We start from the raw sequence: 454,455 nt of genomic DNA on the forward strand, positions 1-454,455 counted from the left end.
CATCACCGTGAGGTGCTCCGCGAGTTCGAGCTGTCGGGCGGTCTGCCCCGGCAGGATCGGGTCGTGCGCCAGGCCACGTCGGAGCTCGCGGACCTGTTCACCCCAGAGATCGTGCCGGGCGAGCGCTACGGCCTCGCTTCGATCGTCGTGCTGATCCCCACCCGTCACGGCCAGCCGCCGATGGCGCTCCGGATGACCGGGCTGCCGCAGTCCGTTCCGGCGGAGCGGGTCGAAGCGCTCATCGCGGGTATGAAGCTGGTGGCGGCGACCGCTGCAGCGATCACGGAGGGCCGGGCATGAGCGACACCACGAAGCCGCTGGCCGGGATCCGCGTCGTCGATCTCAGCAGAGCCCTGGCCGGCCCGTACTGCACGGCGCTCCTCGCCGACCTCGGGGCGAGCATCATCAAGGTGGAGAGCATGAACGGCGGCGACAGCTCACGCCAGTGGCCGCCGTTCCAGAACGAGCACAGCCTCTACTTCGAGTCGCTGAACCGCAACAAGCGTTCGGTCTGCCTCGACTTCTACTCGGCCGAGGGCCGCGACATCCTCGGCCGCCTCATCGCCGGCGCCGATGTGCTGGTCGAGAACTTCAAGCTCGGCACGCTCGAGAAACTGGGGCTGTCCGTGGAGCACCTGAAGGAGCTCAACCCGCGGCTCATCGTCGGCTCGGTGAGCGGATTCGGCACCACCGGCCCACTCAAAGACGACGCCGGCCTCGACCAGGTGATCCAGGGGATGTCCGGTCTGATGTCGGTGACCGGCGATGCCGGGCACGCCTACCGGGTGGGTGTGCCCATCGTCGACATCACGTCGGGCATGGTCTGTGCGCTCGGGATCGTCGCCGCCCTCGTGGCGCGTGGGACCGAGCATCCGGTCGCCCATGTGACGACCTCGTTGCTCGAGACGGCGCTGAACCTCTCTGTCTTCCAGGGCCAGCGTGCACTCAGCCTGGGTGAGGCGCCGGTCGGGCAGGGCAACAACCATCCGACCATCGCCCCGTACGGCACGTTCCGCACGGCGACGGAATCGCTCAACATCGCCGTCGGCAACCAGAAGCACTGGCGCGCCTTCTGCGCCATCATCGGCGTGCCGGAGGCCGTGGACGACCCGCGGTTCGCGATCGGCGCCGACCGCTCGGCGCACCGCGACCAGCTGACCGCGGTCGTCGAGGATGCGCTCCGTACGCGACCGGCCGCCGACTGGACCCCGCTGCTCACCCGGGCGAGCATCCCCTGCGGTCCGATCTACGACTACGAGCAGGCCTTCGCATCCGCCCAGGTCGACGCCCTGGGCCTCGTGGTGCAGAGCCGGCGCCGGGACGGTTCTGCCCTGCCGCTCGTGCGGGGGCCGCTGAGCTTCGACGGCGTGGCGAGCGGGGTCGACTCGCCACCCCCGCTTCTCGGCGAGCACACCGCCGAGGTGCTGGGCGAGCTCGGCTACTCTGAGGAGGAGATCGCCGTTCTCTCCGGGAGCGGGCGTCTGGCGGTACTCCCCGAGACGCTGATCGGAGCGTGATGACCGAGGTGGGAAGTATCCATGCCACCGTCGCCGAGGGCCATGCTTCTGTCGTGATCGACAATCCGTCGCAGCGGAACGCTGTGACGCGTGCGATGTGCGTCGAGCTGCAGCGGCTCATGCCGCAGCTCGACGCCGATCCTGCGATCACTGTCGTCACCCTGCGCGGTGCCGGCACGACGTTCAGCGCCGGCGCGAGCATCGGCGACCTGTCGGCCGTACTGATGGATGAACAGGCCGACGGTACGCGTGTCGACCACCTCAGTCGGGCGGATGCCGCCATCACAGCCCTGTCCAAACCGACGATCGCTCTGGTCGACGGCGCCTGTGTGGGCGGCGGCTGGCAGCTCGCCTCGGCCTGCGACTTCATTGTCGCGAGCGCCCGGTCGACCTTCGCGATCACCCCGGCCAGACTCGGGATCATCTACCCGCGGCCCGGGATCGAGCGCCTCGTGCGCCTGGTCGGGCCCGCCTCCGCCAAACTCATCCTCTTCGCCGCCGAGTCGTCCACGGCTGCCCGTGCCGCCGAGCTCGGTCTCGTGGCGGAGGTGGTCGCCGATGCCGACTTCGACGACCGCGCCCGCCGTCTCGTGCGAACCATTCAGAGTAGGTCGCAGTTCTCGACGCACACCCTGAAGCGTCTGGTCGACGGCGCTCTGGCCTCGGAGTCCGGAGACGGAACCGACATCGACCGCGAATGGGCTGCCGCCTGGACGGCGATGACAGAGGGGCCCGACATGGCCGTCGGCGTCTCGGCGTTCCTCAATCGGGAGGCTCCACAATTCTCCTGGAAGCCGGAAGCGCCCTAAGGGCCGGCCAGCACGATCTGCACCGCAGGGGCGATGAGCTTCACCAGGGTTTCGAGGTCTTCCTCGACCACGGGCTGCACCTTCACGATCCGTCGTCCGACGACGACCCCGAGCAACAGGGAGGATGCTGCGCTGACCCGCAGCGCGGCATCCGGAACATCGCCGAGCCGCGGCACGATCCCCTCGACGAAGCGGGCCTGGAGGAACTCACGGAGCTGCGCCGCAGCCTGCTCATGGTTCACCGCCGAACGGAACATCGCCAGCAGGGGCTCATACTCGCTCGGGCTGCCCTCCCACAGGGTGAGATAGGCGCGCGTGACGCGCTCGCCGAGCTGTTCTGTCGGACCGTCGAAGGCATTGGCGAGCCGCTGCAGGGCGTCCGTCGGCACAGACATCGCTGCGGCGAACAGGTCGTCCTTCGAGCCGTAGAAGCGCATGACAAGTGCCGCGTCGACTCCGGCGTCGAGCGCGATGCGCCGGATCGTGGCGGCCGCATAACCGTCGGCTGCGAAGCGCGACCGCGCGGCGTCCAGGATGGCGCCCCTCGTGTCGTTCGGCCCGGGACGGCGCCCTCGCCGCATCGTCACGGGGGCCGGCGCGGCGGAGTCGGCGGCATCTGCGGGCATGGTTCCACTGTAACCGGTTGATTTAACCATCATGACGGTATATACCAATAAGCAGGTTAGGACGGCGCTTGATGTGGCACCGAACTCGTCGCGAACCCACAATGAAGGCCGCGGTCTGGACGATCGTCGGGCTCTGGGTGGTGGTCGTGGCGAATCTCGGCTTCGCCGGGCTCACGCTGGTGCTTTTCGGCGCCGCGGCCCTGCCCACAGTCACCAACGCGATCGGAGCGATCGCCTACCCGACGAGGTACGGGCCACGGGTGTCGGTGCGTCGAGCTTCATGGGGCGTATCGGAAACCGCCGGCGCGTCGGCGCGCCAGCGGGCGAGCCTAGGCGGGAACGCGCACGTCGAGGGAGCGCGGTTCCACCCAGGCGCTGAACGCCGTCGCCTGACCGAAACCGTCGCCGTCGAGCTCGATCTCTTCGGCCCGGGTGAGCCGGGCCGTGAACTTCGTGACGGTGCTGTACTCGAGTTCCCTGTCGTTGCGGTGCTCGCCGACGAGCGCCCGGCCGAGCTTCGTGCGGCGTACCACGCCGTTGACCCAGGCGACCTTCGTCCAGATGCGGAGCCACCCGAGCACACCGCCGGGGCGCATCACGAGCAGGTCGAGGAGGCCATCGTCGATGACGGCGTCGGGCATCAGCAGGATGTTCGCCGGCAGCGACCCGCAATTGCCGATGATGAGCGTGTTCGCCTTCTCGCGGAGCACGGGGCCGTCGTCCCTGCGGAACCGCAGGTGCAACTCGTTCGGGTCGCGGAGCGAGGTGACGATGGCCTGCACGTACGCCGCCCAGCCGGCTTTCGCCTTCAGGTCGTCGTCAGTGTTCTGGATCATTTTTGCGTCGATGCCCATGCCGGCCATGACGACGAACACGTGGCGGTCACGGGCACCTCCGGCGCGCTCGATGTCGATCACGCCGAGGTCGATTGCCCTGTTCGTGCCGGAGAACGCGGTGTGCACAGAGTGGGTGAGGTTGTTGAGGGTGAGGTCGAGGTTCCGGGCGAGCAGGTTGCCGGTGCCCGACGGCACCAGGGCGAGCGCGGTTCCGCTGCCCCGGAGCGCCTCCGTCACCGCGCGCACGGTGCCGTCCCCGCCCGCAGCCAGAACGAGATCGGCTCCCGCGTCGAGGGCCTTCTTCGTGGCTTCCTGGCCCACATCGTCGACCGTGGTCTCGAACCAGAGCGACGCGCCCCAGCCAGCCGCGGCGGCCTCAGTGGCGACCGTCGACTTCAGAAGGTCGATGTCGACCTTGATCGGGTTGTAGACAACGGCGGCTACGCGGGGGGCGGCGGGTTCGGCTGCGGGCACGCGGTGGTCTCCTAGAGGTCGTCGAGTTCTTCAGTGTAGGCAATCGGTTCAGCCGGACCGGCCACGTTGGCAGCTGTCAGCCGTGCCGTGGAAGCACGGAAGCCGGCCACGAGGTCCGCGTCCACCAGCTCATCATGGTCGCTCGGCTCTGTCTCGGAGACCAGCTGGCTGGCCGGGCCGATGAGGAAGGTGGCCCGCCCGATGGTGCCGTCGCTGTGCAGGGACGGGATGTCGACGATCTCCGATCCGTCCGTAGCCGCCAGTGCGCCTGCGTAGTCGAGGAGAGCCCTTGCGATGTCGGACCCTGTCAGAATCGAACCGCCGGTGTAGTGGATTCTTTCCATGCTTACTTTGTACCCCACACAGGGGATCTGCCCCGAGGCTTGCGCTGCGGGGACGGATGCCCTACGAGAGCCGCCCTCAGCTCAGACGGTCGCAGCGCGCTCGGCCTCGGAGCGGAGCACGCAGAACTCGTTCCCTTCGGGGTCGGCCAGCACGACCCATCCGGTGCCCGGACCGTATTTCCCGCGGAGGTCCCCGACGACGGATGCCCCGCGGGCGACGAGTGCCTCGACCTCCTGTTCCTGGCTGGATGTCGCGGGGCGCAGGTCGAAGTGGATCCGGTTCTTGCCCGACCGCTGTTTCGCCTCGGCTGCGTCGGGTGTTTCGACGAAGAGCAGCAGATGACCCGTCTTCGGGTCGCGGATCATGCATTCCTCGTCGCCCAGCCCGTTCGGGTCGTCGTCGAGGTCGGTGTAGCCGAGCGTCACCTTCCACCACGTCGAGAGGGCATAGGCGTCCGTGCAGTCCACGGTGGTGTGCGAGATGAAGGCGACCATGCCGACCAGACTGCCCGTGAATGCGAGGATGCGCAACGCGCGGGCGGGCCGCCTGGCGCGTTAGCGTGGAGGGATGATGAGTGCGCCACGCCCCGGATCCCGGCCCGCCGTCTCGACGGAGGGGCCGCAGCGCCAGTTGACCGAACGGTCGACTCCGGCGCTCTGGGGCCAGCTCGTGGCCCGGGTGTTCGCGCTGCCGGGGGCGGAGGAGGGGCACAGCCAGGTGTCGCCGCCGACCTCGCGCGCCGTGTTTCTCGCCGACAGGCACTCCGAGATCGCGCCGGAGCGGTCGCTGGCACCCGGGCGGCGGCTCGAGCCGGTGCATCTGCACGGGGTTCAGGACACGAGCATCCATCTCGTCCTGCCAGCGGCGCGGGGGAGGGAACTGACCGACGCGGGCTGGGCGGAACCGCACCAGTACGAAGACTTCGGTACGGAGTTCATGGTCTACGGGCCGCGCGACGAGGCCGAACTGGAGATCGTCGTCGCAATTGTCGCCGAGCGCCTGGCGTTCGCGCGGGGTCAGGCCGCGAGCGGTGCTCCGTAGCCCGTCACGTGGTGGGCGAGGAACTGTGCCGCACGCAGGGTGAGCCGTGGTTCGGAGGTGCGCAGCAGTCCGGTCGCGGTGACGGGGTCGAGCGCCGCTGAGCCACGGTGTCGTCCGTCGGAGCCGCCGTCGGCGGAGGCGAACACCGCGCGGGCCCAGTTCACGGCGGGGAGGGGCGGGCATCCGCTCTCGTTGAGAGTGCCGCCGAAGAGCTGCTGGAGCCTCACCCGGGGGTCGACGTGGTCACCGAACAGTTTCGCTGTGAGTATCGACTGCATGAACCACACCCTAATGGGGGGCAGCGTACCAGCGCCAGCCCAAACGCCAAGTTGGTCCCCCAAATGGGTGGCATTCGCTCACTGAACCTGTAGTGCGGCGATTGCTTCGACCTCCACGAGTGCACCTGGGCGCGCGGGGGCGACCGCCAACACCGTCACGGCTGTGCGATGAAATCCCCACACCGACTGGGTCGCAGCGAACGCCTCGGCCGGATCGACCCCGGGGGCGAGATGGATGGTCAGCTTGGCCACCAGTTCGGGCCCCGAACCGGCCTCGGCGAGCACGGCGAGCACATTGCGCATGGCCTGTGCCACCTGGGCTTCGAGGCCATCGAGCAGGGCCCCGGCGGCATCCACTCCGTTCTGGCCGCCGACGAACAGGATCGGACCCGGTGGAAGGATCATGCCCTGGGCGAAGGCTGGACTGCGGTAGAGCTGGGGGCGGGCATCCGTTCACCTCCTCTTCATCCGCTATCTCCACGGGAGGACCGGACCGGACGCAGGCGAGCCCTACCGTGTCAACGTCGCCCACCGTGGCCCAGCAGCCCGCAGTCCAGCGCGGGCACCACGAGCGACGTACCGGAGGAATCTTGTTCACTGTTCGTCGTAGCACCATGGCTGTCGCCGCTCTCGCTGTCGCAGCCCTCGCCCTGACCGCCTGCTCATCCACCGCCTCGACCGCGGGCGCTTCCGCCGGAAGCGTCGACGCCAAGACCGCGACCAGCGTCTCGGCGTTCGGTGACCTCGACGGCCTCGTCGCCGCCGCGAAGGCGGAGGGCTCGCTCAACGTCATCGCCCTTCCCGACGACTGGGCGAACTACGGCAAGATCATCGAGGCCTTCAAGGCGAAGTACGGGATCACCGTGAATTCGGCCAGCCCCGATGCATCCAGTGCCGAGGAGATCACCGCGATCACGAGCCTCGCCGGCCAGGACACCGCCCCCGACGTCGTCGACGTGGGTCCGGCCGTGGCGCTCGCCAACACCGACAAGTTCGCGCCCTACCAGGTGGCCGCGTGGGGCGACATCCCCGACAGCAACAAGGAGTCGACCGGACTCTGGGTCAACGACTACACCGGGCTGATGTCGATCGGCTACAACTCGAACGTCGTCAAGACCGCCCCGGCGAAGCTCGACGACCTGCTCGGTGCCGACTACAAGGGCAAGGTCGCGATCAACGGCGACCCGACCCAGGCCGGTGCGGCCTTCGCGGCCGTCGGACTCGCAGCCGTGCAGTCCGGTGGCACGCTGGACGACTTCCAGCCCGGGATCGACTTCTTCCAGAAGCTGAACAAGGCCGGCAACTTCCTCACCGTCGACCCGACCCCGGCGACGATCGCCTCGGGCGAGACCGCCGTCGTCTTCGACTGGAGCTACAACAACCTCGCAGCCGCCGCGGCGACCCCCGGTTGGAAGACCACCGTTCTGCCCGGCACGGCCTACGGCAGCTACTACAACCAGGCGATCAACAAGGAGGCCCCGCACCCCGCGGCCGCCCGCCTCTGGCAGGAGTTCCTCTACAGCGCCGACGCCCAGAACCTCTACCTGGCGGCGGGCGCGTTCCCGGTGCTCCTCGGAGCCATGGAGACGGCCGGCACGGTCGACACCGCAGCCGAAGCCGCTGTGGGGAAGATGCCCGAGAACTTCGTCTCGCCGACCTCCGACCAGAGCACGGCAGCAGCCGCACTGCTCTCGACGAACTGGGCCGCGGCGATCCAGTAGCAGAGACGCACACCTCCACACCATGACGAAGAAGCTCGCCGTTCTCGGCCTCACACCGTTCGCGCTGTACGTTCTGCTGTTCCTCGCGATCCCCTCGGTGCTGGCGATCACGACGGGCTTCTTCGACAAGGCGGGGGCGTTCACCCTCGACAACGTGAGCGCGCTCTTCTCTCCGCAGATCCTGCAGACGTTCCTCAGTTCGTTCTGGGTCTCGGGAGTGACGGCCGTCATCGGGGCGGTGGTCGGTGCGCTCGTCTGCTACGCCCTGCTCGGCACGCGCCCGGAGGGGGTGCTCCGCTCCACGGTCAACTCGGCATCCAGCGTGCTCGCGCAGTTCGGTGGGGTCATGCTCGCCTTCGCCTTCATCGCGACGATCGGCGTGCAGGGCGTGATCACGGTGTGGCTGAAGGATGCCGGACTCGACATCTACGGCGACGGGGTCTGGCTCTACCAGGTGCCCGGCCTCCTGCTTCCCTACCTCTACTTCCAGGTGCCGCTCATGGTCATCACGTTCATGCCGGCACTCGAGGGGCTGAAGCCGCAGTGGGCCGAGGCGAATGCCAGCCTCGGTGGCAGCCGCTTCACCTACTGGGTTCGGATCGCCGGCCCGATCCTTCTTCCGTCGTTCCTCGGCAGCCTGCTGCTGCTTTTCGCGAACGCGTTCTCGTCGTACGCGACGGCTGCCGCGCTGATCAGCCAGGGATCGCAGATCGTGCCGTTGCAGATCCGTTCGGCGCTGATCAGCGAGACCGTGCTGGGCCGTGCGAACATGGCCGGCGCGTTGGCCTTCGGGATGATCGTGGTGATGGTCGTGCTGATGTTCGGCTATTCGCTGCTGCAGTCCCGCACGGCGAGGTGGCAGCGATGATCGGCGGGCGGGTGGGGGCAGCGCCCTCGCGGCTGACCCGCACGATCATCCTGAGCCTCGTCGGGCTGGTGTTCGCGGTGCCGATCCTCGCGATGATCCAGTTCACCTTCCGCGACGGGCTGAGCGGTTCGTACACGCTCAGTCACTGGACGGGCCTCGCCGACCCGGCCGTCAACACGAAGTACGCTCCGCTCGTCACCGCTCTCGGCAACTCTCTCGTGCTGGTCATCGTGACCGTGCTGCTGGTGCTCGTGCTGCTGCTGCCGACGATGATCCTCGTCGAGCTGCGCTTCCCGCGGCTGCGGCGCGTGCTGGAGTTCGTCTGCATCATCCCGATCACGGTGCCGGCGATCGTGCTCGTCGTCGGGTTGGTGCCGGTGTACAGCGTCGTGGTGAAGGTCACCGGCAGCTCGATCTGGTCGCTCGGCTTCGCCTACGGCGTCACGGTGCTGCCGTACGCCTACCGGGCCATCCAGGCGAATCTGGGTACGGTCGACGTGGTCACGCTGGGCGAGGCGGCGCGGTCGCTCGGGGCGGGCTGGGCGACGGTGCTGTTCCGTGTCATCCTGCCGAACCTCCGGCGCGGCGTGCTCGCGGCATCCTTCATCTCGGTGGCGGTCGTGCTCGGGGAGTTCACGATCGCCTCCCTCCTCAACCGCGTCAACCTGCAGACCGCGCTGGTGCTGATCTCGAAGAGCGACCCGTACGTGGCCGTCATCTTCTCGCTGCTCGCACTCGCGTTCGCGTTCGTGCTGCTGCTGCTCATCGGCCGGCTCAGCACCGTCGGCGCCGGCGGCGGCCGCCGTCGCGGGCGGAGGGGCGGCGCGGCATCCCCGCCGGCGCCGGGCACGAGCTCCGCGACCCCGCCAGGGCCGGGCGCGACCTCCGCGACTTCCGCGACCTCGCCGGGGTCCGGCGCGGCTCTCGCGACCCCGGCGGCTCCCGCCCCGCTTCCCGTGGACGCCGCGCTCGCTGCGGTGCCCGCCACCCTCCCGACGGCTCCCGCCGCAGAAAGAGCCAGCCGATGACCTCACTCACCGCACCCGCTGTCCCGGCCGCACTCGCGCCCACTGAGGGCGCATCCGTCGAGCTCATCGACGTGGTCAAGGACTACGGCACCGGCACGCTCGCGCTCGACTCGCTGAACCTGCACGTGCGACCGGGCGAGTTCGTCGCCCTGCTCGGACCGTCGGGCTGCGGAAAGACGACGGCGCTCCGCTCGGTGGCCGGGCTCGAGAGCGTCACCGGCGGGCGCGTCTGCATCGACAACATCGACGTGACCGACCAGCCGACCAACCGCCGTGACCTCGGGATGGTGTTCCAGTCCTACTCGCTGTTCCCGCACCTCGATGCTGCGGCGAACGTCGAATTCGGGCTCCGGATGCGCAAGGTTCCCGCGTCTGCCCGGCGTACCCGGGCGCTCGAAGCCCTCGAGATGGTCGGTCTCGGCGGTTTCGGCGACCGGTACGCCCACCAGATGTCGGGTGGGCAGCAGCAGCGCGTCGCCCTGGCTCGCGCACTCGTGACCCGGCCCCGGGTGCTGCTGCTCGACGAGCCGCTGTCGGCGCTCGATGCGAAGGTGAGGGTTCAGCTGCGGGACGAGATCCGCCGCATCCAGACCGAACTCGGCATCACCACGCTGTTCGTGACCCACGACCAGGAGGAGGCGCTCGCGGTCGCCGACCGCGTCGCCGTGATGCGCGCCGGCACGATCGAGCAGATCGGCACGCCCGAGAACCTCTACACGCAGCCCGCGACCACGTTCGTGGCGGAGTTCGTCGGCCTCAGCAATCGCCTGCCCGGGGTGGCGGCGGGTGGGTACGCCCTGGTGCACGGGGTCGAGCTGCCGCTGCTCGACCCGACGGTGGCGCAGGGCCCGGTCACGGTGTTCGTGCGGCCCGAAGACCTGGAAATCGTGCCGGCCGGCACCTCGGCGGTGCCGGTGCGGCAGGGTGCCGACCGGGCCGGTGCCGGTGCCGAGGGCGGTGACGGTGGCGGTGGCGGTACCGGTGCGGGGCCGGCACCGGTACTCGGGGGCACGGTCGTCTCGTCGAGCTTCCTCGGTTCGATCCGCCGCACGACCGTGCGACTGCCGGGCGGAGCACTCGTCGCCGTGCAGCACGGCGTCGCGGTGCGGCCCGCCCCGGGCGAGCAGGTGAACCTCCGCTTCGGTGGCGCCTGCGTCTCGGCCGTCCCCGCGCCCTGACCCTCCCTCCCTCCCTCCTCCCGCTCCCTCCCACCCTCCTCAGGGGGCCGCGAAGGGACCCATATCGTTCCACCCGATCCGCGGCGGCGCGATTTGGGCCCCTTCAGCGCGGAACTGTGCCGGGTTCACCCGATCGGGGGGTGCGTGCGGGCCCTCAGGTTGGCTAGTCTCAGCCTGCGCACGTGCGCGACATTCCGAACAGAACTCGAGCATCCGTCATGCCGCGCAGAACTCCCCGCCACCGTTCTCTCCGCTTCCTCCGGCTTCCGGCCGTGCTCGCTATCGGGGCTGTCGTCGGCACCGGCGGCATCGTCGCAGCTCCCGCTCCCCAGGCCCAGGCGGCATCGTCCGTCTACTCGTCCACCACCACGTGGATCAAGACGATCACGAGCGTGCTCGGCCCGGCGGGCAAGGTGTTCGGCTTCGACTCGGCCCCGCTCGATCTCGCCGCGGCGTTCATCGGCCCTCTGCTGTCGATCATCCTCGGTGGCGGCGACGATCAGCCCAAGGGCCCGCAGATCCAGGACGTGCTCGACCGGCTGGAACAGCTGAACGACATCGAGAACAAGATCGACATGCTGCATGACGATCTGGCGACCATCCAGAGCCAGATCCTCGACACCGACCAGCACGTGCTGATGGGCACCTGCACCGTGCAGACCACGCAGCTGAACGCCTATCTGACGAAGCTGCAGTCGGCGCAATCGAAGTACAAGACGATGCTCGACCGGGTGGAGGACCTGCGGGAACACGGCGGCGACGGCACCGAACTGCAGCTCGCGGTCAACGAGTTCGTCGACTACTCGCTCGGTGACGCCGGTCGCACGGCCGTCGTCGGCACGCCGCTCGGCGACGGCGTGATGTCGGTGAACACGGCGCTGCTGACGACCGGCGGAGGTCCGGGGCTGATCAAGAGCTGCGGAGAGGCCTACCTCGCCGGCTGGCGCAACGACCAGGCGCACGCCGGAGCGGACGATGCGGGCCGCTGGCTCGACGACCGCAACTACTACCAGCCTCTGCAGAACCTGGTGGAGTTCTGGCAGACCGCCAGCGCGCAGGGCGCGTTCCTGGTGGAGGAGGCCGCTCTGCTGAAGTCGGCACGCACGTGGGTCGGTGACGGCAACGCCCTCGCACCCGAAGACCAGGCGTCGGTGTGCAAGCTCGCTCTCAACGCCACCGGTTCGACGACCTCGGCCAAGACGAGAGCGATCTGCCGCGACGGATCCGTGTTCATGCAGACCTACTACAACGGACTCGCCGCCGAGTGGCGTGAGGTCGGGATGCCGCTCAGCAACGACGACATGGTGCTGAGCCCGGGCTCCGCCGTGACGGGCGTCGTCTACAACAACAGAGTCGTGCCCTCGACGCTCTGGGCCCGGAACCCCTCCACCTTCCCCGCGACGTGGACGAGCGGCACGTGGACAACGTCCGCGACACCGGTCACCGTCGACAGCATCCCGGGATTCGCGCCGGCAACGGAGTCGCAGTGGCTCGACCTCAGCTCGAGCTACGCGGCAACCCACCCCTCGAACCAGCCGGTGGTGGCGAAGACCCAGAACAGTTGGACCGCTCAGAAGAACGCGTACAAGGCAACTGAGGTCACGCCCTTCGCCCCGGTCGACGTTCTGGCCCAGATGCGGAACAGCGTGCAACCGGGGACGCCGGCCGCCGACGGTACCCCGACCACGACGCACCTCTTCGACCTGACGGGAGTGACGTCGGCGTGGATCCCGAACCAGACCGCGAGCCACACGTTCCCGATGTTCGTCGGCCGTGAGCCTTTCGAACTCGGCAAGGCCGACGGACTGACCTTCCCGCCATCGTCGTTCCAGGACGGTTTCAACGAATCCGGGCAGGCCGACTACCTCTACGACGACAACGGGCTCGCGGTCAAATGTTTCGTGGCCCCCGTCGACGGCGTGGTCTGCAGCGACACCGTCGGTTCGTGGTTCATCGCCAGGGAAACGTCGGAGTACAACTACGGCGAGGCCTACCAGGTCTTCGCGGTGAACCCGGGGGCACCGGAGACCGGCCGGCTTGCGATCGCCTCCTACCCCGACTCTGGATGCCTCGGCATCCCCACAGAGTGCGCCTGGCGTGTGACATCCATCGACCGCACCTACGACCTCCCCTCCTGGCTCGCCCCGTTCACGACGAAGTCGGGCCAGAAGTACGAGGGTGACCCGACCGCGAAGGCGACGCTCTGGCCGGTGGCCGCGGTTCCGAAGGAGTGCGGGACGACCAGCTGGGGCGTGCCGACGCAATGCCGGGCGAGCATCGACGCGTGGCTGAAGGCGACCATCCCGAACCCGAGCATCCCGGGCCCGGTGGCGACATCGGCGGCGACGGTCAGCGACCACGACTTCACCGACCGCGCCTATTGCGAAGTGCCCGGCTGGCAGCCGAACACGAGCGAAGCCGGGGTCGCGATCACGACGGGTGAGGTGACCTGGACGGGCTGGAAGACGGATGGTGTCACCTACACCGCCACGACAGCCGCCGCGGATCCGCTCGCGCTGACCGACTTCGCGCGGAAGGCGGGCTGGTACTCCGACGACTTCGCCCGGGCGCGGGAAACGTTCACCCTGCGGTGTTCGTTCGCCGCCCGGTACACCGACCTCGCGACGGAGACCACCGTGCAGAGCGCCGTTGCAACCGCGACGCGCGTGACGGGGTCGAACACGTTCAGCCTCGCGAGGGTCGGAGCCGAAGACCCGGGGGCTGGGTCGGGCACGCCCGGTGCAGGCTCGCCGGGTACCGGCACGGGCGGATCGCAGCAGCCCGTCGTGGGGACGAATCCGAGCCACGCCTCGGGTGGCCAGCTCGCCGCCACGGGCAGCGAGGCGGCGCCCTGGGCGCTCTTCGCGGCCGCTCTCGCCCTCTTCGGGTTGTGGGCAGCACTGGTGGCGCGGCCGCGCGTGCGGCGCCGGGGCCGCTAGTCGGCTGAGGTGCGGGGCCGCTCCCTCTGCGGTCGGCGAGTGTGGCGGCGTTCCGGTGCGCGGTGCCCCGGTGCCCGGTGCGCCGGAGCCCCGGTGCCCCGGTGCGCGATACTGGGGGGCGTACGCCACGTCCGGCCCCCCCCGGGCCCGGCGGAGCGCGAGTGGCGGGCCGCGCAGGCCCGAGAGTGCTGGGCCGCGCCGGCCCAAGTGTGCCGGGCCGCGCCGGCCCGAGAGATGAGGACCCCGTGACACCCGACCGCCGCTGGATCACCGAGGCCATCCGCGAACTGAAAGCCGACAGCACCCGGAGCGCCGACACGCACCTGCTGCGCTTCCCCGTGCCAAGCGACTGGGGCGTCGACCTGTACTTCAAAGACGAGTCCTCGCATCCGACCGGTTCCCTCAAGCACCGACTCGCCAAGTCGCTGTTCATCTACGGCCTCGTCGGAGGGCGGATCGGTGCGGGCACAACGGTGGTCGAGGCATCCAGTGGCTCGACCGCCGTCTCGGAGGCCTACTTCGCGCGGATGCTCGGCCTCGACTTCGTCGCCGTGATGGCCGCGTCGACCAGCCGGCGCAAGATCGAGCTGATCGAGGGCTACGGCGGACGCTGCGTTCTCGTCGCCACGGCGGGCGAGGTGTACGCCGAGGCCGAGCGCATCGCGCGGGACTCCGGCGGCTACTACCTCGACCAGTTCACCAACGCGGCCGTCGCCACCGACTGGCGCGGCAACAACAACATCGCGTGCTCGATCTTCGAGCAGATGGCGGGGGAGCGGCATCCGGAGCCCGCCTGGATCGTCTCTGGGGCCGGCACGGGCGGAACCACCGCCACCATCGCCCGCTACGCCCGGTACGCCGGGGTCGCGACGCGTGTGGCGGTCGGCGACCCGGAAGGGTCGGTCTTCGAGGAGGCGTGGCGCACGGGGCGAACGGATGTCACGGGCCGCGGCTCCCGCATCGAGGGCATCGGGCGGCCCCGCGTGGAACTCTCGTTCCTGCCGTCGGTGATCGACTGGGTGCAGACGGTTCCGGATGCGGCGTCCATCGCCGCGATGACGGTGGTGTCCGACGTGCTCGGCCGGGCGCCCGGCCCGTCGACCGGTACGAACCTGGTGGTGGCGCTCGACCTGGCGCGGGACATGGTCGCCCGCGGCGAGACCGGCAGCATCGTGACGCTGCTCTGCGACGGCGGCGACCGCTACTCGGACACGTACTACGACGCCGGCTGGGTGGCGGCGCAGGGCTTCGACGTCGCGCCGCCGCTGGCCGCGCTCCGCGAGCGCCTCGCGGGCTGACCCCGCCCCCGCCTCGCTGCGGCGAGCGGCGAGCCGACCGCTCGCCGCCACCCGCTGCTGACCTAACGGACGAGGCTCAGCGAACGTGACCCCGGATGCGGGCGCGTGTCGCCTCAGATGCGTCCGTTCGTGCAGCAGGGGCCCGTTCGCACGTGCCGCGGCCGACATCAGGTCCACGGCTGGGGCTGCGGCGGGTGTCAGGCGCGGGGGAGCGCAGCGGCCTGCGCGAGGAGCTGCGCCGCGACCACGTCGAACGGTTCGAGCGACTGCGATGCGCGGCTCATCACCACGGCGCCCTCGCTCGACGCGATGAGCAGCGCGGCGAAGCCGGCGGCCGCCCCGGGCTGGGCGCCGCTTCGCTCGAGCAGCGACGTCAGCGCCTCCCGCCAGTCCCGGAAGACCCCGGCCGCCGTGCCGAGCAGGTCGGCCGAATCGGTGGCCACCGTGACCGCGAGCACCGAGCATCCGGCCGTGAACTGCGACCGCACCAGCAGCTCACGCCACAGGCCGAGGAAGAAGCCGGCCACCTCGACGGGCGGCGATCCGGCGACGGTGTCGAGGGTCGCCCTTGTGCGCGCTCCCATCGAGGTGATTGCGGCGGCGACGAGTTCGTCTTTGCCGCCCGGGAAGTGATGGTAGATCGAGCCCCGCGGTGCGCCGGTCGCGGCGAGCACCTCGGTGAAGGATGCCCCCTGCAGCCCTCTCTGCGCGAGCAGCCGGATGGCGCCGTCGATCATCAGCGCTCGTGAGTCGGCAGCCATCGTTCCCCTTTCGGAGCCTCCACTCTACGCAGCGGGACTCCCCGAGGAGGCCTCAGCCCCGGCTCCAGCCCCAGCACCAGCAGCTGCCGCCGCGGCCGCCTGCAGACCGGCGATCTGCGTGCGAGCCGCCAGCACCAGCTCGTCGTTCGTGTTCGCGTGGCCGCCGAGCCCCCAGCCGCCGGCGACGGCCTCTGTGAGCAGCACCCAGGTGCGATCGGCCAGGGAGGGGTCGCCCGCCGCGCTCGCGACGATCGCGGTGAACTGCGACACGACGGCGAGCTGCTGCTCGCGGCTCAGCGCTCCCGCATTGGTGAGCACCTGCACGCGCACGTAGTCGCTCGCGCCGTCGACGTTCGACAGGTCGCCCTGCGGCAGTTCGTGCACGAAGCCCGCGGTGTTCTGCCGGAACAGGGGGATGTCGGGCACCTGCTCGATCGTCTTCAGAGTGGTGGCAAGGTCGCGGGCGAGCTGGTGCTTGTCGGCGAAGGTTCCGGCGGTGGCGTAGACGTCGATCATGGGCATGGCGGTGGACTCCTCGAGTAAGACGATCGTCATAGTGACACCGATCATCCTGCACTATGACGCCCGTCATAGTCAACCGGGGCAGCTCGGACGCCGTCGTAGGCTGGGGGGCAGAGCGAAGAGGAGGCGGCACCGTGCAGCACCAGATCCACCTCGAGGGGTACGGCATCCGGCTCCAGCCGATCTCCGCCGGGCATGCCGATGCGCTGCAGGCGCTCACCGATGACGCGCTCTGGGCGGGCATGACCTCTCCGAGGCCGATGGATGCCGCGGCCTACGCCCGCCACATCGAGGCCCAGCTCGCCGAACCGAGCACGATGACCTTCGTGGTGGAGGGTGAGGGTGGCGACATCCGGGGCACCACCAGTTTCGACGACCACTCGCCCTCGCAGCGCCGGATCGAGATCGGCAGCACGTGGTACGGCCGCGAATTCTGGGGTGGCCGCACGAACCCCGCGGCCAAGCGACTGCTCTTCGGGTATGCCTTCGACGAGCTCGGTCTGGCCCGCGTGGCGCTCCGCTGTGATGCGCGCAACACCCGCAGCGCCGCGGCGATCCAGCGGCTCGGAGCGGTTCCGGAGGGCGTGTTGCGCTCGCACCGCTCCTCTCCCGACGGCAGCCGCGGCGACACGGCCTACTTCTCCGTGATCGCGCAGGAGTGGCCGGATGTTCGGCGCAGGCTCGACGAGCGCCTGGCGTGAGGGCCGTCACCGCAGCGCACCTGCACGGCCGGCGGGTGACCCGGCTGGTCGCGGCCGTCGCCGGCCTCGCCGCCTTCGCGCTCGTCGCGCTGGTCTCCCTCGCCCCGCCGCCGCAGGCGCCGACCGCGGATGGTGCCCACGGTTACGTGCAGACGAGCGCCCAGGGTTCGCTGCAGATCGTGACGGTGCCCGGGGATGCGGCGGGGGTGACGGTCACGCGCGACGACTACTCGGCCACCGCCGGCGTCAAGACTCTCGCGGCCGGGAGCACCAACAAGGACTGGGCGACGCTCGTTCTACTGCTGGCCGGATTCCCGATGACCGATTCCAACATCACGGTGATGATGCGCTGGATGCGGCAGGAGAACGGTCCGCCCGACTGGTGGAACCGCAACAATCCGCTGAACAACGGTTGGGGATCCGGCGGTGGCAGCGGTTTCGGCAGCTACGACAATCTCTCCACCGCGGCGGCCAACTGCGCCGAGGCGCTGCACAGCGTGAGCGGGTACTCGGCGATCGTGGCCGGGTTCCAGGCCTCAGCTCCGACCGCCCAGATCGAGAGCGCCATCTGGGCCTCGCCGTGGGCGTCGAGCCACTACGCGAACGGGTCGCACTGGTCCTATGCACCGGTGCCGGTGATTGCCTCGCCGGCGGGTACGTGGTGAGCCGGGCTGAGGCACTCCCGCCCCGGGGCTGCTCGATCAGTGCTGCGCTGCACCGCGGCTGAGCATCCAGACCGGCAGGGCCGAGACGATGAGGTCGAGCAGGAAGTCGACCTCGGGGGTCTCGGGATGCTGCAGCCAGGACTGGATGGCGCCGGCATAGGCATGCGCAACGAACGACGAGTACATGGCCAGCGCGGCCCCACGGTGGGGCTCGTCGTCGAACCCTCTGAGCCGTGGCGGAGTGCGGTGCAGGGCGACGATCGACTGCTCGACCGCCGCCGCGAAGTGGTCGCTGAGCAGCTGGTAGAGCTCGGGGGAGAGCCCGCCTCCGCCCTGCAGGTAGATCTGCCGGCGAGCGTCGACGGCGGAGAGGATCGCGCGCAGGCGGTGTCTCACCGCGCGCTCGAGGTCGGCCGACGACATGGTCAGCTCCTGCTCGGCTCGGTCGCGGGCCTCGTCGAGCTCGGCGGTGAGGGTGCGGGCGAGCAGCTGGGCGGGGGTCGCCGCATGGTTGTAGAAGGTCTTGCGGCTGACGCCGGCCGCGCCGACGAGGGCCGTCACCGAGATCGACGAGGCCGGTCGGGTGGAGGCGAGGCGCAGCACGGCCTCCCGCAGCCGGGCGGCGCTCCGTTCGCTCCGCGGATCGGTGGCGGCGGCAGCGGTGGCGTGTTCGGTTCCGGTCACACCCAACTATTACACACCTGAGTAATAAGGTGTAGCGTGACATCATCATGACCGGCATCCGCATCGACTCACCGCGCCTCATCCTCCCGACCCTCGTCTTTCTCGGAACCGTCTCGACGGCGGTCGGCAGCCTCGGCGCACCGCTCCTGCCCACGATCGCCCGCCTCGACGGGGTGTCGCTCGCGGCCTCCCAATGGGCCCTCACGATCACCCTGCTCGCCGGGGCCGTCGCGTCACCGGTGCTCGGAAAGCTCGCTGACGGCAGCCATCGCCGCGCCGTCATCGTCGGCGCGCTCGCGATCGTCGCCGCCGGCTGCGTGCTCGCGGCCCTGCCGTTCGGCTTCGGCTGGCTGCTTGTCGGCCGGGCGATGCAGGGGATCGGCCTCGGTCTGGTGCCCCTCGCGATCGCTGCGGCCCGGGATGCCCTGCCGCCCGCCAAGGCCGGCCCGGGCATCGCGCTCCTGGGAGTGACCACCGCGGCCGGGCTCGGCATTGGCTACCCCATCGCCGGCGTCGTCACGCAGTTCTTCGGGCTCGCTGCAGCGTTCTGGCTCGGCGCCGTCATCACAGCGATCGCCGCGATCGGGGTGCTGGTCATCCTGCCCGACAGTCCCGCCCGGCCGGCCACGAAGCTCGACCTGGTCGGGGCCGTGCTGCTGGCCGTCGCGATCGCGGGGTTGCTGCTGGTGTGTGCGGAGGGGCCGCAGTGGGGGTGGGCATCCACCGCTCTCGTCGTGACTGCCGTCCTCGCTATCGTCGCCTCCGTGTTGTGGGTGCTCTGGGAGCTGAGGGTCGCTTCGCCGCTGGTGAACGTGCGGCTTCTGGTGCATCCGTCGGTGCTGGCCGCCGACGTGATGGTCGTGCTCGTGGGCGCCGGCATCTACCCGTTGCTGTCGCTCGTCGTGCGCTACGTGCAGACGCCGACGGATGCCGGGTACGGGTTCGACTACCCGGCGGCCATCGCCGGGCTGATGCTCGTGCCGTATTCGCTGGCCAGCTTCTTCGCGAGCAGGGTGGTGCAGCGACTCATCGCCCGAGTGTCGCTCGAGGTGCTCGTCGTGGCGAGTAGCGTGGTGCTGATCGGATCGATGGTGGTGTTCCTGACGGCCAGGGGCTCTCTCATTCCGCTCCTGATCGCGATGGCGCTCGCAGGGTTCGGCATCGGGGCGATCTTCGCGGTCAATCCGGCGCAACTGCACCAGGGGGTGCCCGCCCACGAGACCGCCAGCGCGAACAGTTTCTACCAGGTGCTGCGCTACATCGGGTATTCGCTCGGCAGCGCGCTCAGCGCGACGCTGCTTGTGGCGACGATCCCGACCGGCGGCTCGGTGCCGACGGAGGGCGGCTACAGTGCGGCGGCCTGGTTCGGCATCGCCGCCCTCGTGGTGGCCGTGGTCGCAGGCACCCTGCTCAGCCGGCACAGTGCGCGTCGCCGTGCGATCGGGGTGCGTGAGGAGCAGATCGCAGCAGAGGAGTCGCTGGCGGGCTGAGCGGCGGACTACGGCGCGCGGAGGTCCTCGACGGCGCTCTCTGAGGTGAGGAAGGCGACCAGGCCGGGGAAGCGGGCTTCGAGCTCGTCGCCCCGAAGCGCGATCCGGTGGCTGCGGCCCTCGACGATCACCGTCGTCAGGCCGGCCTCCCGCAGCGTTTTGAAGTGGTGCGAGAGCGTCGACTTCTGGATGTCGAGACCGAACTCGTCCACGTTGCAGGCGTGGTACTCGCCGTCGGCCAACACCTGCAGCATCTTCACCCGCCCAGGGTCGGCGAGGGCGCGCAGGATGTTCGTCAGTCTGATGTCGTCGACATCGGGCTGCGGGAAGGGGTTGTCGGTCATCCGGAGAGCTCCACAAATAGTTCGATCTTCGTCAAACCATCTGCTACCTTATCGGTATGACGAACATCGAACAATCATACGCCGCGCGACGGTTCGACGGGCGGCTGGTGCTGTTGGCCATCGGGCTCTTCGTCGTCGGAACCAACGCCTTCGTCATTGCGGGCCTCCTGCCCGCCATCGCCTCGACCCTCGGCGTCGACGCGAGCGACGTCAGCTACTCCATCACCTTCTACGCGATCGTCGTCGCCGTGGCGGCACCGGCCGTCGCCATTCTGCTGCCCCGGCTCTCCCGAACGACCCTGATGGCCGCGGGTCTCGGGCTGATCGCCCTCGGGACGGTGCTCGCCGCCGCATCCACGACCCTGCCCCTCTTCACCGCGGGCCGCATTCTCGCCGCGCTCGGTGGGGCCGCGCTGGTTCCCGCCGCCACAGCGGCCGCCGCCAGCCTCTCGACTCCGGCCGCCCGGGGCCGCGCCATCGCCTTCGTCTCGCTCGGCTTCACGGCGGCGACCGCGCTCGGCTCGCCGCTCGGTACCGCCCTCGGCGCCGTCGGCGGCTGGCAGCTCCCGCTGCTGATCGTCGCCGGCATCGCGGCCGTGCTCGCCGTGGCTGTGGCACTGTTGGTGCGCGGCATTCCCGTCGGGCACCCTGTGTCGATGAGGGCGCGGTTCGCCCCGCTCGCCGACCACCGCATCGTGCTGTCGCTGGCGGCCACGCTCTTCCTCACGGCAGGGTTCAACGTCGTCTACATCTTCAGTTCGTCCATCACCGCGGGTGCGACCGGGGGCGCCGGCGGTCTGCTCGCTCTGCTGCTCCTCGTCTACGGTGTGGCCGGAACCGGGGGAAACCTGGTCTCGGGGCGACTCACCGACCGGCTCGGCAGCAGACGAACGGCCACCATCGCGCTGGCAGTGCACGCGGCCGCGCTGATCGCGCTTCCGGTGATCGACGCGAACTACCTGACCACGGCGATCGTCTTCGCCGTCTGGGGATTCGCCGCCTTCGCTGCTGCACCCGCCGTGCAGCACCGGATGATCACGATCGACCCGGCCGCATCCGGCCTCGCCCTCTCGTGGTACACCACCGCCATGTACGCCGGAATCGGGATCGCGCCACCCCTCGGTGCCGCGGCGCTCAGCTTCGGCGGGGCGCAGTCGGTACCTCTCGCCGGGGCGGCGGCGGTCGTGCTGGCCCTCGGGCTGTTCCAGCTCGGCTACCTCGTGAAGCGCGGCCGCGCGCTCGCGCCGACGGCCCCGGAGGGCGCGCTCGCCTCATAGGTGATCCGCGCCTCGCCACGCCTCGCCACGCTGCGCTGGGCCACGCCACGCCGCGCCTCGCCACGCTGCGCCGGGCCACGCCACGCCGCGCCTCGCCACGCTGCGCTGGGCCGCGCCTCGCCGCGCCTCGCCACGCTGCGCTGGGCCACGCCACGCCGCGCCTCGCCGTGACTCGCCTCGCCACGCTGCGCTGCGCCTCGCTGCGCCGCGCCTCGCTGCGCCGCGCCTCGCTGCGCCGCGCCTCGCCGCGCTGCGCCGCGCCTCGCTGCGCCGCGCCTCGCTGCGCCGCGCCTCGCCGCGCTGCGCCTCGCCACGCTGCGCCGCGCTGTGGGGTCGCTGTGACGCCCGCCGCCGCCCCACTGCCGCTCTCGGCACGCCGCTCACTGCCCGCTGCGTGAAGCTCGGCTCAGGCGCCGAGCGTGAACTCGAAGAACGCGCCGTCGGCGTCGTGCACGATGCGAGCGGAGCCGGCGAAACCGGTGAAGTCGCCGGTACCGGTGCCGGGCACGATGTAGCCGAAGGCCGACGGGTCGCTCGGATGCTGCAGGGCGCCGTGATGCACGGTGAACGAGCCGGTGCGGCCGTCGTCGAGGGTTCCGGTGATGCGCTCGGCCGCGAGGTATCCGCGGCCCGACTCCTCGTCTCCCGACGAGAGGAACTCGGCGACGCTCTCGCCCACGATCCCGGCGGTGTAGGTCTTCCGCATGATGATCGCGCCGACCCACTCGCCGTCACCGTCGAGGCCGACGAGCGGCGACGGGTCCCACCCCGTCACCGAGAATCGAGCGATGAGGGTGGTGGGGCTCGGCGCCTTGTCAGTCATGCCCACAGCCTACGGAGCGGCGTCGGTCGGGGGAACATCCGGAGCGGAGTCGCCCGTCCGGGCATCCGGAGCGGGGTCGCCCGCCCGGGCATCCGGAGCAGCTGCGTTCCTCTTCTGCTTCGCGTACCGCTTGCCGGTCTCGAGGTCGACCGCGATGAGCCCCGTCGGCAGGTTCGAGAGGTCGCGGGCGATCACCGTGGTCTCCTCGGAGTCGGGCAGACGTATGCCGACAGGGTAATGTTCGCCGGCGAGGATCAGGTCGCTGCGGCGTTCGAGTGTCTGGCCTTTGAAGAAGGCCGGGCTCCGCCAGCGCATGATCAGCATCAGAATGACGCCCAGCACGAGAGATCCCACGCCGACGACCGCGACCGCTCCGATGCCGAAGATCGTCACGTTCTCGTCGTTCTCGTCGGTCAGCCAGTCGGGCAGCGCGTACTGGATCAGCCCGAAGATGAACACGGCGGTGAGCATCAGCCCACCGAGCAGCGGGATCAGCCCGCGCATGATGAAGTCGCGGAACGTCGCCGTCAGCGTGCGCCGGTAGTACCAGACGCAGGCGAAGCCCGTGAGGCCGTAGTAGAAGGCGATCAGCAGGCCGACCGACCCGATCAGCGCGCTCAGCAGCGTGGGCGAGATCAGCGTGAACAGCAGGTAGAACGCGGCAGAGATGATGCCCATCCCGACGGTCGACCAGGTCGGCGTGAGGAACTTCGGGTGGATCTTCGCGAAACTCTCGGGTACCGCCTTGTAGACCGCCATCGAGAGGGAGGTGCGCGCCGTCGGCAGGATCGTCGTCTGTGTCGACGCAGACGCGGAGGTCAGGATCGAGATGTAGAGCAGCGCCAGCATGACTCCGCCGAACGCCGAGTCGCCGAACAGGTCGGGGCCGATCGCGCTGAAGACGTCGCTCGCGTTCTCAGGGTTGCCGAGGCCGACGCCTTCGGTTCCCACACCGGCGAAGGCGATGGTCGCCACAGCGACGAGGGCGTAGGTCACGAGCAGCAGGAGCGTCGAGATGACGGCGGCGCGGCCGGGCGTGCGGCCCGGGTCGTCGCTCTCCTCGTTCACGGCGACGGCGGTGTCCCAGCCCCAGTAGATGAAGACGGCGGTGAGGATGGCCGGGGCGATCACGGTGCTGAAGTCGAGGTCGAACGGGAGGAACCAGGAGATGTCGGGCATCAGGGAGTACGTCTCGGCGGTGCCGGTGTAGACCTTCACGAGCGCGAAAACGGCGAAGGCGACGAGGATCACGACCTCTATGCCGAGAAGGGCATATTGGAGACGGGCGGACACCTCGATGCCGCGATAGCAGATGTAGGTCATAATCGCGATCCAGGCGAGACCGGCGACCGTCGACCAGAACACGTCGCCCGAGAGGGCGCTGATCGCGTCGTCGCTGAACAGTTTGCCGACCAGGGTGAACGAGTATGACCCCGCGATCTGGGCCAGGTTCGCCATCACGATCACGTCGGCGGCGATGATGCCCCAGCCGCCCATCCAGCCGGTCTTCGGGCCGAACGCCCGCGAGGCCCACGTGAAGGTGGTGCCGCAGTCGGGCTCGGCCTTGTTGAGCTCCTGGTAGGCCACGGCGATGAAGTACATCGGCACGAACGCAAGCAGGATGATGCCGGGCGACTTCACGCCCGCGAGCAGGGAGCCGCCCGATGCCACGATGAAACCGAGGCTCGCTGCGAGCGAGTAGGCCGGGGCTGTCGACGCAACACCGACCACCACGCTGCCCACGAGACCGAGGGCGCCGCCCTTCAGCCCCTTGCTCTCGACATCCGTGCTGCCTCGTGCGGGAGCTGTTGTCATGCGGGCACCACTCTCTTCTGCGGCTCACCGGCATCACCGGGATAGAGAGACAGTAGTGCCCCGGAGGTTCCGCGCGCCAGAGCCGTCGTGTTACGGCTCTGTGACGGGTTGCGGATGCGCGGTGGGGCCGGTGCCGTGCCGGGCCGCCGCGCCCGCCTGTCGGCGCCTACGGGCCTGCCCCGTGCCGGGCCGCCACGCCCGCCCGTCGGCGCTTACTGGCCTGCCCCGTGCCAGGCCGGCGCCCCGTCGGCGCCTGGGGGCCGGTGCCGTGCCGGGCCGGCGCGCCCGCCTGTCGGCGCCTGCGCCAGCGTTTGACGAATCGGCGGCCACAGCCCGTTCCGCCTCGAATACGCCGACGGTGCTGGGCTCGGCCGCCGATTCGATGTTCGCGGGTGGTGCTCAGCGGCCCGCGGCCCGCGTTGGTTGCGGTGCGGGCCGGGTTGCGGGGCGGGTGGGCAGGCCGGGCATGTCCGCTCAGTTCGCGGGAGGCGTGAAGGCGGAGCTCGGCAGATCCTTCTCGTCGTTCACGATCGCCGCGACGATGCGGTCGGCTACGGCGTCGGGGTCGAGACCCGCGGGGAATGTGGGCGCGGTCCCAGCGAGCGGATGCCGCGACAGCTCGGTCTCGGTATGGCCCGGTCGTGCATCCAGAACCCGGATGCCCGACCGCCGCAGCTCGCGCGACGCCGCCTGCACGAACGCGGCCAAGCCGGCCTTGGACGCCGAATAGGCCGCCATCCCGGCGGTCGGCGACTCGGCGACGATGCCACTGATGGTCACGATGAACGGTTTGCGGCCGGCCGCTGCCGACTCGCTGAGGCGGGGCAGCGCGCCGCGGATGAGGCGGATCGGCGCCGACGTATTCACGGCGAACAGGGCGTCGAGCGTGTCGTCGTCGAGTTCGCCGACCGGTCCGAAGGCCACGGCACCGGCCGCGATCACAACCCCGTCGAGGTGTTCCGGGTGGGCCGCGGCGGCTGCGAGAAGCAGGGCGTCGGCGGATTCGGGCGCCCGCAGGTCTGCGAGGTAGGCGTCGGGCCCGGCCAGCGTCGCGGGGTTGCGCGCCGCCCGCACGACGGTCGTGCCGGCCTCGGCCAGGCGGCTCGCGATGCGCTGGCCCAGCCCGCCGGACGCACCGACCACCAACACCACAGCACCGTTGATGTTCGTCATGCGCCGAGCCTAACCCGGCCGGGTGGATGCCCGGCAGGGCTTGCGAACGTACGCTGCGCCCTCTCGCATGCACAAACGGACGTGGACCAGCCGACAGGAGGCCGCCGGGGCGGTTGTGTTGGCTGGTCCACGCCCGTTCGACGTGTGGACGGGCATCCGCCGACTCGCGACTCACGCCGCAGGTGGGATGCCACCGACCGAAGGCTACGCGGTCGCGGTCGCGCGCACGCCCTTCGTCAGATTCTCGATCAGCTCGTGCTTGTTCTGCCGCACCACGTAGGCCGGCTGGTCGCGCTCGACGCGCCAGCTCTCCGCGAGCGGACCGACGTTCACGGTGTCGAATCCGAGCTCGTCGTAGAGGTTGGTCACCAGTTCTGCGGCCTCCTCGAAGTCGCTCGCGGTGGCGAGGGCGCGGCGGTTCTCGGTGCCGGCGGGGGTGCCGTCGGTGGTGATGTCGTCGGACTTGATGTGGTTGAAGCCCTTGGCGACCTTGCTGTCGACGAGGTGACGCTGCAGCATGCCCGACACGGTGTCGAGACCGTTGTCGAGGGCGGCGATGTGGCCGTCGCGCTCGAAGTAGTAGTTGTTGGTGTCGATCACGATCTTCCCCGCGAGAGGCTCGACCGGCACGGCCTCATACGCCTTCAGCGGCACGGTGACGACGGCGAAGTCGGCTGCCTCTGCGGCCTCGGTCGGGGTCGCGGCGCGAGCCTTCGGGCCGAGGTCGGCCACGAGGTCTGCGAGCGTCTCCGGCCCGCGCGAGTTGCTGATCACGATGTCGTAGCCCGCCGTGATCGCCGCGCGTGCGACCTGGCTGCCGATGTGTCCTGCTCCGATGATTCCGATTGTTGTCATGTGTGAATGAACCGCGCAGGGTGGGGTTCCTATTCCCGCTTGCGCGGGTGGCGGGGTGGTGAGTGTGGCGCCCTGCCGGGCCGCGGCGCGGGATGGCGGGCAACGGTGCCGGCTGGCGGTGCGGCCGGCGGCCGGGCGGGGCGGTGCGGCCGCGCGGAGCGGTGCGGCTGGGCGGGCCGGGATGGCGGGCGGGGGTGGCGTCCGTCCGGGCGGGGCGGGGTGGCTGGCGGCGGCGCGGCCGCGCGAGGGCGGCGTCCGGCCGGGCGGCGGCGCGGCGGATGTCGGTGCGGTACGGTTTCGGCATGACGGAGTCCGACGGGCCGAACGTGTTCACCGTGCGCCTCGACGCGGGTGCGGCCGAGCCGCCGTACGAGCAGGTGCGACGGCAGGTCTCCGAGGCCGTGCTGGCGGGCATCCTCGTGCCTGGATCGAAACTCCCCACCGTGCGCGGTCTCGCCGATGAGCTCGGGGTGGCGGTCAACACCGTCGCAAAGAGCTATCGCGAGCTCGAATCGGATGGGGTCATCGAGACGCGGGGTCGGAGCGGGTCGTTCGTTGCGGCCTCCGGCGACCCGCGGATGCGCGAGGGCCAGACCGCTGCCCTGGCCTTCGTGGAGCGGGTGCGTCACCTGGGGTTCACCCGCGACGAGGCCCTCGATCTCGTAAAGGGCGCACTCCGCACCTGAGCCCGGCCGGCCGCGGAGCCCTCGTCCCGCGCCCCACACCCGCGCACGCCAACCCTCGCCCACCCCCTCGCGCCCGCCCGCCCGCACACTCCCGCCCGTGCCCTCCCACCCGTGCCCCCTTACCCCGGGCCCTCTCCACCCGCGCCCGCGCACCCGCGCACCCGCCAACCCGAGCCCGCCAATCCGCGTCCACCCACCCGTGCCTCCCACCCACCCGCGCCCGCGCGCCCACCCACACCCGCCCTTCCTGGCAAGAGGGCGCGCGCAAGGGACCCATATGGTCCGTCCTTTTCGGCGATGGGACGATATGAGTCCCTTCGCGACGCCCGCACGGTCGTGAGCAGGGGGAATTACGCTTCGGCGGCGCGCTCGCGGAACGCGACCATGTTCATCCGGTTGCCGCACCGCACGCTGCAGAAGCGTTTCGAGCCGTTGCGGGAGAGGTCGAGCAACAGGCCGTCACAGTCGTCGGCTGCGCACGCCCGCAGGCGGCCGTTCTCGTCCGACCGGATCACGTCGACGAGCGCCAGTGCGACCTCGACCCGGATCCGCTCGGCCAGCGGCGCCTCCGGGTCGGTCGCGTGCAGGTGCCAGTCGAGGGTGTCGTGCCGCACCAGCTGGGGGAGTGCCCGCGCGTCGGACAGCATCGCGTTGACCTCGCCAACCGCGTCGGTGCGGGCGAGCATCCAGACCCGGCGGAGCCTCGCGCGGGTGGCGCGTACCTCCGCGAGTTCGAGGTCGTCGAGGTCGATGCGTCCGGAGTACTGCCAGAAGCTCAGGATCGCGCCGAGTTCGGCGGGGGTCGCGAGGGCGTCGAGGCCGCTCTTCGTCGCGCCGGCGACGGTGTTCATGAGGTCGACGGCGAAGCTCAGGGTGTCTTCGGTGTCAGGGGCAAAATGCAAGTTGACTCCTTACTGTGGAACACACTACCGTCGGCAACAGGGTGTGAGCGAGAAGACGCACAGGGTGTGAGCGAGAAGACGGTGAGGAAGACCATGGCGAAGACGTCGACGTCGAAAGGACTGGCTGTCGCGATCCTGGCCGCGGCCACATTCGGGGCGTCCGGCGCGTTCATCAAGCCGCTGCTCGAAGCGGGTTGGAGCCCGGCCGCCGCCGTCACCGTTCGCGCCCTCATCGGCGGAATCGTGCTGCTGCCGTTCGCCCTCCTCTCCCTCCGCGGTCGCTGGGCAGCGCTCTGGCGCGGCCGTTGGCGGGTGCTCGCGATGGCGTTGGTGGGAGTCGCCGGCACGCAGTTGGTGTACTTCGCGGCCATCCAGCGCATCCCGGTCGGAACGGGCATCCTGATCGAATACATGGCGCCCCTGCTGCTGGTCGCGAGCGTCTGGGCGATCAGCCGGCGCCGTCCGAAGGTGGTCGTGCTCGTCGGATCGGTCATCGCTCTGGTCGGGCTCGTGCTCGTCGTGTCGCCGGGCGGTGGCGGGGCGATGGATGCACTGGGAATCGTCTTCGCGCTGATCGCCATGGTCGGCTGCGCCCTCTACTACGTGATCGCGGCCCGCCCGGCCGACGGTCTGCCCGCGGTGGCGCTCGCCGGATTCGGGCTGCTGCTCGGTGGTCTCGTGCTCGGCGCGGTCGGGCTCACCGGCGCCGTTCCGTTCACCGCGTCCTTCGGCGAGGTCGGTCTGCTCGGGGGTTCGGCGCCCTGGTGGATCCCGCTGCTCATCGTCGGCGTCATCAGCACGGCGATCGCCTACGCGGCGAGCATCGCGGCCAGCGGGATGCTCGGCTCCCGCCTGGCGTCGTTCGTCGGGTTGCTCGAGGTGGTGGCCGCGACGTTCTACGCCTGGCTGCTGCTCGGTGAGGCGCTGTCAGCGGCCCAACTGGTCGGTGGAGCGCTGATCCTCGTCGGAATCGGATTCGTGCGCTCGGAGAAGCGCGCGGCCGAACCCCTCGCGCCCGGCGCCGATGGCGACCCAGACGCGAGCTTCGACGCCGAACAGTTCGCGAAGGCGTAGCCGCGCATCCGGGGCTGCGCCGCCCGCGCACTCGCGGCGCCCCCGCCCCGCGCCCGCCCCTGCGCCGCCCACGCGAGCCGCGCACCCTGGCGGAGCCGCACACACGCACTTGCGCCGCGCACCCTGCCCTGCGCTGCACCCGCCCCTGCGTCGCGTCGCGCCCCACCGCCGCGTCCCCGCGCCGCGTCCGCCCCTGCGTCGCGTCGCGTCGCGCCCCACCGCCGGGTCCCCGCGCCGCGTCCGCCCCTGCGTCGCGTCGCGTCGCGCCCCACCGCCGGGTCCCCGCGCCGCGTCCGCCCCTGCGTCGCGTCGCACCCCCCGCGCCGCGCCGGCAGGCGGCCCGAGCCGGTGCCGCGGGGCATCCACATGCCGGCGCCGTTCGGTACGGTTGTTCCACGGCCACCGTCGCCCCCAGGAGGAACCACATGCAGCTCGAACGCACCGGCGACGTGTTCGTCATCCGCCTCGATGAGAGCGAGAACCGTTTCAACCCGGGCTGGGTGGGCGACTACCTGAGGCTGCTCGATGAGGCCGAGTCGACGTCTGGCCCGGCCGCGCTCGTGACCGCCGGCACCGGCAAGTTCTTCTCCAACGGGCTCGACCTCGACTGGATCACCGCCCACCGCGCCGAATCGGCGGCCCTCCTCGGAGACGTGCACGAACTCTTCGCCCGCACGCTCTCCTCAGGCCTGCCGACCGTCGCCGCCGTGCAGGGGCACTGCTATGCGGCCGGCGCGATGCTCGCGATCGCGCACGACTACCGCATCATGCGGGAGGATCGCGGCTTCCTCTGCCTCCCCGAGATCGACATCAGGGTGCCGTTCACCCCCGGCATGGCCGACCTCGTCGCCGGCAAGCTGACTCCGCAGACGGTGCGCGACGCGATGCTGTTCGGCACGCGGTACACGGCTCCGGATGCCCTGCGAGCCGGCATCGTCGACGAGGTCGCTCCGGCCGACGCCATCGTCGACCGCGCGATCGCGCTGGCCGCCTCACTCGTGGGAAAAGACGCAGCCACACTCCGCGCGATCAAGCAGGCCGTGCACGCCCACGCCCTCGACTCGCTGCGGAACAACCCGGCGAACACCGCGATCCGCGGGGTCTTCGCGGACTGACGCCTCGGCGCTCCGCCGTCGGGCCGGCCGCGGCCGCGGCGCCAGTCTGGGGTCCCACCGCTGCGCACGCCGTGGGCCGGACGTTGTCCGGTGGCCGGCCGCTCGCCGCGGTGCTCCCGAAGTCGCCCTTCGTCGCGGGAATCGGGAACCGACACGGAATCGGCGATCCGGCGACATGTGTGACGAGGATGCCCGAATCGGTGTCCGTTCGTGGCCGCTCGGGAGGAGCTGGGCCGAACCGTCGCGAATGTAGCCGAGGATCGGCTGTGCTCCTCCCGGATGCGGAGCGGGCAGCGGCTCGGGGAGACGAGGAGGGGCGCGAGCACAGGGCAGAGAGGGTTTTGCGCGGGCCGGGGCGCGCCGGAGCGCAAGGCGTGGCTCGCGGAGCCGCGCCCTGCGGGGCCGGGCGGGGTGCGGGCGGGCGCGCTAGGCGGGGTCGGCCGCGCCGAGGTGCGACGCGCCCCGCGAACGTTCCTGCTGCGCGCGGAGTGCCGCGTCGTAGCCGGCCGCCCAGTCCGGTTCGACGGGGATGCCCAGCCGCTCGGCCTCCTCGATGCTGAGTTCCCGCGGGAACCCATTGGTGTCAGAGAGCCGGAAGATGTCCTCGCCCGTCAGGGTGCCCCCGGCGTACCCCCCGATCATCCGGAGACCCGCTTCGAGCGTGCGCCGGAACGACCTCTCCTCCTTGAGCAGCACGGCTACGATCTCCTCCCTCGCGGAACGGATCTCGGGGTAGTCGTTCTCGTACAGGTCGGCGATCTGGCCGACGACCTCCTCGAAGAATGTGTCGCGGAGGTCGATCGAGTAGGCGGTGCGGATGGCGCGGCGGAGCAGTCGCCGCATGACGTAGCCCTGCTCCTTGTTGGATGGCCGCACCCCGTCGACCGCGAGGAACACGGCACCGCGCAGGTGGTCGGCGATGATGCGGAGGGGGCGGGGATCCGCTTCGTAGGAGGCGCCGGAGAGACGCGACAGGGTCTCGACGATCGGCCAGAGCAGGCTGATGCGGTACACGTCGGGCGTGTCGAGGGCTGCCGCGGCGATGCGCTCCAGCCCGCCGCCGAAGTCGACGTTGCGCTGGGTGAGGGGGGTGAACGATCCGTCCTGTTCGCGGCGGTACTGCATGAAGACCTGATTGCCGATCTCCATGAACTGGCCGCTGTCGCTCGCCGGGTGCGCCTTGCCGAAGCTCGCGTCGTGGTGGTCGGGACCGAAGTCGTAGAAGACCTCGCTGTCGGGGCCGCAGGGGTCGCCGAGCGGGGTTCCGAGAAGGCTGCCGCCACGACTCCACCAGTTCTCGCCGGAGTCGTAGAAGAAGATCTTCTCGCCCGGTGCCACTCCACGGGCATCCCCATCGGCCTGGCTGCCGACCGTCGCGATACGCGCCTCGATGCCGCGCTCGGCGAAGACGGCCTGCCAGATCGCGGCCGCCTCGTCGTCGCGCGGGATGCCGTACTCCTCATCGCCGATGAAGCAGCTCACGGCGAGTTTCGTCGGGTCGAGGCCGACGACATCCACCAGGAAGGCGAAGAACGCGCGGATCTGCTGCTCTTTGAAGTAGTCGCCGAGGCTCCAGTTGCCGAGCATCTCGAAGAAGGTGGTGTGGCGGTTGTCGCCGACCTCCTCGATGTCCTGGGCGCGGAGGCAGGGCTGGCTGTCGGTCAGCCGGATCCCGTCGGGGTGGTGCTCGCCGAGCAGGTACGGCAGCAGCGCCTGCATGCCGCTGCCGGTGAAGAGAGTGCTGCCGTCGCCGCGCGGAACGAGGTTCGCCCGCGCGATCTGCACATGGCCGCGCTCACGCTGGAAGTCGAGGTAGGCGTTGCGGATGTCGTGTGCGTCCATGGTTCCCCGGGGTCGTTTCGGTGCTGCGGTGCGGTGCCGTGCGGCGTGGTGCGGCGTGGCGTGGTGCGGTGCGGTATGGCGCGGTGCGGCGTTGCGGTTTCGGGTGCGCCGGCGGGCCGGCAGCCCTCACTGCTTCGTTGTGCGCTCGATGCTCATCACGAGGATGACGCGGTCGGCCGAGTCGGGCGGTGGGGCCTGGTCGGGGTTGCCGTAGCGCTTGCCGAGCACCACGTAGAACGCTCCGGTCGGATCAGGCACGACCTTGGTCAGCCGGCCGCGCACCTCGAGGTACCGGAACGGGTTCTCGGGATCGATCACCGCGAGGCTCATCGACGGATTCTGCAGGAGATTGCGGTACTTCGCGCGCTTCGTCGTGTGCGTGAAGCGCAGCGTCTCGCCGTCGTAGAGGAACCACATCGGGTTCACCTGGACGGTGTTGTCGGGGCGGATCGTGCCGAGCGAGCCGTAATTGGGCCCTTCGAGCAGCCGGACGTAATCGGCGGGGATTTCAGCTGTCATGCGCCCAGCATGCCAGAGGCGGCCGACATCGTCAGGGGGCCGACGGCGTCCAGCCGAGCAGCGGCGCCAGGCGGGTCGCGATGTCGGTCAGGATCTGCACGTAGTCCTCGTGCTCGAACGAGAACGGGAGGGCGAACACCACCTCGTCGACGGCCTGGTATCCGGCATGGGAAAGCAGGGCATCCGCGATCTCACCGGAACTGCCGACGATGTCGGGGGCGAACAGGATGCGGCCCGGCCCCTGCGGCGTGAGCGTGCGTTCAAAGCGGCTGGCGGCGTACGCCCGGTACTTCGCGGCCTGCTCGGGGCTCGCGCTGTCGGTCGGAATGACGACGAGGCCCTGCGAGGCCCGTGCTGCCTCGCCCAGCGGATGCTTCGACCGGAACAGCTCGATCTGGGCGCGCTGGATGCGGGCGAAATCATCGTCCTCCTCGGCCCGCACGACGCTGCTCGACAGCAGGTTGAGGCCGTGCTCGCCCGCCCAGGCTGCGGACGACAGGCCGGCCGCGCCGTACCAGACCCGCTCGGCGAGGCCTGCGGCGAACGGTTGGATGCGCGGGGAGTACGCCTCGATTCCCTCGGTTCCCGTGAAGGTGCTCACCGGCTCGCCGCGGAGGTTGGCGAGGAGGCGCTCCGCACGCTCGTGTCCGAACTTCTCGGTCTGCCCCGAATCCGGGTACAGGTGCTCCCTGATGGCCTCGAAGTGGGTGGGTTCGCCCACGCTGATACCCGGGTTGAGGCGGCCACGACTCAGGACATCGACGGTGGCCAGATCCTCGGCCAGGCGGAACGGGTTCTCGAACCCGAGCGGGATGACCGCTGTGCCCAGCTCGATGCGGCTCGTGCGCTGGGTCGCGGCGGCCAGCACGGCGACGGGTGAGGAGATGCCGAACTGCAGGTGCCGATCCCGGAGCCAGGCGCTGTCGAAGCCCAACTGCTCGCCCAGTTCGATGATCTGCAGAGTGCTTTCGTGGCCGCCGAGCGGGTCGTGTTCGTCGAAGAAACCGATCGTGAGGAAGCCGAGCTTCGCGAGCGGGCGGTCGGTGCCGGTGCTGCCGGTCATGGGCTCCTCCTCGGGGACGATCCAGCCTAACCGCGCCGACCTGTTTCCTAGCCCGCCCCGCCTCGCGGTGGTGGCGGGCGCGCGCACGGCGAGGAGGCGGGGCGTGGGATGATCGGCTCATGACTGGGCGACTGATGCTCCTCGACACCGCTTCGCTCTACTTCCGCGCCTTCCACGGCGTGCCCGACACGGTCCGGGCGCCCGATGGGTCACCCGTGAATGCCGTACGCGGACTGCTCGACATGATCGCCCGGCTCGTCGCCGACTTCGAACCGACGGACCTGGTCGCCTGTTGGGACGATGCCTGGCGCCCGCAGTGGCGTGTCGCGCTGATTCCGTCGTACAAACAGCACCGCGTCGCGGAAGAGGTCGCCGGGGGAGTCGACACCGAGGAGGTGCCCGAGCTCCTCACCCAGCAGATCCCCCTGATCAGGGAGGTTCTGACCGCTTTCGGGATCCCGATCGTCGGGGCAGACGACCACGAGGCCGACGACGTGATCGGAACCCTCGCCAGCCGTGCGTCCGGTCCCGTCGATGTGGTGACCGGCGACCGCGACCTCTTCCAGCTGGTGGATGATCGCACCGCCGTGCGCGTGATCTACACGGCCCGCGGCATGAGCCGCCTTGAACTCGTGACCGACGAGGTGCTCGAGGCGAAATACGGGATCTCGCCCCGGCAGTACGTGGACTTCGCGGTGATGCGTGGTGATGCCTCGGACGGGTTGCCCGGAGTCGCCGGCATCGGGGAGAAGACGGCGCGAACACTCCTGGTGGATCATGGCGATCTCGCAGGGATCATCGTTGCGGCGGAGGATTCGGGGTCGCCGATGTCGGCGGCGGTGCGCGCACGCTTCGCCGTGGCGGCGGACTATCTCAGGGTCTCGCCGAAGGTCGTCGAGGTGGTGCGAGACCTCGACCTCGGTGGGAAGCCGGCCGCCGGCGAAGCGACGCTGGGTGCGCTCAGTCCCGCCCAGCTCGCCGCCATCGATTCCCTTCGGGAGCAGTGGGGCCTCGGAGGTTCGGTCGACCGCGCCCTCCGCGCCCTCAATCGTCCGGCGTGACCGGCCCGCGCGCCCGCCGCCCCGCTCAGACCCCCCGCTCAGACCCGCCCCCGGACGCTCAGACCCGCTCGCGGGAGGTGACAGTGACCGGAGCCCAGCCGACCAGCGACCCGTCGCCCGCGTAGACGGCGAGCGGATGCGGCCCGGGCGCGTATCCCGCCGGAAGTCGGACGCTCACGTGCCCTCCGGTCACGACCGCCGTGGCGAGCGGCAGTTGCGGACCGTAGCCGACGATGGTCACCGTCCGCCCGTCGTGGCCCGCCACGTTCACCTGCACGACGGTGCCGGCCGGTGCCGAGGCCGGCGTCACGCTCACGGATGAGTAGCTCTGCGCGTTGCCGTCGGTGAGGGCACCGCCAGCGAGCGGAGCGGCAGCCCGCACGCGAAGGGGGACCTCCACGCTCGTTCCCGTTCCGGGAACCCGCACGGTCAACGCGGCTTCACCCACCTCGCCGTCGCCCGGCAGCACGGCGCTGACGGTGGCGCGGCCCACCTCGTCGGTTGTGTCCACGATCGTCGGATCGATGATCGACCGGCCGATCACAGACCCCCGGTAGAGCACCTCAACGGTGCGCGCCGGAACCTCACCCCCGCTGAAGAGCAGCGACGAGAGCGTCAGAGTGACGGTCTCGCCGGGCGCGATACCGCTGGCACTGCCTCCGGCCAGACGCACACCGACGGCGCGCTGGCCTGAGTCGGGGCTCACCGTCGGGTGCGCCGTGAAGAAGGAGATCATCGAATCCAGGTCGATCCGCCCCGTGTCCGAGCGGTTCGTGCCGCCGGCGAACGTGGTGAAGTTGTCGCCACCATCGGCGAGGTACTTGTTCGCAACGACTCGGTAGATCGACGAGGCACCGATCGCCACCCCGTTGAGCGTCATGCGCACGATGCGCGATCCTCTCGCCGCGGTCGGGTCGTAGGTGTACTGGAATCCGCGCGACACACCGAGCTTCAGGAACGGCCGACCGGTTCCGGTGGGCTGCCACTGCTGCTCGAGGGCAGCTGCGAGCTGCGCACCGGTGAGATCCAGGGCCACGAGCGTGCTCGCGAAGGGTTGCACAGCGTTTGCCTCGCTGTACGTGACGTTGCCATCCGGATCGCCGGCCGAGGTGGACGCGTAGGTGAGATTCACGCGCATGCCGCCGGGGTTCATGAAAGCGATCTGCGTTCCGATGTCGGCGGTCGCCGCGAGTTGGGCGTCTGCCACGAAGTTGCCGAGCGAGGATTCCCCGCCGCGGTTGTCGCTCCCATCGGACTGCCTGGCCTTGTTCAGGTCGGCGGTGATCATGCCGACCCTGACCGAACCCGGTATGGCCGCGTAGGCCTCGGCATCCGACACGATCGCCGCCACCTTCGGATCGGGTGTGAAGCGCGGGGACTTGTCGGGGTTGGTGAGCGGCACCAGTTCTGCTGCCATCGACTGCGGCTGGTGTGTCGCCCCGTCGACGACGAGCGTCAGATGGCCGATCGTCTCCCCGTACTCGCCGGCTTGGATGACCGGCCGTTTGAGCGTCGTCGGCCAGCTGGCGACGGAGATCGAGTGCGCGTAGCTCTGGTGGGTGTGGCCGGAGACGATGGCGTCGACGTTCGCGTCGGCACCCGTCACGATGCGGCCGAACGCCGACGCGTCGGTCGATGAGGCCTCGGCCGGTGTGGCCGCGCCCTCGTGGACGAGGAGCACGACCACATCGGCCTCCCCGTCCGCCGGGTCGCCGTCGGAGAGCCGGTCGGCGACCGCGTTCACCTCGGGAACGACGCTCCTCACTTCCAACCCGGACAGTGAACCGGCCGTGACCAGCGACGGCAACTGTTCGGTCACTGCGCCGATGAACCCGACCCGGACGCCGTCGATCACCGAGATCGAGTACTGCTGGTACGCGGGACTGCCCGTAGCTGTGTCGTAGAGGTTCGCCGCGAGGTAGGGGAAGGCAGCCGCTGTGCGCACTCGCCCGTCGACGTCTGCGCGGCCACGATCGAACTCGTGGTTGCCGAGTGCAGAGGCCGTCAACCCCATCGTGTTGAGTACGTCGATGGTCGGCTTGTCCTTCTGGATGAAGGAGGTGAAGGTCGAGGCCCCGATGTTGTCCCCTGCCGAGACGAGCCGGGTGTCAGGGTTCAGTGCGCTGTAGTGGTTGACGGCCCCGGCAAGGACGGCGGCGCCGGCCACGACCCCGTCAGCCGAGATCCGCCCGTGGAAGTCGTTGATGCTCAGGAGGTCGATGGTGACGGTCGATGCAGCGGCGGCGCTGCCCGCGGTGCCGATGCCGAGGCCGGCTGTGCCGGTGAGCACCAGCGCGGCTGAGAGTGCGAAGGAGAGTGGACGCTTCATCGGGTTGCTCCAGTCGGGGTCGTCGGAATGGTGGGCGGGGTGTGCGTCGGAAGGCCGAGGCCGATGACCAGGGGGTCGTGATCGGATGACCGGTAGGGGTCTCTGGGATCGACGAAGGTCGACACGTTCGCATCGGCCGCCGAGTACTGCCGGATGGGAGCTTCGACCGAGTTGATGTTCCAGATGTCCGCGCCGGTCAGAATCGTCTGCGCTCCGGCGGAGGCGAACACATGGTCGATCGAGCCCGACTCGCCGGAGAAGCTGTAGGACGCTCTGCCGGTTGCGGCTCCCGCGTCTGCATAACCGGCCGAGACGATCGCCAGGGCCGGGTCTTCGTGGGCCAGCGCATTGAAGTCGCCCACGAGGAAGACCCGGTCGGTCGAAGCCGCCGCTGCAACCGAGGTCGCGAAGTCGAGCAGTGCATGAGCCTGCCTCGTGCGGTCACCGTTGAAGGCGCCCTGGCCCGCGTCGACGTTGTCTCCTGTGGCGTCCGAACCCGACTTCGACTTGAAGTGGTTCGAGACGACCAGGAACGTCTCGTCGTCGGTGCCGTAGACCGGTCGGAACGCCTGGGCATCGGGCTCCCGGGCATTGTCGAACGGCGCAGAGCCGATCAGGATCGATGTCTCTCCCACGGTCTCCGCGACCGAAGCGCGGTAGATGAAACCGGTTCTGATCAGGTCTTCGTCGGCCAGCGCGGGAAGAACAGCAGGTGACGGCACGTAACGCCAGTCCGAACGGTGGTCGGCCGCGTTCAGCGCGTCGACGAGCACGCCCAGAGCATGGTCGCGCGGCAGCCCGAGCTTTGCGGAGTTCTCGATCTCCTCGAGCGAGACGATGTCCGCTCCGAGAGCCAGGATCGCGCTCACGATCTTCGACTGCTGTTGCAGGAAGTGGGCGCGCGTCGCGGCGCCCCGAACGCCGCACCCCGGGGCATCGCTGTTGTTCACCGTCACAGGTCTGCCGCTGCGATCGGTGAAGTACGTGCATCCGGTGCGCTCGTCGCCCGTGGTCGGGAAGAAGTTCAGCACGTTGAAGGTACCGAGATGGATGCTGCCACCGACGTCGGCGGGTGACGCCGTCCGGGTGGGGCTGAAGTGCACGGGCGAGGTGGTCGCCTCGTTGGCGCCTGTCACCTCGCGTGTCGGCTGGAAGCGCCACGCGCCGTTCCGGTAGTCGAGCACGACAGGAGCCGTGAATGTGACCGCTGAGCCGACGCGCACGGGAGCGGAGCGCACGGGGGCCGAGAGATACGGCAGTGGTTTCGACGTGCCCGAGGCGGTCGTGAAGCTGGTGCTCGCGCCGTCGTCGAGCCACACCGCCCTCGCCCGGTTGAGCAGGACCGTCGCCGCGTATGCCGTGCTGCCGACGGATCCCACGCTGGTCGGGGCGGCAAGGGGCACGGTGCCCGCTGCGAGCTCGATCTGCCCGAACTGCGCCGAGGACTGCAGCCCGGTCACCGTGAAGTCGCCGCCCGGCTGCACGATCATCCCCTCCAGAGGTTCGCGTTCGCCGTCTGACCCGGGATAGCCCGTCGGTACCGGTTGCGGGGGAGTCAATCCGGCAGGGTCGAGCTGGATGACCGATCCGGGGTTCGGCGGAGAGAGCTCCGTGAGCCCGGCGAACTCGGACACAACGCCCGACACCTGCAGGTAGTCGCCGATCCCGACAGTGACGGGGGCGCCACCGAGATAGACGAAGAGGCCGTCGGAGGCGCGGTGGATGCGCGGGTCTGTGGTGCCACCGGAGCCTGCCGACTGGAGGAAGAACCCGCCGAGCCCTCCCGTGGGATAGGCAGCCGTGACGAATCCCGTGGTGGTGACGGTGCTCCCGACGAGCGGGCTCGCGACGGAGGTGCCCTGGATCGTCGCAATCGAGACCGTTGCAGCCTGTGCTGCAGGGACAGGCGAGGCGAGGCCGGCGGCACAGACGGCCGCGATGGCGAAAGCGGCGAGGCCGGCCGCAGTGGGCAGCTTTCGGCGCGAGAGGGTTGGATGTTCGGACAAGTGGTGGCCCGCTTTCGGAGGATGGTTCGCTGGATGGACCCAGCCCGCCGACACCGTGCCGACGACCCCCGGCCGCATGACTCCCTGGGGATTCATTAGCTGAAATTACCTCATTAAAAAGAGGCTGCGACAAGAGTTTCTGCAGATTCGACGCACCTTTTCCCCGCTGTCGGAGGCTGCTCCTACGCTCGCGGTGTGGCGGAGAACATCGGGGCCTGGTGGGCCAGGCGACAGCGTTCGAAAGGGCGCGAGGTGCCTTATGAGATCGGTGCGTACCGTTCAGAATGGGAGCGCTACCCTGTGCTCGTTCGGCAGTACCATCCCGACCTCAATCGAAACATCACGCTCACGCAGATTCCGCCCGCGGCGGAGGTCTACCTCACCTGGCAGTGCGATGCCGGCCACCTCTTCGTGGCCACGCCCGACGAGCAGCGGCACAGGCCCGGCGGGGTGCGCCGCAGATCGTCGTGGTGCCCCGACTGTCTCGCTCTCGCCGCCCCAAAGCGCATCGTCAACCGTCACTCGACGACCGCCCCGTCGGCGAATCCGCCGCGCACCGAGCCCACGGCGCTGGATGCCCGGGGGAGCCGTTCCCGCCCCACCGACGCCGCACCACAGCGCGCCGCGCCGCGCCCCCGCCCCGTGCACGCACCGGTGCGTCCGACCCTCGCCGGCCCGACCCCGGGCGAGGCCTTCCACAGCGGACGGGCACCCCGCCCCGCATCCGCCGCCGAAGGCGAACTGCGCAGCCGGCTCGCGAAGCGCATCGACCTCGACCTCCGCGCAGCGAATGCTGTCGGCGTGCGCCGGCCGTTCTTCACGCACCGGGAGGTCTGGCCCGACATCGTGCTGCCAGAACTGAAGGTCGCCATCGAGTACGACACGATCGGCCGGTTCGGCCTGGAACACGTGGGCACCCGCGAGGCCACCGATCGCCGCAAGGACAGGCTGCTGCGTGAGGCGGGCTGGGAGGTCATCCGGGTGCGCTGCGGCAAACTGAACCCGCTCGGCCCGTACGACCTGCAGGCCGGGGCGGTGACCGATGCCCTGGTGGAACGTCTCCTCGACAGGCTCCGCGAGATCCGCGGTGACCTCTTCGTGAACGCCTACCTCCGCTGACCGTGTACCGGCACGCGCCGACGGCCTGGCGCGGCGGCGTAGAGTCGGGTTGATGACCGACCCGGCCCCCCACTACGCACTCCTCCTCCGCGGAGCGAACACCGCCGACCACGGCGTGCAGGTCGCCCTGCCGCGCGGCGCGGACGGGGAGCCCGAGCGCATCCTCCGCTTCCAGGGCGAGGCGTGGGAACTGCTCACGCAGTCCGTGACGCCCGGCGGTTTCTACGAATACGGGAACCCGCGCGCCCTCTGATCCGGGGCCGGCGTCCGAACGCCGAAGACCCGCTGGGGAATCATCCCCGCGCCGATCCGGTTGGGTTCACCATGACTTCCACGAACACCACCACCGATCCCGGCACCGGCACGCTCCTCGAGGGCGTGGATCCCGCCCCGCTGTTCACTCCTTTCGGCGCCGGCGAACTCACCTTGTCGAACCGGTTCGTGATGGCGCCGATGACCCGCGGGTTCTCGCCGAACGGCGTGCCGGGTGCTGACGTTCGCGACTATTACGCGCGCCGCGCCTCGCACCTCGGACTCATCGTCACCGAGGGAACCTACGTCGATCATCCGTCGGCCGGATCGAGCGACCGCATTCCGACCTTCTACGGCGACGAGGCGCTCGCGGGCTGGAAGAGCGTGGTCGACGCCGTGCACGCCGAGGGTGGGCGCATCTTCCCGCAGCTCTGGCACCTCGGCGTGACCCGGTCGGCGGGCGCGGCGCCGCACCCCGATGCCCCGGTGATCAGCCCTTCCGGGGTGCGGTCCGATGGATCTCCGAAGGGTGAGGCGGCATCGACGAAAGACATCGACGACATCATCGCCGCGTTCGTTCAGGGTGCTCTGGATGCCCAGCGCATCGGCTTCGACGGCATCGAGTTGCACGGGGCGCACGGCTACCTGCTCGACCAGTTCCTGTGGGCGGCGACGAACCGGCGCGGCGACCGTTTCGGCGGCTCCACCGGCAATCGCACCCAGCTCGCGGCCGAAGTCGTCGCGGCGATCCGCTCGGAGGTCGGACCGGAGTACCCGATCGACTTCCGTTTCTCGCAGTGGAAGGGCAACGCCTACGACGCCCGCATCGCGTCGACGCCGCAGGAGCTCGAGCAGATCCTGACCCCGCTCGTCGACGCCGGGGTGTCCATCCTGCACGCTTCGACGAGGCGTTACTGGCTGCCCGAGTTCGACGGCTCCTCCCGCACCCTGGCCGGGTGGACGAAGCACCTGACCGGGCTGCCGACGATCGCCCTAGGCTCAGTGGGGGTGTCTGCCCCGTTCCTCGGCGGCACCGACGAGGCGCAGCCCACGCTCAGCATCGCGCCTCTGCTGGAGCTGTTCGAGCAGGGTGAGTTCGACCTGGTTGCACTGGGGCGTTCGGTGCTCGCTGACCCCGAGTTCACCGAGAAGCTCCGCACCGGCCGGGCTGGCGAGATCCGCGCGTACCAGAAGGATGACGAGTCGACCCTGTACTGATCGGGTTCCGTTCGCCGGCGGTGTGGATGACCGGCTTTCGCGCTCGGCGAAAGTCGGTCATCCGGAGTCGACGCGCGCCCGCCGCAAACCTAGGCTTGAGAGTATGAGCGACCGGAGGAAGCGGAGTGACACCCGCCTGAACGTCTCCCGGTACCTGGTCGACGGTTCACTGCCGGGTGATGAGGAGCGCGGGGCCGAAGCCGCAGAGGCCGAGGACGACACCGCGCTGGCTGGGCAGCGCTCGATGGAGGCGCGGGCCCAGTTCGTGGAGGTCTCGATCCAGCAGGCCATGCGCCGCGGGGACTTCGACAACCTGCCGGGCGCGGGTAAACCGCTCCGCAACCTGCATGATGCCTATGACCCCAACTGGTGGATCAAGCAGAAGATCGAGCGCGAGAACATCACCGGGCTGGGCCCGCCGGCGCTCACGCTTCGGAGCGAGAACGCGGGGCTCGACGAGCGACTGGATGCCGCACCATCCGAGAAGCGTGTTCGGGAGCTGCTCGACGACTTCAACGCGCGGGTCGTCGAGGCGCGGCGCCAGCTCAAGGGCGGGCCGCCGGTCGTGACACCGACACGGGATGTCGAGGCTGAAGTGCTTCGCTGGCGGGAGCGCCGCGAGGCGAGGCTCGTCGCGTATGAGCGGCAGCGCGCGGCCGACGAGGCCGCCTACCGGGCGCTGCCGTGGCGCGAGCGCCGCCGTGCCCGCCGCCCCGGCCCGTAGGAGCGCCGCCCAGCCCCGGGCCCAGCCCCAGCGTCCCGGCTCTGCCCCGCCCTAGCGTCCCGACCCGGCCCTAGCGTCCCGGCCCAGCCCCGGCTCTGGCGCCCCGGCCATGCCGCGGTCCCAGCCTCCCGGGGTCGCTCCCGCCCGCTTGCGGCGCCCGACCGCACTGCCCGTGTCGCCCAAGTGGACGAGGGGACGCAAATCGCTCTGCGGAGCGGCTTTTGCAGCACTTTGCGTCCCTTGGTTGCAGGCCCCATTAGCGGCCGAACCGAGGCAGGCGACTGCTCGCAGACGGATCAGGCGCCGACCGCGGCCGGCGCCAGACGGATCAGGCGCCGACCGCAGCCGGCGCCCCCACCTTCTCGAGCCGCACGACGATCGCTTTCGAGACCGGCGTGTTGCTCTCCAGCGCAGCGCTGTCGAGCGGGATGAGCACGTTCGCTTCGGGGAAGTACGCCGCGGCGCACCCCTTCGCGGTCGGGTACGACACCACGCGGTAACCGCGCAGCTCCCGGTCGGGCTCGTTCTTCCACTCGCTGAAGATGTCGACCGTGTCACCGTCTGCCAGCCCGAGCTCGGCCAGGTCGTCGGGGTTCACGAACACCACGTTGCGGCCCTTCTTGATGCCGCGGTAGCGATCGTTCAGGCTGTAGATCGTGGTGTTGAACTGGTCATGGGAACGCATCGTCTGGAGGATGAGCCGGCCAGCCGGGCGTTCGAGAGCCTCAAGGTGGTTGATCGTCAGGTGGGCCTTGCCGGTGGAGGTGTTGAAGGTGCGCGAGTCGCGCGGACCGTTCGGCAGCACAAAGCCGCCCTTTCGGCGCACGTCGGCGTTGAAGTTCTCGAACCCCGGCACCACACGCGAGATGGACTCCCTGATGGTGTCGTAGTCGTTCTCGAACGCCTGCCAGTCGATGGGCCCGTCGTCGCCGAGCACGGCGCGCGCCAGGCGCGTGACGATCGAGACCTCGGAGAGCAGGGAGGGCGCGACCGGCGGAACAGCCCCGTGCGTCGCATGCACGGCGCACACGGTGTCTTCGACGGAGAGGAACTGCGGCCCCGCCTCCTGCAGGTCGACCTCGGTGCGCCCGAGGGTCGGCAGGATGAGCGCTTCACGCCCGATGACGGCATGCGAACGGTTGAGCTTGGTGGAGACCTGCACGGTCATCTCGGTGCCGCGCATCGCCGCCTCAGCAGCCCGGGTGTCGGAGATCGCCGCCACGAGGTTGCCGCCGAGGCCGAACCAGACCTTGATCTCGCCGCGTTGCATCGCCTCGATGCCCTTCAGCGAGTCGACTCCGTGCTCACGAGGTGAGTGGATGCCGAACTCGGTGTCGAGTGCATCGAGGAAGCTCTCGGGCATCTGCTCCCAGATGCCCATGGTGCGGTCGCCCTGCACGTTGCTGTGGCCACGGATGGGTGATGCCCCCGCGCCCAGTCGCCCGATGTTGCCGCGGAGCAGCAGCAGGTTCACGACCTCCCGCAGCGTGTCCACCGACTTGCGGTGCTGGGTGAGCCCCATGGCCCAGGTGATGATGGTGCGATCGGAAGTGATGTAGCGCTCTGCGAGCTCGTCGATCTCGGCACTGGTCAGCCCCGTGGCCTCGAGAACGGTGTCTTCACTGAGGTGTTCGAGGTGGGCCCGGAGGGCATCCAGGCCCTGGGTGTACGTCTGCAGGAAATCATGGTCAAGAACAGTGCCCGGGTTGCGGTCTTCGGCCTCGAGCACGCGCTTGGACAGCGCCTGCAAGAGAGCCATGTCGCCGCCCAGCCGGATCTGCACGAACTGGTCGGCGATCGCGGTTCCCCGACCGAGGATTCCGCGGGCCGTCTGCGGATTCTTGTACCGCAGAAGCCCCGCCTCGGGAAGCGGATTCACGGCGACGATCTTCGCGCCCTTCTTCTTCGCGTCTTCGAGCGCCGTGAGCATGCGCGGATGATTCGTACCCGGGTTCTGGCCCATGATGATGATCAGGTCGGTGTTCTCGAAGTCGTCGTACGCGATCGTCGACTTGCCGACACCGATCGTCTCGTTCAACGCCGTGCCGGTGGACTCGTGGCACATGTTGGAGCAGTCCGGCAGGTTGTTCGTGCCGAAGGCGCGAACGAAGAGCTGGTAGACGAAGGCCGTCTCGTTCGCGGCCCGACCCGAGGTGTAGAACGCCGCTTCGTCGGGTGAGGCGAGCCCCTTCAGCTTCTCGGCCGCAATGCTGAAGGCCTTCTGCCAGCTCACAGGCTCGTAGTGGTCGCTGCCCGCCGGTTTGTAGACCGGCTCGACCAGGCGCCCCTGCATGCCGAGCCAGTACTCGCTCTTCTCCAGCAGGTCGCTCACCGAGTGCTCGGCCCAGAACGTGGTGGGCACCGTGACGGGCGTCGCCTCCCAAGTGATGGCCCGGGCCCCGTTCTCGCAGAACTCGGCCACCTTGCGGTGGTCGGGATCCGGCCACGCGCAGCTCATGCAGTCGAAGCCGTCTTTCTGGTTCACCTTCGTGAGCAGCGTGAACGCTCGGCCGACGCCCATCTCGACGAGCGCGGGTTCGCTGGCCGAATAGATCGCGGGGAGCCCGACCGCCCACTTCTCGGGTGGGTGCACGGTCATGTCGTCGTAGTCGGGGTCTTCGACGGGAGGTCTGCGGCTCATCGGGCGGTCACTTTCTGGAGCGATTCAGGTTCGGTGTGATCATCCTGTGCCATGAGGGACGACACAGGCGTCTGCTCGACGGAATCTGTGGAGAACCCGTCATCCACCCGGTCTGTGCGGGAGTAGACGTTCATCGTCGACCCGCGCAGGAACCCGACGAGCGTGATCCCCATCTCCTCGGCGAGCTCAGCGGCAAGGGACGAGGGCGCGGAGACCGCCGCCAACACCGGAATCCCGGCCATCGACGCCTTCTGCACGAGCTCGAAACTGGCCCGCCCCGACACCATCAGCACGGTTCCCGCCAACGGCAGCAGATCGGCGGTCACCGCCCAGCCGACCACCTTGTCGACCGCATTGTGCCGCCCCACATCCTCCCGCAGCACCAGCAGTCTGCCGGTTCGGCCGTCGAAGAGCGCCGCCGCGTGGAGCCCGCCGGTTTTCTCGAAGACCTCCTGCTGCGAGCGGAGCACATCGGGGAACGATGCCAGCAGCTCCGACGAGACGACCAGAGGATCGCTCGCCGTCTCGTACTGTGACAGCGTGCGCACCGCATCGATGCTCGCCTTGCCGCAGAGTCCGCACGAACTCGTCGTGAAGAAGTTGCGTTCGAGGCTCGGATCCGGCGGCGCAACGCCCTCTGCCAACACCACATCGAGCACGTTGTACGTGTTCAGGCCCTCCTCGGTGGCGCCCGCGCAGTAGCGGGCCGATGCGAACTGGTCGCCCCGCGAGATCACCCCCTCCGACACCAGGAAGCCCGCAGCGAGCTCGAAATCGTGACCGGGTGTGCGCATCGTGATCGCCAGAGCGCGGCCTCCGACCCTGATCTCGAGCGGTTCCTCAGCGGCGAGAAAATCTTCGCGGGTGCGGCTCCGTTCCCCGACAGTGAACCTGGTCACGCGACGTCGAACGGTGATTCTGCCCATGTGTCAGGAGTATCACCGAAAGACCGCAGACACAATGCGGGTGCGTACAGGCTGGAGCCGCGCATCCGGCAGCCGTGCGGCTCGTAGGCTGGGCCGCATGATCTTCGACGCCATCGTTCTCGCGGGCGGGCGGAGCTCTCGGCTCGGCGGTGTGCCGAAGGCGCTGCTCGACCTCGGAGGAGAGTCGTTGGCCGGGCTGGCGCTCGATGCGGCTCTGGATGCCCGCCAGCGAGTCGTCGTCGGCGACTCTGCCGCGCTGGCCGCAGTCCTCGGCGATCGCATGGTGCTGTTCGCGCGCGAACATCCGCCCTTCGCGGGGCCCGCGGCCGGTGTCGCGGCCGGCCTGGACGCGCTGGGTGCCCGCGACGCCGCCCCCGGGTCGGCTCCCGCCGGCTTCGTGCTGGTGCTCGCCTGCGACATGCCGCGGGTGGCGTCGGCCGTCACCCCTCTCCTCGCGGCTGCGAGGGAGGCTGCGGGCGCAGAGGATGCCGCTGCCGAGGGGGAGAGCGCGGCCGCGGAGGATGCCGCGGTGCTGTCGGCAACCCGCGCACCGTCCACCCCCGCACCGGCCGACGCCTTCGTCGCCCGCAGCCCCGACGGGCGCCTCCAGCCGCTCGCCGCCCTCTACTGCGCCGGCGCGATCAGCCGCGCCGTGGAGCGGCACCGTGCCGCCGGCGACCTCGAGAACCTGTCGATCCGCGCGCTGTTCTCCGGCCTTCGGACCGTTCCTGTCGACGTGCCCGAGGGGGCGACCGACGACATCGACACCGTGGAGGATGCTGTGCGCTCCGGAATCCGACTACCGTGAGGAGCCCCCCACCGAGCCGCCTCGCACCGTCTCCCACGACCCGATCCGATCTGGAGAACCCATGACCCGCACCGACGACGATGCCCAACGCGAGACGCTCGAGGAGTGGACCGCCGACCTCAGCGATGCCCTCCGGCTGGCGGGCCTCGACGTCGGTCTGGCGGTGGATGTCGCGGCCATCCTCTCCCTCGCCGGCGACGCCGCGCACACGGTGCTCCGACCCGCCGCACCCCTGACCACTTTCGTGGTGGGGTTCGCGGCCGGGCGCGCTGCCGGGGCGGGAACGGATCCCGCCACCGCCGTCGCCGACGCCATCGCGGCGACCCACGCCCTGCTCGCCGAACACCAGTCGTACGCCGCCGTCACCGTCACCGACGCCGACGCCGACGCCGACGCCGGACAGTGACCGCGAACCGACAGGCCACGAACCCACAGGCCGCGAACCCACCCGGGCCCAGCATCCGCCCGGCCTGGCAGGAGGCGCGCGTCTATGCCCACCGCGCGGCGGCCGCCCTTCCCGCCGTCACGGTGCCGCTCGGTTCGGCCGCCGGGCGGACCCTGGCCGCCGACCTCGCTGCGCTCTGCGACGTGCCGCACTACGCCTCGTCCGCGATGGACGGCTGGGCTGTCAGCGGCGACGGACCGTGGATGCTCGCCCCGACCCGTGCCGGCAGTGACCCCTCACTGGTACCTCTCTCTCCCGGCGAGGCGCGGATCATCGTCACCGGAGGGCTCGTGCCGCCCGGCGCCGACCGGATCGTGCCGACGGAACGCGCAACACTCGACACGAACAAGCTGAGCGAGGCCGCTGCCCCGCCAGCCAACCCCGAGGCCGCCGCCCCGCCAGCCAACCCCAACCCCAACCTCAACCCCGCCCCCAACCCCGCCCCCAACCGCCCCCGCACCCACATCCGACCCACGGGCGAGGAGGCGCGCAGAGGCGACATCGTGCTCCGCAGAGGCCTTGTGCTGAATCCGGCGCACCTCGCCGTCGCTGCGGCCTGCGGTCACGACGATCTTCCGGTGCGCGGCCGCGCACGGGTAGCGCTCGTTCTGACCGGCAACGAGGTGCAGGTGGCGGGCATCCCCCGCCCCGGTTTCGTGCGCGACAGTTTCGGCGTCACCCTCCCGTCTCTCGTCGGCTCCCTCGGTGGGGACGTCGTCAGGGTGTCGCGCTCGCGGGATTCGAGAGCGGAACTCGTCGCAGAGCTCCGACGTTCAGACGGCCTCGAACCCGGTGTCGACCTGATCGTGACCACCGGCAGCACGGGCGGATCGGGTGCCGACCACCTGCACGACGCGCTACGCGAGATCGGTGCTGAGCTGATCGTCGATCGTGTGGCCATGCGCCCGGGCGGGCCGTCGCTTCTCGCACGGCTGCCGAGCGGATGCCTGCTGCTCGGGCTGCCCGGCAACCCCCTCGCGGCCATGGTGGCTCTCGTCGTTCTCGGGCATCCGCTGCTCGCCGGGTTCGCGGCCGCACCGCTGCCGCCGGTGTCGCAGGTGGTCACGCGGGACGCCGTCGAGGGGCGCCCCGGTGCTGCGCTGTTCAGCCCGTTCCGCCTCGTCGACGGCCGTGCCGTACTGAACGACTTCACGGGCTCGGCCATGATGCGTGGGCTCGCTGACGCCGACGGCCTGCTGGTCTGCCCCGCCGAGGGTGCCCCCGCGGGCTCGTCCCTCGACGCACTCCCCGTTCCCTGGCGTCCCCTCCCACCGTCATCGAGTGGGCACTTCGGGCCCTAAAACCACCGGTTTTTGGGCCCAAATCGCCCACTCGATGCGGGATGGGCCTGAACCTGTGAGAATCGGCGTAGGGAGGGAGCGTGGGAATGGGCAGATTGCTACGGGCTGAGACGCTGAGACCAGACGTCCGGCGGTGGACGGGCATCTCCGCCATCGCGGTCGCCTCCCTGATGGCGGCCGAGTTCGTGGTGCAGGTCACGACGGTCGGCACCCGCCCCGAACTGTTCGAAGAGGATGCCCTCGCCGCCTTCATGACCACAGCGGCGAACCCGACGCTCTTCGTGATCTTCCTCGACACGTTCCTGATGGCGGCGCTGATCGTGTTCCTCGCGAGCTTCCGGCAGCTGATCACGCACACGCGCCACGACATGCAGTGGGTGGCCGACCTCGGCTACGGCGCGGGCCTGGTGTTCGTGGCGATCACGCTGGTCGGCGACGCGATGGATGCCGGAACCGCCCTCGACGCGATCCACCAGCCGGCCAGCGGCACGGTCATCCGTGCGCTCACCGAGGGGCACATCGTGATGTTCGGCTCCGTCGGCTGTGTGCTGACGGCGCTGGTCGTCGCGGCGGCGGGGTACGTGACATTCGCTTCGGATGTGCTGCCGCGCTGGACGGGCTGGCTCGCCTTCGCGGTCGCAGCCTCCAACCTCGTCACGGTTCCGGCGATCTTCAACGGTACGAGCCCGACCGATCCGTTCTCCGCGGGCGGTGCCGGCGTGACGGCGCTCGCGACGTTCCCGTTCCTGGCCTGGGTCGCGATCGTGGGGATCGTGACCATCCGCGGACAGCACCACCATGCGGCCAAGCGCACGGCCGCCGCTGTCGGGGTCGCTCTCACGAATCGACCGTCGATACCGCAGAAAGATCTCATAGACGGGTCATAGGAGGCGCAGAGAGTTCGCCTAGCCTCATCCGCTTTCCTCATTGGAAGGCAACGATGAGAAGGAGCACAGGAATGGCTGGGACAGACGAACAGAGCACCGCCGAATGGCGCGACGCGGACGGCAACGAGATCGACGAGGACGACCGCGGGCTGGTCTACGACATCCGCACTCTGGTCAACCGCCGCAACGTGCTCGGGCTGTTCGGCGGCGTGGCGGTGGCGTCGCTTCTGGCAGCGTGCTCCAGCCCGGGGTCGTCGACGGCCGCAGGGACCGCTGCCGCGACATCCACCCCCACGGCGACGGCGGGGACCGGGGCCGCGACCTCCACGGCCACCGCGACACCCGAGCCAGACCTCACCGAGGTTCCGGATGAGACCGCCGGTCCCTACCCGGGTGACGGGTCGAACGGGGTGAACGTGCTCGACGATTCGGGCATCGTGCGGAGCGACATCCGGTCGAGTTTCGGATCGTCGACCACGACGGCCGCCGGGGTGCCGCTGACCATCCGGCTCACGGTGCGCGACGCCTCGACGGGTGGTGCGCTGGCCGGCGCGGCCGTGTACCTCTGGCACTGCAACCGGGACGGGGAGTACTCGCTCTACGGATCGGGTCTCACGAACGAGAACTACCTGCGCGGAGTGCAGGAGGTCGGCGCCGACGGCACCGTGTCGTTCACGTCGATCTATCCGGCGGCGTACTCCGGTCGGTGGCCGCACATCCACTTCGAGGTCTACAAGGATGTCGCGACGGCGGTCGCCTCGGGGCCGATCGTCAAGACGTCCCAGATCGCGCTGCCCCAGGAGACCTGCGAGGCGGTCTATGCCACCAGCGGCTACGAGCAGAGCGTGCGGAACCTCGCGTCGACGAGCCTTGCGAAGGACAACGTCTTCGGCAACGACAGTGGCATCCATCAGATCGCGAGCATGTCGGGATCGGTCGCGGCCGGCTACACGGCAGCGCTCACCATCGGCGTCTAGCCCGGCCCGCCGCAGACGCAGCAGTGCCCCGGCGGGAAGGCCGGGGCACTGGGATCACGCGGGGGAGCGGAGGCGAATCAGGCCTCGCTCATCACAGCGTTCTCGGCCTGGCCGCGGGCCGCGAGGGCGGCGGCACGGGCGGCGAGACGGCGGGACTGCTCGGCCTGCCCGGCGTCGAGCACATCCTGCGGAACCTCGACGCTCTCGACGTGGTTCACACCGTTGTACTTCTCGATGTAGGCGTCGAGCTCGGGGCCCGACTCCCACGACGTGATGAGGCAGTAGCGCGGGTCGGGGCCCGGGTGGGTCGCGGCGTGCCACAGGCGCTGGGTGTCGACGATCAGCTGCGCGCCGGCGGGCAGCGCGATGCGGGTCTCGCCCTGAGGGTCGGTGCGGTTCTCGCGCAGCACGAAGAAGCTGGTCGCGTCGTCGGTCAGGTTGAAGAAGCCGCGCACGACCCAGCCCGTGCCGTCGGGGTTCAGGCGGTTGTTGTCGTCCTGGTGGAGGTTGTAGAGGGTGTCGGCATACTCGTTCGGCTGCAGCTCGATGACGCGGCAGCGACCGACGTTGGCACCCGGCTCCTGCGCGCGACGCGTCAGGTTCGGGGCCTTCTCGATCTGGGAGTCGATCCACACGCCGTCTTTGTCGGTGCGCGGCGGCTTGTGGTTCCAGAAGCCGTTGCACTCGATCGCTCCGAAGGCACTGGCGAGAGGAGCGAAGCGGGTGTCACCCGACGACTTCCAGTCGTTGTATTCGATGTCCAGCCACTCTTTCGGGTCGAGTTCCTGGTTGTAGCGGTCGAGCACTACGTAGCCAGTTTCTTCCAGAGCGGCGGATTTTATGTATCCCATGGTGAGATCTTGCCCTTTCGTCTTGGACCAGCACGTTTTAACAGGTCCAGGTTAGGTCAGCCTAACATCCGGCCCCTGCGTGGGCCATGGGCTGCGCAGGGTGTCTGTACGATCGGAACCATGTCCAGCGCCACCAACGTCGAAGCCACGGCGGTCAACACCGTGCAGTGGCTCTCCGCCCCCCAGACGTCGATCGTCGTTCCGGTGTACCAGCGCCAGTACCGGTGGGACATCGGCGGGTGCGAGCAGTTGCTCGCAGACATCCGTGCGGTGGCCGATTCGGATGACCGGCAGAGGCACTTCATCGGATCGATCCTCTCGACGGCCGCGGGTGAGGATGCTCCGCGTTCGGATTCGGCGGACGAACTGGTGCTGATCGACGGCCAGCAGCGCATCACGACGCTGATGCTCCTCGTCGCAGCCCTCCACCACACGGTGCTGCAGGAAGCGCGGCAGTCGCCCGACGCGCCGGACGAGAACCCCGCACTGGCCCGTGAACTCAAGGCCGTGCTCGTACGGGCATCCGACCCGGATCGCACGAAACTCCGCCCGCACCGGGCCTGGGCCGACGTCTTCGAGAGCGTCGTGCTCGACCGCCGCAGCGCAGGCGACCAGCTGGGCGATTCACGTTTCGACGACAACTACGCGTTCTTCCGCAGCCAGGTGCTGGTCGATGAGGTGCCGCGCATCTGGCGGGGGCTGCAGAAGCTCGAGCACGTCGCGATCACGCTCGGCGCCGACGCGAACGCTCAGCAGATCTTCGAGAGCCTGAACTCCACGGGCGAACCGCTCCTCGACCACGAGCTGATCCACAACTACGTACTTATGGGTCTCTCACACGCGGAGCAGAGCGAGATCGAGGACACCTACTGGCTGCCGATCGAGCAGAACACCGGGGAATCGATCGCCAGCTTCTGGCGCCACTATCTTGTGATGATCACCGGTCGTGAGGTCGCGGTGGCGGGCGGTCGCGGGGTCTACGACGCCTTCCGGCAGCAGTTCCCCCGGCTCGACCTCGACACCCTGCGCCTGCGGGCGGCCGAGTGGCGGGAGCTCTCCGCGGACTATCGCGTGCTGCTCGACCCGTCGCTGGCCCCCGACCCGGGCATCGCCCGGCAGCTCACCTTCCTCAACACGTTCGGGCGGGGTTCGTATCCGCTCGCCCTCCGGGCATACCGGGACTGGTCGCGCGGAGAGACCACGGCCGCTGTGCTCACCGGGGTGCTCGAGCACATCCAGTCGCTCCTCCTCCGCCGCACCGTGGTGGGGATCGGCACCGAGCGTGTCGTCGCGCGTCTCTGCCGCGCCCGCGAACTCGGGCCCGAGGCCCTCGTTCTGGCAATCGCCCGCATCACCCCGTCCGACGAGCGGGTGCGCGTGGCGCTGAAGTTCAGCGACCTGCCGCACCCCGGCTACGTGCTCGGTCGGATCGCCGACCGCACCGGGCGGGGAACGGATGCCGCGGGGGGCGGCCTCTCCGGCCTCTCCGGGTTCGACGTGGAGAACATCTTCCCGCTCTCCCCGCCCGACACGTGGAGCGGTGACGGCACGCGCGCGTGGACCGACTACACCGACGACGAGCAGAACAGCCACCGCGCCCTCGCGCAGACCCTCGGCAACCTGGCGCTGATCGAGCAGCCCCTCGCCGAGCGGGCCGTCGACCGGTCGTTCCCGGTCAAGCGTGCGCTCTACGCAGGCAGCGACATCCTCACCACCGCTGAACTCGCCGAGGCGACCGAATGGGGCACGGCAGCCATAGCCCGGCGTACCGCCCGCCTCACCGAGGTCTTCCTCGAGGTCTGGGCACGCCCGGCCGCCGTCGGGATCGACGACGACGGTCTCACGCCGATCCTCGATGCGGCGCGGAGGCGCGGCTGGCCGCGCGGGTGGGAGCGCGAGTTCGAATACGTCGAGTACCGCGGCGAGCACTGGGAGGTCTACGACGTCAAATACCTCTTCAACCGCATCTTCAAGCGGCTGTGGGCGGATGCCCGGGAGAGTGTCGTCGCGTTCAGCGCTCGCCGAGGCGGCCCGATCTACGAATCCCAGGCGTGGAACGGCCACTGGGACGCCCTCGACGAATCCCACTACCTCTACATGGGCTGGGATTCGAAGTACATGTTGACCGCCCTGCAGGGCGTACTCGACGAAGCGGGCATCGCGGCCGAGGTCTTCGTCAAGTACTCCTACATCGGCGCGGTCATGTAGCGCTGCGCTTGCGCCGCCAGTCTGCTTGATATATGCTCAATATGTCTTCTGTAGTAGCGGAAGAAAGTGAGCTCGGTAGCCTTCCGGACGGTCGGCGTGCCGAGCTTCGCGCTTTAACGTGACAGATCTTGCACGTCTTCGATGAGTGGTGCGATCCGGGACTTCCACTCGCCTCCTTCCTTCACCATGTGAACTCGAGCCTGGCCACTCTTTCGAAGCTTCGCGACCTCTCGACGAAGCTTCTGGATGTCCCGGTGTGACACAGTCGCTGCTGCAACGGTGTAGCCGCGGGTCTTGCTTTCGTCTATGAAGACGGTGTCCATGACTCCCTTGTCGCTTTAATGAGTATCAGTCGACTATATCTCTGGACGGCGTGTTGCCCTGACAGGGCCCGGCGGGTGCGCGGGCGCGCTGGTGCGGCGCATAATGGGCTCATGCTCACAGGCCGCCAGCTCCCCGACTCCCACATCTTCGAGATCGACTACGCGGGCGCGGTCGACGCTGCCGAGTTCGAGGCGCTGCGCGACGCGCTCTCGGCGTTCCTTGACGCGAACGATCCGGCGGACATCCTCGGCATCTACTCCGACATCGACCTCACGAAGATCGAGCCGAAAGCGCTCTGGGAGGACCTGAAGTCGGCGGGGCTGGAGAAGAAGGTGCGCCGGGCGGCGCTGCTGACCGGTTCGCTGATGCTGAAGACGCTGGCGAAGGGCGCGAGCCACTTCATCCAGGCCGATGTGCGGGTGTTCGGCCTCGACGAGCGCGACGCGGCGCTGGAGTGGCTGAACTCGTAGGCCGACGACGGGGGGTGACGCGGGCGGCCCGCGTCTCGTAGGCTCGGAGGCGAGCGAGGTCTGGAGCACGGGTGAACGGGATCGAAGAGGTTCTCGAGCAGTTCGCCGCCGCGGCCGGAGTGACGGCCGACGAGGTGAAGGCGCACAGGGCGCTGCGCGACCGGGTCGCCGACGTGCTGACGGGTGACATCGCGGGCGGCGTCGGCCGGGGCGCGATCGAGGTGCTGCGGCTGGTCGATGCGGGGTCGTTCCGGCATGGCACTGCGGTTCGGGGCGCGAGCCGGTTCGACGTGTTCGTCGTGCAGGGCGGCGCGCGGCCGAAGTCGCTCGCGCGGGTGCTGCAGGGCATCCGTGCGGCCGTTCAGGATGCCCTGCCCGACCTGTCCGTGAGTACGACGTCCGACTCGGTGCTGGTCGACGCGCCCACAGCCGACCGCGAGCGCGAGGCCCGCGCTGGTGCCGACGCCCGCACTGGCGCTGACGCCCGCTCCGGCATCGACGCCCGGAGCGCAGACGCCCCAGTTGCCGTGCGGCTGCGGCTCATCCCTGCGGTGGAGGCCCCGGACGACGCCGGCAGCGCGGTGGTCGCGATCCCCGATGCGGCGAGACGCTGGGTTCTGAACCGGCCCGGCGCCCGGGAGCAGCTGATCGACCGGATCGACGACTCGCACCTCCGCTCGCTTATCCGGCTGCTCCTCGTCTGGAAGCACGTGAACCGGGTGCCCGTCTCGTCGTACTACCTGGAGACGGCCGTGGTGCGCCAGGCCCTCCGGCAGCCGTCGTTCAATCTGCTCTGGGACCTCTGCTGGGCCTTCGAGCAACTCGCCCACGACGATCTGGTGGGCCTGCCCGACCTGTCGAGCCCGTCGCAGGTGCAGAAGGTGCGCGCGGCCGAGACCCTCGGCCGGCGGATCGAGGCGCAGGGCCCGATCGACGAGGCAGCCGTGCACGCCCGCGAGGCCGTGAACGCGTACCTCGACGACGACCGCCCGGTGGTGGATGCCCGGCTCACCGAACTCTTCGGCCCGAGTTTCGCGACCTTCGACCGCTGACGCACCCCGCCGCCTCGTCCCGCCCATCGCCCGCCGCCGTGCGGGCATGCAGCTGGCGCGGGCGGGCGGGCTCGCGGGCAGGCGGGGCCGGCGCGGGCCGGGTCAGGCCGCGGGCAGGGCGGCGCGCGCCGCCTCGAACGAGGCGAGCCGCCCGGCGGCGGTGGGCGCGAGCGGTTGCGCGACGACGGTGGTCACGCCCGAGGCGGCGAGGGCGGCGAGCCGTTCCTGCACCCGGGACTCCGTTCCGATCAGCGATGAGGCCAGCACCAGGTCTTCGGGGACCGCATCCGCTGCCGCCGCCTTCTCGCCGGCGAGGTACAGCTCCTGCACGCGCGCGGCCTCGTCGGCATAGCCGTAGCGCACGGCCAGGTCGTTGTAGAAGTTGGCGCCGCGGGCGCCCATTCCGCCGAGGTAGAGGGCCATGCGCTGGCGGTAGGCCTCGAGCATCCGGTCGCCGTCGTCGCCGACGTACAGGGGCAGGCCGACGATGACGTCGAGCGGGCCGAGCGCGGGGTCGCGGAGTGCGGCGCCCGCCTGCAACGACGCTCCCCAGGCGGCGGAGGCCCGTTCGGGGTGGTAGAGGAACGGCAGCCAACCGTCGGCGATTTCGGCAGTCTGTTCCACGGCGCGGGGCGCGAGGGCGGCGATCGCCACGGGAATGGATGATCGCACAGGCCGATTGATCAGTTTGAGAGGTTTCCCGAGCCCGGTGCCCTGCCCCTCCGCGAGCGGAACGGTGTAGTTGCGTCCCGAGTGCGCCAGCGGCTCGCGGCGCCAGACCGACCGGCAGATCTCTACCGTCTCCCGCAGGTGGCCGAGCGGCCGCTGGAACGGCACGCCATGGAAACCTTCGATGACCTGCGGGCCCGAGCTGCCGAGCCCGAGCTCGAAGCGGCCGCCGGAGACGGAGTCGAGCCCGGCCGCGGTCATCGCGAGCAGGGCGGGCGTGCGCGAGTAGATCGGCAGGATGCTCGACATCAGCGTGACGGTGCTCGTGATCGCGGCGAGGTAGCCGAGGCGGCTGACGGCGTCGAACGAGTACGCCTCGGAGACGGCGATCACGTCGGCTCCCGCGCGTTCGAAGCCCTGCACCTCGATGGCGGCGCCGGTGAAGTCTTCGGCGTAGTCGATGGTGATGCCGAGTCTCATGCTCACTCCTTCGTGATGGTGTCGGCGCTGCCCGCGCCGCTGGCCGAGGTGCTGTCGGCATCGCTGCCATCGCCGACCCCGGAGCGGTTCGTGCCATCGCGCCCTGTCGCCACCAGCGTAGCGACGATGGCCACCAGCAGCGCTGCCGTCCAGATCTCGGCGGAGGGCAGCAGCGCGCTCGCCGCGATCGCCACGCCGGCGAGCGGGATGATCGTGTTGGCCACTGCCGTGGCCGCGGGTCGCACGGCGGTCAGCCAGACCGCCAGCACGAAGACGGCGACGGGAACGGTGAGCGTGGCGGCAGCCTCGACGGACGAGAGTTCGGTCTCGCCCCCGTGGAAGTCGACCAGCACCTCGATGCCCGCCGACATCGCCGCTGCCGCCGCGAAGATCACATAGTGGGCATAGCCCAGCGTCAGCGATTGGCGGAGCGTTCCGAACCGGCTGTGTAGGGGGGTCGCGAAGTAGAGCCACCACATCGCCGCGACGATCAGGAGCGAGCAGACCGCGAGTGCCACCAGGGAGACGATGTGCTCCGTGTCCTTCAGCGAGTCGATGATGGCGTTGGCCGAGCCGAGCAGGCCTTCGCCGAGCACGACGAGGGTGAACAGTCCGAAGCGCTCGGCGATGTGGTGGTTGTGGAAGGGCGTGACCTGGCGGTGTTCCGCCCAGATCGGCACGCAGACCTCGGCGACGGCCAGCACGACGAAACTGATCACCCCGGTCTCCTCGGGCAGCAGCAGTCTGAGCAGCCAGGCCGCCTGGACGAGGGTGATGCCAGCGGCGTAGCGGAGAGCCGTGCGCCGGTACTCCGGCGAGTTCACTGCAGCGCGGAGCCACTGGCTCACCATCGCGAGCCGCATGATGACGTATCCCCACGTCACCGCCGTGAAGTCGCTGTGCACCATAGCCGCCTCGACGCCGGCGGCCAGCACGAGCACACCGGCCATCTGCGCGATCGTCGTGACCCGGTAGAGCCAGTCGTCGTTGTCGAAGGCGGTCGCGAACCACGTGAAGTTCATCCACGCCCACCAGATGGCGAAGAACACCATCAGGTACGCACCGACCCCGACGGCCACGTGCTGTTCGGACTCGAGGTGGTGCAGGGTCTGGGCGGCGAGCGAGACGGCGACGACGAACACCAGGTCGAAGAAGAGCTCGAGCGTCGAGGCGACGCGGTGCGGTTCGTGCTTGTCGCGGGGCCGCACGGGCCGGAGGTCGAGCCGGCTCAGGATGCTCGTCACGAACGTCTCCCGTCAGCCGACGAGCTCGGCTTCGACCGCGGCCCGGAGCGCCGCCGGGATCGGCACCGGACGCTGGGTTTCGCGCCCGACGAAGACGTGCACGAACTCGCCGGTCGCCACCAGGACACCGTCGCTCTGCCGGAACATCTCGAGCGCCCACGCGATGCTCGTCGTTCCCACCCTGCCGGCGCGGAGCGTCACGTCGATCGTGTCGGGGAAGGCGGCCGGCTCGATGAACCGGCACGACGACGAGACGCAGAACGCCAGCGTGTCGGAGGTCTCGATGTCGAAGTGGCCGCCGGTGACGAGCCAGGTGGTGATCGTGGTGTCCATCGCGGTGTAGTAGACCGTGTTGTTCAGGTGGCCGAAGACGTCGTTGTCGTTCCAGCGGGTGGCGAAGGGGCGGCGGATGCTGTTCACGTCGAAACTCTACCCGGCGGCCGCGATCACGTAGCCGAGCGCGACGATCCCGGCCAGCAGGGCGGCCCCGGCGACGACGGCCGGCAGCACCGCGCCGGGCAGCTGCGCCGGCGATGGCGCGGTCAGCACTCTGTGCACGTGCCGGTGCCGGATGCCGGACTGCACGAACACGAACAGTCCGAGCAGTGCCCCGGCGACCCCGAGCCCGATGCCCCACCAGCCAGCCTCCGGGGCGATGATCCGCGCGCCGACCAGCGACCCTGCCATGAGGGCGAGCCCGGTGCGCTGCCAGGAGAGGGCGGTGCGTTCGACCTGGAGCCCGTCGTCGAACCGCGCGCGGGCTGGTCCTTCGGACGGGGTGCTGCCGGTCATCCGCCCGCCGCCGTCTCGTGGCTCGAAGAAGGGTTGCCGGTCATCCGCCCGCCCGCGTTCACCGGAGCGCGTACCCGAGCAGCAGCAGAACACCGACCACGCTGACCACGGCGGCGAGCGGCGCGGTCAGCACCGACCCCGGCAGGGCGCGGCCGAGACGCATCGCCTGTTCGACGCGCGCCCAGCCGAACCACGCCTGGAGGGGTGCGAGGATGCCGGCCACGACCAGCACGAGGGAGGCGGCGAGCCGGAGACCGGGTTGGAGGGGCAGGTCGAGGGCTTCGAGGGCGACGCCGCCCGCGATCAGGGCCAGCGAGGTGCGGATCCAGGCGAGGAAGGTGCGTTCGTTGGCCAGGGTGAACCGTGGGTCGGGTTCCGATCCCCGCCCGAAAACCCGACGCGGGAAGCGGCCGCGGGCTCGATCGGGATGCTCCCGGGGGGTGTCGCGTCCGGTCACCGTGCCGTCGCCGGTCACCCGGCCCTCGCCGGTCACCCGGCCCTCGCCGCTCACCGCCTCGTCACACCGTCGAGCAGCCCGGCGAAATCCTCTTCGCGGAACTCGCCGGGGCGCCGCTCGCCCGCGCGGTCCGCCTCGTCTTCGAGCTGCCGCAGGTCGACGCGGCGGATCTTGCCCGAGATCGTCTTCGGCAGCTCGGCGAACTCGATCCGGCGCACGCGCATGTACGACGGCATGGTCGAGGCGGCGTGCACGAACAGCGCGCGGGCGGTGTCGGCATCCGGCAGCCAGCCGTCGGCGAGCACGATGTACGCCTTCGGTGTGGTGAGCCTGGTCGCATGGGGGGCCGGCACGACCGCAGCCTCGACGACCGCCGGATGCTCGATCAGCAGGCTTTCGACCTCGAATGGTGACACCTTGTAGTCCGAGGACTTGAAGACGTCGTCGGTGCGCCCGATGTAGGTGATGTTGCCCTTGTCGTCGCGGGAGGCGACATCTCCTGTGTGGTAGTAGCCGCCGAGGGTCACTTCCTCGTTCCGCTCGGGGTCGTCGAGGTAGCGGGTCATCAGCGTGAACGGATGCTGGGCGAGGTCGAGGCAGAGCTCGCCCTCGTCGGCGAGCTCGCCGGAGACCGGGTCGACGAGCACGACGGGAACGCCGGGCAGCGGGCGCCCCATCGAGCCGGGCTTCACCGGGCTGCCGGGGGTGTTCGCGACGGAGGCGGTCATCTCGGTCTGCCCGTAGCCGTCACGGATGGTGAGCCCCCAGCGCGACTCGATCCGGCTGATCACCTCGGGGTTCAGAGGCTCGCCCGCGGAGAGCGCTTCGCGGAGCGCACGGGGCTTCCGGGCATCCGGTGCCTGGATGAGCATGCGCCAGACGGTCGGCGGTGCGCAGAACGTCGTGACCCCGGCCCGGTCGAGCTCGGCGACCAGTTTCACCGCGTCGAACCGCGCGTAGTTGTAGACGAAGACGGTGGCCTCGGCGATCCACGGGGCGAAGATGAGGCTCCAGGCGTGCTTCGCCCAGCCCGGTGAACTGATCGCGAGGTGAACGTCGCCCGGCCGCATCCCGACCCAGTACATGGTGCTGAGATGGCCCACCGGGTACGACGTCTGCGTGTGTTCGACCATCTTCGGCTTGCTGGTGGTGCCGGAGGTGAAGTAGACGAGCAGAGGATCTCCGGAGGCGGGTTCCGCGCGCTCGAAGTCGGCGGGGGCGGATGTCGCGGCGGCGGTGCCGGCGAGGGCGTCGCGGTAGTCCGCCCAGCCCTCGGGGATGGCACCGTCGCCGGCCCCGATCGCGATGCGCGTATACGAGCCGTCGACTCCGTCGAACTTGCCGGCATCCGACGCATTCGTCAGCACGTGCACGATCCGCCCGCGCGCGATCCGGTCGACGAGTTCGCTCGGGCCGAGGGCCGTCGCGCCCGGCACGATGACGGCGCCGAGCTTGCTGAGGGCGAGCACGCTCTCCCAGAGCTCGACCTGGTTGCCGAGCATCACCATGACCCGGTCGCCCTGCTTCACGCCCCGGCCGGCCAGCCAGGCGGCGACGCGGTCGGAGCGCTCGGACAGTTCGGCGAAGCTGTAGACGGCCTCGCTGCCGTCCTCCTCGACGATCCAGAGGGCCGGCCTGTCGTTGCCCCGGGCGATGACGTCGAACCATTCTGTCGCCCAGTTGAACGTGGGCCCGATCTCGGGCCAGCGGAACTCGGCAACAGCGCGGTCGTAGTCGTTCGCGAGCTCTATCAGCTGGTCTCTCGCGGCGCGGATGTTCCGGGTGTTCCGGGTCTCGCTCATGGCGTCGTCTCCTCAGAGGTACGAAAGTGTGGCGGCAGAGGGGCAGAGCCCCGCCTGTGGAGCAACACCCGGCCAGCCCCAGTGTACGACTCCCCGTGTCACGCTCCGCCTGCAGAGGGATGCCCCCCGGCCCGGGTGCTTGCTACCGTGGCCGCATGGCTCCAACCACCGAGAGTTCCCTCCCCTGGCAGCGACCCCGTCCGCTCCCGCGGGCCCTTCGGCGGGATGCGCTCCTGGCCGGTCTGCTGGTTCTGGCCACGGCGGCCAGCGCCTTCCTCTACTCGTCGATCGTCACGGCGCCGCCTGCAGCCTGGTGGGTCACGGTGCTCTGGGCGATCGTGATCGCCGGATCCCTCGCCCTTCGCCGGAGGTTCCCCGCCGTCGTGGCCGTCGTCGTGTCGGCTGCCTTCGTCGTGGGCCAGTTGCTGTCGGTGCCCGAGGTGCTGTTCAGCAACATCTGCCTGTTCATCGCCATCTACTCGCTCGGGGCGTGGGGTCGCAGTCGCAGGGTCGCCACGACCGTGCGAGTGGTGATCATCGTGGGTATGTTCCTCTGGTTGTTCGCCTTCCTGCTGGTGAGTGCGACGGCTCCGACCGCTTTCTCGATGGGCGGCCACGGGATGCTCGATCCCTTCGTCGCTCTCGCGGCGTTCCAGGTGCTGCAGAACCTGCTCTACTTCGCCGCGGCCTACTATTTCGGCAACAGTGCGTGGACCTCGGCACTCGCACGGCACCAGTTGGAGACGCGCACGCGCGAACTGCAGGCCGAACGGGAGATCAGCCAGGCGCAGGCTGTCATTCTCGAACGGGTGCGCATCGCCCGGGAGCTCCACGACGTCGTCGCTCACCACGTGTCGGTGATGGGCGTGCAGGCGGGAGCGGCCCGGCGTGTGCTCGCCACAGTGCGGGGCGAGCACGCCGGGGATCCGGCGCAGCTGGCGAAAGCCACTGCCGCCGTCGCCGCCATCGAACAGAATGCGAGGCAGGCGGTGGATGACCTGCACCAGTTGCTCGGAGCCCTGCGCCAGCCCGGGGCGGGCGTCTCCACCCCGGGCAACGACGCCAGCACGCACGGCGTCGAGCAGCTCCCGGCTCTCATCGACCAGACCCGCCTGGCCGGCCTGGTGGTCGACTTCTCGGTCATCGGCAGCCCGCGAGCCCTCTCGCCCGCCACGAGCCTGAACGTCTACCGCATCGCGCAGGAGGCCCTGACGAACAGCCGGAAGCACGCGGGTGCCGCGGTACGGGTGGATGCCCGGCTGCGCTATCTCGACAACGCGGTCGAGATCGAGGTGAGCGATGACGGGCGCGGCTCCGGTCGCGCGCAGGTCGACGGGGAACGTGCCGGTCTAGGACTCGTCGGGATGCGTGAACGGGTCGATGCCGCTGGAGGCATATTGGAGGTCGGACCCAAAGCCCGCGGGGGATATGTCGTCCGGGCGCGACTGCCGCTCGCGCCCGAAGACGCTGACGCGCCGGAAGACACCGACGCGCCGGAAGACACTGACGCGCCAAGTGAGGTGCACGCGTGATCGGTGGGACGGGCATCCAGAACCCGGCGGAGGCCACGCCGACCGCACCGATCCGCGTGTTACTCGTCGACGACCAGCATCTCGTGCGGGTCGGGCTCCGGATGATCCTTGAGACCGAGGAGGGCATCGACGTGGTGGGCGAGGCCTCAGACGGAGCCAGCGCGGTGGCGCTCGCGGCCGAGCTGTCGCCCCAGGTGATCTGCATGGATGTGCAGATGCCGGGCATGGACGGTCTCGAGGCGACCCGGCGGATCGTGGCGAGCGGCTCGTCGGCGGGCATCCTGGTGCTGACGACCTTCAACCGGGACGACTATCTCTTCGACGCACTCAAAGCGGGCGCCAGTGGCTTCGTGCTGAAGAACGCGACGCCCGAGAGCATCGTCGAGGCGGTGCAGGTGATCGCGCGCGGAGAGGCGCTGCTCTCGCCCGACGTGACCCGCACCGTGATCGAGCACCTCGTGAGCGGCACGGAGCGCCCGGTCGGGCGACCGGCCCCGGTACCGGAGCTCACCGACCTCACCGACCGGGAACGGGAGGTGCTCGGCCTGCTCGCCGCCGGACGCTCGAACGCCGAGATCGCGCGCGAGCTGTACCTCGGTGAGGCGACGGTGAAGACGCACGTTTCGAAGATCCTCGCGAAGCTGGGGCTCCGCGACCGCATCCAGGCCGTGGTCTTCGGTTACGAGAACGGGATCGTCGTGCCCGGGATTCAGCCTCCCGGCTGAGAGCAGCCCGCCTCGCGGTTGATGCGCGCCGCCGGCGACCTTCGTAGCGTGGAAGCATCACCCACGGAATGGAGACAGCATGCTCGAAGTCGCGAATGTGTCCAGGTCGTTCGGGGGCCGCCGGGCCCTCGACGATGTCAGCTTCACGGTCGGCGACGGCCGGATGACCGGGTTCGTCGGCGGCAACGGGGCCGGCAAGACGACCACCATGCGGATCATCCTCGGAGTGCTCTCGAGTGACGCCGGATCGGTCTCGCTGGACGGCCGCGCCCTCACCCCGGCTGACCGCGCGCTCTTCGGCTACATGCCCGAGGAACGCGGGCTCTACCCGAAGATGAAGGTCGCCGAGCAGATCGTCTACCTCGGCCGGTTGCACGGAATGTCCCGTGCCGCGGCCAGCTCGAACACCGAACGACTGCTGCAGAGCCTGTCGCTGACCGAACGGGCCGACGACACCGTCGAGAGCCTCTCGCTCGGCAACCAGCAGCGCGCCCAGATCGCCGCAGCACTGGTGCACGACCCCGAGGTGCTCGTGCTCGACGAGCCGTTCTCGGGGCTCGACCCGATCGCGGTCGAGTCGGTGCAGGGCGTGCTCACCGAGTACGCCTCCCGCGGGGTGCCCGTGCTCTTCTCCTCGCACCAGCTCGACATCGTCGAGCGCATCTGCGACGACCTGGTGGTGATCGCGGGCGGCTCGATCCGGGCGAGCGGGTCGAAGACCGAGCTGCAGGCCGAGCACGGCGGTTCGCGCTACGAGATCGAGCTGTCGGTCGACGCCGGCTGGCTGCGCGACGTCGACGGGGTCACCGTGGTCGACTTCGACGGCGGGTACGCGCTCTTCGAGGTGAACGGTGCCGCCGCGACATCCGGAGCGGAGGCCGCCGCCGACGCCGACGCCGTCGCGCAGGGCGTGCTGGCCGAAGCCCTCCGCCGGGGACACGTGCGCCGCTTCGCCCCCGAACATCTCTCCCTCACCCAGATCTTCAAGGAGGTCGTCCGATGACCGCACCACGATCGACCACGCCCGGTTCGTCCGCGCCCGGGTCGGCCGCACCACGCTCGACACCGCGATTCAGCCAGAGCGTCCGGCTCGTCGCCCAGCGCGAGATGTCCATGCGGCTCCGCAGCAAGGCGTTCCTGATCTCCACGGGCATCCTGATGTTCGCTGTGCTGGCGTCCGTCGTGATCGGCGGTCTCGTCGGCGGCATGAGTTCTGCTCCCAAGGTCAGCGTCGTCGAGGGATCCAGCGTCGCCACAACCGTGCAGGCGATCGATGGTCTCGACGTGCGGGTCGCTCCATCGACGGATGCCGCGGAGGCACTCGTGCGCGACGGCACGGTCGACGCGGCCGTTCTCGGCGCAGACACGGGGTCGGCGGCATCCGGAGCCTCACCCTTCACGGTCGTCGCGCTCGACACGGCCCCGGCCGGAGTGGTGCAGGCGCTCAGCATCGCGCCGACCGTGCAGCTGCTGGAGCCGAGCGACCAGAATCCCCTGATCGTCTACTTCGTCGCGCTGGCGTTCGGGCTCGTCTTCTTCATGTCGGCGATCACCTTCGGCAGCACCATCGCGCAGAGCGTCGTCGAGGAGAAGCAGACCAGGGTCGTCGAGATCCTGCTGTCGACCATCTCCGCCCGAGCTCTGCTCGCCGGCAAGGTGCTCGGCAACAGCCTGCTCGCGTTCGGGCAGATCTCGGCCATCGCCGTGCTCGCGGGGATCGGACTGCTCGTCACCGGCCAGACCGCCCTGCTCGGGAGCCTCGGGCCGTCGATCATCTGGTTCGTGGTGTTCTTCGTCTTCGGCTTCGTGCTGCTCGCCTCGCTCTACGCGGCGACCGCGGCGCTCGTCTCCCGGCAGGAGGACATCGGATCGGTGACCTCGCCGGTGATGATGCTCGTGATGATCCCCTACTTCCTGGTGATCTTCTTCAACGACAACCCGGTGGTGCTCGGCATCATGTCGTACGTGCCGTTCTCGGCGCCGGTCGGGATGCCCATGCGGCTGTTCCTCGGCACGGCCGAGTGGTGGGAGCCGCTTCTCGCCCTCGTGGTGCTGGTCGTCGTGACGGCCGGGGTGATCGCGCTGGGTTCGCGGATCTACGCGAACTCGCTGCTCCGCACCGGAGCCCGGGTGAAGCTTGCGGACGCGCTCCGCGGCTGACCCAGCGCGCGCGGCTCGCGCGTCGGACCCAGTGCGCGCGGCTCGCGCGGCCGACCCAGTGCGCGCGGCTCGCGCGGCCGACGCACCGTGCGCGGCTCGCGCGTCAGGGGGCGGTGATGCGGAGCATCACGCGCGGCTTCTGGCGGCGGGCCGCGATCCGCTCGATGAGCATCACCACGCGGTACTCGAAGCCGTACTTCGCGCGGAACGTTCCGGTGAGACGCTCCACCTCCTCCGGGGCATCGATGATCCGGGCACTGCCCTCGATCATCGGGGCCCCCGCCGGCACCCGGCCGCGCCGGTCGCAGGGCCGCAGCTCCACCCGGGTGTTGTTGCGGAGGCGCTTGACCTTGCCGCTCTCGGACGGCGTCACGACGAGCAGCGCATCTCCGTCCCGCGCCACCCAGACCGGTGTCGACACCGGCACCCCGGTCTTCCGGAAGGTCGTCAGCGATGCGAACGGTTCGCCGGCCAGCGCGGTGAGGGATCCGGCGGCTGCGCCGGCCTGTTCGGAGGGAGTCATGATCCTGAGCTTACGGTCGCGCGGCGCCGTCTCGTCGCGGAGCACGCTCCCCACATGGCGGAGCGCGCGTCGGGCCTCGGGTGTCCACGGAGCCCCGACGAAGTCGTGGAAGGCCGACGCGTACAGCCGCAACTCGATCCGCCCACCCGCAGCCGCGACCGCGCGGGCCAGCGCCTTCGCGTCCGGCGCGAGCAGGTCGTGGGCACCCTGGTAGACGTAGACGGGTGGCAGGTCCGCGAGGTCGGCGAAGAGTGGGCTCACCAGCGGGGACCGGGGGTCGAGGTCGTCCGCCCACCACATCCCGGCCGCGACCATGCCTGCCACGGCGAGCATGGGGTCGAGCCTGGCGGCTGCGGGCACCTCCGGGTTCGAGAGGGTGATGTCGAGCCAGGGCGAGAAGAGGATCACCGCCCGGGGCGGGGTGAGTCGGGCATCCCGGAGCCGGATCGCCTGCCCGAGCGCCAGCCCGCCACCCGCCGAGTCGCCGGCGAGGTACACCCGGTCGCCGTGTGTGCGGACGGCCGCCGCGTACACCGCGTCGAGCAGGTCGTACGCCTCGTCGACATGGTGTTCGGGCGCAAGACCGTAGAACGGCACGGTGACGGTCGCCCCGCCCGAGGCGATGAGCGACGCTATGATCTGCCAGTGCGCCGCGACGAGCGGGTACACGTAGACGCCGCCGTGCGTGTAGATCACGTGCGCCCCGCTCGCCCCCGATTTCGGGGTCAGCTGCACCACGCGACATCCGTCGACGGTGAGCTCCCGCACGGTGGCGAGGCGGTGGATGGCCCGGGGGATCGGGGCGGCCGGCTTCCGGTCGGCGACCCGGCCGAGCACGGTGGCGGCATCCTTCGTACCCACCGGCCTCGTGCGGAGGAGCATCCGGGTCACGGCCATCGAGATCGACATGGGAGCTCCTTCTGCGGGGTTGCTCCGATGATACGGCGCGGATGCCCGGGCCAGACCGGATCATTACTGGACTCAGTCCATCAAAGCTATACTCGTGCCATGGTGGACATGAGGGAACTGGGCGTCGGGCGCGAATTCGTGCCCTACGCAGAAGCGCTGGCGCTCCAGCGCCGCACCCACGCGAGCGTCGTCGCGGGACAATCGGCCGGCACGGTGCTGCTGCTCGAACATCCGTCGGTCTACACGGCAGGCAAGCGCACCGACCCGTCGGAGCGGCCCGACGACGGCACCCCGGTGATCGACGTCGACCGTGGCGGCAAGATCACCTGGCACGGCCCCGGGCAGCTCGTCGGCTACCCGATCGTCAGGCTGCCGGAGCCGATCGACGTTGTGCAGTACGTTCGCGACCTCGAATCCGTGCTGATCGCTGTGCTCGCAGACCTCGGAGTCGACGCGCGGCGGGTGGTGGGACGATCGGGCGCCTGGGTGGGTGAGCCCGGTGCGGAGGCCAAGATCGCGGCCATCGGCATCCGGGTCGCCGACGGCGTCGCCATGCACGGCTTCGCCCTCAACTGCAGCAACAGCCTCGAGGCGTACGGGCGCATCGTGGCCTGCGGCATCCGCGACGCGGGCGTGACCACCATCTCGGAGGTCGTCGGCCGGGAGGTCACCCCGGCCGAGGCGCTGCCGTTCGTGGAAGAACGGCTCGCCCAGCTCTTCGAACGGTGGGTGGATGACCGGGCCGCCGCCGAAGGCCTCGCCGCCTCGCGTGCCGCCGCCGGGCGCGCCGCCATCGCAACCGCGGGGGTCGCCGCATGAGCGTCGAGATCCCCGCCGGCCGGAAGCTCCTGCGCCTCGAGGTGCGGAACGCCGAAGTCCCCATCGAGAAGAAGCCCGAGTGGATCAAGACGAAGGCCAAGTTCGGGCCTGAGTACCGGCAGCTGCAGGAGCTCGTGAAGACCGAAGACCTGCACACGGTCTGCCAGGAGGCCGGCTGCCCCAACATCTTCGAATGCTGGGAAGACCGCGAGGCGACCTTCCTGATCGGTGGTTCGCAGTGCACCAGGCGCTGCGACTTCTGCCAGATCGACACCGGCAAGCCCGCAGACTACGACACCGACGAGCCGAGGAGAGTCGCGGCATCCGTCGCCTCGATGAAGCTGCGCTACGCGACCGTCACGGGCGTGGCGCGCGACGACCTGCCCGACGAGGGCGCGTGGCTGCATGCCGAGACCGTGCGGCGGATCCACGCAGAGAACCCGGGAACGGGCGTCGAGATCCTCGCCACCGACTTCTCGGGGAACCCTGCGCTGCTGGGCGAGGTGTTCTCGTCCAGGCCCGAGGTGTTCGCCCACAATGTGGAGACGGTGCCGCGGATCTTCAAGCGGATCCGCCCGGCGTTCCGCTACGAGCGGTCGCTCGACGTGCTGTCGCAGGCGCGGGCGGCGTCGCTGATCACGAAGTCGAACCTCATCCTCGGGATGGGGGAGGAGCGCGCTGAGATCAGCCAGGCGCTACAGGACCTCCACGATGCGGGCACCGACATCATCACGCTGACGCAGTACCTGCGGCCTTCCCCCCGGCACCTGCCGGTCGCGCGCTGGGTTCACCCGTCGGAGTTCGTCGAGCTGAAGGAGGAGGCGCAGCAGATCGGATTCCTCGGGGTGCTCGCCGGCCCGCTGGTGCGGTCGTCGTACCGCGCCGGCCGTCTCTGGGCGCAGTCCATGCGCGCGAAGGGCTGGGCGCTGCCGCCCGCGCTCGCGCACTTCGAGGAGCAGCCGGCCTCGTTCCTGCAGGCCGTCTGACCCGTCGTCTCTCCGGCCGAGCACAGTCGCCGCGCGGCCGTTGCGCGCCCGCCCTCGGCTCGCCGCCCCCCGCCCGGCCGATCTCAACGAGCCACCGGGGGAGGCGGCCGAGTACGAACGGGCGTCGCTCAGGTCGCACGGCCGCGCGGGTGGTGCCGTGTCGGCTCATGTTCGTCCATTTGACGCTGCCGGGTGGGGGGCGGCCGGGTGGCAGGGCCGGGTAGCAGGGCCGGGTGCGGCGGGACGGCGGCTCAGCCGCGCGGCAGGTGGGGGTACTCGGCCGCGCGGCCCTGGAACTCGAGGATCGCCGGGTTCTGGATGCGCCCGCCGGCGATCTCGATGGCGCGGGTGATCGTGTCCGACTCCGCCCAGGCATCCGGACCCGACATCACGGGGCGGAGGAACGGCATCAGCGCCTCGCTGATCTCCCAGGTGGTCGAGTTCCAGAGGAACGACGGGCTGTGGTCGACGGCGTAGTAGTTCGTGGCCTGCCCGACCGTGAACATCGGGTCGGCGAAGGTCGTCGGCCGCGCCCAGCTGAAACCCATTCCCTCGTCGACCGAGACATCCACGATCAGGCTGCCCGGCCGGAACGCGTCGAGGTCTTCGAGGCGCAGGTACGTGAGCGGAGCGTTCGGGTCCTGCAGGGTGCAGTTCACGACGATGTCGCGCTCGGCGAGGAACGGCGCGAGCAGCACGGGACCCTCGGCCGAGTTCACGATGCTCTCGTACGGGGCTTCGTCGTTGTGCTCGAACTGGATGATGTCGACCGACGGTATCGGTGAGCCGACCGCCGCGATGCTGCGGTTGGTCAGCACCTGAACGTCGTGGATCCCGTGGGCGTTCAGCGCGGTGACGGCCCCGCGGGCGGTCGCGCCGAACCCGATCACGACGGCGGTGAGCCGGCGGCCGTAGTCGCCGGTCGATCCGCAGAGCTGCAGGGAGTGCAGCACCGAGCAGTATCCGGCGAGTTCGTTGTTCTTGTGGAACACGTGCAGGCCGTAACTGCCGTCGCTGTTCCAGTGGTTCATGGCCTCCCACGCGATGAGGGTGAGGCTCTTGTCGATCGCGAGCTGGGTGATTCCCCTGTCTTGCACGCAGTGCGGCCAGCCCCAGAGCGTCTGGCCGTCACGCAGCTCTTCGAGGTCGCTCGCCTGCGGTTTCGGCAGCAGCACGACGTCGGCCAGCGCGAGGATCTCCTCCCGGGAGCCCATCGCCCCGACGAGCGGCGCGAGGTCGGCATCCGCGATTCCGAAACGTTCCCCGTAGCCGTACTCCAGCACCATGTTCGCGCGCAGATCTTCGTCGATCCGTTCGAAGTGCGCTGGATGGATCGGCAGCCGCTTCTCGTCGACCTTCCGTGAGGTGTGCAGAACTCCGAGCCGCAACAGGGACTGGGGAGGAGTGGACGCGCCTGTGGACGAGAGGTCGGGAGCGGTCGTGTCAAGGGAGGTCGGGGCCATGGGCTGAGGCTACGCCACGCAGCTCACTGCCGGGTTTCGGTGCGTAGGCTTGGAGCCATGACGACTGTGTACCCCGCTCCCCTCACTCCGGCGCTCGAAACCCTCCTGGCCTCTGTGGAGGAGACCGCACCTGTCGAGACCGGAGCCATCACCTTCGGCGGGTTCGGCGGCTTCCTCGCCAAGCCCGCGGCACCGGATGCCCGCCCGGCCGTGCTCATCATCAGCGACTGGTCCGGGCTGAACAACCACGCCCGGGTGCGCGCCGAGATGCTTGCGCGCCTCGGCTACATCGCCCTCGCCGGCGACGTCTACGGGGACGGCCGGGAAGTCGGGCAGGAAGAGGCGTCCGCACTGGCGGGGAGCTACTACGCCGACACCGACCTCTTCCGCGCGCACCTCGCGGCGAATCTCGAACGGCTGCGGGCGGAGCCGGGCGTCGACCCCGAACGCATCGCGGTGATGGGCTACTGCTTCGGCGGATCGGGTGCCCTCGAACTGGCCCGCGCCGGGGCGGACATCGCCGGTGCGGTCTCGTTCCACGGCCGCCTCGCCACCGAGACCCCCGCTGAGAAGGGCGCCATCACCGCACCGCTGCTGGTGCTGACCGGCGCAGCAGACCCCGTCGTGCCCGACGAGCAGGTCGTCGACTTCGAGAACGAACTGCGGGGCGCCGAGGCCCCCGACTGGCAGGTGGTCAGCTACAGCGGCGCGATGCACGCCTTCACGATGCCCGACACGAACGCCCCCGACTACGGAGCGATGTTCGACGCCACCGCGAACGCGCGATCCTGGGTCGCCATGCGGGCGTTCTTCGACGAGATCTTCGCGTGACCAGGATCGGGACCATCGTTTGAACAGGGACACCAACGGCCAGCCGTTCAGTGACCTGCCGTTCGGCGGCGCGAGCCTGGAGGTGTTGCGTGCTGAGGCGCGCGAAGAGCTCGACACCGTCGTGCAGGAGCGACTGCTCGGTGGCGAAGACCCGTGGGCCTTCATGGAGGAACTGCCCACCGTCGATGAACTCGTGGTGTACCTGCTGCGCGCCGAGGCCATCGAGGCGAATGGGGGCCAACGGGCATCCGGTGCCCGGGAGTACCGGGTGCTTCGCCAGATAGCTCTGCAGCACCCAAACCTCACAAAGACCGTCTGGCGGATGCTCGGGGAGCACGGCTGGCAACCGGAGAGGGCCCAGAACCACTGATGTGGCCGTCGGCATCAGTCGACGCTGCGGTCGGGTAGAATAGCACTCTGTGCTCACTGTGCCATGCTTTTTTCGCTGGCATTCACCGGGATTCTCGTCGAGGGGGTCTGCTGGGGTGGGCCGAGACGATTTGAACAGAGGCTGTCGTAATTGAAGATTGAAGTCGGCGAGACACTCGTCTACCCCCACCACGGCGCGGTCACCATCACGGCGATCGAATCCCGCGACGTGAAGGGCGAGCAGAAGCGGTTCATCACGCTGAACGTGCACACCAGTGAGCTCACCATCAAGATCCCTGTCGACAACATCGATCTGGTCGGTGTGCGCGACGTCATCGACGACGCCGGCGTGCAGGCCGTGTACGACGTGCTGCAGAACCCGTTCGTCGAGGAGCCGGGCAACTGGTCTCGTCGCTACAAGGCCAACCAGGAGAAGATGGCGTCGGGTGACGTGAACCGCGTCGGCGAGGTCGTGCGCGACCTCTGGCGCCGCAACGAAGACAAGGGCGTGTCGGCCGGCGAGAAGCGGATGCTCGAGAAGGCCCGCCAGATCCTCGTCTCCGAGCTCGCGCTCGCCCAGTCGCTGAGCGACGAGAAGGCGTCTCTGCTGCTCGACGACGTGCTGGCCGCCGTCAAGTAGCCCGCCCCCCCTCTAGCGCGGCAGCGCGGCCCGCACGGCTCGCGCCGCTTGCACAGCCTGCACGCCTGCACGGCCCGCGCCGCCTGCGCGGCCCGCGCGAAGGGACCCGAATCGTCCCATAGGCCACGGTTGGCGCGATGTGCGCCCCTTCGGGCGGGAGCTGACGCTGTGTGCGCTCCTCGGGTGGGAGTTGGCGCGGTGGCGCGATGTGCGCGACCCTCGGGCGGGAACTGGGGTGGTGTGCGCCCCTTCGGGCGGGAGTTGCCGCGATGGCGCGATGCGCGCTGAGGGGCGTTACCGCGGGCGTCGGGCGGGCACCAGCTCACACACTCTCCGTCGCGCCGTGTGCTTTGACGCGGCCGACGGATCATTCGTCGCGGATCCCACCGCGTTCTGTCCCCTCCATGGCTCCGGTGCCTCGCGCAACCACCCGGGCCCCTGTGCCCCTGTGCCCCCGCCTCTGCGACCCCCATGACCATGCGCGCCTGTGCCCCGCGCCCGTGCGCGTCTGTGGCCCCGAGACCCCCGCCCCTGCGCGCTTGCGCCCCCGAGCCCCCGGCGCCAATGCCCCCCGCGCCGCTTCGGCGGCCCCCCCTCGGCCTGCCGTCGAATCGATTCGATGGGGCCGTAACTGCTTCGAAGACGCGGTTTGCGAGCAGTTCAGGTCCTTTCGAATCGATTCGACGCGGGGCTCGGGGAGGGGAGGGGCTTCCGGGGAGGGGGCGCGGAGTGTGTACATTGGGGGGAGATTCGGCGAAGTTCCAGCGCAAAGCTGGCCTGCGGGGCGATCAGTGTGTACATTCGAGGAGGAGATCGTCGAACGGCAAAGGAGGCAGCGGTGGCGTCACGAGCGAGCGACCGGGCCTATGACCTCCTCCGCGACGAGATCCTGGAGTGGCAGCTCGAACCCGGCACCACCCTCGGCGAAGTCGAGACGGCAGCCCGTCTCGGCATCTCGCGCACACCGCTCCGTGAAGCGCTCGGGCGCCTGCAGGCCGACGGTCTGCTCGCCGAATCGGGCCGCGGACTCGTCGTCACCACGGTGTCGACCGACAACGTCGCCGAGCTGTTCGAACTCCGCCAGGCGCTCGAACAGCAGGCCGCCCGCCTGGCCGCCGCCCGCCGCGATCCGGCCGTGTTCGCCGACCTGCTGTCGCGGTTCCGCTCCGCGCCCGCGTTGCTCGCCGCCGAGGACCCCGGCCGGCACGACTACTACGAGCTCGTGCGCGAGTTCGACGCATCCGTTGACGAAGCCGTGCGGAGCTCCTACCTGGTCTCCGCCCTCGCGAACCTGCGCATCCACCTCGCCCGCGTGCGGCGCCTCTCGCAGGACAATCCCGAGCGCCTCCTCGAAGCAGCGGGCGAGCACCGGATGATCGTCGAGGCCATCCACGACGGCGATGCCGACCTGGCCGCCCACGCCACTCACCTGCACCTGCACAACTCGCTGCGGGCGATACTCTCCACCACCCACACCCCCGCAACCCACACCCCCGAAACCCACGCCCCCGCACCATCCTGATCGAGAGGACCCCACCTGTGGTCGAACACCTGAACGTGCGCACCTACAAGAGCGACGAAGACCTGCCCCGCGAGAACCAGCTCGCCCACCGCATCGCGGAGGTCGCCGCCGACCCCGTCGAGGTCACCCCCGAGGTGGTCGACATGGTCATCAACCGCATCATCGACAACGCGAGCGTGGCTGCGGCCTCCCTCACCCGAAAGCCCGTCGTCTCCGCCCGCTCGCAGGCCGAGGCCCACCCGTACACGCCGGGATCGACCGTGTTCGGGCTGCCCGCCGACCAGACCGCGAGCCCCGAGTGGGCCGCGTGGGCGAACGGAGTTGCCGTGCGCGAGCTCGACTTCCACGACACGTTCCTCGCCGCAGAGTATTCGCATCCGGGCGACAACATCCCGCCGATCCTCGCCGTGGCGCAGCACGCCGGCAAGACCGGCGCCGACCTCGTGCGCGGCATCGCGACCGGCTACGAGATCCAGATCGACCTCGTGAAAGCGATCAGCCTGCACGAGTTCAAGATCGACCACGTCGCGCACCTCGGTCCGTCGGCCGCGGCCGGCATCGGCACCCTGCTCGGCCTCGACGTCGAGACCATCTTCCAGGCCGTCGGCCAGGCCCTGCACGTCACGACCGCCACCCGCCAGTCCCGGAAGGGCGAGATCTCCAGCTGGAAGGCGCACGCTCCCGCCTTCGCCGGCAAGATGGCGGTCGAGGCAGTCGACCGGGCGATGCGCGGCGAGACCAGCCCCACCCCCATCTACGAGGGCGAAGACGGGGTGATCGCGTGGCTGCTCGGTGGCCCCGAGCGCGTGTACGACGTCGCCCTCCCCGCCGCGGGCGAGGCCAAGCGCGCCATCCTCGACAGCTACACCAAGGAGCACTCGGCGGAGTACCAGGCGCAGGCGTGGATCGACCTCGCCCGGAAGCTCCACTCCGAGCATCCGGAGCTCGTCGACCCGGCCAACGTCACGCGGATCGTGCTGCACACCTCGCACCACACGCACTTCGTCATCGGATCGGGTGCCGGCGACCCGCAGAAGTACGACCCCACCGCGTCGCGCGAGACGCTCGACCACTCGATCCCGTACATCTTCACTGTCGCGCTGCAGGACGGCGCCTGGAACCACGTCGACTCCTACCTGCCCAGCCGGGCCGGGCGGGAAGACACGGTCACGCTCTGGAACAAGGTCAGCACGGTCGAAGACGCCGAGTGGACGCGCCGCTACCACTCGAACGACGTCACCGAGAAGGCGTTCGGCGGTCGAGTGGAGATCGACCTCGCGAACGGCGAACGGATCGTCGACGAGATCGCTGTGGCGGATGCCCACCCGCTCGGTGCCCGGCCGTTCCAGCGCGCCGACTACATCCAGAAGTTCCGCACCCTCGCTGCGGGAGTTCTGGAGGAGGCCGAGATCGAGCGCTTCCTCGCGCTCGCCGAGCGCACCAACGAGCTGACCGCCGACGAGGTGCGCCAGCTGACGATCGTCGCGAAACCCGGCCTGTACGCCGACGTCGAAACCCCGAAGGGACTGTTCTGATGCTGTACGCCACCAAGACCCCCGCCGACAAGCGCGCCGACTTCCGCGCGTCGCTCGCCACCGAAAAGCTGCACCGCCTGCCCGGCGCCTTCAACCCGCTCTCCGCCAAGATGATCCAGGCCAAGGGCTTCGAGGGCGTCTACGTCTCCGGCGCTGTGCTGAGCGCCGACCTCGGGCTCCCCGACATCGGCCTCACCACGCTCACGGAGGTCGCGGGCCGCACCCAGCAGATCGCCCGGATGACCGACCTGCCCGTTCTGGTCGACGCCGACACCGGCTTCGGCGAACCCATGAACGTGGCTCGCAGCATCCAGACCCTCGAAGACGCCGGGGTCGCGGGTCTCCACATCGAGGACCAGGTCAACCCGAAACGCTGCGGTCACCTCGACGGCAAGCAGGTCGTCGATCTGGATGTCGCGCTGAAGCGCATCCGCGCCGCAGCCGACGCCCGCCGCGACCCGAACCTGCTCATCATGGCGCGCACCGATGTGCGGGCCGTCGAAGGTCTCGCCGCCGCCCAGGACCGCGCCCGCGCGCTCGTGGACGCGGGAGCCGACGCCATCTTCCCCGAAGCGATGGCCGACCTCACCGAGTTCGAGGCGATCCGCGCGGTCGTCGACGTGCCCGTGCTGGCGAACATGACCGAATTCGGCAAGAGTGAGTTGTTCACGACCAGCCAGCTCGAGAGCGTCGGCATCAACATCGTCATCTACCCGGTGTCGCTGCTGCGGCTCGCGATGGGGGCGGCCGACCGGGCGCTCGACGTGCTGAACGCCGAGGGCTCGCTGAACAGTGTGGTCGGTGAGATGCAGCACCGCGCCGACCTCTACGAACTGCTCGACTACGAGGCGTACAACGCGTTCGACTCGTCGGTCTTCACCTTCACGATCACGCGATAACACCAGAAGAAAGGGAGCTGTCATGGGCGACACCACCATCACGACCACCACCGAGCCGGAGATCCGCAAGGGCCTCGCCGGGGTATACGCGGACTACACCGCTGTCTCGAAGGTCAATGCCGAGACCAACTCGCTGCTCTACCGCGGCTACCCCGTGCAGGAGCTCGCGGCGAACTGCTCGTTCGAGCAGGTCGCGTACCTGCTCTGGCACGGCGAACTGCCGACCGCGACGCAACTGGAGGAGCTGCAGCACGTCGAGAGGTCGTTCCGCTCGCTCGACCCCGAGATCAAGCAGGTCATCGACATCCTGCCGACCAGCGCCCACCCGATGGACGTGCTGCGCACCGCCGTCAGTGCGATCGGTGCGCTCGACCCGCACGCGGACGATTCGAGTGTCGAGTCGAACCTCGCGAAGTCGGTGCAGCTGCTCGCGCAGATCCCGGCCGTCGTCGCCTACGACCAGCGCCGCCGCCACGGGCTCGACATCATCGAGCCCAACGACGAGCTGAGCTACGCGGAGAACTTCCTCTACGTCACCTTCGGCGAGGTGCCCGACAAGGTCGTGGTCGACGCATTCAACGTCTCACTCATCCTGTACGCCGAGCATTCCTTCAACGCGTCGACGTTCACCGCGCGGGTCATCACCTCGACTCTCTCCGACCTCTACTCGGCGGTCGTCGGCGGTATCGGTGCGCTGAAGGGTCCCCTGCACGGCGGGGCCAACGAGGCCGTCATGCACATCTTCGACGAGATCGGCACGGCCGACAAGGCGGCCGACTGGCTGGCCGGTGCGCTGGCGGAGAAGCGCAAGATCATGGGCTTCGGCCACCGCGTCTACAAGAACGGCGACTCGCGCGTTCCCACGATGAAGGCGTCGCTCGACACCCTGGTGGAGTACTACCAGCGCCCCGACCTCGCCGAGCTCTATGACAACCTCGAAGAGGCGATGACCGGCGGCAAGAACATCAAGCCGAACCTCGACTACCCCTCAGGGCCCGCCTACCACCTGATGGGATTCGACACCCCGACCTTCACCCCGCTCTTCGTCGCGGCGCGCATCACCGGCTGGACCGCCCACATCATGGAGCAGTTGGCCGCCAACTCCCTCATCCGCCCGCTGAGCGCCTACAACGGCGTCGACGAACGTCACCTCGAGAGGTAGCGCTCCCAGTCGCCGTTCCGCACCCGCCCGGAGTGCATCTCCGTCTGGGCGAGGGCGGAACGGCGATACGACCCTGCGAGACCGTCCCAGCCGGCCGTCCAGTGCAGCTGTCCGGCGACCTGCCACACGGTGGCTTCCGGATGCCCGGACAGCACGGCCGCGGCCTCCCGCGTGCGGCGATCGTGGTGTTCGGCCGTCTGGCGGCGCCGTTCGCCGAGCCCGGTGAACCGATATCCGTGGCCGGGCAGCACTTCCCAGTCGTCGAACGGCTCGAGCTGTTCGAGTGAATCGATGTACGTCGTGACCGGGTTGCCGGGCATCCGGCCGCCGAGACCGATGCCGGGGAAGATCATCGGCAGAACGTGGTCACCGGTGAACAGCAGCCGGGCATCCTCATCGGCGAAGCAGACGCTACCGGCCGTGTGCCCCGGAGTCGCCAGCACCCGGATGCTGCGGCCGGGGATGTCGAGGGTGTCGCCGGGCTGCAGCAGCAGGTCGGCGCGGGTGTCGACGATGGCGGCTTCGGAGAGGAACGTGCTCTCGAGCGCCGGCCTTTCGTCGTCGGGCACGCCCCAGCGGGTGAAATCGTCGTCGCTGTAGCTGATGGCCGGCACCAGCGCCTGCTCGGCGATGGCCTCCTGGTCGATGCCGCTGAGGCCTATGCGTGCGCCGAATGCCTCCTGCAGCCGTCCCGCGAGGCCGATGTGGTCGATGTGCATGTGCGTCATCGTGGCGCTCGCGATGCGGCCGACGCTGCTGCCGATCTCGGCGAGGGCGTGTTCGAGTGCGGCGAAGTTCTCGTCGGAATCCCAGGCCGGGTCGATGATGTGCACCCGGTCCTCCGCGTCGACGATCAGGTAGCACAGCGTGTACGGCAGCTGCGGGTTCGGCATGGCCTGAGGCAGGGCCCAGACTCCCTCGCCGATCTCTTCGAGCGGCGGGACCGTTCCGTTCGCGGTGGCGGTGAACTGGATCGGGCTCGTGGGCTGCATGCCCTTCACGCTAGCGCGCTGCGCTCCGCTGTGCGCGGGTCACGTGCTGCGGTGGGTCTGGCGCGGGGGCTCGGTGAGGCCCGACGCGATGGTTCTGAGGTGCGCGAGCACGGTGCTGACCGCGGCGCGCTCGAGGGTCTCCGGGCGTGCGAGGCAGTCGATGTGGCGGCCGAGGCCGGGGTGGGCGAGCGGGCGGAGCACCAGGTCGGGGTGCGTGGCGAGGTCGGTCGTGTAGCGGGGCATCAGGGCGATCGAGCCGCTCGCGGTGACGACGGTGGCGGCGACGAGGAACTCGTTGATCCGGTGCAGGATGCGCGGCTCGCTTCCGCTGACGCCCGCAATCACCGTGATGGCCTGCTCGAGAGGGAAGCCCTCGTGCACCGCCACCCAGCTCTCGTCCCGCAGGTCGGCGGGCTCGATCACGGGATGGGAAGCCAGAGGATGGTCGGCGCGCATCGCGATGTCGAGGGGCTCGAACAGCAGTGGTTCCACCCGCACCGACGACGGCCAGGGCGGGCTGCCGACCAGCCGGTGCGCGATCACGAGATCGTGGTCTGACGTGAGGGCTGGGAACTCCTCCTGGGCCACGTCGAAATCGCTGAGCCTCACCTGCGGGCGGCCGGGGCCCTGCGCAGCGAGGATCAGCCGGCCGAAGACCGCCAGAGCCGCGCTGTGGAAGGCCGCCACCGACACCGTGCCCGAGGGGTCACCCTGGAAGCGTGCCACCGCCTGGCCCGCACGTTCGAGCGCCACTTCGACGTCGATCGCCGCGGCAGCCAGTGCGCGACCGGCGTCGGTGAGGGCGGTTCGCCGCCCGTTCCTGAACGTCAGCGGGGCGGGGGAGTGGCGCTGCAGGGCGCTGATCTGCTGCGAGACCGACGACGGTGAGACGTGCAGTGCCGCGGCGACGGCCGCGATACTGCCCCGGTCGCCCAACTCACGCAGCGCACGCAGCTGGCCCAGTTCCATAAGTTCAAGCTAACGTACCGGTGCTGATACTGCTGTCTTGTCTTATGGATTGAGACGCCGGAACATGAACGGGTGACCGATCTTCTGAACCGCTTCCGCGTCGACCTCTTGCTGCTCCTCGTCGCGGCATCGTGGGGTTCGACCTACCTCGCGGCCAAGGAGCTGGTCACGCCGGGTTCCGTTGTGGCGTTGCTCGCGGTGCGCATGCTGCTCGCCGCCGGGGTCATGGCGGTCGTCGTGGCCGGTCGGCGCCGTCGGGTCACTGCCGCCGAGGTGCGTGTCGGTGTGGTGCTCGGGATGCTGCTCGCCGCGGTGTTCGCCTTCGAGACGTTCGGCATCGCCCACACCTCGGCCACCAATGCCGGGCTCATCATCAGCCTGACGATCGTGTTCACGCCCCTCCTCGACTCCGCCGTCTCCGGTCGGCGCCTGCCCGGGAGGTTCTTCCTCGCCGCCGTCATCGCTGTCGTCGGAGTGTCGCTGCTCGCCGGGAACGGCGCGCTTCGCCCGCCCAGCGCCGGAGACCTGCTCGTGCTCGTGGCGGCGATCATCCGGGCTGTGCACGTCACCTCGATGTCGAAGCTCACCGCCGGCCGCACGATGGACTCGCTGCACCTCACGACCGTGCAAGTCGCCACCTGCGCTGCACTCTTCTCCGCAGCATCCCTGTTCGCCGGCGACTCGGTACCGCAGTTCCTCGCGCGGCTCGACCCCGCGCGGAGCGTGCTGCTCCTCTACCTCGTGCTCGTCTGCACCGTGTTCGCCTTCTTCGTGCAGACCTGGGCCGTGCGGCGCACCTCTCCGTCGAGGGTCAGCCTCCTGCTCGGCACCGAACCGATCTGGGCCGCCCTCATCGGGATCACGCTCGCCCACGACATCCTGACCCCCGCAGGGTACGCCGGCATCGCGCTCATCCTCGCCGGCACGGCGTGGGGCCGCTCGATCGAGCAGCGCCACCGCGCCGCGCATCCCCGAATCGGCGGCCTCACCGCGATCCCCCGCAGATAGCGCGGCGGATCCGGCGGAGGCCGCCCGTTCGCCGAATCCCCGGCGTTCACTGCCGCCCTGGGGGCCCTGGCCGGGAGGGGGGGTCAGGCGCCGAGCGCCATCCGGATGCCGAGCCCGAGCATCACGACGGCGATCAGCGCGTCGAGCACACGCCAGGCGCCGGGGCGGGCGAAGACGGGGCGGAGGAGTCTCGCGCCGAAGCCGAGGCCGAAGAACCAGAGGAAGCTGGCGAGGATCGCCCCGGCGACCCACCACCAGCGCTCAGCGACACCCTGCTGGTTCGCCACGGAGCCGAGGAAGATCACGGTGTCGAGGTAGACGTGCGGGTTCAGCCAGGTAAGGGCGAGAGCGGTGAGCACGGCGGTCGAGAGACGCGCGCGGGGCGCGCCTGCTGCGCCGTCCGCACCGGCTGCGCCGTCTGCGTCCGGGACGAGCGCCTTCGGGTGGAAGGCGCGGTACGCCGCGAAGAGGCCGTACACGATGAGGAACCCCGAGCCGACGACACGGATGACCACGAGCACGGCCGGTGCCGCCGCGATCAGGGCGCCGATGCCGAGCGTTCCTGCGACGATGAGGACTGCGTCGGAGAGGGCGCAGATCGAGACGACGACAGCGATCATCCGGCCCCGCCCCTCGATGCCGAGCCGCAGCACGAAGGCGTTCTGCGCGCCGATGGCGATGATCAGCGAGAGCCCGGTGAGGAGGCCGAGGAGGGCGGGCAGGAGGGTCTCGGATGCAGGCACGGTCTGACCCTAAGCGCACGGAGAAAGTGAATCCAGCTAAAGTTTTTCAGGCCTCCTAAGATCTGCTTATGACGGGATTCGCGCGCGACCAACTCGAGACCCTCGTCGTGCTGGTCGACGAGGGCACGTTCGAGGCCACGGCGGGCCGGCTGCACATCACCGCCTCTGCCGTCTCCCAGCGGGTCAAGGCGATGGAGCAGCGCGCGGGCCAGATCCTCGTCGAACGGAGCAATCCGGTGCGAACGACGCCGGCGGGCGACGTGGTGCTGCGCCTCGCGCGCCAGGTGCAGCTGGTCGAGACCGAGGCCCTCACCGAACTCGGGCAGGCGGGGGTGGGTGAGGGAACGGCGAGGCCGGTCATCCCGATCGCGGTGAACGCCGACAGCCTCGCCACCTGGTTCCTCCCGGCGCTCGCCGCGGCCGCAGAGCGCCTCGATGTCGTCTTCGACGTGCGGCGTGACGACCAGGGCTACACGACGGCCATGCTGCGCTCGGGTTCGGTGATGGCGGCTGTCACGTCGACTCCGGAGCCGGTGCAGGGCTGCTCGGTGACGCCGCTCGGAGTGATGCGCTACCGCGCGGTGGCGAGCCCGTCGTTTCTCGCGAGGTTCAGGGGCGACGGCGGCCTCGCCTCGTGGCTGCCGACCGCGCCGCATCTCGACTTCGACCGCCGGGACGACCTGCAGCAGGGGTTCCTCCGCCAGCTGGTTCCGGATGCCCCGGCCCTCCCTGCCCCGCGGCACTATGTGCCGACCTCGGCCGACTTCGCCCGCGCGATCGTGGCGGGGCTCGGCTGGGGGATGCTGCCCGAGCAGCAGTGCGGGGCGGAGCTCGGCCGCGGCGACCTCGAAGAGTTGGCCCCGCACCTGCCCGCCGACGTGCCACTGTTCTGGCAGCGCTGGAACCTGGCGTCGACTCTACTCGACGGTCTGACCGTGGCGGTGCGGCGGGCGGCCGCGACGAGTCTCCGCGCGGCCTGACGGAGGGGTGGTGCCTGAGGTTCGGGTGTGCCTAGGCTGAGGGAGGGCATCCAGAGCCTGGTCTTTTAGAGAGTGCCCAGCATCCGGGAGAGGCGGTGACGGCATGAAGCGCAGCAGGAACGAACTGATGACGCTGGAGGAGGCGACGCGCATCGAGGCGCAGGTCACCGCCGGGTCGCTCGACCTCACCCTGCCGGGAACGCAGGCGCTGGTCGACGAGGCGCACCGCGTGCACGTGAGCGCCTACATGTGGGGGACGACCCGGGGTGAGTCCGGCCGGAAGCGGTTGCACACGGGCATCGCTGTCGGCATCGGGATGGTCGTCGTGACGGTCGGCGGGTTCTGCGTGCCGTTCCTCGAAGGGCGCTGAGCTGCGCATCCGGCGCCAGGTCGGCTGAGCCGCGGATCGGAGCGTCAGGTCAGATCGACCGACACCCGCGCCCGGTCGGCAGCCACATCGATGGTGTGTCGGCCGAGCCGGGCGAACAGCGGCCACACCGCGGGGTCGATTCCGCGTCGCCGCGTGTCCGTGAGCGAGAAGACGACCGTGGTGCGCGGAGGGGCATCCGGCGCCTCTGTCTGCGAGAAGACTAGTTCGAGCACGGGCGCTGTGGCGGTGGATGCGCAGAGCCAGGTCAGCGCGAGCAGGTTCCGGCGGCGCGCCGGTTCGAGGCCGCCGGCGAGTGCTCCGGGGTCGACGACGGTGACCGTTCGGGAGAGCCGTTCCGATTCCGAGACCGCGATCTGCAGCCAGGTCTGCTCGTGATCGGCCACGAGCGCGAGCCGGAGGTCGTCGCTCAGCACCTCCGCACGGGCGGCCGTTGCGTCGTCGATGGGCTGGTCGACGGGGAGTTCTGAGACCAACGCCAGCAGGTGCTCCGCGTCCCCGTCGAGGCGCCGGAGTTCTGAGACGGCTCCCATGCCGTGGCCGAGCGGGGGTGCCGTCACCAGGCTCTCCGTGACCGCCCGGTCGATCTTCTGGCCGAGAAAATGGTCCGAAGCGCCGATCATCGAGATTCCGGCCACCACCGGCGTGAGCCCGAGGAGGATGCCGGTGACCCCGGGGGAGAGGCCCGACGGGTCCGAGACGTATCCGGCCAGCACGGCCGCTCCTCCGGTCACCGCGAGGCAGAGGGCGCCGACCACACTCCGCCGGAGCGGCTGCAGGGGAAGGCAGGCCATGAGGCACGCCCCGAATCCGATCGTCGCCGTGGGATAGAAGGGCGTCGCCTCGTCGTGGACCGCGAATCCGCTGAGGTCGAGGGCGATGGCCAGCACACCCACCCAGATGATCAGCCCCGAGATCCGGCTCGGGATGATTCCCCCGCTCCTCTTCGCGGCCACGACCGCAGCGACGAAGGTGACGAGCAGGAGCCCCCACGCGAGGAGGGACAGCCAGCGGAGCGGCCCGTCCGACCACGACCACGCCAGCGAGGCGAGGCCCCGCACCATCAGCAGGCCGCCGAGCACAGCGAACCCGAGGCCCAGGTAGCCGGCGCTCACGTTCCGGTCCTGTCGGATGCGGGTGCGCAGCCGGCTGATCGCAGCAGGACCTCCACTCTGGGCCGCGGCGAGCTGGGACAGGGTGCTGGCCGCGCCCCGTTCCGTGAGCGAGCGGCCGGATGGAGCGCTCATCGCGGTATCTCCAGCAGCACGGTCGTGCCGTGGCCGGGCGAGGAGAACACCCGGGCGACTCCGCCGACGGCGGCGATCCTGGCTTCGATCGACTCGGCCAGCCCGAGACGGCCTTCTGGCACGAGAGCCCGTTCGAACCCGGAACCGGTGTCTGTCACGACGGCACGCACCAGTCGGTCATCCTGGCTGATGGTGACCTCGGCGGAGACCTCGCCCGAATGGCGACGCACATTCTCGAGGCACTGGGCGACGGCTCGTGTCAGTGCGTCGAGCTGGGTGGGCGAGGCTGCCACCCGGTCGTCACCGTGCCAGGTGACGGTGAAGTCGTGCGACGCGCTCCATCTGTCGACCGTGCGGTGGAGGTCATCGGCCGCACCCGGCAGGGACGGGTCGGGAGGACCCGAGGGCGACGCGGTGAACGTGCCGGCCGTACGGAGCTGAGCGAGCAGGGCGCTGTCGGAGGCCGCCTGTTCCCGGATCGCCCGCGGGGGCACCCCGACGCCCGAGTGGGCGATCACGGTCAGGGTCGCGAGCACGGTGTCGTGCAGCACCCGGGCGCCGTAACGCCGTTCTGCCTCAGTCTCGGTGGAGCGTCGTTCGGCCGCGTACCCCTCCTGCAGCTGTTCGAGACCTGTCTCCGCGCGCTTCACGCTCCGAGCGAGCCAGAGCCCGGCGAAGCTCATCGCGATCCAGCCGCCGACGATGGCGATGGCGACGAACGGGGTGCGGCCGAAGGGCGCGGTCACGATCACCGCCAGCACCAGGACGGGCGGCAGGGAGGCGATGGCGACGTAGGGGAGAGACCGCCGGTCGGCGACCGCGACCAGCAGAGACGGAATGGCCGTCGATGCCAGAGCCGTCACCGACGCGACGGTCGCGGCAGAGTCGACCCGGGCCCCCGGGAGCAGGAAGGTGGCCAGCGTGCCCAGACCGACAACGTAGGTGACCGCTGCCCAGAGCACACTCCAGCGGCTGTCCACGAGGATGAAACCGCCGACCATGATGACGAGCCCGATGAGTGCCGGGGCGAACGCGGCCACGCGGCTCAGCTCCGGTACCGCAAGATTGAGCATCGCGGAGAGGCAGAACACGACCCCGAATCCCCGGGCGCAGGCGGCACCGAGCCGGAAGCGCCCCGGGGCTGTCTGCGATCCCACGGAACCCGGCTGGCCCTCTGCCCGGGAACGTGTCGTCACCCCTGAAATCTACCGCGGAACGGGTCGATCTGCCGAGCGGGGGAGCTCGTCGTTGTCACCCATCCGGGTGACGATCTGGCAGGATGCACCCATGGGACCTTCTGGAATCCGACTCGCCATCGTCGATGACCATCGGATGCTCCTGACTGCCCTGAGCGAGTGGATCAGGGGTGCCGCCACCGACATCGAGCTCGTCGCCGCGGTGAGCTCGTGGCCAGACCTGCTGGCGCATCCGCAGTTCCCGGTGGATGTCGTGCTGCTCGACCTCGACCTCCGCGACAACCTGCCGATCTCGGTGAAGCTGCGGGCTCTCGGCACGGTCGGGGCCCGAGCAGTGGTGATGAGCACGTACTCCGAGCCGGGGGTGGTGCGGGAGGCGCTCGCATCCGGCGCGCTCGGCTACATCGTGAAGAGCGAACGGGCCGAGACCATCGTGCTCGCGGTGCGGGCCGCCCATTCGGGCAGCACCTTCCTCTCCCCCCGGCTGGCGGCCCAGCTCGAGACAACAGTTGATGCCTCGCTCCTGTCGGCGCAGGAACGGCGGATCATGGCCCTCTACAGTTCGGGCGACTCGGCGAAGCGCATTGCAGCGGCGCTCTTCATCAGTGAGGAGACGGCGAAGTCCCATCTGAAGCGCATCCGCCGGAAGTACCGGCTGGCGGGCATCGATGTCAGCACGAAGGTGGCTCTCCGCGAGGAGGCGATCCGGAGCGGCATCATCGCGCCGGGCGAGCGGGGCGAACGCAGCGACCCGCGCCGCGCCGCGCCGCGCTGACCGGCCGCGTCAGGAGACGGGTGCCCCGCACGACTCGTCCACCCACGGCTGCAGGGCCTCGCAGAGCGGGCCGAGCTCCGCGTCGAGCCGGCGGGTGAGCATTCCCGCCGGCTCCGAGAGCGGCAGCCAACTGCGGAGCTGGGCGAGGAACAGCGACTGCACGGCCCCGCTGACCACCGGCGGCACGACATGGTCGGCCGGGCATCCGATGCGCTCCACCAGGAAGTCGGACACCGCGTCGGCCCAGAGGATCCAGTGCGCCGACTCCCCGTCACGGAGTTCCGGAGAGGTGTCGATGAGCCGGAACCGCCGCATCCAGATGCCCTGCTCGTCTGCGTCGCCGGTGAGGGCTTCGACGACGGCCAGACGAACGGCCGTGAGGGCTGGAACCGAGGGGTCTGACTCGGCGAGGAGGGAACGCAACCGGGCGATGTGCACATCGAAGGCGAGCCAGACGATGTCGGATTTCGAGGAGTAGTACCGGAAGAAGCTGGTCTTGCTGACGCCGCAGGCGGCGGCGATCGCCGTGACGGTGGTGGCCGCGAACCCGCGTTCGAGAAAGAGGGCGATCGCCTTCGCCTCGATCTCTTCACGACTCGAGGCAGGGGGCCGACCACGCGGTTGGGAAGAACCGGTCATGGTTTCAGCCTACGCCGCGGGTTCTGTGAGGTGTTTGTGCGTCGCGCGGGATGCGGCGCCGATCGCGTGCGCTTCCCCGTGGCGACGGTTCTGCTCTGACCCCTTCTGCTCTAGCGTGGAGGGGCGCGCGCAACGCCGCGCCGTTCAACCGATCTCCTGGGAGGCACAACCATGGTCAGTTCCGCTGCGGCAACCGAGAGCTACGAGAACCTCACCGTTCTGATGCGCGATGAGGAGGGCGTTGCGGTGACCGCCGACGGGCTCACCGTGCACGGCACGCTCTTCGCGTTCCTCCACGGTGACGACCTCGTGGTCGAACTGCCCGCCGCCCGAGGTGCCGACCTGCAGCAGCGCGGCATCGCCGCGGTGCACGCGGCCACGGGACTCCGCGCCGGCGACTGGGTGCGCGTGGAGGACCAGCAGCTCTGGCCCGAGCTCGCCGGCGAGGCCCACACGTTCGTGGGCGAGCCCGCGGTGGGCGGCGACTCGTAGCGTCGGTCCGTCCTGCGGTCGACGGCGGTCGGTCGCAAGGGGTTGCCGTGGGGCCGGTGAGCGGGCGAGGGTGGTAGTACAACCCTTGGAGGCACGAGATGAACGATGGCCCCGATGCCGTCCACCGGCGACCCGACGGTGTCGATGACAAGACGGTCGAGGCGCTCGGCAAGCTGAGCGAGGCGCTGGAAGTCGTCGAGAACGCCCGTGGGCTGCTGTACGGCTTCCATCGGATGACCGGCCAGGCCGATCTCGCCCTCGGGGAGGCTGTGGCGTTGCTGCGTGAGTCCGGGCATCCGGAACTCGCCGACCGCATCGACGACGAACTCGTCGGGCGGAACGTCATTGACGGGAGGTGGACGTTCCAGATCGTGGAGGACTACGACGCGAACTACTGGTCGGCGTTCCGCGACCTCGAGCGGGCCGCCCGCGAGGCTCTCGTCGGTGGCCGGCGGCACCTCTTCGAGGCGGAAATGAAGGAGGAGCGCCGGAGCCACGGCCGCGCCCACCACGAGGCCCGCCCGCCCGAGCACTGACGCCCGCCCGGGCACGGGCTGGCGCTCGCTCGGCACGCGGGCCGAAGCGCCGCTCGGCGGATCCGCAACCCCCTGGGCGAAATCGTTCCGCAGGCTAGCGTTGTGGGGTGACACCTGACGTGACAGAACCGACCGACGCCGACACTCCGGCGGACGCCCCGGCGGGCATCCCTCCCGGCGACGGCGACTTCGCGGCGGCGCGTCGCGAGCAGCTGCTGACCGCGCCGGGCGCCGACGAGCGCGACGCCGCACCGCGCATCGACGTCTCCGAGGTGGCACCGAACACGAAGCGCATCGACGTGCGGGGCGACGCAGCCTTCCGCCCGGGCAGCTGAGCGGTGCACGCTGAAGGCCGCGTGCTCACCGTCGGAGGGCTTGAGTTCCGGGTGGTGCAGAGTGCGCTCGAGGGCCGGGTGAGCCGTCCGGTCTTCGTGATCGTGCACGGCATCGGCTCCTCGCACCGCTACGGCACGCGCCTGCAGGACGAGCTCGCGCTGGCCGGGGAGTCGCTCTCCCTCGATCTGCCCGGTTTCGGCGGGACGGCGACCCCCGGGCATCCGCTCACCATCGAGGCGTATGCGACCCTGCTCGGCCGGGTCTTCGACGCGCTGCACCTGGTGGATGCCGTGCTGATCGGGCACTCCATGGGGGCGCAGATCGTGGTGGAGCTCGCCCTGCAGCGACCCGACCTCGTCTCGCACCTGGTGCTGGTCGGGCCGGTGGTGAACCCGGAGCGGGACACCCTGCGGCAGCAGACCCTCGACCTGGCCGAGGACAGCCTGCGGGAACCGTTCTCCGTCAAACGGATCGCGTTCGCGGACACGGTGCGGGCGGGCATCCGCTGGTTCCTGCGGGAGACGCGGCCGATGCTCGCCTACCCGATGCTGGAGCGTCTCGCGCGGCTGCGGCTGCCCGTGCTGGTCGTGCGGGGGGCGGATGACCGGCTCGCGCCGAGCGACTGGTGCGCCGACCTGGCGGGGTCGGTGCCCGGCGGCCGGCTGGTGGAGGTGCGCGGGCAGCGGCACGTGGTGCACCTCACGGCGGCGCGCGTGGTGGCGGCGTGGGTGATCGCGTTCGCGGCGCCCGGGCCGTCCAGCACGCCAGTGCGCCCGGCTGCGGATTCGGCGTCCCGCGCTGCCGAAGGAGATCCGGCTGCGGGAGGTTCGGCCCCAGGAGGGGTTGCCGCGTGTCCGGGAAACGCGGCGGACGCCGACGGCGAGCAGGCGTGACACGGCTGGCCCGCGCCAGGCGGACGCTCGCCGAGGCGCGCTGGTGGGCGCTCGACTACGTCTATGCCGCCGAGTGGCAGGCGCGAGCGGTCCTCTCGCGGGCGGAACCCGGCCGATACCTGGGCGGGGAGCTCCGACCGGTGCTGGTCATCCCGGGCATCTTCGAGACGTGGCAATTCATGCGACCGATGATCGAGGCGCTGCATTCCGCCGGGCATCCCGTGCACGTCGTCACGGCGTTGCAGAACAACAGGGTTCCGTTGGACGAGGCAGCGCGCATCGTTGCCGCCCACCTCACCGAACGCGACCTCGCGGACGTTGTCATCGTGGCGCACAGCAAGGGCGGCCTGGTCGGGAAGTCCGTGATGCTGCAGGGGCCGGCCGCCGCGCGCATCGACGGGATGGTCGCCGTGGCGGCACCGTTCGGCGGCTCGCGGTACGCCCGGTTCCTGCCGTTGCGGTCGCTCCGTGCGTTCCGGGCATCGGATGCCGGACTCTCCGCCCTCGCGCGGGACCTCCGTGTGAACGCGCGGATCCTCTCCGTGTTCGGCGTGTTCGACCCGCACATCCCTGAGGGCAGCGCGCTGGCCGGGGCTGAGAACCTGCGGCTGGACACAGGCGGCCACTTCCGCGTGCTGGCCGACCCGCGGACGGTCGCGGCAGTGCTGGAGCGCGCTGCGCGCTGACGTGCCCGCGCCCCGCCCTCGGGTACCGGGGTTGCGCCGGGCGAATGTGGCGGAGGAACCCTTGTCGCAACGGACGATCCTGGGCCTGCACGACTCTCCCTGGGCGGTCGTCTTCTCTCAGGCTCGTCCGTGTGCGTCTGCGTCGGCGTCGGCCGCGGCGAAGCCCCGCGCGGGCGCCCGCGACGGGGGCGTTACGCGCGGGCGCCGGCGGCCGACGGGAGCTGCAGCAGGGCGTCCTCGAGGGCGACCCAGGCGAGCATCGCGCACTTCACGCGGGCGATGTAGCGCGAGGTTCCGCCGAGCACGACGGCGTCACCGAGCAGCTCCTCGTCGGGCTCGATCTGCCCCTTGGAGCGCATCGCGGTGCGGAACGAGTCGATCCGCTCACGCATCCCCGCCACATCCACTCCGGGCGCGAGGTCGGAGAGCAGCGAGGCCGAGGCCTGCGAGATCGAACAGCCCTGACCCTCCCAGGCCAGTTTCCCGACGGAGCCGTCGGCGGCGAGGTGCACCTGCAGGGTGATCTCGTCGCCGCAGGTCGGGTTCACCTGGTGGGAGTGGGCGGCCTCGCCCGCAAGCAGCCCGAAGCCGTGCTTCTCCCGCGCATGGTCGAGGATGACCTGCTGATAGAGCCCCTGCAGTTCGCCCGAGCTCATGCGCGAGCATCCTGGGCCGAGGAGAGCGGCGCGAAGAACGTGATGGCGTCCGTGACGCCGGCGAGGAACTCGTCCACCTCCGACTCGGTGTTGTAGAGGTACGCGCTCGCGCGGGTCGAGGCCGTCACCCCGAAGCGGCGGTGCAAGGGCTGCGCGCAGTGGTGTCCGACGCGCACGGCGATGCCCCGGTCATCCAGGAACTGGCCGACATCGTGCGAGTGGATGCCCGCCACCTCGAAGCTCGCCAGCCCCACCCGTTGGCGGCCGGCGGCAGGGCCCAGCACGGTGACGCCGTCGATCGCGGTGAGCCCGGCGACGAGCCGCTGGCCGAGGAGCGCCTCGTGCGCTTCGATGCGATCGATGCCCACCGCCTCGAGGTAGCCGACCGCGGCGCCGAGCGCGATGGCCTGCGAGACGCGCTGGGTGCCGGCCTCGAAACGTTGCGGGGCGGGCAGGTATTCGGCGCCCTCCATCGTGACGGAGGTGATCATCGACCCGCCGGTGAGGAACGGCGGGAGAGCATCCAGCAGCTCGCGGCGGCCGTAGAGCACGCCGATGCCCGTCGGTGCGAGCATCTTGTGGCCCGAGAATGCGGCGAAGTCGACGCCGAGCGCATGGAGGTCGAGCGGCAGGTGCGGGGCCGACTGGCAGGCGTCCAGCAGCACGAGTGCACCGACCGCGTGGGCCAGAGCGACGAGTTCTTCGACGGGATTGATGGTTCCGAGCACATTCGACACGTGCGTGAAGGCCAGGACTTTCGTTCGGTCGCCGATGATGCCCGGGGCGAGGTCGAGGCGCAGCGTGCCGTCGTCGCCGACGGGGATGAACCTCAGCGTCGCTCCCGTGCGCGCCGCGAGCTCCTGCCAGGGGAGGAGGTTCGCGTGGTGCTCCATCTCGGTGACGACGATCTCGTCGCCCGGACGGAGCGCGAACCGCTCGGCCGCCCGCCCGCCGCGCCCCACGCTGGCGTTCGACATCGCGTAGGAGACGAGGTTGATGGCTTCGGTGGCGTTGGAGGTCCAGACGATCTCCTCGTCGTCGGCTCCGACGAACCGCGCGACGGCGTGCCGGGCATCCTCGAACAGCTCGGTGGCTTCGGCGGCGAGCGTGTGGGCGCCGCGGTGCACGGCGGAGTTCCGGTGCAGGTAGTAGTCGCGCTCGGCGTCGAGCACGGCGAGTGGTTTCTGCGAAGTCGCGCCCGAGTCGAGGTAGACGAGTGGATGCCCGTTGACACGTTCGCCGAGGATCGGGAAGTCGGCACGCAGCACGTCGAGCTCTGCGGGGGTGAAGGGTGCGGCGATGGTGGCCGCTGCGTGCGGGGCCGCTGCGCTTGTGGCTCGTGCGGTGTCGGGTGTGGCGGGCGTGGTGGTCATCGACCGGACCTCTGCTTTCTGATGCCCTTCCAGTCTAGACAGCCGATCCGGGGCCCCACCCTGTGTGACGGGTCGGGCCGGGACACCCGGTGACCGCGATCGGCCGCGGCGGCGCCTCCAGGTACACGTCGATGGCATCGTCGTGGTCGAGCACGAACCCGTGGCGCTCATAGAGGCGGCGCGCAGGGCTGCCCTGCAGCACATTCAGGCGGAAGGGTCTCGTGCCGTCGCCCTCGGTCAGGATCTTCGCCAGCACCTGCGCTCCGATGCCGCGGCCCTGGGGCGAGGGGGCGAGGTAGAAGTGTTCGATCCACAGGGCATCCGGTTCGGGACGCACCGCCACAAGCCCGACCTCACGGCCTCCGACCAGGATGACGCGCGTGTGCCCGGGCACGAACGCGTCGAGGAACCGCTGCCTCACGCGGTGCTCGTCGTACCTGCCGAGCCGTTCCAGGTCGGGCCGCATCACGTCGGCCCGCAGCTCGGCCATCCAATGCGCGTCGTCGGCTGTGCTCGCCCTGAACGTCCACCCGACTGCCACCGCACCATCCAACCCGACTCGCTGCGTCGGCGCAAAACGCTGCGCGTCCGCCCGGCGTAACGCAGTCGACGCTGTGAGTCTCCGCCGCGCCAGCCGAAGACAGCTACCCCCAGCCGCCGAAGTAGGCTGCGAGGTCGGGCTCCTCGGTGATCGGCAGAGAGACGCTCGGCTCGATGACGTGGTCGAAGAGGTCGTACCGCTGCCAGGCAGCCTCCCGGGCGCGGGCGCGCTGGGAGGTGACGATGGCGAGAGTGCAGGCCTCGCCGGGTGCGCGCGAGGCGGCGGTGTCGCTTCCGGCGTCGCGGGTGGCGGTGCCGCTTCCGGCGGCGCGGCCGGCTCCGGATGCTGTGACCAGCTCCAGCGATCCGAGCCCTTCTGCGGTGACGCGTGCGACGGCACGCCCGAGCTCGCCGGGCGCGAAGCGCACAGGACGCGGAACCTCGACGACCAGGCGCGACACGGCGACGGTTCCGGGGTGGAGCAGCCGGTCATCCGGAGCCAGCGCGTCGGCGAACGGCGGCGGCACCGTCACGCGTGCGCCCGGGAGTGCGGCGAGCACGGTGTCGACGGAGAGAACCAGGGCGGCGAGCGAGTCGGCGGAGAGGATGCGCACGACGATGTCGGCGGGGGTGGCGGGGGTGGAGGCCGCGCCGAGCCGCAGCGCGAACGGCCTGGAGCCGGGCACCGGGATGCGCCGCGCCAGGGCCAGGGTCTCGGCGTTCTTCGCTGTGCGGCGGGCGGTGTCGTCGGCGCGGCCCGCCCACTCAGGGCCGTCGTGCCAGGCCACGGCCTCGGGCACGTGGGCGAACACGGCTCCGGCGAGCCAGGAGCGGTGGGCCCACTCCCAGTCCTCCCCGCCGTAGTCGGTGAAGGTCTCGTCGAAGCCGCCGGCCCGGTCGAACAGGCGGCGGCTGCAGGCGATGACGGCGCCGATGACGAAGCGGTAGGAGCGGTCATCCGACACCAGCAGGTTCCGTGAGTCGGCGTAGGCCTGCAGCAACCAGTCGGGGGAGGGCAGCTCGTGGGCGGGGCCCGCGAGCTCGACCGGGGCGTCGATGGGCAGGCCCGCGAGGGCGGCGTGGCGGCGCCGGCCGACCGCCAGCACGTCGGGCGAGAGGGCGGGCATCCGGGTGAGGGCGCTGAGGTAGCCGGGCTCCGGCGAGGTGTCGGCGTCGAGGAAACAGAGGATGTCACCGGTCGCCGACGCCGCACCGAGGTTGCGGGCGGCCGCGAGGCGGAAGCCGAGGTCGGGCTGCCGGAGCAGCAGCACCCCGGGCGGCACCTGAGGCGCGGAGGGAGAACCGTCGTCGACCACGATCAGTTGGGTGCGGTCGGCGGGGTGGGTCTGGCGGCGCAGGGCGGCGAGGGTGCGGTCTAGTTCCGCCTGCTGGTCGAAATGGGCGACGATCACGGAGACCCTCGGGGGCTCAGCCGGGGTGAGGCGGTCGAGCGGGGTCCAGTCGTTGCCGCGGAGGGGGATGCCCGCGCCGGCGCCGAGGGCTGGCTGGCCTCCCGGGGCCGCCGGGTGAGGCTGCGAGTGGATGGCGGGCCCGCCGGTCGGTGCGCCGCTCATCCGAGACTCTCCCACCAGGCGAGGTACCGCTCGGCCGTGTCGGGCAGGTGCGGGCGGATGCTCGTGCCGGGCGCCAGCCACGTCGACTCCGGCGCGGCTGCTGCCGTCGCGAGGGCTGCGTGCAGGTGGTCGGGGTCGTAGACCGTGACCGTGCCGGGACGGAGCTGGTGCAGCTCGCGGCTGTACCGGCCGTCGGGGACGAGCGGTCGCCGCCCGGCCGCGATCCACGTGTTGATGGAGGCGGAAGCCGACAGGTGCTGGTGCGCCGCGACCGGAACGGCCACGCGCCGGCAGTGTTCGAGCAGCTCGTGGTCGTCGAGGTAACCGGTGGATTCGAAGCGCACGCCGCGCCGGAGGGCGCTCGCGGAGACGGCTGCCAGCTCGGCCTCGTGCCCCGGGGCGGCAGTGCCGAGGGCGAGGACGGCGAGGTCGAGTCCGCTCTCCGCAACGCCCGCGATCAGTTCGGCGTGACCCTTGCCGGGGTAGAAGTAGCCGAGGATGGCGGCCTCACGGCGGGCGGCCGCCGGCGTGCCCGGTGCGTTCGGCCCGCCCGACGCACCCGTTGCGCCCGGCTCGCCCGGCGTGCCCGGCGCCGGGGCGGTGGGAGCGGCTGCCGCTCCGCGCCCGACCGGCAGCGGGATCACGGCGACGTCCCGGCGCAGTCGCGGTGCAGAGTACTCCGCCAGCAGCAGCGCCTCGTGCCGGCTGTTGCAGGCCACAGCGTCAGCCGCTTCAGCGACGCGGGCGTAGGCCGCCGCGCGCCGGGCGAGGCTCTCCGCGCCATCCGACGGCTGCGGCAGGTCGTGCAGCGTGACCGTCACGCGGGCGTGGCGGGCGAGCGCCTCCACGAGGTCGGCCGCGCGCGCCGGCGTCGTACCGAACAGTCGGTCGGTGAACTGCAGATGCAGGCTCTGGATGCCCGCCACCGCCTCGATCGCTCCGTCGAAGCTCTCGGCCCGCACGGCCGCGGTACCGCCGCCGCCGTCGCTGGCCCCGGCCAGCTCGTCGAGCGCCCCGGCGAGCTCGGAAGCGTAGCTCGTCACGGCGTGGCGCATTGATCCGAGCACGAGCTGGCGCGGAACCGCGACCCGGCGGTCGTGGGTGGGTGCACTGCCGTCCGGGCTCACGCCGCCACTCCCGGGGCGATCAGCCCGAGCGTCTGGAGGGTGCTGCGGTGGCGGGCGAGGGCAGCATCCACGATCGCCGGGAAGCGGGCGTACCAGTCGAGGTGGGCCTGTTCGACCTCCTCGGCCGGGACGGTCCGGCCGTCGACGATCCAGTCGGCACGGGGCTCGGCGTCGAGCCCGAACGCCTCGATCACCGCGCGCTCCCGGGGCGCGTGCACCCTGTTGAGGAGAGGACGACCCGGGTCGACGACATGCTCCGTGAGCGAGAGGCGGTGGCGCACGCGGGCGGCCGCGGCCGTCCAGAACGGGTTGCCGGGGTGGTTGATGGTGCGCATCAGGTCGAAGCTCGGCGCCCCGAAGAGGTCGGACACAACGACGGTGTCGTGGTGCGCCTCGCGCTTCCGCAGTTCGGCGATCGACTGTTCCGCGACCGCGCGCACCTGCGCGACGGTGGCGCTGCGGCTGGCAACGGGCGCGGCTGAGGCGCTGGCATCTGCGCCGCCACCCCGTCCCTCCCGCGCCCACCACGCCCGCATCACCGTGCGGAGGTCGTGGTACTCCACCACCGGGGGTGTGAGCGAGAGGTCGAACGGGGGGCGCACGATGGCGTGGAACGGGTAGAGCCCCGCGAACCTCACCACGGGCATCCGCACCACCTCGGCGCCGGGCCGCAGCAGCCGTGCGAGCTGCGCGGTGCCGAGCGGCAGGTCGTGGTAGTCGTCGCGCACGGGCTGCGAGACGAGATAACGGGCGCGGGCGAGCAGGCGAGCGAGGTGCGGCAGATCGGCTTCGACGAGTTCGAAGACGGGTGGCACGCGCACGGTGCGGATGTCAGGCCCGTCGAGCATGATGCGGAGCGATTCGGCCTGGCAGTTGCCCGAGACGACGGCGATCGGAGCATCGTCTGCGATCGCGTCGAGGCCGTAGAACTCTCCGTAGTGCAGCTGCCGCGCCGTCGGAGCGGCTTCGGCGGGCGCAGTCGACCCCTGCCGTCCATCTCCGTGTGGTTCGATCGCACTCATCGGTGCCTTTCCGTTCGACGGAATCTGCCTCTCGTCAACCCCCTCCTACACTTTCGGGCGGAGGAAGCCCACGTCATACATTGGAGAACGCGGGGGTCACCGTCAACCCCACCGCTCTCCTCTCCACCTCTGCGCTCCATTTCCGCTAAGGACCCCTCTGCTCATGCCGCTGCCCGCTTCCGCAGTCGAATCGCCCCTGCGCATCGCGGCTGTGCCCGCCGGGCATCCGTACGCCCGGAACCTGCTCGACCCCGCTGCGGTTTCCGGCGACCGCATCGTCCTGCTGCCCGATCCGCTGCCGGCGGGCGCGGCACCCGGCCAGTGGTGGCCGCCGGTCGCGCTCGACCCCGAGTGGATCCGCGCGAACGCCGACACGTTCGACCTGCTGCACCTCCACTTCGGAACCGAGTCGTTCCCGCTCGCCCACCTCCAGCAAGTGGTGGATGCCCTCCGGGCCGTGCACCGGCCGCTGGTGTTCACGGTGCACGACCTCACCAACCCGCAGCTCGTCGACCAGGCGCCGCACGAGGCGCAACTCGACCTGCTGGTGCGGGCGGCCGACGAGGTCATCACGCTGACGCCGGGCGCGGCAGCGGAGGTGCAGCGGCGCTGGGGGCGCGAGGCCGTCGTGGTCGGGCATCCGCTGCTGGCCGAGGGGGTGCCGGATGCTCGTGCCTCCCTGCCGGCGATCACCGTCGGTGTGCACCTGCGCGACCTCCGCCCCAACATCGACGGTGCGGGCACGGTGGACACGCTCCTGGCGGCGGTCGCCCTGCTCGAGGAGAGCGGCCTCCACCTCGACGTGGTCGTCGACCTGAACGAGAGGGTTCGCGACGAGGCCGTGCGCGACGCGCTCCGCACGCGGCTGGCGGGCCTCGACGGGGTGGAGTTCCGCGAGCATCCACGGCTCACCGACACCGACCTCGCCGAAGACCTCGCACGCCTCGACATCGAAGTGCTGCCCTACCGGCACGGCACGCATTCGGGCTGGCTGGAGCTGTGCTGGGACCTCGGTGTCGCCGTCGCGGCCCCCACCGTGGGATTCTTCGCCGAGCAGCACCCGGCAGCGGGGGAGGTCGCGTCGTACCGCCCAGGGTCTGCCGAGTCGCTGGCGCAGGCGCTGCTGGAGCTCGTGGAAGCGATGGAGGCGGCCGGTCCCGCCGCTGGTCCTGTCGGCGCCGGTGCCGCGCACCCCGCGGCCGACCGCGCCGCTCGCCGCGCAGCCCTCGTTCGCGACCGGCGGGCGTGGCGCATCACGCAGCAGCGCGACATCCACCTCGCCCATCTCGCCGTGTACCGCCGGGCGCTCGCGGCGGTCGCCGTATGAGGCCCACCGCGCACCCCCTCCGCATCGCCGTCATCGCGCCGTTGCGCTACCCGATCCGCGAGCCGCACGCGGGCGGGCTGGAGTCCTCGATCTGGCACCAGGTCGACAGCCTCCGCCGTCGCGGGCACCGGGTCACGCTCGCCGCTGTGGCCGGCTCGGACTTCCTGGCCGACGGTCCGCCCGAGTTCGTGCTGCCGCCCGTCGTCTGGGCGCCCGGCGAGGTGCCGAACGACGTCGGGTATCCGCACGGGTACGAAGCGCACGCACTCCCCGCGCTCGAGCGCGCCCTGATGCACATCGCCCAGCACGCCGGAGAGTTCGACGTGGTGCACAATCACAGCCTGCACGGCACGCCGCTGGCCTGGGCGGGGCGGCTCGGCGTTCCGATGGTGTCGACCCTGCACACGCCGGTGCTCACCGAACTCGTGGAGGCGCATGCGCGTTCCGAGGCGCCCGCGAGCCGGTTCACCGCCGTCAGCACGCACACTGCGGGGGAGTGGATGCCCGCGGGGATCGAGTCCACCGTGGTGCCCAACGCTGTGGACGCCGACCGTTGGCCGATCGGCCCGGGCGGCCCCGACCTGGTCTGGTTCGGCCGCATCGTCGAGGAGAAGGGTGCGCACCTGGCGATCCGGGCGGCCCGGATGCTCGGACGCCGGATCGTGCTCGCCGGGCGCATCGGCGACCCCGGATACTTCGAACAGCAGGTGCGTCCGCTGCTCGGCCCCGGGGCCTCCTATGTGGGTGAACTGCGCCAGCCCGAGCTCGCTCGGCTCGTGGGGCGGAGCAGTTGTGCGCTGGTGACACCGGTCTGGCAGGAACCGTTCGGCCTCATCATCGCGGAGACCCTGATGACGGGGACGCCGGTGGCGTGCTTCGACACGGGCGGGGTCGCCGAGGTGGTGGGGGCGGCCGGCGCCGCGGGTGCGGCCGGCGCCGCGGGTGCGGGTGCGGGCGGGTCTGGCGCCGGTGCCTCTGCGCTGCTGGTTCCGATGGGGGATGTCGCGGGGCTCGCGGCCGCGGCCGGGCACCTGATCGCCCGGGGCGAGGCGGATGCCGGCACCCGCCGCCGCACGCGGGCCGGTGCGGTGGCGGGCTTCTCGCTCGACGCCCGGGTGCTCGAACTCGAGACGATGTACCGACAGCTCGTGCTGGACGGCACGCTCGGCCTGCCTGCCGCGACGGCGGGGCGGGCCGTGGCGCCTGTGGCGCCTGTGGCGCCCGCTGCGCCCGTTGCGTCCACTGCGCCCCCAGCGCTGGCCGCCACCCCTCCGGCTGTGTCCGGCCGGGCGTCCGCTGGGGCCGATGTGTCCGGCCGGGCATCCAGTGCGCCCGATGTGTCCGGCCGGGCATCCAGTGCGCCCGATGTGTCCGGCCGGGCATCCAGTGCGCCCGATGTGTCCGGCCGGGCATCCAGTGCGCCCGATGTGTCCGGCCGGGCATCCAGTGCGCCCGATGTGTCCGGCCGGGCATCCACTCCGCCCGGCACGCCGGCCGAGGCCCGCCGATGACAGCGCGGAGGCCCCTCGTCGGCTGGTACGTGCACCACCAGGGTGCCGGTCATCGCACCCGGTTCGAATCGGTCGCCCGTCACCTCGACGCCGACCTCGTCGTGTTCTCGACCCTCCCGCCACCCCCGCTGCTGCCCGACCACACCCGCTGGATCGTGCTCGATCGCGACGACAACCACGAACGCACAGCGGACGGCAGCCGCCTCGATCCGGCGCACGCCGACCCGACCGCCGGCGGCGCGCTGCACTGGGCGCCGCTCGGCCACAGCGGGCACGCCTCGCGGCTTGGAACCATTGCGGGCTCTCTCGCGTCCGAGCGGTTCGACTGTTTTGTGGTGGATGTCTCGGTCGAGGTCACGCTGCTGGCACGCCTCTTCGGGGTGCCGGTCGTGGTTGTGGCGCAGCCCGGGGAGCGGGACGATTCCCCGCACCAGCTGGCCTACTCCGTCGCCGACCGGATCATCGCCCCCTGGCCGGCGGCGCTCTACTCGCCGCGGTCGCTGCAGCCGTTCGCCGGGGCGGTGCGCTACGTCGGCGGGATCAGCCGTTTTGATGGGCGCGATGTGCCGTCGGGCATCCACGGGCCCGAGGCCGGGCCGGTGTCCGGCTCAGTGCTGGTTCTCGGCGGTGCAGGGGGATCGGCGGTGGGACCGGACGACGTCGAGGCCGCCGCGGTCGCGACGGGCGCCGCGCGGGTCGTGGCCGGCGCGGCGGATGCCGTCGTCGTGGCTGATCCCGCCCCGGTCTCGGCTGCGCAGGTCGCGGCAGGGTCCGCCTGGTCTGCGCTCGGCCTGCCGGCGACGGAGCATGTGTCGTCGACGGGCTGGCGGTCCGATCCGTTCGACCTGCTGCACCGGGCAGAAGTGGTGGTGTCGTTCGCCGGCCAGAACGCCGTCGCCGACCTCGCGGCCGTCGGTGCCCGCGCCATCGTCATCGGCCAGCCGCGCCCATTCGGTGAGCAGGAGGCTACCGCGGCCGCGCTCGATGCCGCCGGACTCGCCGTCGTCGTCCCCGCGTGGCCGGAACCGTCGGAGTGGCCGGCCCTGCTCGCGCGGGCCCGCACCCAGGCCCCGGACTGGTCGGCGTGGGAGGTTTCTGGTGCCGCCGCCCGCGCGGCCGCCGTGATCGCCGAGGTCGCTGCCGCGCGCTCACTGGCTTCCGCGCCGGCCGACCCTCCTTCCCCCGCAGCACCCGCAACCCGTGAGGCCGTCCCCGCGGCCACTTCAGCCACCCCGCGCATCGCGGTTGTCACCCTCTTCTCCGCCGCGCGCCTCGACCATGCGCAGAACCAGTTCGCCCTGCTCGCCGAGCACCCCGTGCGGGTCGTCGGCGTCTGGCTGGATGAGGGGCTGCCACCGGCGATCGACGGGGTCACGGTCATCCACCAGCCGCCCGGCGCCGCCGGACTACGGCTCGCGCGCGGTCGCAATGCGGGTGCCGCCGCCGCCATCGACGGTGGTGCCGACGTGCTCGTGTTCCTCGACGCGGACTGCCTGCCCGGCCCCGGGCTGCTGCAGCGGTACGCCGAGGCTGCTGCTGAGCATCTGGAGTCCGTGCTGTGCGGGCCCGTGACCTACCTCCCTGACGGCGTCATCCCCTCGGGGCACGCGGACTTTGAGGCGAACACGCGGCCGCATCCAGCCCGGCCGAACCTGCCCGCCGGCGAGACCCGGGCGGCCACCGCTGACGAGTACCGGCTGTTCTGGTCGCTCTCCTTCGCGTGCACGGCTGAGCTCTGGCGGCGTGTGGGCGGGTTCGACGAGGTCTACGAGGGCTACGGCGCCGAGGACACGGACTACGCCTCGAAGCTCCGCGCGGCCGACGTCGAGCTGCGGTGGGTGGGCGGCGCGCACGCCTACCACCAGTACCACCCGACGACCTCGCCACCCTGGCAGCACCTCGACGACATCCTGCGGAACGGCGCGCTCTACCGCCGGCGGTGGGGGTCCTGGCCGATGCAGGGCTGGCTGGAGGCCTTTGCGGATGCGGGAGCGATCGAGCTGCGGGGCGACCAGTGGCAGCGCACGGCCTCAGTTTCGGTTTCGGTTTCGGTTTCGGATTCGGCTTCGGCCGACCAGCCGGGGGGTTGACATCGTGAGACTACTTTTGCGAGAGTAGTCACATGTCATCCATTCGGCTCTACATCCTCGGCTCGCTCGCGCAGCGCGGCGAGATGCACGGGCACCAGCTCCGGCTGCTGGCCGAGGAGGAGCATGTGCACCTCTGGACAGACATCAGCGTGGGCGCCCTCTACGGCGCCATCAAGCGACTGGCCGTCGAGGGGCTGATCGACGTCGTCAGGGTCGAGCGGGAGGGCAACTTCCCCGAACGCCAGATCTACGCCATCAACGACGCCGGGCGCGAGGCGTTGGCGAACATCCGCCTCGAGCAGTTGACGACGTTGACGTTCCGCTCCGATCCGTTCGACCTGGCCCTCACACGGCTCGACGGCGACCGGTTGGATGATGTGCAGCACATCATCGAAGGTCGCCTCCAGGCGCTCGGGATGCTGCTCGAAGAGACCGAAGAGGCCAACGTGCGCGCCCTGCCGTACCTGACCCTCAGCGAGACGTTCGCGATGCAGCACCGCGAGCACCGCATCCGGTCGGAGTTGGACTGGCTTCGCGGGCTCCTGGCAGAAGTTCCCGCCATCGTCGCCGACGAGCAGCAGCGGAACGCCGGCGGGCGAGCCCCGCTGCCGACGAAGTCGCACGCCCAGCACACCGTTCGCGCCATCCCGCCCGCCGAGTTGCGCGCAGCGCGGCCCGGTGCTCCTTCGGCGGAGCTGCAAGCAGCCCCGCCCGGGGCTCCTTCGGCGGAGCTGCACGCAGCCCCGCCCGGTACTCCTTCGCACACCGACCCGACCGACCACACCACCACCCCGCCTCGAAAGGCCCCCACTCATGTCTGACACCACCGCGCGGGCCCCGCAGGCCGCGCCCGCCATCCCCAAACGTGCCTGGCAGGCACTCGTCGTGCTGCTGCTCGGCATGTGCATCGCCCTCCTCGACACCACCATCGTGAATGTCGCGCTGCCCACCATCCGGCAGACCCTCGACGCCAGCGAGTCGACCCTGTCGTGGATCATCTCGGGCTACGCCCTCGCGTTCGGCCTGGCGCTCATCCCGGCCGGCCGGCTCGGCGACCGCATCGGCCACAAATGGGTGTTCTTCACCGGAATCGCCCTGTTCACCGCGGCGAGCTTCGCCTGCGGTTTCGCGGCGAACGACACCCAGCTCGTGATCGCCCGTGTCGTGCAGGGCCTTGCCGGGGGTATCTTCGTGCCGGCCGTCACCGCGTTCATCCAGCTGCTCTTCCCGCCGCAGGCGCGCGGCAAGGCGTTCGCGATCATGGGCGCCGTCATCGGTGTCTCGTCCGCCCTCGGCCCCATCATCGGCGGCCTGATCATCCAGGCGTTCGGCGAGGAGAACGGCTGGCGCGGAGTCTTCTTCGTGAACCTGCCGATCGGTGTCGTCACGCTCGTCGCGGCGGCGATCCTGCTGCCGAAGCGCAGCGAGATCGAGGCCGGTGCGGGTGCCGGTGCCGGTGCACAGTCGCGCCGCGGCATCGACTGGATCGGGCTCGTGCTGGTCTCGGGCGCGTTCGTGGCGCTGTTGGTCCCGCTGATCCAGGGACAGGACGAGGGCTGGCCCCTCTGGACCTACCTCACCATCGCCGGCGGGGTCGTGCTCCTCGCCCTGTTCGGCCTCTGGGAGGTGCTGTACACACGCCGCGGCGGGTCCCCGCTCGTTCCGCCGAGCCTGTTCAAGCACCCGTCGTTCACCGGTGGAGTCATTCTCGCGCTCGTCTACTTCGCCGCCTTCACCAGCATCTTCTTCACGATCTCGCTGCTCTGGCAGAGCGGGCTCGGCCACACGGCCCTCGAATCGGGTGCCGTGGCGATCCCGTTCGCGGTCGGCAGCATCCTGAGCTCCTCGCAGAGCAACCGCCTGTCGACCCGCCTCGGCCGCAACGTGCTGGTGCTCGGCACCGCGCTCGTCGCCATCGGCCTGATCTGGCTCTGGCTCGTGCTGCTGCTCACCCCGGCGTCCGACCTCACCAACTGGGAGCTCATCGCGCCGCTCTTCATCGCCGGCGTCGGCAACGGGTTCTTCATCGCTCCCAATGCGCAGTTCATCGTCGCCACCGTCGACAAGCGCGACGCCGGAGCCGCGAGCGGCGTGATCTCGGCCGTCCAGCGCATCGGTAGTGCGGTCGGCATCGCCATCATCGGCAGCGTGCTGTTCGGTTCACTCGTGATCACCGGCCGCGACCAGGCTGCCGTCGCCACCGGCTTCTCGCACGCCGCCGCCTCGGCGATGCTCGTGAGCGCCATCTTCGCGGTGGCCGCGTTCTTCCTCGTCTTCGCGCTCCCGAAGCGCGTCAGCACCTGGGGCGGAGGCGCCCCCGCCGGCGCGTCCGGCAAGCCCGGGGCTCCCGCCGGCGCCGCAGCCGCACCTGCAGGTGCCGGTGCCCATCGTGATGAGCCCGCCAAGCACGCGGGTGCCACCGCTCCGACCGCGGGCGCCTGACCGGGCCGGGGACGGCCCGCGCAGCCTCTCTCCCCTCACCCCGCACCCCGGCCGGGGGCGGCCCCCGGCAAGCCCGGGGCTCCCGCCGGTGCCCAGCATGATGAGCCCGGCAAGCACGCGGGTGCCACCGCTCCGATCGCGGGTGCCTGACCGGGCCGGGGACGGCCCCGTTAGCCCCGCACCCCGCCACCGTGCGGCTCCCACCCCGCACCCCGCCCCCGTCCCGCGCCCCCTGTCGGGCGGCACTGTCGAGTGGGCGATTTGGGCCCCAAATTGCGGGATATGGGGCCCAGACTGCCCATTGGATGGGGTGGCCGCTGGCTAGAGTTGGGGGATGGTGGCTGGCGAGCAGGGCGGGGCGGGGGCGCGCGAGATCGTCTACTGCGACGACGCGGAGGCGTGGCGCGCGTGGCTCGAGCAGAACGCGAGCTCCAGCGACGGCATCCGGCTCGCCATCGCGAAGAAGGGTGGCGCGCACGAGAGCGTGACCTACGCCGAAGCACTCGACGAGGCCCTCTGCGTCGGCTGGATCGACGGGCAGAAGAACCGGCTCGACGAGCACCACTTTTTGCAGAACTTCGGTCCGCGCCGTGCGCGCAGCATCTGGTCGCAGATCAACCGGGACAAGGCGCTCGCCCTCATCGCCGCGAACCGCATGCGGCCCGCGGGGCTCGCCGAGGTCGAACGGGCGCAGGCTGACGGCCGGTGGGAGCGCGCCTACGCCGGTTCGAAGACCATCGAAGTTCCGGATGATCTCGCCTCCGCCCTGCTGCAGAGCCCCGATGCCGCCGCCTTCTTCGAGACGCTCTCGAGCGTGAACCGCTACGCGATCCTGTTCCGCATCGGCTCGGTCAAGCGCGCGGAGACCCGGGCGCGCAAAATCGAGCAGTACGTGCAGATGCTGGAGCGCGGCGAGACCCTCTACCCCTGACCTCGCGCCGCGGCGTCCCCGGGCTTCCGCGCCCCCAGTCTCCGCGTTCCGCCGCCGTTTGTCGCTTCCGCGCCGGCGCGCGCACGCGCGGAAGCGACAAACAGGCGCGGAAGCGACCAGCACCACCGACGTGCGCGGCAGAATGGGAGGCATGGGAACCTTCACGCTCGGCTCGCTCCGTTCCGTCCCCGTCGGCGGCCGACCGGACCTCGTTTCGCCGGAAGTGGCCGCCGCCCTCGAAGCACTCGGCCTCGGCGAGGAGGTCGGCGTCGTCGAGATCGATCCAGAACTCTCCGACACTGCTGCGACCCAGGCTGCCTACGACCTCCCCGAAGACGCCCTCGCCAACTGCGTGATCGTCTCCGGACGCCGCGAGGGCGAGCAGCGCATCGCCGCCTGCCTGGTGCTCGCGACCACCCGCGCCGACGTCAACAACACGGTCAAGCGCCGGCTCGACGTGCGGAAGGCCTCCTTCCTCGCCCGCGAGGATGCCGTCACGCTGACGGGCATGGAGTTCGGCGCGATCACGCCCATCGGTCTGCCGGCGGGGTGGCCGGTGTTCGTCGACCGGGCGGTTCTGGATGCTCCGCTGATCGTCATCGGATCGGGCCTCCGCCGCACCAAACTCCTCCTCGCCGGAAGCTCCCTCACGTCGATCCCCGGCGTCGAGATCATCGACGGCCTCGGACAGCCGATCGCCCCCTGACCGGCCCGCCCCCCGCCCGGCGCGCCCGCGACCCCACCCGGGAGGACGCCAGCCAAACCGTGCCCAGATGTGCGGCGGATCCGCTCATCTCCTCCCGGGCGGATCACCCAGCGCACATCGTGCGCTCAGCCGAGCAGCAACTCGAAGCAGAGCGAGTTCGGGATCGCCAGCACGTACGGCTCGTACGTCGGGATCGGCGTGTAGCCGAGCCGGGTGTAGAGCGCGACCGCCTCGGGTTGCCGGTCACCGGTCTGCAGGATCATCCGCCGGGCATCCGGGCCCGCCTCGCGCACGATGCGCTCGAGTTCGCTCATCAGCGCGCGGCCGATCCCGCGGCCGCGCTGGCTGCCGTCGACGATGACCCGTTTGACCTCCCATTCGCCGCGCAGGATGCGGAGCGCCGCGTGGGCGAGGGGAGTCCCGTCCGCGTCGAGCACCAGCACGGTCGCCTGCACGCTGGTCGGGTCGACGGTGAGCGCGGCGAGCACCGCAGCGTCCATGGGTTGCCCGGAGTGGTAGCGCTCGCCCATCTCGACGTCCATCCGGGCGCGGAGCGCCACCGCGCGCGGGTCGTCCCACGCCACGCGGGCAAAGGCGAAGGGACGCTCGGCCGGCGGGATGGCGGACGAGTCCACACGTGAGCCGGCCGCGCCGGGCACACCCGTGGGGGAAGCGGGGGCGTCGCTGGTCGCGCGAGGAGCAGGGGTCGCCGAGGCGGCAGGATGATCGGTCACCGTTTCAGCGTAAGCCCGCCGCGAGCCGCGCGAAGTCCGCGACATCGTCGCGGGCGGATCCACCGGCCCACACCAGCACGCTCCTGCGCTGCTCCACGCCGTTGACGGGAACCAGTACGACGTCGGGTCGCTGCTCCGCCTCCACTACGGGCCGCGGCAGGATGACGATCCCGTTCCCGGCGGCGACGTGGTCGAGTTGCTGCCCAAGAGTCGCCAGCACTCCGAGCTCGAGGCTCTTGCGCGTGCCGACCGTTCGTCCACGGAGTTCCGACGCGATCTCCCGCCACTCGGGAACCACGTCGGGGTTCTGCAGCAGGTGGTGCCCGCCGAGCTCGGCGAGGTCGATGCGGTCGAGGGCGGCGAGCGGGTCTTCCGGTGCCAGCGCGACGACGGCGTGCGCTCTGCCGAACGGCGCGGATCCCAGCCCGCGGAGGTGCTGCGGCAGCCACACCGCGCTGAGGTCGGCCCTGCCGCCGCGGAGGGCGCGCACCCCGGCCCGAGAGACGGTGACGTCCACGTCGACGTGCGGGTTCGCCGTCCGGAACGCCGCAATGACGCTGTCGAGCGGGATGCCCGGGGCCGCTGTGATGCGCAGCACCCTGCTCCGGGCATCCGGAAGCGGCACCCTCACCGCCCGGAGTGCCCGCGCGGCAGCGACCAGCGCGTCGCCCTCGGGCGTGCCCGCGTGTCGGGCGGCGGCAGCAACGAGCGCGTCGAGCCGGTCGAGCTCGCCGGATCGCTCGAGAGCGCTGAGCCGGCCGGACTCGCCGCGCGCCGGAAGAGAGGGATTCGATGCCATGGGTCTCCTTCGACTGCGACTTCGATCGTGACCCCGACAGCGTACGCCTGCCGGCTGCGAACGCGCAGTGACTAGCGCTGCACCCACGCGTCGTAGAGCGTCGGTGTCGACACCGTCGGCATCGCCCGCACCCCGTGCACCGCCGACCGCAGCAGGTAGTGGTTCTGCTGGTCGTACAGCGGCAGGATGTAGAACCCCTCGAGCACGATCTTCTGCGCCTGGGCGTAGAGCGTGGCCGCCTCCGCCGCATCGGTGGTCTCGGTGGCACGGGTCAGCAGGGCATCCAGAGCGGGATCCTTCACCTGCGAGTGGTTCGCGAAGTACCCGCTCGGCGCCGGAACCGTGCCCGAGCTGTCGAACAGGATGCGCAGAACGTCGGGCCCGACCTTCGTGTAGGGCGCGCTGACCAGATCGTACGAGTTCGAGCCGAGGGCCGCGTACCAGCTCGACAGGTCGAGCGGGGCGAGGTCGACCTTGAAACCGACCTGCTTCGCGGTGGCCTGCAGCTGCTCGAAGAGCGACTGCTCGGCCGGGATCGACTGGTTCGTCGACACGGGGAACGCCAGTTCCAGCGTCTTCCCGTCTTTCGTTCGGTAACCGTCGGCGTCGCGGCCCGTCCAACCGGCCTCGTCGAGCAGGGTCGCGGCTGCCGCCTGGTCGTAGGTGAACAGGTCGGGCTCCGAGATGCCGTCCTTCTCCACGCTGGAGAGCGCCGAGTACGAGCGGGTGGCGGTTCCGAAGAAGAGGCTCTTCACGGCGCTGTCGACGTCGGCAGACCGGATGAACGCCTCACGCACCTTCGCATCGTCGAACGGTGCCTTGCTGGAGTTCAGTTCGATGCGATTGGAAGCTCCCGGCCGCGGTGCGTCGATCGCGACAACGGACGAGTTCGAGGCGGCCTGCGACAGGATGTCCGGCTGTACGTTGTCGATCATGTCGACGGTGGACGTCTGGAGGGCCGCGTAGCGGGAGGTCGAGTCGGGCAGGAACGTCCAGTCGATCTCGTCGAGGTACGCGGGGCCGGTGTGCCCGGCGTCGGCGGGCGGCGAGCTGTAGTTGTCGTTCCGGGTCAGGATGATCGACTGCTGACGGTTCCACTGCGTCACCAGGAACGGGCCGGTGCCGACGGGCGAGACGCAGTTGTCCGCCTGCGGGCGAGCGATCGCCGTGGGCGACTCCATCGCGAGCCACGGCTGCGAGAGCGAGTCGAGCAGGGCGCTGTCGGGCTCCGACAGGTCGAATCGGGCGGTCTGGGCATCCAGTGCCTCGACTTTCGCGACTTTCTGCAGGGCGAGGTACCCGGTCGACGAGCCCGTCGCCGGGTTCTGGATGTGCGCCACGTTCGCGGCCACGGCGGCAGCGTCGAACGGGGTTCCGTCGGTGAAGGTCACCCCGGGCTTGAGGGTGAACGTCCAGCTGAGGGCGTGGTCGGAGACCTTCCATTCGGTCGCCAACCACGGGATGACCTCGCCGTCTGTGTCTTTCGAGACGAGGGATTCGAGGTACTGCGTCGCAACGAGGGCCTGCGGGTAGTTGCCGCCGACGTGCGGGTCGAGGCAGGTGGGCTCGGCATCGCCACTCGCGTAGACCAGTTTTCCGCCGGCGACCGGGGTGGAACTCGTGGCGGCCGGTGTGGATGTGCACCCGGCAAGCAGGGTGGCGACGGCGAGGCCGGCGAGGAGGGGCAGGGCGAAACGGCGCACGGATGACTCTCTCAGAGCTGAGGGGGGATTGATGGACTCAGTCCACAATCCTACGGGCCGTGCGGCCGCCTCGCGCCCGTGCGCGTCGAATCGATTCGAAAGGACGCCAACTGCTCGAAAGCGACCCGCACGGAGCAGTTGGCGTCCCATCGAATCGATTCGAGCCACGGAGGCGGGGGGCGGTGGCGCGCGGAGGCGGGCGCGAGGGGGCGAAGGCGCGGGGGCGTGGTGTGCGCTAGGCGGGGTCGAGGCCGATGCGGTCGGGCACTGAGCGCGCCACCTCACGGAGCCACGGGTCCGGGTTCGGCCAGGCGCGCCCGACCGGGAGCTGCCGCAGCACCCGCGACAGCGGCGTCTGTCCCTCGTTCCATGGGATGACCCGCGTCGGGGCCGCCTTCGGCAGCACGCCCAGCCACCAGTGCTTCCATGTCGGCGCGAGCGTCTCCGGCTGGATGATGATGTAGTAGTCGGGCAGGCTCAGCTCGCCCGCGGCGAGCCCCGCGACGGCGCGATCCACCTCCAGGTCAAGGGTGCCGAGCGTGGCCTGGTCGTCGAAGAACTCCACCCAGGCCGACGCGACGTGCCCGAGCGGATCCCTGTCGTGCACGACATAGGGCGTGTCGGACTGGCTCACCCACCGGTCGACCTGCTCGTTGGAGATGTCGCTCTCGTCGGGGAAGCTCGAAGCCCGGACGTTCGCGAGCTGGCCGAGCGCACCCAGCGCCCTGTCCGATCCCTGGCCGACCAGAACGAGTGTGGTGCTGCGTGGGCTCCCCATGACGAGATCCTACGCCGCGCTGTGCTGTCCTGGCGCCTCAGATCACGTCGTCGGACAGCGTGCTCGGAGCCCCGAAACGGTGCCGCGTGATGCTGACAGCCTGCTCGTGCAGGAACGGCAGCAGCTCGAGCCGCCCGACGGATGTCACGGGGTTGTCGTAGATCGCGAGGTCAGGTCGCCCTCCTGTTGCATCTGCCAGGGCGCTCCGGCTCCCACCGATCAGCCGCACGCGCTGGGCGCGGAGAGTGGATGCCCGGGCGAGCCACTGCTCGTCGCGCTCCACCCGCACGGCGAGGGCATCGGCCGTCGCCGCGCCGAGCACCTTCCGGAGAGCCTCCTTCGGCACCTCGAGCGCACTCGAGACCTCGAGGGGGGCCCCTGCCGTCGCCGCGGCAGAGAGGACGCGCAGCAGCAGTTCGACGGGCTCGCCGTCACTCAGCCGAACGGTGACGGGCAGCGGACGGTAGCGGAACACGTTGCGCTCCGCCGTCAGGGCCGAGCTGTCGTGGCTGCGGCCGAATTCGGAGTCCCAGGCTGCGCGGTCGCTCGCCTGCGAGCGGGCGAGGAAGTCGCTGTCAGACGCACCGGCCGAGCCGGCAGCACTGGACGCGGTACCGGCATCCGTCGTCTCGGCAGGCAGCCACGCGCCGAGACCGACCAGGTAGTTCGGGCCTCCGGCCTTCGTGCCCGCACCGACGGCGGACTTCTTCCAGCCGCCGAAGGGCTGCCGGCGCACGATCGCGCCGGTCGTGCCGCGGTTCACGTAGAGGTTGCCGGCCTGAACGGTGTCGAGCCAGAGCCGCAGCTCTTCGGGGTCGAGGGAGTGCAGCCCGGCGGTCAAGCCGTAGTCGACCTCGTTCTGGATGGCAATGGCCTCTTCGATCGTGGCGGCCGTCATGATGCCGAGCACCGGCCCGAAGTACTCGGTGAGGTGGAACTGCGAGCCGCGCGCGACGCCCGTGCGGAGGCCGGCGCTCCAGAGTCGGCCAGACTCGTCGAGCTGTTTCGGTTCGACCGCCCAGTGTTCACCCGGCTGGAGGGTGGTGAGAGCGTCCAGGAGCTTGCCGCCGGCCGGTTCGATGATCGGCCCCATCTGGGTGGTCGGGTCGGCGGGGTAGCCCACCTTCAGGGCGCGCACGGCATCCACCAGCTGGTTGTTGAACCGTTCGGAGCTCGCAGCGGAGCCCACGAGGATGACGAGCGAAGCGGCCGAGCACTTCTGGCCGGCGTGGCCGAAGGCCGAGGAGACCACGTCTTTCACGGCGAGGTCGAAGTCGGCGCTCGGGGTCACGATGATCGCGTTCTTGCCGCTGGTCTCGGCGAGCAGCGGCAGGTCGGGCCGGAACGAGCGGAACAGCTCGGCCGTCTCGAACGCACCCGTGAGGATCACGCGGTCGACGCGCGGGTCGGCGATCAGCTGGCGACCGAGCTGCTGCTCGTCGACGTTCACCAGCTTCAGCACCTCGCGCGGCACACCGGCCTGCCAGAGGGCTTCGACGAGCACGGCGCCGCAGCGCGCGGCCTGCGGGGCGGGTTTGATGACGACGGAGGATCCCGCCGCGAGGGCAGCGAGTGTCGAACCGGCGGGGATCGCCACGGGGAAGTTCCAGGGCGGCGAGACGACGGTCAAGCCGGCTGGAACGAAGGTCGCCCCGTCGACGTGGTCGAGCTCTGGCGCGAGCTCGGCGTAGAACCGGGCGAAGTCGATGGCCTCGCTGACCTCGGGGTCGGCTTGGTCGAGCGTCTTCCCGGTCTCGCTGGCCATCACCTCGAGCAGGTCGGCGCGGCGTTCGGCGAGCCGGTCGGCGGCACGGTTCAGGATGACCGCCCGGGCGGCCCCGCCGAGACCGGCCCACGCGGGGGCGTTCTGCCGGGCATCCGCGAGCACGGCGTCGAGCTCGGCCTCGCTCGTGAGCGTCGTCTGGGCGACACCCGCGACGCCCAGCACCGAGGCCTCGACGCGGGACAGGATGTCGCGCCCCCACGCCCGGTTCGCCGGCAGTGCGGGATCGGTGTCGGGGGTGTTCTCGAACGGCTGCGGCACGTTTGCGGTCGGGTGCTCCTCGGTCGCTCGGTTCTGTGTCCGCCGCGGCTCAGGGATGCTCTCGTCGAGCAGCTCGAGCGAGCTCACGAAGCGCTGCCGCTCCCGCTCGAACAGAGCCTCGTTCTCGGTCAGCTCGAACACGGCCGACATGAAGTTGTCCTGGCTGGCACCCTCCTCGAGGCGGCGGATCAGGTAGGCGATCGCCACGTCGAACTCCTTCGGATGAACGACCGGCGTGTAGAGCAGCAGCCCTCCGACATCGCGTTTCACCGCTTCGGCCTGGCCCTGGGCCATGCCGAGCAGCATCTCGAACTCGATGCCGCCCTCGACGCCGCGCTGCTTCGCGAGAAGCCAGGCGAAGGCGAGGTCGAACAGGTTGTGGCCGGCGACGCCGATCCGCACGTTGCCGATGTGCTCGGGGCGGAGTGCGTAGCCGATCAGGCGCTTGTAGTTCGTGTCCGAGTCCCGCTTCGTGCTCCAGGTCGCGACGGGCCAGTCGTGCAGAGACGCCTCGACGAGCTCCATCGAGAGGTTCGCGCCCTTCACGATACGTACCTTGATGGCCGCGCCGCCGCTCGCGCGCCGCGTGGCAGACCACTCCTGCAGGCGCACCATCGCGGCCACCGCATCGGGCAGGTAGGCCTGCAGCACGATGCCGGCCTCCAGGTTCCTCAGGTGAGGCAGGTCGAGGATGCGCGTGAAGACCGCGATGGTCAGGTCGAGGTCTTTGTACTCCTCCATGTCGAGGTTGATGAATTTCGGCGTCTCGAACGATGCCGCCTTCTCGAACAACGGGGTCAGGCTCGCCACGACATGGTCGACGGCCTCGTCGAACGCCCAGGCGGAGTGCGGTGCGACCGTCGAGGAGACCTTGATCGAGACATAGTCCACATCGGGACGGTCGAGCAGACGGTGCGTGCCTTGCAGCCGCCGCTCGGCCTCGTGCTGCCCGAGAACGGCCTCGCCGAGCAGGTTGACGTTCAGCCTCACGCCCGGTGTCCTGATCTTCGCGATGGCAGCACCCAGTTTCTGGTCTGTCGCATCGACGATGAGGTGCCCGACCATCCGGCGCAGCACCGTACGGCTCGCGGGGACGACGATGGCGGGGAGCACCGGCGCCAGGACGCCGCCGACGCGCACAGCGGCCTTCAGGTACCACGGCAGGAATGCCGGCACCTTCGGCGCGAGCTCCGCGAGATTGCGAGCGGCGACGCGGAGGTCTTCGGGGCGCACGACGCCGTCGACGAAGCCGACCGTGAAGGCCAGGCCGTTCGGATCCCTGAGCACCCCGGCGAGCTGGGTCGCGGAAGAGTCGACGGGCTCGGCCTGCGACTCGGTGAGCCAGCGCCTGACCACCGCGACGACCTCGGGGACCAGGGCTTCCGCCTCGGCGCGCAGCGCGTCGGGCTGGGCGGGATGCGCCGCGTTCGCAAGGGGAGGTGCGAGGTCGGTCATCGGGAGCTCCTACGGGTCAGAGGTGCATGAGTCCTGACCAGTCTCCGGCGTCGCTCCCGTCAGGTAAAGCGACGTTTTCTTATTGGTAGTGATAAGTTCTGCTTACCGGATCTGTCCACAGGTTCCATGATCTCTTGACACCTCCGGCCCTGCATGCTTCGACGATCGGATGACCGTGCTCGACGTTCGCCGCCTCCGGCTCCTCCGTGAACTGAAGCTCCGCGGAACCCTCGCGGGCGTCGCCGCCGCGCTCAACCAGAGCCCCTCCTCCGTGTCGCAACAGCTGGCACAGCTGGAATCCGAGGTCGGCGTCGAACTGCTGCGGAAGAGCGGGCGGCGGGTGCAGCTCACGGCGCAGGCCGAGATCCTCGTCGGGCACACGGCGGCCGTGCTGGAGCGGCTCGAACTCGCGGAATCCGAACTCGACGCATCGTTCAGCCAGACGACCGGGCTTGTGCGCATCGCGGTCTTCCAGTCGGCGGCGCTCGCCCTGATGCCGGCGGCGCTCAGCCTGCTCGCCGCCGAGCATCCGCTGCTGCGGGTCGAAATGACACAGCGCGAACCCGAGACCGCCCTCTACGAGACCTGGGCGCGCGACTTCGACCTCGTGATCGCCGAACAGTACCCCGGCCACGCCGCACCGCGACTGCCGGAACTCGACCGGCTGAACCTGACCACGGATGCGTTGCGGCTGGCGGTGCCGGGCGTGCCGCCCGCTGACCCGGCCGGCGAGGCCGCGTCCGGGCCGGCAGCCGACGCGCCGGACACTGCCATCCCGGCCGGCCGCGGGTTCTGGCGCATCACCTCCCTCGAGCAGGCCGCGGGGGCGGCCTGGGTCATGGAACCGCGCGGTGCGGCATCCAGGCACTGGGCGGAGCAGGCCTGCCGCCAGGCCGGCTTCGAACCCGATGTGCGCTTCGAGACCGCCGACCTGCAGGCCCAGATGCGCCTCATCGAGTCGGGCAATGCCGTGGCCCTCATGCCCGATCTGGTCTGGGCCGACCGCGGCACGACGGCCCAGCTCATCGACCTGACGGCCGCCCCGCACCGCACCGTATTCACCTCCGTGCGCCGCGCGAGCGCTGCCCGCCCCGGCATCATCGCCTGCCGCGAGGTGCTGGCGCGGGTGGCTGCCGCGCAGTCCGCCGCGGCGCCTCCGGCCTAGCGCCTGCGCTCGGGGTGGCCGCGCCCGGGGTGGACGTCCAGAGCACAGACGGACGAGCCTGAGCCCGGACGATCCGCTCCGCGAGGCAGTGGTGGCTGAGCTCGTCGATCCGGAAAGTCAGGCGCGCTCGCGGATGCTCGTGACGATGTCGACGAGGGTCGGCGTCGCCGGCGCTGACCCGAACCCGAACGTCACGGGAGGCTCGAGCCGCTGCACGGCGCCCAGCGCGGATCCGTCCCACGCCGCATCCACCGCCGTGATCGCGCGAGCCCGTGTCACACCATAGAACTCGCGCCGGCCCCCGCCCGCGGAACCGCTCGTGCGGGCGCCGGGTACGAGCATCCGCGCGACCGGATCGACGGCCTGCAGCCACACCGGATGCTCGGCCACCGCCCGCGGAACGCCGCGTAGCAGCCGCCCGACCGCCGTCGGCCCGCCCACTTGCAGCGTCGCGACAAGGGGCCCCGCGCTCACCCGGATGCGCCGCGAGGCGTCTCCGCCGCCCGCCCGGCCCGCGGCGCCCCTTCCACCGGACCCGCCGGACCCGCCGGACCCGCCGGACCCGCCGGACCCGCCGGACCCGCTGGCACCGCCGGACCCGGCGCCGCCGCCGCCCGCGCCAGGCGCCCGCCCGAACCGCACCTCGACCACCCGCACCTCGTCGAACGTGTAGGTGCTCGCCACATAGTCGGCCACGGCCTCGCTCGGCGCGAGCAGCAGCCGGTGCCCGGCGTCGTTCTCGACCATCACGTCGGCGAACCGCCCGAACGGCGACCGCTCCCACATGCCGATGACGATGCGCGTGCGCCCGCCGTTCCGCGCGCCAGGCCCTGTATTCGGCGGGGCCCCGACCCCGAACCCGGCGATCCGCCCCTCGAACCGCTCCGTCTCCCGCGACCCCGCGTCAGCCCCCGACGCGCGCCGCCACCCTACGACAGCACATCCTTCGACGCGAAGCGGCCGTAGGCGAGCGCACCGAACACGGCAACGTAGGCCAACTGCAGCAGCGCGTTCGTTCCGAACGACGACCACTCGACGGGCTGGCGCAGCAGGTCGGCGAAGTCGAGCCAGTAGTGGCTGAACAGCCACGGGTGGAGGGCGTCGAGTTGCGGCAGCGAGTCCAGCACCTGCGACACGATCGAGATGACGACGGTCGCGGCCATGGCTCCCACGGGGATGTCCGTGAGCGTCGAGATGAACAGCCCGATCGCGGTGAGCCCGAGCAGGGACACCGTCACGTAACCGGCGATGAGCAGCGCTCGGAGGGCTGCCTCGCCGATGCCGATGGTGTCGCCTGAGAGCAGCGTCACCGGCCCGACTGGGAACAGCGCTGCGCCGATGAGCACCCCGGCGAGCACGACGACGACGGCCGCCGCCAGGCAGAACGCCATCGCCGCCACGAACTTCACCAGCAGCAGACGGGCCCTCCCGACGGGGGAGACCAGCAGGTAGCGCAGTGTTCCGAGGTTCGCCTCGCCCGCGATGGTGTCGCCCGCGACGACGCCGACCGTGAGTGGCAGGAAGAGGGGGATGCAGATCGTCAGCGCCACGAGCGCCACGAACAACCCGTTCTGGCTGATCTGGTCGATGAAGGCGGGGCCGCGCCCGGAGGAGCCGGCTGAGGAGATCCTCACGGCGACCGCAACGAGTACGGGGATGAGCGCGAGCGCCAGCAGCATCACCCACGTGCGCCGCCGACGGAACAGCACAGCGAGTTCCGACCCCAGAAGCGACCAGCCCGCCGAGCGGCGTCGGGTGGTCGTGCCTGCCGAGGGGGCTCTGGATGTCTCGGGGGAGCCGGTCACGTCACTGGGCAACATCGAACCCCTCCCCGGTGAGTGCCACGAAGAGGTCTTCGAGGGTGGCACGTTCCACCGCGAAGCCGCGGACGCGCACGTCGGCCGCGACCAGGGCCGCGACGATGCGGGAGGGATCGAGCGGCCCGTCGCCGAGTGGGGCGGTCACGCTCTCCCCGTCGAGAGGGTGTTCGTCCCGGGCATCCGGATCAGCCACCAGGCCCAGCCCCGCCAGCACCTGCCGCGCCGCTCCCGGGTCGGGTGTCAGCACGCGCACACGCGCCTGGCCGGCCTGCCGAAGCTCGTCGAGGCTGCCCTGCGCGACGAGGGTGCCCGCACGCATCACCGCCGCATGCGTGCACATCTGCTCGATCTCGGCGAGCAGGTGGCTGGAGACGAAGACGGTCGTGCCCTCCGCCATCAGCGAGCGCACGAGGTTCCGCACCTCGCGGGTGCCCTGCGGGTCGAGGCCGTTCGTCGGTTCGTCGAGCACGATCAGGTCGCGCGGGGTGAGCAGCGCGTTCGCAATGCCGAGGCGCTGCTTCATGCCGAGAGAGTAGGCGCGGACTTTCTTGCCGGCCGCGTGGCTGAGACCGACCCGTTCGAGCGCCTCGGTGACGCGGGACGTGCGCGTGGAGCGGGAGGCGAACCGGTCTGCGCTGTCGAGCCGGCGGAGGTTCGCCGCACCCGAGAGGAACGGGTAGAAGCCCGGCCCCTCGATCAACGCCCCGACGCGTGGCAGCACAGAGCCCGCGCGCGCCGGCATCCGCTGCCCGAGCAGGCTGATGTCGCCGCTCGTGGCCGCGGCGAGGCCGAGCAGCATCCGGATGCTCGTGGTCTTGCCCGACCCGTTGGGGCCGAGGAAGCCGAACACCGAACCGCGCGGCACGGCGAGATCGATGCCGTTCACGACGGTCTGCCTGCCGAACACCTTCGTGAGGCCGCTCGTCTCGATGGCGAGTTCGGCCGCCCGGATGCCCGTGGGCTCGGCCGCGCCGGGCCCTGAGGTCAACGCAGGCTCGGCCGTGCCGGGCCCAGAGGTAGCTGTACGCTCAGCCGCGCCAGGCCCCGGGATGCCCGCGGGCGCCGCTCCGCTCACTGCGCGGCAGCGGCCTCGAGGGCCTCCGCCGGAACGGAGCCCGCGAACACCCGCCCGTCGCTCGCCACGAACACGTTCAGCAGGGTGGTCGAGAGCAGGTTGCCGCCCGCGACCGGTGTGGTCAGCTGGGCGAGGAGCGGTGAGGAGGTGAGTGCGGAGGAGTCGGATCCGGCGGGGATCTCGACGATCGAACTCCACCCGCTGCCCGTCACGACGGGCTTCGACGCGTCAGGAACGTGGGCGTACTGTTCCTGGGCAGGGTTCGCGGGTGCCGTGGATGCCGCGCCGGACGGCACCGTCTTCTCCGTCACGGTCGTTCCCGCCGGGGGCGTGAACGAGAAGAGGTCCGCCGGCGGGGTCGACAGGTCGAGCGCGGTGAACGAACTCGAGAACGCAGGGTCGGCGGCGCCCGCCGCAGTCACCTCGACGCGGAGCGGGAGGCCGGTTGCGGAGTCCACCGCGATCGAGACGGCCCCGACAAGGGTGCTGCCCGACTGCGGTGTCAGAACGAGGTCGTAGGCGCTGCGGCCGGCGACGGTCACGTCTCCGCCGACCGTGACGTCGGTGGTCGAGTCTGCGGCTGCGAGGAACTTCTGGGCCAGCTGCTGCGGTGTGGCAGTCTCTGCGGGGCTGGTGGGGTCGGCATCCGGAGCGGAAGTCGACGCGGCCGTCGCGTGCACGGCGGTCTGCTTGGCCGAGTCGTACAGCCAGAGCGAGTCGCCCGACCGGATGACGTCACGCTCGGCGAGCTGGTCGAGCACCTGCACGCGCAGGTTGCCGGCCCCGTTCGAGGTGTCGACATAGACGCGGGCCGTATGGGATCCGGTGAGCAGTTCGAGGGCACTGGATGCCGCAGCGGCACTGCTGTCGGAGGAACCTTCAGACGAGCCCGACGCGGAGCCCGCGCCAGCCGGAAGCGACGGCAACCCGAGGTCGGACGTCTGCTCCACCGTGCCCGAGAAACCCGTCACGGAGCTGCCCGCGACCAGCGCCAGCACCTCCTCCGCCGACTTCGTGGGGAGCGCGCCTGCCGCCCCGGCCGACAGCGGCACGGCGACGGCCGCTCCCGCCACGACCACGCCCACGACCGCCGCGGGGATCCACCGCTTCCAGACCTTGCTCATCGACGTTCTCCTCACGATTCATGAGGGACAGTACACCCGTTTTCTGCGAGAACGGCCGAGTGTTCGCTGACTCTGCCGTGACCGCCGGAGAGCTGATTCCGAAGGGACCCGAATCGCGCTGCGCCAGGGATCTTGGCGCGATTTCGGCCCCTTCGGCCGGGCGGTGCCCACCGCCCCGATTCGGGCCCCCGCGCCCGTCTGCCGTAGGCTCGGAGAGGCCCCACACCTCGGCCCGCACCGTTGCACCGCGCGAGAGAAAGCTGCACATGACGTACCTGCCCGAGCACGCGAGAGACGCCGACACCACGACCGACGAGGTCTCCGCGGAGATCGCCCGTTCCTGGCTGCTCGTCAACGCGACGAAGACCGAGACGTTCGACGCCGCAGCTGCGTCGAGGGCCGACCAGGTCATCCTCGACATCGAAGACGCCGTCGACCCGGCCGCCAAACCCACCGCCCGTGGCGATGTCGCCGACTGGCTGCAGGGCGGCGGGAGCGCCTGGGTGCGCATCAACGACCGCACGACCGACTTCTGGTCGGGCGATGTGGATGCTCTGAAGGGCGTCCCCGGACTCCGCGGCGTCATGCTCGCCAAAGCCGAATCCGGCGCGCACGTGACCGAGACCTTCGACCGCCTCGGCGGCAGCACCCCCGTCATCGCGCTGATCGAGTCGGCGCTCGGCATCGAGGAGGCGCGCTCCATCGCCGAGGCGCGCGGGGCGTTCCGGCTCGCGTTCGGGAGCGGTGACTACCGCCGCGACACCGGCACCGGCGCCGACGACCTCGCGATGGCGTACCCGCGCTCCCGCCTCGTGGTGGCCAGCCGCATCGGCAAGCTCCCGGGCCCGATCGACGGGCCGACCGTCGGCTCGAGCCACCCGGTGCTCCGCGAGCAGTCGGCGCTCGCCGTGACCCTGGGCCTCACGGGCAAGCTCTGCCTCGACGTCGAACAGCTGCCGGTGATCAACGAGGTCATCAGCCCGACCCGCTCGGACGCCACCTGGGCCCGCGACTTCCTCGCCGACTTCGAGTCGCGTGGGCGGGTCATCCGTGACGGCAGCGACCTGCCGCGCCTCGGCCGTGCGCAGAAGATCGACAAGCTGGCGCAGGCGTTCGGCATCCGCCCGCTCTAGCCCTCGAGGGCGGAGCGCCGCTCATCGGCCTGCCGGGCGGTGCGGGAATGGATGGATGCCCGCCGACGCTGTAGGAAGGGTGAACATCCGCCTCTACACCTCGTCGTTCTGCGGAGCCTGCAGCCAGGCACGTGTCGTCGTCGACCAGGCCGCCGCGCTGGTGGGTGCCGCCCGCGTGACCGAGGTCAACGTCGCGTTCCACCCGGATGACGCGGAGCGTGCTGCCATCGCAGCGACTCCGACGATCGTGCTGGAGAACGCCGCGGGCACCGAGGTCTTCCGCGCGGAGGGCGTGCCGACCCTCCACCAGGTTCTCGCAGCCCTGGCCCTCGCCGTCTGAGCTGTGGCCGGGCGGGCGGGTCAGCGGGCGTAGCTGACGAAGCGGTACCGGATGCCCGTGCGGGACTCCAGCCAGGGGGTCGATGCGGCGCGGAGCCAGGACGCGTCGATCGCCGGAGCGAAGGTGTCGCCCTTGATGCCGAGGTCGAGCTCGGTGACCTCGAGCCGGGTCGCGAGCTGAGACGCCGCCGCCAGCCGGTAGAGCTCGCCGCCGCCGATCACCCACAGCGTCGCCCCGTCGCCCGCCTCCGTTCGACCGGCGGAGCCGCCACGCGCGGAGCCGCCACGCGCGGCGCCGCCACTGGCCGCCCCGCCCCCGGCCGCCCCGGCCGCCGCTACGGCTGCGTCGAGCGTCGCCACCCGCTCGGCGCCCTCCGCCGCCCAGGCGGCGTTCCGCGTCAGCACGAGGTTGCGCCGCCCCGGCAGCGGGCGGAACCGCTCCGGCAGCGACTCCCAGGTGCGCCGCCCCATGACGACGGTCGCGCCCCTGTCGGACGCACCCCTGCCGGCCGCGCCCCTGTCGGCCGCACCCCTGCCGGACGCACCCCTGCCGGCCGCGCCCCTGTCTGCCGTGCCCGCGTGAGCGCCCGCATCGCCGGACGTCAGCTCGCGGAAGTGTGCCAGATCCTCCGGCAGATGCCACGGCATGGCCCCGTCGTACCCGATGATGCCGCCCCGCGCCTCGGCCCAGATGAGCGCGAGGCTCACGCGGGCATCCGGAGCCGTCGGCCCCCGCCGCGCTGCACAACCGCGAGCATCCTCACACCGCCACGGGCGCTTTGATCGCCGGGTGGTGCTGGTAGTCGACCACCTCGAGATCGTCGTACGTGTAGTCGAAGATGCTCTCCGGCACCCGGGCGAGCGACAGGGTGGGGAGGGGGAACGGCTCGCGCGTGAGTTGCTCGGCGACCTGTTCGCGGTGGTTGTCGTAGATGTGGCAGTCGCCGCCGGTCCAGACGAAGTCGCCGACCTCGAGCCCGGTCTGCGCGGCAACGAGGTGGGTCAGCAGCGCGTACGAGGCGATGTTGAACGGAACACCGAGGAAGAGGTCGGCGCTCCGCTGGTAGAGCTGGCAGGAGAGCCGGCCGTCGGCGACGTAGAACTGGAAGAACGCGTGGCAGGGCGCGAGGGCCATCTGCGGGATCTCGGCGACGTTCCAGGCCGACACGATCATCCGCCGTGAATCCGGATCGGTCCTGATGGTGTTGATGACCTGGCTGATCTGGTCGATGTGCTCGCCCGTGGGCGATGGCCACGACCGCCACTGCACCCCGTAGACCGGCCCGAGCTCCCCGTCGGCGTCGGCCCACTCGTCCCAGATGGTCACCCCGGCGTCTTTCAGGAACCGGATGTTCGATTCGCCCCGCAGGAACCAGAGCAACTCGTACGCGATCGACTTGAAGTGCACGCGCTTCGTTGTGATCAGCGGGAATCCCTCGCGGAGATCGAACCGCAACTGGGCGCCGAAGACGCTCGTGGTGCCCGTTCCGGTGCGATCGGATTTGGCGACGCCGGTCGCCAGCGTGTGGCGAAGCAGATCTTCATAGGGAGTACTCAGCGACGTATTCATCGCGACCAGCTTATTTGACGCGGGGCGGGAGTAGCGTTTGAGCATGCCAACGAAAATCACCGTGATCTATGACAATCCGACCGACCCCGAGGCCTTCGAGGCCGCCTACGCCGATGGTCACGTCGCGCTGGCGAAGAAGCTCCCCGGCATCACCCGCTTCGAGAGCTCGAAGGTGTGGCCGAAGGAGGACGGTTCGGCCACTCCGGCCTACCGGATGCTCGACCTCTACTTCGACGACTACGACGCCGCCAGCGCGGCCGTCGCCACGGCTGAGGCGGGCGAACTGTTCCCGTCGGTCTTCGGTCTCGCGACCGGTGGCGTGCGCATCCTGTTCTCCGACATCGAAGAGGGCTGAGCCATGACGGAGCTGCACGAAACCCCCCTGAATGACATCCCGATCGCGACGACGACAGGCACGGAGACCTCGCTCGCCGAGTTCGACGGCAAGGTGAAGCTGATCGTGAACGTGGCGTCGCGCTGCGGGCTCGCCCCGCAGTACGAGAAGCTGGAGCAGCTGCAGAAGACCTACGGCGAGCGCGGCTTCACCGTGCTCGGGTTCCCGAGCAACCAGTTCCTGCAGGAGCTCGGCTCGGCCGAGGCGATCAGCGAGTACTGTTCGACGACCTGGGGCATCACCTTCCCGATCTTCGAGAAGATCAAGGTCAACGGCCGGAGTGAGCACCCGCTCTACACCGAGTTGAAGAAGGCGACCGACGCCGAAGGCAAGGCGGGCAAGGTGAAGTGGAACTTCGAGAAGTTCGTCGTCACCCCCGACGGCTCGGTGCACCGGTTCCGTCCGCGCACCGAACCGGATGACCCGGCCATCGTCTCGCTCATCGAGAGTTCACTGCCCGAGGCCTGAGCCTCCACCGCTGGGGGCCGTCCGGCCGAGCGGCCCCCGCTCAGCCTGCCGAGCCCCGCACCACCAGCTCGGTCGGCAGCACGGTGACCCGCGGAACGTCGCGCTGTTCGATCACCCGCACCAGCACCTCCGCCATCTTCGCCCCCATCTCGTTGGACGGCTGCCGCACGGTGGTAAGCGGAGGTGTGGCGGTGGCGCCGTAGAAGTTGTCGTCGAATCCGACGACGGCGATGTTGGCGGGGATCGCCAGCCCGCGCTCATGGAGCACGGAGTAGACCCCCGCAGCCATCTGGTCGTTCGCCACGAAGAGAGCGTCGAGCGGGCGGCCACGGTCGAGCATCCGGATCATCGCGGCCGCACCCGACTCGGGTGTGAAGTCTCCGCACTCGACCAGGGTGGAGTCGAGGCCCTCGGCATCCAGGGCATCGCGCCAGCCGGCGAGGCGGTCAAGGCCCGGCGGCATGTCCTGGGGACCGGCGATCGTGCCGTGCTGCCGGAGCCCGCGCCCGAGCAGGTGCTCGGTCGCCGCACGCGCCCCGCCGTAGTTGTCGACGTCGACGTAGTAGGTCAGGGCGCCGCCCGCTGCGAGCGGCCTCCCGCCGAACACGACCGGGAGCGTGCGGCTCACCTCGCCCAGGGAGTGGTCGCCGCTGTGGTGCGAGACCACGAGGGCCCCGTCGACGTTGCCGCCGAGCAGGTAGCGCTGGGTCTTCTCGGGGGTGTCGTCGGAGGCGATCAGCATGGTCAGGGTGTAGTCGGTGTCGGCGAGGTGGAGGGCGATGCCCTGGGTCACGCTGGCCAGGAACGGGTCCGAGAACAGCTTCGCGGTCGACTCCGGCATCACGAGCGCGATCGTGCGGGTGCGGCGGCTGGCCAGGGTGCGGGCGGCCCGGTTGGGCACGTAGTTGAGCGACGCGATCGCCTCGTTCACCCGTTCGACCACACGGACCGACACCTTGGGGGAGTTGTTGACGACCCGCGAGACGGTGGCCCGTGAGACCCCCGCGAGGGCGGCCACCATTTCGAGGGTGGGTGAACCTCCCCGCTGATCGCTCACGGCCCGCCTTCCCTCGTTGGTCTGCCCCCCCAGTGTAAGGCGACGGCGATTCGCCGGAGGCGATGCGGTACGGCCCCGCATCCTGCAACACTGGGTCGATGCAGCAGACACATTCCGCTCCTGAGGTGACCGAAGGCGACAGGTCGCCGCGTTTCCCCCGCCTGCGGGAGCTGGTGAGCCACCGCCGCGGATTCTCGGACAGCGAGAAGACCGCGGCCGCCCTGCTGCTCGTCGCGACCGTGCTCGCGCTGGTCTGGGCGAACCTCCCGCTCGGCAGCTCGTACGACGACTTCTGGCACTCGACCGTCTCGCTGCAGGTCGGCACGAACACTCTCGGACTCGACTTCCGGTCGCTCGTCAACGAGGGGCTCATGACCCTCTTCTTCTTCGTCGTCGGGCTCGAGGTGAAACGCGAGTTCGCCCTCGGTGAGCTCAGCACCTGGTCGCGGGCCGTGGTGCCGGTCAGCGCCGCGATCGCCGGTCTCGCCATCCCCGCCGTGATCTTCCTGCTCATCAACGGCAGCGGGGAGTCGAGCCACGCCTGGGGCGTCGTGATCTCAAGCGACACGGCCTTCCTCCTCGGCGCGCTCGCGATCGTCGGGCCACGCCTGCCCGGTCACCTCCGCACCTTCCTGCTCGCCCTCGCGGTGGTCGACGACATCGGTGCGCTCGCCGTGATCGCGATCTTCTACACCGACGAGGTGCACATCATCCCCCTGATCGTCGCCGCCGTGGCGCTCGTCGGCATCTGGGCGATGCGATACGTGACCGTCGCGCAGGGTCCGCTCTACGTCGTGCTCTCGATCGCCGTCTGGGTCGCCCTGCTCGCGTCGGGAGTGCAGCCGACGCTCGGGGGAGTGGCGATCGCGCTGCTCATCCCGGTCTACGCCCCGAGACGCCGGGAGGTCGAGCGTGCCGCGGAGCTCAGCCGCGCGTTCCGCCAGTCGCCCAACCCGGTCTACGCGCAGGCGGCCGTGCGCGGCCTGCTGAACTCGGTCTCGGTGAACGACCGTCTGCATACGCTCTACATCCCGTACACGAGCTACCTCATCCTGCCGGTGTTCGCGCTGGCCAACGCCGGGGTGCATCTCAGCCCGGAGACGCTCGGCGCGGCCATCCGTTCGCCCCTCACCTGGGGCGTGGTCGCGGGCCTCGTGGTCGGCAAGCTGGTGGGGATCACCGGCATCACCGCGCTGATCCGCGCCATGAAGCTCGGCGTTCTCGCACCCGGGTTGACGCTCGGCCGGGTCGGCGGCGGCGCTGCGCTCTCGGGCATCGGCTTCACGATCTCCCTGTTCATCATCGACCTCGCCATCGATGACCCGCAGTTGCAGGACGAAGCGCGCGTCGGCGTGCTCGCCGCGTCGCTGATCGCCTTCCTGCTGGGCTGGGCGGTCTTCCGCATCGTCGACCGGGTACAGCCCCCGTCGCGCATGAGCCTCGTGCTCGCCCGCGACGTCGACCCCGCCCGCGACCACATCAGAGGGCCGGTGGATGCTCCGCTCACGCTCGTCGAATACGGAGACTTCGAGTGCCCGTTCTGTTCGCGCGCCACGGGGTCGATCGACGAGGTGCGGGCGCACTTCGGCGACAGTCTGCGCTATGTCTGGCGTCACCTGCCCCTCACCCGCGTGCATCCACACGCCCTGCTCGCGGCGCGGGCGAGCGAGGCGGCGGCGAACCAGGGGAAGTTCTTCGAGCTGGCCCCCTTGATGTTCGGCCACCAGGACGCCCTCGAACTCGACGACCTGCTGGGCTACGCGGCCTCGCTCGACCTCGACCTCGACCGTTTCGAGGAGGACATGCGCTCGAGCGAAGTCGTCAGCCGGGTGCGCGACGACGCGATCGACGCCGAGCTGATGGACGTGCACTCCACGCCGACGTTCTTCATCTGCGGCAAACGGCACTCGGGGCCGTACGATGCGGCGACGCTGATCCGGGAGCTGTACGAGTCGGGGCAGGCGTCCGCGCCTGCGCCGGGCGGGCCGGGCTCCGGGGGTTCGACCCCTCAGAACGCTGGCTTAGGCTAGAAGCATCCGATCGCCACCAGGAGCAGCGAGGAGCGCGTGTGAACAGGATGACCGGAATGCAGATTCGGCATTCGATCGTCAACGGTTCGGCGGCAGAGGTCGCGAACATCGTGCTTCCCTCCGACTTCGTCGAGCTCGACTGGGAGAACCTCGACTTCCTCGGCTGGCGGGACTCGCACTCGCCGCACCTCGGGTACATCGTGCGCTGGGACGGTGACGAGCCGGTCGGCATCATCGTGCGGGAGGCCGACGGCCCGCTCTCCCGGCGCCGCATGATGATGTGCCAGTTGTGCCGTGCCACCCACACGGAGCACGGCGTCTCCCTGTTCAGCGCGAAACGCGCGGGGGAGGCGGGTCTCGCCGGCAACACGGTCGGCACATACATCTGCGCGAACCTCGGCTGCTCGGCCAACATCCGCGTGGAGGTGCCGCACGCCTCGTACTACTCGGACCCCGAGAGCGTGCTCGCCCAGAAGGTCGAGGGGCTCGAGTCGCGGGTGAGCGGCTTCCTCCGCGACGTGATGCGCCCGCTGGACTGAGCCGCGCTCGCCGTGCGGTGCGGCGGCGGGCTACAGGCCGGCGGTGCCGAAAAGTAGCCCGAGCAGGTAGGTGACGAGCGCGGCGCCGTAGCCGATCGCGAGCTGGCGGAGGGCCCGTCGGAGGGGCGGCCCGCCCGAGAGGATGCCCACGACCGCGCCCGTGCCGAGCAGGGCGATGCCCACCAGGACGGCCGCGACGATGAGCGCGGGGAGGCCCTGCAGCCCGAAGAGATAGGGGAGCACCGGGATGATCGCGCCCGACGCGAAGAAGCAGAAGCTCGAGACGGCGGCGCTGAGGCCCGTGCCGACGGCTTCGTGCTCGTCGACCTCCTCGTGGGCGGCCGGGTCGGCGATGCTGGCGGTGCCGGCCGGGTCGGCGGTGCTGCCGGTACCGCCGGTGCTGCGGGGGTCGTCGGCGCTGCTGTTGGCGGTGGCCGGGTCGAGCGGGTCGCCCGCAGGCACGTCGGCCGCGACATCCGGCGCCGCCTTCGCGAGGGACGGGAGAACGATGGCCCCCGTCATCACGGCGTGCCCGCGGAGCACCTCCGTGGCGTGTGCCTCGGCCTCCTCGACGCTCATGCCTCGCGCCCGGTAGACCAGCGCGAGTTCATTCGCGTCGACGTCGAGGTGCGGCACCGCGCGGGTGGCCTCGGGGTTCGGAGTGGAGGCTTCGAGCAGCTCCCGTTGCGACCGCACCGACACGTACTCGCCGGCCCCCATCGAGAGGGCGCCCGCGAGCAGCCCGGCGAGTCCCGTGACGAGCACGACCGCATTCGGCACGCCGCTCGCCGAGATGCCGATCACGAGCGCGAGGTTCGAGACGAGGCCGTCGTTCGCTCCGAAGACGGCGGCGCGGAACGTGCCCGAGAGGCGGTTGCGGCCGCGGGCGGCGAGTCCGCGCACCACCTCGGCGTGCACCTGTTCATCCGCCGCCATCGCGGGCGTCGCATCCGAGTCGTTCGCGTACGGCGAGCGGGACTCCGCGCGCTGCGCGAGCGCCAGCACGAAGACCGAGCCGAACCGCCGGGCCAGGAACCCGAGGATGCGCGTGCGGAGGTCACCGCGATGCGTGCTGCCGATGTTGTCGCCGAGGAGCGCGCGCCAGTGCGCCTCGTGCCGCACCTCGGCTTCGGCGAGGGCGAGCAGGATGGCGCGTTCCTCACCCGTGCGCCGCTCGGCCAGGTCGCGGTAGACGGCGGCCTCGGCGCGTTCGTCGGCCAGGTACTGCCGCCAGCGCCGGATGTCGGATGCGCGCGGCTTGGCGGCGGCCGCCGGGCTGCTGGCGCGGGTCGCCGGGTCAAAACTCATGCTCCCATTATCCCGGGGAGCCGGCTCCGCCCGTGCGGGGCGCCGCTCAGCGCGGCTTCGGCGCGATCGAGTTCGGGTTCGTGCGCGCGTGGCGCTCGGCCCGCTCCTTCTGCGCGGCCTTCTCGGCGCGCTCCGTCTTGATGCGGGCGTTCTCCTCCATCACACCGGCCTGGCGGGCACGTTCGACGACGAGCCACTCCGGCGGAGCCTCCAGCAGCGCCTTGATCTCCGGCGTCGTGAACGCGTCGTCGACGCCCCCACGGGTGAGGCCCGAGATCGAGACGCCGAGCTTCCGCGCGACCTCCTGACGCGGGAACGGTCCGTTCAGTCGCAGCTCCACCAGCCACTCCGGTGGCGTCTCGAGCAACGTGTTCAGTTCGGCGCGCGTCACGTCGCCCTCCTGGAACTCGGCCGGCGCGGCGGGGAGGTAGATTCCCAGTTTCTTCGCCGCGGTGGCGGGCTTCATGGTCTGGGGTGATTTCGCGGGCGTCATGAGGCCAGCGTATCCTGACCAGTGTTGTTGGCGGATGATCGGGGCGTGACCATGACGAACGAGCACTCCGGCGAGTCCGCCGCCGCTCCGGTGACGGAGCCCGCCGCCCCGGGCATCCGGCCGTTCAGCATCGCCTTCGCCGCCGGCGTCACCGTCACGAAGTGGACGCGGCTGTGGGCCGAACGCCGCCCCGGGACGCCGCTCGAGGTCTTCCGCGCGGAGGCCGATCAGCAGGTCGCGGTGCTGCACGAGCGCTCCGCCGACGTCAGTTTCGTTCGCCTGCCTGTCGAACAGCAGGGGCTCAGTGTCATCACCCTCTACAGCGAGGTGCAGGTCGTCGTCGTGCCGAAAGACCACCCCGCGTCGGTGTTCGACGCTGTCACCGTGGCCGACCTCGCCGACGAGCACCTGCTGCAAGATCCTGACCTGGTGCCGGAATGGCGCGACGTCGCCGCGGAGATCGTCGACGGTTCGCGGAGGCCGCTGCGCGGCATCCAGAGCATCGACGACGCCGTCGAACAGGTGGCGGCGGGTGTCGGCATCCTGATTGTGCCGCAGGCCATCGCCCGGCTTTCCAGTCGCAAAGACGTGGTCTACCGGCCGGTGACGGATGTCGCGGAGACCCGGATCGCGCTGGCCTGGCTGTCCGAGGAGACCACCGCCGACATCGAGGAGTTCGTCGGCATCGTGCGGGGGCGTTCGGCGTCGAGTTCACGGGCCCCGTCGCGGGAGGCCGAGGAGACGGCCCCGGATGCCCGGGTGAAGAAGCTCGGACCGGTGGCCAAGGCGAAAGCCAAAGCGCGGGCCGCGGCCGAGGCGGAGGCCGCGTCGGCCAAGCGTGCCGGCGTGAAGAAGCCTGCTGCGACGCAGGCCGCCCGCAAGAAGAAGCAGTCGGACGCCGCCAATGCCGCCCAGGCGCGGAGGCGTAAGTTCGGTGGGAAGCGCTGAACGAAAGGCAGGCCATGAAAGCCGTTGTTTACTCCCGCACGGGCGGGCCAGAGGTGTTGGAGTTCGTCAACAGGGAGCTCCCGGCGGTCGAAGCAGGCGAGGTGCGCGTGCGGATCGCGGTGTCGGGTGTCAACCCAACAGACTGGAAGTCACGCTCGGGAGCCGCGGGCGGTTCGGGCGCAGCGGTGGAGGTCGACCCCGAGCAGGTGCCCAACCAGGACGGCGCCGGTGTCGTCGACGCCATCGGTCTGGGTGTGACGCGCTTCGCGGTGGGCGACCGGGTGTGGCTGCGGGATTCCGCGTTCCAGCGCCCGACCGGCACGGCGGCCGAGTACACCGTGCTGCCCGACCATCTCGTGAATCCGCTGCCCGACGGGGTCTCCTTCGACGTCGGGGCGTCGCTCGGCATTCCGGCCCTGACCGCACACCGGGCGCTCACGGCGCGGGAGTCGGGCCCGGCGCGGCTTTCGCCGGGCTCGCTGGTCGGTACGACGGTGCTGGTGACCGGTGGCGCGGGGGCGGTCGGCCACGCCGCCATCCAACTCGCCGTCTGGGCCGGAGCGACGGTGATCACCACCGTGAGCAGCGCCAGGAAGGCTGACCTGGCCGCGGCGGCCGGTGCCCACCACATCGTGAACTACCGCAGCGAAGACGTCGTCGCCCGGGTGAAGGAGATCGCCCCGCGCGGCGTCGAGATCGTGGTCGAGGTGAATCCGCTCGCGAACATCGCCGACGACATCGCCGTCATCACCCGGGGCGGCACGGTCGCCATCTACGTTGCCGACGAGCCGGATGAGATCCCGGTGCCGGCCCGCGCGAGCATGGTGAAGAACGTGCGCCTGCAGTTCGTGCTCACCTACACGACGAGCGAGGTCGAGAAGGCCAATGCGGTCGCGGCGGTGACGGCTGCGGCGGCAGCCGGCGCGCTCGAGGTCGACGACGACCACGGCCTGCCGCTCACCCGGTTCACTCTCGCCGAGACCGCGGCGGCACATGAGGCGGTCGAGGGCGGCGCGGTCGGCAAGGTGCTCATCGACGTGGCCGGGCTGTGAGCGAGCCCGGCTGGGTCGCCCATGCCATCCTCTGGCAGGTCTACCCGCTCGGGTTCACGGGCGCTCCGGTCTCGGTCGAGGCTCAGGATGCCGTACCCTCCCATGGCGCAGACGGCACCCATTCGCTCGACCGTCTGGTGGGCTGGCTCGACTACGCCGTCGAACTGGGCATGTCGGGCATCCTTCTCGGCCCGATCTTCGCCTCGGAGACCCACGGCTACGACACGGTCGACTACTTCCGGCTCGACCCGCGGCTTGCCGGCCCATCGGGCGAGGACAGCTTCGACGTGCTCATCCGGGAGGCGCACCACCGCGGGCTCCGCGTGGTGCTCGACGGCGTGTTCAACCATGTCGGACGGAGCTTCGAACCGTTCCGCCGGGCACTGGCGGAGGGTCCGGCGGCGCCGGAATTCGGGTGGTTCCGGGCGATCGGCGACCCGTCGCACCAACGGTTCGAGAACTTCGAGGGCCATGACGCCCTCGTACTGCTGAACCACGACGAGCCCGCTGTGGTCGATCTCGTCGCAGAGGTCATGACCCACTGGCTCGGGCGCGGAGCCGACGGCTGGCGTCTCGACGCCGCGTACGCCGTCCCTCCGGCGTTCTGGGCGAGCGTTCTGCCGCGGGTCAGGTCCGAGCATCCGGAGGCCTTCGTCTTCGGCGAGGTGATCCACGGCGACTACCCGGGAATCGTGCGGGAGTCGACGTTCGACTCGCTGACCCAGTACGAACTGTGGAAGGCGATCTGGAGCGCGGTCTCCGATGCGAACTTCTGGGAGCTCAGCGCGGCACTCGAACGCCACAACGGATTCCTGCAGAGCTTCGTTCCGGTGACGTTCGTCGGCAACCACGACGTGAACCGGCTCGCGACCTCGATCGCCGACGAGCGCCACCGCGCGCACGCCCTCGTCGTGCTGATGACCGCCGGCGGCACGCCCACGGTCTACTACGGCGACGAGCAGGGCCTCGCGGCCGCGAAGGAGGAACGCGAGGGCGGCGACGACGCGATCCGGCCCGAATTCGATGCGGCGGGTCCGGATGCCCTGCCGCCCGGCGGCTGGCCGGTCTACCACCTGCACCAGAACCTCATCGGCCTGCGCCGCCGGAACCCCTGGCTGCACACCGCCCGCACGACGAACATCACCCTGACGAACGAGTTCTTCGCCTACGAGGTGTCCGCGGCGACGGGCGCAGCTGATGAGGGGGCTGGAGCCCAGCGGCTCATCGTGATGCTGAACCTCGCCGACTCCGACTACACGCAGACGCTCCCGGGCGCCTGCAGCGTGGTCGCCGGATCCGCTGCCTGGGCCGTGGTGGCGGGAACCTCCACCGTGGTGACCGTGCCGCCGCACGGCTGGGTCGTCATTCAGCCGGGCTGAGCCGGGGCGCCCCGCGCGGGAACCCGCGTCGGCCGAGCACCATGAGCGCGAACCCGATGGCGACGAAGACCAGGGCGACGGCGGGCAGGGCTCCGATGCCGGCACTCGCGAACACCACTCCGCCGAGGGCGGCGCCGAGGGTGATGCCGATGTTCGATGCCATGTTGATCACCGCTCCGACGATGTCGGGCGGTGCGCCGTGCGTGCGGATGGCTGAGGTCATGAAGAGGGAGGGGAGGGCTCCGAGCGTGAGCACCCAGAAGCTGGCGATCACCAGAACCGCCACGAGCCCGGCGCCCCCGGCCGAGACGCCCGCTCCGCCCGCTCCCAGAATGACCGGCACCATCACCGCCAGCGCTGCGAGGCTGGCCATCAGCACCACGGTCAGAGTGAGGACGATTCGCCGGGGGTACCTGTCGACGAACAGCCCCGCTGTCCAGAGACCGAGGATTCCGGCCGCTCCGAAGAGCAGCAGGGTCGGCCCGAGCAGGTCCAGCTGCACACCGACGGCGAGCACCAGCGGTGTCACGAACGTGTAGAGCGTGAAGTGCCCGAGGTACACCGCACTGTTCGCACCGGCCACCGTGACGAGTCCGCGGCGCCACCACGTCCGGAGAGAACTCCGTGCGTGAAGCGGATTGCCCGGCGCGGAGGGCAGCAGCACGACGGCGAGGCCGCCGAGCAGCAGGGTCATTGTTCCGACGGCGACGAACGCTGTCGGCCACCCGAAGGTGGTGCCCACCGAGGTGGCAAGAGGCAGGCCCAGGATGCTGCCGAGAGAGGAACCTGCGTAGACCGTGGCCAGCGCGCGCCCCACGAGGTGCGGGGGCACGAGGTGGGACGCGTAGGCGGTGACGACCGAGAAGAACAGGGCGTGTGCCAGCCCTCCGACCCCCCTCCCGACGACGGCCAGCGCGAACGACGGCGCCACGGCGATCACGAGGTTGCTGACGGCGTACGCCAGCAGAGTGCCGACGAGCAGGCGCTTCCGCGGCATCCGTGTCGTGGCGAAGGTCACAGGCAGGGCCAGCACCGTCACAGCGAGCGCGTACACCGACACCATCAGCCCGAGTGTTGACTCGTCGACTCCGAACGAGGAGCTCATCGGCGTGAGAAGACCGATGGGCAGCAGCTCCGTCGTGATCGCCGCGAACGTGGCGAGCGTCAGCAGGATGAGCCCCGGCCAGGCGTGCCTCGGGATCCTCGGCCTGCTCGTCACGCTCACGTGTGCAACCCGAACGACACCGAACTGTTGGCGGGGGTGAAATGGCTGACACCGTGGGCAACACCGTGACCGGTCTGGTCGAACATCGTCGAGACCACCCGCAGCAGCTTCTCGCCCGTGACGACGCCGAGTGCGTCGGCTACCGCGGCGGGTGCAGGTTGCACCGAGACGACGAGGTCGTTGCGTTCGAGCGAGAGGTCGTACGCTCCGCAGAGATAACCGTAGAGCGAGTCCTGCTCGAAGTCCTGGTCGAGGGCCCCGGGGAAACGCCCGTGTGGAACGATCGTCTCGACGAGGTGGTGCAGGGTGCCGTTCACGAACCGGAGTCGTGCGAGTGCGACCACCTGGTCGGTGGACGCGAGCCCCAGCGCGGCCGCCGCGGCATCGTCGGCGAGGGATGCGCTCACCGATACCAGACGCTGGCTGAGCACCCTCGTGGTGACGGTGTGCCCCTCGGCCGTCTGCCGCGCGTGGAAGCCCGAGATCGCGCCTCCGAAACGCTCGCGATAGCGGTTGCGTTGGAGCGGCTCGAGAACGAAGGTGCCGCGGCCGTGCTGTCGCGTGAGGTAGCGCTCGAACACGAGATCGTCGACAGCATGCCGGAGCGTGATCCGGCTCACGCCGTATTCGGCGCACAGGGCAGGCTCCGCGGGGAGCAGCGTTCCCGCGGCCAGGCCGCTCACGCGGGCGCGCAGCTGTTCACGAACGGCGACGTATTTGGCGGTGGTCACGGGGCCCGGGGTCTTTCTCTCACTCGTCAGTCTGGTGCGGGAGTCAAGTCGTCTCAGGCCAGTATGACGACTCCGGCCGGAGGCTAGCGTCGGGGACACCGCGTCGACGGTTGTCGGTGCGTCCCCGATGAAGTGGAGTCGTCATGACACATCCCGACCGTCCAGGTGCCGTCGAAAGCCCCGACCGCCCCGGCCTCAGCGACCTCGACAGGCGCGCCATCACCACGGCACGGGTGCTGGCCATGGATTCCGTGGAGCGGGCCGGTTCCGGGCATCCGGGCACGGCCATCGCCCTCGCGCCGGTGGCGCACCTCCTGTTCCAGAAGCACCTCCGCCACGCTCCCGGGCAGCCCGACTGGGTCGGGCCGCGACCGATTCGTGCTCTCCTGCGGCCACGCGAGCATCCTGCTCTACACGCAGCTCTTCCTGACGGGCTACGGGCTCGACATCGACGACCTCAGGACCTTCCGTGCTCACGAGTCACGCACCCCCGGGCATCCGGAGTTCGGGCACACGCCCGGCGTCGAGACGACGACCGGCCCGCTCGGCCAGGGATTCGCGACCGCCGTCGGCATGGCCATGGCGATGAAACACGAGAAGGGTCTCTACGACCCCGACCAGGACGAGTCGGTCTTCGACCGCACGGTGTGGGTGCTCTGCTCAGACGGCGATGTGCAGGAGGGCATCTCGTATGAGGCGGGAGCGCTCGCGGGCCGCCACCAGCTCGACAATCTCGTCGTGGTCTACGACGACAACGACATCCAGATCGAGGGAAACGCGACCCTGGTGACGAGCGAGGACACGGCCGCGAGATTCCGGGCCCAGGGCTGGAATGTCGTCACGGTGCCGCTCTCCGAGACGGGGGAGGTCGACACCGAGCGGCTCGACCGGGAGATGGCGGCTGCCGTGGCGTACCGGGGCCGGCCCAGCCTGATCATCCTGAAGTCGGTCATCGCGTGGCCTGCGCCGCACGCCCAGAACACCTCTGCCTCGCACGGATCGCCTCTGGGCGCGGCCGAGGTCGCCGCCACCCGCTCGGCGCTCGGCTCGACGAACGAGCCATTCGACGTGAACGCCGAGGTTCTCGCTTTCACACGGGAGGCGAGCGCCCGTGGCGACCTGCTGGTCGAGGAATGGAATGCGCGCCGCGCCGCCTACGATCTCACGCAGCCCGAGCTGTCGGCCGAATGGTCCCGGGCGATGGCGAGGGAACTGCCGGCCGACCTCGAGGCCTCGCTGCCTGTCTTCGCGCCGGGCGAGACCCTGGCCACCCGTGCGGCCTCGGGCCGAGTCATCCAGTCGCTGGCCGCCGTACTGCCCGAACTCTGGGGCGGGTCGGCCGATCTCGCTGAGCCCAACCGCACGACCATCGACGGTGGTGGTTCCTTCCTGCCGGAGGAGGGCGAGACCACCGGCAGAGCCGGGCGGAACGTGCACTGGGGCGTGCGGGAGCATGCGATGGGTGCCGCCATGAACGGCATCTCGCTGGTCGACGGATCGCGCTTCTTCGCGGGGACCTTCCTCGTCTTCAGCGACTACCAGCGCGAGGCCGTTCGTCTGGCCGCCCTGATGCAGCTGCCGGTGGTCTACCTCTGGTCGCATGACTCGGTTGCGCTCGGCAGCGACGGACCCACCCACCAGCCGATCGAGCACCTCGCGAGCCTCCGGGCCATGCCGGGCTTCGCGGTCGTGCGCCCGTCGGATGCCGCGGAGACGGCGGCGGCCTGGCTCACGGTTCTGCAGAAGGCGGGGCCTGCGGGCATCGTTCTCGGCCGCCAGCCGATCACCGTCGCCGACACCCCGTGGAGCGAGGTGCTCGCCGGGGTCAGGCGGGGTGGTTACGTGGTGCGCGAGGTGGCGGATGCCCGAACACTGCTCATTGCGACGGGAAGCGAAGTCGCCCTGGCGCTCGCGACCGCGGCTGAACTCGACCCGGAGGCGGCCTGGCTCCGGGTGGTGTCGATGCCCTGCAGGGAGTGGTTCGACGAGCAGCCGGCCGAGTACCGGGAATCCGTGCTGCCCGCTGCGATCGCGGCGCGTGTGGTCGTGGAGGCGGCGGCGAGCTTCGGCTGGCACGACATCGCTGGTCCCGCCGGGCGGATCGTCGGAATCGATGTGTTCGGACTCTCTGCGCCGCCGGAGGAGGCCCTCATCGCGCGCGGAATGACGGTGGAACGGGTCGCCGCTGCTGTGCGGGAGACGAACGCGACCGTCGGAGACGGCGTCCTGGCCTCCGTCTGAGAGTGAGACGAAGGGGCCGGGCCACCTGATGTGACCCGGCCCCTCCGTCGTTCACGGTGTCACAGCGAGGCGGTCACGCCCCAGCTCGCCTCCCAGCTCTCGCCGGGCTCGAGCCAGGTGAGTCCGATGCCGTTGTTGAGGGCATTCACGGCGGCGGTCTGGGGTTCGATCGCGATGGCGTCGACCAGCAGGCGGTGCTCGTCGAGAAAGACGTCGGTGGTGCAGATCACGGTGTGCCCGAACGACTCGTCGCCCCAGACGGTGACGGAACGACCATCCGGTGCCGTGAGCATCGTGGAGGTGCGTTCGTCGCTGTACCTCTGATCGGTGAAACAGTCGTCGAGTTCGACGTCGCCCACCTTCACTCCCCGGCGGAGGTCGAAGTCTCCCGAGACCGGAACAGGACGCAGCGGCAGCTTGCGGGAGTCGTTGACATAGACCGTCTCGGCGGAACAGCTGAGCACAAGCTCAGAGGTCGGCACCTCCCCGATCCTGAAGTACGCGTGCGAACCGACCGCGACGGGGGCGCGGAGGGCGCCGCGGTTCTCGAAGGTGTGCGTGACGTGCAGCCCGTCCCGCCCCAGCGTGTAGGTCACGGTCGTGTCGACGACGAACGGATAGCCGGGGTGGGCGAAGATCGTCGCGCCGAGCGTGATCGACGATGCGCTGTGTGCAAGGAGGCGGTAGGGCGTGTTCTTCAGAAGTCCGTGGGAAGCGTTGCCGAACTCGGTGTCCGTGATGTCGAGCTGCTGCTCGTCGCCCTCGTACGTCCAGATGCCGCCGTCGACGCGGTTGGGCCACGGCGACATGATGATGCCCGCGCCTCGCGACGGCGGAGCATCGAGCGGGTAACGCTGCACGATGTCGACATCGTCGACGGTGAAGGAGCGAAGGGATGCCGCGACCTCCGTGACCGTGACGACCGCCCGGCCGAACGAGGTGGTGCCGATGATCTCGTACTGGGCGCCCGTCGGAAGCACGGGACCCTCGGTCGGGCCGGTCACACCAGTCTCAGCACTCGATCGGCGCGCACGGCGGTCGACTCGATCAGCTCGGCGTTCCGCTGGTCGCTGCCGAGCGCCCAGAGCTCCGCCTCCTCATGGCTCTTGCCGTACGCCTCGTGCCGCTTGACCAGCCGTTCGTGGCGAACGCTCTCCAGCGGTGAGAGGAACCAGACCTGGTCGATGCAGGCGCGGGCTGCGGGCCAGGAACCCTGATCGAGCAGGAGGTAGTTCCCCTCCGTCACGATCAGGGGGGTCTGCGGCCGGATCGGCAGCGATGAACCGATCGGTTCCTCGAGGTCGCGGGCGAAGCGCGGGGCGTACACGATCGCGTCGTCTCCGGTCAGCTCCGAGGACTCCTGCGAACGGATGCGCTGCATCAGCGAGGCGTAGCCCGCGGCGTCGAACGTGTCGTTGGCACCCTTACGGTCCCGGCGGCCGAGCGCGAGAAGAACGTCGTTGGCGAGGTGGAAGCCATCCATCGGCACGAGCACGGCGAGTTCGGGTCCGAGTGCGTCCACGACCTGCTCGGCGACGGTGGACTTTCCGGCCCCTGGAGCGCCGGTGAAACCGAGGATGTGGCGTCCGCCAGTGGAGGCGAGGGCACGGGCCTGACGGAAGACGTCTTCGAGCGTGAGCTCCTCGACGGCGGGTTCGATCATCGTGGGACTTCCTGGAGGTCGAGGGTGGGGATCTGGCTGAGCCAGGCGCGCGGCCCGATGTTCGAGCACCGCAGGGCCGCGACGCGGGAAGCACGGCCGATCGCTGAAGCGACGGTCGCCTGCGGGAGCGACTGGAAGTAAGCGTAGGCGCCGTGGAACACGTCGCCCGCACCGAGGGTGTCGACGGGCCGGATGCGCGGAACCGGCACCGCTCCCAGCGCGCCGTCGCTCCACCAGAGCACGTCCCCGCCGCCGTGCGTCGTGGCGACGGTCCGCACTCCACGATCGACGAGAGCAGCAGCCGTCGCATCCGAGTCGGCGGTCCCCGGGACGAGGAAGTCGTTCGAGCAGATCATCGCTGTCGTGAGGGGGAGCAGATCGGCCATGACGGGCTTCCACCGGCCGGCATCCACGACCACGGTGACACCGGCGTCGTGCGCCGCCTCAGCGGCAGCCACGGCGAGAGCCGGATGGTGGCCGTCGATGAGCACCACATCAGAACCGCTGAGCAGGTCAGCGAGATTGCGGGCTGAGGGCGGCCGGACGTCGGCTCCGACGGCATCGATCGACACCACCGAACGATCACCGGTCGACTCCGTCACGGCGACGGCCGAGACGGGCGCCGGGGTGGATCGCTGCGGGTCGACATCGACGACCCGCACCCCGTAGGCCGCCAGATCGGAGCGGATCAGGTCGGCGACCGGATCCGCTCCGAGCGCGGTCACGAGGGTGGCCGTGCCACCGAGCCCGGCGAAGACCACGGCGGCGTTCGCAGCCGGCCCACCGGCCGCGATGAACTGGGCCGTCGCGGTGATCTTCTGGTTGACTCCCGGGTTGGCCGCGACACGGTGCACGACGTCGAGCGTGGCGAGCCCGACGAAGACACCGACGGGCTCGGAGTCTCGTGCGGGCGAGGTGTTAGCGTGCACCGCCGGCACGTTCCGCTTCCGAAGGCTGTTCCGCGCCCGTCATCAGGGCGACGACCTCCGACATGGTGCGCTCTTTCGGATCGATGACACCGGCGCGCTTGCCGAGCCGGTGCACGTGGATCTTGTCGGCGACCTCGAAGACATGCGGCATGTCATGGCTGATCAGCACCACGGGGATGCCGCGGTCACGGATCGAGCGGATCAGGTCGATGACCTGGCCCGACTCCTTGACCCCGAGGGCGGCTGTCGGCTCGTCCATGATGATCACGCCGCGGCCGAACGCCGCAGCGCGTACCACGGCGACACCCTGGCGCTGGCCGCCGGAGAGCGTCTCCACCGCCTGGTTGACCGACTTGATACCGATCTTGAGGTCGGCGAGGTGCCCCGAGGCTTCAGCGCGCATGCGGGGCATGTCGAGGCGGCGGAAGACGCTGCCCATGATTCCCTTCCGGCGCACTTCCCGCCCCAGGAACACATTGGTGGCGATGTCGAGCGCAGGGATCACGGCGAGGTCCTGGTAGACGGTCTCGATGCCGGCAGAGCGGGCATCCCGGGTGTTCCGGAAGTTCACCTTCTCGCCGTTCATCGAGATCTCACCCTGGTCGGGGATGAGAGCGCCCGCCAGAGCCTTGATCAGGCTCGACTTGCCGGCGCCGTTGTCGCCCACGACGGCCAGCACCTCACCCGGGTAGAGATCGAAGTCGGCCCCGTTGATGGCCGTGACGTTGCCGTACTTCTTGACGAGGCCGCGAGCCTGCAGAACGGCGGTTCCTGCTGTGATGGTCATGCTGATCTCCTCCGAGCGAACTGGTCGACCGCGACGGCCACGATGACCAGGATTCCGGTTGCGATGTTCTGGTAGAGGCTGTCGACACCGGCCTGGGTGAGGCCGTTCCGCAGCACTCCGACGATCAGGGTACCGATCAGGGTTCCGATGACGCTTCCCCGGCCGCCGAAGAGACTCGTTCCACCGATCACCACGGCGGTGATCGTGTCGAGGTTCGCCGTCTGGTAGGCGTTCGGGTCGGCATTCGGGATACGACCGAGTGCCGCCCAGGCTGCAACCGCCGCGATCACGCCCGTCGCCAGGTAGACCGAGAAGAGGGTGCGGTTCGACTTGATGCCCGAGAGCTTCGAGGCGGTGATGTTGCCGCCCACGGCGTAGACGTGCTTGCCCCAGGCGGTCTGGGAGAGCGCGTACCAGACGACCAGGTAGACGAGCAGCATCGCGACGACACCGTACGTTGTGGCGAAAGTGCCGATCCTGAACGAGGTACCGAGCAGAGTGAGCACTCCGTCGGGAACCTGGTAGGTCTGCGAACCGGCGAGCAGCCGTGTGGCGGCCTGGATGGCCGTGAACGTGCCGAGCGTCACGATGAACGGTGGAAGCCGCAGCACCGTGACCAACCCGCCGTTGACCGCGCCGAGAACGACACAGACGGCGAACGTCGCGCCCAGGGCGAGGATCGGACCTCCGGCACCTGCGGCCTGCGCCATGACGATCGTGCCGAGCACGGCGACCGAACCGATCGACAGATCGATGCCCGACGTCAGGATGATCAGGGTCTGGCCGACCGCCAGGATTCCAACCACGACCGACTGCTGGAGGATCAGCGAGAGGTTGTAGGGGTTGAGGAACGTCTGGGAGACGATGCTGAAGACGATGATCGCGACGACCAGTGCGGCCAGCGGCCCCAACAGTGGTTCGCGAAGGATTCGGGAGACGCGGGCCCGGGTGAGGTCTCGGCCTCCCAGACCTGCTGTCGTTGCTGAACTCATAGGGTGCACCTCCGTGCGGAACCGGGGCGGATGAACGTGCATCCGCCCCGGGTCGAACCGACATTCTGTGAAAGGGAGCGCTTCAGGTCGCTACGGATGCGACCGGAAGAGGGAGCGAACGGGTTGGCTGGGGATCAGCCCCAGCAGTTGTCCGCACCCCACGTGGTGTCCTTCGAGTCGAGGCCCGAAACCGGCTTGTCGGTGATGAGCTGCGATCCAGTGTCGTTGAATCCGCTCGGCTTGGTGCCGTCGGAGGCGTACTTGACCACGGCGTCGACGCCCTGCTCGGCCATCTTGGCCGGGAACTGCATGACCGTGGCGCCGATGATGCCGGACTTGACGTTCGCCACACCGGTGCAGCTGCCGTCGATCGAGCCGATGGTGACCTGCGCGGTCTTGCCCGCGGCCTTGATGGCCTCGTAGGCTCCGGCGGCGGCGGGCTCATTGATCGTGTAGAGCGCGTTCACGCCGGGAGCACGCTGCAGGAGGTTCTCCATGGCGGTCTGGGCCTTGGTCTGGTCGCCGTTCGTGTTCTCCTGGCCGACGATCTCGGACGAACCCTCAGCGATGCCGAAGCCCTCGAGGAAGCCGTCGTGGCGGAACGTGTCGACGGTGCCGCCCGGGGTTCCGTCGAGCATGACGAGAGCCGGTGCGGTCGAGCCGAGAGTCGCCTTGACCCACTTTCCCTGCGTGACCCCTGCCGCCTTGTTGTCCGTCGCGTACGTGGCGTCGACGGCGTCTTCGGGGTCGGTGGCGGTGTCGAGTGCGATCACGACGACGCCGTTGTCACGGGCCGACTTGATGGCGGTCAGGATGCCCGACGAGGAGTTCGGCGTGATCAGGATGCCCTTCACGCCCTGGCTCACCAGGTTCTCGATGGCTGCGACCTGGCCTTCGTTGTCACCGTCGAAGGCGCCGGCGAGGGCGATCAGCGTTGCGCCGTCCTTCGTGGCCTGGGCCTGGGCTGCTTCACGCAGTTTGACGAAGTAGGGGTTCGAGTCGGTCTTGGTGATGAGGCCGATCTTGACTCCGTCGGCGCTTCCGCCGGTGGAGCTTCCGCTCGAGGATCCGCCGGAGCAACCGGCGAGGGTGAACGCGACCGCGCTGGCCAGCAGCACCGCGCCGACCGTGAGTGATCGCTTCTTGGTACGAGTGAACATCTGTGGACTCCTTTGGCCTGTGATTGTGTGGACTTTCTCGTCCGCTGGATCACCATAGGACGCAGACAAGCGCTTGCGCAAGCGCTTGTATCAAATCGTGATGATCGCTATATTTGTCGAGCGGCCCCACGTCGCGAGATCTGCGGTCGCAGCGCGGTCGCTGTATGCAATGGAGTGTGCAGAGTGTCAACCATGGACGACGTCGCCAGGCGCGCGGGTGTCTCAGGTTCCACGGTCTCGCATGTGCTCAACGGCACCCGCAACGTCAGTGCTTCCACGCGCAGTCGTGTCGAGGCGGCGGTGCGAGACCTCGGGTACCGCAACAATCTCAACGCGAGAGCACTCGCCGCCGGCAAGACATTCACCGTCGGCCTGGCAACCTCCGCCCTGCAGACGCCCTACTTCGGCGCCGTCGTCAATGCGATGGAGAAGCGGCTGTCCGAGGCCGGCTACATGCTGATGGTCGGCGATTCGAACGACGACGGTCCCACCGAGCGCCGCATCATCGACGCCCTGCTCAGCCGACGGGTCGACGGCATCGTCGTCACGCCCGCGATCGACTCCGAGCACACGACCATCCCGCAGATCGTTGCAGCCGGCACTCCCTTCGTCCTCGTGGACCGGAACCTCGACCTCGACTGCGACCAGATCACGCCCGAGAACACCGAATCGGCCTTCCTGCTCACGAATCACCTGATCGAGATCGGCAACCGACGGGTCGCGGTGCTCCGCGGGCTGATGGGCATCGCGTCGTCGCCCGAACGGTTCCAGGGCTACCTCGACGCCCTCCAGGCCAACGGCATCCCCTTCGATCCGAGCCTCGTCCTCGACGGCGAAGGTCATCGGGACGACGCGGAGCGCGAAGTCAGACGGCTCTTCTCGCAGCCCGGGTATCCGACCGCCCTGGTCGCCCTCAACAACTCGATGACCATCGGGGCACTCGAAGGCCTCCGCGACCTCGGACTCGCCATCCCGACGGACGTCGCATTCGTCTCCTACGACCACTTCGACTGGTCGGAACTCATCCAGCCCCGACTCACCTCCATCGCGCAGAACGTCGAACTGATGGCCACGACTGCCGTCGACCTTCTTCTGCGGCGGATCGACGGAGACGATTCCCCGTTCGAGCGCATCAAGATCGCCACCACCTTCCAGCACCGCAACTCGTGCGGTTGCGGCACGACCTGATCCCTTCCCGACCTCACCCAACCCGCAGAACAGGACCACGAATGCCCATCGCAACTCCCGACGCCTACAAAGCCATGCTCGATCGCGCGAAACAGGGCGGTTTCGCGTACCCCTCGATCAACGTCACCGGCTCCCAGACGCTCAACGCTGCCCTGCAGGGATTCGCTGACGCCGAGAGCGACGGCATCATCCAGGTCTCGGTCGGCACCGCGCTCTACCTCTCGGGCAACCGCGTGCAGGATCGTGCCATCGGATCCAAGGCTCTCGCGCTCTACGCCCACGAAGTTGCAGCGAAGTACGGTGTGACCGTCGCCCTGCACACCGACCACTGCCCGGCAGAGAGTCTCGACGACTGGGTCCGCCCGCTCATCCGCGACTCCATCGAGCGTCGTTCGCGGGGACTCGAGCCGCTGTACCAGTCGCACATGTGGGACGGATCGGCCGTCAGCCTCGACGAGAACCTCGAGGTCGCCAAGCGTCTGCTCGAGGAATCCGTGCAGGCCGACACGCTGCTCGAAATCGAGGTCGGCGTGATCGGCGGCGAAGAGGACGGCGTCGAGAACGAGATCAACGACAAGCTCTACTCGACGGTCGAAGATGCCCGCGCCACGGTGGCGGCTCTCGGCGCGGGTGAGAATGGCCGTTACCTGACGGCTCTGACCTTCGGAAACGTACACGGCGTGTACAACCCCGCGGCGGTCAACCTGCGCCCGGAGATCCTCGGCGACATCCAGCGGGTGATCGGTGCCGAAGTCGGCCGCGACAAGCCGTTCGACCTCGTCTTCCACGGCGGATCGGGTTCCTCGGCGGAGGACATCGCGGCGGCCGTCGCCAATGGTGTCATCAAGATGAACATCGACACCGACACCCAGTACGCCTTCACCCGCTCGATCGCGGGGCACATGATCTCGAAGTACGACCAGGTGCTGAAGATCGACGGCAAGTTCGGCAACAAGAAGGCCTACGATCCCCGCTCCTGGGGCAAGCCCGCAGAGAACGCGATGGCGGCGCGGGTCGTCGAGGCGGCGGAGATGCTGGGGTCGGCCGGGCGCTCCATGGGGCGCTAGTCCCCACGTGGGCGCCCCCGCGTGGCGCCCACGCCTCAGCGGAGCCTGAGGGCTCCGGATGCCCGGGCCACCTCGCGCGCGATGACACCCTCGTCCGCGCGGGTCAGTGCGCCGTCCCGCACCACCGCCACGCCGTTGACGAGCAGCAGTGCCAGCGGCGGCTGCGCGCCGAGTGTCAGCGCCGCCACCGGGTCGAGGATCCCCGCGTGCTCGACGCCGTCCACCTTCCACACGGCGACATCCGCGAGCTTCCCCACCTCGAGCGAGCCGATCTCCGACGCGCGACCGAGCGTGCGGGCCCCGCCCATCGTCGCCATCCTGAGCGCGGTGCGCCCGGTCATCCGGTCGGCCCCCGAGCCGAGCCGATTCATCAGCACGGCCATCCGGATCTCCGAACCCAGCTGCCCCGACTCGTTCGACGCGGCGCCGTCGACTCCGAGCCCGACCGTGACCCCGGCGTCGAGCATGGCGGGAACGGGCGCTATGCCCGCTGCCAGCCGCGCGTTCGACGACGGGCAGTGCGCGACGCTCGTCCCCGTCGCGGCGAACCGGCCGATCGCGTGCTCGTCGAGGTGAACGCAGTGCGCCATCCACACGTCGCCGCCCAGCCAGCCGAGGTCTTCGAGGTACTGCGTCGGAGTGCGGCCGAACTTCGCGAGGCAGAACGCATCCTCTTCCACCGTCTCGGAACCGTGCGTGTGCAGCCGCACCCCCCGCGCCCGGCCGAGCGCGGCGGACTCCGTCAGCAGCTCAGCGGTCACCGAGAACGGCGAACACGGGGCGAGGGCGACCTGCGTCATCGCGCCGGGGGATGCATCGTGGTACCGGTCGATCGCGAGATCGCTCGCCGACAGGATCGCGTCGATCGTCTCGACCGCGAAATCGGGCGGCAGTCCGCCGGCGCTCCGGCCGAGGTCCATCGATCCGCGGGTCGCGTGCAACCGCACGCCCACCGTGCTCGCAGCGTTCACGATCCCGCCGAGGATGTCGCCCGCCCCGCTCGGGAACACGTAGTGGTGATCGCCGACGGTCGAGCATCCAGAGCGCGCTGCGACCGCGATGGCGCCCAGCGCCCCCGCTTCGACGAGGTCGGCATCGATCATCGACCACAGCGGGTAGAGGGCCGTCAGCCAGTCGAAGAGGATCGCGTCCTGCGCATAACCCCTGGTCAGCCACTGGTACAGGTGGTGGTGGGTGTTGATGAGGCCGGGGGTCACCACGTGGCCGTGAGCGTCGACGACAGTGATTCTCGGGGTGTGCTGGTCTCGCGCGGGCTGCGACCACTCGCTCGGCACGGCTCCCGCTCCCACCGCGACGATCACCGCGTCGTCGATCACCAGGTACCCGTCGCTGAACTCGTCGTCGGCGGCGTTGACGGTGACGATGTGGGCGTTCCGGATGATCGTGCGCTCGGTCATGCGTTCACGCTAGCGGTTCCCGGGCTGGGCCGGACCCTCATAGTTGAGGCAATGTCAGTGGTTGGTGTTTGACTGTAGATATGAACCAGCCAGCTGCTCCCGCACCCGACTTTGCGTCGGTGGTGTCGTGGGTTCTGGATGCCCGGCACGGCTTTGACGCCGTGTTGGCCGGTGCCGGTGGGGCTGCCGCGCCCTGCGGGCTTGCCGACGACGCTTTAGTGGCGGCGACTGTGCAGGTGGAGTCGTTGGGCCGGATCGTAGATGGGTTGCGTGTGCAGGTGGCTGGGGAGGTGGCGGCCAGGTCTGCTGCGGAGTTCGGGGCGGAGGGTCTTGCCCGGTCGCACAACGTCCGGTCGGTTCCGAAGTTCCTGGCCGCGATCACCGGTGCGCGGGACGAAACGATCAAGGCCAGGATCAAGCTCGCCTCCCAGGTACACACGAGCATCTCGTTGGTGGGGTTGCCGAACCCACCGCGGTTCCCGCAGGTTGCGGACGCTCTCGCCCGTGGCGATCTCGGGGTGGACGCGGCAGTCGCGATCACGCGCCGCCTCTCCGAGGCCGCCGCGAAGATCGGGTTCACCGAAGAAGTCTCGGAGGCCGAGGCCAGCCTCGTCGCGTTGGCGCAGCAGACGTCGGGTAGTTTCGGGTACTCCGCGAACCAAGTGGATGATCTGGCGATCCGGTGCCGAGAACACCTCGACCCCGACGGCGCAGAACCTCGCGAGGCGGACCTGCACGAGAAGCGCTACCTCGAGCTGAAGGCGCACCGTTCGGGGATGACGTCGATCCGGGGCCTGCTGTCCCCGTCGATGGCCGCGATCGTCGCGTCCGCGTTGGAGCCGCACACGTCCCCGCGTATCGTCGCGTTCGAGCCTGACCTATCCGACGCAGCCGACCCGTCGGCGCTCGGCGAGGCAGGCGCGGCTGCCACCGCAGCAGGCGCGGATGGCGCCGCTACCGCAGCAGGCGCGGATGGCGCGGATGGCGCGGATGGCGCCGCCGCAGCAGCAGGCATCGTGGCCGACACCTCCGCCACCAACCCCGCGGGCCTCAAGAACGGCGACCCCGTCGCGCTGGTCGACGGTCTGACCGCGGACACCCGCACCACGGGTCAGAAGCGCGTCGACGCGCTCGTGAACCTCCTGCAGGTCGCGGCGGGCCGGCCGGAGATGCCGCGCCTGAACGGTGCCGCACCCACCGTGAACCTCCACGCCTCCTTGGAAGACGTCGTCACCGGCCGCGGCATCGGCTGGATCGACGGCCTCACCGCCCCCGTCCCCTACTCGACCGTCGAGGCGCTCCTGTGTCACGGGGACGTGATCACGACCCTGTTCGGTGAACACGGGCAAGTCCTCCAGCATGGGAAGACCCGCCGCCTGTTCACCGCCGCACAGAACCGTGCGTTGGCGGCACGCGACGGCGGGTGTGTGTGGCCGGGCTGCGACGCACCCCCGTCCTGGTGCGAAAGTCACCATGTCGACGGGTGGCTCTCCGACACCCACCCCGGCGGGCTGACGGACATCGACAACGGGGCACTGCTTTGCCACTTCCACCACACGAACGTGCACAAAACACACTGGAAACTCACCATCCGGAACGGAACCCCGCACCTCATCCCACCGGAATGGCTCGACTGGACCCAAACCCCGAGGCCCTGCCAGCAGAACCGGGCCAGACAGAAGACCGGCCACCACCCACCCGGCCCGCACAACCCAGCCCGGCACCGCCCACCCCCGACACCACCGCCTACCCGACAACCGAGCAACCCTCCAGCCAGCGACCCACCCCACAGCGACCCCCGACCCGGCCACCCTCAATCCGACGACCCCCGACCCGGGCACCCTCAAACCGGCCACCCTCAATCCGACGACCCCCGACCCGGCCAGCCTCGATCCGGCGAGCCTCGATCCGGCGAGCCTCGATCGAGCGACCGGCCACCGACCGAATGGTGGCTCGAACACCGCCAGAGCGACACCGGGTAGAACGACACCGGTGCACGAAGCCCTGATCCCAGCCACCCCACCCGGCCACCTACGGCAGGCGCTCCGCCCACCCCGGCTGCACCACCGATCCGGCCACGCGCATCCAGAACCACACCCACCGGAGGCAAGCCCGCAGGGCGCGGCAGCAGGGCAAAGGTCGGTCAGGGCGCGACGAAGGAGCACGCCCTCACTCGCGACGGATCGTCGCCAGCTGCCCGCCCGTCACGGCGAGCAGATCGTCGGGGCTGACCTCGATGTCGAACCCGCGGCGCCCGCCCGAGACGTAGATCGTGTCGAAGAGGAGGGCCAGGTCATCCAGAACCGTCGGCAGGGGGGTCTTCTGCCCGAAGGGACTGATGCCGCCGACGACGTACCCGCTCTTCCGCTCCGCGACGGCCGGCTCGGCCATCGTGCCGCGCTTGGCGCCGACGGCACCGGCTAAGGACTTCACGTCGAGTTGTGAGGAGACGGACACGATTCCGACGGCCAGCCCCTGATCGGTGTCGACCATGAGCGTCTTGAAGACGCGTTCGGGTTCGATGCCGAGAGCGTCCGCGGCCTCAGCGCCAAAGTTCGTGCTCGCGGCATCGTGGTGGTAGGCGTGCGGGGTGAACGGAACCCCCGCGGCGGCCAGGGCGACCGTGGCTGCTGTCGTCGGGCCGTCGGACGAACCCGCGCGCGTAGCGCGTGACGAGCGCGGCGACCGTGCCACAGTGAAAGAACCCGACCGTCTCTAGTCTCGAGGTTCGGTGGCGCCGGCGCCGGCGCTGGCTGCGGTGCCGGCCGCCGTGCTGGTGCCGGAGCCGCCGGACTGCGCCGCCCGCAGGAACAACGCGACGTCGCCGATCTCCTCCTGCGACACCCCGTGCCGGATGCCCGGGTACAGCTTCGCGGTCAGCGTCGAGTGGCCGGGCAACCAGGCTTCGGTGCGGGCGACGGCCTCGGCGGTGATGATGGGGTCCGCGACATCCCGGCCCCAGAACACCGGGGGCAGCACCTCGGCCAGGACCTGGTCGCCAGGCGCCTCGCCGGAGACGGTGAAGCCCGACAGGTTCACCGCAGCGACGAACCGCTCGGGTGCGGTGCGCAGCAGGTGCACCGCCATGGCTCCGCCCTGGGAGAACCCGAGCGTGGCGACACTCGGCGGGGTGCCGTAGACGGCCTCGACACGGTCGAGCCACTCGAGAACGGATGCTGCGGCGTCGTCGAGCCCGGAGATGTGCGGGTTGCCCGGCTGGCCGATCGTGAACCAGGCGTAGCCGTCGACCACGGGCTGAGGTGCGACCAGGGGCGCGCGCAGGGAGGCTGCGATCGTGCCCTCAGGAAGCAGCGGTGCGAGCGAGATGAGGTCGTTCTCGTGCGACCCGTAGCCGTGCATGATGATGACGAAGGGGCTGGTCGGGAGGCGTTCGGCGAGTTCGTCGGTCGGCACCGACCAGACGACCACGTCGTCGTCGATGGCTGCGCGGCGGGGGGAGTCGGTCACGCGCTCGAATCTACCAGCCGTGCTACTCGCCGCGGTTGCGGCTCAGTTCGAAGATGCGCACCAGCTCTTCGATCGCCTTCTCGCGCTGCTCCCCGCCGGCGTCGAACATCTCGCTCACATGCGTCTTCAGATGGTTCTCGACCATGAGCTTGTTGAGGGATCCGAGCGACTTCTGGATCGCCAGGGACTGCGTGATGATGTCGACGCAGTAGTCCTCGTTCTCGATCGCCTTCTCGAGCCCCCGCAGCTGGCCTTCGAGGATCCTGGTTCGGTGCAGCGCCCGCTTCTTGATGTCTTCGATCACAGGCCAAGACTAGGGCCGACCGGCTCAGGTCTGGCAGCGCGGGCACCAGTACGTGTCGCGCAGCGAGAGCTCGGTCGCCCCGAGCTTTCCGGTGAGGATCGTCGTCCCGCACCGACGGCACGGCTGCCCCGCCCGGTTGTACACCCACACCTGCCGGCCCGGCCGGAGATCGCCGGTGGTGGTGCGCTCGACGCGGTCACGGTTGGCGAGGATCAGCCGCGACGCCAGTCCGACGACGGCGTCGAGCTTCGGCACCTCGCTGACCGGCCGGGTCGGCAGCACTCCGCGCAGGAAGCACAGCTCGTTCGCGTACACGTTGCCGAGCCCGGCGAGGTTCCGCTGGTCGAGCAGGGCCACATCGATCTCGCGGGCAGGGTCGCTCGCCAGGCGTCGCTCAGCCTCGGCCGCGTCCCAGCCGGGCCCGAGGAGGTCGGGCCCGAGGTATCCGACGGCCTCGTCTTCGCGGTCGCGCGGCAGCACTTCGACCAGTCCGAGTTCGAAGCCGACCGCCGTCCATTCCGCGTTCCTCAGGATCGCCCGCGCCTTGTATGCCGGCTTCCGCCACCGCGTTCCCTCGCGGTAGAGGTGCCAGGTGCCCTCCATCTTCAGGTGCGAGTGGATGCTGAACTTCCCGATACGCATGAGCAGGTGTTTGCCGCGGCTGACCACGTCGTCGACGGTCTCGCCGGTGAGGTCGACGGTGGCGAACTTCGGCACACGGATGTCGCAGCCGGTCAGCACCGTGCCGGCGAGTACCGCGTTGAGGTGTTCCGCCGTGCGGTAGACGGTGTCACCCTCAGGCACGCTCGCCCCCCGACGCGTCGCCTTCGAGCGCTCCGCTCCCGAGCACTCCGCCCCTAAGCACTCCGCAACCTCAGCCCTCGGGGCGTGTTGCTGAACCCGGAACTCTCGAGCATCCGGCCCACGGATGATCCCACCGAGAATTCGCCGTTGATCTTCTCGATAGTCAGCTTGTCGACTCGGCCTGACACCACCGTCTGGGCGAGGGAGTCCGCCGCCTCGATGAGTGCCTCCTCGTTGTCGGCGAAGGCCAGCACGGTCTTGCCTCCGCGTTCCACGTAGAGTGTGAGCTCGCCGTCGACGAGCACCACGAGTGCACCCGCCTTCCGTCCGGGCCGGTGCCCCTCGCCCTGCGGCCACGGAAGCGCCGCCCCGTAGGGGTTCGCGGGGTCGGTCGCCGCGAGGGTGAGCGCCCGGGTGCGCTCCACGTCACGCGAGCCGCGCCGTTTCGTCGGTGCGGCATCGGACGCGGACGCGCGCGGGTCGTGCCCGAGCATCCCGCCCGCACCGCTGCCGCCTGCGCCTGCGGCCCCGGACTGTGCCGGATCGCCCGACTCGCCCCGTTGGTCGCGCAGAATGTCAGCCGCGAAAGCCCGCAGCCTGTCGACGGTGCCGCCGGTCGCGAACTGGGAGGCGCCGAGTCCTTCGATGAAGTAGCCGCGCCGGCAGCGCCCGGTCTCCTCGAACTGGCTGAGCACGCGGTAGGTGAGGGCGAAGCCGCCGGGCTGGTGTTCGCTCATCACCGATCCGCGGGTGACCACACCGTACCGGTCGAGCAGGAACTCGGCGGTGGCATGGGCCCGCAGTGTCGCATCCCGCTCTGCCCGGGGGAGCAGCGACCAGCGCCCACCGGCCGTCGGCGGCCCGACCCGCGTGGCCATCGTCGGGCGCGAGTAGGCCCGGCCGCGATACATCCGCGCCCTCGGCGCAGATCGTTTGACGGTGTGCGCCGTCGCGCCCCCACCGGTGAGCGTGCGGAGCGGTGCGAGGGTGTCGTTCGTGAGGCGCCCGGCCCAGACGAGATCCCAGAGCGCGGTGACGAGTTGTTCGTCGGTGAAGTAGCCCGCGCCGGGCTGGGGTGCAGGCAGGGCGACGGGCACCGGATGCACGGGGCTGGTGCCCACGGCCGCCGAATCCGTGCCACCCGCACCCGTGCCGAGCCCGCCCGACCCGATGCCCGACTTCGGCGTGCGCCGCGGACTTCTCGGCTGCACCGACTCGGCGAGGGCCCGTTCCGCTGCCGCGGTCGCCTCGGACGCCTCGACCCGCGCCTTCTCGGCCGCACTGCCGAGCTCGTCGGCGACCGCGTCGGACAGGTTCCGGAAGAAGTACGCCCCGCCCCCGGCCAGCGTCTTCAGCACGGCGGCCTGCAGGTCGCTCGGTTCGAGTTCCGGCATCTCGGGCAGGGTCACGCGCACTGTGTCGGCGAGGTGCAGCGAGACCCAACCGTCGCTGCCGGCCAGGGATCCGCTGCCCGACCAGACGATCTCGCCGGCCGCGGTCAGCTCGTCGAGCATCGCCGGGCTGTAGTCCCGCACGCGCGACGGGAGCACGAGCGTCTCCCAGGCCGAGGCTGGCACGGGCACGCCGGCGAGCTGTTCGATGACGGTGAGCACGCCGTCGACCCCGCGGAGGTTTCCTCCCACATGCTGCCAGACCGGCAGGAACCGTCCGAACGCCGCAGCGTCGACCGGTTCGACCTCGTGCCGGAGCGCCGCGAGCGAGCGGCTGCGAAGGCGCCGCAGCACCTCGTTGTCGCACCACTCGCTGGTCGCCGCCGCGTGTGCAAACCGCGAGAACTCGGGTGCGATCGGGATGACCACGGCATCGCGCGCGCCGACTGCCCCGACTGCGTCGTCCGTGCCGTCCGTGCCGCCCGCACTCTCAGCGCCCGCAGCCCCCCGCGCTCCCGGCACCCCCGTCGGCCGGAACTCGCCCTCCACGACCCGCCGCGCCGCCTCGAGCCGCTTCAGCGTCTCGTGCACCACCGCCGAGCCGAGCCCGAGGCGCACCCCCACCTCGGGCGCCGTGAACGGCCCGTGCGTGCGTGCGTATCGCCCGACCAGGTCGCCCAGCGGATCCTCCACCGGCTCGATGAACGCGTCGGGCACCCCGAACGGGATCGGCACTCCCAGCGCATCCCGCAGCCGGCTCGCGTCTTCGATGGCCGCGAACCGGGCATCGCCGGCGATCGTGACCGCCAGCACGCGGCGGGCGTCGAGCAGCACCGCCACATGCGCAGAGGCGGAGGCCCCGTCGGTCAGCCGCTCGGCGAGCTCGTCGATGCTGAGCGGTCCGAGCATCCGCACCAGGTCGGCGACCCCTTCGACGCCCGTCGCCTGCCGCCCAGCGGCGACCCGCTGCAGCTCGCGTTCGGTCTGCTCGATGACGCCGGGGTCGAGCAGTTCGCGGAGTTCCGCACGCCCGAGCAGCTCGGCGAGCAGCGTCGGGTCGAGCGACAGCGCCGCCGCCCGGCGCTCGGCGAGCGGGCTGTCTCCCTCGTACACGAATGACGCGACGTAGCCGAACAGCAGCGAGCGGGCGAACGGCGACGGTTCGGCCGTCTCCGTCTCGATGATGCGGATGCGCCGGCTCTCGATCTCGCCGGCCAGGGCCTTCAGCGAGGGCAGGTCGTAGACATCCTGCAGGCACTCGCGCACGGTCTCGAGGATGATCGGGAACGTCGGATACCGCCGGGCGACCTCCAGCAGCGCCGCCGACCGCTGCCGCTGCTGCCAGAGCGGCGACCGTTTGCCCGGGTTCTGCCGGGGCAGCAGCAGCGCCCGCGCCGCGCTCTCCCGGAACCGGGACGCGAACAGCGCCGACCCGCCCACCTCGGTGGTCACGAGCAGTTCGAGCTCGTCGGCGTCGAACACGAACAGGTCGGCGCCCGGCGGCTCGCTCTCGGTGTCGGGCAGCCGCACCACAATGCCGTCGTCGCTCGCCACGACACCGCCGTCGACGCCGAACCGCTCGCGGATCCGCGCCCCGATCGCCAGAGCCCACGGCGAATGCACCTGCATTCCATATGGCGAATGCAGAATGACCCGCCAGTCGCCGAGCTCGTCGCGGAACCGTTCGACGATCAGCGTCTGGTCGCTCGGCACGTGCCCCGTCGCCTCCCGCTGCTCGGCGATGAACGTCACCAGGTTGGTGGCCGCGTTCTCGTCGAGCCCCGCATCGGTCGCCATCCCGAGCGCACGGTCTTCTGATGCCCCGCCGACCGCCCGCGTGAACGCCCCGATCGCGCGGCCGAGTTCTGCCGGTCGGCCGAGCCCGTCTCCGCGCCAGAACGGCAGCCGCCCGGGCTCGCCGAATGCCGGGGTGACGCGCACCTGGTCGTGCGTGATCTCCTGGATGCGCCAGCTCGTCGCTCCGAGTGCGAACACGTCGCCGACCCGCGACTCGTAGACCATCTCCTCGTCGAGCTCGCCGACCCGGGAGGCCTTCTCTCCGACCATGAACACGCCGAACAGGCCGCGGTCGGGGATCGTGCCGCCGCTCGTCACGGCCAGCCGCTGGGCTCCGGGCCGCCCCGTGATCGTGCCTGCGTCGCGATCCCACACGATGCGCGGGCGGAGTTCGGCGAACTCGTCGGAGGGGTAGCGCCCCGCCAGCAGGTCGAGCGTCGCCTCGTACGCCGACCGCGGCAGGGAGTTGAAGGGCGCGCTCCGCTTGACCCGGTCGAACCACTCCTCGACGTCGACCGACTCGAGTGCGCAGGCCGCCACGGTCTGCTGCGCCAGGATGTCGAGCGGGTTCTTCGGCACGGCGAGCGTCTCGATGAGCCCCTTCGTCATGCGGTCGGCCGCGACGGCCGAGTGGATGAGGTCGGCCCGGTGCTTCGGATAGATGACCCCGCGCGACACCTCCCCGACCTGGTGTCCGGCGCGTCCGACGCGCTGCAGCCCGCTCGCGACCGACGGCGGCGACTCCACCTGCACGACGAGGTCGACCGCGCCCATGTCGATGCCGAGTTCGAGGCTCGACGTCGCGACCACGCAGCGCAGCCGCCCGCTCTTCAGGTCGTCTTCGATGATCGCCCGCTGCTCCTTGCTGACCGAGCCGTGGTGCGCCCGGGCGAGAAGCGGTTCTGCGCCCCGGGTCTGGCCGCTCTGTGCCATCACCTGCGCCGGTGCCGCGGCGCTCCGCTGGGCGGTGGATGTCGCGGCTGAGCCCGCACCCGTACCAGCACCGGCACCGGCACCCGCGCCTGCACCAGCACCGCCCGCACCGTCGGCACGCGGCACGAACCGGTCGTCGTCTACCTCGTACCCCTGCCGCTCGGCATAGATCTCGTTCAGTCGGGCCGTCAGCCGCTCGGCCAGCCGCCTCGAGTTCGCGAACACGATCGAGGAGCGGTGCTGCAGCACCCGGTCGACGATGCTCTCCTCGACATGCGGCCAGATCGAGCCCTGCTGCGGTGTCGCGGCCGCCGCGGATCCCTCGAGTGCGGGGGCTGCACCCAGGTCGCTCATGTCCTCCACCGGCACGACGACCCGGAGGTCGAACTTCTTCGTCGAGACGGGCGCCACGATCGTCACCGGAACCCCGCCCGACAGGAACCTCGCCACCTCTTCGGGCGGACGCACGGTGGCCGAGAGACCAATGCGCTGCGCCGGGTGCTCCAGCAGGGCATCCAACCGTTCGAGGCTCACGGCCAGGTGTGCACCGCGCTTCGTGGCGGCGACCGCGTGCACCTCGTCGATGATGACCGTCTGCACATCTGTCAGGGTCTCGCGCGCCGCCGAGGTGAGCATCAGGAAGAGTGATTCCGGCGTCGTGATCAGGATGTCGGGCGGGTTCTTGATCATCGTGCGCCGGTCGCTGGCCGTCGTGTCGCCCGAACGCACTCCCACCGTCACGGTCGGGGGAGTCGTGCCCAGGCGTTTGGCGGTCTGCGTGACGCCGACGAGCGGGGCCCGGAGGTTCCGCTCCACATCGACTGCGAGGGCCTTCAGCGGCGAGATGTAGAGCACGCGGGTGCCGACGGGGGAGTCTTTCGCATCGGCTGAGGACGCTGCATCCGGAACCCTGGCCGGCTCGCTGATCAGCCGATCGATCGCCCAGAGGAACGCCGCGAGCGTCTTGCCCGACCCCGTGGGGGCCACCACCAGTGCGTGCGACCCCTCGGAGACCGCCTGCCAGGCGCCGATCTGCGCCTCGGTGGGCGCCGCGAAGGCACCCGTAAACCACTCTCGGGTCGCGGGGGAGAACTTCTCGAGCACGGACAGGGCCGTGGGCTCGGGCTTCGGTGCCTTCTTCACCCCTCCATCCTCCCCGATACCACTGACACTCGGCCTGTTCGGCCCCAGGTGACCGGCAACCCTTGCGCGATGGGTGAGAATGAAGCATGAGCGTTCGCACCCCTGACCCGAACTCCGGCTGGTTGAGTGACCAGGAGCTTGAAGAGATCAGACGGCGACTGCCGTTGCTCTACGTCGAAGCGGTTCCCGTGCGGGTCGACGGCCTCGGGCAGGTCACCGAGGTGGGGGTGCTCCTCCGTGTGTCGGCGAGCGGCAACATGACGCGCACGATCGTCTCGGGCCGGGTGATGTACGGCGAGACCCTCCGCGACGCGCTGTTCCGCCACCTCGAGAAGGACCTCGGGCCGATGGCGTTCCCGCAGCTGCCGACCAGCCCGATCCCGTTCTCGGTCGCCGAGTACTTCCCGCTGCCCGGTGTCAGCGCCTTCACGGATGAGCGCCAGCACGCCGTCTCGCTCGCCTACGTCATCCCGGTGACGGGCACGTGCGACCCGCGGCAGGACGCGCTCGAGCTCACCTGGATGACGCCCGAGGAGGCGTCGAGCGACGCGATCCGCGCCGAGATGGAAGGCGGTCGCGGCGCACTGCTGCGCGCGGCCCTCGCCTCCGTGGGGCGCCTGGGCTAGTCGAGCAGGGCGACCGTTCGGAGGAACAGGTCGGCGTAGCGGTCCGCATCGACCTCGAGCGCGACATCCGTGAGTCCCACCTCGGCGTGCAGCCCGTGCATCCGGTCCTCGCCCGGGAACTGGCGACGGTCGACGACGGTCTGGCCGCGGCTCGCGCCGGCGAGTTCGACGAACACCGGCAGACGTTCTATCCGGAGCGCGTCGGGGTCGACCAACGCGCAGACCGCGCCCGCGTCGCCGATCAGCCCCGTGTAGACCGGCTCGTGACCCGGGCCCATGCCGATGCGGTGCGAGAGCAGGGCGCCTGCCAGCCGTTCGGCCCGGCGTCCGCTCGACTGCAGCGCTTCGGCCTGCTCGAACGGCACTGACACCCGGTTGAACACGTCAAGACCGTACATGAAGGTCTGGATGCCCGAATCGAGCACGATCGCGGCCGCCTCGGGGTCGTGCCACACGTTGAACTCTGCGGTGGGCGTGGCGTTGCCGACGCTCGCGGATCCGCCCATGAACAGGATCCGCTCGATCTTCGCCGCGACCTCCGGGTGCGTGCGGAGCAGCAGCGCGAGGTTCGTCTGCGGGGCGAGCGCGATGATCGTCACCGGTTCGTCGCTCGCGAGGAGCTGTTCGCGCAGCATCGCGACCGAGCCCTGTGCAACGGCCCGACGACCCGTCGCGGGCAGTTCGATGCCGCCGAGCCCGTCCGACCCGTGCACGTGCGAGGCGTCGCGGGCCGCTGCGATCAGCGGGCGGGTGGCTCCCGCGGCAACCGGGATGTCGCCGGCCCCCGCCGCGTCGAGCACCTTCAGCGTGTTCTGCACGACCTGCGGCAGAGCGGCGTTGCCCGCCACGCAGCTCACCCCCAGGAGGGCGATCCCGGGGTGGGCGACAGCGAACAGGATCGCCAGCGCGTCATCCACCCCCGTGTCGACGTCGAGCAGCACATTCGTGGTCTTCATGCTGCCCAAAATACCGCACCCCGCCCGCGCCTCCCCACGCCCGCCGTCCTCGCACCCTCCACGCACCCCGCACCCCACCCCGCACGACGAAGGGACCCACATCGTCCTAACGCTGATGCGTTCGAACGATCTGGGTCCCTTCGAGGTCACGAGAGCCCGGCGAGGGGCTCGGGCGGCGAGCTGCTAGCCCTGCGCGCGACGCGGAGCCGAGCGCTGCGGGCGGGGAGCCGTCTGCGATCCGCCGGCGCTCGACCACACTGTGGTGGATCCGCCCTGGCCGCCGCGACCGCCGCCGCCCTGGCCGCCGCCGCGACGAGCGCCGCCGGCACCGGCGCCGCCGGCACCGCCGGCGCCACCCGCACCGGCACCACCGCGGCGGGGACGGTCGGAGCCCGCACCGGCACCGGCACCGGCAGCAGCGCCATCGCGCAGGCCGCGCTTCCGCTGGGCGTTCGCGCCCTGCGAACCGCCGCCAGCGCCGCCCTGGCCGCCGCGTCCGCCGCGACCGCCACCGCCACCGTTACCTCCGCGACCGCCACCGTTGCCGCCGCCCTGGCCGCCGGAACGGCCGCCACCGGTGAGCGTCACGGGGGCATCCGACGGCTTCACGTACGCTGCCACCTCGCCGACAAGAGCATCGACCGACGGCGACGTGAGCGCGACGCGCTCGACGGCAACCGAGATCGCTGCCTTCCGCATCAGCTGGTCGAGGTCCTTCCGCTGGGCGGGAAGGATGATCGTCACGACGTCACCCGCGCTGCCGGCCCGAGCCGTGCGGCCCGAACGGTGCAGGTACGCCTTGTGCTCGGTCGGCGGGTCGACGTGGATCACGAGTTCGATGTCGTCCACGTGCACACCGCGGGCCGCGACATCCGTCGCCACCAGAACGCTCACGTCACCGGCGCTGAACGCGGCGAGGTTGCGGTCGCGGGCCACCTGCGAGAGGTTGCCGTGCAGGTCGACGGCCGGGATGCCCGCGTCGATCAGCTGGCGGGCGAGCTTCTTCGCGTGGTGCTTGGTGCGCATGAAGAGGATGCGACGCCCGGTGCCGGAGGCGAGCTTCCGCACGAGGGCGGTCTTCGCCTCGGCATCGTTGACCTCGAACACGTGGTGGGTCATGGCCGCGACGGGGGAGTTCGCTTCATCCACCGAGTGCAGAACCTCGTTGTGGAGGAACCGGTTCACGATCTTGTCCACGCCGTTGTCGAGCGTCGCCGAGAAGAGCAGGCGCTGGCCGTGCTCGGGAGTCTTGGACAGGATGCGCGTCACGACGGGCAGGAAGCCGAGGTCGGCCATGTGGTCGGCCTCGTCGAGCACGGTGATCTCCACGGCGTCGAGCGAGACGAAGCCCTGCTTCATCAGGTCTTCGAGGCGACCGGGGCAGGCGACGACGACATCCACGCCGGCCTTGAGGGCGGCGACCTGGCGACCCTGCGAGACGCCACCGAAGATGGTGGTCGACTTCAGGCCGTAGGCGTCGGCGAGCGGCTGCAGCACAGCGGAGATCTGGGTGGCGAGCTCACGCGTCGGCGCGAGGATCAGGCCGACGGGGCGACCCGGGCGGCGCTTTCCGCCGGCCAGCACGCCGGCGAGGCGGGCGACCATCGGAATCGAGAACGCGAGCGTCTTGCCCGAGCCGGTCTTGCCGCGGCCGAGCACGTCGCGCCCGTTCAGGGTGTCGGGCAGGGTGTCGACCTGGATCGGGAACGGGCTGGTGATGCCCTCAGCCGTGAGCTTGGCCACGATGGGGGCGGGAACGCCGAGCGAGGCGAACGAGGGGCCGGTGGCTTCGGATGCCGCGGCCGCAGTGGTGGGAGGAGCAATAGTCATGGGGGTTTCGGTGCCTTCCAGGCATCGGTTCCATCGGAGACCTGCGCGTGCCGAACAGCACGGAGCTGCGTGGCGAGGTGCGTCTGCGCGATCTCATTCCGGCCGTTCGGGCCTCAGCACTCGGGCTGGGCGCACGTTCTGTGGCCGGACTTCGGTGGAAGTGTGGCGAAGGTGCCGGTGGGCACATCCGTTCGCCGTGAGAATTCATCTCCGTGACGATCGTCTTCTGACGATCTTGTGTGACGGAGAGGTGCGTTCTACGACGCAGGGAGCGCGCGATTGCGCTCGCAAGTGGTTACAGTCTAGCGCACGGAGCCCGCTGCACGCACAGCCACCCCTCAGTGGTACAGCTCGCCCACCGGGATCTCCGGCGCCACGCGGTTGCCGGCCGGGGCGAGCGGGCACGCCCACGCCGGGTCGTACGCGCACGACGGGTTGTAGGCGAAGTTGAAGTCGAGCACGAGGGAGCCGGGCGCCTCGCCCTCGCCGAGGAACGCCCCCTTGATCGTGTCGAGCAGGTAGCGCCCGCCTCCGTAGGTGCCACCCGGATGCCCGGCCAGCGCATCCCGCACCGGTATGAACAGCCCACCGCCGTACGACTGCAGTCGCCACACGTCGAGCGACCCGACCCCGGGCACCTCGGCGCGGCCGACCAGTTCGAACGGCACGACCCCGTCGGTCCCGGTCTCGAAGTCGAAGCGTGCCGGCTCGGTCGGTGCTACGAGTTCGACCTCGAACCGCCAGGCGGGGTCGTAGTCGGCGACGGGCAGGCCGGCGAACCCGTCGCGGTCCTCCGGCAGCAGCGGAGTCTGCGGGTGCGACCCGAACAGCTCGTCCCGTGCGCCTCGCCAGAAGGTGTGCGCCTCGACGGCCGGCGACGGAACGTGCGCGCCGATCCCGGTGCCGGGGCCAGCTGCGAGCCGACGGGTCTCGGCATAGATGTCGAACACGCGGAGGCGCCAGTCGAGCGTCTCGATCGCTGTGCGTGCGTCGGCCATCAGCGCGCACCGCCGTCCTGCGCCGCGTCATCCGCCCCGGCGACGTGGGCCGCAGCGACATTTGCGTCGGCGACGTGCGCCGCCGCGACATCCGCCGGCACCTCGTCCACCACGGCCGCCGCGTGCTTCGGCTCGAACGACCAGGTCGGCGCCAGCTGCTGCAACCGCACCCCGCGAAGCTGCCAGAACGCCCACATGCCCGCCCAGAGCGCCGGTGTCAGTGCGCCCGCCCCGATCACGAGCCGGTCACGGTACAGCGTCTTGCCCGGTTCGTATGGGTCGGCCGACACGGCCATCCGGTGGTCCCATGTCGTGAACAGTTTCAGCGAACCCGACGCCCCGTACCCTTTGTCGTGGATGATGCGCACCCCCGGGTGCTGCGTGCGCGAGCGGTCGATGTCGATCACCTGGCGACCCATCGGAACCAGCCCGAGCGCCTCGATCTCGACGCGGTTCTTGCCCTCGGGCCACGTCGTCGGGAAGCCGCCCTCCTCCAGCGAGACGATCTTCATCAGTGGCGCCGAGACCTCCCGGAACACGGCAGGGCTCTGCAGGGCCCGCCATGCGGCGTCGACGGAGCAGTCCAGAGTCAGTTTCAGCATCACCTTCATGCTTCCCAGTCTCACGCACCAGGGCTCCCGGCGCGCCCTGTTGACAGCACTACGATTGTCGGGTGAACACGAGCGACCCGGCCCCGAACGCCGCCCAGACCCACTACCAGGTGCGATTCGGTCGCGGTGAATCCGCTCTCGAGACGGTCGCGCGCCTCGCCGATGTGGCGATCTGGGTGGATGCCCTCCCCGACGTCCCGGCCGCCGGCCAGCCCCTGGCGGAGCGGGTCACGCCGGAGCTCCACGGGGTGCAGGTCATCCATGCCGACCTCCGAACGCGCTCGGCCGCAGCCGGGTGGATGCTCGAACAGCAGGTGCTGGCCGGTGACCGTGTCTCGGTCGCTGTCATAGCGGCGGACGACACCGTCGAGGACACCCTCGCCGCCGGCGCCGTGATCGACGCACTCGCCGCGCGCGGCATCGACTTCGCCTCCCCGGAGGCGGCCGTGGCCTGCGCCTCATTCACCGGACTCGAACGCGCCGTCGGCCACCTCCTCACGGCCTCCGTCGCCGGGAGGTCGCTCGTCGCGGCCGGGCATGCCGTCGTCGTCGCCGACGCGAGCGAGATCGACGCCGAGGGCCCGGGCGCAAGCGGTATCGATTCCGAGCCCACGGTGGTTGCATAGTCTGTGCGGCCGAACCGGTCCGCGATCGATGTGGAGGAACCCATGAAAGCCGTCATCAACGGAACCGTCATCGCCGAGGCTCCGAAAGAAGACCTCATCGCCATCGAAGGCAACTGGTACTTCCCGCCGTCGAGCGTCAAGAGCGACTACCTCGTCGAGAGCGCCACGCCCTACACCTGCCCGTGGAAGGGCGAGTGCCAGTACTTCAGCGTGAAGGACGGCGACGAGACCCTGAAGGATCGCGCCTGGAGCTACCCGACGCCCTACTCGTCGGGCATCGACCGCGTCGGCAAGGACTTCAGCAACTACGTCGCGTTCTGGAAAGAAGTGAACGTCAGCGAGTAGCGTGCTCTACCGCGGGCTCCCGGCCAGCCGTCTCGACGCGGCCGGGATCTCGCGGTGCACCCACTGGATCACGAACGCCCGGTCGAAACGCTTCGAGCACGCACCGCAGGCCAACACCCGCGCGGGCTTCCGGTAGCGGTAGTGCTGGTGGCCGTTCGGGCAGGTGCCGATCCATGGCGCGAGTTCGTCGGCTATGGCCCCCTGGTGCAGGCGCTTGCCCTCGTAGCCCAGCTCCTTCGCGATCGCCCGCCATTTCGGCCCGTGTCCACTCCGCGAACCCGCCATGGCGTGCGCGATCTCGTGCAGCAGCACCTGGTGGATCTCGTCGTCTTCGTAGCGTGCCGCGAGGTAGCGCGAGACGGTGATCCTCTTCAGGGAGTAGTTGCACTGGCCGGCGCGGGTCTTCGCATTGTCGAAACCGAACGTCCACGCTCCGCGCGCCGCATCAGTATCTGGGTGCAGCGTGTCGAGGTGCAGCGCGATGAGGGCTTCGGCCCAGGTTCGCACGCGGTGTAGATCTGCCACGCCAGAAGCCTAATTCACGCCGCCGACAGCCGCGCCCTACTTGCCGAGGAACGCCTCGGCCACACCGATCGCGATGAGCGAACTCTCGAGCTGGTCCATGGATGCCCCGGCCTTCTCCCAGAGCACGACAGCCGCCTTGAAGTCGGCCAGCGCCTCCCGGTACTCGCGCTGGTCGAAGAGCACCCGCCCGCGGTTGTGCAGGGCGGTCGCCTCGAGCGAGGTCCACTCGTGGCCGTGCGCCTCCTCGGCGCAGATGGTCAGGTCGGTGAGGGCAGGCACCAGCTTGCCCTGGTACTGCTGCACCTGGGCGCGGCGGATGCGGGCGGCCAGTCCCTGCTCCCGATCGCCCGAGAACCGGGCCTGGCGGAGCGCCTCGTTGGCGATGTCCCAGGCCTCATCGAGCCGACCGAGCAGGCGCAGCAGGTTGAGCTTCTCGTTCAGTGCCGACAGGCTCCGGAGCGAGCCGAGTTCGGTGAGCCGCTGCTCTGCGGCGGCCACATCCACGGTCTCGCGCAGGGTCTTCGGGTCGTAGCCGGTGATGATGCTCAAGGGTGACGCTCCTGGTTCGGTTCTGTTCCAGCTTACGGCTCAGGATGCGCCCGGCGAGAGAGCAACACGGGCCAGTCGGTCGTCCCCGGCCTGTGGAGAACCTCTCCCATCGGTGTTGTTGGTGAGGAGAAGGAGCCCGGTGCCGTCGGCGGTGGCCACGACATCCCGGATGCGGCCGAGCGTCCCCGCGTAGTAGCTCACGACGAGCGTGCTGCTGAGCGCCGGAGTGTCGCCGCCGGGCGTGATCGACCACAGCCGCTCACCGCCGAGCCCCGCCATGAAGAGGGTGCCGCCGACCATGGCGAGCCCGCTCGGGCTCGCCTCATCCGTCGACCACTCGACGATCGGGTTGGTGAAACCGTGCACGGTTCCGCCCGGCCCGCCCTCGCCGAACCCCTCGACACCGGGCCAGCCGTAGTTCGCGCCCGGGGTGATGACGTTGAGTTCGTCCCACGTGTTCTGGCCGAACTCGGCGGCGTACATCGTGCCGTCCGAGCTCCACGCCATCCCCTGCGAGTTGCGGTGCCCGAGGCTGTAGACCGGTGACCCGGCAAACGGGTTGTCGCCCGGAACCGCCCCCGTCGGAGTCACCCTGAGGATCTTCCCCGACAGCGACTCGACCCGCTGCGCGTTCGCCGACTGGTTCGCGTCGCCGGCCGTGATGTAGAGCATCCCGTCGGGCCCGAAGAGGATGCGTCCACCATTGTGGTTCGAAGCCTTCGGGATCCCCGTGAGCACGTCGCTCGCAGCGCCCAGGCTGAACGCGCCGGGGCCGCCCTCCAGCGGCATCCGCACCACGCGGTTGTCGCTCGCGGTGGTGAGGTACGCATAGAGGTAGGTGGCGGCGGCTGCGGTCGTCGCGCTGGTCGCGCTGGCTCCGGATGTCGCGGCTGCGCCCGCGCCGCCCGCGCCGCCGTCCGCGGCTGCGCTCGTGCCTGCGAGAACGCCGGTCGTGTCGACGTAGGCGGCGAGGCCCAGCAGCCCGCCCTCGCCGGCGGCCGCCACTCCGGGCACCGTTCCGATCGCTCCGGCGCTCCCATCCGCCCGGATCTCCTTCACCACCCCTGTGCCCCGTTCATCGACGAGAACCGTCCCGCCCGGCAGGGTCACGATCGACCACGGCGCGTCGAGCTCATCGGCGACGGTCGCGGGGTCGCCCTCGGGGTGCACCGCTCCCGTCACCGACGCGCCGGCGCCGCCCGTTCCCGCGCCGCCCCACGGATTCGCGGCGCCCGCGCTCGCTCCGTCCGTGGCAGGCGCCGTCGCGGCGGCACTCGGCCCGACTGTCGTGGGCGCCGCACTCGCGGTCCCGCCCGCGCCCGGCCCCGCCTCCGACGCACCCGTGCATCCGCTGACCGCCAGCACGACGGCCACCCCGAATCCCGCGGCACCGCCGAAAGCTCCCCGCCGCCGTGCTCCCCGCCGCTCTGCTCCCCGCCACCCTGCGCCCCACCCCAGACGCCTCACCCGGGCATCCACCCGCCGAGCGCCCACCGGCCATCCGCTCGCCACTCTCGTCATCGGTCGGCCTCCGGTCGCTCAGCGGAACTGCGGTCCTAGCCCACACTGCCCGGTTTCACTTGGAAGATGCTGCGTGCGGGCGGCGGCGAGGGCATGGCCGTCTGATCCGTCACGACCGGTGCGCTCGCGATGAAAGCCTTCAGTTCCCGCCCGTCGACGACCTTCGCCGGGGTGGGGTCGCTCGCCACGAGGCGCGGCATCCGCTCGAACGGCAGCGGAGCATCCGACGCGAACATCACGACGTTGCCGAACCGCCTGGACTTCAGCACCTGCGGGTCGACGACCACCGCGACGTGCGCGAACACCGCGCTGAGGGTCGCGGCCTGGCTGCGGGCGAAAGCGAGCCCCGCCCCGTCGGCGACGTTTGCGGCGAGGATGCCCGTCTCCTTCATCAACGCGGATGCCAGGGTGTAGAACTCCACACTGGTCACGTGCGCTGGGGTCCGGGCGCCGGAGAACACGTCGACCACCAGAACGTCGACCGTGCCTCTCAGTCCGTGCGGCAGCTTCGCCAGCACCTCCCGCGCATCGCCGTGCCGCACACGGATCTGCGCCCCCTGCGGAAACGGGAGCTGCTCCCTGACGAAGTCGACCAGCTCACTCTCGAGCTCGACGACCTGCTGCCGCGACCCGGGCCGCGTCGCCGCGACGTAACGGGGGAGCGTGAACGCACCTCCACCGAGGTGCAGCGCCGTGATCGCCTCGCCGTCCGGCGCCACGAGGTCGATCCCGTGCCCGATGCGTCGCACGTACTCGAAGGCCAGGTAGGTCGGATCGTCGAGCGCCACGTGGGACTGCGGCGTGCCGTCGACCACCAGCGTGAACGCCCCCGGCTGGTGCCGGTCGGCCTCGACGACCGCCCGCATCCCGTTCCCGAGCGTGACCGCCGGATGCTCCCCGTCGCCCCCGCGTCGCCTGCCGTTTCTCTCGCTCACCCTCCGACCCTAAACCCCGGCGCAGCAGCCGCGGAGTCGCGGTTATACCTCAGAGCGCGAAAATGGTCAAGATTCGAGTGGACAAGTGGCCAGGAGCGGCATATAGTTGTTCTTTGCGCTCCCAGTACTCCTATGCCTTCATATTGCGGTCGGCTCGCGCTGCAGTTTCTTCTTCGTCAGATGGAACCGCAGCATCACTCCAGAACCCCTGTGCATATCACCGGCAGGCGGGTTTTGTTCGAGGGTCTGGCGAGTTCGACCAAAAGTAAACCCAGTACTGAGACCCGACGGGGTCCACGGAGGTTATTTCCTTGGCTGCTGCGAGCAACGCAACCACCACCACACCCAAGAACGGTCGCGGAGCATCGCGACTCTCGTTCGCCAAAATTTCTGACAACCTGACTGTTCCCGATCTGCTTGCACTGCAGACCGAGAGCTTCGACTGGCTCGTGGGCAACGACGTGTGGAAGGCACGCGTCGCTGAAGCGAAGGAGCAGGGTCGCAAAGACCTTCCTGAGCACTCCGGCCTCGATGAGATCTTCGAGGAGATCTCCCCGATCGAAGACCTCGGCGAGACCATGCAGCTCAGCTTCACGAGCCCGTTCCTCGAGCCCGAGAAGTACACGATCGACGAGTGCAAGGAGCGCGGCAAGACCTACGCCGCCCCGCTCTACGTCGAGGCTGAGTTCATGAACCACCTCACCGGTGAGATCAAGACCCAGACCGTCTTCATGGGCGACTTCCCCCTGATGACCGAGAAGGGCACGTTCATCATCAACGGCACCGAGCGTGTCGTCGTGTCCCAGCTCGTGCGGAGCCCGGGTGTGTACTTCGACCGCCAGCTCGAGAAGACCTCCGACAAGGACATCTACTCGGCCCGCGTCATCCCGAGCCGTGGTGCCTGGCTCGAGTTCGAGATCGACAAGCGCGACCAGGTCGGTGTGCGCATCGACCGCAAGCGCAAGCAGAGCGTCACCGTGTTCCTGAAGGCCCTCGGCCTCACGAGCGAGGAGATCCTCGAGCAGTTCAAGGGCTACTCCTCCATCGAGGCGACCCTCGAGAAGGACTCCATCCTGACGAAGGAAGAGGCCCTCAAGGACATCTACCGGAAGCTCCGCCCGGGCGAGCAGGTTGCTGCCGAGGCCGCGCGTGCGCTGCTCGACAACTTCTACTTCAACCCGAAGCGCTACGACCTCGCGAAGGTCGGTCGTTACAAGATCAACCGCAAGCTCGGTATCGAGAGCGAGCTGTCGAACTCCGTTCTGACGAACGAAGACATCATCGCGACGATCAAGTACCTCGTGGCCCTCCACGAGAACCAGACCACGCTTCCCGGCACCCGTGGTGGCAAGTCCGTCGACATCCGTCTCGACATCGACGACATCGACCACTTCGGCAACCGTCGCATCCGTGCCGTCGGCGAACTCATCCAGAACCAGGTGCGTACGGGTCTGTCCCGTATGGAGCGCGTGGTTCGCGAGCGGATGACCACGCAGGACATCGAGGCGATCACCCCGCAGACCCTGATCAACGTGCGCCCCGTCGTCGCCGCGATCAAGGAGTTCTTCGGTACCTCCCAGCTGTCGCAGTTCATGGACCAGAACAATCCCCTCGCGGGCCTGACGCACAAGCGTCGACTCTCCGCGCTGGGCCCGGGTGGTCTGTCCCGTGAGCGTGCCGGCGTCGAGGTTCGCGACGTGCACCCCAGCCACTACGGCCGCATGTGCCCGATCGAGACCCCGGAAGGCCCGAACATCGGCCTGATCGGTTCGCTCGCATCGTTCGCCCGCATCAACTCGTTCGGTTTCATCGAGACCCCGTACCGTCGCGTCGTCGACGGCGTCGTCACCGAGACCATCGACTACCTGACCGCGAGCGAAGAAGACGAGTACGTGGTGGCCCAGGCCAACGCGCCTCTGACGAAGGACGCCCGTTTCGCCGAGCCCCGCGTGCTTGCACGCAAAAAGGGTGGCGAGGTCGACCTCTTCCCGATCGAGACGATCGGCTACATGGATGTCTCGCCCCGCCAGATGGTGTCGGTCGCGACGTCGCTCATCCCGTTCCTCGAGCACGACGATGCGAACCGCGCCCTCATGGGTGCGAACATGCAGCGCCAGGCCGTGCCGCTCCTGATGAGCGACAGCCCCCTGGTCGGTACCGGTATGGAGGGCTTCGCGGCCGTCGACGCCGGTGACGTGGTCACCACCCAGCACGCCGGTGTCGTGCAGGAGGTTTCGGCTGACGCCGTCTCCGTTCTGCTCGACGAGGGCGGGGTCGAGACCTACTACCTCCGCAAGTTCGACCGCTCGAACCAGGGCACGAGCTACAACCAGCGCGTCATCGTCAACGAGGGTGACCGCGTCGAGGTCGGAGAGGTCATCGCCGATGGTCCCGCCACCGAGAACGGTGAGCTCGCGCTCGGCAAGAACCTCCTCGTGGCGTTCATGCCGTGGGAGGGCTACAACTTCGAAGACGCGATGATCCTCAGCCAGAACCTGGTGAAGGACGACACGCTCTCCTCGATCCACATCGAAGAGTACGAAGTCGATGCTCGCGACACCAAGCTCGGCAAGGAGGAGATCACGCGTGACCTCCCGAACGTCAGCCCGGAGCTGCTCGCCGACCTCGACGAGCGTGGAATCATCCGGATCGGTGCCGAGGTCCGCCCCGGCGACATCCTCGTCGGCAAGGTGACACCCAAGGGTGAGACCGAGCTCTCCGCCGAGGAGCGACTGCTCCGCGCGATCTTCAACGAGAAGAGCCGCGAAGTGCGCGACACCAGCCTCAAGGTGCCCCACGGTGAGCGTGGAACCATCATCGCCGTCAAGGAGTTCTCTGCCGAGAACGACGACGAGCTCGGTTCCGGCGTCAACCAGCGCGTGGTCGTCTACATCGCCCAGAAGCGCAAGATCACCGAGGGTGACAAGCTCGCCGGCCGCCACGGCAACAAGGGTGTCATCGCGAAGATCCTGCCCGTGGAAGACATGCCGTTCCTCGCAGACGGTACCCCCGTCGACGTGGTGCTCAACCCGCTCGGTATCCCCGGCCGCATGAACTTCGGCCAGGTGCTGGAGATCCACCTCGGGTGGATCGCCAAGCAGGGCTGGAAGGTCGAGGGCAAGAGCAACAAGTGGGCCGGCCGTCTCCCCGAGGCCGCACACGAGGCTGCCCCGAACACGAAGGTCGCGACCCCCGTGTTCGACGGTGCGCTCGAAGAGGAGATCGGTGGTCTGCTCGACTCGACCCTCGTGACCCGCGACGGCGACCGCCTGATCAACGGCACCGGTAAGGCGACGCTCTTCGATGGCCGCTCCGGCGAGCCGTTCCCCGAGCCCATCTCGGTCGGCTACATGTACATCCTGAAGCTCCACCACCTCGTCGACGACAAGATCCACGCTCGTTCGACCGGTCCGTACTCCATGATCACGCAGCAGCCGCTGGGTGGTAAGGCACAGTTCGGTGGGCAGCGCTTCGGTGAGATGGAAGTGTGGGCGCTCGAGGCCTACGGCGCCGCATACGCACTGCAGGAGCTCCTGACGATCAAGTCGGATGACATCCTCGGCCGCGTGAAGGTGTACGAAGCGATCGTCAAGGGTGAGAACATCCAGGAGCCGGGTATCCCCGAGTCCTTCAAGGTGCTCATCAAGGAGATGCAGTCGCTCTGCCTGAACGTGGAAGTGCTGTCTGCCGACGGCACTGCGGTCAGCCTGCGCGACACCGATGACGAGGTCTTCCGCGCTGCAGAAGAGCTCGGCATCAACATCTCCACGCGGTTCGAGAACTCGTCTATCGACGACATCTAAGCCGAACCTCTGCGCTAGCTAGAACCCAACTTTCGCTACCTTCCTACTCCAGGAGAGAAGAAAAAATTGCTCGACGTTACAACATTTGACGAACTGCGGATCGGTCTCGCTACGGCTGACGACATCCGCAAGTGGTCGCACGGTGAGGTCAAGAAGCCCGAGACGATCAACTACCGCACGCTGAAGCCCGAGAAGGACGGCCTCTTCGGAGAGCAGATCTTCGGGCCGAGCCGTGACTGGGAGTGCTCGTGCGGCAAGTACAAGCGAGTGCGCTTCAAAGGCATCGTCTGTGAGCGCTGCGGTGTCGAGGTCACGAAGTCGTCGGTGCGCCGTGAGCGCATGGGCCACATCGAGCTCGCCGCCCCCGTCACGCACATCTGGTACTTCAAGGGCGTTCCGTCCCGCCTCGGCTACCTGCTCGACATGGCTCCGAAGGACCTCGAGAAGGTCATCTACTTCGCGGCCTACATGATCATCTCGGTCGACGAGGATGGCCGTCACGAAGACATGCCCGGCCTCGAGAACGAGCTCCGGCTCGAGATCAAGGCCCTCAGCGACCAGCGCGACAGCCGTATCGCCGACCGTCTCCAGAAGCTCGAGAACGATCTGGCTGCCCTCGAGGCAGAAGGCGCCAAGAGCGACCAGAAGCGTCGTACCAAAGACGGCGCCGAGAAGGAGATGGGCCAGGCCCGCAAGTCCTTCGACGAGCAGATCGCCCAGCTCGAGCGCGTGTGGGAAGACTTCCGCAGCCTCAAGGTCGGCGAGCTGAAGCCCGAAGACTCCGTGTTCCACGAGCTGCAGGACCGCTACGGCCAGTACTTCGAGGCCTACATGGGTGCCGAGGCGATCAAGAAGCGCCTCGAAGCCTTCGACCTCGCCACTGAGTCGGACACGCTGCACCTGCAGATCTCCGAGGGCAAGGGCCAGAAGAAGATCCGCGCCATCAAGCGCCTCCGGGTCGTCAACTCGTTCCTGATCACCGGCAACTCGCCGGCCGCGATGGTTCTCGACGTGGTCCCCGTGATCCCGCCGGAGCTCCGCCCGATGGTGCAGCTGGATGGTGGCCGCTTCGCGACCTCCGACCTCAACGACCTGTACCGCCGCGTGATCAACCGCAACAACCGCCTGCGTCGTCTGCTTGACCTCGGTGCTCCCGAGATCATCGTCAACAACGAGAAGCGGATGCTGCAGGAGGCCGTCGACGCACTGTTCGACAACGGCCGCCGTGGTCGCCCCGTCACCGGTACCGGCAACCGCGCCCTGAAGTCCCTGAGCGACATGCTCAAGGGCAAGCAGGGTCGTTTCCGCCAGAACCTGCTCGGCAAGCGCGTGGACTATTCGGGCCGTTCGGTCATCATCGGTGGTCCCCAGCTGAAGCTGCACCAGTGCGGTCTGCCCAAGCAGATGGCCCTGGAGCTGTTCAAGCCGTTCGTGATCAAGCGCCTGATCGACCTGAGCCACGCCCAGAACATCAAGGCCGCGAAGCGTATGGTCGAGCGGAGCCGTCCCCAGGTGTGGGATGTGCTCGAGGAGATCATCCGCGAGCGTCCTGTGATGCTGAACCGTGCACCCACGCTCCACCGACTGGGCATCCAGGCTTTCGAGCCCCAGCTCGTCGAGGGCAAGGCGATCCAGCTGCACCCGCTCGTCTGCACCGCGTTCAACGCGGACTTCGACGGTGACCAGATGGCCGTGCACCTTCCGCTGTCGGTGGAAGCGCAGGCCGAGGCGCGCATCCTGATGCTCGCGTCGAACAACATCCTGAAGCCGTCCGACGGCCGTCCGGTGACCCTGCCCACGCAGGACATGATCATCGGCCTGCACCACCTGACGACCCTCCGTGAGGGTGTCGTCGGCGAGGGCCGCGCGTTCTCCAGCGTTGCCGAGGCCATCCTGGCGAAGGACCAGGGCACCCTCGACCTCAATGCCAAGGTGCGCATCCGCCTCGAGAACATCACCTTCGCTGAGGGTGAAGCTCCCGAGAACGCTGTGCTGGCCGAGGGCAACCACGCCCCCGGTGTGACGCTGGTCGAGACATCCCTCGGTCGCGCGCTCTTCAACGAGACGCTGCCGACCGACTACCCGTACGTCGAAGCCGTCGCAGACAAGGGCCAGATCTCGGCCATCGTCAACGACCTCGCCGAGCGGTACCCGAAGGTCGAGGTTGCTGCTGCTCTCGACCGCATCAAGGATGCCGGTTTCTACTGGGCCACCCGCTCAGGCGTCACCGTTGCTCTCTCCGACGTTCTGACCCCGCCGAACAAGCGCGAGATCGTTGCGACCTACGAGAAGCTCGCCGCCAAGGTGCAGTCGCAGTACGAGAAGGGCCTCACCACCGACGCCGAGCGTCGCCAGGAACTGATCCAGATCTGGACCAAGGCGACCGAAGACGTCGCGGAGGCCATGCAGGCGAACTTCCCGGCGAACAACACGATCAACCGCATGGTGACGTCGGGTGCTCGTGGTAACTGGCTGCAGATCCGCAACATCGCGGGTATGCGTGGCCTGGTGAACAACCCGAAGGGTGAGATCATCCCTCGCCCGATCATCTCGTCGTACCGTGAGGGCCTCAGTGTTGCTGAGTACTTCATCGCGACGCACGGTGCTCGCAAGGGACTCGCCGACACCGCGCTGCGTACCGCCGACTCCGGGTACCTCACCCGTCGTCTGGTGGATGTCTCGCAGGACGTCATCATCCGTGAAGACGACTGCGGCACCACCAAGGGCCTCGACCTGGCCATCGCGGCGCACGACGCTGCCGGTGTGCTGGTGAAGGACTCGAACGTCGAGAACTCCGTGTTCGCACGGAGCCTCGCTGCCGACGCGGTGGATGCCTCCGGCACCGTCATCGCCGAAGCCGGCGAGGACATCGGTGACGTTCTCATCGACAAGCTGGTCGAGGCGGGTGTCGAGAACATCAAGGTGCGCTCGGTGCTGACCTGCGAGTCGGCCGTCGGTGTGTGTGCTGCCTGCTACGGCCGCTCGCTCGCCACCGGTCTGCTGGTGGACATCGGAGAGGCCGTCGGCATCATCGCCGCACAGTCGATCGGTGAGCCCGGAACCCAGCTGACCATGCGTACCTTCCACACGGGTGGTTCCGCATCGGCCGACGACATCACGCAGGGTCTGCCCCGCGTGCAGGAGCTCTTCGAAGCGCGTACCCCCAAGGGTGCGTCGCCGATCGCAGAAGCTGCTGGCCGCATCACCATCGAAGACACCGACCGCAGCCGCAAGCTGATCCTCACGCCCGACAACGGTGACGAGGCCATCGCCTACCCGGTGCTGAAGCGTGCCAGCCTCCTCATCGAGGACGGCGACCACGTGGAGCTCGGAACGCAGCTGCACGTCGGTGCGATCGACCCGAAGGAGGTTCTCCGGGTTCGCGGTGTGCGTGCCGTGCAGGAGCACCTCGTCGGTGGTGTGCAGGGCGTCTATCGCTCGCAGGGTGTGCCGATCCACGACAAGCACATCGAGGTCATCGTCCGCCAGATGCTCCGCAAGGTGACTGTTGTCGACCACGGTGACACCGACCTGCTCCCCGGTGAGCTCGTCGACCGCCAGCGTTACAACATCCTCAACCGCGAGGCGCTCACCGAGGGTCGTAAGACCGCTTCGGCCCGCCAGGAGGTCATGGGTATCACCAAGGCCTCGCTCGCGACCGAGTCGTGGCTGTCGGCCGCTTCCTTCCAGGAGACCACGCGTGTTCTCACGCAGGCCGCCATGGAGGGCAAGAGCGACCCGCTGGTCGGACTCAAGGAGAACGTCATCATCGGAAAGCTCATCCCGGCCGGAACCGGACTCCAGAAGTACCGCAACGTCACCGTTGAGGCAACCGAGGAGGCCAAGGCCGAGCGCTACCCGAACCGCATCTTCACCGATGACGCGGTGTTCTCGGAGGCTGACCTGTCGTTCGTCGACTTCGACAGCTTCTCGAGTGACGACTACACGCCCGGTACCTACAACTAGGCACTGACCGCGTGACCAGAAGGGCCCTCTCGCTTCGGCGAGGGGGCCCTTCTTCCGTGTCGGGGAGGTGCCGCGGCGCGCCTAGACTTGCCTGATGACTCTCTCAGGATGCTCATGCTGAAGAATTTCGGCTGGTCCTTCGTGGTGCTGCTCGTGGGCCTCGCCCTCGGGTTCCTCTACGGCGGACCGACAGCCCTCGTACTGGTGATCGTGCTCAGCGTGCTCGAGATCTCGCTCTCGTTCGACAACGCGGTGGTCAACGCCACCATCCTCGAGCGTATGAACGCGGCCTGGCAGCGCATCTTCCTCACCGTCGGCGTCATCATCGCCGTCTTCGGGATGCGGCTGGTGTTCCCCTTCCTCGTCGTGGCGGTCACCGCCGGGCTCGGCCCGGTGCAGGCCGTGCAGCTGGCGTTCGAGAAGGGCGATCCGGCCGTCCCCGGCACCTACGGCTTCATCCTCAACGCCGCACACCCCGCGATCGCCGGCTTCGGCGGCATGTTCCTGCTCATGCTGTTCCTCGACTTCATGTTCGACGAACGCGACGTCCTCTGGATCAAGCCTGTCGAGAAGGTGTTGCAGATCGTCGGGCGGGTTCCGGGCGCCAGCACGATCGTGTCGATCATCGTGCTCGTGCTGGTCTCCCAGTTCGTCGCCGAAGACCCGGGCACCGTGCTGCTCAGCGGCGTCATCGGCATCGGGGCGTTCCTGCTCGTCACGGCGCTCGGCAAGGTGTTCGAGCAGACGGCCGAGGAGGGCGGCGGGGAGGACATCGACCCCGTCAAGCCCGGTCGGCAGGTCAAGATCGTCGTCGGCCGCGCGGCGTTCTTCCTCTTCCTCTACCTCGAGGTGCTGGATGCGAGTTTCTCGTTCGACGGCGTCATCGGCGCCTTCGCCATCACCTCAGACCCGATCGTCATCGCGATCGGTCTCGGCGTCGGGGCGATGTTCATCCGGTCGCTCACCATCTTCCTCGTACGTCAAGGCACGCTCAGCCAGTTCGTCTACCTCGAACACGGGGCCCTCTGGGCCGTCGGGGCGCTGGCGGTCATCCTCCTCATTTCGATCCGACTGGAGATCCCCGATGTCGTCACGGGGCTCGTCGGCATCGTCTTCATCGGCGCCGGGTTCCTGTCGAGCATCGTGCGGAACCGCCGGGTGAAGGCCCGTGAGCTCGGCGGATCGGTGCAGGTGGGCTGACTCAACCCGCCTGACTCAGGTGGGCTGACTCAGGCGGGTTCCGGATGCCCGGGGTCATCCTCGGCATCTCGCTGCTCCAGTGCCTCCAGCACCTGCATCGCCACCAGCCGCCCCGCCCGGTCCGCCCCGATCGTCGACGCCTGCGGCCCGTAGCCCGCGAGGAACACCCGTGGGTCGCGGAGTGCGCGCCCCTCCGCTGCAGCCACCCCGCCGCCCGGTTCGCGGAGACCGAGCGGGTCGAGGTGGCCGAGTTCCGAACGAAATCCGGTCGCCCAGATGATGGCGTCGGCCGGCTCGAAGCTGCCGTCGGCGAAGCGAACTCCGCCCTGTTCGATGCTCGTGAACATCGGTCGCGCCACGAGAACCCCGCGCCGCAGAGCGTCGAGGTTGCGGGCCGTTGCGGGGAGACCGGTTCCGCTGATGATGCTCGGCAGCACGCGCCCGGCCGCCGCCGCGTCGTTCTGCTGGGCGACCGCGGCGAGCCGGCCCTCGATGCTCGCGCTCGCCTCACCCGGCTCGTCGCCTGCGAACGAGACCGGTCGGCGGGTGACCCAGGTGGTGGATGCCGCGATCCCCTCCAGCTCGAGCACGAAGCCCACCGCGGAGGTACCGCCGCCGACCACGATGACCCGGAGGCCGCTGAACTCGGCGGCCGATCGGTACTCGGGGGTCGCGAGCTGGCGCCCGGCGAACGTCTCGATGCCGGGGACGTACGGGCGGATCGGCGCGCCCCATGTGCCGGTGGCGTTCACCAGGATGGCGGTGGTGATCGCGCCACGAGCAGCGTCTGCGGTCGTGCTTGGGGCCATCACGCCGGCGACCACCCCGCGGAGGTACTCGACGCGCAACCGGCCGGACGCGACATCCGGAGCCGCCTCGCGCACCCCCGTCACCGTCACCGGCCGGAACACCTGCAACCCGAAGTGCTGCTCGTACGCGGCGTAGTACTCGCCCACCACGTCGCGGGCGGCACGGCCCCGGTCGGCCGTGTCGAAGCTCAGGCCGAGCTCCCGCATGCCCGGCAGGTCGTTGACCCGGTGCGCCGTGCCGAGTCGCAGCGACTCCCAGCGGAACTGCCACGCGCCGCCGGCAGCGGGGGAACGGTCGAGCACGACCAGATCCTCACCGGGCGTGAGACCGCGGCGCGCCAGGTGATGGGCGACCGAGAGCCCCGCCTGCCCGGCGCCGACGATCACCACCCGGGCGTGCGAGGGGAGAGCCGCATCGGGTGCATCGGCGGAGTGCGGGTCAGCCACGGGCATCCGGAGCAATGTCGTGCACCGCACGAGCGTCGCCGATGAACGCCGTGAGCCGCTCGGTTCCCACCAATCCGCTCGGATGCGGCCCCGCCGCCTGCAGCGCCGCCGCCAGCGAGACGAGGCCGGCCCAGCGGGAGGCGAACAGAACGGCGTTGCCTTCGTCGAGGTCCTCGGTGAGAGCCTGGGCGCCGGCGACCAGCACGAGCGGGAAGACCTCGGCCAGGCTCGCCGCGGCCGCCCGCGCGACCGGCAGATCGCGGTCGTCGGCCACATTGACCGCCAGCACCCCCGCATCACCGAGCAGCGCGACGAGTTCGCGGTAGAACTCGACGCTCGCGAGGTGCGCTGGTGTCGCTGACCCGAGGTACACGTCCGCCACGATGAGGTCGAACGGGGCGGATTCGGATGCCCGGTCGAGCCCCGCCCGGGCGTCGTCGATGATCACACCGAGGTCGATGCCCTCGGGCAGGGGAGCCACTTCTGTCACGAGGTCGAGGAGGTCGGCCTCGAACTCGATCACGGTCTGCGGCGAGCCCGGCCGTGTCGCGGCGATGTACCGGGCCAGGGTGAGAGCACCTCCGCCGAGGTGCAGCACGCGGAGGGGTGCGCCGGCCGGGGCGAGCAGATCCGCGAGGTTCGCGATGCGCCGCAGGTAGTCGAACCGCAGCGAACGCGGATCGCCGGTGAACACGTGCGACTGCTGTTCACCGCCGATGTAGAGGGTGAAGCCGCTGCCGCCGATGTCGTCTGCACGGAGCTCGGCGGCCAGACCGCTCAGGCGGAGACGGCGGTGCACCGGGGGGATCATCCGCACCAGCCTAGGGTCTGCAGCCGGTCTCGCCCCCACCTTCGGGTGAACCTCCCCAGATGATTTTGCGCCCCGACTTGTCTCTCCGCTATCTTGAGCGTTGAGCATCCCGACTACCGTAGTCATCGCCTGGTATGACCCTCGCTGGGTGCCATCTGACGGGGGCCATGATGGCTGTACTGCTGTATCGGATCGGCGCTTTCGCCGCTCGCCGGCACTTCCTGGTCATCGGGGTGTGGCTGCTCATCGTGGTCGCCGCGATCTCCGGTGCCATCGCCTTCCCGGGCAAGGGTTCCCCTGCGGTGGAGATTCCGGGCACGCAGTCGCAGACCGCGATCGATCTGCTCGGCAGCCGCTTCCCGGCAGCCAACGGGGGCAGCTCGAAGGTCATCTTCGTCGCGCCCGAGGGGCAGAGCATCCGGAGCTTCGAATCGCAGATCTCCGGTGTCGCCGCGAAGATGAAGACGCTGCCGAACCAGGCGAACGTGACCGACCCGTTCGACACCTCGGGAGCTCCCGCCGTCGCTGCTGCCGCCGCCGCACAGATCGCCCCCGACAACTCGATGGCGTACATCTCGATCTCGTACACGGTGCCGGCCACCGACCTCACCGATGCCGACACCGAAGCCCTCGAGGCGATGGGCGACAGCATTACGGATGACGGACTGACCGTCGCCTACGCCGGGGTGAAGGCACCCGAGGCCGCGGCCGACGACAGCCAGGAGGCAGGCGGGATGGTCATCGCCCTCATCATCCTGGCCATCACGATCGGCTCGCTGCTCGCCGCAGGCATGCCGCTCATCACCGCGCTCTTCGGGGTCGCGATCTCGACCACCTCGATCACCATCATCGCCGACTTCGTGACGATCTCGTCGTCGGCTCCGATCCTGGCCCAGATGCTCGGGTTGGCCGTGGGCATCGACTATTCCCTGTTCATCGTCGCCCGGCACCGCTCCCAGCTCGCCGCGGGCACACCGGCCCGGGAGTCCGTCGCGATCGCGACGTCCACCGCGGGCAGCGCCGTCATCTTCGCCGGCATCACCGTGATCATCGCGCTGATCGGGCTGTCGGTGGTCAACATCCCGTTCCTCTCGGTGATGGGTCTGGGCGCTGCCTTCGGCGTGCTGCTGGCCGTCGCCGCGGCCGTCACTCTGCTTCCCGCCATCCTCGGCCTGCTCAACACCACGTTGGTGCCGAAGCCCGGCTCCCGCACCGAGCGGCGCGAACGCGAGCTGCAGAACCCGAGGCACGACACGAAGCCCACTCTCGGTCGCCGGTGGGTGCGCCTCGTGACGCGCCGGCCGCTGATCGCGGTGATCGTCGTTCCGCTCGCCCTGCTGGCGCTCGCCTTCCCGGCGCTCCACCTCGCACTGACCGTGCCCGACGCGGGCTACGACGCCCCGGGCAGCCAGTCCCGCGTCGCCTACGAGCTGCTCGACAAGGGGTACGGGCCGGGCTTCAACGGCCCGCTGCTGGTGACCGCGGACATCGGGTCGGTCGAAGCGCAGAACCTTCAGGGCGCCCTCGACGCGCTGGGAAAGCAGTTCACCGGCATTCCCGACGTGGACACGGTGAGCCCGGTCATCCCGAACAGCGCCCTCGACATGGCGATCGTCTCGCTGACGCCGTCGAGCGCACCCGATTCTGAGGCGACGAAGCAGCTCGTCCAGACGTTGCGGGACGACGCGCCGGCCTTCGAGGCAGCGAACGGGTTCACCTACATGGTCACCGGGCAGACCGCCGTGGCGATCGACATCTCCCAGCAACTGGGCGATGCCCTGCCGATCTTCGCGCTGGTCGTGGTCGGGCTCTGCCTGGTGCTGCTGACGATGGTCTTCCGTTCGCTGGCCGTGCCGATCAGCGCGACCCTCGGCTTCCTGCTCTCCGTCGCGGCCTCGCTCGGCGTCGTGACCCTGGTCTTCAACGACGGCGTGTTCGCCGAGGTGTTCGGCGTGCAGAAGGTTGGGCCGGTGATCAGCTTCATGCCGATTCTCGTGATGGCCGTCCTGTTCGGCCTCGCGATGGACTACCACGTCTTCCTCGTCTCCCGGATGCGCGAGGAGTTCTCGCGCACCGGGGAGGCGCGGGCATCCGTTCTCGACGGCTTCAGCGCCGCCGCCCGCGTGGTGACCGCGGCGGCCCTGATCATGTTCAGCGTGTTCGCCTCGTTCGTTCCCGGTTCCGGTGCGGCGGTGCAGCCGCTGGCGTTCGCGCTCGCGGCGGGTGTGCTGATCGACGCGTTCCTCGTGCGGATGACGCTCATCCCGGCGATCATGGCCATGCTCGGAACGCGCGCCTGGTATCTGCCGGCCTGGCTCGGGCGGCACCTGCCGAACGTGGACATCGAGGGCGAGAAGGTGCACGAACTGATCGCCGCCCGCGACTGGCGGCCGGGTGACGCCGAGGCGCCCGCGCACGGCGCGCCGGCTCTGGATGATCGGGGTGCGCTCGCTCCGGGCGCCGAGGTCGACGCGGCTGCGTCGGCTGCGTCGGCTGCCGATGTGGGGGCTGTCGCGGCCGAGTCCCCGGGCCCGGCGCCCGTCAGCCGCTCGGCCGCTGCCGCCGAGAGGCGTGCCCTCGCCAGGGCCGCGAGGATCGAGGCGAAGAACGAGCAGAAAGCGGCCCGCGCCGCCCAGCTCGCCCCGCCCGTCGAACGCCCCGCGATCACGGACGCTGTCGCAGCGGGTTCCCTCAGCGTGGCCGGCCAGCAGCCGTTCGACCTGCGGGTCGAAGCCGGTGGCGTCGCCCTGATCGTCGAGGAGCCGGGCGCCGAATCCCAGCTCGGTGCCGATGTGGGAGGGGCTGCTGTACTGGCAGCGCTGATGGGGCGGCTTCCCCACTTCACGGGCCACCTGAGCGTGCTGGGCCATCCGCAGCCGTTCGAGTCGTCGGCCGTGCGTCGACGGTCGCGCCTCGTGATGGGCGTCGATGCCGACCCGTCGACCCTCACCGTGGGCGAGTACCTCCTCGGCGAGGTGCGGCTCGATACCCGCCGGGCCGAGCGGCACCGCCGACTCGAGCGGGTCGGTGCGTACCTGCGCGTGCTCGAAGGAGTCGTGGCGACGCCGTCGGGTGCAGACCTCCCCGGCCCGGCGACCGACCAGTCGACCCCGCTCGCGGCGCTCGGTCTTGCGGCGCGCTGGTGCATCGACGTTGCGCTGGCGCTCGCCTCCTCCGCCGAGCTGATCGCCATCGATCTGCGACCCCTCGAGGACGGGCTCGCCGGCGACCTCCTGGCCGCGGTGGCCGCCGAGGCGGGCCGGAGTGTCACCCTGGTCTGCGCTGTGTCCAGCGCGACCGCGACCACGACCACCGCCCCGACGGGCCGCCCCCTCGTCACCGTGCAACTCACTGCCGCTCCGATCCAGACCGAACAGGGAGCCCTCGTATGAGCATGCTGTCGACACTCCTGAAATCCGCCGATCGGGCACCCCGGTCGTCCGCCGCCCGGATGATCGCCCTCGTGCTCGCCGTCGCGACACCCCTGCTCGTGGCCGGTGTCGCCGTCTCCGCGTTCTCGAACACCGCGGAGAGCGCGTCGGGCGCACCGAACCTCCCCGCAGCCGTCGTGAACCTCGACGCCACCGCGAAGACCGTGGTCAACGGCGCAGAGACGACCGTTCCCGCCGGAAAACTGCTGACCACCCAGCTCGTCAGCGGCCAGGCCGGATCGGGTTTCAGCTGGACGCTCACCAGCGCAGACCTCGCGCAGCAGGGCCTCGACTCGGGGGAGTACTCGGCAGTCGTCACCATTCCGAGCAACTTCTCCGAACTCTACGTCTCGACCGGCACGAGCGCCCCGGCGGCTGCCTCGCTCGAGGTCACCACCAATGGCGCACAGAGCTACGTCGCCGCTCTGCTGGCGACGGCACTCTCGACGAACGTGAACGATGCGCTCGCGACCGGCTTCACCCAGAGCTACGTCAAGGGTCTGCTCGGCGGCTTCACGAGCATCCACGACCAGCTGACGACCGTCGCCGACAAGAGCACCGAACTCTCGACGGCGGCCGGGCAGGTGTCGCAGCTCGGGGCGGGCGTCGCCGACGGCGTGGGCAAGCTCGCCGTCGGAGCGGAAGGTCTCAGCAGCGGGCTCCAGACCGCCGCGACGTCACTCGAACCGCTGCCCGCTGCGACCAGCGACCTCGCGAAGCTGGCTGTCGTCGCGAGGGACGGCAGCGCGCTGCTCTCCGACGGGATCACGGAGACCGCCCGGAAGCAGGACGACATCGAGGCGCGTCAGCTCGACCTGAACCTGAAGATCGCGGCTCTCTCGGCCGACCTGCCGAAGCTGACGGCGGCCGAGGTCGCCGCCCGGGTGGCCGAGATCAAGAAGCTCTCCGATGATGTCGCGCTGTCGAGCCTCGACGTCGGACTCTCCCTCGACGCGGGTGCGGTCGCCGGGGCCCTGCTGAAGGGCGGAAACTCCCTGATCTCGACCGGCACGACCACCCTCGCCGACAGCATGCCCGGCCTGGTGACAGGCATCGCGGGCGCCGCGAAGGGCGCGGGCGACCTGACCACAGGGCTCCAGGGACTCAACAGCTTCAGTCCCCAGCTCGTGCAGGGCACGGCGGGCGTCGCCTCGGGCGTCAGCCAGCTCTCCTCCGGGCTCGGCGAGGCCGCCGGGAAGATCCCGACGTACACCGCCGACCAGCAGACGACTCTCGCGACCGTCGTGGCCACCCCGGTCGTCACCACCGTGACCGACAGCCAGGCCCTGCCGAGCGCCCGAGTGGCGACCGCTTCGGTGATGGTCCCGGTGGCCCTCTGGCTCGGCGCGTTCGCGCTCTACCTTCTGCTGACACCGTTCACGACACAGGCGCTCGCCTCCTCGGCGGGGGCATTCCGCATCCTGCGGCAGTCGCTGCTTCCCGCGCTCGGACTCGCGGTGATCCAGGCGCTGGCGGTCGTGCTGGGGTTGCAGCTCCTCGGCGTGAACTCCCCGAATCCGGTGGGGAGCGCCCTGTTCATCCTGGGCCTCTCGCTCGCCTTCGTCATGGTGCACCAGGGACTTGTGGCTCTGCTCGGCCGGGTCGGCCGGATGATCTCCCTCGCGTTCCTCGTGCTCCAGGTCGTGGCGGCCGGCGTGCTGCTTCCCGTTGCACTCAGCCCCGCCTGGTTCCAGACGCTCTCGACGATCCTTCCGCTGTCGGCAGCCGTGCGCGGAATGCAGGGGCTCCTGACCGGAGCGGGTGCGGATGGCGGGGCGGCCGTCGGGGGAGTCATCGTGACCCTCGTGGTGGTGGCCGCGGTGGGGGTGGCGTTCACTCTGGTCGCGATTTCGAGGCGACGCAGCGTGACCTCCCTCAGCTGAGGCTCCACTGTGAGTAAAGTGTGCGCATGAGCACAGACGACCGCACCGACGACGCCGCCCCGAACAGCGCGGAGCAGGGTGCGCCGCCCCCCGCCGCGGCGGATACCGGGGCATCCGGTGAGGCGGCCGTGCCGACGGTCGGACTGCCCGCAGAGAGTGCGGAGCCCGCCTCCACCTTCGCCGGCGAGCCCTCCGCTGACAGTGTGTGGGCCGAGTCGGAGTACCCCGGTCAGCCGGTTCCGGATGTCGCGGGCGAGGCCTCGCAGGGCGAAGCTGCCGAGCCGTCCTCTGCCGCTGCGGGCACGGCCGCGGCTGCGGCCCCGCCGGCGCCCGCTCCCATCGCGCAACCGCTGACCGACGCATCCGAAGTCTTCGACGTTCAGCCCGCGCCGGAAACCGTTCCACGCTGGGAGGCGCCGGGGGCTGGGCCTGCGGCCGTCGCCGAGCCTGCTGCCGCCGCGCCTGCTGCTGAGCCTGCTGCTTTCGCTGCGCCAACCGCGGGTGATGGGCCCGCCGCTGTCGCTGGCCCCGCCGCCGTCGTTCGGCCCGCCACCGAGGCCGCGCCTGTCGTCGTTCCCGCGGCGCTGTCCGCCACCCCGGCCACTGCCCCGCGCTACCCGGCGGCGGCGGAGTCCGCGGAACCCGCCGCACCGCCCGCATCCCTCGAATCCCCCAGCGAGACGGGGGCGGTGGCCTACCCGGCAGCCGCCTTCATCCCGCCGCCCGCGGCGTTCGCCGCTCCGGTGGCACCGGAAGCCGCCCCGACAGGCGCCTCCGCAGCGACCCCACCCGCCGCCCAGGGCCAGGCCTCGCCAGCGGCAGGTCTCGCCACGGCAGGAGTCGCGGCGACCGGTCTCGCCGCGGGTGGCGGTGCTGCGGCAGGCACGGGCACCGGCGCAGCCGCCGCGTACCCCGGGCCCGGATTCGCTGCGCCCACGGCGATCGCCGTGCCGATTCTCACGCCCCCGAAGCGCCGCAGCAACCGCGGTTTCGGTATCCTGGTCTCGCTTCTCGCAACCCTCGTCTTCGCCGTCGTGTACGCCGCGGCGGGTGCCGCGATCCTCGCCTTCTCCGTGCCGGGGTCGCGCCTCGTCTCCGTGGTCGGCCAGTTCGCGGCGAGCCCGGCCTTCTACGTGCCCGTGATCTTCTTCGCGCTCGCCCTCATCCTCACGGTCGTCATCGTCAACCGGGCCGGTTGGTGGGCCTACGTACTCGGCGGCTTCCTGATCGCCGTCGTCGTCTACGGCGCGGCCATCCTCGGCGCCCTGCTCGCCGTGCAGGCGTGGACGTTGTCGAGCGGTGACATCGCCACCTTCGTCCGGTCCCTGGTGATGGATCCCCTCACGCTCGCCGGAGCACTCGTCGCCCGGGAGGTGCCGATCTGGGCGGGAGCCTGGATCGCCTCGCACGGCCGCAAGCTCAAGGCGAAGAACCTTCTCGCCCAGGAGGAGTACGACAGGAAACTGGCCGAGACGCCGGTGGCGCAGTACCCGACGGGGGAGCCGCTGTACACCCCGACCGCGTAAATGAATCTTCTTCACTTCATGAGCTAAGCTCAGACGGTGAAGAAGATTCTGTTGGTTGTCCTTGGTGTGCTCGTGGCGGCCGGCGTTGCGGTCGCCGTCGTGTTCGCTCTGGTCGGGTCGGGTGCCGGTTCGACCGCAGGGCCGACCGTCGCCGGTTCCACTGCTCCCACCGGTCTCGCGTCAGCACCGCCCACCTCCATGCCGACGGGGACACCGACCACCACGCCGGCCCCGGTCGCGACTCCAAATGACCCCGGAGTGGGCGGCGTCACCACGCCCGATCTCCGCACCGCGTCAGCAACACAGACGGTCTCGTGCCCGGTGCCGGGAGAGGGTCCGGCCGGGTCCACGGCCGAGTCTCCCGACGTGCAGCTCGTCTGGTCGAGCGAGGGAGCGCAGACCGCCTTCGTCGGCGTCGACACGCAGGATGCCCAGGCCGAGCCCTACTCGGAAGTCAGCACCTCGGGGTCGATCTCCATCCCGTTCGCCTGCCCCGCAGCGAGCCACACCTACACGATCACCCTGGTCGGCGCAGGCGGCGCTCGCAGCAAGACCTTCACGGTGCAGAACACCGGTCACCGCGGCTAGCGCCACATTCGCCGCCATTTGACCGCGACCGTCACAACGGGTAATATTTCCGGGGTGTGCGCTTTGTCGTGCTCTCGTGCCGTGCCCGCTTCTGTATTCCATCAGCGGAGGGCGGTTCCTGGCCAGACATGCATCATACAAAGCAGGGCTCGAACGAAGGTGCCGGTTCCACCGGCCCGTCCACTCGGCCCCCACGGCATACCTACCCCCGACAGGCGCCAGAGGCTTCGGTCTCGTGTGTTTGCAAGTAGGTCCAAATGAACTCGACTGACAGGGCTCCGGCCTTGGCGCGTTCGAATGCTAATCATCTGTAGCAGCTGTCACCGTGCAGTAAACACAAGGAGTTATGTAGTGCCTACCATTCAGCAGTTGGTCCGCAAGGGCCGCTCGCGCAAGGTCACGAAGACCAAAGCGCCTGCTCTCAAAGCAAACCCGCAGCAGCGCGGCGTGTGCACACGTGTGTACACCACCACCCCGAAGAAGCCGAACTCGGCTCTCCGCAAGGTCGCCCGCGTGAAGCTCTCCAACGGTACCGAGGTCACCGCCTACATCCCCGGTGAAGGCCACAACCTGCAGGAGCACTCGATGGTGCTCGTCCGCGGCGGTCGTGTGAAAGACCTCCCCGGTGTCCGTTACAAGATCGTCCGCGGCGCCCTCGACACCCAGGCTGTCAAGAACCGCAAGCAGGCTCGCAGCCGTTACGGCGCGAAGATGGAGAAGAAGTAATGCCTCGTAAAGGACCCGCTCCCAAGCGCCCCGTCGTCGCAGACCCCGTCTACGGCGCACCGATCGTCAGCCAGCTCGTCAACAAGATCCTTCTCGATGGCAAGAAGGGCCTCGCCGAGCGCATCGTCTACGACGCACTCGAGGGCGTGTCGACCAAGAACGGTGCAGACGCTGTCGTGACCCTGAAGAAGGCGCTCGACAACGTGCGCCCGACCATCGAGGTCAAGAGCCGCCGCGTCGGTGGCTCGACCTACCAGGTTCCCGTCGAGGTCAAGCCTCACCGTGCGAACACGCTCGCTCTGCGTTGGCTCACCACCTACGCGAAGGGCCGTCGTGAGAAGACGATGACCGAGCGCCTCACCAACGAGATCCTCGACGCATCGAACGGTCTCGGCGCGGCAGTCAAACGCCGTGAGGACACCCACAAGATGGCCGAGTCGAACAAGGCCTTCGCGCACTACCGCTGGTAGGCCGCAGGCCCACCAGCACGATGCCGTGGATGCTCACCCGAGCATCCACGGCACCCACACCCGTAGCAATCCAATCGGAGGAAATCCGTGGCACAGGACGTGCTTACCGACCTGAACAAGGTCCGCAACATCGGCATCATGGCCCACATCGATGCCGGCAAGACCACCACTACCGAGCGCATCCTGTTCTACACGGGTATCACCCACAAGATCGGCGAAGTGCACGACGGTGCAGCCACCATGGACTGGATGGCGCAGGAGCAGGAACGTGGCATCACGATCACGTCCGCTGCCACCACGTGCTTCTGGAACAACAACCAGATCAACATCATCGACACCCCCGGCCACGTGGACTTCACGGTCGAGGTGGAGCGTTCGCTCCGCGTGCTCGACGGTGCTGTTGCCGTCTTCGACGGCAAGGAGGGCGTCGAGCCCCAGTCGGAGACCGTCTGGCGCCAGGCCGACAAGTACGACGTGCCCCGTATCTGCTTCGTCAACAAGATGGACAAGCTGGGCGCCGACTTCTACTTCACCGTCGACACGATCGTCAAGCGCCTCGGCGCCCGCCCGCTCGTCATCCAGCTCCCCATCGGTGCTGAGTCGAGCTTCGAGGGTGTCGTCGACCTGGTCGAGATGCGTGCACTCACCTGGCGCGGCGACTCCAAGGGTGACGTCGAGCTCGGTGCGAAGTACGAGATCGAGGAGATCCCGGCAGACCTCGCCGAGCAGGCAGCGGAGTACCGCGAGAAGCTGATCGAGGTCGTCGCCGAGACCAGCGACGAGCTGCTCGAGCGCTACCTCTCCGGAGATGTCGACTTCTCGGTCGCCGAGATCAAGGCTGCGATCCGCAAGCTCACCGTCAACAGCGAGATCTACCCGGTTCTCTGCGGCTCCGCGTTCAAGAACCGTGGCGTGCAGCCCATGCTGGACGCTGTCGTCGACTACCTGCCGAGCCCGCTCGACGTGCCGAGTGTCGAAGGACACGACGTGCGCGACGAGGAGATCATCATCTCGCGCGGCGCGAACTCGACCGACCCGTTCGCCGCTCTGGCGTTCAAGGTCGCGGTCCACCCGTTCTTCGGTCGCCTGACCTACATCCGCGTCTACTCGGGTCATGTCGACTCGGGTGCGCAGATCATCAACGCGACCAAGGGCAAGAAGGAGCGCATCGGCAAGATCTTCCAGATGCACGCCAACAAGGAGAACCCGGTCCCGTCCGTGACGGCCGGTCACATCTACGCGGTCATCGGCCTGAAGGACACCACCACCGGTGACACCCTGGCCGACCCGGCGCACCCGGTCGTGCTCGAGTCGATGACCTTCCCGGAGCCCGTGATCGAGGTCGCGATCGAGCCGAAGACGAAGGCTGACCAGGAGAAGTTGGGCCTGGCCATCCAGAAGCTGGCCGAAGAGGACCCGACCTTCCGCACCGAGCAGAACCAGGACACCGGCCAGACCGTCATCAAGGGGATGGGCGAGCTCCACCTCGACATCCTGGTCGACCGCATGCGTCGTGAGTTCAACGTCGAGGCCAACGTGGGCAAGCCCCAGGTGGCCTACCGTGAGACGATCCGTCGCACGGTCGACAAGCACGACTACACCCACAAGAAGCAGACGGGTGGATCGGGCCAGTTCGCGAAGATCCAGATCTCCATCGAGCCTCTCGAGGTGACCGCGGAGAAGGTCTACGAGTTCGAGAACAAGGTGTCCGGTGGCCGCGTGCCGCGCGAGTACATCCCCTCGGTCGACCAGGGAATGCAGGCAGCCATGGCTGTCGGCGTGCTCGCCGGTTACCCGATGGTGGGCGTCAAGGGCATCCTGCTCGACGGCGCTGCGCACGACGTCGACTCCTCGGAGATGGCGTTCAAGATCGCCGGCACCATGGCGTTCAAGGAGGCGGCTCGCAAGGCGAGCCCCGTTCTCCTCGAGCCGCTGATGGCCGTCGAGGTGCGTACGCCCGAGGAGTACATGGGCGACGTCATCGGCGACCTGAACTCCCGTCGTGGCCAGATCCAGTCCATGGAGGATGCCACCGGCGTGAAGGTCATCCGTGCTAACGTCCCGCTGAGCGAAATGTTCGGTTACGTCGGCGACCTGAGGTCCAAGACCTCGGGCCGCGCGGTGTACTCGATGACGTTCGACAGCTACGCGGAGGTCCCGAAGGCAGTTGCCGACGAGATCATCCAGAAGAACAAGGGCGAGTAACACTCTTGCCTGCCGGCCCCTCCCGGGCCTAGTAACATAACTAATCAACACCCCGCTGAGCAGCCGGTCGACACACTCGATCGGCCGCTCAGCATGAGAGTCCTGAGGAGGACCCAGTGGCCAAGGCCAAGTTCGAGCGGACTAAGCCGCACGTAAACGTCGGAACAATCGGTCACGTCGACCACGGAAAGACCACGCTCACCGCGGCCATTTCCAAGGTTCTGGCTGACAAGTACCCGGCGTACAACAAGACCTTCAACTTCGACCAGATTGACTCTGCGCCCGAAGAGAAGCAGCGCGGTATCACGATCAACATCTCGCACATCGAGTACGAGACCGAGAAGCGCCACTACGCGCACGTCGACGCCCCGGGTCACGCTGACTACATCAAGAACATGATCACCGGTGCAGCTCAGATGGATGGCGCGATCCTCGTCGTCGCCGCCACTGACGGTCCGATGGCCCAGACGCGTGAGCACGTGCTGCTCGCCCGCCAGGTCGGCGTCCCGTACCTGCTCGTCGCCCTGAACAAGGCTGACGCTGTCGACGACGAAGAGATCCTGGAGCTCGTCGAGCTCGAGGTTCGTGAGCTCCTCTCGAGCCAGAACTTCGACGGCGACAACGCACCGGTCATCCGCGTGTCGGCGCTCAAGGCTCTCGAGGGCGACCCCGAGTGGACCAAGTCGATCGAAGAGCTGATGGACGCGGTCGACGCTTCCATCCCCGACCCGATCCGCGACAAGGACAAGCCGTTCCTCATGCCCATCGAGGACGTCTTCACGATCACCGGTCGTGGAACCGTCGTCACCGGCCGTGCAGAGCGCGGAACCCTCGCCATCAACTCCGAGGTCGAGATCGTCGGCATCCGCCCGACGCAGAAGACCACGGTCACGGGTATCGAGATGTTCCACAAGCAGCTCGACGAGGCGTGGGCCGGCGAGAACTGTGGTCTGCTTCTCCGTGGCACCAAGCGCGAAGACGTCGAGCGTGGCCAGGTCGTCGTCAAGCCCGGTTCGGTTACCCCGCACACCGGCTTCGAGGGCACCGCCTACATCCTGTCGAAGGATGAGGGTGGCCGTCACAACCCGTTCTACACGAACTACCGTCCGCAGTTCTACTTCCGCACCACCGACGTCACCGGCGTCATCACGCTGCCCGAGGGCACCGAGATGGTCATGCCCGGCGACACCACCGACATCAGCGTTGAGCTCATCCAGCCCATCGCGATGGAGGAGGGCCTCGGCTTCGCCATCCGTGAAGGTGGCCGCACCGTCGGCGCCGGCACGGTGACCAAGGTCACCAAGTAGCACCTGTGTAAATGGTTCGCCCTTCGGGCGACACCTCTACGGTTCGCCATTCAGGCGACACCTAGCACAGCACAGAAGGGCCGCACTCCTCCGGGGGTGCGGCCCTTCTTTTTGAGTCATAAACTGATGGAATGTCAGATAATGTCAGCGCGGAGCTGATTTCCGTTCTTGCGCTGGGAGATCATGACCACGGTGCGACCACAGTGGCGACAGCGCTGCGGGTCCGCCTTGCGGAACGGAGCATCGCGAACGTGGTGCTGGTGGATACCTGGGCCTATGACGATGTCGTACGCGGGCTCGCCGCCGGGGAATATCGCGCGGAAATTGCGCTGCTGGTTGTCAGCGCTGCCATCGGGACTACGCCGAGGTCCGCCTTGTTGCTGAGGATGCTTCGGGCACGGCGATTTCGCCGGGTGGTCGTTGCTGTGACCTTCACGGATGTCGTTGACGATGACCGGCTGGTTGGGATCACGTTGCACGAGATCCGCGTCGACACGGCACGTTACGGTTTTCCCGACGCTCCTCTCGTGATCGTCAAACACGCGCGTACTGGAGCAGGCGGAGTCGACTCTGCCCGTTCACTGGACCGCTGCATCGCAGCGCTCAGCACGGTCGTCAATCCCTCGGGAGAATCTGGAGGGCCGGGGTAGGGTCGGGGGATGGTCAGGTTGCGGCGCAGCGATTCGAGCGGGCGGGGGCTGCGACGGCTCCGGGCCGGCAGGGGGTTCACTTACCAGGATGTCGATGGCACCACGCTGCGGGATCCGGAGCTGCGCGCTCGTATCGAGCACCTCGCCATTCCGCCGGCCTGGACGGATGTCTGGATCGCGCCGCACGCGAACGGCCACATCCAGGCCACCGGGACCGACGCTGCTGGGCGCCGCCAGTACATCTACCATCCGACCTGGCGCGAGCAGAAGGACCGTATCAAGTTCGACAGGGCCCTCAGCCTCGCCGAGTCGCTGCCGCCCGCGCGGCGGAAGGTGACGATGCATCTCCGGCACGAGCATCCAGACCGTGAGCGGGCGGCCGCTGCGGCATTCCGGATGCTCGACCAGGGCTCGCTCCGGGTGGGGAGTGAGAGGTACGCCGAAGAGCACGGCAGCTACGGCCTCTCGACCCTCCTCTGCGCGCATGTGGTTGTACGGGACGATGTCGTGCACCTCGCATTCCCGGCGAAGAGTGGGCAGGCGTGGGATTCGGACATCCGTGACGCCGAACTGGCGCGCATCGTCTCAGCGCTGAAGCGTCGGGGCCCGAACGCTCATCTGCTGGCTTTCCGGGATGAGCGGGGACGCTGGCATCCGCTCGGTGCCCTCGAGATCAACTCGTATGTGAAGGAGCAGACCGGCGGGGACTTCACTGCGAAGGACTTCCGCACACTGCACGGCACCCTGGCCGCCGCGATCAGTCTCGCGAAGGCGGGACCGCAACCGACAGAGTACAAGCGCAAGCGCGCGCTCGCCCAGAGCATGCGGGACGCCGCGGCGGTGCTCAGCAACACCCCCACGATTGCGAAGACCAGCTACGTCGACCCGCGTCTCGTCGACAAGTACACCGAGGGCCTGACGATCGATCCGACCCGCCTCGCGTCAGCGGAGTCGGAGCTCCGCGCCCTCCTCTTCGAGTGAGCCTCTGACGGACTCAGTCCGCCCAGTGGCGCGCCGCCGCCTTGTCGAGCAGTGTGACCAGTTCGGCTGACGGCAGGGAATCGCGAGGAGGCGCCATGACGTAGTCGTGGTCGTAGATCAGTTCGAGCAACCCGAATCCGTGTCGCACGCCGTCGAGCTCCACGTCGCCGGTCACTCGCAGAGTAATCTCGTCGTCGTCGAGCGCGGCGGTCAGAACGGTGAATTCGTGTCCGGCGATGAAGTCGGACTCGACGAACGAAACTTCTCCGTCGTTTGCGATACTCAGTCGACACAGCGAGACGCTCCGCAGTTCCAGGCGGCAGTGGCGAAGCGGGGCAGCCATCCCCATCTCCCAGGCGCAATCGACGAGGAACGATCGCGTGCGAGTCGCCAGGTCTTCTTCGGACAGGGAGATGGTGCAATCATGCATCCACTGCCAGAGCCGAAGGTTCATTGTTCCTCGAGGCTACCGACACGACACGCGATGAGCAATAATCACATACATGATTCCGGAGTTGACACTGCCTGATGGTATGCGCATTCCCCAGCTCGGAATCGGTTTCAGCGCTCAGTTGCTGGGCTGGCGACTTGTGGAGACCGCAACACGGTTCGACATCACGCTCATTGATCTGTCCTCCCCGTGGGAAGGTGGTCGTGCGGTGGCAGATGCGCTGGCTCTCGGGCGCGTGAAGAGAGCGGGCCTCTTCCTCCTCGGGTCGAGCGCAGCGATGACGAACGGTCATCCGTCGCGACGATCGGAGGACAGGCGTGACTATTCACTCGATCTGCTGACGATGGAACTCGATTCCCTTGCGGCTGAGAGCTCTCGATCCCGGTGGGAGGAGTTCGGCACGCGAGCGAAGGCGGTCGGGGCTGCGTCACTGGGACTCAGGGTCACCGGTGAATTCCCGCTCCCCGAACTGCTTGAAGGAATCGACGAAGGCTGGAGGCCGTCTTTGATCAGGGTGGGCTGCGGCAGATGGTCTGCAGACTGTCGAGTTGCCGACCTCGTGGAGCAGAGTGGTCACGTCGTCGCGATGACCGTGCCTCGTCATGTGCCGAAGACGGGAGCATTCGGACGGGTCGCAACCGATCTGGGTGTCTCCGTAGCTGCTGTCTGTATTGCATGGGCAATGGCGAAAGGCAGAGTGGTGATCGTGGAACCGTGGAGCCACGACTGGGTGGCGACCGCACGGCGCGCGGCCGCACTTCGGCTGGGACCATCTCTGGTCGCGGAGATCGACCTGTCGCTGGAAGGCTGAAGGCCGGCGGCGTCTAACCGTTCACCACGTGGCGCGGGCGGCGGGGCCCGGCACGAGCCGCACGTCGTCTGCGGGCACCGTGGCCCCGGCCTCGTCGACGAACGCCAGGCTTACCGGCGAGTGGGTGTCCGACCGTTCGACGAGTGACACGCGTCCCGCTGGCCAGGGGGTGTATGCGTCACCCCATTCCTGCAGTGCCACAAGGACCGTCTTCAGGGCGAGCCCCTGAGGCGTCAGGTGATAGCTCGACCGCTCCCGGGCTCCCGGCTCGCGGTAGGCGCGCCGTTCGAGCACACCGGCGTCGACGAGGGTCGCAAGCCGGGCAGTGAGGATGTCGCTCGGCGCGCCGAGCGAGTCGCGGAACTCCGAGAACTTCGTCTGGCCCCGGAAGGCGTTCCGGATGATCAGCAGCGACCACCTCTCACCCACGATGTCGAGGCTGCGGTGGATGGAGCAGGCGTGCTCCTTGAGGGGTTGCGCCGGTGTCTTCGCCGAAGTGGTCACCCTGCCAGCGTAGATCCTCCCACCTAGATCTGCAATTCCAATTCAGGGCTGTAGGGTGGGGTCATGACCACTCGATTCCGCAGGTTCTCCCGGCGCGGCTCCTTCTGGGCCTCCGCAGCTGTGCTCGCCCTCTGCCTGTGGGCGAGTGGAGCGCCCAGTGTGCTCTACCCGACCTATGCGGCCGAGTGGCAGCTCTCCTCCGTGGTGATCACCACCATCTTCGCGACCTATCCGGTTGTGCTCCTGGCCGTGCTTCTCGTGTTCGGCAGCATCTCCGACACGGTCGGGCGACGCCGGGCCATGCTGATGGGCGTGGCGCTGATCCTCGTCTCGGGCGTGGTGTTCGCGCTCGCGCCCGACGTCTCGTGGCTCTACATCGGACGGGCGCTCCAGGGCGCCGGCGCGGGGCTCGCGATCGGGGCGGCCAGCGCTTCGCTCGTCGAGAACAACACCTCGTCGAACCCCCGGCTCGCGAGCTCGCTGACCGCGGCATCCACCGCCCTCGGCCTCACGCTCGCGCTCCTCGTCTCGGGAACGCTCGCGCAGTACGCGCCCCTGCCCGAACAGCTCACCTACTGGGTGCTTGTGGTGCTGAGCGGCGTCGTGTTCGTCGCCGTGCTCGCGATGCCCCGGCAGGCTCTGGATGCCCGGCCCGCCCCCTGGCGCCCGCAGGCGCTGCACGTGCCCCGCCCCGCGCTCCGGGTTTTCGTCGTCTCCACGCTCGCCGTCTCGCTGGCCTACTCGGTGGGCGCGGTCTTCCTCTCCCTCGGTGCCTCCATCGCGCGCGAACTCACCGGCGCCACGAACCTGCTTGTGATCGGGGCGCTCCTCGCGATCTCGTCGGTGATGATCGGCGCGACCGCGATCGTGCTGCAGCGCATCCACTCCCACGTCGCAGTGGTCGTCGGCTCCATCGTGTCGATCGCCGGCCTCGTGCTGCTCGAGTTATGCGCCTCGTCGGGATCCATCGCCCTCTTCCTGCTGTGGTGCGTCGTCGGCGGAGTCGGATATTCACTCGTCTTCATGGGTGGTCTTGCGCTGATTGCCAGAGCGACCGAGCCGAAGCACAGGGGCGCAACCCTCTCGGCGCTCTACCTCTTCTCGTACTTGTTCCAAGCCGTGACGGCGGTCGGGGCGGGAGTCCTGGCAACCGGCCTCGGACTGGCCGCATCCGTTGACATCGTCTCCCCGATCGTCGGTGTGCTGGCCCTCGCCGTCGGCGTGCTCGCTGTGCGGGACTGGCGGCTCCGGGTGCGCGCCCGCGAGCTCATCACCCCTTAGCTGGAGCGACCGGTGCTGTGCCCTCGAGCAGGCGGCCCAGTTCGACATCCAGGACTTCGATGTTCGAGGCGATGACCGGCCCCGGGCTGTATCCCGAGCGAACGACTGGCGCACCCTCGGTGGCGGTGAAGGACACGTCGGTCACTCCGGGAGGAACGGTCACGGTGAGCTCCTGGGCTGTCCCGCCGGAGCTTGCGGCCAGGGAGGTCCGGCTTCCGTCGGGCAGGGTTGCAGTGATGGATGCAGCACCGACCGTGTACGAGAGAGTGAACTTCAGGCGCACCTCCACGGGCTCCGTCCGATCGTTGTCCAGCGAGATTCGCGGCTTGTAGGGCTGCAGCAATTGCAGGCCTGTGTAGGAATCGAACCTGGGCAGGAACTGCGCGATGACCGGCGACACGGCGATCTCGCCGATTCGGCTCAAGGCGGACTCGTCCGCTTCGGTGCGGAGCGCTGTGGCGGCCGATGCGAGGGTGTAGAACCGGTAGCGGCCGTCGGGGCTCGTGACTGTAGGCGACCCGAGTTCGGCCTGCAGTTGGGATGCGAGGGTCGTGCCGGTGGGGGAGAGATCGGCGCTGTCGATGAAGATGCCGGAGAATCCGGCGGCGACCGCAGTGGTGATGACGTCTCGCGCAGACAACCGTTCGACGGCCTGGACCCAGTCGGAGGCCGGGCGACCCTTCACCCCTCCACCCGAGAACCGGAGGGTGTGCGAGTGCAGGTAGGGCCTCAACTGGTTGGAGTCCAGCACACCCTGCGCGCTCATGGATTCAGGGAACGGATGGTAGGGAAGCTGCAGGATCATCGCCGTGGGCGAGGTGGCGGCCTCGATCTCGTCGGCCATCGCCTGGTCGGCCTGATAGCTGGCGTTCAGTGAGGCGTAGTTGGGAATCAGCAGGGGTCCGGTCTGGTCCCACACTCCCACGAGCAGAACAAGCGATGCTCCGAGCACGCTGACCCAGAGCGTCCTCTGGCCGGTTGACGCGGCCAGCCCGCCGGAGAGCTTTCGGAGGCAGGCATCTGCCAGGAGCCCGAAGCCAGCGAGTGCAAGCGCGGCTATGAAGATCGAGATCCGGTTCCAGCCCCGGAGATCGCTGGTGAAGAACGAGATGATCGTGCCGAAGCCTCCGACGGTGCCGAACAGGAAGCACACGATGGTGAGGAAGGACAGGGCTGCAGTCTTCGAGATGAGGCCGTCGGCGATCAGAGGGCGTCGGCGGCCGAACGACACCAGGAGAAGGAACGCGCAACCGAGGAGCGCCAGGAACCCCGCCGCCGCGACCAGACCCAGCGACGGTGTCTCCGCGGGGGAGCCGTAGACGCTGTCGTAGTAGTTACGCAGGGCGCGGAACGCTGCCACACGGTGCTGGGGGGCGGGAAGGAGGAGCTGGGTGAACTTGAACGAATACAGTTCCGCCTCTATCGGCAGCCTCAACACGGCAGAGGAGTTCGTGCCGTTGATGAGAGCGTAGAGAGTCGACGGGATGAGACCGGCCGCCAGCGTTCCGGCCACAACGACTCCGGCGCCGACTGCGCCGAAGAATCGCCGGTAGGCGCGCGTGCGCAGGATCGTGAACACCCCGGAGATGGCGATCAGCAGGAGGGTGATGAAGGCGTAGTAGGAGTTGGAGACCGACACGAGCAGGAGAATCGCCGCGGTGCCGACGGCGGGCGGGATCCGCAGCCGGCCCAGGTGAAGACCGCCTGTCTTCCATGCCCAGATCGGTCGGCCGCGAATGATCGCGTAGACGACTCCGATGGCCAGGGGGATCGGGTAGTAGGAGGCCAGCCACATGTGGGCCTCGGCGCGCACGAAATGGTACGGCGCGATCGCGAACAGCACGGCCAGCGCTGCGGTCATCGGCCGTGAGACCCCCACCCGGCGCAGCAGCCAGGTCGCCGTGACGGCGGCGAGCGGGTATCCGACCAGGTAGTACAGGTTCTGCACCACGCCGAAGTCGGAGGTGAACGGCCTCATCAGAAGACCGAAGAACATCCCGAGGTTGTCCGCGATCTTCCAGTCGAAATACTCCTGCCCGCTGGGTGCTCCGAGCAGGGGCTGCTCGAGGTACCACCCGGTCTCGATGATGGTCTTGAAGTGCGAGGAGATGAGCAGTGCATCCCCGTCGTAGTTCAGCGGGACGCGCAGATCGATGTGCCAGAGCCTCAGCGTCACGGCGATGACGACGAGGGTGACAGCGACGACCGTCGCATACAGGCCCAGTTCTCGCGTGCGGGAGGGAGCTGGGGAAGGTGCGGGGAAGGGCATGGATTTCATTTCGTTTTCTGTGCGCGGAAGGTGAAGAACCTGTGACCGAGATAGCTGCACGCTGTGGTGACCACCACGGCCGCAGCCTGGGCGATGAGGGGCTGCAGTTCGAAGCCGATCACCAGGGCGGGCAGCGCAACGGTGTTGATCGCGAGAGAGACGACGTAGACGGAGGAGAACCGCAGGAACGGCAGGGCGCCCCGATCTGCCGAGCGGAACACGAACCGGCGATAGAGCAGGTACGCCACGATGATCGCGCCGGCGTACGACAGGTAGAGGCACGCGAGATAGCCGATCCGGTTGCCGATCGAGAGCCACAGCGCGGTGAAGAGGGCGAAGCCCAGCGCCGTGTTCACAGCGCCCACGAGAAGGAAGCGAACGGGCTCCGCTTGCAGTAGGCGTTTCACTGGGCTCTCTCTCTCGCACGATCGAGCAAGATAAGCATTGCTCATTAACATGGTATCCTCATTTTATGGCTGCTCTCCAACCTCCTCCTCCCGAGCACACGGCCTTCCCCGAACACACGGTTTCGATCGTCATCCCCGTCTACCAGGGCGAGCGCACGCTCGCTCTGCTCATCGAAGAGATCGAGCCGCTCACGCGCGCGCAGCGATCACCCGAGGGCCATCCGTTCCGTGTCACCGAGGTGGTGCTGGTGAATGACTGCGGCCCTGATGATTCGGCTCGCGTCATGCGCCAGCTCGAGGCGTCCCATCCGTTCGTCCGCACCGTCTGGCTCAGTCGCAACTTCGGCCAGCACCCGGCCACGTTGGCCGGTGTGGCCTCCTCGGGCGGTGACTGGATCGTGACCCTCGACGAAGACGGTCAACACGATCCGGCCGATGTTCCCCGGCTGCTCGACACGGCGATCGACGAGCAGGTGGCTGTCGTCTACGCGCGACCCACGAACCCGCCTCCCCACGGAGCAGTCCGGAACACCGCATCGCGGCTGGCGAAGTTCGCGCTCGCGCAGCTCTCCGGCACCCGCACGACGCACTTCAACAGCTTCCGGCTGATGCTGGGGAGTACCGGTCGAAGTGTCGCCGCCTATGCGGGATCGGGGGTCTACTTCGATGTCGCCGTGGGCTGGCTCTCCGCATCCGTCGCCACCACCGACGTTCTCCTGAGGGAAGGGTCGACCCGGCGGTCGGGCTACTCGATCCCCGGCCTCTTCTCGCACTTCTGGCGGATGATCCTCTCGAGCGGCACCCGTGCGCTGCGGGCGGTGAGTGTGCTGGGGGCGGGGTTCGCTCTGGTCGGAACGATTGTCGCGATTGTGCTCCTCGTCGGGAGGGTCGTGTCGAACGCCGTCCCGGAAGGATGGACTTCGACCATCGTCGTGCTGCTGTTCGGCATAGGTGCCATTCTCATCTCGCTGGGGATCATCGCGGAATATGTCGGTGTGAGCGTCAACATGGCCATGGGCAAACCTCCCTACCTGATCACGGGAGACCCGCTGAATGGGCCGCTCGGCAGAATCAGCGCGACATCCCTGCGCGAGGCCAACCGGGGTGGCGGGTAGTCGTGCTGGCATGGGTGGTGGGCGCGCACGGCCTGCTCGGCCAGGCGGTCCTGCGGGAGGTCGCCCGCAGGCCGCAGTGGACACTCTTCGCGGCTGAGTCACTGCCGTGGTCGGACACACCGGCGATCGTGCCAACAGTCGCGCGACTCGCGCGCCGCTTCGGTGAGGCGGTATCGGGGGCCGATTCGGAGTGGGCATTCATCTGGGTTGCCGGCGCGGGTGTCGTGGCGAGCGGAGAAGAGGGGCTCGCGCTCGAAGCCAGCGTGTTCGAGTCCGCACTCGCCACTGTTCTCGCGGCAGTCGAAGCCGAGGGTATGGGCCACCGCGGAGTCGTTTTCCTGGCTTCCTCGGCCGGTGGTGTGTACGCCGGGTCGGAGGGCCCGCCCTTCACGGAACAGAGCGTGCCCGCGCCCCTCGCCGCCTACGGCCGCGCGAAGCTCCGGATGGAAGCCTGGCTCGAGGAGTCCGCCGCCACAGCTGGGGTCTCGACTGTGGTCGGCCGGATCGCCAACCTCTATGGTCCCGGCCAGAAACTCAGCAAACCGCAGGGGCTGATCTCTCATCTCGCTCTCGCCCAGCTCTCCCCGCGCCCTGCGTCGATCTTCGTTCCCCTTGACACCGTGCGGGACTATCTCTTTGTCGACGACTGTGCGCTGCTGGTCTGCGACAGCCTCGAGAGGGCGCGGCGGGAGGCGATCGCCACGGGCGAACCCGTGCACGGCACGAAAATCCTCGCGAGTGGGGCTGGTACATCCGTCGCAGCGCTGCTCGGGAGTTTCCGGCAATTGGCCAGACGTCGTCCCCATGTCGCGCTGGGGTCATCCCCACAGGCGTCGCTGCAGCCTCTGGATCTGCGTCTCTCATCGACCTTCTGGCCTGAACTCGACCGGCGCCAACTCACCCCGCTCTGTGTGGGGATACGCGCGACCCTACTGGACATGTCGGCCCGGAAGCAGCTCTCGACGACAGCGACGGAGTGACGGGTGAGGGGCGCTCTTCCCCAGTAACGACGCGACACGCCGTCGCGACACGCCCGGGTTGCACGAGGCCATTCCGTGTGGCAGACTCTTCTAGTTCAGTAATACGGGTGGAAGTGTGCCCGCATCACTACCAGGCAGTGCATAGCTATAGATCCTCGATCTTGTAGGGCTAGGCCGCGGGTAGCAGGACACGGCTTGAAATACCCTCTCAGAAACCCAGCGCTTCGCTGTGCGTCCTGGCGGGTCTTGACAGAACAAGAGTGATAATCGCGTCCAATGCGACGAGGGACAATCTCCCGAGCGTAAGACGCAAGACAAGAGAGATGAGTCACACATGGCGGGACAGAAGATCCGCATTCGACTTAAGTCGTATGACCACGAGGTCATCGACAGCTCGGCGCGCAAGATCGTCGACACAGTCACTCGCGCAGGAGCAACCGTGGTCGGCCCCGTGCCGCTGCCGACCGAGAAGAACGTGATCGCAGTCATCCGTTCGCCCCACAAGTACAAGGACAGCTTCGAGCACTTCGAGAAGCGCACGCACAAGCGCCTCATCGACATCATCGACCCGACGCCCAAGGCTGTCGACTCGCTGATGCGCCTCGACCTCCCGGCCGATGTCAACATCGAGATCAAGCTGTAGGAGCGACGACATGGCTACTACATCAACCAAGACCTCCAAGGGCCTGCTCGGCATCAAGCTCGGCATGACCCAGGTGTGGGACGAGAACAACCGTCTCATCCCCGTCACCGTCGTCCAGGTCACCCCGAACGTCGTGACCCAGATCCGCACGCCCGAGGTGGACGGCTACGAAGCCGTCCAGATCGCCGCGGGCCAGATCGATCCCCGCAAGGTGAACAAGCCCGAGACCGGTCACTTCGACAAGGCCGGCGTCACGCCTCGCCGTCACGTCACCGAGATCCGCACCGCTGACGCCGCCGAGTACACGATCGGACAGGAACTCACTGTCGACGGCGTGTTCGAGGCCGGCAAGAAGGTCGACGTCGTCGGCACCAGCAAGGGCAAGGGTTTCGCCGGTGTCATGAAGCGTCACAACTTCAAGGGTGTCTCCTCCTCGCACGGTTCGCACCGCAACCACCGCAAGCCCGGTTCCATCGGAGCCTCCTCGACCCCCAGCCGTGTCTTCAAGGGCATGCGCATGGCCGGTCGCATGGGTGGCGAGCGCGTCACTGTGCTGAACCTCGTGGTCCACTCGGTCGATGCCGAGAAGAACCTCATCCTCGTCAAGGGCGCCGTTCCCGGCGGCCGTGGCCGTCTCGTATTCGTCCGCACCGCAGTGAAGGGGGCGTAGTCCATGACTGACGCGAACATCACCACTGTCGACATCATCGACGCCAAGGGCAACAAGGCCGGCACCGTCGAGCTCCCCGCCGAGCTCTTCGATGTCGCCACCAACGTGCCGCTCATCCACCAGGTCGTCGTCGCGCAGCTCGCTGCCGCACGCCAGGGCACGCACAAGGTCAAGGGCCGCGGCGAGGTCTCCGGTGCCGGCCGCAAGCCGTTCAAGCAGAAGGGAACCGGTCGCGCCCGCCAAGGCTCGATCCGTGCTCCCCAGATGACCGGTGGTGGCATCGTGCACGGGCCGACCCCGCGCAGCTACGACCAGCGCACCCCGAAGAAGATGATCGCGGCAGCTCTGCTCGGTTCTCTCTCGGACCGCGCCCGCGGCAGCCGCGTCCACGTCGTCGACTCTCTGACGCTCGGCCCGGTTCCGTCGACCAAGACGGCCATCGAGCTCCTGACGAAGATCGCGACGTCCAAGCACGTCCTCGTCGTCGTCGAGCGCGGTGACGACATCGCCGTGAAGAGCGTGCGGAACGTCCCCGAGGTGCACGTCCTGACCTACGACCAGCTCAACGCCTACGACGTCCTGGTGAGCGACGACATCGTCTTCACCAAGGGCGCCATCGACGGCTTCATCGCCTCGAAGACCAAGAAGACCACTGAGGAGGTTGCAGCATGAGCGGCAACAACAAGGACCCCCGCGACATCATCATCTCGCCGGTCGTCTCCGAGAAGAGCTACGGCCTGATCGACGAGGGAAAGTACACGTTCATCGTGGCTCCCACGTCGAACAAGACCGAGATCAAGCTGGCGATCGAGAAGATCTTCAACGTCCAGGTCGCTTCGGTGAACACGATGAACAAGATCGGCAAGACCCGTCGCACCAAGTTCGGCCTGGGTAAGCGCAAAGACACCAAGCGTGCCATTGTCACCCTGAAGTCCGGAACCATCGACATCTTCACGGCTGTTGGCTGAGTCGGAATCCAGAGGATAAAAACATGGCTATTCGCAAGTACAAGCCGACCACTCCCGGTCGTCGTGGCTCGTCGGTCTCAGACTTTGCTGAGATCACCCGCACCACGCCCGAGAAGTCGCTGCTCCGCCCGCTTCCCAAGACCGGTGGCCGCAACAACGCCGGCCGCATCACGACCCGTCACATCGGTGGTGGCCACAAGCGCCAGTACCGCGTCATCGACTTCAAGCGCAATGACAAAGACGGCGTGAACGCCAAGGTCGCCGAGATCGAGTACGACCCGAACCGCACGGCTCGCATCGCGCTCCTGCACTTCGTCGACGGCACCAAGCGCTACATCATCGCCCCGAACAAGCTGAACCAGGGCGACATCATCGAGTCGGGCGCCGGCGCTGACATCAAGCCGGGCAACAACCTGCCCCTCCGCAACATCCCCGTGGGTACCGTTATCCACGCGATCGAGCTGAAGCCGGGCGGGGGCGCCAAGATGGCGCGTTCCGCCGGAGCATCCGTTCGCCTCGTGGCAAAAGACGGCCCCTACGCGCAGCTCCGTCTGCCGTCGGGTGAGATCCGCAATGTGGATGCTCGCTGCCGCGCGACGATCGGCGAGGTCGGCAATGCCGAGCAGTCGAACATCAACTGGGGCAAGGCCGGCCGTAAGCGCTGGCTCGGCGTCCGGCCCACGGTCCGTGGTGTCGCGATGAACCCGGTCGACCACCCGCACGGTGGTGGTGAGGGCAAGACCTCCGGTGGACGTCACCCGGTCAGCCCGTGGGGCCAGAAAGAGGGCCGCACCCGCCACATCAACAAAGAGAGCGACAAGCTCATCGTTCGTCGCCGCAACGTCGGCAAGAAGCGTAAGTAGGAGTCGAGAAGATGCCACGCAGTCTCAAGAAGGGGCCCTTCGTTGACGACCACCTGCTCCGCAAGGTCGTCGTACAGAACGAAGCTGGATCCAAGAACGTCATCAAGACCTGGTCACGCCGGTCCATGATCATCCCGGCCATGCTGGGTCACACGATCGCCGTCCACGACGGTCGTAAGCACATCCCCGTGTTCATCACGGAGACCATGGTCGGTCACAAGCTCGGCGAGTTCTCGCCGACCCGTACCTTCCGCGGCCACGTGAAGGACGACAAGAAGGGTCGTCGCCGCTAACGCGGTGACGGAAGGAGGAGAGAAATGGTGGAGTCGATCGCACGCGTGCGTCACATCCGCGTCACCCCCATGAAAGCTCGTCGCGTCGTCAACCTGATTCGCGGCAAGCAGGCCATGGAGGCCCTGGCAATCCTGAAGTTCGCCCCGCAGGGCGCAAGCGAGCCTGTCTACAAGCTCGTCGAGTCTGCGATCGCGAACGCGAAGGTCAAGGCCGACAAGGACAACAGCTACCTCGACGAGCAGGACCTGTTCGTCTCGGCGGCTTTCGTCGACGAGGGCACGACCCTCAAGCGTTTCCAGCCCCGTGCACAGGGACGCGCATTCCAGATCCTGAAGCGCTCGAGCCACATCACGGTCGTCCTCTCGACGCCCGATGTGGTCGAAGCATCCGCTCAGGGTTCCAAGAAGGCAGGGAAGAAGTAATGGGCCAGAAAGTAAACCCCTACGGTTTCCGTCTGGGCATCACGACCGACCACGTGTCGCGTTGGTTCTCTGACAGCACCAAGGTAGGACAGCGTTACAGCGACTTCGTCGCCGAAGACGTGAAGATCCGGAACCTGCTCACGAAGAGCCTCGACCGTGCAGGCGTCGCCCGCATCGAGATCGAGCGCACCCGTGACCGCGTCCGTGTCGACATCCACACCGCCCGCCCGGGCATCGTGATCGGTCGCCGCGGCGCCGAGGCCGAGCGCATCCGCTCCGACCTCGAGAAGCTCACCAAGAAGCAGATCCAGTTGAACATCCTCGAGGTCAAGAACCCCGAAGCCGAAGCTCAGCTGGTCGCCCAGGGCATCGCCGAACAGCTGAGCGCCCGTGTGGCCTTCCGCCGCGCGATGCGCAAGGGTCTCCAGGGCGCGCAGCGCCTGCCGAGTGTCAAGGGTGTGCGCATCCAGGTCTCCGGCCGTCTCGGCGGCGCTGAGATGAGCCGTTCGGAGTTCTACCGCGAGGGCCGCGTGCCCCTGCACACGCTCCGCGCCAACATCGACTACGGCTTCTACGAGGCTCGTACGACGTTCGGTCGCATCGGTGTGAAGGTCTGGATCTACAAGGGCGACATCACCAACAAGGAGCTTGCCCGCGAGCAGGCCAACCAGAAGTCATCGCGCCCGGAGCGTCGTGACGACCGCCGTGGTGGCGACGACCGTCGCCCGCCGCGTTCGGCCGCGCCTCGTGCAGATTCCCCCAAGGCAGACGCTGCGCCCGTGGCAGCAGCAGGAGTTGAGGCATAACCATGTTGATTCCACGCAGAGTCAAGCACCGCAAGCAGCACCACCCCACCCGTAGCGGTCACGCCACCGGTGGCACCGAGGTGTCGTTCGGCGAGTGGGGCATCCAGGCCCTGACCCCGGCCTACGTGACGAACCGCCAGATCGAGTCCGCTCGTATCGCGATGACCCGTCACATCAAGCGTGGTGGGAAGGTGTGGATCAACATCTACCCCGACCGCCCGCTCACGAAGAAGCCTGCCGAGACCCGCATGGGTTCCGGTAAGGGTAGCCCCGAGTGGTGGATCGCGAACGTCAAGCCGGGTCGTGTGCTCTTCGAGCTCAGCGGCGTCAGCGACGTCGTGGCCCGCGAGGCCCTGACTCGTGCCATTCACAAACTGCCTCTCAAGGCACGCATCATCAAGCGCGAGGAGGGCGACGCATAATGGCGATCGGTTCTAAGGAGCTCACCCCCGTCGAGCTCGACACATTCGAAGATTCACGTCTCGCAGAAGAGCTGCGGAAGGCCAAGGAGGAGCTGTTCAACCTGCGCTTCCAGTCGGCCACCGGCCAGCTCGAGAGCCACGGCCGCCTGCGTGCCGTGAAGCGCGACATCGCCCGCATCTACACGATCGTGCGTGAGCGTGAGCTCGGTATCCGTGCGACTCCGGCTCCGGTCGAGGTCGCTCCGGTCGAGGCTGCACCCAAGAAGACCCGCAAGGCGAAGGCCGCTCCCGTTGAGGAAGCTCCCGAAGCCGACGCGAAGGTCGTCGTCCCCGAAGCATCCGACACAACTGAGGAGGCCAAGTAATGGCTAAGACTGAAGCAGCAGCTGCTGCCCCCGTCGAGACTGTTGCCGCGCCCGTCCAGGAGCGCGGCTACCGCAAGACCCGTCGTGGCTACGTCACGAGCGACAAGATGGAGAAGACCATCGTCGTCGAGGTCGAAGACCGCGTGAAGCACCCGCTGTACGGCAAGGTCATCCGCCGCACGTCCAAGGTGAAGGCGCACGACGAGGCCAACACCGCCGGCATCGGCGACCTGGTGCTCATCTCCGAGACCCGTCCGCTGAGCGCCACCAAGCGCTGGCGCCTGGTCGAGATCCTCGAAAAGGCCAAGTAAGCGCCCGCGCGCTTACTTACGTAAGGAGTAGAAGTGATTCAGCAGGAATCCCGGCTCAAGGTCGCCGACAACACCGGCGCCAAAGAGCTGCTGACCATCCGTGTACTCGGTGGTTCAGGACGCCGTTACGCCGGCCTCGGTGACATCATCGTCGCCACCGTCAAAGACGCCATCCCCGGCGGAACAGTCAAGCGTGGAGACGTCGTCAAAGCCGTCATCGTGCGCACCAAGAAAGAGACCCGTCGCGTCGACGGTTCCTACATCAAGTTCGACGAGAACGCAGCGGTCATCCTCCGCGCCAACGACAAGGAGCCCCGCGGCTCCCGTGTCTTCGGCCCGGTCGGCCGCGAGCTTCGCGACAAGAGCTTCATGAAGATCATCTCGCTGGCACCGGAGGTCATTTAATCATGGCGAATATCAAGAAGGGTGATGTCGTTCAGGTCATCACCGGCAAGAGCCAGGCGCGCGGCGGAGACCGTGGCAAGCAGGGTCGTGTCATCGAGGTGCAGGTCGAGAAGAACCGCGTCATCGTCGAGGGCATCAACTTCGTGAAGAAGCACGTTCGCGTCGGCCAGACCCAGCGCGGCACCAAGACCGGTGGCATCGAGACCGTCGAGGCCCCGATCCACGTGTCGAACGTGGCGCTCATCGACCCCGAGACCAAGAAGCCGACCCGCGTCGGTTTCCGCGTCGAGCAGGTCACCAAAGACGGCGTCACCAAGAATGTCCGCATTCGCTACGCCAAGAAGTCAGGTAAGGACCTGTAATGACTGACACTGCAACTGCAGCGCCCGCTGGCAAAATCCAGCCGCGCCTGAAGCAGAAGTACCAGACCGAGATCATGTCCCAGCTCAAGAAGGACTTCGGTTTCACGAACATCCACCAGGTTCCCGGCCTCATCAAGGTCGTCGTGAACACCGGTGTCGGTGAGGCAGCCCGCGATGGCAAGATCATCGATGGGGCCGTCAAGGACCTCACGGCGATCACCGGCCAGAAGCCGCAGGTCACCAAGGCCCGCAAGTCCATCGCCCAGTTCAAGCTGCGCGAGGGCCAGCCCATCGGTGCACACGTCACGCTTCGTGGCGACCGTGCCTGGGAGTTCCTCGACCGCCTGCTCTCGCTGGCGCTTCCCCGCATCCGTGACTTCCGTGGTCTCTCCGACCGCCAGTTCGACGGATCGGGCAACTACACCTTCGGTCTGACCGAGCAGTCGATGTTCCACGAGATCGACCAGGACCGGATCGACCGCGTGCGCGGTTTCGACATCACCGTCGTCACCACCGCGAAGAACGACGACGAGGGTCGCGCGCTGCTCAAGGCGCTCGGCTTCCCGTTCAAGACCGCAGAGAACAACTAGTTCTCAGCATCGCCAGCATCACCAGCAGTACCCCGGCTCAGCAATTCGGCTGAGCCGGTCGAGACCACAGGTCGGCATCCTTGCACAGGGTGTCGAAACCAGGCCAGAAGGGCACCACCTCCATGACAATGACAGATCCGGTCGCAGACATGCTGACCAGACTGCGGAACGCCAACTCGGCATTCCACGACACCGTGTCGATGCCGCACTCGAAGCTCAAGTCGCACATCGCAGACATCCTCAAGAGCGAGGGCTACATCGCCTCGTGGGATGTCAAAGACGCAGAGGTCGGCCAGACGCTGACCCTCGCCCTCAAGTTCGGCCCGAACCGTGAGCGTTCGATCGCGGGCATCAAGCGCGTTTCGAAGCCCGGCCTTCGGGTCTACGCAAAGTCGACGGAGATCCCCACGGTTCTCGGTGGGCTCGGCGTCGCAATCCTCTCAACGTCGTCCGGTCTGCTGACCGACCGGCAGGCTTCCAAGAAGGGCGTGGGTGGGGAAGTCCTCGCCTACGTGTGGTGATCACTGATGTCACGTATCGGCAGACTCCCCATCCCGATCCCTGCAGGGGTCGACATCGCCATTGATGGCCAGCTCGTCACCGTGAAGGGCCCGAAGGGTGAGCTCACGCTCACCGTCAAGGCTCCGATCGAGGCGAAGGTCGAAGAGGGCCAGATCCTGGTCACCCGTCCGGACGACGAGCGCGAGTCGCGTTCGCTCCACGGCCTGACCCGCACGCTCATCGCCAACCAGATCATCGGTGTCACCGAGGGTTACTCCAAGGGCCTCGAGGTCGTCGGAACCGGTTACCGCGTTGCCGCCAAGGGCGCGAACGTCGAGTTCGCACTCGGTTACTCCCACTCCATCACCGTCGAGCCGCCCGCGGGCATCAGCTTCACGGTGGAGGGTGTCAACAAGCTCACTGTCAGCGGTATCGACAAGCAGGCTGTTGGCGAAGTAGCTGCCAACATTCGTAAGTTGCGGAAGCCTGAGCCCTACAAGGGCAAGGGTGTGCGCTACGCCGGCGAGGTCGTTCGTCGCAAGGCCGGAAAGAGCGGTAAGTAATCATGGCTACTGGAACTAGAGGCAAGAGCAAGGCCGCAGCACGCGGCCGTCGCCACGACCGTCTTCGCAAGAAGATCGAGGGCACCGAGGTGCGTCCGCGCCTGGTCGTCACCCGTTCGGCCCGCCACGTGTTCGTGCAGGTCGTCGACGACAGCAAGGGTTTCACCCTGGCGTCGGCGTCGACCCTCGAAGCGGATCTGCGCGTCTTCGACGGTGACAAGTCCGCCAAGGCCCGCAAGGTCGGCGAGCTGGTCGCCGAGCGTGCCAAGGCTGCCGGCATCGAAGCGGTCGTCTTCGACCGCGGCGGCAACCGTTACGCCGGACGTGTCGCGGCTGTGGCCGACGGCGCCCGAGAGGGTGGTCTGGACCTGTGACCGACGAAAAAGCAAAGGAAGCTACCGTGGCAGACGCTACGAGCACTGAGGCCTCGACTGAGGCTCCCGCAACCGAGACCACTGCTGCTGCACAGAACGAGCCTCGCGAGGCTCGTCGTGGTGGCCGTGAGCGCAACCCGAACAAGGACCGTGGGGCGCGTGACTCCGACAAGAGCCAGTTCCTCGAGCGTGTCGTCACGATCAACCGCGTCTCCAAGGTGGTGAAGGGTGGTCGTCGCTTCAGCTTCACTGCTCTCGTCGTCGTCGGTGACGGCAACGGTCTGGTGGGCGTCGGCTACGGCAAGGCCCGTGAGGTGCCGACTGCGATCTCGAAGGGCGTTGAGGAGGCGAAGAAGAACTTCTTCCGCGTCCCCCGCGTCGCCAACACGATCCCGCACCCCGTCCAGGGTGAGGCCGCCGCAGGCGTCGTCCTGCTGCGTCCGGCAGCTGCCGGTACCGGCGTCATCGCCGGTGGTCCCGTGCGTGCCGTGCTCGAATGCGCCGGCATCCACGACGTGCTGAGCAAGTCGCTCGGTTCGTCGAACACCATCAACATCGTCCACGCGACCGTCGAGGCGCTCAAGCAGCTCGAAGAGCCGCGCGCCGTGGCAGCACGTCGTGGCCTGACGCTCGAGCAGGTCGTGCCCGCACGCCTGCTTCGTGCACAGGCTGACGCCGACTCGGCCGCAGCTCTCGCAAAGGCAGGTGCCTGATGGCTACGAGCCTGAAGATCACGCAGATCAAATCCAAGATCAGCGAAAAGCAAGACCAGCGCGACACTCTGCGTAGCCTGGGCCTCCACCGCATCGGACAGTTCGTCGTGCGTGAGGACAACTCGCAGAACCGCGGCTACGTTCGCCACGTCGCTCACCTGGTGAAAGTCGAGGAGATTGACTAATGGCTGAAGAAGCAACCGAGTCCGCAGCTGCTGCGGCTCCGAAGAAGGCGGCGGCCCCCAAGAAGGCTCCCGCGAAGAAGGCCCCTGCCGCGACTGAAGCGGCTGTCACGACCACCAAGGTCACGGCAGTCCCCGCTGAGGCTCGCGACCAGGTGCTGAAGGTGCACCACCTGCGCCCCGCCGCCGGTGCCAAGAAGGCGCGCCAGCGCGTCGGTCGTGGTGAAGGCTCCAAGGGTAAGACTGCGGGCCGTGGTACCAAGGGCACGAAGGCGCGCTACAACGTGCGCCTCGGGTTCGAGGGTGGCCAGATGCCGCAGCACATGCGGACGCCGAAGCTGCGCGGGTTCAAGAACCCGTTCAAGGTGTACTACCAGGTCGTCAACCTCGACCGCCTCGCTGAGCTCTACCCCACCGGTGGAGACGTCACGATCGCCGACCTCGTCACCAAGGGTGCGGTCCGGGACAACGAGAAGGTTAAGGTTCTCGGCAACGGCGACATCGCTGTGAAGCTGAACGTCACCGTCGACAAGGTCTCGAGCTCGGCTGAGCAGAAGATCGTTGCAGCCGGCGGTTCCGTCAAGTAACACTGCAGCACGCTCGTCGCGGGGGCGGCTACCTTCGGGCAGCCGCCCCTTTTGGCCTCTTGGCCCGAGGAGTATCGAGTAGAGTCTCTGTGGGAATTCTTTCCTGTTGAGGATTCTGCCCGCAGAAGTCTCGTATCCACCTAGCAGGAGGCCTTTTTTTGTTCAGAGCCGTCGGCAGGATCTTCCGTACTCCGGATCTCCGCCGGAAAATTCTCTTCACGCTGGGCATCATCGCGCTGTTCAGGCTGGGGTCGTTCATCCCGGCGCCGTTCGTCGACTTCGGGAACGTGCAGGCGTGTCTCGCTGCGAACCAGAGCACCTCGGGCCTCTACGAGCTGGTCAACCTCTTCAGTGGTGGAGCCCTGCTCCAGCTGTCGATCTTCGCGCTCGGCATCATGCCGTACATCACGGCGTCGATCATCGTGCAGCTCCTCCGCGTGGTCATCCCGCACTTCGAGACCCTCTACAAAGAGGGCCAGTCCGGCCAGTCGAAGCTGACCCAGTACACCCGGTACCTCACCATCGCGCTCGGTGTGCTCCAGTCGACGACGCTGATCACCGTGGCACGAAGTGGTGCCCTGTTCGGCAACAGCACGACGACCCAGTGCAGCAACCTGATCACCGACAGCTCCTGGTACGCCATCATGCTGATGGTCATCACGATGACCGCCGGTACCGGCCTCATCATGTGGATGGGTGAGCTCGTCACCGAGCGCGGCATCGGCAACGGTATGTCCCTCCTCATCTTCACGTCGATCGCCGCCCGCTTCCCGGGTTCGCTGCAGTCGATCTGGCAGCAGCAGGGTGTCGAGATCCTCGCCGTCGTGCTCGTCATCGGCATCGCCACCATGGCGGGCGTGGTGTTCGTGGAACAGTCGCAACGCCGTATCCCTGTGCAGTATGCGAAACGGATGGTCGGCAGACGCACCTACGGTGGCAACAACACCTACATTCCGATCAAGGTCAACATGGCCGGCGTCGTGCCTGTCATCTTCGCATCGTCGCTGCTGTATCTCCCGGCGCTCATCGCGCAGTTCAACCAGCCCCAGGCGGGCCAGGAGCCGGCTGCGTGGGTGACCTGGGTGACGAACTACCTGACCAAGGGCGACCACCCGCTCTACATGCTGCTGTACTTCCTGCTCATCGTGGGCTTCACCTACTTCTATGTGGCGATCACCTTCAACCCTGAAGAAGTCGCCGACAACATGAAGAAGTACGGCGGGTTCATCCCGGGCATCCGTGCGGGCCGGCCCACAGCCGAGTACCTCGACTACGTGCTCACACGCATCACGCTTCCGGGTTCCGTCTATCTGGGGCTGATCGCGCTGATACCGCTGGCAGCGTTCTCGCTGATCGGCGCCAACCAGAACTTCCCGTTCGGTGGTGCGTCGATCCTGATCATCGTCGGCGTCGGCCTCGAGACGGTGAAACAGATCGACTCACAGCTCCAGCAGCGGCACTACGAGGGACTCCTGCGATGACTCGACTTCTCCTGATCGGCCCGCCCGGCGCGGGCAAGGGCACGCAGGCCGTACGTCTCTCTGAGGCGTGCGGGGTGCCCGCGATCTCGACGGGCGACATCTTCCGCGCCAACGTCAGGGACGAGACGGAGCTCGGCGTGAAGGCCAAGGAGTTCATGGATGCCGGGAAGTACGTTCCCGACAGCCTCACGAACGACTTGGTGCGGTCACGCCTCAACGACGCCGACGTCACCGGGGGGTTCCTGCTCGACGGGTACCCCCGCACGACGGCGCAGGTCGACGAACTCGACGACATCCTCTCTGCCGGTGGACACTCGCTCGACGTTGTCGTGCTGCTGGTGGCCGACTCCGACGAGATCGTCTCGCGACTGTCGAAGCGGGCGGTCGAACAGGGGCGGAGCGACGACACCGAAGAGGTCATCCGCCATCGCCTCGACGTCTACGAGGAGCAGACCGCTCCGCTCGTCGACATCTACACGAAGCGCGATCTCGTGGTGACCGTCGACGGTCTCGGTTCGATGGATGACGTGACGAAGCGCATCACCGATGCTCTCGGCGAGCGCGGCATCGTTCTCTCCCTGAGCTAGGCGAACCCTCGGGTGGCGTTCCGCAAATCGATCTACAAGTCCCCGGCGGAACTCCGCCTGATGGTCGCGCCGGGCCTCGCGACACTCGCGTCGCTCGAGGCGGTGCGGGCGATCATCCGTCCCGGTGTGACGACGCTCGAACTCAACGATGCAGCCGACGCTGCCATTCGAGCGCTCGGCGGACGCTCGAACTTCCAGATGGTGCCGGGCTACCGGCACACCGTGTGCACCTCGGTGAACGACGACGTCGTGCACGGCATTCCGGGGGAGCGTGCACTCCAGGCCGGCGACATCGTGTCGATCGACTCCGGCGCCGACGTCGGCGGGTGGAGCGGCGACTCGGCTGTCACCGTGGTGCTGCCCGACCCGACGCGCCCGGATGTCGTGGCGGCACGCCAGCGGCTCTCCGACGTGACCCGGGCCTCGCTCTGGCACGGTGTGGCACGACTGGCGACGGCCCGCCACCTCAACGAGGTAGGCGAGGCGATCGAGGACTACATCGAGTCGCAGGGCGAGTTCGGCATCCTGACCGACTACATCGGGCACGGCATCGGCCGGAGCATGCACGAGGAGCCGCCGGTGTTCAACTACCGCGTGCGGGCGCGTGGGCCCGAGGTGAAGCCCGGTCTTGTCGTCGCGATCGAACCGATGGTGACCGCGGGCGGCATCGACACGTTCACGCGTGACGACGACTGGACCGTGGCGACCGCCGACGGCAGCATGTCGTCGCACTGGGAGCATTCCGTGGCGGTGCACGCCGGCGGCATCTGGGTGCTGACGGCGGCCGACGGGGGAGCGGCAGACCTCGCCCCCTTCGGCATCACCCCAGTACCGATCCCGTAGGTGCGTGCCCGGCTGAGAGCGAGCGCCTGTTCAAGGCGCCCGCTGCCGACACTCATTTGTCCATGAGGTGCACGAGCTCCTCGATGAAGGCGGCGAAGTCCGTTGAGCCGCGGATCAGCTGCAGCACGTCGTCGCGTTCGGAGAACACCTCGACGAACTGGTCGAAGATCGTCTGGAACGAGTTGCGTCCACTCGACGAGAAAGCGATCAGGGCGATCACGTTCACCCGGTTCTCGCCCCAGTCCATCGCCCTGTCGTTCACCGCGATCGCTATCGCGGTGCGGTTTGCCGACATCAGCATAGAGTGCGGTACGGCGACAGAGTCGGTGAACGCAGTCGAGGACATCCGCTCGCGTTCGATCGCCCCGTCGATGTAGGGCTGGTCGATGATGCCCTGGGCGAGCATCCGTTCGCCCAGCTGGGTGATCATGTCGACCTCGTCGGTGGCCGTGAGGTTCCGCACGAAGAGGCCTTCGCTGAAGTAGAGCAGCAGGTCGTCTTTCAGCTGTCGTCGCCGCTGCTGCCGCCGAACCCGCCTCACCGCCCGCCGAACGGTGTCGATGTCGTCGTCGGTGAGGAACGTCTGCACCAACACAGCGTTGTCGCCGAGCGCGAGCGACGGCACGGTGGTGACGGTCAGGTCGGTCGTGATCTCGGAGCGGTCCACATCGGTGCGGGTGATGATCTTCTCGACCCGCACGTCTTCGCCGAGGGCCTCTTCGAGCCGGCGGAGCATCATGAGGTGGATGTCGTAGTAGTTCGGGAAGATCAGGGTGCAGGTGACCATCTCCTCGCGGCGGGCCTGGCGTTCGAGGTGTGAGCCCACGTGCAGGGCGATGTAGGCGATCTCGTCGTCGTTGACGGTGATGGACTCTTTGCGCTGGATCTCACTGGCGATGAACACCGCGAGCTCGTAGGTCATCGGGTACGACGTCTTGATCGACCGCGTCATCGGGTTGCGCGAGAACGAACTCACCCGCGCCCGGGCCACCAGGTTCCGCACGTGTAGAGCAAGGCGCACCGCGAACTCGTCGTTGTCGAGGTCGATCAGGTACTGCTCGCTGGCTTTCCGTGCGATCTGCCGCACGAATTCGACGTCGTCGGTCAGGCCGAGCGCGTCGGTCTGCTCCTCGACCGGCAGGTCGTGGCCGGGGGTGATGACGCGGGTGGTGAGCAGCAGCACGAGGTGGTCGAGATCGGCGTCGGAGAGGGCGATCGTGAAGTGGGTCTGCATCAGGTCGTGGATGCCCGTGCCGAGCTCGCCGGGATCGTCGATCCGTTCCGGGCGGGTGTGCGGGGTGTCGAGCGAGAGGTCTTTCTGGGTGCGGTCGACCGCGATCGCCACGTGCAGCAGCACGCTGTCGAGCCCGAATTCGTTGACGAAGTAGCCGCCCGCGTCGAGGAGGGCGAGAAGGTCGGTCTTGAACGCCGTGAGGTTGGCCGAACCGAATTCCTTCTGGATGCGCTCGACTTCGATGAAACCGCGTGCGCTCTCGGCCCGGAACATGCGGCTGACCAGCCGTCGGCGGTTCTCTTCGCCGCCGAGCACGGTCACGCGGCTGCCCTGGCGCTGGAGCGAGAGCCCCGACTCCTCGAGCAGCGGCCGCACCTTGCGGAGGTCGCCCTCGATGGTCGACTCGCTGACGTAGAGGCTTGCGGCGAGCTCGTAGACGTCGACCCCGTCGGTGGACTCGTTGAGGCGTCGCACGACATGGTGCAGTCGGTCGCGCGGTGTCTCGGGGCGACCCAGCCAGCTGGCGTACGCGTCCCTGTTGAGGCGGTAGCCCTCCGCGGACGACGTGATGATGTCAAGCGGTTCGGCCGCGGCCTTCGCCGCTGTCACGTAGCTCCGAACGCTCCGGGTCGTCACTCCGAGGCGGTCAGCGAGCTGGCTCGACGTCGTCCAGCCGTCGTTCTCGGCCAGGAAGTCGAGCAGCCGTTGACGTCTGTCGCTCATGGCGTGAAACTCTACAGGCCGAACCTCCTAGCGCATTTCCGCAGGGGCGGAAAGTTTTCTGCTGGAACACACGGCTCGTCTTCAGGAGACTTGCTTGAGTACCTGAATCCCGGCCTGTTCGAAGTGGCCTGCACGATCGCGCAAGGAGGCGAGAACCGTGAAGCACATTCTTGTCGTCTGCGGCGCGGGAGCATCCAGCACCTTCCTCGCGCACCGCATGCGCCAGGCGGCGAAGGCCCGGGGGTTCGAGACCACGGTCAAGGCGGTCAGCCAGGCCGCGATCGATTCGCGGATGCCCGGGGTCGACGTCCTGCTGGTGGGGCCGCACCTCGCCGCCGAGCTGTCGGTACTCACAGGGATCGCCGCCGGCTACAACGCCCCGGCAGCTCTCCTGCCCGACACGGTCTTCGGCGCCGGCGGCGAGGATGTGGCACTCGACATCGCGCTCGAGGCTCTCCGGGCATCCGATCACCCCACTTCAACACTTGCGACAACCACCGCCCCGACAACCACGGAGAACATCTCATGACCGAACGCACTGCGCAGATCGCTTCGTCCCACGGGCTGCACGCTCGTCCCGCCTCCCTGTTCACGCAGGCCGTAGCGAAGTCCGGAGTCAAGGTCACCCTCGCGAAGGGTGACGGCAAGGCTGTCAACGCCGCGAGCATCCTGGGCGTCATCTCGCTCGGCATCGAGTCGGGCGACACGGTCACCATCTCCTCCGACGACGAGAACGCCGACGCCGCGCTCGACGAGCTCGCCGCGATGCTGGGGCGCGACCTCGATGCCGAGTAACTCCGACTCCACCACGCTCCTCCGCGGCGCGGGCATCGGCCGCGGGCTCGCGGTCGGTCCGGTCATGCGGATGCCCGCACCCCTGCCGGAGCCCGAGACCACCCCCTCGACTCTCACGCCGGCCGATGAGCTCGGGCGGGCATCCGCTGCCCTGCAGGCGACCGCCGCGGACATCCGCGCCCGCGGTGAGCGCGCAGGTGGCACGGCCCACGATGTGCTGGAGGCCCAGGCGTTCATGGCCGAGGACCCGACCCTGGCCGACGACGTCGAGGCCCGGGTGCAGGGCGGACTCACCGCCGAGCGCGCCGTCTTCGAGGCGTTCGCGAGCTTCCGCGACCTGCTGGTGAGCATGGGCGGCTACATGGCCGAGCGTGCCACCGACCTCAACGACGTGTCGCAGCGTGTCGTCGCGAACCTCCGCGGGGTGCCCGCGCCCGGCATCCCCGACCCCGACTTCGCCTTCGTGCTCGTCGCGAGCGACCTCGCTCCCGCCGACACGGCGCTGCTCGATCTCGACAAGGTGCTCGCCCTGGTCACGAGTGAGGGCGGCCCGACGTCGCACACCGCGATCCTCGCCCGGGACAAGGCCATCGTGGCCGTCGTCGGCGCCGCCGGTGCCCTCGATCTCGCCGACGGACAGACCGTGATCGTGGACGCGTCGACCGGCTCGGTCACCGCCTCCCCGAGCGCCGACGAGGTCGAACGCGCCGAGGCGACCCTCGCCGAGCGGAAGGCCCGCCCCACAGCGCCCACCGGCGCCGGCCGGCTCGCCGACGGAACCCTCATCCCCCTGCTCGCGAACCTCGGCTCCGCGGATGCCGCGGCCGACGCCGTGGCGAAGGGTGCAGAGGGCGTGGGGCTGTTCCGCACCGAGTTCCTCTTTCTCGACTCGACCTCCGCACCGACCGTCGAGGCGCAGCAGGAGCAGTACACCAAGCTCCTGGCGGCGTTCCCCGGCAAGAAGGTCGTCGTGCGTGCGCTCGACGCCGGGGCGGACAAGCCGCTGAGCTTCCTCAACGACTCCGACGAGGAGAACCCCGCCCTGGGGCTCCGCGGTCTCCGGGCCCTGCGCGCGAACGAGCAGGTGCTGCGTGACCAGCTCACCGCACTCGCGAACGCCGCCGCCGTGACGGAGGCCGACCTCTGGGTGATGGCCCCCATGGTCTCGACCGTCGAGGAGACCCGGTACTTCACGGCCCTCGGCCGGGAGCTCGGGCTGAACACCCTCGGTGTCATGGTCGAGGTTCCGTCTGCAGCTCTGCTCGCCGACCGGATCCTCGCCGATGCCGACTTCGCCAGCATCGGCACCAACGACCTGACGCAGTACACGCTCGCGGCCGACCGCCTTCTCGGTTCGGTCGCCGCGTTCCAGGACCCGTGGCATCCGGCCGTCCTCCGGCTCGTCGGTGAGGTCGGTCGCGCCGGCCAGGCCCTCGGCAAGCCGGTCGGAGTCTGCGGAGAGGCGGCTGCAGACCCCCTGCTCGCCGTCGTGCTCACCGGCCTCGGCGTGACATCCCTCTCGATGTCGCCCGCTGCGCTGGCCGACGTGCGTGCGGAGCTCGCGCTCCACACACTCGAACGGGCTCAGGAGTTCGCCTCGCTCGCCCTGGCGGCGAACTCGGCTTTCGAGGCCCGCGCTGCGGTTCTCGAGGCCACAACCGCACCATCCGCATCATGACGACCCCCAGCACCCACCCCCACGCAAGCACCTCACACGAAGGAGACAGGTCATGACGACGACGTCACAAACCCAGACCGGCGCCCCCGCCGGCGCCCAGACGAAGGGAGGAGCCCGCGTCGCTGTGCAGCGATTCGGAACGTTCCTCTCCGGAATGGTGATGCCCAACATCGCCGCCTTCATCGCCTGGGGCCTCATCACAGCACTGTTCATCCAGACGGGCTGGCTCGCCCAGTTCGGCATCCTGGTTCCGATCATCGGTGGCTTCCCGAGCGCTGACGGCACGGTGAACGTCGGCCTCGTCGGACCGATGATCACGTACCTGCTGCCGCTGCTCATCGCCAACACCGGTGGCCGGATGATCTACAACACCCGTGGCGGTGTCGTCGCCGTCATCGCGACCATGGGTGTCATCGTCGGCAGCCCGGTTCCGATGTTCATCGGCGCCATGATCATGGGACCGCTCGCGGCCTACATCATGAAGCAGGTCGACAAGCTCTGGGCGAACAAGATCAAGCCCGGCTTCGAGATGCTCGTCGACAACTTCTCGGCCGGCATCCTCGGTGCCCTTCTGGCCATCGCGGGCTTCTTCCTGATCGCCCCGGTGATCACCGCTCTGAGCGCTGCGCTCGAGGCGGCCGTGAACTGGCTGGTCACCCTCGGGCTCCTGCCCCTGGCCTCGATCCTGGTCGAGCCCGGCAAGGTGCTGTTCCTGAACAACGCGATCAACCACGGTGTGTTCACCCCTCTGGGTGTGCAGCAGGTGTCGGAGTCGGGCAAGAGCATCCTCTTCCTGATCGAGGCGAACCCCGGCCCCGGCGTCGGTATCCTGATCGCCTTCGCGATCTTCGGTGTCGGCCTCGCCAAGGCGAGTGCACCCGGCGCCATCATCATCCAGTTCTTCGGCGGCATCCACGAGATCTACTTCCCGTACGTGCTCATGAAGCCGATGACGATCATCGCCGCGATCCTCGGTGGAATGACCGGTGTGTTCGTGAACGTGCTGTTCCAGACGGGTCTTCGCGCACCTGCTTCGCCCGGGTCGATCATCGCGATCCTGATCCAGACCGCGCCCGACTCCTACGTCGGGGTCATCCTGTCGGTCATCGCCTCGGCTGCCGTGTCGTTCCTGGTCACCGCGATCATCCTGCGGGCCACCCGCAAGCGGGACCTCGCCGCAGAGAACGCCGGCGACCTGAGCGCTGCCATCGCGCAGACCCAGGCCAACAAGGGCAAGGAGAGCTCCGTGCTCGGCCACCTGCAGGCAGACGGTCTCGCGAACGAGGCAGGCGGCCTGGCCGACCTGTCGACCCGCGACCCCGAGTCGGCCGAGGAGGTGTCCCGTGCCCAGGAGGCGCAGAACATCGCCGCGGTCCACAACATCGTGTTCGCCTGCGACGCCGGCATGGGTTCGAGCGCCATGGGAGCCTCGGTTCTCCGCAACAAGATCAAGAAGGCGGGCATCACGGACGTTACTGTGGTGAACAAGGCGATTTCGAACCTGACGGACGACATCGACCTGGTCATCACGCACCAGGACCTGACCGCCCGGGCCAGGCAGCAGTCGCCGAGTGCCGAGCATGTCTCGGTCGACAACTTCATGTCGAGCCCGAAGTACGACGAGATCGTCGGGCTGCTCGAACGCCAGCACAACACCGAGAAGGCGTAAGCGAAAGCCTCGCTTCACCTCACACCGCACGACAAGGAGACGGAATTCTCATGAGCGACGTATTGACGCTGAACTCGATCAAGACCCACGGAACGGCCGAGACCAAGGAGGACGCGATCGCCGAGGCGAACGATCTCCTGCTCGCGGCCGGAGCGGTCACGAGCGACTACCTGGCGTCGATGCTCGAACGTGAGACGTCCGTCTCCACCTACATGGGCAACTACCTCGCGATCCCGCACGGCACGAACGAGGGCAAGGATGCGATCCTCGCTTCTGCGCTCTCGTTCGTGCGGTACGCGAAGCCCATCGACTGGAACGGTGAAGAGGTGCGCTTCGTCGTCGGCATCGCCGGCAAAGACGGAGGACACCTCGACATCCTCTCCAAGATCGCCCTCATCTTCAGCGATGAAGACGAGGTCGAGAAACTCCTGAAGGCCCCGAGCGACGAAGCCGTGTTCGAGCTCCTCTCCGAGGTGAACGAAGACTGATGAAGGCTGTTCACTTCGGTGCAGGCAACATCGGTCGCGGGTTCGTCGGCCTCATCCTGCACAACGCCGGCTACGAGGTCGTCTTCGCCGACGTCAACGGTTCGCTGATCGACGCCCTCGCGGCCGCTCCGACCTACGACGTCTTCGAGGTCGGCCTGTCGCCGCGCACCTGGACGGTCGACAACTTCCGCGCCCTGAACAGCGCGACGGACGAGGCCGGGGTGGTCTCCGAGATCGCGTCCGCTGAGATCGTGACCACCGCGGTCGGCCCCAACATCCTGCGCTTCGTCGCACCCCTCATCGGCCGGGCGCTGCTCGCCCGCGACGCTGCGCTGCCGCCGCTGCAGGTCATGGCCTGCGAGAACGCGATCAATGCGACGGATGCCCTGCGGGGCCACATCGAGACGTCGCTCGGCGACGACTTCGCTGCCGTCTCGGCGCGCGCCGTGTTTGCGAACACCGCCGTCGACCGCATCGTGCCGGGGCAGGCTCCGGATGCAGGACTCGACGTCACCGTCGAGGACTTCTTCGAGTGGGCCATCGAGTCGGGCCCGTTCGGCGACGCTCTGCCGAGCATCCCCGAGGCCCACTTCGTGCCCGACCTCGCCCCGTACATCGAGCGGAAGCTCTTCACGGTGAACACCGGGCACGCCGCGACGGCCTACTTCGGAGCGGCGGAGGGCATCGCCCCCGTCGCCGAAGCGATCTCGGTGCCCGACATCTTCACGAAGGTCAAAGCGGTGCTGGAGGAGACGAAGTCCCTCCTTGTCGCCAAGCACGAGTTCGACCCGAGCGTGCAGGAGGCGTATCTCGAGAAGAACCTCCAGCGGTTCGCGAACCCCTACCTCCCCGACACGGTCGACCGGGTCGGGCGTGCCCCGATGCGGAAGCTCAGTCGCAATGAGCGGTTCATCGGGCCGGCCGCCCAGCTGGCTGAGCGCGGCACCCGGCCGACCGCGCTGCTGGTCGCCATCCGTGCCGCTCTGACCTTCGATGTGCCCGCGGACCCCGAGTCGGTGCAGCTCCAGGCGATCCTGGCCGCCAGCTCGGCTGAGGATGCGGTGACCCAGGTCACAGGCATAACGGAAGGGCACCCGTTGTTTGACTCCCTGGTGCAGACGTTCGAATCGGTCATCCAGAGTCGCTAGAAGCTGTGGTAGGCTCGATCTTTGGTGTCACGACACCGAAACAATACACGCACGACCAGTAATCAATACTTATACAGACAGTGAGTTATGGCCAAAAAAGACGGTGTCATCGAGATCGAGGGCGCAGTGGTCGAGGCTCTTCCCAACGCGATGTTTCGCGTTGAGTTGACCAACGGACACAGAGTTCTTGCCCACATTTCGGGCAAGATGCGACAGCACTACATCCGTATCCTCCCTGAGGACCGCGTGATCGTGGAGCTCAGCCCCTACGACCTCACCCGTGGTCGTATCGTCTACCGGTACAAATAAACCGGTACCAAGTTATTGGTCGCTGGAAAGTAACGGCCCACCGCTCTCGGTGGGTACGAAGACAGCGATAGGAAAAGAACAATGAAGGTCAACCCCAGCGTCAAGCCGATCTGCGAGCACTGCCGAGTCATTCGCCGCAACGGAAACGTCATGGTCATCTGCAAGTCCAACCCGCGTCACAAGCAGCGCCAGGGCTAGGCAGCAGAACCCCGTTTTATAGCAGGGCCAGAAACCCGGGCAGTCGTTCGTCGAACGGATGCCCGGGGGACACCCGCGGTTGGAGGCCGCGGCACAGGCACTGCTACAGACCTCCACTCACTAACAGGAGCATGCCACCATGGCACGTATTGCAGGAGTAGACATTCCGCGCGACAAGCGCGTGGAGGTCGCACTGACTTACATCTACGGCGTCGGCCGCACGAGGGCCCTTCAGACCCTCGCCGACACCGAGATCTCGGGTGACGTCCGCGTCAAAGACCTCACCGACGAGCAGCTGGTCGCACTCCGCGACCACATCGAAGGCGCGTACAAGGTGGAGGGTGACCTCCGCCGTGAGGTTGCCGCCGACATCCGCCGCAAGGTCGAGATCGGCAGCTACCAGGGCATCCGTCACCGTCGCGGCCTTCCCGTGCACGGCCAGCGCACCAAGACCAACGCTCGTACCCGCAAGGGCCCGAAGCGCACCGTTGCAGGCAAGAAGAAGGCCCGATAGCCAACACTTCCGGGTTCACGCCCCGAAGCAAGGCATCGCCATAAACGTTTTAGGAGAACATCATGGCAGCACCAAAATCGGCCGCTCGTAAGCCGCGGCGTAAAGAGAAGAAGAACATCCCCGTGGGCCAGGCCCACATCAAGTCGACGTTCAACAACACCATCGTGACGATCACCGACCCGTCGGGCGCCGTGCTGAGCTGGGCCTCTTCAGGCACCGTCGGCTTCAAGGGCTCGCGCAAGTCCACCCCGTTCGCCGCCCAGCTGTCGGCCGAGTCGGCCGCCCGCCAGGCGCAGGAGCAGGGTGTCAAGAAGGTCGACGTCTTCGTCAAGGGCCCGGGTTCGGGTCGCGAGACGGCGATCCGTTCTCTCCAGGCCGCTGGCCTCGAGGTCGGAACGATCAACGACGTCACCCCGCAGGCGCACAACGGTTGCCGCCCGCCCAAGCGTCGCCGCGTCTGAGTTGATTCCTATTTTCAGAAGCGACACGCGCTTCTGAAAAATTCGCGTTCCAAGGCCATCTCTCTGAGGTGGTCTTGGTGCGTGATTCGACTCGTTAGTTCACAACTCAACAACGTCGGGCTCGCCACCCGGTACGTAAACGCAAGTGTCATATAGCGGACACTTAGCCGAAAGGAATCAACAGTGCTGATTGCACAGCGTCCAACGCTCACCGAGGAGAACATCTCGGAGTTCCGTTCACGGTTCGTCATCGAACCGCTGGAACCCGGTTTCGGTTACACCCTCGGCAACTCCCTCCGTCGCACCCTGCTCTCGTCGATCCCGGGAGCTGCCGTCACGAGCATCCGCCTCGACGGTGTGCTGCACGAGTTCAGCACGATCCCCGGTGTCAAGGAGGATGTCACTGAGATCATCCTGAACATCAAGGGCCTCGTCGTCTCGAGCGAGCACGACGAACCGATCACTGCCTACCTCCGGAAGCACGCTTCCGGCCAGGTCACGGCTGCCGACATCTCGGCTCCCGCCGGTGTCGAGATCCACAACCCCGAGCTCGTCATCGCCACCCTGAACGACAAGGCGAAGTTCGAACTCGAGCTCATCATCGAGCGTGGCCGCGGCTACGTCTCGTCGACCCAGAACCGCAGCGAGTTCAGCGAAGCGGGCCAGATCCCGATCGACTCGATCTACTCGCCCGTGCTGAAGGTCACCTACCGTGTCGAGGCGACTCGTGCCGGTGAGCGCACCGACTTCGACCGCCTGGTCGTCGATGTGGAGACGAAGCCGGCCATCACGCCGCGCGACGCCATCGCTTCGGCCGGCCGCACGCTGACCGAGCTGTTCGGCCTCGCCCGCGAGCTGAACACGGCCGCTGAGGGTATCGAGATCGGCCCGGCTCCTGTCGACGCCGTTCTGAGCTCGGAGCTCGCCGTTCCGATCGAGGACCTCGACCTGTCGGTCCGCTCGTACAACTGCCTCAAGCGCGAGGGAATCAACACCGTCAGCGAGCTCGTTGCGCTGAGCGAGACCCAGCTCATGAACATTCGCAACTTCGGTCAGAAGTCAGTGGATGAAGTCAAGGACAAGCTCGTTGAGCTTGGCCTGTCGCTGAAGGACACGGTGCCGGGCTTCGACGGTGCCCACTTCTACGGCGGCTACGACGACGAGAACATCTAACCCCCACTTGTCTTCGCTTCGGCCCGGCCGAACTGATCTCACGACCTACTCACTGGAGAAAACGAAATGCCTACCCCCACTAAAGGGCCCCGCCTCGGCGGCGGGCCGGCGCACGAGCGCCTGCTGCTCGCGAACCTGGCTGCCCAGCTGTTCACCCACAAGAGCATCAAGACCACCGAGACGAAGGCCAAGCGCCTCCGCCCGGTAGCCGAGCGTCTCATCACGTTCGCGAAGAAGGGCGACCTGCACGCCCGTCGTCGTGTTCTCGCGACCATCGGCGACAAGAGCGTCGTGCACGAGCTGTTCACCGAGATCGCCCCTCTGGTCGCTGAGCGCGATGGTGGCTACACCCGCATCACCAAGCTCGGTTTCCGCAAGGGCGACAACGCCTCGATGGTGCAGATCGAGCTCGTGCTCGAGCCCGTGACCCCGAAGGTGCGCTCGACCCGCAGCTCTGCTGCTGCTGCTCCCGTCGCCGACGAGACTGTCGCCGACGAGACTGTCGCCGACGAGACCGCTGCCGACGAGACCGCTGTTCCCGCCGAGGAGACCGAAGCGGTCGAGACCAGCGAGCCCGTCGCCCCGGAGGAGCCCACCGAGGCTGCAGCCGAGGTCGAGGAAGACGCTGCAGAGAAGGCCGGCGACTCGAAGTAGTCCCGCACCGCAGAACCACCGAAGAACCCCGGTTGCCGACATCTGGCAGCCGGGGTTCTTTTTGGCCGCAAAAGATAAGTTATACTCAAGTTCTCTTATCATAGGGGGGGCAAAAGTGTGGAGTACGAATGAAGAAGCGCAGTCTGTTCTCGGCCACGATCGCAGCGGGGCTCGAGGGTCCCGAAGTAGGTCTCGACCACAAGGATGTCGCCCTGTTGAGGGAGCTGTCGAGAGATTCCCGGCAGTCCCAGCGGGCCCTCAGCCGAAAGGTGGGCATGTCGCCTCCGGCGGTCGCTGAGCGCCTGTCACGGTTCGAGCGCACGGGAGTGGTGAAGCAGTACTCGGTGGCGATCGACTGGTCGCGCCTCGGCCTCGGCGTCGTCGCCGTGGTGAACATCACGCTGGCGCCCGACGCTGACCGCCAGTGCACGATCGCCGCGCTCGGCGAGCTTCCTGAGCTCGAGCAGCTGACCATCGTGACGGGCCGGTACGATCTCACGGCCCGGTTCCGCGTGAGCGACCAGCCGCACCTCCGCGAGCTCATCCTCGAGCGCGTGCCGGCCCTGCCGGGCATCCTGCGCACAGAGACCCTGCTGGGTCTTGGTACTGTCGATTCTGACGATTTCGCGTCGAGGGTGTTCGAGACGTACCCGGAGGGTGCCGAAGTGGGGGCGGTGCCCGCGATCTGAGAGGTGGGGCGGTCGTGGCTGGCGTGGCTGACGCGGTTCGGGTGCGGTTCGACCTGGCCTATGAGGGCACCGACTTTGCGGGGTGGGCGAAGCAGCCCGGCCTCCGCACGGTGCAGGGTGAGCTCGAGGGTGCCCTCAGCCGGCTGTATTCCGGGCTCGGAGTGCTGCCGTCGCTGGTGGTCGCCGGCCGCACGGATGCCGGGGTGCATGCCCGCGGCCAGGTCGCCCATCTCGACCTGACGCCGGCGCAGGCGGCCAACATCGAGATCAGCCGGATCGCCCTCAGCGTGAACGGGGTGCTCGGCAGGGTCGCGGACATCGTCGTGCGGCAGACCTCCGTCGCGGCTCCCGGGTTCGACGCGCGGTTCTCGGCGCTCTGGCGCCGGTATGAGTACCGGATCGCCGACAGCCTGCCCGTGCGGAGCCCGCTGACCCGCCGCACGACAGCGTGGACGACGAAGGTGCTCGACGTCGAGCGGATGCAGGAGGTGGCCGACGAGTTCCTGGGGCTGCACGACTGGGCGTCGTTCTGCAAGCCGCGGGCGTTCGCCACGACCATCCGCACTCTGCAGGACTTCCGGTGGACACGGGATGCCGAGGGCGTCGTCACCGCCACACTGCAGGCCGACGCGTTCTGCCACAGCATGGTGCGGGCGGTCGTCGGAGCGTCGGTGGCCGTGGGGGAGGGGCGCCTGGGCCTCGCCGACGTCGTGCTGCTCCGCGAGGCGCTCGAACGCACCAGTGCCTTCAAGGTGATGCCCGCGCGCGGTCTGACGCTGATGGCCGTGGGGTATCCGGATGCCGCGGGGCTGGCCCGGCGCGCGGAGGAGACGAGGACCCGGCGTTCCCGCGAGGCGCTGCAGGAGCAGCGACTGGCATTGGAGCGCCAGATAGGCTAGTGTCGACCCTTGGTGTGCAACAGTTTCTCTGTGCCGCCCGAAGTTGAGCCCTCCACGGGCCCGTTCTCCCTCTCGCGCAACCGGTCTTCCGGTGCGAGCGTGCGGAATCGGCCACGGAGCGGGATTCACGGACACCTCATTTCGACCAAGAAAGCACTTTCACTGTGACTCGTACCTATTCCCCCAAAGTGAGCGAACTCGTTCGCAACTGGGTCATCATCGACGCGACGGACGTCGTGCTGGGCCGCCTGGCCAGCCACGCGGCGATCATCCTCCGTGGCAAGAACAAGCCGACCTTCAGCCCGCACCTCGACGGTGGCGACTTCGTCATCATCATCAACGCCGAGAAGGTCGCCCTGACCGGCTCGAAGGCCGCGCAGAAGATCGCCTACCGCCACTCCGGTTACCCGGGAGGCCTCTCCTCGATGAACTACACCCAGCTCCTCGAGACGAACCCGACCCGCGCCGTCGAGAAGGCGATCCGCGGCATGCTGCCGAAGAACTCGCTCGGTCGCGCGCAGCTGACGAAGCTGAAGGTCTACACCGGCAGCGAGCACCCGCACTCCGCCCAGCAGCCCGTTCCCTACACCTTCGACCAGGTCGCGCAGTAGCGCCCGCCGGTCATCAGACTTCAGACAAAGGATTCGTAACCAAAGTGGCGAAAATTTCAGACCAGATCGATGTGGCTCCCGAGAGCTACTCGACCGAGACCCCGACCGAAGAGACCCCGAAGGCTGCTCGCCCCGTGCTGAGCGTCGGAGGAGCGGCCGTCGGCCGTCGCAAGCAGGCCATCGCCCGCGTGCGCCTCACGCCGGGCTCCGGCACCATCGTCGTCAACGGCCGTGAGTTCGAGAACTTCTTCCCGAACAAGCTGCACCAGCAGCTCATCAACGACCCGTTCAAGCTGCTCGACCTGATCGGCAGCTACGACGTCATCGCGAAGATCTCGGGTGGTGGCCCCTCCGGCCAGGCCGGCGCCCTGCGCCTCGGCATCGCCCGTGCCCTGAACGAGATCGACGAAGAGAACAACCGCGCGACCCTGAAGAAGGCCGGCTTCCTGAGCCGCGACGCGCGCGTCAAGGAGCGCAAGAAGGCCGGTCTCAAGAAGGCCCGTAAGGCTCCCCAGTTCTCCAAGCGCTAATCGCCCCCGGCGTTTAGTCCTTCGTTTTGGCTCGCCTCTTCGGCACCGACGGTGTGCGTGGGCTCGCGAACAGAGATGTCACGGCAGATCTGGCTCTTCGCGTGGCCCAGGCCGCCGCTGTGGTGCTCGGCGCACCGGCACGCGCAGCCGGCCGTCGACCGATCGCGGTTCTCGCACGAGACCCGCGTACCTCCGGTGATTTCATCGCCGCAGCGGTCGCGGCCGGCTTCGCCAGTTCCGGCGTCGACGTCTTCGATGCCGGTGTGATTCCCACACCGGCAGCCGCCTATCTCGTCGCTGACCTCAACGCCGACTTCGGCTGCATGATCTCCGCTTCCCACAACCCCGCGCCCGACAACGGCATCAAGTTCTTCGCCCGTGGTGGCAAGAAGCTCGACGACGAGATCGAGGAGGCCATCGAGGCCGCCCTCGGTGAACCGTTCCTCGTGCCACTCGGCGGCGATGTCGGCCGCATCAGGCGCTTCGCCGACGCCGAGGACCGCTACGTGGTCCACCTCCTCGGTACCCTCCCGCACCGGCTCGAGGGCCTGCATGTCGTGCTCGACTGCGCCCACGGTGCCGCTGCCGGCGTCTCGCCCGACGTCTTCACCGACGCTGGCGCACGTGTCACGGTGATGGGCAACGACCCGAACGGCGAGAACATCAACGACGGGGTGGGATCCACGCATCTCGACGGCCTCGCCGCCGCAGTCATCGCCCACGGCGCAGACCTCGGCATCGCCCACGACGGAGACGCCGACCGGTGCCTCGCGGTCGATGCGACGGGTGCCGTCGTCGACGGCGACCAGATCATGGCCATCCTCGCGACGGCCCTCGACTCCCGCGGCGCGCTCGTCGAACGCACGCTCGTCGCCACGGTGATGTCGAATCTCGGGCTTCGTCGCGCGATGGCCGAGCAGGGCATCCGGATGCTCGAGACCAAGGTCGGCGACCGCTATGTGCTCGAGGCGATCAACGCCCACGGCTACAACCTCGGCGGTGAGCAGTCCGGCCACATCATCTTCGGCGACTACGCCACCACGGGCGACGGCATCCTGACCGGACTGCAGCTCGCGAGCCACATGGCGGGCACCGGCAAGACCCTCGCCGAATTGGCCAGTGTCATGACGGTCTACCCGCAGACGCTCATCAACGTCTCCGGTGTGGATCGCGAACGCTCGACGACCGACGAGGTTCTGGCTGCCGCGGTCGCGGCGGCGGGCGAGGAGCTCGGCGAGACCGGGCGTGTGCTCCTGCGCCCCTCCGGAACCGAGCCGCTCGTTCGCGTGATGGTGGAGGCCGCCGACCAGGCGACCGCCGACCGCGTCGCCGGTGAGCTGGCCGCCGTCGTGCGCGAGCGCTTGGCGCTCTAGCGCTGCGCTAGCGTCAGAGCTTCCGCACGAGCACGCGCTTCACCGCGTGGTTCGCGCCCTTCTGCAGCACCAGGGTCGCCCGCGACTTCGTCGGCAGCACGTTCTGCACGAGGTTCGGCTGGTTGATGGATGCCCAGATCGAGTGCGCGGTGCGCCTCGCCTCCTCCTCGGTGAGGCTCGAGTACCGGTGGAAGTACGAGCTCGGGTTCGCGAACGCGCCGCGCTGGAGCTTCAGGAAGCGCTCCTCGTACCAGTGCGCGATGTCGGTGGTGCGGGCATCCACATAGATCGTGAAGTCGAACAGGTCGCTGACGGCGAGCCGGTGGCCGGGGGAGGGCGGCTGCAGCACGTTCAGTCCTTCGACGATGAGGATGTCGGGCTGACGCACCACGATCTGCGCATTCGGCACGATGTCGTAGCTGAGATGCGAGTAGAAGGGTGCGCGCACCTCCTCTGCCCCGCTCTTCACGGCGCTCACGAAACGGAGCAGCGCGCGCCGGTCGTAGCTCTCGGGGAAGCCCTTGCGGTCCATGATGCCGCGGCGGTTCAACTCGTGGTTCGGCAGCAGGAAGCCGTCGGTGGTGACGAGTTCGACGCGGGGCGTGTCGTCCCAGCGGGCGAGCAGTTCGCGGAGCAGGCGTGCAATGGTCGACTTTCCCACGGCGACCGAGCCGGCCACGCCGATGACGAACGGGGTGCGCCTGGCCCGCTCGCCGAGGAAGTCGGCGGTCTGCCGGTGCAGGTTCTGGCGGGCTGCGGCGTACAGGTTCAGCAGCCGGCTGAGCGGCAGGTAGACCTCGCTGACCTCCGTCATGTCGAGCGGCTCGCCGAGGCCGCGCAACTGCACGATCTCGGTTTCGAGGAGGGGATGGGGGGTCGCGGGGGCGAGAGCGGCCCAGTCTGCCCGGTCGATCTCGACATAGGGGGTCGTGTGGTTCACGGTGGGAATCGACGCGGAATCAACCATAGGTGTCCATTGTGCCTCAACACACAGACGGCCCCTGTAAAATCGGATCCATGTGTGGAATCGTGGGCTACGTCGGACGACCAAAAAGCCTGGAGGTTCTCCTCGGGGGGCTGCGGCGACTCGAGTACCGGGGCTACGACTCCGCCGGGGTGGCGATCATCACCGAAGACGGCGATCTCGTCACGCGGAAGAGGGCAGGCAAGCTCGCTGTACTGATCGATGACCTGGCCGCAGAAGCACTCACCGACGGGTCGACGGGCATCGGCCACACCCGCTGGGCGACCCACGGCGGTCCGACCGACGTCAACGCGCACCCGCATCTCAGCCGGGACGGCAAGCTCGCGCTCATCCACAACGGCATCATCGAGAACTTCGCAGAGCTGAAGGCCGAACTGCTCGCCGACGGCTACGCCTTCGAGAGCGAGACCGACACCGAGGTCGCCGCGAAGCTGCTGGGCCGCGAGTACGAGTCCGGCGGCGGGCTCGCGGCAGCGCTCGGTCGCGTCGTGGTGCGCCTCGAGGGTGCCTTCACGCTGCTGGCCCTCCACAAGGACGAGCCGCTCGTCGTCGTGGGTGCGCGCCGCAACTCCCCGCTCGTGATCGGCCTGGGCGAGGGCGAGAACTTCCTGGGTTCGGATGTCGCGGCCTTCGTCGAGCACACCCAGCGCGCGGTGGCCATCGGCCAGGACCAGATCGTGACGATCACCCCCGACACGGTCACCGTGACCGACTTCTTCGGCACCGAGGTGCAGCCGACCGAGTTCCAGGTCTCGTGGGATGCTTCCGCCGCCGAGAAGGGCGGCTGGTCGAGCTTCATGGCGAAGGAGATCAGCGAGCAGCCCGAGGCTGTGGCGAACACGCTCCGTACACGCATCCACGACGACCACGTCGTTCTGCCCGACCTCGCCGGTCTCGAGGATTCGCTGGCCGGCATCGATCGCATCGTGATCATCGCCTGCGGCACCGCGAGCTATGCGGGGATGCTCGGCAAGTACGCCATCGAGAAATGGGCGCGCATCCCGATCGAGGTGCAGCTCTCGCACGAGTTCCGCTACAGCGAACCGGTGCTCTCGCCGACGACGCTCGTCGTGTCGATCAGCCAGTCGGGGGAGACGATGGACACGCTGATGGCCGTGAAGTACGCGATCGAGGCCGGGGCGAAGACCCTCTCGATCTGCAACACGCAGGGTGCGACGATCGCCCGCGAGTCGGATGCGGTGATCTACACCCACGCCGGCCCCGAGGTCGCTGTCGCGTCGACGAAGGCGTTCGTCGCCCAGATCGCGGCGCTCTACCTCTTCGGTCTGCATCTCGCCGAGGTGCGCGGCACGCTGTCGGCCGAGGCGACGAAGGAGGCGCTCGGCGAGCTGTCGAGCATCCCCGGGAAGCTCGAGCAGGTGCTTCTCACGAAGGAGCGCATCCAGGAGCTGGCGAAGTGGATGTCGGACTCCCGCGCCGTACTGTTCCTCGGGCGGCACGTGGGGTACCCGGTGGCGCTCGAGGGCGCCCTGAAGCTCAAGGAGCTGGCGTACATCCACGCCGAGGGGTTCGCGGCCGGCGAGCTGAAGCACGGACCGATCGCTCTGATCGAGCCGGGCCAGCCCGTCTTCGTGGTCGTGCCGAGCCCGCGCGACCCGAACTCGCTGCACGCCAAGGTGGTCTCGAACATCCAGGAGATCCGGGCCCGCGGTGCGCGGATCCTCGCAATCGCCGAGCAGGGTGATGCTGCAGTGCTGCCGTTCGCCGACGAGGTCATTCCGATCCCGCTGGCGGGTGCGCTGTTCGAGCCGCTGTTGGCCGTCGTTCCGCTGCAGATCTTCGCGATGGAGTTGGCGACCGCCAAGGGCCTCGACGTGGATCAGCCGCGCAACCTCGCCAAATCGGTCACGGTCGAGTAGCCGGGGGCCGGGACTCGTGATCATCGGTGTCGGCGTCGACATCGTCGATGTGCCGCGGTTCAAGCGCCAACTGACGCGCACGCCGGCCCTCGTCACGCGCCTGTTCGCTGAGAGCGAACGCACCCTGTCGCTGCGCTCGCTCGCCGCCCGGTTCGCGGCCAAGGAGGCGCTGGTGAAGGCGGTCGGCGACCCGGCCGGGTTCCGCTGGCACGACGTCGAGATCGTCTCCGACGAGCTCGGCCGGCCCTCGTTCCGGCTTGCCGGGTTCGCGGCGGAGTCGGTGGCAGCTCACGGCATCGAGACGCTGCACCTGTCGATGAGCCACGACGGCGACTCTGCGTGCGCGTTCGTGGTCGGCGAAGGAAGTGCGCGATGACGGAGCCGGAAGAGGTGCGGCAGCCGTTCAGGCTGGCCGCCGTCGACCTCGGTGCGATCCGGCACAACGTGCGCGCTGTCGATGCTCTGGTCGGGCCGGACACGGCCGTGATGGCCGTCGTCAAGGCGAACGGCTACGGCCACGGCGCGGTCGAGGTGGCTCGCGCGGCGATCGAGGCCGGCGCGACCTGGCTCGGCGTCGCCGATCTCGACGAGGCGGTGGCGCTCCGGGATGCCGGACTCGACGTTCCCGTCCTGGCGTGGCTGCACGGGCAGGATGCCCGGTTCGATGAGGCTGTGATTCGCCGAATCGATGTCGGGGTGAGCTCAGTGGCGCAGCTGGATGCTGTCGCGCGCGCCGTCGAGACGGTGCGCGGGGCCGGTGCAGCGGTGGATGTGCCGGCTGCCGGTGATGGCGACGGAGATGGCGGCGCTGCTGGCGACGGTGGTGCCGACGGTGGTGCCGACGGCGAGCCCGTCGCGAGAGTGCAGCTGAAGCTCGACACGGGGCTCGGCCGGAACGGCGCAGCGCGAAGCGAGTGGATAGCCCTGTTCTCTCGCGCGGCGGAGCTGCAGCAGGCGGGAGTGCTCACTGTCACGGGCCTGTTCAGCCACCTCTCGAACACGAACGAGGAGGAGGATCGTGCGCAGCTCCGGCAGCTCACGGCTGCGGTCGCCGAAGCTCGTGCTGCGGGGATCGAGCCCACGGTCATCCACCTCGCCTCCACGGCGGCGACGCTGAGGTTGCCCGAGGCCCGGCTGTCGATGGTGCGGCTCGGCATCGGGATGTATGGTCTGTCGCCGTTCGACGGTGTGACGTCGGCCGAACTCGGGCTGCGTCCGGCGCTCCGCGTCGAGGGACGCGTGATCTCGGTGAAACGGGTGCCGGCCGACAGTGCGGTGTCGTACGGGTACACCTACCGCACGGCAGGGGAGTCGACGTTGGCGCTGGTGGGGCTCGGCTATGCCGACGGGATCCCGCGGCTCGGGTCGAACCGGGCACCGGTGTGGATCCGGGGCGAGCGTCACCGGGTGTCGGGCCGCATCGCGATGGACCAGTTCGTCGCCGACGTGCACGACGCCCCCGTCGAGGTCGGGGACCGGGTCGTGCTGTTCGGGGATCCCGCCGAGGGCTACCCCTCTGCGGACGACTGGGCGGAATCGGCCGAGACCATCAACTACGAGATCGTGACCCGCATCGGCCCACGGTTCGAGCGGAGGTACGAGTCATGAGCGGAGCGGCTCCCGAACGTGTGGCACGCATCAACCTCGACGCGTTCCGGCACAACGTGCGGACGCTTGTGGCACTCGCGCGACCGGCGGAGACGATGCTCGCCGTGAAGGCCGACGCCTACGGGCACGGGATGATCGAGCTTGCCGCCGCGGCGCTCGAGGCCGGTGCGACCTCGCTGGCGGTGCTAGACATTCCCGCCGCGCTGGCGCTCCGCGCGGCCGGCTTCACGGTGCCGATCTTCGCCTGGATGCACGCGCCGGAGGCCGACTTCGACGGGGCAGTGGCCGGCGGAATCGACCTCGGGGTGTCGGCGGAGTGGCAGTTGGAACGGATCGCGGAGGCGCGGGCGCGGCTGGTTGTGGCTGCGGGTGCGGCGGCTCTGGCGACTGTGGGCGCGGCGAACGGTGCGGATGCGGCGGCCGGTGTGGGCGCGCTTCCCGCCCCGACGCGCGTGCACCTCAAGATCGACACGGGGCTGCACCGCAACGGCGCGACGGTCGAGGACTGGCCGGGGCTGGTACGACGCGCGATCGAGTTGCACGACGCGGGATCGCTTGAGCTCTACGCGGCCTGGTCGCACCTCGCCGACGCCTCGCCGGATGACGACCGCGACGCGCTCGGGCAGTTCCGTGCGGCGGTGGAGGTGGCGCAGGGGCTCGGGGCGCCGCTTCAGAAGCTCCATCTCGCGGCGAGTTCGGCGGGCATCCGGATGCCCGAAGCGCGGTTCGACATCGTACGGTTCGGCATCGCCGCCTACGGGGTCTCGCCGTTCGACGATGAGACGGCGGTCGAGCTCGGGCTTCGCCCGGTGATGACGCTCGTCGCTCCTGTCGTCTCGGTGAAGCGGGTGCCGGCCGGGCACGGGGTGTCGTACGGGTTCGACTACCGCACCGAGCGCGAGACGACGCTGGCGCTGGTGCCGCTCGGGTACGCGGACGGGATCCCGCGGGCATCCAACGGCCGGGGCGAGGTGTGGATCGCCGGTGCGCGGTACCCCGTCGCGGGTCGGGTCGCCATGGACCAGATCGTGGTGGATGTCGGCGACGCCGACGTCTCGCTGGGCGACGAGGTCGTCGTGTTCGGTGAAGCGCCACCCGGTGGCTTGCCCGCAGCGGATGACCCGGCCGTACCCACGGCAGAAGAGTGGGCGGGCTGGGCGAAGACGATCGGCGACGAGATCGTGGCCCGGATCGGCCCGCGCGTGGTGCGCGAATACGTGACGGACGAGGTTGCCGTGGCCGGCGCGGGCGACGAGTCGTGGGTGATCCCCGGGCCCGACCAGATGCACGCGCTCGGGACGGAGTTCGCGGGGCGGCTCTCCGCGGGCGATGTGCTGGTGCTGACCGGTGAGCTCGGCGCGGGCAAGACCACGTTCACGCGCGGGCTCGGCGAGGGCCTCGGGGTGCGCGGCTCTGTCACGAGCCCGACCTTCGTGCTTGCGCGGACCCACCCGAACCTGTCGACGGGCGTGCCGCTGGTGCATGTCGACGCCTACCGGCTCGGCAGCGCGGCAGAGCTCGACGACCTCGACATCGACTTCGAGCATTCGATCGTGGTCGTGGAGTGGGGATCGGGCATGGTCGGGAGCATCGTCGACGGCTACCTCGAACTGGTGATCGACCGGCCGCGGGGAGCCGCAGCAGCCGGCTCGGCAGACGCCGGCGGCGACGAACCTGTCGAACCGCGAATCGTCACCCTCCACCACCGTGGCGCGGCCGACGGGGCACGCGAGTGAGCGGCGGATCCGAGCTGCTGCTGGCGATCGACACGTCGGCGGGCACCAGTGTGGCCGTCGTGCGGGGTGGGGCGGGCATCCAGAACCCGCAGGTGCTCGGTCAGGCCGACGGATTCGACACGATGAAGCACGCCGAGGTGATCGGCCGGCTGATCGAGGGTGCGCTCGCCGAGGCAGGCGTCGGCGTCTCCGAACTCACCGGAGTGGTCGCAGGGATGGGGCCCGGACCGTTCACGGGACTGCGGGTCGGGATCGCCGCCGCCCGGGTGTTCGCGCTCGGTGCGGGCGTGCCGCTGCTGCCGATCGTCAGCCACGACGCAATCGCGCTCGCCGAAGCGCAGGGCGGGGCGACCGGCGAACTGCTCGTCGTGACGGATGCGAGGCGGCGTGAGGTGTACTGGTCGCTCTACGATCTCGGCGGGCGCGAACAGCAGGCGGCTGAGGGTTCGACCGTGCTGCCCCCGCGGCTCGCCGGGCCGGGGCTCGCGAAACCGGATGCCCTCCCGCACCCGCACGCCCGCATCACCGACGGCGCCCACGTGTCCGCCGGGCAGCTCGGTCTGGTCGCACTCGCCCTGCTGGAGACGGGCGGCCCTCTCGCTCCGGATGTCGCACTCTACCTCCGCTCGCCCGACGTGACGGTCTCCGCGGGAGCGAAACGGGTGACGCAGTGAACGGCGGCTTCGTGCTGCGGGTCGCCACCCCCGACGACGTCGACGCGATCATGCGGCTCGAGACGGTCACCTTCGAGAACGACGCGTGGTCGCGCGCGATGATGCTCGGCGACCTCAGCCAGGGCTACTGCCACTACCTCGTCGCGTTCCGGCCCGGCGACGACGATGCCGCGGAACTCAGCGGCTACGCGGGGCTGATGAGTGCACGCGGTGCGTCGGACGCCGACATCCAGACCATCGCTGTGGCACCGGATGCCCGGCGGCAGGGTCTCGGCCGGCTGATGATGGAGGCTCTGATCGCCGAGGCGGTCTCCCGGGGCGCGCGGCGCCTGTTCCTGGAGGTGCGCGCCGACAATCCGGGTGCGCAGACCCTGTACGACGATCTCGGGTTCGCGCCCATCGGAGTGCGACGCGGGTACTACCAGCCCGACGACGTCGACGCGGTGGTCATGCGGCTCGACCTGCCGGCCGGAGGTGCCGCGTGACATCCGACAACCGCGAGCCGCTCGTGCTCGGCATCGAGACCTCCTGCGACGAGACCGGGATCGGGATCGTGCGAGGCACGACCCTGCTGGCCAACGCGATCGCCTCGTCGATGGACGAGCACGCCCGGTACGGGGGAGTGGTACCGGAGATCGCCGCACGGGCTCATCTCGAGGCGCTCACCCCGACCATCCACGCCGCGCTCGCCGAAGCGCAGTTGAGCCTCGACGACCTCGATGCGATCGCCGTCACCTGCGGGCCGGGGCTCTCGGGCGCGCTGATGGTCGGTGTGGCGGCGGCGAAGGCGCTCGCGCTGTCGACCGGCAAGCCGCTCTACGCCGTGAACCACCTCGTCGGGCATGTCGGGGTGGACCTCATCACCCCGGATTCCGAACCGCTGGAGTACCCGACGATCGCGCTGCTGGTGTCGGGCGGTCACACCTCGCTGCTGCTCGTGCGCGATCTGGTCTCCGACGTCGAACTTCTCGGCGAGACCATCGACGACGCGGCAGGCGAGGCCTTCGACAAGGTGGCGCGGGTGCTGGGTCTGCCCTACCCCGGCGGGCCGCACATCGACAGGGTCGCTGTCGGGGGGAACCCGAAGGCGATCCGGTTCCCGCGCGGTCTCACCCTGCCGAAGGACCGGGAGAAGCATCGCTACGACTTCTCGTTCTCGGGGCTGAAGACCGCGGTCGCGCGCTGGGTCGAGGCGCGCGTCGATCGCGGTGAGGAGGTGCCGGTGGCGGATGTCGCGGCGAGCTTCCGCGAGGCCGTCGCCGATGTGCTGCTGACCAAGGCGCTTGCGGCGTGCGCCGACCTGGGGGTGCCGCGCCTGCTGCTCGGCGGCGGCGTGGTGGCGAACGCGAGGGTGCGGGAGCTCGCGGCCGAGCGGTGCGCGGCGGCCGGTGTGGCGCTGCGGATCCCGCCGCTCACACTCTGCACCGACAACGGCGCGATGATCGCGGCACTCGGTGCGCAGTTGATCCTCCGCGGGCACGCGCCCTCGGGGCTCGACTTCGGGGCGGATTCGACCCTGCCGGTGACCGACATCCAGGTGGTCTGAGAGGCGGCCGTTGACAGCCGCTCAGCGTTGCTGCCACGATGAAACCTCGACGAAGGAGTTCCGCCATGACTACACCCGCCTCATATTCCGCACCCGGAGCACCCGCTCGTAAGACGAACGTCATCTCGATCGTGGCGCTTGTCGTCTCGATCGTCGGCTTCACGGTCATCGGGATCGTGCTCGGTTTCATCGGGCTCAACCAGGTGAAGAAGACCGGTGAGGCCGGCCGCGGTCTCGCCATCGCTGCCATCATCATCGGTTTCGTCGAACTGGCGCTGCTGATCATCTACATCATCGTTGTGGTGGTCATCGTCGGCGCCTCTGCCGCGTCGGGCAACTACTAGCGGCTGCCGCAATACTTCGCCATCAGCGGCGAGGGGCGCCGGGGACAGGGCCGTTCTCGCTAGGCTCGGAGATGTTCTGAACGACTGACGAACGACCAACCGGAAGGAACCGTCACCATGACCGATCCCCAGAACCCCACGGGCGAGGGCACCTCCCACCCGGCCGTGCCGCCCGTCCAGGGCTCCGACACGCCGCCTCCGGCCCCGACTCCGAACGAGCCGCCGACCGCGCCGCCCGCGCCGCCGACGGCTCCGCCTGTCGCGCCGCCCGCCGCACCCACCTACTCCGCCCCGTCGGAGCCCGCCAGTGTGCCGCTCGCGAAGGACGTTCCCCCGGTTCCGCCCGCGTACGCTCCCGTGGCGCCCGCGCCGCCGGCGGCTCCGAGCTACGGGGCGCCCGGCGCTCCCGGCGCTCCGGCGTACGGCGCACCCGCCGCCTACGGCGCCGGAGCACCCGCCCCGGCGAAGGTCGCGATTCTCAGCCTGATCGGCTTCATCGCCGCGATCGTCGGTGTGCTGATCTCCGCCATCAGCTTCGGCATCGGCGGATTCATCTTCTCCGTCGCAGGCGTTGTGCTCGGCTTCATCGGCCGTCGCAAGGAGCCCGCTGCGAAGGGGTTCTGGCTGACCGCACTCATCGTCGGTTTCATCGGAGTGCTGCTGTCGATCGTGCTGGTCATCGTTCTGGCTGTCACCGTGGCTGCGGCGATCAACGACGGCACCGGATCCTACTCGTACTGAGTCGTCTCCGAGAAGGGCGCCCGGCTTCGGCCGGGCGCCCTTCCGCGTTCCGTGGGGCCCGCTACCCCACGCGATCGGCGAGGATCGCGCTGTGTCGCCCGCCGACCCGCGTGACGAACAGCGTGGCCTCCTCCGTGCCCTGCAGGGCGAGCTTCGGCCGGAGCGTCGCCGGGTCGATGTCGACCCCGCGCTTCTTGATCTCGAGGCGACCGATGCCGCGGGACTTCAGCTCCTTCTTCAGCGATGAGACGTTGAAAGGAAACACCTCCCGCACCCGGAACGCCGAGGCGAACGGAGTCTCGACCAGGCTGTCGGCGGTCAGATAGGCGATCTGCTCCGTGACCATCCGCGCGCCCATGGTTCGCGCGAGGTCGCCGATCAGCCGGGCCCGGATGACGCTGCCGTCGGGCTCGTAGAGGTAGTCCCCGAGCGCGCCCGCGTCCACGTCGTCTGAGTCGACTGCGGCGTGCAGCTCGTCGGTGCGCCCGTTCGCGATCACCAGCGCGGAACGCCGGATGCCCTCCCGGGCCAGCGCGCCGAACCACAGCCCCGTCTCCACCACGTGCCCGTCGACGGAGACCCACTGCGCCTCGGCGTCCGCGGGCAGCAGGTCGCGGTCGAGGCCCGGGCCGAGCTTGACTCCCACGGGCATCCGTTCGGCAAGGCGGAAGACATGGTCGAGCGACGGACTGTAGTCGGCTGGGTCGTTGAGGCGCGACGTGTTGGTGTGCCCGGCGGTGCGCCTCGCGGGGTCGAAGTAGAGACCGTCGACGCGGGAGACGTCGAATGACTCGGCGTCGCCGTGCTCGACGGTCGCTGTGTCGAAGGGGGCGAGGTTGTAGGAGGCGATGGCGGCCGTGACCTCGTCGCGTTCGACCGCTGTGACGGTGAGCCCGAGCCCGGCGAAGGCGAGGGCGTCGGCGCCGATGCCGCAACCGAGGTCGGCGACGCGGGTGACGCCTGCGGTGCGGAAACGGCCGGCGTGCAGGGCGGCGACGTTCAGGCGGGTGGCCTGTTCGAGCCCGGCCTCGGTGAAGAGCATCCGGTCGGCGAAATCGCCGAACTTGGCCGTTGCGCGGGCCCTCAGGCGGGCCTGGGTCATGACCGCACCGACCAGCGCTGCAGGGTAGCCGCGCTTCCGCAGGTCGGCCACCGAGCGCACGATGTTCGCCCCGTTCGTGTAGGGCGGAAGGGAGTCGAGCAGATTCAGCCCCTCGGTCGTCATCAGCTGTTCGAGCTCGGTTCTCTGCATGGGGCAAGTTTAGAGGCGGGGCGTACTGAGGCTGGCACTCAGGTTGACCGAGTGCCAGCAGCACCCCTAAAGTGGAGTTAGCACTCTCAGTGTGAGTGTGCCAAAAACATGACTTTTGAACGAAGAAAGAAGAGGTCAACTGTGTCGGTCTCCATCAAGCCGCTCGAGGATCGCATCGTCATCAAGCAGGTCGAAGCAGAAACGACCACGGCGTCGGGTCTCGTCATTCCTGACACGGCCAAAGAGAAGCCCCAGGAGGGTGTCGTCGAGGCTGTCGGCCCCGGCCGCATCGACGACAACGGCAACCGCGTGCCCCTCGACGTGAGCGTCGGCGACAAGGTCCTGTACTCCAAGTACGGCGGAACCGAGGTCAAGTACAACGGTGAAGAGTACCTGGTGCTCTCAGCTCGCGACGTTCTGGCTGTTATCGTTCGATAGTGAGTTCTTCAGAGAAGCCCGGGCCGACGAGGTCCGGGCTTTTCTATGCCCTGGGGGCCTACCTGCTCTGGGGCCTGCTGCCGGTCTACTTCGTGCTGCTGGCGCCCACCGGCCCCTTCGAGATCGTCGCGTGGCGGGTGCTCTTCTCGCTGGTGTTCTGCCTGCTGATCATCGTTGCGCTGAGGCGCTGGCGCCAGTTCGCGGCGGTGTTCCGCCAGCCCCGGCTGGTGCTCATCATGGGCGCGGCCGGTGTGCTCATCTACATCAACTGGCAGACCTTCGTCATCGCGGCGACCAGCGGCCAGATCGTCGAATCCTCCCTCGGCTACTTCATCAACCCGATCGTCACGATCCTGCTCGGCGTGTTCTTCCTGCGCGAGCGGCTCCGGCCCCTGCAATGGGTGTCGCTCGGCATCAGCGGCGTGGCGGTCGTCGTGCTCACCGTCGGCTACGGCGCGGTGCCCTGGATCTCGCTCATCATCGCGTTCTCGTTCGGCCTCTACGGCCTGGTCAAGAAACAGGTCGGCCCCCGCATCGACGCGGTGAACGGTCTCACGCTCGAGTCGATGTGGCTCGCACCTCTGATGGTCATCCAACTCGTCTTCGTCGGAGCGACCACAGGCGTCACGTTCGGGCAGGGCAGCGGCTGGCACACGGTCGGGCTGGTCGCCGCCGGGGCGGTCACGGCGGTGCCTCTGCTGCTCTTCGCGTCGGCGGCGAAGCGGCTGCCGCTCGTGCAGATGGGCTTCGTGCAGTACCTGACGCCGATCATGCAGCTGCTGACCGGGGTCTTCATCCTCGGCGAACCCATGCCGCCCGAGCGGCTCATCGGGTTCGCGATCGTCTGGATCGCGCTGCTCGTGCTGACCGTCGACCTCGTGTGGGCGGCCCGGGCATCCCGGTTACGAATTGCTAACGATATGCCGACGGCACGTTCAGAAAACATCCTCGAAACATAACGACCCTAGGTTGTACCTAATGAACGCGAGGGGCCGTCGCTGTGGGGGCTCCAGACTCGCGAGCACTATGAAAGGGTTCACAGGATGATCAAATCCAAGTATGCCCTCCGGACGTCCATTCTGGCTGGAGCTGGCATCATCGCCGTCATGCTCTCCGGCTGTGCCTCCGGTGGCAGCACTACTACTTCGACCTCCTCCGCTTCCTCGACCGCTTCGGCGACGTCGGCGGACTGCGCGAGCGACGCGACAACCGCCGACAACCTCGTCGTCGGTACGATCCTCCCCGTCACGGGCAGCCTCGCGTACCTCAACCCGCCGGAGCAGGCGGGCGTCGGCCTGGCCGTCTCCGACATCAACGCTGCTGGCGGAGTCGACGGCAAGCAGGCGTGCGTGCTCGCCGCCGACTCGGGTGACTCGACCGACCTCAGCGTCTCGACCGCCAGTGCCCAGAAGCTGATCGCCGCGAAGGTCTCGGTCGCCATCGGCGCCGCCTCCTCGAGCGTCTCGCTGAACGTCGTCGACTCGTTCGCCTCGGCGAACATCACCGAGATCTCCCCGGCGAACACGTCGGCGAAGCTCAGCGGCTACGGTCCGTTCTACTACCGCACCGCTCCGCCGGACTCGGTACAGGGCTCGGCTCTCGGTTCGCTCATCACGGGTGACGGCAACTCGAAGATCGCCTTCCTCGTCTTCAACGACTCCTACGGAACCGGTCTCCGCGACTTCACCCAGGCCTCCATCGAGGCCTCCGGTGGATCCGTCGTCTATGGTGCCAAGGGTGCCGGCCAGGAGTTCCCTCCCGGCCAGACCACGTTCTCGGCTGAGGTGACCGCGGCTCTCGCCGCCAAGCCCGACGCGATCGTCATCCTCGCCTTCGACGAGACCAAGTCGATCATCCCCGAGCTCGTCGCCCAGGGCTGGACGATGCCGAAGACCTATCTGTCAGACGGAAACACCGCCGACTACAGCAAGGACTTCCAGGCCGGAACCCTCGAGGGTGCCCAGGGCACGATCCCGGGCGCCAACGCCAACGACGAGTTCAAGGCGTCGCTGGTCAGCTGGTACAAGGGTGCAGAGAATGCAGACCTCAAGGACTTCTCCTACGCTCCTGAGGCCTACGACGCGACCACCCTCACCGCTCTCGCAGCGCTGAAGGCCAAGTCGAACGTCTCCGCCGACCTGAACAAGGAACTGGCAGCGGTCTCCGGTGCGAACGGTGGCACCAAGTGCGCCTCGTACAAGGAGTGCGCGCCGCTGGTCTCCGCCGGAACCGACATCCAGTACACCGGACAGTCGGGCATCGGCCCGTTCAACGAGAAGAACGAGCCCTCCAGCGCGTTCATCGGCATCTACAAGTACAACGCTGACAACACCTACACGTTCCAGTCGGCCATCGAGGGACAGACCTCCTACTAAGTAGTTCTGACCTTCCCCCAGAAGCCCCCCGCCCGGTTCGCCGGTCGGGGGGCTTCTTCGTGCCCCCAGGGGCGACGCAGAAGCCCCGCCACCGGATGACCGGGGCGGGGCCTTCTTAGTCCCTCATCGCTACCTGATGCGTGCCGCACTGGGAGCGAGACGCTCGTTCAGAGCGCCTCGCTGTGCTCACCTTCGACGTCTTTGGCGAGGGTGCCGAGGTAGAGCTCGATGACCTTGGGGTCGTCGGCCAGCTCGCGGCCGGTGCCGGTGTAGGCGTTGCGGCCCTGGTCGAGCACGTAGCCGCGGTCGCAGATCTGCAGGCAGCGGCGTGCGTTCTGCTCGACCATGATGATCGACACGCCCGTCTTGTTGATGCGGCGGGTGCGGATGAACGTCTCGTCCTGGCGCACGGGGGAGAGGCCCGCGGAGGGCTCGTCGAGCAGGAGCACCGACGGGTCCATCATCAGGGCGCGGGCCATGGCGACGGACTGGCGCTCACCGCCGGAGAGCGAACCGGCGCGCTGCTGGCGACGGTCGGCGAGCACCGGGAAGAGGTCGAAGATCGCCTCGAGGCGCTCCTTGAGCATCTTCGGGCGAAGGAACAGGCCCATCTGCAGGTTCTCCTCGATGGTGAGCGAGGGGAAGACGTTGTTGGTCTGCGGGACGAAGCCGACACCGGCCTGTACGAGCTTGTTGGCCTTCAGCCCGGTGATGTCCTCGCCCTTGAGCGTGACGGAGCCGGAGCGCACGTTGACGAGCCCGAAGAGGGCCTTCAGCAGCGTGGACTTGCCGGCACCGTTCGGGCCGATGATGCCGATCAGCTCGCCGGGGTACACGTCGAGGTTGCAGCCGTTCAGGATATTGATCCCGGGCAGGTAGCCGGCGACGAGGTTCGTCGCCTGCATCACCGGCACTCGGGTTTCGGTCGTTTCGGCCATGATCAGGCTTTGCCCTCCGCGTTCTCTTCGGCAGTGACTTCGGCCGCCAGTTCTTCGGCCACCTCGTCGGTCAGGAGCGAGTCGTCGCCGAGGTCTGTGTTGTGGTGCGCGCCGAGGTAGGCGTCGATGACCGCGGGGTCGTCCATCACGGTGGCTGCAGGTCCTTCTGCGACGACGCGGCCCTCGGCCATGACGATGACCCAGTCGGAGATGTGTCGCACCATGTGCATGTCGTGCTCGACGAAGAGCACGGTCATCCCATCGTCCCTGAGGGCCTGGATGTGGCCGAGCAGCGACTGGGTGAGTGCGGGGTTGACCCCGGCCATCGGCTCGTCGAGCATGATCATGACGGGGTCGCTCATCAGGGCGCGGGCCATCTCGAGCAGCTTCTTCTGGCCGCCCGACAGGCTGCCGGCCATGTCGTCCTTCTTCTCGAGCAGCTTGAAGCGTGCGAGGAGTTCTTCAGCCTTGACCGTGATCTCAGCTTCGCGCTTGGCCCAGAGGGGTTTGATCATCGAGACGAAGAGGTTCTCGCCCGGCTGATCCTTCGCCCCCAGGCGCATGTTCTCGAGCACGGTGAGCTTCGAGAGTGCCTTGGTGAGCTGGAAGGTGCGCACCATGCCCTGCTTGGCCACCTTGGTCGCGCCGATGTTGCCGACCTCGTTGCCGTTGAACGACGACTTCGCCGCTTCGCCGGCTTTGGGGCCACCGATGAGCTTCGGTGCGGAACTGGGCTTGTCGAATCCGGTGATCAGGTTGAAGAACGTGGTCTTGCCTGCACCGTTCGGACCAATCAGGGCGGTGATGATGCCGCGCTGGACCTCGAGGTGCTGAACGTCCACTGCGGTCATGCCGCCGAAGCGGCGCGTGACGTGATCGACCGTCAGGATCGCGTCGGGCTTTGCCACCCCGGGCTCGTGGGGCACGTCGACGACACTCGCCTTCGCTGCCGCGCCCGCCGCCGTGATGGTGGATGTGGTGGTGGGGACGTCACTTGACATCGAAGCTCAGCTCCTTCTTGTTGCCGAGAATACCTTGCGGTCTGAAGATCACGACGAGCATCAGCGTGATGCCGATGACGATCCAGGCGAACTGTTCCGTCTGCTGGCCGTTCATGATGGTGCCGGGCACGAACTGTCCCGCCAGCCCCTGCACCAGCAGGCGCAGCGCGAAGAACACGATTGCGCCGAGCACCGGGCCGAACACGGTCGCTGCGCCGCCGAGCAGCAGGGCGGTGAAGATGAAGTACGTCATCGATCGGCCCATGCTGTCAGCCTGGAGCGACGCCGGCAGGATGTAGACGATTCCGGCGATGGCGCCGATGACCCCGCCGAGGATGAGGGCCTGCATCTTGTAGCTGTAGACGTTCTTGCCGAGCGCGCGCACGGCGTCCTCGTCTTCGCGGATGCCGCGGAGCACGCGGCCCCAGGGGCTCCGCATGATCGCCCAGACGAAGAGGCACAGCAGTGCGACGACGAACCAGGCCGTGGCGATGAACCACCAGCCGTTCGAGCCGGTCGCGTCGTAGTTCCACGGGCCGAAGTCGACGCGGCCGTCACCGAAGAACGACAGATCGGTGAAGGGGCCCCGGTATTCGTTGCCGGTGATTCCGTTCGAGCCGCCGGTGATGTTCGTGAGAAGGGAGGACCGCCCGACCATCCGCACGATCTCCGCTGCGCTCAGCGTGACGATCGCCAGGTAGTCCCCGCGGAGCTTCAGGGTGGGGATGCCGAGGATCAGCGCGAAGATCACGGCAGCGACGAGGGCGATGAGGAAGGCGAGGATGATCGGCAGGCCACCGATGATCGAGATCGCGAAGGCGTATGCCCCGATCAGCATGAACCCGGCCTGGCCGAAGTTCAGCAGTCCCGTGTAGCCGAAGTGGATGTTCAGGCCGATGGCTGCGATCGCGAGTGCCGCGGTCTGGGGCGAGATCGCCGAGTTGAGGATGGCGACCAGAGTGGTGAGGAATTGATCCATGAGTGCAGCCCTTCTAACCGATGCGCTCTCGGCGCCCGAAGATTCCCTGTGGTCTGACCAGCAGCACGAGGATCAGGATGACGAGTGCCGTGGCGTACTTGAAGTCGCCCGGCAGAACGAGGTTCGTGAGCTCCACGACGAGACCGATGATCATGGCGCCGGCGAGAGCGCCGAATGCTGTGCCGAGGCCACCGAGGGTGATCGCGGCGAACATGAGCAGCAGCAGCTGCAGACCGGTCTGCCAGTTGACGCCGTTCAGCACCAGGCCGAGCAGCACACCGGAGAGGCCGGCGAGGGCCGTAGCGCTCGTCCAGACGAGACGGATGATGCGGTCGACGTCGATGCCCGATGCCGCCGCGAGCGAAGGGTTGTCGGAGACGGCGCGTGTTGCCCGGCCGATGCGGGTCTTGACCAGCACGAAGCCGACCAGTGCGATCACGACGATGGCGATGCCCATCGAGACGAGCGACTGCTGGGAAAGGGCGACAGGGCCGAGCTGGACCGTCACGGGGTTGGCCATGTCGATTCGGACGGTGGATGCCCCCAGGAAGTACTGGAACGCGTACTGCAGTGCGATCGAGAGCCCGATGGTCACGATCATCAACTGGGTCGTGCCGAGCCCCCGCCTCCGCAGCGGTTTCCAGATCGCCGCGTCCTGGAAGTACCCCGTCGCCGCACAGATGACGACCGAGATGACCGCGGCGAGGATCAGGTTCAGCCCGAGCACGTTCGCGAAGAGATAGGCGAGCAGACCGCCGAGGGTGACCTGCTCACCGTGCGCGAAGTTGGAGAGCCCGGTGGTACCGAAGATGAGCGAGAGTCCGACGGCCGCGAGGGCCAGCAGCAGGCCGAGCCGGATGCCCGAGACGAGCTGCTGCAGGAAGCGCTCGAACGAGACCCCCGTGCCGGCATCCGTGGTGGGCGTCTGCGTGGTCGTTCCGTCGTCGGCCGTGGTGCCCCCGACGATCTTGAAGACGAAGCCGACGTTCTTGTTCAGTGCGCCGTTGACGGTGGCCGGGTTCTTGGCGGCCGAGTCGAGCACCGCGCCATCCGGGATCGACGACGTGTCGAGGTTGATCGTGTAGGGCCCGGCGACAGTGATCGCCTGGCTCCACTTGCCGTCCGAACCGGTGGTGGCGACGGTGTCGAGGTCGCCGCCCTTGATCTCCAGCTTGATGCCGACGGCAGGATCTCCGCTCGGCAGTTTGATGGTTCCCTGCAGGCAGCCGGTGGTCGCGTTCGCGGCACAGGCCGCGGCCGGAGTGGGAGTCGGGGTCGTAGCGGCGAGAGCGGGAGTGGCGCCGAGGCCCACGAGCAGCAGCACAGCGGTGATCGCCATCATGATCATCGCAGCGAGTCGCCAGACCCTCACGCGGCCCTCGGGCCTTTTCGGCACGGTCAGTGTCGTCAAGTTTCAATTCCTCCAGGACGAGCGCGCATCTTTGGACGCTGCGAGCGAGTTGCAAGTGAGCTTACGTTATACACGCTTTGTGTCATGCGTGTTTCGGGTGCGTGCGGAATAGGCGCGCTCTTCGGCTCGTTAGAATCAGGACAAGAGAAGAGATGTACAAAAACGTGGGAGAAGAACAGTAATGGAACAGAACGACCCGTTCGGATTCATCGGCCTGACCTACGACGACGTGATGCTGCTGCCCGGTCACACCGACGTGATCCCGAGCGAGGCCGACACCACGTCCCGCCTCACGAAGCGCATCTCCCTCGCTGCCCCCCTCCTCTCGTCGGCGATGGACACCGTCACCGAGTCCCGCATGGCGATCGCGATGGCGCGCCAGGGCGGCTTCGGCGTCATCCACCGCAACCTCTCGATCGAAGACCAGGCGTCGAACGTCGACCAGGTCAAGCGCAGTGAGTCGGGCATGATCACGAACCCCGTCACGACCTCACCCGACGCGACCGTGGCCGAGGCCGACCTGATCTGCGGCCAGTTCCGGGTCTCCGGACTTCCGGTGGTGGATGCTGCGGGCATCCTCGTCGGCATCATCACCAATCGCGACATGCGTTTCGTCGCGGCCTGGGAGAAGAGCACCACCCTGGTGCGCGACGTGATGACGAAGGCACCCCTCATCACGGCACCGGTGGGCATCGATCCCGACGGCGCGATCGCGATCTTCGCGCAGCACAAGATCGAGAAGCTTCCGCTGGTGGATGCCGCGGGTCGCCTGCGCGGTCTCATCACGGTCAAGGACTTCGACAAGAGTGAGAAGTACCCGAACGCCACGAAGGACGAATCCGGTCGGCTCCGCGTCGGTGCGGCGATCGGCTTCTTCGGGGACGCCTGGGAGCGCGCGATGACGCTGGTGGATGCCGGGGTCGACGTTCTGGTGGTCGACACCGCCAACGGCGACAGCGCCGGTGTGCTCGAGATCGTCAAGCGGCTGAAGAGCGACCCCGCTGCATCCGGGGTCGACATCATCGGCGGCAACGTCGCCACCCGCTCGGGTGCGCAGGCGCTCATCGATGCGGGCGTCGACGCGATCAAGGTGGGAGTGGGCCCCGGATCCATCTGCACCACCCGCGTGGTCGCAGGAGTCGGCGTGCCCCAGGTGACTGCCGTCTACGAAGCATCGCTCGCAGCGCGGGAGACCGGTGTTCCGGTGATCGCGGATGGGGGCCTGCAGTACTCGGGCGACATCGCCAAGGCCCTCGTGGCCGGCGCCGACACCGTGATGCTCGGCTCGCTGCTGGCCGGTTGCGACGAGAGCCCCGGCGACCTGGTGTTCGTCAACGGCAAGCAGTTCAAGAGCTACCGCGGCATGGGTTCGCTCGGGGCTCTGCAGACGCGTGGCGAGAAGACCTCGTACTCGAAGGACCGCTACTTCCAGGCGGATGTGCCGAGCGACGACAAGCTGATCCCCGAGGGCATCGAGGGCCAGGTGCCGTACCGCGGCGCGCTGTCGAACGTGGCGTACCAGCTGCTCGGCGGGCTCCGCCAGTCGATGTTCTACGTGGGTGCGCGGTCGGTCGAGGAGCTGAAGGCCCGCGGCAAGTTCGTGCGCATCACGGCCGCAGGCCTCAAGGAATCGCACCCGCACGACATCCAGATGGTGGTCGAGGCCCCCAACTATCGGCGCTGATGAGGGTCTACCGAGCTGACCGGTAGGCTTGGCGGGTGAGTATGGAAAGAGAAATCGGCCGGTCCAAGCGAGGCCGCAGGGTCTACGCGTTCGATGACATCGCGGTCGTCCCCTCGAGGCGCACCCGCGACCCGAAGGACGTGTCGACCACGTGGAGCATCGACGCCTACCAGTTCGACATCCCCGTGCTCGCGGCCCCGATGGACTCCGTCGTGTCGCCCTCCACCGCCATCGCGATGGGCCGCCTCGGCGGCCTCGGCGTGCTCGACCTCGAGGGCCTGTGGACGCGGTACGAGAACCCTGAGCCGCTGCTAGCCGAGATCCAGGGCCTGCCTGAGGGTGCGTCGACCGTGCGCATGCAGCAGATCTACGCAGAACCGGTCAAGCCCGAGCTGGTGACCGCCCGCCTGGCGGAGATCCGGGCATCCGGTGTCACCGTCGCGGGTTCGCTCTCACCGCAGCGCACCCAGGAACTGTACGAGACCGTCGTCGCGGCCGGTGTGGACCTGTTCTTCATCCGGGGCACCACCGTGTCGGCCGAGCACGTCTCGAAGACGGTCCAGCCTCTGAACCTCAAGAAGTTCATCTACGAGCTCGACGTGCCGGTCATCGTCGGAGGCGCGGCCACGTACACCGCGGCGCTCCACCTCATGCGAACGGGCGCGGCCGGTGTGCTCGTCGGGTTCGGTGGGGGAGCAGCCTCCACGACGCGGGCGACCCTGGGCATCCACGCACCGATGGCGACGGCCGTGGCGGATGTCGCGGGAGCACGCCGCGACTACCTCGACGAATCCGGCGGGCGGTACGTGCACGTCATCGCCGACGGCGGCCTCGGCACGTCCGGTGACATCGTCAAGGCCATCTCGGTCGGAGCCGACGCCGTCATGCTCGGCACCGCTCTCGCCCGCGCCACGGATGCGCCGGGTGGCGGCTACCACTGGGGCCCCGAGGCGCACCACGACCAGCTGCCGCGCGGCAACCGCGTGCACGTCGGAGCCGTCGCGCCGCTCGAGCAGATCCTGTTCGGGCCGTCGCCGGTCGCCGACGGAACCGCCAACCTGATGGGTGCGCTCCGGCGTTCGATGGCCACCACCGGCTATTCCGACCTGAAGGAGTTCCAGCGCATCGAGGTCGTCGTGGCCCCGTACGCAGCGCGCTGAACGACCGTCGTCGCGGGTGCCGGTCGCCCGGCCGCGGGTAGACTTGAAGCTCGATGAACCAGCACACCAGAGAGGCCAGTCATGGTTGATGTACGACGGGTCAAGCTCCCGGGTGTCGGCGTGCTGCACACATTCATCACCGACGATGGCGGCAAGGTGGGTGTCATCGCGCACCGCTCCGGCCACAGCGACCTGATCACGTTCGCCGACGAAGAAGACGGCGCGGAGTCGAACAAGGTGTCGCTCCGCCTCAGCGAGGACGAGGCGCACACCCTCGCCGAACTGCTCGGCGGTACGCAGATCACCGAGTCCCTGACCCAGCTCGACCAGATCCCCGGACTCTCGATCGACTGGTTCACGGTCGACTACGAAGACCATATCGCCGGCCAGGAGCTCGGCGACCCCGCCGACCGCGGCGTGGTGGGCGTGACGGTCGTGGCCGTCGTGCGGAACGGCTCGGCGAACCCTGCACCGGCGAGCGACTTCCGGGTCTTCCCGGGCGACACCCTCGTTGTGGCGGGCACGCCGGAGAAGGTCGCGAAGGTGTTCACCTTCTTCCGGAGCGGCCAGTACAAGGCCAAGACCGCCGTCGACGCGCCGCCCGGGGGCTAGGTCATGCAGCTCGTTCTCGCAGCCACCGGGGGCGACACCACCCACCTCGGCGGTGACCTGCTGGTTCTCGGCATCCTCTTCGTCATCGCCTATGTGCTCGGCCGCCTCGGCAAGGCCGTCGGACTGCCGGCCATCCCGATCTACATGGTGGTCGGGCTTCTGGCGAGCCCGAACTTCCACCTGTTCCCGCTGAACTTCATCAATTCGGACTACATCGCCCTCATCGCGGTGTTCGGCCTCGTGCTGCTGCTCTTCAACCTGGGGCTGGAGTTCGACCAGGACGAATTCTTCGGCAACGCGGGCAAGCTGATCGTCTCCGGCGGATCGTACATCGCCATCAACATGATCGCCGGGTTCGCGTTCGGCTTCCTTGTCGGCTGGGGCACGCGCGAGGCGCTGGTGATCGCGGGGATCACCGCGACATCCTCGAGCGCCATCGTCACGAAGCTGCTGATCGAACTGAACCGCCTCGCGAACCCCGAGACGCCCATGATCCTCGGCGTGACCGTGGTCGAGGACATCTTCATCGCGATCTACCTGGCCATCGTCTCGGTCGTGCTGAGCGGCGAGACGGCCGTCTGGCCGGTGATCGCGAAACTCGGCATCTCGTTCCTGTTCCTCGTGGTCATGTTCACGGTCGCGAGGTTCGGCGGCAAGTGGGTGTCGAAACTCTTCCGCACGAAAGACGACGAACTGTTCACCGTGCTGTTCTTCGGCCTGGCGATCGGTTTCGGCGGCATCGGTGAGCTGCTCGGCGTGACCGATGCGATCGGCGCGTTCCTGATCGGGCTGGTGCTCGGGGCGACGCGGTACCGCAACAAGATCGAGCACATCGCGATCCCGCTCCGCGACGTGTTCGGGGCATTCTTCTTCCTGAACTTCGGGCTGGGGTTGAACCCTGCGCAGTTCCCCGAAGTGATCTGGCCGGTGCTCGGCGCCGTCGTGATGACCATGGTGCTGAACATCGTCGCGGGGCAGCTGGTCGCACGATTGAACGGTCTGGGGGTGCAGGCGGGCATCAACACCACGGTCATCCTTCAGAACCGCGGTGAGTTCGCGCTCATCCTGGCCACGCTTGCGCTCGCTGCGGGTCTGGATGACCGGCTGCAGGCCTTCGCAGGACTCTACGTGCTCGTGATGGCCGTGGCGGGGCCGATCCTGGCCGCGAACTCGGAGAAGATCGGTGCGCGCCTGCTGCGGTCGTCTCGCGCACGGAAGGCGGCGGAAGCTGCGGCGGCGAAACGGGTCAGGCGGGAGCGTGACCCGATGCTGCTCGAGGGCATCGCGCTGGTCGAGGCCGCGACGGCGCCCGGTGCGGCGGATGCTCCTGCGGACACGCCGCCCGTCAACACGCAGGCCATCAGCACGCAGGCCGTCAGCACGCAGGCCGGCCGGGCGGCCGGAGCCGCACCCGGCGAGAACCCAGCGACCGCAGAGTATGTTGATCGCATCGCCGAACAGGCATCGGTGCAGACCGATGCCACGGGCGACAGGCAGACCGGCGCCGAACGCCAGGAAGACAGCGAGTATTGACGCGCACCAGCGAGACACCCGTCACTGACGCACCGCTGACGGTGTTCAGCGTCATGCGGCGCCCGAAATGGATCTGGGCCCTCGTGCTGGCCCTGGCCGTCGCCGCGATCTTCGCCGCCCTCGGCCAGTGGCAACTGAGCCGTGCCGTGACCTCCAACGGACCGAACCCGAACGCCACGACCGAGATCGCGAAGCCCCTCGAGGAGGCCGCGACCGCGGGTGCTCCGGTGATGGAGGCGCAGGACGGCCAGATGGTCACCGCCGACGGCGCGCTCGTGGCGCCCGACTTCACCATCATCTCGAACCGTCTCAACGGGGGAGTGCTCGGCTACTGGGTCGTCGGCCGGTTCGACCTCTCCGTCGCCCAGTCCGGCGGCTCACAGACATCCGTCGCCGTCGCGCTCGGCTGGTCGGATGACCGGTCCGAGGCCGAATCGGCCGCGCGCGCCCTGAACCAGACGACGGGCTTCCCCACCGAGCAACTCCTCGGCCGGTATGTCGGCTCTGACGGCCCCGAGATCAAGGACTCCGAGGGCAAGCTGGCCGGCGACCGGGTCATGTCCACGATGGCGATCTCCTCGTTGATCAACGTCTGGACCGACTTCCCCGACACGGCGACGGTCTACGGGGGATACATCGTGGCATCCGCTCCGGTCGAAGGTCTCACGGCCATCGACTCGCCGATCCCGCAGCGCACCACGGAGCTGAACTGGCTGAACATCTTCTACGCGATCGAATGGGTCATCTTCGCGGGCTTTGCGATCTTCTTCTGGTACCGCCTGGTGAGAGACGCCTGGGAACGCGAACAGGAAGAGGCGGAAGTAGAATCGACCCATGCCACTTGAGCCCAAACGCGCCGACTTCGGGCGCATCCGTTCGGCCCTGACGTTCTACCGGGTCTGCTCGGTCATCACGGGAACATTCCTCCTGCTGCTCTGCGCGGAGATGCTCCTGAAGTACACCCCGATCGGTGTCGAGATCGAGCTGGGCGGCCCGCAGGGTTTCCTTGCGCTGGTCCCCGACGGCAGCGTCACCGCGGTGAACCTCTCCACGATCATCCTCATCGTCCACGGCTGGTTCTACGTCGTCTACCTGTTCTCGTGCTTCCGGGTCTGGAGCCGGATGCGCTGGGGTTTCACCCGGTTCATCGTGCTGGCGCTCGGTGGCGTCATCCCGCTGCTCTCCTTCTTCCTCGAGGGGCGCATCGCGCGGGAGATCACGGCGTACCTGGCCGCTCGCGAGGCCCAGCCCGCGAACCCCGTCGCATCGACCCAACCACCCGTGGAGGCATCCCATCAGTAACCCGACCGAAACCGAGGCCGCAGTTGCCGAGGCCAGTCGTTCCCGTCCCGTGCTCGTCGTCGACTTCGGAGCTCAGTACGCACAGCTGATCGCACGGCGCGTGCGCGAGGCCAGCGTCTACTCCGAGATCGTGCCCCACAACATCACCGCCGCAGAGGTCGCCGCGAAGTCGCCGGTCGGCATCGTGCTGAGCGGAGGGCCGTCGAGCGTCTACGAAGAGGGCGCCCCGGGCCTCGACCCCGCCATCTTCGAGCTCGGCGTGCCCGTGCTCGGCATCTGCTACGGCTTCCAGGTCATGGCGCAGGCGCTCGGCGGTGAGGTCGCGCACAGCGGTCTCCGCGAGTACGGCGCGACCGACATGCAGGTGACGGGCGACGGCGGTGTGCTGCTCGACGGTCAGCCCGGCGACCAGACGGTGTGGATGAGTCACGGCGACCAGGTCTCCAAGGCACCGGAGGGCTTCACGGTCGTGGCGAGCAGTGCATCCACCCCGGTGGCCGCGTTCGCGAACGATTCCTCGCGCCTCTACGGCGTGCAGTGGCATCCGGAGGTCAAGCACACGCAGTACGGCCAGGATGTGCTCGAGAACTTCCTGCACACGGCCGCGGGCATTCCGGCCGACTGGAACAGCGGCAACGTCATCGCCGACCAGATCGCGCTCATCCGTGAGCAGGTCGGCACCGGAAAGGTGATCTGCGGGCTGTCGGGCGGGGTCGACTCTGCCGTGGCCGCGGCGCTCGTGCATGAAGCGGTCGGCGACCAGCTGACCTGCGTCTTCGTCGATCACGGGCTGCTCCGCGCCGACGAGCGCCGCCAGGTCGAGGTGGACTACGTCGCATCGACCGGCGTGCGGTTGGTGACGGTGGATGCTCAGCAGCAGTTCCTCGACGCTCTCGCCGGGGTCACCGATCCCGAGCAGAAGCGCAAGATCATCGGGCGGGAGTTCATCCGGAGCTTCGAAGGCGCCGCCGAGGCGCTCGTGCTCGAAGCCGCGGCCGACTCGTCGGGCGAGCCGGTGAAGTTCCTCGTGCAGGGCACGCTCTACCCGGATGTGGTGGAGTCGGGCGGCGGCAGCGGAACGGCGAACATCAAGAGCCACCACAACGTGGGCGGCCTGCCCGAAGACCTGCAGTTCGCGCTCGTCGAGCCGCTGCGGGCGCTGTTCAAAGACGAGGTGCGGGCGATCGGTCGCCAGCTCGGACTCCCCGAGGTCATCGTCGGCCGCCAGCCGTTCCCCGGCCCGGGTCTCGGCATCCGGATCGTCGGCGAGGTGACGTTCGAGCGACTGGAACTGCTGCGCGCAGCGGACTCCATCGTGCGGGCCGAATTGACGGCGGCGGGACTCGACGGCGAGATCTGGCAGTGCCCCGTTGTGCTTCTCGCGGATGTGCGGTCGGTCGGAGTCCAGGGCGACGGGCGCACCTACGGGCATCCGATCGTCTTGCGACCGGTGTCATCGGAAGACGCTATGACAGCCGACTGGACGCGGTTGCCGTACGACCTTCTGGCGAAGATCTCGAACCGCATCACGAACGAGGTGGCCGGGGTCAACCGGGTCGTGCTCGACGTCACGTCGAAGCCGCCGGGAACCATCGAATGGGAATGAACTAATCTCACGTCGGTGTCGGTGGTCGGGTTTAGAGTGAATCCATGAAACTCATCCGGCTCATCGGCACCTTCGTGAGGCCGCACTGGCACCTCATCGTTGGTGTCGTGGTGTTCCAGCTCGCCCAGGCGATCGCGTCGCTGTACCTTCCGACGCTCAACGCCGACATCATCGACCAGGGTGTGGCGACCGGTGACACCGGTTACATCCTCGGGATCGGTGGTGTGATGCTGGTCATCACGCTCGCGCAGGTGGTCTGCGCCATCGTGGCCGTGTACTTCGGTGCGAAACTCGCGATGCGGCTCGGCCGTGACCTCCGCCAGGCGGTCTTCACGCACGTCGGCGAGTTCTCCGAACGGGAGGTCTCCCAGTTCGGGGCGCCCTCGCTCATCACCCGCACCACGAACGACGTGCAGCAGGTGCAGATGCTCGTGCTCCTCACCTGCACGCTGCTGGTGTCGGCACCGATCCTCGCCGTCGGCGGCGTCGTGATGGCGCTGTCGCTCGACGTGCCCCTGTCGGGCATCATCGGCGTCGCAGTGCCCGTGCTGCTGGTCGCGCTGGCACTCATCATCGTGCGTATGGTGCCGCTGTTCCGCCTGATGCAGCAGCGCATCGACCGGGTCAACGGGGTTCTGCGCGAGCAGTTGACGGGCATCCGTGTCGTGCGGGCGTTCGTGCGCGAGCGCGTCGAGACGTCCCGGTTCGAAGCGGCCAACCGCGATGTCACCGACACTGCGCTGCGGGCGGGTCGGCTGTTCGCCCTGATGTTCCCCCTCGTGCTCCTCGTGATGAACGTGTCGAGTGTGGCGGTGCTCTGGTTCGGGGCGTTCCGGATCGACGACGGGTCGATGCAGATCGGCACGCTGACGGCGTTCCTGACGTACCTCGTGCAGATCCTGATGGCGGTGATGATGGCGACGTTCATGGCGATCCTCATCCCCCGGGCATCCGTCTGCGCCGACCGCATCACTGAGGTGCTTTCGACGCCATCGTCGGTCGTCGTGCCGTCGTCGCCTGTGCTGTCGGTGAGCGAGCACGGCCTGGTTGAGCTCGACGATGTGAGCTTCGCGTATCCGAAGGCTGCGAGTCCGGTGCTCTGCAACCTCACGTTCGTCGCGTCGCCCGGCCAGACCACGGCCATCATCGGCAGCACGGGGTCGGGCAAGACCACGCTCGTGAACCTGCTGCCGCGCCTCTTCGACGCGACCTCCGGGTCGGTGCGTGTCGACGGCGTGGATGTGCGTGAGCTCGACCCCGACCTGCTCTGGGGGCGCATCGGGCTTGTCCCGCAGAAGCCCTACCTCTTCTCGGGCACGGTCGCGTCGAACCTCCGCTACGGCAGGCCCGACGCGACGGACGAGCAGCTCTGGGCAGCCCTTGAGACCGCGCAGGCCCGCGGCTTCGTGTCGGAACTGGAACTCGGGCTCGAGTCTCCGATCGCACAGGGCGGCACGAACGTCTCCGGCGGCCAGCGGCAGCGTCTCGCGATCGCGCGGGCGCTGGTGAAGAAGCCCGAGATCTACGTGTTCGACGACTCGTTCTCCGCACTCGACCTGGCGACCGACGCCCGGCTGCGCGCCGCGCTCCGGCGAGACGTGCGAGGTGCCACGATGATCATCGTCGCCCAGCGGGTGTCGACGATCATCGATGCAGACCAGATCCTCGTGCTCGAAGACGGGTCCATCGTCGGCCGAGGCACCCACGAGGAGTTGCTCGAGACGTCGGAGACGTACCGCGAGATCGTCGAGTCGCAGCTGACGGCGGAGGAGGCGGCATGAGCGACACAGAGAAGACCCCGCGCCCGCCTGTGCGTCGCGGGCCGGGTGGGGGCGGCCCGTTCGGCGGTGCGGGGATGCCTGCCGAGAAGTCCAAGGCATTCGGACCGTCCGCCAAGCGGCTGGTCGGCAGGCTCCGGCCCGAACGGATGCTCATCGCCGTGGTCGCACTGCTGGCCATCGTCAGCGTGACGCTGTCTGTGCTCGGCCCGAAGATGCTCGGAACGGCGACGAACCTCATCTTCGCAGGCATCCTCTCGAAGCAGGTTCCGGCCGGTGAGACGCAGGCGCAGGTCATCGAGGGGCTCCGGGCATCCGGCAACAACGCCCAGGCCGACCTGCTCGGCGGGGTGACGCTGACCCCCGGGTCGGGAATCGACTTCGGGCAGCTCGGCAGCGTGCTGCTCATGGTGCTGGCGATCTACGTCTTCTCCTCGGTGTTCAGCTGGGGCCAGTCCTACCTGCTCAACGGTGTCGTGCAGCGAACGGTGTTCCGGCTGCGTGCCGACGTCGAAGACAAGATCAACCGGCTGCCGCTCGGTTACTTCGACCGGATGCCGCGGGGTGAGCTGCTCAGCCGGGTGACGAACGACATCGACAACGTCTCGCAGAGCCTCCAGCAGTCGCTCTCGCAGATCATGACGTCGCTCCTCACCGTCATCGGCGTCATCGTCATGATGTTCGTGATCTCGCCGCTGCTGGCCCTCATCGCGCTGGTCACGATCCCGCTCACCCTGCTGATCACGGCGGTCGTGGCCAAGCGCTCGCAGAAGCTGTTCGTGGCGCAGTGGAAGCACACCGGAACGCTGAACGCCCGCATCGAGGAGAGCTACAGCGGCCACGCTCTGGTGAAGGTGTTCGGTCGGCACCGCGAGATCAACGAGGTCTTCCGGCAGAAGAACGAAGAGCTCTACAAAGCGAGCTTCGGCGCCCAGTTCGTGTCGGGCATCATCATGCCCGCGATGATGTTCGTCGGCAACCTCGTCTACGTCGCGATCGCGGTGGTCGGCGGGCTGATGGTGGCGAGCGGGTCGCTCAGTCTCGGGGATGTGCAGGCGTTCATCCAGTACGCCCGGCAGTTCACGCAGCCGCTGACCCAGCTCGGGTCGATGGCGAACGTGCTGCAGTCGGGGGTCGCCTCTGCCGAGCGTGTCTTCGAACTGCTCGACGCCGACGACCAGACACCCGATCCGGTGCCCGCGGCCACGCCGCCCGCGTCGGCGGGATCGGCCGGGCGGCTGGTGTTCGACGACGTGTCGTTCCGCTACCTGCCCGACGTTCCCCTGATCGACAACCTGTCGCTCACAGCCCTGCCCGGCCAGACGGTGGCGATCGTCGGGCCGACCGGTGCCGGCAAGACCACGCTGGTCAACCTGATCATGCGGTTCTACGAGCTCGATTCCGGGCGGATCACGCTCGACGGCACAGACATCGCGGCGATGACCCGCGACGATTTGCGGAGCCGCACGGGCATGGTGCTGCAGGACACGTGGCTGTTCGGCGGCACGATCCGCGACAACATCGCCTACGGACGGCCGGAGGCCACGGAGGAGGAGATCCTCGCCGCGGCGCAGGCCACCTACGTCGACCGCTTCGTGCACTCGCTGCCCGACGGCTACGACACGGTGCTGAACGACGAGGCCGACAACGTGAGCGCGGGGGAGAAGCAGCTGATCACGATCGCGCGGGCGTTCCTCGCGGCACCGTCGGTGCTGATCCTGGACGAGGCGACCTCGTCGGTCGACACGCGCACCGAGGTGCTGGTGCAGCGCGCGATGTCGGCGCTGAGGGCGGAGCGCACGAGCTTCGTGATCGCGCACCGGCTGTCGACCATCCGCGATGCCGACCTGATCCTGGTGATGGAGTCGGGGCGCATAGTGCAGCAGGGCACGCACGACACGCTGCTGGCTGCGGGCGGCGCCTACGCGAACCTCTACAACGCGCAGTTCGCGGGGGCGACCGCCGCGGAGTGACAGGCGCGGCCCGCGCCCGCGCCGGCCCGCGGCCGTGCCTGCGTGCGCCGCCCGCGCCGCGCCCATGCCCGCGCCGGCTGCGCCCGCGCCCGCCCTGCCCTGCCTTGCGCCTCGTGTCCGAGCACCCTTCCACGTGCTGCCACGCCTACGTCCTCGAGTCCCGGCGCAGGCGCGAGTCTCACGCCGCGCCCCTCTGGCAACCCGCGTCCCGCGCCGCAACATCGAATCGATCCGATAGGACGCTAAGCGCTCTGGGCGCGCGGCTTTGCAGCAGTTTGCGTCCCATCGAATCGATTCGACGCAGCGGGCGCGCGTGCGGGGGGCGCGGAGGGGCGGGAGCGCGAGACGGGAGCGCGAGACGCGGGACGCGGGAACGACGAAGGGCGGGCCGTCTGAGACGGGCCCGCCCTTCGGGGGAGCGGAGAGCGCTGCCGACGCGAGACGGCAGCGCTGCCGCGTTAGTTGCGGGCGATCGCGAACGTGCGGAGCAGCGTGAGGTAGAGCCACACGACGGTGACGATGAGACCGAAGGCCGCCGACCAGCCGTAGATACGGGGGGCGCCCGCCGTGACACCACGCTTGATGTCATCGAAGTCGAGCACGAGCGAGTACGCCGCGAGCAGCGTCACGACCACACCGATGATGAGGCCGAGCGGGATGCCGAGGATGCTCACGGTGCTGTTCAGCCCGAAGCCGGTGCTCTGCACGCCGGTGGCCATCAGGACCAGATTAACGACGGAGAAGACCATGTAGCCGATCATCGCGATGAGGAAGATCTTGGTCGCGCGCTTCGAGGCGCGGATCTTTCCGCTGGCGAACAGCGCGAGCGTGACCGCGAAGACGCAGACCGTGGCGATGACGGCCTGCACGACGACACCCGGGTAGAGCGTCTCGAAGACACCCGAGATCGCACCGATGAAGAGGCCCTGGGCCGCAGCGTAGGCGAGCACCAGCGGCGGGGACGGCTTGCGCTTGAAGATGTTGACCAGCGCGAGCGCGAAGCCGATGAGGGCTGCGGGAAGCGCGAGCACCGGGAACTGCCAGCCGACGAGCGCGAAGGCGAGCAGCACGACGAAGCTCACCCCGGTCTTGACGATGACGTCGTCATAGCTCATCCGGTTGGTGTCGGAGGCGGTCGCCGTCGGGCCGTCGAACATCTGCTGCAGGCCGTCAGCACTGGGTGTCGCCACCTTTGCGGTCGGATCTTTCTCCAGCCCCTTGCCGTTGAAGACCGGGAGCCGGGAGAACGCGGGGTTGTTCGAAGCCGTTGCCATGATTTCCTCGTGTCGTGTGGATGCTTCGCACCAATCTATCGGTGTGTCCCTCAGGTTTGCTGGATGTTCGCGGAGGGCAATCTTCCGTCCACCGGCGCAGGGCCCGGTTGTCGGCGCCGCCCGCTACCGTGGGCATGTGCTCGATCTCCGCGTCTTCCCCTCTCCCATCGTCATCGGCCATCGGGGCGCCCCGGGGTACCGGCCCGAGCACTCCCGGGCCTCCTTCGAGCTCGCGTTCGAGCAGGGAGCCGACTTCGTCGAGCCCGACGTCGTGGTGTCGAGCGACGGGGTGCTGGTCATCCGGCACGAGAACGAGATCTCGGGCACAACGGATGTATCCGGGCATCCGGAGTTCGCGTCTCGCCGCCGGGCGAAGACGGTGGACGGCGTCGAGCAGCACGGCTGGTTCACCGAGGACTTCACCTGGGCTGAGCTGCAGACCCTCCGCTGCCGGGAGCGCCTGCCTGAGCTCCGGCCGTTCAGCGCCACGTTCGACGGCGAGTTCCCGCTGCTGCGGCTGGCGGACCTGTTCGCGCTGGTCGACGGCGCGATGGATGCTCTGCGGCGCCCGCTCGGGATCGTCGCCGAACTCAAACACGCCGCCTACTTCGGGCGGCTCGGGTTCGACCTGGCCGAACTGTTCATCGCCGAGGTCGCTTCGGCGGGGTGGGGCCTCGGCGGTCGTGAAGAAGGCGGTCGTGGAGAAGGGGGCGTGGATGATTCGGCGGGGCGGCTCGTGGTGGAGAGCTTCGAGCCCACCGTGCTGGCCGACCTCCGACGGAGGGGATTCGGCGCCGCCCTGGTGCAACTCGTCGACGATGTCGGATCCCCCGCCGACCTCGTGGAATCCCAGGGTGAGGAGGCACCGGCATACGCGACCTACCTGACCGCGGCCGGCCTTCGCGCGCTCGCCCGGGCGGGCGTCGACGGGATCAGCGTGCCGAAGGCGCTGCTGCTCGGCGACGGGCGGTCGGTGGTCGCCGACGCGCACGCGGCAGGGCTCAGTGTGTTCACCTGGACGTTGCGGCCGGAGAACGCCTTCCTCGAGGAGCGGTACCGCACCGGCCCGGAGGTCGCGGAGTTGGGAGATTGGCAGGGCGAGTGGTCCGAGATCGTCGGCGCCGGTGTCGACGGAGTGTTCTCCGATCATCCGGACGCCGCGGTCACCGTGCGGAACGAGCAGGGCGACCGCGGCGCTGACCTGCCGTACTGACCGGCCGCTCTGACCGGTCGCGCTGACCGGCGCGCTGTCGGAGGTGTCGCGTAAACTTGGAGTGACATGACACCCACCTCACACCAGACCGACTCGACCTCCGTACCGCTGATCGTCGACGACTCCCGCGGCCGCTCGTTCGGTGGAGCCGGCGGGTCGGGGGCGGGCGCGAGTGGTGCCGGGCCGTCGTTCAACGATGCGCTGCTCGACGGGCTGAACCCGCCGCAGAAGGAGGCCGTCGAGTACCGCGGCCCTTCGCTCCTGATCGTCGCGGGGGCGGGTTCCGGCAAGACGAGCGTGCTCACGCGGAGGATCGCGAGCCTGATCGACAGCCGGGAGGCGTGGCCGAGCCAGATTCTCGCCATCACGTTCACCAACAAGGCTGCGGCCGAGATGCGCGAGCGGGTCGGTGCCCTCCTCGGGCAGACCGCGGAGGGCATGTGGATCTCGACCTTCCACTCGGCGTGCGTGCGCATCCTTCGCCGTGAGGCGGAGAACTTCGGTTTCACCAAGGCCTTCACGATCTACGACTCGCATGACTCCCGCACGCTGATCAAACGGATCATCAAGGAGCTGCAGGCCGACACATTCGGCTTCACCGTCTCGGGCGTGGCGGGAAAGATCTCGAAGCTCAAGAACGAGTTGGCGGATGCCGACAGCTACGCGAGGTCGGCGAACTTCGACGACCCGCAGGAGCGGCTCTTCGTCGAGATCTTCCGGCAGTACACGCGGAGTCTCAGCGCGGCGAACGCCTTCGACTTCGACGACCTCATCGGCCAGACCGTCTACCTGTTCCGGGCGTTCCCGCACGTCGCGGCCACGTACCGGCGGCGGTTCCGGCACATTCTCGTCGACGAGTATCAGGACACGAACCACGCGCAGTACTCCCTCATCCGCGAGCTCACCCTCCCGGTCGAGGAGGAGCCGGGCTCCGACCAGCGCACAGCGTCGCTGCCGGGCGCCTCGCTGACGGTGGTCGGTGACTCCGACCAGTCGATCTACGCGTTCCGCGGGGCCGACATCCGCAACATCGTGGAATTCGAGCGCGACTTCTCCGGGGCCAAGGTCATCCTGCTGGAGCAGAACTACCGGTCGACCCAGAACATCCTGTCCGCCGCCAATGCTGTCATCTCGAACAACTTCGACCGGAAAGACAAGAAGCTCTGGACCGACGTCGGCAACGGCGAGAAGATCGTCGGGTTCACGGGCTACAGCGGGCACGACGAGGCCCAGTTCGTGGCCGACGAGGTGACGAAGCTGCACGAGCAGGGCACGCCGTACAAAGACGTGGCGGTGTTCTACCGCACCAACGCGCAGACGCGTGCCCTCGAAGAGATCCTGATCAGGTCGGCTGTTCCCTACCGGGTGCTCGGCGGTACCCGCTTCTACGAGCGGGCCGAGATCAAGGATGTTCTCGCCTACCTGATCGCTGTCGCCAACCCGTTCGACGCCATGGCGCTCCGGCGCATCCTGAACACTCCGAAGCGTGGAATCGGGCCGGCGACAGAGACCGCGCTGGGCGTCTTCGCCCAGACCAACGAGATCACCTACCGTGAGGCGATGCGTCGTGCGCCCGAGCTGGGCCTCGGGCCCAAGGTCACGGGAGCGATCGTCGATCTCGCGAAGATGCTCGACGAGGCGACCCTGCTGCTCGATCCCGATCAGCCTGCCGACGACGGTTCGGTGGGTGCCACAGGATCGGTCGCCGAGGTGCTCACCATGCTGCTCGACCGGAGCGGGTACGTGACGGCCCTCCGGGCCGGCCGTGACCCCCAGGACGAGGCTCGGGCCGAGAACGTCGAGGAGCTCGTCGCGGTGACGCGGGAGTTCCAGAAGAACAACCCCGGTGGCACGCTCGTCGACTTCCTCACCGAGGTGTCGCTGGTGGCGGCGGCGGATGAACTCGACGACTCGAGCGGAACGGTGTCGCTGATGACACTGCACACGGCCAAAGGACTGGAGTACGAGGCGGTGTTCCTGACCGGTGTCGAAGAGGACCTGCTGCCGCACCGGATGGCCGCGACCGAACCGGGTGGCCCGGCCGAGGAGAGGCGACTCTTCTATGTGGGCATCACGCGCGCCCGCAAGCGGCTGTACCTCTCGCTGGCGATGACGCGGGCGCAGTTCGGCGAGACCGCGGTGGCGATGCCGAGCCGGTACCTGCAGGAGATCCCGGCCGAGCTCATCGACTGGCGGCAGTCGCCGGGCATGGCGACGTCGCGCGGTGGTACGCAGCCCCGCGCGCTGAACGCCTCGCGGCCGGGTGGCGGCTTCAACAGCCGGAGTGCGGTGCGGGCCAGCGACTCCCTGTCCTTCCGTGACGCGGATGCGGCCGCTTCGCGGCCGAAGGCGGAGTGGCCGAACCGGGTCACGGCCCAGGTCCGTGACAACGGCAACCTCGAACTGCAGGCCGGCGACCGGATCCGGCACGTCGACTTCGGTGAGGGCCGGGTGAACGCCGTGACCGGTGAGGGCACCAAGCGGGTGGCTCACGTTCAGTTCGATTCCGCCGGTGCGAAGAAGCTGCTGATCAAGATCGCGCCCATCGAGAAACTCTGACAGCAGCGGCCGGTGGCTGCACGTCGGCACGGTCGGCGTCAGAGTGAAGCGCGGAGTGCTTTCAGGTAGCGGTCGCGCGGCAGCTGTCGGAGACGCCGGGGCAGGCGCGGGTAGATGATCGCTGCTACCCGGAACAGCCGGTCGAAGCGGCGCTGGGAACGGGAACTCCACGGCAGCACGAAGGCCCGGCGGAGGTCGTCGTCGAGCAGCCCGGTGGTGACCAGCCGCACCAGGGGCATCGCAGCCCTCAGCCAGAGCGGTGCGGTGCGCGGGTGGAGCAGGTCGTGCGCCACTCGGCGGGCGGGATCGGTGACCCGGAGCTCGCTCACCGCGGTCATCCAATAGGCGCGGAACGCCGTGAGGTCGGCCGGCCACATTCCCGCCGGCATCTGCAGCGCCGATCCCAGCACTCCGTATCGTTGGTAGACCACTTCGGCATCTTCCGGAGCCAGCGGTCCGAATGTCTTCTCGTAGACGGTGAGCGCAGTCTGGTAGAGCGTCGCCGCCACCCACAGTTGTGCTCGGGAGTCGAACGCGTTGTAGGAGTTGCCCGGCCGTTCGCCGGGCTCACCCGGGCGACTCACGACGGGGGCGTGGGCTCGATTCACCCGAGCGACGACCGCCGCAAGCTCCGCAGGGCTGGCGAACACTGTTGCATACGCGTAGGTCACGGTGTTCGCCAGCCGCTCGAGTGGCCGGTTCGCGAAGTCGCTGTGGGCCGCAACTCCGTACCCGACCGCTGGGTTGGCGATCTGCATCAGGATGGCCCTCCCACCGCCGGCCAGAAGCACTGCCTCGGCCGCAAGGTTCGTGAAGACGGTGTAGGGGGAGCGGCTCATGTCTGAAGACTACGTGCGCCGTCTGCGTGTCCTCCGGAGGAGAACGGATCCGAGAGCTGTCGCACCGAGGGCCAACGCCGTCGATCCCGCAACCAGCCATGGGGCACTGGCCTCGAGGTCGCGGCCAGTCGATGCCAGAACCGACCCGCCGCCAGCGGCGGTTGTCGTGGTGACCTGGCTTCCGGGCGTCGGGGGCGGAGTCGGGGTCGGGGTCGGGGGCGGTGTGGCAGCAGGCGTCGGTATCGGTGTCTCTGTCGCCGCCGGCGGTGTGGGGGGAGGAGGCGGAGTGAGCGCATGTGTCGTTTCGTCTGCAGCACCGAACGGGGAGGCCCAGGCGAGGATTCTGTCACCGCCGTGCGCCGTGGATGTGTCGGCGGGGTCGATCGTCTCGGTCCAGACGTAGTAGCCCTCGGCGGGGAGGACGCAGTCCGGAGTCCTGTACAGTCCGGGGCCGTTCTCGGCAAGCACCTTCACGGTACAGACGGCAACGGCTCCCGGTGGCACTACGTCCTGTCGCGCCGGCCTCTCGGCGAAGGGCCCCCAGAGCGTGCTGCGAACGGTGACCGGCACGGGCTGCAGCGCTCCCTCGGAATCTCGGTAGACGCCCCATTCCGACAGGGTGGCCGTCGCGAGCCCGGCCTCCTCCGGCGCCCCGACTTCGTCCGCCTCGGCGGAGAGCTTCGGCCGGGGCGCGAGCTTCAGCTCCAGCGAGTCGGTGAGGTGCGCGCCGACCACGGCTTCGGACGAGCTCGTCTGCGTCTGCACGGCCGGGGCGAAAGGCAGCGGCGAGATGTCCCCGCCATGGGCGTGTGCTGCTGCCGACATCCCTCCTGGAGGGGGAACGAGGAGACTCTGGATGCCGGGACGGGAGCGCGCCACGTAGAAGGCGTCGCCGTACGGCAGATCCGTGTAGGCGACGTCTGCGGTCACGTCGCTGAGAGCGGTGCCGTCTGAGGGGATGACGGTCGAGGTCTCGCCGTTGCCCACTTGGTGCACCGAGGAGCCGTCGGCGAAGGTCGCGCCCTTCAGGGTCAGGGTTCCGGTGCGCCTGCCGGAGGGTTCCTTGGTGGGTCCGCCGCTCAGGTAGTCGACGATGAGGTCGCTCCTGACGGTGCCGGTGCTCCCCCCGGGCAGTGTCAGAGCCAGCCGGGCGGAGACCCCGCGTGAGGCGCCGAGCGGAGCATCCATGATCTCGCGCATGGACACCGCCCGCGCCAGGACGGTGGAGGCGGCATCATTGGCCCGCTGTGCGTACCACGCCATGTCATGAGAGCCGAGGCCCGTGATCGCCCAGGTCGCGAGCTGCGCCGCAGCAGTGACGTTGGGGCCTTCCCCCGACGTCCATTTGCGGCTGATGTACGCGAGGCGTGCTGCGTCGTCGGCGGAGACCCAGCCGAGGTTCGTGCCGAGCTGGTATTCGGTATCCGAGCCCTCCGGCGGTGCGTACTGAACTTGGAGGCAGAGCCCGAGGTTGCCGTCGGCGAGGCGGTGCGAGCCGATCCACGAGCGACCGTCTGCTGCCCACAGGTGGCCGAAACCGTGGCTGACGACGGGAAGAGCGCTCGCAGTGCTGCCGAGGAAGAGCGAGCCGCAGAGTGCAAGGAGAGCCGCCAGCACGGCGGAGAGAGTGACGAGATGTTTGCGTTGAGGGGTGTTCATGCGGCAAGACTGACGGGCTGCGCCCCACCTGAAGACGCCCGCCCAGCAATCTGTGGAGAGAGCGCCAAATCGCGGGTCTGTGGAGGGGTAGGCTTTGAGACGGTCTAGATGTCTCGATCTCAAGACACATTGAACTGGGCATCCGGCTATCGTTTTTCGACAGAAACCAGGCAACGCGTGCGTGGCGGGAGCCACCATGCTGATGGGATGAGCAAGCGTGGATCTATTTGAATATCAGGCTCGGGACCTCTTCGAGAGCTACGGCGTTCCCGTGCTCCCGGGCATCATCGCAGACACGCCCGAAGAGGTGCGTGCGGCGGCTGAGAAGCTCGGCGGCGTCACCGTCGTCAAGGCGCAGGTGAAGGTCGGCGGCCGCGGAAAGGCCGGCGGCGTCAAGGTCGCCAAGAACCCCGACGAGGCAGAAGAGGCCGCGAAGTCGATCCTCGGCCTCGACATCAAGGGTCACACCGTCAAGCGCGTCATGGTCGCCGGCGGAGCCCGCATCAAGAGCGAGTACTACTTCTCTGTGCTGCTCGACCGGGCCAACCGCTCCTACCTCAGCCTGTCGAGCTTCGAGGGCGGAATGGAGATCGAGGAGCTCGCGGTCGAGCGTCCCGAGGCTCTCGCCCGCATCGAGGTCGACCCGCTGCAGGGTGTCGACCTGGCCAAGGCCACCGAGATCGCGATCGCCGCGAAATTCCCCGCCGACATCGTCGACAAGGTCGCCCCGGTCTTCGTGAAGCTGTACGAGGTCTACAAGGGCGAAGACGCCACGCTGGTCGAGGTCAACCCGCTGGTGCTCACCGAGGAGGGCGACATCGTCGCGCTCGACGGCAAGGTCTCGCTCGACGAGAACGCTGACTTCCGTCACCCGAACCACGAAGCGCTCGTCGACCAGGATGCCGAAGACCCGCTCGAGGCGAAGGCCAAGAAGCTCGGGCTGAACTACGTCAAGCTCGACGGCGAGGTCGGTGTCATCGGAAACGGTGCAGGACTCGTCATGTCGACCCTCGACGTCGTCAGCTACGCGGGCGAGAACTTCACGGGTGTGAAGCCGGCCAACTTCCTCGACATCGGTGGCGGAGCATCCGCTGAGGTGATGGCCAACGGCCTCGACGTGATCCTCGGCGACCCGCAGGTGAAGAGCGTGTTCGTCAACGTCTTCGGCGGCATCACCGCGTGCGACGCCGTCGCGAACGGCATCGTCAAGGCTCTCGAGATCCTCGGCGACGCCGCCACCAAGCCCCTCGTCGTGCGCCTCGACGGAAACAAGGTCGAGGAGGGTCGCCAGATCCTGCGCGACGCCGCGAACCCGCTCGTCTCGCTGGCGGACACCATGGACGAAGGCGCCGCCAAGGCCGCCGAACTGGCTTCGAAGTAAAGGGAACAGAACAAGAATGTCGATCTTCCTCAACAAAGACTCCAAGGTCATCGTGCAGGGCATCACCGGCGGTGAGGGCACCAAGCACACCGCCCTCATGCTGAAGGCCGGCACGAAGGTCGTCGGCGGCGTGAACGCGCGCAAGGCCGGCACCACGGTCGAGCACGACGGCGGCGTCTCGCTTCCCGTGTTCGGCACCGTCTCCGAGGCCATCGCCGAGACCGGCGCGGATGTCTCGATCGTGTTCGTTCCGCCGGCGTTCGCCAAAGACGCGGTACTCGAAGCCGTCGAGGCCGAGATTCCGCTCGTCGTCGTGATCACCGAGGGCATTCCGATCCAGGACTCGGCCGAGTTCTGGGCGACCGCGAAGGCCAAGGGCGGCAAGACCCGCATCATCGGCCCGAACTGCCCCGGCATCATCACGCCCGGCGAGTCGCTCGTCGGCATCACTCCGGCCACGATCACCGGCAAGGGCCCGATCGGCCTGGTCTCGAAGTCGGGCACGCTGACCTACCAGATGATGTACGAGCTGCGGGATCTCGGTTTCTCGACCGCGATCGGCATCGGCGGCGACCCCATCATCGGCACCACGCACATCGATGCACTCGCCGCATTCGAGGCCGACCCCGAGACCAAGGCGATCGTCATGATCGGCGAGATCGGTGGAGACGCCGAGGAGCGCGCTGCCGACTACATCAAGGCGCACGTGACGAAGCCGGTCGTCGGCTACGTCGCCGGCTTCACCGCCCCTGAGGGCAAGACGATGGGGCACGCCGGCGCGATCGTCTCCTCCGGTGCAGGCACGGCCGATGGCAAGAAGCTGGCCCTCGAGGCCGCCGGCGTCAAGGTCGGCAAGACGCCGAGCGAGACCGCTGCGCTGCTGCGCGAGGTCTACGCGGCACTCTAGCCACGCGACATCCGAGGGGCCCGTCACCATCCGTGGTGGCGGGCCCCTTTTCTGTGCAACGGTATAAGATAACTTATAGATGAGGAGAAAACAGCTATGTCGAATTCGCTGACGAGTCTTGTGACGGCGCAGGTGCGACGGGATCGCGCTGCTTCACAATTCACCCAACGGCTCATGGAGACGTTCGAGTCAGGTGTGTCCCAAGGCCGCATTGCGAGGGCCATCGGAGTGACGCAGCCTGCGGTGTCGCAGATGATCGCTGCTGAACGGGCGCGCCGGATGACCGTGCGAGGCCCGATTGGTATGCGAGTCGAGCGTCATCGTGTCGAGTTGCTCGACGTCGCTCGGGCGCACGACGCCCGTCACCTGCGTGTCTTCGGATCGGTCGCGGCCGGCCTGGACACGGAGGCGAGCGATCTTGACCTCCTGGTGAGTCTCCCGCGTTCGGCCGGAATGCTGGCCGTTGCATCTCTCGGCGATGATCTGGCGGAGGTGCTCGGGGCACCGGTCGACATTGTCGCTGAGCACATGGTGAAGCTCGACCATCTGGCCTCACTGAAGCGCCGCTCGGTTCCTCTGTGAGCCCGGCCACATGAGACGCACAGACAGAGAGTGCCTACAGGACGCGCTCGATCATCTGACCGTGCTGCAGGCTCATCTCGCAGAGAGCGATCGAGACGACCAGATGGTCATGGATGCTGCAGCACTGCGTCTGTCTGCTGCGATCGACTCTGTCGCACTCGTTTCCGAAGAGACGAGAAAGGGTGCAATCGACGGATCGTCTTGGCGCCTCATCAAGAGCATGCGGAATCGCATTGTTCACGCGTATGGGTTCATGGACCCGGCGGTTCTGCGCGCGACGTTCGATGACGACATCGGCGGGTTCGAGCGGGACGTCAGACGCTTACTCGAAACACTTCGGATCGGGTAGCGCCGCGAGGCGCGACGGATGGCTGGGCATCCGTCCGTTACGTTTAAGCAGCCGAACGGGAGGGAGCCTGACGCGTGACGGATGAGCCGAAGCCGACCACACCCGAGCCGACCACACCCGAGACGACCACACCCGAGACGACCTACCCCGCACAGCCTGTGCGCCCTCTGACACGGTGGGAGAGCATCCGCCACCGGATCGTCACCCCGCCGGCCATCTACGGCACCCTGCTGGCCGCCGCCCTGATCGGCACGGCCGAAGACGGCGAATCCGACTTCGACATCCTCACCACCGTGGTGCCGACGCTTCTGGTGTTCTGGCTTGCTCACATCTTCGCCGAGGGGATCGCGCACTACGGCAGGCATGGCCAGCAGCGCGTCACGATGCGGGAGGCGCTGCGTTTCAGCGTCGGTTTCTCCTCGGGGCTGCTCTACGGCGGCATCGTGCCCTGCGGACTCCTCGTGCTCGGAGCCGTCGGCATCATGGGGGAGGCGGAAGCCTACGGTTTCTCCCTGCTCGCACCCGTCGTGCTGCTCGGCGCTCTCGGCTGGTTTGCGCTGGCCGACCGCGGCGCGCGCTGGCCGGGCAAGCTCGGTGCCGCGCTGGTGACGGGGCTGCTCGGTGTCGTCGTGATCGTGCTCAAGATCGCCTTCCATTAGAGAGTGTGCCGAAACACCCGATGAACCGCCCCACCACCGCCCTGCTCGCCGCGCTCGACGCGCTCATCGCCGTCGCGATCGGTATCGGCATCCCGCTCGTCATGCTCACGATCCTCTGGGCGACCCAGTTCGACCTCAGTATCGACTGGACGGTGTTCTGGCGCGCCTCCGCAGACCTGTGGATGCTCGGCAACGGTGTCGATCTGCAGGTCGCCCTCGACCCGGCGCTCGCGGCCCGGCTGGCCCTCGACGGCGCGGCGACGCCGTTCGAGGTGGGCATCGCGCCGCTCGGCTTCGCGGTGCTGACCGTGTTCCTCGGCCGTCGGTCGGGGCTCCGGCTCGGTTTCTCGCCGCACCCCGTTCTCGGGCTGGCCGTCGGCGTGGTCACGGTCGCGGCGCTCGGCGCGCTGGCCTGGCTCAGCGCCCAGACCCCGGGTGCCGTGCCGTCGTTCCGGCAGGCGGTGCTTTTCGTGCCCGCGGTCTACGGCATCGGTGTGGTCGTGGGAGCGGCGGGGAGCCTCGCGCGCCAGCAGAGCCCGGTCGCGGGGTGGTTCCTCCGTCTGTGGGAACGGTTGTCAGCCGTGGCGCGGCCGTTCGTCGCCGTGGCTCTTCGCGGCGGCGCCATCGTCGCCGCCGCCCTGATCGCGCTCGGTGCCCTGGCGACGGCTGCGGGCCTCGTGGTGCACTACTCGAACGTGATCTCGCTCTATGAATCCCTCGGATCGGGGATCGGCGGGGGAGCAGCGCTCACGCTCGGCCAGCTCGCCCTGCTGCCGAACGCCGTCGTGTGGGCCGCGAGCTGGTTCGTCGGCCCCGGTTTTGCACTCGGCGCGGGGTCGTCGATCTCCCCGCTCGGCACCGAGGTGGGCCTGCTGCCGTCACTGCCGCTGTTCGGAGCGCTGCCGCAGTCCTCTCCTCTCGGTTACGCCGTGCTCGTGCTGCCGGTCGCGATCGGGTTCGTCGTCGCCGTCGCGCTGCGGCCTCGGCTGGTCGCCTCCGAGGCGGGTGCCGGCGGGGCGGGTGCCGGCGGGGCGCCTCTCTCCGCCGGAGCCTCGGCGGCACGGATGATCGGCACAGGTTTCGGCATCGGGTTCGTGGCGGCGAGCATCCTCGCCCTGCTCGCGCTCTGGTCGGGCGGCGCTGCGGGCCCCGGGCGCCTCGCGGTCGTCGGCCCCGATCCCGGAGCGGTCTGGCTCTGGTCGTTCCTCGTGTTCGGCATCCCCGCCTCGATCGGACTGCTCGCGAGCGGCGTGCGACTCCCGGCGCTACGGTCCGGGCGGCCAGGGCGCCCAGCACGCCCAGCAAGCTCAGCACGCCCAGCAGGCCCAGCACGCCCAGCAGGCCCAGCGCGCCCCGCGCCAGAGTCGAGCGGCACGCCGCTGCGTTAGTCTGTCTGAGTGCTGTCGATTGTCGTTCTGATCTCCGGCGGGGGCTCGAACCTCCGCGCACTGCTCGAAGCGACGGCCGACGGCGCTTTCCCCGCACGCATCGTGGCGGTCGGCGCCGACACCGAGGCGCCGGGCCTCGACCACGCTGAGCAGTTCGGCGTCCCCTCTTTCACTGTCTTCCCCTCGGGCTTTCCGAACCGCGGGGACTGGGGCGACGAGCTGCTGGCCCAGATCCAGCAGTGGTCGCCCGACCTGGTGGTCTGCGCGGGATTCATGCGCATCCTGCCCCCGCGGGTCGTGGCGGCCCTGTCGCCGAACCTCATCAACACGCACCCAGCCCTGCTGCCGCTGTTCCCGGGCGCTCACGCGGTTCGGGATGCCCTGGCCGCCGGTGCCCGTGAAACAGGCGTCACCGTGCACATCGTCGACGAGGGTGTCGACACCGGGCCCACGCTGGTGCAGCGCACCGTGCCGGTGCTGCCGGGTGACACGGAGCACGTGCTCCAGGAGCGCATCAAGACCATCGAGCGCGACCTGCTGGTGCAGACCGTTCTCGACATCGCCACCGGGCGGACCGATCTGGCCGCCATCCACCAGAGCAACAGGAGTGCAACGACACCATGAGCGGCCCACGCCACGACCCCGCCCTCTTCCACCACCGCGACCTCATCGAGATCAGGCGAGCGCTGGTCTCGGTCAGCGACAAGTCGGGACTGCTCGACCTCGCTGCGGCCCTGAGCGCCGCCGACGTCGAGATCGTCTCGACCGGTTCGACGGCGAAGACGATCGCCGGAGCGGGTTTCGCCGTCACCGAGGTCTCCTCGATCACCGGTTTCCCCGAGTCGCTCGACGGCCGCGTGAAGACCCTCCACCCGTCGGTGCACGCGGGCATCCTCGCCGACCTGAGGCTCGAGTCGCACATCGCACAGCTGCAGGAGCTCGAGATCCAGGCCTTCCAGCTCGTCGTTGTGAACCTGTACCCGTTCAGCGAGACGGTCGCGAGCGGTGCCGCGCCCGACGACGTGATCGAGCAGATCGACATCGGCGGCCCGGCCCTGGTGCGGGCATCCGCCAAGAACCACGCCAACGTGGCCATCGCGGTGTCGCCGAACACCTACCCGCAGATCATCGAGGCGCTCACCACAGGCGGCACCTCGCTCGAGACCCGCCGCAACCTCGCAGCGACCGCCTTCGCTCACACCGCCGCCTACGACACCGGTGTCGCGACCTGGTTCGCGGCCCAGCTCGGTGCCAGTGCGCTCCCGTCCGACGGCGTGTTCGACCCGGCCGCCCCGCTGCCCGAGAGTGGCTTCCCGAAGCTCGTCGAGCGGAGCGTCGCGCTGGCGCACACCCTGCGCTACGGCGAGAACTCGCACCAGCGGGCCGCGCTCTACCTCGAACCTCAGGGTCACGGCATCGCCCAGGCCGAGCAGCTGAACGGCAAGGAGATGTCGTACAACAACTTCGTCGACGCCGATGCGGCCGTGCGAGCCGCGTGGGACTTCGCCGAGCCGGCCGTCGCGATCGTCAAGCACGCGAACCCCTGCGGGATCGCGGTGTCGTCGTCGACCGCGCTCGACCCGATCGCCTCCGCGCACCTCCGCGCGCACGAGTGCGATCCCGTGTCGGCGTTCGGCGGCGTCATCGCCGCGAACCGCACCGTCACGCTCGGCATGGCCGAGACGGTGAAGGAGATCTTCACCGAGGTGCTGGTCGCACCCGACTTCGAACCGGATGCCCTGAAGCTCCTCCAGACGAAGAAGAACCTCCGCATCCTCCGCCTGCCTGCCGAGTACGCGCGCCCGGCCGTGGAGCTCAAGCAGATCAGCGGCGGCGTGCTGATGCAGACCTCGGACGGCTTCCCCGACTACACCACCGACGCCTGGCAGCTCGTCTCCGGCGAGCCCGCCGATGCAGACACCCTGGCAGACCTCGTCTTCGCCTGGAAGGCCTGCCGTTCGGTCAAGTCGAACGCGATCCTGCTGGCGCAGAACGGTGCCTCGGTCGGTGTCGGCATGGGCCAGGTCAACCGCGTCGACTCCTGCCACCTGGCCGTGAGCCGGGCGGGTGCCCGAGCGGCCGGATCCGTCGCCGCCAGCGACGCGTTCTTCCCGTTCGCCGACGGACTCCAGGTGCTCCTCGACGCGGGCGTGCGCGCGGTCGTGCAGCCGGGCGGGTCGGTGCGCGACGCCGAGGTCATCGAGGCAGCCCAGAACGCAGGTGTCACGATGTACGTCACCGGGGAGCGGCACTTCTTCCACTGAGGTTCGGCCGGGCGGGAGCCGCTAGGGTCGGAGGCATGCCTCAGCACTCCACCCCGCCGCTCGTCGGCGTCCGCCCGCTCCTCGCCGCCGCCCTCACGGCGGTGGTCGTCGCCGCGGTCGCCCACCTCGTCGTTCTGCTCGCGTTCTTCATGGTGCAGGGCTTCAAGCCCGAGTTCTTCGGCACCGCCAACGCGTTCTTCCTGCCCCAGACGCTCTTCACGCTCGTGTTCGTCGCCATCCTCGCCGCTGTGGGCGGGTACGGCACCCGCTACCTCGCCCTGGTCAGCGGGCTGGTCGCTGCGCTGTTCGGCGCCCTGGTCGGCACAGCCGTTCCGCTCCTCGTGGCGGGCCAGACCCTCGACGGCGAGGTGATCGCGTACCTCGTGGGAACCCTTGTCGGCATCAACCTGGTGTTCGTTCTGGCGGTCATCCTCGCCTCGGCCACCGTGGGCCGGCGCGTCTACGCGGGTGTCGTCTTCGGTGCTCCGGATGCCCGGGGTGCGCTCGCCGAGCGCAGGGTCGCGATCATCCGGAGGCCGGCGGCCACCCTCGCCGACGGGCATGTCACGCACATCGAGAAGAGCCCGATCGACCTCGACCTGGCCGACGAGCAGTGGGAGTCCTACGTCAACGTGCTGGAGAAGGCCGGTTGGACGACGATCGAGGTCGACCAGGCCGACGACCTCGCCGACTCGGTCTTCGTGGAGGACGCGGTCATCATCTTCGGCGACGTCGCCATGATCACGAGCCCCGGCAGCGAGCACCGGATCGCCGAGACCGAGGCCGTCGAGGTGACGGTTCGGGAGCTCGGCCTGCAGGTCGCCCACATCGTCTCCCCGGGAACGCTCGACGGCGGTGACGTGCTGAAGGTCGGCAGAACGGTCTACGTGGGCCGGAGCGGCCGCACGAACGCCGAGGGCATCCACCAGCTCCGTCACATCGTCTCCGCCCTGGGCTACACGGTCGTGGCCGTTCCGCTCACGAAGGTGTTGCACCTGAAGAGTGCCGTCACGGCACTGCCCGACGGCACCGTGATCGGCTACCTGCCGCTGGTCGACGATCCGAAGATCTTCGACCGGTTCCTCAGCATGCCGGAGGAGGGCGGCGCCCACGTCGTGAAGCTCAGCGACGACACCGTGCTGATGGCCGCTTCGGCACCGGAGTCGGCCCAGCTCATCGAGAACCTCGGCTACCGGGTCATCTCGGTCGACATCAGCGAGTACGAGAAGCTCGAGGGCTGCGTGACCTGCCTGTCGGTGCGGGTGAGGTAACGGTGCGGTAGCACTCTGCTGACATAGCGGTGCGGGTGAGGTGACTCGTGGGGTAGGCTGTGAGGCTGCCTGAAAACACCTCACAAGGGATTCCATACTCATGCCTGCCCCAGAAGAGCAGTCGACGTTGCGCACGCTCGCCCGACTGTACGTCTATGCGAAACCGGCGATGCCGCGCATCTACACGGCCATCGGCGTCTCGCTGCTGGCGAGCCTCGTGTCGCTCGCGATCCCGCAGGTGCTGCAGGTACTGATCGACGGCCCGCTCGCCGACGGCGATTCGTCCCAGATCTGGCCCGTCGTGCTGGTGATCCTCGCCCTCGGGGTGTTCGAGGCGCTGCTGATCGCCCTCCGCCGGGTGCTGGTGCTGACCCCCGGAACGCATGTCGAGGCGCGCATGCGCAACAGCCTCTACAACCATCTGCAGGAGCTGCCGGTGGAGTTCCACGACCGCTGGCCGAGTGGGCAGCTCCTCTCGCGCGCGGTCAGCGACCTCAACCTGATCCGGCGCTGGCTCTCCTTCGGCGTGGTCATCATGGTGGTCAACGTGGTGACGATCTTCATCGGTTTCGCGATCCTGATCAGCCTGAACTGGGTACTGGGGCTGATCTTCGCCGTGGCCTCGATCCCTGTGCTGGCCTACAGCTACGTCTTCGAGGGCAAGTACTCCGACGCCGCCCGCCGCAGCCAGGACCAGGTCGGCGACCTCGCGACCAGCGTCGAGGAGTCGGTGCACGGCATCCGCGTGCTGAAGGCCTTCGGGCGCGGCCCGTTCGCTCTGAAGAAGTTCGAACGCCAGGCCGAGAAGCTCCGGGGCACCGAGATCGAGAAGGCGAAGGCCGTCGCGAACATCTGGTTGTGGTTGCTGCTGGTTCCGGATGTCGCGTTCGCGGTCTGCCTCGTCGTGGGCGTGTGGCTCGCCGCCGACGGCCAGGCCACGGTCGGCGACCTGGTGGCCTTCTTCGCCACGGCGACCGTGCTGCTGTTCCCGGTGGAGTCGATGGGCTACTTCCTCGCGATGACCTTCGACGCCCGCACCGCCACCGCGCGGTTCTTCGACGTGCTCGACTCAGAGAACACGATCGTCGACCCTGATGTGCTGCAGGGCATCCGGTCGCCCCGCGGGCAGCTGAGCTTCGACGACGTGCACTTCCGCTACCAGGATGCGCCGGCGACCCACGACGACCTGCTCGACGGCATCGACCTCGTGATCGAACCGGGGGAGACGATGGCCCTGGTGGGCCTCACCGGGTCGGGCAAGAGCACGCTGACCGCCCTGACCACACGGCTCTACGACGTGACAGGGGGGCGTGTGCTGCTCGATGGCATCGACATCCGCGACCTGCCCCGCGACGCCGTACGCACCGAGATCGCGATGGCCTTCGAAGACGCCACGCTGTTCAGTGCCTCGGTGCGGGAGAACGTCGTGCTCGGCCGGCCCGACGCCACCGACGCGGAGGTCGACGAGGCCCTCTCGATCGCCCAGGCCGGTTTTGTGCACGACCTGCCCGACGGCCTCGCGACCCGGGTCGGCGAGGAGGGCCTCAGCCTCTCGGGCGGCCAGCGGCAGCGTCTCGCGCTCGCCCGGGCCGTCGCCGCGAAGCCCCGGGTGCTGGTTCTGGATGATCCGCTCTCCGCCCTCGACGTCGACACCGAGGCGCTGGTCGAGGCAGCGCTCCGCAAGGTGCTCGCCTCGACCACCGCCCTCATCGTCGCGCACCGGCCGTCGACGGTGGCGCTCGCCGACCGCGTGGCGCTGCTGCAGAACGGCCGTGTGACCGCGGTCGGCACACATTCCGAACTACTGGCCGGCAACGACCACTACCGCTACGTGATCTCGAGTTTCGACGATGAGGAGGTGACCGCATGAGCGAGACGACCGTGACCGGCGTCGAGGGGGAGGAGCGGAACGACTTCACCCGCGCCGAGAGCCGGCAGATCCGGAAGCGATCCACGGCCCTGCTCGGCTCGCTGCTCCGGCCCGAGCGGTCGAAGCTCGTGGTCGGCCTGATCGTCGTGATCGTCAGCACCGCCGCCCAGGTGGCGGGGCCGGCGCTGATCGCCTACGGCATCGACACCGGGCTGCCGGCTCTGCTGAACCGCGACTGGATCCCGATCGCCTCCGTGGGTGTGATCTACCTCATCACGGGTGTCGTCGGTGCGGTGCTGATCTCGTGGTTCACGGTGCTCACCGCCCGGATCTCGCAGGCCATCCTGCTCGACCTCCGGAAGCGCGTGTTCCTGCAGACCCAGCGGCTGAGCCTCGAGTTCCACGAGACCTACACCTCGGGGCGCATCATCTCGCGGCAGACGAGCGACCTCGACTCGATCAGGGAACTGCTCGACTCGGGCATCAACCAGCTCGTGCAGGGGCTGCTCTACATGTTCTTCATCGGCATCGCGCTGTTCTCGCTCGATGTGGCGAGCGGGCTGATCCTCGTCGTGTCGCTGGTGCCGCTGCTCATCCTGACGCGCTGGTTCCAGCTGCGCTCGCAGCGACTGTTCCGCACGACGCGTACGGCGTCGGCGAAGCTGATCGTCAAGTTCGTGGAGACGATGACGGGCATCCGCGCCGTCAAGGCGTTCCGCACGGAGAAGAGCAACCGGGCCGAATTCGGTGGGCTGGTCGAGGAGTACCGCGTCTCCAATGCCAGGGTGATCCGGCTGTTCGGCATCTTCGACCCCGGGCTGGTTCTCATCGGCAACGTGACCGTCGCCGTCGTGCTGCTCGTCGGCGCGTTCCGCGTGGTCGAGGGGCAGGTCGCCATCGGTGTGCTGCTCGCCGCCGTGCTCTACACCCGGCGCTTCTTCGACCCGATGGAGGAGATGGCGATGTTCTACAACTCCTACCAGTCCGCGGCCGCGGCACTCGAGAAGATCTCCGGGGTGCTGGAGGAGGAGCTGAGCGTGCCCGACCCGGTGAAGCCCGTCGACCTGTGGGAGGCGAAGGGCGGCATCACGTTCGACGACGTCGAGTTCTCCTACCAGAACGGCCGTGTTGTGCTGCCCGAGTTCAGCCTCGACGTGCCGGCAGGCCAGACGATCGCCCTGGTGGGCTCCACCGGAGCGGGGAAGTCGACGCTGGCAAAGCTGATCTCGCGGTTCTACGACCCCACGACCGGGCAGGTCACACTCGACGGTATCGACCTCCGGCGTCTCCACCCCAAAGATCTGCGGCGCGCGATCGTGATGGTCACCCAGGAGGCGTACCTCTTCTCCGGAACGGTCGCCGACAACATCGCGATCGGCAAGCCGGGGGCCTCCCGCGAGGAGATCGTCGGGGCGGCGAAGGCGGTGGGCGCCCACGCCTTCATCGAGAGCCTGCCTGACGGCTATGACACCGACGTGAACAAGCGCGGCGGACGGGTCTCGGCCGGCCAGCGCCAGCTCGTCTCGTTCGCGCGCGCGTTCCTGGCCGACCCCGCCGTGCTCATCCTCGACGAGGCGACGGCGTCACTCGACATCCCGAGCGAACGCCAGGTTCAGGATGCCCTGCAGACCCTGCTCGCCGACCGCACGGCCATCATCATCGCGCACCGGCTGTCGACCGTGGCGATCGCCGACCGGGTGCTCGTGATGGAGCACGGCGTGATCATCGAAGACGGAACGCCCGCCGACCTCATCGGCGGTACGGGGCGGTTCGCCCAGCTGCACGCCTCGTGGCGGGAGTCGCTGGTCTGAGCTGTGGCTCACGCCCGCGGCGAGGACGGGTACGGCTCGCGCCGAGGCTCCACCGATCCGAGGGTGGGGCTACGGCGTCCAGGCGTAGTACTTGCCGTCCTGGCCGAACAGGTGCCAGGCTCCGGCGCAGACCACGCCGACCCCGTCGTTCAGCTTCTGCGGCCACCAGGTCTCGGAGAGCTGGTTCGTCAGCGCACCGGTACTCTGGGCCTGGTCGACCTCGGGGTCGGAGGCTGCGTCGCAGCCGGTGAACACCGGGGCGGTCGCTGCGGGCGAGAACATCAGGATGCTCGCACCGTGCGTCTGGTCGGTCTTCACCCGGATGAAGGTGGCGTCTGCCGGGACCCACGCCGGGATCGCGACCGACGAGTCTGCACCGGCCGCGTCAGCGGTGGTCGCATAGATCGCCGAGGCGAAGGGGGGCGAGATCACGTTGGCAACGCCGCAGCCCGAGAGCAGGGAAACGCTCACGGCAACCACCGGCAGAGCAACCAGCAAGCGACGCTTCACAGCTTCTCCCGTTGATTGTCGAGGGGTGAACAGGTACAGGGGTGGGTCAGGAAATCCCCTTCCACCTTGCCACAGCGTAGTCGACACGGTAACCGCACTCTGTCGGAGCGCTGGTGAGCGGCGTATTCTCAGCCTCGTAGTGCGCCCGGGCATCCGATTCGAGGCCCCGCGGTGGATGACCGCCCGAACGCACCACGCGCCACCAGGGATGACGGCCTCCCGACCGTGCCAGCGCCGTTCCCACCGCGCGGGCGGCCCGCGAGCCGAGCAGCGCGGCCACATCGCCGTAGGTCAGCACGGAGCCCTCGGGGATCGCGTCGACCAGCTCGAGCGCCGCGGCCCCGAAATCTCGCTGCACTGCCAGCGGTTCCGCCGTGGTTCTGCCGCCGCAGGCCACATCCATTCAGAGGGTCAGTGCGGCTATCGTCTCGCCGAACTGCGTCTCGCCGATCGCCACGAACCCGACAGCCGTGAAGAAGGCCTCCGGCCCCAGCTCGCCGGGCTCGAACATGACGGTGAGGCGGTCGAAACCCCGCGTGCGTGCCTCATCGGCCAGCGCGGTGACGGCGAAGCGGCCCACACCCCGGCCCTGGGAGTCCGCAGCGACGTTCATGCGCCAGATGCAGCCCCGGAACTCGTCGTGCGGGCTGTCGGGGTCGAAGTTGCCCATGATGAAACCGACGACCTCGTCGCCGTCGAGCACCACCCGTGGCCAGGCCGTGGCGGGGTTCACGTAGGCTTCGGCGATCGAGTGTGAGACGGGCGCGACGAACTGCTCCTGGCCGGGCTTCAGGGTCAGCGTGTTCGCTGCGACGACGTTGGTCGCTGACAGCTCTTCGAGTCTCAAGTCACTCATGGTCTCAGGGTAGTGGTTGCCCCCCGAACGCGCCACAGCGCAAAGTGTCTCTACGTCAAGACAGTTCTGAAAGCGAGTAGGCTGGCCTGTGGCCCTCTGGGCCGAAGAATTGCACGTCACGGAACAGGAGTTTGAATGTCGAAGATCCACGTAGAGGGAACGGTCGTCGAGCTCGACGGCGACGAGATGACCCGCATCATCTGGCAGGCCATCAAGGACACGTTGATCCACCCCTACCTCGAGGTCAACCTCGAATACTACGACCTCGGCATCGAGCACCGCGACGCGACCGACGACCAGGTCACGATCGACGCTGCCCACGCCATCCAGAAGCACGGTGTGGGCGTCAAATGCGCCACCATCACGCCGGATGAGGCACGCGTCGAAGAGTTCGGCCTGAAGAAGATGTGGAAGAGCCCGAACGGCACCATCCGCAACATCCTCGGCGGCACCATCTTCCGCGAGCCGATCATCATCTCGAACATTCCGCGTCTCGTGCCGGGCTGGAACAAGCCGATCATCGTCGGCCGCCACGCGTTCGGCGACCAGTACAAGGCCACCGACTTCCGCTTCGAGGGCAAGGGAACGCTGACCATCTCGTTCCAGCCCGAAGAGGGCAGCGACGCCGAGGCCCAGTCGTTCGAGGTCTTCCAGTCGCCCGGATCCGGTGTCGCGATGGCCATGTACAACCTCGACGACTCGATCCGGGACTTCGCCCGCGCGTCGCTGAGCTACGGCCTGAACCGCGCGTACCCGGTGTACCTCTCGACGAAGAACACCATCCTGAAGGCCTACGACGGCCGCTTCAAGGATCTCTTCCAGGAGGTCTTCGACACCGAGTTCGCCGAGAAGTTCGCCGAAGCCGGCATCACCTACGAGCACCGTCTGATCGACGACATGGTCGCTGCGTCCCTCAAGTGGGAAGGCGGCTACGTGTGGGCCGCCAAGAACTACGACGGTGACGTGCAGAGCGACACGGTCGCACAGGGCTTCGGATCCCTCGGGCTGATGACCAGCGTGCTCTTCACGCCCGACGGCAAGACCGTCGAGGCCGAGGCCGCGCACGGCACCGTGACGCGCCACTACCGCCAGCACCAGGCAGGCAAGCCCACGTCGACGAACCCGATCGCCTCGATCTACGCGTGGACCCGCGGGCTCGCGCACCGCGCCAAGCTCGACGACAACGCCGAGCTCGCCACGTTCGCCGACACGCTCGAAGACGTCGTCATCAAGACGGTCGAGTCGGGTGCCATGACGAAAGACCTGGCACTGCTCGTCGGGCCCGACCAGGCGTACCAGACCACCGAGGAGTTCCTTGCGACGCTGGCCGAGAACCTGAAGACCCGCCTGGCGTAGCCGGTCCGCCCCGGCGTAGCCGATTCACAGAGAAGGCCCGCACCGGGTCGGCGTTTCGCCGGCCGGTGCGGGCCTTCTCTCGTTCGTGCGTCAGGTGGGGTCGCTCATCGGTCGTCCGGCGGCCCAGACGGCGTCGACGGTCCAGTCTGTGCCGAGCAGCACGACATCCGCCGCGTAACCCGGCGCGAGATAACCGAGCGTCTCATCGAGGCCGAGGGCCCGTGCCGGTGAGGCCGTCAGGGCGCGCACCGCGAGCACCGGGTCCGTCTCGGAGTCGAAGATCGCGGAGCGGAGCGCGACATCCTGGGTCAGCGTCGAGCCCGCGATGGTGGTCGTTCCCGACAGCATGGCCCGGCCATCCGAGACCGACACATTCAGGTCACCCAGCTTGTAGTGCCCGTCGACCGAACCTGCAGCGGCCATGGCGTCGGTGATCAGGAGGATGCGCATCGGGGCCGCGAAGAACGCGACCCGGGCGACCTCCGGATGCACGTGGAACCCGTCGAGGATGAGCTCGAGGGCCACGCGCGGATCGCCGAGGGCCGCCGTGACCGGCCCCGGTTCCCGGTGCTTGATGCCCGGCATCGCGTTGAAGGCATGGGTCAGCAGGGTGGCGCCGCGGTCGAACGCCTCCTTGGTGAGTCGGAAGTCGGCGTCGGTGTGCCCGACCCCCACGGTGACCCCGGCAGCGACGAAACGGTCGATCGCGTCGAGGGCTCCCGTCAGTTCGGGGGCGAGGGTGACCTGGCGGATGGTGCCTCGGCCGGCCGCGAGGAAGGTGTCGACCAGTTCCGCGGTCGGAGTGCGGAGGTGGGCCGGATTGTGGGCGCCCCGGTGGTTGCGGGCGAGGAAGGGCCCCTCGAGGTGCGATCCCAGGATGAGCGGGTCGGCCTCGACGAGGTCGGCGATCAGCTCGAGGCTCTCGCAGAGCACCTCCACCGGGTTGGCCACCAGGCTGATGACCGAGCGGGTCGTTCCGTGCGCGCGGTGCATCGCGAGTGCGCCCTGGATGGCCTCGGTCCCGTTGTCGAACGAGAACCCGCCGCCGCCGTGGCTGTGCACGTCGATGAAGCCGGGTGTGAGCCAACGGCCGGCCGCGTTCACGACGACGGCATTCTCGGCGGTGGACCAGCCGTGCCAGCCGGTGCCGGTGCCGGTGGCGGCAAGGGTGCTGCCGGTGAAGGCGAGCCAGAAGTCTTCGACGACGCCGTCGGCGTCGACCTTCACAGCGGAATGGATGACGACGGTCATGCGAACTCCTTGCGGCCTGAGATGATGCCGCTGACGACGGCGAGGATGCCGAACAGCGCGGCCACGATCCACTGGCCGATGACGAGCCAGGCCAGGGCGGCCGACCCCATGATCACGATCTCGACGAGCGCTTTGCCGAACGCGTCGAGGTGGAACACGGCCCGCGGGGAACGGAACAGCCCCCACAGCACGATCGCGAAGAGCGGGGCGCCGATTCCGAAGGCCCAGTTCCAGAGCGGGGGCCAGGCCAGGAAGCCCCACAACCCGATGGAGAAGAACGCGAACAGCTCGAGCAGGAACCGGAGCACGTCGTTCGGGCCGAATCGCGGCGGAGCGCCCTGGTCGGTATTCACGACTGCAATAGTACTTGTGCGCCGAGACCGCCGTTACCGGCCGACAGCCGGTACCATGGGAGTTGGCGGTCGGATGTCGCACCGCCCCGAGCGCGGACATGGTCGGTTGCGTACTCGCCGAATGCTGCACCCTCGAAATGTGGTCTGTCCCCTCGTGACGAATGCCGTCAAGACTCCTGTCGCCACGGAGTCCGCTCCTTTTCCCTACGTCGCCCTCTTCGTGCTCGCCACCGCTGTCTTCATGTCGGTCACGGCGGAGATGATGCCCACCGGTCTCCTGCCGGAGATGAGCGCTGAACTCGGCGTCACGGAGTCGCAGATCGGACTGCTGGTGACCCTCTTCGCGGTCGCGGTCGTGATCACCGCGGTGCCGCTCTCGGCGATGACCCGTCGCTTCTCCCGGCACACGGTCATCGTCGGAGTGCTGCTGGCTGTCGCTGCCACCAGCACGTTCTCCGCGCTCGCTCCGAGCTACGGCCTGCTCGCGTTCGCGCGCGTGCTCGGCGGAACCGCGCACGGACTGTTCTGGGCCGTCGTCGGCGTGTACGCCGCCCACCTCGTGCCGCGTCACCAGATCGCCCGCGCCGTGGCCATCACCACAGGAGGGGGCACGCTGGCCTTCGTGCTCGGGGTTCCGGCAGCCACAGTGGTCGGCCACGCCTTCGGCTGGCGCGTGCCTTTCCTCGCGATTGCCGTCCTGTCGCTCTGCGCTTCCCTGTTGATCGCCAAGAGGCTCCCGCGGATGCCAGCCCCCGGTCCCCGCGTGAAGCCGGCTCCGGATGCCCGGGCAGAGCCCTCCTCGGAGACCGGAGTGAAGCTCTCCCGTCTGAAACGGCTCGACCCGACCGTGCCGGGCGTCGCCGTCATCTGCGTCATCATCGGAATCCTGATGGTCGGCCACTACTCTCTCTACACCTATGTCACCCCGTTCCTGATCGGACAGCTGGGTGTGCCGATCGGGAACGTCGGCGGGATGCTCTTCGTCTACGGTGTCGCGGGGGCCCTCGGGCTCCTGATCGCCGGGTTCGTCTTCGGAGGGCGACCCACCTTCGGCGTCGGCATCGCTCTCGTCGTGACGGGCGCCTCCGTGCTGGTGCTGTCGCTGTGGGCCTCGAATCCGTGGCTGTCGATCCCCGCCTTCGCCCTGTGGGGCATCGCACTCGGTGTCATTCCGACTCTCATGCAGGCCCGCGTGCTCCACGTCGCTTCCCCGGCCATCACCGATACGGCGGCTGCGTTCTACTCCACGGCCTTCAATATCGGCATCGGTGGCGGAGCCCTCGTCGGTGGGCTGCTTCTGAGCGGATTCGGGCTCGAATCGCTGCCGCTCTTCTATCTGCTGCTGCTCTTCGTCTCCGGTGCCCTGCTCTGGATCTCCGTGATCGTCTCGCACCGCCGGCACGCCGCGACGCTGGCCTGACCCCGGTCAGCCGACCAGGAAGGCGGCGCTCGTCGATGGCCCGTGGCGGCCGGAGTCCGGATCCACGTAGCGAATCGACACGGTGACCCGTGTGCCGGCGGGCGTGCCGCTGTCGAGGCTGAAATCGTCGCCGGAATTGCCGTCGGGGTTCAGGACGAACGTGCGGGGGTCGCTCCGGCCGTCGAGCAGCTGCTCGAAGAATGCCCCCGGCACCCCGTGCGAGTAGACGGTGTAGCCCGAGCCGCCGATGGTGCTCTCCGGTTGGGGACTGAGGAGCGAGATCGGTTCCAGCGTCACGCTGGTGGCGAGGCCGAGAGGGGAACGGATGCCGTCGGTCGACACTTGGCGGAGGGAGAGCCGGTGCTCGCCGAACCCGAGGTCGGGGTAGTCGGAGACCTCGAAGCTGCCGTCTTCGGCGTCGGCTGTGATGTGGGCGACGACCACCCCGGTCGGGGTGCTTTCGGCGCGAACGCGTGATGCGGTCACCGGGGACGCGCTGCCGATGAGGTCGACGACCTCGACCGTGGCGCCGGGCTCGGCCTGCCCCGAGATGACGGGGAACAGCAACCCGCTCGGATCGGCGGCGATCTCGTAGAGCGGAGCGTCTGGCACGGAGGGGGGCGGCACGGAGGGGGGAGGGGTCGGGGGTGTCGTGGGAGGCGGTGTGGTGGGCGGCGGAGTGGGCGGCGGAGTCACCGGTGGGGTGGTCGTGACCGGGGGAGTCGCGGCAGGCGCGGGAGTCTGCGAGGGCATCGGGGTCGGTTGACCTGCGCCTGCACCGGACTCGCTCGGCACGATCGGAGCCAGCGCGTCGCGCGGGGGAACAGGGCTCCCCGGATCGAGGGCCCGGGTGCCGAACCCTGTGGGAACCGAAGATCCGCTGCCGGCAGAACCCGAAGCTGCGCTCAGGGAGCCTGCCGCCGCGCCAGCGCCCGTAGCCGAACCCGAGCCGGCGGCCGGAACCGCGGGGGACCCGGCGCCCTGTGCGGCCGAGGCCGCGCCGTTCTGGGCGTTCGGCTGCGTCGTGCCACGGTCGCCACCGGCCTGGGGTGAACTGGTCGCGGGCGCTGCCGCCTCGACGGTCTGCGGGGCGGGGGACACGATGAGGGGGGAGAGGAGGAACGCTGCGCCGACCGCGGCAGCGGTCGCCAGTGCGAATCCGACGGCGTTCCTCGCGCGGGGGAAGGCCGTGACGAGCATCCGGCGCGCTCCGCCGGTCGTCATGCGGGCGGCGCGGACGACGTGGGTCGGAACCGTGGTCGCGGAAGAGGTTCCGGCATTCGCCGCGCCAGCCGCCTCGGATCCAGCCGGGACAGGCTGCGCGACCGGCGCGGTGTGCGCGACGGAAGCCGCGTGCACGACAGGTGCGGCGTGCACGACGGGTGCCGCGTTCGCGACAGATGCGCCGCTCGACACCGCGCCCGACCCCGACCCCAACCCGGCGCCAGCACCAGAACCGGATGCCGCAGCGGCGCCGCCGTGGCCCAGAACCCCTGCAGCAGTCGCTGCCGCCGCGCTGCCGCCACCCTGCATCGAGACCGTGTAGGCCGCCGCTCCGGCGACCCCTGCCACGAGGGGGAGGAGCACCAGCGCGAGCCGGGAGCCCACGTCTCTGGCCTCCTCGCCGACGATGCTGCACGACGTGCACGCTGCCAGGTGCTGCTGCAACTTGCGGGTCTCGCGGGTGCCGAGACTGCCTCGCGTGTAGGAACCGAGTTTCTCGATGACCGCGGCGCACTCGGTGTCTGCCGCGCGCACCAGGTGCGCCTGGATCCAGGCCTGCCTGAGCCCCTCCCGCGCCCGGAAGGTCAGGGCGGAGACGGCGTTCGAGGTCATGCCGAGCAGGGGTGCGATCTCATGCGAGGCCATCTGCTCCACCTCGCTGTACCAGAGCGCCTCCTGCCAGCGGGTCGGGAGACTCCGGAACGCCTGCGCCGTCAGGCTCTTGTCGAGCGCGAGGATGGTCTCGTTCTCTTCGCTGGTGGGGTCGGCGAGGGCGTCGAGCTCGTCGCTCGTGTCGATCTGGGCGCCACGTTTCAGCTGCATCGCGACGTTGCGGATCGTGCTGAAGAGATACGGCCGGAAGGCGCTTGTCGGCCCGCCACCGTTCCGGATGGCCTGCAGCACCTTCGCGAAGCTCTCGGAGACGATGTCGTCGGCATCGGCGGTGAAACTCCGCGCCACCGTGCGCCCGGCGCGGGAGTGCCTGTTCCAGAGTTCGGCGAACGCGCGGGAGTCGCCTGCCCGGGTGCGCTCGACGAGATCGAGATCGCTCGGACCCGTCTCGTCGTCGGGCACGGCGTGCGCGCCGATCGGGTCACTCATCGCCAACACCTTCCGGTCGAGACATCCTCATTAATGTATCACTGAACAATACTCATCAGCACAGGGGAAAAGCAACGCTGCTATGCTGAGCCCGTCGCAACTGGCGTTCAGATGGTCACCATCGGGAAGCGACTGACACGGATTCGGCCGCTCGCCTGGGTCGCTACGGAACCGCACGACCACCATTCCGTCCTGTCGACACAAGGAGAGCCCGATGCCCAGCCAACTGCCCTCAACGTTCAACGACGCCCTCGCGAGCGTCGACCCCGAGATCGCCGCCGTCCTGCGCGACGAACTCGGCCGCCAGCGCGGCACGCTCGAGATGATCGCGAGTGAGAACTTCGTCTCCCGCGCCGTGCTCGAGGCGCAGGGATCCGTTCTCACCAACAAGTACGCCGAGGGTTACCCCGGCCGCCGCTACTACGGCGGCTGCGAGTTCGTCGACGTGGCCGAGAATCTCGCCCGCGACCGCGCGAAGGCGCTCTTCGGTGCCGAGCACGCGAACGTGCAGCCGCACGCCGGCGCCCAGGCCAACGCGGCGGCCCTGATGGCCCTCGCCACGATCGGCGACACCATCCTCGGCATGGAGCTCAGCCACGGCGGTCATCTGACGCACGGTATGAAGTTGAACTTCTCCGGCAAGAACTACCGTGCAACGAGCTACGGCGTCGACCCGGAGACCTACCTCGTCGACATGGACATCGTGCGCGAGAAGGCCCTCGCCGAGCGCCCCACCGTTCTGATCGCCGGCTGGTCTGCCTACCCCCGCCAGCTCGACTTCGCCGCTTTCCGTGACATTGCCGACGAGGTCGGCGCGAAGCTCTGGGTCGACATGGCGCACTTCGCGGGGCTCGTGGCCGCGGGCCTGCACCCGTCGCCCGTCCCGTACGCCGATGTGGTGACGAGCACCGTGCACAAGACCCTCGCGGGTCCCCGCAGCGGTGTCGTGCTGAGCAAGGCGGAGTTCGCCAAGAAGATCGACTCCGCCGTGTTCCCCGGCCAGCAGGGCGGCCCGCTCATGCACGTCGTCGCCGCCAAGGCCACCGCGTTCAAGCTGGCCGCAGAGCCCGAGTTCAAGGACCGCCAGCAGCGCACCATCTCCGGCGCGAAGATCGTCGCCGAACGCCTGATGGGCGCCGACACCGTGGCCGAGGGCATCAGCGTGCTCACCGGCGGCACCGACGTGCACCTCATCCTGGTCGACCTCCGGAACGCCGCCATCGACGGCAAGCAGGCCGAAGACCTCCTGCACGAGGTCGGCATCACCGTCAACCGCAACTCGATCCCGTTCGACCCGCGCCCCCCGATGGTGACCTCCGGTCTCCGCATCGGCACCCCGGCGCTGGCAACGCGTGGTTTCGGCGACGAAGAGTTCACCGAGGTCGCCGACATCATCGCGAACGCCTTGAAGCCGTCACCGGATGTCGCGGCCCTCCGCGCCCGCGTGCTGAAGCTCACCGACGGCTTCCCGCTCTACGACGGCCTCGAGAACTGGTAGCGAACCAGCCATGAAGGCTTGCCGATGAAACCCCTGACGGGTGAACAGTTCGCGATCGAGTACGAGCGGGGTGACGGCCGCCGCTCGACGGCGATCGTCACCGAGCTCGCCGCCGCCCTCCGCGAACTGTTCCTCGACGGGGTCGAGAGCGTCGAACCGCACTCCGAGAACGAGCTGCCCCCGATGGGATCCGGTCTTCTGCTCGTTCCGTGGCCGAACCGCATCGCGGGTGCCCGGTGGGAGCTGGATGGCAAGCCGCAGCAGCTCGACCGCACCGAGCCCGCCACCGGCAACGCCACGCACGGCCTCGTGCGGAACACCGCCTACCGCCTCACCGCACGCACCGCGAACTCGATCACGCTCGACGCGACGGTGTTCCCGCAGCACGGCTACCCGTTCCGCGTCGACACCAGCGTGCAGTACGTGCTCGACGAGAACGGCCTGACGGTCATCCACTCGCTCACGAACGAATCGGCGGCAGCTGCCCCGGTGGCCGTGGGCGCGCACCCGTACTTCCGGGTCGGCGACGTGCCGGTCGGCGAGCTGGTCGCGACCGTCGACGCAGCAACCCGGTTCGAGGTGGATGCTGTGGCCATCCCCACCCGCGAGGTCCCGGTCGACGGCACCGGCTTCGACCTGCGGGGCGGCCGCCCGGTCGGCGAGCTCGACATCGACAGCGGATTCGGCGGCGTGGGCATCCACGACGGCCGCGCCGTGCACTCGGTGACGGCGCCCGACGGATCGGCGACCGAGGTGTGGGGCGACGAGAACTTCCGTTTCGTGCAGTTCTACACGCCGCGGAACTTCCCCCGGGGCACCGTGACCCCAGCCAACCCGACTCCCGGCCAGGCCGTCGCGATCGAACCCATGACGGCCCCGGCCAACGCGTTCAACACGGGCCTGGGGCTCCGCTGGCTCGAACCCGGCGAGACGTGGCGACTGCAGTGGGGCATCCGGCACCGAGCAGCCTGACAGGCTGCGGGTACCGGATGCTCGGCCGCCGAACCGCTAGTTCTCGACGTTCGGCGGGGTCTGGTCGACCTCGCTGAGGAAGTTGTAGGGGATCGGCTCGACCGTGTCGGGTCCGACCTCGCCCAGGGCCCACGTGCGCACCGACGTCGCGCCCGCGGCCTCGAACGTGAGTTCGACGAGGTCCTGGTAGGCCCCGTCGACGTAGGACAGTTCGACGATCTCATTGTTGCCGATGACTCCCGGCCCGATGAGTTCAGCCCGGTAGGTGCTCTGGTCGGTCATAGCTTCCCTGCTCTTTCCGTGTCGCATTCACCGCAGCGACGTCGCCGCGGTCGGTTCCCAGCGTAGGGGCGCCGGCCGGGCCGCAGAAGGGCCCGCGGCTGCACGTTCTCCCACATCTCGGCCGAGGTGGTGGGACTGGGGGCACGATCTCGCACGAATGTGCTCCGGTCAGCGCAGGTGCGCCTCGCGCACATTCCGGGTGTGCAGGATGCGCCCCAGAACGAGGGCGACAGGGATCGACAGCGCCACCCAGGCGGCTGCGGCCACGGCTGCCCCCTGGAGGGCGTCGCTGAGGAGGTCGGGCATGAGTGCTCCCTCGTGTCGGTGAGGTGTCTGCGCGCCCGGATGGGCACACCATCACTCTGCTGCCGCTGGCTCCACGAACGCTCGGATCAGCCTGCCCGTCCGCTGTGGGTCGTCTGTGCCGGGCTGAGAGTCGACGCAGCCGGCAGGCCGGGGTTCGTCAGCCGCAGGTGTCGGAGAGCCAGTTCTTGATGCTGTCGAGCTGGGCCTCGAATGCCGTGTCGACGAAGGCCGGGCGCTCGGGTTCCGGGGTGGGAGTGGAGGTGGCTGGCGCGCCCGGCGTCGGGTTGGCGGTTGCGGTGGAGGCGCTGGAGCTGGCGCTGGCGCTGGCGGTCGCGCTCGCCGAGGCGCGGATGGCCTCCACCTCGTCGTTCCACGAGGAGAGGGCCTGGCCGTAGGTGCGCACGATCGCCGACAGCTGCGCGTAGTTCGCCGCGATGGCCGGGGGAGCAGAGGCAGCCGCAGTGCGGATGGTGTCGTCGATGTCGTCCACGCCGCCGTCCGGGTCGGCCAGCGCCAGGTTCTTCGGGGCCAGGGCGAGCGTCAGCACATCCCCGGCGACAGCCGCGCACGCGTCGTCCTTCGTCCCGTAGGCACCCCACTCCGCGTTCGTCGAGGCGCTCGGGCCCGCTGTGAGGCTCGGGTTCGGGATGACCGTGGGCGAGACATCCGGAGCCGAACACGCCGCGACGCCGAACATCAGCACCGCAGCCGCGCTGACGCAGAGAGCCAGGCGTGCACTTCGGTTCACCATGCTGCCCTGCCCGCCTCTCCCCGGCCTCGACTCGCGCCGGGCGTCTCTGGCCAGCGTAGAGGTAACAGGCGCGCTGTGAACGCCGGAGCGGGAATGCCCGTAGCCTTGGACTTCACCCCGCTCGAGCGTGTCGGGAGTCCCGTGAAGGTTGTGTTCCTCGTTCTGCGCATCGCGGCGCTCGCCACGACAGTGCTGGCGCTGGTCTCCCGCGCGGACTGCGTCTTCGCGAGCGGGGGCTGCCGGGCATCCAATCTGCTCAGCTACTTCACCATCGAGAGCAACATCGCCTTCGTGCTGCTGCTCGTGCTGCTTCTCGCCCGCGGGCTCCGCCGGCCGGAGCGGGAGTGGCTGACGGCGCTGCGGGCGCTCGTGACGGCCTACCTGGTCGTCTCCGGCGTGACCTTCGTGGCACTGATCGTCAACGCGGGGCTTGCCGACTACGTGTTCCTCGTGCCGACCTCGGAGAAGGTGCTGCATTTCGTCGTGCCGTCGTACGCGATCCTCGACTTCGTGTTCGCACCCGGGCGGCACCGCCTGCACTGGAACACCGTCTGGGTCTCGCTCGGTTTCCCCCTTGTCTACGGCATCTACACGCTCGTGCGCGGGCCGGCCGTGGGGTGGTACCCGTACATCTTCCTCGACCCGCAGTGGGCCGGCAGCTACGCGGCGGTCGGGGTCTACGCGGCGGTGCTGGCAGCCGTCATCCTCGCGGTCTCGGCGGCCCTCATCGCGGCGAGCCGCCTGCCGCGGCTGCCCCGCCTTCCGGTCAGCCGGCGTGCGCCGCCAGCCACGCAATGACGGTGGCGGTGATCTCGTCACGGTTCGTCTCGTTGAAGATCTCGTGGCGTGCGCCCGGGTACACGGTGAGGGTCACGTCGGTTAGGCCGGCGTCGCGGTAGCGCTGGGCGAGGATGCCCACGAGCTGTCCGTCGCCCGAAAGCGGGTCGTCCTGGCCTGAGACGACCAGGATCGGGAGGTCGTGGCGGATGCGGCCGAGTTCCGCCGGGTCGGCCAGACGCGCCGCAGCCGAGAACAGCTGGGGGATCAGGTCGTCGGCGAGGTCGAATCCGCTGAGCGGGTCGGCGACGTACGCATCGACTTCTGCGGTGTCGCGCGAGAGCCACTCGTACCCGGTGCGGTGCTCGAAGGCGGCGTTGAAGGCGGTCAGTTCGACGGGGCCGTCGCCGGCATTGGCGGCCAGTGCGCCGGCGAGAACGTCGAGCGCGGTCGACCCCGAGAGAACGACGCCCGCGTAGAGGTCCGACCGCTCGAGGAGCATCTGCTGGGCCGCGAACGACCCCATCGAGTGCGCGATCAGGAAGAGTGGAAGGTCCGGATGCTCGGCCTTGACCGACTCGCCGAACGCGATCATGTCGGAGACCAGGGCCTCCCAGCCGGCCGCGCCGAAGCTGCCGAGGGGGACCACCCCGCCGTCCGCCTCGCCGATGGAGGCCCCATGCCCGCGATGATCGTCGGCGTGCACCTCATAGCCAGCGTCGGTCAGAGCGTCGGCGAGGCGGCCGTAGCGGCCCGAGTGCTCAGCGACCCCGTGCGCGAGCTGCACGACGGCACGGGGCGAACCCGACGGGACGTTCCAGCGGTAGGTGGCGAGGGCCAGGGAATCGGTCGGCGAGGGGAAGGTGGAGGTGAGAGGTGACATGGCTGGGCCTTTCTTCGGTGACGGGTGCAGACGGTGACGGGTGCAGACGGTGACGGGTGCAGACGGTTGTCGGTTGCGGGTGGTGCGGGTAGCCGAGGATGACGGGGGAGTGGGCCCCGCGGCCCCGCTGTAGACTCCCGAGATGGGCCCGAGCGCAGAGACAGCGAAGTCGCGTGCGACCCAGGAACGGAGCATCGACACGCAGGCGCGGATCCTCGACTCGGCGATCACCGCGCTGGTGCAGCATGGCTATTCCGGGGCCACCACCCTGCGCATCCAGGAGATCGCCGAGGTGAGCCGCGGCCGGCTCCTGCACCACTACCCCTCGCGGGACGACCTGCTCGTCGCCGCCGTCTCGCACCTCACCGAAGCTCGGATGCGGGACCTCGCCGACGACGTCGCGTGGCCGGCGGACCCGGTCGCGCGCATCGAGGTGGCGATCGCCCGCATGTGGGAGACGTTCCAGCAGGAGTACTTCTGGGCATCCAGTGAACTGTGGCTCGCGGCGCGGGCGAATCCGCGGCTGAAAGAGGCGCTCGAACCGCACGAGCGGAGGCTCAGCGCCTTCATCGTGCAGAAGGTCGGCTCGATGTTCGGCGACCGGCTCGTTGCAGCCAGCAGTTACGTGACGGTGCGCGACGTGCTCATCAGCAGTATGCGAGGCGTGGCCCTCAGCTATGCGTTCCGCCCGCGGGACGCCGAGCTCGACCCGCACCTGGCCGAGTGGCGTGCCATCGCCCGTGCCCTGCTGCTGCCGGTGGATGACCGTCATTCCGCCGACGGGCCCTCGTCGTAGTACGTGGCGTACGCATCGCGGATCAGGTTCTTCTGGATCTTGCCGGTCGACGTGCGGGGCACCGATTCGATGACCACGATGGCCTTCGGGATCTTGTAGGCGTCGATGTGGCTCCGCATGTTCTGCCGGATGTTGTCGGGTGCGAGCGTCGCGCCGTCGCGGGCGGTGACGAAGGCGGTGAGCGCCTCGCTCCAGTGCGGATGCGGCAGCCCGACCACGACCGCGTCGGCGACGCCGGGTTCCGCTGCGTAGACCGCGCGCTCCACCTCGATCGAGGAGACGTTCTCGCCGCCGGTCTTGATGACGTCCTTGCGCCTGTCGGTGAACCAGAGGATGCCGTCGACGCCGAGGTGTCCGACGTCGCCGGAGTGGAACCAGCCGTCGGCGAACGCCGCCTCCGTCGCTGCCGGATTGTGCAGGTACTCCGTCATCGTGTGCGGCCCGCGGTAGACGATCTCCCCGACCTCGCCCTGGTCGAGGATCTTCCCGCCCTCGCCCATGATCGCCACCTGCACGTTCACGACCGGCGTTCCCGCGGCACCCGGGTGGGAGAGCTGGTGCTCCGGCCGGAAGATCGTGGCGGTCGGACTCATCTCGGTCTGTCCGAAGAGCAGGTAGAAGCCGCAGTCGAAGACCTCGAGGCACCGTACGAGGGTCTCCTGGGGCATCGGCGCCATGGCGTAGAGCGCGCGGCGAAGGCTGCCGAAGTCGCGGTCGGAGATGGTGGGGTGGTCGAGCATCGCCCGGTACATCATCGGCAGGCCGAAGATCTGGGTGATCTGTTCGCGCTCGATGAGATCGAGCAGCACCGTGGCGTCGAACCCGGGGATGATGTGCAGCGCAGCCCCGACCATGATGGCCGACGTGCAGTGGCAGTTCAGCTGCGCGGTGTGGAACATCGGCATCATCGCCACGAACCGGTCGTCGCCCCGGAACTGGCCCTCGAGCGCCATCGTCATCGATTCCAGGTAGACCGCGGTGTGGTTGCCGACGACGCCCTTAGGCAGGGCCGTGGTGCCGCTCGTGTACAGGTAGGTGAGCGCGGCGCGGTCGTCGATGAACACCTCGGGCTCGACATCCGCCCCGGAAGCCACGAAGTCGTCGAACTCGCGGGTCGACTCACCGAAGACGATCACTCGCTGGATGCCCGGCTCCCCGTCGATCGCAGCCCGGTTCTTCGCCAGCAGGGTGTCCTGCACGATGGCCAGGCATGCGCCTGAATCCTTGAGCACGTGGGCGACCTCGTCGGTCCGCCAGCCCAGGTTCATCGGCACGCAGACGAGTCCGAGTTTCGCGCAGGCGTAGTAGGTGACAAGGAACTCGATGCTGTTGCCCGCGATGAGCGCGAGCGCGGAACCTGACTGCAGGCCGGCGCCCGACAACGCCCCGGCCATCCGGTTCACCTGTGCGTTGAACTCGCGGTAGGTGAGCCTCCTGTCACCCTGCACCAAGGCCTCAGCCGCCGGTGTTCGCGCGGCGGTGCGGGTGAGGCTGTCTCCGACGTTCACCCGGTGGATGAGGTTGTCGCTCAGCAGCGCGCCGGCGGGCATGGTTCTGACGTCATTTGAGATGTCCACACTGACTCCAAATGTGATTGGGGGTTCACCGGAAGCATTCTATCTCTCCACACAGTGAACGGATATAGTGAATACGAAATCACAATTGGAGTCATCGTGGACTTTTCTGTCAGTGCAGAGCTCGCCGATCTGACCCGAGGGGTTGCGAAGGTGCTCGCCCCGTTCGGTGGCGCCTACTACGGCGAGCATGCCCGTGACCGCGAGCCGTGCGCCGAAGCGTGGACCGCGCTCGGCGACGCGGGATTCATCGGTGTGAACATCCCGGAGGAGTACGGCGGCGGCGGTGCCGGGATGCTCGAACTGGCACTCGTCACGGAGGAGTCCGCGGCGCAGGGTGTTCCCCTCCTGCTTCTGCTGGTCTCGTCGGCGATCTGCGCCGAGGTGATCTCGACCTTCGGTTCCACCGCGCAGAAGGAACGCTGGCTGCCGGCCCTGGCCGACGGTCGTTCGAAGATGTCGTTCGCCATCACCGAGCCCGACGCTGGTTCCAACACGCACGAGATCTCGACCAACGCCGTGCGTGACGGCGACGGCTGGCTGCTCAACGGCTCGAAGTACTACATCTCCGGCGTGGACGAGGCCGACGCGATCCTTGTCGTGGCACGCACGGGCAGGGATGCCGAGGGCAAACCGCTGATGTCGCTCTTCGTGGTGCCGACCGACGCCGCGGGCCTGGAGCGCTCGCGGATCGAGATGGACATCGCCCTGCCCGAGAAGCAGTTCACTCTGTTCTTCGGCGACGTGCGACTCCCTGCCGACGCACTCATCGGCGAGGAGGGCAACGGCTTCCAGCAGGTCTTCCACGGCCTGAACCCCGAGCGGATCACGGGTGCGGCCCTCTTGGTGGGGATCGCCCGGTACGCGCTCGGCCGCGCCGCCGCCTACGCGCGCGAGAGAGAGGTGTGGGGTGTGGCCATCGGTACGCACCAGGGCCTCTCGCACCCGCTCGCGAAAGCGAGCATGGAGACGGAACTCGCCGCCCTGATGATGCGGAAGGCTGCCTGGCTGCACGACAACGGGCTGCCTGCCGGTGAGGCCTCGAACACCGCCAAGTACGCGGCGGCCGAGGCGGCGCTGAACGCGATCGATGCGGCCATCCAGACCCACGGCGGCAACGGGCTCGCCCACGAGTACGGACTGATGCCCTACTGGGGCATGGCGCGGCTGCTCCGCATCGCGCCGGTCAGTCGGGAGATGATCCTGAACTTCATTGCCCAGCACAGTCTGAAGCTGCCGCGCTCGTACTGAACAGAGGCGGGGGTGCGGGCGGCAGGGTGCAGGCCACGGCGGGGCGTTCACGGCACGGCGCTCACGGCACGGCGCTCACGGCGCGGCGACGAACCCCTCCCGCAGCCGGTGCTTCTGCAGCTTCCCGGTCTCGGTGCGCGGGAGGGAGTCGACAAACTCGATCTCACGCGGCACTTTGAAGTGCGCGATCCGCGCCCGCAGGTAGTCGAGCAACTCCGTCTCTAGCTCCGGCCCGGTCTCGACGCCGGGGGCGGCCTGCACGAAGCCTCTGACCGCTTCCCCCATCTCGGCGTCGGGAACGCCGATCACCGCGATGTCGTGCACCTTCGGATGGAGGGTCAGCGCGTTCTCCACCTCCTGGGGGTAGATGTTCACACCGCCGGAGATGATCATGAATGCGGCCCGGTCGGTGAGGAAGAGGTAGCCGTCGTCGTCCACATACCCGATGTCACCGGTCGTGCCCCAGTTGTCGTGCAACGGATGCTGCGCCTTCTTCGTCTTCTCGGGATCGTTGTGGTAGCTGAACGGCAGCACCTCGCGTTCGAAGTACACGAGCCCGCGTTCGCCGACGGGCAGCTCGTTCCCCTCCTCGTCGCTGATGTGGATGATACCGAGCCCCGCCTTCCCGACCGTTCCGGGTCGTTCCAGCCAGGCTTTCGAGTCGATGAATGTCACGCCGACCGCTTCCGTCGCGGCGTAGTACTCGTGCAGGATCGGCCCCCACCACTCGATCATCGCGCGTTTCGTCTCGACAGAGATGGGGGCCGCGGCGTGTACGGCGACCCGGTGCGACGACAGGTCGTGACCGATCCTCTCCGCGGCCGGCAGCTTGAGCATCCGCACGAACATCGTCGGCACCCACTGGCTGTGCGTGATGCGGTATCGCTCGATCGCGACGAGCGCAGCGACGGCGTCGAACCGGGGGAGGATGACGACGGTTCCGCCGACCGAGTGGATCATGCCGCCGAACCGCAGCGGTGCCGCGTGGTAGAGCGGCGAGGGGTTGAGGTAGACGGTGTCGGCGTCCCAACCGAACATCGGACCGAAAAGGGGCAGCAGTGGATCCGCCCCGTCGTTCACCTGGTAGGGAGGGAGCGGGGCTTTGACGCCCTTGGGCTGCCCGGTGGTGCCCGATGAATAGAGCATGTCCTTCCCGCGCGGCTGGTCACTGGGCGGAACGTTCGACGCGGCGGCCAGCGCCTCGTCGAACGACCCGTGGCCGGCAATGGCCTCGCCGACCGAGAGTCGCAGCGTGATGGCCCCGGTGAGCGGGATGATCGCGGTGGCGGTCTCCGTCAGGGAGCTGTCGGCGATCAGCGCCCGCGCCCCGCAGTCGTTCGCGATGTACGCCACCTCGACCGGCGACAGACGGTGGTTGATCGCCGTCATGTAGAGACCGCTCCGCATGGCGGCCCAGTACACCTCGTAGTAGAGCGGTGAGTTGGGAGCCAGCATCGCGACGCTGTCGCCCGGCCGCAGCCCGTGGTCGTAGAGCACGTGCGCGAGCCGCACGGACCGTTCCTCCAGTTCCGCATAGGTCACGGTCGCGCCGGTGTCGGCCATGATGATCGCCGCTTTGTCCGGCGTCGTGCTGGTGAATGCTCCTGGGTACACAGTTTCTCCTCGTTGAGACCTGGGCCGTTCCGACAAGCATGGACGAAGCGGGTCTAAGAGTCAAGACTGACTGTTTACTTCGGGGCGGTCATCCGAGGCCTGCGCGGAGCGCCCCGGAGGCCATCCGCGAGAGCGAGGCGACCTGCTGGTCGGCGGGGAGCGGGTTGTCGTAGGTGCACACCGAGTTGATCAGCGCCAGCACGGCCTGCACCACGGTCCGGAGTTCCGATTCGCTCGCGTACGGTGAGATCGCCTCGCACTGGAAGACCCACTCCTCGATGAGCTGGCGCTGCTGGCGGCGGAGGCTCCGCAGGTCGTCCACCGGGAGGTTGCCCGCGTCGCGGAGGTAGACGGCCACCAGCGAGCGGTTCTCGATCGCCGTGCGGGTCTGGGTGAGCACCATCGTGTCGAGCAGGTCGATCCCGGTGCGGCCCGACGCGACGGCCTCGCGCGTTCCGGTGAGCATGGTCTTGACGACGCGGTCGAGCAGCGTGCCGAGGATCGTCGACTTCGAGTCGAAGTGACGGTAGACCGCCGACCCCACGATGCCGGCCGCTGCCCCGATCTGCGTCATGCTGACGGACGGGTAGCCGCGCTCCGCCATCAGGTTCGCAGCCGACTGCAGGATGAGTTCGCGCCGCTCACGGGTGCGGGCCGATTTGGGGCTGGTCATGTCACCTGAGTCTCCCACGCTCATCCGCTCTCCTTCGGGAAGAGCCCGGCAGGTCGCCCCGGGCCTTCTGAACCCGCAAAGGCCTGGGCGATCGACATCCAGCCCCATGCAGCGCCGGGGGTGGCCTCGAGGCCGGTGTCGGCAATGTTCCGGCGCTGCGTCACGACCATCGCGAAGTCGCGGGCCTGCCCTGAGATCCGGTCGGGGAGGCTGGGGTCGCCCCACTCCCAGACGGAGCCGTCGGGTGCCTCCAGCTCGACGCGCACCTCGGCGCCCGGGAGCTCACGCGCCCGGAGAGCGTAGGCGAAGCCGCGGGTGATCACGCCGAGATGGCAGATGTGGCGAAGGCTCGCCGTGGCAGGATGCCCGACGCCGAGGGCGTCGCAGATGTCCTGCCCGTGCGCCCAGGTCTCCATCAGCCGCGCCGTGGCGGAGGATGCCGCGCTCATCGGTGGGCCGAACCACGGCGTGCGGGCGCGCGGCCCGATCCGTTCGAACGTCTCGAGAATCGACGCGCGGGAGCGGCCGAACCAGGCGAGGAGCTCGGCGGGGGAGAGGCCCCGGCGTTCGTGGCTGATCCGGTCGACCCAGTCGGGGCCGGCCGCGAGGAGTTCGGCCGAACGCAGGACGAAGAGCGGGGCATCCGTGAACCCGACGTCGGCGACCTCGTCGAAGAAGGCGAGGTGCACCACCTGATCGTGGATGTCCCATCCCTCTGCGGGCGTCGGGGTCAGCCAGGCGGCGGGTTGCAGGGCGCCCAGAGTATCGAGGAGTGCAGCCGTCTCGGCGCGGAGGTCGCCCAGCAGCAGCGCCCACTGGGCCTCGTCGACGGCCACCGGTCAGTCCCCGGCCGGCTCGTCGCCGGTGACGACGGCGAGGGCCTGGCCGATGTCCACCTGCTCGCCGACGGCCACCAGCACGGATTCGACGACACCATCCTGCGGTGACTTCACCGCGTGTTCCATCTTCATCGCCTCGAGGACGACGATCGGCTGGCCGGCGACGACGGCGGCACCCACGTCGACCAGCACCCGGACGACAGACCCCGGCATCGGCGCGGTCAGCGAACCGGCCGCCGCAAGCGAACCGGGTGGGGGCAGCAGATCGACCACGGTGAACTCGGTGCCGCCGAACGGCCCGTCGACATCGATCGTCACGACCTCAGCCCTCCGGCCGTCGACCGTCTCGTCGGTGAAGACCACCCGGAACTCCTCGCGCAGTCCGTCGATCTCGAGGGTGACCCGGTGGACGTCCGGCCCCGCCTCCGCGACAGCGAAGACGAGCTGTTCACCGAGCGCAGCGCCGTCGACCGTGAGCTCGGTGTGCCGGGCGTCGATCCGGTACCGGACGTCGATCGCGCGGCCGTCCTCGCCGGCCAGGGCGACCAGCGCGGGCGCCGAGACGACGTTCCGCCAGCCGGCTGAGACGGCCGGCTGCACCGTCGCGCCGGCCCGCTGCCGGGCTCTGAGGGCGAGAGCCGCCGCCGCGACAGCCCGACGGAGCTCCTCGCCCGACGGGGAGGCGCTCAGATCGTCGACGGTGTGTCGTTCCAGGTATGCCGTGTCGATCCTGGCAGCCAGGAACTCGGGTTCGGTGAGGATGCCCGCCAGCAGGTCCCGGTTGGTGCGAACGCCGTGCAGTCGGGCCTCGCGGAGCGCGCCGGCGAGCACGAGGGCCGCCTCGGTGCGGGTCGGGGCGTGGGCGATGACCTTGGCGAGCATCGGGTCGTAGTGGATGCTCACGGTGTCGCCCGAGGCGAAACCGGTGTCGGTGCGCACCGACGACGGGAGCTCGAACTCGCGGAGGCGACCCGACGTGGGCAGGAACCCGGCCGCCGGGTCTTCAGCGTAGAGGCGCACCTCCACGGCATGGCCGGTGATCGTCGCGTCCAGAGCCTCAGGGGGCAGAGGCTCGCCCTCGGCGACCAGCAGTTGCAGCCGCACCAGGTCGAGCCCGGTGATCAGCTCGGTGACCGGATGCTCGACCTGCAGCCGCGTGTTCACCTCCAGGAAGTGGAAGGCTCCCGACGGGTCCAGGATGAACTCGACGGTTCCGGCCCCCACGTAGCCGAGGGCGGTGCCGGCGGCGACGGCCGCAGCGCCGAGCTCCTCCCGGAGGGCCGGCGACACGACAGGAGACGGCGCCTCTTCGATGACCTTCTGGTACCGGCGCTGGATCGAGCACTCCCGCTCGAACAGGTGCACGACCGTGCCGTGGGTGTCTCCGAAGATCTGCACCTCGACGTGCCGCGGTGCGGTGATGTACTTCTCCACGAAAACGGCGTCGTCACCGAAGGCAGAGCCGGCCTCGCGGCGGGCCGAGGCCACCGATTCGGCCAGCCCTGAAGGCTCCGTGACGATGCGCATGCCTCGCCCGCCCCCGCCGGCCGACGCCTTGACCAGCAGCGGGTAGCCGATGTCGGCGACCCCGGCGATCAGTTCCGCCTCGGTCGACTCGCCCGTGACCGTGGCGCCCCTCAGCACGGGGACTCCCGACGCGGCCATCATCTCCTTGGCGCGGATCTTCGATCCCATCGCCCGGATCGCGTCAGGGGTGGGGCCCACGAACACCAGTCCCGCGTCCCCCACGGCCTGGGCGAAGTCGGCGTTCTCCGACAGGAAGCCGTACCCCGGATGCACGGCGTCCGCCCCGGTGCGGAGGGCGGCCTCGATGATGAGGTCGCCCCGCAGGTAGGTCTGGGCGGGGGCGACACCGGGCAGTCGCACCGCGCGGTCGGCCTGTGCGACGAAGAGCGCCTCTGCGTCGGCGTCCGAGAACACGGCGACCGTCCGGATGCCCATCTCCCGGGCGGTGCGGATGATGCGGCAGGCGATCTCGCCGCGGTTGGCGATGAGCAGGGTCCTGATTCGGGTCATGGGGGGTTCACATCCGGAAGACGCCGAAGCCGGAACGGCCGGCGACGCGGGCTGAATGGGCGGCGGAGAGGGCGATGCCGAGTGCGTCGCGGGTGTCCCGGGGGTCGATGATCCCATCGTCGTAGATCTTCCCCGACATGAAGAACGCCTCCGACTCCGACTCGATCTGCCGTTCGACCTTCTGTCGCTGGCGTTCGTCGGCTTCGGCGTCGAACTCTCGGCCGGCGTTCGCGGCCGAGGCCTTCCCGACGATGGACATCACGCCGGCGAGCTGGGCCGCGCCCATAACGGCCTGCCGCATGTTCGGCCAGCTGAACAGGAACCGCGGATCGTAGGCCCGTCCCGACATCCCGTAGTTGCCGGCTCCGAAGGAGGCTGCCATGTTCACGGTGAGGTGCGGCACCGTGCTGTTGGTGACGGCGTTGATCATCTTCGCGCCGTCCTTGATGATGCCCGCCTGCTCGTAGCTGGTGCCGACCATGTAGCCGGTGGTGTTCTGCAGGAAGATGAGGGGCGTGTTCGACTGGTTCGCCAGCAGGATGAACTCGGTGGCCTTCTTGGCCTCCTCCCCGAACAGCACCCCCCGGTGGTTGGCGAGCACGCCGACCGGGTACCCGTGGAGCGTTGCCCAGCCCGTGACGAGAGAGGTGCCGTAGAGCTCCTTGTATTCGTCGAAGTCGGAGTCGTCGACCAGCCGGGCGAGCACATCCCGAGGGTCGAACGGCACCCGTTGGTCGGCCGACACGATGCCGAGCAGCTCGTCGGCCGGGTACCGGGGTGGCCGGGGCACCCTGCTCGGCGCCGGGCCCGCTTTGACCCAGTTCAGGCGGGAGACGATCTGCCGGCCGATCCGGATCGCGTCGCGCTCGTCGACGGCGAAGAAGTCGCTGAGACCCGAGACGCGGGAGTGCATGGATGCTCCGCCGAGCGCTTCCGCATCGGCATTCTCGCCCGTCGCCATCTTCACCAGGGGAGGGCCGCCGAGGAACACCTGGGCCTGCTGGTCGACGAGCACGGCGTAGTCGCTCATGCCGGGCACATACGCGCCGCCGGCCGTCGAACTGCCGAAGACCAGCGCGATCGAGGGCACCCCGTCGGCCGACAGGGCCGTCAGTTCGTGGAAGATGCGCCCCGCGGGAATGAAGAGGTCGGCCTGGGTGGGCAGGTCGGCACCCCCCGATTCGACGAGATAGAGCACGGGCAGCCGGTTCACCCGCGCGATCTCGAGGGCACGCAGGTTCTTCCGGAGCGTGTAGGGGTTCATCGACCCCCCACGCACCGTCGGATCGTGCGCGATCACGACGCACTCGACGCCCGAGACGACGCCGATACCCGTGACGATCGCGGCGCCGAGGGTGAATTCGGTGCCGTAGGCCGCGAGGGCCGACAGTTCGAGGAATGCCGAACCGGGGTCGACGAGCAGCTCGATCCGTTCGCGCACTGGCAGGCGGCCGCGCGAACGGTGCCGGGCGACGTACTTCTCGCCGCCTCCGGCGACCGCGAGGGCATTCTGCTCGTCGAGGCGGCCGATCAGCTCGAGGAGGGCGGCCCTGTTCGCCGCGAACTCGTCGCTGCCGACATCCACTCGACTCGACAACACTGTCATTCGCCGCTCCTCACCCTCGATGGGTTGAGTCTAGCGAAAAGTGAATCCCAAATCACTCAAATGTGTGACGGGATGCTTGTTCCCGCTCTCTCGACAAGGGAGTCGGGCGGGGCGAATCGCTCGCCGTATCGCGCGCTGAGCTCGCGCGCACGGTCGACGAACCCCGCGATGCCGCCGGGATAGGACTCCACGTACTGCACGACGCCGCCCGTCCACGCAGGGAAACCGATTCCGAGCAGTGAACCGACATTCGCATCGGCCGCCGAACGCAGAACGCCCTCATCGAAACACTTCACCGTTTCGATCGCTTCGGCGAACAGCATCCGCTCCTTCAGGTCGTCGAAGGGAACGTTCGCCCGGCCGGCCGGATACGCCTTCCGGAGACCCGGCCAGAGGCGGGTGCGCCTGCCGTTCTCGTCGTACTCGTAGAACCCGCGCCCGCTCGAACGCCCGGGCCTGTCGAATTCGTCGATCATCCGGTCGATGACAGCGTCGGCGCCGTGCGGCGTTCGGGCATCGCCGGTTCTGGATGTCGCGGCCGTCGCCTCATCGCGCACCCGACGCGGCAACGTCAGGGTGAGCTCGTCGAGGAGTTGGAGCGGACCTGCCGGGTAGCCGGCCTGGAGGCCAGCCTGCTCGATCGACGCAGGATCGACGCCCTCGCCGAGGGCCGCCACGGCTTCGTTGAGGAACGTCATGATGACGCGGCTGGTGAAGAACCCGCGGCTGTCGTTCACGACGATCGGACTCTTCCCGATCTGGCGGGCGAAGTCGAAGGCGCGGGCGAGGGTTCGCTCCGACGTCTCGCGGCCCGTGATGATCTCGACCAGTGGCATCCGGTCGACGGGGGAGAAGAAGTGGATGCCGATGAAGTCGGCCGAGCGCTCGACTCCTTCGGCGAGTGTCGTGATCGGCAGCGTCGAGGTGTTCGAACCGAGGACGGAATCGGGCCGCACGACGTTCTGGATCTCCTGGAACACCGCTTGTTTCAGCTCCACGGACTCGAAGACCGCCTCGATCACGAAGTCGACGCCGCTGAAGTCTGCGGGATCCGCGGTCGGTCTGATGCGTGCCAGGAGTGCCGCACCCTGCTCGGCGGTGGAGCGGCCCCGGTCGACGTCCTTCTCGACCAGCCTGGCGGAATACTGCCTCCCGCGTTCGGCAGCCTCGATGCTCACATCCTTCAGAACCACGTCGAGGCCGGCCTTCGCGCTCACGTAGGCGATTCCCGCGCCCATCATCCCGGCGCCCAGCACACCGATCCTCGAGGGCGGTTCGACTTCGAAGCCGACCGGCCGGCTGGCCCCCGCGTTGACGGCGCGCAGGTCGAAGAAGGTCGTGATGAGGTTCTTGGCGACACGGCTGGTGGCGAGGCTCACGAAATAGCGGGTCTCGATCACCTCGGCGGTCTCGAAGTCGACATCCGCCCCCTCGATCGCGGCGGCGAGGATGGCGCGGGGGGCGGGCAGGGCCACGCCCTTCAGCGTCTTGCGGAGGGTCGCGGGGTAGGCCGGGATCGTCGCCGCGATGCGCGGGTCGGAGGGGGCGCCGCCCGGGATGGTGTGGCCCGGGCGATCCCAGGGCTGGCGGGCATCCGGGTTGGACAGGATCCAGGCCCGCGCGGCCGGCACAAGCCCGTCGACCGTCGACACGACCTCGTCGACGAGGCCTGCGGCAAGCGCCTCCTGCGGGCGGAAGCGTCTGTTCGTCGTCAGAACCTCGCCGATCGCGACCGCGATCCCGAGCATCCGCACCGAGCGCACGATGCCCCCACCACCGGGAAGCAGCCCGAGGCCGACCTCGGGGAACCCGACGACGGCCCCGCGCACATCGGCGAGCACCCGGTGGTGGGTGGCGAGGGCGATCTCGAGACCGCCGCCGAGCGCAGCACCGTTCAGGGCCGCGACGACTGGCCGGCCATACGTCTCGAGGGTGCGCAGCTGGGCCTTGAGCCGCGCGACATGGGCGGAGATCTGCGCCGCGTCGTCGTCGGTGTGGCTGAGGATCTCGTTCAGGTCACCGCCAGCCACGAATGTCGTCTTGGCCGACGTGAGGATCACACCGGTGACCGAGTCGAATTCGGCCGTGAGCTGTTCGAGCGCGGTGTCGAGCGAGGCGACGTAGTCGGCGTTCATCGTGTTGGCGCTGTGGTTCGGGTCGTCGAGGGTGAGGATGACGATGCCGTCGTCGCTCTTCTCCCAGCGGATCGTGGGGGTGTGAGTCGTGGTGCTGCTGTCGCTCATGGTTCGTTCCCTCGCCCTCAGACCCGCTCGATGATGGTCGCGATACCCATGCCGCCGCCGATGCAGAGGGAGATGAGCGCTCGCCGCTGGTCGCGCCGCTCGAGCTCGTCGAGCACGGTGCCGACCAGCATCGCGCCGGTCGCTCCCAGAGGATGGCCCATCGCGATCGCCCCGCCATTCACGTTGACCTTCTCCCAGGGGAGGCCCAGATCCTTCACCCACTTCAGAACGACCGCCGCAAAGGCTTCGTTCAGCTCGAAGAGGTCGATGTCGTCGATCGTCAGGCCAGCCTTCGCCAACACCTTCCGCGTGGCCGGTGTCGGGCCAGTGAGCATGATGGTCGGGTCGGATCCGGTGACCGCAGAGGCCACGATGCGCGCCCGCGGCGTGAGCCCGAAATCGGCGGCCGCCCGATCGTTGCCGACCAGCACCAGGGCGGCGCCATCGACGATCCCCGACGAATTGCCGCCGTGGTGAACGTGCTCGATCCGCTCCAGTGAGTGGTACTTCTGCAGGGCGACGGCGTCGTAGCCGGCCTGGCTGCCGAGCTTCTCGAACGCGGGCTTCAGCGGAGCGAGGCTCTCGACCGTGGTGCCGGGGCGGCGGTGTTCATCGTGGTCGAGCACGATCATCCCGTTCAGGTCGGTGACCGGCACGACCGACCGTTCGAAGTAGCCGGATGCCCAGGCGTGCTCGGCCCGCTCCTGGGAGCGCGCGGCGAAGGCGTCGACATCCTCGCGGCTGAAGCCCTCGATCGTTGCGATGAGGTCTGCGCCGATGCCCTGCGGAACGTGGAACAGGTCGTGGTTCGTGGTCGGATCGCTGAACAGGGCGCCGCCGTCGGACCCGATCGGCACCCGCGACATCGACTCGACACCGCCGGCGAGCACCAGGCTGTCCCAGCCTGAGAGCACCTTCTGGCCGGCCGTGTTCACCGCCTCGAGCCCGGAGCCGCAGAACCGGTTGATCTGCAGGCCCGCCACCGTCTCGGGCAGCCCGGCGACCAGTGCGGCTGTGCGCGCGATGTCCCCGCCCTGCTCGCCGACCGGCGACACCACGCCGAGCACCAGGTCGTCGATGCGGGCGGGATCGAGATCGGGGTTGCGCCTCATCGTCTCGTCGAGGAGCCCGACGACGAGGTCGACCGGCTTCACGCTGTGCAGCGAGCCCTTCCGGTTGCGGCCCCTCGGGGTGCGGATGGCCTCGAAAATGAACGCTTCCGACATCGCTGTCACCCTCCTCGGTGCCGCGCGCATCGCCTGCCCCGGCACTCGCCACCCTAGGCGAGCCGCCAATAACAGTCAACTGTGACTGTTCACTCCAGCCGCCGGAGACCCTCTCATCGATCGCGTGGATAGGCGTTATCCGGAATTTCGCCTTCCTGCACGCCTCTCGTTCAGTGAACCTTGGCGGAAGGATCGCGATCGATCCGGAGCCCACTCAAAGAAGAGAAACAGGAATCCGCCATGACGAAAGTCACCGCTGCCTCGGCGCTGCCAACCGACGAAGAGGCCGATGCCCGGCCGATGACCAATGGCAGGCTCGCCGGCAGGCCACAGGGCGTGATCCTCCTTGCGGGCAGCTGCATGCCCGTGCTCGCCGCGACGCTCATCACTCCCGTTCTCCCCTCGATGAGCGAGTACTTCGCAGAGACCCCCGGTGCGGCGACGCTCGTTCCTCTGCTGATCGGGATCCCGGCGCTCGTTGTCGCGATCCTGGCTCCGTTCGCCGGGAGCATTGTCGACCGGTTCAATCGCCGCACGATCCTCCTCGTTGGACTGGTGCTCTATGCGCTCGTCGGCACGATGCCGCTCTACCTCGACTCCCTCTACGCGATTGCGGCGAGCCGCCTCGCTGTCGGTGTGGCCGAGGCGGCGATCATCACGTGCTGCACCACGCTCCTCGGCGACTACTTCGCCGGCCAGCGGCGAAACCGCTATTTCGGGTTGCAGGCCGTCGTCACGGCGCTCGCAGCGACAGTCTTCTTCGCCCTCGGCGGTGCACTGGGTGCCACCGGATGGCGCACACCGTTCTGGGTGTACGCGGGTTCCCTGATCATCTTCGCGTTCATGATCCCCCTGATCTCCCAGCCGATCGGTGCGGGCCGTTCCGCGAGCCGACGGGTGAGTCTGCCCCCGATCCCGTGGGCCCGTCTCGCCGGGCCCTGCATCGTAGCCATCTTCGGTGGCATCGTCTTCTACGCGGTCATCGTGCAGCTCTCCTACGTGCTGACCGGCATCGGAGTCTCGGCAACGGCGATCATCGGGCTCGCGAGCGCGGTGGCGTCGCTCGCCACGGCGGCGGGCGCCATCTCGTTCAGGAGGCTGGCCCGCCTGCAGGCGAAGCGGCTTCTCCCGCTCGGTTTCACCCTCGCCGCGATCGGCCTGCTCCTGATCTGGGTGGCCGGAAGCTCGTTCGCGCTGGTGCTCGTGGGAGCCGTCGTCGCGAGTGCCGGAACGGGCATCCTGCTGCCGACGATGCTCACCTGGGCGGTGGCGGGCCTCGGCTTCGAGGAACGCGGCCGTGGCACGGGGCTCTGGCAGTCGGCGTTCTTCCTCGGGCAGTTCCTCTCGCCGCTCGCCGTGCTCGCCCTGACTGGCATCACCGGTGCGCTCCAGCCGGCGCTCGGGCTTCTCGGCATTGCGAGTCTCGTCATCGCCGTCGTCATCTTCGGGCTGCTGCGGAACCGGTCGACGAGCGACTTCCTGAAGTAGCCGGGACATTCGCCGCGGCAGGCGCCCGGAACAGGCGGAGGGGTGGGCCCCGTCGGGCTCGAACCGACGACCCACGGATTAAAAGTCCGATGCTCTACCAACTGAGCTAGAGGCCCTTGCAGAACAATCTACCGGTTCCCCCGCCTGAGCACTAAATCACGAAACGCCGGGGGCGGAGCATCCAGAGCCGTGCCGTAGCGTTGGTGCGGTGACTGACAAACCGCACAAGCCGACCCTGTTCGCCGGTTCGACCTTCGAAGCGTTCCAGGGCGGCGAGGATCCCGCGCACATCAGCCGGCTCGCGCACGACACGGCGGCCGCGCTGCTCAGCCGGGTGCGTGCCGATCCCGACCCCGGGGTCATTGACCGGCTCATCGCGTACACCGACGTGAACGGCATCGATGCCATCGCAGAGCTCTGGTCCCGGGCATCCGCCCGCAGCCTGCCGGGGGCGCTCTGGCGCATCTACCTCCTGCGTGCGCTGACGCGGCAGGATCCGGCGCAGTCGAGTTTCGTGTTCCAGCGCGGTGCCGAGCTGTCGTCGACCATCGACCCTGTCGTCGCGGGTGCGTCGACGCCGACCGGGCCCGAGGAGATCACGGCGCTCGCCGACCAGATCCTCCGCGGGCTGTTCGAGGGTGACTTCGCGGTGGCACTCGACCGGGCCGCGGCGTTCTGCCGGTTGATGTCGAGTGGATGCGCGAGCCTCGCCGACGACGCCGAAGCCCTCGATCCGGCCAGGGCCAGCGAGCTGACCACGCGCGCGCTGCGGTTCCAGTCGATCGCCGCCGAGCTCACCGCCTGCGCGACGCTCTGGCGCCGCGACAGCCTCGACTAGAAGCTGGTAAACTTCTCTGGTCGGGTCGCAGTAACCCCGGGCTCCAAATTTAGCCGCTCCGAGCGGCCTCGCGCCGAGAGGCGTTTCTGCGGCCCGGCACCTCAGCAGTAGCTCAGCCGTGTCGGGCCTGGTCCCCGTCTGACGCATTCCGCACGACTGCCCACTCCGATGAAGGTGCGGGCAATCCATCTGCCTCGCTGTTCCGAACTACCGGTGTCAAGAGAAACCCCGCGTTCGACCGATTGAGGCACAGACCTGAGATGCTTAAACTTGTGACCCAACACATCGAACGTGGCGACACCGACCTGGAGGAGAGTCTCGACTCTCTTCTTCACAAGGTGGCTGTCGCCGACCAACGGGCCTTTTCCGAGCTGTACGACAGGGTTGCTCCTCGAGTTCTGGGTCTGATCAGGCGTCTTCTCATCGACTACGCACAGTCCGAAGAAGTGGCGCAGGAGGTCTTCCTGGAGATCTGGAAGACCGCCGACCGCTTCGACACGGGCAGGGGTGCTGCCATGTCGTGGATCCTCACGATGGCTCACCGCCGTGCGGTCGACCGTGTGCGTGCCTCCCAGGCAGGCCACGATCGCGACACCAAGATCGGCATCAGGGACCTGGAACGTGAATACGACCAGACCGCTGAGACCGTCGAGATCCGCATCGAGCACGAGAGGGTGAAGAAGGCCATGGGCCAACTGACCGAGCTTCAACGCCAGGCCATCTCTCTCGCGTACTACGGCGGCTACAGCCACTCCGAGGTGGCAGAACTCCTTCATGTGCCGATCGGCACGGTGAAGACACGACTACGCGATGGAATGATTCGCCTGAGAGACGAGATGGGGGTTACGAAATGACGAAAGAAGAGCAGTACCTCCAGTCGGGCGCCTATGCCCTCGACGCGCTGACCCCAGCCGAGCAGGTCGACTTCGAACGTGCGTTGGTCGATTCGCCCGAGCTGGCGACCGAGGTCGAGGAGTTGCGCGCCACGGCCCTGCTGCTGGCGCTCGCCGCGACACCGGTGGAGCCGTCGGTCGACCTGAAGAGCCGGCTGATGGCGCAGATCGCCGAGACGCCGCAGGGTTCCGACACTCCGGTCTCGCCGCAGTCGACGGTTCAGGATGCTCCGCAGCACCCTCTCGCCGCGTCTTCCGTTGACGTTCCTGTCACCGAGGCGGCTCCCGAGGTCGTCGGCGATTCGGTGTTCGTGCCCCGCACGGCCGCCGAGGACAAGGCCCGCTCCCGGTGGTTCTCCCGCCCGGTCGGTGCCCTGGTTGCTGCGGCGGCTGCCGTCGCGATCTTCGTGGGCGGCGGCGCTGTCGCCACCCAGTTCCTGCAGAACAACTCCTCATCGAGTTCGCAGCAGGCCTCGGCTAGCGCGCTGGCCGAGATCTACGCCGCCTCCGACGTGCAGACCGCACACAGTGCCATCACCGGCGGCGGAGAGGCGACGGTGCTCTGGTCGCCGTCCGTCGGCAAGTCCGCCGTCGTGGCGCAGGGCCTGCCCTCGCTTCCCGCGGGCAAGACCTACGAGGCCTGGTACATCAACGGCACCAGCGTCACCCCAGCGGGAACCTTCACGCCGGGCGGCGACGCCACGACGTGGCACGTTCTCACCGGCAGCCTGACGACAGGCGATGTCGTCGGTGTGACGATCGAGCCGGCCGGTGGGTCGCAGACGCCCACGTCGACGCCGATCCTGACGGTCGCCTCCTAACTCGCAGACAGCACGAAAAAGCCCCGCCGGCCATCCACCCGGCGGGGCTTCGCTGTGCCTATTCAATAACGAAGGAGGCCACGCCGGTCATCCGACCGGCGCAGCCTCCTTCGTTGTTCAAGGCTCCGACTTACCCGAAGCGACCGCTGACGTAGTCCTCGGTCTCCTTCTTGGTCGGGCTGCCGAAGATCGCGGTGGTGTCGTTGTACTCGATCAGTTTGCCGGGCTTGCCGGTGCCGGCGATGTTGAAGAAGGCCGTCTTGTCGGAGACGCGGCTGGCCTGCTGCATGTTGTGGGTCACGATGACGATCGTGTAGTCCTCTTTGAGCTCGGTGATGAGGTCCTCGATCGCGAGAGTGGAGATCGGGTCGAGGGCCGAGCAGGGCTCGTCCATCAGGAGCACGTCGGGCGAGACAGTGATGGCGCGGGCGATGCAGAGCCGCTGCTGCTGGCCGCCCGAGAGGCCGCCGCCGGGCAGGTTCAGGCGATCCTTGACCTCGTTCCAGAGGTTCGCTCCGCGGAGGCCCTTCTCGACGAGGTCGTCGCCGTCGCCCTTCGAGAGGCGGCGGTTGTTCAGCTTGAGGCCGGCCAGCACGTTGTCGCGGATCGACATCGTCGGGAACGGGTTTGCCCGCTGGAACACCATGCCCACCTGGCGTCGCACCATGACGGGGTCGACGCCGGCCGCGTAGAGGTTGTTGCCGTCGATCAGCACCTCACCCTCGACGTGAGCGCCGGGGATCACTTCGTGCATCCGGTTGAGCGTGCGGAGGAACGTCGACTTGCCGCAGCCCGAGGGGCCGATGAAGGCCGTGACGGTGCGGGGTTCGATGGTGATCGTGACGCCCTCCACAGCGAGGAAGTCGCTGTAGTACACGTTGAGGTCGTTGACTTCGATTCGCTTTGACACTGATTTCCTTTGCGAGGAGCGGTTCGGGAGAGAAAGTGGGGGGAGTGGTCGACGCGCGCTCAGCGCGCACCCTTGGGAGCGAAGATCTTCGCGACGATGCGCGCGATGAGGTTCAGGATGACCACGAGGATCACCAGAAGGAGGGCGGCGCCCCACGCCGACGCGTTCGAGGCCGCGATGTCGGCACCCGGGAAGGCGTAGCCCGTGTAGGCGAGCACCGGCAGGGTCTGCATCGGTCCGTCGAACGGGTTCGAGTTGAAGTTGTCGGTGAAGCTCGCCGCGAGGAAGATCGGCGCGGTCTCACCGATGACGCGGGCGACAGCCAGCATGATTCCGGTGATGAGGCCGGCGATGGCGGTGGGCAGCACGATCTTGACAATGGTGGCGAACTTCGACACGCCGAGGGCATACGACGCCTCGCGGAGGTCGGCCGGCACGAGCCGCAGCATCTCTTCGCAGGCGCGGACGACGGTCGGGATCATCAGCACCGAGAGGGCGATGGAGGCGGAGAACCCGCTGAACGCCTTGGGGCCGACGAGGATCGAGAAGAGCGAGAAGGCGAAGAGACCGGCGACGATCGACGGGATGCCCGTCATGACGTCGACCAGGAAGGTGACCGTGCGGGCGAGCCACTGCTTCGGCAGCGCGTACTCGACGAGGTAGATCGAGGTGAACAGACCGATCGGGATCGAGATCAGCGCCGCGATGCCGGTGATGATCAGCGTTCCGACGATGGCCTGCAGCGCGCCAGCCGTCTGGGTCACCTCGAGGGTGTCGGCGTTGAAGCTGGAACCGCCGGTCTGGGTGATGAAGCTCCAGCTGAGCTGGCCGGCACCCTGGATGATCACGGTCGACAGCGTCGAGACGAGCGGGATGAGCGCCAGCAGGAAGGCGACGGTGACGAGTCCCCGGACGAGGCGGTCAGTGGCCTTCCGGCGGTTCTCTACGACCAGCGACAGGATGCCGAGGGCGATCAGGTAGAGCACGGCGGTCAGAACGAGCCATCCGACGAGGTTGAATCCGATGAGCAGCAGGAGCAGTGCGCTGACGACGGCGGCACCCGCGAGAACGTACAGTTCGGCGAAGCGGGGCAGCTGTCCTGTGGTCAGCGAGTTGCCGACCGGTCCGGTGGGCTTCGTGCGCTGGCTGAGGGCGGTCAATATCTCGCTCCTTCGATGTCTTCTTCGGGGGTGGGACCGTTGTCGTCGTTGCCCGCGCGACTGGATCCGGAGACCACATCGAGTGCGGTCGCCGACGCGAAATCACCGGCCGGCACACGGCTGAGCGGGCCAGGCGCGGCCGGCCCTTTCGCCTTCGACTTCTTCTTGCGGCCGAGCGGCTTGCCGTTCACGATGATGCGGGCGACCGAGTTCACCACCAGGGAGATGACGAAGAGCATCAGGCCGGTGCCGATCAGCGCATCGCGCTGCAGTGTGGTGGCGATGGGGAAGTTCAGGGCGATGTTCGCGGCGATCGTCTGCGAGTTCTGGCCCTCGGTGATGAGCTTGACCGAGACCAGGATGGCGGGCGAGATGATCAGCGCGATCGCCATCGTCTCGCCGAGCGCCCGGCCGAGGCCGAGGAGGGTGGCGCTCACGATTCCGGATTTCGCATACGGGAAGACGGCCATCCGGATCATCTCCCAGCGCGTGGCGCCGAGAGCGAGGGCGGCCTCTTCGTGCAGGCGCGGAGTCTGGAGGAAGATCTCGCGGGAGATCGACGTGATGATCGGCAGGATCATGACGGCCAGCACCAGGGCGCCGGCGAGGATGGTCGAGCCGGTCGTCGTGACGGGGCCGCCGAAGATGGGGATCCAGCCGAGGTTCGCGCCCAGCCAGTCGGAGAGCGGGATCAGGAAGGGCCGGATGACGATGATGCCCCAGAGGCCGAAGACGATCGACGGCACAGCGGCCAGCAGGTCGACCAGGTAGCCGAGGATCGACGCGAGGCGGCGGGGTGCGTAGTGCGAGATGAAGAGGGCGATGCCGATGCCGACCGGAGCTCCGAAGAGCAGGGCGATGGCCGCCGACCAGAGCGTTCCCCAGATCAGCGGGCCGACATAGGCCCAGAAGTTCGGGAAGGCCGCGGTGGGGCCGGTGTTGAGCTGGTCGTTCGTTCCCCAGTCGGCCGTGATGGCCGGGATGGCGGAGATGATCAGGAAGAGGGCGACGCCCGCCAGGATGATCATGATGAGCACGGCCGAGCCGGTGCTCAGAAAGCGGAAGATGAAGTCGCCCGGGCGGACCCGGGTGCCGCCCCGGGAGGCAGCCGCGTTCTGCGGGCTGCCTCCCGGGGTCTTGCCAGCGGTCGCACCGGAAGTGCCGGTCGAGCTCGGGGGAGCAGATTGAACTGAGATCTTGTCGCTCACAGCGTTCTTTCTCGAGAGTTCGTGACGGTCCGGTGGACGGAGGGTTTACTTACTTGACGGTTGCGAGCGAGGCGAGAACCTCGGTCAGCGTCGCGGTGGGGATCGGAGCGGAGCCGGCGTTCTTCGCGGCGACCTGCTGGCCGACGCTGGAGGCGACGAAGCCGATGAACGACTTGGTCAGCTCGGCCTGCTTGGCGTCCTTGAACGTGGTGCAGACGATCTGGTACGAGACCAGCGGGATCGGGTAGACGTCAGCAGCGGTCAGCTTCGAGTAGTCGATCTTCTGCGACAGGTCGCCGGTTCCGGTGGGAACCGTCGTGGCTGCTGCAGCGAAGGCTGCGGTCGCAGCATCCTGGCTGAACTCGACCTTGTTGATCGTTGCCGCGGTGGCGTCACCGATCGCGCTGTGGTCGGCGTAACCGATGGTTCCGCTGCCCGCGCCGACGGCCTGGACGACGCCCGAGCCACCCTTCTGCGAGGAGACGTTGCCGGTGATGGGCCACGCGTTGCTGGCCGGGTAGGTCCAGGTGGTCGGTGCCGCTTCGCTCAGGAAGTTGGTGAAGGTCTGCGTGGTGCCGGAGCCGTCCGAACGGGCGACGGTCGTGATCGCCGTTGCGGGCAGGGTCACGCCGGGGTTGTCGGCGGCGATAGCCGGGTCGTTCCAGGTGGTGATCGCGAGCGAGAAGATCTTCGCGATGGTCTCGGTCGACAGGTTCAGGCTGGTGACGCCGTCGAGCTTGTAGATGATCGCCACGCCGTCGAGGTAGACGGGGAGGTTGATCGCTCCGCCGGTGCCGCACTGGGCCTGCGAGGAGGTCTGCTGGTCAGCCTTCAGGGGCGAGTCGCTGCCGGCGAAGTCGTAGCTCCCGGCGAGCCAGTTGGTGACTCCACCGCCCGAGCCCTGCGACTTGTCGTAGTTGACGGTGACACCCTTGACCTGGGCGTTGTATGCCGTGATCCAGGCGGTCTCGGCGTTGGCCTGGGCGCTGGAGCCACCTGCTGTGATGGTTCCGGTCAGGCTGGCGTCGAGAGGCGCCGAGGTGGCGGCAGCCGTGGCTGCGCCTGTCGCTGCGGAGGTGCTCGCGGTGCCGGTGCTGCTCGACGAGCAGGCGGAGAGCGCGAGGGCGGCTGCCATGAAGACAGCTCCTGTCGCGGCCACATTCTTGAACTTCACTGTGTTCCCTTCAATTGGGGTAGTCCTCCAGCGCCGCGTAAGTGATTCGGGTGCAGGCGCTGATGGGGCCGGTGCAGGCCCTTGTCGAAGGTACGGGCACGTCGTAACCGGGATGCCCCCGCAGGGTGAACGGGAGGTGAACAAAAGGTTGACGAAACGTTCAGCCCGCGGATGCCCGGCTCAGGCCAGCTGCGGCAGGTGCGTCTCGATGGCGATGATGCCGGAGCCGGGCCTGTCCAGCGACAGGTGCAGCACTGAGAACCCGGCGACGGGCAGGTCACCGGCCCGCGCGAGCGAAGCCTGGCGGGTTCCGCCGGCCGCCAGCCCGACCTCCCGCACGATCTCGGGCAGCACGGGCCCGTGTGCGCAGAGGATGGCACTCCGGAGCTTCCGCACCCGCTTCGAAACCACGCGCCGCACGTCGCTGGTGCCGTCCTCGAAGGCGTCCTGGCTGATCAGGTGCGTGCTCCGGATGCGCACCTCCTCGGCCTCTGAGAACGGCGTCACCGTCTCCAGGCACCGCCTGGCGTCGCTCGCCACCACCACATCGGGCCCGAAGGCGCGGAGCGCCGGCACGATCACGTTCGCCTCGGTGCGGCCGCGGTGGGTCAGCGGCCTCTCGGCGTCCGGCCCGTCGAATTCGGAGCCCGGGATCGTCTTCGCGTGCCGGAGAGCGATCAGCGCGAACGTGCGGGAGACGCCCTGGTCGACGAGGAGCTGGAAGCGCTCCAGCACTTCCACGTCGCGTTCGTAGGTGAGCAGCTTCTTGGCCTTGCGGAGGGAGAGCCACTCGAGCGCGGCCACCTCCTCGTTCGGCTGGAACTCCGCCGTCGCATAGAGCCCCGCGGGCACCTCGGCGGCCCAGTAGTAGACCACCTTGTCGCGGTTGTTCGGCATCGTGTAGCTGGTGACGCCGAGGGGCACGCCGAGGTCGATCGAGAGCCCCGTCTCTTCGAGCACTTCACGCACGGCGGTCTCGGGCAGGGTCTCACCGGGCTCGACCTTGCCCTTCGGCAGCGAGACGTCGTTCCGGAGCGTGCGGTGGATGACCAGGACCTTCACCTTGTCACCGTCGAGGCGCCAACAGACGGCGCCGGCAGCGTAGACCGTCACCGGAGGATGCTCGGTCGCTTGCGACGGGACGTGATGTACATCAGGCGGTCCTGCAGGTCGATCAGCTTCTCGCCATCGTCCTTCAGCGTGTGCCTCGTCCAGCCGCCGTCGCCGTCGAGCCACCACGAGGTCACGGTGTCGGACATGGCCAGCTCGAAGAGAGCGGCCACCTCCTTCAGGTGGTCGGGCGCAACCAGGCGCACCAGGGCCTCGACGCGGCGGTCGAGGTTGCGGTGCATCATGTCGCTCGAGCCGATGTAGACCTGGCGGTCGCCGTTGTTCTCGAAGCAGAAGATGCGCGAGTGCTCGAGGTACCGCCCGAGGATCGAGCGCACTCGGATGTTCTCGCTGAGCCCCGGCACGCCGGGCTTGATCGCGCAGATGCCGCGCACCCAGATGTCGATCGGGACCCCCGCCTGGCTGGCACGGTACAGGCCGTCGATGATCGCCTCGTCGACGATGGAGTTCAGTTTGATCTTGATGCCCGACGGCAACCCGTTCTGCGCATTGGTCGCTTCCTGCGCGATGCGCTTCAGCAGACCCTTCCGGAGATGCAGGGGAGCGACGAGCAGCCGCTTGAACTTCTTCTCGATGGCGTAGCCGCTCAGCTCGTTGAAGAGCCGGGTGAGGTCCTTCCCGACCTGGTCGTCGGCCGTGAACAGGCCGAAGTCCTCGTAGATGCGCGACGTCTTCGGGTTGTAGTTGCCCGTTCCGATGTGGCTGTAGTGCTTCAGCTTGCCCTTCTCGCGGCGCACCACGAGCGCGAGCTTGCAGTGCGTCTTCAGCCCCACGAGGCCGTAGACGACGTGCACGCCGGCCTTCTCGAGCTTCCGCGCCCAGGAGATGTTGTTCTGCTCGTCGAACCGGGCCTTGATCTCGACCAGGGCCAGCACCTGCTTGCCGGCCTCTGCGGCGTCGATCAGCGCCTCGACGATCGGGCTGTCACCCGAGGTGCGGTAGAGCGTCTGCTTGATGGCGAGCACGTCGGGGTCGGCCGCTGCCTGCTCGAGAAAGGCCTGCACACTCGTCGCGAACGACTCGTACGGGTGGTGCACCAGGATGTCCTGCCGCGCGATCGCCTTGAAGATGTCGGGCCGGGCGTTCGGCTCGGGCGGCAGCAGGTAGACGTTCGTCGTCGGAACGTGCTTCGGGTACTTCAGGTCGGGCCGGTCGATCTTGCTCAGCTCGAAGAGCCCGCCGAGGTCGAGAGGGCCCGGGATGCGGTACACCTCCTGCTCGGTCACGTCGAGCTCCCGAACGATGAGACCGAGGGTCACGTCATCCATCGCCTCGGTGATCTCGAGCCGGATCGGCGGACCGAAGCGCCTCTTCAGAAGCTCCTTCTCGAGGGCCTGGATGAGGTTCTCGGTCTCGTCCTCCTCGATCTCCACGTCTTCGTTGCGGGTGACGCGGAACACGTGGTGCTCCAGCACCTCCATGCCGGGGAAGAGGTGGCCGAGGTGGTTCGCCATCAGGTCTTCGAGGCTGATGAAGCGCACATCCCTCGTGCGCTCCTTCGGGTCGACCCGCACGAAGCGGGGGAGCACCTGCGGCACCTTCAGGCGCGCGAACTCCTGACGGTCGCTCTTGGGGTTGCGCACGCGCACCGAGAGGTTCAGCGAGAGCCCCGAGATGTAGGGGAACGGATGCGCGGGGTCGACGGCGAGCGGCATGAGCACCGGGAAGATCTCGTCGCTGAACACCTCGGTGAGGCGGTCGCGGTCTGCCTGCCCGAGGGACTCCCACTCGACGATGTGGATGCCCGCGTCATCCAGTGCCGGCTTCACCAGCTCCTGGTAGGCCGCCGCGTGACGCGCCTGCAACTCGTGCACAGCCACCGAGATGTCGTTCAGCACGTCCTGCGGGCCGCGGCCGATGTTCGTCGGCACCGCGAGCCCGGTGACGATGCGGCGTTTCAGCCCGGCCACCCGCACCATGAAGAACTCGTCGAGGTTCGAGGCGAAGATCGCGAGGAAGTTCGCGCGCTCAATGACCGGCAGCGACGGATCCTCGGCCAGTTCGAGCACCCGCCGGTTGAAGGCGAGCCAGCTCAGTTCACGGTCGAGGTAGCGCCCCTCGGGCAATGCGGGGTCGTCGGGGTCCTCGATGAGCTCGAAGTCGTCGTCGAGGTAGTCCGCACCCACGCCGGCATCGAGGGTGATGTTGTCGTCATCCATCCCCACATCATGTCACTCAGCGGCGATCGCCGAAGGTAAACGAGGGGTGAACGGGGCTCCGGGCGCAGTCAGCGGCGGGCGTACTGCACGTCGACGGTGTGGTCGGCAAAACCGAGGCTGCGGTAGAGGGGTACGGCGGGGCCGTTGCCCTCCTCCACGTAGAGGGCCGCGACCGTGCATCCGCGGGCTGCAAGCCGGGCGAGGCCGCGCTCCATCAGGGCCCGGCCGAGACCCCGGCCGGCGTGGGCGCTGTCAACTCCGATGACGTAGATCTCGCCGATGCGCGTGCCGTCCTGTTCCGGTTCTTCGACCTTGAGCCAGTTGTAGCCGACCATCGTGCCCTCAGCGTCCCGCGCGAGCAGGAAGTCGTCGGCCACGAACCACGGCTCGGCACGGCGGGCGGCGAGGTCGGTCTCGGTCAGCTTTCCCTGCTCTGGATGCCCGGCGAACACCCGCGCGTTGAGGGCGACCCAGTCGGCGCTGTCGCGGCCGGCGTCGAAGGTGTCGAAGGTGACACCCGGGGTCTCGGCGGGGGTGCGGGCATCCTGGCTCGCTGCCAGCGGCATCCGGAGCTGCAGCAGCCGCCGCACCGGCTCGAAGCCGTGATGCTCGGCGAGGCGCCGGGCGCCGGGGTGGTCGCCGTGCGCCCAGGCGAGCGTCGGAGCGGGGAACGCGCCCACGAACGGCTCCAGCACCCGCAGCAGCACCGAGCCCGTGCGGGACGTCAGCACGTGCTCGGCCAGCGCACCGCCGACACCGCGGCCCCGGGCATCCGGATCGACGACGAGTTCGAGCGTGTCATCGGCGACGGCTGCAGCACCGACGAGACTGTCGCCGTCGTGGGCGAGCACCATATGGTTGGTGCCGGCCTTCAGTTCCAGGCGGGTCTGGTCGTTGAACGCGGGCTGGCCATCCACCGTCGCGGCGTGCTCGAGCAGGGCCTCCAACGCGGCCAGGGAGGCCGCGTCGGACGGGTCAAGCGTTCCGAGCCTGGGCGAGGCGCTCATTCTCGTCTTCGAAGAAGTTGAAGCGGTAGCCGACGTTCCGCACGGTGCCGATCAGCGACTCGAGGTCGCCGAGCTTCGCGCGGAGGCGCCTGACGTGTACATCCACGGTTCGCGTGCCACCGAAGTAGTCATATCCCCACACCTCGCTGAGCAACTGCTCGCGGGTGAACACCCGGGACGGGTTCAGGGCGAAGAAGCGCAGCAACTCGAACTCCTTGAACGTGAGGTCGAGTGGGCGGCCGTGCACGCGGGCCGAGTAGCTGGCCTCGTCGATCACGACGCCCGAGGCCTGGATCTTCGAGGAGGACTGCTCCTGCACCTGCCGGCCGATGGCGAGGCGGATGCGCGTGTCGACCTCCGCCGGGCCGGCGGACTCGAGCAGCACGTCGGCCGCGCCCCACTCGGCGCTCACCGCGGTGAGACCGCCCTCGGTGAGGATCAGCACGATGGGAACGCCGATGCCCGTGGTCTTCAGGATCTTGCAGAGCGAACGGGCGCTCGCGAGGTCGCGGCGGGCGTCGATGAAGATGAGGTCGCAGTTGGGGGTGTTCACCAACTGGGCGGCCTCCGCCGGGATCTGCCGGGTGCGATGACTGAGCAGGGAGAGCGCGGGCAGTACCTCTTTGTCGACCGCAGAGGTCAGGATCAACAACTGCGCCACAGAGATCCTCCAGATAATGCCTACCCGCAATACTAGCGGCTCGACCTCCGGGCCCGTCGCATCGGGCAGAATGGCCTGATGAGCCTCCTCCTGAAAAGCGCCGCCCCTGTCTGGCTGCTCGCGCTGGCGGGAGCGATCGCCACGGGCATCCTCGCCGATCCGGCCTCGCACCTCGTGTTCCTGGCGGTCATCCTCGGCGGTGTGGTCATCCTCACGTTCGTGGTGCAGCTCGCGCTGTCGCGGCCCGCGGGCTTCGTCGACCGCTGCTCGGCGAGCATCACGGGTTCTGTGGTCATTCTCGCCGTGGCGACACTCGTGCTGGGGTTAAGCCAATAGAATCGGAGCATGAACTATGTGCCCCTCGAAATCTTCTATCTCGGGTTGCTCGGTCTGGCCGGTATCGGTATCGCCTTCACCTCGATCGTGGTCATCCTGAGGCTGTTCCGCGGCCAGCGCTGATCTGCGTTCCCGTGCGCCGAACCGACACGTGTCCGTATTCCCGTCTGGTCGCCCGATGATCGAACTGCCCACCGGCCTGCCCGCCGAAATCGTCCCGCTGTCGTGGCTGATCGGCGTCTGGGAGGGCACCGGTGTCATCGACTACACCATCGGCGACGAGAAGGTCAGCCATGAGTTCGGCCAGCGCGTCAGCTTCAGTCAAGACGGTCTGCCCTACCTCAACTACAGTTCGTATGCCTGGCTGCTCGACGACAAGCTGACGCCGCTCGTCACAGAGATGGGCTACTGGCGCCTGTCGCGGCCCTCGGTCGAGGGCGATCCGGGCCCCGGGATGCTGCCGGGCGCAGACCCCCGCCCCTACGCCAGCACCGAAGCGGTCGAGACCCTGCGGAACGCCGACGACGGCTTCGACATCGAGGTCTCCCTGCTCCACCCCGGCGGAGTCGACGAACTCTACATCGGCCAGGTCAAGGCCGCGCGCATAGACCTTGCGACCGATGCCGTCATGCGCTCCCACTCGGCCAAGGAGTACTCGGCCGCCACCCGCATCTACGGGCTCGTCGGCGGGCACCTGCTCTGGGCCTGGGACATCGCCGCCCTCGGCCAGGACCTCCGCACCCACGCCTCCGCCAGGCTTGCCAAAACCGACTGAGCCACGCTCCACGCACGCCGGACAGCTCCCGGCAGATCGGCTCCACATGACCCCGTCACCCTTCCTCAGCCTCCCGGGCGCCGTCGAGGCATCCGGAGCCGACGCCGGCGTCGCTGCCCACTACGGCAACCCGCTCCGCGAGCAGCGGATGCTCGGTGAGGGCGCTGTCGTCGACCTCTCCTCGCGCGGGGTCGTCTCGGTGACCGGACCCGACCGGCTCAGCTGGCTGGACTCGGTCACCAGCCAGGCGCTCAAACGCCTTGCGCCGGGCGACTCGGCCGAGACCCTGCTGCTGGACCCGTCGGGCCACGTCGAGCACGCCATCCGCGTGTTCGACGACGGCGTCACGGCGTGGTTGCTGGTCGACGGCCCCGAGGCCGCCCCGCTCGCTGCGTGGCTCGACCGCATGCGCTTCATGCTCCGCGTGGAGGTCGCCGACCGCAGTGACGAGTTCGCGACGGTCGGCTGGATGCCCGGGGCCGAGGCTGCGCTCGAACCCTTCCTCGCGGCCCCGAACGGCGTCGCTCTCAGCTGGATCGACCCGTGGACGGAGGTCGTCACCGGCGGCCACCAGTACGCCGACACCGACGAGCATCCTGCCGCCGACTTCCCGTGGCGCGAGTCGCTCGTTCCCCGCGCCGCCCTCGCCGGGCTCGCCGACGTGGTGCGCGCCGGCTCGCTGCAGGTCGCCGGCACGCTCGCGTTCGAGGCCCTCCGCATCGCGGCCTGGCGCCCCCGTTTCAGCACCGAGGCCGATGAGAGGCTCATCCCGCACGAGGTCGACTGGATCCGCTCCGCCGTGCACCTGAACAAGGGCTGCTACCGCGGCCAGGAGACCGTCGCCAAGGTGCACAACCTCGGCCACCCGCCCCGCCGCCTCGTCATGCTGCACCTCGACGGCTCCGACGCGGTGCTGCCCTCGCCCGGCGACGAGGTATTCGTGGCGGACGCGCTCGCCGCCGCCACCGCCGCCTCGCAGTCCGAGGCCGCAACGCCCGCCGCGGCCACCGCCGCCGTCGGCCTGGTCACTGCCAGCGCGCTGCACTTCGAACTCGGACCCGTGGCCCTGGCCATCGTGCGCCGCAGCACCCCCGTCGACGCCACCCTCGCGACCCGCAGCGACGGCATCCTCGTCGCCGCCACCCAGGAGGTCATCGTGCCCCCCGAGGCCGGCGCGGCCGTCGGCCGCATCCCGCGCCTGCCCCGCCTCGGTGCCGTCCGCCGCTGACCCCGCCCGCGTGAGACGACCCGAGCAGCGGTGGGCCGCGCGCCTGCGGGTGCTCGCGCGGGTCGGCGCGAACCGGTCGGCGGGGTCGGCGCTGCCGATCGTGCAGCTGGTCATCGCGGTCGTCGTGTCGTACGCCATCGCGTACTACCTGTTCGGGCACCTCACGCCGGTCACGGCCGCCACGGTCACGCTGTCGAGCCTCGGCTTCGTGCGCGACGCCCGGCCGCTCCGCGTGCTCGAGACCGCGATCGGGGTGACGCTCGGCATCACGCTGAGTGAGGTCATCCTGCTGGTCGCCGGGCAGGGGATCTGGCAGCTCGCGCTCGCGGTGATCATCACGCTGTTCGCCGCACGGTTCTTCTCGCCCGCGCCCGGGTTCGCGATCATCGCGGCGTCTCAGTCGGCGTTGGTCGCGATCCTCCCGGTGGTGGCGAGCGGCCCGTTCACGCGCTCGGTCGACGGCCTCATCGGGGGAGTGGTCGCACTGCTGCTCACGGCGCTGGTTCCCCGGGATGCCCGGCGGGTCGCCCACGCTGACGCGAAGCGGATGCTCGGCACCTTCTCGCGCATCCTGGAACGACTGGTGGAGGAGCTCCGCCGCGGCGACGAGAGCGACATCGGCTCGGTGCTCGACCTCGCCCGCTCGACCCAGCCGCTGATGGACCAGTGGCGCGTCTCACTCGACTCGGCGATCGGCATCGCGAAGATCTCACCGTTCCTCCGGCGGCGACTGCCCGAGCTCGAACGCCAGAATGTGCTGTTGGGCGGGGTCGACCTGGCACTCCGCGACCTGCGGGTGGTCACGCGCCGCCTGCTTGTGGTGATGCGCGACGGTCGCCCCCGGAACGAACTCGCCGACCTGCTGAACGGCCTGGTGAGCGCGGTGAACCTCCTCGGCCAGAGCCTCGACGACCCGCTGGTGCTCCCGCTCGTCCGCCAGAACCTCATCCTCGTGGCTGTGCGCCTCGACCCCGGGATGCTCTTCCCCGGTTCGACCGTGGCGGAGGGTTCGGTCGTGATGGAGCTCCGCCCTCTCGTGATGGACCTCCTCACCGCCACGGGCCTCACCCCCGACGAAGCCCGGGCCGCCCTCCCCGCCCTCTGAGGCCGTTCCAAAGGGTCTCATATCGTGCCGCGCGAGACATCTTGGCGCGATTTGGGTCCCTTCGGCGCGCGGGTGGGGAGGGGCAGGTCAGTCCCGGGCGTAGCCGCGGGGGGCGACGGATGCCCAGGGCAGCGTCAGTTCGCCGAGCCGCCAGCGCGCGGCCGACCCCAGCACGGGCCAGCCCTCCGCGGCGAGGGCGCCCACGGCCGCGACCCAACGCTGTCGCGGTCCGTACACCGAGAGCGGCGCATTGTGCTGCCAGGCCCGGTCGAGCGCGATCAGCAGCGCGTGGATGCTCTCGCCCTCCACATTGCGGTGGATCAGCACCTTCGGCAGCCGTTCCGCCACGATCGACGGCCGTTCGAGCCCCGCGAGGCGGAGCGAGAGCGTGAACGACACCGGCCCTCCGGCATCCAGAGCCACCCAGCTCGACACCCGGCCGATCTCGTCGCAGGTGCCCTCGACGAGGGTTCCGCCGGGGTCGAGCCGCGCGGTCATCCGGTGCCACGCTGCGGGGACCTCGGCTTCGTCGTACTGCCGGAGAACATTGAACGCGCGGATGACCGTGGCCCCGCGCCCGCCCGGCAGGGGTACCTCGAACCCGCCGAGCGCGAAGCCGACCCGGGCGTCCCGCGCGAATCCCGAGCCGGACGTGCCGTCCCTCACAGCGGCCAGCTGTGCCATCGCTGTCGAAACGCGGGAGGGCGAGATCTCGAGCCCGACGACCTCCACCTCGGGGCGCACCCGCGCGAGGCGCTGCTGCAGTTCGAAGGCCGTCACACCGCTGGCGCCGTAGCCGAGATCGACCACCAACGGTGTCGCCGCGCTGCGGAGCGCAGGCAGGGTGGCGATCCAGCGGTCGACGCGGCGGAGGCGGTTCGTGTTGGTCGTTCCGCGCGTGATTTCGCCGATGGGCATGGTTCTAGACTAATTCCATGACTGAGCCCTACACCTTGATCCTGCTGCGCCACGGTAACAGCGACTGGAACCAGAAGAACCTGTTCACGGGATGGGTCGACGTGGGGCTGAGCGAGCAGGGTGTCGGCGAGGCGAAGCGTGCGGGCGAACTGCTGGCCGAGTCGGGCCTCGCGCCCGACGTGCTCTACACGTCGCGGCTCGTGCGCGCCATCGATACCGCGAACCTCGCGCTCGCCGTCGCAGGCCGACTCTGGATCGACGTGAAGCGCTCCTGGCGCCTCAACGAGCGCCACTACGGCGCCCTCCAGGGCAAGGACAAGGCGCAGACGCTCGCCGAGTACGGGGCGGAGCAGTTCCAGACCTGGCGGCGCTCCTACGACGTGCCGCCGCCCCCCATCGCCGATGACGACGAGTACTCGCAGCTCGGCGACCCGCGTTACGCAGACCTCGGTGATGCCGTGCCCCGAACCGAGTGCCTGAAGGACGTCGTCGACCGGATGCTGCCCTACTGGTTCAGCGACATCACCGTCGATCTCGCCGCCGGCAAGACCGTGTTGGTGACCGCGCACGGCAACTCGCTGCGGGCACTCGTCAAGCACCTCGACACCATCTCGGACGACGACATCGCCGAGCTGAACATCCCCACGGGCATCCCGCTCGTCTACAGGCTCGACGAGAACTTCGTGCCCATCGAGCCCGCCGTCTACCTCGACCCCGAGGCGGCCGCCGCCGGTGCGGCCGCGGTCGCGAACCAGGGGAACAAGAAATAAGTGTCCGCGGCGAGGCGCCTTGAACAGGCGCCTCGCTCCAAGCGGGGCACGCCGTCTGTCTTGACGCGGAACGAAAGAAGCCCCAGGTCGTCAGGCCTGGGGCTTCTTCGGTTGAACGGGTGGGACTAGCGCACGCCCGAGCCGGTCCACTCGCCGGTCGCGAGGTACTTGACCTTCTTCGCGATGCTGACCGCGTGGTCGGCGAACCGCTCGTGGTAGCGCGACGCCAGCGTGACGTCGACGGTGTTCACCGAGGTGCCGGCCCAGGTCTCGCTGAGCACCGCTTCGAAGACGCTGACGTGCAGCTCGTCGATCCGGTCGTCCTTGTCGCGGATCTCGTCGGCCAGCGCCAGGTCTTCGGTCTCGATCAGGCGGCTGAGCATCTCGGCCACCTCCACGTCGAGGGCGCCCATCTCGCTGAACACGCCGAGCAGGCTGTCTTTCGCGACCTTGTCGGGGTAGCGGTAGCGGGCCAGCTGGGCGATGTGCTCGGCGATGTCGCCCATCCGTTCGAGCGAGGCGCTCATGCGGAGGGCGCTGACGACGATCCGGAGGTCGCGGGCGACCGGCTGCTGCAGAGCCATGATGCTGATGGCGAGCTCGTCGAGATCCGATGCCAGGGCGTCGATCTTGGAGTCCTCGGCGATGACCTGCTCGGCCAGCGCCACGTCGGACTCGTTGAATGCGGTGGTCGCGTTGGTGATGGCGACGACGACGAGACGGCTGATCTCGACCAGTCGCTCCTGAACTTCCCGCAGTTCCTGCTGGAAAACCTCGCGCATGTGTTCAAACCTTTCTGCGGTGCTTCGCTGGTGATCTGGCGCGGTCGCACCGAACAGTGCCGGCCTGCCACGCACGGTGGCCAGAGCGGACATCGCCATTTTGCCCACCCGAGGTTAACGGATGGTGCCGATCTGTTGAACTTCGTGCGACCTGCTGCCCGTGTGGAGACTTCGGAGAGTCCGCCGGCCGCCGGAGTCATTAGTGTAGTCGCTATGGATTCAGGCTTGTTGGTGCTGCTCTCTGTGGCACTCGGCCTCACCGTGGGCTCGGGCTTCGTCTTCGTTCTCTTCGCTGCGGCGAGACGCGGCGACCACGCTGCCACCATCGTCGATCCCTCTGTTCCCGACGGTGTCGACCAGGTCATCGACGCGATCGAGTCGGCCGGTGTGGTGCTCGACGCCTCGAACAACGTGGTGAAGGTGTCGCCGGCGGCGCTGGCCTTCGGCCTGGTCTGGAACCACGGCCTCGTGCATCCGGAGCTCACGCAGATGGTCGACTCCGTGCGCCGCACCGGCGTGCCCGTCTCCCGCGACCTGAGCCTCGCCAGGGGCCCGTTCGGCGACGCCACCATCCACCTCTTCGTACGCGTCGCCCGCCTCGGCAGCCGGTACCTGCTGCTGCTGGCGGATGATCGCACCGAGGCGCATCGTCTCGAAGAGGTCAGGCGGGACTTCATCGCCAACATCAGTCACGAACTGAAGACGCCGATCGGCGCGATCTCGCTGCTCGCGGAGGCGCTGGAGCCCGCGGCAGACGATCCGGCGCAGGTGCGGCGTTTCGCGAAACGGATGGAGACGGAGGCGCAGCGGCTCGGGCGCATCACCCGGGAGATCATCGAACTCTCGAGGCTCCAGGCGGCGGATGTGCTCACCGACGCGACGCTGCTCGACGTCGACACGATCGTCGCCAGCGCTGTCGACCAGAACCACGTGCAGCTCGACACGCACAACGTCACGATCGTGAGCGGCGGTGAGAGGGGCACCGAGGTCTACGGCGACGAAGGGCTGCTCGTGCTCGCCCTCCACAATCTGATCGCGAACGCGGTGCAGTACTCCCAGCCCGGCACCCGCGTCGGGGTCGGCGTGCGGCTGAACGACGGTGTCGTCGAGATCGCTGTCACCGACCAGGGCATCGGCATCCCCGAAGAGGACCTCGGCCGGGTGTTCGAGCGGTTCTTCCGCGTCGACCAGGCCCGCTCCCGCAACACCGGCGGAACCGGCCTCGGCCTCAGCATCGTCAAACACGTGATCGAGAACCACGGCGGCGACATCCGCGTGTGGTCCCAGCCCGGCCTCGGGTCGACATTCACCATCCGGCTGCCGGCGGCGTCCCACGCTGCGGCGGCCTCGTTAGGAGAACCACAGTGATCCAGATCCTCCTCGTCGAAGACGAGATCGCGCTCAGCGAACCACTGGCCTACCTGCTGCAGCGTGAGGGGTACGCCGTCACGGTCGCCGCAGACGGGCCGAACGCCATCGCGGAGTTCAACAGGGGCGGCGTCGAACTGGTGCTGCTCGACCTGATGATCCCGGGCATCCCGGGAACGGAGGTGTGCCGCGAGATCCGCACCCGGTCCCAGGTGCCGATCATCATGCTGACCGCGAAGGACAGCGAGATCGACATCGTGGTGGGACTCGAGCTCGGGGCCGACGACTACGTCACGAAGCCGTACTCGTCGCGCGAGCTGCTGGCGCGCATCCGTGCGGTCATGCGCCGCCGCAGCGAGTCCGCCGAAGTGGGCGAGCCGGTGCTGGAGGCGGGCCCGGTGCGAATGGATGTCGAACGGCACACCGTCGCCGTGAACGGTCGTGACACGCCCATGCCGCTCAAGGAGTTCGAGCTGCTCGAGATGCTGCTGCGGAACGCCGGCCGCGTGTTGACCCGGGGGCAGCTGATCGACCGCGTCTGGGGGTCGGACTACTTCGGCGACACCAAGACGCTCGACGTTCACATCAAGCGCATCCGCTCGAAGATCGAGACGGCGCCGTCTGAACCGGTGCTGCTGGTGACGGTGCGGGGGCTCGGCTACCGGTTCGAGGCGTAGCGGCAGGGTTCCGGATGCCCGGGCAGTCGCTCGCGCATCCGGTGGCCTGACGCCGTTGGAACGGGGCCGCCGTCGGAACCGGGCCGCCGTCGGAACGGGGCCGCTGGCGCTACCGGGCGGTGACTACGGCGCGGGCGTCGGGGTGACGGTCGCCTCGGGGGCGAGCGTCGAGGTCGACGTGGGAACCGGCAGCGGCACGGGTGTCGCCGTCGGGGTCGGAGTCGGGGTCGCCGTCGGCTCGAGGCCGTCGAACTGCTCCCAGTCGCTCGAGAGCACGGGAACCAGCAGTTTGGTGCCGGTCACGCTGCCGTACTGGAAGAACACGGGGAAGAGCTGGCCCACGGTCAGGTCGACGTTGTCGAGGACGAGCCGCTGATCGGTGCTGCCGCCGACGGTGAGGGTGCTGCGCGCGCCGACGAGGGCCACGGCATCCACGCTCTTGCCGGAGGCGTCTTCGTACTGCACGACCACCTGGTGGTCTTCGTCGCCGGTGTTGACGAGCGACACGATCAGGCTGGCCGACGTCTTGTCGTCGCTGATCAGCGTCGCGTTCCGGATAGCGAGGTCGGGCGAGACGTTGCCGTCGACACCGTCGGTGACCTGGCCGATCGACGTGGTCGCCTGGGGGGTGATGAAGGCGCAGCCCGTCGCGCTGACGCCGACGAGTGCGGCGACGAGAATGGATGCCGCGTACCGTGTTCTCACAAAACCCTCCAGGAATACCCGTTCGCCGTCTTCCCGAAGAGGGGATCGGGCGGTGAACCCTTGCGAGTTTAGCCTACCGGTCAGCCCGGCCGATGCCGGTCGGGCAGCCGTCCGCGCACCTGTCCGGCGACCCCCCTTGTGGTAAATTGGTTGGTCTGGAAAGGACGGGCCCACATGCTTTTTGAGGTCGGCGAGACGGTTGTCTACCCCCACCACGGCGCAGCAACGATCACCGAGGTCAGCACCAGGGTCATCAAGGGCGAGGAGCGGGTCTACCTCACGCTCCAGGTGAACCAGGGCGACCTGGTCATCAAGGTTCCGGCCCAGAACGTCGAGCTGGTGGGCGTGCGTGACGTGATCGGCCACGACGGCGTCGACCGGGTGTTCGAGGTGCTCCGCACGCCGTTCACCGAGGAGCCGACGAACTGGTCCCGCCGGTTCAAGGCGAACGGCGAGAAGCTCGCCTCGGGCGACGTCATCAAGGTGAGCGAGGTCGTTCGCGACCTGTGGCGCCGCGACAACGACAAGGGCCTGTCGGCGGGGGAGAAGAGCATGCTCGCGAAGGCCCGCCAGATCCTCGTCTCCGAACTCGCGCTCGCCGAGAAGACCGATGAAGGTAGAGCCTCCGTGATGCTCGACGAGGTGCTCGCGTCCTGACCGTCGCGGTCCGCGCCGCGGCGCGGCCACCCGGGCTGGCTGCTCCCTGACCCTAGGCTGGGTGCGTGAACAGCTCTGCAGCTCCCCGCGTCGCGGTCATCGTCGTCGCGGCCGGCAGCGGCTCGAGGCTCGGCCACATCCTGCCCAAGGCGTTCGTCGAGGTCGCCGGCCGCACCATCCTGTCCCGCTCTCTCGATCCGGTCTTCGCTCTCGCCGACGCGGTTCAGGTCGTCATCGTGGCGCCCGCCGACCGGCTGGCCGAGGCCGAACAGCTCGGGTCGGATGTCGCGGGGAGTGCATCCGCGTACCTGACGGTCGTGCAGGGCGGGGCGACCCGCCAGGAATCCGTCGCGCGCGGCCTCGCCGTGCTCAGGGCCTCCGTGCAGACCGTTCTCGTGCACGACGCGGCGCGCGCACTCACTCCCACGGCACAGTTCGACGCGGTCATCGATGCCGTCGCGGCATCCGGCAGGGGCGCGGTTCCGGGCCTGCCCGTGAGTGACACGATCAAGCGCACCGACATGCTCGGCATCGCGCTCGAGACCGTCGACCGCTCCGAGCTCAGCGCCGTGCAGACCCCGCAGGGCTTCCCGCGGGACCAGCTCGAGCGGGCCTACGCCGAGGCGGGCCACGACGCCACCGACGACGCCGCGCTCGTCACCGAGGCGGGATTTCCCGTCGCGATCATCCCCGGCGACCCGCTCGCCTTCAAGATCACCACGGCCTGGGACCTGCGGCGCGCCGAGCAGGAGCTCCAGCCCGCGACGGCCCTCGCCCTGCCGAGAACCGGGGTCGGGGTCGACTCCCACGCTTTCGCGCTGCAGCCCGACGAGCAGCCGCTCTGGCTCGCCGGCCTGTTCTGGCCGGGAGAGAACGGCCTCTCGGGCCACAGCGACGGCGACGCGGTCTCGCACGCGATCTGCGACGCCCTGCTCTCGGCCGCAGGTCTCGGCGACATCGGCAGCACCTTCGGAACCGACGATCCCCGGTTCTCCGGCGCCCGCGGCGAGGTCTTCCTCACCGAGACGCTCCGGATGCTCGGCGCCGCCGGGCTCCGCATCGGGAACGTCGCCGTGCAGCTCATCGGCAACCGCCCCCGTTTCGCCGCCCGGCGGCAGGAGGCCGAGAGCGTGCTGGCGGGCATCCTCGGCGCTCCGGTGAGCATTTCGGCGACGACGACCGACGGTCTCGGGTTCACGGGGCGTGCCGAGGGAGTGGTGGCGATCGCGACCGCGCTGGTGTACCCCGCGTAACGGAACCCCAGACCCTCGTAAACTAGCGCAGTGACTCTTCGCCTCTACGACTCTCAAGCTCGTACCCTCAGGGACTTCGTGCCCCTGGTACCCGGCCGTGTCGGCGTCTACGTCTGCGGGCCGACGGTGCAGTCGTCCCCGCACATCGGTCACCTCCGTTCGGCGCTCGCCTATGACCAGCTCCGTCGCTGGTTCAGCTACTCCGGCCTCGACGTCACGCTCGTGCGGAACGTCACCGACATCGACGACAAGGTGCTGGTCAACGCCGCCGCGTCGGGCGAGGAGTGGTGGGCGCTCGCCTACCGCACCGAACTCGAGTTCACCGCTGCGTACACCGCCATCGGGGTCATGCCGCCCACCTACGAGCCTCGGGCGACGGCGAGCATCCCGGAGATGCAGAGCATCATCGGCAGACTGGTGGATGCCGGACACGCCTACGCCGCAGCAGACGGTTCGGGCGACGTGTACTTCGACACCGTCTCGTGGCCGTCGTACGGCGAGCTGACCCACCAGAAGCTCAGCGACATGGCCTCCGCCGAGGACTCGGACCCGCGCGGCAAGCACGACGTGCGGGACTTCGCGCTCTGGAAGGGCCACAAAGAGGGCGAGCCCGCGACCGCGTCGTGGCAGAGCCCCTGGGGTGCCGGCCGGCCCGGCTGGCACATCGAGTGCTCGGCCATGAGCACCAAGTACCTCGGTACCCAGTTCGACATCCACGGCGGCGGTCTCGACCTGCGCTTCCCGCACCACGAGAACGAGCTCGCACAGTCCCGCGCCGCGGGCGACGCGTTCGCCAACTACTGGCTGCACAACGGGCTGGTCTCGGTGACGGGCCAGAAGATGTCGAAGTCCCTCGGCAACTCCGTCTTCGCCGCTGATCTGCTCGCCGCCGCGCGGCCGCTGGTCGTGCGCTACTACCTGGGCTCTGCCCACTACCGCTCCACCCTCGAATTCCAGGACGGCTCGCTCGCCGAAGCCGAGGCGGCCCTCGGGCGCATCGAAGGTTTCCTCGACCGTGCTGTGCGCCGGCTCGAGGGCACCCGCTTCTCGACGGACATCGTGGAGGTCGTCCCCGAGGCGTTCCGCACCGCGATGGACGACGACCTCGGTGTCCCCCAGGCGCTCGGCGTGCTGCACGAGGCCGTGCGCGACGGCAACACCGCCCTCGACGCCGAGGACTTCGCCGAGGCGGCGCGGCTGCTCGGGCACGTGTTCGCGATGACGAGCATCCTCGGAATCAACCCGCACGACCCCGCGTGGGCGAGCGACGACCAGAGCCAGACGGGCACGGCACTCAAAGCCCTCATCGAGCAGCTGCTCGAAGACCGACAGACCGCACGCAAGGCCCGAGACTTCGCCACCGCCGATCGCATCCGCGACGAGCTGGGGCAGGCCGGTATCACGATAGAAGACACCTCAACGGGTGCACATTGGAGTTTTGATGGCTAGTTCAGGCAAGAAGCCCGGCCGCCCCGGCGCCGTCCGGCGCACGAGCAGGGGGCCGGCCGTCGGGTCGGGCGGCCAGGGCCGCCAGGCCCTCGAGGGCAAGAAGCCCACGCCCAAGGCGGAAGACCGCCCGTACCATCCCGCGGGAAAGGCGAAGGCCGCCAAGGAGCGCTTCGCCGCCGCGGGCGGCAAGAGCAAGGCGGCGCCCGAACGGCGTTCGAACGAGCCGAAGATCGCCGGGCGCGGCGGCCCTGCGGCGCGCAACGGTTCGGCCCGGGGAGCGGTCTCCGGCGCGAGCCGGGGCGGCCCGCAGGAGCCGGCGCGCCCCCAGCGCCGCCCGCTCAGCCGCGGCGAGGACTCCGAGGTGGTGACCGGCCGCAACTCTGTGGTCGAGGCGCTCCGCGCGAAGATCCCGGCGACCGCGCTCTACATCGCCACGCGCATCGAGTACGACGAGCGCGTCAAGGAGCTCCTGCAGCTCGCGACGTCCCGCCAGATCCCGATCCTCGAGGTGATGCGTCCGGAGCTCGACCGCCTCGCCGGCTTCGACTCCGTGCACCAGGGTGTCGCGCTGAAGGTGCCGCCGTACGAGTACGCCCACCCCGACGACCTCTACGACGAGATCCTCGCCCGCAAGGAGGTGCCGCTGCTGGTGGCGCTCGACGGCATCACGGATCCGCGGAACCTCGGGGCGATCATCCGCTCGACCGCCGCGTTCGGCGGACAGGGTGTCATCGTGCCCGCCCGTCGCTCCGTCAGCCTCACCGCGTCGGCGTGGAAGACGTCGGCCGGTGCCGCGGCCCGCACTCCGGTCGCGATGGCTCCGAACCTCACGCAGTCCCTGAAGTCGCTCAAGGCGAAGGGTGCCTTCGTGATCGGCCTCGACGGCGGCGGAGACATGGCGCTGCCCGACCTCGAACTCGCCCGCGGCCCCATCGTGATCGTCGTCGGCAGCGAGGGCAAGGGCCTGTCCAGGCTCGTCACCGAGACCTGCGACGCCATCGTGTCGATCCCGATCAGTGCGGCGACCGAGTCGCTGAACGCCGGCATCGCGGCGTCGGTCACCCTCTACGAGATCTCCCGCACCCGCGCGCAGAAGTAGGGCACCGAAGGGACCCACATCGCGCCAAGGCCTCTGCTTCGGCGCGGTGTGGGTCCCTTCGTGCATCAGGACGGCCGGCCGGCGGTCAGACCGTGAGGCGCCAGTCGGCCTCGGGCTCCGCCGCGACATCCTCGGTCGAAGCGGACGCCTCGTCGTCGGGAACGGCACCCTTCTGCACGGAGATCGGGAGCGTGATCATGCCCGTCGGCGGGCCGACCACGGTCGCCTCGTCGCGGCGGTGGCGCAGGATGTCGTTGATGTAGGAGTTCAGCGCCTCAGCGAGCGGCACGTCGCGGCTCTCCTGCTGGCTCATGAACCAGCGGTGTTCGAGCAATTGGTGGAACACCTCCGCCGGTTCCAGCTTTCCCTTCAGGTCCCGCGGGATCGCCCGCACGACCGGCTCGAAGACCTTCGCGAGCCATTCGTGGGCGAGCATCTCCTCGTCGTACTCGCGGCGGCCGAACTTCAGCGTGTAGGAGTCGAGGTCGTTGAGCAGGCGCCGGGCCTGGTTCTCTCCGGCGTCGAGCCCGGTCAGGCGCAGCAGTCGGCGCTGGTGGTGTCCGGCATCCACCACCTTCGGCTGGATGCGCACCGTGTCGCCGTCTTCGTTCGTCTTGATGGCGAGTTCCTCGATGTCGAAACCGAGGTCGTTGAGGCGGTCGACCCGCTCGTTGATGCGCCAGCGTTCGGACGAGGAGAAGGACTCGCTGCCGGTCAGCTCCTTCCAGAGCGACCGGTAGGCGGCCACGATGCCGTCGCTGATGCGGATCGGGTCGAGCTCGTCGGCGACGCGGCCACCCGCCTCGAGGTCCATCAGCTCGCCGGCGATGTTGACCCGGGCGATCTCGAGGTCGTTCTCGCGTTGGCCGTTCGAGAGCCCGGTGGTGTAGAGCTGACCCGTCTCCGCATCGACGAGATAGGCGGCGAAGGATCCGGCGTCCCGGCGGAACAGCGTGTTCGAGAGCGAGACGTCGCCCCAGAAGAACCCGATGATGTGCAGGCGCACGAGCAGCACGGCCAGAGCATCCACCAACCGGGTCGCCGTGTCGGGGCGGAGGGTCTGCGAGAACAGCGCGCGGTAGGGGAGGGAGAACTTCAGGTGCCGGGTGACCAGCACCGAGTTGAGTTCGAGACCGTTGACGTCGGTGCGGTTGGTGATCACGGCAAGCGGGTCGACGCAGGGGATCTCGAGGTTCTGGAGGGTGCGGAGCATCGCGTACTCGCGCTTGGCCATCTCGTCGGTGGTCTCCTTGATCGCGATCACGTGGCCGCTGAGGTGCGCGAACCGCACCAGGTGCCGCGAGATGCCCTTCGGCAGCAGCGCGATGTTCGCTTCCGGCCACTCGTCGAGGGGCAGCTGCCAGGGCAGGTCGAGCAGGGCCGGATCGGCCGTCGCCGAAGTGATGTTCAGTGAGCCGCTCATGGATGCTCCTAGCGAGGTGTGCGCGGGTGGGAAGTCGATCGGCCGCCGACGTGAGCGGTCGTGCTCTTAAACACGTCCGGGCCTGCCGAAGTGACGCAGCAGGCCCGGACGAAGTGCAGATCGTTACGCGTTGACGACCGGCTTGTTGCCGACGCGCTGGCCGCTCTCGACGTCGAAGAGGTGCAGGTGGCCGGGCTTCGCGGTCAGGTAGACCTTCTCGCCGGCGTTCGGGTGCACGCGGCCGTCGACGCGCGTGACGAGGTCGGTGCGGCGGCCGTTGATCTCCGCGTGGCCGTAGAGGTAGCCGTCGGCTCCGAGCTCCTCGATCAGGTCGATGTCGACGGGGAGGCCCTCGCCGAACTGCGACGCGACGACGATGTCCTCGGGGCGCACACCGATGGTGACCGTCTTGCCGCTGATCGAACCGAGCAGTTCGCGCTCGACGGGGATGACCGAGGTGCCGAACTGCACACCGCCGTCGACCACGTCCGCGACGAACAGGTTCATCGCGGGGCTGCCGATGAAGCCGGCGACGAAGACGTTCTCGGGCTTCTCGTAGAGGTCGCGCGGGGTGCCGACCTGCTGCAGCAGGCCGTCCTTCAGCACGGCGATGCGGTCGCCCATGGTCAGGGCCTCCGTCTGGTCGTGGGTGACGTAGACCGTGGTGACGCCGAGGCGGCGCACGAGCGAGGCGATCTGGGTGCGGGTCTGCACGCGGAGCTTCGCGTCGAGGTTCGACAGCGGCTCATCCATCAGGAACACCTGGGGCTGGCGCACGATGGCACGGCCCATGGCGACGCGCTGGCGCTGGCCACCCGAGAGGGCCTTCGGCTTCCGGCCGAGGTAGGGCTCGAGGTCGAGGAGCTTCGCCGCCTCGAGAACCCGCGTGGCCCGCTCGTCTTTGTTGACGCCGGCGATCTTCAGGGCGAAGCCCATGTTCTCGGCGACGGTCATGTGCGGGTAGAGCGCATAGTTCTGGAAGACCATGGCGATGTCACGGTCCTTCGGGGGAACGTCGGTGACGTTGCGCTCGCCGATGAAGATGTTGCCCGAGTTGACCTCTTCGAGGCCGGCGAGCATTCGGAGGGAGGTCGACTTGCCGCAACCGGAGGGGCCGACGAGAACGAGGAACTCGCCGTCGGCGGTCTCGAGGTTCAGCTGGTCGACAGCCGGCCTTGTGGAACCCGGGTACAGGCGGGTTGCGTGGTCGAATGTTACAGACGCCATGATTTCTTCTCTTCCTTCACCGGCAGGTACGTGCCGGACGATCCGTTGTGATGGATGGCGGGACAACGACATCGGTGACCCGCCTCCCAGTATGACACGCCAGCCGTTTACCGCATTCTCAGTCTGGTTCATTACTATCGGTGGATGCCCGAAGACAGTCGCCAGAACAAGAACCAACGCCGCGAGGCAGCCCGGGAGAAGGCGAAGCAGCTGCGTGAGCAGCAGCGACGGAAAGACATTCGCAACCGCGCGATCCTCTTCAGCGGCCTGGGCGTCGTCGTCATCGCCATCGTGGTGTGCGTCGTACTGATCGTCGCGAGCTCGGCGAAGCCCGCCGGCCCGGGCCCGCTCAACATGGCCAGCGACGGCATCAAGATCAGCCAGGGCAACGTGGCGGAGACGACGCCGGCCCTCGCCGACGGCCAGCAGCCGACGCCGAGTGCCACCAACGCTGCCGGTGTCATCGACATCCGCGTCTACATCGACTACCTATGCCCCTACTGCGGCCAGTTCGAGTCGACGAACCTCACCCAGATCGGCAAGTGGATCGACAGCGGCGCTGCGACGTACGAGATCCACCCGCTGGCCCTCCTCGACCGCTCTTCGCAGGGCACCAGGTATTCGAGTCGGTCGGCCAATGCTGCCGCCTGTGTGGCGAACTACTCGCCGAACAACTTCTACGATTTCAGCGCCCTCCTGTTCTCGAACCAGCCGCAGGAGAGCACCACCGGGCTTGACGACGCGACTCTGCAGGACCTGGCGAAGCAGGCCGGTGTCGGCTCGGTCGACCAGATCAACACCTGCATCACTGACGAGCAGTTCAAGGGCTGGGTGAGCGATTCCACCACCCGTGCCACGACCGAACCACTGCCGGGTTCCACCCTCGCCAAGGTGACGGGCACTCCGACCGTGCTGGTCGACGGCCAGCAGTACCAGGGCTCGCTGACCGACGCGAACGCCTTCGCGAACTTCGTGCTGCAGGTCTCGGGCCAGACGTCGTCGACGTCGACGCCCACCCCGACACCGACGCCGTAGCGATCAGCGCTGGAGGCGTTCCCCGAACGCCTCCAGCGCACCCTCCACGCGCTGTGCGGACCCGGTGTCGGCATGGCTAGAATGGGGTGTTCCATCTGCCGGCGTGGCGCAATTGGTAGCGCACCGCTCTTGTAAAGCGGGGGTTGCGGGTTCAAGTCCCGCCGCCGGCCCCCTGTCAAACACTCGCACTGTCCCTGCATCACCCCAGTTCAAGCAGCGCCGACGGAGGCATGCGATGAGAACCTTCCCCCGGGCTGGGCTGGTGCTCTCCGGGCTGGTTCTGCCTGCTGTGCTTCTCAGCGGCTGCGCGGCTTCACCGGGGCCGGCTCCAGCATCGGCCGGAGCGACCGCGGCGGCCAGTTCCACGACGGAGGCCAGCTCCACCCCGACGGCCGGCGTGCCCCGCGGAACGTCAAGCCCCTCAACGCCGACGGCCACTTCGGGCGCAGCCCCCGCCGCTGCCATCCCGACCGACTGCACCGACCTCATTGCTTCGTCGCCCTTCACCGACTCGTTCGGCGCGTGGCCCCTGAACGACACCGCGGTGATCGGAGCGCCGGGCACCGAGTACTCGTATCCCGCCGGGTCGACCGTCCCGACTCCGGCGGCGAGTGGTGCGACCGTCGCCGAGACGCTCTCGGCCGCGACCCAGCTCCGGTGCGTCTGGCGCGACCCCCGGGCTGACATCACCTCGATGACGATCGAAATCGCGACCGTCGATCCGGCCATCGCGACGGGATACCTCGCGAGCCTGCCGGCACTCGGGTACACCTGCTCGCCGACGACGGCAGGCGCAGGCGCAGGCCTGGCATGTCTGCTCACCACGACCGACCCGAAGTACAGCGTCGACGTCGGCAGCACATCCTTCCTCCGTGGTGACACGTATATCCACATCAGCCAGGCGAACGTCCAGACGCCCGGCCTCTTGGCCCTGCTCGAGTCGAGGCTCTGGGCCTGACGCCTCTCGCCGCATCCGGCCGGGGTCCGTTCGTCCCGCTGCCGGAGGCGAGGGTCACGGGCGGCCGGGCCCGCCCTTCTCGTCGACGAGTCCACCCGAACCGAGGGCCCGCTCGACCGTGATCTCGATCACCACGCGCCGGGGGTTCACCCCGGGCTGCCGGTACCGGCCGGCATAGAGCTCGACCGCGTGCGCCACCGCCGCGGCATCCCGCACCACGCATGACGGGCCCTGGAAGCTGAGCCAGCGCCCGCCGTCGACCTGCGCCACGGAGGCCTGGCCGCCGCGTTCGGCGTTCCGCACCTTCTGGGTGCCGTCGGAGGTGATGATGCGGGCGATGCCGTCTTCGAGCGTGAAGCCGACGGGCACCGAGTGCAGCCGGCCGGTCGGCCCGAGGGTCGTCAGGATGGCGAGGTGCCGGTCGGTGACGAAGACGGTGCCCGCTTCGGAGAGTCGGATGCCCGGCTCAGTGCCCGCGCTCATGCCGCCGCCCCGCTCTGCTGCTCGCCCTGCCCGGCGCCCGCCCGTGGATTCTCTGCCGCACCGAGCCGTTCGACCAGCACCACCCCGTCGTCGAGGGTCGCATGCTCGCCGTGCGGATCGACGACCGCACGCGTGCGCGCCTCGCAGCTGATCGTCCGCCACGAGGCGGGGTCGAGGGCGAGCGACGCCAGCACCTCCTCCGGTGTGACGAAGTGCACGTCGGGCTGGTCGTGTCCGACCCACGAGGGCAGCCCCGAGTGCCCGACGATGAGCAGCCGGCCTCCCGGCGCCACCGCGGCGGCCGCGGCACGGAGGATCTCGGGCCTCGGAAGCTCGACCGGCGAGTGCAGGAACTGCGCGGACACCAGCTCGAACTCGCCCGTCGGGAAACCTGATCCGAGGTCCTGCTGCTGCCACGTTACGGAACCACTCACCCCGGCAGCCTCCGCCGCGGCACGTGCCCGGTCGAGAGCGACGCCCGAGACATCCACCCCTGTCACCTGCCAGCCCCGCCCAGCGAGCCAGATCGCGTCGGCGCCTTCGCCACAGCCGACGTCGAGCGCGCGACCGGGTGCAAGCGCGGAGACCTCGTCGACCAGCACGGCGTTCGGCCGGCCGCTCCAGATCTGCTCGCGCTGCCCGTAGTGCTCGTTCCAGAAGGTCTCGGTCGACGGATGCCCGGAGGGGTCCGACGCGTGTTCGTGGCTCATTCGCCCATCCTCTGCGCCCTGCCGCGACGGTGCAAGTCCGCTTGCCGAAACGGCACGGCCAGCCCGCGTGCGTTAGCGTTCTGTGGATGCGATGGTCGGCAGACGAGGTGGACGGTTCAGGTTCTGATCCGTCCTCTCCGGGGTCACCCCGGGGTACGCAGGCCGACTCAGGCACTTCGCCGCAGGCGTCTCACCGCACTTCGAGCGGCCGAACGCCCGCACAGACGCACAGGTCGTCTGCCGGCCATCGCATTCCTTCTCCGACCTCGGCTGCGGCCGTACTCGGCCGTCGACCCCGGGTCACCGACGAGGCGGTCGCCACTGCGCTGGCCCTCGCCCTGCTCGCCGAACCCTCGTGGTCTGCCGAACGGATGCTCGGGGCGACCCAGTCCGTGTTCGGGGTGCGGCACCGGTGGTTGCCCGCGCTCGTGAGGGAGGTGCTCGTGGTGTTCCGAACGGCGCCTGTGGATGCTCCGCGGGAGCTCGCTGCGGTCATCCGCCGCTCGGCGGCACTCACCGGCGCTCTCTCCCGGGCCGGGGAACGCGGACGCCCGCTCGCGATCGCGCACTATCCAGTGGGGGAGGCGGAGCATCCGGAGCCGGCGCCAGCCGCCGAACCCGCACGCGCCTCCGCCTCCGCCTCCGCCTCCGCGCCCGAACCCGCACGCGCCTCCGCCTCCGCCGCTGAGCCCCCGCCCGCCCCCTCCGCCGCTGAGCCCGCACCCGCCCTCTCCGGCGCTGAGCCTGCACCCGCCGCCTCCGCCCTCGTGCCCGTGCCTCCGCCCGCTCTCGCGCTGCCCCTCGAGCCGCCGTTGCCGCCGCCGATGCCGCTGCCGCGCACCCTCCCCGCCCTCGCCGCCCTGCTCGACGTCACCGCGGGCGAGCTCGACTGGCTCGCCGACACCGGCGGCTGGAACCGGCGCGCCCGCGAGGGCCCACTGCACCACTACCGGTACGAGTGGCGCACCCGGCCCGGCCGCGTGCCCCGGCTGCTCGAAGTGCCGAACGAGCGGATGCGCACCGCGCAGCGCACGCTCCTCGCTGAGGTTCTGGGAGGTCTGCCCCTGCACGACGCAGCGCACGGCTTCGTCCTTGGGCGGAGTGCCCTCACGGCCGCGGGCCTGCACACGGGTACCGACGTGGTGATCACGCTCGACCTGGTGACCTTCTTCACCCGCGTCACGGCGGGGCGCGTCTATGGCACCCTGCGGCAGGAGGGGGTGCCCGAGCGTGTCGCCCTGGCGCTCACGGGCATCGCCACGAACCGCGTTCCGCCGAGGGTGATCGGGGCGATGCCGCCGGGCGGGGATCCCGGCGAGCGGTTCGCGCTCCGCCAGGCCCTCGCAACCGCACACCTGCCCCAGGGCGCGCCGACCTCGCCGATGCTGGCCAACCTCGCCATCCGCCGTCTCGATTCGAGGCTCGCCGGGTTCGCCCTGGCTGCGGATGCCCGCTACACCCGCTACGCCGACGACCTGACGTTCAGCGGGCCGCTGCCGCTCCGCCGCAGGGCAGACGCCTTCCTCCGCGGCGTCACCCGGATCGTGGTCGACGAAGGGCACACGGTGAACCGCCGCAAGACCCGGGTGCGCCCGGCGGCCACGAGCCAGCGGGTGACGGGAATCGTGGTGAACGAGCGCACCGCCCTGCCGCGGGCGGAGTTCGACCGGCTGAAAGCGATTCTGCACAACTGCGCGGAGCACGGCGCGGCGTCCCAGAACCGCGCAGGCCTGGAGGACTTCCGCGCGCATCTCCTCGGCCGGATCTCCTGGGCTCGCGCCCTCAATCCGGTGAAGGCCGAGCGCCTGCAGCGCGAGTTCGACCGCATAGTGTGGTGACCCCGTCGCCCACCAGAGGCGGCCCGCGGAGGGCTGCCGCAGGACGATGTTTGAGAGTGGGAGTCTGCTGAGCATCCGCCCTTCCTGACAGCGCCGCCACCCGCTGCGGGGAGCCGGTGACGTAACGTCATCAGAGGTTGCCCCGGACCACGGTCGCCATTCCCCAGAGAGTGGTCGGTTCACCGCAGGAGACCACTCACTCGCCCCACCTCGAAATGAGGCTCACCGTGAGCGCAACTGTCCCGTCCGCCGTGCCTGTCCCCGCCTCGAAAGTGCTGTTCACGCGCACGAAGCCGGGCGGCAACCGGGTCAATCCGACGACCGAGTACTCGGCTCTGCTACGCACGGTTCGGGATGCCGGACTGCTCCGTCGCCGACGCGGCTTCTATGGTCTGATGTTCGGCATCCTCGTCGCCGCGCTCGGCGGTGTCGTGACCGGTTTCGTGCTTCTCGGCGACTCGTGGTTCCAGCTGCTCATGGCGGCAGCGCTCGGGCTCATCCTGACCCAGTTCGCGTTCCTCGCCCACGAGGCATCCCACCGGCAGGTGTTCGAGTCGGGCAAGGCGAACGACCTCGCCGGCCGCACCCTTGCGAACCTCTTCGTGGGCATCAGCTACAGCTGGTGGATGACGAAGCACTCGCGTCACCACGCGAACCCGAACATCATCGGCAAAGACCCCGACATCGACAGGGACTTCGTCTCCTTCACCGAGGAGGACGCGGCGGCGACGAAGGGCATCTCCCGCTGGCTGACCAAGCGCCAGGGGTACATTTTCTTCCCGATCCTCGTGTTCGAGGGCCTGAACCTCCACCTGCACGGTTTCCGCACCGTCTTCGGTCGGGGCAAGGTCGACAAGCGCACGGTCGAGATCATCATGCTGCTCGCCCGGATCGGTGCCTACCTCGCCATCGTCTTCCTGGCGCTCCCGCTCGGCATGGCCTTCGCCTTCGTCGGCGTGCAGCTGGCTGTCTTCGGCGTCTACATGGGGTCGTCGTTCGCGCCGAACCACATCGGGATGCCCGTGCTTCCCCGCGATTCGAAGGTCGACTTCCTGCGCCGCCAGGTGCTCACCTCCCGGAACATCTCCGGCGGCTGGTTCATGAACTTCTTCATGGGCGGCCTGAACTACCAGGTGGAGCACCACCTGTTCCCGAACATGCCGCGGCCGGCGCTGAAGCACGCCCAGCAGATCGCCCGCGAATACTGCGAGACGCACACGATCCTGTACACCGAGACGACGCTGTTCGAAGCCTACGGAGCGGTCGTCGGTCACATGAACAAGGTCGGACTCGCTGCGGCGAAGAATGAGTTCATGTGCCCGGTGGGTTCGGCGTACGGGCGCTGATCGATCCTGGGGCGACCCGCAGGTGAAGATTGGGCAACACTGTGGGTTCTGTGCAGGTGTTTGCCAGTTGCAGAGAATATTCTGAATCTGTGAGCGCCTCTTCCGGTCCGGCCCGCAGTGGCCCGACCATCGACGAAACGCAGCCCCACGCCGTCTACTCTCCCACCCCGTGGAGCGACGACGTCTGGTTCATGGCGCACGACGGTCGATGCCTCGGATGGATCCTCCGCTACGCCGAGGGCGACCGGCAGCTCTTCGGGGTCTACACGTACGGCTGCGACGAGCGTGGCCTCCGGGTGTGGGTGGCCTCGGAAACGACACTCGCCCGGGCATCCGTCTACATGGGCTTCCACGTTCGCGAGCTGCTCGAGCAGTCGAAGCGGCTGGGGCCCGATCCGGTCAACCCGCTGGGGCTCCACGAGCGTCGGCCGGCTCCCAAGAACCCGTGACGCCGGGCCCCACAGCTTGCTCGGCCGCTACAGCTGCGTGAGGTGATCCGCGGGATTCACGAGCTTGCGGGGCTTCTCGTATTGTCGCGGAGGCGCGTCGCCGACGTAGAGCCAGCCGAGCAGCTGCTCGTTCGCGGCGAGTCGGTGCATGCTGCGCACTGCCTCGTGACGGGTCTGGTTGCCGGTGCGCCAGAACACGCCCCAACCGGCCTCGTCGAGCAGCAGGGAGAGCCCGTGGGCGACGCCTGAAGCCACGGCCTCCTGCTCCCAGTACGGCACCTTGTCGCTCGGCCGGTGAATGGCGACGATCGCGATCAGCAGCGGGGCGCGCCGGGCCTTCGACACCATCTTGGCGATGTCGCCGCCCTGCGCCTGGGCGAGGGCCTCGCCCAGGCGGTCACGGGTGTCGCCACGAAGTTCGATGAGCCGCCAGGGACGCATCGAACTGTGGTCGGCAACGGTGCCAGCGGCCTCGACGAAGCGCAGCAGCTCGGCGTGGTCGGGGGCGTTCTGCCCGACCTTCGACTGGGAACGCCGACGGAGCATGCTCTCCAGCGCTGACATCGCCCCTGGTCAGTTCTCGGTGTCGAACGACAGCGACACCGAGTTCATGCAGAAGCGGTCGCCCGTCGGCGTCGTCGGTGCGTCGTCGAACAGGTGGCCGAGGTGGGATCCGCAGTTCGAGCAGCGCACCTCTGTGCGAACCATGCCGAGGCTCCGGTCTTCGATGAGCTCGACGGCGTCGGAGTCCTTCGGTGCATAGAAGCTCGGCCAGCCGCAGTGCGAGTCGAACTTGGTGTCGCTGCGGAACAGTTCCTGGCCGCAGGCCTTGCACTTGTAGACGCCCTCGCGCTTCTCATCGAGCAGTTCACCCGTCCACGGGCGCTCCGTGGCGGCCTGGCGGAGCACGGCGTACTCCTCTTTGTCGAGCTTCCTCTGCCATTCCTCGTCGGTCTTCGATACTTCGTAGCTCATGGGGGGATACTTCTCTCGTCTCAGCGGGCCGCCAACTATCTTCACAGTAAACTCGGGGCCGTGTCTGACAATTCCATCATTCAGAAGAGGTTCAGCGAGCTCACGACGACCGAGCTCTACGCGGTGCTGAAGCTCCGCACCGATGTCTTCTACGTCGAGCAGAAGGTCGATGAGAGCGAGTTGGATGACCGTGACCGTGAGCCTTCGACCGAGCACTTCTGGCTGGCCGACGGCCCGCGGGTCATCGCCTATCTCCGCGTGCTCGAAGACGCGGAGCCCGAACACCTCGACGCCGCCCGTGTCATCGGCCGGGTGGTGGTCTCGGCGGAGCACCGTGGGCAGGGCCACGCCCAGGTGCTGCTCGCCCGGGTCGTGGAACAGTTCGGCGGCGAGGCGATGCTGCTGCACGCGCAGAGCTACACCGCGGGGCTGTACGCGAAGTTCGGATTCGAACCGTTCGGGCCGGAGTTCAGTGAGGCAGGCATCCTGCACACGACGATGTATCGCGCGGGCATCCGCTGACCGTGTGACGCAGGTTGAGCACGCTGGTGCGGCGGGAATTCAGCGCCGCGCCGTACATCTGCTGCCAAGGTGCCGCGCCCTAGAATGGGCCGAACCAGCGGCAGAACGGGTAGGAGGGAGCAGGGCGATGGCAGACACCGGAACCAGTCCCGCGCCCGAATCCTCCCGCGCCGGCTCCTCGCCGCTCCCCGAACGCGACCAGCGCATCCTCGAGTTCGAACGCACCTGGTGGACGCATGCGGGAGCGAAGGAACAGGCCATCCGCTCGGAGTTCGGTCTCTCCGCGGCGCGGTACTACCAGCTGGTGAACGCCCTGCTCGACTCCCCGGTCGCCCTGGCGTTCGATCCGATGCTCATCAGACGGCTCCAGCGCGTGAGAGACACCCGAACGGCAGCCCGCGCTGCCCGTCTCCTTCCGCCCGGCGAATAAGAACGGTCCCTCCGCACCAATGGCTTCAGAACCCAGCGACTCCTTCGACAACCTGCCGGCCGACGTCGTGCGCCGTGGCGTGCACCGTGGGCCCCGTCCCCGTGGCCGGGGCTGGATCACGTTCGCGTGGGCGGCGCTCGCCACCGGTGTCCTCGTGGGTGCGGGTGCCCTCGGGCTGAATCTCATCAACACCGATCTCTCCGGTTCCGATTCGTCGTCGGCCGGCGGGGCGGTCTCGAGCGACCCGGCAACGGTGACACCGACCCCCACGGTGGTTCCGACGGTGGATCCGGCCATCCCCGTCACCATCCTCAACGGCACGGATGTCTCGGGCCTCGCCACCCGGGCCGGTGGGCAGGCGACAGATGCCGGCTGGTCGGTCAGCACCGAGGCGAATGCGAGCGCAACAGACGTGACGACGTCGACCGTCTTCTACTCCGGCGCCGATGACGAGGGTGCAGCCAAGGGCCTCGCGGAGAGCCTCGGAGGCATCGCCGTCGCAGTCTCCGACCAGTACGAGGCCGGTACTCTCACCGCGGTGCTCGGAACCGACTACACCGACCCTGCCGGCTAGGCCGCCGTCCCGTCATATTTCGGGATTGTTTAATCCTTGTTGAGTTGTGATCACGAGACCGCATTCTGCTTCGTTGCACCGTTTTACTGGGAAACGGGTCACTTCAGTCGGAGTGATGGTGAGCAACACAGCAACAGGGAGTAACAATGGCGAACGGAACCGTCAAGTGGTTCAACGCTGAAAAGGGCTACGGCTTCATCACGGTCGAGGGCGGTGGGCAGGACGTCTTCGTGCACTACTCGGCTATCGACATGGGCGGCTACAAGGTGCTCGAAGAGGGCCAGCAGGTGATCTTCGAGGTGGGTACCGGATCGAAGGGTCCGCAGGCGGAGTCGGTGCGGCTCGCATAACCCCGGCCGGGCATCCGATCTGCCTCTCGTCCTCTGGGCGTCACTTGCACTCTCACCTGTCGAGTGCCAGTATTGGTTTAGCACTCGTGCACGCTGAGTGCTAAACCTTTATGAATCTTTCATGACGCCCGGGAGGGACGAGAAACACACATGGCAAAGATTATTGCTTTCGACGAAGAGGCCAGACGCGGCCTCGAGCGTGGACTCAACATTTTGGCTGACGCCGTCAAGGTGACGCTCGGCCCGCGCGGCCGCAACGTCGTCCTCGAGAAGAAGTGGGGCGCCCCCACGATCACGAACGACGGTGTCTCCATCGCCAAGGAGATCGAGCTCGACGACCCGTACGAGAAGATCGGCGCGGAGCTCGTCAAAGAGGTCGCGAAGAAGACCGATGACGTCGCCGGTGACGGAACGACCACTGCGACCGTCCTCGCCCAGGCCCTGGTCCGCGAAGGCCTGCGCAACGTCGCAGCCGGTGCAGACCCGATCAGCCTGAAGAAGGGCATCGAGAAGGCTGTCGCGGCCGTCATCGCCGAGCTCGTCGCCAACGCGAAGGAGATCGAGACCAAGGAAGAGATCGCGGCCACGGCCTCCATCTCCGCCGGCGACCCCGAGATCGGTGCACTCATCGCCGAAGCCATCGACAAGGTCGGCAAGGAAGGTGTTGTCACCGTCGAGGAGTCGAACACGTTCGGCACCGTCCTCGAGCTGACCGAGGGCATGCGCTTCGACAAGGGCTACCTGTCGCAGTACTTCGTGACCGACCCCGACCGCCAGGAAGCCGTCTTCGAAGACCCCTACATCCTGATCGTCAACTCGAAGGTCTCGCAGATCAAAGACCTGCTGCCGATCGTCGACAAGGTCATCCAGGCCAACAAGCAGCTGCTGATCATCGCTGAAGACGTCGATGGCGAAGCACTCGCCACGCTCGTCGTCAACAAGATCCGTGGCATCTTCAAGTCGGTCGCCGTCAAGGCTCCCGGCTTCGGCGACCGCCGCAAGGCGCAGCTGCAGGACATCGCCATCCTCACCGGCGGACAGGTCATCTCGGAAGAGGTCGGCCTCAAGCTCGAGAACGTGACGCTCGACCTCCTGGGCCGTGCCCGCAAGGTCGTCATCACCAAGGACGAGACCACGATCGTCGAGGGTGCTGGCGACAGCGAGATGATCGCCGGTCGCGTGCAGCAGATCCGCAACGAGATCGAGAACACCGACAGCGACTACGACCGTGAGAAGCTCCAGGAGCGTCTCGCGAAGCTCGCTGGTGGCGTCGCCGTCATCAAGGCCGGAGCCGCGACCGAGGTCGAGCTCAAGGAGCGCAAGCACCGCATCGAAGACGCCGTGCGCAACGCCAAGGCCGCCGTCGAAGAGGGCATCGTCGCCGGTGGTGGCGTCGCACTCATCCAGGCTGGCAAGACCGCGTTCGAGAAGCTCGAGCTGGTCGGCGACGAGGCAACCGGGGCGAACATCGTCAAGGTCGCCATCGACGCTCCGCTCAAGCAGATCGCTGTCAACGCGGGTCTCGAGCCCGGTGTTGTCGCCGAGAAGGTGCGCAACCTGCCCACCGGCCACGGCCTCAACGCCGCAACCGGCGAGTACGTCGACATGCTCCTCGCGGGAATCAACGACCCGGTGAAGGTCACGCGCTCTGCTCTGCAGAACGCCGCATCCATCGCCGGACTGTTCCTCACGACCGAGGTCGTCGTCGCTGACAAGCCCGAGCGCAACCCCGCACCCGTGGGCGACCCGTCGGGCGGAATGGACTTCTAAGTCCCTTCTGACCAGCAGTTACAGCGGGTCGGTCTCTTCGGAGGCCGGCCCGCTTCTTCTATGCCCGTTGGGGAATATATCGTCCTGCTGTTGCGGTTCCCAGAGAACTGTGGCTAGTGTGGGCAACCGCGGCAGTCAGCCGCAGACGAATTTTCGAGACGCCCGAGGAGGTGAGCCAGATGACGAACCCAGCAACAGATGCTTGTGCAGCAGCTGCACGTGCGAAGCGATTCCGCCGCACCGAAGCATTCAACGCCAGCGCACCAGCGCCTCTCATCTCGGCTCCAACCCCGGCCATCGTCGTCGCCGCCTGACTCAGGCGATCTTCTGACGGTCCTCGCGGGGAGAGCCACTTCGCTCACTCTTCCTCCGAAGGACTTTCATCTCATGTTCCGCGTCTCCGAGCGGAGCGACGACCTGTCGCTGCTGCTCTTCTCAACCACCGACCCCGTCTCGTGGGTCGACCCCGAACAGTTCGGCCGCGGCATCGCGTCGGGCAGCCTTCGCCGTGAGTGGACCTGGCTGGCCTTCGTCGACGACGACCCGCTCTCGGCCCCGGTCGCCCGGGCCGTCTGGTGGGCCCCTGCCGGCTCCGTGCATCCGGTCGAACTCCGCTGCCTGATCGTGGACCCCGGCGTACCGCATCCTGAGCTCTGGGGAGCGGCGCTCATCCGGTCGGCACATCGTGCCTTCCGCGCGGCCGGAGCTCTCTTCGACCCGGTTGTCGTGATCGGCGCCCTGACCGGCGGGCAGCAGGATGCCGCCGCCCGGGCGGCGGTCGCGTGGCGCCGGGAGGCGGCGGCTCAGGCCGGCGCGACCGTCGAGCTGCGGAGCCGCACAGCGGCGACGCCCGCTGCTGCCTCCCACGTCCCCGCGGCACTGGCTGCCCGGTGACCCCGCGTCAGGAGGCGGCGGGCGCGGGGGAGGCGGAGGCCGGCGCCTCGGGCGCAGCGAGGGGGAGGCTGACCCGGAAGGTCGCGCCGCCGCCAGCCGTCTCGAGGGCTTCGACGGTGCCGTTGTGGGCCGCGATGATCGACGCGACGATGGCCAGGCCGAGCCCGCTGCCACCCGTCTCGCGGGTTCGCGACGAGTCTGCGCGCCAGAACCGCTGGAAGATCTTCTCGCGGATCTGCGGCGGAATACCCTCGCCGTGGTCGATGACGTCGAGCACGGCGAGGCGCCTCGCCTCGTCGACCTGCACCGACACCTCGATGGGACTGTCGTTGTCGGTGAACCGCAGTGCGTTCCCGATGAGGTTGGCCACCACCTGGCGGATCTTGTTCTCGTCGCCGAGGATGATCGGTGCCACACCGTCTTCGCGCTGCGCATCGAGCGTCGAGAGAGCGACGTCGGTGGGAGTGATCTCGACCGAACCGTCGGTGCGGGTGCGCCGGCCGCGGAAGCGGGCGAGCGTCGCCCCGGCGAAGCTGATCGGCCCGGTGAGGGAGGTGTTCGCTGCCGCCTTCTCCGTGCTGCGGGCGTCACGCTCCGCTGCGATGTCATCCATGGTCATGCCGTACGGGTTCGTCGCCGCCTCCGCCGCGGGTGCCAGCGAGACGGGCTGGGAGGAGCGGGGCAGGATGATCGACACCACCCGCTCGGGGCTGGAGGCCCGGGCATCCAGAGCTGCGTCGACCGCGATCGGAACCAGGTCGAGGCGGGCGAGGTTCATCGGGCGGGTCTCGTCGAGGCGTGCCAGTTCGAGGAGGTCTTCGACCAGGGCGCCCATGCGGATCGCCTCCTTCTCGATGCGGTCCATCGCTTTGGCGACCTCTTCGGGGGACTGCAGTGCGCCCATCCGGTAGAGCTCGGCGTAGCCCCGCACAGAGACGAGCGGTGTGCGGAGCTCGTGGCTGGCGTCGCCGACGAACCGCCGCATCTGGTCGATCGTCTTTGCGCGGTCGCTGAAGGCGGTGTCGATACGGCTCAGCATCGTGTTCAGCGAACGGTTCAGTCGCCCGACCTCGGTGTTCGGCGTGGCATTAGACATGCGCTGGCTGAAGTCGCCGTTCGCGATCTCGGCGGCTGTGCGCTCGACGGCACGGAGCGGCGCGAAGGTGCTCGTCACGAGCAGCCGGGTGAGAAGTGCGCCGAGCACGACGACACCGACGCTGAAGGCGAGGAATATCGAGAGGTACGTCGTGGTGATGCTCTCGGTCTTTTCAAGCGACGCTGCGATGACCATGGTGCCGGTGGTCTGGTCCTGGTAGCCGATCGAGAGCACGATGGCGTGCCACTGCTCCTTGCCGTCGGCAGAGTAGATCTCGTAGATCGGTTTCTGCGCCTGCGTCTCAGCGCTCGGCGTGAGCGGGAGCTCGGCGATGTTCGGCTCCTTCGACGCTGCCTGGGAGCCCCAGTTGCTCGTCGTCAGAGTGCCTGAAGGCCCGAGGAGGGCCACGTAGTACGCCGTCGACGCAGACGAAACCGTGTCGAGCGTGAAGGAATCCTTGGTCGCGCCCTTGCTGAGGAACGTCGAGACGTCGTCGTAACCCACCGACAGGCCCTTGTCGACCTGCTGCAGGAGGTACGAACGCAGCACGGTCATGGTGCCGATCCCGGCGACGATCAGGCCGACCGTCAGCAGCAGCACCGTGACGCCCGTGATCTTGGTGCGCAGGGAGATCGATCCCCAGAAGGTCGCAGGTGTGACAGCCATTTCAGCCCAAGACTACAAGGCGTGCCTTAGGCCTTGCTGACCTTCAGCATGTAGCCGAATCCGCGCTTCGTCTGGATGAGCGACTCGTCGGAGTACTGGTCGAGCTTCCGGCGGAGGTAGGAGATGTACGACTCGACGATGCCGGCGTCGCCGTTGAAGTCGTACTCCCAGACGTGGTCGAGGATCTGGGCCTTCGAGAGCACGCGGTTCGGGTTCAGCATCAGGTAGCGCAGCAGCTTGAACTCGGTGGGGCTGAGCTCGATCGCAGTGTCGGCGACGAACACCTCGTGGGTGTCCTGGTCCATCGTGAGCTCGCCGGCCCGGATGATCGCGTCTTCGTCGGCCTGCATCGTGCGACGGAGGATCGCCTTGATGCGGGCGACGATCTCGTCGAGGCTGAACGGTTTGGTGACATAGTCGTCGCCGCCCACCGTGAGGCCGGTGATCTTGTCCTCGGTGTCGTCTTTGGCCGTGAGGAAGAGGATGGGGGCGGTGTAGCCCGCCGCGCGCAGGCGCTTGGTGACGCCGAATCCGTTCATGTCGGGCAGCATCACGTCGAGGATGATGAGGTCGGGCTCCTCCTCGAGCACGGCCGAGATGGTCTGTGCGCCATTGCTCACGGCCCGCACGGCGAAGCCGGCGAAACGGAGGCTGGTGGTGAGCAGGTCACGGATGTTGGGTTCGTCGTCGACGATGAGGATTCGGGGTCCGGTCATGCCTCTATTATCTGCGGGTTCACTGGATGCTTCCTGAGAGCTTGGTCACAGCGATGCGGCGTCGAGGATGGTGTAGCTGTAACCCTGCTCCGCGAGGAACCGCTGCCGGTTCTGCGCGAAGTCCTGGTCGACGGTGTCCCGGGCGACGAGGGTGTAGAAGTTCGCAGAGAGACCGGACTCCTTCGGACGGAGCAGCCGGCCGAGGCGCTGGGCCTCCTCCTGCCGTGAACCGAACGACCCGGAGACCTGGATGGCGACGGTGGCCTCGGGCAGGTCGACCGAGAAGTTCGCGACCTTGCTGACCACGAGGATGGGCTCGTCTCCATCGCGGAACGCCTGGTAGAGCCGCTCCCGTTCCGGGATCGGGGTCGACCCGGTGAGTTGCGGTACGCCGAGTTCGCTCGACAACTCCTCGAGCTGGTCGAGGTACTGGCCGATGACCAGTATGCGTTCTCCGGAATGTTTCGCGACGAGTGCCTTGACGACGTCGAGTTTGGCGGGGGCCGTTGCTGCGAGCCGGTACCGTTCGTCATCCGAGGCCGCAGCGTAGACGAGGCGATCCTGCTGCGGCAGGTCGATCCGCACCTCGAAGCAGTCGGCGGGGGAGATGTAGCCCTGCGCTTCGATCTCCTTCCACGGCGCGTCGAAACGCTTGGGCCCGATGAGGCTGAAGACGTCGCCCTCGCGGCCGTCCTCCCGCACGAGGGTCGCGGTCAACCCGAGCCGGCGACGGGCCTGGAGGTCCGCGGTCAGCTTGAAGACCGGCGCCGGTAGCAGGTGCACCTCGTCGTACACGACGAGTCCCCAGTCGAGCGCATCGAGCAGTTCGAGGTGCGCGTATGCGCCCTTCCGTTTGGCGGTGAGGATCTGGTAGGTCGCGATCGTGACCGGCTTGACCTCCTTGACCTGGCCCGAGTACTCGCCGATCTCGTCCTCGGTGAGCGAGGTGCGCCGGAGGAGCTCCGAGCGCCACTGCCTGGCCGACACGGTGTTCGTGACGAGGATGAGCGTGTTGGTCTTGGCGGTCGCCATGGCACCGGCTCCGACAAGCGTCTTGCCGGCGCCGCACGGGAGCACGACAACACCCGATCCACGTTCGAAGAAGTTGTCGATCGCCTCCTGCTGGTAGCCGCGCAGGTGCCAGTCGGTCTCGTCGAGAGTGATCTCGTGCGGGGTGCCGGGGGTGTACCCCGCGAAGTCCTCCGCCGGCCAGCCGAGCTTCACCAGTTCCTGCTTGAGCTGGCCGCGCGCCCAGGGCTCGATGACGAACGTGTCGTCGGAGAGCCGCGACGGCAGCAGTGGGGCGATCCGACGGCCCTTGACGATCTCGGTGAGCACCGCCGTGTCCGTCGCGCGGAGGGTGAGCACTCCGTCGGGCTGGCGTTCGATGACGAGGCGGCCGTACCGGCCGACGGTCTCGGCGATGTCGATCGAGACCGACTGCGGCACCTGGAACTTCGAGTACCGCTCCAGCGTCGCGAGGATCTCCTCGGCCGTGTGACCGGCCGCACGGGCGTTCCAGAGACCGAGGCGCGTGATGCGGTAGGTGTGGATGTGCTCGGGCGCACGCTCGAGTTCAGCGAAGACCGCGAGCTCGTGGCGTGCGCTGTCGGCCTGTGGATGAGCGACCTCGAGCAGCACGGTGCGGTCGCTCTGAACGATCAGTGGTCCGTCTGGCATAACTGCCAAGCTTACGTGGCCCGAGGCCCCGCCCCGCCCCTCACGACGCGGCGGGGGCCAGCTGCACCTGCGTGATACTCGCCAGCGGGAGGGTGCGTTCGACGCCCGCCTTCTGGTCTGTCCCGCGCATCCGGCCGCTGCCGATACTGGTCGGAACCACAGGGAAGCTGACCTCGGAGCCGTTCGGCAGCCGCACGGTGACGATCACGGGCGTCTTGCCCTTGACCGCCACGTCGAGCTGGCGAACCAGCCACGCTTCGGCCGTGTCCGCACCGGGACGCACGCCGCTCCCGCGGAGCCGGTTGACGAGTTGCTCGGCGACCTCGTTGGTCACCTTTCGCCGGGGTTCGACGACCTGCACGCGGTTCAGCGCGACGGGGTTGCCTCCGGGGCCCTCAGCGATGACCGGGTAGCGGGCATCGATGAGCATCCAGTAGACCGTGTCGAGGTCGTACCGGCTGGTCAGGCGACTCGCCCCGTCGAAGACGAGTTCGAGGGAGACGAGGTTCGCGTCGACGGCGATCGTGTGCAGTAGGGCGACGTCGTCGGAACGCACGAAACTCCGGGGCTGCTCGGCATCGAGCGGCTCGAGGCTTCCGGCGCGCAGCAGCCCGTAGCGTGCACTCGACTCGGCGATCAGGTACTCCAGCGGCTGCGGGATCCCGCCGGGTGCGATGCCCGAGAGGAAGCTCCGGATGCTCGCCGCCGTGAACCCCGCACTGAGAGCACGCGCGATGGAGGCCTGCGAGATGCGGTACGACGAGGCGATGGAGTGCGACTCCACCTGTGCCAGCTGGCGGAGGGTCGCGTCAATCTCCGGCTTCAGCGGGCCGGGCGCGACGATGGTGAGGTCGTGCTGGAGGTAGACCGTGTCCACCTCGGGGGGCAGCAGGGGCTCGACCGAACGGATGGCGGCAGCTTCGTCTTCGCAGAGCAGAGCGGTGCCTGCGGAGCTGGCGAAGCCCGCCGTCACGATGCCCAGACGCTCGGCATCGGCCGTGAACTGGGCGATCTGGCGGGAGAGCCCGTCGCCGCCGGCGGGATACAACCACTGCAGGTACTCGGTGAGGTTGTCGCCCCAGGCGCTGTGCACGCGGCGGCAGAGCACTTCCCGGACGTTCTCGTCGAGAGCATTCAACCAGGCGGAGGCAAGGTGGCCCCAGCGCTCGGCGAGGGGGAGCAGCATCCATTCGCGGGAGAACGGAGTGGCGAACCAGGAGGAGTCCTCCCGGGCGGCGAGGCCGGCGATGCGGGCCACCCTCAGGATGACGTTCATTGTCTCGGGTGGCTGGCCGGTCGCCGCGGCGAGCCGTTTGGCGTCGGGCACCGCGAGGCCGCCCTTGGCCAGTTCCCGGGCGGGCGACGTGGCGAGCGCGTTCGTCAGCTCGGTGACGGCGATGGCCGTCTCGAAGGCGCTCTCGGCGGCGATGCGGTCGGTGCCGCTCCGTTCCGTGGGGGAGGGGGCGGGAGGCGAGGAGGGAGCTCGGACGCTGGCGAGATCGGCGACGGAGGGGAGACCCGCGGCCGGCCAGCCCTCGAGTACCGCGCGGACGCTGTCGTAGGGCTGGAGGATTCCGTCGACGTCGGCGACGAGCATCGCCCGGGACGCGGAGAGGAGTGCGGGGGATGCCGCAGCGACGGGCGTACCGCCCTCGGCCACGAGAGTGAGGGTGGGGCGATCGAGGTGGGCGAGGGCATCCATCACCGACTCCGGGCGGAGCAGCGCGTCGGCCAGGTCGAAGAAGTCCCGGAGGTCACGGCCCGAAAGATGGCGCGACTCGAGGAGCGAGATCAGGGCAGCGTCGCTCTCGGTCTGCAGTCGGCTGGCCAGAGCGAGCGTGTCGCTCATCTGGAGCTACGAGCCTCGCGGGATCGGCGCACGAGATTCACAGCCAGCAGTGCGATGAACAACGCGATGGCGAGGGGGAGGCCGAAAAGCGGGAGCACGAGGATGGTCGGCCACACTCCCTGGCTGAAACTGTCGCCCTTCATCCCGGCGGCCGTGCCGATGATGACGGCGAGGAAAGCGAGGATGGAGAGGCCGATCGCGCTGGCGACCATGTACGCGAGAATCCGCTGGACCCGTGAAATGGGCTGAGTGTCTGTCTTGGTCACTCTCCTGATACTACGCACCCAGCGCAGAGCGAATAGGCTGAGGGGTGGCCGGAGTGCAATAAACCGGCACAAGACTTAGAGGAGATCCACACATGCCAACCGGCAAGGTCAAGTTCTACGACGATGAGAAGGGCTTCGGCTTCATCAGTTCCGATGACGGCCAGGAAGTGTTCCTGCACGCGTCAGCCCTGCCCGCCGGCGCGAGCGTAAAAGCGGGCACGAAGCTCGAATTCGGTATCGCCGACGGCAAGCGGGGAGTGCAGGCGCTCTCGGTGCGCGTGCTCGAAGCCCCGCCGAGCATGGTGAAGCTCAGCCGGAAGCCCGCCGACGACATGGCCGTGATCGTCGAAGACCTCGTGAAGGTGCTCGACGGTATCGGAACGAACCTGAAGCGCGGCCGCTACCCCGAGGCCAGCCACAGCCGAAAGATCGCTGCGCTGCTGCGCAAGGTCGCCGACGAGCTGGACGCCTGAGGTTGACGGAGAACGCGTTTCCAGAGGAACCGGGCGAGACGGACGCCGGGGCCGCTCCTGAGGCCGACCCCGTCCTGCTCGCTGCCGTCGACCAGGCGAGGTCGGCGCTGGCCGAGATCACTCCCGCCGACACGATCGGCGAGCTGATCGGGCACGCTGTCGAAGGTGAGCACGTGCTCAGCCTCTTCTTCGCCTCGAAGCTCGCGGGCTACCCCGACTGGCACTGGACGGCGACGCTGTCGAGGATCGACGGATCGGACGAGCCGTCGGTGCTCGAGGTCGAACTGCTCCCGGGCGAGACGTCTGTTCTCTCGCCGGCTTGGGTGCCGTGGGCCGACCGGCTCACGGCCGATGCGCTCATCGACGACTCCGAGAGCGAATTCGACGAGGACGACGAGGACGAAGACGGTTCGGGCGACGACTCGGCGGGAGACTGGTCCGACGAGGACTCTGACGACGAGGATTCTGACGGTGAAGACTCTGACGACGAGGACTCTGACGACGACTCCGACGGTGATGACTCAGACGGTGACTCGGATGACGACGATCCGGATGACGACGATCCCGACGACGACGATCCCTCAGCGATCGGCCTGCGCCGCGACCGCGACGGGATCGACATCGACACCATCGCGGAAGAGGGGCTCGAGGCGCAGGGCTTCGACGCGCACGCCGCTGCGACGCCGGTACCCGATCCGGAACCCCTGATCGAGGCCTCTGCCGCCGGTGTCGACCCTGACGCGGGGGCGGCCTTCGACGCCACCGACGACTTCACAGACGCCGGCGACATCGAAGACCTCGAAGGCCAGGAGCGCTCGGACTAGAAGGACCGCTCGGACTGGAGAGCGTCGACCACGAACTCGATGCAGCCGAGGAGGGAACGCACGTCGTCTGGCTCCACCGACGTGAACGTCGCGATCCGCAGCTGGTTGCGGCCGAGCTTGCGGTAGGGCTCCGTGTCGACGACACCGTTCTCGCGCAGGACCTTCGCAATGGCTGCGGCGTCGATGCTGTCGTCGAAGTCGATCGTCGCGACCACCTGCGAGCGGTGCTCCGGGTTCACGACGAACGGGGTGGCGTAGCTCGAGGCGTTCGCCCAGTCGTAGACGGCCGAGGTCGACTCCTTCGTGCGGTCGGAGGCCCAGCCGAGGCCGCCGTTGCCGTTGATCCACGACACCTGGTTGTCGAGCAACAGCAGGGTCGCCAGTGCGGGCGTGTTCAGTGTCTGGTTGAGGCGCGAATTGTCGATCGCGTTCTTCAGGCTGAGGAACTCCGGGATGTAGCGGTCGGAGGCCGCGATCTGCTCCACGCGTTCGATGGCGGCGGGGGAGAAGAGGGCGAACCAGATGCCGCCGTCGGAGGCGAAGTTCTTCTGCGGTGCGAAGTAGTAGACATCGGCCTCGGCGGCGTCGAAGTCGATACCGCCTGCGGCACTCGTCGCGTCGATCACGGTCAGCGCGCCGGCGTCGCCGTGCACGCGCGTGACCGGCGCCATCACGCCGGTGCTCGTCTCGTTGTGGGGCCACGCGTAGACGTCGACTCCTTCGACGATCTCGACCTCACCGCGCGACCCGGCAGGGGCTGCGACGATGTGCGGCTTCTGCAGCCAGGGCGCTCCGGCCGCGGCGGCGAACTTCGAGCTGAACTCGCCGAACGTGAGGTTCTCACTGCGGTTCAGGATGAGGCCGAACGCCGCAGCATCCCAGAACGCCGTCGAACCACCGTTGCCGAGCACCACTTCGTAGCCCTCGGGAATGCGGAAGAGATCGGCGAGCCCGGAGCGCACCGAACCCACGAGATCCTTCACCGGAGCCTGCCGGTGCGAGGTGCCGAGAATGGATGCTCCGCGAACCGAGAGGTCGGCGAGCTGCTCCGCCCTGATCTTCGACGGGCCGCTTCCGAAGCGACCGTCAGCGGGCAGAAGGGTACGGGGAATCTCTATCGAGGGCATGAACGGAAGTCTACTGAAGCGGGGTGCACCGCCCACATCGGTGCCCAGTAGTCTTGTACCCTACGTGCGCGAGAAGCAAGGAGCGGCCGTTGGCGGATTTGATCGACACCACTGAGATGTACCTCAGAACCATTCTCGAACTCGAAGAAGAGAACATCACCCCGCTGCGGGCGCGCATTTCTGAGCGCCTCGGGCACTCCGGCCCGACCGTCTCGCAGACCGTCGGCCGCATGGAACGCGACGGGTTGGTGGTGGTCTCCACCGATCGTCATCTCGAGCTGACCGGTCCCGGTCGCCGAAAGGCGATCCACGTGATGCGCAAGCACCGTCTCGCCGAGCGCCTGCTCAGCGATGTCATCGGGCTCGATTGGGAGTTCGTGCACGAGGAGGCATGCCGCTGGGAGCATGTGATGAGCGAACAGGTGGAGCGGCGCATCCTCGAGATGCTCGACCACCCGACGGAGTCTCCCTACGGCAACCCGATCCCGGGTCTCGAAGAGCTCGGCGACACGGAGGCGATCCCCTTCACCCGGGGCGTGGTCAACATCGTCACGCTGGTGCACGGTGCGGTGGGCCCGCAGACGAAGATCATCCGGCGCCTGGGCGAACCGGCACAGGTCGACCCCGAGCTGTTGCTGCAGCTGAAGCAGTCCGGTGTGGTTCCGGGCAACTCGGCGGCATTCTCGGCCGCCGGCTCCTACGTTCTGGTCGAGGTCGAGGGGTTCAGCCAGGGGCTCGAGCTGCCCAACGAGGTGGCGAGTCACATCTTCGTCGGCATCTGATTCGTTTCCCCGTCAGGTAGTTGGCAAGGGTCAATCTTCGTTACCAATTTGTTGCAATTGGGTGTTTCAAGGTGACAAAGCCGGGGGCCTCCCGTACCATCGAACAAGTCCACGGGGCTGAGAACCAGCCCCCGGCACGACGAAGACAACCAATCACAGACACAGACAAACCCGGCGCTCCGCGGTCCTCTCCCCCGAGGGCACGGCTGAGAGCCGGGGCTGCGACCTAGACCGCAGCGTGCCGGAGGAAAGAATCTTGCCCCTGTCGAGCGAATTGCCAGGCTCACCCGAGTCCAAGCCCAACCCGAAGAGCCTGACCCGCACCAGGGTCTCCCACGCAAAACCCCGCAAGTCCCTCAAGATCACGAAGCGCGGCATCGCCAGCACTGTGGTCATGACGGCAGCTGCCGGTCTGATCGCCACGATGGCGCTCCCGGCCTACGCCTTCAGCACCGCCGGCGCCTTCGACCCGAGCGCCTCCCTGAGTTCGGTCGAGACCGGCCAGCAGACCCTCGCGGTCGATGCTGCCGCCCTCGACTCGACGGTGAGCCGCGACGCCTACGTCGCTCCGAGCAAGGACGACGTCGCTGCCGAGAAGGCGAAGGTCGCAGCCGAGGCTGCCGCTGCCGCCGCGAAGGCAGCAGCGCTACAGGTCGCCACGGTGGCCAGCACGTCGGTGACGTCCAAGGCCAGCGCGTCGTCGAACAGCGGCATCGTCGTCAATCCGCCGTCGGGCCCCTACAGCGGTGAGGCCGTCGTCGACTTCGCCATGCAGTTCGTGGGCGTCGTCCCCTACGGTTCGGGCGCCAGCCCCGACACGAGCTTCGGATGCGACGGACTCACGCAGTACGTCTTCAAGCAGTTCGGCATCAATCTGCCCCGTACGGTGAGCAACCAGGCGGCCATGGGCACGCGGATCTCCGCGTCGGACGCACAGCCCGGCGACCTCATGATTTACTCGATCGGCCACGTCGGCATCTACGCCGGCAACGGCAAGATGATCGACTCGCCCGACTGGGGCCGTTTCGTCGAGTACCGCCCGGTCTGGGGCAGCTACTACTTCGTGCGGTTGGGTATCTAAGCCCCTCCATGACTGAAGTTCCATCAACGAGGCGAGCGCGCCGCGAGTACGAGCGGCTTCTCAGCGAACGTGCTGACGGCGGTCGGGCGACGGAGATCCCGCAGGGGATCGTCGAGCACCTGACGCGTGCGGCTGCGCCAGTACGGGCAGGTGCACCCGTCGTCGCGCCGGTGCCGGTCATCCCTCCACAGGTGATGGCGCACCTGGTGCCCGCGTCGATCAGCCCGGCGGCGGTCGTGCCCGTCGCGAGCACCCCCGCGGCAGCCGCGCCCACGGCGATCACTTCCACCGCAGTTGCGCCGTCGGAGATCGTGCTGGCGCCAGTCACACCCGCGGCCCATGCGGCAGCTGCCGCGCCTCCGCCCCGGGATGTCGCGCGGCCGCGCTCTGCGCCACGCACCCCCGCCACGGCCCCTGCGCTGCTTGGTCGGCCCGGCCGGTCGAAGCCCTCGAAGAAGCGCAGGGTCGCGAACATCGCCGTCATGACTGCCGCCTTCGGCCTGATCGCGACCATGGCGCTTCCCGCCTACGCGTTCTCCACGTCGGGCGCGTTCACCCCCGTCTCCGACTCGGCGCCCTTCGGTGCCGGGCAGCAGAGCATCCAGAGCAGCCTCGACCAGGCCGCGCTCTCGGTGACTCGCGACGACTACAAGGCACCCACCCAGGACGAGCTGAAGGCGCAGCAGCTGGCCGCAGCCGCCGCCGCACAGGCCGCCTCGCAGGCTGCGGCCCTGAAGCTCTCGTCGGGCAGCGCGATTGCGGCTGCGGCCTACCCTTCGACGGTCTCGCCCGCCGTGCAGGCGCTCGCCCAGCAGCTGATGGATGCCGTCGGCACCGGGCAGCTCGTCGGCTCCCGCCCCGACCACATCAAGGAGATCGGGTACCTCGCCGCGGGCCAGGTGGTCGACGGCTGCGGCGTCGACATCCGCGTGCTGCAGACCATCAAGGTCGCGATCGACAACTTCTCCAAGGTCGGGGTGAGCGACATCAACCGGCTCTGCACCGGGCAGATCGAGGGAGCCGGTACGGCTTCCCCGCATTATCGGGCAGGGGGCGGGCACGCTGTGGACTTCTACATCCTCAACGGCCACAGCCTCACCGGCGGCGATTCGGATTCGATGAAACTGCTCCGGCTGCTCGACCCGCTCGTGCCGCCGAACACGAATGTCGGCCAGAGCGGTTGCCGGTCATCCGGTTCCGGCTTCGTGAACCTGTCCGAGTTCAGCGACTCCTGTAGCCACCTGCACGTCGACTTCATCAGTGCCCGCGGCTCGACCCTGAGCTGACTCCGGGTGCGGCTCTCAACAGAGTGAGGCTGTGTGAACAGTCCGTTACAGGTTGCATCCCGCGTCGCCGAAGCCTAGGGATTCGGGCCGGAGTTTGTTAGCCTTCTCGCACTGATATTCCTCGATCCATCGGGAGAGTTCGTGAACCAGGCAGCCTGCATCCCCACCACGGGTGACGTGCTGCGCGGCGTGCGAATACTCCAGTGCGTACACATAGCCCGCGGTTCACTGCGTGGTAAGGCGTTGTCTTCATGACAACGCCTTTTTTTGTGCCCGCACGCCTGGCGGATGACAGGACCATCAGCACCGTGGAATCCCTGGTAGCCGACCAGGGGCCTCGAAAGGGAGAAAATGCGAACGCTGGTTTTGAACGCGGGCTATGAGCCGCTGGGTGTTGTGTCGTTCCGTCGAGCGCTCGTGCTCGTGATGAACGACAAGGCGAAGATCGTCGAGAGTGATGAGGATGCGCCGGTGTGGGCGTCATCCGGAGCGTATGAACGGCCGTCGGTCATCCTGCTGACGCGGTATGTGAAGGTTCCGAGCTCGCGCCAGGTTCCCGTCAGCCGGCGTGGGGTGCTGCGCCGCGACAACCAGCGCTGCGCCTACTGCGGAAAGTCGGCGACGACGATCGACCACATCCAGCCGCGCTCCCGGGGCGGGAAGGACACGTGGGAGAACCTCGTGGCCTGTTGCCTCCGCTGCAACAACCTCAAGAGCGACCGGACCCCGGCGGAGATGGGCTGGTCGCTCCGCGGTGGCCAGCCGCGCATGCCGCACCATGCGGGCTGGTTCGTCCGCGGGGTCGAACGTGCCGAGCCCGAATGGGAGGGCTACCTGCAGCCTGCCGCGTAGCCGGCGTGGGTTCCGGATGATCGGGTTCCGGATGATCGTGAGCCGGTCATCCGGAGCCCACAGCAGCGCCTGCCGCTACTAGACGATGCGGATGAAGATGTAGCTGCCCCAGAGCCCGGGGTTGTGCGTCACGTAGCGGCCCCAGTCGGGGGAGTGGATGACGCCGCCGTGGCCGTCGTAGATTCCGACGTGCGCGTTCGGCCAGACCACCAGGTCTCCGGCGCGGACCTGCGACGACGAGACGCGCACGCCCATCGCGGTCTGGGCGCTGACGAGTCGAGGCAGTTTGATGCCGAAGTGGCCGTACACCCACTGGGTGAGCCCGTCGCAGCCGAAGCTGTCGTTGGGGTTCGCGCCCCAGCCGTAGGGAACGACGCCGACGTACTGTTGGGCGTAGGCGACGACGGCATTACCGTCGAAGGGCTGGCCGGGGGAGTCGATTATCGGGGCGGGTGCGGGTGAACTGCTGCCGCCGCTGCCGCCGCTGCCACCGCTGGAACCACCGCTGGACGAGCCGCCGTTGCCTCCGCCCGACGAGCCACCGCCGGAGCTGCCCGACCCCGGGTTCGCTGCCGCTGCCGCCGCGGCTGCTGCAGCCGCCTGCGCGTCGGCCGCGGCCTGGGCGGCAGCGCGTGCCTGCTCCTCGGCGAGCTTCCGCTGTTGTTCGGCGACGACGCCGGCGTTGTACTGCTCTTCCGTCGTGATGGCGTTGCTGGTCAGGGCGGCGAGCTGCACCGTCATCTCGTCCTGGTGCGCCTCCTGCTCGAGCAGAGCGGCCTTCAGGCCCTGCTGCGCGTTCACCGCATCGGCGAGGGAGGCGGCTGCGGCGTCGGCGAGACTCGTGAGGGCCTTCTCGGCCTCATCGGCCTGAGCGCTCAGCGAGGTCGCGTTGTTCGCGTCCTGGGTAGCGGCTTCGAACACTTTCTTCGAGGTGTCGCCGAGCTTCGACATGGCGCCGAGCTGGTAGAGCAGGTTGTCGCTCTTCTCCCCGGAGACCAGCAGCTTCATCGACAGGTCTGTTCCGGCTGAGCGGGCGAACTGCGCGGTGAGCGCTGCGGCCTGCTTGCGGGAGGCCTCCGCCTTGGTTGTGGCTTCGGCGGCCTGGCTGCGGAGCTGCTGGGCCTTCAGTTGGCCGTCGGCCAGGGCGTTCTGCGCGGCCTCATTCGCGGCCCACGCCTTGTCGGCGACGGCCTGCGCTGCGGCGACCTGGCTCTGCAGCCCCGAGATGAGCCCCTGCAGGCGGCCGATCTCGGACTGCTTAGACGCTTCGTTCGCGCGAGCTGCGACGACATCGTTCCAGCTCGGGTAATTGTCGGCGTACACCGGCGAACCGCCGGTGATCGTCGCGGTCACGGCGAGGGCTGTGACGGCCAGTGAGACCACGAGGGTTCTCCACGGAGCGCGGCGGTGGGCAGCGCGGCGGGGGGATGACGACATGGATCCTCGAGTCTGTTTACGTTTGCCACAGTCGTCACTCCAGTCACACGAGTCACTGCTATAACACCAACAACAGCGTTAACAGTAGCAACACCCCGGCGTGTTGCCTACAGTTCGCTGGGATGTGATGCAGATTCCGGGCGCGTCGCAACAGCCCGGGCATCCATACCGGGTGTAGAGCCGTACGCTGAGGGCCGACTTAGAAGTCGTCGACGTGCAGGTGGTTGCAGGTGTCGTAGAAGTCCGAGAAGTTCTTGAGGCTCGGTTCTGTGCCCGCCGACGTGCGGCAGTTGCGCTGCCCGAGGCCCGATCCGTAGGGCATGATCGGGTCGAGCGCCTTGATCAGGTTGATCGACGCGTTGTTCGAGCCGTTCAGCCCCACACCGCCCACCGCGATGAAGTCGACCGCGTGCCCGCCGCCGTTCCGGTAGTGGGCGGATGCCGTCCCGGCGCCCTCGATCTGGCCTGTGCAGCGGCGACTGATGTCGCTCACCGCGGCGCTGCCGAAAGCGCGTACCGCCGTCACCATGGCCTGCAGGATCACCGTGTCGATACCGCAGTTCGGAACCGACTTGCCCGCCGCGATGTACGAGATCTCGAAGATGTGGTCGGGGTAGGAGCCGCGGAACTGTCCGCTGGCCACATAGTCCATCAGCTCCTGGGCGAGCGCCTGCTGGTCGCCCGACACCGGGCCCACGCTGACGCCGCTTCCGGCTGCCCGTGCGGCGGCCGCTGCTGCTGCGGCGGCACGGGCAGCGGCGGCGCGCGCCTCGACGCCCGCCTGGTACTGCGCCTCCGTCGTGGCTGTGTTGCTCTGCAGGGAGGCCAGCTGGGCGTACAGCTCCTCCTGGTGGGCGCTCTGCTCGTTCAGCGCGGCGATGAGGTCGCGTTGCGCGGCCGCGGCCTGCTCGAGCGCGGCCTGTGCTGCCGCGGCGAGGCCGGCCAGAGCATCCTTCGCCACCTGCGCCTGCGCGCTGACCGAGGCGGCGGTGTTCGCGTCCTGTTTGGCCTGGTCGTAGATGCCGGTGATGGTCTCGCTCAGCTTGCCCATCGAACTGAGCTGGGAGAGCAGGTCGCTGGCTTCGCTCGAATCACTGCCGAGCAGCAGGGACGTGATGTTCTGGCTGCCCGCCGACCGGGCGAACGTCGCCGCGATGAGGGCGGCCTGTCGACTGGAGGTGTCGGCTTTCGTCTGCCAGGTCGCGGCGCTCGCGGCCAGCGAATCGGCCTTGCTCTGGCCCGCGGCAAGCGCCGCCTGTGCGGCCTCGTCCTCGGCGCTCCGCTGCTCGACCAGTGCCTGAGCGGCGGCAGCCTTCTGCTGCAGGTCGCTGATGATCGCGTTGATGCGCTGCACCTCCGCCCCCTTCGCCGACTCGCTGCTGCGGGCGGCTTGCACGTCGTCCCACGTCGGGTAGTCGTCGGCGAACGCGGCGGTCGTCGGCCCGAGGATGGTGCCGGCGATCGCGAGAGCGGCGATCAGGATGCCCGTGGTGACCGTGCGTGTTCGGCGCTTCAGCGTGGTCGCGCCGCGCGCGCCCTTCGTGCTGACGCTCTGCGCGCGGCCTCGACGGCTCGCTACGGTGCCTCGCAGGGCGGGATGGGTCGGAGTGTTCATGGATCCTCGGGCGCTCGGGCACCCCCGTCGGGGCACGTCCACGGTCTTGTCTAACATCGCCGCCGCGCAGATGGATGCTGCGGCTGCGGTGATTCACCAACCCGAACGAATGCTGTGCATCCCCTTCGGCGCCGGGCGCTGCTCCCGCTCCGCGCCGGAGGCTGTAAACTCGTGCGGTCAGCCTCTGTAGCTCAATGGAAGAGCAAGTCCGTCCTAAGGATTAGGTTGGGGGTTCGAGTCCCTCCAGGGGCACCCTGCTTTTGTTCGGTGTGCTGACGGCGGCAGGCTTCTCTGTGTGCGTACGGCGACATCTGCTAATGTGTGCGTACGGCGACAGGGGCGACCATGCGGACAGTGCGAGAAGCGGCAGCGGTCGTTCGTGAACTGCGGGAGCAGGCCGGTTTGACGCAGCTCCAACTCGCGGAACGCGCTCGGGTTTCACGATCGTTCGTGGCCGACCTCGAAGGCGGCAAGCCCACTGTCGAGGCCGGAAAGCTCATGGATGTGTTCCAGGCACTGGGGTTCGAGATCTCGCTCCGCGCTGAGGATTCCGGCGAGGTGCGCTGGTGACGAAATTGTATGATCAGCGGCCGACGAATCTCTAGCATCCGCTGCTTTTGGCCGCCCTTACCGATGGTTATGCATATAACCATCGGTAAGATGTGAGAATGACGACGGATAACGAGCGCGAATGGCCGGCGGTCGGCTTCGAGTCCGTCGACTGGCAGGCGTCGAGTGAGCCGGGGGTGTCTCGGCGGGCTGCGCTGAAAGCCCGAGGGCCGTATGACGCCGCAATCCCGCCTCTCATCGCGGGCCTGCAGATTCCTGCGCTCGACTCTGAAACGGTGACGGGCGCTGAAGACGCGGTGATCGAGCTCGCTCGGTTCGACAGCGAGGTCGGAGCGATCGCCGCGCCTTTCTCGGCCATCCTTCTGAGGAGCGAGAGCGCCGCGAGTTCTGAAATCGAACATCTGACAGCGTCCGCGAAGAGCATCGCGCTGGCCGAGCTCGGCCGGAAGGCCGGGGGCAACTCTCGCCTCATCGTGGGCAACGTGCGTGCCATGGAGGCTGCGATCGAGATGGCCGAAGAGCTCGACGTCGCGACCATCATCAGCATGCAGTCGGCGCTTCTCCGAAACGACCAGCCCGAACACACGGGTGCGTGGCGCAATCAGGCTGTCTGGATCGGCGGAGGGTACGCGAACAGTCCGCACTCGGCGGCGTTCGTCCCGCCCCGGCACGAACGCCTGGCCGAACTGATGGATGATCTGGTTGAGTTCGCCCGGCGAACCGATCTGCCGGTGATTGCCCAGATCGCGATCGCCCATGCGCAGTTCGAAACCATCCATCCTTTCCCGGACGGCAATGGACGAACAGGTCGAGCGCTGATCCAAGCCATGTTGCACAGGCTGGGTGTGACGCGGCAGGTCACCGTGCCCGTCTCGGCTGGACTGCTGCGCGACACGTCCGCGTACTTCGCCTCGCTCACCGACTATCGCGCCGGAAATGTCGTCCCGATCATCCGCGCCGTGACTGATGCTTCTCTGGAGGCAGTGGTCAGTGGGCGGAAACTCGTCGTCGACCTCACAGCGATTCGCGCGCGCTGGGAGCGTGACGCCACACCACGAGCGGGAAGTGCGGGTCGACGGCTGCTCGACGTTCTCCAACGACAGCCTGTCATCGACGCGAATACGGTCGGCGCGGCTCTCGGTGTCAGCGAACGGAACGCGCAGAACGGCCTCGACCGGCTGGTCGGGGACGGCATCCTGCACCAGATCGGATCCGCGTCGCGGATGCGGGTCTACGAGGCGCGCGAGGTGCTGGCCGCCCTCGATGCCTTTGCGGCGCGGGCCAAGCGGGCGCGCGGGGCTTGAGCAAAGGGTGTATCCGACGGGCTCAGCGCCTCGGATCCGGATCGTCGTCCTCGGTGAAGACGACGTCGGCGAGGGCGCGCGGGTGCTCGCGCGCGATGAAGGCACGCTCCTGGGCAGCCCAGCGCTCCCAGTGCGGCGCGTAGGCCTCGCCGTCCCGCGCCAGGGCGCGCTGCTTGCGGGTTGCGTCATCGAGTTCGACCCAGACGCGGAGGGTCGCGAGGGCGGCGTTCTGGCGGCTGAGGCTCCCGATCCCCTCGACGATGAGCGGGAGGGCCGGGTCGATGGATGCCCATTCCGCACCGGTGTCGGTGACCCAGTCGTGGCGCTGCCACCGTGGGGCCGATGACGCCAGCAGGTGATCGTGCACGTGCGCCGAGGCGGCGTCGAGACCGTCCCACCCCGGGTAGATGTCGTCGAGCCGCACGAGGGTGACCGGCCCGGGCCAGCGTTCGGCGAGGGCGGTGGCCAGCTCCGACTTACCCGATCCGGATCGCCCGTCGATCAGCACCACCGGCGGGTGGGATCCCGGTGAGGCTGAGGGGAGGGCAGGCCCGAGACGACGGAGGAGTGCGTCTGCACGCTCTGCCGAACGCGAGAACATCATGTGTCGAGAGATTACCCGAATCGGCGATCTTCATGAATAATGGCCAAGTGCCATCGACGTCTCGCTCCTCCACCAGAAGATCCGGGTCCTCGGGACGTCGTCGCAAGCCTGACTTCTCCCGCCCGGAACTGACCACTCCGTGGCAGAAGTTCACCCGCAATGTGTTCGTGCGGGTGGCGGCCGCGGTTGTTCTCGTCGGGGGCACGGGCGCGCTGACCTGGGTCGCTGTCAACAACTCTCTCTGACCAGCCGCGAAAGATAGCGATTCCGCGCGAGTCCCGCAAGGCCGCCCGCGAAGACGCCCACCGGGCAATGATGGTCCCATGGGACTCTTCATCGGAATCATCGTCGTCGGTATCATCCTGCTCGTGCTGGGGGTCGCCGTCGAGGCGGCGAAGGTGCTGATCTACATCGGTATCGCCGTGCTGCTGATCGGTGTGATCGCGACGCTGATCCGCTACATCCGCAACCGGGCCTGAGGGTCGCGCGGGCCTGGCGCCTGCGGGTTCGTGAACCCCCGCGACATCCAGAGCCCGGCTCAGCCTGCGATGAGCAGGAAGACCAGGCCGAGGAGCGCCGGAGTGCCCTGGAGGGTGGCTGCGCGCAACCGCTCGCGGCCCGTGGACAGCAGCACCAGGGCAGCCAGCACGATCGAGGACATCGTGAACACGGCGAGCGTGAAGCCGACCACGTGGGCAGGCGTGTAGAGCAGCACCAGTCCGATTGCTGCACCGACGGCCAGGAACAGGTTGTAGAAGCCCTGGTTGTAGGCGAGCGGCGCCGTCGTGTCTGCATCTGCCTGGGAGGTGAGGCCGAACCGCTTCCAGATGACAGGTCGCCGCCACTGCAGGCTCTCCATCACGAAGATGTACACATGGAGCAGTGCCGTGATGCCGACGAAGACGGACGCGAGGATACTCATACGGCCAGTCTAGGCAAGCACTACGCGCTGTCGGAGGATCGGCGTAGGCTGAAGTCGCTTCCGGCAACGACCGCCGGACGGTACCGAGAGGACGACCTATGGCTATCGACGACGACGACATCACCACCGAACAGGGAGCGGGCGGAGAGGGTCCCGCGGATGGCGGCGCAAACCCGAATGGGCACGATGGCGGAGCCGATGGTTCTGCCGGCGCAGGAGAAGGTCCCGCCGACGGGGGAGCAAACCCCGACGGCCACGACGGCGGAGCCGATGGCTCGGCCGACGAAGGGGAAGGTACCGCCGATGGCGGAGCGAACCCCGGCGGCCACGATGGCGGAGCCGACGGCTCGGCGTAGTGCCTGATTTCGAGCGCGGGTCGGGCGACCGGCCCGCGCTTTCTCATGTTCAGCAGCCCGAAGCCGGGCAGGACCGCTGCCACGCAGGAGAGACCCATGGATGAACACCCCGCCCTGGCCCGTCTGGTCGGCGATGACGCCCCGCAGTTCGGCGAGGAGTACTGGGCGACGAAGCCGCTCCTGAACGAGGCCGATGCCGGTGGACACGCCCGGTTCGACGACCTCTTCACCGCCCGTGCCGTGGACGAGCTCGTCTCGGAGCGCGGTCTCCGCACCCCGTTCATGCGGATGGCGACGGAGGGTTCTGTGCTGTCACCGAAGACGTACACGGCACCCGGCGGTTTCGGCGCGGAGGTCGGCGACCAGGTGTCGAGCGAGAAGGTGCTGGCGGAGTTCGCCGCCGGTGCCACGATCGTGTTGCAGGGACTGCACCGCACCTGGCCGGCCCTGATCGACTTCACCCGGGCGCTCACCGACGACCTCGGGCATCCGGCGCAGGTGAACGCCTACATCACGCCAGCGTCCAACCGCGGGTTCGATCCGCACTACGACGTGCACGACGTCTTCGTGCTGCAGATCAGCGGTGAGAAGCACTGGCGCATCCACGAGCCGGTTCACGTCGCCCCGCTCCGCGACCAGCCGTGGAGCGACCATCGCGCTGCTGTGGCAGAACGGGCATCCGGCGCCGCCTACCTCGACAGCGTGCTGAAGCCCGGTGACGTGCTCTACCTGCCGCGCGGCTGGATCCACTCGGCGGAGGCGCTCGGCGGCACCTCCGTGCACCTCACGATCGGCGTTGCGGCCTACACGCGGGCCGATGTCGCCGAGACCCTGCTCTCGGTGATCGGAGAGACCGAGGCTCTGCGGCTCTCCCTGCCGCTCGGACTCGACTTCGGCGACGCCGACGCTGTGCGGCCCCTGGTCTCCGAGGTGCTGGGCGCCCTGCGGGCTGCGCTGGCGGTTCCGGATGATCGTGCCGCCGCCGCCCGGCAGGTCGACGCTGTGGCGTGTGCGCTGTCGCGGCGTCTGGCGGGCGACACCCGGCCCGAGCCCGTGGCGCCGCTCGCCACGGTGGATGCGCTGGCCTCCCTCGGCCCTGCGACCGAGGTGCGACTCCGCAGGTCGCTGCGCGCGCGGCTCGAACACGTCGGGGAGAACGTGCGGTTGGTCGCCGGCTCGAAGACGCTTTCGCTGCCCGCCGAAGCGGCACCTGCGCTGGAACGGGTACTTATGGGCGAACCGGTCGCGGTGGCCGATCTGCCGGGACTCGACGGGGACTCGGCAGTGGTGGTGGTGCGGCGGTTGCTCCGCGAGGGTGTCGTGGTGCCGGCGTGAGTCACCCGGGCGCCCGCGGCGCGCGGCAGTGACGGAGCCGGGCGGAGGGCTGCCGTTCCGACCGCGCGCGACGGAGTCCGTGCCTGCGGCGGCGCCGGCACCCGTGCGAGCGGCGCGGCTCGGCATGCTGCCCGTGCCGCTTCCGGCCACCCAGAGGCTCGGGGCGGGCATCCCCGACTGGTTGCCGTGCAGCGACCGGTCCCGCGGGCGGCAGGATCCGCTCTGGGCGACGGGCTCGCGCGGACTGCAGTGGTTCCTCGTCGAGATCGAGGGTTCGTGGGGAATGAACGCGTTCACGTCCTCAGCGCTCGGGCGGGAACTCGGGCAGCGGATCGTGTCCCGGGTCGAAGCGGCAGGCATGCGACCGTTGGCGATCCGGCGCACCGGGCGGCGCGATCCGGGGGCGAAGACCCGCTGGCGGTGGGCGTTCGTCGACTCGCGGCCCGGGTTCGAAGAGGTGCGGTGGGGTGAGGTGGATGCTCCGGGGGAGCTGCTCGAGGTTCCGCTCGACGGGTCGACGGGCATCCACTCTGCGGAGCCGGTCTACGCGGTGTGCACCCACGCCAAACACGACCAGTGCTGCGCGGTGCGGGGGAGGCCGGTCGTGGGTGCGCTCGCGGCAGAGTTCCCGCACGAGACCTGGGAGTGCTCGCACCTCGGCGGCGACCGGTTCGCGGGCACGATGGTGCTGTTCCCGGAGGGGCTCTACTACGGCCGGGTCGACGACGCGGACGCGGTCGCGGTGGTGCGCCTCGCGCGGGAGGGCCGGGTGGACGAGCGGTTCTTCCGCGGGCGCAGTTCGCTGACGCACCCGGTGCAGGCGGCGCAGCACTTCGCGCGGGAGCGTTTCGGGGTCGACCGGCTCGCGGCGTTCGCGCCGCTCGCCGAGCGCGAGGGCGGCGTGGATGGCGTCACGGTCGTGACGCTCGCGGCCGGCGCTGGCGCGGGCGCGGCTGGCGCGGCGGGCGTTGGCGCGGCGGGGGCTGGCGCGGCGGGAGGTGGCGCGGGCGCGGCTGGCGCGGCGGCGAGTGTCGGGGTCGCGGATGCCCGGATCGAGGTCGTCGTCGCGGAGACACTCTCGCAGCCGCTGCTCAGCACGTGTGGCACCACCCGCTTCGGTCGGGTGCGCGAGTTCACCCTAGTGTCCCTGACCCCGGCCTGACCGGTCGAAGGGCCCCAAACTGTGCGCTGCGCGTTGGTTTGGAGCAGTTTGCGTCCCTTCGAGGGGCCGGCGGCCCGCGAGAGGAGGGCGGGGCGGGTCAGGCGGCGTCGAGGAGGGCGAGGAGCCAGGAGGGGCCGAGCACGGTGGCCCCGAGGGCTTCGACGCGGGCAGTGAGGCCGCGGTCGGCGGTCACGACGAAGATGCGTGGGGCGGCATCCGACGCGCCGGTGGCCGCGCTTGCGCCGTTCGATCCGGAGCCGACGTCGGACGCACCGGCGTGGGCCGCCACCGCGTCGACGATCGCCTGGTCGCCGTCGTGTTCGGCGGGGAGCAGTTCGACAGGCCGGGCGAGCTCCGCCTCTCCGGCACCGTGCCCCGCGAGGAGGTCGCCCGAGCCGGCGCTCCCCGAAGCGACGCCACCCGGGACGGAAGCGCCCGAGCCGACGCCACCCGAAGCGGCGCCGCCCGGGGCGGAAGCGCCCGAGCCGACGCTGCCCGAAGCGGCGCCACCCGAGCCTGTGCCACCCGAGCCTGTGCCACCCGAAGCGGAAGCGCCCGCGACAGCAGCAGCCGCGACATCCGGAGCGTCGAGACGCGCAGCGCGGGCCTGGCCTTCTGTGACGAGCACGATGTGCGGCCACCAGCGCGTGCCCGCGAGCGACGGGTCGTCGTCGATGCCGAGGGAGGCCGCGCTCAGACCGTCACGGCCGAGGCGCGAGAGGCGGCCGGCGAGGCGTTCGGTGGCGCCGACCCTGTCTTTCCACCAGCCGTCGGGGCGGGAGCCGACCACGTTGGCCGAGTCCACGATGAGAACGGTGCGCCGCGACAGTTCTGCGCTGAGCACAGGCCAGCTCGCACCGAAACCCGGGTGCAGGGGGAGCGCCGCCACCTCGTCGACCGGCACCCAGCGCACCTCGATGCTCTCGGCGTCGGTGACCGCGGCATCGAAGGGTGCCGTGACGTCGACGACGACGGTGGTGTAGCTCCAGAACCCGAGGTCGAGTGTGGAGGTCATCCGGAGCCGGAGCGCGTCGACGACGACCCCCGCCTCTTCGGACGCCTCGCGGACGGCACCCTGTACGGGCGTCTCGCTCTCGTGGCGCGCACCGCCCGGGAGTCCCCACGTTCCGCCGAAGTGGCTCCAGTTGGCGCGGTGCTGCAGCAGGATGCCGCGGGCCGGGTCGTGCGCCAGCAGGCCCGCAGCCCCGAAACGGCCCCAGAACCTGCGGCCCGAACCGTCTTCGACCCAGCCGTCACCGCTCCCCGGGGCGGAGTGCAGCCGGGGCGGTACAAAGGAGTGTGGCGAGGGCTCCGCCTGCTCTGTCATGACCTGATTTTGTCACGCCGGGCGGTGCTCGACGAACCAGCCGACACGCACACTCCGCGAAACTCGGGCCCGCCTACCGGGAATACGGGCGTGTCGCGCATAAGGTGCTTGTGTGTGGCGTGCCGATAAGAAACGAGATTCAGACCCTGAAGAGTCTGGCACCGACGAAGCGACGTCGGCGTGGGGTCGCCGCGCCGATTCCGGAGCCCCCGGCAGAGGTGAGACGGCGATGAGAACGGGCTCGATCATCTCCACCGATGACCTGGTGGAACCGACCCGCCAAAAGTGGCGGGAGCAGCTGGCTGCTGTCGGCGGCCTCAGCCCGCTCATCCACTTCGACGACGCGCCGCGCTCGAGGGTCGACCTGACGTCGACGCACCCGAGCGGTCTGGCCCAGTTCATCACGGGCAACGCGACGTTGCTGTCGAGCCTCATCCGCGACGAGCTGGCCCTTCGCAGCGCCCGCATCGCCGCCGGCGCGATCACCGACAAGGGCGTGGAGCTCCGTGCCGTGCGCGGCATCGACTCCGTGCACCTCGCGATCGGCCTCGCCCAGTGGAAGCTCGAGGAGCAGGAGTTCAGCGCTCCGCTTCTGCTCCGCCCGCTCTCGGTGCGCCGGTACGGCCGCGACTTCGAGTTGAAGCTCCGCGGCGCGCCCTTCGTCAACCCCGAACTCGCCCGGGCCCTCTCCGAGCAGTTCCAGATCACGCTCGACGCCGAGCAGGTCGTCGCGCTCGCCGCCTCGAACGGCGTGTTCAAGCCCCAGCCGGTCATCGACCACCTCCGCGGCATCACCTCGCACCTGCCCTGGTTCAGCGTGCAGCCGCGGCTCGTGGTGTCGTCGTTCGCCGATGTCGCCACGTCGATGGTGTCGGATGCCCGGAAGCTCGATCATCCGGTGCTCGACGCCGTGGCCGGCAGCCTCACGGCGCGCCGGGCCGTGCAGGAGTCGTACCACCCGGTCGAGCCGAGCCCGCAGGACTCGCGCACACCCTCGACCGACACCCTGCTGCTCGATGCGGACGCCGAGCAGGAGAACGTCGTCGCGCAGATCTCGGGCGGCAACTCGCTCGTCGTCAAGACGCTTCCCGGCACCGGCGGCACGCAGACCATCGTGAACGCGGTCGGCGCCCTGGTCGCGCAGAACAAGCGTGTACTCATCGTGAGTCCTCGCCGCCTCAGCCTCCGCGGCATCGCCCGCCGCCTGAACGACGTCGGGCTGCCCGGGGCCGCGGTGTCGCCGCGCACGCTCCGCCGCGACCTGATCCAGTCGATCGGCCGCAACGAGAAGGCGATGCAGCCGCATGTCGCCGACGTCGACGAGGCGCTCGTGCGGCTCCGCCACGTGCTGCTCGACTACCGCCAGTCTCTGTCCCGCGTCGATCCGCTGCTGAAGGTCTCTGTTCTGGATGCCCTGCGGGAGCTTGCGCGCCTGTCGCTGCTGCCCCAGCCGCCGGCCACCACCGCGCGCCTCGACCGCCCGTCGCTCGAGGCGCTCGCCTCGGGGCGCGGCAAGGCGGCGAAGACGCTGATCAAGGCGGCGGCACTCGGCGAGTTCCGCTACGGGCCGGGCGACTCGCCCTGGTACGGCGCGAACTTCGACACGGCAGAAGACGCCGCCGAGGTGCATGCAACAGCCAAGCGCGTGCACCGCACCGACCTGCCGAACCTGCTCACCCGGGCCTACGAGCTCGTCGGACAGACGCACATGCGACAGTTCACGACCATCTCCGAGCTCGGCTCCTACCTCCGCCTGCTGCTCGACCTGCGGGAGACGCTCGACAAGTTCCTGCCCGTCGTGTTCGACCGGTCCCTCACCGACATCATCGCGGCCACCGGGCCACGCCGCGACTCCGCGCAGATGACCGGAACCTCCCGTCGTCGCCTCCGCAGCCTCGCGAAGGAGTACGTGCGCCCCGGGGTGCACATCGGCGACATCAACGCTTCGCTCCGTCGCATCCAGCAGCAGCGCACCCTGTGGCACCGTTTCGCCGCTGCCGGCATCCCGCCGGAGGTGCCGACCGGGCTCGACGACGTGCAGGTGGCCTTCCAGCGCGTGAGCGAAGACCTCGCGCGGCTGGATGTTCCGCTCGGCCTCGCAGGATCGGCCCGCCAGCTGAGTGAACGGCCGATCAACGAACTGATCCCGCTGCTCGACGGGCTCGCTGCCGACTCCGAGGTGCTCGCGAACCTGCAGGAGCGCACGGCACTGCTCGACACCCTTCGGGAACTCGCCCTCGACCCCCTGCTCACCGACCTCTCCGAACGTCACATCCCGGAAGACGCTGTGGCCGACGAACTCGAGCTGGCCTGGTGGCAGAGCGTGCTCGAACTGATGCTCGCGAACGACCGCGCCCTGCTCGGGGCCAACACGGGCATCCTCGACCGCCTGGAATCGGACTTCGTGCTCGTCGACGAGGCACACGCATCGGTCAGCGGGCAGATCCTCTCCTGGCAGCTTTCGGAGACGTGGAGCGTGGGTCTTGTCGACCACGCCGACGAGGCCACCGCACTGAAGACGCTGCTGCGGGGCGACGGGGTCACCTCCGCCTCGCTGCAGAAGGCTGCGCCGTACCTCAGCCGGGTGCTCGCGCCCGTCTGGCTCGCGTCCCCCTACGAAGTCAGCGAGATCACCGACGAGATCGTGTTCGATGCGGTCATCCTCGTCGACGCCGGAGCGACCACGCTCGCTGAGAACGCCGGCGCGATCCGTCGTGCCCGGCAGGTCGTGGCGTTCGGCGACCCCGTCACGCAGACGCCCTCGCACTTCGAGATCGCGGTTGCGGCCGTCGTGCAGCCCGCGCCGCGGAGCGCCTCCGGTGACGCCGCTGTTGCGGCCGACGCGCAGTCGGTTGAGCAGCTGGCCGGGGAGTCCGCGATGGCCCGCCTGGCCGAGATCGTGCCCACGCTCTCGCTCACCCGCAGCTACCGGGCCGGCGGCGAAGACCTCGCCGAGCTCGTGAACCACCGGTTCTACAACGGCAAGATCGACTCGTTGCCCTGGGCGGGAACCTTCCTCGGTCACGGCAGCCTGACGCTGCACTACCTCGAGGGTGCGGGCGGGATGCCCGACAGCGAGACCGGTGCCGTCGAGAGTGTCGACGCCGAAGTCGAGCGCGTCGTCTGGCTGGTCATGGACCACGCCCAGAAGTACCCGCGCGAGTCTCTCATGGTGATCACCGCCAGCGCCAAACACGCGGTGCGCCTGCAGCAGGCCGTTCTCGCAGCGTTCGCGAAGCGCAGCGACCTGAGCGACTTCATCCTGAAGGACCGGGCGGAGCCGTTCATGGTGGCGACGCTCGAGCAGTCGGTGGCGCAGAGCCGTGACCGGGTGATCTTCTCGGTCGGCTATGGGCGCACCCCGCACGGCCGGGTGCTGTCGAACTTCGGTCCGCTCGCAAAACCGGGCGGAGAGCGCCTGCTCGCGGTCGGTATGACCAGGGCCCGCCGCTCGATGGACATCGTGAGCTGCTTCAAGCCGACCGACATCGACGAGGAGCGCATGACGTACGGTGTCGTGTCGCTGCGCCAGATTCTCACCGAAGCCGAGAACGGGCCCTCGCCCGACACGTTCTCGAGCCCCGGGGATGCCCTGCTCATCGACCTCGCCCGGCGCCTCGGTGCCCGGGGCCTCGAGGTTGCGTTCGAGCACCGCGGCAAGCTGACGCTGGTGGCCTCGTACGAGGGCCGCGCGATCGTCGTCGAGACGGACGCGGTGGTGCACTCGATGAGCCTCCGCGAGTCGCTCCGGCTCCGCCCCGACATGCTGAAGCGCCTCGGCTGGCACTACCTGCGCGTGCACAGCTTCGAGCTGTTCACCGACCCCGAGGCCGTGGCGACGCGCATCGCGTCGGTCATCGGCGTGCGGCAGCTCACCGCGGTCTGACTCTCAGCTGAAACAAATTTTCGCTGTTTCGCGTAATGACTGCCGGTTGGCGGTGTCTCTCAGTTGTCAACACCCAACGAGAGGTTTCACCGTGTCAACCACATTTCATCGTCTCATTGTCGGCGCAGTCACCGCTGCCTCGGCAGTCGCGCTCATTGGCGCTGGTGCAGTTTCTGCTCAGGCGGATCCGATCGCACCCCCGGTAACCGCGAGCCAGACTTACGCCCAGTTCACGGTTCCCGAGCCCGGCGCCTATCAGCGCAGCACTGCACCCGTTGAAGGAAGCATCAATTTCGGGGTGAGGCCTGGTGCAACGACCGCCGACCTTGCGATTTCGCTCTGGTGCGACGACGGGAAGACCTACCCGCTGCACACCGCGCTGGACTCAGCTCGTTCGAACCTCCCGACTGGTGTCAGCTACTCCGCTGATCTTCCGCTGACCCTCGTCGGCCACGGCTGCACGCTTGCCGCGCTGGACCGAACCGGGCAGCCCGTCTGGTTCCGGCCCGCTCGATACAGCAACAGCAAGGCGAAGACGACGACGATCCTCTATGGCGACGTCGTCTACCGGAACGGCAACGGCGGCCTCTAGTCGCTCGTCAGTAGTGGGGCGGCACGTCGTCTTTGAGGCGCGACTCGTTGTCGTCGGGGGAGTCGCCCCAGGCGGCAGCGGTGTCCTCGTCGGCGACGGATGCGCGGAGGTGCGGCTGCACGACGGCGGCGGACTGCGGTTCGGCGTCGGAGCCGGGGGTAGGAGCGGTGCTCACGCGCCGCCGCCCCACCTGCTTCACGGGCAGGGCTGCAGCGCGGTCATCCGACGAGCCGGCGGTCACTCGTTGGGGAAGGGCGGGCCCGCGGGCGTCTGGCTCGCGGTCGTGGCGCCCACGGAGCGCTGGGCGGCCAGCAGGTCGCGGATCTCGGCGAGCAGTTCGGCCTCGGTGGGGGGAGTGGCCGCGGCCTCCTCGGTGGGCGGGCTCTGCTGGCCCTTGAAGAAGGCGACCTTCTTGAGGTGGTTGATCGGCAGCACGAAGACGAAGTAGACGACCAGCGCGATGATCAGGAACTGGATGATCGCACCGATGACCAGCCCGAATTTGAGCGTCGAGCCATTGATCGTGAAGTCCAGAGCGTCATCGAGCTGGCCTGACTGGAAGACCGCGGCGATGAGCGGGTTGAAGATGCCGCCGACGATCGCCGTGACTACTGCCGTGAAGGCTGTACCGATGACGACGGCGACTGCCAGGTCGATCACGTTTCCGCGGAGGATGAACTCTCTGAAGCCCTTGAACATGTGCTATTCCTTACGTTTCTCGGGTGGTCAGGCAGCTGCGCCGGATGAACTCGCCGGCTTGGCGGGAGCTGAGGCCGGTTTGCTGTCCGACGATGACGATGACGATGACGACGTGGAATCCGACGACGAGGAGCCACCGCTGCCCTCGCCCGACGACTTCTTCGGCCCGTCGGTCGACGTCTTCGTCGCCCTCGAGTCGTTGCGGTAGAAACCCGATCCGTTGAACGTCACGCCGACCGCACCGAAGACCTTGCGCAGCTTCCCACCGCACACGGGGCAGACAGTGAGTGAATCGTCGGTGAACGCCTGCTGGATGTCGAACGCGTTGTCGCATTCGGTGCAGCGGTAGGAATAGGTAGGCAAGAAGTGCTCCAGGTGATTTTTCTCGGTGGTACGGACGGATCAGAAAGTGAGGATGCGGTTCGGCGTCACGATGCCGTCGACGGGCTGGTCGTGCACCTCCCGCGGTACGGTGTCGAGCAGTTCGTCGTCGTAGATCACAGCGTAGACAGGGGGGCACTTCTGCATCGACCCGAGAGTCTTGTCGAAGTACCCGCGCCCCCAGCCGAGCCGCATTCCGCCGGCGTCGACTGCGGCGGCGGGGATGATGATCAGGTCGACGTCGTTGATCGCGATCGGCCCCAGCAGTTCTCCGACAGGCTCGGGCATGCCGAACAAGCCGACGGCCTCGGTCTCGCCGTCGCCGTGGGCCCAGTCGAGCAGCCCGTCTTCGCGGGTGATCGGGAAGAGGGTGCTGATGCCGTTCGCGAACGCCCAGTTCAGGAACGGGCGCGTGTTCGGCTCGTTCTGGGCCGAGAGGTAGCAGGCGACGAGTTTGGCGCTGTGCTGCCCGGTGAGCGCGATGAGGTTCTGGGTGAACGCCTCGGTCGCACTCTCCCGCTCCGTCGAGGTGCGGTTCCGCCGTCGTTCGCGGAGTTCCGCGCGCAGTGCGCGTTTGATGTTGCTCGTTTGCGACAGCATGTATTGATTTTAGGTGGTGCCACGTGACGCGAGTGTTTCGGAACCTCTCCGACGGGCACGCGATTTTTGGATACCCTCATAGCCATGACCTCATCCATCACCAAAGTTGTGATTCCTGCGGCCGGCCTCGGAACGAGATTCCTGCCCGCGACAAAGGCAATGCCCAAAGAGATGCTGCCCGTCGTCGACAAGCCGGCCATCCAGTACGTCGTCGAGGAGGCGGTCGCCGCCGGGCTCGTCGATGTGCTCGTGATCATCGGTCGCAACAAGAACGCCCTGGCCAACCACTTCGATCGCAACACGGAGCTCGAGCACACGCTCGAGCAGAAGGGTGACAACAAGAAGCTGGCACTCGTCGCGGAGGCCAGCGCCCTGGCCGACGTGCACTTCGTGCGGCAGGGTGACCCGAAGGGCCTCGGCCACGCGGTGCTGCGGGCGAAAGCGCACGTGGGCAACCAGCCGTTCGCCGTCATGCTCGGCGACGACCTGATCGACGCCCGCGACGTGCTGCTGACGAAGATGCTCGAGGTGCAGGACTCCCGCCAGGCCAGCGTGATCGCGCTGATGGAGGTCGAGCCGTCGCAGGCGCACCTCTACGGCATCGCCTCGATCGAGGAGACGGGCGAAGACGACGTGGTACGGATCACCGGCCTCGTCGAGAAGCCCGAACCCGGCACCCAGCCGTCGAACCTCGCGATCATCGGCCGCTACGTGCTCCGCCCCGAGGTGTTCGACGTTCTGGAGACCACGCAGCCCGGCAAGGGCGGCGAGATCCAGCTGACGGATGCCCTCGAGACCCTGGTGGAGCAGCCCGAGCTCGCCGGGGGTGTCTACGGCGTCGTGTTCCGCGGTCGTCGGTACGACACCGGGGACCGTCTGGACTACATCAAGGCGATCATCCGGCTCGCCAGTGAGCGCGAAGACCTCGGCCCGGACCTCCGGCCCTGGATCAAGGAGTTCGCCGAAGGGATCTGATGCGTCCGAGTGCTCCCGGCGCGGTGATTATCATTGGCTATGTTCGTTCCGACCCTTCACGACGATGCCATCGGCATTCGCCCCATCCGCGTCCGTGATTCGAAGGCGCTCGAGGGCGAACTGATCTCCAACCGGGCGTGGCTCCGCAAGTGGGAGGCCACCAGCCCGAACGCGCCCCTGTCGTTCGACACCCGGGCGAGCATCCGTTCGCTGCAACAGAACGCCCGGGCGGGGTTCGGCCTGCCGTTCGTGATCGAGTACCAGGGCCAGCTGGCCGGCCAGCTGAACGTGTCGTCGATCAGCTACGGGTCGGTGTCGTCGGCGAGCATCGGCTACTGGGTGTCGGAGCGGTTCGCCGGGCTGAACATCACCCCGACGGTCGTGGCTCTCGCCACCGACTACTGTTTCGCGTCGGTGGGTCTACACCGCATGGAGATCTGCATCCGGCCGGAGAACGCGCCGAGCCTGCGCGTGGTGGAGAAGCTGGGGTTCCGCTACGAGGGGCTGCGGCGGCGCTACATCCACATCAACGGCGACTGGCGCGACCACTTCTGCTTCGCGCTGGTGGGCGAGGAACTGCCGGTCGGGGTGCTTCAGCGCTGGCAGCAGGGGCTCGTTCCGGCGGGGCAGGGCAGCGTGCCGGAGGCGGATCGGGTCGAGGCGCTGACGCCGATCGCCACGCGCAACCGGTGAGCGGATTCGCCGTCTGAGCCCTGGATGCCCGCGGGTCGATCGGGTGGGCATCCGGCACTCGCGGCGACACGCGCCGTCGGTTGGGCCGAATTCCGCGCCGCGCCTCATACCGTAGACCCATGACAACGGACTGGCTCGGCGGAGGACTCATCGTCGCCCTGGCCGCCGTGCTCTGGCTGATCTACCTGTTGCCGACCTGGTTCCGGCGGAACGAATTCCTCTCGACCGAGAGGAACGTCGTGCGGTTGCAGCAGACGCTGCGTATCCTTGCCGAGACGAGCGAGGTGCCCGATGAGGTGCACGTCGAGGCGAATGCGCGGAGTGTCGCCGAGCAGCAGCGTGTGCTGAAGAAGGCGAACGCGCAGAACCTGCTGGCGGAACGTGCGGGCCTCCAGACGCTGATCGAGCAGGGGCGTGCAGCGCAGGCGGCAGCCCTCAGTCGCAACCTCGAAGATGCTTCCAGCGCCGATTCCGGAGAACACGAGACCATCGTGTTGGCACCGCGGCCCCCGGCCCTCACTTTCCGCCAGGCGTCGCTGAAGCTCCGGCGGGCGCGGGCGGCGACCTCGGGCATCCTGCTGCTGGCGCTCGCCGTCGCGGTACTGGGCGGCGTACAGGTTGCCGTCAACGGTGCCTGGGTGGTTCTGGTCGTCGGCCTGATCGCGGCGACGCTCTGCGTGACACGGCTGGGGCGGCTCGCACGCGACGGCCGGGCGCTGCAGAGCCGCGGCATCGCTGGAGAATCCGCTGCCACGGCGCCTGTCTCCGGTGCGGGCCGGGACTCGGCGCGTGCCTCCCGCGTGCCCGAGTATGTGTTCGCCGATGAGGATGTCGCGCTGTCAGCCGCCGGATCTACGGGTTATGCCGCTGAGGTCGTCGACGGGCCTGATGCGGGTGTCGTGGTCGACGAGGGCATGACACTCGCCGACGACGGATCCGGCTGGACCCCGGTGCCGCTGCCGAAGCCCCTGTACGTCGGTCACCGACGGATCGACGGGGACATGCCCGTCTCGGCATACGTCGCGGAGACAGCGGAGAGGGCCGAGCAGGCGCTCCGCGCGGCCGCCCGTGACTCGGAGCAGGCCCTGCGCAGAAACCAGCGCGCAGAGACGGCAGTGGATGTCCCGGAGGAACTCCTCCACACCGGAACCACTGAGGCGCCCACTGTGACCCTTCCGCCCCTTCCGCAGGCGGCCCCCAGCCGGTTCGCGTCGATGGGCGTGATCGACGCGGCCGAGACGGGGGCGATCGACGTGGACCGGGTGCTCGCCCGCCGCCGCGCCGGCTAGACCCTCCCGACGGGCGGTTGGTTCGACGATGGTGCTCGCTCGTGATAACCTTGCGAAGCAGTTTTCGGGGCTATGGCGCAGTTGGTAGCGCGCCTCGTTCGCATCGAGGAGGTCAGGAGTTCGAATCTCCTTAGCTCCACCGGTACTGCAGAGAAGTGGGCCGTTTCCTTCGGGGAGCGGCCCTCTTCCCGTTGTACGCTCGAACTCGTTGCACACTCCTGGCACCGTCGCCGTTCACGTTCGAAAGCAGACCGATGAGAAGTCCTGTCACCGCCCGCCGCTGGCCCCTGGTCGTGACTACTGCGGCCCTCGTGGCCGGGTCGGTGGTCGTGGCCGTGCCGTCGACCGCCAGTGCCGCGACTGGGTACCACATCAGTGGGCACGTGACGCTCGGCACGAAACTCGCGGGGGCGGGCGCCGTCGATGTCACCTACATCACTGCATCGTCGAGCGGCCTGTTCCCGTCGGAGACGACGACCGATTCCACGGGGGCCTTCTCCTTCGACGTTCCGACGAACACCCGCTTCATCCTGCAGGTCGCCAACACGGGCCCGGGGAACTTCGCGCCGTACACCTCGTCCCCGCTCGGCGGGCCCTCGTGTTCGGTGGAGGACTGGATCGATCCGACCGCTGACATCAGCGGCCTCGACATCACCCTCCCCGTGGGCGGCGAGATCTCCGGCACCGTGACGGATGCGGCGGGCAAGCCTCTCGCCGACGTCGATCCCATCGCGCAGGACATCAACAGCTGTTCGACCATCGACAGCGCGTACCCGAAGTCGCAGGTCTTCGCGCCCGCGACCGGGGCCGATGGGAAGTACCGCGTGCGGAACCTCCCCGTGGCGACCTCTTTCCAGGTGCAGTTCTACGCCGGCGGGGAGACCAACTCGTTCGTGCGCCAGTACCTCGGTGAGGCCCCCTGGGCGCCGTACGGCGGCACCTACGCCGTGACCGCGGGCAAGACCCTCACGAAGAACATGACGCTGTTCGCGGGCGGCACGCTGACCGGTTCGATCACCTGCACCTGCGACCGCGCTGCCTTCGAACCCTCAGAGGTGCAGGTCGACCTCGAGGGACTCGACCCGGTCAGCCGGCAGTGGGTGAGGTACACCGAAGCGGTGGTGACCCGTGACGGTGACGCAACCTCCTATTCCGCGAACTACCTCACTCCCGGCAGCTACCGTGTGACCACGTCGTCGACGCTCGACGGGTTCACCACGTCGTCGTCGGCGCCGGTCACGGTGGTCGATGCGGTGAGTACAGTGCAGAACGTGCGGCTGGCGTCGGCCGCGACATCCAACCCGGGGGTGAGCCCGGCCGTCAACTCCTTCATCACGGCGCTGTACAGGGACTTCCTCGGCCGCACGCCCTCGGCGCCTGAGGTGAAGGGCTGGGCGGCGAACCTGGCCGCCGGCGCGCCGCGCACGTCGATCGCCGTCGGGTTCGCCGACAGCGACGAGTACCGGCTGATCCGGATCGATGCGGCGTACCACTCGATCCTCTGGCGGGGTCCGGATGCCGCGGGGCGCGCGTACTGGCTCGACCAGATGCACCGCGGGGTGATCCGCACCGAAGACATCGAGAAGCAGTTCTACGCCTCGCAGGAGTACGTGGACAATCGTGGTGGCACGCAGCAGTCCTGGGTGGGCGCGATCTATCTCGACCTCCTGAAGCGCAACCCGAGCGTGTCGGACATCTCCTTCTGGTCGCGGGCGGCCGACCAGCAGGGGCGTGTCGCGATCACGGTCTCGTTCTGGCAGTCGCAGGAGACGGCCGAGCGTCGCGTGTCGGCCATGTACGCCTCCTACCTCGGCCGCACCCCCGACCAGGGCGGGCTGGCGGCCTGGACGGGCTACGACCTCGCGAACGGCGACTCGGTCACGCGCTCGAGCCTCACCTCGAGCGACGAGTACTTCACGCTCGCGGCGAAGCGGTTCCCGGTCGCGCCGTGACGGACGAGGTACCGGGCCGCCCGTAGGGAGATCTGTCCCGGTCGGTGGGCGACGCGGCTGGAGGGGCCCCGCCCTCAGCCGAGCGCGGGCAGCGCCGGCTTCGTGGGGGAGTAGAGCCAGGCGTCGAAGAAGCTCGCGAGGTTCTGTCCGGAGACCTTCTCGGCGTAGGCGATGAACTGCTCCGTCGTGACCGAGTGGCCGGCGTTCTCGCTCGCCCAGCCCTTCAGGATCTGGAAGAAGCTGTCGTCGCCCACCGTCGTGCGGAGCGCCTGCAGCGTCATGCCGCCCCGCGTGTAGACCGGCCCGTCGAAGATGCCCGCGGCGCCCGGGTCGGCGACCACAGTCGTCCAGAAGGCGTCGTCGTCGGCCGGGTCGTCGCTGCCTGTGGGATTGGCGTAGGCGGCTTCGAACGACTGCTCCGTCGTCGGCCCGCCGGTGTGTTCGGCCCAGAGCCATTCGGCGTAGGTGGCGAATCCCTCGTTCAGCCAGATGTCCGACCAGCGCTCCATCGAGACGCTGTCGCCGTACCACTGGTGGGCGAGTTCGTGCACCACGACCGAGGCGTCGGCGTCGGAGGGGAAGGCCCAGCTCGGGTAGATCGGGCGGGTCTGGTTCTCGAGCGCATAGGGGAGGTAGTCATTCGGAGTCGGCCCGAAGTCGGCGATGGCGATACCGCCCGCCTCGCTGAACGGGTAGGCCCCGAACGACTGCGACAGGAAGGAGATGACCTCGGGCTCGTCGTCGAAGATGGAGGTCGCGACGTCGCCCACGAAGACCCCGTCTCCCGCGTCCTGCGTGAAGAGGGCGGGTGCGACCGCGTTGTAGTAGGCGATGCCGCCTTCATCGTGCTCGGTGATCGTGTAGTCGCCGACGGTCGCGGTGGCGAGGTAGGTGGCCATCGGCTTCTCCATCTCCCAGTCCCAGGTGCTCGACGTTCCGGAGGTGGTGTGCGACGCGAGCCGGCCGTTGCCGATCACCTGGAGGCCGGCGGGAACGGTCATCCGCGTACTGAAGGTGGCCTTGTCTGCCGGATGATCGTTGGCGGGGAACCACGTCGCGGCGACCCGGGGCTGGCCGACGACGACCGCTCCGTCGTTCGTCGGGAACACGCCGGCCGGGCCGAAGGCGTCGCTGATCGTGATCGGGATCCCCGCGTAGGTCACGGTGGTCGTGAGGGTCGCACCGTTCAGGATGCCCGCCGGCGGTGTCACGGTGAGTTCCGTGCGCGGGGGAGTCGCGTCGCCGTCGGTGCTGCCGGGCGTCTGCGGCTGGCCGGTGGTGTCGCTGATCTGTGTCGTGGCGAGGCTCCAGGCGGCGGCGGATCCGTCGACCGTCAGGTCGCTGATGGTGATCGCGTCGGAGCCGTCGACGGCGCGGGTGTCGAAGTCGAGGTTGAACGCCGAGAGGTTCTGGGTGGCGGTCGCGGTGATGGTCGCGGTGCCCGAGAGTTCATGGGTGGCCGGGTCGTAGGCGAGGTCGAGGTCGTAGTGGCTCACGTCGTAGCCGCCGTTGCCGTCGAGGGGGAAGTAGCTGTCGCCGATGCCGGCTGCGCCCGGCTGGAAGTCGACGGGGGCGGCCGTGCCGGTGGGAACCGGCGTCGGGGTGGGGGCCGCGGTGCCGGTCGGCACGGGTGCCGGCGTCGTCGTCGTGGGGGGCGGGGCGATCGCGCCGGCCGGGCAGGGGGAGGAGAGCGTCGCCGCGGAGCTCGCGGGCGGCGTCGCCGCTCCCGAGGCCAGCAGTGCCAGCACCAGCAGCGGCGCGGCGGCGAACATCGCCCCGCGACGGCGCCCGGTGCGGAGCATCAGGGCGGCGACACCGATGCCGACGGCGACGAGCGCCACAGCGATGAGCATCGGCGAGGCATCGAAGCCGGTGGCGGCGAGTTCGCAACTCTGCATGGTTCCCCCGTATCAGAACGTCCGCTCACCTTATCCTCCCGGTGTTTCGGCGTGGTTTCGAAAGGGGAACGAGACGGGTGGGCACCGACGGCTCCAGGGGCCTGTCAACCCCCGGGGCCCCACCCAAACCGTCGCCGTCGTGTGTTCGAACCCCCCACATGACAGAAATCACTGCACACCACGGAATCTTCAGGAACACCGACCTCCACGTCGACGACACCGGTGGATCGGGTCGCCCGGTCGTGCTGATCCACGGCTGGCCGCTCTCCGGCGAGTCGTGGTCGGAGCAGGTTCCGGCCTTCGAGTCCGCCGGTTACCGGGTCATCACCTATGACCGCCGCGGGTTCGGTCGGAGCGACAAGCCGAAGACCGGCTACACCTACGACACCCTCACCGAAGACCTCCACACCCTGCTCACCGAGCTCGACCTCACAGACGTCACGCTCGTCGGCTTCTCGATGGGTGGCGGCGAGGTCGCCCGCTACTTCACGAAATACGGCGCGGAACGCCTGCACAGCGTCGTGTTCGCTTCGGCGGTGCCGCCGTTCCTGCTCAAGGGGCCGACGAACCCCGACGGCCCGCTCGACGCGGCGCAGGCGGCGAAGATGACGGCCGGCCTCACCGCTGACGAAGACGCCTTCTACGACGAGTTCACGACCCAGTTCTTCTCGGTCGACGGCGTGCTGAAGGTCACCGAGGAGCAGCGCCAGCAGGCGCTCGCGCTGGCCAAGCAGTCCAGCAAGCTCGCTTCTCTCGCCTGCATGGCGGCGTTCGCCTCCACCGACTTCCGGGAAGACCTCCCGAAGGTGTCTGTTCCGACCCTCGTGATCCACGGTGACGGCGACGGAACGGTTCCGTTCCAGGGTTCCGGTGCGCGCACGCACGAGGCCATCGCGGGCAGCGAACTCGTCGTGATCACGGGTGCGCCGCACGGCGTCACGGTGAGCAACCCCGAGGAGTGGAACGAAGCCGTTCTGGCCTTCCTCGCGAAGTAGCCCAGCGCTCGCACCGCACTCACCGGGAGGGCGCAGCCGGAAATCTGCGCGAAATACCGATCACGTACCGTACTTCCTGTAAGCACCATCAACATTCAGGAGTACTCGTGTTCAGTTGCCCGAAGGCCATGGAGTACGGCCCGTGCGGGGGCGTGCACGACGACGGCTCCTGCGAGGTCTCCCCGGATCCGTGCGTCTTCCTGCAGGCTCCCGCGCGACTGTTCGACGGGGTGCACCGCAGGGATGCCCCGCCCCTCCGCCCCGAGCCGGCCCCCCTCATCGAGGAGGGCCGGCTCATGGTCGCTCTGCTGGAGGATCGGCCCGTCATCATGAGCGACTTCCCGATCCGGGCTGCCGAACGAGCCGCGATGGCCGACGGAGCAGCGGTGCTCCGCCACGCAGTGGATGCGGTGCTCATCGGTGAGCCACCGAGCGTCTCGGTGCAGTTCGCACCCGCCTACCGGGTGCAGCTGCTGAAGAGCTTCGGTCTCGACGTCTGGACCAGTGTGAACTGCCGCGATCGCAACCGCGTCGCGCTCGAAGGCGAGCTGGCGGCGCTCGCCGACGCCGGCGTCTCGGGGGTGCACTGCATCACCGGTGACCACACCCTCCTGGGCCGGCGGCCCGAGGCGATGCCGGTCTTTGACCTCGACTCCACCCAGCTCGCCGCGCTCGCCCGGGCCCGCGGGCTCCTCGTGTCTGTGGCGGAGTCCCCGGATGCCCCTCCGCGCGGTACCCGCCCAGCCCGGTACGCCCAGAAGGTGCTCGCGGGGGCCCAGGTCTGTTTCATCAACATCTGTTCCGGCGCCGAGACGGTGCGGGAGTTCATCCGTGCCGCTCGGGCGGAGGGCGCGGGCGGGCACTTCATCCCCTGTGTGCCGTTCATCGTGGATGAGGGAAGCGCGGCCATCATGACCGGACTCAGCTCCCATGTGCTCCCGGCCGGGTACATCGAGCGGATCATGGGCTCGCTCGATCCCCGAGCGGAGGGCATCCGGGCGGCGGTCGAGCTCAGCCTCGAGTTCCTCGCCGTCGATGGGATCTCGGGCGTCTGCCTCTCCGGCGGTGGTACCCGCGGCGGTGAACTCGAGTACGCGGGCGCGATGGCGGAGGCGGCGGTGCTGCTGCGGAGCCGTCTGGCCGAGCGCTCCGGCATCGCCTGAGTCGGCGGCCCCGATCGAAGCCCGAGAGTTCACCCGCTCGTTACACAGGCACGCCGTCTGTGACGAGCCGGAAACACAAGCGGCCTATTCTCAAAATGTAAGTAGGAATAACAGTTATGTAACTGACTGCTAACAATCCCTGCCGCAGACCACCCCCCTGCCCTGACGAATGGAGTACCCATGTTCCGCCGCGCCAGTCCCGTATTCGTAGCCTCCGCCCTCCTCGCCACCTCGGCGCTCGCCCTCACGGCCTGCTCCTCGGCCAGCACCACCCCCGCGGCCAGCGGTTCGGCGTCAGCCGCAACCAGCACCACCCTCCGCATCAGCACGCTGGGTCTCTGCGACGAGTCGATCTCCTGGGGCATCTCCCAGGGCATCTTCGCCGATCACGGCATCGACGTGCAGCTGACCACCGTGCAGAGCGGTGCCGCCGGCATCGCGGCGATCCAGTCCGGCGACATCGACGTGGCGTACGCCAACCCGCTCACCAGCCTGCAGGCCATCGGTGAGGGTGTTCCGCTGAAGATCGTCTCGGGCACCGGTCTCTCGACACCTGAATCGAACGAGGTCGTCGTGGCGACCGGCTCCACCTTCCAGAAGGCCGAAGACCTCCAGGGCCAGACGATCGCCCTGAACGCACTCGGCGGCCTCGCCCAGATCGTGACCGAGAACTGGATCGCCGATGCCGCCGGCACCGATTCGACCGCTGAGTTCGTGGCCATCCCGTTCGCCGACCAGGTGACGAGCGTCGTCGGTGGCAGTGTTCCCGCCGCAGAGGTCGCCGCTTCGCAGGCTGTCTCCGCCCACACCGACGGCACCGTGCGGAGTCTCGGCAACCCGTTCTATGACGGCATCGGCGAGATCCCCACGGCGTTCTATGTGGCGAGCAGCGACTTCGAGTCGAAGAACGCGGCGGCCCTGCAGTCGTTCGCCGAAGCGATGACCGAGGTCGCCGCCTCCGCGAACGACACGGCCAACGATGCCGCCCGCGACCAGGTGCGCGCCGATGCCTGCAAGTCGACGGTCGACGCCCTGAAGGATGCCGCAGAGCCGAAGTACGAGGGCCAGCTCAACATGACCGACTTCACCTCGCTGCTCGACGTGCTCACCGCGTCGGAGGCTGTGGCATCCATCGACGTCGACTCCGTCGTGCCGGGCTACGCCCGCGCGAGCTGAGCATCATGAGACGACGGATGACCGCGATCACGCTCGGCGTGCTCGGTACCCTCTCGGTGCTGGCCGTCTGGGCGGTGATCGTCGAGCTCGGGCTCGTCTCCGCGAAGTCGCTCCCGTCGCCGTTCGCCGTCGCGGGGAGCCTGCCCGCCCTGCTCGCCGACCCGAACTTCTCCGCCAGCCTCGCCGACACACTCGGTGCCTGGTTCGTGGCGATGGTGATCGCGAGCGTCTCGGCGATCGTGCTCGGGATGATCATCGGCACGGTGCACTTCCTGAGTGCGCCGGCGATGATCGTCGTGAATGCGCTGCGGTCGATCCCGTCGTCGGCGCTCATCCCGATCGCGATCCTGCTATTCGGGCTGGGTTCGTCGATGAAGATCGCGGTCGCCGTCTACGCCATCTTCGCCCTGGTGCTGATCAACACGATCTACGGCGTCGCCGGTCGCGAGCCGATGCGCATCGACGCGGCGCGGAGCATGCGCTGGAACTGGTGGCAGCAGTACCTCCACCTCACCCTGCCGTCGGCGACGCCGTCGATCGTCACGGGCATCCGCCTGGCTGCCGGCATCTCGCTGGTCGTGGTGATCAGCACCGAGCTGCTGGGCGCCAAGTCGGGGATCGGCATCACGATCATCCAGTACCAGCAGGCGCTCCGCATCGACATGGCCTACGCCTGCATCACCGCCGTCGGCATCGTCGGCGTGCTCCTCTACTCGATTCTGGCCGCTGCCGAGCGGGCGACGATCGATCGGATCCGTCTTGTCTGAAATCAGTGTCACCTCCACCCAGCCGATCACCTCTGGCCAGAGCGCGGCGGCGGCCCTGGTGGCCCCGGGGCGCGCTGGTGCCCGGGTGGTGGCGTTCTTCCGGCGGCTCCCGCGGTCGCTGCTGCGGCTCTGGATGCTCGTGCTGCTGCTCGCCGTGTGGGAGCTGGTGGCGCGCACCTCGCCCACGGTGTTCTTCCCGCCGTTCACCGTCGTCGTCGGCCAGTTCGGCACGGACTGGTTCGGCGGCCCCGACGCGCACCTCTTCCTCAGCGAGAAGTTCTGGTCGGCCGTGCCGATCAGCCTCTCGCGCCTCGCCCGTGGCTGGGGCCTGGCGGTGGTGCTCGGCGTCGTGATCGGGTTCGCCCTCGGCCGGAGCCCGCTTGTCCGCATGATGTACAACCCGATCATCCGGTTCTGGATGTCGGTGCCGAACGCTGCGCTGCTGCCGATCGCGATCCAGTTCTTCGGCGTCTCCGAGGCAGTCAACATCTTCCTGATCTGCTTCGGCAGCATGTGGCTGATCGCGATCAACACGGCAGACGGGGTGTCGGGTGTCGACCCGGACTGGCTCCGCACCGCCCGGAGTCTCCGCATCCCGCGCGGCGCGCTCTGGACCCGCATCATCGTGCCGGCAGCGAGTCCGCACATCCTCGCCGGGCTCCGGATCAGCGTGGGCTTCGCGCTCATCCTGATGATCGTGGCAGAACTTTACGCCACCACGTCGGGCCTCGGCCACGATGTGGCGCTCTACCAGCAGACCTTCAAGTACAGGCAGATGTGGTCGGCGTTCATCCTGATCGCCCTGCTCGGCATCGTCATCAACCTCGTTTTCGACGTCGTCGAGAAGCGGCTGCTGCGCTGGCAGCGGCGCGCCGGGCTCGCCAGCCTCTAGCACCGAACGACCGAACAACAGCCCAAACCGCACAACAGCCCGAACCGCACAACAGCAGGGAGAACCGACCATGGACATGGTGATCAGCGGAGTGACCAAGCGGTACGACTCCGCGAAGGGCAGCAAGCTCGCCCTCACCGAGACCTCCTTCACCATCCGGGAGAAGGAGTTCGTCACGATCGTCGGCCCCTCGGGGTGCGGCAAGTCGACCCTGCTGATGATGATGGCGGGCCTGCTGCCGACGTCGAGCGGCACGATCCGGCTGGGGGAGAACCTCGTGACCGGTCCCGCCGACGGGCTCGCCGTCGTGTTCCAGGAGTACAGCCGGTCGCTGTTCCCGTGGATGACTGTGGAGAAGAACCTCGCGATGGCGACGATCGCCGACCGGCTGCCGAAGGCCGTGGTGGCTGAACGGATCGCCCGCGCGCTGCATTCCGTGGGTCTTGAGGGCTCCGGGAAGCAGTACCCGTGGCAGCTGTCGGGAGGTATGCAGCAGCGGGTGGCGATCGCCCGTGCCGTGGTGGCCGAGCCGCGGGTGCTGCTGATGGACGAACCGTTCGCCGCGGTCGACGCCCAGACCCGTGCCGACCTCGAAGACCTGGTGCTGCGCATCCGCGACGAGTACGACGTGACCGTCGCGCTCGTGACACACGACATCGACGAGTCCGTCTACCTCGGCGACCGCGTGCTGGTGCTCGGGGCCAATCCGGGCCGGGTGATGGCCGACATCGCCGTGACACTGCCGTCGCCCCGCGAGCAGGTCGCCACGAAGCGGCTGCCCGCGTTCGCGGAACTCCGGAGCGACGTGTTCGAGCTGGTGATGCGGCCGAAACAGACGGCGAGCAGTGCGGCCACGGCCGCCGCCCCCGAGCTCGCCGAGGCCGCGCGCCCGGCCGTCGCATGAACCTCCTCCTGGCGAGCCCGGCCGCCGCTCCCGGCTGCCCGAAGCTCATGCACTACGGCCCCTGTGGCGGCGTCTCCGCCGACGGGTCGTGCGAGATCGCGCCGACGCCGTGCGTCTTCCTCGACCGCCCGACCGTCGCGTGGCCGGATGCGGCCGAGGCCGCGTCGGCGAGACCCGACCCGCTGCTGAACGGTTCGCTGGGCGCCGCACCGGGTCCGGCGCTGTTGCCGTCGCTGTCGCCGGGGCGCCGCACGCCCGCCGGCGAGGAGGTGCTGGCGATCATCCGGTCCCGACCGCTCGTGATGACGGGACTGCCCGCTGTGCCGATGGACAGCGCCTCGATCGCGGCCTGTGCCGACATCATGCGGGACTCCGTCGACGTGGTGCTCTCGGGTGACTCCGGGCGCGCGCGGGTGCAGTTCCCCCCGTCGTACCGTGCGGAGCTGATCCGGCGGAACGGTCTCCGCGCGTGGCTCGGGGTCAACTGCCGTGACCGCAACCGTGTAGCCCTCGAGGGCGAGCTGCTGGCGCTCGCCGACGCCGGGGTCGCCGGGGTGCACTGCGTGACAGGCGACCACACCGACCTCGGTGACCGGGCCGACGCGAAACCGGTGTTCGACCTCGAGGGAATCCAGCTGGTGCCGCGGGCGAGAGCTGCCGGGCTGCTCGTCTCCGTCGCGGAGTCGCCTGCCTCGCCGCCCGTCGACCGTCGCGCAGCGCGTCTCATCGAGAAGGCGCACGCCGGGGCCGAGTTCTGTCTGCCGCAGTACGCCGGGGAGACGTCCGATCTCGCTCGGTACATCGACGAAGTGCGTGCCGGTGGGGTCGACATCCCGTTCGTCGCGGGCGTGCCCGTCGTCATCGACCGCATCGGGGCCGAACTCCTCGCCTCGTTCGCCGCGGCGATCCTGCCGGCCGGGTTCATCGAGGGCATCCTCGACGCCCGCGATCCGTTCGAAGCGGGCATCCGGGCATCCGTCGCCCTCGCCGAAGAGCTGCTGGAGCTCGACGGTGTGGTCGGCATCGCCGCCGCTGGGGGGGCGCAGGTGGGGCAGGAACTGCAGTTCGCTCGGGCGCTTGCGCGCATCGGCGCCGAGCTCGGCGGAGGGGCGTCGCTGTGAGCGCCGCTGCCCGCACCGTTCTCACGGTCGTGAATGCCACGATCATCCCGGTCGCCGACGGTGTCGACTGGTTCACCGGGTGGATGACCGTGGGCGATGACGGCCGCATCACGGGCCTCGGCGAGGGAGACTGCCCCGAGCCCGCGGGTGAGATCGTCGACGCCGCCGGACTGTTCGTCGCCCCGGGCTTCGTCTCCGCGCACAGCCATCTGTACACCTCGGGGCTCCGCGGGATGGCGTCGGACCAGTCGCTCTACCCGTGGGTGCGGGCGAACGGCACTGTCGTGGCGGGTTCCGCCGACGAGGACCTCTACTGGTACACGCTGCACGGCTGCCTCGACTTCATCGGCAATGGCATCACCTCGGCCTACAACTTCACGCACTCGCGGGCGATCTGGCGGTACGACCCGCTCGCCGATGCGATCGAGAGCGTCGACCTCCGCCCGGTGGGGTTCCTCGAACGGCAGGTCGACGCTGCCGCCGATTCCGGGATCCGCATCCTGAACAGCATCCGGATCGACGGCGACGTGCAGCCGGAGGGCCAGGCGCTCGAGGTGTTCGCCGACACGCTCGACTACGTGGCAGAACGCACCCCCGCCGGCCAGGACCTCGGCGCCTCCGTCTTCGGCTCGGTGCAGTGGTCGAGCACGCCGCGCACCGCCGAGCTCGAAGCGCAGCTGATGCACGAGCACGGGATCGGCAACCAGGCGCACTTCGTCGAGACGGCCGAGCACATCGAGCAGCAGCGGGCGAAGTTCGACTGGTACGACGACGCGGGAGCGCTCGGACCCGGGTTCCTCTTCGGTCACTTCGTGCATCCGACCGACCACATGGTCACCCGGGCTGCCGAGACGGGCTGCGGCATGGTCTGGCAGCCCACCTCGAACGGGCGGTTGGGCTCGGGGATCGCCGACATCCCGCGCTTCACCGGGCTCGGGATGCCCGTGGGGGTCGGCCTCGACGACCAGTCCTGCACCGACAGTTCCGATCCGTTCCAGAACATGCGGATGGGCATGTACCTGCTCCGCGCCAGCCGGTCGGACGCCTCGGTGATCACCGCGCGCGAGATGCTGCGGCTGCACACGCTCGGCTCGGCGGAGGCGCTCGGGGTGGCGGAGCGCATCGGCAGCCTGGAGGTCGGCAAGTTCGCGGACTTCGTGATCGTCGACCCGCAGCGACCCGACACCGGACCGGTCTGGAACGTTCTCGCCACCTACGTGCTCGCCTGCGGGCTCCGCAACCTCCACGAGGTCTACATCGGCGGCCGGCTCGTCAGCCGCGACGGCGTCTCGACGACCCATGACTCGGGCGAGGTGCGGAGTGAGCTGCACGAACGGATCGCCCGCGCCGCCGGAGTGAGCGGCATGCCGCTGGCGCCCGTGATGGTGCGCGATGTCAGAAGCGTGTGACGTCGTGCTCGATCAGTGCGGCCGTCTGTTCGAGGCCCGGCAGGGCACGGCGGAGCTCTGCCACTCCGGCGAAGAGGCCAGCATTCTCCCGCCTCAGCAGGGCGGCGTCGACGGTGTGCGCGAGGGCCGAGGTCAGATCGACGCCGAGGTTCACGATGCTGGCCCGGATGACCGTGCTGAGGGTGAGTGCGGCGACCGCCACATCGGTGCGGAGCGCCGGGGTGCCGAGCCGGGAGAGGTTGGCCAGCAGCGGGGCGAAGCCCACCGCGGTGCGGCCGAGGTCGAAGGCGGAGGCGGCAGCCGAGAGACTCGCCTGCACGATGGCGGACGAGCGCTCGGCGCCCTCCTCGATCCGGAATGCTGTGGCGAAACCCTTCGACGCGGCGGCGTCGGCGTCCGCCAGCGCCGGCGCACGTCGCTGGAGGGCGTGGGCTTCGGCGGCGATCCCGGCCACGCGGTCGGCGGCCTCCGCCGGCGTTCCCGGTTCGGCGGTGGCGCCGTATCCCGCGACCATCGAAGCGAGGCCGGCCGCGATGCCGAGGAGCACCGCGGACGCGGCCCCGCCACCCGGGTTCGGGATCGGCGCGGCGAGGGAGTCGAGCCAGGTGCTCACGGTCTGGCCGGCAGTGCTGGTAAATTCGGAGTCCACGCTTCAAGGATAATTGTTGATGACACTGCAAAGTTGCACGGGGCTGCTGACCGGCGGAACAGGGAAGGTGGGTCTCGATGAGCATCGTCAACGATCATGAACTGCGGCTCGGCCGCATCATCCACGACCGGCGGAAAGACCGGGGACTCCGACTCGTGCAGGTGGCGGAGGCGACCGGCCTCTCGCACTCGTTCCTCAGCCAGCTCGAGCGGGGCAAGACGCGCGCGAGCATGCGCTCCCTGTTCGCGATCGCGAACGCCCTCGACACGACGCAGGAGGAGCTCCTGGCAGCGAGCTCTCTGCCGGGCGACGATGACAGCCATGGCGCACCGAGTGCCCAGCTGGCCGCCGAGAGCCCGCAGCGGCGGGGTGCAGAACCGTCCGCGCGTCTCCTGATGCATGCCGGTTCGGCGATCGATGTGACCGAGTTCATCGACCTGCCCACCGAGCACGGGGCGTTCTTCCAGCATCCCCGCCCCGAGCTGATCTACGTGGTGCGCGGGCAGGTCGAGTTCCAGATGCGCCAGCAGGAGAACTCTCCCGTCACGTCGATGATGCTCCAGGAACGCAACTCCGTGCTGTGCCCCGGCAACTTTCTGCACCGCTACCGTTCGGTCGGCACGGCCCAGACGGTGGCGCTGATGATCCACTACGACGGCTGAGCGGAAACCTGCTCGTCACACAGGGGAAATCTGACTGACAATCTGGGCGTTAGTGTAATCAATACTTACATTATTGATCGGAAAGACAGTCATGCCCCTCGACGTTCTCCTGGCCGACCTCCGTGCGATCGTCGGTGAGAAGGGAATCCGCACCAGCCTGGCCGCCCGCCAGCGGGCCTCGGTCGACGAGGCGGCGATGTCGCCCCTCCTCGCGTCCCGGCTGCCCCTCGGGCTCGCCGATGTCGTGGTGCTCCCCGCCACAATCGGTGAAGCGCAGGCTGCGGTTGCGCTGGCCGTCGCGCACGGGGTTCCGCTCACCGCGCGGGGTAAGGGGACCGGCAACTACGGCCAGGCGATTCCGGCGTTCGGCGGGATCGTGCTCGACCTGACGAGGCTCCGCACCGTCCTCGACGTGGGGGAGGGGATGATCGTGGCGGAGGCGGGCGCCAGGATGATCGATCTCGAGCTCCGCGCCCGCGACCACGATCAGCAGCTGTGGATCTTCCCGTCGACCGTGCAGAGCACTCTCGGCGGGTTCCTCGCCGGAGGTTCCGCCGGCACCGGAACGATCCAGCACGGAAACACCCGCCAGGGCTTCGTGGTCTCGCTCGACGTGCTGCTTGCGACAGAGGGTGCACCGCTCGTGCACGTCGAGGGCGGGGCGTGCAACGACTATCTGCACAGCTTCGGCGTCACCGGCATCATCGTGCGGGCCACCGTGCGGCTCGAACCGGTGGCCGACTGGACGGCGGTGTACGCGAGCTTCGCCGACCTCGGTGAGGCCACCCGTGCCCTCCGCGCGGCGGGAGCCGTGCGGCCGGCGCCCCGGCTCGTCTCCGTCGACGATGCCGGGATCGTCGCAGCGCTCCCGGCCGACGAAGCGCTGCCGACCGGCCGGGCGAGCCTCCGTGTGGTCGCCGAACGGAGCACCGTCGCGGAGGTCGAAGCGATCATCCGCTCGGGCGGAGGCCGTGTCGAGGCGGTGCGCGACGGGTTCCGGAGCGCCCTCGAGCTCAGCCTGCTGTCGTACAACCATCCGAGCTGGTGGCTCATCCGGTCGGCTCCCGGCCGGATCTTCCACCTTGAGATCTTCGGCGAGGAACTCGTCGACCGCCCGCACGAGATCCAGGCCGCGCTGCCCGGCGGACGGCTGCACGTCGAGGTCGGCCACTCGTTCACGTTCGGGGCCATCAATGCCGACTATGACGACGAGACCAGCATCACGTCTGCGCTCGAGGTGCTCACCGCGCTCGGAATCGCGACCCACAACAACCACGAGTGGTTCATCGACCAGCGGGTCGACGAATTGCGGTCGATCGCCCGGCGCACCGATCCGCAGGGCCTCCTCAATCCGGGGAAGTTCGCCGGGCCCTCACCCAGACAGCGGTAACAGGCTGTTCACAGAGGGTGACCTCGCCCGCAAAATGCGTCGCCTAGGGTGTGAGCAACCCGAGTTCGGCTGGAGCCCATCACATGCCCCGAGACATGCCCCGAGACAGGAGAGACGACTCCGAACTGATCGAGGCCATCGGGCGCGCCCGCGCCGGCAGCGAGTCGCGCATCCGCGAACTGCTGCAGAGCTCACCGCGGCGGGCCCACACGCTGCTTCGGGCGAGCATCCGGCGTGGACTCCTCGGCGACACCGACCAGGTCGAGGAGAACGAGCTCGTTCTCTCGATGATGATGAGCCGCAACAGCATCCGGAGCGCCCTGGCGATGCTCGGCAACGAGGGGCTGATCCGCCGGCGCCAGCGCATCGGCACGAACGTGGTGGGCTCGATCTTCGAGCTTCCGCTGTTGTCGCTGCTGCCGACCCAGGGATGGCAGGTCGCGTCGGAGACCCTCGAGCATCCGAGTTCCATCCGGATGGAGTCGAAGCTCGTCGAACAGTCCGTGGTCATCGCCCACGAGCACGTTCGCTCACGGCTCGGGATCGACACCGACCGGGTGATGATGCGCGAGGACATCGTGAGCATCGACGGCATGCCCGTCGGGGTGATCGTGGGGTACTACGCGATCGTGGAGCAGCTTGCGAGCGGCGAGATCAGCGACACCGCCGAGTACCTCGACCAGCTCCGTCGGCGGCCGACGACCCAGTACGAGGCGACGGTCGAGGCCGTGAACTCCGACGAGCGCACGGCGAAACTGCTGGAGATCAAGGAGGGGGCGGCGATCCTGACCCGCGAGACCCTCATCCGTGATGCCGACGGCACCGCGCTGATGATCGCGTACGGGCACTACCGCGGCGACCGGGTCGCTCTCTGGGCGGAAGACAAGCGCGTGATCGCCATGAAGCCCGCCGAGGACAGCGCCGCAGCCTGATGCCAACCGGCGAATAGCGCGGTCGTCCTCGTAGAGGTGCCGATCAGAAGCGCTTTTGTCCATTTGTGAACGCCGCGCAATCTAAAGATAACCGCGCGGATGCGGGACCGAAATGTGACTTCGCTCTAATGGTTCATGGGCACCAGCAGGACGCCCGCTCCCATCCCCCCCAAACGACGAAGGGACAGACGTGGCTCGATTCATCGGTCGCCGGCTCATCCAGGGCCTTGTGACGGTCTTCGGCGTCGTGACGGTCGCATTCTTCCTCGTGCGCCTCAGCGGCAATCCGGCGGCGCTCCTCCTCGGCCCCGAAGCGTCACCGGCCGACATCGAGAAGCTCAGCGCCACGCTCGGCTTCACCGCGCCCCTGCCGGTGCAGTACTTCAGCTTTCTGGCCGCGCTGGCGCAGGGTGATCTCGGGATGTCGCTCCGGCAGAACCTGCCGGCCCTCGACCTGGTGATGATGCGGTTGCCGGCGACGCTCGAGCTCGCGCTGAGCTCCTTCGTGCTCGGGATCGTGCTCGCGTTCGTCGTCGTGCTGGCGATGCAGCTGCTCGCCTCATCCCGGCTCCGGAGCGCCGTGCTGTGGCTCGCCAGCGCCCGTCAGGCCGTCCCCTCCTTCTGGCTCGGGATCATCCTGGTGATCGTGTTCGCCGTCGAGCTCGGCCTGCTGCCGGCCCTCGGCAACAACACGCCGCAGTCGATCATCCTGCCGGCGATCACGATCGCGACCCTCGAACTGGCGCTCTACATCCGGCTGCTCGACACCGGGTTCGGGGAGCAGCACCGGCAGGACTACGTGCGGACGGCCTACGCGAAGGGACAGCGGCGGAGCGTCGTCATCCTGAAGCACATGCTGCCGAACGCACTGCTGCCCGTGATCACGGTCGCGGGGCTCAACCTCGGCGCACTGCTGGGGGGCACGGTCGTCGTCGAGCTGGTCTTCAACTGGCCCGGCATCGGACAGCTCCTGATCGCGTCGATCAGCCAGCGCGACTACGCGGTGGTGCAGGCGGCCATCCTCGTCATCGCCCTCTTCTTCGTCGTCGTGAACTTCGGTGTCGACCTTCTGTACGGTGTGCTCGACCCGAGAGTGAGGCTCCGCTGATGACCCAGACCGAAGACGCAACGAGCCTGGCCGGGCGGGTCGGCAATCCCTTCCCGCGGGGCCTCCGGCCCGGCACCACGCCCCGAACGAAACGCCGCGGGGCCGCCTGGCAGAAGTCGACACCATCGTTCTACGTCGCTGTCGGCATGGTCGCGATCGTGCTGCTCGTGATCGTGATCGTGCCCCTCCTGCCGATCTTCGATCCGACGTCGCAGGATCTGAAGCTGCGCTTCCTCGATCCGTTCACCGACCCCGCCCACCTGCTCGGAACCGACGCCCTCGGGCGTGACATGCTCTCCCGGCTCGCGCTGGCCGGGAGGGTGTCGCTCAGCATCGCGGTGCCGGCGGTCGTGCTCAATCTCATCATCGGAGTGACACTGGGGCTGCTCGCCGGGTATTTCGGCGGCAAGCTCGACAACGTGATCTCGGCCCTGGCCGACATCCAACTCGCCATTCCGATCATGCTGCTGCTGATCGCGGTCGTCTCCGCCCTCGGCCCGTCGGAGATCACCTTGATCGTCGTCATCGGTGTCGCGAACTGGGTGGGCTACGCCCGGGTCTCGCGGGCGACCGCCTGGTCCCTCCGTGAGCGGGAGTTCATCTGGGCGCCGAAGACCCACGGGGCGTCCGAGGCCTGGATCCTCCGGAAGCATCTTGTGCCGAACGTGATCCCGGCCCTCGCTGTTCTCGTGCCGTTCGACATCGGCATCATCGTGCTTCTTGAGGCCGCCCTCTCGTTCCTCGGCCTCGGCATCCAGGCGCCGACCCCGAGCTGGGGCGGCATGATCAAAGACGGCCAGGCGTACCTCCGTGACGATCCGATGATCACGATCTTCCCCGGCATCATGCTCTTCATGCTCGTTGCCGGCCTGCAGTTCATCAGCCAGCGCTTCACCGGCGACCGGCAGCCCGATCGGAGTGGCTCATGAGACCCGTCCCCAGCAACAGCCCCGTTCTGGTCGTCAAGGACCTCGTCATCCAGGCGGGCCCGAAAGACGACCCGACGACACTCGTCGACGGCATCAGCTTCGACGTGTACCCGGGCGAGGTCGTGGCCCTTGTCGGCGAGTCCGGTTCGGGCAAGTCGATGACGATGCTCTCGACCCTCGGCCTGCTGCCGCGGGGCGTGCGGGTGACGTCGGGTGAGATCCTGCTCGGCGGCCAGAACCTGCTCACCATCGCTCCCGAGGCGCTCCGGAAGGTGCGCGGCGGTGACCTCTCGATGATCTTCCAGGATCCGATGACGTCTCTGAACCCGGTGCAGCGCATCAGCACGCAGCTCGCCGAGATGATCACGCTGCACGAGAAGGGGCTGAGCCGCGAGCAGGTGAGGGAGAAGTCCCTCCGCCTGCTGAAGCTCGTGCACCTCCCGGAGCCGGAACGGCGGCTGCGGGCCTTCCCCCACGAACTCTCCGGTGGCCAGCGGCAGCGCGTGATGATCGCGATGGCGATCGCCCACGAACCCCGCATGCTCATCGCGGACGAACCGACCACGGCGCTCGATGTCACGGTGCAGGCGCAGGTGATGGATGTTCTGCAGGAGGTGCGCGAACGCATCGGCTCCTCGCTGGTGCTGGTCACGCACGACCTCGGCCTCGTGGCCGAGAACGCCGACCGCGTGCTGGTCATGTTCAAGGGGAGGATCGTCGAGTCGGGCAGTGTCATCGACATCTTCGAACGCCCCCGGGACCCGTACACGATCCGGCTGCTGTCGAGCATCCTGCCGGTGACCGGCGACCATGTCGGGACGGCGACCGCCGTGCACTCGATCGTGACGGCGGACCAGGCCGACGAGACGGAGGCCCACGCGGCGGCGAACGCCGTCGTGCGGGTGAAGGACGTGAAGGTCCACTACCCGATGCGGGGGGCGTGGGGACGGAAGGTCGAGCCGTTCAAGGCGGTCGACGGTGTTTCGTTCGACCTCAGCGCGGGAACCACCATGGGCCTCGTCGGCGAGTCGGGCTGCGGCAAGTCGACGCTGGTGCGGGCCATCCTCGGCATGCAGAAGCTCACCGCGGGCAGCGTGAACTTCGAGGGCAAGGACGTGTCGGCGATGTCCGATCGCCAGCGCCGTCCCCTCCGCCCCGCGATCCAGGCCGTCTTCCAGGACCCCTACTCCTCCCTCGATCCGCGGCTGAGCGTGCACGACATCGTCGCGGAGCCCCTGCGGATCAACGGCAAGTACACCGCCGCCCGGGTCGAGGAGGTGCTCGACCAGGTCGGCCTGACGAAGGAGATGGCGGGTCGCCGTCCCGCGGAGTTCTCGGGCGGCCAGCGCCAGCGCATCGGCATCGCCCGGGCCCTCGCCCTCAAGCCGCAGGTGCTCGTGCTCGACGAACCGACCTCGGCCCTCGACGTCTCCATCCAGGCCCAGGTCATCGCCCTGCTCAAAGACCTGCAGGCCGAACTCGGCCTCGCCTACCTCTTCGTGTCGCACGACCTCTCGGTCGTCCGCACCCTGGCCAACCACGTCGCCGTGATGTACCAGGGCACCTTCGTCGAGACCGGGCCGACCGCCCGGGTCTTCGATTCGCCGCAGCACGCCTACACCCAGAGGCTGCTCGCGTCCGCACCCGTTCCCGACCCCCGTCGCCGACAGCGCTCGGGGGTGGCCGCCGCCTAGCGGCAGCACCTCCTCTCTCCAGCGCAGCCGGGTCGCCGAGCGGCCCTCTTCGAGCGAACCCGCTCTGCGCTGTCTTCGTCAACCCCAGAAAGGATCCACCTCCCTATGTTCACTCGAACAAAACGCTTCGCCGCCATCGCGGTGACGGCCGGTGTCATCATCGCCCTGACCGCCTGCAGCGCGGGCTCCTCGTCAGACTCTGCGACGAGCTTTCCCGAGCACGCAGACTCCATCACCGTCGCCCAGCCGGCAGATCTCAAGACCCCGGATCCGGTCATCGACAACGGGCTGCTCAGCCTGAACATCTTCCACGCGGTCTTCGACCAGCTCACCGAGGTCGACGGATCGGGTGGACTGCAGCCCCGGCTCGCCACCTCGTGGGAGGCCAGCGCCGACGCCAAGACCTGGAGCTTCACCCTCAACAGCGCGGCGAAGTTCTCCGACGGCACGCCCGTGACCGCCGACGACGTCATCTTCAGCTTCCAGACCGTGATCGACACCTCGACGTCGCTGAACCACATCTACACGAACAACATCGAGAGCATGACGTCGACCGGCGCGGACAACGTCACATTCACCCTCAAGTCGGCTGACGCCAACTTCACCCGGATCGTCTACTACATCTCGATCGTGCCGAAGGCCGTCTACACCGCACTCGGCGCCGAAGGGTTCGCCAAGGCCCCGATTGGCTCCGGCCCCTACACCTTCGTCAGCTGGACACCCGGTGTGTCGACCGTGCTGAAGAAGAACCCCGATGCCTGGGGCGCCCAGGGGACCATCACCGACGTCACCATCGTGCCGGTCGCCGATTCCGAAGCGCGGGTCAACGGCCTGCTCTCCGGTTCGATCGACCTCACCGCCATCGCGCCGTCGCAGGTCGACACCGTGAAGAACGCCGGCTCCGGCTACTCCGAGGTCAGTGCGCAGAGCAACCAGCTCGTCTACCTCGGCATGAACACCCTCACCGGCCCGCTCGCGAACGCCGACCTCCGCGAGGCCATCAGCATGGGCATCGACCGCGCCACGCTCATCGACACCCTGCTCGGCGGCAACGGCACGGTCGCGACTGCGGCCTCCGTCACTCCCGACGTGAACGGGTACGACGACAGCCTCGCTCCGCTGCCGTTCGATGTCGACAAGGCCAAGGCGCTGGTCGCGTCATCCGGTTACGACGGCAGCCCGATCGTGTTCAACTACCAGACCGACGGCAACGTTCCGATGACGAACGAGATGGCGCAGTCGATCGCCGCCCAGCTCGCCGACATCGGCGTGAACGTCACGCTCACCGGTGGGGACATCGCGAGCTTCACCCTGCTCTGGACCTCGAAGCAGCTCCAGGGTCTCTACCTCTACCAGTTCTCCCCGTCGATGATGGATGCGGCCACGACGCTGAACTATCTCTACGGCCCCACCGGGTACGCGCTCTTCTCCGACCCCGACCTGAACGCGCTGATCGTCGAAGCAGGCACCACGGTCGATCCGGATGCCCGCAACGCCGTCATCGCGAAGATCTGGGCCATCAACGCCGAGAAGAACTACATCGCGAACGTCGACTACTCGGTGGGCACCTACGGGTTGTCGTCGCAGCTGGACTGGACGCCGCGGGCCGACGGCCAGGTCGACTTCCGCACCGCTTCCTGGAAATAAGTGATCACGGCGGGCGCCCTGAACGGGCGTCCGCCCCCAGTGAGGCACGCCTCCAAGTGAAGGAACTCGACTTGTACTTAGCAGACGACACCGGATCGAACTTCGATTTCATCTGGATGATCAAGAACTCCGTCGTGCCGCGCCCCATCGCCTGGGTGCAGACCCAGAATGCGGCGGGGCGCGGCAACCTCGCACCGTACAGCTACTTCAACCTCGTCTCGATGGACCCGCCGACCCTGATGATCTCGTTCGTCGGCCAGAAGGACAGCTACGACAACATCAAGGAGACCGGAGAGTTCGTCGTCAACATGGTGAGTGAGGGCCTCGCCGAGGTCGAGACGGCCAGCGCCGCCATCCTCCCCGCAGAAGTCGACGAGATCGCCCTGCTGGGCCTTGCGACGATCCCCTCGACCCGGGTCGCCCCGCCCCGGCTCGCCGTGGCGAAGGTGGCGCTCGAATGCGTCTTCCTCAGCGAGATCGAGGTGTACGACACCCGCGTCATCATCGGGCAGGTGCTCGGCATCCACGCCGACGACGACATCCTCGACGAGTCGGGGCGGGTCGACGTGCTGAAGTACCGGCCCGTCGGCCGTCTCGGCGGCTCGCTCTACACCACCGTCACCAACCAGTACCGGCATGTCGTGCCGGGCGCCACCCCGGAGTGGATCGGCGCCCAGCCCGGAGGCGAAGCAGCCCTTGTGGCGCTCGGCGCCTCAGAACCTCAGAAGGAGAACCACTAATGTCCGCAGATCCCTTCCACCTCGCGTGGTTCACCCCGTTCAAGGCCCCCGCGTGGAAGAGCCCCTGGGCCTCCGACACAGCCCTGACCTGGTTCAACGGCGACTACTACATCGACATGGCGAAGCAGCTCGAGCGCGCCGGGTTCGACTTCATGATGTTCGAGGACTCGACTCTCGTGTCGAACTCCTACGGCGGTACCACCGAGAACGACCTGAAGCACGCCCTGCACGCGCCGAAGGCGGATCCGGTTCCCCTGCTGCCCCTGCTCGCAGCGGCCACCGACCACATGGGGTTCATCGCGACCATGTCGACCTCGTTCTACCCGCCGTTCATCGTGGCCCGCGTGATGGCCACGATGGACCACCTCACCCGGGGCCGCATCGGCTGGAACGTCGTCACCTCCAGTGAAGACCTCGCCGGACAGAACTACGGCCTCGACCAGTTGCTGCAGCACGACGAGCGGTACGACATGGCGGAGGAGTTCGTCACCGTCGTGAAGAACCTCTGGGACTCGTGGGAGCCGGGCGCGATCGTCGCCGACCGCGAGACCGGCTACTACGCCGACCACACGAAGGTGCACGAGATCAACCACGTGGGCAAATACTTCAAGGTGCGCGGCCCGTTGAACCTCCCTGCGGGCCCGCAGGGGCATCCGGTGATCTGCCAGGCCGGTGGTTCGCCCAAGGGCCGCGACTTCGCGGCCAAACACGCCAACGTGCTGCTCGCCTCCACGGGGTCGGCCGAGGCGATGAAGGAGTACCGCGACGACATCCGCGCCCGAGCGGCGGCCCACGGCCGGAACCCCGACGAGGTGAAGGTGATGTTCATCATCCAGCCCGTGCTCGGAGAGACCCAGGCCGACGCCGAGGAGCTCTTCGACCGCACGTACGAGATGAGCCAGGCGCAGATCGAGACGCTGCTCGGCATCATGTCGATCACCATGGAGATCGACTTCAAGCAGTTCGACCTCGACAAACCGCTGCCCGACGACGTGCAGACGAACGGGCACCAGTCGGGCCTCGCCGGGTTCCGGAAGGCCGCCGGCGGCCGCACCATCCGCGAGGCGCTGAGCGCCCGCCCCGGGGGAGTGCGCCTCGTCGGCACCCCCGACTCCGTGGCGGAGCAGATGGACGAGGTGATGGAGTTCGTCGGCGGCGACGGGTTCCTGATCCGCGGGGAACCCGTGCGCACCCACTCCCGTCGCTACATCGACGAGATCGCCTCGGGCCTCGCTCCTGCGCTCCGGCGTCGCGGGCTCATCCGCAGCGACTACGACAAGTCGACCTTCAAAGCCAACCTGGCCTCGTTCTAAGGACTCCCGGATGACCGTGAAACCCTTCCACCTCGGCTGGTTCCTGAACGGCACCAGCGTGCCGGCCTGGGGGCAGCCCTTCTCCGGCGCGATCGGTACGCAGTGGCAGTCGGCCGAGATCTTCGTCGACCTCGCCCGGGCGATGGAGCGAGCCTGCTTCGACTACGTGCTGATCGAGGACAACACCTTCGTCGGCGACCGCTACGGCGACTCGATGGAGGTGTACCTCAAGCACGCCTTCCAGGCGCCACGCCAGGACCCGATGATCGTGGCCACGCTGCTCGCGCAGGCCACCTCCAAGCTCGGCATCATCCCGACCGCCGGCTCGTTCGCCTACCACCCGTACATGCTGGCGCGGCTGGTCGGGTCGCTCGACCAGCTGTCGAAGGGCCGGATGGGCGTCAACCTCGTCACCGGCACCAGCGACCGTGCCCTGCAGAACTACGGCTACCCCGGCATGGGCGAGCACGACTCCCGCTACGACACGGCGGAGGACTTCATCAACGCCTCACTCGCTCTCTGGGACACCTGGGAACCGGATGCGGTCGTCGCCGACGTGCACACCGGCGTCTGGGCCGACCACACCAAGGTGCATCGTGCGGACTTCGAGAGCGCGACGTACTCCACCCGCGGGCCGCTCAACTCGGGTCCGCTGCCGCAGGGGCGGCCGATCATCTCGCAGGCCGGGGGGTCCCCCCGCGGCATCGCGTTCGCCGCGAAGTACGCCGACACGGTGATCGCGATCCAGGCCACGCCCGCGAAGATGAAGGAGTACCGCGACAAGGTGCGGGAGGCGGCCGTCTCGTTCGGCCGGAACCCCGACGACGTCAAGGTGCTGTTCGGCATCTGGCCGACGATCGGCTCCAGCCAGTCGGAGGCCGACGATCGGATCGCGGCCGCACGGGCCGGGGTGGCCGCGAACCTCGAGGTGGCGCTCGCCGCGATGGCGAAGAGCACGGACATCGACTTCGCGAACGTCCCGCTCGACGTGCCCCTCGGCGAGCTCGGACTCTCGACCAACGGCACCCAGCAGTTCGCCGAGTTCTCCGCCCGGAACGCCACGCTGACCCTCCGGGAGGCGACCATCGCGCGCAGCGGCGCCGCGGGACCCGCGCTGGCAGGAACACCCGACCACGTCGCCGGCCTGATGGAGGACATCATGGCGGAGGTCGGCGGCGACGGCTTCCTGATCGGCACGAACGGTGTCACCCGCCGTTTCATCGCCGAGATCACCGACGGTCTCGTGCCCGAACTGCAGCGCCGAGGGCTCACCCGACGCGGCTACTCCTTCGACCAGCTGCGCGACAACCTGCTCGAGTTCTAGAACATCCACATCCCTTCTGAAAGGCAACACTCACATGCGCGGATACGTCGACACCGACTGGGGCCAGCTGCACTACCGAACGAGCGGGCCGGCCGTCGCTGACGGCGGACCCGTCGCCGTGCTCTTCCACGAATCGCCCCGGTCGTCGCTCGTCTACGAGCCGATCATGGCCGCTCTCGGGGAGTACCTCACCGCTTTCGCCTTCGACACCCCCGGCTTCGGGCTCTCCGACTCCGCACCCGAGGGGGCGACGATCCCGGAGTACGCCCGCATCTTCCTGCAGGCGATCGACGCTCTCGGCATCGGCGGGTTCACAGCGGTCGGCATGAAGACCGGCAGCTCGCTCGCCACCTCGGTCGTGACCCTGGCCGGCAAGGATCGCGTCCCGAAGGCCGTGCTCTACGCGCTGAACCCACCGGATGCCGAGAAGAGCGAGTACTGGGCCGTGAACTGGGCACCCGACCTGCCGGTCACCGAAGACGGGTCGATCTTCGACTACCTGTGGAAGAAGAACGTCGGGCTCTACGGCACCGACAGCCCCCGGGATCTCTCGCTCTGCGTCGCGGAGACCGTCGTCAACCTCGAACGGTACAACTCGATCTACCCGGCGGTCTTCCGCTTCGGGCCGACCACTTTCGAACTGAACGAGAAGCTCGTGGCGGCGGGCGTGGCCATCACGGTCATCCAGCCCTCGGCCGAACAGATGACGCCGAACGACCCGCTGGAGTTCTTCCACCTGCCCGGCACCACCGATGTGTTCATGCCCGTCACCGGACAGTTCGCCTCGCGCGCACCGAAGGAATTCCTCGAAGCCATTGTCGCTGTCGCCGGCTGACACCCGGGCGACGGCGGTGCCCCCGGGCCCGCCGTCGCTCGGGCCGGTGCTGCTGCCGCTCAGCGGGCTCCTCGTCGCGCAGTTCGTCTCCGGCCTCTCGGCGACGATCGTCGCGACCTCCATCCCGACGATCATGCACACGCTGTCGGGGCCGGCGAGCCACGCGACCTGGCTGGTCGCCGCCACGATCCTCGGCAACACGGCCAGCACGCCGATCTGGGGTCGGCTGGCCGACCTGTTCGCCCCCAAACGCATCGTACAGATCGCCATCGCCCTCTTCGTTCTGGGGTCGATCGGGGCAGGGCTGTCGGCCGACACGACGCAGCTGCTCACGGCGCGGGCCGTCCAGGGCATCGGGCTCGGCGGCCTCGGGGCCTCTGCGGCGGTGGTCGTGGCGATGCTGGTGAGCCCCCGGGAACGCGGACGCGTGAACAGCTGGCTCGTCAGCGTGCAGACCACCGCCACGATCCTCGGTCCGGTCGTGGGCGGGTTCATCGTGCAGTCCACCCTCGGCTGGCGGTGGTGCTTCTTCGTCGCGGTCCCGCTTGCGGTGGCCTCGATCGTGGTGCTGGCACTGACCCTGCGGCTCGCCGAACGGCCGGCCCGGGCATCCGGTCGCACCGACATCGCGGGTGCGTTCCTGATCGCCACCGGGGTCACCGCGGTGCTCATCGCGGTCACCACCCTGAGCGACGACGACTGGTCGTTCACGCCAGTCAGTGCGCTGGTCGGCGGCTACGGGGTGGTCGCCATCATCGCTCTCGTGATCGTGGAGCTGCGGGTCACGTCGCCGGTGATCCCGCTCCGGCTGCTCGCCCAGCGCACCGGCGCGCTCTGCGTGACCGCCGCGTTCACCATCGGCTTCACGCTGTTCGGCGGCTCGGTCTTCGTGACCCAGTACCTGCAACTCGGCCTCGGCATCCCACCCGCGACGGCCGGCCTCCTGCTGGCGCCCATGGCCATCGGCACGGTCGGCGCCTCGATTCTGGCGGGCCGGATGATCAGCCGCACCGGCCTCGTCAAAGCAGTACTGGTCGGCGGGGCATCCCTCTGCCTCGCGGGGAACATCGCCCTCGCACTGGCACCCCTCGCACCCCTACCGCTGGCCCTGGTCGGCACGGTGCTGCTGAGCGCGGGGCTCGGGTCGACCACCCAGAACCTCGTGCTGGCCGGACAGACGGTGGCGGGCGCGAACCGTGTGGGGTCGGTGAGCGCGACGGTGATGTTCTTCTTCACCCTCGGCGGCACGGTGGGGCTGGTGCTGCTCGGGGCCGTGCTCGCGCACTCGGTGTCGGGCCTCCGCGCGTCGGGGGCGAGCGAACAGCTGGCCTACAGCGCGGGGCTGCCCACGGTGTTCGCGCTGTCTGGCGTCTCCACGCTGGTAGCGCTCGTCGCGCTGGTGTTCCTCCGGAGCATCCGGCTGGCGTCGGCTCAGGGGTAGCGAAGGCCCGCCAGGGCGTAGTACTCGTCGCTGCTGGTGAGGCCCGAGCGGGTGGCGGCATCTCCGTTCGCCAGGTTGAAGTCGCCCCAGGCGACCACTCCGCTCGCGTCGGGGGCGCGGTGGAAGTAGGTGGAGTACATGACGCTGACGCGGTCGCGGGCAGCCTCCGTCGAGCCGTAGATCGACGTGACGAGCAAAGGCCGGTCGAGCCCGTAGGTCGGAAAGGTGCCGGGGCCGGGCGGGAAGGAGAGATGGGACGAGCGGGTCAACCACGTGCTGCTCTCCTCGAACGACGGCGTTCGACCGAGGATGTGCTGGTAGAGCGCTGCGATCACCGTCCAGTCGCTGTTCCCGCTGTTGATGTAGAACTCGTCGGACTGGTAGAACGCCCGATCGACGTCGTCGGTGCCGAGTATTCCGCGGTGCATTCCGTCGAGCCAGCTGGCCCGCCCGCCCGCCTCGGGTTCGCGCCCGAGAATCGTGCGGTAGGCGTTGTCGATGCGGATCAGCCGGTACTCATCGCTGTCGGCGAAGCCCGCCGCGACAGAGCTCCGGGGGCTGCCGGCGGCGAGTTTCGCCGACCAGAAGGTCACGTCGCTGTTGCTCGGGAGCCGGCCGAGGTAGTCCTGGTAGAGCGCCGTCACGTAGGCCGCGCGGGCGGGCGCGGGCGCCGCTGAGGCTGCTGGCGCCAGGGCCGTCGTGAGCCCGGCCACCATCAGAACGGCCGCCACGGCCGCCACCAGTCGTTTCATCTTCGTACCCCCGAAACTCCGTGCCCCGGCGGCGGTGCCCGCGTCGACGACACTGGCGCTCCGGATGCCGCACCAAAGTAGCACGGCACGGGCCCCCGGGCCGGGAGTCACCCGCCCACATTCGCGAGCACAGTCGCCGCGAAGCCCCGCAGCGTGTCGTCGGAGGTCGCCGTCGGCACCTTCAGCTCCACCCAGCCGCCGTCGATGAGGATGCTGAGGCGGGTGGTTCCCTCGCTGTCGGCGACGTAGGCCTCGCCCGGGTAGCCGGTCACCGCGGTCCACGACAGGGAGGGATCGGCATCCCGGAACTCGGCGAAGTACGAGGCCCCGCCGGGGAGCACGGAGGCGCTCACTCCGCTTGTGCTCCGGTCGAAGTCCCAGCTGCACCAGAATGCGCCGACGTTCGGGCCGGCGTGGAAGCCGGAGAAATCGTACTCGCCGCCGTCGGACTTGAAGATGTTCACCTCGTCGGCACCGAACCGGGAGAGCAGTTCGTCGTCGCTCGCCAGTTCCTCGCAGGTCGTCGCCCCGGTGAGGGTGGCTCCCTCCGGCTGCCAGAGCGGTGCCGGGGCGGGGAAGGCTCCGACCGTGGCGACGAGCGACGTGAACGACTGGCGGATCTGCTCCCGCTGGTCGGCCGTGAGGTCGCTGGTCGCCGGAACGCGTTCGTCGAACACCACGCCGTAGTCGCCGACGAGCGCGATGAAGGCGCAGAAATACCCGTTACGGGTCACGCACTGCGACGCCGCCCCCGGTGCGATTCCGTCCTCGGGCGTCGAGCCGGTCCACCCTTCGCCCTGTACGACGCTGTCGTACTGTTCAGCCGTGACACCGGGCACGATCTTGAGGGAGAAGGAGGGCTGCGAATTGTCGAACGACGCGCCTTCGCCGCTGAACGAACAGTCGAGCGCTCCCAGCCGTCTGTCGGTGTAGAAAACGGGGTTGTCGAACGACTCGACAGCCACCGGTACGACCGGCAGTCCCAGGATCGCCTCCGCGTCGGTCAGCGACAGCAGTGCTTCACAGGTCGACGGCACCCGGATGACCGGGGCCACCGGATTCGGAGCGACCGTCGGTGTCGGCGGTGCGGTGGTCGGCAGAACGGTCGGAGCCGGCGAGGTGGGCGCCGCCGTGGTGGTGGCCGGTGCGGGCGGGGCCGCCCCGAACCACGCGCTGCCGTTCAGGGCGAGCGCGGCTGTGCCTGACCCGACGAGGGCGGTGAGCACCGCGACGACCACGATGATGCCGGCCCGGCGACGGCTGTGGCCGGGAGTCGAAGAGGGCACGGATGCCGCGCCGGAACGCTGCTCTGCCGCGACCGTCTCCACGAGCATCCGCCGGATGGCGTCGCTCCGGGCGGGATCGAATTCGGGTTGCGGGTTCATCGTGCACCTCCTGACGTGTTCGCGAGCCGTCTCTTCGCGCGGGACAACCGCGACTTCACGGTGCCGGCGGGCACCCCGAGGGCTTCGGCGGCCTGCTCTGTGGTGAGTTCTTCGATCACGCAGAGCGTGATCACGTTCTGGTCGTTCGGGCTGAGCGCGGCGAAAGCGCTCTGCACGCGGGCGCGGCGCTCGCGGCCGTCGAGCCGGGCATCCACGTCATCCGACGGGTCGGCCTCGGCCGTGGGCGGCGGCAGGATGTCGATCACCGCGCGGTACCGGCGGGCCGAGCGCACGAGGTTCCGGCACACGAAGTTCGTCGTCACGAGCAACCAGCCGACGATCGAGCCGTCGACGACGCGCACCGCGTCCCGCCTCCGCCACGCTTCGAGGAAGACCAGTGCGGTGGCGTCTTCGGCGTCGTGCGGCGAACGGAGCACCCGGAGGGCCTGGCCGAACACGCGGTCGCGGTGCGTGTCGAACATCACCCCGAAGGCTGTTGCGTTGCCGGCGGCGGCGCGGATCCACGTCGCCGCTTCGTCTGTTGTTCCTGTCCCCATACCCTCTAGTGTCCGGCAGGGCGGGAATGGTTCCCTTTCTGCCGCGCCCGGGACGGGGCCGTGTTCAGGCGGGTTGGCTCGTCACGCTGTTGACGAATGTGGTGACGCGTTGCCAGACCGTCTGCGACTCGGGGTACCGGTAGTTCTGCTGCCAGGTGTGGCGCGTGTTGGCGTTCGCACTGGGGTAGATGATGGTCTCGACCGGCACGAGGGCCGCGCGGAGGCGCTCGACGAAACGCAGGTTCGACTCGTAGAAGTAGTCGCTGGCGGAGGTCGTCACGAAGACGGCAGGATGCCCGGGCCCGATCCACTCGATGGGGGAGAGGTAGGCCGCCGCCCTCCGGAGGGTCCCGCGCCGGGCGGGTGCGGCGGCGGTTCCCCGCGGGTGCAGCAGCCGCACGAACCCGCGGCCGAGGATGGGCGCCCGGGCGAAGAACATCGAGAAGTCGACGGCGCTGCAGTGCAGCACGAGCCCCTGCACCGTCGGCGTGGCCTTTTCGGCAGTCATCCCGAAGTGTGCGCGCAGTTCCGGGCTGCCGGATGTCGCGGTGAACAGCGCTGCGATGTGGCCGCCCGCGGAGTCGCCGCCCAGCACCACCCGGGCGGGGTCGCCGCCGTGGGCGCGGATGTTCTCGTGCACCCAGCGCACGGCTGCGTCGGCGTCGGCGAGCTGGTGATCCATCTGGAAGCGTCCTGCTCGGCGGTAGTTGACGTTCACCACGACCATGCCGGTGGCGGCCTGGTGCGCGCAGTACTTCGTGACGGTGGCCTTGTCGCCGGAGGTCCAGCCGCCGCCGTGCAGGTAGATGTAGACGGGGAGGAGCGCGCGGGGCGCGAGGACAGGTGTCGGGGCGATCACGTCGAGCCGATGCGCCGGATGCCCGTCACCGACGTAGTCGATGTCGTCGGTGTGCACGACCCCCGCGATCGGGTGCTCGTTCATGCGTTTCGTCTCGGAGCGCTGGATGAGGAACATGCCGGCCCGGAACGCCCACACCGGCGTTCCGCGGAAGAGCGAGCGGGCCGCCAGATGCAGTCGCGGCACGGTCGCGGCGGCCTCGTGTTCGTGCATTGCTCCACCGTACGTCCCGCCCCGGGTAGGGACGCTGTGCGCGCACCCTGCGGGCGCTGGGAATCGTGCACGAGAGTGTTCAGGAGCGGCGGGTGCACCTGCTGGCGGGCCGGTCGGGCCGGTCGGGCGGTGACCTCGGCGAGAATGGAGTGTGTCCCGACGTCCCCGGCCCCTCGCTCCGCCCTACCTCTACCCGGGTGGCACGCGCCGGCTCGCGGACTTCGCCCTCGACATCGTGCCGGAGTACTTCGGCGCCTACCACGAACCCTTCCTCGGTGGCGGAGCCGTCGCGATCGGGCTGATGGAGCAGAATCCCGACACCTCCTTCCGCCTGTCGAGCGACGATTCGGAGCTCGTTCTGACGTGGCAGGTGCTGCAAACCGACAGCGACCGGCTGGTGCGGATGATCGCACAGCACCGCGATCGGCATGACCGGGCCCATCGGGCGGCCGTCGAGGCGCAGGCGGATCCGGAAGCCGGCGGAGGGAACAGCGGGAGCCTCGGGCCTCTCAGCTCACTCTCGCCGGTCGAGCGGGCAGCCCGTTTCGTCTACCTCCGCGGCAGCGCGGGACGGGACGCGGTCGCGTTCGACGAGGCGAACCTCCGCGGGGTGGGACGGCTGCTGCAGAACCGTGACGTCACCGTCACCGAGCAGCACTTCTTCAGCATCGTCGCCGAGGTCAGGGAGGAGGACCTGGTCTACTTCGATCCGCCCTTCGCCGGGGCCGGTCCCGAGTTCGTTCGCGAGACCCGCAGCCTCGTCAGCACGTTGACCGCGCGGGGCGCGTACCTGCTCGCGCCGCAACCGGTCGCTGCCGGCGGGGCCGACGCGCCGGCGATCTATGCCGGCTGGACGATGATGGCGGTGGCGGCCGACCGCGGCGACGGCGACGTGCTCTGGGCGAACGGCACCCTCGACCGGGTGCGCCGCCGCGCCCTCAACCGGCTGGACGGGTAGCGCGCGCCGGCGCACTCCGCATTCCGCGCTCCGCGCCCCGATGGCCTCCGGAGTCGGATGCCTCGGGTGGTTACCGGCCCGGTCTTGTACAGTTTCGAGCATGGATGCCTGCGCCGAACTCGCCGCGCTCGCGGGCCGCATCGGGGCTGACGATCCGGCTCCCCGCGACTTCCTCCTCCGTCTCGGATCGGAGGCTGCGGGCATCCGCCGCGGCCCGCTCTGGATGATCGACGCTGCGCTCGCGGGCCGCAACCGCCTGCCGGGCCGGCGTTTCGCCGCACCGTTCGACGACGGCACGAACGGGCAGGCCAGGCATTTCGCCGGCACAGCCGTCTCGGCGACGCGCCTGGGGGCAGCGGTGACCCGGTGGGTGTCGGTGCACGTGCGGCGCGATCCTCTCGACTCGGCCGACGGCCGCCTCGGCGAGCAGGCCATCACGTTCGCGGGGCTCGTGCTGGCCGGCGAGTTGCCGGTGTCGGGCACGCCTGGCTGGATCGCCGAGAACCTCTGCTCCGGGCATCCACCCGCCTGAGCGTACCCGCCCGCGCGGCCCGGTTCAGGCGCTGAACTGCTGCGTGCCGAGCACCGAGAGCAGCTGGAGCTTCTCGTACCCTTCCGTTCCGGGCGACGCGGTCAGCACGAGGAGCGTCTGGGCCTGGTTCTCGGTGAAGAGGGCCTGGCAGTCCACCTCGATCTCGCCGAGTTCCGGGTGGATGAGCGTCTTGTGGTCGTCGAACCGGGTGCGCACCTCGTGCCGCTCCCACACCTCGCGGAACTCCGGGCTCTCTGCTCGGAGCCGCGTTACGATCTCGGTGGCGCGTGACTCGCCGCCGCCGACGGAGATCGCCGCGCGGAGCCCGGCCGCCTGGATGGAGCTCTGCCGGGCGTGGTCCCGCTCGGGGTAGCGCGCCCGCTCGGCCGGGTCGGTGAACCAGCGGTAGAAGGCGCTCCGATCGAGTCCCGTGAATGCGCTGTGGTCGCCGAGGAGCGCGACGGCGAGGCGGTTCTCGGCGAGGGTGTCGCCGAGGTCGGAGAGCACCATCGCCGGGCTGTCGTCCAGCCGGTCGAGCACACGGAGGAGGGCTGGGCTGACGTGCTCGGTACGCCGGCTGCGGCGGGGTGCGGTGTGGCCGGCGAGGCGGAAGAGGTGGTCCCGTTCATCCAGAGTCAACCTCAGGCCCCGGGCGATCGCGGCCAGCATCTGCTCGGAGGGCTGCGGCCCCCGCTGCTGCTCCATGCGGGCGTAGTAGTCGCTCGACATGCCCGAGAGGCTCGCGACCTCCTCCCGGCGGAGACCGCTCGTGCGGCGGCGCGCCCCGGGCGGCAGCCCGACATCGCTCGGCGCCAGCGCCTCACGGCGGCGGCGCAGGAAGTCTGCGAGCCCGGGTCTGTCCATGGCTCCATCATGCCTCGTGTGCGGGCGGTTCAGGCAGGGACTGCCGATCCGTGGCTGAACGCTCCTCTTTTGCTGCTGTTCGACAGGCCGCAGTCTGGGGACATGAACATTTCAGGGAACACCATCTTTCTTCCGGGCGGCACGTCAGGCATCGGCCTCGGGCTCGCCCAGCGGTTCGCGGCAGCGGGCAACACCGTCATCGTCGGCGGTCGGCGGCGCGAATTGCTCGATCAGATCACCCGCGACAACCCCGGCATCGAGGGCGTCTACATCGACACGGCCGACGCCCAGTCGATCGTGGATGTCTCGGCCGAGGTACAGCGCCGCTGGCCGGCCACCAACGTGCTGATCGCCATGGCGGGCATCATGCGCCCCGAGAACCTGCACAGCGCCGACTTCCTGGCGGCGGCTGAGGCGACGGTGACCACCAACCTGCTCGGGCCGCTCCGCCTCATCGCAGCGTTCGGATCGTTCCTGGCCGGGCAGCAGGACGCCGCGATCATGACGGTCTCGTCGGGACTCGCCTTCACGCCGCTCGCGCACACCCCGACGTACAACGCCACCAAGGCGGCGATCCACTCGTTCACGGAGATCCTCCGGCTGCAGCTCGCCGACACGTCGGTGCAGGTCATCGAGCTGGTGCCGCCGGCTGTGCAGACCGAACTGCAGGGCTCTGCGTCGGCGACGAACCCGCACGCGATGCCGCTCGACGCGTTCCTCACCGAGGTGATGGGGTTGCTCGAGTCGCAGCCCGAGGCGCACGAGATCCTCGTCGAGAACGTCAAGCCGCTGCGTTTCGCCGCGGTGAACGGCACCTACGACCAGGTGGTCGGGATGCTCGCGGCCTCCCGCTAGCTGTCTGCGCAGCGATTGGAGGGACGCAAAACGCTCCAACGCCGAAAAGCTGGAGCGTTATGCGTCCCTTCGGTGGGGCGACGCGAGGCGGGCGCGGTCAGGCCGAGGCGGCGGGGGTGGTGGGGCCGACGGCCCAGAGGCGCTCCCACATCGCGGTCGGGCCGACCCCGTTGAGCTCCCAGTCGCCGAGCTGCGCGTACTTGTAGATGGCGGGATTGTGCGACGCGACCGTGCGGGCGTTCCGCCAGTGGCGGTCGAGCGCGGCCGGGCGCGCCGTCGCAGACGCGCCACCGACCTCGAACAGCAGGGTCGCGGCCCGCAGCGCGTCGTCGAGCACGCGCACCTGCGCCTGGTAGGTGGCGATCTCGGCGGCATCGAGCAGCGCAGTGCGGTCGGCGGGCGCGGCACCGGATGCCCGGGGCTCCGTCGCGCGGGCCAGGGCGTCGGCCGCGGCGCCCACCAGCGCACGGCCCGTGAAGGCGAGCGCCGACAGCTCGCCGATCACCGCCCGCACCTGCGGATCGTCGCGCGGGGCTGCAGCGTTCGCCGAGATGTAGGTGCGCTTCCGCGGCTGCACGAACGCCACCGCGTCGGCCAGCACGGCGGCCGAGATCCCCGCCGCCACAGACACCAGCACGAGCTGGAAGAATGCCCCGAGGTGCGACGCGCCGCCCGCCGAGTAGTTCGCGACGGTCAGCGGATCCACCTCGACGTTCTCGAAGACCGTCGTGCCGCTGGCGGTGAGGCGCTGGCCGAAGCCGTCCCAGTCGTCGAGCATCGTCACGCCGGGCGCGTCCGTCGGCACCACGCAGGTCACGCGTTCGGTGCCCCGCGCCGCGGCGACGTAGACGTGCGAGCTGTACAGGGTGCCGGTGGAGTAGTACTTCGTTCCGTTCAGCAGCAGCCGGTCATCCGTCGCCTGGAGCGTGGTCTGGATGTCGGCTAGCGAGTTACCCGTTGTCTCGCTGGCCGCGTTGCCGACGATGGCCCCGTTCGCGATGGCGCGGAGCCAGCCGCTGCGGTACTCCGACTCCGGTTTCAGCAGCAGGATCTCGACGAACGCGAAGTGCCCGCGCAGCAGGTGCGCGACGTTGGAGTCGGCGGTGGCGAGGTCGACCAGCAGGGCGAAGAACTCGGGCAGCGAGCATCCGGAGCCGCCGTGTTCGACCGGAACGCGGAGGGCCGTGAACCCGGACCGCTTCAGCGCCCCGACGGCGTCGTGGGCGAGCTCACGGTCGAGTTCGCGCTGCACGGCCCCGGCGGCGATGGCCGCGAAGACCTCCGCGAAACGGGCGGCATCGGCCGAACTCTCAGCCATGCTCGCCGAATGCTCCGCGGAACTGCCGCCCGTAGTGCGTCGGCAGCAACTGGTCGTGGCCGAACAGCTTCTGCCTCAGGGTGCCGACGACCGGCTCCTCCTTCGCAAGACCCCGGCGGCGGAGCGTCGGCATGACCTCGTCGATGAAGAGTTGGTACGAGTTCGGCAGCGTCCAGTTCATTACGTTGATACCGTCGACGCCCGCCCGCTGGAACTCTTCGAGCCGGTCGGCGATCTGCTCGGGCGTGCCCACGAACCGGCCGCGCACCTTCGCGGTGATCTTCGCGAGGTCGCGCACGGTCGGCTCGCGGTCGGGGGATGCCTCGCGGAGCCACTTCGTGTGCGAGAACCCGCCCTCGTGCTTGATGTCCTTCAGGGGCATGTCGGGATCGAGCGGAACCCCGGTGGCCTGGTCGAGACCGAGATTGATGTGGGCCAGGAAGCCGTCGGTCGAGATGTATTCGTCGATCTCCGCCTCGTTGCGCTTCGCCTCCTCCTCGGTGCTGCCGATCACGAAGGTGAGGCCCTGGAAGAACTTGATGTCCGACGCCTGGCGGCCGTACTCGACGGCGAGCGCACGGGTCGCCGAGATGTCGCCGGCAGCGATCTCGGGTGTGGGGGAGAGGATGAACTGTGCCTCCGCATTGCGGGCGGCGAAAGCCCGGCCCGCGGGCGATGACCCGGCCTGGAAGATCACCGGCGTGCGCTGCGCTGAGGGAGACGGCAGGTGCGGTCCCTCCACCTGGTAGCGCTCGCCGACATGGTTGATCTTGTGGATCTTCGTGTAGTCGGCGTAGATGCCCCTCGCCTTGTCCTTCAGCAGTGCACCGTCGTCCCAGGAGCCCTCCCAGAGCTTGTAGACGACATCCATGTACTCCTGGGCCCAGCGGTAGCGCTCGTCGTGCTCGATGAGCCGGTCCATTCCGAAGTTGCGCGCGGCGTTCTCGAGCGAGCTGGTGACGACGTTCCACCCGATCCGACCGTTCGAAATGTGATCGAGGGTCGAGACCTTACGGGCGAAGTCGAAGGGGTGCGACTGCACGATCGAACTCGTGAACGCCAGCCCGAGGTGCTCCGTGCTGACGGCGAGCGCCGAGAGCAGCACGGAAGGGTCGTTCGACGGGATCTGCAGACCTTCCCGCGCGTTGACCTCGTACGAGCCGTTGACCGGGCCGTAGAGGCCCACCACGTCGGCGAAGAACATGGTGTCGAACCCGCCGGCCTCGAGGGTCTTCGCGAGCCCGATCCACAGGTTCACGTCATTGAAGTCGGCCTGCTGGGCCGTCGGGTGACGCCAGAGTCCGTGCTGGATGTGCGAGTTCGTGTTCATCACGAACGCCGAGAAGTGGAGGGGCTGGGGCATGATGGCTTTCTAGCGGTAGACCGACGGCACAGGAAGTACGCCCTTAAGAACATAGTCGCCGAGTTCGGTGAGCTTGTGGGCGAGAGGGTCGTGGAGGCTCACCGTGCGGAGGTTCCGCCAGAACCGGTCGAGGCCGTGACGGCGGGCGGATGACCGGGCCCCCGTCGCCTCGAAGATCGCCGACGTGGCATCGAGCCCGACTCGCTGCGAGACCACCTTCGCCGCAGCGATCAGTTCGGCGGCCTGGCCGCGCGTCTCGGGAGTGATCGGGATGTCGCCCCCGGCCAGCGCCTCAAGCACCTCGGCCGCGGAGCGCACCTGGGCGGCAGAGCCGGCGACCTTCGCGGCGTGCTCCCCGAACAGGGCGCGGATGTGCGGATCGTCCACCGCCCGCTCGACCCCGGAGTGCAGCCACGGCCGGCCGTGCTCCCGCACATAGTCGCGCGCTTCGAGCAGTGCACCTTCGGCGATCCCGACGTTCAGGTAGCCGAAGAGCAGCTGGAACGACGGGATCATCAGCGACTGCAGGGGTGCGGGCGGCTCGCCGGAACCCGGGGCGGGAAAGATCGCGATCAGGTCGCTCGCGGCGATGTGCACCGAGTCGAGCACGATCGCGTTCGACACCGAGAGCCGCTGGCCGAAGGCATCCCAGTCGTCGGCGACGCTCACGCCGGGCAGGGAGGTGTCGACGGCGGTCAGGTAGAAGCGGCCGTCATCGGTCGAGACGGTCTGGGTGAAGAACAGGTCGGCGAGGGGCGAGCCGGTGGCGAAGCCGCGATCCGCGTCGACGATGTACCCGCCGCCGGCTTCGGCCCGGATGCTCCCCGAACCGCCGAACGCGCTGCCGATGCTGGCCCAGAAGAGCTGCTCGCGGGCAGTGCGGCGGATGATCTCCCGACCGTTGGCCGAGTCGTAGAGCACCACGAACCGCACCCACGTGTAGTGGTACCCGAGCGCGTGCGCGAGCCCGGCGTCGGTGCGGGCGAGGATGCGCGTCACCTCCGCCGCGGTCGACCAGCTCTGGCCCGCCCCACCCAGCTCGGCGGGGATCACCAGGTTCAGCAGGTCGTACGAGCGGAGAAGGTCGAGCGCATCCCGGGGCGGGGCGCCTTCCGCCTCCCGTTCGACGATGCTGGGGCGGAGTTCGTCCCCGACCCGCTCGGCCACATCGAACCAGGGCGAGCGCGCGGAATCCGTGAGCGGGTTCGCAAAGAGTTCACGCGTCATGCCGCCAATTCTCCCGGGTGCAGCGCCGGGCCCTCACCGGTCTCCGTCACATTGCGTAGCATGACGGGCCTGCTTTTGGCGTGCTCCCCGGCGGCTTCTAGGCTGGCTGAAGACGTGCACAGCAGCTGCGTCACCGTGCGATCGCGCACACTCACCCCCCCCCCATTCCTGCCCACCACCCGCGTGCCCATCACCGAGGAGAACCTTTCATGCGTTCCAAGAAGTACCTGATCGCCGCAGCGATCCTGTCGACCGTCATCGTCGGTGCCACCGGATGCTCGTCGTCCTCCACCTCCTCAGACGCAGCCGTCGGCGCTACGGATGGCGGCGTCACCACCATCAAGGTCGGCGCGACCTTCCCGGGCGACGACATCCTGAACTACGTCGAGCAGTCGCAGGCCGCGGCCGCCGGCCTCGACATCCAGGTCACCTCGTTCACCGACTACACCACGCCGAACACGGCGCTCGAAGACGGGTCGCTCGACGCGAACCTCTACCAGCACCTGCCGTTCCTGAACAACTTCAACACGAACAACGGCACGCACATCGCCCCGGTCGGCAAGGTCTACTTCCCCGCCCTCGCGCTGTACTCGAAGCAGGTGAAGAGCGTCGACGACATCAAGGACGGCGACACCATCAGCATCCCGAACGACCCGACCAACGAGCTCCGTTCGCTGAACCTGCTTGCCAAGGCCGGCCTCATCACGCTGAACGAGGGTGCGACCGGAGTCGTCGGCGACATCGCCACGAACCCGAAGAACCTCGTCTTCCAGGAACTGGATGCTGCGACCCTGCCCCGCGCGCTCGACGAGAACGTCGCGGGCATCGCCAACCTCAGCTTCGCCCTGCCCGCCGGCCTCACCGGTGACCAGCAGATCCTCAAGGAGGATGTGGACGGTACGCTCTACACCAACCTCCTCGCCGCGAAGGAGGGCCACGAGAACGACCCCGCCGTGCAGAAGCTCTACGAGCTGCTGACCTCGAAGGAGACCCAGGACTGGATCACCGCCCAGTACAAGGGCCTGGTCATCCCGGCGAGCGGACCCGCTTCCTGAGAACCGAACGACCACACGGTGCGGCCGTCCTCCGGGGCGGCCGCACCTGAAGTCTGGAGAAGAACCCCGTGATCACGATCACCGACCTGCACAAGTCGTATCCGCCCCGGAATGCCAAGGGCGAGACGGTCGAAGCTCTCAAAGGCATCGACCTGACGGTCGCCGACGGTGAGATCTTCGGGGTCGTGGGGCAGAGCGGTGCCGGCAAGTCGACCCTGCTGCGCTGCGTCAATCTGCTCGAACGGCCGACCAGCGGAACCATCACCGTCGCGGGCCAGGACCTGACGACGCTCGGCGAGGCCGAGCTCCGGGTGGCCCGGCACGGCATCGGGATGGTGTTCCAGCACTTCAACCTGCTGTCCTCGCGCACGGTCGCCGAGAACGTGGAGTTCGGCCTCGAGATCACGGGCGTCGCCAAGGCTGCGCGCCGGGCACGGTCCGCTGAGGTTCTCGACCTCGTCGGGCTCTCCGACCGGGCATCCGCGTACCCCTCGCAGCTCTCGGGCGGGCAGAAGCAGCGAGTCGGCATCGCCCGGGCGCTCGCCGGGAACCCGAAAGTGCTGCTCAGCGATGAGGCCACGTCGTCGCTCGACCCGGAGACGACGGACTCGATCCTGCAGCTGCTGAAGGAACTGAACCGCAAGCTCGGCGTCACGATCATGCTGATCACGCACGAGATGGAGGTCGTGAAGCGCATCTGCACCTCGGCCGCGCTGATCGAGGGCGGACGCATCGTCGAATCGGGCAACGTCATCGACCTGCTGAACACGCCGAAGTCGAAGATCGCGCACGCCCTCTTCCCGCTCGGGGAGAGCCGCGGGGAGCCCGGCAACACGGTCATCGAGATCATGTACGCCGGTCATCTGGCCGACGAACCGATCGTCGGGCGGATGTCGCGGGAGTTCGGCATCGACGTGAACATCCTCGGCGCCGCCGTCGAGATCGTGAGCGACCACCGGGTCGGGCGGATGCGGCTCGAACTGCCCGGGAGTGTGGCGACGAACGCTGTCCCGATCGCCCGCCTGAAGGACAGCGGGCTCTACGTCGAGGTTCTGGAGGGGCAGCTGTGAACTTCAACTGGGCCACAATGGTGCCGATCCTGACCAAGGCGCTCGGCGAGACCTTCCAGATGATCGGAATCGCGCTGGCGTTCACGATCGTCTTCGGGCTTCTGGTCGGGGTGCTGCTGGTGTCGACCGACGAGGGAGGCGTCTACGAGGCGCCCCTCGGCTCGAGGCGGCTCGGCGTGGTCATCCATGCCGTTCTCGGTTTCATCGTCAACATCGGGCGGTCTCTGCCGTTCATCATCCTGATGGTGGTGCTGATCCCGTTCACGCGGCTCATCATCGGCACCTTCATCGGACCGACCGCTGCGGCGGTGCCGCTGACGATCGCGGCCATCCCGTTCTTCGCGCGGTTGGTGGAGATCGCCCTCCGCGAGGTCGACACCGGGCTCGTCGAGGCGGCCCGCTCGATGGGTGCGCGGCGCGGAACCATCATCTGGAAGGTGCTGCTCGCCGAGGCGCGACCGAGCATCGTGCTCGCGCTCTCGACCTCGGTCATCTCACTGCTGAACTACTCGGCCATCGCGGGCACGATCGGGGCCGGCGGCATCGGCGACATCGCCATCCGGTACGGCTACCAGCGCTACGACAACGCGTACCTGTTCACCACGATCGTGATCCTGATCGTGATCGTGCAGGTGGTGCAGCTGATCGCTAGCGCGGTGGCGCGGAAACTCTCGCGGCGCTGAGGCGCTGCGGCGCGCTGGCGTCGAGGCGGCGCGGCGCCGCACCCGCTACCTCAGCAGCCGGGAGAGCACCCGGTCGGCCAGGACCTTGCCTCCCGTCTGGCAGGTCGGGCAGTACTGCAGGGTCGAGTCGGCGAAGATCACCTGGCGCACCGTGTCGCCGCAGACCGGGCACGCTTCGCCGGTGCGGCCGTGCACCTGCATGCCGAGCTTCTTCTCCTTCTTCAACTCCGAGGCGGCGAGCCCGTCGGCCCGCTCCAGCGCGCCGCGGAGCGTCACCTGGAGCGCCCGGTAGAGCTCGCCAACCTCGTCGGGGCCCATCGCCGCAGGCTTGAACGGCGACATCCGTGCCGTGTGCAGGATCTCGTCGGAATACGCATTCCCGATACCCGCGATGTTCGACTGGTTGCGGAGCACTCCCTTGATCTGGGCTCGCCCTGCCGTGCCCAGGATGCCCGCGAAGACGTCTTCGGTGAAGGCGGGGTCGAGCGGATCTGGCCCGAGGCGCGCAATGCCGGGCACCTCGTTCACGTCGTTCACCAGGTAGATCGCGAGGCTCTTCTTCGTTCCCGCCTCAGTGATGTCGAGGCCCGAGGAATCGGGCTCCATCACGAGTCGGGCGGCCAGGGCGCTCTTCCCGGGCCTGCCGCTCGCGGGCGGCGGTGGCCCCTCGCGCCAGCGGATCCAACCCGCCCGCGCAAGGTGCATCACGAGGTGCACCTCACCAATCCCGAGGTCGAGGAACTTTCCGTGCCGTGCCACGCCGTGCACCATCTCGCCCTCGAGCGCGGAGACCGGCGGCGCGAACGTCTTCAGCGCGGCGAAGGACAGCACGTCGAACCGGGCGACCGTACGGCCCGTGAGTTTCGCACCCAGGTCAGCGACGAGTGCGTGGACTTCGGGTAGCTCGGGCATGGCCCCATTCTGCGCCCCGCCGCCGAGACCGTCCAGAGCGGGGCCGCCCGGCGATCCCGTCAGTCGTTGTCGACCGCGTATTCGGTGAGCGCGTAGCCCGCCTCGACCGGGATCGTGATCAGGTGCACACCCTCAGGCGTGGTGCGGTGTTCGGGGTTCACCTCGAAGTGCGGCCGGCGATCGGCTTCGTCCAGAGCATCCAGAACCGTTGTCGTCTCCGCGAGGCGCGCGAGGTTCATCAGCGTCGGGAAGATGATGTGCTCCCGGGCGGTGACCGCGGTGGCCTGGGCGTGGGCGGGATCCACCCACCGCGTCGCCACCGTCTCGGAACCATCTGCGTGCGCGGTCTGGTCGGTGGGTGCCCGGGCGACGTAGAAGTGGGTGTCCCAGCGTTTCGGGTTATGGGCCGGGGTGACCCAGTGGCCGAACGGATGCACGTCGGCCAGTGCGAGCCGGCCTGCGGTCGCCTCGAGCGCCTCGAGAACGGGTGCGCCCCGGAGTGCGGTCCCGGGGGAGACGAACTCGCCCGTCGCCGTGCGAGCCAGCAGGAGGCCGGTCTCCTCCCACGTCTCACGGATTGCCGCGATCCGGCGCGCCCGCTCCTCCGGCTCGAGACGTCGGGCGGCCGCGTCGAGGAACGGCGCCCACCCGTCGCTGCTGTCGCCCGGCTCCACCACCCCGCCCGGGAAGACGAGGGCGGAGGCGAACGAAGCGCGCTCGCTCCGGCGCACCATCAGCACTTCGTACGGATCGTCGCGGACAAGGAGCAGCGTGGCCGCGACGCGTGGTGCGGTCGCCGGATGCGCGTCGTCGGTCACGCGCCCACGCTACACCGCGGCGCCTGCCTCGTTGTCAGCAGCTCAGGCCCGCCCATACTTCCGGTGGGCGGCCTGCCGTGATGTTCCGAGAACCAGTCCGATCGCTTCCCAGGAGTCGCCGGCGGCTCGCGCCTGGGTGACAGCCAGCCGGACGGCGGCTTCCGCGTCGTCCAGCGCAGAGAGTGCGTTCCCGATGGTTCGGAGGTGCCGGCCGTCTTTCAACGGAGTGCTCGCAGGATCGAGCTGGTCGAGCCATGCTTCGCCAGCTGTTCGTACTGTCGTCTCAGTCATGTCGTCGTCGATGCCGTGTTTGCGGGCGCTGTTCGCTATCTCCATTCTGTCATCATAATGATGACAATGGCAACATGCTCGTGATCAATGAAAATTCATCACTTCGAGGGCGAGTGGATCAGACCGAGGCGAGCTGCATTGCGCCGGCCGTCAGTTCGACGGAGTGCAGGCGGTCGGCGATGTTCTGGGACTGGTGCGCCACGATCAGCTCGTCAGCGTGAGCAGATGCGGCGAAGTCGTCGAGGTAGCTCCGCACCTCATCAGGAGTACTGGCGACCGAGTAGCGCATCATGTTCGCGATGCCGCGTCCGCTGGGCGTGGTGAGGAACGCGTCGACCTGCTCGTCGGAGTACTCGGTTCCTGCGGGGCCGCGGGAGAGCATGCCGCGCACGCGGGCACGCCTCGTGATCGCGAGCTGCTGGCGGGCATCCGTCTCATCGTCCGCGGCGATCACGTTGACGCCGGCGAGCACGTACGGCTCGTCGAGCTGCGCGGAAGGCTTGAAGTCGCGGCGGTAGATCGCCACGGCTTCGTGCAGGGCGTCGGGGGAGAAGTGCGAGGCGAACGCGTAGGGCAGGCCGAACAGGGCGGCGAGCTGCGCGCCGAACAGGGACGACCCGAGGATGTAGAGGGGCACGTTGGTGCCGGCGCCGGGAACGGCCTGCACGCCCGGGATGCGGGACTCGCCGGCGAGGAACGCCTGCAACTCGAGCACGTCTTCCGGGAACCGATCGGACGAAGCGTTGTCGCGCCGCATCGCACGCATCGTCTCCTGGTCGCTGCCGGGGGCGCGGCCGAGACCCAGGTCGATGCGGTCCGGGTAGAGGCTGGCGAGCGTGCCGAACTGTTCGGCGATCGTGAGAGGGGCATGGTTCGGCAGCATGATGCCGCCCGAACCCAGCCGGATGGTCGAGGTCTGGGCCGCGACGTGGCCGATCAGGATGCTCGTGGCACTCGACGCGATGGTGGGCATGTTGTGGTGCTCGGCGTACCAGACGCGGCGGTATCCGGCCCGCTCGGCGGTCTGCGCGAGGGCCACGCTGTTCGCGATGCTGTCGCGCACGGTCTCCCCGGGAGCGATCGGGGCGAGGTCAAGGATGGAGAGCGGAGTCGACATGTTCGGTACAACGTCCCGGGGGCCGGATTCGTTCCCGTCTTCTCGTCCCCAGGCCCAGTTTCGAGGGACTTCTCCACAATCTCCGGATGCCCGGACTCTGCCTGAGGGCAAATCGATAGCTTCGTCCAATGATCGCGATAGCCCGGGTTCCTACTCTCGCTGTGTGGCGCAGCCCGCGCACGGTCAAGGTGGCTACGGAGAGTATGAAGCTGAAGAATTACGTCTCGCAGATGCGACGGCGCACCCTCATCATCACGGGAGCCCTGATCCTGGTGGTCGCTGCCGGGTCGGTCTATTGGTTCGGCTTCGCCATGCCGGCTTCCTCCTCGCAGGCGGCCCAGGCCCCGGTCACCCGCACGGTGCAGGCGAGCCTCGAGACGCTGGAGAAGAGCGTCTCGACCACCGGCACCCTCGCACCGACCGTGCAGGAGTCGGCCGCCTTCACGGTGTCGGGCACTGTCACGGCAGTGAATGTCGCCGCCGGACAGACGGTCACTGCCGGGCAGGTGCTCGCGACCGTCGACACGATGACCGTCGACGCGGCACTGCTGCAGGCGAAGGCCACGCTGGCCACCGCCCAGGCCAAGCTCGCCGATGCCACGTCGGCCAGTGACGGCAGCGACGCCGATGCGGCGCAGATCGCCGCCGACCAGTCCTCTGTCGACCTGGCTGCTTCCGCCGTCACGGATGCCGAGACCGACGTCAGCGACGCAACGCTCACAGCGCCCGTCGCCGGTCTCGTGACGAGCGTCGGGGCGGCAGTGGGCGACAAGGTCTCTGCGGGGTCGTCCGCGTCGTCGTCGTCTTCCTCGGGCTCCGGCACGAGTGCGGCCGGCACCAGCGGCACCACTGGCACCACCGGCGGGACCGGAACATCGGGAACGACATCCGGAACCACCTCGACCACCAGCTCCTCGGGCTTCACGATCGTGAGCACCGACTCGTGGCAGGTGAGCGTGGCGGTCTCGGAGTCCGACATCGCCAACGTGGCGAAAGACGACCAGGTCGAGCTCTCGCTCACCGACGGAACGGCCTTCTTCGGCACGGTCGCCTCGGTCGGGCTTCTGCCGTCGACGACCTCGGGCGCGGTCACCTATCCGGTGGTCGTCTCGGTCACGGGCTCGCCCACCGGCCTCTACGACGGTGTCTCTGTCACCGCGGCCATCGTGTACGAACGCCGCACGAATGTGCTGACCGTGCCGAGTGAGGCCGTCACAACGGCGAACGGCACCAGCACGGTGACGACCCTCGATGCTGAGGGCGCCGATGTGCAGACGACGGTCGTCGTGGGCGAGACGGTGGGCACGCTCACCGAGATCACCAGCGGGCTCGCCGAAGGCGACAGCGTCGTGATCACGGTCTTCACACCGGGCGGCACGGGCACGGGCGGCGGCACCGGCGGAACGGGTACGGGTGGCCAGACCGGCGAGTTCCCGGGCGGCGGCGCAGGTTTCGGTGGCGGCACGGGAACGTTCCCGGGCGGCGGCACGGGCACCGGCGGCACCACCACCGGCACGACGCGCAGCACGACGAGGAACGGTGCGACCAATGGTTGAGCCGGTCATCCAGAGCCGTGTCGGCGTGCCTGCTGCGGGGAGTGCCCGGCCGGTCATCGCCCTCGCGTCGGCCCGCAAGGTGTACCGATCGGGAACGATCGAGTTCGAGGCGCTGCGGGGGATCGACCTCGAGATCTTCGAAGGGGAGTATGTCGCGATCATGGGGCCCTCGGGTTCGGGCAAGTCGACCATCATGAACATCCTCGGGTGCCTCGACACGCTCACCAGCGGCAGCTACCGGCTGGGCGGCGACGACGTCGACGATCTCGACGAGATCGACCTCGCTGAGGTGCGCAACCAGCGCATCGGCTTCGTCTTCCAGCAGTTCAATCTGCTTCCGTCGCTGCCAGCGTGGAAGAACGTCGAACTTCCGATGATCTACGGCAGGGTGCCCCGGGAGGAGCGCAAGGAGCGCGCCCAGCGGGCCCTCGAGCGAGTCGGCCTCGGCGACAGATTCGCGAACCGGCCGGGTGAGCTCTCGGGAGGGCAGCAGCAGCGTGTCGCCGTGGCACGGGCACTGGTCGGCGAACCGACCATGATCCTGGCCGACGAACCGACGGGCAACCTCGACTCGGTCTCCACACGCGATGTGCTCGGCCTGTTCGACGAGCTGCACGACCTCGGCCGCACGATCGTTCTCATCACGCACGAGATCGAGGTGGCCGAACGCGCTCGCCGCATCGTCTGGGTGCGCGACGGCCAGATCGTGAAAGACGAGGTGAACGCCGCATGAGCTGGATGGAGACGTTCCGCACCAGCTGGTCTGCGGTGCACTCGCATGCGCTTCGCTCGCTGCTCACGGTGCTCGGCATCCTGATCGGCATCGCCGCGGTCATCCTGACCGTGGGCCTCGGCCTCGGCACCCAGAAAGACGTGAGTTCGCAGATCAGTTCGCTCGGCAGCAACCTGCTCATCGTCACGCCGGGCAGCACCACCGACACCACCGGGGTGCGTGGCGGGTTCGGCACCAGCTCGACGCTCACGATCTCGGATGCCACGGACCTGGCCTCGACGGTGAACTCGCCCGACATCTCCGGTGTCGCCGCCGAGAAGTCGACCTCGCTCTCGCTGGTGAACGGTGACACGAACTGGACGACCACGGTCACCGGAACGACCCCGTCGTGGCTGGACGTGCGTTCCCGCACCATCGCGTACGGGGCGTTCATCACCGACGAGGAGAACACGGCTTCGTGGTCGGTGATCGTGCTCGGCTCGGAGACGGCCGACGAACTCTTCGGCACGCAGAACGTGGTGAACCGCACCGTCACGATCTCCGACCGGACCTTCACGGTGGTCGGTGTGCTGGCCTCGGCCGGGTCGAGCTCATCGGACAACCTCGACGACATCGCGATCGTCCCGTTCTCGACGGCTGCGACCAGGCTGATCGGGGGAACCGCCAGCAACAGCGTGTCGACGATCTATGTGCAGGCGGCCTCCGCCGGGCAGCTCTCGGGTGCCTACCAAGAGACCCAGACCCTGCTGGCGAACCTGCATTCCATCTCGGATGTCGCCGACGCCGACTTCACCATCGCGAGCCAGGATGCGCTGGTCGGCACCGCTACGGCGATCTACCAGACGCTCACCGTCCTGCTCACCGGGGTGGCGGCGCTCTCGCTCCTGGTCGGCGGCATCGGGGTGATGAACATCATGCTCGTCTCCGTCTCCGAGCGCACCCGCGAGATCGGGCTCCGGAAGGCCCTTGGAGCACCCCCCTGGGCTATCCGGCGGCAGTTCCTCATCGAGGCCGCCATCCTCGGGCTCTCCGGAGGTCTGCTCGGAGCGGTGCTCGGCATCATCGCCGCCCTGACCCTGCCGGCGGCACTCGGCAGTTCGATCGTCGTCTCGGTGCCGGCCGTGGTGCTCTCCATCGGAGTCGCCGTCGCCATCGGTCTCGTCTTCGGGGTCTACCCGGCGACGCGGGCGGCCCGGCTCGCGCCCATCGACGCCCTGCGGAGCGAATAGCGCAGCGGCCCTCGTCTCAGCTCCCCACGTTCACCCTCTGCTCTCCTCACGCTCTACAGAAAGTCCGTCATGAACATCACCACACTTCGCACGTACCGGATGCCCGTGGGCGCCATTCTCGCCCTCGGCGGCCTGCTCGCCCTGAGCGCGTGCTCGTCGAGCACCGCCTCCTCCGACACGTCTGCCGCTTCCTCGGCGGAAGGCTCCGGCCAGGGCGGTGCCGCCGGAGGCTCGGGCTCGTTCGGCGGCGGCGGTGTCTCCGGGCTGATCGCGGCTGCATCGGGTTCGACTCTGCAGGTGCAGGACACTTCGACGCAGACCGCCGTCAGTTACACCGCGAGCACGACCGTCACGTCGACTGTCGCGGCGGCCCTCACCGACATCGCGGTGGGCAGCTGTGTGAGCGTGACGAGCGCCACGGCAGCGTCGGGCGCCTCGACGGGCACTTCGACGGGCACCTCGACGTCGGCCGCGACCGATACCTCAGCACCGATCACGGCCGGAACGATCGCGATCAGCGAGGCGGTCGACGGAACGTGCACGGCAGGCTTCGGCGGTGGTGCGGGCGGATTCGGAGGTGGCTCGGGCGGCACCGGCGGTGCTGCGCCGGGGGGTGTTGCTCCCACCGGAGCACCCGGCGGTGCGTCGGGCGGCGGCGGAGCATCCGGAACCATGCCGACAGGCGCGCCGAGCGACGGAACCGGCACCGGGGGCACGGGGACCGGCGGCTTCGGCGGCGGGTTCACTATCGGCCAGGTGACAGCGGTGTCGGGTTCGACCCTCACGGTGACGTCCACTCTGCCGTCTGCGGCCATGGGCGGCACGGCCACCGGGGCCGCGACCGATCCGGCCGGTGCGGCAGCAACCCCCGTCACGGTCACCGTCGACGCTGCGACCACCTACACGAAGACCGTCGCCGCGGACAGCACGGCGCTGGCTGTCGGCAGCTGCGTTGCGGCTGAGGGCACCTCCAACACGTCCGGCGGATTCGACGCGACCTCGCTCACCGTCTCGGCGGCAGTCGATGGTGCGTGCACCTCGCGTGTCGGCCGTGGCGGCGGTATGGGTGGCGGGAACGCGGCTTCGACGACGTCCGGTTCGACGACGTCCGGTTCGACGACGTCCGGTTCGACCACGGCGAGCGGTTCATGAGCCAGGGGTCGCCGTTCGACTTCGGCGAAGACGAGGCGGGCGCCGGCGCAGCGCCGCCTCCCGTGACGCCCCGACAGCGCGCGGCGAAACGTCGTCGCAACCGCATCATCGCCGGAGTCGCCGTCACCGCGGTGCTCTGCGCCTCGGGCGGGGGCGTCGTCTACGCTCTCGCCCAGCCCGCCGGCACGAACTACCGCACCGTCGCGGCATCGCTGGCGTCGGTGAGTGAGACGCTGGCCGTTTCCGGCACTGTCGCCTCGGCCACCCGCCGAGATGAAGCGTTCTCCGTCGCGGGGACCGTGAACGCGGTGTCCGTCGCCGTCGGTGACACTGTCACGGCAGGGCAGCAGCTCGCCACGATCGACACGACCGACCTCCAGACGGCGATCGACAACGCGCAGACGGCCGTGTCCAAGGCGGAGCAGACCCTCGACGACGACCTCGCCTCTCAGACGGCCGACTCGTCGACCGCGAGCACGTCGGCCGCGAGCACTTCGACCGCGTCCATGGGGTCGGGAACCGGAAGCGCGTCGAATGGAAGTGCCGCGACGGGGAGCACTGCAGCCGGAAGCACTGTGGCGGGGAGCACTGCGACGGGCAGTGCCGCGGCAGCCACGGGGGCCGGTGCTGCCGCCGGCACGTCAACGGGTTCGACGGGCGCCGCATCCACCGGGCCCACCTCGACGAACACTTCCATATCCACGGATCCCACCGTCGTCGCGGCTGCCGCTGCGGTGAAGGATGCCCAACAGAAGCTTCTCGCCGAGTACGCCGAGGCGCAGACCGCCCTCACGACCACGCAGACCACCATCGATGCGTCGACGGCGACCTGCAAGCCGTTCCTCGAGGCCACGCTCGACGGCTCGACGCCCACCCCGACCCCCACCCCGACGGCAACGCCCTCACCGACTGCGACGCCAACGGCTACGCCCACACCGACTGCGACGCCCACCCCGACCCCAACGGCGACGCCGACTGCGACGCCCACGCCGACCGCAACCGCGACACCGACGGCTACGCCGACCCCCGCTCCCACGGCGTCAACTTCAGCACTCGACACCACCGCCGGCGCGGCGGGCGGTGGAGCGTCATCCGGTACCGCTGATTCCGGCAGCTCTGGCAGCTCTGGCAGCGACACCAATCCCGACGCGCTGCAGAACGCGCAGGACCTTCTCGCCGCATGCCAGGCCGCCATTTCGACTGTGCAGGCACAGCAGGCGACGAGCCAGACGGCCCAGTCCGACGTCCTGGCTCTGGTCGACGCCCTGGACTCGGCCGTCGCAGCGCTTCAGTCCGCGATCACGGCAGCGGGTTCGACCTCGGGCAGCGCCGGCGGCACAGCGGGCTCCGGCACCTCCGGCACAGGCTCCGGCACCTCCGGCAGCGGCTCAGGAACCTCCGATACAGGCTCCGGCGCAATCGCCTCCGGCGCGTCGACGGATTCAGCCACAGCCGCGGCGACCGCCACCGCGACGCCAGACACCTCCACAGCCGCGGCCGGCACCGCTGCGAGTGCGAGCGGAACCGGAACGGGATCCACCACCAGTGTGGCCTCCGCGGCGGACATCGTCGCCGACCGGGCGGCGCTCGACGTGCAGAACGCGGCGCTCACTGCCGCGCAGAAGAACCTCACCTTCGCGACCCTCACCTCGTCGATCAGTGGAACGGTCGCGGCCGTCTCGCTCGCCTCGGGAACTGCCGTGGACGCAGATTCGACCACCTCCGTCGTCACCGTGATCGGCACCGACGGCTACGTCGTCGACTCGACGGTCTCGCTGGCGAACATCGCCAAAGTCGCGGTCGGCCAGGTCGCTGTCGCCACTCTGGCCAGCACCGGCAAGACTCTCACGGGAACCGTCAGCCGGATCGGCGTGCTGAACGTGTCGACGTCGTCGACACCGTCCTACGCGGTCACTCTCTCGTTCGACGGGTCTGTTCCCGTGCTGAACGGGGCATCCGCGCAGATCGAGATTCAGGTCTCGAGCGGTGACTCCGTGCTCACGGTTCCGACGTCTGCCGTGCACCGCTCGGGGAGCACCTACACCGCGGATGTGCTGCGCAACGGTTCATCCGTCAGCACAGTCATCACGGTCGGCACGATGGGAACCGAGCGCACCCAGGTCCTCTCCGGTCTGACCGACGGCGACGAGGTGATTCTGGCGGATCTCGACACCGACGTGACGAGCGCCGACACCTCGACGACGACGACCGGTCTCTCCGGCCTCGGTGGATCGACGACCCAGACGGGCGGAGGCCCGCAGGACTTCGGAGGGGGTGCGCCGCCCGCCGGTTTCACCGCGCCGTGACGCGACAAACGGTGCCGTTGCCGGTGCCGGAGCGCACCGCAGAGTCGCGCGCACCGCGCGCCCGCAACCTGCACCGCGCACCCCCGCACCGCGCGCCAGCGCCGCGCCGCCGCGCGCCGCCGCTCAGCCTCCGGGTGACGTCGGTGCGGCATCCTGATCGCCACCGGCCTCATGCTGCACCCTCTCGACGAGATCGCGCCACCCACCCGTGAGGGCGCTCTCGGGCAGGGTCTGATCGTGCCGCACTTCGGAGCGCACGGCGATCACGATCCGGTAGACGAACCGGTCGGCGCTGTGCGGATCCTGCTGCGGGGGCTTCCCCCAGGGAAGCGCATCGACATAGCCCAGCCAGACGTCGACAGTCGACGGATCGTCGGCGGTCGCCTCCCAGGTTCGCTTCAGTCCGGCGAAACCTCCGGTGCGCACAACGGTGACCGCGACCTGCGGGGACTGGCCCCGCGGGCCGGACGTGTCAGCCGGCTGCTCCATCCTCCAAGACTCCCACTTTCACCCAACCGGCGCGAATGGCTTTCGTCTCGGACGAGTCGGAACCGAACCGTGTTGTCGATGCAGCCACCGTGGCGAGGGCGAATGCGGCGAAGTCAGCATCCACCGCCAGCCGACCGGTGATGGTGTCGTACCAGACCTGGCCTGCCGTCTCCCAGGCGAAGCCGCCGATCTCGATCGCTGCGAGAGCGAACGCTCTGTTCGGGATGCCCGAGTTCAGGTGCACACCCCCGTTGTCGTCTGTCGTCTCCACGTAGTGCGCCATGTCGGCGGGTTGAGGATCCTTGCCGAGCATGTCGTCGTCGTACGCGGATCCGGGGCTCACCATCGAACGGAGAGCCCGGCCCTTGACAGCCGCCGTGAACAGTCCTTCCCCGATGAGCCAGGTCGCCTCGCCCGCGGTCTGCTTCTTCTGGTGCTGCTCCACCAGTGCGCCCATCACGTCGGAGAAGGATTCGTTCAGCGCCCCGGACTGGCCCTGGTACTCCAGCCCGGCCGTGAACTGGGTGACGCCGTGCGACAACTCGTGCCCGATCACCGAGACCGAAGCGGTGAACCGGCCGAAGATCTCGCCGTCGCCGTCCCCGAAGACCATCCGCTGCCCGTCCCAGTAGGCGTTGTCGTAGTCGTTGCCGTAGTGCACGGTCGCGAGCAGCGGAAGGCCGCGGCCATCGATCGAGTCGCGCCCGAAGGCCTCCTCGTAGAGGGCGAAGGTCGCGCCCAGACCGTCGTAGGCCTCGTTGACGGTCAGGTCGGACGAGGGAGCCGACCCTTCCGCGCGAACCTGGTTGCCCGGGAGCTGTTCCGTATTGTGAGCGTCGAAGATTGTGCGCGACGGCGACGGCGCCGCGGCTTCCTGACCGCCAGCGCCTGCCGCCGAAGAACCCTGTCGACGCTCGTCGAGCGTCGCCGACGAGCCGCGCACGCCCTGGCCGCGGGGGGTGTCGGAGCCCGCCCCGCTGGCGGAATCTGCGCTGGCGGCGGTTCGTGCATCCAGAACCGAATCCCGCGCCAGCAGCGCGCGACGGGCCGATGCGGCGGCCCGCACCATGCGATCGTCGTCGGTCTGGGCGATCTTCTCGAGCAGGTACGGGGGAACGATCGAATGAATCATGGGCACACTCTACGCGCGGCCTCCGACACCGGAACTTCTTATAACCGCTTGGCCCACGGTCTGCAACAGGTTGTGCCTGCACGCTCCAGCGCGGAGTCTTGAACCATGAAGAAGATCTCTTACGCCGGGGAGTCCTTCGTCACCTCTGATGGAGTCGCAGACGCACTGCTGCGTTATGTCGCTGCCCTCGGGGCCAATCACACATCGGCTTCCATCGAGATCCCGACCTACTCAGCGTTGGATGAACTCGAGCTCGTACAACTCGTCGTCGGCCCGTCGAGCGAGATCTTGAGTCGGCCCGATCCGTCGACCGCACGTGGGGAGACTGCGTCTCCGGACGATCCCGAGCGCAATGCCGTCGCGCGACTGGACGCTCGTACGATGGCACTCACAGTCACGCGGAATGTGGTGTACGCCCAGCCGCAGGGCTCCGGCGGGTACGACTTCGAAGAGCTCGAATCGCTGTAATCCCGATACTTGGGTCGCTCGTAGGCATTGTTGAGGCAATGTCAGTGGTTGGTGTTTGACTGTAGATATGAACCAGCCAGCTGCTCCCGCACCCGACTTTGCGTCGGTGGTGTCGTGGGTTCTGGATGCCCGGCACGGCTTTGACGCCGTGTTGGCCGGTGCCGGTGGGGCTGCCGCGCCCTGCGGGCTTGCCGACGACGCCTTGGTGGCGGCGACTGTGCAGGTGGAGTCGTTGGGCCGGATCATCGATGGCCTGCGGGTGCGGGTGGCTGGGGAGGTGGCGGCGAGGTCTGCTGCGGAGTTCGGGGCGGAGGGTCTTGCCCGGTCGCACAATGTCCGGTCGGTTCCGAAGTTCCTGGCGGCGATCACCGGTGCTCGTGACGAGACGATCAAGGCCAGGATGAAGCTCGCCTCCCAGGTGCACACGAGCATGTCATTGGTGGGGTTGCCGAACCTGCCGAGGTTCCCGCAGGTTGCGGAGGCTCTTGCCCGTGGCGATCTCGGGGTGGATGCGGCAACCGCAATTACGCGGCGTCTCTCGGAGGCCGCGGCGAAGATCGGGTTCACGGAGGAGGTCTCGGAGGCGGAGGGTAGTCTCGTGGCGTTGGCGCAGCAGACGTCGGGTAGTTTCGGGTATTCCGCGAATCAGGTGGATGATCTGGCGATTAGGTGCCGTGAGCACCTCGACCCCGACGGCGCAGAACCTCGCGAGGCTGACTTGCACGAGAAGCGGTACCTGGAGTTGAAGGCGCACCGTTCGGGGATGACGTCGATCCGGGGTCTGTTGTCGCCGTCGATGGCGGCGATCGTCGCGTCCGCGTTGGAGCCGTGCACGTCCCCGCGTATCGTCGCGTTCGCCCCCGATCCGGCCGAATCGGCTGACCACACGGCACCCAACGTTGCAGCTAACGATGCCGGGGTCACCGCCTCCTCCTCTGACCCCGCTGCCGCCGCCTCCACTTCAGCCACAGACCACACGAGCGGTGCGGGCGACGCGGCAACTGACCCTGGCGCGCCGGTCGACGGTCTGACTGCGGATACCCGCACGGTGGGTCAGAAACGCGCTGATGCGCTCGTGAACCTGTTGCAAGTCGCCGCGGGACGGCCGGAGATGCCGCGCCTGAACGGTGCCGCACCAACCGTGAACCTGCACGCCACCCTCGACGACGTCGTCACCGGCCGCGGGATCGGCTGGATCGACGGCCTCACCGCCCCCGTGCCGTACTCGACGGTCGAGGCGCTGTTGTGTCACGGGGATGTGATCACGACCCTGTTCGGGGAACACGGGCAGGTGCTCCAGCACGGGAAGACGCGCCGCCTGTTCACCCCCGCCCAGAACCGTGCGTTGGCGGCGCGGGATGGCGGGTGTGTGTGGCCGGGCTGCGACGCACCCCCGTCGTGGTGCGAGTCGCACCATGTCGACGGGTGGCTCTCCGACACCCACCCCGGCGGCCTGACCGACATCGACAACGGGGCGCTGCTCTGCCACTTCCACCATTCGAACGTGCACAAAACGCACTGGAAACTCACCATCCGAAACGGCACCCCGCACCTGATCCCACCCGAATGGCTCGACTGGACCCAAACCCCCCGCCCGTGCCAACAAAACCGGGCCAGACAGAGAACCGGCCACCACCCACCCGGTCCGCACAACCCTGCCCGGCACCGCCCACCCCCGACCCCACCACCCACCCGACAACCAAGCAACCCTCCAGCAAGCGACCCTCCCCACAGCGACCCCCGACCCGGCCACCCTCAAACCGGCGACCCCCGACCCGGCCAGCCTCAGCCTGGCGACCCTCGCCCCGGCGAGCTCCGAAACGGCCATCCTCAAACCGGCGAGCCCCGAAACGGCCACCCTCGGCCCGGCGACCCTCGACCCGGCCTCCCTCGATCCGACGACCTTCGATCGAGCGGCCGGCCACCGACCGAATGGTGGCTCGAACACCGCCAAAGCGACACCGGGTAGAACGACGTCGGTACACGAAGGCCCTGATCCCAGCCACCCCAGCCAACCATCCACGGATCGTGCGCCGCCTGCCGGCCGCACCACCGATCCAGCCACGCGCATCCAGAACCACACAACCCGGGGGGGGGGGGGGGGGGGGGGGGCAAGCCCGCAGGGCGCGGCAGGCACGACGCTGCAGGCACAGCGCTGCAGGCACAGCGCGGCAGCACAGCGCGGCGCTCGAGCGCAGCCCCGCACAGCCCCGCGCAGCCCTGCGCGTCAACCGCGCGGCGGCCGGTGCGCTTGAATGGGGGCATGGGCTCCACTCTCACCGCCGACCTCCGCCGCGATCTCATCACCTCGTCGTTCAGCGTCGAAACGGTCAGCCGGCTGTGGGGCGAGGAGGCTGCAGCGGCCCTGTTCCGCGGGCACCGGCTGCCAGCCCTCCGCGCGCTCCGGAAACGACGTGAAGACGGCGAACCGCTCACCCGCGCCGAAGCTCTGGCCGCCCTGTTCGTGCTCAACGAGCCCCTCGAACGTGCCGAGGTAGACCGTGCCCTGCCGCAACTGGGAAGCCAGGGGGCCGAAACGCTCGGACTCGTCGGGCCGACGGAGTCCGGCGACCTTCTGCGGGCCAGGCTCGACCTGCGCCCCTACAGTTTCGTCGACACCTTCGGCGCCGGCAGCTGGTGGATCCTCTCCGATCTCGGCGAACTGGCCCTCGGCCACCCGCTGGGCGAAGACCACGTGCTCGGCATCGGGGGAGCATCCACCACCCTCAGCGGCCTCATGATCAGCAAGCCCATCGAATCGGCGCTCGACCTCGGCACCGGGTGCGGCATCCAGGCCCTGCACGCGTCGCGGCACGCGCGCCGGGTGGTTGCCACCGACATCTCCGAACGTGCCCTGTGGCTGGCGGAGCTGAATGCCGAACTGAACGCTGTCGACAACATCGAGTTCCGGCTGGGCAGTCTCTTCGAGCCGGTTCTGGATGAACGTTTCGACCAGATCGTCTCCAACCCGCCGTTCGTCATCACTCCGCGGCGGGACGGCGTGCCGCTGTACGAGTACCGGGACGGCGGGCTCGTCGGTGACGCGCTCGTGCAGACGGTCATCCAGGAGGCCGGTGACCACCTCACGCCCGGCGGTGTCGCGCAGCTCCTCGGCAACTGGGAGTACCACTCCGGTGCAGGGCCGACCGTCTCGGGTCTCGACCATGTGCGCAGCTGGGTTGCGCCGACGGGGCTCGACGCCTGGGTCATCGAACGTGAGTTGCAGGATGCCGCGCTGTATGCCGAGACGTGGATCCGTGACGGCGGCACCCGGCCCGGAACGCCACAGTTCGACGAACTGTATGCCGCTTGGCTTGATGACTTCGACGCACGGGGTGTCACGCGCGTCGGTTTCGGTTACGTGCTGCTCCGCGCGCCGCACACCGGGCAGACCGGCGCGGAACCCCTTGCGCGCTACGAGACCCTGCACGGCGGGCGCGGCGACAACCCGGCGGGGCTCGGGGAGTACTTCCAGACCGCGCTCGAGGGTCACGACTGGCAGGCCTCACTCTCGGATGCGAGCCTGCTCACGTCGGTGGTGACGTACGCGCCCGACGTCACCGAGGAACGGCACTACTGGCCCGGGCAGGAGAACCCGACCGTGATGACCCTCCGCCAGGGCAGCGGATTCGCTCGCTCGGTCCCGCTCGACACCACCCTCGCCGCGCTGGTCGGTGCGTGCGACGGTGATCTCACGCTCGGGCAGCTCTGCGGGGCGATCGCGCACCTGCTCGAGGTCGATGAAGCCCTGCTGGTCGCCGATGTGCTGCCGCGCATCCGAAGCCTTGTCGATGACGGGTTCCTCCTGCCGCTCCGGTGACAGAGAGTCAGCGCCTGCCTCAGAGAAACAGCCCCTGCGCTCAGGATCCCTGACGGGCAGCCCTCCGGGCCCGCCTGGCCCGGTCGAAGTCGCGGGTGAGCCCCGTGCCGACGAGGATGCCGAGCGCGATCGAGAAGAGTGACAGCGCCGTGTTCACGACGGTGGTCGCGCTGCCGGCGCTCTGGGTGGCCGTCTCGCTGAGGCCGATGAACCCGAGCGCCCCCGGAACCAGCAACCAGAATGACGCCAGAGTCATGACGGTCGCTGGCGGAGCGGTGCGGAACCGCGCAAAGAGTCGGCTGACCGGCACGATCACGAGCGCGCCGACGAAGCCGCCGAGCTGCGGTCCGATGGCGAGGGCGCCGAGCGACTGGGCACCGTACGCCACGAAGAGGGCCAGCAGGATCCAGAGGAACGACCGTTTCGGTGCCGACAGGAACAGTACGTAGCCCGCGGCGACGAGGGTGACGCCGAGAACCGACGTCCACCAGCCGAGTTGCACGCCGACGCCAATCATCCCCGCGCTGGCCGTCACGGTGAAACCGGCGATCACGCCGAACGTCAGCAGCAGCAGTTGTGCGACCCCGTAGACGATGCGGCTGGCTCCGGCGATGATCTGGTTGCTGGTCAGCTCGATCGACGCCACCGTCAGCGTGAGCCCGGGCAGGAAGCTCACCAGCGCGGGCGTGATCAGCCGCAACGGATCGCCGCCGGCCGGCCCCGCGAGGAACAGGACGGTCACGATCGTCACGATGAAGGCCGCGAACACCGGCATGGCGCTGGCGAGAGTCGGCAGTCTGCGGCCGAGCAGCAGCATCAACCCGACGATTGCGCCGAGCAGCAGGTAGGCGGGAACGGCCGAGAGCGTCGGGTTCAGGGTGAGTCCGAATCCGAGGCAGAGCACGGTGTGGCCGATGACGACCATCCAGGCGGGGAACCGCGCGCGGGACGAACGGATGACCGCGAACCTCGTCGCCGCATCGTCGGGATTCAGCAGCCCGAGCCGCGCTTCGTTGACGAGTTCGTCGATCGCGCCGGCCTGGTCGAGCCGAACGGAGAGGGACGACACCGTGTCGAGGTCGGTGCGCCCGGCACGCACCGGCTCGCCCGCCGCACCGGCCCCGGCCATCCCGGAGGAGGCCGAGCCGTGCACGATCGCGCCGCGCACGGCTCCCCGGCCGTTCGCTCCGCGCACGTCGTCGACGAGGCCGGCCGCGATGCGGGCTGTGCTGATGGTGCCGGTGTCGACGGCGACAGACGGGATGCTGTCGAGTTGCAGCACCACCAGCGTCGGCAGCACGGCGATGCGGATGCCCGTCAGATGGTAGGTCTCCGCGATCTCGTAGAGCGTCGACTCCACATCGTTGGTCGCCTGGCTGGAGGCCAGCATGGCGATCCCGAGGGTGCGGAGCATGGTGAGGATCGACGTGTCGACGGCCACATCCTCCGGCGGCTGCACGCTCTGGGCCGGCGGTTTGAGCGACCAGCCGAACAGTCGCCGCACGAGGTCGAGTGCGCTCATCCGTTCTGCCACCGTCTCAGCCCCACTGTCTCAGCCCCACTGTCTCAGCCCCATCGTTACAGCTCATCGCTCGTCAGCGGGCCGTGTGGAGGTTCTCGGCGAGAAAAGCGAGACTCTTCTTCCATGCGTCCTTTGCCGCATCCTTGCGGTACGCGTGGGTGTTGCTCTCGTTGAAGAAGGCGTGGCCGGCGTTCCGGTAGGCGATCGCGGTGAAATCGACGTGAGCCGCTTTCATCTGCTCCGTCAACGCGGGCAGCGCCGCGAAGAGGGCGGGGTCGTCCTCCCCGACGAAGTAGAGGATCGGGCAGGCGATCTCGGCGAGCAGTTCCCCGGGGAGGTTCGCGTACGCGTAGAACGGAAGGGATGCCCGCACCCGAGGGTCGGCGACGGCGAGGCTGAAGGCGTAGCTGCCGCCGAAGCTGAAGCCCGTGACGGCGATGCGGCCGGCCACGGCCGTCTGGCGATGCAGGTGGTCGATGGTCGCGATCAGTCGGTGGATGGCGCGGGTCGCGAACGCCGGCGCGGTGATCGGCGCCATCAGCTCACGGAGGCGCACCTGGGCCGCTGCGAGCTCGTCGTGATCGGTGCTGACCAGACGCACCTGCAGGTCGTCGGCTTCGTCGGCGGAGACCCCCAGTTCGCCCATCAGGTCCGGAGCGATGGCGAGGTAGCCTTCCGCCGCGTACCGGTCCGCGACGTTCCGGATCTCGTCTACCAGTCCCCACACCTCGTGGATGACGATGATGGCGCCCCGGTACTCCTCCGGGGCACCCTTCGGCGTCGCGACGTACGCCGTGAAGTCGGTTCCGGCAGCGCTGAGGGTCACGAGTTGGCTCACGAGGGACAGTTTACGGGGCGCGCCCGATCCGATACGGGCCGCAGAGGGTCACGCTTTGCACCCCTCACGCGCTACCCGCCGTGCGCGCCTCCTCGGCACGGAGCTCCCGCAGGGCCTCCCGGCGTTTCGCCTGCTCGATCGGATCCGGTACCGGCAGGGAGGCCAGCAGCCGCTGGGTGTAGGGATGCTTCGGTGCCCCGAGCACCTCGGAACCCGTTCCCTCCTCGACGAGCTTGCCCTTGTAGAGCACGGCGATGCGGTCGGCCAGCAGATCGACGACGGCGAGGTCGTGACTGATGAAGAGTGCGGCGAAGCCGAACTCCCGCTGGAGCTCCGCGAACAGTTCCAGCACCCTGGCCTGCACCGAGACGTCGAGCGCCGAGGTCGGCTCGTCGGCGATCAGCAGCTTCGGTTCGAGCGCGATCGCCCGGGCGAGGCTGGCGCGCTGCCGCTGCCCACCCGAGAGTTCGTGGGGGTAGCGGTCGCCGTAGCTCTTCGGCAGTTGCACGGCTTCGAGGAGCTCGTCGACCCGTGGCCTGGCCTCGCGCGGGTTCTCTGCCCGGCCATGGATGACCAGCGGTTCCGCCACGCAGTCGGCGATGGTGAGCAGGGGGTTGAAGCTCGAGGCGGGATCCTGGAACACGAACCCGATGTCGCTCCGCACCTTCTTGAAGACCCTCTCGCGAATGCCGTTCATCTCGTGGTCGAGCACCGTCAGCGAACCGCCCGTGACCCGGGTGAGACCGCCGATGGCCCGGCCGATCGTGGTCTTGCCAGATCCGCTCTCGCCGACCAGGCCGAGCACCTCGCCCGCGCGGATCTCGAAGTCGACGCCGTCGACCGCGACGAAACCGCCCCGCCCGAAGCGCCCCGGGTACTCGATGCGGAGGCCCGACGCGACGACGACCGGAGCGTTCTGCTGCCAATTCTCCGCACGACCGGATGCTCGTTCGGCGGTCTGCAGGGCACCCTGGCCGATGTGCGGGACGGAGGCCAGCAGCTTCTTCGTGTAGTCGTTCTGCGGGTCGGAGAACAGGGTGACGGCGTCAGCCTCCTCGACGACTCGGCCCTGGTACATCACGGCGACCCGGTCGGCGAGATCGGCGACGACACCCATGTTGTGGGTGATCAGCACGATCGCGGTGCCGAACTCGTCGCGGCAGCGACGGAGCAGGTCGAGGATCTCGGCCTGCACCGTGACGTCGAGGGCGGTCGTCGGTTCGTCGGCCACGATCAGCCCGGGATCGAGCACCAGGGCCTGAGCGATGACGACGCGCTGTTTCTGCCCGCCCGAGAACTGGTGCGGGTAGTAGTTCACCCGCGTCTCGGGGTCGGGGATACCGACCCGGCCGAGGATGTCGATCGCCTTGGCCTTCGCCTCGGCACGAGTGTACGTGCCGTGCGCCCGAAGCCCTTCCGCGATCTGCCAGCCGACGGTGTAGACCGGGTTCAGCGCGGTCGACGGCTCCTGGAAGACCATCGACACATCGGAACCGCGGACGTCGCGGAGCTTCTTCTTCGACAGGCGCACAACGTTGTTGACGTGCGCGCCGGTGCCGGAACCGTCGGCGGTGGCCCGGCTGGAGAGCAGGATCGCTCCGCGTGCGGTGGCCGTCTCCGGCAGCAGCCCGAGGATGGACTTGGCGGTGACGGTCTTGCCCGAGCCGCTCTCGCCGACGATGGCCAGCACTTCGCCCGCGGCCACGGAGAGGCTCACCCGGTCGACGGCCTTGATCGCTCCCGCGTCGGTGGCGAACGAGACCTCGAGGTTCTCGATCGAGACGATGGTGCGGGCCGCGTCGCCCTGAGCGTGGGTGGCGGAGGGACGAGCGGCGGGGGGCAGTTCGGTCATGACGGGTTCCTGTCGGTGTGGACGGTGATTCCGCTGTCGTCGAAGTCGCCGCCGCCCTCGAGCCCGGCGAGACCTCCGGGGCCCGCGTCGAGCGTGCCACCCGGAACCACGGATGTCGCTGCGACGTCTCCTGCCGCTGCTGCGACAGCCCGGCGGCCCCGGAGGCGCGGGTCGGCCAGGTCGTTGAGGCTCTCACCGACGAGGGTGACGCCGAGAACCGAGAGCACGATGGCAAGACCGGGGAAGACCGCGGTCCACCAGATGCCGCTCGTCACGTCGGAGAGCGACTTGTTCAGGTCGAAACCCCACTCGGCGGCTGCCGTCGGTTCGATGCCGAAGCCGAGGAATCCGAGGCCGGCGAGCGTCAGCACCGCCTCCGAGGCGTTCAGGGTGAAGATCAGGGGGAGGGTCCGCGTGGAGTTCCGCAGCACGTGCCGCACCATGATGCGGGCATTCGAGGCCCCGATGACCTTCGCCGACTCGACGAACGCTTCGCCCTTGATGCGGACGGTCTCCGACCGGATGACACGGAAGTACTGCGGGATGTAGACCACGGTGATCGAGATCGCAGCCGCGAGGATGCCGCCGTACAGGTTCGACTGGCCACCGGAAATGACGATCGACATCACGATGGCGAGCAGCAGCGAGGGGAAGGCGTAGATGGCGTCGGCCAGCACCACGAGGATGCGGTCGAGCCAGCCTCCGAAGTATCCGGAGACGAGCCCGAGGAAGACGCCGAGGAAGATCGACAGCACGATCGCGACGACCATGACCTCGAGAGCCGTCTGGGCGCCCCAGATGACCCGCGAGAACACGTCGTACCCGCCGACGGTCGTTCCCCAGATATGCCCGGGGCTCGGTGGGAGCTGGGCGCCGAACTGGCCGTCGGCGTCGCGCAACTGGGCGAAACCGTACGGAGCGATGAACTGCGCGAACACCGCGCAGATGATGAAGACGCCGGTGATGATGAGCCCGGCGACGAGCATGCCGCGCTGGAGGCCCACACTCTGGCGGAGCTGGTGCACGACGGGCAGGCGGGAGAACAGCGAACGCTTGGCGCGGAGCGGGCGCTGGACGGGGAGGGTGCGGGTCACGGTCAGTACCTCACTCGCGGGTCGATGAGCGCGGCGATGATGTCCACGATGAAGTTCGTGACGGCGACGATCACGGCCAGCAGGGCGACGATGCCCTGCACGGCCACGAAGTCGCGCGCCGCGAGGTACTGGGCCAGCTGGAAGCCGAGGCCCTTCCACTCGAAGGTCGACTCGGTCAGAACGGCCCCACCGAGCAGCAGGGCGATCTGCAGGCCGATGACGGTGATGATGGGGATCAGGGCGGGCTTGTAGGCGTGCTTGCGTACGAGACGGTATTCGCTGACGCCGCGGGAGCGTGCGGCGTCGACGTAGTCCGTCGAGAGCGTGCCGATCACGTTCGTGCGCACGAGCCGCAGGAAGACGCCGGCTGTCAGGAGGCCCAGGGCGATCGCCGGCAGGATGGCGTGCGTGAGCACATCGCCGATGACGGCCGGGTCGCCGGTCTGGAAGGCGTCGATCAGGTAGATGCCCGTCTTGTTCGGGAGGAACTGCATCTCGAGCTCCGACGAGGTGGATGCCCGCCCCGCCACCGGCAGCACGTTGAGCCACACGGAGAAGACGAGTTTCAGCAGGATGCCCGCGAAGAACACCGGGGTCGCGTAACAGAGGATGGCGAAGACGCGGAGCGCCGCATCCTGGCCCTTGTCGCGGAAGTAGGCGGCGAGCATCCCGAGCGGGATGCCGACGATGAACGCGACGATGAGCGCGTAGAACGCGAGCTCGAGGGTGGCGACGCCGTAGGTGACGAGGATGGTGGTGATCGGGCGGTTGTCGCTGATGCTCGTGCCGAAGTCACCGGTGACGATGTGGCCGAGGTACTCGAAGTACTGCACCAGGATCGGCCGGTCGTAGCCGGCGGCGTGGATGCGCTCCTGCAGTTGTGCGCCGCTGAGTCGCCCGCCGAGCGCTGCCGTGATCGGGTCGCCCGTGGCCCGCATGAGGAAGAACACGAGGGTGACGAGGATGAAGATGGTCGGGATGATCAGCAGGAACCGCACGACGATGTAGCGGCCGAGCCCCCCGCCGGGAATGCGTCGCCGGGCAGTGGGCCTGGAGGCCGGGCTGGGGGCGGGTGCGCCAACAGCTGGAACGGTCGCTGTCATGGGTGCCAATCGTCGTGTGCGTGCGAAAGAAGCGGGGGGCGATCCGTCGATTCCGGATCGCCCCCCGTGTGGTGCAGTGTACCTAGCTCTTCGAGAGCGCTCCGTAGCGGAACTTGAACGAGGCGTCGAGCGTGTCGGCCGTGCCGTTCACGTTCGAGCCGACGACGGCGACCTGCGAGCCCTGCAGGTACGGGACCGTCGGCAGGTCGGCCGCGACCTTGGACTGGATGTCCTCGATCAGCTTCTGGCGGGCCGCGGCGTCGGTCTCGCTGAGCTGCTTGGTGATCTCGTCCTGCGCGGTGGCGTTGTCGTAGTGGTTCGCGAGGAAGCTGTCAGCCGAGAAGAACGGCGTCAGGTAGTTGTCGGCGTCGGAGTAGTCGGGGAACCAGCCGAGCTGGTACTCCGGGTAGACGTCTGCCGTGCGGTCCTTCGAGTACTGCACGTAGTCGGTGGTCTGCAGGTTCACGGTGAACAGGCCGCTCGACTCGAGCTGGTCCTTGATCAGGGCGTACTCGTCGCCTGACGACGGACCGTAGTGCTCGGAGACATACTGCAGGTTCAGAGTGACCGGACCGGTGACGCCGGCGGCCGCGAGGGTCGACTTCGCCTTGTCGGCGCTCGGCTTCCCGGAGCCGTCTCCGTAGAGGTCCTTCATGACGGTGGTGGCGCCGGTGAGCCCTGCGGGAACGAAGGAGTAGAGCGGCGTGTAGGTGTCCTTGTAGACCTGCGAAGCGATGGCGTCACGGTCGATCAGGTCGGCGACGGCCTGGCGCACGGCGAGCGACTTGGCGGGGTCGGCCTCGGGTGTCGTGGCTCCGAACGGCATCGTGTTGAAGTTGAAGACGATGTAGCGGATCTCGCCGCCGGGGCCGTCGACGACCTTCACCTTGCTGTTCGTCGACAGGTCTGCGATGTCGGTGGCGGAGAGGCTGCGGTAGGCCACGTCGATGTTGTTCTGCTGGATGTCGAGCTTGAGGTTCGCGGCCTCGGCGTAGTACTTGACGTTGACCGTGCCGGTCTTCGCCGCACCGAGCAGGCCCTGGTAGTTCGGGTTCGCCTTGTACTGGATGGTGTTGTTGAAGTCGTAGCTCGAGATGTCGTACTGCCCGGCGAACGGGTGACCCTTGACGATGTCGTTGTCGGGGGTGAGTGCGGTGGCCGAGAAGACCTGCTCGTCGACGATGGGACCTGCGGGGCTCGAGAGCACCTGCGCGAAGGTCTGGTCGTTTGCGTTCTTCAGCGTGAAGACCACGGTGGTGGGGTCGGGGGCTGCGACGCTGTCGAGGTTGCCGAGGAGTGACGACGGACCGTTCTCGTCGGCGATGGCCACGACGCGGTCGAAGCTGAACTTCACATCGGAGGAGGTCAGGTCGTTGCCGTTGGCGAACTTCAGCCCGGACTTCAGCTTCACGGTGTACTCCGTGGGGGAGGTGAAGTCGGCCGAGACGGCGATGTCGGGCTTCACATCGGGGCTGCCGAGCGGGGAGTTCACCAGGAAGGGGTAGATCTGGTTCTCGACCGCGAACGAGCCGTTGTCGTAGGAGCCGGCGGGGTCGATCGTCGTGACCTTGTCGGTCGTGCCGATCGTGATCGAACCGGAGGCCGCGCCGCCGCTGGCGGAACCGCCTGAGTTGGAGCCGGAGCAGCCGGTGAGGGCGAGGGCCGAGACGGCGAGTGCTGCGGAGACCGCGAGCACGCGCTTTCGATGGAATGCGGAGGACATGGACTTACCTCTTTCGGATTGCTGTTTGCTGTGTATCCAGTCTTAACACACGCAGACTTCGCATCCGGTCAATTCGGCCGAATGTTTACAGCAACGCAACGAACCGACCCTGTGGACGAGAAGTGCATCAGAAACTGCTTCGGGAGGACTCGCCACCAAACAACAGAGAAAGGCCCCGGCGGAGTGCGCCGGGGCCTTTCGGATGCTGTGTTAAGCGGTGTAGCGGGTGTTACTTGGTGTTGACCGTGATCTTGGCAACGCCGACCAGCAGACCTTCCTTGACGGCGGTGGTGCCGTAGGTCTTGTTCAGCAGCGCAGCAGCGTCAGCCGACACGTGCACGGTCGTGCCCTCGAGGATCGCGGTGTCACCCGAGGTCTGGAGGGGCTTCAGGGTCGAGCCGTCGAGGTCGAAGAGGAAGGCCTGCTTGGCGACCTCTGCACCGTTGGCGGCAACGTCACCGTAGAGCTTCGAGGTGCCGGGGTCGATCGTGAAGTTGGTCAGGTCGACCTCGATGCCGCCACCGGTCAGGCTGAGGCCCGATCCTTCGTGCTCGATGGAGCCCTGGACGTAGGGACGGTAGGACTCGTTCGGGTCGTAGTACTTGACGTTGCCACCCGTGATCGGGAAGTCGAGCACGCCGGCGGTGGAGAGCGTCGCGGTGCCGAGCACGCCGGGGGTGAGGCCGAGGCTGGTCAGCGCGGCGAGGAAGCCGGCGTCGACCGTGACGGCCGTGTCCTTACCGGAGAGCGTGGGGATCGTCGCGATCGGCGTTCCGTTGGTCGAAGCCGACGCCGAAGCGGAGGGCGAGGACGAAGTCGTGGAGGACGTGGAGCAGGCGGCGAGCGAGAAAGCGAGCAGACCCGATGCGGCGATGGCGATCGAGACCTTCTTGAAGTTGCGCATGATGGAAATCCTTTTCTGTGGGTGGGTTCCGGGTACGCCAAAGGAGTTGAGGCAGAGGCAGAATCGTGGCGTTGAACCATGCTTCTGTCGGTGCGAGAACTGACGGAGTCGAAACCCGTTTGTGTCGGTGATTGCCTGACGCTATGAGTTCGCCACCCCCCGCCAATCGGATGGGTATGGGTTTTTCGCTCTCAGGTGGCGCTCAGGTTCGAGGCTGTCGACCGACCGTTCAGCTGGCCGTTCCCGCGCCGTCTCAGTACCAGTACGACGAGGATGCCCGCGATGGCGATCGCGAACGACACCCGTGCCACCGCCAGCGTGGGCACCAGTAGTTGCACCGTCAGGGCGAGGGGAACGAGCATCCACTCCCAGCGGCGCGACAGAGCGATGAACGGAACCAGGAGCAGGGCGTACCAGGAGTAGCTCGGTGTGACGACGAGCATGGTGACGCCGATCATCACCACCTGGCCGAACCAGGGGGCATCGGGATCGGTGAAGCGGAACACCAGCAGCGCCGTGACGAGCAACAGGATCGCCGCCAGCACGAGCGCTCCGAGGCCCGGGGCGACGATCGACAGCAGTGCGAACCGGCTGCCGTCGTCGTACCCCTCTTCGCTGAGGTAGCCGGGCAGGTAGCCGACGACCGCGATGCCGGTCGACAGGATGTACGGCACGTAGAGTGCCGCGAACGTCAGCAGGGCCGAGATCGTCACGCTGAACGGATGCCGCCGGAGGATCGCCGGCACACCGATGACCGGGACGAGCTTCACGGCGATGGCGGCTCCGAGGCTGATGCCGCCGAGCACGCTCCGCCTGACCTCGCGGAAGGCCCGGCCGGGACCGGCGCGGGAGAGGAGGAGCGTGGCGACCAGGAGCAGAAGCGCGGCCAGGGCATCCACATGCGAGTTCGTCACCGCCTCCGTAGCGACGAACGGGCTCCACCCCCAGAGCGCGGCCCAGCGCGGATCGATGCCCCGTCGGCGCATCGCGAGCACCAGGGCGACGGTGACACCGATGAGCAGGAGCGCACCCGCGATCTGGAAGGGGGCGTACTCAACGCTTGCGGGCACGGTCAGGCGCACCCCGGCGAAGTACAACTCTGCAGCCGGTGGATAGATCGTGTTGACCTGCGGGCGGTTGATGGTCGTGCAGATGACGTCGAAGGAGGGCACGCTGAGGGTGCGCCCCACGCGCGGGCCCTCGCACTGCGGGCGCCCGTCGGCGTCGGTCACCGGGGAAGGGAACAGCCAGTCGGTGCGGAACTCGGCCAACGCGTCGTCGGCAGGGGTGTAGGAGTAGGGGGACGTGCCGCCGATCTGCACGATGCCGTCCCACGCGTAGCGGGCCGAGTCGGTACTCGTGTTGGGTGGGCCCGCGAGGGCGCTCCCTCCGAGCACGGCCGATCCGGCGACGACGAGCACGACGACGGCGCGCGCCGGCACCTTCTGGAGCGACCAGAGCGCGAGACCGTAGAGCGCCCAGAGTCCGATAGTGCACCAGAGGATGCCACCGGCATCCGACGGATCGAAGAACCCGACGGCGGTGACCGAGAAGGCGGTGAGGGCGGCCATCGCAGCGAGAATGACAGCCGTCAGCAGAATACGCACAAGGCCTATCATGGGCCCAGAGCCACCACTTCGGTGTCCCGCTCCGAAGAAGGATCATGCGACGCCTGCTACTGACCCTCCAGCACGCCGTCGCCGCGCCCACCCGGAATCCCCGGCTCGCTGTGGTGATCGGTCGACTGCTCGGCATCGCCTTCCTGGTCTGCTTCGGCACCGGGCTCTACAGTCACTTCCTGCAGGAGCCGTTGCCGTGGATGCACTTCCCGACGTTCCCGGGCAACCTGTACCAGTTCACGCAGGGCATCCACATCACAGCCGGCATAGCCTGTTTCCCGCTCATCCTTGCAAAGCTCTACACGGTCTTCCCGAACCTGTTCGAGACCCCGCCGATCACCGGAATCGGGAGCCTGCTCGCCCGCGCATCCATCGCTGTGTTCGTCGGAGCGTCGCTGGTCGAGATCACGATCGGCCTGCTGAACACCTACCAGTTCTACCCGTGGCCGTTCGGGTTCCGTGAGGTGCATTTCGCGCTGTCGTTCGTGATCATCGGGTCCCTGGCGATCCACATCGGGGTGAAACTGCCGATCATTGCGAAGTACTGGCGGAAGCGCGACGGCTACGGCCCCGAGCTCGCCTTCGATGAGGAGGAGCGCGCGGAGATCAACGCGCCGCTGGTGGACGTACTGCCCGAGCCTCTGCAGAAGGTTCCGGGTGTGCGCCAGGCGTCGGGGCTGACCGGTCGGCTGTTCCGCTGGATCGACGCGGCGCCGGCGGACCCTATCGAGCAGCCCCGCACAGGGGCATCCACCAGCCGGCGGGGCTTCCTCGTGACGGTGGGTGTGGGCGTGGCGGCCGTCGTCGTGCTCACGGCCGGGCAGTCGTTCGCGCTCCTGCGACCGTTCAACCTGTTCGCGCCGCGGGTGAAGGGGATCGGGCCGCAGTCGGTGCCGATCAACCGCACCGCCGCCGCCGCGCAGGTCACCGAGACGGCGATGGCGCCGGACTGGGCGCTCACGATCAGCAACGGATCCCGCAGCGCGTCGTTCACCCGTGCGGCGCTCCTGGCGATGCCGCAGACCACCGTCGACCTGCCGATCGCCTGCGTCGAGGGCTGGAGCCAGCTGGCGACGTGGACGGGCGTGCGCCTGAACGACCTCGTCAGGCAGGTCGAGGCGGGGGAGGGTGCGGCGCTCCGCATCACCAGCCTCGAGAAGGAGGGCGGCTACCGGGTGACGCAGATGGGCTCCGAATACGTGGCGGATGACTCGACCCTCGTCGCCCTGGCCCTGAACGGGGAGACGCTCGACATCGACCACGGGTACCCGGCGCGGATGATCGCGCCCGGTCGGCCCGGGGTGCTGCAGACGAAGTGGCTGAGCAGACTGGAGGTGATGTGATGAGCGAACGTCGCGTGGATGAGAGTCGCGTGGAGGGGGGCGGCATGAGTGCACGCACGATGCGCCTCACCCGCACGATCCTGATCGTGGTCGGGGTGCTCGGGCTGGCCCTCGGGGCAGTGGTGCTGGTCTCGAAGCAGGACCTCCCGGCGATCCTCAGCGTCGCCGCGTGGATGCTCGGGGCGATCATCCTGCACGATGCCATCCTGTCGCCGATCGTGTTCCTCATCGGCGTCGTGGCGCGCCGCGCCGGGAGGCGTGTCTCGAAGGTGGTGCTCGCGATCATCCAGGGCGGAATCGTCACGGGGTGCCTGCTGATGCTGCTCGTGATCCCGGAGATCTACGCGAAGACGCTGCCGATCGCCAACGACACGGTGCTGCCCTTCGACTACGCCGCGCGGCTCGGGTTCCTGTGGCTCGGCATTGCCGCGCTGACGGCGGCGATCTGCGCGGTCTACCTGCGAGTGCGCAAACGCTAGTTGCCCACCGTGCAGGTCTGGTCGGCTGCCGTCTGGCCGGTCACGTTCGACGGCAGAGCCACGTCTGTGGCGGGTGTCGTCGGAGCAGCCGTCGATCCGTCGGTCGGGGTTGCGGTGTCGGACGGTATCGCGGTATCCGTCGGCGCGGCGTTGGGGTCGGTAGTAGCCGCCTCGCCCGTGCCGCCGGTCAGCGAGATCGGCTGGTTGTTCACGAGTGCGGTGTTCAGTACGCCGGCAGCGGTCTCGTCGGCGACCACGCGGTTCGAGTCGTCGGGGTCGGCCACGACCGGGTACTGCACGAACACGAGCTTGCTGAGGTCGACGTCTTTCAGCGCGAGGGCGATCGAGACCATCGAGTTCGCATTCAGGCTCGTCGAGAGTTTCATGTTCGCCAGGGCGGCGTTCGCGAGCTGGTACAGGGTCACCGGGTTGGCGAGAACCCCAGCGCTCGTGACCTTCCGCATGAGGGCCGACAGGAACACCTGCTGGTTGCTGATGCGGCCGAGGTCGCTGCCGTCGGCCACGCCGTGGCGGGTGCGCACGAAGGCGAGTGCTTCGTCGCCGACCAGGTTCTGGTTGCCGGCTTCGAGGTCGAGGCCCGTGAACGAGTCGACGACGGGTGAGGCGAGACAGACGGTGACACCGCCGACCGCGGTCGACATCGCCGAGACGCCGGAGAAGCTGATCTCGGCGGCGTAGGGGATCGTCAGCCCGGTGAGGGCTTCGACCGTCAGAACGGTGCAGGAGATGCCTCCGCGGGACAGGGTGGAGTTGAAGATCTCGAAGTCGGAGGCGGAGACGGTGCCGTCACCGGTGGGCGACGGGCAGTCCGGCACCGGGCCCATCAGGTCGCGCGGGAAGCTGATCACCGCGGCACTCTTGTGATCGGCGGAGATGTGCAGAAGGATCGTGACGTCGTTGTTGCCGGCGCCGGAGCTCGCGTCCTGGTTGGCAGCGTCCTCGAAGCCCGCGCCCTGGTCTGTGCGCGTGTCAGTGCCGACGAGCAGCAGGTTCACGCTGCCCTCGGCCGCACCGATCGCCACAGACGGGGCGTTGTCACCGTTTGCCGTCTGCAACTGGATGCCGGGCTGCGCCCGCCCGAGTGTCTGCGCGACGGCGATGGCGGCGACGGAGGTGGAGCTGACCGCGAGCACGGCGACGATGGCGAGCGCTGTGCGGAGGATCACGCCGGCGGGGCGGCGGGCGTGCAGCCGGCCGTGGCGCACCTGGCGGTCTTCGGCGCTCACAGGGCCGCCGCCAGCGGACTGCGGGGTGCTGGCAGACCAGTGCGGGGCGTTGTCAGAGCAGTGCGGGGTGCCGGAGGCGTTCGGGTCAGTCTCATTCGCGGCCGGGGGCCCTTCAGTCAGCGATCGATCGTCACCCTATGTTGCCGCATCCGACCGCTTCTGCGTGTCACTGCAGGGTTTTCGCCGCCAATTCCTCGGGAACGCCCAGTTTTGCGGGACAGCCTCAGACCCGGTGTTCGAGGCGACAGAACGAGCGGCCGTCGCGGGTCCAGCTCTGCACCGGGCCGAGTCCGAACGGGGCCGCCCGGCGGGCGAGCGCCGCACTGCCGATCTCTGCCCAGGGGAACGACGCGCTCGCGCGGCCGTCGTCGCCGACGACCGTGCAGTCGTAGGTGCGGTCGACAGCGGCGTCGTGCTGCACCTCGACGAGCACGCAGCCGGTCGGCGAGAGGAGCTCGGCGCACCGTTCGAGCAGGGCGGACGGATCGCCGCCGATACCGATGTTGCCGTCGACGAGCAGGAGCGTCATCCACTCGCCTTCGAGGGGCAGACGGTCGAAGACGGACGCCTCGAGAACCGGCACTCCCGCGGCGTGGGCGACGCCGACCGCAGCCCGCGAGACGTCGATCCCCAGCGCGTTGTAGCCCGCCGTGAGAGCGGCCCTGACCATCCGGCCCGGTCCGCAGCCGATGTCGAGCAGCGGGCCGGTGCCCTCTTCGATGAGGCTCATGTCGGTGGCGTCGGCTGCGGAACTCCAGCGGCCGACATCCATGACCAGCGACCGCGACCCGGGCGCGCCGGCGGGTACGAGCAGCAGTTGGCCGTCGTTCTGCAGGGCGCGGGCGTACGGCTCGTCGCCGCCGGCACCGAAGGTGGGGGTCATGCGCGGGCTCCCGTGAGTTCGCGGGCTGCGCCGAGTTCGCGGGCTGCGCCGGGCGTGCGGGTTGCGCCGGGCGTGCGGGTTGCGCCGACAGCCTGCTGCCAGGCCGTCGCGAACCGACCGTTCGGGGCGAGGCCGGCCACCAGCGATGCGTCTTCGGCCGTGTCGACGTCGGTGAGGCTGCCGAGGAGGCCCACCGTGAGGCCGGCCTCGCGCAGGCGGGCGAGTTGGATGCTGCCGGTGTCGTCCTCGGACATCGGCACTCCCTTGATGAGGCTGCCGTCGGGGTTCGCCATCGCCAGGGCCCAGAAGCCGCCGTCGGTGGAGAGGCCGAGCCAGGCGTCGGGGAGTTCCGAATCGACGCCTTGTGGCCAGGCGAGCACGGGGGCCAGGTCGCCGCGAGTGAGCTGCGGGGTGTCCATGCCGACCAGGAGGGTCGGACCCTGGCACTTGTCGAAGATGTCGGCCAGCCGGGCATCCAGAGAACCCGTCGCCTGCGGGATGATCTCGAACCCTGCGGCCTCGGCGGGAGCGTTGGCGGGGTCGCCGTCGAACGCCAGGATGCGGCGGTCAGCCGGCAGCTCACGGATCACGTCGAGCGTGTCCCGGAGGCTTCCGGATGCCACGGCCGCCGCCTGCTCGAAGGTGAGCTCGGGAGTCAGCCGGGTCTTCACCCTCCCGGGTACGCACTCTTTTGCGATGACGATGACTGTGAGCACCGGGACTCCCTCTTGTGACTGCGTGGCTCTGCGATGAATGTGACTGCTGCTGTGTGCGTCTGCTGTGATTCTTGCTGTGTGCTTCTGCTGTGTGCAGAGGGGGGTTCGGAGCAGCGGGCCGGATGGATGGTTCGTACAGCCGGCGGTCAGGTTCAGCGTGCAGTCGCTGGGCAGGCGCAGCGCAGTCGATCAGCCGCCGTTCCGTACCGCCCGGAGCAACCGGGACATGTCGCGGATCGCGCCGACCGTGCCGCGGAGCGTGCCGGTCACCTTCGAGCGCCCGACCCGGGGGGAGTAGCCGGTGTCGGTCTCGACGATGCGCCAGCCCCGGTCGTTCGTGCGCAACACCATCTCGAGCGGGTAACCGCTCCGCCGATCCTCGAGCCCGAGGGCGAGGAGGTCCGCGCGGCGCGCGACCCGCATCGGGCCGAGGTCGTGCAGCACGACTCCGGAGCGCAGGCGGATGAGGAGGCTGAGGGCGCGGTTCGCGAGCCGGGCGTGCAGGGGCCAGGATCCGCGGGCGGTGGGGCGCCGGCGGCCCAGCACGAGACGGGCGCCGGTGGGCTGTTGCGGCTGGCCCGCGGCGGAGGGTGCAGCAGCCGCTCCCAGGAGGGCGACCATACGGGGGAGCTCGGCCGGATCCATCGACGCATCCGCATCGCAGAACGCGACAGTGTCGGCCGTCGCCGCGAGCAGGCCCGCGTGGGCGGCCGATCCGAAACCGCGACGCGGTTCGCTCACGACGAGGGCGCCGAGGGCGCGCGCCACGGCAGCCGAGTCATCCGTCGAGCCGTTGTCGACGACGATTGCCCGGTAGCCGGCGGGCAGGCGTCCGAGAACCCAGGGGAGGGCGGCCGCCTCGTCGAGGCAGGGGAGCACGACGTCGACGAGCGGGACAGCTGCGTCGGGGAGCGGGACAGGTGCGCCGGCGTCGGTCATCGCTCTGTCACGGCGGCTCGGAGCGGCGCGTGCGCGAACTCCCGCACGCCGTCGTCGAACGACACTGAGGGGGTCCAGCCGAGCTCTGAACGGAGACGCTCGCTCGACGCGGTGATGTGCCGCACGTCGCCGAGCCGGAACTCTCCGGTCACGACCGGTGCGAGCCCGCCCGAGAAACGGCTGAGCGCTTCGGCGAGATCGCCGATGGTGTGCACAGTCCCGCTCCCCACGTTGAAGGCGCGGAAGGTGGAATCCGGGCCTGTCGCCGTGCTGTCGAGGGCGGCGAGGTTGGCGGAGGCGACGTCGGCCACGTGCACGAAGTCCCGCCGTTGCCGGCCGTCCTCGAAGACCCGGGGCGCCTCGCCGCGCTCGATCGCCGAGCGGAACAATGAAGCGACGCCGGCGTACGGCGTGTTCTGCGGCATGCCCGGGCCGTACACGTTGTGGTACCGGAGCGCGATGGCCCGGCCGCCGGTCGAGCGGGCCCAGGAGGTGGCGAGGTACTCCTGGGAGAGTTTGCTGGAGGCGTAGACGTTGCGGGGGTCGAGCGGGTCGTCCTCCGAGATGAGAGCGGGAACGAGCGCGAGACCTGTCGCGGGGTCGACGGGGTCGAAGCGACCCGCTTCGAGGTCGCTCTGCTGGCGCGCGGGCGGGCGGAGGGTGTCGCCGGTTCCGGATGCCCGGCGGTAGCTCCCCTCGCCGTAGACCACCATCGACGAGGCCATCACGAGCCGGCCGATGCCGGCCCGTGTCATCCCGGCCAGCAGGATTGCGGTGCCGAGCTCATTGCTGGCGACATAGTCGGGCGCGTCGAGGAAGTCGACCCCGAGCCCGACCTTGGCGGCCTGGTGGCAGACCACGGTCACACCGGCCAGCGCGGCGGCGACGGCCTGCGGGTCGGTGACGTCGCCGAGGAGGAATTCGACCCCGGGGTCGTCGTCGAAGGGCCCCGCGGCCGGGGCTCCGCCTGCCGCTGCTGGGCCTGCCGCTGCTGGGCCTGCTGCTGAGGGGACTGCCGCTGCTGGGCCTGCCGCTGCGGGGACTGCCGCGTGCACGTCGGGCCGCAGGGAGTCGAGCACGCGCACAGACCAGCCCCGGTCCCGCGCCTGCCGCACGATGGCGGAGCCGATGAACCCGGCACCGCCCGTCACGAGGAGCAGCCGGCCGGCGTCGACATCGCTGCTGCCGGTCACGACGGCTGTGCCGTCTGCCGGAACCGCGCCGTCTGCCAAAACCGCTCCGTCGGCCGGAACCGCGCCGTCTGCTGGAACCGCGCCTGCTGCCGGCACTGCGTACGCCAGTACGCGTTCCACCTCTGCGGGCGCGATCAACTCGCGGGGCTCGTAGTCGACCGGGATGGCCGCCACGATGGCCTCGATCGCGCGGATGATGCGGGGCTGGGCATCCCGCAGCCGCCGGAAGACCAGGTCGGCACTGACCGAATCGGATGACGTGTCAGCCGTCCCGTCAGCGGTCTCGTCGGAGGGCGTGTCGGCGCTCGGCGCCAGGCCCGCGTCGGCGTCCGTCACGAACGAGAGGTTCACCGTGCCGATGTTCAGTTCCGCGGCGAGGGTCACCTCGGGCACCAGCGTCATGTTCACCGTGTGGGCTCCTGCGGCCCGGAACCAGACCGACTCGGCGCGGGTCGAGAACCGGGGGCCCTGGATCACGACGACGGTGCCTGTGGAGGAGAAGACCTCGCCCGCCGCCGTGAGCGCGCCCGCAGCGAGGCCGTGGAGGGAGGGGCAGAACGGATCCGCCGCGGCGAGGTGCTGCACGCTGCCCCGGTCGAAGAACGTGTCGGGCCGGCCCCAGGTGCGGTCGATGAACTGGTCGGTGAGCACGAGAGTGCCCGGCGGAACGTCGGGGCTGACCCCGCCGACGGCCGCTGAGGACACGATCGCCCGCACGCCGAGCGACTTCAGCGCCCAGATGTTCGCGCGATAGTTGATCCGGTGCGGCGCGACGGAATGGTCGGCGCCGTGACGCGTCAGGAATGCCACGCTCCGGCCATCGATCCGGCCCACCGTGATGGGGCTCGACGTCTCGCCGAACGGAGTCGGAACGGTGACCTCGACGACCCTGTCGTCGCTGCCGTCGAACAGACTGTAGAGACCCGATCCACCGATCACAGCGATGCGCGGCTGCTCGGTCAGAGCGGGATGGGCTGCGGCGACGGGTGTGTCGGAGGGTGACGCTTCAGGCATGGTTCACGGTAACAGCCTCCGGGAACCGTGGGCGCTCACAGGTCGTCGTCGTCGATCTCGCTGCGTTCGAAGGGAACGGCCGAACTCATCGGTGGGCGCGCGTGGCGCGGGTGCACGGAAGCGCCCTCCGCCAGGTACACCTCGTTCGGCTGGCCCGCATCGGACTGTTTGACCGACGAGATCCAGATGGACTCCGGATGCACGTCGTCTCCCGCGCGCACGTCTTCTGCCGTGCGGAGCTTCGCCACGCGGTGGATGAGCGTGCCGAAGCCGATCTTCACGAGAACGTCGGCGACGCAGAGGGACACCTGCATCGTGGTGGCCCAGCCGCCGCCGTCGCCGAACACCTGGATCAGGTAGACCAGCGGGTAGACCACCCAGCCGGAGAGCATCAGGATCGTCGCCGAGCGCATCCAGGAGGCTGCCTGGGTCGTCAGCGAGGGAAGCGATCGGCGCACGCACCGGATGAGCAACACGTTCGTGATGATCCAGAAGACGCCACTGATACCGCCCCAGATCAGGAGCTGGGCCTGGCTCTGGCCCTCATCGATCACGATTGCGCCGAGGAAACCACTGAAGATCATGGCGAACGAGCTGGCACCCACGATGAGCTGCGTACGGCGGAGCGCCGGTCCGACGACACTGCAGACGGCGAGCAGCTCGAACGTCAGCAGGGGAACGGTGACCGACCAGTCGGTGTACCGCAGGGCGAACATCATCACCGCATTGCCGTTCGGCACGTAGGTGTCGCCCGTGAGCGTGTAGCTCGACAGGAAGGTGGTGATCAGAAGCAGGTACGACACGAACGCGACGCCCGTGACGGTCAGTCTGGCCACAACGGCCGGCCGGAAACGGGATCCGACCTCCGACCGGGTCGTCACGCTCCGGGCGAACCCGGCGAGCAGCGCCAAGCCTGCGACGACGAGGAAATAGAGCGTGAGAAGGTACTGCGGCTGGCTGAGGGTCGCCAGCCAGGGGGCCGAAGCGGTCATCCGGTCAACTCCTCGACTTGGTCATCGACGAACTGTGCGGAAGGCTTCCGGGTTCGGGGAGGAAGAAAAGTCCGGCCCCGCTGTTGGCGGACTCCATCAGCACCTCGATCCACTCGCGGTTGATGGAGGGAATGCGGCTGCCGAAGTACCGATAGTAGAGAGTGCTCGACGGGTCGAGCCAGATGGAGCTCCGGCCGCTACCCACGTCGGCGGAGTCGTTCCACGAGAACACGAAACTCTCGCGGCGGCGGAGTTTCGCGGTGATCACGATCTGGAGATGCTGGAGAGCCCGGTCATCGAAACTGATCTCGATGCTCGGGTTGCCGTAGAGCAGAAGGCCCAAAGCCGGCCGCGCCTAGAGGCTCTGCGGATCGGGATCGGCGGGAGCTCCACCCGACGCCGTGTCCTCTTCGGTTTCGGCGTCATGATCGGCGTCGTGCTCCGGTTGCTTCTTGTCGGTCATGGCTCAAAAATACTGGGTCGCGCGAGGGGCAGGATGCGGCGTGGCGGGGGACTTGTGCGATCCCGGAAACCGCCCTATGCTCGTGCGCTTCCAAGCGCCCTGCCGGTCCTCAGCACCCCGTCGGCCCTCAGCGCCCTGCCGGCCCCTAGCACTCGACGACGTTCAGCGCCAGGCCACCGCGCGACGTCTCCTTGTACTTGTCCTTCATGTCCGCGCCGGTCTCCCGCATCGTCTTGATCGCGGCGTCGAGAGAGACGTGGTGTTCGCCGTCGCTCCGCACAGCCATCCGGGCTGCGGTGATCGCCTTCACCGCCCCGACCGCGTTCCGCTCGATGCAGGGGATCTGCACGAGCCCGCCGACCGGGTCGCAGGTCAGGCCCAGGTTGTGCTCGATGCCGATCTCAGCCGCCATCTCCACCTGCTTCGCCGAACCGCCGAGCACTTCGGCAAGCCCGGCTGCGGCCATCGAGCAGGCCGATCCGACCTCCCCCTGGCAGCCCACCTCCGCACCGGAGATGGAGGCGTTCTCCTTGAAGAGGATGCCGATCGCCGTGGCCGCGAGCAGGAACCGCACTACGTCGTCGTCGCTCGCACCCGGAACGAACCGCACGAAATACGAGAGCACCGCGGGGATGATGCCGGCCGCCCCGTTCGTCGGAGCGGTGACGACGCGCCCGCCGGCCGCGTTCTCCTCGTTCACGGCGAGGGCGAAGAGGGTCACCCACTCCATGGCGCGGAGAGGATCCTGCAGGTCGGGGTTCTGCTCCAGCTGGGCCAGCTGCGCCGCCGCCCGGCGACGCACCCGCAGCCCACCCGGCAGCGTTCCGGTGGCCGCGCAGCCGCGCTCGATGGTCTGCTGCATGACCTCCCAGATGTGCAGCAGGCCCGACCGCACCTCTGCCTCGCTCCGCCAGGCAAGCTCGTTCTGCATCACGATGTCGCTCACCCGGAGGCCCGTGCGCTCGCACAGGTCGACGAGCTGCGCGCCACTGGTGAAGGGGTGCGGAACGGGCGTCGGATCGTGGACGAGGATCGTGCGACCCGCTTCGTCCTCGTCGAGCACGAAGCCGCCGCCGACGGAGAAGTACTCGCGCTGGTCGATCAGAGCGCCGTCATCCCCGAGGGCAGCGAACCGCATCCCGTTGCTGTGGAAGGCGAGGCGCTCCCGGCGGTGCATCACGATGTCCTTCCGCCAGTCGAAGGGCACCGGATGTTCGCTCGCGAGCATCAGCGACCCGCCTTCCGACTGGCGCTCGACCGTGACGTCGGCCGTCAGGGGATCGACCAGGTGCGGCTGCTCGCCCGAGAGCCCGAGCATCACCGCCTTGATCGTGCCGTGGCCGTGCCCGGTCGCCCCGAGGGAACCGAAGAGGTCGACGCGCACCGATCGCACTGAGGTGAGCCGGTCATCCTGCTGCAACCGAGAGATGAAGAGGTACGCCGCGCGCATCGGGCCGACCGTGTGCGAGCTCGACGGGCCGATGCCGATGGAGAAGAGGTCGAACGCGCTGAGGCTCATGGGCGGCCAGTTTACGCTCCGGCAGCCGTGCTGCCCCGGAGGCCCTGACGTATCGTGTGCACGTGACCCGTCTCCTTCTCCTGGCCGACACCCACCTCCCCAAGCGCGCCCGCGACCTGCCGCCTGAGGTCTGGCAGGCGGTGGATGCCGCGGATGTCGTCTTCCACGCCGGCGACTGGGTCGACCTCCGCACGTACGAGCGGCTCACCGCGCGTGTCGCCGCGGCCGGCGGCCGGTTCGTCGGGGTCTGGGGCAACAACGACGGGCCAGAGCTCAGAGCGGTGCTGCCCGAAGTCGCGACACGGGATGTCGGAGGCCTCCGCTTCGCGATGACCCACGAGACCGGACCGGCCACCGGCCGCGAGGCCCGCGCCGATGCCGCCTTCCCCGACGTCGACGTGCTCGTCTTCGGCCACAGCCACATCCCCTGGGACTCCGTCACGCCCGGCGGCCTCCGCCTCCTCAACCCCGGCTCGCCCACCGACCGCCGCCGCCAGCCCTTCTGCACCTACCTCACGGCCACGGTCGCCCCCGCCCCCGCCCCCGCGGTCCTCACCGACGTGACCCTGCACCGCCTCCCTCCCCGCTGACTCCACCACCCGCATCACGAATCCGAAACACCACAAGTTGTCGCTCCGACTGCACCAGAACGACAACTTTCAGCGTTTCGATTTAGTTCCGGCTCGGTGTGCGCGCTCGAGAGGCGTGCCTGGCTGATCTCCGGCGTGGCGCGTCTGGGCGCGAAGAACGCCATTTAAAGCGCGAAACTCGGCTAGTCCACCGTCCGGAGGGCTGCCGAGTCCACTTTGCCGCGCTAGTGCACGACACGGTGAGACTCCATCACGTTCTGGATGCACTGGTCCAGCGCGGAGGCGGTGGCTGGGGGCTGTGGCAAGGGGCGTTGCGCTGACAGTTACTCAGGCTACAATCGGGCGCACCAGTGCCGAAAAGCGGGAGCAGCTATGACAGACCGGGCCACCAGCAGAGCAGCCGAATCGTCCGGAGCGAGCCAGGCCGACCTGCAGCAGAACGGCGACATGGAGGAGTTCGGCCGCCTGTCGGCCGCGATCCTCGCGAACCTGCGAATGGTGATCAACGGCAAGGACGAGGTCGCCGCCCTCGCGCTGATCGTGCTGCTCTCCGAGGGTCACCTGCTCGTCGAAGACGTTCCGGGTGTCGGCAAGACGACCCTGGCCAAGGCTCTGGCCCGTTCGGTCGGCTGCACGGTGAGCCGCATCCAGTTCACGCCCGACCTGCTGCCGTCCGACGTGACCGGCGTCTCCATCTACAACCAGCACGAGCGGGAGTTCGAGTTCAAGCCCGGCGCCATCTTCGCGAACATCGTCATCGCCGACGAGATCAACCGCGCCTCGCCGAAGACGCAGTCGGCGCTCCTGGAGTGCATGGAGGAGCGCCAGGTCTCGATCGACGGCCAGACCTACTTCCTCGAGCCGCCCTTCAGCGTCGTCGCCACCCAGAACCCGATCGAGATGGAGGGCACCTACGCACTCCCCGAGGCGCAGCGCGACCGGTTCATGGTGCGGGTGTCGATGGGGTACCCGGATGCCCGTGCCGAGCTCGCGATGCTGCACAACCGTGAGCAGCAGAGCCCGCTCGACCAGCTCGCCGCCGTCGTCACCCGCCAGCAGCTGCAGCGCATGATCGAGACCGCCCGGAATGTCTTCGTCTCCCCGGCGGTCGAACAGTATGCGGTGAACATCGCCCAGGCCACGAGGCGGGATCCCGACATCCGGCTCGGCGTGAGCCCCCGCGCGACCCTGCACCTGGTTCGTGCTGCCAAGGTCGCCGCGGCCCTCGACGGCCGGGAGTTCGTGTTGCCCGACGACATCGATGCGCTGGTCGTGCCGGTGCTGGCGCACCGACTGCTGCTCACCCGACGTTCGCTCTCCGACAACCGCGTCGGCGGGGTGGCGGCGCACGACGAGGTGCTGCGCCGCATCGTCCGGAACACCCCCGTTCCCCTCGTCGCGGCGAGGATGGCGTAGCTCGTGCCGGCAGCCCCTGCTGTGCCAGCGGAATCGGCTGGACTTTCCGTGTCGGCTGGACCTTCCGTGTCGGCTGGACCTCGTGTGTCGGCGCCGAGCGGCCCGGCCGCCCTGTTCGCCTTCCTGCGGACCGAGGTACCGCGGCCGACATTCCGCGGCTGGGGGTTCCTGGTCGCCGGCATCGTGCTGCTCGTCATCATGAACGTGCTGCAGCGCCGTGACCTCAGCTTCGTCGCGCTCTTCGTGCTCGCGCTGCCGGTGCTCGCGGCCGTGGGCGTCTCGCTGTACCGGTTCCCGCTCATCGTCGACCGACGGTTCACGCCCGAGCTCGCCGCGGCCGGCAGCCCGGTGGAGGTGCGGCTGCTCCTGCAGAACCGCGGCCTGTTCGGCACGCCCGAAGCGGTCTGGTTCGACGACGCGGCAGCACCGCTGGTCGCCAGCGCGCGGGCGCCTCTGCCTCGGCTCCGGCGTTCGGCGGGAGGCTCCGGCAGTGGCTCCGGCTCCGGCGGCGCCAGCGGTGGCAGCGGCGGCGCACCGACCACCTTCGGCTACAGCCTCGAAGCCCGTCACCGCGGCGAGCACCTGGTGGGGCCGCTGACCGTGCTTCTCTCGGACCCGTTCGGCATGGTCATCCGCACCGTGCGGATCGGCCGCCCCGACCTGCTGACCGTGACCCCGTCGACGGTGCCGCTGCCGCGCGGGGCGGTGAGACTGGCCTCCGGTGCGGGTTCCGCGCCCGCCTCGCGCCAGCTAGGCGGCGCTGGCGAGCAGGATGTGATCTCCCGCAAATACCAGACCGGCGACTCGATGCGGCGCGTCAACTGGTCGGCGACGGCCCGGTTCGGCGAGTTGATGGTGCGTCAGGATGACCAGCAGAACGACCAGCATGCGGTGGTCATCCTCGACTGCGCAGC

At 68.7% G+C, this 454,455-nt stretch carries 435 protein-coding genes, 4 tRNA genes, 2 pseudogenes and 1 riboswitch (2 of these 442 running past the window's edge); of the genes and pseudogenes, 261 read left to right on the plus strand and 180 right to left on the minus strand.

The features are described from left to right. The 3 genes in view from FB464_RS00275 to FB464_RS00285 are tightly spaced (each overlapping or abutting the next) and all read left to right on the plus strand, a layout consistent with a single transcriptional unit that may run on beyond the window. On the plus strand, positions 1-300 hold the 3' end of the coding sequence (locus FB464_RS00275; protein WP_116415629.1) for a flavin reductase family protein. It extends 864 nt beyond the left edge of the window; 300 of the gene's 1,164 nt are visible here — the last part of the coding sequence; its start codon lies off the left edge, out of view; its stop codon occupies positions 298-300. Further along, entirely contained in the window at positions 297-1,517 is a 1,221-nt protein-coding gene (locus FB464_RS00280) for a CaiB/BaiF CoA transferase family protein (RefSeq protein WP_116415628.1), read from the plus strand. Before FB464_RS00275 ends, FB464_RS00280 begins: the two co-directional genes overlap by 4 nt. After that, positions 1,517-2,326, plus strand: coding sequence for an enoyl-CoA hydratase/isomerase family protein (locus FB464_RS00285; RefSeq protein WP_116415627.1), 810 nt, complete (start codon positions 1,517-1,519; stop codon positions 2,324-2,326). The genes FB464_RS00280 and FB464_RS00285 overlap by 1 nt, the downstream gene beginning before the upstream one ends. Here FB464_RS00285 and FB464_RS00290 read toward each other — a convergent pair. From FB464_RS00290 to FB464_RS00305, 4 genes are all read right to left on the minus strand, one after another. Next, positions 2,323-2,952 carry a TetR/AcrR family transcriptional regulator gene (locus FB464_RS00290; protein ID WP_116415626.1) on the minus strand — a complete coding sequence of 210 codons (630 nt, stop codon included), beginning with the start codon at positions 2,950-2,952 and terminating at the stop codon, positions 2,323-2,325. The genes FB464_RS00285 and FB464_RS00290 overlap by 4 nt on opposite strands. Before the next feature lie 329 nt (positions 2,953-3,281). Then, the gene (locus FB464_RS00295) at positions 3,282-4,262 is read right to left on the minus strand and encodes a diacylglycerol/lipid kinase family protein (RefSeq protein ID WP_116415625.1); all 981 of its coding nucleotides are present in this window, start codon (positions 4,260-4,262) and stop codon (positions 3,282-3,284) included. A gap of 11 nt (positions 4,263-4,273) precedes the next feature. Beyond that, on the minus strand, positions 4,274-4,606 hold the full coding sequence (locus FB464_RS00300) for a hypothetical protein (protein WP_116415624.1): 333 nt from the start codon (positions 4,604-4,606) through the stop codon (positions 4,274-4,276). A gap of 81 nt (positions 4,607-4,687) precedes the next feature. Continuing rightward, the gene (locus FB464_RS00305; protein WP_116416690.1) at positions 4,688-5,101 is read right to left on the minus strand and encodes a VOC family protein; all 414 of its coding nucleotides are present in this window, start codon (positions 5,099-5,101) and stop codon (positions 4,688-4,690) included. A 73-nt stretch (positions 5,102-5,174) separates the two neighbouring features. On the opposite strand from FB464_RS00305, the gene FB464_RS00310 reads away from it, so the two are divergent. Further along, positions 5,175-5,648 (plus strand): luciferase domain-containing protein, encoded by a 474-nt coding sequence (locus tag FB464_RS00310; RefSeq protein WP_246092861.1) that lies wholly within the window; start codon positions 5,175-5,177, stop codon positions 5,646-5,648. Here the strand turns inward: FB464_RS00310 and FB464_RS00315 are convergent. Both FB464_RS00315 and FB464_RS00320 read right to left on the minus strand, forming a co-directional pair. After that, positions 5,624-5,926, minus strand: a complete 303-nt coding sequence (locus tag FB464_RS00315) for a hypothetical protein (protein ID WP_116415623.1) — start codon at positions 5,924-5,926, stop codon at positions 5,624-5,626. The two genes, FB464_RS00310 and FB464_RS00315, sit on opposite strands and share 25 nt — an antisense overlap. Positions 5,927-6,004: 78 nt before the next feature. Further along, positions 6,005-6,331 carry a RidA family protein gene (locus FB464_RS00320; protein ID WP_116415622.1) on the minus strand — a complete coding sequence of 109 codons (327 nt, stop codon included), beginning with the start codon at positions 6,329-6,331 and terminating at the stop codon, positions 6,005-6,007. Positions 6,332-6,540: 209 nt separating this feature from the next. On the opposite strand from FB464_RS00320, the gene FB464_RS00325 reads away from it, so the two are divergent. The 6 genes from FB464_RS00325 to FB464_RS00350 all read left to right on the plus strand — a co-directional run bounded on the left by FB464_RS00325 (position 6,541) and on the right by FB464_RS00350 (position 14,958). Then, positions 6,541-7,647, plus strand: a complete 1,107-nt coding sequence (locus FB464_RS00325; protein WP_211327390.1) for an ABC transporter substrate-binding protein — start codon at positions 6,541-6,543, stop codon at positions 7,645-7,647. A 22-nt stretch (positions 7,648-7,669) separates the two neighbouring features. Further along, complete coding sequence (locus FB464_RS00330) at positions 7,670-8,515, plus strand: ABC transporter permease (protein ID WP_116415620.1); 846 nt, start codon at positions 7,670-7,672, stop codon at positions 8,513-8,515. Beyond that, complete coding sequence (locus tag FB464_RS00335; protein WP_116415619.1) at positions 8,512-9,543, plus strand: ABC transporter permease subunit; 1,032 nt, start codon at positions 8,512-8,514, stop codon at positions 9,541-9,543. The genes FB464_RS00330 and FB464_RS00335 overlap by 4 nt, the downstream gene beginning before the upstream one ends. Continuing rightward, positions 9,540-10,721, plus strand: coding sequence for an ABC transporter ATP-binding protein (locus FB464_RS00340; RefSeq protein ID WP_116415618.1), 1,182 nt, complete (start codon positions 9,540-9,542; stop codon positions 10,719-10,721). The genes FB464_RS00335 and FB464_RS00340 overlap by 4 nt, the downstream gene beginning before the upstream one ends. Positions 10,722-10,939: 218 nt before the next feature. Beyond that, complete coding sequence (locus tag FB464_RS00345; protein WP_116415617.1) at positions 10,940-13,660, plus strand: mediator of RNA polymerase II transcription subunit 11 family protein; 2,721 nt, start codon at positions 10,940-10,942, stop codon at positions 13,658-13,660. Between the two features lie 245 nt (positions 13,661-13,905). Beyond that, positions 13,906-14,958, plus strand: coding sequence for a PLP-dependent cysteine synthase family protein (locus FB464_RS00350; protein WP_116415616.1), 1,053 nt, complete (start codon positions 13,906-13,908; stop codon positions 14,956-14,958). Between the two features lie 197 nt (positions 14,959-15,155). Here FB464_RS00350 and FB464_RS00355 read toward each other — a convergent pair whose 3' ends face one another. Both FB464_RS00355 and FB464_RS00360 read right to left on the minus strand, forming a co-directional pair. After that, positions 15,156-15,719 carry a TetR/AcrR family transcriptional regulator gene (locus FB464_RS00355; protein ID WP_116415615.1) on the minus strand — a complete coding sequence of 188 codons (564 nt, stop codon included), beginning with the start codon at positions 15,717-15,719 and terminating at the stop codon, positions 15,156-15,158. A 24-nt stretch (positions 15,720-15,743) separates the two neighbouring features. Then, positions 15,744-16,274, minus strand: coding sequence for a tautomerase family protein (locus FB464_RS00360; RefSeq protein WP_116415614.1), 531 nt, complete (start codon positions 16,272-16,274; stop codon positions 15,744-15,746). A gap of 101 nt (positions 16,275-16,375) precedes the next feature. On the opposite strand from FB464_RS00360, the gene FB464_RS00365 reads away from it, so the two are divergent. Both FB464_RS00365 and FB464_RS00370 read left to right on the plus strand, forming a co-directional pair. Then, entirely contained in the window at positions 16,376-16,942 is a 567-nt protein-coding gene (locus tag FB464_RS00365) for a GNAT family N-acetyltransferase (RefSeq protein ID WP_170151956.1), read from the plus strand. After that, positions 16,939-17,607: a hypothetical protein gene (locus FB464_RS00370; protein WP_116415612.1), complete on the plus strand. Its 669-nt coding sequence runs from the start codon at positions 16,939-16,941 to the stop codon at positions 17,605-17,607. The genes FB464_RS00365 and FB464_RS00370 overlap by 4 nt, the downstream gene beginning before the upstream one ends. A gap of 36 nt (positions 17,608-17,643) precedes the next feature. Here FB464_RS00370 and FB464_RS00375 read toward each other — a convergent pair whose 3' ends face one another. Next, complete coding sequence (locus tag FB464_RS00375; protein ID WP_116415611.1) at positions 17,644-18,291, minus strand: TetR/AcrR family transcriptional regulator; 648 nt, start codon at positions 18,289-18,291, stop codon at positions 17,644-17,646. A gap of 47 nt (positions 18,292-18,338) precedes the next feature. On the opposite strand from FB464_RS00375, the gene FB464_RS00380 reads away from it, so the two are divergent. Continuing rightward, the gene (locus FB464_RS00380; RefSeq protein WP_116415610.1) at positions 18,339-19,781 is read left to right on the plus strand and encodes an MFS transporter; all 1,443 of its coding nucleotides are present in this window, start codon (positions 18,339-18,341) and stop codon (positions 19,779-19,781) included. 8 nt (positions 19,782-19,789) lie between these two features. On the opposite strand, the gene FB464_RS00385 is transcribed toward FB464_RS00380, so the two are convergent. Then, positions 19,790-20,125, minus strand: a complete 336-nt coding sequence (locus FB464_RS00385) for an ArsR/SmtB family transcription factor (RefSeq protein ID WP_116415609.1) — start codon at positions 20,123-20,125, stop codon at positions 19,790-19,792. 56 nt (positions 20,126-20,181) lie between these two features. On the opposite strand from FB464_RS00385, the gene FB464_RS00390 reads away from it, so the two are divergent. Further along, positions 20,182-21,402, plus strand: a complete 1,221-nt coding sequence (locus FB464_RS00390; RefSeq protein ID WP_116415608.1) for an MFS transporter — start codon at positions 20,182-20,184, stop codon at positions 21,400-21,402. A 406-nt stretch (positions 21,403-21,808) separates the two neighbouring features. Here FB464_RS00390 and FB464_RS00395 read toward each other — a convergent pair whose 3' ends face one another. The 4 genes from FB464_RS00395 to FB464_RS00410 all read right to left on the minus strand — a co-directional run bounded on the left by FB464_RS00395 (position 21,809) and on the right by FB464_RS00410 (position 26,068). After that, the gene (locus FB464_RS00395) at positions 21,809-22,225 is read right to left on the minus strand and encodes a DUF3224 domain-containing protein (RefSeq protein ID WP_116416688.1); all 417 of its coding nucleotides are present in this window, start codon (positions 22,223-22,225) and stop codon (positions 21,809-21,811) included. Between the two features lie 9 nt (positions 22,226-22,234). Next, entirely contained in the window at positions 22,235-24,040 is a 1,806-nt protein-coding gene (locus FB464_RS00400) for an APC family permease (protein ID WP_116415607.1), read from the minus strand. A gap of 474 nt (positions 24,041-24,514) precedes the next feature. Then, the gene (locus tag FB464_RS00405; RefSeq protein ID WP_116415606.1) at positions 24,515-25,213 is read right to left on the minus strand and encodes an SDR family NAD(P)-dependent oxidoreductase; all 699 of its coding nucleotides are present in this window, start codon (positions 25,211-25,213) and stop codon (positions 24,515-24,517) included. Positions 25,214-25,417: 204 nt separating this feature from the next. Further along, complete coding sequence (locus tag FB464_RS00410) at positions 25,418-26,068, minus strand: NADPH-dependent F420 reductase (RefSeq protein ID WP_116415605.1); 651 nt, start codon at positions 26,066-26,068, stop codon at positions 25,418-25,420. Between the two features lie 302 nt (positions 26,069-26,370). Between FB464_RS00410 and FB464_RS00415 the strand changes: the two genes are divergently transcribed. Further along, positions 26,371-26,754, plus strand: a complete 384-nt coding sequence (locus tag FB464_RS00415) for a GntR family transcriptional regulator (RefSeq protein WP_116416687.1) — start codon at positions 26,371-26,373, stop codon at positions 26,752-26,754. Between the two features lie 350 nt (positions 26,755-27,104). Here FB464_RS00415 and FB464_RS00420 read toward each other — a convergent pair whose 3' ends face one another. After that, positions 27,105-27,656 (minus strand): CGNR zinc finger domain-containing protein, encoded by a 552-nt coding sequence (locus FB464_RS00420; RefSeq protein WP_246092862.1) that lies wholly within the window; start codon positions 27,654-27,656, stop codon positions 27,105-27,107. 66 nt (positions 27,657-27,722) lie between these two features. Here FB464_RS00420 and FB464_RS00425 point away from each other — a divergent pair, with 66 nt between their 5' ends. Then, a complete protein-coding gene (locus FB464_RS00425) occupies positions 27,723-28,730 on the plus strand; it encodes an EamA family transporter (protein WP_342780626.1) in 1,008 nt (335 codons plus the stop codon). A gap of 425 nt (positions 28,731-29,155) precedes the next feature. Next, entirely contained in the window at positions 29,156-29,845 is a 690-nt protein-coding gene (locus FB464_RS00430) for an enoyl-CoA hydratase-related protein (protein WP_116415604.1), read from the plus strand. Positions 29,846-30,271: 426 nt separating this feature from the next. Here FB464_RS00430 and FB464_RS00435 read toward each other — a convergent pair whose 3' ends face one another. The 3 genes from FB464_RS00435 to FB464_RS00445 form a co-directional block, all read right to left on the minus strand. Next, the gene (locus FB464_RS00435) at positions 30,272-31,687 is read right to left on the minus strand and encodes an alanine--tRNA ligase-related protein (protein WP_116415603.1); all 1,416 of its coding nucleotides are present in this window, start codon (positions 31,685-31,687) and stop codon (positions 30,272-30,274) included. A gap of 126 nt (positions 31,688-31,813) precedes the next feature. Continuing rightward, complete coding sequence (locus FB464_RS00440; RefSeq protein WP_116415602.1) at positions 31,814-32,206, minus strand: PPOX class F420-dependent oxidoreductase; 393 nt, start codon at positions 32,204-32,206, stop codon at positions 31,814-31,816. A 31-nt stretch (positions 32,207-32,237) separates the two neighbouring features. After that, positions 32,238-33,269 carry an LLM class flavin-dependent oxidoreductase gene (locus tag FB464_RS00445; protein ID WP_116415601.1) on the minus strand — a complete coding sequence of 344 codons (1,032 nt, stop codon included), beginning with the start codon at positions 33,267-33,269 and terminating at the stop codon, positions 32,238-32,240. A gap of 119 nt (positions 33,270-33,388) precedes the next feature. Between FB464_RS00445 and FB464_RS00450 the strand changes: the two genes are divergently transcribed. After that, entirely contained in the window at positions 33,389-34,330 is a 942-nt protein-coding gene (locus tag FB464_RS00450) for a 5'-3' exonuclease (protein ID WP_170151955.1), read from the plus strand. Positions 34,331-34,388: 58 nt separating this feature from the next. On the opposite strand, the gene FB464_RS00455 is transcribed toward FB464_RS00450, so the two are convergent. Next, the gene (locus tag FB464_RS00455; protein ID WP_116415599.1) at positions 34,389-36,659 is read right to left on the minus strand and encodes a bifunctional metallophosphatase/5'-nucleotidase; all 2,271 of its coding nucleotides are present in this window, start codon (positions 36,657-36,659) and stop codon (positions 34,389-34,391) included. Further along, positions 36,656-38,665, minus strand: coding sequence for an ExeM/NucH family extracellular endonuclease (locus FB464_RS00460; protein ID WP_170151954.1), 2,010 nt, complete (start codon positions 38,663-38,665; stop codon positions 36,656-36,658). Before FB464_RS00460 ends, FB464_RS00455 begins: the two co-directional genes overlap by 4 nt. A 195-nt stretch (positions 38,666-38,860) precedes the next feature. On the opposite strand from FB464_RS00460, the gene FB464_RS00465 reads away from it, so the two are divergent. The 4 genes from FB464_RS00465 (at position 38,861) to FB464_RS00480 (ending at position 41,978) form a co-directional block, all read left to right on the plus strand. Further along, the gene (locus tag FB464_RS00465) at positions 38,861-39,784 is read left to right on the plus strand and encodes a zinc-ribbon domain-containing protein (RefSeq protein ID WP_116415597.1); all 924 of its coding nucleotides are present in this window, start codon (positions 38,861-38,863) and stop codon (positions 39,782-39,784) included. A 52-nt stretch (positions 39,785-39,836) separates the two neighbouring features. Further along, positions 39,837-40,037: a hypothetical protein gene (locus tag FB464_RS00470; RefSeq protein ID WP_116415596.1), complete on the plus strand. Its 201-nt coding sequence runs from the start codon at positions 39,837-39,839 to the stop codon at positions 40,035-40,037. Positions 40,038-40,108: 71 nt separating this feature from the next. Next, on the plus strand, positions 40,109-41,254 hold the full coding sequence (locus FB464_RS00475) for an NADH:flavin oxidoreductase (protein WP_116415595.1): 1,146 nt from the start codon (positions 40,109-40,111) through the stop codon (positions 41,252-41,254). A gap of 103 nt (positions 41,255-41,357) precedes the next feature. Next, positions 41,358-41,978: a DnaJ family domain-containing protein gene (locus FB464_RS00480; RefSeq protein ID WP_116415594.1), complete on the plus strand. Its 621-nt coding sequence runs from the start codon at positions 41,358-41,360 to the stop codon at positions 41,976-41,978. A 328-nt stretch (positions 41,979-42,306) separates the two neighbouring features. On the opposite strand, the gene FB464_RS00485 is transcribed toward FB464_RS00480, so the two are convergent. Both FB464_RS00485 and fdhD read right to left on the minus strand, forming a co-directional pair. Then, positions 42,307-44,619: an FdhF/YdeP family oxidoreductase gene (locus FB464_RS00485; protein WP_116415593.1), complete on the minus strand. Its 2,313-nt coding sequence runs from the start codon at positions 44,617-44,619 to the stop codon at positions 42,307-42,309. Beyond that, positions 44,616-45,545, minus strand: a complete 930-nt coding sequence (fdhD, locus tag FB464_RS00490) for a formate dehydrogenase accessory sulfurtransferase FdhD (RefSeq protein WP_116415592.1) — start codon at positions 45,543-45,545, stop codon at positions 44,616-44,618. The genes FB464_RS00485 and fdhD overlap by 4 nt, the downstream gene beginning before the upstream one ends. A gap of 97 nt (positions 45,546-45,642) precedes the next feature. Here fdhD and mobA point away from each other — a divergent pair, with 97 nt between their 5' ends. The 5 genes from mobA (at position 45,643) to FB464_RS00515 (ending at position 49,963) form a co-directional block, all read left to right on the plus strand. Continuing rightward, positions 45,643-46,353, plus strand: a complete 711-nt coding sequence (gene mobA, locus FB464_RS00495) for a molybdenum cofactor guanylyltransferase (protein ID WP_116415591.1) — start codon at positions 45,643-45,645, stop codon at positions 46,351-46,353. A 61-nt stretch (positions 46,354-46,414) separates the two neighbouring features. Then, positions 46,415-46,759 carry a DUF6457 domain-containing protein gene (locus FB464_RS00500; protein WP_116415590.1) on the plus strand — a complete coding sequence of 115 codons (345 nt, stop codon included), beginning with the start codon at positions 46,415-46,417 and terminating at the stop codon, positions 46,757-46,759. Then, on the plus strand, positions 46,756-48,099 hold the full coding sequence (locus FB464_RS00505; RefSeq protein ID WP_116415589.1) for a molybdopterin molybdotransferase MoeA: 1,344 nt from the start codon (positions 46,756-46,758) through the stop codon (positions 48,097-48,099). Before FB464_RS00500 ends, FB464_RS00505 begins: the two co-directional genes overlap by 4 nt. A gap of 86 nt (positions 48,100-48,185) precedes the next feature. Continuing rightward, positions 48,186-48,986 (plus strand): hypothetical protein, encoded by an 801-nt coding sequence (locus FB464_RS00510; RefSeq protein ID WP_142206567.1) that lies wholly within the window; start codon positions 48,186-48,188, stop codon positions 48,984-48,986. A 71-nt stretch (positions 48,987-49,057) separates the two neighbouring features. Then, a complete protein-coding gene (locus tag FB464_RS00515; protein ID WP_116415587.1) occupies positions 49,058-49,963 on the plus strand; it encodes an intradiol ring-cleavage dioxygenase in 906 nt (301 codons plus the stop codon). Between the two features lie 77 nt (positions 49,964-50,040). Here the strand turns inward: FB464_RS00515 and FB464_RS00520 are convergent, their stop codons facing one another. Then, positions 50,041-50,814 (minus strand): hypothetical protein, encoded by a 774-nt coding sequence (locus FB464_RS00520; protein ID WP_116415586.1) that lies wholly within the window; start codon positions 50,812-50,814, stop codon positions 50,041-50,043. 120 nt (positions 50,815-50,934) lie between these two features. On the opposite strand from FB464_RS00520, the gene FB464_RS00525 reads away from it, so the two are divergent. Continuing rightward, the gene (locus FB464_RS00525; protein WP_116415585.1) at positions 50,935-53,022 is read left to right on the plus strand and encodes a DUF262 domain-containing protein; all 2,088 of its coding nucleotides are present in this window, start codon (positions 50,935-50,937) and stop codon (positions 53,020-53,022) included. A 113-nt stretch (positions 53,023-53,135) separates the two neighbouring features. Here the strand turns inward: FB464_RS00525 and FB464_RS00530 are convergent, their stop codons facing one another. After that, complete coding sequence (locus FB464_RS00530) at positions 53,136-53,345, minus strand: hypothetical protein (RefSeq protein ID WP_142206568.1); 210 nt, start codon at positions 53,343-53,345, stop codon at positions 53,136-53,138. A gap of 111 nt (positions 53,346-53,456) precedes the next feature. Here FB464_RS00530 and FB464_RS00535 point away from each other — a divergent pair, with 111 nt between their 5' ends. Then, complete coding sequence (locus tag FB464_RS00535) at positions 53,457-53,816, plus strand: SpoIIAA family protein (protein WP_170151953.1); 360 nt, start codon at positions 53,457-53,459, stop codon at positions 53,814-53,816. A gap of 71 nt (positions 53,817-53,887) precedes the next feature. After that, positions 53,888-54,868, plus strand: a complete 981-nt coding sequence (locus FB464_RS00540; RefSeq protein WP_116415583.1) for a nucleotidyltransferase family protein — start codon at positions 53,888-53,890, stop codon at positions 54,866-54,868. A 102-nt stretch (positions 54,869-54,970) separates the two neighbouring features. Here the strand turns inward: FB464_RS00540 and FB464_RS00545 are convergent, their stop codons facing one another. Genes FB464_RS00545 through FB464_RS00570 form a run of 6 tightly spaced genes read right to left on the minus strand, consistent with a single transcriptional unit; the run spans position 54,971 to position 60,312 of the window. Next, complete coding sequence (locus FB464_RS00545; protein WP_116415582.1) at positions 54,971-56,017, minus strand: LLM class F420-dependent oxidoreductase; 1,047 nt, start codon at positions 56,015-56,017, stop codon at positions 54,971-54,973. A gap of 2 nt (positions 56,018-56,019) precedes the next feature. Continuing rightward, positions 56,020-57,261 (minus strand): low temperature requirement protein A, encoded by a 1,242-nt coding sequence (locus FB464_RS00550; RefSeq protein WP_246092863.1) that lies wholly within the window; start codon positions 57,259-57,261, stop codon positions 56,020-56,022. 12 nt (positions 57,262-57,273) lie between these two features. Next, the gene (locus FB464_RS00555; protein ID WP_116415581.1) at positions 57,274-57,681 is read right to left on the minus strand and encodes an acyl-CoA thioesterase; all 408 of its coding nucleotides are present in this window, start codon (positions 57,679-57,681) and stop codon (positions 57,274-57,276) included. Positions 57,682-57,690: 9 nt separating this feature from the next. Then, entirely contained in the window at positions 57,691-58,053 is a 363-nt protein-coding gene (locus FB464_RS00560; RefSeq protein WP_116415580.1) for a YidH family protein, read from the minus strand. A gap of 58 nt (positions 58,054-58,111) precedes the next feature. Then, positions 58,112-58,510 carry a YidH family protein gene (locus FB464_RS00565; RefSeq protein WP_116416683.1) on the minus strand — a complete coding sequence of 133 codons (399 nt, stop codon included), beginning with the start codon at positions 58,508-58,510 and terminating at the stop codon, positions 58,112-58,114. A gap of 50 nt (positions 58,511-58,560) precedes the next feature. Continuing rightward, on the minus strand, positions 58,561-60,312 hold the full coding sequence (locus tag FB464_RS00570) for an AMP-binding protein (RefSeq protein WP_116415579.1): 1,752 nt from the start codon (positions 60,310-60,312) through the stop codon (positions 58,561-58,563). Between the two features lie 155 nt (positions 60,313-60,467). Between FB464_RS00570 and FB464_RS00575 the strand changes: the two genes are divergently transcribed. The 4 genes from FB464_RS00575 to FB464_RS00590 all read left to right on the plus strand — a co-directional run bounded on the left by FB464_RS00575 (position 60,468) and on the right by FB464_RS00590 (position 64,729). Then, a complete protein-coding gene (locus FB464_RS00575; protein ID WP_170151952.1) occupies positions 60,468-61,844 on the plus strand; it encodes a sensor histidine kinase in 1,377 nt (458 codons plus the stop codon). After that, entirely contained in the window at positions 61,841-62,569 is a 729-nt protein-coding gene (locus FB464_RS00580) for a response regulator (RefSeq protein WP_281279719.1), read from the plus strand. Before FB464_RS00575 ends, FB464_RS00580 begins: the two co-directional genes overlap by 4 nt. Before the next feature lie 79 nt (positions 62,570-62,648). Next, positions 62,649-63,572, plus strand: coding sequence for an ABC transporter ATP-binding protein (locus FB464_RS00585; RefSeq protein WP_116415577.1), 924 nt, complete (start codon positions 62,649-62,651; stop codon positions 63,570-63,572). After that, entirely contained in the window at positions 63,569-64,729 is a 1,161-nt protein-coding gene (locus tag FB464_RS00590; protein ID WP_116415576.1) for an ABC transporter permease, read from the plus strand. Before FB464_RS00585 ends, FB464_RS00590 begins: the two co-directional genes overlap by 4 nt. A 103-nt stretch (positions 64,730-64,832) precedes the next feature. Here FB464_RS00590 and FB464_RS00595 read toward each other — a convergent pair whose 3' ends face one another. Next, a complete protein-coding gene (locus FB464_RS00595) occupies positions 64,833-66,161 on the minus strand; it encodes a PPOX class F420-dependent oxidoreductase (protein ID WP_116415575.1) in 1,329 nt (442 codons plus the stop codon). 99 nt (positions 66,162-66,260) lie between these two features. On the opposite strand from FB464_RS00595, the gene lipB reads away from it, so the two are divergent. Further along, a complete protein-coding gene (gene lipB, locus FB464_RS00600; protein ID WP_116415574.1) occupies positions 66,261-66,980 on the plus strand; it encodes a lipoyl(octanoyl) transferase LipB in 720 nt (239 codons plus the stop codon). After that, on the plus strand, positions 66,977-67,966 hold the full coding sequence (gene lipA, locus FB464_RS00605; protein WP_116415573.1) for a lipoyl synthase: 990 nt from the start codon (positions 66,977-66,979) through the stop codon (positions 67,964-67,966). The genes lipB and lipA overlap by 4 nt, the downstream gene beginning before the upstream one ends. Positions 67,967-68,217: 251 nt before the next feature. On the opposite strand, the gene FB464_RS00610 is transcribed toward lipA, so the two are convergent. Continuing rightward, on the minus strand, positions 68,218-69,429 hold the full coding sequence (locus tag FB464_RS00610; protein ID WP_116415572.1) for a N(5)-(carboxyethyl)ornithine synthase: 1,212 nt from the start codon (positions 69,427-69,429) through the stop codon (positions 68,218-68,220). A gap of 57 nt (positions 69,430-69,486) precedes the next feature. On the opposite strand from FB464_RS00610, the gene FB464_RS00615 reads away from it, so the two are divergent. The 7 genes from FB464_RS00615 to FB464_RS00645 all read left to right on the plus strand — a co-directional run bounded on the left by FB464_RS00615 (position 69,487) and on the right by FB464_RS00645 (position 76,387). Next, a complete protein-coding gene (locus FB464_RS00615) occupies positions 69,487-70,260 on the plus strand; it encodes a dienelactone hydrolase family protein (protein WP_116415571.1) in 774 nt (257 codons plus the stop codon). 19 nt (positions 70,261-70,279) lie between these two features. Beyond that, entirely contained in the window at positions 70,280-70,630 is a 351-nt protein-coding gene (locus tag FB464_RS00620) for a tryptophan synthase subunit alpha (RefSeq protein WP_246092864.1), read from the plus strand. A gap of 150 nt (positions 70,631-70,780) precedes the next feature. After that, on the plus strand, positions 70,781-71,269 hold the full coding sequence (locus tag FB464_RS00625; RefSeq protein WP_116283994.1) for a CarD family transcriptional regulator: 489 nt from the start codon (positions 70,781-70,783) through the stop codon (positions 71,267-71,269). A gap of 838 nt (positions 71,270-72,107) precedes the next feature. Then, positions 72,108-72,791 (plus strand): GntR family transcriptional regulator, encoded by a 684-nt coding sequence (locus FB464_RS00630; RefSeq protein ID WP_116415570.1) that lies wholly within the window; start codon positions 72,108-72,110, stop codon positions 72,789-72,791. 17 nt (positions 72,792-72,808) lie between these two features. Next, the gene (locus FB464_RS00635; RefSeq protein ID WP_116415569.1) at positions 72,809-74,326 is read left to right on the plus strand and encodes an MmgE/PrpD family protein; all 1,518 of its coding nucleotides are present in this window, start codon (positions 72,809-72,811) and stop codon (positions 74,324-74,326) included. Continuing rightward, on the plus strand, positions 74,326-75,225 hold the full coding sequence (gene prpB / locus FB464_RS00640; protein ID WP_116415568.1) for a methylisocitrate lyase: 900 nt from the start codon (positions 74,326-74,328) through the stop codon (positions 75,223-75,225). The genes FB464_RS00635 and prpB overlap by 1 nt, the downstream gene beginning before the upstream one ends. 22 nt (positions 75,226-75,247) lie before the next feature. Next, entirely contained in the window at positions 75,248-76,387 is a 1,140-nt protein-coding gene (locus FB464_RS00645) for a bifunctional 2-methylcitrate synthase/citrate synthase (protein WP_116415567.1), read from the plus strand. On the opposite strand, the gene FB464_RS00650 is transcribed toward FB464_RS00645, so the two are convergent. Together FB464_RS00650 and FB464_RS00655 are read right to left on the minus strand one after the other, a co-directional pair. Next, positions 76,372-77,379, minus strand: a complete 1,008-nt coding sequence (locus FB464_RS00650; protein ID WP_116415566.1) for an MBL fold metallo-hydrolase — start codon at positions 77,377-77,379, stop codon at positions 76,372-76,374. The two genes, FB464_RS00645 and FB464_RS00650, sit on opposite strands and share 16 nt — an antisense overlap. Positions 77,380-77,418: 39 nt before the next feature. Continuing rightward, the gene (locus tag FB464_RS00655; RefSeq protein ID WP_116415565.1) at positions 77,419-78,348 is read right to left on the minus strand and encodes a LysR family transcriptional regulator; all 930 of its coding nucleotides are present in this window, start codon (positions 78,346-78,348) and stop codon (positions 77,419-77,421) included. A 72-nt stretch (positions 78,349-78,420) separates the two neighbouring features. Here FB464_RS00655 and FB464_RS00660 point away from each other — a divergent pair, with 72 nt between their 5' ends. Further along, complete coding sequence (locus FB464_RS00660) at positions 78,421-79,356, plus strand: DMT family transporter (RefSeq protein WP_211327389.1); 936 nt, start codon at positions 78,421-78,423, stop codon at positions 79,354-79,356. Between the two features lie 83 nt (positions 79,357-79,439). On the opposite strand, the gene FB464_RS00665 is transcribed toward FB464_RS00660, so the two are convergent. After that, a complete protein-coding gene (locus FB464_RS00665; protein ID WP_116415563.1) occupies positions 79,440-80,099 on the minus strand; it encodes a LysE/ArgO family amino acid transporter in 660 nt (219 codons plus the stop codon). 68 nt (positions 80,100-80,167) lie between these two features. Here FB464_RS00665 and FB464_RS00670 point away from each other — a divergent pair, with 68 nt between their 5' ends. Continuing rightward, positions 80,168-81,079: a LysR family transcriptional regulator ArgP gene (locus FB464_RS00670; protein WP_116415562.1), complete on the plus strand. Its 912-nt coding sequence runs from the start codon at positions 80,168-80,170 to the stop codon at positions 81,077-81,079. A 103-nt stretch (positions 81,080-81,182) separates the two neighbouring features. After that, entirely contained in the window at positions 81,183-81,449 is a 267-nt protein-coding gene (locus tag FB464_RS00675) for a hypothetical protein (protein WP_116415561.1), read from the plus strand. Between the two features lie 44 nt (positions 81,450-81,493). On the opposite strand, the gene FB464_RS00680 is transcribed toward FB464_RS00675, so the two are convergent. Together FB464_RS00680 and FB464_RS00685 are read right to left on the minus strand one after the other, a co-directional pair. Continuing rightward, positions 81,494-82,714 carry a hypothetical protein gene (locus tag FB464_RS00680; RefSeq protein WP_116415560.1) on the minus strand — a complete coding sequence of 407 codons (1,221 nt, stop codon included), beginning with the start codon at positions 82,712-82,714 and terminating at the stop codon, positions 81,494-81,496. Continuing rightward, the gene (locus FB464_RS00685; RefSeq protein ID WP_142206569.1) at positions 82,711-83,910 is read right to left on the minus strand and encodes a sensor histidine kinase; all 1,200 of its coding nucleotides are present in this window, start codon (positions 83,908-83,910) and stop codon (positions 82,711-82,713) included. Before FB464_RS00685 ends, FB464_RS00680 begins: the two co-directional genes overlap by 4 nt. Positions 83,911-84,001: 91 nt before the next feature. On the opposite strand from FB464_RS00685, the gene FB464_RS00690 reads away from it, so the two are divergent. Further along, positions 84,002-84,685 carry a LuxR C-terminal-related transcriptional regulator gene (locus tag FB464_RS00690; protein ID WP_116415558.1) on the plus strand — a complete coding sequence of 228 codons (684 nt, stop codon included), beginning with the start codon at positions 84,002-84,004 and terminating at the stop codon, positions 84,683-84,685. 9 nt (positions 84,686-84,694) lie between these two features. On the opposite strand, the gene FB464_RS00695 is transcribed toward FB464_RS00690, so the two are convergent. After that, the gene (locus FB464_RS00695; RefSeq protein WP_116415557.1) at positions 84,695-85,324 is read right to left on the minus strand and encodes an acyl-CoA-like ligand-binding transcription factor; all 630 of its coding nucleotides are present in this window, start codon (positions 85,322-85,324) and stop codon (positions 84,695-84,697) included. Between the two features lie 171 nt (positions 85,325-85,495). On the opposite strand from FB464_RS00695, the gene FB464_RS00700 reads away from it, so the two are divergent. The 5 genes from FB464_RS00700 (at position 85,496) to FB464_RS00720 (ending at position 88,267) form a co-directional block, all read left to right on the plus strand. After that, the gene (locus tag FB464_RS00700; RefSeq protein WP_116415556.1) at positions 85,496-85,816 is read left to right on the plus strand and encodes a hypothetical protein; all 321 of its coding nucleotides are present in this window, start codon (positions 85,496-85,498) and stop codon (positions 85,814-85,816) included. Positions 85,817-85,914: 98 nt separating this feature from the next. Further along, a complete protein-coding gene (locus FB464_RS00705) occupies positions 85,915-86,352 on the plus strand; it encodes a hypothetical protein (RefSeq protein ID WP_116415555.1) in 438 nt (145 codons plus the stop codon). Positions 86,353-86,459: 107 nt separating this feature from the next. Then, positions 86,460-86,687 (plus strand): hypothetical protein, encoded by a 228-nt coding sequence (locus FB464_RS00710; protein ID WP_246092865.1) that lies wholly within the window; start codon positions 86,460-86,462, stop codon positions 86,685-86,687. A 21-nt stretch (positions 86,688-86,708) separates the two neighbouring features. After that, entirely contained in the window at positions 86,709-87,581 is an 873-nt protein-coding gene (locus tag FB464_RS00715; protein ID WP_170151951.1) for an alpha/beta fold hydrolase, read from the plus strand. Further along, the gene (locus tag FB464_RS00720) at positions 87,578-88,267 is read left to right on the plus strand and encodes an esterase/lipase family protein (protein ID WP_211327388.1); all 690 of its coding nucleotides are present in this window, start codon (positions 87,578-87,580) and stop codon (positions 88,265-88,267) included. Before FB464_RS00715 ends, FB464_RS00720 begins: the two co-directional genes overlap by 4 nt. Before the next feature lie 191 nt (positions 88,268-88,458). On the opposite strand, the gene sufU is transcribed toward FB464_RS00720, so the two are convergent. The 6 genes from sufU to FB464_RS00750 all read right to left on the minus strand — a co-directional run bounded on the left by sufU (position 88,459) and on the right by FB464_RS00750 (position 94,559). Continuing rightward, positions 88,459-88,923 carry a Fe-S cluster assembly sulfur transfer protein SufU gene (gene sufU / locus FB464_RS00725; RefSeq protein ID WP_116415553.1) on the minus strand — a complete coding sequence of 155 codons (465 nt, stop codon included), beginning with the start codon at positions 88,921-88,923 and terminating at the stop codon, positions 88,459-88,461. After that, complete coding sequence (locus FB464_RS00730; RefSeq protein ID WP_116415552.1) at positions 88,920-90,296, minus strand: cysteine desulfurase; 1,377 nt, start codon at positions 90,294-90,296, stop codon at positions 88,920-88,922. The genes sufU and FB464_RS00730 overlap by 4 nt, the downstream gene beginning before the upstream one ends. A 34-nt stretch (positions 90,297-90,330) precedes the next feature. After that, positions 90,331-90,786 (minus strand): GNAT family N-acetyltransferase, encoded by a 456-nt coding sequence (locus FB464_RS00735; protein WP_116416678.1) that lies wholly within the window; start codon positions 90,784-90,786, stop codon positions 90,331-90,333. A gap of 154 nt (positions 90,787-90,940) precedes the next feature. After that, complete coding sequence (locus FB464_RS00740; protein WP_116415551.1) at positions 90,941-92,410, minus strand: glycosyltransferase family 2 protein; 1,470 nt, start codon at positions 92,408-92,410, stop codon at positions 90,941-90,943. Beyond that, the gene (locus FB464_RS00745) at positions 92,407-93,537 is read right to left on the minus strand and encodes a hypothetical protein (protein ID WP_116415550.1); all 1,131 of its coding nucleotides are present in this window, start codon (positions 93,535-93,537) and stop codon (positions 92,407-92,409) included. Before FB464_RS00745 ends, FB464_RS00740 begins: the two co-directional genes overlap by 4 nt. Beyond that, the gene (locus FB464_RS00750) at positions 93,534-94,559 is read right to left on the minus strand and encodes a WcbI family polysaccharide biosynthesis putative acetyltransferase (protein WP_116415549.1); all 1,026 of its coding nucleotides are present in this window, start codon (positions 94,557-94,559) and stop codon (positions 93,534-93,536) included. The genes FB464_RS00745 and FB464_RS00750 overlap by 4 nt, the downstream gene beginning before the upstream one ends. 163 nt (positions 94,560-94,722) lie before the next feature. Here FB464_RS00750 and FB464_RS00755 point away from each other — a divergent pair, with 163 nt between their 5' ends. The 7 genes from FB464_RS00755 (at position 94,723) to FB464_RS00790 (ending at position 103,566) form a co-directional block, all read left to right on the plus strand. After that, positions 94,723-95,886 (plus strand): glycosyltransferase family protein, encoded by a 1,164-nt coding sequence (locus FB464_RS00755; RefSeq protein ID WP_116415548.1) that lies wholly within the window; start codon positions 94,723-94,725, stop codon positions 95,884-95,886. Beyond that, positions 95,883-97,397, plus strand: coding sequence for a glycosyltransferase (locus tag FB464_RS00760; RefSeq protein ID WP_116415547.1), 1,515 nt, complete (start codon positions 95,883-95,885; stop codon positions 97,395-97,397). The genes FB464_RS00755 and FB464_RS00760 overlap by 4 nt, the downstream gene beginning before the upstream one ends. Further along, the gene (locus tag FB464_RS20060) at positions 97,394-99,487 is read left to right on the plus strand and encodes a glycosyltransferase family 2 protein (RefSeq protein WP_246092866.1); all 2,094 of its coding nucleotides are present in this window, start codon (positions 97,394-97,396) and stop codon (positions 99,485-99,487) included. Before FB464_RS00760 ends, FB464_RS20060 begins: the two co-directional genes overlap by 4 nt. 32 nt (positions 99,488-99,519) lie before the next feature. Then, positions 99,520-100,308, plus strand: a complete 789-nt coding sequence (locus FB464_RS00775; protein ID WP_116415546.1) for a PadR family transcriptional regulator — start codon at positions 99,520-99,522, stop codon at positions 100,306-100,308. Then, the gene (locus FB464_RS00780) at positions 100,301-101,929 is read left to right on the plus strand and encodes an MFS transporter (RefSeq protein WP_116415545.1); all 1,629 of its coding nucleotides are present in this window, start codon (positions 100,301-100,303) and stop codon (positions 101,927-101,929) included. Before FB464_RS00775 ends, FB464_RS00780 begins: the two co-directional genes overlap by 8 nt. Before the next feature lie 334 nt (positions 101,930-102,263). After that, on the plus strand, positions 102,264-102,860 hold the full coding sequence (locus tag FB464_RS00785) for a YdeI/OmpD-associated family protein (protein WP_116415544.1): 597 nt from the start codon (positions 102,264-102,266) through the stop codon (positions 102,858-102,860). 151 nt (positions 102,861-103,011) lie between these two features. Beyond that, positions 103,012-103,566, plus strand: a complete 555-nt coding sequence (locus FB464_RS00790; RefSeq protein WP_116415543.1) for a YbaK/EbsC family protein — start codon at positions 103,012-103,014, stop codon at positions 103,564-103,566. Between the two features lie 125 nt (positions 103,567-103,691). Here the strand turns inward: FB464_RS00790 and FB464_RS00795 are convergent, their stop codons facing one another. From FB464_RS00795 to FB464_RS00815, 5 genes are all read right to left on the minus strand, one after another. Then, entirely contained in the window at positions 103,692-104,300 is a 609-nt protein-coding gene (locus FB464_RS00795) for a GNAT family N-acetyltransferase (RefSeq protein WP_246092867.1), read from the minus strand. A gap of 4 nt (positions 104,301-104,304) precedes the next feature. Next, entirely contained in the window at positions 104,305-105,099 is a 795-nt protein-coding gene (locus FB464_RS00800) for a LysR family transcriptional regulator substrate-binding protein (RefSeq protein ID WP_116415542.1), read from the minus strand. A gap of 71 nt (positions 105,100-105,170) precedes the next feature. Then, positions 105,171-106,802 carry an ABC transporter substrate-binding protein gene (locus FB464_RS00805; RefSeq protein WP_246092868.1) on the minus strand — a complete coding sequence of 544 codons (1,632 nt, stop codon included), beginning with the start codon at positions 106,800-106,802 and terminating at the stop codon, positions 105,171-105,173. Between the two features lie 235 nt (positions 106,803-107,037). After that, complete coding sequence (locus FB464_RS00810) at positions 107,038-107,580, minus strand: hypothetical protein (RefSeq protein ID WP_116415540.1); 543 nt, start codon at positions 107,578-107,580, stop codon at positions 107,038-107,040. 37 nt (positions 107,581-107,617) lie between these two features. After that, positions 107,618-111,079 carry a proline dehydrogenase family protein gene (locus tag FB464_RS00815; protein ID WP_116415539.1) on the minus strand — a complete coding sequence of 1,154 codons (3,462 nt, stop codon included), beginning with the start codon at positions 111,077-111,079 and terminating at the stop codon, positions 107,618-107,620. Positions 111,080-111,254: 175 nt separating this feature from the next. Here FB464_RS00815 and FB464_RS00820 point away from each other — a divergent pair, with 175 nt between their 5' ends. Further along, positions 111,255-112,244: a LysR family transcriptional regulator gene (locus FB464_RS00820; RefSeq protein ID WP_116416675.1), complete on the plus strand. Its 990-nt coding sequence runs from the start codon at positions 111,255-111,257 to the stop codon at positions 112,242-112,244. 117 nt (positions 112,245-112,361) lie between these two features. Here the strand turns inward: FB464_RS00820 and FB464_RS19655 are convergent, their stop codons facing one another. The 4 genes from FB464_RS19655 to FB464_RS00845 all read right to left on the minus strand — a co-directional run bounded on the left by FB464_RS19655 (position 112,362) and on the right by FB464_RS00845 (position 116,263). Beyond that, positions 112,362-113,030 carry a hypothetical protein gene (locus tag FB464_RS19655; RefSeq protein ID WP_170151950.1) on the minus strand — a complete coding sequence of 223 codons (669 nt, stop codon included), beginning with the start codon at positions 113,028-113,030 and terminating at the stop codon, positions 112,362-112,364. A 143-nt stretch (positions 113,031-113,173) separates the two neighbouring features. After that, entirely contained in the window at positions 113,174-114,064 is an 891-nt protein-coding gene (locus FB464_RS00835) for an ABC transporter permease (protein WP_116415537.1), read from the minus strand. Then, positions 114,051-115,052: an ABC transporter ATP-binding protein gene (locus FB464_RS00840; protein WP_116415536.1), complete on the minus strand. Its 1,002-nt coding sequence runs from the start codon at positions 115,050-115,052 to the stop codon at positions 114,051-114,053. The genes FB464_RS00835 and FB464_RS00840 overlap by 14 nt, the downstream gene beginning before the upstream one ends. A gap of 83 nt (positions 115,053-115,135) precedes the next feature. Next, complete coding sequence (locus tag FB464_RS00845; RefSeq protein WP_116415535.1) at positions 115,136-116,263, minus strand: DUF2092 domain-containing protein; 1,128 nt, start codon at positions 116,261-116,263, stop codon at positions 115,136-115,138. Positions 116,264-116,529: 266 nt separating this feature from the next. Between FB464_RS00845 and FB464_RS00850 the strand changes: the two genes are divergently transcribed. Together FB464_RS00850 and FB464_RS00855 are read left to right on the plus strand one after the other, a co-directional pair. Beyond that, the gene (locus FB464_RS00850) at positions 116,530-117,396 is read left to right on the plus strand and encodes an HpcH/HpaI aldolase/citrate lyase family protein (RefSeq protein ID WP_116415534.1); all 867 of its coding nucleotides are present in this window, start codon (positions 116,530-116,532) and stop codon (positions 117,394-117,396) included. A gap of 55 nt (positions 117,397-117,451) precedes the next feature. Further along, entirely contained in the window at positions 117,452-117,736 is a 285-nt protein-coding gene (locus tag FB464_RS00855) for a thioredoxin domain-containing protein (RefSeq protein ID WP_116415533.1), read from the plus strand. A 20-nt stretch (positions 117,737-117,756) separates the two neighbouring features. Here FB464_RS00855 and FB464_RS00860 read toward each other — a convergent pair whose 3' ends face one another. Together FB464_RS00860 and FB464_RS00865 are read right to left on the minus strand one after the other, a co-directional pair. Further along, positions 117,757-118,383, minus strand: coding sequence for a dihydrofolate reductase (locus FB464_RS00860; RefSeq protein WP_116416674.1), 627 nt, complete (start codon positions 118,381-118,383; stop codon positions 117,757-117,759). A gap of 112 nt (positions 118,384-118,495) precedes the next feature. Then, positions 118,496-119,305: a thymidylate synthase gene (locus FB464_RS00865; protein WP_116416673.1), complete on the minus strand. Its 810-nt coding sequence runs from the start codon at positions 119,303-119,305 to the stop codon at positions 118,496-118,498. A gap of 43 nt (positions 119,306-119,348) precedes the next feature. Between FB464_RS00865 and FB464_RS00870 the strand changes: the two genes are divergently transcribed. Together FB464_RS00870 and FB464_RS00875 are read left to right on the plus strand one after the other, a co-directional pair. Beyond that, on the plus strand, positions 119,349-119,660 hold the full coding sequence (locus FB464_RS00870; protein WP_116415532.1) for an EthD family reductase: 312 nt from the start codon (positions 119,349-119,351) through the stop codon (positions 119,658-119,660). Positions 119,661-119,663: 3 nt separating this feature from the next. After that, a complete protein-coding gene (locus FB464_RS00875) occupies positions 119,664-120,167 on the plus strand; it encodes a glutathione peroxidase (RefSeq protein WP_116415531.1) in 504 nt (167 codons plus the stop codon). 40 nt (positions 120,168-120,207) lie between these two features. Here FB464_RS00875 and FB464_RS00880 read toward each other — a convergent pair whose 3' ends face one another. Then, a complete protein-coding gene (locus tag FB464_RS00880) occupies positions 120,208-121,188 on the minus strand; it encodes a LacI family DNA-binding transcriptional regulator (protein WP_246093146.1) in 981 nt (326 codons plus the stop codon). A gap of 134 nt (positions 121,189-121,322) precedes the next feature. Between FB464_RS00880 and nhaA the strand changes: the two genes are divergently transcribed. Both nhaA and FB464_RS00890 read left to right on the plus strand, forming a co-directional pair. After that, positions 121,323-123,254, plus strand: coding sequence for a Na+/H+ antiporter NhaA (gene nhaA, locus FB464_RS00885; RefSeq protein ID WP_116415529.1), 1,932 nt, complete (start codon positions 121,323-121,325; stop codon positions 123,252-123,254). Positions 123,255-123,310: 56 nt separating this feature from the next. Beyond that, a complete protein-coding gene (locus FB464_RS00890) occupies positions 123,311-123,793 on the plus strand; it encodes an FBP domain-containing protein (RefSeq protein ID WP_170151949.1) in 483 nt (160 codons plus the stop codon). Between the two features lie 30 nt (positions 123,794-123,823). Here the strand turns inward: FB464_RS00890 and FB464_RS00895 are convergent, their stop codons facing one another. Both FB464_RS00895 and FB464_RS00900 read right to left on the minus strand, forming a co-directional pair. Next, entirely contained in the window at positions 123,824-125,101 is a 1,278-nt protein-coding gene (locus FB464_RS00895; protein ID WP_116415527.1) for a VIT1/CCC1 transporter family protein, read from the minus strand. 46 nt (positions 125,102-125,147) lie between these two features. Then, on the minus strand, positions 125,148-125,594 hold the full coding sequence (locus tag FB464_RS00900; protein ID WP_116415526.1) for a DUF5997 family protein: 447 nt from the start codon (positions 125,592-125,594) through the stop codon (positions 125,148-125,150). A 51-nt stretch (positions 125,595-125,645) separates the two neighbouring features. Here FB464_RS00900 and FB464_RS00905 point away from each other — a divergent pair, with 51 nt between their 5' ends. Genes FB464_RS00905 through FB464_RS00915 form a run of 3 tightly spaced genes read left to right on the plus strand, consistent with a single transcriptional unit; the run spans position 125,646 to position 128,973 of the window. Then, positions 125,646-126,542: a LysR family substrate-binding domain-containing protein gene (locus tag FB464_RS00905; protein ID WP_116415525.1), complete on the plus strand. Its 897-nt coding sequence runs from the start codon at positions 125,646-125,648 to the stop codon at positions 126,540-126,542. A 14-nt stretch (positions 126,543-126,556) separates the two neighbouring features. Continuing rightward, a complete protein-coding gene (locus FB464_RS00910; RefSeq protein WP_116415524.1) occupies positions 126,557-127,594 on the plus strand; it encodes an NADPH:quinone reductase in 1,038 nt (345 codons plus the stop codon). Beyond that, complete coding sequence (locus FB464_RS00915) at positions 127,591-128,973, plus strand: alpha-amylase family protein (RefSeq protein WP_116415523.1); 1,383 nt, start codon at positions 127,591-127,593, stop codon at positions 128,971-128,973. The genes FB464_RS00910 and FB464_RS00915 overlap by 4 nt, the downstream gene beginning before the upstream one ends. On the opposite strand, the gene FB464_RS00920 is transcribed toward FB464_RS00915, so the two are convergent. Both FB464_RS00920 and FB464_RS00925 read right to left on the minus strand, forming a co-directional pair. Further along, positions 128,957-130,198: an MFS transporter gene (locus tag FB464_RS00920; protein ID WP_116415522.1), complete on the minus strand. Its 1,242-nt coding sequence runs from the start codon at positions 130,196-130,198 to the stop codon at positions 128,957-128,959. The two genes, FB464_RS00915 and FB464_RS00920, sit on opposite strands and share 17 nt — an antisense overlap. Next, positions 130,195-130,929 (minus strand): GntR family transcriptional regulator, encoded by a 735-nt coding sequence (locus FB464_RS00925; protein ID WP_142206573.1) that lies wholly within the window; start codon positions 130,927-130,929, stop codon positions 130,195-130,197. Before FB464_RS00925 ends, FB464_RS00920 begins: the two co-directional genes overlap by 4 nt. Before the next feature lie 378 nt (positions 130,930-131,307). On the opposite strand from FB464_RS00925, the gene FB464_RS20380 reads away from it, so the two are divergent. Then, complete coding sequence (locus tag FB464_RS20380) at positions 131,308-133,170, plus strand: transketolase family protein (RefSeq protein ID WP_342780628.1); 1,863 nt, start codon at positions 131,308-131,310, stop codon at positions 133,168-133,170. 59 nt (positions 133,171-133,229) lie between these two features. Here the strand turns inward: FB464_RS20380 and FB464_RS00935 are convergent, their stop codons facing one another. The 6 genes from FB464_RS00935 to FB464_RS00960 form a co-directional block, all read right to left on the minus strand. Continuing rightward, complete coding sequence (locus tag FB464_RS00935; RefSeq protein ID WP_170151948.1) at positions 133,230-134,174, minus strand: aldose 1-epimerase family protein; 945 nt, start codon at positions 134,172-134,174, stop codon at positions 133,230-133,232. Next, the gene (locus FB464_RS00940; protein ID WP_116415519.1) at positions 134,171-134,833 is read right to left on the minus strand and encodes a nucleoside/nucleotide kinase family protein; all 663 of its coding nucleotides are present in this window, start codon (positions 134,831-134,833) and stop codon (positions 134,171-134,173) included. The genes FB464_RS00935 and FB464_RS00940 overlap by 4 nt, the downstream gene beginning before the upstream one ends. Beyond that, positions 134,830-135,762 (minus strand): PfkB family carbohydrate kinase, encoded by a 933-nt coding sequence (locus tag FB464_RS00945; RefSeq protein ID WP_116416672.1) that lies wholly within the window; start codon positions 135,760-135,762, stop codon positions 134,830-134,832. Before FB464_RS00945 ends, FB464_RS00940 begins: the two co-directional genes overlap by 4 nt. Then, a complete protein-coding gene (locus FB464_RS00950; RefSeq protein ID WP_116415518.1) occupies positions 135,752-136,549 on the minus strand; it encodes an ATP-binding cassette domain-containing protein in 798 nt (265 codons plus the stop codon). Before FB464_RS00950 ends, FB464_RS00945 begins: the two co-directional genes overlap by 11 nt. Next, positions 136,546-137,541, minus strand: coding sequence for an ABC transporter permease (locus FB464_RS00955; protein ID WP_116415517.1), 996 nt, complete (start codon positions 137,539-137,541; stop codon positions 136,546-136,548). Before FB464_RS00955 ends, FB464_RS00950 begins: the two co-directional genes overlap by 4 nt. Before the next feature lie 134 nt (positions 137,542-137,675). After that, on the minus strand, positions 137,676-138,701 hold the full coding sequence (locus FB464_RS00960; protein ID WP_116415516.1) for a substrate-binding domain-containing protein: 1,026 nt from the start codon (positions 138,699-138,701) through the stop codon (positions 137,676-137,678). 192 nt (positions 138,702-138,893) lie between these two features. Between FB464_RS00960 and FB464_RS00965 the strand changes: the two genes are divergently transcribed. Together FB464_RS00965 and fbaA are read left to right on the plus strand one after the other, a co-directional pair. Continuing rightward, complete coding sequence (locus tag FB464_RS00965; protein ID WP_246092869.1) at positions 138,894-139,889, plus strand: LacI family DNA-binding transcriptional regulator; 996 nt, start codon at positions 138,894-138,896, stop codon at positions 139,887-139,889. 41 nt (positions 139,890-139,930) lie between these two features. Further along, entirely contained in the window at positions 139,931-140,956 is a 1,026-nt protein-coding gene (gene fbaA, locus FB464_RS00970) for a class II fructose-bisphosphate aldolase (RefSeq protein WP_116415514.1), read from the plus strand. A gap of 35 nt (positions 140,957-140,991) precedes the next feature. On the opposite strand, the gene FB464_RS00975 is transcribed toward fbaA, so the two are convergent. Continuing rightward, positions 140,992-142,374, minus strand: coding sequence for an 8-oxoguanine deaminase (locus FB464_RS00975; RefSeq protein WP_116415513.1), 1,383 nt, complete (start codon positions 142,372-142,374; stop codon positions 140,992-140,994). 80 nt (positions 142,375-142,454) lie between these two features. Between FB464_RS00975 and FB464_RS00980 the strand changes: the two genes are divergently transcribed. After that, positions 142,455-144,356 (plus strand): HNH endonuclease signature motif containing protein, encoded by a 1,902-nt coding sequence (locus tag FB464_RS00980; RefSeq protein ID WP_116415512.1) that lies wholly within the window; start codon positions 142,455-142,457, stop codon positions 144,354-144,356. Between the two features lie 187 nt (positions 144,357-144,543). On the opposite strand, the gene ybaK is transcribed toward FB464_RS00980, so the two are convergent. From ybaK to FB464_RS01005, 5 genes are read right to left on the minus strand one after another with little or no spacing between them, the layout of a single operon-like run. Further along, positions 144,544-145,068 (minus strand): Cys-tRNA(Pro) deacylase, encoded by a 525-nt coding sequence (ybaK, locus tag FB464_RS00985; protein WP_116415511.1) that lies wholly within the window; start codon positions 145,066-145,068, stop codon positions 144,544-144,546. Positions 145,069-145,089: 21 nt separating this feature from the next. Continuing rightward, positions 145,090-145,842 carry an alpha/beta hydrolase gene (locus FB464_RS00990; RefSeq protein ID WP_246092870.1) on the minus strand — a complete coding sequence of 251 codons (753 nt, stop codon included), beginning with the start codon at positions 145,840-145,842 and terminating at the stop codon, positions 145,090-145,092. 22 nt (positions 145,843-145,864) lie between these two features. Next, positions 145,865-146,146: a metal-sensitive transcriptional regulator gene (locus FB464_RS00995; protein WP_116415510.1), complete on the minus strand. Its 282-nt coding sequence runs from the start codon at positions 146,144-146,146 to the stop codon at positions 145,865-145,867. Between the two features lie 24 nt (positions 146,147-146,170). Next, positions 146,171-146,950, minus strand: coding sequence for a DNA-formamidopyrimidine glycosylase family protein (locus FB464_RS01000; RefSeq protein ID WP_116415509.1), 780 nt, complete (start codon positions 146,948-146,950; stop codon positions 146,171-146,173). 53 nt (positions 146,951-147,003) lie between these two features. Further along, the gene (locus FB464_RS01005) at positions 147,004-152,214 is read right to left on the minus strand and encodes an ATP-dependent helicase (protein WP_211327387.1); all 5,211 of its coding nucleotides are present in this window, start codon (positions 152,212-152,214) and stop codon (positions 147,004-147,006) included. 86 nt (positions 152,215-152,300) lie between these two features. Between FB464_RS01005 and FB464_RS01010 the strand changes: the two genes are divergently transcribed. Further along, positions 152,301-152,840: an NUDIX hydrolase family protein gene (locus tag FB464_RS01010; protein ID WP_116415508.1), complete on the plus strand. Its 540-nt coding sequence runs from the start codon at positions 152,301-152,303 to the stop codon at positions 152,838-152,840. Here the strand turns inward: FB464_RS01010 and FB464_RS01015 are convergent. From FB464_RS01015 to FB464_RS01030, 4 genes are all read right to left on the minus strand, one after another. Further along, positions 152,837-153,796, minus strand: coding sequence for a nucleoside hydrolase (locus FB464_RS01015; protein WP_116415507.1), 960 nt, complete (start codon positions 153,794-153,796; stop codon positions 152,837-152,839). The two genes, FB464_RS01010 and FB464_RS01015, sit on opposite strands and share 4 nt — an antisense overlap. Before the next feature lie 183 nt (positions 153,797-153,979). Then, positions 153,980-155,626 (minus strand): DEAD/DEAH box helicase, encoded by a 1,647-nt coding sequence (locus FB464_RS01020; RefSeq protein WP_116415506.1) that lies wholly within the window; start codon positions 155,624-155,626, stop codon positions 153,980-153,982. Positions 155,627-155,964: 338 nt separating this feature from the next. Continuing rightward, a complete protein-coding gene (locus FB464_RS01025; RefSeq protein WP_116415505.1) occupies positions 155,965-156,624 on the minus strand; it encodes a DUF1684 domain-containing protein in 660 nt (219 codons plus the stop codon). After that, on the minus strand, positions 156,624-157,235 hold the full coding sequence (locus FB464_RS01030; RefSeq protein ID WP_116415504.1) for a hypothetical protein: 612 nt from the start codon (positions 157,233-157,235) through the stop codon (positions 156,624-156,626). Before FB464_RS01030 ends, FB464_RS01025 begins: the two co-directional genes overlap by 1 nt. A gap of 62 nt (positions 157,236-157,297) precedes the next feature. Between FB464_RS01030 and FB464_RS01035 the strand changes: the two genes are divergently transcribed. Next, on the plus strand, positions 157,298-157,861 hold the full coding sequence (locus FB464_RS01035) for a hypothetical protein (protein WP_116415503.1): 564 nt from the start codon (positions 157,298-157,300) through the stop codon (positions 157,859-157,861). 42 nt (positions 157,862-157,903) lie between these two features. Beyond that, positions 157,904-158,206 carry a DUF427 domain-containing protein gene (locus tag FB464_RS01040; protein WP_116416669.1) on the plus strand — a complete coding sequence of 101 codons (303 nt, stop codon included), beginning with the start codon at positions 157,904-157,906 and terminating at the stop codon, positions 158,204-158,206. Positions 158,207-158,212: 6 nt separating this feature from the next. On the opposite strand, the gene FB464_RS01045 is transcribed toward FB464_RS01040, so the two are convergent. The 4 genes from FB464_RS01045 to FB464_RS01060 are packed head-to-tail and all read right to left on the minus strand — an operon-like array spanning position 158,213 to position 161,667. Further along, complete coding sequence (locus FB464_RS01045) at positions 158,213-158,731, minus strand: SprT-like domain-containing protein (RefSeq protein WP_116415502.1); 519 nt, start codon at positions 158,729-158,731, stop codon at positions 158,213-158,215. A 36-nt stretch (positions 158,732-158,767) separates the two neighbouring features. Continuing rightward, a complete protein-coding gene (locus tag FB464_RS01050; RefSeq protein ID WP_170151947.1) occupies positions 158,768-159,280 on the minus strand; it encodes a tetratricopeptide repeat protein in 513 nt (170 codons plus the stop codon). A gap of 39 nt (positions 159,281-159,319) precedes the next feature. Continuing rightward, entirely contained in the window at positions 159,320-160,801 is a 1,482-nt protein-coding gene (locus tag FB464_RS01055; RefSeq protein ID WP_116415501.1) for a PQQ-dependent sugar dehydrogenase, read from the minus strand. A gap of 35 nt (positions 160,802-160,836) precedes the next feature. After that, positions 160,837-161,667, minus strand: a complete 831-nt coding sequence (locus FB464_RS01060; RefSeq protein ID WP_116415500.1) for a spermidine synthase — start codon at positions 161,665-161,667, stop codon at positions 160,837-160,839. A gap of 380 nt (positions 161,668-162,047) precedes the next feature. Between FB464_RS01060 and rpoB the strand changes: the two genes are divergently transcribed. From rpoB to FB464_RS01075, 3 genes are all read left to right on the plus strand, one after another. Continuing rightward, positions 162,048-165,539 (plus strand): DNA-directed RNA polymerase subunit beta, encoded by a 3,492-nt coding sequence (gene rpoB / locus FB464_RS01065; protein ID WP_116415499.1) that lies wholly within the window; start codon positions 162,048-162,050, stop codon positions 165,537-165,539. Positions 165,540-165,605: 66 nt separating this feature from the next. Next, the gene (locus FB464_RS01070) at positions 165,606-169,505 is read left to right on the plus strand and encodes a DNA-directed RNA polymerase subunit beta' (protein WP_116415498.1); all 3,900 of its coding nucleotides are present in this window, start codon (positions 165,606-165,608) and stop codon (positions 169,503-169,505) included. A 114-nt stretch (positions 169,506-169,619) separates the two neighbouring features. Beyond that, a complete protein-coding gene (locus FB464_RS01075; protein WP_246092871.1) occupies positions 169,620-170,705 on the plus strand; it encodes a DUF475 domain-containing protein in 1,086 nt (361 codons plus the stop codon). 29 nt (positions 170,706-170,734) lie between these two features. On the opposite strand, the gene FB464_RS01080 is transcribed toward FB464_RS01075, so the two are convergent. Then, positions 170,735-171,967: an FAD-dependent oxidoreductase gene (locus FB464_RS01080; RefSeq protein ID WP_116415496.1), complete on the minus strand. Its 1,233-nt coding sequence runs from the start codon at positions 171,965-171,967 to the stop codon at positions 170,735-170,737. Next, positions 171,954-172,772: a spermidine synthase gene (locus FB464_RS01085; protein WP_142206574.1), complete on the minus strand. Its 819-nt coding sequence runs from the start codon at positions 172,770-172,772 to the stop codon at positions 171,954-171,956. The genes FB464_RS01080 and FB464_RS01085 overlap by 14 nt, the downstream gene beginning before the upstream one ends. Before the next feature lie 170 nt (positions 172,773-172,942). On the opposite strand from FB464_RS01085, the gene FB464_RS01090 reads away from it, so the two are divergent. From FB464_RS01090 to FB464_RS01135, 10 genes are all read left to right on the plus strand, one after another. Further along, positions 172,943-176,164 (plus strand): MMPL family transporter, encoded by a 3,222-nt coding sequence (locus FB464_RS01090; RefSeq protein ID WP_211327386.1) that lies wholly within the window; start codon positions 172,943-172,945, stop codon positions 176,162-176,164. Continuing rightward, on the plus strand, positions 176,161-178,086 hold the full coding sequence (locus FB464_RS01095; RefSeq protein WP_116415494.1) for a YhgE/Pip domain-containing protein: 1,926 nt from the start codon (positions 176,161-176,163) through the stop codon (positions 178,084-178,086). Before FB464_RS01090 ends, FB464_RS01095 begins: the two co-directional genes overlap by 4 nt. Before the next feature lie 26 nt (positions 178,087-178,112). Continuing rightward, positions 178,113-179,612, plus strand: a complete 1,500-nt coding sequence (locus FB464_RS01100; protein WP_116415493.1) for a hypothetical protein — start codon at positions 178,113-178,115, stop codon at positions 179,610-179,612. 36 nt (positions 179,613-179,648) lie between these two features. Further along, entirely contained in the window at positions 179,649-180,200 is a 552-nt protein-coding gene (locus tag FB464_RS01105) for a hypothetical protein (RefSeq protein ID WP_142206575.1), read from the plus strand. A 351-nt stretch (positions 180,201-180,551) separates the two neighbouring features. Beyond that, positions 180,552-180,926 (plus strand): 30S ribosomal protein S12, encoded by a 375-nt coding sequence (gene rpsL / locus FB464_RS01110; protein WP_116415491.1) that lies wholly within the window; start codon positions 180,552-180,554, stop codon positions 180,924-180,926. After that, a complete protein-coding gene (gene rpsG / locus FB464_RS01115; protein WP_116283902.1) occupies positions 180,926-181,396 on the plus strand; it encodes a 30S ribosomal protein S7 in 471 nt (156 codons plus the stop codon). Before rpsL ends, rpsG begins: the two co-directional genes overlap by 1 nt. An 87-nt stretch (positions 181,397-181,483) precedes the next feature. Next, positions 181,484-183,601, plus strand: a complete 2,118-nt coding sequence (fusA, locus tag FB464_RS01120) for an elongation factor G (RefSeq protein ID WP_116415490.1) — start codon at positions 181,484-181,486, stop codon at positions 183,599-183,601. Between the two features lie 116 nt (positions 183,602-183,717). Continuing rightward, on the plus strand, positions 183,718-184,908 hold the full coding sequence (gene tuf / locus FB464_RS01125; RefSeq protein WP_116415489.1) for an elongation factor Tu: 1,191 nt from the start codon (positions 183,718-183,720) through the stop codon (positions 184,906-184,908). A gap of 131 nt (positions 184,909-185,039) precedes the next feature. Then, positions 185,040-185,558 carry a hypothetical protein gene (locus FB464_RS01130; protein ID WP_116415488.1) on the plus strand — a complete coding sequence of 173 codons (519 nt, stop codon included), beginning with the start codon at positions 185,040-185,042 and terminating at the stop codon, positions 185,556-185,558. A gap of 9 nt (positions 185,559-185,567) precedes the next feature. Beyond that, entirely contained in the window at positions 185,568-186,539 is a 972-nt protein-coding gene (locus FB464_RS01135) for a DNA topoisomerase IB (protein WP_116415487.1), read from the plus strand. Between the two features lie 13 nt (positions 186,540-186,552). On the opposite strand, the gene FB464_RS01140 is transcribed toward FB464_RS01135, so the two are convergent. Further along, positions 186,553-186,882, minus strand: coding sequence for a hypothetical protein (locus tag FB464_RS01140; RefSeq protein ID WP_142206576.1), 330 nt, complete (start codon positions 186,880-186,882; stop codon positions 186,553-186,555). A gap of 160 nt (positions 186,883-187,042) precedes the next feature. Between FB464_RS01140 and FB464_RS01145 the strand changes: the two genes are divergently transcribed. Beyond that, positions 187,043-187,801 carry a hypothetical protein gene (locus tag FB464_RS01145; RefSeq protein WP_142206577.1) on the plus strand — a complete coding sequence of 253 codons (759 nt, stop codon included), beginning with the start codon at positions 187,043-187,045 and terminating at the stop codon, positions 187,799-187,801. A 21-nt stretch (positions 187,802-187,822) separates the two neighbouring features. Here FB464_RS01145 and FB464_RS01150 read toward each other — a convergent pair whose 3' ends face one another. Next, positions 187,823-188,305, minus strand: a complete 483-nt coding sequence (locus FB464_RS01150) for a winged helix-turn-helix transcriptional regulator (RefSeq protein ID WP_116415485.1) — start codon at positions 188,303-188,305, stop codon at positions 187,823-187,825. A 63-nt stretch (positions 188,306-188,368) separates the two neighbouring features. Between FB464_RS01150 and FB464_RS01155 the strand changes: the two genes are divergently transcribed. Further along, complete coding sequence (locus tag FB464_RS01155; protein WP_116415484.1) at positions 188,369-189,586, plus strand: MFS transporter; 1,218 nt, start codon at positions 188,369-188,371, stop codon at positions 189,584-189,586. Here the strand turns inward: FB464_RS01155 and FB464_RS01160 are convergent. Both FB464_RS01160 and FB464_RS01165 read right to left on the minus strand, forming a co-directional pair. Continuing rightward, on the minus strand, positions 189,576-191,864 hold the full coding sequence (locus FB464_RS01160) for a hypothetical protein (protein ID WP_116415483.1): 2,289 nt from the start codon (positions 191,862-191,864) through the stop codon (positions 189,576-189,578). The two genes, FB464_RS01155 and FB464_RS01160, sit on opposite strands and share 11 nt — an antisense overlap. Next, entirely contained in the window at positions 191,861-192,313 is a 453-nt protein-coding gene (locus tag FB464_RS01165; protein WP_116415482.1) for a GtrA family protein, read from the minus strand. The genes FB464_RS01160 and FB464_RS01165 overlap by 4 nt, the downstream gene beginning before the upstream one ends. A gap of 14 nt (positions 192,314-192,327) precedes the next feature. On the opposite strand from FB464_RS01165, the gene FB464_RS01170 reads away from it, so the two are divergent. From FB464_RS01170 to map, 25 genes are all read left to right on the plus strand, one after another. Continuing rightward, complete coding sequence (locus tag FB464_RS01170; RefSeq protein ID WP_116415481.1) at positions 192,328-193,377, plus strand: glycosyltransferase; 1,050 nt, start codon at positions 192,328-192,330, stop codon at positions 193,375-193,377. A gap of 2 nt (positions 193,378-193,379) precedes the next feature. Beyond that, on the plus strand, positions 193,380-194,357 hold the full coding sequence (locus FB464_RS01175) for an NAD-dependent epimerase/dehydratase family protein (RefSeq protein ID WP_170151945.1): 978 nt from the start codon (positions 193,380-193,382) through the stop codon (positions 194,355-194,357). A gap of 334 nt (positions 194,358-194,691) precedes the next feature. Continuing rightward, a complete protein-coding gene (rpsJ, locus tag FB464_RS01180) occupies positions 194,692-195,000 on the plus strand; it encodes a 30S ribosomal protein S10 (RefSeq protein ID WP_104242452.1) in 309 nt (102 codons plus the stop codon). A gap of 10 nt (positions 195,001-195,010) precedes the next feature. After that, positions 195,011-195,670, plus strand: coding sequence for a 50S ribosomal protein L3 (rplC, locus tag FB464_RS01185; protein ID WP_116415479.1), 660 nt, complete (start codon positions 195,011-195,013; stop codon positions 195,668-195,670). A 3-nt stretch (positions 195,671-195,673) separates the two neighbouring features. Beyond that, positions 195,674-196,342 (plus strand): 50S ribosomal protein L4, encoded by a 669-nt coding sequence (rplD, locus tag FB464_RS01190; RefSeq protein ID WP_116415478.1) that lies wholly within the window; start codon positions 195,674-195,676, stop codon positions 196,340-196,342. Then, positions 196,339-196,638 (plus strand): 50S ribosomal protein L23, encoded by a 300-nt coding sequence (gene rplW, locus FB464_RS01195; RefSeq protein ID WP_104242458.1) that lies wholly within the window; start codon positions 196,339-196,341, stop codon positions 196,636-196,638. The genes rplD and rplW overlap by 4 nt, the downstream gene beginning before the upstream one ends. Before the next feature lie 23 nt (positions 196,639-196,661). Continuing rightward, positions 196,662-197,501, plus strand: a complete 840-nt coding sequence (gene rplB / locus FB464_RS01200) for a 50S ribosomal protein L2 (RefSeq protein WP_116415477.1) — start codon at positions 196,662-196,664, stop codon at positions 197,499-197,501. Positions 197,502-197,512: 11 nt separating this feature from the next. Beyond that, positions 197,513-197,794, plus strand: a complete 282-nt coding sequence (gene rpsS, locus FB464_RS01205; RefSeq protein WP_104242462.1) for a 30S ribosomal protein S19 — start codon at positions 197,513-197,515, stop codon at positions 197,792-197,794. Positions 197,795-197,818: 24 nt separating this feature from the next. Further along, a complete protein-coding gene (gene rplV, locus FB464_RS01210; protein WP_116415476.1) occupies positions 197,819-198,217 on the plus strand; it encodes a 50S ribosomal protein L22 in 399 nt (132 codons plus the stop codon). Then, positions 198,217-199,023, plus strand: coding sequence for a 30S ribosomal protein S3 (rpsC, locus tag FB464_RS01215; RefSeq protein WP_116283891.1), 807 nt, complete (start codon positions 198,217-198,219; stop codon positions 199,021-199,023). Before rplV ends, rpsC begins: the two co-directional genes overlap by 1 nt. A gap of 2 nt (positions 199,024-199,025) precedes the next feature. Next, positions 199,026-199,445, plus strand: coding sequence for a 50S ribosomal protein L16 (gene rplP, locus FB464_RS01220; protein ID WP_116415475.1), 420 nt, complete (start codon positions 199,026-199,028; stop codon positions 199,443-199,445). Further along, positions 199,445-199,810, plus strand: a complete 366-nt coding sequence (rpmC, locus tag FB464_RS01225) for a 50S ribosomal protein L29 (RefSeq protein WP_116415474.1) — start codon at positions 199,445-199,447, stop codon at positions 199,808-199,810. Before rplP ends, rpmC begins: the two co-directional genes overlap by 1 nt. Next, positions 199,810-200,121, plus strand: coding sequence for a 30S ribosomal protein S17 (rpsQ, locus tag FB464_RS01230; protein ID WP_116415473.1), 312 nt, complete (start codon positions 199,810-199,812; stop codon positions 200,119-200,121). Before rpmC ends, rpsQ begins: the two co-directional genes overlap by 1 nt. 33 nt (positions 200,122-200,154) lie before the next feature. Next, positions 200,155-200,526, plus strand: a complete 372-nt coding sequence (gene rplN, locus FB464_RS01235; protein WP_116283887.1) for a 50S ribosomal protein L14 — start codon at positions 200,155-200,157, stop codon at positions 200,524-200,526. Between the two features lie 2 nt (positions 200,527-200,528). Next, positions 200,529-200,888, plus strand: a complete 360-nt coding sequence (rplX, locus tag FB464_RS01240) for a 50S ribosomal protein L24 (RefSeq protein WP_116415472.1) — start codon at positions 200,529-200,531, stop codon at positions 200,886-200,888. Next, entirely contained in the window at positions 200,888-201,478 is a 591-nt protein-coding gene (gene rplE / locus FB464_RS01245) for a 50S ribosomal protein L5 (protein ID WP_116415471.1), read from the plus strand. The genes rplX and rplE overlap by 1 nt, the downstream gene beginning before the upstream one ends. Positions 201,479-201,600: 122 nt before the next feature. Continuing rightward, positions 201,601-201,999, plus strand: coding sequence for a 30S ribosomal protein S8 (gene rpsH, locus FB464_RS01250; RefSeq protein WP_116283884.1), 399 nt, complete (start codon positions 201,601-201,603; stop codon positions 201,997-201,999). Between the two features lie 6 nt (positions 202,000-202,005). After that, on the plus strand, positions 202,006-202,542 hold the full coding sequence (gene rplF / locus FB464_RS01255; protein ID WP_116415470.1) for a 50S ribosomal protein L6: 537 nt from the start codon (positions 202,006-202,008) through the stop codon (positions 202,540-202,542). Positions 202,543-202,544: 2 nt separating this feature from the next. Further along, positions 202,545-202,916 carry a 50S ribosomal protein L18 gene (gene rplR / locus FB464_RS01260; protein ID WP_116283882.1) on the plus strand — a complete coding sequence of 124 codons (372 nt, stop codon included), beginning with the start codon at positions 202,545-202,547 and terminating at the stop codon, positions 202,914-202,916. 26 nt (positions 202,917-202,942) lie between these two features. After that, a complete protein-coding gene (gene rpsE / locus FB464_RS01265) occupies positions 202,943-203,629 on the plus strand; it encodes a 30S ribosomal protein S5 (RefSeq protein ID WP_116415469.1) in 687 nt (228 codons plus the stop codon). Next, positions 203,629-203,814, plus strand: a complete 186-nt coding sequence (gene rpmD, locus FB464_RS01270; protein ID WP_104242488.1) for a 50S ribosomal protein L30 — start codon at positions 203,629-203,631, stop codon at positions 203,812-203,814. The genes rpsE and rpmD overlap by 1 nt, the downstream gene beginning before the upstream one ends. After that, on the plus strand, positions 203,814-204,398 hold the full coding sequence (gene rplO, locus FB464_RS01275; protein WP_116415468.1) for a 50S ribosomal protein L15: 585 nt from the start codon (positions 203,814-203,816) through the stop codon (positions 204,396-204,398). The genes rpmD and rplO overlap by 1 nt, the downstream gene beginning before the upstream one ends. Before the next feature lie 158 nt (positions 204,399-204,556). Next, positions 204,557-205,879 (plus strand): preprotein translocase subunit SecY, encoded by a 1,323-nt coding sequence (secY, locus tag FB464_RS01280; protein ID WP_116415467.1) that lies wholly within the window; start codon positions 204,557-204,559, stop codon positions 205,877-205,879. Further along, a complete protein-coding gene (locus FB464_RS01285; RefSeq protein ID WP_116415466.1) occupies positions 205,876-206,466 on the plus strand; it encodes an adenylate kinase in 591 nt (196 codons plus the stop codon). Before secY ends, FB464_RS01285 begins: the two co-directional genes overlap by 4 nt. Before the next feature lie 12 nt (positions 206,467-206,478). Further along, on the plus strand, positions 206,479-207,309 hold the full coding sequence (map, locus tag FB464_RS01290; RefSeq protein WP_116415465.1) for a type I methionyl aminopeptidase: 831 nt from the start codon (positions 206,479-206,481) through the stop codon (positions 207,307-207,309). 52 nt (positions 207,310-207,361) lie between these two features. On the opposite strand, the gene FB464_RS01295 is transcribed toward map, so the two are convergent. Next, positions 207,362-209,266: a BglG family transcription antiterminator gene (locus FB464_RS01295; protein WP_116415464.1), complete on the minus strand. Its 1,905-nt coding sequence runs from the start codon at positions 209,264-209,266 to the stop codon at positions 207,362-207,364. Between the two features lie 157 nt (positions 209,267-209,423). Between FB464_RS01295 and FB464_RS01300 the strand changes: the two genes are divergently transcribed. The 17 genes from FB464_RS01300 to glmM all read left to right on the plus strand — a co-directional run bounded on the left by FB464_RS01300 (position 209,424) and on the right by glmM (position 222,455). Further along, complete coding sequence (locus FB464_RS01300; protein WP_170151944.1) at positions 209,424-209,795, plus strand: PTS sugar transporter subunit IIB; 372 nt, start codon at positions 209,424-209,426, stop codon at positions 209,793-209,795. After that, entirely contained in the window at positions 209,792-210,061 is a 270-nt protein-coding gene (locus FB464_RS01305; protein WP_116415462.1) for an HPr family phosphocarrier protein, read from the plus strand. The genes FB464_RS01300 and FB464_RS01305 overlap by 4 nt, the downstream gene beginning before the upstream one ends. Before the next feature lie 70 nt (positions 210,062-210,131). Further along, positions 210,132-211,739 (plus strand): phosphoenolpyruvate--protein phosphotransferase, encoded by a 1,608-nt coding sequence (gene ptsP / locus FB464_RS01310; protein ID WP_425472438.1) that lies wholly within the window; start codon positions 210,132-210,134, stop codon positions 211,737-211,739. Positions 211,740-211,791: 52 nt separating this feature from the next. Beyond that, on the plus strand, positions 211,792-213,408 hold the full coding sequence (locus FB464_RS01315) for a PTS mannitol transporter subunit IIBC (protein WP_116415460.1): 1,617 nt from the start codon (positions 211,792-211,794) through the stop codon (positions 213,406-213,408). A gap of 50 nt (positions 213,409-213,458) precedes the next feature. Then, positions 213,459-213,896, plus strand: a complete 438-nt coding sequence (locus tag FB464_RS01320; protein ID WP_116415459.1) for a PTS mannitol transporter subunit IIA — start codon at positions 213,459-213,461, stop codon at positions 213,894-213,896. After that, complete coding sequence (locus FB464_RS01325) at positions 213,896-215,044, plus strand: mannitol-1-phosphate 5-dehydrogenase (RefSeq protein ID WP_116415458.1); 1,149 nt, start codon at positions 213,896-213,898, stop codon at positions 215,042-215,044. The genes FB464_RS01320 and FB464_RS01325 overlap by 1 nt, the downstream gene beginning before the upstream one ends. A gap of 87 nt (positions 215,045-215,131) precedes the next feature. After that, a complete protein-coding gene (gene infA / locus FB464_RS01330) occupies positions 215,132-215,353 on the plus strand; it encodes a translation initiation factor IF-1 (protein WP_055811571.1) in 222 nt (73 codons plus the stop codon). A gap of 81 nt (positions 215,354-215,434) precedes the next feature. Next, a complete protein-coding gene (gene rpmJ, locus FB464_RS01335; protein WP_104242511.1) occupies positions 215,435-215,551 on the plus strand; it encodes a 50S ribosomal protein L36 in 117 nt (38 codons plus the stop codon). A 139-nt stretch (positions 215,552-215,690) separates the two neighbouring features. After that, the gene (rpsM, locus tag FB464_RS01340) at positions 215,691-216,065 is read left to right on the plus strand and encodes a 30S ribosomal protein S13 (protein ID WP_104242513.1); all 375 of its coding nucleotides are present in this window, start codon (positions 215,691-215,693) and stop codon (positions 216,063-216,065) included. Positions 216,066-216,127: 62 nt separating this feature from the next. Further along, positions 216,128-216,526 carry a 30S ribosomal protein S11 gene (gene rpsK / locus FB464_RS01345; protein WP_104242515.1) on the plus strand — a complete coding sequence of 133 codons (399 nt, stop codon included), beginning with the start codon at positions 216,128-216,130 and terminating at the stop codon, positions 216,524-216,526. A 183-nt stretch (positions 216,527-216,709) separates the two neighbouring features. Then, complete coding sequence (locus FB464_RS01350; RefSeq protein WP_116283869.1) at positions 216,710-217,699, plus strand: DNA-directed RNA polymerase subunit alpha; 990 nt, start codon at positions 216,710-216,712, stop codon at positions 217,697-217,699. 66 nt (positions 217,700-217,765) lie between these two features. Continuing rightward, positions 217,766-218,353 carry a 50S ribosomal protein L17 gene (gene rplQ / locus FB464_RS01355; protein WP_116415457.1) on the plus strand — a complete coding sequence of 196 codons (588 nt, stop codon included), beginning with the start codon at positions 217,766-217,768 and terminating at the stop codon, positions 218,351-218,353. Between the two features lie 128 nt (positions 218,354-218,481). Next, the gene (locus tag FB464_RS01360) at positions 218,482-219,042 is read left to right on the plus strand and encodes an Lrp/AsnC family transcriptional regulator (protein WP_116415456.1); all 561 of its coding nucleotides are present in this window, start codon (positions 218,482-218,484) and stop codon (positions 219,040-219,042) included. 14 nt (positions 219,043-219,056) lie between these two features. Continuing rightward, on the plus strand, positions 219,057-219,941 hold the full coding sequence (gene truA / locus FB464_RS01365; RefSeq protein ID WP_425472392.1) for a tRNA pseudouridine(38-40) synthase TruA: 885 nt from the start codon (positions 219,057-219,059) through the stop codon (positions 219,939-219,941). Between the two features lie 164 nt (positions 219,942-220,105). Then, positions 220,106-220,552, plus strand: coding sequence for a 50S ribosomal protein L13 (gene rplM / locus FB464_RS01370; protein WP_116415454.1), 447 nt, complete (start codon positions 220,106-220,108; stop codon positions 220,550-220,552). Positions 220,553-220,596: 44 nt separating this feature from the next. Further along, positions 220,597-221,082: a 30S ribosomal protein S9 gene (gene rpsI, locus FB464_RS01375; RefSeq protein ID WP_116415453.1), complete on the plus strand. Its 486-nt coding sequence runs from the start codon at positions 220,597-220,599 to the stop codon at positions 221,080-221,082. 26 nt (positions 221,083-221,108) lie between these two features. Further along, positions 221,109-222,455 (plus strand): phosphoglucosamine mutase, encoded by a 1,347-nt coding sequence (gene glmM / locus FB464_RS01380; protein WP_116415452.1) that lies wholly within the window; start codon positions 221,109-221,111, stop codon positions 222,453-222,455. Positions 222,456-222,468: 13 nt separating this feature from the next. On the opposite strand, the gene coaA is transcribed toward glmM, so the two are convergent. After that, the gene (gene coaA / locus FB464_RS01385) at positions 222,469-223,422 is read right to left on the minus strand and encodes a type I pantothenate kinase (protein ID WP_116415451.1); all 954 of its coding nucleotides are present in this window, start codon (positions 223,420-223,422) and stop codon (positions 222,469-222,471) included. A 50-nt stretch (positions 223,423-223,472) separates the two neighbouring features. On the opposite strand from coaA, the gene glmS reads away from it, so the two are divergent. The 9 genes from glmS (at position 223,473) to FB464_RS01435 (ending at position 231,969) form a co-directional block, all read left to right on the plus strand. Further along, positions 223,473-225,320: a glutamine--fructose-6-phosphate transaminase (isomerizing) gene (gene glmS, locus FB464_RS01390; RefSeq protein WP_116415450.1), complete on the plus strand. Its 1,848-nt coding sequence runs from the start codon at positions 223,473-223,475 to the stop codon at positions 225,318-225,320. Between the two features lie 16 nt (positions 225,321-225,336). Beyond that, on the plus strand, positions 225,337-225,696 hold the full coding sequence (locus FB464_RS01395; protein WP_116415449.1) for a holo-ACP synthase: 360 nt from the start codon (positions 225,337-225,339) through the stop codon (positions 225,694-225,696). Next, positions 225,693-226,928: an alanine racemase gene (alr, locus tag FB464_RS01400; protein ID WP_116415448.1), complete on the plus strand. Its 1,236-nt coding sequence runs from the start codon at positions 225,693-225,695 to the stop codon at positions 226,926-226,928. The genes FB464_RS01395 and alr (FB464_RS01400) overlap by 4 nt, the downstream gene beginning before the upstream one ends. Further along, complete coding sequence (gene alr / locus FB464_RS01405) at positions 226,925-228,664, plus strand: alanine racemase (protein WP_116415447.1); 1,740 nt, start codon at positions 226,925-226,927, stop codon at positions 228,662-228,664. The genes alr (FB464_RS01400) and alr (FB464_RS01405) overlap by 4 nt, the downstream gene beginning before the upstream one ends. Next, entirely contained in the window at positions 228,661-229,338 is a 678-nt protein-coding gene (tsaB, locus tag FB464_RS01410; protein ID WP_246092872.1) for a tRNA (adenosine(37)-N6)-threonylcarbamoyltransferase complex dimerization subunit type 1 TsaB, read from the plus strand. Before alr (FB464_RS01405) ends, tsaB begins: the two co-directional genes overlap by 4 nt. Further along, on the plus strand, positions 229,335-229,823 hold the full coding sequence (gene rimI / locus FB464_RS01415) for a ribosomal protein S18-alanine N-acetyltransferase (RefSeq protein WP_342780631.1): 489 nt from the start codon (positions 229,335-229,337) through the stop codon (positions 229,821-229,823). Before tsaB ends, rimI begins: the two co-directional genes overlap by 4 nt. Next, a complete protein-coding gene (gene tsaD, locus FB464_RS01420; RefSeq protein ID WP_116415446.1) occupies positions 229,820-230,884 on the plus strand; it encodes a tRNA (adenosine(37)-N6)-threonylcarbamoyltransferase complex transferase subunit TsaD in 1,065 nt (354 codons plus the stop codon). Before rimI ends, tsaD begins: the two co-directional genes overlap by 4 nt. A gap of 65 nt (positions 230,885-230,949) precedes the next feature. Continuing rightward, positions 230,950-231,228, plus strand: coding sequence for a DUF4190 domain-containing protein (locus FB464_RS01425; protein WP_170151943.1), 279 nt, complete (start codon positions 230,950-230,952; stop codon positions 231,226-231,228). Positions 231,229-231,345: 117 nt separating this feature from the next. Then, on the plus strand, positions 231,346-231,969 hold the full coding sequence (locus FB464_RS01435) for a YybS family protein (RefSeq protein ID WP_170151818.1): 624 nt from the start codon (positions 231,346-231,348) through the stop codon (positions 231,967-231,969). 61 nt (positions 231,970-232,030) lie between these two features. Here the strand turns inward: FB464_RS01435 and FB464_RS01440 are convergent, their stop codons facing one another. Continuing rightward, positions 232,031-233,221, minus strand: a complete 1,191-nt coding sequence (locus tag FB464_RS01440) for a class I SAM-dependent methyltransferase (protein WP_116415442.1) — start codon at positions 233,219-233,221, stop codon at positions 232,031-232,033. 141 nt (positions 233,222-233,362) lie between these two features. Between FB464_RS01440 and groES the strand changes: the two genes are divergently transcribed. The 3 genes from groES to FB464_RS01455 all read left to right on the plus strand — a co-directional run bounded on the left by groES (position 233,363) and on the right by FB464_RS01455 (position 236,034). Next, positions 233,363-233,659 (plus strand): co-chaperone GroES, encoded by a 297-nt coding sequence (gene groES / locus FB464_RS01445; RefSeq protein WP_116283854.1) that lies wholly within the window; start codon positions 233,363-233,365, stop codon positions 233,657-233,659. Next, entirely contained in the window at positions 233,659-234,618 is a 960-nt protein-coding gene (gene rarD / locus FB464_RS01450; protein ID WP_116415441.1) for an EamA family transporter RarD, read from the plus strand. The genes groES and rarD overlap by 1 nt, the downstream gene beginning before the upstream one ends. An 84-nt stretch (positions 234,619-234,702) precedes the next feature. Further along, positions 234,703-236,034, plus strand: a complete 1,332-nt coding sequence (locus FB464_RS01455) for an ABC transporter substrate-binding protein (protein WP_116415440.1) — start codon at positions 234,703-234,705, stop codon at positions 236,032-236,034. A gap of 167 nt (positions 236,035-236,201) precedes the next feature. Here FB464_RS01455 and FB464_RS01460 read toward each other — a convergent pair whose 3' ends face one another. The 4 genes from FB464_RS01460 to FB464_RS01475 are packed head-to-tail and all read right to left on the minus strand — an operon-like array spanning position 236,202 to position 240,300. Continuing rightward, positions 236,202-236,972, minus strand: a complete 771-nt coding sequence (locus FB464_RS01460; protein ID WP_116415439.1) for an ABC transporter ATP-binding protein — start codon at positions 236,970-236,972, stop codon at positions 236,202-236,204. 2 nt (positions 236,973-236,974) lie between these two features. Beyond that, positions 236,975-237,973 (minus strand): ABC transporter ATP-binding protein, encoded by a 999-nt coding sequence (locus FB464_RS01465; RefSeq protein ID WP_116415438.1) that lies wholly within the window; start codon positions 237,971-237,973, stop codon positions 236,975-236,977. After that, on the minus strand, positions 237,963-238,952 hold the full coding sequence (locus tag FB464_RS01470; protein WP_116415437.1) for a branched-chain amino acid ABC transporter permease: 990 nt from the start codon (positions 238,950-238,952) through the stop codon (positions 237,963-237,965). The genes FB464_RS01465 and FB464_RS01470 overlap by 11 nt, the downstream gene beginning before the upstream one ends. Before the next feature lie 13 nt (positions 238,953-238,965). Then, the gene (locus tag FB464_RS01475) at positions 238,966-240,300 is read right to left on the minus strand and encodes a branched-chain amino acid ABC transporter permease (RefSeq protein ID WP_116416665.1); all 1,335 of its coding nucleotides are present in this window, start codon (positions 240,298-240,300) and stop codon (positions 238,966-238,968) included. 244 nt (positions 240,301-240,544) lie between these two features. Between FB464_RS01475 and guaB the strand changes: the two genes are divergently transcribed. The 9 genes from guaB to FB464_RS01520 all read left to right on the plus strand — a co-directional run bounded on the left by guaB (position 240,545) and on the right by FB464_RS01520 (position 252,011). After that, positions 240,545-242,047, plus strand: coding sequence for an IMP dehydrogenase (gene guaB / locus FB464_RS01480; RefSeq protein WP_116415436.1), 1,503 nt, complete (start codon positions 240,545-240,547; stop codon positions 242,045-242,047). Between the two features lie 41 nt (positions 242,048-242,088). Further along, on the plus strand, positions 242,089-243,207 hold the full coding sequence (locus FB464_RS01485) for a GuaB3 family IMP dehydrogenase-related protein (RefSeq protein ID WP_116415435.1): 1,119 nt from the start codon (positions 242,089-242,091) through the stop codon (positions 243,205-243,207). 81 nt (positions 243,208-243,288) lie between these two features. Continuing rightward, positions 243,289-243,819, plus strand: coding sequence for a cation:proton antiporter regulatory subunit (locus tag FB464_RS01490; RefSeq protein ID WP_116415434.1), 531 nt, complete (start codon positions 243,289-243,291; stop codon positions 243,817-243,819). A gap of 3 nt (positions 243,820-243,822) precedes the next feature. Beyond that, a complete protein-coding gene (locus tag FB464_RS01495) occupies positions 243,823-245,352 on the plus strand; it encodes a cation:proton antiporter (RefSeq protein ID WP_116415433.1) in 1,530 nt (509 codons plus the stop codon). Next, positions 245,349-246,197 (plus strand): SURF1 family cytochrome oxidase biogenesis protein, encoded by an 849-nt coding sequence (locus FB464_RS01500; RefSeq protein ID WP_116415432.1) that lies wholly within the window; start codon positions 245,349-245,351, stop codon positions 246,195-246,197. The genes FB464_RS01495 and FB464_RS01500 overlap by 4 nt, the downstream gene beginning before the upstream one ends. Further along, positions 246,187-246,654, plus strand: a complete 468-nt coding sequence (locus FB464_RS01505) for a DUF3817 domain-containing protein (RefSeq protein WP_116415431.1) — start codon at positions 246,187-246,189, stop codon at positions 246,652-246,654. The genes FB464_RS01500 and FB464_RS01505 overlap by 11 nt, the downstream gene beginning before the upstream one ends. Beyond that, positions 246,647-248,260, plus strand: coding sequence for a glutamine-hydrolyzing GMP synthase (gene guaA, locus FB464_RS01510; protein WP_116416664.1), 1,614 nt, complete (start codon positions 246,647-246,649; stop codon positions 248,258-248,260). The genes FB464_RS01505 and guaA overlap by 8 nt, the downstream gene beginning before the upstream one ends. Positions 248,261-248,304: 44 nt before the next feature. Further along, entirely contained in the window at positions 248,305-250,041 is a 1,737-nt protein-coding gene (locus FB464_RS01515) for an ABC transporter ATP-binding protein (RefSeq protein ID WP_116415430.1), read from the plus strand. Continuing rightward, the gene (locus FB464_RS01520) at positions 250,038-252,011 is read left to right on the plus strand and encodes an ABC transporter ATP-binding protein (RefSeq protein WP_116415429.1); all 1,974 of its coding nucleotides are present in this window, start codon (positions 250,038-250,040) and stop codon (positions 252,009-252,011) included. The genes FB464_RS01515 and FB464_RS01520 overlap by 4 nt, the downstream gene beginning before the upstream one ends. A 458-nt stretch (positions 252,012-252,469) precedes the next feature. Here FB464_RS01520 and FB464_RS01525 read toward each other — a convergent pair whose 3' ends face one another. After that, positions 252,470-253,285, minus strand: a complete 816-nt coding sequence (locus tag FB464_RS01525; protein WP_116415428.1) for a Bax inhibitor-1/YccA family protein — start codon at positions 253,283-253,285, stop codon at positions 252,470-252,472. A 136-nt stretch (positions 253,286-253,421) separates the two neighbouring features. On the opposite strand from FB464_RS01525, the gene FB464_RS01530 reads away from it, so the two are divergent. Both FB464_RS01530 and FB464_RS01535 read left to right on the plus strand, forming a co-directional pair. Further along, positions 253,422-254,498: a glycerophosphodiester phosphodiesterase family protein gene (locus FB464_RS01530; RefSeq protein WP_246092874.1), complete on the plus strand. Its 1,077-nt coding sequence runs from the start codon at positions 253,422-253,424 to the stop codon at positions 254,496-254,498. Between the two features lie 66 nt (positions 254,499-254,564). Next, positions 254,565-257,057 (plus strand): ATP-dependent helicase, encoded by a 2,493-nt coding sequence (locus FB464_RS01535; RefSeq protein WP_116415426.1) that lies wholly within the window; start codon positions 254,565-254,567, stop codon positions 257,055-257,057. 38 nt (positions 257,058-257,095) lie between these two features. Here FB464_RS01535 and FB464_RS01540 read toward each other — a convergent pair whose 3' ends face one another. Further along, the gene (locus tag FB464_RS01540; RefSeq protein ID WP_116415425.1) at positions 257,096-257,896 is read right to left on the minus strand and encodes an oxygenase MpaB family protein; all 801 of its coding nucleotides are present in this window, start codon (positions 257,894-257,896) and stop codon (positions 257,096-257,098) included. A 9-nt stretch (positions 257,897-257,905) separates the two neighbouring features. Then, positions 257,906-259,555, minus strand: coding sequence for a hypothetical protein (locus tag FB464_RS19970; RefSeq protein WP_211327384.1), 1,650 nt, complete (start codon positions 259,553-259,555; stop codon positions 257,906-257,908). 217 nt (positions 259,556-259,772) lie between these two features. Here FB464_RS19970 and sucC point away from each other — a divergent pair, with 217 nt between their 5' ends. The 11 genes from sucC to FB464_RS01600 all read left to right on the plus strand — a co-directional run bounded on the left by sucC (position 259,773) and on the right by FB464_RS01600 (position 272,037). Continuing rightward, entirely contained in the window at positions 259,773-260,936 is a 1,164-nt protein-coding gene (gene sucC / locus FB464_RS01550; protein WP_116415424.1) for an ADP-forming succinate--CoA ligase subunit beta, read from the plus strand. A 16-nt stretch (positions 260,937-260,952) separates the two neighbouring features. Next, positions 260,953-261,843 (plus strand): succinate--CoA ligase subunit alpha, encoded by an 891-nt coding sequence (gene sucD / locus FB464_RS01555; RefSeq protein ID WP_116415423.1) that lies wholly within the window; start codon positions 260,953-260,955, stop codon positions 261,841-261,843. A gap of 228 nt (positions 261,844-262,071) precedes the next feature. Further along, positions 262,072-262,425 carry a nucleotidyltransferase family protein gene (locus FB464_RS01560; RefSeq protein ID WP_170151942.1) on the plus strand — a complete coding sequence of 118 codons (354 nt, stop codon included), beginning with the start codon at positions 262,072-262,074 and terminating at the stop codon, positions 262,423-262,425. 10 nt (positions 262,426-262,435) lie between these two features. Next, positions 262,436-262,774 (plus strand): HepT-like ribonuclease domain-containing protein, encoded by a 339-nt coding sequence (locus FB464_RS01565; protein WP_116415421.1) that lies wholly within the window; start codon positions 262,436-262,438, stop codon positions 262,772-262,774. A 74-nt stretch (positions 262,775-262,848) separates the two neighbouring features. Continuing rightward, positions 262,849-263,433, plus strand: a complete 585-nt coding sequence (locus FB464_RS01570; protein ID WP_116415420.1) for a hypothetical protein — start codon at positions 262,849-262,851, stop codon at positions 263,431-263,433. A 20-nt stretch (positions 263,434-263,453) separates the two neighbouring features. Continuing rightward, positions 263,454-264,821 carry a cell division protein PerM gene (locus tag FB464_RS01575; RefSeq protein ID WP_116415419.1) on the plus strand — a complete coding sequence of 456 codons (1,368 nt, stop codon included), beginning with the start codon at positions 263,454-263,456 and terminating at the stop codon, positions 264,819-264,821. 9 nt (positions 264,822-264,830) lie between these two features. Next, a complete protein-coding gene (gene purN, locus FB464_RS01580) occupies positions 264,831-265,445 on the plus strand; it encodes a phosphoribosylglycinamide formyltransferase (protein WP_116415418.1) in 615 nt (204 codons plus the stop codon). Further along, a complete protein-coding gene (gene purH / locus FB464_RS01585; RefSeq protein WP_116415417.1) occupies positions 265,442-267,085 on the plus strand; it encodes a bifunctional phosphoribosylaminoimidazolecarboxamide formyltransferase/IMP cyclohydrolase in 1,644 nt (547 codons plus the stop codon). The genes purN and purH overlap by 4 nt, the downstream gene beginning before the upstream one ends. 35 nt (positions 267,086-267,120) lie before the next feature. Beyond that, the gene (gene ddaH / locus FB464_RS20385; RefSeq protein ID WP_281279722.1) at positions 267,121-268,356 is read left to right on the plus strand and encodes a dimethylargininase; all 1,236 of its coding nucleotides are present in this window, start codon (positions 267,121-267,123) and stop codon (positions 268,354-268,356) included. A 100-nt stretch (positions 268,357-268,456) separates the two neighbouring features. Next, positions 268,457-270,226 (plus strand): ABC transporter ATP-binding protein, encoded by a 1,770-nt coding sequence (locus tag FB464_RS01595; protein ID WP_116415416.1) that lies wholly within the window; start codon positions 268,457-268,459, stop codon positions 270,224-270,226. Beyond that, positions 270,223-272,037 (plus strand): ABC transporter ATP-binding protein, encoded by a 1,815-nt coding sequence (locus tag FB464_RS01600; RefSeq protein ID WP_116415415.1) that lies wholly within the window; start codon positions 270,223-270,225, stop codon positions 272,035-272,037. Before FB464_RS01595 ends, FB464_RS01600 begins: the two co-directional genes overlap by 4 nt. A 69-nt stretch (positions 272,038-272,106) precedes the next feature. Here FB464_RS01600 and FB464_RS01605 read toward each other — a convergent pair whose 3' ends face one another. The 3 genes from FB464_RS01605 to FB464_RS01615 form a co-directional block, all read right to left on the minus strand. Further along, on the minus strand, positions 272,107-272,508 hold the full coding sequence (locus FB464_RS01605; RefSeq protein WP_142206578.1) for a hypothetical protein: 402 nt from the start codon (positions 272,506-272,508) through the stop codon (positions 272,107-272,109). An 85-nt stretch (positions 272,509-272,593) separates the two neighbouring features. Then, the gene (locus FB464_RS01610; RefSeq protein WP_246092875.1) at positions 272,594-272,905 is read right to left on the minus strand and encodes an MGMT family protein; all 312 of its coding nucleotides are present in this window, start codon (positions 272,903-272,905) and stop codon (positions 272,594-272,596) included. A 45-nt stretch (positions 272,906-272,950) separates the two neighbouring features. Beyond that, positions 272,951-273,403, minus strand: a complete 453-nt coding sequence (locus FB464_RS01615; RefSeq protein WP_116416662.1) for a GNAT family N-acetyltransferase — start codon at positions 273,401-273,403, stop codon at positions 272,951-272,953. A 135-nt stretch (positions 273,404-273,538) separates the two neighbouring features. On the opposite strand from FB464_RS01615, the gene FB464_RS01620 reads away from it, so the two are divergent. After that, positions 273,539-274,759 carry an NADP-dependent isocitrate dehydrogenase gene (locus tag FB464_RS01620; protein ID WP_116415412.1) on the plus strand — a complete coding sequence of 407 codons (1,221 nt, stop codon included), beginning with the start codon at positions 273,539-273,541 and terminating at the stop codon, positions 274,757-274,759. 90 nt (positions 274,760-274,849) lie between these two features. On the opposite strand, the gene nagA is transcribed toward FB464_RS01620, so the two are convergent. Continuing rightward, entirely contained in the window at positions 274,850-276,010 is a 1,161-nt protein-coding gene (gene nagA / locus FB464_RS01625) for an N-acetylglucosamine-6-phosphate deacetylase (protein WP_116415411.1), read from the minus strand. Then, positions 276,007-276,363: a YrdB family protein gene (locus FB464_RS01630; protein WP_246092876.1), complete on the minus strand. Its 357-nt coding sequence runs from the start codon at positions 276,361-276,363 to the stop codon at positions 276,007-276,009. Before FB464_RS01630 ends, nagA begins: the two co-directional genes overlap by 4 nt. 154 nt (positions 276,364-276,517) lie before the next feature. Here FB464_RS01630 and FB464_RS01635 point away from each other — a divergent pair, with 154 nt between their 5' ends. Beyond that, positions 276,518-277,783 (plus strand): MFS transporter, encoded by a 1,266-nt coding sequence (locus tag FB464_RS01635; protein WP_170151941.1) that lies wholly within the window; start codon positions 276,518-276,520, stop codon positions 277,781-277,783. 6 nt (positions 277,784-277,789) lie between these two features. On the opposite strand, the gene FB464_RS01640 is transcribed toward FB464_RS01635, so the two are convergent. Beyond that, positions 277,790-280,108 (minus strand): sigma-70 family RNA polymerase sigma factor, encoded by a 2,319-nt coding sequence (locus tag FB464_RS01640; RefSeq protein ID WP_116415408.1) that lies wholly within the window; start codon positions 280,106-280,108, stop codon positions 277,790-277,792. Between the two features lie 86 nt (positions 280,109-280,194). After that, positions 280,195-280,276, plus strand: a riboswitch (ZMP/ZTP riboswitch). Between the two features lie 46 nt (positions 280,277-280,322). On the opposite strand from FB464_RS01640, the gene glyA reads away from it, so the two are divergent. Further along, entirely contained in the window at positions 280,323-281,606 is a 1,284-nt protein-coding gene (gene glyA / locus FB464_RS01645; protein WP_116415407.1) for a serine hydroxymethyltransferase, read from the plus strand. A 24-nt stretch (positions 281,607-281,630) separates the two neighbouring features. Further along, positions 281,631-282,578 (plus strand): aldose 1-epimerase family protein, encoded by a 948-nt coding sequence (locus FB464_RS01650; protein ID WP_116415406.1) that lies wholly within the window; start codon positions 281,631-281,633, stop codon positions 282,576-282,578. A gap of 36 nt (positions 282,579-282,614) precedes the next feature. Here FB464_RS01650 and FB464_RS01655 read toward each other — a convergent pair whose 3' ends face one another. The 3 genes from FB464_RS01655 to FB464_RS01660 form a co-directional block, all read right to left on the minus strand. Continuing rightward, a complete protein-coding gene (locus FB464_RS01655) occupies positions 282,615-282,860 on the minus strand; it encodes a hypothetical protein (RefSeq protein ID WP_116415405.1) in 246 nt (81 codons plus the stop codon). A gap of 168 nt (positions 282,861-283,028) precedes the next feature. Then, on the minus strand, positions 283,029-283,166 hold the full coding sequence (locus tag FB464_RS19660; protein ID WP_170151940.1) for a hypothetical protein: 138 nt from the start codon (positions 283,164-283,166) through the stop codon (positions 283,029-283,031). A gap of 157 nt (positions 283,167-283,323) precedes the next feature. Beyond that, entirely contained in the window at positions 283,324-283,917 is a 594-nt protein-coding gene (locus FB464_RS01660) for a hypothetical protein (protein ID WP_116415404.1), read from the minus strand. A 93-nt stretch (positions 283,918-284,010) separates the two neighbouring features. Here FB464_RS01660 and FB464_RS01665 point away from each other — a divergent pair, with 93 nt between their 5' ends. Continuing rightward, entirely contained in the window at positions 284,011-284,715 is a 705-nt protein-coding gene (locus FB464_RS01665) for a Pr6Pr family membrane protein (protein WP_142206579.1), read from the plus strand. On the opposite strand, the gene FB464_RS01670 is transcribed toward FB464_RS01665, so the two are convergent. Beyond that, positions 284,684-285,577 (minus strand): alpha/beta fold hydrolase, encoded by an 894-nt coding sequence (locus FB464_RS01670; protein WP_116415402.1) that lies wholly within the window; start codon positions 285,575-285,577, stop codon positions 284,684-284,686. The two genes, FB464_RS01665 and FB464_RS01670, sit on opposite strands and share 32 nt — an antisense overlap. 142 nt (positions 285,578-285,719) lie before the next feature. Here FB464_RS01670 and FB464_RS01675 point away from each other — a divergent pair, with 142 nt between their 5' ends. Then, entirely contained in the window at positions 285,720-286,373 is a 654-nt protein-coding gene (locus FB464_RS01675; RefSeq protein WP_116415401.1) for a TetR/AcrR family transcriptional regulator, read from the plus strand. Here FB464_RS01675 and FB464_RS01680 read toward each other — a convergent pair. Then, the gene (locus tag FB464_RS01680; RefSeq protein ID WP_211327383.1) at positions 286,346-287,950 is read right to left on the minus strand and encodes an AMP-binding protein; all 1,605 of its coding nucleotides are present in this window, start codon (positions 287,948-287,950) and stop codon (positions 286,346-286,348) included. The genes FB464_RS01675 and FB464_RS01680 overlap by 28 nt on opposite strands. A 96-nt stretch (positions 287,951-288,046) precedes the next feature. Here FB464_RS01680 and FB464_RS01685 point away from each other — a divergent pair, with 96 nt between their 5' ends. Next, entirely contained in the window at positions 288,047-289,198 is a 1,152-nt protein-coding gene (locus FB464_RS01685; RefSeq protein WP_116415399.1) for an acyl-CoA dehydrogenase family protein, read from the plus strand. Positions 289,199-289,273: 75 nt separating this feature from the next. Here the strand turns inward: FB464_RS01685 and FB464_RS01690 are convergent, their stop codons facing one another. The 7 genes from FB464_RS01690 to FB464_RS01720 all read right to left on the minus strand — a co-directional run bounded on the left by FB464_RS01690 (position 289,274) and on the right by FB464_RS01720 (position 299,436). After that, positions 289,274-290,812, minus strand: a complete 1,539-nt coding sequence (locus FB464_RS01690; protein WP_116415398.1) for an acyl-CoA synthetase — start codon at positions 290,810-290,812, stop codon at positions 289,274-289,276. A gap of 88 nt (positions 290,813-290,900) precedes the next feature. Further along, positions 290,901-291,485 carry a TetR/AcrR family transcriptional regulator gene (locus FB464_RS01695; protein ID WP_170151939.1) on the minus strand — a complete coding sequence of 195 codons (585 nt, stop codon included), beginning with the start codon at positions 291,483-291,485 and terminating at the stop codon, positions 290,901-290,903. Between the two features lie 20 nt (positions 291,486-291,505). Further along, complete coding sequence (locus FB464_RS01700) at positions 291,506-292,321, minus strand: TIGR03084 family metal-binding protein (RefSeq protein ID WP_116415396.1); 816 nt, start codon at positions 292,319-292,321, stop codon at positions 291,506-291,508. 3 nt (positions 292,322-292,324) lie between these two features. After that, entirely contained in the window at positions 292,325-294,361 is a 2,037-nt protein-coding gene (locus FB464_RS01705) for an ATP-binding protein (protein WP_116415395.1), read from the minus strand. 7 nt (positions 294,362-294,368) lie between these two features. Continuing rightward, positions 294,369-295,967 (minus strand): acyl-CoA carboxylase subunit beta, encoded by a 1,599-nt coding sequence (locus FB464_RS01710; protein WP_116415394.1) that lies wholly within the window; start codon positions 295,965-295,967, stop codon positions 294,369-294,371. Between the two features lie 56 nt (positions 295,968-296,023). Beyond that, positions 296,024-298,210, minus strand: coding sequence for a 3-hydroxyacyl-CoA dehydrogenase NAD-binding domain-containing protein (locus FB464_RS01715; protein WP_116415393.1), 2,187 nt, complete (start codon positions 298,208-298,210; stop codon positions 296,024-296,026). A 17-nt stretch (positions 298,211-298,227) separates the two neighbouring features. After that, the gene (locus tag FB464_RS01720; RefSeq protein ID WP_116415392.1) at positions 298,228-299,436 is read right to left on the minus strand and encodes an acetyl-CoA C-acetyltransferase; all 1,209 of its coding nucleotides are present in this window, start codon (positions 299,434-299,436) and stop codon (positions 298,228-298,230) included. A gap of 240 nt (positions 299,437-299,676) precedes the next feature. Here FB464_RS01720 and FB464_RS01725 point away from each other — a divergent pair, with 240 nt between their 5' ends. Beyond that, positions 299,677-300,924, plus strand: coding sequence for an MFS transporter (locus FB464_RS01725; RefSeq protein ID WP_211327382.1), 1,248 nt, complete (start codon positions 299,677-299,679; stop codon positions 300,922-300,924). A gap of 43 nt (positions 300,925-300,967) precedes the next feature. Here the strand turns inward: FB464_RS01725 and FB464_RS01730 are convergent. After that, positions 300,968-301,040, minus strand: a tRNA-Lys gene (locus tag FB464_RS01730). A gap of 92 nt (positions 301,041-301,132) precedes the next feature. Between FB464_RS01730 and FB464_RS01735 the strand changes: the two genes are divergently transcribed. From FB464_RS01735 to FB464_RS01745, 3 genes are all read left to right on the plus strand, one after another. Next, positions 301,133-301,762 carry a DNA-directed RNA polymerase subunit beta gene (locus tag FB464_RS01735; protein WP_116415391.1) on the plus strand — a complete coding sequence of 210 codons (630 nt, stop codon included), beginning with the start codon at positions 301,133-301,135 and terminating at the stop codon, positions 301,760-301,762. A 260-nt stretch (positions 301,763-302,022) separates the two neighbouring features. Continuing rightward, on the plus strand, positions 302,023-302,616 hold the full coding sequence (locus FB464_RS01740; RefSeq protein ID WP_116415390.1) for a sigma-70 family RNA polymerase sigma factor: 594 nt from the start codon (positions 302,023-302,025) through the stop codon (positions 302,614-302,616). Beyond that, positions 302,613-303,476: an anti-sigma factor gene (locus FB464_RS01745; protein WP_116415389.1), complete on the plus strand. Its 864-nt coding sequence runs from the start codon at positions 302,613-302,615 to the stop codon at positions 303,474-303,476. The genes FB464_RS01740 and FB464_RS01745 overlap by 4 nt, the downstream gene beginning before the upstream one ends. A gap of 130 nt (positions 303,477-303,606) precedes the next feature. On the opposite strand, the gene pstB is transcribed toward FB464_RS01745, so the two are convergent. The 8 genes from pstB to FB464_RS01785 form a co-directional block, all read right to left on the minus strand. Continuing rightward, complete coding sequence (gene pstB, locus FB464_RS01750) at positions 303,607-304,386, minus strand: phosphate ABC transporter ATP-binding protein PstB (RefSeq protein WP_116415388.1); 780 nt, start codon at positions 304,384-304,386, stop codon at positions 303,607-303,609. Between the two features lie 59 nt (positions 304,387-304,445). Beyond that, entirely contained in the window at positions 304,446-305,549 is a 1,104-nt protein-coding gene (gene pstA, locus FB464_RS01755; protein WP_425472439.1) for a phosphate ABC transporter permease PstA, read from the minus strand. Then, positions 305,543-306,613, minus strand: coding sequence for a phosphate ABC transporter permease subunit PstC (gene pstC / locus FB464_RS01760; RefSeq protein ID WP_246093151.1), 1,071 nt, complete (start codon positions 306,611-306,613; stop codon positions 305,543-305,545). Before pstC ends, pstA begins: the two co-directional genes overlap by 7 nt. A gap of 190 nt (positions 306,614-306,803) precedes the next feature. Beyond that, positions 306,804-307,928 (minus strand): phosphate ABC transporter substrate-binding protein PstS, encoded by a 1,125-nt coding sequence (locus tag FB464_RS01765; protein ID WP_116415386.1) that lies wholly within the window; start codon positions 307,926-307,928, stop codon positions 306,804-306,806. Positions 307,929-308,108: 180 nt separating this feature from the next. Beyond that, positions 308,109-309,041, minus strand: a complete 933-nt coding sequence (locus FB464_RS01770; protein WP_116415385.1) for an NUDIX hydrolase — start codon at positions 309,039-309,041, stop codon at positions 308,109-308,111. After that, entirely contained in the window at positions 309,038-311,218 is a 2,181-nt protein-coding gene (locus FB464_RS01775) for an RNA degradosome polyphosphate kinase (protein WP_116415384.1), read from the minus strand. The genes FB464_RS01770 and FB464_RS01775 overlap by 4 nt, the downstream gene beginning before the upstream one ends. Positions 311,219-311,286: 68 nt before the next feature. Then, positions 311,287-312,225, minus strand: coding sequence for a mycothiol synthase (gene mshD / locus FB464_RS01780; RefSeq protein ID WP_116415383.1), 939 nt, complete (start codon positions 312,223-312,225; stop codon positions 311,287-311,289). Beyond that, positions 312,194-312,886 (minus strand): winged helix-turn-helix transcriptional regulator, encoded by a 693-nt coding sequence (locus FB464_RS01785; protein WP_104242648.1) that lies wholly within the window; start codon positions 312,884-312,886, stop codon positions 312,194-312,196. Before FB464_RS01785 ends, mshD begins: the two co-directional genes overlap by 32 nt. Positions 312,887-312,964: 78 nt before the next feature. On the opposite strand from FB464_RS01785, the gene FB464_RS01790 reads away from it, so the two are divergent. The 4 genes from FB464_RS01790 to FB464_RS01805 all read left to right on the plus strand — a co-directional run bounded on the left by FB464_RS01790 (position 312,965) and on the right by FB464_RS01805 (position 316,330). After that, positions 312,965-313,222, plus strand: coding sequence for a hypothetical protein (locus FB464_RS01790; protein ID WP_116415382.1), 258 nt, complete (start codon positions 312,965-312,967; stop codon positions 313,220-313,222). Between the two features lie 178 nt (positions 313,223-313,400). Next, the gene (locus tag FB464_RS01795) at positions 313,401-313,997 is read left to right on the plus strand and encodes a heme-binding beta-barrel domain-containing protein (protein WP_116415381.1); all 597 of its coding nucleotides are present in this window, start codon (positions 313,401-313,403) and stop codon (positions 313,995-313,997) included. Positions 313,998-314,043: 46 nt separating this feature from the next. Beyond that, the gene (gene ygfZ, locus FB464_RS01800) at positions 314,044-315,225 is read left to right on the plus strand and encodes a CAF17-like 4Fe-4S cluster assembly/insertion protein YgfZ (RefSeq protein ID WP_116415380.1); all 1,182 of its coding nucleotides are present in this window, start codon (positions 314,044-314,046) and stop codon (positions 315,223-315,225) included. A gap of 10 nt (positions 315,226-315,235) precedes the next feature. Next, positions 315,236-316,330, plus strand: coding sequence for an FUSC family protein (locus FB464_RS01805; RefSeq protein ID WP_142206580.1), 1,095 nt, complete (start codon positions 315,236-315,238; stop codon positions 316,328-316,330). An 87-nt stretch (positions 316,331-316,417) separates the two neighbouring features. On the opposite strand, the gene FB464_RS01810 is transcribed toward FB464_RS01805, so the two are convergent. Then, on the minus strand, positions 316,418-317,248 hold the full coding sequence (locus FB464_RS01810; protein WP_116415378.1) for a class I SAM-dependent methyltransferase: 831 nt from the start codon (positions 317,246-317,248) through the stop codon (positions 316,418-316,420). Positions 317,249-317,265: 17 nt separating this feature from the next. On the opposite strand from FB464_RS01810, the gene FB464_RS01815 reads away from it, so the two are divergent. Continuing rightward, positions 317,266-318,018 carry a phosphoglyceromutase gene (locus FB464_RS01815; protein ID WP_116415377.1) on the plus strand — a complete coding sequence of 251 codons (753 nt, stop codon included), beginning with the start codon at positions 317,266-317,268 and terminating at the stop codon, positions 318,016-318,018. A gap of 125 nt (positions 318,019-318,143) precedes the next feature. On the opposite strand, the gene phoU is transcribed toward FB464_RS01815, so the two are convergent. Beyond that, positions 318,144-318,800: a phosphate signaling complex protein PhoU gene (gene phoU, locus FB464_RS01820; protein WP_116415376.1), complete on the minus strand. Its 657-nt coding sequence runs from the start codon at positions 318,798-318,800 to the stop codon at positions 318,144-318,146. 213 nt (positions 318,801-319,013) lie between these two features. Here phoU and FB464_RS01825 point away from each other — a divergent pair, with 213 nt between their 5' ends. Beyond that, positions 319,014-320,168, plus strand: a complete 1,155-nt coding sequence (locus tag FB464_RS01825) for a sensor histidine kinase (protein ID WP_116415375.1) — start codon at positions 319,014-319,016, stop codon at positions 320,166-320,168. Then, the gene (locus FB464_RS01830; protein WP_116415374.1) at positions 320,165-320,845 is read left to right on the plus strand and encodes a response regulator transcription factor; all 681 of its coding nucleotides are present in this window, start codon (positions 320,165-320,167) and stop codon (positions 320,843-320,845) included. Before FB464_RS01825 ends, FB464_RS01830 begins: the two co-directional genes overlap by 4 nt. 123 nt (positions 320,846-320,968) lie before the next feature. On the opposite strand, the gene FB464_RS01835 is transcribed toward FB464_RS01830, so the two are convergent. Continuing rightward, positions 320,969-321,550, minus strand: coding sequence for a hypothetical protein (locus tag FB464_RS01835; protein ID WP_116415373.1), 582 nt, complete (start codon positions 321,548-321,550; stop codon positions 320,969-320,971). Positions 321,551-321,724: 174 nt separating this feature from the next. Between FB464_RS01835 and FB464_RS01840 the strand changes: the two genes are divergently transcribed. The 4 genes from FB464_RS01840 (at position 321,725) to rlmB (ending at position 326,008) form a co-directional block, all read left to right on the plus strand. Next, complete coding sequence (locus FB464_RS01840) at positions 321,725-322,207, plus strand: CarD family transcriptional regulator (RefSeq protein ID WP_116415372.1); 483 nt, start codon at positions 321,725-321,727, stop codon at positions 322,205-322,207. A 65-nt stretch (positions 322,208-322,272) separates the two neighbouring features. Beyond that, the gene (gene ispD, locus FB464_RS01845) at positions 322,273-323,460 is read left to right on the plus strand and encodes a 2-C-methyl-D-erythritol 4-phosphate cytidylyltransferase (protein WP_116415371.1); all 1,188 of its coding nucleotides are present in this window, start codon (positions 322,273-322,275) and stop codon (positions 323,458-323,460) included. 30 nt (positions 323,461-323,490) lie between these two features. Then, positions 323,491-324,909 (plus strand): cysteine--tRNA ligase, encoded by a 1,419-nt coding sequence (gene cysS / locus FB464_RS01850; protein ID WP_116415370.1) that lies wholly within the window; start codon positions 323,491-323,493, stop codon positions 324,907-324,909. After that, complete coding sequence (rlmB, locus tag FB464_RS01855) at positions 324,902-326,008, plus strand: 23S rRNA (guanosine(2251)-2'-O)-methyltransferase RlmB (RefSeq protein WP_116415369.1); 1,107 nt, start codon at positions 324,902-324,904, stop codon at positions 326,006-326,008. Before cysS ends, rlmB begins: the two co-directional genes overlap by 8 nt. Before the next feature lie 85 nt (positions 326,009-326,093). Here rlmB and FB464_RS01860 read toward each other — a convergent pair whose 3' ends face one another. After that, positions 326,094-327,431, minus strand: coding sequence for a DUF4032 domain-containing protein (locus FB464_RS01860; RefSeq protein ID WP_116415368.1), 1,338 nt, complete (start codon positions 327,429-327,431; stop codon positions 326,094-326,096). Positions 327,432-327,554: 123 nt separating this feature from the next. Beyond that, a complete protein-coding gene (locus tag FB464_RS01865) occupies positions 327,555-328,658 on the minus strand; it encodes an ABC transporter ATP-binding protein (RefSeq protein WP_116415367.1) in 1,104 nt (367 codons plus the stop codon). Between the two features lie 144 nt (positions 328,659-328,802). Between FB464_RS01865 and FB464_RS01870 the strand changes: the two genes are divergently transcribed. From FB464_RS01870 to FB464_RS01880, 3 genes are all read left to right on the plus strand, one after another. Continuing rightward, positions 328,803-329,693 (plus strand): DsbA family protein, encoded by an 891-nt coding sequence (locus FB464_RS01870; protein ID WP_116415366.1) that lies wholly within the window; start codon positions 328,803-328,805, stop codon positions 329,691-329,693. Positions 329,694-329,790: 97 nt separating this feature from the next. Beyond that, positions 329,791-329,863, plus strand: a tRNA-Thr gene (locus FB464_RS01875). 65 nt (positions 329,864-329,928) lie between these two features. Beyond that, positions 329,929-330,651 (plus strand): hypothetical protein, encoded by a 723-nt coding sequence (locus FB464_RS01880; RefSeq protein ID WP_116415365.1) that lies wholly within the window; start codon positions 329,929-329,931, stop codon positions 330,649-330,651. A gap of 54 nt (positions 330,652-330,705) precedes the next feature. Here FB464_RS01880 and FB464_RS01885 read toward each other — a convergent pair whose 3' ends face one another. Together FB464_RS01885 and FB464_RS01890 are read right to left on the minus strand one after the other, a co-directional pair. Continuing rightward, complete coding sequence (locus tag FB464_RS01885; RefSeq protein ID WP_116415364.1) at positions 330,706-331,134, minus strand: pyridoxamine 5'-phosphate oxidase family protein; 429 nt, start codon at positions 331,132-331,134, stop codon at positions 330,706-330,708. Continuing rightward, a complete protein-coding gene (locus tag FB464_RS01890; RefSeq protein ID WP_116415363.1) occupies positions 331,131-331,844 on the minus strand; it encodes an SAM-dependent methyltransferase in 714 nt (237 codons plus the stop codon). The genes FB464_RS01885 and FB464_RS01890 overlap by 4 nt, the downstream gene beginning before the upstream one ends. 86 nt (positions 331,845-331,930) lie before the next feature. Between FB464_RS01890 and FB464_RS20390 the strand changes: the two genes are divergently transcribed. The 3 genes from FB464_RS20390 (at position 331,931) to FB464_RS01905 (ending at position 335,477) form a co-directional block, all read left to right on the plus strand. Next, on the plus strand, positions 331,931-333,682 hold the full coding sequence (locus FB464_RS20390; RefSeq protein WP_211327381.1) for a reverse transcriptase family protein: 1,752 nt from the start codon (positions 331,931-331,933) through the stop codon (positions 333,680-333,682). Between the two features lie 227 nt (positions 333,683-333,909). Beyond that, positions 333,910-335,028, plus strand: a complete 1,119-nt coding sequence (locus FB464_RS01900) for a fatty acid desaturase family protein (protein ID WP_246092877.1) — start codon at positions 333,910-333,912, stop codon at positions 335,026-335,028. Positions 335,029-335,117: 89 nt separating this feature from the next. Next, a complete protein-coding gene (locus tag FB464_RS01905) occupies positions 335,118-335,477 on the plus strand; it encodes a hypothetical protein (protein WP_116415359.1) in 360 nt (119 codons plus the stop codon). Positions 335,478-335,504: 27 nt separating this feature from the next. Here FB464_RS01905 and FB464_RS01910 read toward each other — a convergent pair whose 3' ends face one another. Both FB464_RS01910 and msrB read right to left on the minus strand, forming a co-directional pair. Then, positions 335,505-336,041, minus strand: coding sequence for a nitroreductase family protein (locus FB464_RS01910; RefSeq protein WP_116415358.1), 537 nt, complete (start codon positions 336,039-336,041; stop codon positions 335,505-335,507). A 9-nt stretch (positions 336,042-336,050) separates the two neighbouring features. Further along, the gene (gene msrB, locus FB464_RS01915) at positions 336,051-336,452 is read right to left on the minus strand and encodes a peptide-methionine (R)-S-oxide reductase MsrB (protein ID WP_116415357.1); all 402 of its coding nucleotides are present in this window, start codon (positions 336,450-336,452) and stop codon (positions 336,051-336,053) included. Between the two features lie 60 nt (positions 336,453-336,512). Between msrB and FB464_RS01920 the strand changes: the two genes are divergently transcribed. The 6 genes from FB464_RS01920 (at position 336,513) to FB464_RS01945 (ending at position 340,992) form a co-directional block, all read left to right on the plus strand. Continuing rightward, on the plus strand, positions 336,513-336,974 hold the full coding sequence (locus FB464_RS01920) for a GNAT family N-acetyltransferase (protein ID WP_246092878.1): 462 nt from the start codon (positions 336,513-336,515) through the stop codon (positions 336,972-336,974). Between the two features lie 127 nt (positions 336,975-337,101). Beyond that, positions 337,102-337,404, plus strand: a complete 303-nt coding sequence (locus FB464_RS01925; protein ID WP_116415356.1) for a DUF3263 domain-containing protein — start codon at positions 337,102-337,104, stop codon at positions 337,402-337,404. Positions 337,405-337,423: 19 nt separating this feature from the next. Next, entirely contained in the window at positions 337,424-337,978 is a 555-nt protein-coding gene (locus FB464_RS01930) for a LytR C-terminal domain-containing protein (RefSeq protein WP_116415355.1), read from the plus strand. A gap of 146 nt (positions 337,979-338,124) precedes the next feature. Then, positions 338,125-338,328, plus strand: coding sequence for a cold-shock protein (locus FB464_RS01935; RefSeq protein WP_104242705.1), 204 nt, complete (start codon positions 338,125-338,127; stop codon positions 338,326-338,328). Between the two features lie 150 nt (positions 338,329-338,478). After that, the gene (groL, locus tag FB464_RS01940; RefSeq protein ID WP_116415354.1) at positions 338,479-340,098 is read left to right on the plus strand and encodes a chaperonin GroEL; all 1,620 of its coding nucleotides are present in this window, start codon (positions 338,479-338,481) and stop codon (positions 340,096-340,098) included. 387 nt (positions 340,099-340,485) lie between these two features. Continuing rightward, a complete protein-coding gene (locus tag FB464_RS01945; RefSeq protein ID WP_116415353.1) occupies positions 340,486-340,992 on the plus strand; it encodes a hypothetical protein in 507 nt (168 codons plus the stop codon). Positions 340,993-340,999: 7 nt separating this feature from the next. On the opposite strand, the gene FB464_RS01950 is transcribed toward FB464_RS01945, so the two are convergent. Genes FB464_RS01950 through FB464_RS01970 form a run of 5 tightly spaced genes read right to left on the minus strand, consistent with a single transcriptional unit; the run spans position 341,000 to position 347,265 of the window. Next, positions 341,000-342,754, minus strand: coding sequence for a sensor histidine kinase (locus tag FB464_RS01950; RefSeq protein WP_116415352.1), 1,755 nt, complete (start codon positions 342,752-342,754; stop codon positions 341,000-341,002). Positions 342,755-342,780: 26 nt separating this feature from the next. Continuing rightward, positions 342,781-343,470 (minus strand): response regulator transcription factor, encoded by a 690-nt coding sequence (locus FB464_RS01955; RefSeq protein ID WP_116411953.1) that lies wholly within the window; start codon positions 343,468-343,470, stop codon positions 342,781-342,783. 45 nt (positions 343,471-343,515) lie between these two features. Next, a complete protein-coding gene (locus FB464_RS01960; protein WP_116415351.1) occupies positions 343,516-345,150 on the minus strand; it encodes a DNA repair helicase XPB in 1,635 nt (544 codons plus the stop codon). 40 nt (positions 345,151-345,190) lie between these two features. After that, positions 345,191-346,999, minus strand: coding sequence for a helicase-associated domain-containing protein (locus FB464_RS01965; RefSeq protein ID WP_116415350.1), 1,809 nt, complete (start codon positions 346,997-346,999; stop codon positions 345,191-345,193). Beyond that, positions 346,996-347,265 carry a multidrug ABC transporter ATPase gene (locus tag FB464_RS01970; RefSeq protein ID WP_142206581.1) on the minus strand — a complete coding sequence of 90 codons (270 nt, stop codon included), beginning with the start codon at positions 347,263-347,265 and terminating at the stop codon, positions 346,996-346,998. Before FB464_RS01970 ends, FB464_RS01965 begins: the two co-directional genes overlap by 4 nt. 92 nt (positions 347,266-347,357) lie before the next feature. On the opposite strand from FB464_RS01970, the gene FB464_RS01975 reads away from it, so the two are divergent. Together FB464_RS01975 and FB464_RS01980 are read left to right on the plus strand one after the other, a co-directional pair. Then, positions 347,358-347,738 (plus strand): cold-shock protein, encoded by a 381-nt coding sequence (locus FB464_RS01975; protein WP_116415349.1) that lies wholly within the window; start codon positions 347,358-347,360, stop codon positions 347,736-347,738. Between the two features lie 2 nt (positions 347,739-347,740). Next, positions 347,741-348,562: a DUF3027 domain-containing protein gene (locus FB464_RS01980; RefSeq protein WP_211327380.1), complete on the plus strand. Its 822-nt coding sequence runs from the start codon at positions 347,741-347,743 to the stop codon at positions 348,560-348,562. On the opposite strand, the gene serC is transcribed toward FB464_RS01980, so the two are convergent. Further along, positions 348,559-349,689, minus strand: coding sequence for a phosphoserine transaminase (serC, locus tag FB464_RS01985; protein WP_116415347.1), 1,131 nt, complete (start codon positions 349,687-349,689; stop codon positions 348,559-348,561). The two genes, FB464_RS01980 and serC, sit on opposite strands and share 4 nt — an antisense overlap. Before the next feature lie 89 nt (positions 349,690-349,778). Between serC and FB464_RS01990 the strand changes: the two genes are divergently transcribed. The 4 genes from FB464_RS01990 (at position 349,779) to FB464_RS02005 (ending at position 353,690) form a co-directional block, all read left to right on the plus strand. Beyond that, entirely contained in the window at positions 349,779-350,471 is a 693-nt protein-coding gene (locus tag FB464_RS01990) for an iron-dependent transcriptional repressor DtxR (protein WP_116415346.1), read from the plus strand. 256 nt (positions 350,472-350,727) lie between these two features. After that, positions 350,728-351,552, plus strand: coding sequence for a C40 family peptidase (locus FB464_RS01995; RefSeq protein ID WP_142206582.1), 825 nt, complete (start codon positions 350,728-350,730; stop codon positions 351,550-351,552). Between the two features lie 8 nt (positions 351,553-351,560). After that, entirely contained in the window at positions 351,561-352,838 is a 1,278-nt protein-coding gene (locus FB464_RS02000) for a hypothetical protein (protein WP_142206583.1), read from the plus strand. 351 nt (positions 352,839-353,189) lie between these two features. Then, positions 353,190-353,690, plus strand: a complete 501-nt coding sequence (locus tag FB464_RS02005) for an HNH endonuclease (RefSeq protein ID WP_116415342.1) — start codon at positions 353,190-353,192, stop codon at positions 353,688-353,690. 78 nt (positions 353,691-353,768) lie between these two features. Here FB464_RS02005 and FB464_RS02010 read toward each other — a convergent pair whose 3' ends face one another. Together FB464_RS02010 and FB464_RS02015 are read right to left on the minus strand one after the other, a co-directional pair. Further along, on the minus strand, positions 353,769-355,127 hold the full coding sequence (locus FB464_RS02010) for a C40 family peptidase (protein WP_116415341.1): 1,359 nt from the start codon (positions 355,125-355,127) through the stop codon (positions 353,769-353,771). Between the two features lie 199 nt (positions 355,128-355,326). Continuing rightward, complete coding sequence (locus FB464_RS02015; protein ID WP_116415340.1) at positions 355,327-356,742, minus strand: coiled-coil domain-containing protein; 1,416 nt, start codon at positions 356,740-356,742, stop codon at positions 355,327-355,329. Between the two features lie 180 nt (positions 356,743-356,922). On the opposite strand from FB464_RS02015, the gene FB464_RS02020 reads away from it, so the two are divergent. The 3 genes from FB464_RS02020 (at position 356,923) to FB464_RS02030 (ending at position 358,616) form a co-directional block, all read left to right on the plus strand. Next, positions 356,923-356,994: transfer RNA gene (locus FB464_RS02020), tRNA-Arg, on the plus strand. A gap of 93 nt (positions 356,995-357,087) precedes the next feature. Continuing rightward, positions 357,088-357,312: a helix-turn-helix domain-containing protein gene (locus FB464_RS02025; protein ID WP_116415339.1), complete on the plus strand. Its 225-nt coding sequence runs from the start codon at positions 357,088-357,090 to the stop codon at positions 357,310-357,312. A 98-nt stretch (positions 357,313-357,410) separates the two neighbouring features. Beyond that, positions 357,411-358,616, plus strand: a complete 1,206-nt coding sequence (locus FB464_RS02030) for a Fic family protein (protein ID WP_116415338.1) — start codon at positions 357,411-357,413, stop codon at positions 358,614-358,616. Between the two features lie 22 nt (positions 358,617-358,638). Here the strand turns inward: FB464_RS02030 and FB464_RS02035 are convergent, their stop codons facing one another. Next, positions 358,639-359,220 (minus strand): nucleoside/nucleotide kinase family protein, encoded by a 582-nt coding sequence (locus tag FB464_RS02035; RefSeq protein WP_246092879.1) that lies wholly within the window; start codon positions 359,218-359,220, stop codon positions 358,639-358,641. Positions 359,221-359,267: 47 nt separating this feature from the next. On the opposite strand from FB464_RS02035, the gene FB464_RS02040 reads away from it, so the two are divergent. After that, the gene (locus FB464_RS02040) at positions 359,268-359,465 is read left to right on the plus strand and encodes a hypothetical protein (protein WP_142206584.1); all 198 of its coding nucleotides are present in this window, start codon (positions 359,268-359,270) and stop codon (positions 359,463-359,465) included. 78 nt (positions 359,466-359,543) lie between these two features. Further along, positions 359,544-359,699: a hypothetical protein gene (locus FB464_RS02045; RefSeq protein ID WP_142206585.1), complete on the plus strand. Its 156-nt coding sequence runs from the start codon at positions 359,544-359,546 to the stop codon at positions 359,697-359,699. A 59-nt stretch (positions 359,700-359,758) separates the two neighbouring features. On the opposite strand, the gene FB464_RS02050 is transcribed toward FB464_RS02045, so the two are convergent. Continuing rightward, positions 359,759-360,142, minus strand: coding sequence for a DUF1304 domain-containing protein (locus FB464_RS02050; RefSeq protein WP_116415337.1), 384 nt, complete (start codon positions 360,140-360,142; stop codon positions 359,759-359,761). A gap of 98 nt (positions 360,143-360,240) precedes the next feature. On the opposite strand from FB464_RS02050, the gene FB464_RS02055 reads away from it, so the two are divergent. The 3 genes from FB464_RS02055 to FB464_RS02065 all read left to right on the plus strand — a co-directional run bounded on the left by FB464_RS02055 (position 360,241) and on the right by FB464_RS02065 (position 362,995). Next, positions 360,241-360,498, plus strand: coding sequence for a BatC protein (locus FB464_RS02055; RefSeq protein ID WP_116415336.1), 258 nt, complete (start codon positions 360,241-360,243; stop codon positions 360,496-360,498). A 96-nt stretch (positions 360,499-360,594) separates the two neighbouring features. Further along, complete coding sequence (locus FB464_RS02060; protein WP_116415335.1) at positions 360,595-361,833, plus strand: cupin domain-containing protein; 1,239 nt, start codon at positions 360,595-360,597, stop codon at positions 361,831-361,833. 28 nt (positions 361,834-361,861) lie between these two features. After that, entirely contained in the window at positions 361,862-362,995 is a 1,134-nt protein-coding gene (locus FB464_RS02065) for a ferredoxin family protein (RefSeq protein ID WP_246092880.1), read from the plus strand. Positions 362,996-363,923: 928 nt separating this feature from the next. On the opposite strand, the pseudogene FB464_RS20540 reads toward FB464_RS02065, so the two are convergent. Further along, a pseudogene (locus tag FB464_RS20540) lies at positions 363,924-364,322 on the minus strand (NUDIX domain-containing protein); the annotation flags it as partial. 229 nt (positions 364,323-364,551) lie between these two features. Between FB464_RS20540 and FB464_RS02075 the strand changes: the two are divergent. Together FB464_RS02075 and FB464_RS02080 are read left to right on the plus strand one after the other, a co-directional pair. Then, entirely contained in the window at positions 364,552-368,208 is a 3,657-nt protein-coding gene (locus FB464_RS02075) for an ATP-binding protein (protein WP_116415333.1), read from the plus strand. Between the two features lie 91 nt (positions 368,209-368,299). After that, positions 368,300-368,800 carry a hypothetical protein gene (locus FB464_RS02080; RefSeq protein ID WP_142206586.1) on the plus strand — a complete coding sequence of 167 codons (501 nt, stop codon included), beginning with the start codon at positions 368,300-368,302 and terminating at the stop codon, positions 368,798-368,800. 7 nt (positions 368,801-368,807) lie between these two features. Here FB464_RS02080 and FB464_RS19665 read toward each other — a convergent pair whose 3' ends face one another. From FB464_RS19665 to FB464_RS02095, 4 genes are all read right to left on the minus strand, one after another. Continuing rightward, a complete protein-coding gene (locus FB464_RS19665; RefSeq protein WP_170151938.1) occupies positions 368,808-368,975 on the minus strand; it encodes a hypothetical protein in 168 nt (55 codons plus the stop codon). A 62-nt stretch (positions 368,976-369,037) separates the two neighbouring features. Next, positions 369,038-369,499, minus strand: coding sequence for a large conductance mechanosensitive channel protein MscL (mscL, locus tag FB464_RS02085; RefSeq protein ID WP_116415330.1), 462 nt, complete (start codon positions 369,497-369,499; stop codon positions 369,038-369,040). Positions 369,500-369,526: 27 nt separating this feature from the next. Then, on the minus strand, positions 369,527-369,862 hold the full coding sequence (locus FB464_RS02090) for an FmdB family zinc ribbon protein (protein ID WP_116415329.1): 336 nt from the start codon (positions 369,860-369,862) through the stop codon (positions 369,527-369,529). A gap of 39 nt (positions 369,863-369,901) precedes the next feature. Then, complete coding sequence (locus FB464_RS02095; RefSeq protein ID WP_116415328.1) at positions 369,902-370,480, minus strand: 5-formyltetrahydrofolate cyclo-ligase; 579 nt, start codon at positions 370,478-370,480, stop codon at positions 369,902-369,904. An 84-nt stretch (positions 370,481-370,564) separates the two neighbouring features. Between FB464_RS02095 and galU the strand changes: the two genes are divergently transcribed. The 5 genes from galU to FB464_RS02120 all read left to right on the plus strand — a co-directional run bounded on the left by galU (position 370,565) and on the right by FB464_RS02120 (position 375,389). Further along, positions 370,565-371,455: a UTP--glucose-1-phosphate uridylyltransferase GalU gene (gene galU / locus FB464_RS02100; protein WP_116415327.1), complete on the plus strand. Its 891-nt coding sequence runs from the start codon at positions 370,565-370,567 to the stop codon at positions 371,453-371,455. A 39-nt stretch (positions 371,456-371,494) separates the two neighbouring features. Further along, positions 371,495-372,148, plus strand: coding sequence for a GNAT family N-acetyltransferase (locus FB464_RS02105; protein ID WP_116415326.1), 654 nt, complete (start codon positions 371,495-371,497; stop codon positions 372,146-372,148). 119 nt (positions 372,149-372,267) lie between these two features. Beyond that, complete coding sequence (locus tag FB464_RS02110; RefSeq protein ID WP_116415325.1) at positions 372,268-373,437, plus strand: hypothetical protein; 1,170 nt, start codon at positions 372,268-372,270, stop codon at positions 373,435-373,437. A 66-nt stretch (positions 373,438-373,503) separates the two neighbouring features. Further along, positions 373,504-373,576 (plus strand) — tRNA-Ala (locus FB464_RS02115). 115 nt (positions 373,577-373,691) lie between these two features. After that, the gene (locus FB464_RS02120) at positions 373,692-375,389 is read left to right on the plus strand and encodes a DUF4214 domain-containing protein (protein ID WP_116415324.1); all 1,698 of its coding nucleotides are present in this window, start codon (positions 373,692-373,694) and stop codon (positions 375,387-375,389) included. A gap of 74 nt (positions 375,390-375,463) precedes the next feature. Here FB464_RS02120 and FB464_RS02125 read toward each other — a convergent pair whose 3' ends face one another. Beyond that, positions 375,464-377,287 carry a M1 family metallopeptidase gene (locus tag FB464_RS02125; RefSeq protein WP_211327379.1) on the minus strand — a complete coding sequence of 608 codons (1,824 nt, stop codon included), beginning with the start codon at positions 377,285-377,287 and terminating at the stop codon, positions 375,464-375,466. Positions 377,288-377,445: 158 nt separating this feature from the next. On the opposite strand from FB464_RS02125, the gene FB464_RS02130 reads away from it, so the two are divergent. The 8 genes from FB464_RS02130 (at position 377,446) to FB464_RS02165 (ending at position 385,714) form a co-directional block, all read left to right on the plus strand. Beyond that, positions 377,446-378,282: an alpha/beta fold hydrolase gene (locus FB464_RS02130; protein WP_116415323.1), complete on the plus strand. Its 837-nt coding sequence runs from the start codon at positions 377,446-377,448 to the stop codon at positions 378,280-378,282. Then, a complete protein-coding gene (locus tag FB464_RS02135) occupies positions 378,246-379,445 on the plus strand; it encodes a methylenetetrahydrofolate reductase C-terminal domain-containing protein (RefSeq protein ID WP_116415322.1) in 1,200 nt (399 codons plus the stop codon). The genes FB464_RS02130 and FB464_RS02135 overlap by 37 nt, the downstream gene beginning before the upstream one ends. Positions 379,446-379,625: 180 nt before the next feature. Further along, complete coding sequence (locus FB464_RS02140; protein WP_116415321.1) at positions 379,626-380,621, plus strand: ABC transporter substrate-binding protein; 996 nt, start codon at positions 379,626-379,628, stop codon at positions 380,619-380,621. Between the two features lie 17 nt (positions 380,622-380,638). Then, positions 380,639-381,388, plus strand: coding sequence for an ABC transporter permease (locus FB464_RS02145; RefSeq protein ID WP_170151936.1), 750 nt, complete (start codon positions 380,639-380,641; stop codon positions 381,386-381,388). Continuing rightward, positions 381,381-382,280, plus strand: coding sequence for an ABC transporter permease (locus FB464_RS02150; protein WP_116415319.1), 900 nt, complete (start codon positions 381,381-381,383; stop codon positions 382,278-382,280). The genes FB464_RS02145 and FB464_RS02150 overlap by 8 nt, the downstream gene beginning before the upstream one ends. 70 nt (positions 382,281-382,350) lie before the next feature. Beyond that, complete coding sequence (locus tag FB464_RS02155) at positions 382,351-383,184, plus strand: ABC transporter ATP-binding protein (RefSeq protein ID WP_211327378.1); 834 nt, start codon at positions 382,351-382,353, stop codon at positions 383,182-383,184. Further along, complete coding sequence (locus tag FB464_RS02160; protein ID WP_116415318.1) at positions 383,181-384,305, plus strand: methylenetetrahydrofolate reductase C-terminal domain-containing protein; 1,125 nt, start codon at positions 383,181-383,183, stop codon at positions 384,303-384,305. The genes FB464_RS02155 and FB464_RS02160 overlap by 4 nt, the downstream gene beginning before the upstream one ends. Then, positions 384,302-385,714, plus strand: a complete 1,413-nt coding sequence (locus tag FB464_RS02165; protein ID WP_246092881.1) for an amidohydrolase family protein — start codon at positions 384,302-384,304, stop codon at positions 385,712-385,714. Before FB464_RS02160 ends, FB464_RS02165 begins: the two co-directional genes overlap by 4 nt. Here the strand turns inward: FB464_RS02165 and FB464_RS02170 are convergent. Further along, complete coding sequence (locus FB464_RS02170) at positions 385,701-386,363, minus strand: cyclodeaminase/cyclohydrolase family protein (RefSeq protein WP_116415317.1); 663 nt, start codon at positions 386,361-386,363, stop codon at positions 385,701-385,703. The genes FB464_RS02165 and FB464_RS02170 overlap by 14 nt on opposite strands. Positions 386,364-386,440: 77 nt before the next feature. Between FB464_RS02170 and FB464_RS02175 the strand changes: the two genes are divergently transcribed. From FB464_RS02175 to FB464_RS02230, 12 genes are all read left to right on the plus strand, one after another. Next, positions 386,441-387,025, plus strand: coding sequence for a helix-turn-helix domain-containing protein (locus FB464_RS02175; RefSeq protein WP_116415316.1), 585 nt, complete (start codon positions 386,441-386,443; stop codon positions 387,023-387,025). 91 nt (positions 387,026-387,116) lie between these two features. After that, positions 387,117-388,415, plus strand: a complete 1,299-nt coding sequence (locus tag FB464_RS02180; RefSeq protein WP_116415315.1) for an FAD-binding oxidoreductase — start codon at positions 387,117-387,119, stop codon at positions 388,413-388,415. An 83-nt stretch (positions 388,416-388,498) separates the two neighbouring features. Then, entirely contained in the window at positions 388,499-389,347 is an 849-nt protein-coding gene (locus FB464_RS02185; RefSeq protein ID WP_116415314.1) for a GntR family transcriptional regulator, read from the plus strand. Positions 389,348-389,537: 190 nt separating this feature from the next. Further along, entirely contained in the window at positions 389,538-390,455 is a 918-nt protein-coding gene (locus FB464_RS02190; RefSeq protein WP_142206587.1) for an ABC transporter permease, read from the plus strand. Further along, positions 390,455-391,384, plus strand: a complete 930-nt coding sequence (locus FB464_RS02195; protein ID WP_116415313.1) for an ABC transporter permease — start codon at positions 390,455-390,457, stop codon at positions 391,382-391,384. The genes FB464_RS02190 and FB464_RS02195 overlap by 1 nt, the downstream gene beginning before the upstream one ends. Further along, entirely contained in the window at positions 391,381-393,078 is a 1,698-nt protein-coding gene (locus tag FB464_RS02200) for an ABC transporter ATP-binding protein (protein WP_116415312.1), read from the plus strand. The genes FB464_RS02195 and FB464_RS02200 overlap by 4 nt, the downstream gene beginning before the upstream one ends. A 105-nt stretch (positions 393,079-393,183) precedes the next feature. Further along, complete coding sequence (locus FB464_RS02205) at positions 393,184-394,725, plus strand: ABC transporter substrate-binding protein (RefSeq protein WP_116415311.1); 1,542 nt, start codon at positions 393,184-393,186, stop codon at positions 394,723-394,725. A gap of 71 nt (positions 394,726-394,796) precedes the next feature. Next, positions 394,797-395,465 carry a flavin reductase family protein gene (locus FB464_RS02210; protein ID WP_142206588.1) on the plus strand — a complete coding sequence of 223 codons (669 nt, stop codon included), beginning with the start codon at positions 394,797-394,799 and terminating at the stop codon, positions 395,463-395,465. Continuing rightward, positions 395,465-396,778, plus strand: a complete 1,314-nt coding sequence (locus FB464_RS02215; protein ID WP_116415309.1) for an NtaA/DmoA family FMN-dependent monooxygenase — start codon at positions 395,465-395,467, stop codon at positions 396,776-396,778. Before FB464_RS02210 ends, FB464_RS02215 begins: the two co-directional genes overlap by 1 nt. A 10-nt stretch (positions 396,779-396,788) precedes the next feature. Beyond that, complete coding sequence (locus FB464_RS02220) at positions 396,789-398,102, plus strand: NtaA/DmoA family FMN-dependent monooxygenase (RefSeq protein WP_116415308.1); 1,314 nt, start codon at positions 396,789-396,791, stop codon at positions 398,100-398,102. Between the two features lie 34 nt (positions 398,103-398,136). Continuing rightward, positions 398,137-398,937, plus strand: coding sequence for an alpha/beta fold hydrolase (locus FB464_RS02225; RefSeq protein WP_116415307.1), 801 nt, complete (start codon positions 398,137-398,139; stop codon positions 398,935-398,937). 16 nt (positions 398,938-398,953) lie between these two features. Beyond that, entirely contained in the window at positions 398,954-400,378 is a 1,425-nt protein-coding gene (locus FB464_RS02230) for an MFS transporter (RefSeq protein WP_170151935.1), read from the plus strand. Here FB464_RS02230 and FB464_RS02235 read toward each other — a convergent pair. From FB464_RS02235 to FB464_RS02250, 4 genes are all read right to left on the minus strand, one after another. Next, entirely contained in the window at positions 400,369-401,130 is a 762-nt protein-coding gene (locus FB464_RS02235; RefSeq protein ID WP_142206590.1) for a DUF4214 domain-containing protein, read from the minus strand. The two genes, FB464_RS02230 and FB464_RS02235, sit on opposite strands and share 10 nt — an antisense overlap. 107 nt (positions 401,131-401,237) lie before the next feature. Beyond that, positions 401,238-402,515 carry a hypothetical protein gene (locus tag FB464_RS02240; protein WP_116415304.1) on the minus strand — a complete coding sequence of 426 codons (1,278 nt, stop codon included), beginning with the start codon at positions 402,513-402,515 and terminating at the stop codon, positions 401,238-401,240. After that, positions 402,512-403,072: an RNA polymerase sigma factor gene (locus FB464_RS02245; protein ID WP_116415303.1), complete on the minus strand. Its 561-nt coding sequence runs from the start codon at positions 403,070-403,072 to the stop codon at positions 402,512-402,514. The genes FB464_RS02240 and FB464_RS02245 overlap by 4 nt, the downstream gene beginning before the upstream one ends. Before the next feature lie 64 nt (positions 403,073-403,136). Beyond that, positions 403,137-404,144: an alpha/beta hydrolase gene (locus tag FB464_RS02250; protein WP_246092882.1), complete on the minus strand. Its 1,008-nt coding sequence runs from the start codon at positions 404,142-404,144 to the stop codon at positions 403,137-403,139. Between the two features lie 151 nt (positions 404,145-404,295). Here FB464_RS02250 and FB464_RS02255 point away from each other — a divergent pair, with 151 nt between their 5' ends. Both FB464_RS02255 and FB464_RS02260 read left to right on the plus strand, forming a co-directional pair. Next, positions 404,296-405,102 carry a DNA adenine methylase gene (locus FB464_RS02255; RefSeq protein ID WP_116415302.1) on the plus strand — a complete coding sequence of 269 codons (807 nt, stop codon included), beginning with the start codon at positions 404,296-404,298 and terminating at the stop codon, positions 405,100-405,102. A 100-nt stretch (positions 405,103-405,202) separates the two neighbouring features. Further along, on the plus strand, positions 405,203-405,634 hold the full coding sequence (locus FB464_RS02260) for a hypothetical protein (RefSeq protein WP_116415301.1): 432 nt from the start codon (positions 405,203-405,205) through the stop codon (positions 405,632-405,634). A gap of 24 nt (positions 405,635-405,658) precedes the next feature. On the opposite strand, the gene FB464_RS02265 is transcribed toward FB464_RS02260, so the two are convergent. Next, positions 405,659-406,498 carry a helix-turn-helix transcriptional regulator gene (locus FB464_RS02265; RefSeq protein ID WP_116415300.1) on the minus strand — a complete coding sequence of 280 codons (840 nt, stop codon included), beginning with the start codon at positions 406,496-406,498 and terminating at the stop codon, positions 405,659-405,661. A 102-nt stretch (positions 406,499-406,600) separates the two neighbouring features. Here FB464_RS02265 and FB464_RS02270 point away from each other — a divergent pair, with 102 nt between their 5' ends. Further along, positions 406,601-407,353: an SDR family oxidoreductase gene (locus tag FB464_RS02270; protein WP_116415299.1), complete on the plus strand. Its 753-nt coding sequence runs from the start codon at positions 406,601-406,603 to the stop codon at positions 407,351-407,353. A 97-nt stretch (positions 407,354-407,450) separates the two neighbouring features. Here the strand turns inward: FB464_RS02270 and FB464_RS02275 are convergent, their stop codons facing one another. From FB464_RS02275 to FB464_RS02285, 3 genes are read right to left on the minus strand one after another with little or no spacing between them, the layout of a single operon-like run. Continuing rightward, entirely contained in the window at positions 407,451-408,671 is a 1,221-nt protein-coding gene (locus FB464_RS02275; RefSeq protein WP_116415298.1) for an acyl-CoA dehydrogenase family protein, read from the minus strand. Next, the gene (locus FB464_RS02280) at positions 408,664-410,034 is read right to left on the minus strand and encodes an LLM class flavin-dependent oxidoreductase (RefSeq protein ID WP_116415297.1); all 1,371 of its coding nucleotides are present in this window, start codon (positions 410,032-410,034) and stop codon (positions 408,664-408,666) included. The genes FB464_RS02275 and FB464_RS02280 overlap by 8 nt, the downstream gene beginning before the upstream one ends. Positions 410,035-410,043: 9 nt before the next feature. Beyond that, entirely contained in the window at positions 410,044-411,261 is a 1,218-nt protein-coding gene (locus tag FB464_RS02285; protein WP_116415296.1) for an acyl-CoA dehydrogenase family protein, read from the minus strand. A gap of 209 nt (positions 411,262-411,470) precedes the next feature. Here FB464_RS02285 and FB464_RS02290 point away from each other — a divergent pair, with 209 nt between their 5' ends. The 3 genes from FB464_RS02290 to FB464_RS02300 all read left to right on the plus strand — a co-directional run bounded on the left by FB464_RS02290 (position 411,471) and on the right by FB464_RS02300 (position 414,069). Next, a complete protein-coding gene (locus FB464_RS02290; RefSeq protein WP_116415295.1) occupies positions 411,471-412,316 on the plus strand; it encodes a MetQ/NlpA family ABC transporter substrate-binding protein in 846 nt (281 codons plus the stop codon). 68 nt (positions 412,317-412,384) lie between these two features. Then, a complete protein-coding gene (locus FB464_RS02295; protein ID WP_116415294.1) occupies positions 412,385-413,386 on the plus strand; it encodes a methionine ABC transporter ATP-binding protein in 1,002 nt (333 codons plus the stop codon). Continuing rightward, the gene (locus tag FB464_RS02300; RefSeq protein WP_246092883.1) at positions 413,383-414,069 is read left to right on the plus strand and encodes a methionine ABC transporter permease; all 687 of its coding nucleotides are present in this window, start codon (positions 413,383-413,385) and stop codon (positions 414,067-414,069) included. The genes FB464_RS02295 and FB464_RS02300 overlap by 4 nt, the downstream gene beginning before the upstream one ends. Positions 414,070-414,114: 45 nt before the next feature. On the opposite strand, the gene FB464_RS02305 is transcribed toward FB464_RS02300, so the two are convergent. The 4 genes from FB464_RS02305 to FB464_RS02320 form a co-directional block, all read right to left on the minus strand. Next, positions 414,115-414,981 carry a DNA-formamidopyrimidine glycosylase family protein gene (locus FB464_RS02305; RefSeq protein ID WP_116415293.1) on the minus strand — a complete coding sequence of 289 codons (867 nt, stop codon included), beginning with the start codon at positions 414,979-414,981 and terminating at the stop codon, positions 414,115-414,117. 59 nt (positions 414,982-415,040) lie between these two features. Continuing rightward, a complete protein-coding gene (locus FB464_RS02310; protein ID WP_116415292.1) occupies positions 415,041-415,799 on the minus strand; it encodes an NUDIX hydrolase in 759 nt (252 codons plus the stop codon). Between the two features lie 42 nt (positions 415,800-415,841). Next, positions 415,842-416,135: a hypothetical protein gene (locus FB464_RS02315; protein WP_211327377.1), complete on the minus strand. Its 294-nt coding sequence runs from the start codon at positions 416,133-416,135 to the stop codon at positions 415,842-415,844. Between the two features lie 73 nt (positions 416,136-416,208). Then, positions 416,209-417,207 (minus strand): LLM class flavin-dependent oxidoreductase, encoded by a 999-nt coding sequence (locus FB464_RS02320; protein ID WP_116415291.1) that lies wholly within the window; start codon positions 417,205-417,207, stop codon positions 416,209-416,211. A gap of 203 nt (positions 417,208-417,410) precedes the next feature. Between FB464_RS02320 and FB464_RS02325 the strand changes: the two genes are divergently transcribed. The 5 genes from FB464_RS02325 to FB464_RS02345 all read left to right on the plus strand — a co-directional run bounded on the left by FB464_RS02325 (position 417,411) and on the right by FB464_RS02345 (position 424,183). Beyond that, the gene (locus FB464_RS02325) at positions 417,411-418,763 is read left to right on the plus strand and encodes a permuted SH3 domain-containing protein (RefSeq protein ID WP_170151934.1); all 1,353 of its coding nucleotides are present in this window, start codon (positions 417,411-417,413) and stop codon (positions 418,761-418,763) included. Further along, complete coding sequence (locus FB464_RS02330; RefSeq protein ID WP_116415289.1) at positions 418,756-419,496, plus strand: ABC transporter ATP-binding protein; 741 nt, start codon at positions 418,756-418,758, stop codon at positions 419,494-419,496. Before FB464_RS02325 ends, FB464_RS02330 begins: the two co-directional genes overlap by 8 nt. Further along, the gene (locus FB464_RS02335) at positions 419,493-420,725 is read left to right on the plus strand and encodes an ABC transporter permease (RefSeq protein ID WP_116415288.1); all 1,233 of its coding nucleotides are present in this window, start codon (positions 419,493-419,495) and stop codon (positions 420,723-420,725) included. The genes FB464_RS02330 and FB464_RS02335 overlap by 4 nt, the downstream gene beginning before the upstream one ends. Before the next feature lie 69 nt (positions 420,726-420,794). After that, positions 420,795-421,877 carry a DUF5666 domain-containing protein gene (locus FB464_RS02340; protein WP_142206591.1) on the plus strand — a complete coding sequence of 361 codons (1,083 nt, stop codon included), beginning with the start codon at positions 420,795-420,797 and terminating at the stop codon, positions 421,875-421,877. Next, positions 421,874-424,183: an efflux RND transporter periplasmic adaptor subunit gene (locus FB464_RS02345; protein WP_142206592.1), complete on the plus strand. Its 2,310-nt coding sequence runs from the start codon at positions 421,874-421,876 to the stop codon at positions 424,181-424,183. The genes FB464_RS02340 and FB464_RS02345 overlap by 4 nt, the downstream gene beginning before the upstream one ends. A 123-nt stretch (positions 424,184-424,306) precedes the next feature. Here FB464_RS02345 and FB464_RS02350 read toward each other — a convergent pair whose 3' ends face one another. Further along, positions 424,307-424,672 (minus strand): protealysin inhibitor emfourin, encoded by a 366-nt coding sequence (locus tag FB464_RS02350; protein WP_116415286.1) that lies wholly within the window; start codon positions 424,670-424,672, stop codon positions 424,307-424,309. Further along, positions 424,656-425,804, minus strand: coding sequence for a M4 family metallopeptidase (locus FB464_RS02355; protein WP_116415285.1), 1,149 nt, complete (start codon positions 425,802-425,804; stop codon positions 424,656-424,658). The genes FB464_RS02350 and FB464_RS02355 overlap by 17 nt, the downstream gene beginning before the upstream one ends. A gap of 105 nt (positions 425,805-425,909) precedes the next feature. On the opposite strand from FB464_RS02355, the gene FB464_RS02360 reads away from it, so the two are divergent. The 3 genes from FB464_RS02360 (at position 425,910) to FB464_RS02370 (ending at position 430,092) form a co-directional block, all read left to right on the plus strand. Continuing rightward, a complete protein-coding gene (locus FB464_RS02360) occupies positions 425,910-426,272 on the plus strand; it encodes a hypothetical protein (protein ID WP_116415284.1) in 363 nt (120 codons plus the stop codon). Positions 426,273-426,339: 67 nt separating this feature from the next. Next, on the plus strand, positions 426,340-428,241 hold the full coding sequence (locus FB464_RS20395) for a DUF222 domain-containing protein (protein ID WP_116415283.1): 1,902 nt from the start codon (positions 426,340-426,342) through the stop codon (positions 428,239-428,241). 294 nt (positions 428,242-428,535) lie between these two features. After that, complete coding sequence (locus FB464_RS02370; RefSeq protein WP_116415282.1) at positions 428,536-430,092, plus strand: DUF7059 domain-containing protein; 1,557 nt, start codon at positions 428,536-428,538, stop codon at positions 430,090-430,092. A gap of 40 nt (positions 430,093-430,132) precedes the next feature. Here FB464_RS02370 and FB464_RS02375 read toward each other — a convergent pair whose 3' ends face one another. The 8 genes from FB464_RS02375 to FB464_RS02410 all read right to left on the minus strand — a co-directional run bounded on the left by FB464_RS02375 (position 430,133) and on the right by FB464_RS02410 (position 440,735). Further along, entirely contained in the window at positions 430,133-431,614 is a 1,482-nt protein-coding gene (locus FB464_RS02375; protein ID WP_116415281.1) for a threonine/serine exporter family protein, read from the minus strand. Between the two features lie 73 nt (positions 431,615-431,687). Further along, positions 431,688-432,452 carry a dienelactone hydrolase family protein gene (locus FB464_RS02380; RefSeq protein ID WP_170151933.1) on the minus strand — a complete coding sequence of 255 codons (765 nt, stop codon included), beginning with the start codon at positions 432,450-432,452 and terminating at the stop codon, positions 431,688-431,690. A 64-nt stretch (positions 432,453-432,516) separates the two neighbouring features. Next, positions 432,517-434,304: a dipeptide ABC transporter ATP-binding protein gene (locus FB464_RS02385; protein WP_116415279.1), complete on the minus strand. Its 1,788-nt coding sequence runs from the start codon at positions 434,302-434,304 to the stop codon at positions 432,517-432,519. After that, on the minus strand, positions 434,301-435,290 hold the full coding sequence (locus FB464_RS02390; protein WP_116416649.1) for an ABC transporter permease: 990 nt from the start codon (positions 435,288-435,290) through the stop codon (positions 434,301-434,303). Before FB464_RS02390 ends, FB464_RS02385 begins: the two co-directional genes overlap by 4 nt. A gap of 110 nt (positions 435,291-435,400) precedes the next feature. Next, positions 435,401-436,501 carry an ABC transporter permease gene (locus FB464_RS02395; protein WP_116415278.1) on the minus strand — a complete coding sequence of 367 codons (1,101 nt, stop codon included), beginning with the start codon at positions 436,499-436,501 and terminating at the stop codon, positions 435,401-435,403. A gap of 82 nt (positions 436,502-436,583) precedes the next feature. Then, a complete protein-coding gene (locus FB464_RS02400) occupies positions 436,584-438,224 on the minus strand; it encodes an ABC transporter substrate-binding protein (protein WP_116415277.1) in 1,641 nt (546 codons plus the stop codon). Positions 438,225-438,453: 229 nt separating this feature from the next. After that, a complete protein-coding gene (locus tag FB464_RS02405) occupies positions 438,454-439,128 on the minus strand; it encodes a hypothetical protein (RefSeq protein ID WP_116415276.1) in 675 nt (224 codons plus the stop codon). 191 nt (positions 439,129-439,319) lie between these two features. Further along, positions 439,320-440,735, minus strand: coding sequence for a glycosyltransferase 87 family protein (locus FB464_RS02410; protein WP_170151932.1), 1,416 nt, complete (start codon positions 440,733-440,735; stop codon positions 439,320-439,322). Positions 440,736-440,791: 56 nt separating this feature from the next. On the opposite strand from FB464_RS02410, the gene FB464_RS02415 reads away from it, so the two are divergent. Together FB464_RS02415 and FB464_RS02420 are read left to right on the plus strand one after the other, a co-directional pair. Then, a complete protein-coding gene (locus FB464_RS02415; RefSeq protein ID WP_116415274.1) occupies positions 440,792-442,090 on the plus strand; it encodes a molybdopterin-dependent oxidoreductase in 1,299 nt (432 codons plus the stop codon). A gap of 44 nt (positions 442,091-442,134) precedes the next feature. After that, positions 442,135-442,569 (plus strand): hypothetical protein, encoded by a 435-nt coding sequence (locus tag FB464_RS02420; protein WP_142206593.1) that lies wholly within the window; start codon positions 442,135-442,137, stop codon positions 442,567-442,569. Here FB464_RS02420 and FB464_RS02425 read toward each other — a convergent pair. The 9 genes and pseudogenes from FB464_RS02425 to FB464_RS02460 all read right to left on the minus strand — a co-directional run bounded on the left by FB464_RS02425 (position 442,566) and on the right by FB464_RS02460 (position 451,535). Further along, complete coding sequence (locus tag FB464_RS02425; protein ID WP_116415272.1) at positions 442,566-443,816, minus strand: LCP family glycopolymer transferase; 1,251 nt, start codon at positions 443,814-443,816, stop codon at positions 442,566-442,568. The genes FB464_RS02420 and FB464_RS02425 overlap by 4 nt on opposite strands. 223 nt (positions 443,817-444,039) lie before the next feature. Next, positions 444,040-444,699: a class I SAM-dependent methyltransferase gene (locus FB464_RS02430; RefSeq protein ID WP_116415271.1), complete on the minus strand. Its 660-nt coding sequence runs from the start codon at positions 444,697-444,699 to the stop codon at positions 444,040-444,042. Next, the gene (locus FB464_RS02435; RefSeq protein ID WP_116415270.1) at positions 444,696-445,415 is read right to left on the minus strand and encodes a TIGR04282 family arsenosugar biosynthesis glycosyltransferase; all 720 of its coding nucleotides are present in this window, start codon (positions 445,413-445,415) and stop codon (positions 444,696-444,698) included. Before FB464_RS02435 ends, FB464_RS02430 begins: the two co-directional genes overlap by 4 nt. A 189-nt stretch (positions 445,416-445,604) precedes the next feature. Beyond that, positions 445,605-446,354 carry a glycosyltransferase family 2 protein gene (locus tag FB464_RS02440; protein WP_116415269.1) on the minus strand — a complete coding sequence of 250 codons (750 nt, stop codon included), beginning with the start codon at positions 446,352-446,354 and terminating at the stop codon, positions 445,605-445,607. Beyond that, entirely contained in the window at positions 446,351-447,514 is a 1,164-nt protein-coding gene (locus FB464_RS19670; RefSeq protein ID WP_170152042.1) for an NAD-dependent epimerase/dehydratase family protein, read from the minus strand. Before FB464_RS19670 ends, FB464_RS02440 begins: the two co-directional genes overlap by 4 nt. Positions 447,515-447,865: 351 nt before the next feature. Next, a pseudogene (locus tag FB464_RS19675) lies at positions 447,866-448,561 on the minus strand (MTAP family purine nucleoside phosphorylase); the annotation flags it as partial. Positions 448,562-448,596: 35 nt separating this feature from the next. Further along, the gene (locus FB464_RS02450; RefSeq protein WP_116415267.1) at positions 448,597-449,553 is read right to left on the minus strand and encodes a bacteriorhodopsin; all 957 of its coding nucleotides are present in this window, start codon (positions 449,551-449,553) and stop codon (positions 448,597-448,599) included. Between the two features lie 4 nt (positions 449,554-449,557). Next, on the minus strand, positions 449,558-449,896 hold the full coding sequence (locus FB464_RS02455) for a DUF7882 family protein (RefSeq protein ID WP_116415266.1): 339 nt from the start codon (positions 449,894-449,896) through the stop codon (positions 449,558-449,560). Between the two features lie 265 nt (positions 449,897-450,161). Continuing rightward, positions 450,162-451,535, minus strand: a complete 1,374-nt coding sequence (locus FB464_RS02460; RefSeq protein ID WP_116415265.1) for an L-serine ammonia-lyase — start codon at positions 451,533-451,535, stop codon at positions 450,162-450,164. 62 nt (positions 451,536-451,597) lie between these two features. On the opposite strand from FB464_RS02460, the gene FB464_RS02465 reads away from it, so the two are divergent. From FB464_RS02465 to FB464_RS02475, 3 genes are all read left to right on the plus strand, one after another. Beyond that, entirely contained in the window at positions 451,598-452,125 is a 528-nt protein-coding gene (locus FB464_RS02465; RefSeq protein WP_116416648.1) for a metallophosphoesterase family protein, read from the plus strand. Between the two features lie 372 nt (positions 452,126-452,497). Beyond that, positions 452,498-453,541: an AAA family ATPase gene (locus FB464_RS02470; protein ID WP_116415264.1), complete on the plus strand. Its 1,044-nt coding sequence runs from the start codon at positions 452,498-452,500 to the stop codon at positions 453,539-453,541. A gap of 84 nt (positions 453,542-453,625) precedes the next feature. Continuing rightward, positions 453,626-454,455 carry the 5' portion of a DUF58 domain-containing protein gene (locus FB464_RS02475; RefSeq protein WP_142206594.1) on the plus strand. The gene runs 523 nt beyond the window's last position, so the window shows 830 of its 1,353 coding nt (coding positions 1-830); the start codon lies at positions 453,626-453,628; the stop codon falls past the right edge of the window.

It is taken from the genome of Subtercola boreus (assembly GCF_006716115.1).
Lineage (GTDB): Bacteria > Actinomycetota > Actinomycetes > Actinomycetales > Microbacteriaceae > Subtercola > Subtercola boreus.

What these genes read in the sequence shown, in the direction of transcription:
- FB464_RS01080 (WP_116415496.1), bottom strand. Translation starts at nt 171,967, where the DNA reads ATGCCCGTGGCTGACCCGCACTCCGCCGATGCACCCGATGCGGCTCTC.
- groL (WP_116415354.1), top strand. Translation starts at nt 338,479, where the DNA reads ATGGCAAAGATTATTGCTTTCGACGAAGAGGCCAGACGCGGCCTCGAG.
- rpsH (WP_116283884.1), top strand. Translation starts at nt 201,601, where the DNA reads ATGACAATGACAGATCCGGTCGCAGACATGCTGACCAGACTGCGGAAC.
- FB464_RS02025 (WP_116415339.1), top strand. Translation starts at nt 357,088, where the DNA reads ATGCGGACAGTGCGAGAAGCGGCAGCGGTCGTTCGTGAACTGCGGGAG.
- FB464_RS00965 (WP_246092869.1), top strand. Translation starts at nt 138,894, where the DNA reads ATGGACGACGTCGCCAGGCGCGCGGGTGTCTCAGGTTCCACGGTCTCG.
- FB464_RS00870 (WP_116415532.1), top strand. Translation starts at nt 119,349, where the DNA reads ATGCCAACGAAAATCACCGTGATCTATGACAATCCGACCGACCCCGAG.
- FB464_RS00835 (WP_116415537.1), bottom strand. Translation starts at nt 114,064, where the DNA reads ATGTTGCCCAGTGACGTGACCGGCTCCCCCGAGACATCCAGAGCCCCC.
- FB464_RS01440 (WP_116415442.1), bottom strand. Translation starts at nt 233,221, where the DNA reads ATGCAGAGAACCGAGCTCGAACAGCTGATGACGACCGAGGGGCTGAAT.
- FB464_RS02360 (WP_116415284.1), top strand. Translation starts at nt 425,910, where the DNA reads ATGAAGAAGATCTCTTACGCCGGGGAGTCCTTCGTCACCTCTGATGGA.
- FB464_RS02240 (WP_116415304.1), bottom strand. Translation starts at nt 402,515, where the DNA reads ATGAACCCGCAACCCGAATTCGATCCCGCCCGGAGCGACGCCATCCGG.
- FB464_RS02125 (WP_211327379.1), bottom strand. Translation starts at nt 377,287, where the DNA reads ATGCAGAGTTGCGAACTCGCCGCCACCGGCTTCGATGCCTCGCCGATG.
- rpmD (WP_104242488.1), top strand. Translation starts at nt 203,629, where the DNA reads ATGGCTACGAGCCTGAAGATCACGCAGATCAAATCCAAGATCAGCGAA.
- FB464_RS02185 (WP_116415314.1), top strand. Translation starts at nt 388,499, where the DNA reads ATGCCCCGAGACATGCCCCGAGACAGGAGAGACGACTCCGAACTGATC.
- FB464_RS00400 (WP_116415607.1), bottom strand. Translation starts at nt 24,040, where the DNA reads ATGACAACAGCTCCCGCACGAGGCAGCACGGATGTCGAGAGCAAGGGG.
- FB464_RS00355 (WP_116415615.1), bottom strand. Translation starts at nt 15,719, where the DNA reads ATGGCTGCCGACTCACGAGCGCTGATGATCGACGGCGCCATCCGGCTG.
- FB464_RS00955 (WP_116415517.1), bottom strand. Translation starts at nt 137,541, where the DNA reads ATGAGTTCAGCAACGACAGCAGGTCTGGGAGGCCGAGACCTCACCCGG.
- FB464_RS00305 (WP_116416690.1), bottom strand. Translation starts at nt 5,101, where the DNA reads ATGGTCGCCTTCATCTCGCACACCACCGTGGACTGCACGGACGCCTAT.
- FB464_RS00325 (WP_211327390.1), top strand. Translation starts at nt 6,541, where the DNA reads ATGGCTGTCGCCGCTCTCGCTGTCGCAGCCCTCGCCCTGACCGCCTGC.
- rpsJ (WP_104242452.1), top strand. Translation starts at nt 194,692, where the DNA reads ATGGCGGGACAGAAGATCCGCATTCGACTTAAGTCGTATGACCACGAG.
- FB464_RS01880 (WP_116415365.1), top strand. Translation starts at nt 329,929, where the DNA reads ATGAGAACCTTCCCCCGGGCTGGGCTGGTGCTCTCCGGGCTGGTTCTG.
- FB464_RS20395 (WP_116415283.1), top strand. Translation starts at nt 426,340, where the DNA reads ATGAACCAGCCAGCTGCTCCCGCACCCGACTTTGCGTCGGTGGTGTCG.
- FB464_RS00895 (WP_116415527.1), bottom strand. Translation starts at nt 125,101, where the DNA reads ATGAGTTTTGACCCGGCGACCCGCGCCAGCAGCCCGGCGGCCGCCGCC.
- FB464_RS00900 (WP_116415526.1), bottom strand. Translation starts at nt 125,594, where the DNA reads ATGACGCCCGCGAAATCACCCCAGACCATGAAGCCCGCCACCGCGGCG.
- FB464_RS02415 (WP_116415274.1), top strand. Translation starts at nt 440,792, where the DNA reads ATGCGACGCCTGCTACTGACCCTCCAGCACGCCGTCGCCGCGCCCACC.
- FB464_RS02335 (WP_116415288.1), top strand. Translation starts at nt 419,493, where the DNA reads ATGAGCTGGATGGAGACGTTCCGCACCAGCTGGTCTGCGGTGCACTCG.
- FB464_RS00525 (WP_116415585.1), top strand. Translation starts at nt 50,935, where the DNA reads ATGTCCAGCGCCACCAACGTCGAAGCCACGGCGGTCAACACCGTGCAG.
- FB464_RS02400 (WP_116415277.1), bottom strand. Translation starts at nt 438,224, where the DNA reads ATGTCCTCCGCATTCCATCGAAAGCGCGTGCTCGCGGTCTCCGCAGCA.
- FB464_RS01085 (WP_142206574.1), bottom strand. Translation starts at nt 172,772, where the DNA reads ATGATCCCCCCGGTGCACCGCCGTCTCCGCCTGAGCGGTCTGGCCGCC.
- FB464_RS00975 (WP_116415513.1), bottom strand. Translation starts at nt 142,374, where the DNA reads ATGACCGAGCGCACGATCATCCGGAACGCCCACATCGTCACCGTCAAC.
- FB464_RS00430 (WP_116415604.1), top strand. Translation starts at nt 29,156, where the DNA reads ATGCAGCTCGAACGCACCGGCGACGTGTTCGTCATCCGCCTCGATGAG.
- FB464_RS00290 (WP_116415626.1), bottom strand. Translation starts at nt 2,952, where the DNA reads ATGCCCGCAGATGCCGCCGACTCCGCCGCGCCGGCCCCCGTGACGATG.
- FB464_RS00480 (WP_116415594.1), top strand. Translation starts at nt 41,358, where the DNA reads ATGAGCGACCGGAGGAAGCGGAGTGACACCCGCCTGAACGTCTCCCGG.
- msrB (WP_116415357.1), bottom strand. Translation starts at nt 336,452, where the DNA reads ATGAGCTACGAAGTATCGAAGACCGACGAGGAATGGCAGAGGAAGCTC.
- FB464_RS01165 (WP_116415482.1), bottom strand. Translation starts at nt 192,313, where the DNA reads ATGTTAATGAGCAATGCTTATCTTGCTCGATCGTGCGAGAGAGAGAGC.
- FB464_RS01710 (WP_116415394.1), bottom strand. Translation starts at nt 295,967, where the DNA reads ATGACAGTGTTGTCGAGTCGAGTGGATGTCGGCAGCGACGAGTTCGCG.
- FB464_RS00575 (WP_170151952.1), top strand. Translation starts at nt 60,468, where the DNA reads ATGGCTCCAACCACCGAGAGTTCCCTCCCCTGGCAGCGACCCCGTCCG.
- FB464_RS19660 (WP_170151940.1), bottom strand. Translation starts at nt 283,166, where the DNA reads ATGCCCGACCTCCTCAGCGACGCCCTCCAGGGGGCAGCCGTGGCCGCA.
- phoU (WP_116415376.1), bottom strand. Translation starts at nt 318,800, where the DNA reads ATGCGCGAGGTTTTCCAGCAGGAACTGCGGGAAGTTCAGGAGCGACTG.
- fbaA (WP_116415514.1), top strand. Translation starts at nt 139,931, where the DNA reads ATGCCCATCGCAACTCCCGACGCCTACAAAGCCATGCTCGATCGCGCG.
- FB464_RS00800 (WP_116415542.1), bottom strand. Translation starts at nt 105,099, where the DNA reads ATGGCATCGAATCCCTCTCTTCCGGCGCGCGGCGAGTCCGGCCGGCTC.
- FB464_RS02015 (WP_116415340.1), bottom strand. Translation starts at nt 356,742, where the DNA reads ATGAACACTCCGACCCATCCCGCCCTGCGAGGCACCGTAGCGAGCCGT.
- FB464_RS01130 (WP_116415488.1), top strand. Translation starts at nt 185,040, where the DNA reads ATGTCAGATAATGTCAGCGCGGAGCTGATTTCCGTTCTTGCGCTGGGA.
- FB464_RS00810 (WP_116415540.1), bottom strand. Translation starts at nt 107,580, where the DNA reads ATGGGGAGCCCACGCAGCACCACACTCGTTCTGGTCGGCCAGGGATCG.
- mscL (WP_116415330.1), bottom strand. Translation starts at nt 369,499, where the DNA reads ATGTTCAAGGGCTTCAGAGAGTTCATCCTCCGCGGAAACGTGATCGAC.
- FB464_RS01320 (WP_116415459.1), top strand. Translation starts at nt 213,459, where the DNA reads ATGAGCGACGTATTGACGCTGAACTCGATCAAGACCCACGGAACGGCC.
- rplO (WP_116415468.1), top strand. Translation starts at nt 203,814, where the DNA reads ATGGCTGAAGAAGCAACCGAGTCCGCAGCTGCTGCGGCTCCGAAGAAG.
- infA (WP_055811571.1), top strand. Translation starts at nt 215,132, where the DNA reads ATGGCCAAAAAAGACGGTGTCATCGAGATCGAGGGCGCAGTGGTCGAG.
- FB464_RS01030 (WP_116415504.1), bottom strand. Translation starts at nt 157,235, where the DNA reads ATGAAGGTGATGCTGAAACTGACTCTGGACTGCTCCGTCGACGCCGCA.
- FB464_RS00680 (WP_116415560.1), bottom strand. Translation starts at nt 82,714, where the DNA reads ATGAGCGCTCCATCCGGCCGCTCGCTCACGGAACGGGGCGCGGCCAGC.
- FB464_RS00905 (WP_116415525.1), top strand. Translation starts at nt 125,646, where the DNA reads ATGACGAACGAGCACTCCGGCGAGTCCGCCGCCGCTCCGGTGACGGAG.
- FB464_RS01810 (WP_116415378.1), bottom strand. Translation starts at nt 317,248, where the DNA reads ATGCCCATCGGCGAAATCACGCGCGGAACGACCAACACGAACCGCCTC.
- FB464_RS01950 (WP_116415352.1), bottom strand. Translation starts at nt 342,754, where the DNA reads ATGGCTGTCACACCTGCGACCTTCTGGGGATCGATCTCCCTGCGCACC.
- FB464_RS01740 (WP_116415390.1), top strand. Translation starts at nt 302,023, where the DNA reads ATGCTTAAACTTGTGACCCAACACATCGAACGTGGCGACACCGACCTG.
- FB464_RS00395 (WP_116416688.1), bottom strand. Translation starts at nt 22,225, where the DNA reads ATGACTGACAAGGCGCCGAGCCCCACCACCCTCATCGCTCGATTCTCG.
- FB464_RS02055 (WP_116415336.1), top strand. Translation starts at nt 360,241, where the DNA reads ATGGCTATCGACGACGACGACATCACCACCGAACAGGGAGCGGGCGGA.
- alr (WP_116415448.1), top strand. Translation starts at nt 225,693, where the DNA reads ATGACGGAGCCGGAAGAGGTGCGGCAGCCGTTCAGGCTGGCCGCCGTC.
- FB464_RS00385 (WP_116415609.1), bottom strand. Translation starts at nt 20,125, where the DNA reads ATGACCGACAACCCCTTCCCGCAGCCCGATGTCGACGACATCAGACTG.
- FB464_RS01790 (WP_116415382.1), top strand. Translation starts at nt 312,965, where the DNA reads ATGAGCCTCCTCCTGAAAAGCGCCGCCCCTGTCTGGCTGCTCGCGCTG.
- FB464_RS00280 (WP_116415628.1), top strand. Translation starts at nt 297, where the DNA reads ATGAGCGACACCACGAAGCCGCTGGCCGGGATCCGCGTCGTCGATCTC.
- ygfZ (WP_116415380.1), top strand. Translation starts at nt 314,044, where the DNA reads ATGACCCCGTCACCCTTCCTCAGCCTCCCGGGCGCCGTCGAGGCATCC.
- FB464_RS02035 (WP_246092879.1), bottom strand. Translation starts at nt 359,220, where the DNA reads ATGATGTTCTCGCGTTCGGCAGAGCGTGCAGACGCACTCCTCCGTCGT.
- FB464_RS02205 (WP_116415311.1), top strand. Translation starts at nt 393,184, where the DNA reads ATGTTCACTCGAACAAAACGCTTCGCCGCCATCGCGGTGACGGCCGGT.
- rplQ (WP_116415457.1), top strand. Translation starts at nt 217,766, where the DNA reads ATGCCTACCCCCACTAAAGGGCCCCGCCTCGGCGGCGGGCCGGCGCAC.
- FB464_RS01485 (WP_116415435.1), top strand. Translation starts at nt 242,089, where the DNA reads ATGGAAAGAGAAATCGGCCGGTCCAAGCGAGGCCGCAGGGTCTACGCG.
- FB464_RS01525 (WP_116415428.1), bottom strand. Translation starts at nt 253,285, where the DNA reads ATGGCAACGGCTTCGAACAACCCCGCGTTCTCCCGGCTCCCGGTCTTC.
- FB464_RS01600 (WP_116415415.1), top strand. Translation starts at nt 270,223, where the DNA reads ATGAGCGAGACGACCGTGACCGGCGTCGAGGGGGAGGAGCGGAACGAC.
- rplE (WP_116415471.1), top strand. Translation starts at nt 200,888, where the DNA reads ATGACTGACACTGCAACTGCAGCGCCCGCTGGCAAAATCCAGCCGCGC.
- FB464_RS01470 (WP_116415437.1), bottom strand. Translation starts at nt 238,952, where the DNA reads ATGGATCAATTCCTCACCACTCTGGTCGCCATCCTCAACTCGGCGATC.
- FB464_RS00585 (WP_116415577.1), top strand. Translation starts at nt 62,649, where the DNA reads ATGCTCGAAGTCGCGAATGTGTCCAGGTCGTTCGGGGGCCGCCGGGCC.
- rpsC (WP_116283891.1), top strand. Translation starts at nt 198,217, where the DNA reads ATGGGCCAGAAAGTAAACCCCTACGGTTTCCGTCTGGGCATCACGACC.
- FB464_RS00320 (WP_116415622.1), bottom strand. Translation starts at nt 6,331, where the DNA reads ATGATCCTTCCACCGGGTCCGATCCTGTTCGTCGGCGGCCAGAACGGA.
- FB464_RS02290 (WP_116415295.1), top strand. Translation starts at nt 411,471, where the DNA reads ATGCGTTCCAAGAAGTACCTGATCGCCGCAGCGATCCTGTCGACCGTC.
- FB464_RS02155 (WP_211327378.1), top strand. Translation starts at nt 382,351, where the DNA reads ATGGACATGGTGATCAGCGGAGTGACCAAGCGGTACGACTCCGCGAAG.
- FB464_RS00980 (WP_116415512.1), top strand. Translation starts at nt 142,455, where the DNA reads ATGAACCAGCCAGCTGCTCCCGCACCCGACTTTGCGTCGGTGGTGTCG.
- FB464_RS00675 (WP_116415561.1), top strand. Translation starts at nt 81,183, where the DNA reads ATGAAGCGCAGCAGGAACGAACTGATGACGCTGGAGGAGGCGACGCGC.
- FB464_RS00845 (WP_116415535.1), bottom strand. Translation starts at nt 116,263, where the DNA reads ATGAGCAAGGTCTGGAAGCGGTGGATCCCCGCGGCGGTCGTGGGCGTG.
- FB464_RS00285 (WP_116415627.1), top strand. Translation starts at nt 1,517, where the DNA reads ATGACCGAGGTGGGAAGTATCCATGCCACCGTCGCCGAGGGCCATGCT.
- FB464_RS01670 (WP_116415402.1), bottom strand. Translation starts at nt 285,577, where the DNA reads ATGTCACCTCTCACCTCCACCTTCCCCTCGCCGACCGATTCCCTGGCC.
- FB464_RS02440 (WP_116415269.1), bottom strand. Translation starts at nt 446,354, where the DNA reads ATGACCGACGCCGGCGCACCTGTCCCGCTCCCCGACGCAGCTGTCCCG.
- FB464_RS02010 (WP_116415341.1), bottom strand. Translation starts at nt 355,127, where the DNA reads ATGTCGTCATCCCCCCGCCGCGCTGCCCACCGCCGCGCTCCGTGGAGA.
- mshD (WP_116415383.1), bottom strand. Translation starts at nt 312,225, where the DNA reads ATGAGCGCCTCGCCCAGGCTCGGAACGCTTGACCCGTCCGACGCGGCC.
- FB464_RS01910 (WP_116415358.1), bottom strand. Translation starts at nt 336,041, where the DNA reads ATGTCAGCGCTGGAGAGCATGCTCCGTCGGCGTTCCCAGTCGAAGGTC.
- FB464_RS00520 (WP_116415586.1), bottom strand. Translation starts at nt 50,814, where the DNA reads ATGGGATACATAAAATCCGCCGCTCTGGAAGAAACTGGCTACGTAGTG.
- FB464_RS01535 (WP_116415426.1), top strand. Translation starts at nt 254,565, where the DNA reads ATGACACCCACCTCACACCAGACCGACTCGACCTCCGTACCGCTGATC.
- FB464_RS02145 (WP_170151936.1), top strand. Translation starts at nt 380,639, where the DNA reads ATGACCGCGATCACGCTCGGCGTGCTCGGTACCCTCTCGGTGCTGGCC.
- FB464_RS02285 (WP_116415296.1), bottom strand. Translation starts at nt 411,261, where the DNA reads ATGACGCGTGAACTCTTTGCGAACCCGCTCACGGATTCCGCGCGCTCG.
- FB464_RS02350 (WP_116415286.1), bottom strand. Translation starts at nt 424,672, where the DNA reads ATGGAGCAGCCGGCTGACACGTCCGGCCCGCGGGGCCAGTCCCCGCAG.
- FB464_RS01465 (WP_116415438.1), bottom strand. Translation starts at nt 237,973, where the DNA reads ATGTCAAGTGACGTCCCCACCACCACATCCACCATCACGGCGGCGGGC.
- FB464_RS01015 (WP_116415507.1), bottom strand. Translation starts at nt 153,796, where the DNA reads ATGAAGACCACGAATGTGCTGCTCGACGTCGACACGGGGGTGGATGAC.
- FB464_RS02315 (WP_211327377.1), bottom strand. Translation starts at nt 416,135, where the DNA reads ATGGAGATAGCGAACAGCGCCCGCAAACACGGCATCGACGACGACATG.
- FB464_RS00910 (WP_116415524.1), top strand. Translation starts at nt 126,557, where the DNA reads ATGAAAGCCGTTGTTTACTCCCGCACGGGCGGGCCAGAGGTGTTGGAG.
- FB464_RS01055 (WP_116415501.1), bottom strand. Translation starts at nt 160,801, where the DNA reads ATGACGAGAGTGGCGAGCGGATGGCCGGTGGGCGCTCGGCGGGTGGAT.
- FB464_RS01095 (WP_116415494.1), top strand. Translation starts at nt 176,161, where the DNA reads ATGAGCATGCTGTCGACACTCCTGAAATCCGCCGATCGGGCACCCCGG.
- FB464_RS00485 (WP_116415593.1), bottom strand. Translation starts at nt 44,619, where the DNA reads ATGAGCCGCAGACCTCCCGTCGAAGACCCCGACTACGACGACATGACC.
- FB464_RS01285 (WP_116415466.1), top strand. Translation starts at nt 205,876, where the DNA reads ATGACTCGACTTCTCCTGATCGGCCCGCCCGGCGCGGGCAAGGGCACG.
- FB464_RS00780 (WP_116415545.1), top strand. Translation starts at nt 100,301, where the DNA reads ATGTCTGACACCACCGCGCGGGCCCCGCAGGCCGCGCCCGCCATCCCC.
- FB464_RS01515 (WP_116415430.1), top strand. Translation starts at nt 248,305, where the DNA reads ATGAAACTCATCCGGCTCATCGGCACCTTCGTGAGGCCGCACTGGCAC.
- FB464_RS01885 (WP_116415364.1), bottom strand. Translation starts at nt 331,134, where the DNA reads ATGAGCGCGGGCACTGAGCCGGGCATCCGACTCTCCGAAGCGGGCACC.
- FB464_RS00740 (WP_116415551.1), bottom strand. Translation starts at nt 92,410, where the DNA reads ATGAGCGGCGCACCGACCGGCGGGCCCGCCATCCACTCGCAGCCTCAC.
- FB464_RS01675 (WP_116415401.1), top strand. Translation starts at nt 285,720, where the DNA reads ATGGGCCCGAGCGCAGAGACAGCGAAGTCGCGTGCGACCCAGGAACGG.
- FB464_RS01520 (WP_116415429.1), top strand. Translation starts at nt 250,038, where the DNA reads ATGAGCGACACAGAGAAGACCCCGCGCCCGCCTGTGCGTCGCGGGCCG.
- glmS (WP_116415450.1), top strand. Translation starts at nt 223,473, where the DNA reads ATGTGTGGAATCGTGGGCTACGTCGGACGACCAAAAAGCCTGGAGGTT.
- FB464_RS00875 (WP_116415531.1), top strand. Translation starts at nt 119,664, where the DNA reads ATGACGGAGCTGCACGAAACCCCCCTGAATGACATCCCGATCGCGACG.
- FB464_RS02105 (WP_116415326.1), top strand. Translation starts at nt 371,495, where the DNA reads ATGTTCGTTCCGACCCTTCACGACGATGCCATCGGCATTCGCCCCATC.
- rplD (WP_116415478.1), top strand. Translation starts at nt 195,674, where the DNA reads ATGACTGACGCGAACATCACCACTGTCGACATCATCGACGCCAAGGGC.
- FB464_RS01930 (WP_116415355.1), top strand. Translation starts at nt 337,424, where the DNA reads ATGGCTTCAGAACCCAGCGACTCCTTCGACAACCTGCCGGCCGACGTC.
- FB464_RS00330 (WP_116415620.1), top strand. Translation starts at nt 7,670, where the DNA reads ATGACGAAGAAGCTCGCCGTTCTCGGCCTCACACCGTTCGCGCTGTAC.
- FB464_RS00750 (WP_116415549.1), bottom strand. Translation starts at nt 94,559, where the DNA reads ATGAGTGCGATCGAACCACACGGAGATGGACGGCAGGGGTCGACTGCG.
- FB464_RS01640 (WP_116415408.1), bottom strand. Translation starts at nt 280,108, where the DNA reads ATGAGTGACCCGATCGGCGCGCACGCCGTGCCCGACGACGAGACGGGT.
- FB464_RS01170 (WP_116415481.1), top strand. Translation starts at nt 192,328, where the DNA reads ATGGCTGCTCTCCAACCTCCTCCTCCCGAGCACACGGCCTTCCCCGAA.
- FB464_RS00455 (WP_116415599.1), bottom strand. Translation starts at nt 36,659, where the DNA reads ATGAAGCGTCCACTCTCCTTCGCACTCTCAGCCGCGCTGGTGCTCACC.
- FB464_RS00435 (WP_116415603.1), bottom strand. Translation starts at nt 31,687, where the DNA reads ATGGACGCACACGACATCCGCAACGCCTACCTCGACTTCCAGCGTGAG.
- FB464_RS01295 (WP_116415464.1), bottom strand. Translation starts at nt 209,266, where the DNA reads ATGAGCGACAGACGTCAACGGCTGCTCGACTTCCTGGCCGAGAACGAC.
- FB464_RS02340 (WP_142206591.1), top strand. Translation starts at nt 420,795, where the DNA reads ATGAACATCACCACACTTCGCACGTACCGGATGCCCGTGGGCGCCATT.
- FB464_RS00850 (WP_116415534.1), top strand. Translation starts at nt 116,530, where the DNA reads ATGACGTACCTGCCCGAGCACGCGAGAGACGCCGACACCACGACCGAC.
- nhaA (WP_116415529.1), top strand. Translation starts at nt 121,323, where the DNA reads ATGCAGCAGACACATTCCGCTCCTGAGGTGACCGAAGGCGACAGGTCG.
- FB464_RS19970 (WP_211327384.1), bottom strand. Translation starts at nt 259,555, where the DNA reads ATGAACACCCCTCAACGCAAACATCTCGTCACTCTCTCCGCCGTGCTG.
- FB464_RS02220 (WP_116415308.1), top strand. Translation starts at nt 396,789, where the DNA reads ATGACCGTGAAACCCTTCCACCTCGGCTGGTTCCTGAACGGCACCAGC.
- FB464_RS02045 (WP_142206585.1), top strand. Translation starts at nt 359,544, where the DNA reads ATGGGACTCTTCATCGGAATCATCGTCGTCGGTATCATCCTGCTCGTG.
- rpmC (WP_116415474.1), top strand. Translation starts at nt 199,445, where the DNA reads ATGGCGATCGGTTCTAAGGAGCTCACCCCCGTCGAGCTCGACACATTC.
- FB464_RS00595 (WP_116415575.1), bottom strand. Translation starts at nt 66,161, where the DNA reads ATGTCGATCTCGATGGCCGTGACCCGGATGCTCCTCCGCACGAGGCCG.
- FB464_RS02140 (WP_116415321.1), top strand. Translation starts at nt 379,626, where the DNA reads ATGTTCCGCCGCGCCAGTCCCGTATTCGTAGCCTCCGCCCTCCTCGCC.
- FB464_RS02395 (WP_116415278.1), bottom strand. Translation starts at nt 436,501, where the DNA reads ATGACAGCGACCGTTCCAGCTGTTGGCGCACCCGCCCCCAGCCCGGCC.
- FB464_RS01695 (WP_170151939.1), bottom strand. Translation starts at nt 291,485, where the DNA reads ATGACCAGCCCCAAATCGGCCCGCACCCGTGAGCGGCGCGAACTCATC.
- FB464_RS02450 (WP_116415267.1), bottom strand. Translation starts at nt 449,553, where the DNA reads ATGACCGCTTCGGCCCCCTGGCTGGCGACCCTCAGCCAGCCGCAGTAC.
- FB464_RS00670 (WP_116415562.1), top strand. Translation starts at nt 80,168, where the DNA reads ATGACGGGATTCGCGCGCGACCAACTCGAGACCCTCGTCGTGCTGGTC.
- FB464_RS00775 (WP_116415546.1), top strand. Translation starts at nt 99,520, where the DNA reads ATGTCATCCATTCGGCTCTACATCCTCGGCTCGCTCGCGCAGCGCGGC.
- FB464_RS00440 (WP_116415602.1), bottom strand. Translation starts at nt 32,206, where the DNA reads ATGACAGCTGAAATCCCCGCCGATTACGTCCGGCTGCTCGAAGGGCCC.
- FB464_RS02250 (WP_246092882.1), bottom strand. Translation starts at nt 404,144, where the DNA reads ATGCACGAACACGAGGCCGCCGCGACCGTGCCGCGACTGCATCTGGCG.
- FB464_RS01075 (WP_246092871.1), top strand. Translation starts at nt 169,620, where the DNA reads ATGCTGAAGAATTTCGGCTGGTCCTTCGTGGTGCTGCTCGTGGGCCTC.
- FB464_RS01840 (WP_116415372.1), top strand. Translation starts at nt 321,725, where the DNA reads ATGCTTTTTGAGGTCGGCGAGACGGTTGTCTACCCCCACCACGGCGCA.
- FB464_RS01435 (WP_170151818.1), top strand. Translation starts at nt 231,346, where the DNA reads ATGACCGATCCCCAGAACCCCACGGGCGAGGGCACCTCCCACCCGGCC.
- FB464_RS00470 (WP_116415596.1), top strand. Translation starts at nt 39,837, where the DNA reads ATGACCGACCCGGCCCCCCACTACGCACTCCTCCTCCGCGGAGCGAAC.
- FB464_RS02095 (WP_116415328.1), bottom strand. Translation starts at nt 370,480, where the DNA reads ATGCTGTCGCAAACGAGCAACATCAAACGCGCACTGCGCGCGGAACTC.
- rplR (WP_116283882.1), top strand. Translation starts at nt 202,545, where the DNA reads ATGGCTACTGGAACTAGAGGCAAGAGCAAGGCCGCAGCACGCGGCCGT.
- prpB (WP_116415568.1), top strand. Translation starts at nt 74,326, where the DNA reads ATGCTGTACGCCACCAAGACCCCCGCCGACAAGCGCGCCGACTTCCGC.
- FB464_RS02235 (WP_142206590.1), bottom strand. Translation starts at nt 401,130, where the DNA reads ATGAAACGACTGGTGGCGGCCGTGGCGGCCGTTCTGATGGTGGCCGGG.
- fdhD (WP_116415592.1), bottom strand. Translation starts at nt 45,545, where the DNA reads ATGGGCAGAATCACCGTTCGACGTCGCGTGACCAGGTTCACTGTCGGG.
- FB464_RS00570 (WP_116415579.1), bottom strand. Translation starts at nt 60,312, where the DNA reads ATGAGCGAGACCCGGAACACCCGGAACATCCGCGCCGCGAGAGACCAG.
- FB464_RS01540 (WP_116415425.1), bottom strand. Translation starts at nt 257,896, where the DNA reads ATGAGCCGCTCCCCCTACACCGTCTTCACGAACCTTGCGGCCGAGGCA.
- FB464_RS00410 (WP_116415605.1), bottom strand. Translation starts at nt 26,068, where the DNA reads ATGACAACAATCGGAATCATCGGAGCAGGACACATCGGCAGCCAGGTC.
- FB464_RS00300 (WP_116415624.1), bottom strand. Translation starts at nt 4,606, where the DNA reads ATGGAAAGAATCCACTACACCGGCGGTTCGATTCTGACAGGGTCCGAC.
- FB464_RS01775 (WP_116415384.1), bottom strand. Translation starts at nt 311,218, where the DNA reads ATGGATGACGACAACATCACCCTCGATGCCGGCGTGGGTGCGGACTAC.
- sufU (WP_116415553.1), bottom strand. Translation starts at nt 88,923, where the DNA reads ATGAGCTCGGGCGAACTGCAGGGGCTCTATCAGCAGGTCATCCTCGAC.
- FB464_RS01475 (WP_116416665.1), bottom strand. Translation starts at nt 240,300, where the DNA reads ATGATCATGATGGCGATCACCGCTGTGCTGCTGCTCGTGGGCCTCGGC.
- lipA (WP_116415573.1), top strand. Translation starts at nt 66,977, where the DNA reads ATGAGCGTCGAGATCCCCGCCGGCCGGAAGCTCCTGCGCCTCGAGGTG.
- FB464_RS01815 (WP_116415377.1), top strand. Translation starts at nt 317,266, where the DNA reads ATGACTGAGCCCTACACCTTGATCCTGCTGCGCCACGGTAACAGCGAC.
- FB464_RS00345 (WP_116415617.1), top strand. Translation starts at nt 10,940, where the DNA reads ATGCCGCGCAGAACTCCCCGCCACCGTTCTCTCCGCTTCCTCCGGCTT.
- FB464_RS02265 (WP_116415300.1), bottom strand. Translation starts at nt 406,498, where the DNA reads ATGGACAGACCCGGGCTCGCAGACTTCCTGCGCCGCCGCCGTGAGGCG.
- FB464_RS00340 (WP_116415618.1), top strand. Translation starts at nt 9,540, where the DNA reads ATGACCTCACTCACCGCACCCGCTGTCCCGGCCGCACTCGCGCCCACT.
- FB464_RS01460 (WP_116415439.1), bottom strand. Translation starts at nt 236,972, where the DNA reads ATGGCCGAAACGACCGAAACCCGAGTGCCGGTGATGCAGGCGACGAAC.
- alr (WP_116415447.1), top strand. Translation starts at nt 226,925, where the DNA reads ATGAGCGGAGCGGCTCCCGAACGTGTGGCACGCATCAACCTCGACGCG.
- FB464_RS02050 (WP_116415337.1), bottom strand. Translation starts at nt 360,142, where the DNA reads ATGAGTATCCTCGCGTCCGTCTTCGTCGGCATCACGGCACTGCTCCAT.
- FB464_RS02470 (WP_116415264.1), top strand. Translation starts at nt 452,498, where the DNA reads ATGACAGACCGGGCCACCAGCAGAGCAGCCGAATCGTCCGGAGCGAGC.
- FB464_RS01315 (WP_116415460.1), top strand. Translation starts at nt 211,792, where the DNA reads ATGACGACGACGTCACAAACCCAGACCGGCGCCCCCGCCGGCGCCCAG.
- rplX (WP_116415472.1), top strand. Translation starts at nt 200,529, where the DNA reads ATGGCGAATATCAAGAAGGGTGATGTCGTTCAGGTCATCACCGGCAAG.
- FB464_RS00650 (WP_116415566.1), bottom strand. Translation starts at nt 77,379, where the DNA reads ATGCAGCCCACGAGCCCGATCCAGTTCACCGCCACCGCGAACGGAACG.
- FB464_RS01135 (WP_116415487.1), top strand. Translation starts at nt 185,568, where the DNA reads ATGGTCAGGTTGCGGCGCAGCGATTCGAGCGGGCGGGGGCTGCGACGG.
- FB464_RS01575 (WP_116415419.1), top strand. Translation starts at nt 263,454, where the DNA reads ATGAACCGCCCCACCACCGCCCTGCTCGCCGCGCTCGACGCGCTCATC.
- FB464_RS02330 (WP_116415289.1), top strand. Translation starts at nt 418,756, where the DNA reads ATGGTTGAGCCGGTCATCCAGAGCCGTGTCGGCGTGCCTGCTGCGGGG.
- FB464_RS00515 (WP_116415587.1), top strand. Translation starts at nt 49,058, where the DNA reads ATGGCTGGGACAGACGAACAGAGCACCGCCGAATGGCGCGACGCGGAC.
- FB464_RS02110 (WP_116415325.1), top strand. Translation starts at nt 372,268, where the DNA reads ATGACAACGGACTGGCTCGGCGGAGGACTCATCGTCGCCCTGGCCGCC.
- FB464_RS01720 (WP_116415392.1), bottom strand. Translation starts at nt 299,436, where the DNA reads ATGTCGGAAGCGTTCATTTTCGAGGCCATCCGCACCCCGAGGGGCCGC.
- rplB (WP_116415477.1), top strand. Translation starts at nt 196,662, where the DNA reads ATGGCTATTCGCAAGTACAAGCCGACCACTCCCGGTCGTCGTGGCTCG.
- glyA (WP_116415407.1), top strand. Translation starts at nt 280,323, where the DNA reads ATGCCCAGCCAACTGCCCTCAACGTTCAACGACGCCCTCGCGAGCGTC.
- FB464_RS02000 (WP_142206583.1), top strand. Translation starts at nt 351,561, where the DNA reads ATGACTGAAGTTCCATCAACGAGGCGAGCGCGCCGCGAGTACGAGCGG.
- ptsP (WP_425472438.1), top strand. Translation starts at nt 210,132, where the DNA reads ATGCCCGCACCCCTGCCGGAGCCCGAGACCACCCCCTCGACTCTCACG.
- FB464_RS01305 (WP_116415462.1), top strand. Translation starts at nt 209,792, where the DNA reads ATGACCGAACGCACTGCGCAGATCGCTTCGTCCCACGGGCTGCACGCT.
- FB464_RS01705 (WP_116415395.1), bottom strand. Translation starts at nt 294,361, where the DNA reads ATGACCCGAATCAGGACCCTGCTCATCGCCAACCGCGGCGAGATCGCC.
- FB464_RS00590 (WP_116415576.1), top strand. Translation starts at nt 63,569, where the DNA reads ATGACCGCACCACGATCGACCACGCCCGGTTCGTCCGCGCCCGGGTCG.
- FB464_RS01975 (WP_116415349.1), top strand. Translation starts at nt 347,358, where the DNA reads ATGCCAACCGGCAAGGTCAAGTTCTACGACGATGAGAAGGGCTTCGGC.
- FB464_RS02075 (WP_116415333.1), top strand. Translation starts at nt 364,552, where the DNA reads ATGAGAACGGGCTCGATCATCTCCACCGATGACCTGGTGGAACCGACC.
- FB464_RS02275 (WP_116415298.1), bottom strand. Translation starts at nt 408,671, where the DNA reads ATGGCTGAGAGTTCGGCCGATGCCGCCCGTTTCGCGGAGGTCTTCGCG.
- rplV (WP_116415476.1), top strand. Translation starts at nt 197,819, where the DNA reads ATGGTGGAGTCGATCGCACGCGTGCGTCACATCCGCGTCACCCCCATG.
- FB464_RS00360 (WP_116415614.1), bottom strand. Translation starts at nt 16,274, where the DNA reads ATGACGATCGTCTTACTCGAGGAGTCCACCGCCATGCCCATGATCGAC.
- FB464_RS02060 (WP_116415335.1), top strand. Translation starts at nt 360,595, where the DNA reads ATGGATGAACACCCCGCCCTGGCCCGTCTGGTCGGCGATGACGCCCCG.
- FB464_RS02195 (WP_116415313.1), top strand. Translation starts at nt 390,455, where the DNA reads ATGACCCAGACCGAAGACGCAACGAGCCTGGCCGGGCGGGTCGGCAAT.
- FB464_RS00500 (WP_116415590.1), top strand. Translation starts at nt 46,415, where the DNA reads ATGACCCGCACCGACGACGATGCCCAACGCGAGACGCTCGAGGAGTGG.
- FB464_RS01010 (WP_116415508.1), top strand. Translation starts at nt 152,301, where the DNA reads ATGAGCGTTCGCACCCCTGACCCGAACTCCGGCTGGTTGAGTGACCAG.
- FB464_RS02270 (WP_116415299.1), top strand. Translation starts at nt 406,601, where the DNA reads ATGAACATTTCAGGGAACACCATCTTTCTTCCGGGCGGCACGTCAGGC.
- FB464_RS02215 (WP_116415309.1), top strand. Translation starts at nt 395,465, where the DNA reads ATGTCCGCAGATCCCTTCCACCTCGCGTGGTTCACCCCGTTCAAGGCC.
- FB464_RS01325 (WP_116415458.1), top strand. Translation starts at nt 213,896, where the DNA reads ATGAAGGCTGTTCACTTCGGTGCAGGCAACATCGGTCGCGGGTTCGTC.
- FB464_RS00960 (WP_116415516.1), bottom strand. Translation starts at nt 138,701, where the DNA reads ATGTTCACTCGTACCAAGAAGCGATCACTCACGGTCGGCGCGGTGCTG.
- FB464_RS00690 (WP_116415558.1), top strand. Translation starts at nt 84,002, where the DNA reads ATGGGACCTTCTGGAATCCGACTCGCCATCGTCGATGACCATCGGATG.
- FB464_RS20390 (WP_211327381.1), top strand. Translation starts at nt 331,931, where the DNA reads ATGCGATGGTCGGCAGACGAGGTGGACGGTTCAGGTTCTGATCCGTCC.
- sucD (WP_116415423.1), top strand. Translation starts at nt 260,953, where the DNA reads ATGTCGATCTTCCTCAACAAAGACTCCAAGGTCATCGTGCAGGGCATC.
- ddaH (WP_281279722.1), top strand. Translation starts at nt 267,121, where the DNA reads ATGCCTCAGCACTCCACCCCGCCGCTCGTCGGCGTCCGCCCGCTCCTC.
- rpsS (WP_104242462.1), top strand. Translation starts at nt 197,513, where the DNA reads ATGCCACGCAGTCTCAAGAAGGGGCCCTTCGTTGACGACCACCTGCTC.
- FB464_RS02200 (WP_116415312.1), top strand. Translation starts at nt 391,381, where the DNA reads ATGAGACCCGTCCCCAGCAACAGCCCCGTTCTGGTCGTCAAGGACCTC.
- FB464_RS01495 (WP_116415433.1), top strand. Translation starts at nt 243,823, where the DNA reads ATGCAGCTCGTTCTCGCAGCCACCGGGGGCGACACCACCCACCTCGGC.
- mobA (WP_116415591.1), top strand. Translation starts at nt 45,643, where the DNA reads ATGATCTTCGACGCCATCGTTCTCGCGGGCGGGCGGAGCTCTCGGCTC.
- FB464_RS02260 (WP_116415301.1), top strand. Translation starts at nt 405,203, where the DNA reads ATGGATGCCTGCGCCGAACTCGCCGCGCTCGCGGGCCGCATCGGGGCT.
- FB464_RS00510 (WP_142206567.1), top strand. Translation starts at nt 48,186, where the DNA reads ATGGGCAGATTGCTACGGGCTGAGACGCTGAGACCAGACGTCCGGCGG.
- FB464_RS01660 (WP_116415404.1), bottom strand. Translation starts at nt 283,917, where the DNA reads ATGGTGAACCGAAGTGCACGCCTGGCTCTCTGCGTCAGCGCGGCTGCG.
- FB464_RS00700 (WP_116415556.1), top strand. Translation starts at nt 85,496, where the DNA reads ATGGTCAGTTCCGCTGCGGCAACCGAGAGCTACGAGAACCTCACCGTT.
- FB464_RS00615 (WP_116415571.1), top strand. Translation starts at nt 69,487, where the DNA reads ATGACGACTGTGTACCCCGCTCCCCTCACTCCGGCGCTCGAAACCCTC.
- FB464_RS00735 (WP_116416678.1), bottom strand. Translation starts at nt 90,786, where the DNA reads ATGGCCGAGCTGCGGGCCGACGTGATGCGGCCCGACCTGGAACGGCTC.
- FB464_RS00380 (WP_116415610.1), top strand. Translation starts at nt 18,339, where the DNA reads ATGACCGGCATCCGCATCGACTCACCGCGCCTCATCCTCCCGACCCTC.
- FB464_RS00880 (WP_246093146.1), bottom strand. Translation starts at nt 121,188, where the DNA reads ATGGTGGCCGCCCTCGCGGGGGTCTCACGGGCCACCGTCTCGCGGGTC.
- FB464_RS01455 (WP_116415440.1), top strand. Translation starts at nt 234,703, where the DNA reads ATGATCAAATCCAAGTATGCCCTCCGGACGTCCATTCTGGCTGGAGCT.
- FB464_RS02355 (WP_116415285.1), bottom strand. Translation starts at nt 425,804, where the DNA reads ATGATTCATTCGATCGTTCCCCCGTACCTGCTCGAGAAGATCGCCCAG.
- rpmJ (WP_104242511.1), top strand. Translation starts at nt 215,435, where the DNA reads ATGAAGGTCAACCCCAGCGTCAAGCCGATCTGCGAGCACTGCCGAGTC.
- FB464_RS02180 (WP_116415315.1), top strand. Translation starts at nt 387,117, where the DNA reads ATGCCCCTCGACGTTCTCCTGGCCGACCTCCGTGCGATCGTCGGTGAG.
- FB464_RS01020 (WP_116415506.1), bottom strand. Translation starts at nt 155,626, where the DNA reads ATGACTATTGCTCCTCCCACCACTGCGGCCGCGGCATCCGAAGCCACC.
- FB464_RS00535 (WP_170151953.1), top strand. Translation starts at nt 53,457, where the DNA reads ATGCTCACAGGCCGCCAGCTCCCCGACTCCCACATCTTCGAGATCGAC.
- FB464_RS01960 (WP_116415351.1), bottom strand. Translation starts at nt 345,150, where the DNA reads ATGCCAGACGGACCACTGATCGTTCAGAGCGACCGCACCGTGCTGCTC.
- FB464_RS20060 (WP_246092866.1), top strand. Translation starts at nt 97,394, where the DNA reads ATGACAGCGCGGAGGCCCCTCGTCGGCTGGTACGTGCACCACCAGGGT.
- FB464_RS01665 (WP_142206579.1), top strand. Translation starts at nt 284,011, where the DNA reads ATGCCCGTAGCCTTGGACTTCACCCCGCTCGAGCGTGTCGGGAGTCCC.
- FB464_RS00655 (WP_116415565.1), bottom strand. Translation starts at nt 78,348, where the DNA reads ATGGAACTGGGCCAGCTGCGTGCGCTGCGTGAGTTGGGCGACCGGGGC.
- FB464_RS02305 (WP_116415293.1), bottom strand. Translation starts at nt 414,981, where the DNA reads ATGCCCGAGCTACCCGAAGTCCACGCACTCGTCGCTGACCTGGGTGCG.
- FB464_RS01505 (WP_116415431.1), top strand. Translation starts at nt 246,187, where the DNA reads ATGCCACTTGAGCCCAAACGCGCCGACTTCGGGCGCATCCGTTCGGCC.
- FB464_RS01490 (WP_116415434.1), top strand. Translation starts at nt 243,289, where the DNA reads ATGGTTGATGTACGACGGGTCAAGCTCCCGGGTGTCGGCGTGCTGCAC.
- FB464_RS02225 (WP_116415307.1), top strand. Translation starts at nt 398,137, where the DNA reads ATGCGCGGATACGTCGACACCGACTGGGGCCAGCTGCACTACCGAACG.
- FB464_RS02175 (WP_116415316.1), top strand. Translation starts at nt 386,441, where the DNA reads ATGAGCATCGTCAACGATCATGAACTGCGGCTCGGCCGCATCATCCAC.
- FB464_RS00315 (WP_116415623.1), bottom strand. Translation starts at nt 5,926, where the DNA reads ATGCAGTCGATACTCACAGCGAAACTGTTCGGTGACCACGTCGACCCC.
- FB464_RS01715 (WP_116415393.1), bottom strand. Translation starts at nt 298,210, where the DNA reads ATGAGCGACAGCAGCACCACGACTCACACCCCCACGATCCGCTGGGAG.
- FB464_RS01965 (WP_116415350.1), bottom strand. Translation starts at nt 346,999, where the DNA reads ATGAGCGACACGCTCGCTCTGGCCAGCCGACTGCAGACCGAGAGCGAC.
- FB464_RS02120 (WP_116415324.1), top strand. Translation starts at nt 373,692, where the DNA reads ATGAGAAGTCCTGTCACCGCCCGCCGCTGGCCCCTGGTCGTGACTACT.
- FB464_RS02245 (WP_116415303.1), bottom strand. Translation starts at nt 403,072, where the DNA reads ATGGGGACAGGAACAACAGACGAAGCGGCGACGTGGATCCGCGCCGCC.
- FB464_RS19655 (WP_170151950.1), bottom strand. Translation starts at nt 113,030, where the DNA reads ATGTGGGAGCGGTCGCCGTTCGGGCGGTTCGCCGACGTGATGGTCGAG.
- FB464_RS00475 (WP_116415595.1), top strand. Translation starts at nt 40,109, where the DNA reads ATGACTTCCACGAACACCACCACCGATCCCGGCACCGGCACGCTCCTC.
- lipB (WP_116415574.1), top strand. Translation starts at nt 66,261, where the DNA reads ATGGTGGACATGAGGGAACTGGGCGTCGGGCGCGAATTCGTGCCCTAC.
- FB464_RS01140 (WP_142206576.1), bottom strand. Translation starts at nt 186,882, where the DNA reads ATGGCTGCCCCGCTTCGCCACTGCCGCCTGGAACTGCGGAGCGTCTCG.
- FB464_RS01620 (WP_116415412.1), top strand. Translation starts at nt 273,539, where the DNA reads ATGTCGAAGATCCACGTAGAGGGAACGGTCGTCGAGCTCGACGGCGAC.
- purH (WP_116415417.1), top strand. Translation starts at nt 265,442, where the DNA reads ATGAGCGGCCCACGCCACGACCCCGCCCTCTTCCACCACCGCGACCTC.
- FB464_RS01945 (WP_116415353.1), top strand. Translation starts at nt 340,486, where the DNA reads ATGTTCCGCGTCTCCGAGCGGAGCGACGACCTGTCGCTGCTGCTCTTC.
- FB464_RS00645 (WP_116415567.1), top strand. Translation starts at nt 75,248, where the DNA reads ATGGGCGACACCACCATCACGACCACCACCGAGCCGGAGATCCGCAAG.
- FB464_RS01615 (WP_116416662.1), bottom strand. Translation starts at nt 273,403, where the DNA reads ATGAGTGACTTGAGACTCGAAGAGCTGTCAGCGACCAACGTCGTCGCA.
- FB464_RS01155 (WP_116415484.1), top strand. Translation starts at nt 188,369, where the DNA reads ATGACCACTCGATTCCGCAGGTTCTCCCGGCGCGGCTCCTTCTGGGCC.
- FB464_RS01870 (WP_116415366.1), top strand. Translation starts at nt 328,803, where the DNA reads ATGCCCGAAGACAGTCGCCAGAACAAGAACCAACGCCGCGAGGCAGCC.
- rplP (WP_116415475.1), top strand. Translation starts at nt 199,026, where the DNA reads ATGTTGATTCCACGCAGAGTCAAGCACCGCAAGCAGCACCACCCCACC.
- FB464_RS00790 (WP_116415543.1), top strand. Translation starts at nt 103,012, where the DNA reads ATGGGAACCTTCACGCTCGGCTCGCTCCGTTCCGTCCCCGTCGGCGGC.
- FB464_RS01745 (WP_116415389.1), top strand. Translation starts at nt 302,613, where the DNA reads ATGACGAAAGAAGAGCAGTACCTCCAGTCGGGCGCCTATGCCCTCGAC.
- FB464_RS01025 (WP_116415505.1), bottom strand. Translation starts at nt 156,624, where the DNA reads ATGGCCGACGCACGCACAGCGATCGAGACGCTCGACTGGCGCCTCCGC.
- FB464_RS02375 (WP_116415281.1), bottom strand. Translation starts at nt 431,614, where the DNA reads ATGAGCGCACTCGACCTCGTGCGGCGACTGTTCGGCTGGTCGCTCAAA.
- FB464_RS01160 (WP_116415483.1), bottom strand. Translation starts at nt 191,864, where the DNA reads ATGAAATCCATGCCCTTCCCCGCACCTTCCCCAGCTCCCTCCCGCACG.
- FB464_RS02130 (WP_116415323.1), top strand. Translation starts at nt 377,446, where the DNA reads ATGACAGAAATCACTGCACACCACGGAATCTTCAGGAACACCGACCTC.
- FB464_RS02280 (WP_116415297.1), bottom strand. Translation starts at nt 410,034, where the DNA reads ATGCCCCAGCCCCTCCACTTCTCGGCGTTCGTGATGAACACGAACTCG.
- FB464_RS00610 (WP_116415572.1), bottom strand. Translation starts at nt 69,429, where the DNA reads ATGGCCCCGACCTCCCTTGACACGACCGCTCCCGACCTCTCGTCCACA.
- FB464_RS00695 (WP_116415557.1), bottom strand. Translation starts at nt 85,324, where the DNA reads ATGACCGGTTCTTCCCAACCGCGTGGTCGGCCCCCTGCCTCGAGTCGT.
- rpsQ (WP_116415473.1), top strand. Translation starts at nt 199,810, where the DNA reads ATGGCTAAGACTGAAGCAGCAGCTGCTGCCCCCGTCGAGACTGTTGCC.
- FB464_RS00405 (WP_116415606.1), bottom strand. Translation starts at nt 25,213, where the DNA reads ATGACGAACATCAACGGTGCTGTGGTGTTGGTGGTCGGTGCGTCCGGC.
- FB464_RS00940 (WP_116415519.1), bottom strand. Translation starts at nt 134,833, where the DNA reads ATGATCGAACCCGCCGTCGAGGAGCTCACGCTCGAAGACGTCTTCCGT.
- FB464_RS01090 (WP_211327386.1), top strand. Translation starts at nt 172,943, where the DNA reads ATGGCTGTACTGCTGTATCGGATCGGCGCTTTCGCCGCTCGCCGGCAC.
- FB464_RS00950 (WP_116415518.1), bottom strand. Translation starts at nt 136,549, where the DNA reads ATGACCATCACAGCAGGAACCGCCGTTCTGCAGGCTCGCGGCCTCGTC.
- FB464_RS00545 (WP_116415582.1), bottom strand. Translation starts at nt 56,017, where the DNA reads ATGAGACTCGGCATCACCATCGACTACGCCGAAGACTTCACCGGCGCC.
- rplW (WP_104242458.1), top strand. Translation starts at nt 196,339, where the DNA reads ATGAGCGGCAACAACAAGGACCCCCGCGACATCATCATCTCGCCGGTC.
- FB464_RS00760 (WP_116415547.1), top strand. Translation starts at nt 95,883, where the DNA reads ATGAGGCCCACCGCGCACCCCCTCCGCATCGCCGTCATCGCGCCGTTG.
- FB464_RS02345 (WP_142206592.1), top strand. Translation starts at nt 421,874, where the DNA reads ATGAGCCAGGGGTCGCCGTTCGACTTCGGCGAAGACGAGGCGGGCGCC.
- FB464_RS00415 (WP_116416687.1), top strand. Translation starts at nt 26,371, where the DNA reads ATGACGGAGTCCGACGGGCCGAACGTGTTCACCGTGCGCCTCGACGCG.
- FB464_RS01935 (WP_104242705.1), top strand. Translation starts at nt 338,125, where the DNA reads ATGGCGAACGGAACCGTCAAGTGGTTCAACGCTGAAAAGGGCTACGGC.
- nagA (WP_116415411.1), bottom strand. Translation starts at nt 276,010, where the DNA reads ATGACCGTCGTCATCCATTCCGCTGTGAAGGTCGACGCCGACGGCGTC.
- FB464_RS02030 (WP_116415338.1), top strand. Translation starts at nt 357,411, where the DNA reads ATGACGACGGATAACGAGCGCGAATGGCCGGCGGTCGGCTTCGAGTCC.
- galU (WP_116415327.1), top strand. Translation starts at nt 370,565, where the DNA reads ATGACCTCATCCATCACCAAAGTTGTGATTCCTGCGGCCGGCCTCGGA.
- FB464_RS01725 (WP_211327382.1), top strand. Translation starts at nt 299,677, where the DNA reads ATGACGAAAGTCACCGCTGCCTCGGCGCTGCCAACCGACGAAGAGGCC.
- FB464_RS00865 (WP_116416673.1), bottom strand. Translation starts at nt 119,305, where the DNA reads ATGAATACGTCGCTGAGTACTCCCTATGAAGATCTGCTTCGCCACACG.
- FB464_RS01860 (WP_116415368.1), bottom strand. Translation starts at nt 327,431, where the DNA reads ATGAGCGGCTCACTGAACATCACTTCGGCGACGGCCGATCCGGCCCTG.
- FB464_RS01100 (WP_116415493.1), top strand. Translation starts at nt 178,113, where the DNA reads ATGAGCACAGACGACCGCACCGACGACGCCGCCCCGAACAGCGCGGAG.
- FB464_RS00705 (WP_116415555.1), top strand. Translation starts at nt 85,915, where the DNA reads ATGAACGATGGCCCCGATGCCGTCCACCGGCGACCCGACGGTGTCGAT.
- FB464_RS01060 (WP_116415500.1), bottom strand. Translation starts at nt 161,667, where the DNA reads ATGCGGGCGGTCGTCGAGGCCGACCGGCACCAGCCGGGGGCGTTCACG.
- rplC (WP_116415479.1), top strand. Translation starts at nt 195,011, where the DNA reads ATGGCTACTACATCAACCAAGACCTCCAAGGGCCTGCTCGGCATCAAG.
- rpsG (WP_116283902.1), top strand. Translation starts at nt 180,926, where the DNA reads ATGCCTCGTAAAGGACCCGCTCCCAAGCGCCCCGTCGTCGCAGACCCC.
- FB464_RS01565 (WP_116415421.1), top strand. Translation starts at nt 262,436, where the DNA reads ATGAGACGCACAGACAGAGAGTGCCTACAGGACGCGCTCGATCATCTG.
- FB464_RS02420 (WP_142206593.1), top strand. Translation starts at nt 442,135, where the DNA reads ATGAGTGCACGCACGATGCGCCTCACCCGCACGATCCTGATCGTGGTC.
- guaB (WP_116415436.1), top strand. Translation starts at nt 240,545, where the DNA reads ATGGAACAGAACGACCCGTTCGGATTCATCGGCCTGACCTACGACGAC.
- FB464_RS01650 (WP_116415406.1), top strand. Translation starts at nt 281,631, where the DNA reads ATGAAACCCCTGACGGGTGAACAGTTCGCGATCGAGTACGAGCGGGGT.
- FB464_RS02160 (WP_116415318.1), top strand. Translation starts at nt 383,181, where the DNA reads ATGAACCTCCTCCTGGCGAGCCCGGCCGCCGCTCCCGGCTGCCCGAAG.
- rplF (WP_116415470.1), top strand. Translation starts at nt 202,006, where the DNA reads ATGTCACGTATCGGCAGACTCCCCATCCCGATCCCTGCAGGGGTCGAC.
- FB464_RS02005 (WP_116415342.1), top strand. Translation starts at nt 353,190, where the DNA reads ATGCGAACGCTGGTTTTGAACGCGGGCTATGAGCCGCTGGGTGTTGTG.
- FB464_RS02325 (WP_170151934.1), top strand. Translation starts at nt 417,411, where the DNA reads ATGAAGCTGAAGAATTACGTCTCGCAGATGCGACGGCGCACCCTCATC.
- FB464_RS00335 (WP_116415619.1), top strand. Translation starts at nt 8,512, where the DNA reads ATGATCGGCGGGCGGGTGGGGGCAGCGCCCTCGCGGCTGACCCGCACG.
- rpsM (WP_104242513.1), top strand. Translation starts at nt 215,691, where the DNA reads ATGGCACGTATTGCAGGAGTAGACATTCCGCGCGACAAGCGCGTGGAG.
- FB464_RS00785 (WP_116415544.1), top strand. Translation starts at nt 102,264, where the DNA reads ATGGTGGCTGGCGAGCAGGGCGGGGCGGGGGCGCGCGAGATCGTCTAC.
- FB464_RS01040 (WP_116416669.1), top strand. Translation starts at nt 157,904, where the DNA reads ATGAAAGCCGTCATCAACGGAACCGTCATCGCCGAGGCTCCGAAAGAA.
- FB464_RS00530 (WP_142206568.1), bottom strand. Translation starts at nt 53,345, where the DNA reads ATGGACACCGTCTTCATAGACGAAAGCAAGACCCGCGGCTACACCGTT.
- FB464_RS02430 (WP_116415271.1), bottom strand. Translation starts at nt 444,699, where the DNA reads ATGACCCCCACCTTCGGTGCCGGCGGCGACGAGCCGTACGCCCGCGCC.
- FB464_RS02390 (WP_116416649.1), bottom strand. Translation starts at nt 435,290, where the DNA reads ATGCTCGTCGCCGGGCTCATCATCACCGGCGTCTTCATCATCTGCGCG.
- FB464_RS01360 (WP_116415456.1), top strand. Translation starts at nt 218,482, where the DNA reads ATGAAGAAGCGCAGTCTGTTCTCGGCCACGATCGCAGCGGGGCTCGAG.
- coaA (WP_116415451.1), bottom strand. Translation starts at nt 223,422, where the DNA reads ATGGTTGATTCCGCGTCGATTCCCACCGTGAACCACACGACCCCCTAT.
- rpsK (WP_104242515.1), top strand. Translation starts at nt 216,128, where the DNA reads ATGGCAGCACCAAAATCGGCCGCTCGTAAGCCGCGGCGTAAAGAGAAG.
- FB464_RS01145 (WP_142206577.1), top strand. Translation starts at nt 187,043, where the DNA reads ATGATTCCGGAGTTGACACTGCCTGATGGTATGCGCATTCCCCAGCTC.
- FB464_RS00450 (WP_170151955.1), top strand. Translation starts at nt 33,389, where the DNA reads ATGACTGGGCGACTGATGCTCCTCGACACCGCTTCGCTCTACTTCCGC.
- FB464_RS01825 (WP_116415375.1), top strand. Translation starts at nt 319,014, where the DNA reads ATGGATTCAGGCTTGTTGGTGCTGCTCTCTGTGGCACTCGGCCTCACC.
- FB464_RS01655 (WP_116415405.1), bottom strand. Translation starts at nt 282,860, where the DNA reads ATGACCGACCAGAGCACCTACCGGGCTGAACTCATCGGGCCGGGAGTC.
- FB464_RS00390 (WP_116415608.1), top strand. Translation starts at nt 20,182, where the DNA reads ATGACGAACATCGAACAATCATACGCCGCGCGACGGTTCGACGGGCGG.
- FB464_RS00890 (WP_170151949.1), top strand. Translation starts at nt 123,311, where the DNA reads ATGCAGATTCGGCATTCGATCGTCAACGGTTCGGCGGCAGAGGTCGCG.
- FB464_RS00445 (WP_116415601.1), bottom strand. Translation starts at nt 33,269, where the DNA reads ATGACCGGCAGCACCGGCACCGACCGCCCGCTCGCGAAGCTCGGCTTC.
- FB464_RS01595 (WP_116415416.1), top strand. Translation starts at nt 268,457, where the DNA reads ATGCCTGCCCCAGAAGAGCAGTCGACGTTGCGCACGCTCGCCCGACTG.
- FB464_RS00815 (WP_116415539.1), bottom strand. Translation starts at nt 111,079, where the DNA reads ATGACCGACCTCGCACCTCCCCTTGCGAACGCGGCGCATCCCGCCCAG.
- FB464_RS00560 (WP_116415580.1), bottom strand. Translation starts at nt 58,053, where the DNA reads ATGACCGGCAGCACCCCGTCCGAAGGACCAGCCCGCGCGCGGTTCGAC.
- FB464_RS01890 (WP_116415363.1), bottom strand. Translation starts at nt 331,844, where the DNA reads ATGAGCCACGAACACGCGTCGGACCCCTCCGGGCATCCGTCGACCGAG.
- FB464_RS01865 (WP_116415367.1), bottom strand. Translation starts at nt 328,658, where the DNA reads ATGGCGTCTGTAACATTCGACCACGCAACCCGCCTGTACCCGGGTTCC.
- FB464_RS02320 (WP_116415291.1), bottom strand. Translation starts at nt 417,207, where the DNA reads ATGTCGACTCCGCTCTCCATCCTTGACCTCGCCCCGATCGCTCCCGGG.
- FB464_RS01955 (WP_116411953.1), bottom strand. Translation starts at nt 343,470, where the DNA reads ATGACCGGACCCCGAATCCTCATCGTCGACGACGAACCCAACATCCGT.
- FB464_RS01795 (WP_116415381.1), top strand. Translation starts at nt 313,401, where the DNA reads ATGATCGAACTGCCCACCGGCCTGCCCGCCGAAATCGTCCCGCTGTCG.
- FB464_RS02460 (WP_116415265.1), bottom strand. Translation starts at nt 451,535, where the DNA reads ATGAGCCTCAGCGCGTTCGACCTCTTCTCCATCGGCATCGGCCCGTCG.
- FB464_RS02405 (WP_116415276.1), bottom strand. Translation starts at nt 439,128, where the DNA reads ATGCGCAACTTCAAGAAGGTCTCGATCGCCATCGCCGCATCGGGTCTG.
- FB464_RS00855 (WP_116415533.1), top strand. Translation starts at nt 117,452, where the DNA reads ATGCCCGCCGACGCTGTAGGAAGGGTGAACATCCGCCTCTACACCTCG.
- FB464_RS01925 (WP_116415356.1), top strand. Translation starts at nt 337,102, where the DNA reads ATGGCAGACACCGGAACCAGTCCCGCGCCCGAATCCTCCCGCGCCGGC.
- FB464_RS02385 (WP_116415279.1), bottom strand. Translation starts at nt 434,304, where the DNA reads ATGACCGAACTGCCCCCCGCCGCTCGTCCCTCCGCCACCCACGCTCAG.
- FB464_RS01425 (WP_170151943.1), top strand. Translation starts at nt 230,950, where the DNA reads ATGACTACACCCGCCTCATATTCCGCACCCGGAGCACCCGCTCGTAAG.
- FB464_RS02370 (WP_116415282.1), top strand. Translation starts at nt 428,536, where the DNA reads ATGGGCTCCACTCTCACCGCCGACCTCCGCCGCGATCTCATCACCTCG.
- FB464_RS00730 (WP_116415552.1), bottom strand. Translation starts at nt 90,296, where the DNA reads ATGACCACCACGCCCGCCACACCCGACACCGCACGAGCCACAAGCGCA.
- rlmB (WP_116415369.1), top strand. Translation starts at nt 324,902, where the DNA reads ATGGCTAGTTCAGGCAAGAAGCCCGGCCGCCCCGGCGCCGTCCGGCGC.
- FB464_RS00310 (WP_246092861.1), top strand. Translation starts at nt 5,175, where the DNA reads ATGATGAGTGCGCCACGCCCCGGATCCCGGCCCGCCGTCTCGACGGAG.
- serC (WP_116415347.1), bottom strand. Translation starts at nt 349,689, where the DNA reads ATGCCCTCGATAGAGATTCCCCGTACCCTTCTGCCCGCTGACGGTCGC.
- FB464_RS00860 (WP_116416674.1), bottom strand. Translation starts at nt 118,383, where the DNA reads ATGCCGTGGCATCTGCCGGAGGATCTGGCACACTTCCGCGAGCTGACG.
- FB464_RS00755 (WP_116415548.1), top strand. Translation starts at nt 94,723, where the DNA reads ATGCCGCTGCCCGCTTCCGCAGTCGAATCGCCCCTGCGCATCGCGGCT.